Source organism: Enterococcus sp. DIV0802b (assembly GCF_050543535.1).
GTDB classification, from domain to species: domain Bacteria; phylum Bacillota; class Bacilli; order Lactobacillales; family Enterococcaceae; genus Enterococcus_D; species Enterococcus_D entomosocium.
In genome coordinates this window covers 690001-1090000 of record NZ_CP172941.1, presented here as the reverse complement: position 1 = coordinate 1090000, position 400000 = coordinate 690001, and the positions used below count along the sequence as shown (strand labels likewise).

Genomic DNA, 400000 nt, shown 5'->3' with positions numbered 1-400000 from the left:
TCATCGGCTCCTAGTGCCAAGGCATCCACCGTGCGCCCTTATTCACTTAACCTTTGACCTTACGGTCGGTTTTGAGTACTTCTTCTAGCGATAGAAGGTTGCTCAAGAAAATAAGCGTTGAACTTATTAAAAAACTCTTTTAACATTTCAACTCGGTGTGTGTTACTTGTTTTGATTTTTTCTTCGATATCCAGTTTTCAATGAACAAAGCATAACGACCATTGTCGTTAATGGAGCCTAGCGGGATCGAACCGCTGACCTCCTGCGTGCAAAGCAGGCGCTCTCCCAGCTGAGCTAAGGCCCCGGGTATTTACTTGAGAGTAGACCTCTCAAAACTGAACAAAGGCAAACGATGTGTAGTCTTCCGAAATATTCCTTAGAAAGGAGGTGATCCAGCCGCACCTTCCGATACGGCTACCTTGTTACGACTTCACCCCAATCATCTATCCCACCTTAGGCGGCTGGCTCCAAAAAGGTTACCTCACCGACTTCGGGTGTTACAAACTCTCGTGGTGTGACGGGCGGTGTGTACAAGGCCCGGGAACGTATTCACCGCGGCGTGCTGATCCGCGATTACTAGCGATTCCGGCTTCATGTAGGCGAGTTGCAGCCTACAATCCGAACTGAGAGAAGCTTTAAGAGATTAGCTTAGCCTCGCGACTTCGCAACTCGTTGTACTTCCCATTGTAGCACGTGTGTAGCCCAGGTCATAAGGGGCATGATGATTTGACGTCATCCCCACCTTCCTCCGGTTTGTCACCGGCAGTCTCGCTAGAGTGCCCAACTAAATGATGGCAACTAACAATAAGGGTTGCGCTCGTTGCGGGACTTAACCCAACATCTCACGACACGAGCTGACGACAACCATGCACCACCTGTCACTTTGCCCCCGAAGGGGAAGCTCTATCTCTAGAGTGGTCAAAGGATGTCAAGACCTGGTAAGGTTCTTCGCGTTGCTTCGAATTAAACCACATGCTCCACCGCTTGTGCGGGCCCCCGTCAATTCCTTTGAGTTTCAACCTTGCGGTCGTACTCCCCAGGCGGAGTGCTTAATGCGTTTGCTGCAGCACTGAAGGGCGGAAACCCTCCAACACTTAGCACTCATCGTTTACGGCGTGGACTACCAGGGTATCTAATCCTGTTCGCTCCCCACGCTTTCGAGCCTCAGCGTCAGTTACAGACCAGAGAGCCGCCTTCGCCACTGGTGTTCCTCCATATATCTACGCATTTCACCGCTACACATGGAATTCCACTCTCCTCTTCTGCACTCAAGTCTCCCAGTTTCCAATGACCCTCCCCGGTTGAGCCGGGGGCTTTCACATCAGACTTAAGAAACCGCCTGCGCTCGCTTTACGCCCAATAAATCCGGACAACGCTTGCCACCTACGTATTACCGCGGCTGCTGGCACGTAGTTAGCCGTGGCTTTCTGGTTAGATACCGTCAAGGGATGAACGTTTTACTCTCATCCTTGTTCTTCTCTAACAACAGAGTTTTACGATCCGAAAACCTTCTTCACTCACGCGGCGTTGCTCGGTCAGACTTTCGTCCATTGCCGAAGATTCCCTACTGCTGCCTCCCGTAGGAGTCTGGGCCGTGTCTCAGTCCCAGTGTGGCCGATCACCCTCTCAGGTCGGCTATGCATCGTTGCCTTGGTGAGCCGTTACCTCACCAACTAGCTAATGCACCGCGGGTCCATCCATCAGTGACGCAAAAGCGCCTTTCAACTTTCTTCCATGCGGAAAATAGTGTTATACGGTATTAGCACCTGTTTCCAAGTGTTATCCCCTTCTGATGGGCAGGTTACCCACGTGTTACTCACCCGTTCGCCACTCTTTTTCTTTCGGTGGAGCAAGCTCCGGTGAAAGAAAAAGCGTTCGACTTGCATGTATTAGGCACGCCGCCAGCGTTCGTCCTGAGCCAGGATCAAACTCTCATAATGATTTGTTTGAATGACCATACGGTCATTAAGCTCATAAAAATTAACTTTGCTAGCTATTGCTTGCATGTATTTGTTTCAATAAATTGAAACGTCCTACACATTGGTTCGTTTGCTTGCTTTGTTCAGTTTTCAAAGGTCTACAGTGCTGTGTTAGCAACTTTTATATCATATCAGAGCGGCAGTTGATTGTCAACTCTTTTTTAAAAGTTTTTTTCAAGAAGTTGTTATTTAACTTCTTTCTTAACCTCAGCGACTTTTTCATCTTACCATCTCAACCGTTATATGTCAAACACTTTTTTGAAAAGTTTTTTTGATTTATTAGGTTTTTCAGAGATGATATTTTTTCGACTTTGTTATAATAACACTTGTAAAATGTTTCGTCAACAACTAATTTCAAAAAAGTTCAATCAGTGTTTGTTACAAATGTCTTAACAAGGACAAGTAATAATATAGCAATTCTTAAAGGAAAAATCAACTAAAAAAATAGGCTTTTGGGCAACTATTTTTATAAGCGAATTATTCATTGTCAAACGATTCGAACGTTCGCTTATAAGAAGTATTTCACGGCTAAATCTATCATTAATGGATAAAAAAAGAGAACTTAAGCTTTTCGCCTAACGTTCTCTTTTCGTCCGATCTTCCGTTTGAAGAATCGGTATATAAATTCGAAAGATTGTTCCTTGGCCAATGACACTCTCCGCCGTGATTTTCCCTTTATAGCTTTCCAATAGTTGTTTTGCTATAGATAACCCCAAACCATTGCCACCTTTGGTTCTAGCACGAGCTTTATCTACCCGATAGAAACGATTGAAGATCTTATCGAGGTCTTCTTTGGAGATGCCTTCCCCAAAATCTTGGATGGCAATTTCAAAAGATTGACGATCCAATGAAATGGATAGATGAACTTCTTTTCGATCAGTGGAATACTTTACTGCGTTATCCAAGACAATAATAATGATCTGTTCAAAATGATTGCGATAGATTTTCAGCTTCAACTCATGATACAAATCATCATCCAATGTAAAGACAAAATCCGGATACAGTATTTTAAAGTTATTGAACACTTGATAGACAACTTCTTTTGCATTAGTTGTTTCATTTGCATAATGAACATCCACTTGTTCCGCTCTTGAGAGATCCAACATTTCCTGTACTAGCGTCTTCATTCGACTGATCTCTTGCATACTGGCTGCGAGGGACTCATCCAAGATCTCTGGATCATCTTTCCCCCAACGTTGCAAAAGATTCATGTGTCCTTCAATGATTGCTACGGGTGTCCGTAACTCATGAGAAACATCTTCAACGAATCGCTCTTGCTGCTCAATGTACAGGCGCATGCGATCCAACATCTCATTAAATATATCTGCTAAATCAGACAGTTCATCGTTCGTATTTAATTCTGGCATATGCACGGTTGACTGCGGGTTTTTCCGAACAGTTTCCATCGTATCCCGTAATACCTTTAATGGCTGAAGGAAATACGCTGATAAAAAGAACCCGAGTACACTGCTGAGAATCAGAGAGACGACTTCTAAGATAATCAAAGTCAGCAGCAGTTTGCTGCGTATTTCATAAAAAGAAGTCAACTCATAAAATGTTTGAGCATAGCCAATCCGCTCTCTGGTGCCTTTTGAATAAATGGGTTGGATAGAGAGAAAGCCTGTGATACCATCCAGCGTTACGATGGTTGGCGCTTTGCGCTGCGTGTCGATCAGTGCTAAATCATTTTCATGGGTTTTAAACACAAGGTCCTCATTCAAATTATAAACAAACAGGCTCAATGGTGCTTGGCCTAATTCCGAAATAAAGGAGTCGATTTTCATTAAGTTGCCATCGATCGTTGAAGTGCGATCATAAATGCTCGTCGTCCCCGCATCATTTTTGGTTAAATTACGATACGTTCGGACCAATGTTAGTTCTTGATCCGAATTGGCTAAACGAGAAGCAACCTCTGACATCGTCCGCTCCACATTGTTTTCTTCTTTAGCGACGATCAAATTCACCGATGTTTTATAGGTGATCACGGCAAAGATCGTAAATACGACGAATATAAAGAAAGAACTTGCGAAGGCCCACTTTACAGTTAAAGAAGGCCCCTTCAGTTCTTTTAATTTTTTCATTCTTTTTTTAAGGTTCACGACCGCATCACATAACCTGTACCACGAACGGTTTGGATATAGCTTTCCTCCCCTGGTACATCAATTTTATTCCGTAAGTAGCGGATGTAAACATCGACAACGTTGGTTTCAACTTCTGTCTCATAGCCCCAGACTTTGTTTAATAAAACATCTCTGGCCAAAACGACATTAACGTTTTCCATTAAAGTCAACAATAGCTCATATTCGCGTTTCGTTAGTTCAATGACATCTGTTCCGCGACGAACGACACGATTTTCTTTTTCAATCGTTAGGTCTCGGTATGTGATCGTGGTTTGTTTTGCAACGTTTTTGTCCCCTTCGATATCGATACGGCGAAGCAACGCACGTAAGCGTGCCAGCAATTCTTCAATTGCAAAAGGCTTCACAATATAATCATCAGCACCATGATCCAAACCTGATACTCGATCAATCACGGAATCTCGTGCGGTCATCATGATGATCGGGGTGTTCTTCGATTGACGCACGCGGCGGCAAACTTCTAACCCATTTAACTCAGGAAGCATCAGATCCAATAAGATCGCATCCCATTCATTATTCAGCGCCGCATCCAGTCCCGTCCGTCCGTTATAATGAACTTCAGTATTATACCCTTCATGCTTCAATTCTAATTCCACAAATCGAGCTAAGTTCTTTTCATCTTCAATGATTAGAATATTACTCATTATTGATAGCCCCTTTATTGATTATTCTGCCTTTAAATTAGACATTATCTGTCTTATTTTATCATGTATCTAAAAAATAAAAAAGAGATTGACCGAAAGTTCTCACTTTCGGCCTTTCTCTTTTGGATTCTCTTAAAGCTTACGCTTCATCATACCATGAATAATGGAAAATTCCCTCTTTATCTGTCCGTTCATACGTATGCGCTCCGAAGTAATCCCGTTGTGCTTGGATCAAGTTCGCTGGCAAACGATCAGAACGATAAGAATCGAAGTACGCGATCGCAGATGAGAACGTCGGCACAGGTACTCCTGCTTGGACAGCTAGTGCAACTACTTCACGTACAGAAGATTGATAACGTTTCGTAATATCTTTGAAGTAGTCATCTAATAGTAAGTTTTCAATGTCGGCATTCTTGTCATAAGCATCCGTGATTTTTTGTAAAAATTGAGCCCGGATGATACAGCCTGCACGCCAAATTTTGGCAATTTCACCAAAAGGAAGATCCCAATCATACTCTTTTGATGCTGTACGTAATTGCGCGAATCCTTGTGCATAGCTCATGATCTTACTGAAGTATAATGCTTCGCGGATCTTATTGATAAACTCTTCTTTGTTTCCTTCAAAAGCAACTGCTTCTGGTTTTGGTAAGACTTTGCTGGCATTGACCCGTTCTTCTTTGTAAGCCGAGATATAACGGGCAAAAACAGATTCAGTGATCAATGGTAGTGGTACGCCTAGGTCTAAGGCACTTTGGCTTGTCCATTTCCCAGTTCCTTTATTACCAGCAGCATCTAAAATCACATCAACGATTGGTTTGCCTGTACCTTGATCGTCTTTGCGAGTCAAAATATCCGCTGTGATCTCAATTAGATAGCTGTCTAATTCGCCTTTGTTCCATTCAGCAAAAATATCAGCCATTTCATCAACAGATAGACCTAATATGTTTTGCATCAAGTCATAAGACTCAGCAATCAGCTGCATGTCCCCATATTCGATCCCGTTATGAACCATTTTTACGTAATGGCCTGCACCGTTTGGTCCAATATAAGTCACACAAGGTGTTCCATCTTCGGCTTTTGCAGAAATTTGTTCCAAGATTGGCGCAACCAATTCATACGCTTCTTTTTGTCCTCCTGGCATGATCGAAGGACCTTTCAAGGCGCCCTCTTCCCCACCAGATACACCTGTACCGATAAAGTTGATTCCTGAGTTTGCCAACTCTTCGTTACGACGAACCGTATCTTTAAAGAAGGTATTTCCGCCATCGATCAAAATATCGCCTTTGTCTAGATGAGGCAATAATTCTTGGATCGTTGCATCTGTCGCAAATCCTGCTTTTACCATTAATAAAATACGACGTGGTTTTTCAATAGATTGAACAAATTCTTCTATCGTATAGGTTGCTTTAAAATTTTTATCTGGATGTTCTTTTACTACTTCTTCTGTCTTTGAACCAGTACGGTTAAATAAGGCAACTGAATAACCGCGGCTTTCGATGTTCAACGCTAAGTTTTTGCCCATAACAGCCATACCGACAACGCCGATTTGTTGTTTTGTCATCTTTCATCCTCCTAAGATTCAATTATCTTTTTCATTATAGCGCAAATGTACCTGCTTTTGAACTATTCTCTTTCGCTGGACAAAAAATATTTCTGAAAAGTTCCATATTCGTCAAAAAAACAAAAAAACCTCAGGCTCCATGGTTAGCCTAAGGTTTTAGAATCCTCTTTCTGAAAAAAAGGAATTATGCTTCTTTTGTTGCTACGTCTTTGCCATCGTAATGACCACAGTTTGAGCAGACATGGTGGCTTTTTTTCATTTCACCACAGTTTGCACATTCGTTCAAACCGTTGATTGTCAATTTGTAATGTGTACGACGTTTTGCTTTCTTCGCTTTCGAAGTTTTTCTAGCTGGTACTGCCATTTTGCTACACCTCCTTGTTAATGAACGCAACCTTGAGGCTGCAATTTATTCCAATCCTACGCGTTATCGTCATCTGATTCAGTGAATAATTCGGATAATTTTGCAAGACGAGGATCAACTTGTTGAGCTTGCGCTTCTTTTTGATTTGCAAAGTCTTCTTCTGACAAAACAGCCCAATCGTTGCCAGATGGCATTGCTGAACCTTGCTTTTCTTCTTCTGTCAGGACTTGCAAAGGAATCGCAAGTAATAGGTTATCAGCGACAGATTCATCTAAGCTGATGGTTTGACCTTCAACGATCAAAACTTCTTCTTCGACGATCATTTCATCGCGACGCTGAAATTGCTCTGGTGTCATGAAGTGTTCATCCACTGAAAAATCAAAAGGAATCGCTACAGGTGTCAAAGAACGAGTAGATGGCAATGTCATCGTCGTTTCTACTTGATAGTGCAGCAAGTATCCTTGCTTATCAACACTCATCAGCCCTTTTACTTTTACAGGAGACAAATCAATGATCTGTCCATCGCGTTTTATCAGTTGACTCTTTAAGTCAAGTGTTTCTTCAAACATCAGCGGTGTCTCTTGGTATTTTTTTAATTCCAATAAAGACCATTTCATTTTTATCACCCCTAAGCAACAAAAGCAATTATACAGGGCTTCTGAGGCTTTGTCAATGAAATTTTCTTGACACCTTTTTCATTTTTGATCGTGTCATTTTAATGCCCTTTCTCAAGGGATTTCGACCCTCTCAAAAAAACAACAGGAAGCGCACAACGTGCACTTGCCTGTTGCTTGATCAATCGTTAAAAATCATTAGATCGCTGTTGTTTCTCCACGATAAACGATACCGCGACGAGAATCAAGAGTAACCAATTCGCCATCTTTGATGGTTGTTGTTGCGTCTTTGGCACCAACGATGACTGGTAGATCTTTCGCGATTCCGACAACTGCTGCATGAGAAGTCAAGCCGCCATCTTCAACAACTAAAGCTGCTGCTTTTTCGATTGCTGGCATATATTCTTTATCTGTTGTTGGTACAACTAAAATCATGCCATCTTTTGCTTTCGCAATTGCTTCTTCGGCACTGTGAGCGATCACGGCATTGGCAACAACTGATTTTTCACCAATCCCTTGCGCTTCAAGCAATTTTGAACCGATCAATTGGATCTTCATGACGTTGGTTGTTCCGCGTTCACCAACAGGAACACCGGCTGTGATCAAGATTAGATCGCCTTCTTTAGCAAAACCTAAATCAACTGCTTGTTTTGCTGCTAATTCAAACATTTCATCAGTTGTTGATGGTTTTTCAGCAACGGTTGGGTAGACACCCCAGTTAAGCATCAAGCCACGTTTTGTACGTTCGTCAAATGTAACAGCTAAAATGTCAGCATCTGGACGATATTTAGAGATCATTTTTGCAGTGTAGCCAGATTCAGTCGCTGCAACGATTGTTTTTACCCCTAGGTTTTTCGCCGCACGAGCAACAGATAAACCGATTGTTTCTGTTACATCTGTTTTATCGAATTGGTTGATTTGGAATGTGCTGTTTTCTGATAAAGCTTTTTCAGCTTCAATGTCGATCCGTGCCATTGTTGCTACTGCCTCAACAGGGTAGTCACCGTTTGCTGATTCACCAGAAAGCATTGTTGCATCGGTACCATCAAAGACAGCATTGGCAACGTCAGAAGCTTCTGCACGGGTTGGACGTGGGTTTTGTTGCATTGACTCTAACATTTGTGTTGCTGTGATAACTGATTTACCAGCAGCGTTACATTTTTTAATGATGCTCTTTTGAACCATTGGTACTTCTTCAGCAGGGATCTCAACACCCATGTCACCACGGGCAACCATGATACCATCAGAAACTTTGATGATTTCATCGATATTATCGATACCTTCTTGTGATTCGATTTTAGAGAAGATTTGCACATGAGTCATGTCTTTTTCTTCTAAAATTTCACGAATCTCTAAAACGTCTTGCGCTTTACGTACAAATGAAGCGGCAATGAAGTCGATATCGTTATCAAGACCAAAACGGATATCTTCTGCATCTTTTTCAGTAATACCAGGTAAGCTGATTGATACACCAGGAGCGTTGACCCCTTTACGTGATCCTAACATTCCAGCATTTTTAACAACAACCACTAATTCGCGGGTTGCTTCGTCTTTTTCTTTGATTTCCATGTCGATCAAACCATCATCAAACAAGATGTGTCCGCCCACATGAACATCTTCAAATAAACCAGGATAAGTTACAGCAATTTTTTCTTTTGTTCCTTTGTGTTCTGGATCCATTGAAATGCGTGTTTCATCGCCAACGTTAAATTGGATGTATCCAGCACGACCAAAGTCAGCTTCTGTCGTATTTTGTACAGTTGTACGGATTTCAGCACCTTTTGTATCTAAAAGGATACCGACATCTTTACCAGTTTTCTTCACGGCTTCACGAACCATTGTCATACGCGCTAATTGTTCTTCATGATCTCCATGAGAGAAGTTAAAGCGGAAGACATTCGCACCGGCTTCAATCAGTTGAGAAATAATTTCCACACTGTTACTTGCTGGTCCTAATGTACTTACGATCTTTGTTTTTTTCATTACTAAACGCTCCTATTCATTTATTTAAAATAGCTAATAAGCTTTTTTTACAAAATTACTGTTGCGTTGCTCTAAAAAATCTCTTTAAAATGAGATTTCTTTGTTCAAGTTATACAAGCTAAGATCTGGCTTGTGACGATTGTTTTCAAGGGTTTCGATAATATCAGAAGCAATCATTTCATTGTTTTCGATACCGATACATAGACCGCCTTTGCCTTGTTGCAATAATTCAACGGCATATGAACCAAATTTACTTGCTAACACACGGTCACGAGCGCTTGGTGAACCACCACGGACAACGTGTCCTAGAATTGATACACGGGTATGGAAATCGCCGTATTCAGAAAGTTTGTCAGCAAAATCATTTCCGCCCATCACGCCTTCGGCTAAAACGATCAAGCAATGTTTTTTCCCGCGGTCGCGTCCTTCACGGATACGATCAGCAACAACTTGCATGTCAAAATCATGTTCTGGGATGATGATTTCATCCGCACCACCGGCCACACCTGACCATAAAGCGATATCGCCAGCACCACGTCCCATTACTTCGATCACAAATGTGCGGACATGTGATGTCGCTGTATCACGGATACGGTCAATCGATTCTAAGACAGTATTGATCGCTGTATCAAAACCAATCGTGAAATCTGTTCCTGGAATGTCGTTATCGATCGTTCCTGGAATCCCGATTGCTGGGAAACCGTGGCGAGTAAGTGCCATCGCACCATGGTAAGATCCATCTCCACCAATCACGACTAGCCCTTCGATGCCAAATTTCTTTAATTGCTCGATTCCTTTTAATTGCCCTTCTTGTGTCGCAAATTCTGGATAACGTGCTGAATATAAGAATGTTCCACCACGTTGAATTTTGTCACCAACATCAGCAACATCTAAGCGACGAATGTCGCCTGCGACTAGTCCGGCATAGCCATAGTTGATTCCATATACTTCAAGTCCGTCAAAAATACCCTTTCTGACAACTGCGCGAATCGCTGCGTTCATTCCTGGTGCATCGCCGCCACTGGTTAGAATTCCAATGCGTTTCATTATTCTTTCACCTCATCAAAAGATTTTGTTTAGGGAAGCCCCTGTTTGCTAGTTTTCAAGTAATAACCACGAGACATATTCTACCATTATTCCATGAAAATGTCTTGAAATAGTGGGAAAAAGTTGAAAAAAGTGTAAGTTGAATTATCGTTTTCGGAAAATTACTTGAAAATTACATTTCCATTTCCTAATAATGCCTTCAGTTGTGTGACAAAGTTCGGCTCATCCGTTACCCAGTTTTCTTCTGCTAATAACACTTTTTTGCCACTACTTTCATAAAACATCACCACTGGAATATTTCCTTGATGCTGCTTCATTTCCTTCGACAATGCTTGCAGGTGCGACGTTTCGGCTTCAGCAGAAATCTTTAAGTAGCAAGTTTGTGGCGCAATTTTATTTTGAACGTTTTCTGCTAAGTCTATTTTATCAGCAATGAGTTGGATTTCACCATTGTAACGACTTACCTCGACCTTTCCTTCAATATAGAGAACAGCATTTTCTTCGATCAAGGAACGCACTTGTCGATAAACGATGGGAAAAATCGTTACTGAAACTTCTTTGCTAGCATCCGTTCCTTCAACAAATGCCATCTGTTCGCCTTTTTTTGTACGTATCTCCCGAATCTTGCGGACATACAAAAGGATGCGGACCCGTTCATTCGGAACCAGATCGGCAATATCGGTGATTTGTTTTAATTGATGCAATTTTTGAAACTGTTCTACGGGATGGCCAGACAAATAAACACCTAAGTATTCTTCTTCCAAAGCCAGTTTCTCTTCCAGTTTGTAATCGGCAACGGCTTCTTCTTTTAAAGCCATGGTTTCTAAGAGATCCAAACTGCCGCCACTATAAGTAATATTTTGGATTTTCCCTTCTAGTTGGATCAATGCTTGTTTTCGATTAGGCGCAATCACATCGAATACACCGATGCTCAAAAGCGGCAATAAATAGTCCAACTTTAACCACTTGCTGTTACGCTGATTTAAGCGAAGCAAAAATTGATCCATAGACGTGAAATTACCATGCTCTTTTCTTTCTGCCAAAATGTCTTGGATCATGTCGCGTCGGATTCCTTTGATACTGCTGAAACCAAAACGAATTTGTTTTTCATTTTGCAGTTGAAAACTAAACCCACTGGCATTGATCGAAGGCGGCAGTACTTCTACGCCATAACGTGCGGCTTCATTTAAATATTCTTTCATTTTGCTGGCGGTGTTGCGTACCGAGTGTAGGATCGAAGCAAAAAAAGGTGCCGGATAGTGCACTTTCAAGTACGCCATTTGAAAGCCGATAAAGGAATAGGCAAACGCATGGGAACGGTTAAACCCATAGTTGGCGAAGCGCTCAATATAGTCATAGACCAAATTGGCGGTCTTCTCGTCATAATGATTGGCCAACGCACCTTGCACAAAATGGCGACGTTCTTCATCCAACACGTCTTTTTTCTTTTTACTGATTGCTCGCCGCAAAATATCTGCCTGTCCTAGGCTAAAACCAGCCATTTTGGAAGCTACTTGCATGATCTGTTCTTGATAAACAATGATTCCGTAAGTGTTTTGCAAGATTGGAATCAAGCTGTCATCCGGATAAGAGACCCGCTCTTGTCCTTTTTTCCGCTTGATAAAAGTATCAATATTTTGCATCGGTCCCGGGCGATACAAGGCATTGACTGCAGCAATGTCTTCGATACTTTCTGGCCCTAGCTTGCGCAAGACATTGCGTATTCCCGCTGATTCAAATTGGAAGATCCCTGCCGTCTCCCCTTTTTGAAACAAACGCAATGTTGCTGGATCATCAAGAGGAATCTCTTTTTGGGTTACGATTTGTTGGCTGATTCGTTTGATACCTTTCAAGGTATTATCAATGATCGACAAGTTTCTCAAACCTAAAAAATCCATCTTCAATAGGCCAATGGCTTCCACGTCATTCATGGTAAACTGGGTCAGCCAAATCCCATCGCTGCCTTCTTGCAAAGGCACCAAATCAAGCAGATTCTTGTCACTGATCACCACACCGGCGGCATGGGTCGATACGTGACGGGGCAGTCCTTCTAAGATTTTGGCGACTTGAAACATTACTTGATTCCGCTCATTGAACGAAACCAGCTCTCGCAGCTGATTGGATTGTTCATAAGCAAGATCTAAGGTCATTTTCAAGGCATTGGGGATGGCTTTTGACCAGCGATTAGCTTCACTTTGCGAGAGACCAAAGACCCGAGAAACATCTCGCAAAACCATTTTGGCCGCCATGGTACCAAACGTGGCAATCTGTGCCATATATTCTTGCCCATATTTTTGGCGCACATACTGTAAAATCTCGTCTCTGCGATTGTCAGGAATATCTAAATCAATATCAGGCATCGTGTAACGTTCTGGATTCAAGAATCGTTCAAACAAAAGATCGTATTTGATTGGATCCACGTCGGTGATAGATAAAACATACGCCACCAGTGCTCCGGCAGCGGATCCCCGTCCAGCTCCGGTAACGATTTCTTGTTGGTGGGCAAAGTCCATGACGTCCCAAATAATCAAGAAGTAATCATCAAAGCCCATCTTATGGATGACAGACAACTCATAATCCAAACGCTGTTCGTACGCCGATGTAACGTGAGCAACACGCTGAGGCAGACGTTCAAAACAAATTTTGCGCAAATAGTCCGCAGCATTTTCTTCTGCTGGTAACGGGTAATGAGGCAATAGCCGCTGATGCAGTGGCAGCTCGACGGCGCATTCAGCTGCAATCCGCTGATTATTCATCAATGCCTGCGACGCTTCGCCAAATGACGCAGTCAATTGGTCTGCCGATTGTAAAAAAAGCTGTGTAGTCGCTTGCTCTTTTGCCTGACGAAAGTCTTCAATTTGCGAACCATCTTTGATATGGGTCATCACTTTGACTGCAAAGGCTTCTTCTTGTGCTAAAGCCGCGATGGGTTGATACGCACATGGTGCAATGTTTTGCTCGTTAAACCAAGCGATCGTTTCTGGATCTAGCCCTTTGCTAGTAATCCCTAAAAACAAGCTCTCAGAATCAAATTTATGGCTGATTGCTCGCAGTGCTTCTTGATTGGCTTCTAGATCATCGTGCTGAGAAGGCAGAAACCCCTCGCCTTCAGGCAGCAAACCAAAGAGATCCTGCAAAGAATCACAAGCAGCTAAATTCAACTGCTCGGTGATCATTTTTTCACTTGATAAACGCATCAAGGTTTGATAGCCCTTGAGGTTTTTTGCAAATACGTACAATGGAAAGGACATTGATCCCTCTCCGAAGGTACAGTCGAACAAAGCGCCAAAAATCGGCTTGATGCCCTGTGCTAGGCATTGTTGATAAAACTCGACCGCGCCATAGAGAACATTATGATCGGTCAGCCCCAATGTCTGATAGCCCATCTTTTTGGCTTGCTCTATATAGTGAGGAATTTTGATCGTACTTTGCAGCAACGAATAGGCGCTTAAGGTGGTGAGCTGTGAATACATTGAAATCCCTCCAAAAATGAAAATTCTCTTTCTTTCTGCTAGTAAATAGATTTGAAAAACAAAATGAAAAAGTGAAAATCTTTACAATAAATATTTTTGTGATAAACTAAAGTCGAAATGGAAGATACGCAGAAAAGAGGTGTCGTCATGCGTTACCTAGTCACTTTATTTTGGACTTTTGTATTAGGTCAAGTCGTTGGCTATCTAGGCAGCTCACTTGCTGGAGCAACTTATGATTTTCAATTAACTTCAATCATCTCTTTGGTCACAGGTGTGGTGATCATTCTTGTTGGTATTATCGCACCAGCGCCTGAAAAGACAAGCCATTAAAAAAAAACCAGTTACCTTTATTGTAACTGGTTTTTTTTTCTTTTCAACTATTCACTGATGTCCGTTTTACGTAAGCTTTTACGGAAATTAAATCCTGAGATAAAAATATTGATCAGTACAAACCCGCTCGTCACCCAAAAGACGGCTGGATAGCCAAAACCGGCTGCCACCGTTGAGCCGACCATTGGACCTAACACTTGCCCAAAGTTGGAGAACATTTGGTTGTAGCTATAGATACGGCTGACCCCTTCCATTGGAGTGATCTTGCTGATCAGTGTATTGATGGACGGCATCAAGGCACCGGTAGAAAAACCAAGCAAGAAGCGCAACACGCCTAGTTGAAACGGAGTAGAGACAAAGCCCATCGGAATGAAACAGAAAAATGACAGTACTAAGCCCCCCAACAGCACTTTGTGATTGCCATAACGATCACCGATTTTGCCTAAAAACGGCGAGGAGATAATCGCTGAAACACCGGCAACAGAGACGATCAATCCGCTGACGAACAAAATATTGCCCGTATCCCCGCTTAAATCACGAATATACAATGTGAGGATCGGACTGATGCTCGTTACACCTAGCTGTAAAATCAGGGAAGTAATAAACAAGCCAACAAGCAACTGCATATTTTTGATTTGACCAAAAATTTCTTTAATGGAAAGCAGATCGCCCTTTTCAACTGGCTCAAAATCTTCTTGAACGAGAAAAATCGTAAGCAACAGCGTGATTAGTAGAACAACGCCTGTGATAATAAAGACATTTTTCATGCCAAACCATTGCGCCAACGCCCCACCCATCGAAGGACCAATCAAATTCCCTGCGATGGCTCCTGTAGCCAATGTCCCAAGCGCCCAACCGCTTTTTTCTCGAGGCGCCTGCGAAGCGATCAACGCAGTCGCATTTGGAATATACCCCGATAAAATTCCGGTAAAGAAACGCATGATCAATAACCAATAGACATTCGGTACAAAAGCCAAAGAACCCATCGTCACTGTCATCCCCGCAGCCGCGCGAATCATCATTAAACGACGACCTTTTTGGTCTGCTAGATTTCCCCAAACTGGAGCAATGATAGCCGCCGCAAACGCCGTTACTGAGATTGCTAATCCAGAAAACAACTCAATTTGACTCTCTGGAGCGCCTAACTCTTCTATATATAAGGGAATGAATGGCATGACAAGACTAAAACTGGCACCCGTAAAAAAACAACCTACCCATGAAATCAGTAGATTTCGTTTCCAATCAATCTTCATTTACAAACCTTCTTTCACAAATACTATACCGTATCGTGAGTAATAATCAAATAAAAAATCTTTCTGCATTTAAAATACAGAAAGATTTTCATCATTAAACTTAACTGATCAAAGCCAAAATGACAAAGTTCAGGATAAACAACGCATTGACGACCCAGATGATCGGAGACACTTCGTTGGCTTTTCCTTTCACTACTTTCACTAATGCATAGAAAATGAAACCAACAGCGATCCCATTTGAAATACTGTAAGACAAGCCCATAAAAATGGACGCGAAGAAGGCTGGAACTGCTTCTTCTAGATCAGTCCACTTGATGTCCGCAAAAGAAGCAATCATCATTACCCCAACCAAGATCAATGCCGGTGCTGTCGCTTGTGCGGGAACGATTGAGATCAGTGGAGAAAAGATACTGCTGATCGCAAAGAGTGCTGCCACCACAACGGAAGTCAAGCCCGTGCGTCCACCAGCACCGATGCCAGCTGCTGATTCCACATAAGTCGTTGTATTTGAGGTCCCTACGATGGCCCCTACAGAAGTGGCTACGGCATCTGCAAAAAGAGCCTTATCCATCTTCGTATTCAACCCATTACTGTTTTCAACCGCTTCTTCATCTTTTTTCGAAAAGATCCCTGTACGACGTCCGGTTCCGATAAATGTACCGATCGTATCGAAGACATCTGATAAACTAAACGCTAAAATCGTCATGATTACTTGAGGGATTTTGGCAGAATCACTGAATAGTGAGCCCATTCCTTCAGAGCCAAACGCAGCGCCAAATGTGATTCCTAGTTCGCTGATGGAACTTCCTAATGAATTCCCGTGCCAATCAATGGCACTTAAATCCACCACACCCATCAAAATACCAATGATCGTCGTTCCTAAAATACCAAAAATAATTGCCCCACGAACATTTTTCACCACTAATAAAGTAGTCACTACTAAACCAATCACTGCTAACAAAACAGGTGCATTATTGAAATTCGCCAAAGCTGGGACGATCCCCCCATTAAAATTGGCACTCACAATCGTCTCACCGTCGACAACTGAACCCGTCACTGCGGCAGTGTCTGCACTGAAGTTTAGCAAGTTGGCATTTTTGATCCCTACATAAGCCACAAAGATCCCGATGCCGCCGCCGATTGCATGCTGCATGCTTTCTGGAATCGCATGAATGATCATTTTTCTGATTCGAGTCACCGTGATAAAAATGTTGATCAGGCCGCAGATGAAAACCATCGCTAATGCTTGCTGCCACGTATACCCCAAACCAAAAACAACGGTAAAGGTGAAGAATGCATTAAGTCCCATTCCAGGTGCTTGCGCGTAAGGCACATTTGCAAATAAGCCCATGATCAGGGTACCAATCACTGAAGCGATGATCGTTGCTAGGAAAACAGCTTGAAACGGCATGCCTGCAGCAGATAAAATCGTCGGATTCACAAACAAAATATAACTCATCGCGAAGAAGGTGGTGACCCCAGCCATCACTTCTGTGGAAACCGTCGTTTTATTCTCCTTTAATTTGAAAAACTTTTCCATGTTATGTTTCACTCCTGAACTTTAATCGTTTCTATGAAAAGAAAAAATGAATAATTGCGCTTTTCATCGAACAATTACAAATTATAAGGGAATAATTTTCGCTTTTCAAACCTTTTTCCGAATAAAACGAACCAAAAACGTTTAATGTTCGTGTTTTACTTTGTAACTATTATGAAAACTTATCGAAAACTTACTTGTATTGTGAAATGACAGAAATATGTTACACTTAAGCCACTACCATAAGAGAATGGAGCGAGTCTTTTGAAACCAAAAATCATCGCCATTGATTTAGATGGCACAACCTTAAATACTGAATCCCAACTTTCCCCTCGCACACGTGAGGTACTGGTTCGCGCCACCAAAGCGGGACACTTTGTTACCATCGCTACAGGAAGACCTTTTCGTATGAGTGATCAATTCTATAAAGAATTGGCGCTCACAACACCAATGGTCAATTTTAACGGTGGGTTGGTCCATAAACCTCGACAAGTCTGGGCAAACGAAATGGAGCACTCGATCTCTCGAGAAATTGCGTTTGAGCTCATGGCACAAAAAGAGCAGCTGGGCCTGACGTTTGTTGCAGCAGAAAATCGTGAAACCTTTTTCATCGATGACCTAAGCGGATTTGATCAACACTTTTTCTTTTCGGGTAATGCTTCCGAAAAAAATCTATTAGCAAATTTAAAAACGGATCCCACTTCATTACTGGTGAAAACCGAAAATGAATTAGCAGAATCTGTTTCTTTACGTATCAAGGATCAATTTGACGATGCAGTCGATGTTCGCACGTGGGGCGGGCCTCAAGCCATCTTAGAGATCGTACCAAAAGGGGTCCATAAAGCACTTGGTCTTTCGGTGATCGCGGATTCTTTGTCTTTGGATCGGCAAGATATCATCGCTTTTGGTGATGAACACAATGATTTGGAGATGCTGGATTATGCGGGGTGGGGCGTTGCTATGGCAAATGGCACGCAACAATTAAAATCGATCGCCAATGATGTTACTGACAAAACCAATGCGGAAGATGGCATGGTCGATTACTTGGAAAAATATTTAGGTCTATAAAAAAAGCCGATGCGGGATTGTCCGCATCAGCTTTTTTTTGCTTCCATATTCAAATCAAAGTGTTTCATAAACGATTTCTTTGGCTTCGGGAATCGATTCATCAATAAAGAATACTTTGTACCAGGTCAAGAATGTAAAGATCGTCCAGATTTTTCGCTGAAGATTCGGTTTTCCTTGGCGATGGTCTTCTAGCATTTGCAAAATCGCTGTTTGATCAAAGAAGGTTGCTGCAAAGTCTGACTCAAAAAGGGCTTTAACTGCTTCATACCCTGTTCCTTCTTTCAGCCATGCCTTGATTGGTACAGGAAAGCCTAGCTTTTCACGGTTTGCCCATTCTTTTGGCAAATGACGGTTTGACGCTTGTCGAAACACATCTTTCGTATTGTTTTGATTGATCAAATATTTCGTCGGGATCGTTTGCGCCAGTTTTTGCATCTCGATATCCAGTAACGGAACCCGTAATTCTAAAGAACTCGCCATGGACATTTTGTCTGCTTTTAACAAAATATCCTTCGGCATCCATTGATGAAGATCCAAATATTGCATCTTGTTGACCTCGTCTTTGAGACCATTGACTTTCTCATAATGAGGCGCAACGATTTCAGCAACAGATGGTCCTTTTTGATACGTTGGTTTTAAAAGCTGTAGTGCTTCCTCTTCTTCAAAGACCAGGGCTTGCCCGATAAAGAAGTCTTGGGCAGGTGCCGTTGCTTCATAAAGATGAATTCGACCATGGAAGTTTTTCATTTTGCCGATTTGACGCCCTAAACGAAAGCGGATGTTTTGCGGCAGTTTTTTCAAGCCTTGGGCAAAAACGCGAACCGCTTTAGAGTTTGTGTGGAAGCCATAGGCAGCATAACCGGCAAATAATTCATCTGCCCCTTCCCCAGATTGAACGACCCGCACTTGCTGTGCTGCTAGGTTGGCTAAAAAGTACAAAGGGACACAGCTTGGGTTAGAATCCGGTTCGTCCAAGTGATACTGAATCAGCGGAAATGCCTCAAAGGACATTTCACCATCGATGACCGCTGCTGTGTTGTTCAAGCCGAGCTTTTCCGTCAATTTGCGGGCTTCGATCGCTTCGTTGTAGGTTTTGTCATCAAACCCAATTGAAAATGAGTGATCTGGGCGCAAGACCGAGGCCACGTAACTTGAATCGACACCACTGGATAAAAATGAGCCGACTTCAACATCACTGATTTGATGAGCGGCAATTGATTCTTGGACTGCTTGATCGATTTTATCGACCCATTCTTCTCTTGAATGATTTTCTTTCACTGAAAAATCTGCATCCCAGTACTGCTTGATCGTCAATCCCTGTTCATTAAACAGATAATAATGCCCTTCTTGCAAACGATGAACGCCTTTAAAGAAGGTTTCTCCGTTCAAAGGCGAGTATTGGAACGTCAAATAAGGTTTCAACGCCTCCTGGTTTAATTCTTTCTTGAAATCTGGATGAGGCAAAAAGCTTTTGATTTCAGAGCCAAACATGAAACTGCCGTTCATTTGTGCATAGTAATACGGTTTGATGCCAAAGTGATCCCGCGCGCCGAAAAGCTCTTGTTTTTGAGTATCCCAGATGGCAAAAGCAAACATTCCCCGCAGGCGCTGCAAAACATCAATCCCCCACTCTTCATAGCCATGTAAGACTACTTCGGTATCCGCATGGGTAGAAAAGACATGACCTGCTTGGATCAATTCCTCACGCAATACTTGAAAGTTGTAAATTTCACCATTAAAAATGATTACTTTTGTTCGATCCTCATTAAAAATTGGTTGTGAGCCACCTTCTAAGTCGATGATCGATAAACGACGAAACCCTAATGCCACTCGGTCGTCGGTAAATTTCCCTGAACTGTTTGGTCCGCGATGAACGATCCGGTCCATCATGCGTTCAATAATGATTTCTTTTTGGTCTTTTGAATTGACAAAGCCGACAATTCCGCACATATTTTCACATCCGTTTTCATAATCCATTTTCATTTTTCTAGAGTAAATCATACCATAGAATTCAAGAGATACGATCTCTTTTTCAAAAAAATACAATCAATATATTTTTGCACAAAACACAATTTGAAGATAAACCTTATGATATCAAGGTTTCCAATCATCTCATACTCTCAATCTTACAAATTTGTTATCTAAGAAAATAGCTATCCTCAAAATTCTTAAGAAATTTTTTATGAATTCTATTTTTCTGAAAATATACAAAGATACTTTTCCCGAATTTACTGACTCCAGCAAACTTCTTTTGCTTCCATTCTCAGCATTGATTTCCTGAAAATAATCAGTCAGATTTGTTCGTTTGATAGTTTTATTGGACTATTGTGAAAAAAAGTGTTATTCTAACTATGGAATTTCGTTATCAACTAACCGTTGCCTTTCAATGACAAGTTTTAAGAAAGGAGAATGACTATGACATTCTATAACACAGATCTACAATATCGTGTAACTCTGGATACCAAATTGAATTTATTTATCGTTTTCGATAAAAAAGATGCGAATCATTTTGCGACTGGAATTACGATCGAGCAAGCTGTACAAGAATTGAAAAAAACTGCATAAGGAGTTTATCCAAATGAAGGATACCGATTCGTACTGAAAGCACCTCGCTAAGGAAATAATTAGCTAGGTGCTTTCTTGTTTTTTGGCTCGCTTTTGTCTGTTGCAGCATCCACTTCTTGCTTCTGTCCACTTTGCTGTTCATCTAGCTGTAAGATTTCATCAACAGATCCTTGCGTAATAAACTTACTCAATCCCTGTGCCGCAACTTTTGTATAACGCATAAAATAATCTTTTTCTTCAAAATCCATCTTCTTGCCTCCTACTGATAAAACTGTGCTTTTATTAAGTTTACCATCTATTTCACTAGTCATTCTTGAGCGTCATTCCTTTAATACTTATGAATGATCCATTAATAGCATACACGTTACATTTGTCAAATCATCCTTTTCCTCTATTCATGAAAAGACAAATCTGTTTTCTGGTACAGAACATAGTACTATTGTCTTTTCAGGAGACTTTTATTTAGGAGGAATTTTTATGGCTACGTTTTTCGCCATTTTGTTTTTCATTGGATTGTTCTGTTTCGTTTTTGGCATTGTCTTATTTTATATTGGGCTAGTAAAACAAAATGCAAAACGAGATCGAAACGTTTTGATCATTGTCGCTTCCGCTTTTATTGCCTTGTTTTCTTATGGTGGCTTGTCCTTCTACCAAGATGTGACATCTTTCGATAGCATCACTGCGCAATTAATCCTTTCTTTACGTAACGAATCAAGGCAAAGCGAATCCTTTGGCGATGCCGCTGCTTCCATGGAACAACCACAAGGAGAACAAAAAGCTGGCAACAACGAAGCAAGTAGCGCACAACAAGAAGAACCCGCGAACAACGAGCAACATACACCTGAACTTTCTCGTGAAGAAAGAAATGCACTGAATCGTGCAGAAAGATACTTATCCAGCAATGCGTTTTCTCAGTCGAGCTTAAAACGCCAACTACTCTATGAAGATTTTTCTGAGAGCGCAGCAGACTTTGCCGTAGCCACCGTGGATGCCGATTGGAACGAGCAAGCATTGAAAAAAGCGATTCGCTACTCGCAAAATTTATCCTTATCGGATGAGCGTGTGGCGAGCCAACTTTCCTTTGAAGGCTTTACTTCTGAACAAATTGAATACGCCTTATCACGTTTGCCCGATTGATTCTTTTCGTTTGTTGCAGGACCACAAGCAAAAAAGATATCGGCAAGTTGACGGAACAATTATGCTGTTTTCTAGACCGAGTGTAAGTTAATCGCTTTTCAGATGGTTATCGATCAACCTCGGCAGTCATTTATATTCTTCTGCCCACAACAAACAAAAAAGCCTATCTCGAAAGATAGGCTAAACGCTCCAAAGCGTTGGTATAAGGAGAGTACAAGCCTAGAACCCCCTTTAATATCATTGATTTAGAAGCTCTTTTTCAAGGTTAATGCAAAATTGGTGCAAAATAATTTTTCCCATTTATTGTTTGTCACCCTTTACAAAAAGAACAAATGTTCGTATAATTCCTGTAAGGAGTGATTGATATGCAAATACCACTTGCGCACCAGCGGACATATGCTTTTGAACGCTACTATTATGAATTCATCGAACGAATGGGCCCAGCTCATCTATTATATGATCAATTTGTTATAACAATGGAGAATTTTGGTAAGCCCTATTTCACCGTACCATCAAGCTATAGTGGTTACCCAAAAGAATTAGCTTATGTATTTAGGAAAGACGGGGACAATTATCTATTCGATCACGTTAGAACGCAAGACGAGATTCTTCGAAAATATGATCCTAATACAAAGTATAAACCCGGCGGAAATTGATATGAATATCATCAGCCAATACGAGCAAGGCTACCTATCTCTCTCTGAGTTTATAAATGAATTTCCGAATTCGATTTCTGAATCTCAGGAAGCTTTATACGGCTCAAAATGTATCGAGTTTTATGTTGCTATCGCATTAGGTAAAACGGATTGTCGCTATTATGTACAAGCTTACGGAGGCGATTGTTATGAAAACGATGAAAGGCTATGTATCGAAGATACGTGTGTTGAAGATGAGCAAGACCCCTTTGGTGCGGTTCTCTTTGGATAATGAGAATTGCTTGATTGCAGCGCATAGTTTGAACTTCTTGGCAGATGTAGATGAAGGAATGCAAATTGTGGTTGCTGGTGAGTATAATAGTAGGAAACAATTTGTTGTGAAAAAGTATACGGTGATTGGCAAAACGAAGATTATGATTGAATTCGAAGCAATGAAAAAAGCCCCCTACTCTAATTGAGTAAGGAGTTTCTCTATTGTGTCATGAATTTACAATTACAATATGCTGAAAAACATAAAAGTATTTTAGACGATATTCTAAACAATAATATTTATTAAAATGAAATAATGATAAAATAAACATCGAAGAGTGTTAGGCGCACTTCCCCAAGTTTCCACCGCCTAACTACTCTTCATAAAGTATTGCACGCACCTACTAATCTATAGGATAAACCTGGTTACTGCAAGTAAAACGAATATCATCTATGTACAAGCCCGCAGAAGCGGGCTTATTTATTTACCATGGTTTTCCTTTTGACTTTAGATTTTGTTTGATTTTCTTAGCCAATGCAGACGGATTCGTGATTTCCTTATCTTTAGTAGTACCTGCCTTACTTTGCATACTTCCAATAGTTCCAGGACCCATGTTTCTATCAACTGTAATACCTAGATCTTTTTGAATAGCTGCCACTAGATCACTACCACCAGTACCAAAGGTGATACCGGTGATTCCTGCATTCCAAGTGCCTTTAATTTGACCAGAGATAATCCCATCTACTGTTTTCAGACCATAATATCTTTGCAAGTATTTGTTTAGATCAGTATCCCACTTATCATTTACAGTGATATTGGAAAATGGATTGGTTGATGCTTGATTGCTTGAAGATCCTTTTAATAACTCGGTAACTTTCTTTTGAACTGCATCATAAGAGTAACCTGCAGCTGCTAGTTTCTTCTTACGGTTGTCACCATTCCCCCAAGCACCATTGATCACTTCTTTTGCGATTGTTTCGATCGTTTTTTGTCCTGCTATGCCACCAGATGATGCGGAAGCGTCGTAAGATGGACGAGCATACCCTCGAATATATCCCCAACCTACTGGTATCACACGCCGTTTTACTTGACGACCGTAATTCCCTTCGATTGTAGTGATTACACCATTCGAAACAGATTCAACGAATCCAATATGGTCCGCCCATCCATCATTGGGTTGTGTGACATCATCCCAATTGAAAACAACAATATCCCCGGGTTTAGGAGTGGCCTTTCCGTCTTCGATCCAAATACCTTTTGATTTGAAAATATCAATATGACGCTGTACGCCACATTCACGCCCAATCAAATCAGTTGCGCCTGCTTTAATTCCAATCACTGATACAGTAATATCGCACCAATCATCTGTGTATTTTGCTTTGTACCCGACAGGCAGAGGTTTTGTTGCATTATAGAGATCTACAATATTATGATGTGCTGTTGTCCCCATTACTGTTCCGATTAGCTTTCTAGCCTCAGTTAAAACTGTATTTATTGATACACCCATGTTTATCTTCCTTTCTACGAAAGAAAAGAGCAGCCACTTTAGCTACTCCTTCTTTTCTGTGAACTCTTGACCATCGCCATAATCAATTTGTGGATTTTTACCGTTTAAATTTAATAGTTGTACAAATAATTGGTGCATTCCTGTTGAAGCGATCCCGCTTACCGCACCATAAACAATCGCCTCTACTGTCAACCCATTGATAATTGCTCCTAAGATTGCTCCCAAAACAATAACGATTAACGGAATGTAGTTATTGGCCACTGCTGCAAAAACTGGCGTTGATTTGATCAAATACCCCACTACCAAACACGCTACGACGATCACTGGGACTAGGTACTCCTGTAAAAAATTTAAATCCATTTTAATTTCCACCCTTCAAAATTTTGTTCTCGTTTTTTAATATTTCATTTTCGCCTTCCAAGACATCTATAACATCTTCCAATCGGTCAATTTCCTCTTTGTAAAAGGCAATTTCCTTCTCATATTTTTCTTGCAATTGCTCCACTTTCTTTTCCAATTTATCAACTTTGTCTTGCAGCTCTTTATTTATCGCTACATACTGATCATATAAAGCCTTTGCATTCTTGACATTCTCATTCTGCAAGCTGACTTTGTTCGTCGATTTAGTCGCAAGATAGGTGCCAGTTGAAGTGACCAACGCTACCAAAATCAACGTTATTTGCTGTGCATCCATGCTAGCCCTCCTTTAGGGCTATTCCAAAAGCAAGAGCAGCCATTCCAAGAGAAAAAGTCCACACAGTATTTGGTGGCGGTGTTAAAAGAAAAGAAACTGAGAAGACTGACCATACAGTCGCAAGTAAGATGAGCGATCCATACTTGACATTTTTGTTGTTTAACCAGATTCCAATAAGCTTCAGGCACCCTAAGATAATAAACACTGCACCAATGAATTGGTTGTCAAATAGCTCGTCAATTAAATCGTACACTTGGTATCCTTGTAAGATTTGTGGATAAAAAAGAAGCATCGTTTCGTATAAAATAGAAACAATACTTAACACTAGGCTATCCCATTTTAGGATAATTATATTTTTCATATGCCACCTACTTTCCTAAATTAAAAAAGCAACCGACTAACAAGCCGATTGCTCCAACTGCAGCATATATAATTAATTTGCTTCTTCTTGCTTTTTTGCGTTTGTAACAATTTCTGCAACATCTTCACGAATTGATGAAGGTACACTTTCAATTGTACGCTTGCCTTCAATGATATGAGTCGCATACAACATTTCTAATGCTGAATATTTCATTTTATCGCCTCCTTCTTAGTTTTGATTTGATATACACCAATACAGCTATTAGTGGAATCCAGATGTACCAGTAATCAAAAAACAAGCATAGATTAGGAAGAGCTAGGATTTTTTCTATAAAAATCTGCATGTTAACCACTCCTTATCTACTTAACAACATGTCTGACAAAGACAGTATCGCTTCTTCTGCCATTTCTTGTCGTTGTTTCAGCTCTTCATTTTCTTGCCGTAGTTTATCGATTTCTGTAGGTTCTTTTACAGTATTTTCATCAATGATAGATTCAATAAAAGCATCCATCTTTATTTCGCTATCGTTAAACTCCTCTAGAATTACATTGAATAGTTCACTCATTTCAGGAGTAGAAGGTCCTTTTTCTTTGATAACATGTTGAATGTAGAGTTCTTTATATCTTTCTTTAGCATCCATAAAATTACCCAAATAAATGCTTTTCAATATTTGCAACTTTTTCTTCTAAAGTAGCAACACGATCTTCTAAAGTTACTTCAGGACCATAATATTCATTTCGAATTTCTTCAATTAATGCATCCATCTTTGCAGGATTATCACCGAAAATACTTAGTACCTCATCGAATAATTGACTAAGTTCTGGACTCATTGATCCACCATTAACCAAAATTTCCTCCGTATAAAGTCTTTTAAATTCTTCAATTTTTTCTTGATCAGTCATATTTTTTTCCTCCTATTTTTATACGTCTGCTGCTGCAAAACAACATGCAATATTTAACCAGGAATTAACCCCAACAGCTTTATCTTTGAACTGGCCATCTTGCCATCCACGGTGACGTGCTAATAATAATTGTCCATTTGTCTGCACCGTTAATAGATAAATATTCGTTCCAGATGCCTGGACAATAAAGTTAACGGGTGTAGATGGTCTAAACCCCACAGGTAAAGTGCCCATGACAACATTTTCTACGCCTGCTGCTAATTGATTTAGATTCTTAAACGCTCCAGCTAATTGAACAACACGCCCCATACGCTCTGCTGATGGATAATTCGAAGCACCTGGGCTTGGATTATATTGTTCCCAACCGCTTGCTGCTGGAATTCCTGTCTTTCCTATACTATATAAATCTTGAAAAGTTAGATTCCCACCTAGACCACGGCTATCAGTCATAGTAAATGCATATGGGGTAATTGATAACGTTCTATCTGCATTCGTACTTTGAGATCCTTGAAAAACAACAAACTGAATGTCTTCATGACTAAATTGCGAGAAACCATTATTTTGAACAGATCCATTACTTTTCAGATATGTTTGAAAATCGTTTCTAAAATACCCACCTGCCATTGATAACTTACCTTTTCGCCAAGTCGTTCCACCAGATACAATTTGATAATCATATTCAGAATATAGACCGTCTCCCTGAATTTCTACTCCATTTATTATTCCGGCAGTGATTTCACCTAAGTTAGCGCTTAGTGCATCAAGAGATTCAACTGCTAAAGTTGCACTAGCATATTTCTTTTTTTGCCAACCACTCTTGTATGTGTATACCGCAATAATTTTATCACTCGTGGTTGATTCAGTTTGAAACCATGTTGCTCCTTCTGTGGTATCGGCTGGTTGAGTAGGTTGCATATAGGCAACCCCCATAATACCCCGATCACCTTTTGGTCCCGTTGGTCCTTGGGGTCCAGTTGCACCCGTTTCGCCTTTATCGCCCTTGATTAATGACCAAGAATAATCAGCTGGATTAGTACTTTCAGTTGCAGTTGTTTTATTGTACGCTAGACCTATATAAGTCTTTCCTGTTGGGCTATCCGACATTCCTGCGCCAGAAGAAGATGTAGCATATTTAATCCAAGTATAGAGCGTTTGACCATTATCTCCTTTCGGCCCTTGAGCACCATCTGATCCTTTGATCAATGACCAAGTGTAATCAGCATAGTTTGTTGATTCGGTAGCTGTCGTTTTGTTATAAGCCAATCCGATATAGGTCTTTCCTGTTGGACTATCCGACATTCCACTAGTAGGAGTGTCTGCATACTTTAACCAAGTATAATATGTTTGACCATCAGATCCTTTAGGTCCTTGGATACCTTGGTCCCCTTTTTCACCCATTTTTGCTGCAGAATAACCTGATTCATTTGTTCCATCTGTATATGTCCAAGTGGTTTTGGTCCATAAAAAAGATCCAGCTGGTACATTAGGTATTGATGTAGTCCATCCAGTAGTTGGTTTTACAGTCCCAGAAGTTGAAGATACATATTCAATTTTCGTGCTTGAAATTCCTACGCCATCTTTTCCCGCAATTCCGTCAGTTCCGTTGTTACCATCTTTTGCATTGTATGAAACAGTATAGCCAGTTTCTATTGAAGAATCTGTGTAAGTCCAAGTAGTTTTAGTCCACAAATACTGACCCTTAATTAATGTCGGAACTTGTATAGTCCATCCAGAAGTTGGGGCTGACGTGCCACTTGTCGATTGAGCATAAGTAATATTTGTATCAGAAACCCCAACACCATCTTTCCCTGCGATACCATCTTTTCCATTTTCTCCATTCATACCTAAAATTCTTTGCCAAATATAGTCGGATGGATTTGTTGATTGAACATCACCAAAGGTTGTGAGAGTGCCGACGTAAGATGGATAGGCATCAACAAAACTTTCAGATGGATTTGGTGTATCAATAGTAACTTTCTCACCTAATTCAATTTTTACATTTTTAACCGTAGGTATTCTTCCAGAATCATACGTGCCATAAAAAGCTAGTAACGCTTTGGTCTGGGTGCTGCCTGTTTGAATATCTGGCCATACAGTAATGCTATAACGTTTATATTCTTTCGTAGCTTGAACACTTTGTGAACCAATATTATATTTGGTTCCACTGCCATTTTGAGAATATATTTGAATCGGGCCAGCAACTACTGACTTTAGATCAAAAGAAATTGTATATTTCTTTTTTATTCCGAACTCTTCAAAAACCGGAGCCATATCCCATCGATCATCATTAACAAACTCACGTGCAGAAGTTTTTTCAAACCGGGTGATCGGAAATAGATTTTCGTTCGGATACGGAATGGTAAATCGATTGGTACCATCTGGACTCCATGAGTATGCTTGATAGATATGTGCATCTTGCCCATCTTCGCCTTTGACAAGCTGCCATTTGTAATCTGCCGGATCATTTGATTCGATTGAGGTCAATTTGTTGGTTGCCAGTCCAATATAATATTTTCCGGTTGGATCATCAGTCATATTGGTTCCTTGGTAATCATCCGCATATTTTAACCATGTGTAAGTCGGTTGACCATTTTCTCCGGGAGGACCAGGTACACCTTCCCCCACAAATTTTACCCAAAGTCCCCGATAATCTGAGGGATCATCACTTGCTGTTGGGACACCTAGCACTTGCTTAATCGCAATATAGGTTTTTCCGGCTGGCAAAGCACTGATTCCATTCCCTTCCTCATCATCGGCATAACGGATCCAAACATAGGCAGTTGCTTGCTTTAATTGATCAGCTAACTCTTTGAGCGATTGACTGATACCACCGTCTTGTATAAGATAGTCCCCTAAAGTAGCTTTATATTCCTTTGTTGAGTAGATACGTGTTAACTCTAATACTCTGGCACTCAACAAAAGTTCTTCTTCCTCATCAACTAAATAAATCGTATCGCCTATTTTTACGTTGTCAGGTAAATTTGCAATATCAGTTTCATAATTGATCGCTGGTTGACTCGCTTTTTCAAGCTCCCGGATAACATTGTCGCAAAGTGTTTTTTGATCAGTCGTTTCGTAGGTTTTCACACGTTGGATATGTCCGGCATTTGGATTTGGATTATTGTTTGATAGTAATCGACTCCAAATCTTCACTGACTCCATGTCCTGCATGACACCAGTTGTCTTGTTTAGAACAAAACGCCCATTTTGATCTTTGTAGTTATACCCTTTTAGATTAATTGGTTCATTCTTGCCATCTGGCGTACCACCAGTTGCCACGATAGCTGTACATAAATCATAGATATTGGCTTTAGTCACAATATTATTGATATCTTTATCCATATACAAGGTAACTCGATTATCCGCTCCACGCTTCTTTCGAACATCTACAAATCGTTTCACAACTTGTGTCCCAATGATTTCAAATGAAAAACTCAGTTCTGCATTATCAAATTGAGTGGCCAAAGAAAGCAAACGAGCTAGAATCGTCTGGCTTTCACTCTCCCATTTCAACGTGCGACTGAGATTACTGATTTCATTGATACCTATTTCAAAGCCAGTATCTCCGGCAAAAAGTTTGAAATACTCTGCAAATGTCATCGCTTTGGTTGCACTATATGCATCCACCAATCCATTGATCAGATCCATCCCTGCATCTTCGGCTCGAATGAAATGTTCGCCCTCTTTCGGATCGTGTTCAATTTCCATGATCGTCATAAAATTTGATTGGCCATTTTCATCTTTATACAAAATATAGTTTCCATAGTTCGCCATAGATTTGACTTGATCTCGTTCTTTAGCCGAAAAAATAAGCGTCCCTTCGAATGTTCGAGAGGCAGCGCTTATACTAAGAATATCTTGATCATTATAAATAGCTATTGGAGCTTCAGTACTTGTAGAAGCGATCCCTAGGAGATTGAATTTTCGATCAGTGAAGTAAAAATCCATTAGATATATGCCCCCCTTAGTTCTACTTCAAAATCACACATGTTTGCCCATGATGACACAGCTGGCATGACAGTTGTGGTTCCTGGTTCAATTGCGAACCGTTCCCAAGTGTTTCCTAATGCATGCAGCTTGCGGTTCTCAACACCATTAAGCATTATTTTACGTTCCTTCACATCAATTTCTAGCAAGTCCCCATCATCAAACAGATTCGGAATATTCGTGATTGTTGTTTCGTTGTTCCAGTAAAACTTGATATCCGTACATCCCATAAATGCTGGTTCTTGTCCGCCCCATGCTTGATACCACACATTCAACGCAGTTATATCAGTTGTGGCTAATTCCGGAATTGTAATTGGAAAAATATAGTCCTGTGAAGATATAATCCCTTCCCCACTAAACGATTTCCATTTAGAAAATTTAAATGTAATATCCGTACCATTAACCTTTTGAATGGACGCCTCCCAAAAGGACCACGTCCACACCTTTTTGTCCAATGTTTTCGAATGAATCATCGTTTGATTGTGCCAAAACTCAACTATCAGCTCTGACTTAACACCTGAGCTATCACGCACGACAATGCCTAGCTTTGCTTCATCTCCACTTTGCAAAGTTAGTGATATCCGTCCTCTTTGTTTAGCTGTTGCTTCAAAGTTTAAACGAGCACGTAGCAAGAAATCGCCATTTGCTTTGTTTGCACTGTTTTTAGCTAATGGTGTATATAACGTTGGTCCAGCCCAAACTTCTTTTTTGTTTGGTCCAAAAATTGGGCGGGCTCCGTTTGGATCAGTATCCCAATCGATATCACCCTCAATGATGTTCGGGGTTGCTGGATCATATAGAAAATACGGATAGATTGGTACGCCTTTGTTGACCTCAAATTTATCAGCGTTATGCTCCATATTGGCGCTCAAAACTTTATCAGTTCTAGTTCCTTTTACGATGTCAACATCCTCACTGGTCCCAAATTGCAATATTCCATCATTCTGATTGACAACACCGACAAGACCATTTTCACCGTTCATCGTTGCACGAATAATTGGCCAAGATTTATATGTTCCGTGATTCGTCACAGCAACATAATCTGCCAATTGAGCGGTTGGTTCGGCATAATCTGCGAGCTTTTCCCCTAAGTTATACTGCGGCTTTGAATAAGAAACTGCACTTCCTAATGCTAAACAGGTGATCAGATTTAGTGCCTTGGTATTTGGATTTGAAATAGTAAAATTAATATCTAGATTTTGGAAATTGCCCAAATTTAAAGCGGCAGGTTTCGCTTCATGAGAAGCAAGAACCTTACCGCCTGCATAATCTAATTCTTGAATCACCGCAACCGCACTTTTTGATCCGTTTGTATCTCCTTGCAATGCCTTATCTATTCTTAGTGCTACACGTCCCCAAACCTTATCTCCTTGTTTCAGCTCAGGTAAATTCCGTGCTGTACTGTTGCTATTTTGCATGATGTAAGAGCCGTTGTATTTTACTTCACCTTTATCAGCAATAGTGTTTGTATCACTTAGATCAGCACCCAAGATATTATGAGCACCGTTCGTTTCATTTAATCGAGCGGTCCATTGCTTGTAATACTTATCTTTCTTTCGAAATTCCGGATCTAATACTTGATTCTCTGCACTATCAATCGAGATATTAGAAAATATCCGAGGATTAACATCATAAGAAACACCATCTGGTACAATCCAATTAATCGTACCCTTACCTGCTCTAACGATATCATCAATTCCAACATCGCCAGTTGGGATTGCATACCATAGTTTATCCGGTTCGTCACTAAAAATTAATGGTTGAGGTTTTTTTTGAGCAATGATTTCTGCAAGTATATGTCTTTTTTTGTTTACATTACCTACCAATGCAAATCCCATTGGAATTGTTCGTCTTCCTATGGTTCTATCAACATACTTTTCACCATCAGATCGACCAACTTTTTTGGTATTATATTCTATCTCTGGTAACAAACCTCGATCAAGAGAAGTCACTATCAAATTTTCTGTAATATCATAGCCTGCATACATTACTTTGATCACACAATCCCCTCCTGATTTCTCTTTTGCCTACGTTGCATCTTCTGAATCTCTTCCCAAGTGAATTTAGCTGTAGCTTTCCCCATTTTTCTGCCTTCTATTTCAACTGTCACAGGTATTTCAAACACGCTTCCATCTGTAGAAGAACTTCCTGCTAATTCAGGTGTATATGCTGTACTGGCTAATTGACTTGCCGCTATTGAATTACTTATTCTGCTTGCTTCAAGAACCATCTGACCTGATGGACTAAACTCATTACTGATTTTTTCGGCCATACCTGAAACGTTTTTTTGCACGTTCTTAAAGTTTTCTTTTAAGCTATTATTAAAACCACTCATAATTGCTTTCCCAGCAGGTACCAATAATTTTTTATCGTAACTGATTGGACCTTTATTCTTTTTGATCCAATCCGCAATACCTCCTACAAAGTTTTTAACTGCTCCCCATGCTGACTGTAATCCCCCAAGGAACCCATTCATGATAGCCCTACCTGCTCCACTCAAACTGATATTTTTAAGGCTATTAAATATATTTTTTACATTATTTACTATCCCACTAATGCTTGAAGCTACACCAGATATGGCGCTCCTCACACCATTCCAAGCTCCTGATACTCCAGATTTCATCGCATTACCAGCACTACTCATCCCACTGAAAAATGAACGAATCCTGCTGACCACACTTCCAATGACATTTCCCACAGATGAAACTACTGCTTTAATCCCATTCCATGCAGCACTAAGCATACTTTTCAAAACATTCCCTGATGACCCTGCACTCGTGAAGAACGATCTTATTGAAGTAATTACAGAACCTATGCTTTTTCCAACAGTCGAGATTATCGCTTTTATATTATTCCAAGAACTAGTCAAGATTGACTTGAGAGAGGTTCCTGCACCCCCAAGATTTGCAAAGTAGCCAATAACTGTCCCAACCCATTCTGCAACTTGAGTCAACGCCGGCACACATGCCTTAAAAGCATCTACCAAAAACGAGATTACTGGTGTCAAAAATCCTATAGCAGTAGTTATAGTATCGAATGTGGCAGATACTCCAATCAGAATTCCTTTAAATACACCTCCGAGAAATGCTCCAACCACTTGTAAAACTGGCATTAGTGCATCCGCAAGAACTGCTATCAACGGTTGAGCTGCATTCCACATTTTCACAAAAGAATTTACTACCATATCGATTGCAGGACTGACAATGCTCATCATTGTACTGAAAGCATTTGTAATTGCTGGGATAATTGCAGAAATTAAAGCCTGTAATCCAGTAAAATCAAGTTTAGTAAATGCAGTAGCAATTGTACTGATAATCGGAGTTATTGCTGACACAACAGTTTGAAACAACTGGGGTAGCTGACCAAAAGCTGTTCTAAATGCTTGGATTATAGGGTCTATTGTTTTTTGGATGTTGGGCAATAAGGATGACATGCCGCTCCCGATTCCGATTCCTAATTGGCTCAACAATTCTTTACCACCTGCCAAGAATTTCGGACCTGCTTCTTGAAACAATGTAGAAAACACTACTGGCAATCCCTTTAGAATGTTTCCAACCATCGGAATAAAATTATCAAATAAAAATGTTGATGTAGTCTGTGCTAAAGCTTTCAGCGAGGGTTCAATATCTCTTCCTAGTGATAAATTACCAAGCACATTTGAAAAGGCGGATTTCATAGATGTGAACGATCCACTAAATGTTTCAGCAGCTTCTTTAGCTGTTGTTCCAGTAATACCTAGTTCTTCTTGAACTGCATGAATCGCACTATAGACATCACTCAAATTGTTGATGTCGTATTTAACACCTGTCAACTTAGTAGCATCGGCAAGAAGTCGTTCCATCTCCGTTTTTGTTCCGCCATATCCGAGTTTCAAGTTATCCAACATAGTATAGTTTTGTTTGGCAAAACCTTGGTAGGCGTTCTGAATATCGCCCATATTCGTCCCCATCTTATTGGCATTATCAGACATATCAACCATTGCCATATTTGCTTTGTCAGCTGCCTTTTCAGTATCACCACCCATGGATTGCAATAAACTCGCACTGAAACTTGTGACATTTTCCATATAATCATTTGCTGATAATCCAGCAGTTTTATATGCCTCATCAGCATACTTCTTAACTTTATCTGCACTACCTTTAAAAAGTGTTTCTATACCACCTAATGATTGTTGTAAATTTGCACCTTCTGAAAGTGAAGATGATATTATTTTTCCTAATGCCACACCAGCAGCAGCAACTGCCGCAGCTGCTGCTACTTTAATTCCTGTGCCAATCTTCAATCCAGCACTTTCTCCTGCAGCAGCTGCTTCTGGATCAAGTTGTTTTTGAATTGACCCACTAATCCCTTTGGCAGAAGGCATAATTTGCACGTACGCACTTCCCAACTCAATAGCCATTTATTCACCTCCATGGATCGTGTTTCCTAAAAGTTGCTGTCTCATTTTTTCAAAATCCTCACCAGAATCAAATATGATTTCTTCTTTCTCACGTGGATTATTTTCGGATAATTTATGCAGTATGGACTCAGGTCGATTTACATTTTTTTGTCCATCTTTAGTTTTCGTCCATAGCAAAAGTCTTAAATTATCACTAATCCCTGCCAAAAGGATGGTGTCTAGAGGGATTTTTTGTCCGCTTAGCTTCATTTTTATTCTGGACGTTTCTCTCAATCCGCAAGAAAAAACAGCCACCATAGAAGCTGGCAGCTGTTTATAATCATAAATTTGATAAGTTTCAGCCAAATCACAAACTAGTGCATCTTCATCTACACTAATCATTCCAGCGAGGACTAAGAGTTTTTTGTTTGTGCTTGGTTTTGAAAAATATTCCCCAATTCTTCTACCATCTTTTCAGCTGGAACAATACCATCTTCATCACGTACATGCTCTTTTAATGCACTAGCTTGCTCTTGTCCAAGCAAAAGCTTTAAGGCCTTGGGAATAAGTGTTGGATTTTCGTCAACTTCAGTAATTACTTCTAAAAGTTCGTAGTTATCCAATCGCTTTTTTTCAATGGAGTATACAAATCCAGAATCTGTTTTGCCTTTAATCATTCTGTTTCGCCTCCTGATGTAGTAGGACTTTGGATATACTCGAAGTGAGTATTACCTTCTTCATCTGACGGAACAGCCGTAATAGTCGTTTCATACCCTACTGCATCCGCATCTGTATAATTAATTTCTCCAATCTCAGATACTTTCGCATTAGGAATAACGATTCTTTTCAGGTTTCCGCCTTTTAGAATCATATCAACAACAATCGCATGTTCTTCTAGTTCTTTCGAATTAGCTTTGATCGTAATTCCAGTGACCAAAGTACCGGATACGTTTGTTGATCCATAGACTTCTTTAAGCACCTCAACGTTTGTTGCTTCAATCAACGTATACGTAAAAGTGTCTTCTTTTTCGGTTTGTACCGAAGCAACAGTATCCCCTCCCCAAGCTTTAATATTTTCATTTGATGGAGTATTTGAGTTAGTCATACCGTCTTCTGAAATGTAACCCAAAGGTTTGAAAGCAGCATTCAATTCTTCTTTGGCATTCTTGGGTACTGTTGTTCCCAATGGTGCCGAATAAATAGCTCCACCTACCTTGGGTTTAGCTGTTGATACATTTTTTGCATCTGACATTTTATTACCTCCTAATAATGAGTGATATCAAAAACAGCTTGATATCGGTATTCTTTCGTAGTTGTATCCGTATAGTTATAATCACTGTTCAACTTGATTCTGCTAATTTCATCAAGTGTAATCAATTCTTTTAAAACTGCCTTTAATTCAGCATTCAACACAGCTGCTTCATATAATGTTGGTGCATAACTTTGAAATGCATACGTTGAAGAAGAAATCTGATTATTTTCTCCACTACCAGTCTTTTCAAAAAGAACGTAGCTTTCTGGCATCTCTCCTTGCTTTTCTAAGAAAGACGTCACAGACAAATGACTATCTAGAAAATTCTTGATCACAATTTCGATCATTTATCTCACCGCCTTAAGCAACGTATTATTTTTCATGTTGTCCTTTTTCGCTTGATATGTATCAGCATAAACCATCGCATTCGCCCTGGTCTTTCCAACAAACGTATCTTGCTTATAGCCTTCTCCTGCACGATTACGCACAGAAGTTGCTTTTTCTTCAAGAACAGCTTGCATTGCAGCTGATTTCATCAAACTAGCAACACCACTACGATTTAATTTAAATTTCAAATTAGCCATAGCGCTCCACCATCACTTTCTTATTCCAATCAAGTGGGATTAAATCTTCGATACCCTCGATAGGGAAACCAAAGGTGCGCCAGCGTCTCCCAAAAAATTTTACTTCCTTGTCTTCCCAATCATTAGTATCTCCTTTAGGGATTGCCAACGTATATACAGCTTTTTTGCCCGTTAAAGTAAGTTGATTGACAATATCATCAGTGGACGTAGGGCTGACCAAGACATTTTCAACATCAATATCTGTTTCTTCGTAGATTGGATTCCCGAATGGATCAGTTCCCGTCTTGGTCAAACCCACCAATTGAATTGTTATGCCTTTCAAAAGTGCCATAAGGTTCGATCACTCCCATCCGCTGCCGTCTTAAGCCAAGGCGGCTTAATTCGCTGTTTTTAATAAATAATCCGCCACCTGGCACAAGGTACGATCCAGAAACGGAATAACCCAATGCTCCTTCTGCATACTGGGTCATTGGCTCCTGATCAGTTGATGTCATTAGTGTTCTAGCTACAACATCAACAGTTACCGATTTGACAACATTCAAAAAGTAATCAGGCTTCATGCTTATCATGTTATCTAAATCTTTTCCCACCTTATCGGCTTCCATTCGCAAAGAATCAGAAACAATATTGAGTAATTCAGTAGCTCGCGTGATTTCTTCTGGTTTTAGCGCACGCCAGAGGTTTGATAGATCTTCAATAGTAGCAAAGGCTGCCATGAAATCACTTCCCTTGCATCATCAAATCGTACAATTCTTGCTTTTTAGAGCTAGGGTTATACTTGATGCCAAATGCATCTAATTCCTGCATGATTTGCTTTTTAGTAATGCCTTCTAATCCAGCCACTTGTTCATCTTTTTCATCGGCTTGTTGTTCTGGAGTAGCAGCTGGTGTTTCAGATTCATCGTCAGTATTTTCAATTTCTACTTCATTCAGAGCTTTTGGTTCCTCATCAGTTTTTGGCTCATCTTTCAACAAGACCCAATCACCGCCAGAAACAACGCAAGGGCTACTAAAAGTAACCCCTGTTTTTGTGTTTTTATATTGCATTATTGTCCGCCTCCTGCTGCTGGTTTAATCACACGAGCAAAGCTATTGCCATCCATAATTCCCCAACCCAAATAAGTTTCAGAACGCAAGTACACTTGGTTGTAACCTTTCAAGTCTTGGCCACTGTTGTCTGGATCACCATATTTGATAACTTCCAATGGGATTTCTTTTGCGTATCCCCATTGGAACATAGAAGCGAAATCTCCAATCAAAACTAAGTCATCCCCGCCGTTAGAAACTGTACGGTTGATATCTGTTGGAATTCCGCGAACAGCTCCAGGATTCGCACCCCAAGCAAGTTCTGGAAACTGTTTAACTCCGTTAACTTTATATGCTGCTAAAGCAGATGAAAACTGCGGATCCATCGCCATACCCGAAATTACACCTTCCGAACCTTGTACCATCGAAGCAGCTGTTTCAATGTTTACATCTGGATCTGCTTCATTAAAGTCAACTGTCTGAGTTACTTTTCCATCAAAATGATTTGTACCGATAATCGCTGATGCTGAGCCAGTACGTGGGTTGATTCCGTGGAACGCCATCAAATCTAAACCGCGAGCAAGCTTGCGAGCATAACCATCATTGAACGCTTTTACAATATCAATTTGTTCTTCTTCTGAAGCATACAAGAATTCATCAGAAATACGTGCACCGTATTCGACTTTGATTGGTACGATAGTCAAAGGTGCAATAGAAATTCCACCGTGTGTTTTCTTGCCATTTTCAGCAACGATATCGATTTCAGAATCCATAGTGAAAGTGAATTCTTTTTGACCGTTAAACGGAATTGGTTTTTGTTGAGATAAAGTAACCAGTGAGCTTTTGCCTTTCACTTTGTTGATAAGGTCTGAAACTAATTCTGGATCAAATAAACTTCCTTTTGATAATGTTGGCATAATATTATTCTCCTTCTAAATTAAGATTTTCAATTAGATTTTTATATGCGCCATCTTTGCCTTCATCCAAATTCTTTTCAGTATTTTTCAAAGGTGGCGGCGTTTGTTTCTTGCTTACGAAACCTGCTAACCGTTCTGCATCTGCTTTGATACTTTCCTCATCAGAACCAATCAAACGATCCGCCAAATCAATAGGCAATCCGTTTTGTAATGCAATTCTAGTGCGCAAATTTACTGTTTCTTTCTCAGCAATTTGTTTATTTAGATCAGCTATTGTTTGCTCATGAGTCTTAGCGGCAGTGCTTGTTTCCTCGATAGTTGATTTCAATGCATCTACTTCTGTTTCTAATGCAGCATTACGTGTTTTGATTTCATCGTAATCAGCAAACTTTCCTTTTTCACGATTCAATCTCTCCTGGATAATACGGTCCAGTTCCTCTTGTGTTTCAATTGCTTTGAATGTCATAATTCAAACTTCCTTTCTCCTGCTTGCCCGGCAGTTCGGTAATTTTGCGTATTAAAAAACGACTACCGTTAAATAATCGTCTAATACCTTTTTTGTTGTTTTTTCTTGGGCTTCTTGATACTGCAAGCCCAATGCGCTAATAGCGCACTATCCATTAAACAGATATCTCTATCATCAAATTGCGATTTATAACCAAATCCACCATTGCTTCCGATATTACGCTTCTCACTGTTCGTAACTACCGAACTTAGTGACGGTTGATCTTTGTGGCAAATGGTTTGTTGGAATATTCCCTGTTCCCACAACGAATTGGCGGTAATGATCTCGGATACTTTAGGAAGCACTGGATCCTTGAGTTTAAAATCTGCCATTTCTTTGGTTAGGATATTTTGACCGCCGGCACCGTCAATAACCACTGCATTTACTTTAGCTTTTCTCAAGAAATTAATGATCCATTGATTGCCATTTCTTACAGACACACAATCAATTGTTTCAACGAATATTTTTCCGGATAAAGTTTTAACCGCAATACTCATTGCAACATTCTGACCATCATTCCCATACTTGATACCAACATACAGAGGTCCTTTCAATACAGGCAAAGCTACTACTTTCAATCTTGACCAATCACTAGCAGAAATAGCAGATTTTTGATTGTACTTCGGCCAGTACCCTAAACGCTGCACGTTGTGATCGAGTTTGTCATCACCAAGTTCCGCTTCAATCTTTCTTTCCGTCAAATGATAACCTAATGAAGGATTGGAATTGTACCAAGCCTCGACATCATGGATATCTTTCATATCCTCAACTGACCATTCGGACCAACCAGAATACTTCGATTTACCAAACAGCGTTTTGTCGCGATAACTTGTAAAAACAGTACCGCTAGATACCGGGGTAGGTGGTGTACCACACATGATCGTCATTGGGTTTTTGCTATCGGTTACGGTATACTTCAACGCTGATTCTTGTTCAGTGGTATATTCTTGGGCTTCATCAATTACAAGCAGATCAAATCCTTCACCAAGACCACCGCTAGATGTTCTTGTTCTAAACTGGATCACGCCGCCAGTCGCATACAACTCCAATCGTTCTTGGCCTTTGGCTTTGATTGAATTGAAGTCTTCGCCCTCAATATATCCCGAATCTTCAAGCAGTTTTTTCACCTGCTCATATGAAGCATGGGACGTACTGATCCTGTGAGCCGTATGCAATATACTTAACCCTTCTTCAAGCGCATCTAATTCAACGATGTAAATAACTTCGGTTTTACCATTTCGCCGTGGAATTGAGAAACCAAACTTTTGGTGAACCCACAAATCATCTTCATCGATGGCTAAAAGAGGCTCAAGCATATCAATTTGCCAATCGTAACAATTTCGTCCAGTTCTTTGGTATCTTTCAACCGCTCTTTGAGATACAGATCTATCATATGGAAGAATTACCGATTGAGTAGGATGTTGATTACCAAATTTTACTTTAGTAGCCATAAACTATCCCCTTTCAATCTCGATCATGCATGATAACCCTGTCGCTGGGAGATATTGGATCACACATCCTTTCTCAAATTAAGACTTTTCCTATTTTGAATTTTTTGTTCCCTTTGTGGATCAGACCATGTTTTTGACCAAACATTTTGTTTTCGCCCATCGCCTGGTTTGTATTCGACTATACATTTACACCTTTCGTGCCTTCTGTAAATATCATCTGGTAAATCGTAATAATCAAATGATCCCGCTAGTTTTCTACACCAGTCACACGCATGACCAACAAGGGTTCTGTTTATTCTTGGTCTAAGACCTGACTTTGCATGAAAATCAACATTTGCTTTAATGACATCGTCAACAACGCTTTGACTAAAATTTACGATTGGTTCTCCTAATAGCCACTTAACAGTATCGAAATCTTCTGCTGCTGATATCTTGTTTATAAGTCCATTCACCCTATCTTGGTTGAAATCAGGTTTCTGACCTTTAATTTTAATTGCAGCTTCTTTGTTTAACTGCTCTTGAACATCAATAGCAAAATTTGAAATCAAATCGTAATTATTTTTCAGTGTTTCATTAAGCACCCGATCGGCAATATTAAAATACATTTTCCCATCTGGAAGTATGTCAATGCTGATATTGCTGCCTAATACATTTGCTAATATTTCTCCAATTTCAATAGAAAACTCATTTACATTTTTGTATGTGGCCTTACGATTTTTTAGCAAAGAAAAAGCAGACTTCAACTTCTGACTGTTGATTGTCTGCTCACTAAAATCATTTTTGATTTTTTCTAATAATGCAGGAACAATATCATTATCCATCGATATCGCCACCTTTGATTCCGGTTAAATCCCTAATTGTTGCACCGTTGATATAACCAGGAACAGCTTGATTCACTTTGATTGCGCCATCGCCGATCAACGTGAGTGTATTGGCATCAGCTTCAAACAATGGTTCCCACTTGATAATTGTTTTAGCGAACTGATATCTAAAATAGGGGTATTCATCACGTAAACAAGCAGCAATAAATGCTACGTTCAATATTCCAGATCCTAACGATCGTTGTGCTTTACGTCCTGCCAGTCTTAAATTTTCATGACTAGCTCGAATCGCTTCAACCGATGACGGATTATCCGAAACAAATCCCAGATCATCCAAGGTCAGTCCAGTTTCACCAGCAAAACCAGCAGCCGCCGTTTTCAATTGCTCTGTGAAAGGTGTCATACTAGAAGTCGTGAATTGACCAACCGTAGGACTGCCACCGTCTTCACCTTTAGTAAATTCAAGCATCGCCGAAATTGTTGCTTTCCAAGTATCCAACGGTTCTGAATCTTGATCTGTCCCCAACACGTATTTTTGTGGAAAGGAATAAAATTCTGCTGTTATATCAGAACGTTCCAAAGTACGTTTGGCAAGCGATTGATAATACATACCTGATCGTGTGATTCGAGAACGACCGAACGGCCGTACTGCATCTGGACGGTGGATCACCGGCACTAACAATGGATAATCAAAACTATGTTCAATAGGTTCATCCGGTATATTTTTATCAGCGTAATAGTAATGCGTAATACCCGGAAGAAAATAAGCTTCAATTGCAGGATTTCCATCTTTATCTCTTTCAAGCACTGCGTAACCCTCGTTTAATAATCCAGTGATTGGATCAATAACCCCAGTTGCGTTGCTTGCTTCTATAATCTGCAGTCGCGGAATATCGCCCTCTCCTTTTGAAATATAAACGAATGAGCAAGAAGCGATTAACGAAGATAAAACCAAGCTATCAAAAAAGACATCTGGGTTATTTGCTTCAAAGATTTCATTCACTTCAAAATCATCATGGTCAAATTCACGAAATACTAAACGATCCGCAAGTGAATCAACACCTTTAGCACACCACCCTAAAACTGACCGATACTTTTTTCTTATTTCTGATGGAATGGTAATACCGAAACTCGATTCTTTCTTTTTCATATCGTATTGTTCATACCGCATATCAACACGAATTTTATGCGTGGACAGCTTGTTCCTTAAGTAATCAATGCCATAAAAATCCATTATTTTGCTCCTTTCAAAATATCGCGCGAGAAAATATGTACAGTGACGGCGTGAAGCTCAGCCACATGGCCGGAGGGGTACCCACCCCCCTCTCCTTTTGCGCGTATCAGGTTTTAAAAATATTTTCGTATGATTAATACAAATTATTTAACCGCCATAAGAAGCCCAATCAGCGCTTTGTGGAAGGTTTCTATTACCGATAACTTTCGGTGCTTCGTCCTTGGTTGTGTAAAGCTTGTCAGACTTCTGTCGGTTGCATGTCCAATGGGCCAGCTGCAGGTTGTCAATGCTTGATGGATGACCACCTTTATTGATTGGAACTATGTGATCAACTACTGGACTCAAAGGGTGCGGTGCCTTCATAGTTTTATCAATAGGCTTACCACAAATCCCACAAGTGTTCTGGGTCTTCATCAGTATCTTCTTGTTCTTCTCAAAGGCTACCCGGTGGGGTCCTTGTCTATCCGCTCTTAGTGCCATAATAGAGGGGGTCCTTTCTTAGGGGTGGGGGTACTAAAACGTTTCAATGTCTACGGATTTAAAGACATCTAATAACTTAGGGAACTGAATAGCAATCCAATCCACTATTTCTTCATCTCTTCCCCATTTACTATTGTGATCCAGTCCGGATTCAAATAAGGTTGCATGAATGATCTCATGTCTTATTGTTCTCTTCTCGTAATGTTCCATAGCCTGCATGTTATCTGGATTACCATCATCAAGTGTTGCAATGAATATTTCTTTGGTAGTGAAGTCCGTCAGTCCGTCAGCACCACTCATGAAAGGCTTATCAATTTCAGATGTATCTTTGTATATTGTGTACTCTGTTCCTAATACATTTACTTTGCTATATTCCTTCATGATTTTTCTTCCAATGCCCAACCCATAATCTTGGGATAAATGAAAACCGCATTACGTCTTACTCCGGTTGACACACCTAAATAGTTAAATTGCAGCGAATCAAGATCATCTGTTGAAACTTCTTTAAAATCTTTTACATCTTCGAACTTCATAGTTTGCCCATCTGGTAGCCAAATAATTAAACTTTTCATTTTCGGGTCCTCCTTAAAAATATGTATAAAAAAAGACACCCTTCTGGATGTCCTGATTATTATTTGTATAAGACTAGAGCAGAATGATTAATACACGAAATACCACTGCTTTCATCTAATAACGTCTGATACTTAATATCAACTATTTCTTTTTCTTCTTGTGCTAATTCAAATAGAAATTCGTTTAGATCGTCCTCAAAATTTTTTACGTTTGAGCTTATTATTACTTCAGCTTTCATAGTATCACCTCCATTCAAGATAAGCATACTCTATGATAGAGATGAAAACAATTACAAAAAGACAGCACTAGCAAATTTTGAAATGAGGAGTTTCACCTCGATTCAAAGTAATGTGCTGCTTTTTGTATTCGTCAAAGAAGTTTCGCGATAAGGAGATTGCCTCCTTTCGGTATTTGGAATGTTGTGAGTAGTCCAACAATGGGCTCTCCGTTTCTTCTACGCTATTACTATATCTTATAAAAATCAATATGTCGGCTTAAAATAGGTACAGTACTTTCATAGTACCTTTTATAAATCCACCATCACTGGATCTTGTATAGCGATCTTATATTTTAACCTTGTCTTGTTGATAATATATTCATCTACAAAAGTAAGAGACTTCCTTAACTGAGAATGACGACTTTTAATATAGGAATAACTGTAGGATAAATCTTCAGATATCTCTTCTAATGTTTTCCCCTCAATGTATTTTAGTCTAATTATATCGTTATCTAGACCTCCGAATGATTCAATCAAAGTTGTTGTTTCCTTCTTCTGCTCAATAAGGAAGTTAATTTCCTTTTCTAATAACATTATTTTTTCTTCTAACTGGGCTGATCTTGAATTCTTCTCAAGGCGGATATTTGAAAGGTCCCCACTGACCCAGCGTTCTAACTCTAGTTTACTTTTGTTAAGATTCCACTTGAGATAAAGTATTTGATTTTCTAACTCTTGATAATCTTTTAGCCATTGAAACCTCACAAACGCCACCCCTTTATGGTAAAATAGTCTTGTCACAGGTCACTTACTCAAAAGGTAGTGGCTTTTTTTATTTATCAAAATGTGAGCCATGTTGATGTTCTTCATCGATGATCAAACTCATCAAGGTCTTACCAAGGACCTTTTTATTTAATTTTCCATTTTCCTTGGCTTTTTCTAGCAACTTGCGCTTCTTCTTTTTTACTTTCGATTTTTTCTTTGGCAATGGCTTTCTTCTCCTTTTCATCTAATTCTTTACCAAAAATCACACTTGCGAATACTGTGGCAAAAAGTGCCACGGCTACTAACACTGCAAAATCCATCATTTATCCCCCTGCTTCCATCGCATCCCTAACCAACGGATCATTGATAATAATCTTGTACTTCATCTGCTCATGCTGCAGTTGCTGTTCTAGCTGCTCAATTTGTTTCTGCTGGTCAACTATTGTATAGGATAGCCAACTAAAAATAATCACACCTATAATAAGTAACGAGATTATCTTGATCAATTTCTTCAAATAAGAAAATTGACAGTTATAAAATTTTGAATTCATAGATTTTCACCTTCTTTGTTGATATAATTTTATAAAAAAGGAAGTGCTCAAATGTCAGAAGAAAAAAGCTCTCTAATTAATATTGAACTTATCCCAAAAGAGCTGATAACCAACGTCTTTGGTCCTGCTTCAAAATCTATAGGAGAAGGTTTAGGAGGCATTGCCAACTATGTGATGGGTCCTTTACGTAGACTCAATATCACAAGCGAAAAATCATATCAAGATTTTGTAAAAAAAATTAATACAAAAACCGATGAGATTCCACCAGAAAATCGAGATATATCGAAACTAGGACTATCCTTAAAAACTATGGAAGATTCTAGATATCAGCTTGAAGATGAAGAAATGCGTGAATATTTCGCAAATCTTTTAGCGGGATTAGTTGATAACAGGAAAAATCAAAAAGCATCTCCAAGATTCTCAACAATCCTATCTGAATTAACTACAAAAGACGCTAATCTATTATCCAAAATATACACATTAACGGCGGTACCTACAGCTAATATTAGAGTCCAACGACCTAATGGACAGGGGGTTGATACCATTAAAAACCTAATTTTATTGAGTGGATCGAAGTATATTAATTCTAATTCCTCCTTACAAACATTAGAATCATATGGATTAATTGAAGTAAGACCCCAACAAGCTTTAGCAGATAAAGCTGACCAAGCTTTGTACGATGCTTTTGAAAACTCCCATTTCTTAAAAAATAAGAAATTAGAGTGCATCAGTCGTTTCGAGAAAAATCCTTTTTTCATCGATAGAGAGTTAACAGTTGTTACTGTTCATGGATCATTGCGCATTTCAGATCTTGGCGAAGAATTTTGTTCAATGATTTTTCCTTCTCAACAAGAGTAGTTTTTTGTCTACTCTTGTTTCCATTTTCTCTAGTTCCTTCGCAATTTCACTGGTATACCAACGATAGAAAAAAATGTTGGTTAAACAAGTGATGATAAACGCCCCTATTAGATACATAAAGTTCCTCCATTCATTTATCGCTGACGATTGCGGAAATAATTGTGTTGCCACATCCTCTCTTTACCATAGTTAAATTTTTAATGGTCTACTTTTAACATTGAATGATATACTTAAAAAAAGGAGTGATTGAAATGTGGCTTTTCAGTTTAGTTTGGTACATTTTCATTGGTTTTTGTTTATATTGGGTCATTAGACTTGCTGTAAAACACGGTATTAATGATTCAAAAAATTAAATTCTAATTTTTTACTACTCTTCCCTTAGAGTAGTTTTTTTATTTCGTCGGATAGATGACTAATCTTCTAGCAATATCATGTATCACTGGCACAGTAACCGAGTTGCCTGCTTGCTTATATAGTTGGCTATCGGAGTTAACTTCTTTTGCACGATCGAATGCCCAATCTGGGAATCCTTGCAGCCGCCAACATTCTCTAGGTGTTAGTTTTCGAATCTGAAATTCTTCTGTAACTACAGCTTGCTCTTTTCCTGTTAGTAAAGTATTGGCAATCCCCTTACCAACTCGCCCCCGTCTTGTTTCAGAATTTGGATGGCTGATATTGATTGAATCTCCTGGCAGGGCTTGTGCGTAACCTTGTGCAGTTGCTTCTTTTATTAAAATTGCGGCATCATGGTTCTGCGACTTAAGTGTTCTGCTTAGTCCAGGCAGCACACCACGACTAAACTTTTCGGAATCATTCGTATAAAGACCTCCGACAATCATGACGCCATGACGATCCTGGGCAGTGAGAGTAAACATTTCTTCACCATCACTTTTGAAGCGTCTACCTTTTTGTCGTTTTTCCAATCTGTTTGGTGTCAAAACAGGTATGGCTATTTTTTCTTCATGCTGTTTACGTTCAGCAGCATACGTTCCTGTTCCTTGCGCTTCGATTCTCGTTGTGAGTGTATTGGCGTAAGCCTGTTGTCCTTGTAACTCAACAATCGTTCTGTCGATTCTTTCGAAAGGAAATACTTGCTCGGTACGTTCTCCTCTAAGATGTCCGATAATGAATACTCGCTCTCTGTTTTGTGGAACGTAGTCTTTAGAGTTATGCACTTCCCATTCCGCATCATACCCAAGTTCATCCAAGGCTCTGAGGATCGTCTCGAACGTAGCCCCTCCTTCGTGATTAAGCAGTCCTTTGACGTTCTCAAGGAATAAAAACCGTGGTCTGAGAATAGATGCGAACCTTGCAATCTCAAAGAAGAGAGTTCCTCTAGTATCCTCGAAACCTTGCCGCTTTCCAGCGATTGAGAAAGCCTGACACGGAAATCCTCCACAGATAATGTCGATATCTCCGATTCCTCGAATAAACTCATCTGAAATTGATGTGATGTCATGCATCTCCACCTCTCCTTCTGTATTATGAATAGCTTTATAACTTGCTCGAGCAAACTTATCTATTTCACAAAAGCCGACACATTCATGACCGGCTTGTTCCATTCCAAGACGGAAACCACCGATACCTGCGAACAGATCTAAAAATTTCATTTTCCGTCTCCTTTCTAGTTGGTTATTTTGGTGGATTGTGGAATCATTCTGTCTGATCTTTGACCCATGTTAAAAATTCAATGACAGCTGCAGCCCATTCTTTGTCAGACAGTGGAGCATCTATATAAAACATCATGTTACTAACAGCACTATAAACATCGCCTGTTTCCAAATAATCCTTTTTCCCTCTTTCTATTGCTATTTGTTGCTTCTGGTTCATATTCTTCCTCCAATCAATATTCGAAATCGCCTAAATCATAGCCTTGTAAAGCTTTGTATACTTGTTTTTGATGACCAGCTAATAAAAGCTCAACTGCTAGACTGCATCTTTCAATTTGAGTTTCCTGTTTCTCTACTAGCTTTTCCAGTTCTTCAATTCTTTTTTCTAGCTGGTTTTTCTCTTCAGTCATTTTAAGTCCTCCTAGTATGTTATTTCTTCCGATTCTGGAATTATTTCAGGTCACTGGATTTAACGAAAACACCATTGACCATCTTTCCAGTCCGTCCTTTGATTTCGTCATAAGCAAAATTCAGGCATTCGTACAAGTCCATATCATTTTGCATTGCCAAGATGATCAAGGTTACTACTACATCGCCAATACCATCTCTTAGTGCATCTTGATCGTTTCTTGCTAATGCAGCTGCAACTTCACCAGTTTCTTCGACAACTTTCAACATTTGTTTGCTAGAATCTGCTTTATCCAATCCTTTTTCTTTTGACCATTGTTCTACTAATTCAACTAACTCATTCATGAATTTCCCTCCAATTATTTTGATTAATCGTAATCAACCCCATCGTCAATGGTTCCACTCCAATCCTTATAGCGGTAAGTCCTTCCTTGTTTATCTTCATGACCATAACGTAATAAATCGCTCATCGTTCGATTTGCTTTTTTGCACTTCCGACATACGTCTTTCCGAGTACCTGTGAAAATCACTTCGCCTTTGTAAAGAACCTCTACAATTCGCAAATGGGATTGCTCCCCTCTCCAGAGTTCAACACGCAATGCTTCCAACTCTTCCTCGCTTATTGGATCAATCTCTCGATCATCAAGATTAGATAGATAAAGCAATCGTTGTAGTTTTAAAGCACGTTCTCTGTGACGCTTCTTTTTTTCATGTTCTTTCTGCTTCATCGCCTGTTGGTTCTGTTTCATGTTGATCACCTCCTGCATCTGCTGGCTTATACACATATTCATAAGGTTCCCACTGCTTATTTCCGAGAAGGCGATAGTACTTCCCTGCAAGTGTAATAATAAAATGATAGGTATCTGCCTTCTCCGGAACGTAACATCTTGCATAGTATTGACGGTAATTCTTGGGATTGTTAGAAAAATACTCAACCGTCCATCCTCGTACCTCGCAAAACATGGTGAATTCGACACGTGCTACTTTAAAACTGGTTATTCTTTCATCCATAGGATCACCAATTCGTTTTATTCAGAAAATCAATGTAGCCCGGCGTAGCAACCTGATAGTCTTCCAACTCTTCTTCAAGAATGTACTGACGGCCATATTTTGCTTTCATGTTCTGCCAATCACTCCATGGGATAAACCCGACGGTCTTTTTGATCATGCAACAAACACCTGCCATCGCTCCTAATTTTTGATGGAGATCCAACAAGGCCGCCTGATTTGGTGTGATCACTGATTTTTTTAATCGATCCGTTGTGGTCATCTTTGCTTCAAAAACAATGGCACGTCCATCCCAGAGAGTGCCTTTATAATCTGGTTGAGCTTTACCAATCGGATAAACGATCATGCTGCCATCGCCGATTATTTTCTTAACACGAAACGGTTCAGGCGTTTTTTCAATTAAAGCAATTTCTTTTGTTCTGTAGTACCAACAACCTTGATCAATCATTTTTTCAAAGATATCGCCCAAATCATTGTTTACTCTATTTTGGTAATTTCTTGAAGACATCGTTTCTACCTACTTTCTGCATTAGTTTAGTAATAAATCCTTCTTTGTCATTTTGACCAAATATATCTAGTGTTCTACGGTAAATGCGCTCATAGTGTGCTTTATCTTCAAAGCAAACGAATTGTGAATACCGATCACTCTTAACTATTCCTGTGTATACTGACTGATCATTTAACTTGTTTGATACAGCATCGCAAATTTGCTGATTTTGAAGAAATCGGATTTCCTTTACTTCTGATTTAATTTCCAATGTTTTAATACATGGAGAAAACTCCCCTTTGTTTTGATCATCAATGTTCAACATCAAAAAAACTTCCTGCATCGTGTCGATACAATCTGATTTATCAAAACAGGCGACCAGATACGTTTGTTTACTTTCCATTTCTACCTCTTTCTCTATCCATCATCATTTCTGAACAGTTCGATTTTGAAATACCATCCACGATCCTCATCGTAGATTTTCAATATATCTCCTAAAATCCGGTATTGAGGAAACCTCTTAAGAATTTCCTCTGCTCCATCATCGTTGGACATACCTAATTTATTTAGTTTTCTAAATGACCAATAATCATCATTGGTGGTTTCATGTGGTTCTTTCAGGTTTCGACTCTTGGACCATCGCTTTTGACCTTTCTTCCACTGGCGATTTTCCCATTTTTCTTGACCAGTTAAATAATTGACCAATCCTTGCATCCCATCTGAATCGTATTGAATGTTTTGCACTTGCCTTCTACCAAGAGTCTGCTTCTTCTTTCCTCGACCTTTAGACCAAACATTCTCAATTGCATCCCTTGATGGTCCATTGTTTAAAACGATATGGTGATGGATTCGAGTGATATAGCCTACTTCCTCATCGTATTGATAAGAGGTAAACCACATGTACTTGAGTTCGAATCCTTCTTTCTCATAGAGTCTTTTAAGTTTTTTCAAAGTGTTTTCTTGATCACGCTTGGCATCAGCAGGCTTTTCAGGGAGAAACAGATCGGAATAAGTGAACGTGGCATAGTAATCTTTCTCTCCAAAATTTGCATATAGAAACAATGCAGCCTTTCTTTTACTTTGGGCTTGATTCCATCTTGCTTGAGATAAGCCAGTTACTTTTTTCCTCCTACCTCTGGGTTCTCTGCATTTTCGTTCCTGCTCGATCGTCCTACTGTAAAGTCGAATTTCTTTATATGGTCCTGCTTCCACTCTGCGTTCTCTAACAAATGATTTCTTCATGACAAACACCCCAGAATTTTCTACGTCCGTTAAGTTAGTATCTAATACAAGGACGATAAAACGCCGAAATAGCAGCGTTTTTTGCAAAAATAGTCTGAGGATGGTATACTTATCTTGTCAGGGAATAAGTTATACCATTCTCAGAAGTCGCCAATTTTGGCGGCTTTTTTTATTGTTCTGAAAACTGGAAAAGAACCTTTTCTTCGGTTGGTTTTCCCAGATGAAAAATATGGTGATACAGAGTCCTTCCGCGCAACTGAAATGTTTCTACTCTACCTCGTTCAGTCTTCGCTTCAATACTGTATACATAATTCTCGCCACGTTTTCTCATACGAACCTGCATCACAATTGCAGGCATCTTTTCCAAATACTCGATCGCCTTCGATAACATCTACATCACCTACAGCTTTCACTCATCTTCGAACAAATTTATCTGTCCAGAATTATTGACATCAATTGGATAAACAACTGGTTCCAATTCTCGTTTCGGTAATCCATGATTTGATTCTGCATCGATGGTAATTCCTCGATGATCACTAGTGACTTTGATTCCAACCTTTATTGAGATCGTGCGTTTTGCTTCAATGTCCTTTTGAGTATCCTGTAAATCGGCAGTAATTGTTCGAACTTCTGCATCTAGCAAACTGTTGACTTTTGCCATCAACTTATCGGCTAACGTTAGGGCTAACTTGTCGTTATTCATATTGAATTCCTCCTTTACTTACTAAATCCGGTAGCAACTTAGGGATGGCAATTTGTAACTTTTGAAACTGATCATCTGAAACAATGAAATATAAAGCAATCGTTGGTGTCTCATCGCTATCAAATGAACGATCCTCTACTTCACATGTCGATTCAAACTTATTCCAGATAATCGACTTAATTTTTTGAGTGTATGGCTTAACATACATTCGATTAGTAGTGAAAATAATTTCTCTCTCTTTAAACATCTGGTTACCCTCCAATCATTAATAGGAAACAAATAGCTAACAAAATACCGTTTAACAATAAGCTGGCATAAGCAATCCCTTGTAATTGACGTGCTTTATACAATGGATTGTCATGGAGCGTAGCTAACCATTTCTTATTCACAAAATCCCTCCTTTCAATCTGACATGATATTTGCCCAGTTTTCTTGCAAATACTTCGCCATTTCTAAAGCATTGAATTTCCAAGGATTCCCTTTGCCTTTTGAGTAACGAACAAAACCACCGTTCCTGACATCTAGTATTTCTCTGTTTGGATAAAGGATTTTTTCCTTTATCCAATCTTCGTCAGTAGTTTGCAGTCGTTCCTTAAGATCATCCATTGTCCATGTTTGACCCATCAAATCTTTTTTCTTTAATGATTCATATTCTTCAATCTCCACAACTTTTAAATGTGAAGGTATTAAGATTTGAATCGGTGTATTGATTTCAATGGTTTGAGACATAGTGTTTCTCCCTCCCTAATTTCTTTGTTTGCTTTTGAAGGTCAAAATGATTGATTTCTTTTTATCTTGCTCATGTACGAAATTTTCGTATTCATTACCTAAAAAAATTTCATCATACTTGACACCGAAAGCATCAATATATTTCCTAAGCAAACTATCTTTTATTTTGGAAGAGTCTTTTTCCATATTTTGAATAGTTCTTGAAGTAACATCAAAAAGTTCTGCTAGCTCTTCCTGAGTCAAACTATGCATCACTCGCAACTCTTTTAGGGTCTTCATTCAACTTCCTCCTCATAGTTCTGTATTTGATGAGTCAAATATAATACGATTTTTTCGTATTGTCAACAAATAAATTCGTAATTTTCGTACTTATATATTTACTTTGATTCGATTTTTTCGTATAATATGAAATATAAAGAGGTGACAACATGGATGATAAACAAAGGAATATCATTATTGCAGCAAATATAAAAAGTTATATTAGAAAAAATAATATAACCCAAAAACAGTTAGCTAAAGAAATTGGGATTTCTCCATCAACTATGAGTGACTATATGAATTTGCGCTCTAATCCATCTCATGGAGTTATTCAAAAAATCGCTGATTATTTTGGGATTATGAAAAGTGATATTGACACTACTTACAAAGAAAGCAAGTCTTCAATAGATTCTATTTACAGCCAGTTGAATATGGATCGCCAAAAAAGAGTATATGATTTTGCTCAAAATGAACTCAAAGAACAGAAGAAAGAATTATTCACAATCGCAGCTCACTCTGACGATCCTAATAGGAAGTTATCTAAAAAAGAATTTGAAGATCTAAATCGATATTTAGATGAAGCAGATAAAAAATTTGATGATAAGTAGGGTTGCAGATGGATGATTTTGAAAATCTTTTAAACAAGGTTACGACTGAAATTCCAGTTATAGAATTACCTTTAGAACAGGACACTGGATATACAGGTCTTTATAGAAACAATCGGATTTACTTAGATAAAAATAAATCAAGTAGAAAAAAGAAGGTTGTTTTGGCTGAAGAATTTGGTCACCATAAAAGATCTATTGGAAATATTCTTAATTATAAAGATCCCGAGGCTTGGAAAGAAGAATGGAAAGCTAGAAGATATGGTATTGAAATTCTGATCACACTTGATGATCTCTTAGACTGTGCTTTGAATGGATGCAACAACATTTATGAATGCAGCGAACACCTGAACGTAACTCCCGAATTTTTTGAAGATACTCTCATTCACTATTTCAATAAATACGGTAAATATCATTATCATCGCAACTATAAATTTACATTCGACAATGAGTTTATATTCGTGGAACCTATTAAAATTTTTGGATAAACAAAAAATCTTTTGGAAGTTCCCGCTCCCAAAAGATCTACTCATTTCTGAGACTGTACAAATATATTATATCAAAGAAATGAGGAAAGAAAAATGGCAAAAAGAGTTAGAGGCGAAGATGGTAAAATGTACAAGGTTAAGAAACCATTTTACAAAAGGGTTTGGTTTTGGGTATTAGCTATTATCTTTATAGCAATAGTGGGTAACGGTTTATCTGGTGGTAATAATGATTCTGCTGCCGAAAAACCTTCAAACAGCTCTTCTGTCGCAGATAAGTCGACGGATTCATCAATTAAAGAAGAAAGTTCATCTACTGTTGTTGAAAAAGAGTCTAAGTCAGAAGATAATGTTTCTAGCGAATTTAAATCTGCACTGAATCAAGCGAAATCATATTCAGATACAATGCACATGTCCAAGCAAGGAATTTATGATCAGCTAGTGTCCGAGTATGGTGGTCAATTTCAACCTGATGCTGCCCAATATGCAATTGATAATATCCAAGCTGATTGGAATGCTAACGCATTGGAACAAGCTGAATCTTATTCTGATTCAATGCATATGTCTAAACAAGGAATTTATGATCAACTAATTTCTGAAAATGGCGGTCAGTTTACTGCTGAAGAGGCACAATACGCTATTGATAACATTAAAGCTGATTGGAATGCTAATGCATTGGAACAAGCGAAAAGTTATCAAGAAAGCATGTCAATGTCTCCTGAAGGTATTAGAGATCAATTAGTTTCTGAACACGGAGGTCAGTTTACACAAGAAGAAGCTGATTACGCTGTTAATAATTTAGATTAATAAGAAAAACACGTCCCTCTTCTTGGCGGTCGAGGACGTGCTGGACACAAATAAACGTAAGGCTTATTTAGTCATGCCTATTGTAGCAAAACTAAGGAGTTGAATCAATATGGCTAGTATTCAAAAGAAAGATAACGGATGGCAGTATCGTGTCTCTTATAAAGATACTGATGGTAAATATAAAACAAAAACAAAAGGAAAATTTGCAACAAAAAAAGAAGCGCATCTAGCTGCTGCTGCTATTGAAAAGAAACTAACTGAAGGATTTAGAATTTCTGATGCTGACCAGGAGTTTCCTGTTTATTTTCGAGAATGGTATGAAGTTTATAGAAAAGGAAAGTTTTCTAAAGCAAATGATGCCGATATAGAAAAGTCTATAAAATTTGCGGAAGCAAATTTCAAAGGAATAAAACTTAAAGATTTGAATAGGAAAATATACCAACAGAAGTTGAATGAATTCGCTAAAACGCGACGATCCTCCACTGTTTCAAAAATTCACATCTATATGAAAGCAGCGATCCAAGATGCACTGCAAGAAGGAATTATTTTCAAGGACCCTACTTATAAGGTTTCATCTCGTGGTGGTATTTCAGATAAATCAGATAGAGATAAATTCCTAAGCTACAATGAAACCAAAAAACTCACAAATTCTTTGATTGATGGTATCAAGCCAACCTACGTATCTAGATATATGATTCTTTTAGGTATTGCTACAGGAATGCGATATGCGGAGATTCTTGGATTGACTTGGAACTGTATAGATTTTGAAGATAAAACTGTTAGGGTTGAGAAGACATGGGACTATGTATACAAACAGGACTTTTCAAATACAAAAAATTACCAATCAATGCGCCTTATTACTATTGACGACTTCACGCTTGACCTTTTAAAACAATTAAAGAAACATCAACGTGAATATTATTTTGGTAGGATACTAAAGAATAAGAAAAACCTAGTTTTCCTAAATGACGATATGGAGTTGATATCAAACTCTGCAGTAAACAAAACGTTGAAGAAACATCAAAAGAAAATTGGAATAGATCAACCGATAAACTTTCATGGACTTCGACATACACATGCATCAATTCTTATCTATCAAGGTGTTAATCTAAAATACGTATCTAGACGTTTAGGACATAAAAAAATTGAAACGACGTTAGGTATTTATCAACATATTCTTGATGAGATGGAACAAAAAGAGTCTCAAATTGTTAGCACGACAATGGGTGAGCTATTTGCATGAATTCATAATCTCGTGCAAAATTGGTGCAAAATCATTCTATTTTCTCTAGTTTTCTTCCACTTTCTTATATTTAAAAAAACGCAAGAACCCTTGTTATATAAGCATTCCTTATATAGTCAAGGGTTCTTCTGGTTTCTTCATAAGGAGAGTACAGGATTTGAACCTGCGCGCCGGGATGAACCGGGTCGGCGGATTTCGAGTCCGCTGCATTACCACTCTGCCAACTCTCCATAACAGTTATTTTCGCTAGTTTTACAAAAAATGTCAAGAAAAATCTGCATCCAAAATGGAAATGGATACAGATTTTTTGTTCTTTAATCGAAAATATAGTTTTCTTTCTTTTCGATTACGCCTGCGATCGTCTCGTTGATGATTTTGATGATCTGATCATCGGTGGGTGTGATGATACCCGCCGACATTAAGGAAGCCAAACCAGTCACAACGATCCATGCGCCATTATGTAGTGCATTTATCGCATCTTCGGATAGATCTGCATATTTTTCTTCTGATTTGATCAAGGATTTGAAATAGGTGGATGAAAAATCATGCATCAATTTCCCACCGCCGTAGTCGTCGATAAAAAGGGCGATGTAGAGATTGTGCTGCTCTTGCGCGAAGCGTATATAATTCAGGCCTAAATCAACAAGTTTGTCTCCTGTTCGAACGACTGGAAAAACATTTTCCGATAAATCTTTGAAAACAGCCTCCACCAAGGTATTTTTTAAGTCCTGCATATTTTCGAACTCAAGATAAATTGGTTGAGTAGAAATTCCCATGTGCTTAGCGATATTCCGGGCCGTAAAGTTGCCAAAACCTTCTCTATTGATCAGTTCATAAGCGGCCTTCAAAATGTGTTCTCTTGTATAGACCTTCCTTCGCATCAATAAATCCCCCTTTTTATATTTATTTAATTGTAACCGAGATATTCATTTTTTAAAAATAAAACACTCCTTCCGTTATCTTATTTCTATTCACTTTGTTCACTAAAAACGAATGTTTAGTAATAGGAAATGTTCTGCTTTTTTCATTTATCACAAAAAATCCAACGGATGGCGTTCTAGTTATTTTTCAAATCTACTTTTCTTTCTTGTTGAAAACTCGCTGAAATTGTACACTAGGAGTGTAGCACGCAAATTCGATTGAAAAAGGGGTTTGGAAATGGCTGAATCAAAAGAGCTATTATTGGAGACCTGCTTATTAGCAGGGAAAATCATGATGGAAAACGGCTCGGAAGTGTATCGCGTGGAAGATACGATGAATCGAATTGCGGCAAACGCTGGAGAGCAAGGGAGTATTAGTTATGTAACAGCAACTGGACTTTTTATGGGCTTACGCAGTAGCCACTATGCACAAGTAGAAAATGTTCATGATCGAGTCATCAATCTCGAAAAAATTGTTGCCGTCAATGGGCTCTCTCGCGCCTATGCGGAAAAGAAACTTTCCTTAGCGGAACTGCATGAGGCATTAAAAAAGGTCAATCAGACAACACCAAGTTTTCCTTACTGGCTACAGGTTCTTAGTGCTGGCGTGGTCAGCAGTACCTTAATGATTATTTTTGGCGGTGCTTGGTTTGACTTTCTAGCGACCTTCGTCATTGGCTGCCTTGGCTTTTTGTGTGCGTATTGGGTCAAGAAACTGATCGACATTCGCTTTTTGGATATGTTTTGTGCCTCCTTACTGATCGGTACTTTGTCTGTCTTAGCGGTCTCTCTTCATATCGCACAAAACGTCGATAATTTGATTATCGGTGCCGTCATGCCCTTAGTCCCTGGTGTAGCAATCACCAATTCCTTTCGAGATATCTTGGCAGGCCATCTCATTAGTGGCACAGCTCGGGGAACAGAGGCCATCTTTACTGCTGCCGCGATCGGTGTCGGCATTGCCACGGTCTTCACCTTATTTGGAGGGATCTCATGACAATTTTTATTCACCTTTCCTTCAGCTTCTTAAGCACTGTAACCTTCGGCATCTTGACCAATATTCCTAAAAAAGCCTTAGTTGCCACAGGCATTGCTGGAACGGTTGGCTGGATGATCTATTGGTCATTGCAAACGATTGGCTACGGTCTAGGCAGTGCCAACTTCTTAGCCGCATTTGCCGTCGGTTGCGTCAGCATCTTTTTTTCCCGCAGAAAAAAAATGCCCATGATCATTTTTAACATTCCCAGCCTCGTTCCCCTCGTACCGGGTGGGCCTGCCTACAAAGCCGTTCGAGAATTCGCTTTGGGCGACAACTTTGTCGGTTTTGAAAATCTGATGATCGTTGTCATCACCGCTGGGGCGATTGCCGGCGGGTTCATGATGACGAGTGTGGTTGAAAAGATCGTCAATCGCTGGCAAGTGAAACGCACAAAAAAACGTCATCCAGATAAAAAAATCTCCTGAAACTATTGGCGCGCAGAAACTATAAATTTTTCTTATTTCAGACTTTAGTACAATGTTTTCTTTTCGGACTTCTTTTATAATAAGAGCATACCTTACAAAACTGTTTGACGTTTGTCATTTGTTTTACTGGATTTTTCTGGTCTCACCCCGTATAGTGAGATTATGAAACATAAAGGAGATGAAGTCCTGTGAGCATAGCAACTTCTCGTCGTATCATTAATACGATTTCTATTATTGGCTTAGGTTTATCGATCGCGTTAACCATCTATTTTATCAATCTAGGTGTTTTCAAAGACATTAATGCACTGCGAGGACTAGTTGGAAATTCCGTTATCTTAGGACCAATCGTCTTTATCCTATTGCAGATCTTGCAAGTAGTAATCCCGATTATTCCCGGTGGTGTCTCCAGCGCTGCAGGTGTCTTGATTTTCGGTCCTTATCTAGGATTCGTTTATAACTATGTAGGAATCAGTATTGGTTCTGTCATTATTTTCCTGCTTGGCCGACGATATGGTAAACCATTCATTTTAAGTATGATCAGTGACAAAACTTACGATAAATATATCGGCTGGTTAGACAACCAAAGCCGATTTGAAAAACTTTTCGCCCTTGCAATCTTTCTACCGGTTGCCCCAGATGATGCCCTTTGTCTAATGGCTGGCTTGACCAACATGACAGTGAAGAAATTTACGTTGATTATTTTGTTGGCAAAACCTGCTTCAATTTTCTTGTACAGTATGGCATTGATTTACGGTGGAACATTCTTAACTGGTTTGTTAGGCGGATAAGAATCATATGTAAGAAAAACGATCAATTCAGCGAGCCGAACGTAAAGAAGCTGCTTTTCAAACAGGGAACTATGCCTGTGGCAAATGTGCTTCTAAAACTGTTCGGCTCTTTTTTACCGCCTTTCTAGAATAAATTGAACCACAATACTTACTTTGTTAGGATGACGACCATGAATTATTTAAAAAACAGCTTAGTCAACACGTGGGATTTTTTGAAAGACAGCAATGCCTACTTCCGTGATGTTTTATTGATGCACGGTGCCTTGTTGTTCTTAGTGATCCCGATATTATCGGCTTCCACCAAGTTCGTCTTAAAGCGCGGCGGCTTGCCCTACCTTTCTTTCGATAATATCGGTAGTATCTTTACAGATCACCCTATTGTGTTGCTCTCATTAACCCTGATTTTGCTTTTGATCTTATTAGCCGTCTTTTTTGAATTTACTTTCTTGCTGCTGAGTGTCTATTTTATCAAAAAGAAGCAGCCCATCAGCTTGCGGCAATTGTTACGAATGACTATTTTGCAATTGCGCAAATTACGGCCGATGACCTTTTTATTTTTCCTTTTTTACTTCTTACTGATTTTACCCATCGGTGGATTGAGTTTTAATTCGGATTTACTCGCAAAAATCAAAATCCCTGCCTTTATCATGGACTTTATTTTTGCCAATCGTGTCTTGATCATTGGGGCAGTGCTTTTGGTTTATGTTTTGTTGATTTACTTGGGGATTCGCGTGATCTTTGCCTTACCGGAAATGATTTTACGTGATCTGCCCTTTCGAAAAGCGATCAAAGAAAGCCTCCAAGTAACAAAACGCCGTTTTTTTGCCATCGTTGGTCAATTTGTCTTTATCGGTGGTAGTATCTTATTGATCACGACTCTGGGCTTCACGCTGCTTATTACCCTTCAAGCAGTGATTGAAGTTGTTACACCGGACTATGCGTTGTATAGTGCTGTTTTTATTATGACTTTCTTGCAGTTTATTTTGTTACTGAATGTCATTTTATCGACCGTGGCTATTTTTTACATCATCGTTGATTTCATGGATGATGAAGGCTTTTTACCAGAGATCCCTTCGTGGTTCCACCAAGAACCATTGAACCAGCGACATTTTCTAGGACTGAAAAGTTCCTTGTTTACCTTGGTCACGGTACTTTTTGGTGTTGGGGTTAGTCTGTATAATATGAACTATCTGACCTCAGCTGCTTCGATCCATCCGGTAACGATCTCCCATCGAGGGGTAAGCGACGGACAAGGGGTCCAAAATTCCCTTGAAGCGTTACGTTTTACTAGTGAGAAATATCAGCCGGACTACGTGGAAATGGACGTCCAGCAAACAAGTGATGGTCATTTTATTGTCTACCATGATTTTTCTTACCGGCCTTTGACAGGCGGCAAAGGAAAACCCGAGCAATTGCCCTTGAGTTACGCCGAATCACTGACGGTTTCAGAAAACAACCAGACAGCCCGTATTCCCACTTTTGACGAGTACTTGGCACTTGCCAATCAGTTGGATCAAAAACTGCTGGTGGAGATCAAAACCCAACAAAAAGATACTGCGGCACTCGTAGATGCCTTCTTAGAACGATACCAAGAGGATTTAGTTGCAAATGGGCATATTATGCAAAGCCTCTCCTATACAGTTGTTGAAGAATTAAAAGAGAAGGCGCCTGAATTGACGTCGGGATACATCATGCCTTTCAATGTCGTAGGGCCGCCACTGACCAGTGCCGACTTTCTGACAATGGAATACAGTACGATCAACCGCAACTTCATCGCTTCTGCCCGGACCGATGGCAAGGAAGTGTTCGTTTGGACCCCCAATGATGCGGATACTATCAGCCGAATGCGTTTTTACGGTGTAGACGGGATTATTACTGACCAAATGGGGATTTTAAATGAAGAGTTGAGTTTGTCGGAAGAAGACATGACTTATTCAGACAAACTATTGAATTTCGTGATTGGCGTTGGCTGATTTCACACGAAAAAAAATGCTGCTCACGGTGATCCGTTGAGCAGCATTTTTTGCTAGTTGGTTAGGCAACGTTCGTTTGTGTACAAATTTTATTGAAACTGACGATCATCCGACGATTACAAGCTTCTACTTGTGCTTGATCTTCTTCTTCATAACTTGAAACGACGATCAACGCCGTATGTACGTATAGTTTTTCCACCACACCAATCACAGGCTTGCTCGCCCCGACAGGTCGGCAGACATATTTTTCACCGATCGTAATATTCTCCATATCCTCACCTCAACCGTTTTCTTTCATAAAGATATAATAACAAAAAAGCATCAAATTGAAAACGTTTTATTTCAATTTATCACGCATTTGTCACCAAGAAATGACAGTTTCGTTCGTTCAAACGCACTGGTTTGTTCGTGCCACTTCTTAAAAAGCATTTTATACTAAAGGAAATCAAAAGGAGATGAGTCAAATGCCAATTATTCAAACCTGTATCTTTGGACTATTGTCTGCTGCGTTGCTTTGGGGATTAAAAGAAGACCGCTGATTTTTTGGATCAACTATCGAGTAACACAACAAACGCGAAAATAAAACAACGCCTTGTGCCGATCAGAACTGGCACAAGGCGTTTCTTTGTCGAATTATAGACGTTCGTTTAATTCTTTTGCAAGATCTTCAAAACCTGGTTTGCCAAGTAAGGCGAACATGTTTTTCTTGTACGCTTCAACCCCTGGTTGGTCAAATGGGTTCACCCCGTTTAAGTAACCAGAGATACCTACAGCGATCTCAAAGAAGTACATCGTGTAACCTAACGTGTACGCATCCATTGTAGGAATTTTTACTAACAGATTAGGTACATCCCCATCTGTATGGGCAAGTAACGTTCCTTCAAAGGCTTTCGTATTAACAAAATCAACTTCTTTTCCTTCTAAGTAGCCAAGACCATCAAGATCTGCTTCTTGTGTAGGGATCGCAATTGATTTGCGTGGTTTTTCAACTTTTACGACAGTTTCAAAGATATTGCGACGGCCTTCTTGGATGTATTGACCAAGAGAATGCAAATCTGTTGAGAAGTTTGCGCTTGAAGGATAGATCCCTTTTTGGTCTTTTCCTTCTGACTCGCCGAATAATTGTTTCCACCATTCTGAAAAGTATTGCATGCCTGGTTCGTAGTTGATCAGCAATTCCGTTACTTTGCCTTTGCGATAAAGGATGTTACGCATTGCTGCATATTGATACGCTTCATTTTTTTCAAGGTCGTCACTTGCGTAAGCATCGCTAGCATCTGCTGCCCCTTGCATCAAGGCATCGATATCTGCTCCGCTGGCAGCGATTGGTAATAAACCAACAGCAGTCAATACAGAGAAACGGCCGCCGACGTCATCTGGAATCACAAAGGTTTCCCAGTTTTCAGCATCTGCTTCAACTTTTACTGCACCTTTCGCTTTATCCGTTGTTGCGTAGATCCGTTTGTTGGCTTCTTCTTTGCCGTATTTTTCAATCAAACGTTCTTTGAAAACACGGAAAGCGATCGCTGGCTCAGTAGTTGTTCCTGATTTTGAGATCACATTCACAGAGAAGTCACGGTCACCGATGATTTCGATCAAATCTGCTAAGTATGTTGAAGAAATCGAATTACCGGCAAAAAAGATTTGAGGTGCTTTGCGTTCTTCATTTGGTAGCAAGTTAAAGAAAGAATGATTTAAGAAATCAATCGCTGCTTTCGCTCCTAAATAAGATCCGCCGATCCCGATCACGACTAGTACTTCAGAATCAGATTGAATTTTTTCAGCCGCTTTTTTGATACGCGCAAATTCATCTTTGTCATAATTTTTAGGAAGGTCGATCCAACCTAAAAAGTCGCTACCAGCACCTGTTCCTTCGCGTAATTGTTTGTCTGCTGCTGTAACTTGACTTTGCATGTAGCTCAATTCGTATTCGTTTACGAATGGTGCTACTTTCGAATAGTCAAACTTGATGTGTGACATGATTTGTCCTCCTTGAAAAAATAGTTTTTCATACACTACCTACTTTACGTTTTTTTCCAACTTTTTTCAAGTAATTCCTGATAGGTAGCCTGTTGGGTGATTTTAGACAAGTCCTTGAGCAAACATTGCTTTAGCAACTTTTTCAAAGCCTGCGACGTTCGCACCTAACATAAAATTATTTTTTTGATCGAAGGTTTCAGCTGTATCACGGCATGCTTCATAGATCGACTTCATGATATCATCCAATTTGGCATCGACTTCGGCTTTTTCCCATTGCAATCGTTGGGAGTTTTGACTCATTTCTAAAGCAGAAACGGCTACGCCGCCGGCATTGGCTGCTTTTCCTGGGCAGTAGAAAATTCCTTCTTCAATAAAATATTCTGCTGCTTCTAATGAGCTAGGCATGTTCGCGCCTTCAGAAACGACCCGGACGCCATTGGCTTTTGCACGTTTGGCTTGCGAGAGATCAATCTCGTTTTGGGTCGCACAAGGAAAGGCTAATTCCGCTGGAGTATCAAAATCCCAGACAGTTGCCCCTTCATGATATTCCGCTGTTGGCCGTTCCTTGGCGTAAGCCGTCAAACGTTCGCGTTTCACTTCTTTGATCTCTTTTAATAAGGCCAGATCAATGCCGTCTTTGTCATAAATAAAACCAGAGGAATCAGAACATGTGACAGGGGTCGCACCTAATTCTTGCAATTTCTCAATTGCATAGATCGCAACATTGCCGCTTCCAGAAACGATCGCTTTTTTGCCTTCAAATGTTTCATCTAAGTCTGTCAATAAATGCTTAACGAAATAAACAGCGCCATAACCCGTTGCTTCTGTGCGGTTTTTACTGCCCCAGAAGTCTAGTGGCTTACCGGTTAAAATCCCGGCATCGTATTGTTTCAATCGTTTGTAGGCACCAAACAAATAGCCGATTTCCCGACCTCCGACACCAATGTCGCCAGCAGGAACATCTAGGTCAGGTCCGATATGTTTTGACAGCTCCGTCATAAAGCTTTGGCAAAAACGCATCACTTCGGCATCTGATTTGCCTTTTGGATCAAAGTCACTTCCGCCTTTGCCGCCGCCGATCGGCAGACCCGTCAAGCTGTTTTTGAAGATTTGCTCAAACGCCAAAAACTTCAAAATACTCAAGTTTACACTTGGGTGAAAACGCAAGCCGCCTTTGTAAGGCCCCATTGCCGAGTTGAATTGAATCCGATAGCCACGGTTTACTTGCCAGTTGCCTTGATCGTCTTGCCACGGGACTCTGAATTGGATAAAACGTTCTGGTTCAGTTAAGAGTGCAAGGATATTTGATTCAATATATTCTGGATGCTCCTCTAAAAAGGGAACGATCGTAGGTAAAAATTCGTCAATTGCTTGAAGAAATTCCGGTTGGTGTTGGTCTTTCTCGTGAATCTTCGCTTGAATTTCTTTCACGTAAGCTGAAGCTTTGGTCATAGTGCATTACCTCCTTTAAGATATTTTCTATTTTAAAGAAATTTTCTGAAATTGCACGCTTTTTTTTAGAATTGTCAGAATTTTTTATCATTCGAAAAAAATCGCCCTCTCCTTTCAGCAGTCATAGGCGATGTGTTACAATCCCAAAGAGGTGAGAAGAATGGAAAAAACCTATGATGTCATCGTTGTTGGTGCAGGTACGAGCGGTATGATGGCTGCGATCACCGCTGCCAAACAAGGTGCTAGGGTCTTATTAATCGAAAAAAACAAAAAAATCGGCAAGAAACTATTGATGACTGGCGGCGGACGCTGCAATGTAACCAATAATCGGCCGGTAGATGATTTAGTTGCTCATATTCCAGGAAACGGCAAGTTTTTGTATAGTACGTTTTCCCAATTCAATAACTATGATGTAATGGCGTTTTTCGCAGACTTAGGTGTCGTCTTAAAAGAAGAAGACCACGGACGGATGTTCCCTGTGACGAACAAATCAAAAACCATCGTCGAAGCGCTGCTTCAAGCAATCAACGATCATCACGTCACCCTGTTGACGAATACGGTCGTAACCAAGCTGATCCATGATGGCAGCCAAATACGCGGCGTACGAACCGAAACCGATGAGTTCTCTGCCCCAAGCGTGATTTTGACGACGGGTGGCCGCACCTATCCTTCCACGGGCGCAACGGGGGACGGCTATAAGATGGCGAAAAAAGTCGGGCATACCATTACGCCGCTTTATCCAACCGAATCGCCGCTTGTTTCAGAAGAATCTTTTATTCAAGAACGGACCTTGCAGGGCATTTCCTTACAAGACATCACCTTGAGCGTCTTGGATCAAAAAGGAAAGCCCATCGTCGCCCATACTATGGATCTTTTGTTTACTCACTTTGGGTTATCTGGTCCAGCTGCTTTGCGCTGTTCCTCTTTTGTGAACCAAGAATTGAAAAAGCAGCAACCAGTGACGGTTGTTCTGGATTGTCTGCCGACGAAAGCCCAGGAAGCCTTGACCCAAGAATTAATTCAGTCTGCGGCTTCGAAGAAACAATTGCCGAATGCTTTAGCTGGCTTTTTGCCTGAGCGCTTGATGACCTTCTTTTTGCAGCAGCTAGACTTGCATGAGCTGGTTGCTGAAAAAGCCTCACCGGAACAGTTGACGGCGCTCGCTTCCTTGATCAAAGGCTTTTCAATCACCATTGTCCGCACGTTCCCATTAGAAAAGTCCTTCGTGACGGGCGGCGGGGTCCATCTGAAAGAAATCAATCCTAAGACCATGGAAAGCAAGAAAATCAATGGCTTGTATTTTGCCGGTGAATTGCTGGATATCAATGGTTATACAGGTGGTTTCAACATCACCGCTGCGTTTTGCACGGGTCATGTTTCTGGAAAAAACGCAGCAGAAACAGCTAGTTATTTCAGTTATTGATCGACGACCCAGGTGTTGGCAGCAATATCCTTGCCGTTGCTGCCAACACCTGGGTCTCCTCTCTTTTTGCTTATTAGTTGGGTTTTTCTCAAAGTAGGCGTAGACTAAAGATAGCAAGATCGAGGGAGGTTTTTTTTATGAAACGAATTTCAAGAGGTAAATTTGAACGAATGCAAAAACTTTCAAATGAGGACGGTGTGATTGCCGCACTAGCGATCGACCAACGTGGTTCCATGAAAAAAATGATGAAGGCGGCAACTGGACCGGATGACTTTACGATGGAACACATTTATGAATTCAAACAGTTGGTTTCCCAAGAACTGACCAAATATGTCAGCAGTATTCTGTTAGATGAGGAATATGGCTTCTTAGGGATCGAAGCAAAGAATCCCAATGCTGGCTTGATCCTTTCCTATGAAAAAACAGGCTATGATGTCAACACGCCGGGTCGTTTGCCAGAGATTTTACCCAATGAATCGTTGCAGCGCTTGGTGAAAAAAGGTGCGGATGCTGCAAAAGTCTTGGTTTATTATAATCCAGATGAACCCCAAGAGATTTTAGATACCAAACATGCGTTTTTGGAGCGTTTAGGTACGGAGGCACAGGCGGCCGATATTCCCTTATTTGTGGAACCGATCGTCTATGATGATGAGATCACAGATGACAAATCACCTGCTTTTGCCAAGATCAAACCGAGCAAGGTCATCCGAACCATTCAGGAATTGACGAAAGATCACTACCATATCGATATTTTGAAAGTCGAAGTACCGGTTCAGTTCGACTTAGTGGAAGGCTTCCAAAAAGAAGGCTTAGAGGCCGTCTATACGCAAGAAGAAGCAGCCAATTACTTCAAAGAAGCCAGTGACGCCGCGACTCGGCCATTTATCTATTTGAGTGCGGGAGTTCCAGCGAATGTCTTTCGCGATGAATTGACCTTTGCTGGTCAACATGGTGCCAAATTCTCAGGAATCTTAGGAGGTCGAGCAACTTGGCGCGATAGTGTGGAAATTTATGGGAAACAAGGTGCCAAAGCGTTGTTGGAATGGCTGGACACCCAAGGGAAAGAAAATGTTGAAGAATTAAACGCCATTCTAAAACAATATGCCACTCCATGGTTTGACTTTTATGGTGGTTTAGAAAATATTGAGGTTTTCGATATTGAAGTAATGGAATAAAATAGTACAAAATAATCCCCGTGAACGGCATTTCAAGATGGTTCACGGGGATTTTTTATTCGTGTTCAGGTGCCAACAAATCGGCAAAGATCGCCCTAGTCAATTGTTGCAACGCTTGTGGAGCAAGCCCCATCTGCAACCCGCGCTTTCCTGCAGAAACCACGATTTCTTCCAGTGTCTGCGCCCCACGATCAATATAAGTAGGAAAGAGCTTTTTCATCCCGATCGGCGAACAGCCGCCGCGAATATAGCCAGTCGTTTCTTCTAAATCTCTCAGATGCAGCATCTCTACTTTTTTGTTTCCACTGACTTTGGCTAACTTTTTCAGATCCACTTCTCTGTTTCCAGGAATCACAGCCACTAGCGGACCTGTTTTGTTGCCCACTGCCACCAGCGTTTTGTAGATGGCTTGCGGGCGTGCTAGTTGCACAGCGACGGATTGCGCATCGAGATGGTCTTCCGACCACTCATAGGTGTATTCGTTATAAGCGATTTTCTGTTGTTCTACTTGACGGATCGCATTGGTTTTTTGTTTCTTCTTCGCCATTTTATCCCTCTTTTGTTTTGGTTTCTTTTAAGAGAAGGCCTTGGCTGGTCTTACTCATTGAGTGAAAATTCTTGTAAGTAGTTGGTCATTCGTTCGATCGGTATTTGTCCAGGTGCTGAAGCACCTTGCAACGAAGCAAAAGTAAAGACCGAACCAGTCAATGCCCCACTAACCCGGCTGATTTTCCCCAGCTCCCCCATCGACATGATCGCCAACGGCAGTTGGTTGAAGCCACGCGCTTTAGTAATGATCCCCATCAAACGTAAAACATCTTGGACTTGCTTGGGCATCATCGCTAACTTGCCAACATCGGCACCAAATTGATTCATTACGCCGATCTTTAAAATCAACACAGCATCTTCTGGCGTTTTCTCAAAATCATGATTGCTCAATATCAGCTTTACCTGTGCCTTTTTGATTTCTTGAATAAAGGCTCGACCTAAAAATTCAGCTTTCTCTAATTCGACATCGATCCAATCGATCAAGCCTGAATCAGCAGCAGCTAAACACAATTCTTTGTACTGGGTCAATGTGAACGCCCGCTCGCCCCCTTCTTCCAAGGTTCGAAAAGTGAAGAGCAGCTCTTTGTGCTTTAATGTCGTGCGAATATGTGATAACGCATCTAAGACCGCTTGCTGGTCTTCGACATGTTTGTAATGATCAACACGCCATTCGACGATCTGTGCCTCTGATTCCTCAGCAGCAATGGCTTGTTTCAAGATCTCTTCATTGGTTTTCCCAATCAATGGCACACAAATCAACGGTGTTTTCCCGTCTAACGTTACTGGTTTTGATCGGCTCATCTACTTCACTCCTTTTTCATTTGATAAAAGAATACTTTCAGATAGTTCCCTTCGGAAAAATGCTTGTCTACCGCAAAATCAGCTGGTAGACGATAACTTTGAATACATTCATAAGCAACGTGTGCTTTCTCTAAGGATGCTTCGATCATTTCTTGAAACTTCCTCGGTGAAAGATTGGCCGCATTCGTTGAGGCGATCAACAAGCCATCAGGCGCTAAAATCGCCAAACTATCAGTGACTAAGTCGCCATAATTTTTCGCAACCGAGAAGACCTTTTTCTTGTTGCGGGCAAAACTCGGCGGATCTAAAACGATCACATCAAAGCGCAAGTCTTTTTTGCTGGCATAATTGAAGTAATTGAAAACATCCATGACATGGATACGCTGGGTATCTGGATCAATGCCGTTGACTGCAAATTGTTCGCGGGTCTTTTCTAGACTGCGTTTTGCCAAATCGACGCTCGTTGTTTGAGCAGCGCCACCGACAGCAGCAGCGACAGAAAACGCCCCCGTATAACTGAACATATTTAAAACCGTCTTGCCAGCTGCCAAGCCATCAACAAGTTGCCCACGAACTTCTTTTTGATCCAAAAAGATGCCCGTCATTAGTCCTTCGTTCAAATACGTCGCATACGTGACGCCATTTTCCTTCACCAGTAAGGGTTCAGGTGCCGTTTTTCCATAGACCCATGCTGATTCAGGCAGCTCAGACGTAAAGCGGATTTTTTCATAAGCCCCTTTGATCTCGGGAAATATTTGACGAAAAGCCGCCACGATCGCTTTTTTATGTTGATAAAGGGTGGCATTGTACCAAGAAAAAACGACATACTCGCCATACAAATCTACGGTAAGTCCCCCCAATTGATCCCCCTCGCCATTAAACAGACGAAAGGCATCTGTCAGGTCATCTTGATAGTAAGCACTGCGTTTGCCTTTTGCTTTCGCAAAGCGTTGCGCAAAGAATGCTTGGTCGATCACTGTTTCTTCAAAGGATACGACCCATCCGATCCCTTTATTTTGTTCCCCAAGATAGCCGACACCTAAGAAATGGTTGGCCTGATCAATAAAGGTGACCCACTCCTTCGTCTCGATTGCTTGTTGAAGATCTTCTCGTTGGATCAACGGATTCTTTTTGCGAAGCTTCGCTGATCCTTGCTTCGTTAGTTTTATTTTCATGTTCATCTGCTCCATTCATTCTCCTTTTTAGTATAGCAAAAAGCGACAGTATTGTCTGTATCCTTGAAAGTAAAGAAATACTTAATTCCGCGTCATGACAAGGAATTCATTTGACACGTCTTTCACAGCCTAGTAAAATGTACTGTGATGTAAAATCGTAATTTACCGGTTATACTGGAAAAAGAGAGGACGATTCCTTTGAAAAAAAATAAAGTATCCACCTTTGTGAATACAAGAATGGGCTTTTTTTTCCTATTAGCCCTATTATTTTGGCTAAAAAATATCTTTGCCTATATGGTGGACTTCCACCTAGGTATTGAAAGCAGCATTCAGTACTTCATCTTATTCATCAATCCGATCGCAACGACTTTGTTGTTGCTGTCGATCGCATTGTACGTAAGAAGAACCAAAGCAGCTTATATCACGATGCTTGTGATCTATTTCTTGATGACTCTGCTGTTGTTCTCTAATGTTTCGTACTATCGAGAATTCACTGACTTTATCACCATCAACACGATGCTCGGTGTAGGAAAAGTGGCAAGTGGTCTAGGAGAAAGCGCAATTCGCTTGTTCCGTCCCTACGATGTGTTGTACTTCATTGACTTTATCGTGCTGATTGCAGCCTTTTCAATGAAAAAAATCAAAATGGACACTCGTCCTGTGCGGGCACGGATGGCTTTTGCGATCTCAACCTTAGCTGTCATGGTCTTTTCTGCCAATCTTTTCTTAGCAGAAGCGGATCGTCCTGAACTGCTTACTCGAACGTTTTCTCGTGACTATTTAGTGAAATACCTTGGGATCAACGCCTTTACGGTTTATGATGGGGTACAAACTTATCAAGCTTCGCAAGTACGTGCCGAAGCGAGTCCCAACGACATGAACGAAGTAGAGAGCTATGTTAAAGAACATTACGCAGAACCAAATGATGATCTGTTCGGTATCGCAAAAGGCAAGAATGTCATTTATATTCACTTAGAAAGTGTTCAGCAATTCTTGATCGATTATAAATTGAAAGATGAAGATGGCGTGGAACATGAAGTCATGCCGTTTATCAATAGTTTATACCATAGCGATAGTACCTTTAGTTTTGATAATTTCTTCCACCAAGTAAAAGCTGGGAAGACCAGTGATGCCGAAACATTATTCGAAAATTCCCTGTTTGGATTGAATCAAGGAGCGTTATTCACTCAACTGGGTGGGAAAAATACCTTTGAGGCAGCTCCAGATATTTTAGGTCAAACGCAAGGCTATACCAGTGCTGTTTTCCACGGAAATACCGGTACCTTCTGGAACCGAAATGAAACCTACAAACGGTTTGGCTATGATTATTTCTTCGACGCATCTTATTATGATGTCAATGATGAAAATTCATTCCAATACGGCCTACATGACAAACCATTCTTTGAACAATCCGTACAATACTTAGAACGTCTGCAACAACCGTTCTATTCAAAATTCATTGCGGTTTCTAACCACTACCCATATTCTGAATTTACCAATGAGGAAGGCGGCTTCCCGCTAGCGAACACTTCTGATCAAACGATCAATGGCTATTTCGCAACCGCGAATTATTTGGATAAAGCCGTGGAAGAGTTCTTCAATTACTTGAAAGAAAGTGGCTTATACGAAAACTCAGTCATCGTTTTATATGGTGACCATTACGGAATTTCCAATTCTCGTAACCGTAACTTAGCAGAATTGCTTGGAAAAACAAGTTCTACATGGACAAACTTTGACAATGCCTCGTTACAACGTGTGCCTTATATGATTCATATTCCAGGACAATCAAACGGCGGCATCAATCATACGTATGGTGGCCAAGTCGATGCCTTGCCAACCCTATTGCACTTACTGGGTGTGGATACATCAAACTATATCCAATTAGGACAAGATTTATTCTCTGATCAAAACGAACAACTGGTTGCTTTCCGCGATGGCGACTTTGTGACACCAGACTACACCTACTACAGCAGTACATTGTATGACAATCGTACCGGCATGCCGATCAACGATCCATCCGATGAGTTGCAAGCCAAAGTCGATGAATGGAAAGCCAAAGTCGACAAGCAGCTTTCGGTTTCTGATCAGATCAATAATGGTGACCTTTTACGATTCTACGCGAAAAGCGGTCTAGAAGAAGTTGATCCTTCGACCTATAACTACAAAGACGCCCTTCAGCAAATGATGGACATTGAAAAGAATCTAGGCAGTGATTCAACTAGTGCCTTTTCTCAAAATGGCAATCAATCGACCGTCGATCTGTATCAAACAAAAACCTTCCAAGAATACCAGCAGATGACGGAACAAGATAGCGGCGAGTAAAGTAAGAACAACCAATAATCAATCCAGTAAGGCACCTGCCTTGCTGGATTTTTTTGCACTATTTGATAGGAAAAAGTCGAACTTTCTTGCCACTTTTTTAGCTTCGATATTTTACTACAAGAACTTCATACTTTATTCAAACTCCCCTTTTATACTATGTACTAGGATGAGGTGACTTAGATGAAAACTATACATTTTGCGATTGCCAGCATTTTTTATCATAAAAAAGCCATGGTGCTTTATACGCTTGTATCCTTCTTTGCCGTGATTGGCTTGATCGTGACGTTTGCCTTGATCTATTCGATGGATCAAGTGATCGCTCAAACAAGAGATCTCTTGGCGACAGAAGATCTGCAAACGAAAGTAGCCGAAGAGATCCAACCAGTCACGACAATCTATCATCAACTGTTCTATTTGATTTTTAGTGCCTTTACACTGGTCTTTATTGGCTTTCAAGTTTACTATCAATTATATAAACGCTCGGAATACACAGCTTGGTTAGCAAGTGGCGCCACCACCAGACAATGGGTAGCGATGCAGATCATTGAAATGCTCTTGCCGCTCTTAGCAGCCGCTGTGATCGCCTTTGTCTTATTGCTACTCTTCCAGCCTTATTTCCAGCGGGAATTACTCAGTGGGCATATCATTGCCCTTGATCGAGAGCGTGCTTCTGATAACTTTTGGGAGGCTGTACAAAGTCTTCCTGGACAAGAATTCGCCATTACGATTCCGCAGAATAGTCAAATTCTGGTCCAAAATGTCGATTTGAACAGCACCACTTGGCTTGCTATTTTATTTGAAAGCACACGCCACACACTTGTCGTCTTACTTGCCGCTGTTACCAGTTTTACTGGTTTGATTGCCAGCGGACATAGTCTGTATTGGAGGAAAAAACAATGGAAAAACCAACTCAGCTAACGAAACCAATTGGTTTCTATTATGTTTCGAAAGACAATGAAACAAAAACTTCTGAATTAAGTTTGCTGCTTTCACAAAAAAAAGCCATCTTGATTCGTGCTCAATGGCCTTCCGTTCCCTTTTTATCCGTCATGGACAATGTATCTCTTGCAAATAAAAAAGGGGGCGATTTAGAGGATGTTCTGCCTTATGTTCAGCTTCCCTTATCGGCTTTGAAAAAAGAGCGGACAGAATTAGGCCCCTTTGAGGAGATCAAAATTCAGCTGCTCTTAGCGTTACTTTCAGAAAGAGAAACCCTTTTAATCGAAAATGTCTTGAGCACGTTAACAACAGAAGAGGTCCAAATCCTGCTACCTTTGTGCCAAGAAATCGCCGAACAATTTGCTGTTGCCATCTATTTGATCCATGAAGACGAATGCTTTGCCCATACGCCCTATACCACTTATCTATAGTTTACATAGCCCTCATACAAAAAGGCTTGCTTGCAAAAGCAAGTCTTTTTGTTTGGGCTGCTGCCAATGAACCGCAAAAAAATCGACCGGCTAAGCGAATTGCTGCCGGTCGATTCCTTATTCTTCATTTAAGTCGATATCTGGAAAAGAGATTTTAAAGGTCGTGCCTTTGCCAAGTTCACTTTCTACACTGATCTTTCCTTTGTGCAGGCGTACGAGCTGTTCAACGATTGATAAGCCTAGACCTGATTCGCCAAATTGACGGTTTTTACGGGACGGATCGACTTTGTAGTAACGATCCCAAATATTTTTGACTTGTTCTTCAGACATACCGATCCCCGTATCACTGATTTCGATAATCGTTTCTAAATAGCCTTTTTCTATTCGGACCCGAATTTCTCCATCTTCCGTAAACTGGATCGCATTTTGTAAAATATTGACCATGATCTGGACGAAACGATCATAATCCGCGTAGACATCGATTGGCTCGGTTGTTTCTAAAATCAGCACATCTTTGGCAATTTCTGCCTTGCTCTCCAGTTGCGTCAACAGATTTTTGATGGTTTGCGTCGCATCAAATTTTTTGATGACCATCGAGATTTGATTGGTCCTGATTTTTTCGTAGTCAAGGTTTTCGTTGACAAGACGAATCAAGCGATTGGTTTCATTTTTCATCAAGCGGATCGCATTGTCTTTTTGATTCTCAGGAATTGCGTTGTACTCTAAGCCCTCCAATAAGCCATTGATGGTCGTCAACGGGGTACGCATCTCATGAGAAGCATCCGCCATAAATTGCCGACGACGTTCTTCTTGCCGTTCAATTTCTTCTTGGGATTCTTTTAAGGATTTCGTCATTAAATTAAAATCTTCGGCTAATTCATCAAATTCATCCCGATTATGCACCGGCAAGAAAATATCAAAATTGCCATTAGTAATTTCTTTGGTTGCTCGTTTCATTCGATTGATCCGTCTTACTTGGAACGTAGCGAAAAGGTAACTGATCAATAATGAGACAACGATCGAGATCAAACAAACTTTAAACAAGTTTTGATTAAAAGCACTGACAAGATTCAAAATACTGCTTGCCGATTGCGAAACCACCATTACACCGTAAAAATCCGTGCGATTGACAGAAAAAGGTATCAACACATAGGAAGTCAGTTCTTTTTCCCCGTATAAATTTGTGGCGGAAGTCAGTTGTAGACGCGCCCCATTTTCTAAGGATTGCCAGTCTTTTTCAGAGATAGGAAAATCAACAGCATGAGCGGTATCTAGTGGATAAATAATGTCATCAGGACTTTTAAAGAAAGCAAAGGAGATATCTTGGTTGCTCAAAATATTCTCAGCCAAACGCAAGGAATACTGTAGATAGCCATCCCGGGTCATATTTTGCTGTAAATATTCTGAATCACTGATTTGCGAAATCGTCGCGACCGACGAAGCATACCCCATTAACTGCTCATAATTCCGTTCTTGTAACGTTTGGCGTGTCATTTGAGTAAACGCAATACCAATCGTCATCAAGATCACGAAGATCACCACGAAAAATGCAATCAGCTGTTGATACAGGTAGCGCATCAAGCAGCACCCGCATCATCAAATTTGTACCCAACGCCCCAGACGGTTTGAATGATCTGTGGCCCCACTTTTTCAATTTTTTGTCTTAGTTTTTTGATGTGTGCATCAACGGTCCGTTCATCGCCAAAGTATTGGTAATCCCAAACCAGTTCTAACAGCTGTTCTCTCGAAAACACTTGTCGCGGTTTTTTCGCTAACGTATAAAGCAAATCAAATTCTTTCGGCGTCAACCCATCGATGGGTTTGCCATTTAAATAGGCTTCCCTTGTTTTTGTGTTCATTTTGAAATGATCGGTGACGATATCAAAGGTAGCATCGGAAGCTTCAGGTGTTGTTTTTTCAACCAATTCACTGCGGCGGTGTAATGCCTTGATCCGTGCAATCAAGGTCAATGGACTAAAGGGTTTCGTCACATAGTCGTCCGCCCCCATCTCTAACCCGATGACTTGGTCGCTTTCTGAATCACGGGCCGTCAACATAATAATAGGAACTGTACTAGAGATTTTACGAATTTCGCGCGCCACCATCATGCCGTCCATGGAAGGAAGATTCAAGTCAAGGGTGATCATATCCCACTTGTCTGGTTCAGCAGCAAAGGCCTCTAGTCCTTCTTTGCCATCGTATTTAAATACTGCTTCCCATCCTTCATTCAAGAAAAACATTTGCATCATTTCAGAAACAGATTCATTGTCTTCAATCATTAATATATTCATTTTCTTCACCTCTATGTTCTTTATCAAATCGTTGCAGATTTTCTTCGATCAGGCCAAAGATCGGCACGATGAACCAAGGGATCACGATCATTTCAACTAGAAAAAAATTGGTCCATTCTTGCCATTTCAAGACAAACCCAATGAGCGCCATGATTCCGCCAAAAAGCAGAAAGAATCGGGCAGATAGTTTTTGGGCCTGTCGCCAATTGCGTTCATTTTGTTTTGCTAGATAGGAACGGTATCCATAAATAAGGTTCATTTTTTTTGATGGAAAAAGAAAAAAAGTGAGACCAATCAAGAAAAAAATGCTGCCAATTACTAAAAAAATCATCGTTTCACTCCATTCTTCCTATAGTATACTCGAATTTCTTTCTTCTACCAACAACTTCACCGATTATTCATAAAGGTTTGCCTTTTTTTCAATCTTTGATAAGATTGTGAGTGGACTATGACTATAAACCTTAGGAGTAAGATACATGACCTATAAAGCATTAACTTTTTTTGATCTTGACGGTACGCTTTTAGATGAGCACTCGCAAATCACTTCGGAAATTGCTGAGGCGATGGCGAGGTTGCGAAAAAACCAAGTACTGCCGATCATTGCAACAGGCAGAACCGAACCTGAAGTTACCGCTATTCGTGAAGCAGCTGGTATTACCTCGAACATCGTCATGAACGGTGCTTTTATCCGCATTGATGGCAAAGAAGTTTTTTCCGATACCCTTGAGCCTGAGCTTTGCGCAAGGATGTACCAAGCCGTCAAAGACAATGGCGATGAGCTGTGTTATTACAATGAGAAAGGCTATTGGGCGACTGGTCACACCGAGGAAATGGTTGGCGCATATAACTACGTCCGTAGCCCTCTACCAGAAATCGATCCTCTGCATTATGAAACTGATCGGACCAATATGTTATTGGTTTTAGGTGTCGGCAACGATGCTTATTATCATGAGCGTTTTCCCGAACTAACTTTTTATCGTAATACGCCCTTTTCAATCGACGTCGTAAAATCCGGGACTTCTAAAGGGACTGGCGTAAAAACCTTGGTAGAATTATTGGGTCTAGAAGATGTACCTACCTTTGGCTTTGGTGACGGCAGCAACGATTTCGCCCTTTTAGAAGCTTGTGACCACAAGATTGCAATGGGAAATGGGATTCAAGAGTTAAAAGAGCTGGCAGACTTCGTGACCTTGAAAAATACCGAAGGCGGGATCGTACACGCCCTGAAACATTTTGACTTAATCTGATTCTTTGCACACGCACGAAAATATGGTATACTAGTGAATGGTAGCGATACCCCTTTTATCAAGGGGATGTTACGGATTCGACAGGCATAGTTGAGCCTGAATTGCGCTTCGTAGGTTACGTCTACGTTAAAACGTTACAGTTAAATATAACTGCTAAAAACGAAAACTCTTACGCTTTAGCTGCCTAAAAACAGTTAGCGTAGATCCTCTCGGCATCGCCCATGTGCTCGAGTAAGGGTCCTATTCTAAGTGGGATACGTTTTATCTTTCCGTCTGTAAGATAAAAAAGAGATCATCAGACTAGCGATACAGACTGCCTGTCACTCGGCAAGCTGTAAAGCGAATCTACAAATGAGTTGACTATGAGCGTAGATTTTTAGGTAGCAATATGTTTGGACGCGGGTTCGACTCCCGCCATCTCCATTTTAAACTGTCAGTAAGTGACACTAAGAGCCAAAACCTTGATTTTACAGGGTTTTGGCTTTTTACTTGTGCCAGTATGTGACACTATTTGACTACCAACCTACATCAAAACCTACATCAAAAAAAGCCCACCACTCCGAAAAGTGATGGGCTTTGACTTTATAATTTGCCAGTGTTTCATTTTCGTTGTAATGCTTTCACCCAATTCGATGGACTTGAAGTGATGCCATCTGCCGGCGTGCTTTTGAAATACTTCTCCCCCTTGATCGTTAACGATCTTCTGTGCGGTCTTCTTCAATTTATACAAGACAATAAAAATAAAGAGAACCTTAGAATAGTCACGTTCTAATAGTATAATCACGATATTCTAAGTATTCGCTTTATGTCTTGTCCTACTTTTCCAAAAGTTATTCTTTCGTAAGTCTGATAATTTCTGAAATATCGTCAATTTCTAATGCATTAGCGATTCTTTCAATATGTGGAAGGTAAACTTTTTCTCGTTTGCCATTTGCCAGCTTATTAATAATCGAAGGTTCAATATCAGATAAGCGTGCTAACTCTCTTAGAGAAATTCCTCGGCTTTTTACAAGCTCTTTTAAGCCTATTTCTATTTTTCTGTTCATGTATTAGCCACCTTTTTCTGCAAGCAGATGTTGTTCATAAGGACATCATATAGTAAAACAGAACCGAAATTGGTGTCTATAAGAGCACCAAAAAAACAGAATGGAGGCGTTACTTTGAAAGAAATAGAAAAGATTGGCATTAAGACGAGTAATAAGCAGCCGGTAAAAGAAATTAGTTACTAGGACATATATGGTTTAGGAGATACTTTGGAGCAATTGAAATCTTGGCAAGAACCACTCGGTGTATTAGAAAAATTTTTCAGTGACAAAAAAAGACCCGTGAATAAGCAGAAAATCATCCGAGATTATCATGCCTGCTCCTTATTATTCCATGTTTTTCTCACAGACTTAGGTAGCTCCCTCGAAAAACTGGAACTCCAGATTGGTGATTTAAAGACTCGAAGAAAAGTTTAATAGCAAAACGATAGCTTGAGGTCATATCAAGCGATAAATGATCGCTTACTTTGCTTATTTATTCTAATAATAGAACATTTTTAACCGCTTATTTTCTTCTGTATAAAATCTCCCCGTCTGTTATGCCTCGCAGAAACGACACAACGCTTAGAATCGTACGTGATCAAATGATAATCGCCTTCCCTTCTTTCTTATCCTTTGATATGATGTTTGCATCAAACGAAGGACGTGATTAGATGAAACTAACCTTACTGGCTCCCTCTTTTTCTGTCATCCAAGTAAAGAGTATTGATCCTTCGATACTGAAGATTGTTCCTCTGTTTTTTGCCCATACGTCAGAAGAACTTTCTTTGGTGTTACCAACTGCAAACGTTCCAGCTGAAACGCTAAACAGAGAAGATGGATGGAAAGCGATGAAAATAATTGGTGTGCTGGATTTTAGCTTGATTGGCATTATTGCAAAAATCTCTTCCCTTCTAGCCGAGGAGTCAATCAGTATTTTTGCTGTTTCTACCTTCAATACTGATTATATTTTAATCAAGGAGCATCAGGTAGAACAAGCTCGTACTGTTTTAACCGCCAATGATTATTCTTTTGTCAATTGAGAAAAAACTTTTTCTTCCTTACTACAAGTTACTCTCGATCGCTTTATGAAATACAAAAGAACGACTGAACCAAAGAAGTTCAGTCGTTCTTTTGTATTTCACTTGTCGTTGAAGAAAGATAAGAGTACTAGGTATCCCAAATAAAAGACTTCCCCAAGCTTTCATCTGCCCCAGTACTCTTCATTGCTCGTTGTTAAGATAATCATAATACAAAAATGATTTTTATTCAATAAATATGTCTATAAATTACATTAAATACCTTTTTATGACAATTTATAAGGTTTTCAATTCATTTCTTATAACATCTCTCCAATTTCTATTTATATTCTGAAGAGGTCCTTTAGCTTCGCTCCTAAGTGAATGACCTCTTAAAAAGAGACATTCTTGTTTCCTAAGTATTGAATTTGAGCGATTTTTGTCTTGTCAATCTCGCGTTCCCATGCTAACATGATTATGCAAACGTTAACATTAAAATGCACACGTGAACATTAGTTTGAGGAGGATTTTTAATGGCAAAAATTACAGATGTACAAACAGCGTATTATCGGATACCTCTTCCGGAAATCATGGAAGATGCGAAGCACGGCTTACACACCCACTTTGAAGTGCCTATCGTCAAGATCGTTACTGATGAGGGACGTGAAGGTGTGGGCTATACGTATACTGGTGGCTTCGGTGGCGAATCGATTGCCAAACTGATCGACAAAGAACTAAAAGCAATCCTTTTAGGGAAAGATCCAGCATGTGTGGAGGCCTTGTGGGATCAGATGAACTGGGGCATTCACTATGTTGCCAGAGGCGGTTTAGCGAGTTTCGCCATTGCGGCTTGTGATATTGCCTTATGGGACTTACGCGCGAAAAAAGCACAAGAACCCCTCTACAAACTTTTAGGCGGCGCAAGTAACAAAGTCAAATGCTATGGTGGTGCGATCGATCTAAACTTTTCTCTTGAAAAACTCTTAGCCAATAATCAAAAATATTTAGACATGGGATTAAAAGCGGTCAAAATCAAATTGGGCCAAAAAACACTTGCCGAAGATATTGCTCGAATAAAAGCGGTCAGAGAATTGATTGGTCCCGATGTTGTCTTTATGGTGGATGCCAACATGAGCTGGTCTGTTGAAAAAGCGATCAAAGCCGCCAAACTGATGGCGCCTTATGACATTTTGTTCCTTGAAGAACCAACAATCCCCGAAGATTACGAAGGCTACGCTCGTATCGCTAAAGAAGGGCAAATTGCGGTCGCAGGCGGGGAAAACTTGCGCACCCCTATTGAGTTTGCTCATATGATCAAATATGGCAATGTCGATTTTCCACAACCCGACGCTTCCAATTGCGGTGGGATCACCGGATGGTTGAAAATTGCTGCCTTAACACAAACAAGTAACTTATCTGTTTCTACACATGGCATGCAGGAATTACACGTCAGTCTACTGGCGGCGATGCCTAATGCTGGGTATCTTGAAATGCACAGTTTTCCAATCGATCAATACACCACGAGACCATTAGTGATCGATCCATCCGATGGCCGTGCGATTGCACCAGAAGAACCAGGGATTGGTGTCATATTTGACTGGGAGAAACTTGCTCCTCATAAACAACCCTTTTAACTGAAAACCCACGATTATTTCCTTTAGGATTAGGAAATAATCGTGGGTTTTTATTACAGAATCAATGGCTTTTCTTCAAATGGAAGCCACCGTTCATCAATAAGGGAACGATACCAAGCGGCTGATTTTTTTAATGACCGGGTCCGTTCTTCATTTAACTCAATTCGGACGAGACCATAGCGGTTCTTAAATGCATTCATAGGTGAAACACAATCGGTAAATGCCCAAAGCATATAGCCTTCGCAGTTGGCGCCTTCCTCGACGGCTTTTAACAGCCAGTAAAGATGTTCGGTAATAAACTGAATCCGATAATCATCTTGGACTTGACCTGTGGCATCCATATACTGTTCTTCATTTTCCCGCCCCATACCATTTTCAGTGATCAGCCATGGAATATTGCCATAATTCTCTTTAAGATAATTAGCCATATCGTACATGACCTTCGGATAGATTTCCCAGCCACGAGAGTTATTCATTTGTTTTCCTGGCAAATCAAAGGTCTCATAAAACATTTCTGGATGAAATGGTGTATCCGAATGCCATTGATATCGTGGTGCCCGCACGCGTTTCGGGTAGTACTGATTGACACCTAAGAAATCCACCGTATGGGTGCGGATCGTTTCCAGATCTTCTTCTGTCGGATCAAAGTAGATGCCATAGGTTTGGCAAAGTGTGATAAGTTCCTCTGGATAATGACCTTTGACCATTGGATCAAAAAAGATCCGGTTGAAAAAGAGATCATACATTTTTTGCGCTTTTTGATCCTCCGGTGAGGAAGAGCGTGCGTAAACCATTTCTGGATTCAGCACACAACCGATGCGCCCCTCATAGCCTTTTTCATGATAGGCAGCCACTGCTTGGGCGGATGCCAATACTTTGTGATAGTTCCAAAGCATCCATTTTTTCGTATTTTGTTCATGGGGCCAGCGAATCGCGTCAAGATAACAACGGGTTTGAATAACGATCGGCTCATTGAAGGTGAACCACTGTTTGACTCGATCACCGTAACGTTCGAAGGCAATCTCGGCATAACGGGTATATAGATCGACCACTTTACGCGAGCTCCAGCCATCATAGGCATCCATCAAACTAGCTGGCAGTTCATAATGTTCCAAACAAAGCATCGGTTCGACACCAGCCGCAAGCAATTGGTCGATAAGCTGATCGATATGAGCAGCATAGTCTTCATCAACGATCAGCTGCTCATGATCGGTAAAGAAGCGCGCCCAGTTGATCGATGTTCGATAATGGGTCAAATGAACCTCCTGCATCAGTTGAACATCCTCTGAAAACTTTTCCATAAAATTCGTCGCAACAGCAGGCCCGTAGCCATTATGCCAGACAAAGCGTTCTTCTTTGTACCAGCGATCGAGATACGAGTCTTGCTCTTCTTTCTTTCCCTGCCAGCCTTCTGTCTGCCAAGCAGACGAAGCAGCCCCTAAAATAAATGTTTCAGGTATTTTTACCATTTTTTCAAAACTCCTTTATGCAACTTCATTGGTCATACGATTCATTACCAAAACAAAAGGTAGATAGATCAAAATCGCCACGACAATACAGATCACTTGTGTGATCACAGCCCCGAAATCTCCGGCAGTAGCTAGATAAGCATTGACGATCGGTGGCATCGGCCATGGGACCATTACCACTGCTTTAGCGGCAAAGCCTAGACTTGTCGCCACGTATCCAATCGTTCCTGTTACTAACGGTGTGAGGATAAAAGGAATCGCCAAAATGGGATTCAGCATGATCGGCATTCCGAAGATCACCGGCTCATTGATATTGAAAATTCCAGGTGCTAATGACAATTTAGTGATTTGACGCATGTCCTCCCGTTTACCGACGATCAAAATAGCAATCAGCAAACCAATCGTCACGCCAGAGCCGCCCATACTCATATACATATCCCAAAACGGCATCGTAATGATATTGGGTACTTCTTTTCCAGCTTCAAAAGCTTCCGTGTTGACGGCGATCGCTGCCAGCAACAATGGTTCTCGAATGGGTTTGACCATCTGGTTCCCATGAATCCCGATGACCCAAAAGACTTGTGCGATAAACATCAACAACAAGATGCCTGGTAAGCCTTGGACGATTCCTTCCAGTGGTCGTTGGACGACATTGTAGATGATATCGTAGGCATACATCCCTGTAAGTGCTTTGATAGCAAAACCAGCGGTGGCGATGATGGTCACGGTGAAAATCGTTGGAAACAATGCCGAAAAACTTGCCGAAACATTCCCTGGAACACTATCAGGCATCGTGATCTGCAGCCGTTTTTGTCTTCCTAGCCACGCATAAAGCTCGATGGAAACGATTGCAACGAACATGCCTAAAAATAGACCTTTCGTGTCCGTGTATTGCTTAGCCAGCACGTTTTCGGCAACCACCGTCGCATCTTCGTGCAAAAATTCAAAGATCATTGGATTAACAGAAAGATAAGACATCACGGCGATGATTCCTGGAAAGACCCCAGAAATCTTATTTAGTTTTGCTAGCTCAATCCCAATCAGAAACACTGCATAGATCGTTAAGAAACTCAATGTCACATAACTGACCGCAGATGAGATTGGTTTTAAACTTTCTAAAAAGCGCAGTACCTCGATTTGTGCCAATCCATTTTCAGCATCAAAAACCATTGCTGAAAACAATGTACCAAATGCCCCTGTAATGATTACTGGAATCAAAGCAGCAAAGGCATTTTTAATGACCATGATGTAGCGTAAATTGTTGATCCTGTTGGCAAATTTTCCCAAAACGTCAGCGAGTCGATCCATAAATCCTTGCATAAAACTCCCTCCTATACCCTATTCTTCAATTGATAGAAAACGATTACATTACAAATGTAATTCATTTCTTGAAGAATGTAAACGCAGGAAAAGCCTTTAAAACAGGGTATGTAAAGCTCCACGTTTACATACTTCGTTTTATCACTTATTATTATTTTGAGGTGAAGCAAATGGCGAACTACCATGACATCGCTGCCGATTTACGGAGCAAAATCAATCACGGGTTTTACGAAGAAGAGAAAAAATTGCCGAAGCAATCCGAACTGGCTGCGGATTATCAAACGAGCCGCGTGACGATTCAAAAAGCATTGAATATTTTACAAATGGAAGGCATTATTTACGGTAAAAAAGGCACGGGTACGTTTATCAGCGATTCCTATTCAACCTTCGATTACAACGCCAAGATCAATCGCGGGCTGACCAAGCGCCTTGGAGAAACAGGAAAGATCACCAGCAAGATCATTTCTTTTGCCATTCTTTTTCCCGATGAGAAAGAACAAGAAAAACTAAACATTCGCAGTGACCAGCAAATTTATGATATCGTTCGTTTGCGTCTATTTGACGATATACCCGTTGTTTTAGAATATACCATCATGCCGCTTCATGTCATTCCTGGCATTACCGAAGAAGTCTTAACCTCTTCCGTCTATAGCTACATCACGAACCAACTCCACTCCTCGATTGGAACATCTGTCCGTCGTATCAAAGCGGATCGTGCAGACACCTACGACCAGCAATACTTAGCTTGTGCTGCCACCGATCCCATTTTAGAAGTGGAACAAACGGTTTACCTCGGCGATGGGACGCCTTTTGAATTTTCCCAATCACGGCACCGCTATGATATGGGGGATTTTATTGTTGTAAATAATTAATACGCTGCGTATCGATCCTCACTCAGAGGCACTCGATACGCAGCGTATTTTACTTAAAATACTGCTGATAGACTGTTTGACCAATTTCTCTTAGCCAACTGATCCCTCGGCCACTACCGGCTTTATCATAGGAAAATGCCGCAATGATGATCGTCGTTTCATTGACTTGCAAATATGCTACATCGTGTTCGATGCGGTCAAGACGACCTGTCTTATTAAAAATGCGGCAAGAAGGCTGCGCAGTTTCAGCAAAATTCCCCGCTAATCCATCTTGAAATTGCTGCTGATTTAAAGGTGAAAATCCTAGTGCAGCTTCTTCTCGTTCCACACACCTTAGTAGCAGTTTGGCAGCCACCGAGGGTGTCAAGCGGTTCTCTTTGTCTTTGATCGGTCGCATCATATACCGTTCAAATTGGATCTCCGGCTCCTGAATCCATGCCTGAAGCGTGGGCAACCCTACTAAGTCCAATAGTACATTGGTCGCAGTATTATCAGATACGGCGATCATTGCCGTGAGAAGTTCACTGATGGTCCAACCTTTCTTCTGAGGAAAAAGACGGATCACCCCAGCACCCCCTGTCAGATCAACAGGGCTCACACAAATTACCTGTTGGGGATCGATCTTTTTTTCGATGATTTGTTCAAGATAATACGCGTACAAAACAAGCTTACTAATACTCGCTGCCGAAAACGACTTTTGACCCTGATAGTCAACAAGACATTCCGTTGGCGTACCGATCCATACCCCCATTTCCAACGTTGCCTGGTAGTTTTTTAGAATAGGATCAATTGCTACACGCAAGTCATCTTTTCCCATCAAATGCCCCTTTCCTTACGATCATGAAAAGAATGTTCATGAGTATTCCTGTGATTCATTCGGCTGGTTTTGCCAATAACGCGCCACAACTGCGAGTTCTGGTTCATAATTAGAGCCAGTGATTTTGGTTTTCATGACCCGTGACCCAGGTGTTCTTGAATGAATCATTTCGTCATCCCCCAAATATAGACCGACATGATGGACTTCGCCTTTTCCTTCTTCATAAGCAAACAACAGCAGATCCCCTGGTTGTGCCTGACTGTAAGGTACGATGTTTGCTTGTTGTGCTTGCTCGATCGTATCTCGGGGGATTAAAATACCATGAAGTCGATGCAGCGAATACATGAATCCAGAACAGTCAAAGCCACTGCCGCTAATGCCTGCCCAGACATAGGGCTGGTTTATAAATTGTTCTGCCAAGGCTATTATTTTTTCTGGGAGCTTTGCCCATGTGTCCGATAGGACGTGAGCAAAAGCTTTAGCGATCGTTGCTGGTCCATTAGGCGTAGCCACTTGATAGGAATCTGCGGTTTCCCCAACAAGTGGTAAAACTGTTCCAAAAGAAACAAGTCGTGTGGTCGAGTCAAAAACAAGCACGGCTTCTTTTGCAATCACACCAATCCTTCTTTTGGCTGTTGCATAGTCTGGTGACAATGGCTTCAATACCTCGTTCGGCAGATAACCCGGATACCCGAGTGGGTGTTTATTGCTTATTTGATCCAAGACGATCACATGGGACCAACCATCCGTTTGGGCGATGACTGCTACAATCGTCCCATATAATACTTCGGAGTCCACTAAGCTTTCCTGATAAAGCCGCATCGTATCTTCATCAGTCAAAAAAGTATGCAGTGCTTCTAAAGGAAATGCTTTGATTTTTGCTAGTACTTTGTTTTCTTTGGGTTCCTTCCATAAGAAGGAAGAGCCAGCCTGAACAATTTGTTTCATCTTTGCTCCTCTCATAACTGTTTATTCGTTGATTCCTAGTCCGATGCGTTCGGTGACGCTCAAGCTTCCTGGACGCTGAAGAATCCCTTGCATTTCAGGGGAAGTCGTTTGGGTCTCCCACATAAAAGGAACATCCAGATCATAAAATTGGACATCCGCCATCCCCAAGGCAAAATGGGCGGCTGCAGCCATTCCCCCATACCCTTCAATCATCGAACCGACCATCACCGGCATTTGATGCTCTTTTGCCAATTGATAAATTTTTTGTCCCTCTTTGATCCCGCCGCTTTTCATCAATTTAATGTTCATATAATCGCAGCAGTTTTCAGCAATCAAACGTTTGGCATCCTCATAGGAAAAAAGACTTTCGTCTGCCATGATCGGAATCGTCGTCCGAGCAGTCACATAGCTAAGTCCAGCAAAATCATTGGCTTTGACGGGTTGCTCAACAAACTCGATCGGAATGTCTTGCCATTGATCTAAAATCTGCACCGCTTCTTCTTTGGTCCAGCCTTGATTGGCATCAATTCGAAAGGGGATCTTTCCTGCCAAACGTTCATTGATGCGGCGAATTTTCGCAACCTCCTCTTCGATCGCGTCTACTCCCAGTTTGATTTTCAAGGAGCGAAATCCCGCCTGGATTTTCGCTTGGGCATCATGCAGCATCTGCTCCTGTGAACCAACACTGATCGTATAGTCGGTTGTCAGTGTATTGGCAGAACCACCTAAATAGCGGTAAAGAGGCAAGTTTGCCGCTTTTGCCAGTGCATCATGCAACGCGATATCAATCGCCGCTTTAGGGCTCGTATGATGCTGGATCAACGCATGAAGCTCATCCATTACCAGCAATTGGGCATCTACCTTTCTTCCTAACAGGAACGGGGCAAAGACAGTTTCGATATCTGTTAAAATACTTTCTTTTGTATCACCGGTGATCACTTCGGTAGGTGCTGCTTCTCCGATGCCAACGATCCCATTGTCAAAAGAAAGCAGCACTCGAATCACTTCGACGGCGTGCACTTCTCTGAGCGCCGTTTTAAACGGTGCATTCAGCTGGATCGGAATTAGCTTCGTTTCAACTGCTGTGATTTCCATTCGTGTTCCTCCCAAAAGGAAAAGCCGTTCTTATCTAGCTGGAATGAATGATTCCTCTTCACTGCTAGATAAAGAACGGCTTTATTCCTTGTTCTCAAGTTGCTGAACGCTCGAATCGCGTTCTTCTTTTCTGCAGTACTGTTTGACTACGTCAGTCGGTAGATGTATGAAAAAATTGTTTTTTTTACTTATTCTTCGACAAACACATTTTTATAATCATAGGCAGCACCGACACTATGAACGATGAGGCCTTTGATCTTAGGCGACCGCAGATGTGCTTCTGCACTTTGGAAAAGCGGTATAACACCCAAATCTTCATTTAAGATTTTTTCTGCTTCCACCATATTTTCCCAACGGACTTCTGGGTCGTTGGCATTTTCATTGGAGGCTTGTTCGATCAATTGGTCGTAGTCATCATTTAGCCATTTCCCACGATTGTAGGAACTGTCTTTTTTGAACAATTCCAAAAAGTTGATTGGATCTGCATAGTCTCCGATCCAGTTGTTCATGACCATCTCAAAATCGCCGCTATTGGAACGATCCAAACGAACAGAAAAAGGAACGTTTGTGACTTCGATAGTCAATCCATCCAGTGTTTGCTGCAAGGTTCCTTGAATGTATTCCGCCATTTTTTTCGATTGGTCGGTATCTGAGGTCAGCAGTTCAAAAGACAATGTATCGATACCCAGTTCTGCCTTGGCCTTTTCCCAATACTCTTGGGCTTTTTCTTCATCAAAGGCTAACGTGGTTGCCGCATCCTCAACAAAGTCAGCTTTTGTCTCTGGATTGAAAGCTAGGTCAGAAGGAACAAAACCGACAGCCGGTAATGAGCCGTTGCCTAAAATATTCTCAACGATTTGTTGCCGATTCATGCTATAAGAAATGGCTTGCCGCAAATTTGCATTTCGAAAAGGCGAATCTTCTGGTGCTTGATTCATTTCTAAATACTGAGTGGTTGCACTAGGCTGAACAATGTAATCAGGATGATTCACATTCTGCATCGCCAATTCACCGCTTAAAATAATGTCATCGGCTTGTCCGCTTTCGTACAAGTTATAAGCAGTCGATGAGTCTTTCACGACATCGAAATTAACTGTTTCAAGTTTGACTGAATCGGCATCCCAATAATCCGGATTTTTTTCCAATGACCACTGGATATCGGTGCCTGGGCCAGCATAATTGGTCAATAGGAATGGTCCATTGTACGCCGCGTTTTCACTTGTTAAGGCGTATTGATCACCAAATTCCTCCACGACACGTTCGTTTTGTGGGAAGAAGGTTGGAAAAGCCAGTAAAGATAAAAAGTAAGGTGTTGGTTTTTCTAACGTGATTTTCAACTCATGATCATTGACTGCTTCGATCCCTAACTCGCTTTTATCTAGCGTCCCATCTGAAATAGCGGCAGCGTTTTTAACGGGTGCCAGCATATAGGCATAATTGGAAGCAGTGGCTGGATCAACTGTTCGCTGCCAACTAAAAACATAATCAGCCGCAGTAACTGAATCGCCATTGGACCATTTTGCCTCTTCCCGCAGTGAAATGGTGTAGGTCAGCCCATCTTCACTGACTTCAGCTTCTTCACTTGCCCCGGCAATCACTGGAACATTGTTCTCATCCAAGCGATAAAGGCCTTCATAAGCATTGTTCAGAGTAATAAAGCTATAAGAGTCGGTTGCTAAAGAAATATCGGCACTGCCCATCTCCGCCGAAAATTGCACATTGATCACTTGCTCTACAGAAGAAGCTCCCGTTGAATCCGTCTCATTTTCTTGCGTGCCATTTTGACAAGCTGCCAAAAAGAAGCTGCTAAGTACTACAAGCATTAATGCATAGTTGGTACGTTTCCCCATTCTCACTCATCCCCTTCTAACATTCAGATAATTCAAAAAATTCTGTTTGTTGTACCGAGTTTACCGCAAGTTTATACAGCCTGTCAATTTAACGCGACGAAAAAATGTAAGAGGTTACACCGAGATGTCAGTTTTCCTTATTCTTTATTCCTTAATGAAACAAAGCCTATTGTCTAGCAACTATCTTTGAAAAATCTGCCGCTCTAAGAAAGCATACAAAAAAGTTCTGATCTCCTACTGATCAGAACTTCGAATGCAATCTTATACAGAATGAAGCATAAAAACGGATAAAAAAACTTCCACTATTTTCCTAACATTTCTTTCCTAACATTTCAAAAAAAGACGCAAATTTCGTCTTCATAGCGCTTTCTCAGAACCTTCCCACTTTTTTGCCTTTCAACTCAAGGAATAAAAGAAATCTCCTCAGAAAGCAAAAAAAACGTATCTATTTTAAAATGGGAGTGGTACACTAAACAAACGAAGAGTACTGCACGTGAGAAAAGAAAGACTTCCCCAAGTATCCATTTTCTCCAATACTCTTCGGACTCTTCAGTACGTATATTAATTATACGTACTTTTTTCATTTGTTCAAGGCTTTTGAGGGATTTAATCAAAAAATGACTATCGATAAAAAGCTTACAAGATCCCATAGCTAATTGACAATCATTCTCAATTAGCGCTATACTAAATGAAATCACTCACAGTCAAAGGAGGAATTTCATGTATATCCGTACCGTTGCGTTTGAAGTCATTCCAGAAGGTAAAGACATTTTTCTTGCTAAAATGAAAAAAGATTCCGCCTCAATGAAAACATTTGCTGGCTGTCACTCTGCTGAAGCATGGTTTTCAGAATCAAAAGACAGCCTCGTTTTCCAGTTGGTGTCAAAATGGACTGAGAAAAAAGCCTTTCAAGCTTGGTTAAAACGTCCCGAACATTTGCAAAAGCACAGAGAGGCGTATCGAGCAGAAAAAGAAGGAACTGCAAAACCGAAACTTGTTTTGTCCAAGACCGGTCAAGAATTTGTCTTGATCGATGAAGAGGCTACTCCTAGTTAAACTATAAGAGCGATCCACCAAAGCAGATTGATTTAGCTATGGTGGATCGCTTTCTTGTTCAGTGCCTCTCTTTTCTACTCCACCGTTCGTTCGTTCAAGGTTCTTCCTTGCTGATCTTTTAATTGTAGCCAACCATTGGTGCCCCCATAGTAAAGAAACATTCCTACCTCGTTGACACTTTTTAATACAACGTCTTCAATCGTGTGTCCCTCTTTGATCGCCGCTTGGTTTTCTTGCCGAATTTTTTCCGCTAAACGAGCAGAAAAACCAACCGATCCGTCTTTATTCAAGGGAATCTCTTGACTCAAAATTGCGCCTTTTTCAATTCGAACCTCGTTGCGTTTTTGCCAATAGACCCTTGCTTTACTTCCTTGATAGTCAACCATGAAGGGTTCATCTTGTAATTCTTTTGACCATTTGTGTCTTGGTTTGCCCCCTTTTTTTGCCTCTTTTGTCGTCTTTTTGCTCATAGATCCATAGCCAAGAAAATCGATAAATCGATCAAATGGTTTTGCGCTAGCAGCAATGGTTTGCTGCAACTCTTGTGGGATGCCGATGGATGCTTTGGACCCACTAGTTAACTGATATTGTTCTTGATAATAGGCTGCTAAATAAGGAGCCATGATCTCCCAAGATGGTGTGAGGATCATCAAGCGGTCGTATTCTAGCTTGTCGTCAAAGGCTTTATCGTCTGCTACTGAGAAAATTTGGCCGTCTTTGATAAAAAATAGCACAGTATTTTCTTTGACTTGTGCTAGACTTCCCTTAACAATTTGCAGTTGGCCTGCTTCATTCGGCCATTCAAAAAGCAACTGCTGCTCCTCAACGATCGTCTTTTTTAGTTCCATCCTAATCCCTGCTTTCTGTTGTTTTCTCGCCTATTATAGCACTTCTTTTGCTAGATACCTGAGTTTAAGAATCAAAAAAGAGACTGCTTCTGAGAAACAGTCTCTTTTTAAGGGAATTAGTTTACATGCATGGTTTCATTTTATTTTGATTGGGTGATTACCAATGGATCAGCTAAAAAAGCACTCAACTAGCGCTGGTTGATAGATCTCATTGTATTTTGCAACTACTCGTCCGCAACGTTCTTCGATGTCTTCATGATCGATCCCATCGTAGCGGATCACATTTAATACGACACATCGTTCCATTTTTCTGACCACTTCACCAATCACGCGGCTTTGTAAGCCGACTGGTTTACATTCATATGCTTTACCTAATACAATTGTTTCTGCTTCCATAATTCTCTCCTTAAAAACTCATTTTTCTAATTGTATTATCATATTATCATCTAATTTTAATTAAATAAAGTAATATGCCCGACATTTTTAAATAATAACTAAAAAAAGCGTTCATTATTCAATGAACGCCCCACTTAAAAACATTATGTTGTTTTATAGTTAAAATTAAAAAACAAGTACTTTATTGACGACTTGCTACCAATAAAGCAGCAAATTCTTCCAGATATTTCTGATCGATCGCATCATAGCTGTTCGTTTTTCCACTATCGATATCCAGCACTCCAAGCAACTGATCATCAACCACCATGGGAACTACGATTTCAGACATCGCTGCTGAGTCACAAGAAATATAATTTTCATGTTCTTTGACATTGGGTACGATCAATGTGGTTTTTTTCTCTGCTGATTCCCCACAAACCCCTTTGCCTAATGTGATTCTGGTGCAAGAGACTCTTCCTTGGAATGGACCTAAAATCAGTTCGCCTTCTTCAAACAAATAATAGCCGGCAAACACTGTATCTTCCAATGTTTCATTCAGTAAAGCAGAAGAGTTGGCCAGGTTGGCGATCCAATTACTCTCCGCTTCTAGCAACCCTTTTAATTGCAGAAGCATCAATTCATACGCTTCGATTTTTTTATTCATTTTATCACCTCTGTCCTTGATTATAAGCAAAGACAGAGGATTTGTCTTGTCTAAATTATTGGGTATTGGAAACAAAAAATTGTGAAAAAAGAAGTTGCCTGAAACAGTCTACTTGCCAACCTATGCAGCTATCGATTCTGATCGATTGGGTCAATCATTTGTTGAACCTACTCTGCATCAATCACAGTAAAACGAGTATTTTCATGTTGCACTGTTTCAATTTCATCAAGAATTGCTTTGGCTAACGTACCGCTGGAAGTTACTGATTTCTTTTGGTCGTTGAAAAGCAAGTGATCTTTGCCTAAAATCGCTGGTTTAGCTGGTCCCTCTTGAAATAGATTTCCTGGAGAAATCCCGACCCAATGAACATTTTTGACGGTTTCTAAAAAGAGATATTCATCTAACTGATTTTCTGGGATCGCGATCCAGCTTTCACTTCCTGGGGCTTTTTTCAATTCGGTAAGATTGCGTTCACCCGCTTCGTTGAACAGGCTGCCAGCTCCTAAAATGAAGAACAAGCGTGTGTTCTTTTCTCGAAACAGGTGCACTAATTTTGCTGCCAAATCCACATGCAAGTACGCTTGGTCAGGACTTGTCGCAAACGCATCGACCAATACGTCAAACCCGTCGAGGTCTCCTTCTGTTAACGAAAAAGCATCTTTTGTAAGTGTTTTGACTGTATCACCAAATTGTTCTTTGGCTTTAGCTTCATTTCTAACGATAGCAGTCACCTCATGTCCTCGCTGTACTGCTTCTTGATAAATAGCTGAACCTGCATTTCCCGTTGCGCCAATAACACCGATTTTCATGATAATCATCCTTCCTCATCTTTTGTTTGACTAAAACAGTTGTTACTAATCAAGTTACAACTAGAGTATAAAAGAAACTTTCTTTCCTGTCAAGAAATTGCTTAGCAGGTGAAAGTTCTTTTTACTGTGTTGTGTCCGTTCAATCTACTGTTTGGCTTCTCCTCGAATGCCTTCAATGATTGATTGCAACGAGATGGCACTCATCTCCTGCTCGATTTTCTTTTGCAGCACATCATAGGTTTCTTCTAATACCCCTTGAATATTCCCCCCAATTAAGCAGTTGGGGTTGGTTTTTTTGTCTGCATGTAAAAGATGGTGGTCTTTTTCAACACTCGCATAAATGTCCAACAAAGAAATCTCGTTTGGTTCCTTCGTTAGTTTAGGGTTTGGTTTTCCTCTTTGGCTTTCGATCAACCCAGCAACCCGTAGATCACTCATAATCCGACGAACATAAGCCGGATTCGTTTCAACACTCTGGGCGATCCGATCACTTGATAAATCAGTTCCTTTAAAGAGGTGGATATAAGCGAGGATGTGAATGGCGTCGCTGTATTTGGTTGAGTATTTCACTTCGTCTCCACTCCTTTTTCTTGTATCATACCTCTTTTTTAGCATTTAGACAAAGGGGACTGACCAATCTTACAAAACTCGAGGATCCCGTCAAGAAAAAGCAGCCCTCAAAAAGTTAGTACAAAAGCCTAACTTCTTGAGGGAACTGCATCCTGAACCACTTTTTCACTTTTTATTTAAACAATCACTTTGCTAATAGCCATTCATCCATGCTGATTCAAGCTGATTGCCGTCGGGATCAACGATTTCATAGCCGACCATCATATCCTCTGGAATCCCCATATCAACTTGGAACGATTGGCCACCATTTGCTTCTGCAATCTTTGCAAAATTCTTCGCTTCTTCTGGCGTATCAAAGCTAAACGCGATCAATGCACTACTCGTGTTCTTCGTATCCCCAATACGTCTGCCATTCAGAAACTGTTGATAAAACTCATGTTCTAACAACATTATCCAAATCGATTCACTCCAAACCATTCCGCTGCTAGTCTCGTTTGAGAACTCTTCATTTTTGACAAATCCCAACGCTTCATAAAAGGAGGTTGCACGTTTGATATCAGTGACAGGCAAATTTATAAACACCATTTTATTCGCCATTTTCTTGCCTCTTTTCTTTGATAAGTTGTATTGATGAATCCGCTCTCATTATAGCATCTATCGTTGGATTCACAAAAACATCAGACCTTATCCTACGCCGTTGGTTTCTATCAGCTCATTCAAAACTCGTTTTTCCAAGCAAAAAAAACCTTTGCATGAAAGGCCTTTTGCTTTTATCATCTATGGAAAAGTAACCAGATACGCATCGCATAGAAGCCATTTTTTCGCTAATCAATTCAACTGCAAGCTGATCTGTTTTTTTCAATACTTAAAGCTCAAGTCTTGAATCGATCACGGTAGCTTTCCCACGATAAATTTTTCGATACTCTTTTGGCGTATAAGTAGTTGCTTTTTTAAATTTCTTACTAAAATAATTTGGATCATTGAATCCTGCTCTGACAGAGATTTCACTGATTGATCGATCACTTGTTGATAGTTCTTTTTTGGCAACTTCAATACGATAAATCATCAAGTACAATGAAAAGGTCATTCCTAATGTATTCTTGATCAAACGACTGGTGTGATACCGGCTTAAATGCAGGTGATCTGCTAAAGTATCTAACGTAATATGTTCTCTATAATTTTCATGAATATAGCGCAATATCTTATGTCTTAAAGAAAGCGAAGGAGAAGCCTCATTATTTTTCTCGATGTGTAGCAAGGAAATCTGATTGATGGATTGAATTCCCCGATCCAATGCATAAACAAAATCATTTGTGATCGGTTCGACCAAGTAATCAATCAAGCCGTAACGCAACGCTTTTTGAGCGGTAGCAAAACTTTCTACAGCAGAATACAAAATTGCTTTTGCATTAGGGCAAAATGAAAGCAATACTTTATATAATTCAAAAGAGTCCTCTTCGCCATCCGCATTAATCACTGCAATTTCAACTGGCTGCTCAAGACAGGTACGCTGAAGCGCTTTTTTTGAACAAACCGTCGGAAGCAAGATGACATTCGGAAAATGACGATCGATCAAACGAATCATATCGTTAACTGCTCCATGCTCTTTGCTATCAATGATCAATAAGTTACACACGAAATCTTCTCCTTCGTTTAAAATTCACCCGTTGGTTTTTCTATTTCTATTTATTTCTCTTGAAAATCAATGACCATTCGCCCTTTGATTTTTCCTGAAAGCATTTCATCAAAAATATCATTGATCTCTTCTAACTGACGCATGACAACTTTAGGAACGACTTTTCCTTCAGCTGCGAATTGGAAAGCTTCTGCTAAATCAGTCCGTGTTCCAACAAGGGAACCGACGATTTTAATACCGTCCAATACAAGTCGAGGAATGTTCAAGTCCATGCTTTCTGGTGGAAGACCAACCGCTACAATCGTACCGCCCGCACGAACGGCATCGACAGCAGAATTGAAGGCTGCTTTTGAAACAGCTGTTACTACAGCTGCATGTGCGCCGCCGGTTGCTTCTTGAATGATTTTTGCCGCATCTTCTTTCGCAGGATTGATCACAAGGTCAGCGCCATGATCTTTTGCAAAGTCCAATTGTTTCTCGTTGATATCAATCCCAATCACTTTTGCATTAAAGACATTTTTTGCATATTGCAAGGCTAGGTTTCCTAATCCTCCTAAACCATAGATCGCGATCCATTGACCTGGTTTAATGTCAGAAACTTTTACCGCTTTATATGTGGTTACACCTGCACAAGTAATGCTGCTGGCTTCAGCAGAACCTAAGCCCTCTGGTACCTTCACTGCATAGTCAGCTACAACGATACACTCTTCAGCCATACCGCCATCTACAGAATATCCGGCGTTTCTAACGGAACGGCATAATGATTCATTCCCGTTCACACAGTATTCGCATGATCCACAGCTTTCATATAACCAAGCGACACTTGCACGGTCACCGATTGCTAGAGAAGTAACATCATCACCGATCGCGACCACTTTACCGATTCCCTCGTGACCGAGTACGATTCCAGATGCATCTCCGAAGTCACCATCTTTTACATGCAAGTCCGTATGGCAGACACCACAACACTCCATTTTCAATAATGCTTCATTCGGACGAAGCGCTCTCAATTCTTTTTCCTCAATTTTTACAACCTTATCGTTTGATACTACAGCTGCTTTCATAAAGACACCTCTTTCAATTCATTTAAATAAAGAACTTCCTTTTATTTGTGAAGTAATTAACTAACACGAAGAGGTCAGCAATAGCTAGATAAAAGAAAGTTCCCTATCGAGAAGGTTACCATAGAAACCATCAAAAAAAGGGGAATATATTGCTTTTTTTCTGTAATCATTTATGAGAAAAAAATAATGAAATAATTCAAGTTTTTTTCTTATATTTCAAATTCAATAAACTACAAGGACTAAAAAAGCGAAAAAAACCATCATATAAATAACAAAAATTTTAATAAAACCTATCAAGAGGAAATTACATAAACATGTAATCTTGGTCTTCCCAATTATTCTCTAATCCTTTTTTATCAATTCGGTGATTTACGATTTATTTTCTTTCAGCGCTGAATGTCATATTGGTATTTAACGTGATGTCCCTCATCAGTGTTTTTCTAACAATTTTCACTCCCTTTTTTCCTTCTCTACACATAAAAGCAAATAATGCTGAAAGGTGATCGATCAAACAATCGACAACCTGCAATCTGTCACTATCGGATAGCCGATAAATGTCCACAAAAAGTTTCAGTCGATGGCATTGTGTTTCACTCAGACGACTGTTCCCATCAAAATACAAGGGTACCCAGCGGTATGCAGCAATGATCCCCTCCTGTTCTTATAGTCGTTTCATGATTTTATCACAACGAATAGAAAGTTTTTTTCACCTCAGACAAAAGAAAAAAGCCCTTGAAATCAAGGGCTTTTGCTTCATCTGATAATAAATGATTAACGACGAATTTCTTTGATACGAGCTGCTTTTCCGTGTAATGCACGTAAGTAGTACAATTTTGCACGACGTACTTTACCGTAACGAACAACTTCGATTTGTGCAACACGTGGTGTGTGCAATGGGAAGGTACGTTCAACACCTACACCGTTTGATACTTTACGAACTGTATAAGTTTCGCTGATACCAGCACCGCGGCGTTTGATGACAACACCTTCAAATAACTGGATACGTTCGCGAGTTCCTTCGACAACTTTCGCGTGAACGCGAACAGTGTCCCCAGGACGGAAAGCTGGGATGTCAGTACGTAATTGTTCTTGAGTTAGTTCTTGAATCAATGGATTCATGTTTATCATTCTCCTTATTCCCAAACATTCTTAAAGCATGAAAGCTCCAGCGGAACATCGTAATAGTTGAGTTTACACTCACTGAAACATCTTACCACAGTCGACCACAGGCTGTAAAGAGAATTTTCTTGTCATCGCGCAGAATATCAAAAAAACTGGCACTATTTTAGTTGCCAGTTTTCGCTTCTTCTTCAATTTCTTTTAAAAGCTTCTGCATTTCTTCCGTCAACGGATAATTTTCTAGCATATCAGGTCGGCGCTGAAAGGTGCGTCGCAATGATTCTTTTAATTGCCACTGCTCGATCAATTTATGATTGCCATTCATCAAAACTTCTGGTACTTTCATGCCTTTAAACTCTGCTGGGCGTGTATATTGCGGATGTTCTAATAAACCAGTGGAATGAGAATCGGTTTGTGCGGAGGTTTGATTGCCTAAAACTTCTGGTAATAGTCTGACCGTCGCATCGATCATGACCATTGCACCCAATTCGCCGCCAGTCAAGACGTAATCTCCCAGTGACACTTCATCAGTGACCAATGAACGGATTCGTTCATCGTATCCTTCATAATGACCACAAATGAAGACGAGGTGCTCTTCGGTAGAAAATTCTTCTGCCATCTTTTGATCAAAAGGTTTCCCCGCTGGGTCTAAAAGGATCACGCGTTTCTTCGTTTCTGGTGCTGCTTCTTCGATCGCTTTGATATTGTCATAGACAGGTTGGACTTTTAATAACATTCCTGCTCCGCCACCATAAGGATAGTCATCCACTGTTTGATGTTTGTTGTCGGAATAGTCACGGAAATTTGAGACGTTGATTTCTAACAGTCCCTTTTCCCGTGCTTTGCCAATGATCGATTCTCCTAGAGGACCTTCGAACATTCGCGGAAATAGTGTCAATACATCAATTCTCATCGTCTAACAACCCCTCTGGGATTTCCACAGTGACCTGACCATTTTCAAGATCGATCGTGTGGACAACCGACTCGATATAAGGAATCAAGGCATCCTTCTTCCCTTTTCGTTGAACGACCCAAACGTCATTGGCACCTGGTGAAAGGATCTCTTTGACTTTACCAATGATTGTGCCATCTTCTTCGACGACTTCCAGACCAATAATTTCATGGTAGTAAAACTCATTTTCTGCTAAATTCACCAAATCATCCTTGGTAACTTTTAAAATGCCGTTACGAAACGGTTCAACATCGTTAATATTGGGATAACCCTCAAACGTCACTAAATCAAAGTTTTTGTGTTTGCGATGACCTGAAACAATCAATGTTATTGGCTCTTTATTTTCACGAAAAAGTGTCAATTCGGCCCCTTTACGGTAGCGTTCTTCTGGAAAATCCGTTTGTGATATCACACGTACTTCTCCACGGATTCCATGTGTATTGACGATTTTTCCTACGTTTAAATATTCTGTCACGTTCGTTCCCCATTTCTTCTAACTTCTGTTCTATTTTAGCATAGCAAAGTAGCGAATTCTAGCCGTTTCCTAGCGCCCCATGTTTTCCTCAAAATCATCGCGCGAAAAATGCCCCTTCGACGCTTGATCAAAGGGGCATTGTCCTAATATGAACCTTATTGATTCATAGAAACGGCCATTTTCAATGCTGAACGTGCATCTTGATGTTGCACCGTTCGAAGGGTCTTTTCTTGTTGCCAAACCACTGTAGTTGCTGTATGGTCATTTTTTCCCATATCGATAGTGATTTGACCGACCTCAGGCGCTGGGAGCATAGCTTCTTCCAGATACGCTACCACTTCTTTGGCAACCGGAACTGGATCTTGTTCCTCTTGATTGACTGCTCGAACAGTCAATGACCAATTTCCTTCTTGCCAGCTCAAATAACTGGAGCCAGCAGCTCCTTGCATATGCCCAGTAATGCCATATCCGAGATCAACGGCTTGTCCGCCATCATCAGCTGTTACATTGACCGCTGCAGCAGCTTCATCCGCTGATTGATAGTCTTTTGATTGAAAAGCAGCAATCGGTGTTTCCTCGTTCAAAGCCTTGTCATTGAGAGGCAGCTGCTTATCAAGTCCATAATAAAGAATCGAAGCATCGGACTGACTGCCAGCTGTGGCCGCATTCAACACTTTACCTGTAGCAAGTGGAATGTCCTTGGGCAAGACAAGATCAGGGAATGCCGCTTGTATTTGAGCGTAGATATCTGCAGTACTATTCGTGTTTGAAGAATCCCTAGAAGCCGCCTGACTAGAAGACGTACTTGATTGACTGGTTTCTGATTGACTACTTGCTTGCGTTTGGGTACTTTCCACCATACTCGTCGCTGTTGTTTCGGCACTACTGGCTTGACTGGTTTCTGGTTCCTGTTGATTATTGCAGCCAGCTAAGGCGCCCATCGTCAGCAGCGTAACGAATAATCCTAGTTCTTTTTTCATGATGTTCCCCTCCTTATACAAAGAATACCCCTCAATAAAAAAAATGACAAACAAGTCAGATTGTCTGTCATTTTTTTGTTGATTTTTTAAAGATTTGTCACCCAATTTTGCAGTGATTGAAAGCCATCCTTGATCCATTGCCAAACTTGATTGGCGATCGTCGATAGGTCGCCCCAACGAAAGTTTTGTGTCCATTGGTTCAATTGCGTCATGATCTCCTCACGATAGACCCAAATTAAAAAGAGCAACAACAAGATCCCTAGCGTTCGCCAAAGAAAAGAACCAATTTTATAAATAAAGACGAGGATCAAAAGAACGACGATCCATGCGATTAGTTGAGACATACAAGCACCTCCTCCTTTTGATTATCTCAAAACCACCTTTTTTTGTCCTCCATCTTAAGCATGAATTTTACAAAAAAAGCATTCCTCAAAGAGAAATGCTTTTCATTCTTGCTTATTTACCATCAATGATATTCAAACGAACTTTTTTTGGTCCATTTGTCCGTACACTGTAAACGATTGTTCGAATTGCTTTGGCAACCCGACCTTGTTTACCGATGATACGACCAATATCCTCTGGTGCCACAGTAAGATTATATTCCAAGAAATCATCTGACTCTACCAGCTCAAGCTTGATATCCTCAGGTTTGGTAACAAGTGGTGAAACGATCGTTAAGACTAATTCTTGCAAATCTTTCATCCAAAGTCACCTTATTTCTTAGTGAATTTTGCTTCGTGGTGTTTTTTCATAACGCCTTCTTTAGAAAGGATGTTACGAACTGTATCTGAAGGTTGCGCACCTTTAGATAACCAATCAAGAACTAAATCTTCTTTGATTGTCACTTCAGCTGGGTCTAGTAAAGGATTGTAAGTACCAACTGTTTCGATGAAACGTCCGTCACGAGGAGAACGTGAATCTGCTACGACGATACGGTAAAAAGGTTTCTTTTTAGAACCCATGCGTTTTAAACGAATTTTTACTGCCATTATTTACACCTCCATTGATTTAATCACAAGAGCTAGTTTAACAGGTTTTTTCGATGGTGTAAAGAGTTTTTTCTTTACAGCTAAAAAAAGTTTCTTCTTTCTTATTTTCTAAGCATGGTTATCTTTTGCCAGAATGAATCAGGACGCGTATCATTAGTAATAGAGAAACTTTTTAAAGTCAAATCGTTTTATTTGCACCATCCACTTACTTTTGGTAAGCTTAATGAGTAGAAAACAACAAGGAGGAAATTTACATGACAAAAAAAATTGGTTTTATCGTCGGCAGTTTACGGGAAGGATCATTTAATAAACTCGTAGCGAAAAAATTCGCATCATTATTACCAGAAGGTTTTGAAGCATCTTTCATCGAAATCGGCAACTTGCCTTTTTACAATGAAGATTTGGAAGTTGAAGGAAAAGTTCCTGCTGAATGGACAGCATTTCGGGAAGCATTAAGCGCCGTTGACGGGGTCTTCTTCTTTACACCAGAATACAATCGTTCTGTTCCTGCAGCATTGAAAAATGCATTAGATGTTGGTTCTCGTCCTTACGGTGCTAGCAGTTGGGGTGGCAAACCAGCTTTGGTTGTCAGCGTTTCTCCAGGAGCGATCGCTGGGTTTGGTGCAAACCATCACCTACGTCAATCATTAGTCTTTTTGGATATGCCTACTCTACAACAACCAGAAGCCTATATCGGTGGAATCACCAACTTGATTGATGAAAACAACGAAATCAACCCAGATACAGTAAGCTTCTTTGAAACGATCATTGCAAAATATATTGAACTCTTTCAACGATTCAACTAATTAAGAATCCAAACAAAAAGACCAAGAAACTCGGCACTGAGTTTCTTGGTCTTTTTACTGTGAAGAATAATCGTTTGCGCTTTTTACTCGCTGCCTGACACAGACTTTCGGACAAAATGAAGTTCTGTCAGTTCCCCCATCTGTTTTGTTTCAACAAACGTCAAGCGTCTCGCATAATCCCCCGGTTCAAACAGTCGCTTGCCCTCTCCTAAAAACACCGGCGCGATTTGAATAAACCATTCATCGATCAAATCAGCTTCCAGCAATGGTTTTAATAAGGAACCTCCACCTACTACCCATACGTTTTCCTCTTGTTTTAATGCTGAAACAAATGCAACTGGATCCGTTGACACTAGGGTTGCATCCGGCAGCGGCTCTTTTCGGGTACGAGAAAAAACATAGTTGGTCTTTTCAGGATATAGCAGTCCATCATCCATCAGTTTTTTTGCTTCTTGATAGGTCTTTCTTCCCATCACGGTCGCGTCGATGGTTGAAAAAAATGCTTCATAGGTCGTTGCAACACCGGTATCAGTTTGAAACAGCCAGTCCAGTTGATCCTCCATACCTGCTAAATAGCCATCGAGGCTGATTGCACCATAAAATACCACTTTTCCCAATTAGGCTCACTCCTTTATTTTTACGATTGCTTCTGACCTTCGACAAACACAAGTGACTAAGTGATCATTAACCATGCCGACCGCTTCCATAAACGCGTAAATAGTTGTCGTTCCGACAAATTTAAAGCCTCGCTTTTTCAAGTCTTTTGCTAGCTGATCGGAGATTTCCGAATGGGTCGGTACATCGGATTGCTGCTGAAATTCATTGATGACTGGCTCATGATTGACATATCGCCACAAGAATGCGGAGAAACTGCCGTATTCTTGCTGGATTTTTAAAACTTCTTGGGCATTGATGATCGCTGCTTCAATCTTTCGTCGATTGCGAATGATTCCTGGATTCATCATCAGTTCTTCCACTTTTTCTTCCGTATAGTTCGCTACTTTTATGATATTAAACTGATCGTATGCTGCATCGAAATTCGCCATCTTGTTTAAAATCGTTTGCCAGCTCAATCCTGCTTGATTCATATCTAACACCAGTTTTCGAAACAACTGCTGATCCTCATACTCAGGTTTTCCCCATACCGTATCATGATACTCCTGCATTGCTGGTGTACTGTTGGCCCATTCACATCGCTCCATTGTCCTCATCAGCTCCTTTTTGTTTATTTTATCATAAATGACTTTACTTCCACCAGTGTACTACGTATACTAGTACACATAAATGAAAGGAGCTGATTTTGTGGTTCGCATTAACAAAGCCAGCAGCAAACCTTACTATGAGCAATTGGTTTTAAGTATCAAAGAAGATATTCTGAACGGTGTTCTAATCGCCGGAGACCAAGTACCTTCGGTTCGTGAAATGGCCAAGCGCCTGTTGATGAATCCAAATACCGTCAGCAAAGCCTACAAAGTATTGGAAAATGAGCAAGTACTTGTCACCATCAAAGGAAAAGGCACCTTTGTGAAAGTTACTGAGGATCTGCCACGCGATGAGATTCGGATCTTACAAGTGAAAGAACGTTTGAAAGAATTGGTGATCGAAGCACGCCATTTACAGATCAGCATGCGTGAGCTGAGCGATTGGATGAATGGCTTTGAACAAGAGTTAGGAGGCGATCCACAGTGAAGATCGAGCATGTGACCAAGAAAATGGAACAAACAATTGTCTTAGAAAACGTGAACTTCTCTTTGGAAAAAGGAGAGCTCGTAGGATTAATCGGCCGCAATGGTTCTGGGAAAACCACGTTGTTTCGGACGATTGCTGGGCATTATTTACTAGATGATGGGGAGATTTCCATCGATAACCAACGCCTGGATCAGCATCCGCAATTAAAAGAACAACTTTTTTATATTGATGAAAAAGAAAACTTTCTTTCGGCCTACTCTTTGAAAAAGCTCAATCAATTTTATCGGCTTGCTTATCCAAATTTCGATCAGAATCTTTACTTAGAATTGATGCAAAGTCACGGTCTTCCTCTGACGCTTTCCTACCGACGGATGTCAAAAGGTATGCAAGGTCTTTATAAAATGATTCTTGCGATCGCCTCAAATGCGACGTTCTTACTGTTAGACGAACCTTTTGATGGGCTTGATGTGATCGTCCGTAAAAAAGTGATTGGATTATTGCTGGAAAGCCTCAGCGAGTCGAATCGTACCGCCTTAATCGCTTCTCATAATCTAAATGAATTAGAACATATTATTGATCGTGCCTTGTTGATCAAAGGGAAAACGATTGAAGGAGACTACCGTTTGGAAACGATTCGCGAACAATCTCGCAAACTCCAACTCGTCTTTCGCAGCAAACAGATTCCTCCCCTTATCAAGCAGCACTCCAAGCTGATTCAAAAACAAGGTCGAGTCTTGACTGCTTTGTTTGACAATTACACAGAGGAGCTGGCGGCTGAGATCCAGCAACTTGATCCTTTGGTTTTCGAAGAATTACCTTTGACTTTGGAAGATCTGTTTGAAGCAAATTTACGACAAGAAGCATTGGTGGAAGGATAGAGGTGGAAAACGATGTTAAGCAATATATTTAAAGAACGCTACGGTAAGCTGTTGATCGGTTTTTGTTTTGTCGTGCTCTTCATGTATCTTAGTGCTGGCTGGCAATCACAAAATTCTTGGCACCAGCAAGAACGTTATTTGGCATCTGAGGAATTTATCAAAGATTTTAACGAAAATCGAGAATACTATGTCAAAAGCTACAACGGTGAAACCCCGGTTTACTTTGATTCGGCAGCAGAGTACCGCGATGCGGTATTGACAATCAACAAAGAGTACTCAGATGATTTTTATTACAATCGCCCGTATATGACCACCATGAATCAATTTGTGATTGTCTTCCTGTTTATTTGGGGCTTTTTGTCCTTTTTTGTCGATGGCCGCACCAATTTCAATCGCTTTTTATTTGCTTTACCCTTTAGCAGAAAGCACGTCTTTCGAAAGAAACTGCTTTTTATCGGCTTACCCTTGACCGCTTGTTTAGTGTTGGGCCTGTTAGGTCATATCCTGATCGAATACACAATGATCCCGGCTCGCTATCTCGCTGTGCCGCTTCAAGACGTGCTGCTTTCCGCCCTTAGTACTTTGGCAACGAATCTACTCGTATTTGCTGTCGGCATCTTGTTGGGCGTTTTACTGGGGAATCTGTTTACTGGCGTGCTGTCGGTGTTCTTCACTCTTTCTCTAGGAACAATGGGGTATAGCTTTTTCCAATGTACCCGCGAGTTTTTTAGTTTTGTATTTCTTGGTCATGGGGATTTTCTGCTTCCTTTTCAAACGTGGATCGATTGGCCGCAAGGATATGTCTATCCTTGGTGGCTACTGCTCCTTTACCTCGGTTTGAGCGGCTTGCTAATTCTTGCTGCCGAAAAAGTGTTCTCGAAAATTTCTTTAGAAAATGACGGTGATTATTTAACGATCCCTAAATTGCGCGCCCCGGTTTATTGGCTGCTTTCTTTAGGAACCTGGTTCTATCTATCCATGATTTCTTATTACCCGCTAGAAATTTTTTACCGTGATCTCTATGAGGGGTATGATGTCAGTCTTTGGAACATCATCCTTCGGCTTGGCTTGTTGCTGGTTGCTTGCTTATTCATCAGTTTATTGCTTGTCTATCCTAAAGCACTGATGAATTGGTGGTACAAACGAAAAAACAAACAGGTCAGCAATATTTAAAAAAGCGTCCCTACAACAAGAAATTGTTGCTGGGACGCTTTTATGTTTAATGTTTAGGTTTGTCGTCGTCTTTTTTGTCAAAGAAGTCATTTACTTTGCGAGAAACATCATCCGCAAAATCTTCAACCTTATCTTTGGCTTTCCCATATTTATTTTGGGTTTTCCCTTTTAACTCCTCGGAGTCATCTCCTGTAAGTTTCCCTTTTGTTTCGGTTACTTTTCCTTCAATGCGATCCTTGTTTGTCATCGTAAAAACTCCTTTCATACTTGCTATAAATTAATAGTAGCATCATTTGCCAGAAAGCACGAATGTTCTGCTTCTATCTTATCCTTTGAGTTGTCCGCAACGATAGTTCTTCGCTATTTTTGACTCTTGGACGATTTAGGATATTCAGTAGAAAGCTGGCTTTCTCTATAAAAAGGGATGTTCTTTAGATGTTCTATTTGATGTACTTTGAAGGAGTTCATTTAAAGAGGACACTGTGAACATAAAAAAACCATGACCTGAAAGAAGGCAATCTGAGGAGCTGCAGCTGCTAGAATCAGGAGGTACAGCTTCTCGATTTGGTGTCTTTTCAGGTCATGTTTTTTTTAATTGTACCCTAAGAGAAGGTTCGGTTCTTAGTTCCTATCAGCGTTAAACGATTATTTGCGTTTTTTCTTTTTCTTCTTTTGTTTTTTGACCATACGATTCATGGCCATTTTTCCAAGTTTCCCTTTGACACCGCCGCCAAACATTTGATCCATGCCAGGAATGTTCATATTCCCTTTGCTCATTTGCTGCATCATTTTGCGGGATTCTTTAAATTGTTTGATCATGCGGTTGACTTCGACGACACTGTTGCCAGAACCGGCGGCAATCCGGCGACGACGGCTTGGATTTAACAAATCAGGATTTTCACGTTCTGCTGGTGTCATGGAATAAACCATGGCTTTTTGACGGGCAATTTGTTTTGGATCAACTTTGACGTTCTCGATGCCAGGCATTTGGCTCATTCCCGGAATCATTTTCAAAAGATCTTCAATTGGGCCCATGCCCATGACTTGATCGATCTGTTCAACAAAGTCATTGAAGTCGAAGGAGTTTTCCTTCATTTTTTGAGCAAGTTCTTCTGCTTTTTTCTCGTCGTAATCTTGCTGTGCTTTTTCGATCAAAGTCAGCATATCACCCATACCGAGAATCCGACTAGACATCCGATCTGGATGGAATACTTCAAGGTCGGTCAATTTTTCACCGGTACCAGTGAACTTGATTGGAGCGCCTGTAACTTGACGAATTGACAATGCCGCACCGCCACGTGTATCGCCATCTAGTTTGGTGATGACTACCCCTGTGATCCCCAATTGTTGATTGAAGCTTTCCGCCACGTTGACAGCATCTTGTCCTGTCATCGCATCCACTACCAGTAAAATTTCATTTGGCTGTGCCAAGTCCTTGATTTGTTTTAGCTCTTCCATCAAGTTTTCATCGATATGCAAACGACCTGCTGTATCGATCAAGACATAGTCATTTTTCTTTTCCCGAGCCAAAGCCAATCCTTGGCGTACGATTTCAACTGGACTGACATCAGTTCCCATATCGAAAACAGGTACATCCAATTGCTGACCTAATACTTTCAATTGGTCGATCGCGGCTGGACGGTACACGTCACCGGCAATCATTAATGGACGTGCGTTTTCGGTTTTGATCAAGTGATTGGCTAATTTCCCAGCAAAGGTGGTTTTCCCTGCCCCTTGCAGACCAGCCATCATGATAATCGTTGGGATCTTTGGTGATTTTTCAATCCCAACTGTTTCTGATCCTAACGTTTTGGTTAATTCTTCGTCAACGATTTTAACGATCTGTTGCGCTGGAGATAAGCTTTCTAATACTTCTACCCCAACTGCCCGTTCACGGACATTTTTGGTAAACTCTTTCACAACTTGCAGATTGACGTCGGCTTCTAATAAAGCTAGACGAATCTCACGCATCATTTCTTTTACATCTGCTTCAGATACTTTTCCTTTTCTGCGCAGTTTGCTCATTGCCTGCTGGAGGCGTTCAGTTAAACTTTCAAATGCCATTTTTTTTCATTCCTTTATTCTTCAATTTCTTGGAGCTGTTGAATAAACCCCTGTAAGGTTTCGTCTTTTGGATAGTGAGTTTTCGTATACTCGCTTAGCTGATCCAGCAAGTCTTCCCGCATGATATAGTCCGAAAACATATGTAGTTTTTTTTCATAGTCTTCTAAAATACGTTCGGTGCGTTTGATGTTGTCATAGACTGCTTGACGGCTTACTTGATACTCTTCAGCGATTTCTCCTAGAGAAAAATCATCTGCGTAATACAATTCCATGTAATTCATCTGTTTTTCTGTCAATAACGTGGAATAAAACTCAAACAACGCATTCATGCGATTGGTCTTTTCAATTTCCATTTGCTTCCTCCTGTTTTGCAAGCCATTCGACATCGGACAAAACAGTCATGCCTTGTTGCCGAAAATACGCACAAGCGACACCGATCCCTGTTCTTTTGATTCCAGTAAAATTGCCATCATAAATCATCTGACTGCCACAAGAGGGACTTTTCTCTTTTAGGATCAGTTGAGTGATGCCTTGCTCTTGTAATTTTTGATAAGCAATTTTCGCGCCGGTAGTAAACTGTTCGGTCACGTCTTCCCCTGAGATGGTGACGACCTTCGCTCGTTGCGCCCAAACGTCCACCCCATCGCCACCAACGATTTCGGCCGGTTCCCGTGGGATCGGCAAGCCGCCAAGAACTTCTGGACAAACCATCATTGCTTGACCTGCTCTTACCAGTTCGATCAATGGTGGCACTGCTTGGTGTTTTCCATCATAACGGCAAAGTACACCGCCTAGACACGCACTGATTCCGATCATATAGCACCCTCAGCTTTCCTATGAAATCGTCCTTTATTATAGCATTTATTTAGTGGTTGCAATAGTACCAATTGTCTATTCATGCTAAAATAGGACTTGTTCGTTGAAATTTAATCGTTTCTTGAAAAAAAGAAGCTAAAGGAGTTTGCCATGAAAAAAATACTCGTTGTCGATGATGAACCTTCCATCGTCACACTTTTAACCTTTAATCTAGAAAAAGAGGGCTATCAAGTCGTTTCCGCCTCAGATGGTCAAAAAGCCTACGAATTAGCCTTGTCTAAGCCTTTTGACTTTATCATCTTAGATGTCATGCTGCCGAATATGGACGGCATCGAGATCACGAAGAAATTGCGTCAAGAAAAAATCGAGACCCCGATCCTCGTCTTGACCGCAAAAGATGATCCAATCGATCGGATCTTAGGCTTAGAGATCGGCGCCGATGACTATTTGACGAAGCCTTTCAGTCCTAGAGAGGTATTAGCTAGAATGAAAGCCATCTTCCGTCGTTTAGAACCCCGTCAACAAACACGAGAAGAAGATCAACCTGCAGAGATTCTGCAAGTCGGTGGGATCCAAGCAGACCTGACGAATTTCCAAGTCAGTGTGGATGGTGAGAAAATCTTCCTAACGCCAAAAGAATTCGAGCTGCTAGTTTACTTTATGAAACGAAAAGGCCGCGTAATCGATCGCGATACCTTGCTCAATCGCATTTGGAACTTCGACTTTGATGGACAAAGTCGCATCGTGGATGTTCACATCAGTCATTTAAGAGAAAAATTGGAAGCTGATCCAAAACGGCCGGAATACTTAGTAACGGTTCGGGGATTCGGGTATAAATTTCAGGAGCCAGTCTAATGAAAAAACGCTATGGCTATGGTTTATGGTCGATCGGTCTATTGCTGATTTTTTTCCTGTGCTGGCAAGTTCTAAGCAGTTTTTACCGTCAGCAAGTCATTGCCCAGCAAGTGGCTTTTCTCCAAGAGAAAGCCACCGTATTTTTGAATCTATCAGATAATCAAACCGCGGCCTTAGAACAGTTTGCGGATACCTATGTTGAAGATAGCAATAGTCGCATCACTTTGTTAGATGACCAAGGTCAGATCATTTTCGATACCTATGATCATACACTGCATGAAAACCGCTCCAATCGTCCAGAAGTCCAAGCCGTTTTGCGCGGAAGCTCCGTCGGTCAATCGCTGCGGGAAAGCGACACCTTGCATGAAGAATTGCTTTACGTGGCGATTCCTGTCAAAGAGGATGGAAACTTGACTCAAATCTTGCGAATCGCCGAACCGACCGCGGCTTTTTTTGCAAAAAATGAAGGAATCAAGCAGTCGATATTGATTGTCTATCTTGTTTTTTGCTTTTTGATCAGCCTATTGATTTTCCATACCTTGCGCCAGCGAAATCGGCCGATCCAAACGATTCTGCCCGTCGTAAAAAAAATGATCACCTCGCCCGATCAACAAGCAATCATTATGCAAGAAACCCCTGAACATGATGAGTTGTATCAACTGATCAATCAGCTGAGCGAGCAAATGAGCCAGACCTATCGTGCCTATGCGGCTTCTGAACAGCAACTGTACGGCTTGCTCAGTGAACTGATGATCGGTGTCTTTATCATCAATGAAGAAAATCAACTGCTGCTGTTGAATCCGACGATGCAAGAACAGCTAGGGATGGAAACCGCACCGATCTTACCGCAACCTTTTACTGAAGTGATCCATGACACACAATTGATCCAGTTGATCTATCAATTTAATGACGAGACCCCTATTTTCCATGCGGAAACCACCCTTAGCGGGGAACGTTCAAAAGTCTTAGATGTTACCTTGCGAAGCTTCCAAGAAAACCAGTTGATTGGTATTTCTTATGACTTGACACGCATCCGACAATTAGAAAAGATGCAAAAAGATTTTGTCGGCAATGTTTCCCATGAATTAAAAACGCCGGTAACTTCCTTGATTGGGTTTACTGAAACACTGCTGGATGGCGCCAAAGAAGACCCTGAAACGTTGCAGACCTTCTTAGAGATCATTCAAAAAGATGCTTATCGCTTGAAAAATCTAATACAAGATATCATCCAATTGTCTCAAGACAGTGATTCTTTCCAGTATGTCGACCAACCGATCAACTTTTCTGAGCTGCTGCAACAAGTCGTTCAAACCTATGGTCCCGCAGCTGTTAAGAAGCAATTGACCTTTCAATTTGAAGGACCCGAACAATTCATTTTATCTACCAAAAAAGAGCTGCTGCAGCCCATCGTAAAAAATCTAGTTGAAAATGCGGTCACCTATTCAAAACCTGGTGGTGTCATCACATTATCCTATTCCGAGCAAGATGACCAGCTGCTTTTTCAAGTGCAGGATCAAGGCATCGGCATCGATGAAGAAGATCAAGAACGGATTTTTGAGCGGTTTTATCGGGTGGACAAAGCCCGCGCTCGCAATTCTGGCGGCACTGGACTTGGGCTGGCTATCGTCAAAGACTATACCAAATTATTAGGCGGCAGCATCAAGGTTGACAGTTTCCCTAAAATTGGTTCTACCTTTACGGTGACTTTGCCGCTTCATTGAGAACATTAGAAAGAAAACTAGCCGAGAAAACGTCTAATGGCATTTTCTCGGCTAGTTTTTTGGAACCATACTTACTTAACAACTTTTGTTGCTGATTCATTGACGTAACCTAGCCAAGTTCCTTTATTATCATAAATTGACAGGTAATTACTTCCATTAAAGTGGCGATACACGTAACGCGCTTCGAACGTCTGTCCTTTCATGGCGTTAGTCACAGTACTTTTTTGTTTCCAAGAGAAATTTTGCCATAGTGGGAAATTCTGAGTAAACGTTATTTTTTTATGGTAACTTTGGTTTATTCCGGCAGCATTACTTGCTTCCTTTGTTCCATTGGCATTGATATAGCCAAGCCAAGTTCCTTTATTATCATATAGTGACGAATAGGTGCTACCATTGAAATGGTTGTAGTAAACTTTTACTTGAAGTGTTTGACCATAAAAATTACTGCTTTTATTTTTTTCTTTCCAAGAAAAGTTTTGCCACATCGAATAATTTTTACTTGTAACAGTGACATATTTACCACTTGAAATAGCTGTTCCACCTGCATTATTCGCTGTTTTGGTACCATTAGCGTTCATATAGCCTAACCATGTACCAGATTGATCATATAGTGAATAATAAATACTGCCATTTAAGTGTTCATAGCGATATTTCGCTAAAACTGTTTTATTCAAGTAATCCTTGCTGGATGCCTTTACTTTCCATGAAAAATTTTGCCATATCGAGTAATTTCCACTGGTGATCGTTACATAGCGTCCATCGGCCAATGCGGGGCCTTGATTCGTTTGAACTGCTAATTTCGTTGAAGCGATGTACCCAATCCATTTTCCAGAAAAATCATAAACTGAATCATAATACGTGCCATCAAAGTGATGGTAAGTACCGGTTACTTTATAGGTATTTTTCACCATATCTGAAGTTACCGGTGCAGTCTTAGTAAATGTAAAATCTCGATATATCGTTCCTGGCTCTTTGAATTTGACATAGGTTTGCTTTGATTGCCAATTCCCTTGAGGACCATCAGCAACTTTGACGCCACCAGAGTTAATGTACCCAACCCAATTCCCTTGGTTGTCGTATAATGAATAATAGGTGCTACCGTTAATATGCTCATAACGCACTTTTATTTGCAGGGTCTGACCCAGATAAGCTTTAGAGTCTGCTTTTTTGGTCCAAGAGAAATTTTGCCAAATCGTATAATTGTCTTTTACAACGGTGGCATAACGGCCATCATTGATCGCACCGCCTTGTCCTTGACTGATAAAATACTTGTTATAATCTGAATTCATATCAAAGGTGCCATTGATCCCTGGGAATGTAACGTTATATGTCCACTGCCATGCACTATAATCCGTATACTTCTGATTTTGCGGTTCGTATGGATATTGTGCGATCCAAACTTTGTTTTTTCCTAAAGCAACAGGGTCGATCGCGTTATCCGTGACCCACGACACACCTATATAATGATGCGTATTCGTATACCCCAGTTCTTTTAATCTATTTTCAAAAACTTTTGACAATTGTGTATGATCTGCTTTTTTCTTAATATTTGGCTCTTCAATGTCATTGACCATTAGAGCAGAAGTCGGTAAATTTAATTGTCTCGCATAGCTTACAAAATAATCTGCTTCAGCTTTTGCCTGTGCCTCAGTGGTGAACCAACTGTAGTGATAAGCATGTACAATCAGCCCAGCGGCTTTAGCATTTGCAATTTGACTTGCAGCTAGTGGGTTTCGATAAGAAGTTGCCTCTGTCAATTTCACCACCACTGCAGAAACGCCATAACTTTTAATCAACTTGAACTGCTCCACAGTGATCTCTCCGTTGTGGGAGGAAATATCAATAAAGTCTTGCTTTGGGGTTGAGGGATCTCCTGCTGAAATATAAGGAACACTAGAAACAGACCGTGCCGAACGGCTTAAGCTGACTTTCAAATCTGAACGGCTTCGATACGTTGGGTCTAATCCTGAGCTGATATCATAGACAGAATCCGAAGCATTGTCTGGGCTTTTTTCTTCACTTTCGGCTGTACTGCTATCAACAGTCGTACTGCCCGTTTCACTGCGGTTACTTGATGATGTTGTCTCACTCGTTGAATCAATTGAGTCTTCGCTGGTTTCACCTGTATTCGAGCGAATTGTTTGGCTGTCACTGCTTGTCACATCATTCGTCTCAGAGTAAACAATAGCAGCCTCTTTTGACTCACTTGTTGATTCCGTGTCTGCAAAACCAACACGCATGCCAAAAATGACAAAGGCCGTTCCCGCATACAATGCTGCTATTAACATTTTTTTTGGAAATCTTTTCATTTTTTTCCCCTTTCACTGAATATTCATCTATATTCACTATCTATTTTACATAAAAAATAAAAAAAAGGTACAAAAAAAGAAGGAGTTCTTCCCTTCTTTTTTTGTACCTTATGAAAACTGTTTATTCAACATTCGTTACTTCGCCGTCTACACTGCGTTCTACTTTCATATCAGTGATTGGCAAGTATCCTAATTCGATAACGATTCCTTGTTGGACATCGTCTGTCATGATGTAATCAAGAAAGGCTTTGACGTTAGCATCTGGTTCACCATTCGTGTACATATGCTCATAAGACCAGATTGGCCATTTGTTATCTGCAATATTTTCAGGGGTCGCTTCTACCCCATCAAGAGATAGCGCTTGGATTGAATCATCTAAATAAGATAAAGCAAGGTAGCTGATTGCTCCTGGTGTTTCAGCAACGATTTTACGGACTGTTCCAGAAGAATCTTGTTCTTGTGTTTGGATCGTCTCTGCACCATCTAAGCCCCATTTTTCAAAGGTCGCTCTCGTACCGCTGCCTGATGCGCGGTTGATTACAGAGATTTCTTGATCTGCTCCACCTAGTTCAGACCAATTCTTCACTTTGCCTGTAAAGATATCGATTAAATCTTGTTGGCTAAGATCCGTAACGCCTGCGTCTTTATTCACTACTGGTGCCATACCAACTACAGCTACTTTATGGTCAACTAATTTGCTGGCATCCACACCATCTTTTTCATCCGCAAAAACATCGGAATTACCGATCGTCACAGCGCCTGCTTCTACTTGACTTAAGCCAGTTCCGCTACCGCCACCTTGAACAGTAATTGTATAATTGGGATTGTCTGCTGAGAAGCTTTCACCTGCTGCTTCAACCAAGGGTTGCAATGCAGTTGAGCCTACCGCTAAAATTTCTACATTTTCATTTGATGCGGCACCTGATGAAGATCCGCCTGATGCTTGACTGCTATCAGTGCTTGTACCACCGCTCCCACAGCCAGCTAATAATAATCCAGTTGCAAAAAATAAAAGTCCCAATTTTTTCATTTAGTAAATCTCCTTTCGTTATATGCTTAGTTTAGCAAGGCGGTGTAAACCCTTGATGGATTTCATGTAAAGAATCGATAAAGCGATGTAAATCTTTTGTAAAGTTCGTCGATTGCCTATAAAAGCCCCCACTGAATCCATCAGAGGGGGCTTACTTTATCTAAAAACGAAAGAAACGTTTGTAGAATCAATTGCTTTGCATATAGCGTGTCAAGCGATCCATCGCTTCCACCAAGTTTTCCATACTTGCCGCATAGCTTAAACGAACATAGCCTTCTGCTTCGGGACCAAAGGCGATACCCGGGATGATTGCTAATTGATTCTTTTCGGCTAAGTCGACACAAAAAGCCATGGAATCTTGGTTGAAACCAGCTGGTATTTTGGCAAAAATATAGAATGCACCTGATGGCTTCGCCATGTCAAAACCAAGGGCAGTCATCTTTTCAAACAAGTAATCTCGGCGTTCACGGTAATCGGCTTTCATGACTTCTGCATCATTGATGCCTTCGATCAATGCCCGCACTGCGGCTTTTTGAGAAATCGTTGATGCCGCAGTCACTAAGTATTGGTGGACCTTAATGATCTGAGCAGTCAACGCTTCTGGTGCAAAAATGAAGCCGACGCGCCACCCAGTCATCGCGTGAGATTTCGACAAGCCATTGATCACGATCGTTTGATCCCGCAAGTATTCAGCAATGGACACATGGGTTTCATCATAAGTCAACTCACTATAAATTTCATCGCTAATAACAAAAACGGGGTATTTTTCTAAAACCTCCGCCAATGCTTTGACTTGTTCTCGGGTATAAACGACCCCTGTTGGATTGCTAGGATAATTCAAAATGACTGCCTTGACTTGCTCCCCATGCTCTTTTAAGGCTGCTTCCAAAACTTCTGGCGCTAAAACAAAGGCATTGTCCGTCGTATCAAGATAGATCGGTTGGGCATGGGCTAAATGGATGACTGGTTCATAGCCTGGATAAATTGGTGCCGGTAGGAGAACTTTATCGCCAGGTTCCAACGTGGCTAATAAAGAAGCTGAGATTGCTTCCGTTGCACCGATCGTCACTAATACTTCTGATTGAAAGTCGTAATCAAGCTGATATTTATTTTTCAAAAAGAGGCTGGCTGCTTGCCGAACATCTGCTAAGCCGGCCATTCCAGAATAGTGGCTAAAATTTTGTTCGATTGCTTGGACACCCGATTTTTTCACGTGCTCTGGTGTGTTAAAATCCGGCTCGCCTAACGTTAACTTTAAAATATCAGGAATTGAAGAAACCCGTTCATCAAATTTACGAATCAATGAAACAGCTATATTGTACACTTCGTGATTGAAGCGTTGGCTTACGTCTGCCATAGTATCACTCCTTTGAATTAAGCAAATTCATTCGCTATTGTTGTTAATCCTAACACAAAAAGGCGACAATTTTAAGCAACGGATGAAATTAATCTAATAACCACAATTCCGTTTGCTTATTTACAAACAAAAACATTTTATGTTAGTATATAATCAAACAAAATAAGGAGAACCCAAAATGAAACCTTATCAAGAGTTTACCATTTCTGATTATCAGCAAGGATATGTCGAAACAACAACGGATTATTGTTGCGTATTTTGTCAGGAGACCTTCGACAAAGAAGAAATCTATCCCGTTGATGGCGCCTTTTTTACGGCAAAAAAACGAATGATACAACATATCCCTGAGCATCACGGAACCGTTTTATCCGCATTATTGGCTTTACCCAAAGAACAAACAGGCTTATCAGAAAGCCAGCAGGAGATTTTACAACTGTTTGCCCAAGATGTTAGCGATACTGTGATTGCCCAGCGCTTAGGTATCTCTTCTTCGACTGTCAGGAATCATCGCTTTAAGCTAAAAGAAAAGCAGCGACAAGCGACTGTTTTTCTAAGTATCATGTCCTTGTTGCAAGAAACCCCGTTGCTGCCGCCTCACAAAGGGGCGACGATGCTTGATGATCGCTATGCCATTACGGCTAGTGAAAGAGAAAAGATCATTGCTACTTATTTTGATGAAGCGGGGTTTATCAAACAGTTTCCGAGCAAAGAAAAGCGCAAGATCGTTGTCTTAAGTGTGCTGGCACAAAAATTTGATCCGAAGAAAAATTATTCAGAAGCTACCGTAAACGATGTATTAAAACAAGCGATCACCGATTATGTCACTGTCCGACGATATTTGATCGAGTATGGATTTATGCAACGGACGAAAGACGGAAAAACTTACTGGCTGACTTAAAACCCAGTCTGTAGTTGGATGGAATTTTTGTTGGTTGGATGGACAGTATCTTTCACAGTTTTGAAAAGTTAACAAGCTCCAGTTTTTTACAAAAAAAGACAAAGTACGAAAACACCCGTACTTTGTCTACTGTCTGAAACGCTGGGACAAGTTCCAGCGTTTATTTTTCTTTTAGAAAGATTTTTTTGATGATCAATTTATCAAATAATTGCGTTTGATTGTCTTGTTCCCCAATGACTTCAGCAGTCACTGATTTGCCGTCTTGTTTTTTGCGCAACTGATAAACAATCTTGCCTGTTTCTTTCAATTCGTTCACCATGTCGACGACACCGCCAAAACCTGTTTTACGAGTGATGAAGCCTAACGCCACCATCCGCTCATCTAAATTTTTTGCCGAGATGCTGGCACCGGTGATCAGTGCTTGCCGCATGATTTGTAAGAATTCTTCTAGCCCTGCCACTGGCGGCTGTTCAGGCTCTTCTTCCATCAGCGGTCGCTGACGCAAATAATCTAATTCCTGCAATAACGTTTCGTACTGCTCTTGTGTCAACATGACCCCCGCCACTTTTTCACGATTGAATACATATACTGCTGTTCCTGCTTCTCGCGCTTGATTAAATACATCCATCGGAGATTTTTTTACTTCAGTAATTGAAGTAGTGGGAACATCCAACTTCTTCAGTTCCATAATCAACGTCCTCCTTGTCTCAACGAACACATTATAGCATAAATCCAGAAGCAGATTATAGAGGTATTTCACTGCTCCTAGGAAAAGAAACAAAAAAGCGGCTAATCGCCGCTTTTTTCGATTGATAAGGTCATTGCATTGATGGCAACGATGATCGTACTCATAGACATCAAGACAGCTCCGACTGCTGGGTTCAAAATGATCCCGATTGGTGCGAGCACGCCAGCTGCCAAAGGAATAGCAAAAATATTGTATCCTGCGCCCCACCAGAGATTTTGAATCATCTTGCGCCTTGTTTTTTTCGCCAAAGTCAAGAAGTGCAAGATGTCTTGAGGTTCGCTATTCGTCAAAACGACATCGGCTGAATCGATCGCTACATCGGTTCCAGCTCCGATCGCAATCCCGATCGTCGCTCTTGCAAGACTTGGGGCGTCATTGATCCCATCGCCTACCATTACGACGCGCTTGCCCTCTTTGACATAGTCACTGACTAGACGTTCTTTATCGTCTGGTAACATTGCCGCATGGAAGGCTTCGATTCCTAGGTAATCGGCTACGGCTTGCGCCGCTTCTTGGTTGTCCCCAGTAGCCATAACTGGCGTGATGCCTAAGTCTTTCACTTTTTGAATAAATTGACTCGCTTCTGGTTTCACCTTATCCCCTAATGCGACGATTCCTTCCACTTTGCCGTCATGAACCAAATAGCTAATGGTATTGCCCTGCTCTTGATAATTTTTCAAGGATTTCCCTTGATACTGGATGGTTAATTGCTCCAATCCTTTTTGATTGACGATCAACCACTTTTGTCCATCGATTACGCCTTCCAGGCCAATACCCGTCCTTGTTTGAACATCAGTCGCCTTTTTGGCTGTGATGTTTTCCTTTTCTGCTTGGGCTAAAATGCCTTCTGCGATCGGATGATTGGCGGTTTTCTCAAGACCTGCTAGGTAAGCTAGTACTTCTGATGCAGAAAGGCTGCCTGTCGCCTCGATGCCAGTTACGGTAAACGTTCCTTCTGTTAACGTACCGGTCTTATCGAGGATCAGATAATCAACATGATGCGCATTCTCCAGTGCGTTGCGATTTTTTAAGAGCAAGCCGTTTTTGGCAGCGATCGATGTTGAACGAGCCACGACGAGGGGAATCGCTAGGCCTAACGCATGGGGACAGGCAATGACGAATACCGTGACCATTCGATCAAGAGCAGTCGGTAGGTCAGCAACAAACAGCCATACAGCAAAGGCCAAAACACCAGCAACTAAGGCGATATAGAACAACCATTTCGCCACTTTGTCCGAAAGTGCTTCTAAGCGGGATTTATCAGCTTGGGCTTTTCGTACCATTTCCATGACTTTTGCCAAATAGCTGTCTTCGCCAGTCCCTGTGACTTCCATCGTAATGGTACCATTGCCGTTGACAGATCCTCCAATGACAGTACTGTCGATGGTTTTAGGTACCCGTCTGGATTCACCGGTAACTGCCGACTCATCGATCGTTGTTTCCCCTTCAAGAATCGTTCCGTCTGTAGGAATCTTATCTCCTGAGCGAACGATCAGCTGTGTTTTGTTGGTCACTTCTTCTAATGGAATCTGTTCTTCTGATCCATCTGCATTTTTCCGAATCACTTCTTTTGGCAACAGTTCTGCTAATTTCTGTAATGCATTGCCGGCATTAGAAACGGCATTCATCTCGATCCAATGCCCCAACAACATGATCACGATCAGAGTCGCTAGTTCCCAGAAGAAATCCATTACATGAGGAACAGCAAGAAAATGATTAGCGATAAACGCGTAAAGACTATAAAAATAAGAAACCGTGATCCCCATAGCAATCAAAGTCATCATGGCTGGGCTTTTTTGTTTCAATTCCATTTTTGCACCACTTAAAAACGGCTGCCCCCCATAGAAAAACAGGATCGTTCCTAAAATCAATACAACCCAATCTGAGCCGGGAAACGTGAACTGAAAGGGCAATTCGATACCCATCATTGGTGATAAAATGACGATTGGAATCGCCAAAACCAAGGATAGCCAAAACTTTTGCTTAAAATTTCCCATATGCATACTATGATCCATATCAGACATCTCATGATCCATATGACTGTGATCCATGCCAGACATCTCATGATCCATGTGGCTATGATCCATGCCAGACATCTCATGATCCATGTGGCTATGGTCCATACTGGAAACCTCATGATCCATGTGAGCATGGTTACTATCGGCGCTTTCATGCTCCTGCAGTTTTGATGTCGCCCCTTGATGATCCACCCCATTCATCTCATGGCTTCGGGGCTCAGGGACTTCCTCCGCCTGTGGGTGTGTGAGTCCTTCTTGCCCTTTATTATCCTGCTCATTCCTAGGTTCATGCCTATGATGGCTTGACGTCTGACGATTGTCTGCAGGTGACGTTTTTTTCTGATTCATCCTAGTATTCCCCTTCCTATTTCACTGAATATCCGTACAGTCTTGCGCCTTCATACAAAAGCTTCAAGCGGCTGGACTTTCTAGATTTTTCTCCTTATCACTTTAGCGTTTGCATCGCTTATTCAAAAACACCTTGATAACCAGCTTCAGTTATTGCACTGATTAAGGCTGTTTCTGTCACTTGCGACTCGTCAAATTTGACCGTCCCACGAGCTTTTTTCAAGTCGACTTTAGCTTTTTTCACACCCGGTACTTCATTTAAGGCTTTTTCAACTTTTGCGGCACAATGGGCGCAATTCATTCCGCTGATTTGCATATTTTTTTTCATTACTATTCCTCATTTCTTTTAACAGTTTGTTGGCTACTTATTTTGTTGCATGGGTTTTGCATTGGCACTGACCAGGAATACAATTACACGAAATCGCTGCTACTGGCACTTTTTGGTCGACTGCTGCTTGGAGCATCGCCAAATCTTCTGCCGTCAATGCTGCTTCTTGGATCATTTCTGCTAATGTTTGTCCGACTTTTTTGGCACAAATATGAGAAAAAAGATTCTCAGCTGCACTGCGAACAGTGGCTTCTTCTGAAACAAGTGGCGAGTAAACAAACTTTTTCCCTTGGCTTTCTGTTTTCAATACGCCTTTTTTAACAAGTCGTCCTAAAAGCGTTTTGACTGTCGCTGCTTTCCAATTTTTATTTTCGCTTAACAAAGCGGTGATCTCTTTCGCATCGGATTGTCCCAATGTCCAAATCACACGCATGACTTCCCATTCAGAATCGCTGATTTTGATTGGTTCGACCACTGATTGCATTTGTCCACTTCCTTTCATAACTGATTCACATTTTTAAGTTTACATCTGTAATCGTATTTTGTCAAAAAAAAGCATCGCCAAACTTTCTGCATTTTGGCAATGCTTTTTTCTATTTCGTTAAAAATGGTTTGGTTCCAACGTTTAAAAGTGGACCTGATACGTCGTCACAGAGTGGAAGGGTTCTTCTGGGCGCAGCACGATCTCACCAAAGTGGGTGAATTTCTCAGAGCCAGGAACACCTTGTGTTTCGATCGCCATCCCGCCATGTTTGGCAAAAGGACCGGTCTTCATTGGGGCCCCAGCTTCTCCCTCACCTGTTGTGTAAATAACAACAGCAGGACGGTCAGTAGTTACAGTCAGCTGCACTTTTTGATCGGGACTGGTTACTTTCAGATCCCACTCTTGCTCATGATCCAATAAGAATGGATCATCCAACATGGTCGTTCCCATTGGGCGTTCTTGTCTAAAATCAAACTTTGTGCCTGCGACAGGCGTTTTTTCACCGGTGGTCGTCACGTCATCGTTCGTTTCAGCCACATGTTCGGCATTGATTTGAACCAAGTGGTCATCGATCGGCTGTTGGGTATCACCTGTCAAATTGAAATAACCGTGGTTCGTTGGGTTAAATAAAGTCGCTTTGTCTGTGTTAGCGTCATATGCAAGCAATAGTTCATTGTCATTAGTCAACGTATAGGTGACTTGATAACGAACATTTCCTGGAAAGCCGCCGTCGCCATCTTGTCGTGAGGTAGTAAAAATCACGCCGGCTCTGTCTGCTTCCTCAAAAGTTTCAGCGATCCAGATATCCGTGTCAAGCCCCTTTGAACCACCATGAAGCGTATTGCCGCCATCATTGTCCTCCGTTTGGTATTCTTGCCCCTCAACCTCAAAGCGGGTACCTGCGATCCTTCCCGCTACTGGACCGATCGTTGCACCATAATAGCGTGCTTGGCGATGTCCTTCGATCGTATCATAACCGACCACAATGTCGCGGCCTTCTTCTACTGGAACGACCCAATCCAATAAGCGTGCGCCTTCGGGACTCAGCCTTACGATGGTACCGCTATCATTGGAAAGCTCATAAATCGTTCCCATTTTTTCTGAGGTCGTTTGTTTCACATTTGGCATTCGTTCATATCCTTCTTTCTTTGTTTAGTCTGCTACTCTTTTTAAGTATAGCCGTTAAGGGCTAGATCCGTCAATTCAAGACGGACGGATTCAGTAGGCATTCATTTTATGCCGGGCCGTCTTCACACAAATAAAAAGCGGCAAGAATGCCCAACTGGTTGATTGAATCATGGTCAGCTGATCGTGAGAGAAAGTACTAGGAGAAGCGCTGGCTGCTCCTGTCTTTTCTTCAATAATCAATCACATTCGCTTCGCCTGTTGGGCTCCTATGCCGCAATTGTATCGTTTATTTTTTGTGTTTTGCTTGGTAATGTTTTCTCTTTCGTCGCTTTTCTTTGATTTGAGAAGCACTGGAAGCCAAATCCTCGCTTTCCTCTTCTTGCTTGTCTTGTCTTTTTTCCGCACGTGCCATGAGGACTTTTTGCCTGAATCGACGGTTTCCAAGGAATTTCAGTGCGCACATCAATGGTTGACGATTTTCTCCAACCAAACCAATCAATTCGATAAACAATTCAATGCCGAAGCCTGTACTGATGATCAGTAAAATGATTGCTGTGTTGCTGGCATAATTCATCAATAATGCAATAAATGAAAATACCATTGCCAAGGCATAGATCGTCAAAACTGTTCCTCGATGGGTAAACCCTAAGGAAAGTAAGCGGTGATGCAAGTGCATTTTATCCGCTGATGAGATCTTTTGCTTATTGAATTTTCTACGAATCATGGCATAGACGGTATCAGTGATCGGTACCCCTAAAATCAACATCGGGGTGATCACTGTAATGAAGGTCGCATTTTTTAACCCTTGCAACGATAAGACGGAGATCATAAAACCTAGAAAAAGTGCCCCAGTATCCCCTAAAAAAATCGTAGCTGGATAAAAATTGTAAGGAAAAAAACCAACGATTGCGGCAATTAATGTAAAGATCACCATTGGTACTTCAACTGAATTTGGTAAAAAGAAATAACTGATGATCCCAATGGTCGTCAGACTGATAATGGAGACCCCACTCGCTAGACCGTCCAAACCATCAATCAAGTTGACCGCATTTGTGATCGCCAAAATCCACAAGATCGTCATAGGCAATCCAAGCCAGCCCAAATCAAAAACCCCCAGATAAGGGATCGAAACCGTACTGATTTTGATGCCGGCAACAAAATAGATCTCCAAAGCCGCTAACGTCAAGCCTAGCGTTTTTTGCATAGGAGTCAACTCGAAGATATCATCCAATAATCCAGTAACTACGACGATAGCTGCCCCTAAAAGCATCGGCCAGACGTAGTCAAAGGGAATCATTGCGCGAAATTCCCAAAGCAATGCAAAAGAGAAGGAGAGGAAGATGCTTAATCCCCCTGCGGTCGGCATTGTTTTGGTATTGATTCGGCGATCTCCTGGTCGATCGACTGCGCCGATCTTAAAAGAGATCAATTTAATGATCGGTGTTAGGATTAAAGACACGATCATTGTTATAAATAAGCGCATTACAAATTTGAATGCAAAATCCATCGTTTATTCTCGCTTTCCGTTATTTCTCTTTATTGGTAAATGTATCTTCGATTTTCGAAGAAATCCGCTGAACAGGATCTGTTCGTTCTTTGATCTCTTGTCCTGATACATACTCTTCTACCACTGCGTTGATGATTCCACCCAAGATAATAATCGTCGCAGCAAGATTCAACCAGATCATTAAAACAATAAAACTTCCAATAATTTGATAGCCAATGATTTTAGCAGCAAAGTAACGGGCGTATAAGCCAAACACTTGTGACAGCAACATCCAGCCAATCGTTGCAAAGATCGCCCCCGGCAAAGTCGAACGCAACTTGACCTTTGCATTCGGCACTAACCAATAGATCAGCATCATGATGAACAGCAAAGCAACGATCGTGACTGGCCATTTGACTGTTTGGAACGTATCGATCAGATTGTCTTGAAACTTAAAAATCGGCTGCAAAAAATCAAGAATGATTTTTCCAAGCCCAAATACCATCGTAACACCAACGATCGCAATCATAAAGAGCAGGATGATCACAAATGATACTGCGCGCACCACGATAAAATTGGAACGCTGGTCCACACCGAAGGCTTTGTTCATCGCAATTTGCAAGGCATTGATACTTTGACTCGCAGACCACAACGCAGCCAAGGCGGAGATCGATAACAGTCCGCCAGAGCTTGTGGTGAGGAGGTTTTCGATCGCTGGTCCGATAAAATCATAGATTTGATTCGGGATCAATTCCTGTACATAAGATAAAACCGTGTTCGGATCAATTGATAAATAAGGCAAAAGATTCCCCAGCGCAATCATTAACGGGAAAAGTGAAAGCAATAAATAGTAGGCCACAACGACTGATGTAGTCCCCATTTCTGAATCGGTTATTCTATTTTGCGTTGTTTCAATGAAACGCATCAGCTTTTGATTGCTTTTTACTTTATCAACGATTTTCATGTTTCTTCCTCCGCCAGCGAATCATCTGCCTTTTTTTCTTTGTCATACGTAACAATCAGAAGTCTCCTACCACCAAAATTTAGTAGGTTCCTTCTTCTCCTTGAGAAGTTAAAATTCTCGGACCATCTTTGGTGATCGCCAAACTATGTTCATATTGGCAGCTTAAGCCGCCATCTAATGTATAGGCGGTCCAGCCATTAGGATCCATTTTCATTTTCCACGTCCCTGTATTGATCATAGGTTCGATGGTAATAACCATTCCTTCTTTTAAACGTAACCCTTTGCCGGCTTCTCCGTAGTGAGGGATCATCGGACTTTCATGGATCGTTGGGCCAATGCCGTGTCCTACGAAATCACGCACAACCCCATACCCTTCTTTTTCCGCATAGGTTTGAATGGCATGACCGATGTCACCGATTCGGTTGCCCACTTGGGCTTGTTCGATTCCTAGATACAACGCTTTTTTGGTTACTTCCATTAATCGATCAATCTCAGGCGTCGAGTTCCCTACGACATAACTCCAACAAGAATCAGAAATGGCGCCTTTTAAATCAATACACATGTCGACTTTGATCAGATCGCCGTCTTTCAATGGTTTTTTTCGAGGAAACCCGTGGCAAATCTCATCATTGATACTGCAGCAAGTGGCATATTTGTAATCTTCAAAACCAATTTGGGCAGCGATGCCGCCGTGGCTTTCAATATAATCTCTGACAAACACTTCGATATCCCAACTGGTGATACCTGGTTTGATGAAACTGCGTAATTGTTTGTGGACATCTGCTAACAGCGCGCCGGATTCGGCCATGCGGTCAATTTCTCTGGCAGATTTTAATGTAATCATGTTCTCGTCTCCCTTAATTAAATTCCTCTTATTTTACCATAGAAATCCCTTATTTTACAAAATTCACAGACATTGTAAAGAGTTTTTCAAGTTTTGTTTTCAAACTTTCGTGCATTTGCTATAATCTGTAAGAGAGTTTTCCTTGAGAATAGGAATGAGATTGGAGGAAAAAGCCCATGGCTTTAGCAAAAATCGTCTATGCAAGCATGACGGGGAATACGGAAGAAATTGCGGATATCGTTTCTGAAGCCCTTGAAAATCTTGACATGGAAGTAGAAATGAATGAGTGTACCCAAGTGGATGCAGATGACTTTGAAGATGCCGATATCTGTATCGTCGCAACGTATACATATGGAGACGGGGAGCTACCGGATGAGATCGTCGATTTTTATGAAGATTTGCAAGAACTTGATTTAAGCGGCAAAATCTTTGGAGTCTGCGGCTCCGGTGATACTTTTTATGATGACTTTTGTAAATCCGTTGACGACTTTGAAGCCGCCTTTAGCAAAACTGGTGCGACAAAAGGAGCTGACAGCGTCAAAGTTGACTTGGCTGCAGAAGAAGACGATATTCAAAACTTAGAAGCCTTTGCCAAAAAACTAGCAGAAGCATTCGCTGAATAAAACAAGAAAACCTCTGACAAAATCAATTGATTCTGTCAGAGGTTTATTGTTTGCTTAATGATAACTGATATCGATGGGTGTTTCTCTTGCTAAAATATTATCGGTGGTTTCCGTCATCAGCTTAGCAATCTGATCTTCTGTCGGATGAATGATTCCCGAAGACATCAATGCCGCTAAGCCGGTAGCGACGATCCAGACACCGGTGTGCAAAGATTGTAATTTTACATCAGATAGATCTTGATATTTTGGTTCTTTTTTCACTGATTTCACAAAAAGGTCAAATGAAAACTGTTGCATGGAATCCCCACCACCATGCTCTTCTAAGTATAGCGCTCGGTATAATCGTTTTTCTTTATTTGCAAAGCCAATATAATTTAGCGTTAAGTCAACGATGACATCTCCCCGTCTTTCAACTGGAAAAACTTCTGTCGCTAAGTAGTCGTAAATCTGATTGATCAATGCATTTTTTAAGTCATCCATATTTTTAAATTCTAAGTAGATCGGTTGCGTTGAACATTTCATCTTCGCTGCGATATTGCGTGCGGTAAAACGTGTAAATCCTTCGGTTGCGACAACTTCATAGGCAGCTTTTAAAATCTGGTCTCTAGTAATAGTTTTCTTTCTTGCCATAATTTTTTAATCTCCTTAATTCTGCTATACATCGCTTTCAGAAATACCTTTTACTTATTGTATCATGTTTTTTTAAGTTTGCAAAAAAACTTTTAAATTTATTGCCCTTAGTGTTTCCAGTTTTTCAATTTGAAGGCCACTGTTTTTTTGCTCACTTTTTCGTTTGTTTTCAAAAATACTTAGTGCTATCATGAAGACAGTTATAAATTTAGAATAAATGGAGGAATTTTAATGGTTTTACCAAACTTTAATCAGAACCTTGAAAAATATGCCCAACTGATCACTGAAGTTGGCGTAAATGTCCAAAAAGGGCACACGATCGTCATCCAAATCGCCGTGGACCAAGCACCTTTAGCTCGCCTATTAACGAAAAAAGCGTATGAATTAGGTGCAGACGAAGTAATCGTCCAATGGACCGACGATGAGATCCAAAAAGAATTTCTGACTCATGCGGCCGAAGATCGTTTGTCTACGATTCCTCAGCACAAAATTGATCAAACGGAAGACTGGGTTGAAAAAGGTGCCAGCCGTATCAGTGTCGTTTCTGCCAATCCAGATGCGTTAGCGGGCGTCGACTCAGACCGAGTGGCAACCTTCCAAGCAGCTTCTGGTAAAGCGATGATGAAATTGCGTCAAGCAACACAAGCCAACAAAGTCAGCTGGACTGTGGTTGCGGCGGCTGGTCAAGATTGGGCCCAAAAAGTATTCCCTGATGCTTCCCCTGAAGAAGCACAAGACAAGCTTTGGGATCAAATTTTCAAAACGACGCGTATCTATGAAGAAGATCCTGTCGCAGCTTGGAAAAAACACGATGAAACCTTGCAAGTTAAAGCCGAAGAATTAAACAAAGAACAATTCAGTGCTCTGCACTATACGGCACCTGGTACCGATTTGATCATCGGTTTGCCTAAAAACCACTTGTGGGAAGGTGCTGGCAGTTACAATACCCGCAATGAAAAATTCATGGCGAACATGCCAACAGAAGAAGTCTTTACTGCCCCAGATAATCGTCGCATCGATGGCTATATTTCAAGTACGAAACCATTGAGCTACGCAGGCAACATCATCTCTGGGATGAAGTTCACCTTCAAAGACGGCAAAGTCGTGGACTTTTCTGCGGAACAGGGCGAAGAAGTGTTAGGCAAACTGCTAGCAATCGATGAAGGAGCAAAATCTTTAGGTGAAGTCGCATTAGTTCCTGATCCTTCCCCTATCTCACAATCCGGCATCATCTTCTTCAATACGTTGTTCGATGAAAATGCCTCAAACCACTTGGCTTTAGGATCCGCTTATGCCTTCAGCTTGCAAGGCGGCACTGAGATGAGTGAAGAAGAACTGGCAGCTGCTGGTTTGAACCGCAGCCAAACCCACGTAGATTTCATGGTTGGCTCTGACCAAATGTCCATCGATGGCATCAGAGAAGATGGCACCACGATTCCTGTCTTTCGCAATGGTGACTGGGCTTAATAAAAAAAGGCTGAGGTGGAGTTGCTCCCCTCGGCCTTCTTTTACATAGAATATTGGAAACCGGCGGGTTTTTTCGTAGTAATCAGCCGGCTTTTTTGATAAAATCTACTTTGATAGTCTTTGATAAGAGAGGATGGATCCGATGACACCAAATCGTGAAGATTATTTAAAGCTCATCTTGGAGCTTGGTGGTGACCAAAAGAAAATCAATAACAAACAAATCGTGTCAGGTCTGGACGTCTCAGCAGCTTCAGTAAGTGAAATGATTTCAAAATTATTAAAAGAAGGCTTAGTGGAACATTCACCTTATCAAGGGGTACAGTTGACTGAAACTGGTTTAGCTTCTGCAAGTGCTCTGATCCGCAAGCATCGTTTATGGGAAGTCTTTCTTGTGGAGCACCTGCATTACTCATGGAATGAAGTTCATGATGACGCAGAAGTTTTAGAACACGTCACCTCGGAAACACTGGCGAGCCGCTTAGAAGCCTACCTTGATCATCCTCGGTATTGCCCACATGGCGGAATGATCCCCGAACAAGGAGAACTCATTCACGAAGGCGAAAAAAACACCATGAGTTCCTACCCGGTAGGAACCAAGATTCGTATCGCCCGTGTCCTTGATGAACGAGAACTGCTGGATTACCTTGTTTCAATCCAATTGAATATTCATGAAGAATACGAGATCATCGATGCGGCAGCATACGAGGGTCCGATTACGATCAAAAATGACACAAAGGAAATTGCTGTCAGCTACAAAGCCGCCAGCACGATTTTTGTTGATAAACTGTAAGGAGTGAAGATGATGGAAAAAAAGGTCCTTTTTACGATTTTTGGCGGTACGGGCGACCTTGCCCAACGCAAACTATACCCTTCTTTGTTTCGGTTGTACAAAAAAGGCGATTTGAAAGAAGATTTTGCAGTCATCGGTACTGCTCGCCGTCCTTGGTCGGATGAACACTATCGTGAAGTAGTAATAGGTACGATCAAAGAATTGAGCGACTCACAAGAGCAAGCAGAGACATTCGCTTCTCATTTCTACTACCAATCACATGATGTAACAGATACGAGTCATTATGATTCATTAAAGGATTTGGCGGAAACCTTAGATCAGAAATACCATTTAGAAGGCAATCAGATTTTTTACTTAGCAATGTCCCCTAATTTCTTTGGGACGATCGTTTCTCACTTGAAATCCCAAGGAATGCTGGATACTGACGGCTACCATCGGGTGATCATCGAAAAACCATTTGGAAGCGACTACGACTCAGCAAAAGAATTGAATGAAGAGATCAATCAAGTCTTTACAGAGCAAGAAATCTACCGAATCGATCATTATTTAGGAAAAGAAATGATCCAAAACATTTCTGCGATTCGTTTTGCCAATAACATTTTTGAGTCGATGTGGAACAATCGGTACATTGACAATGTTCAGATCAATATCGCAGAAAACTTAGGTGTTGAAGAACGCGGTGGGTATTATGATAAGAGCGGCGCCTTGAAAGATATGGTCCAAAACCATATTCTGCAGATCCTTTCCTTATTAGCCATGGAACCGCCAGTGGCTTTTTCTGAAAAAGAATTACGGACGGAAAAAATCAAAGCCTTAAATGCGATCCGTATTTACTCCGAAGAAGAAGTGAAACAACACTTCGTTCGTGGTCAATACGCCAAAGGGCAATTAGAAGATAAGGAATTTGCTGGCTACCGAGAAGAAGCCAATGTCGATGAAGAATCGGCAACTGAAACCTTCGTTGCTGGAAAATTCTTGATCGACAACTTCCGCTGGTCCGGCGTACCTTTCTATGTACGAACCGGGAAACGCTTGACGGAAAAAGGCACTCGAATCAACATTGTCTTTAAACAAGTCCCTGTCAATGTCTTTAAGCAAGACCTGAATGAACAAAAGCAAAACGAGAGTTTGGCACCGAATGTGCTGACAATCTACATTCAACCGACAGAAGGCTTCTCTCTTTCCTTGAATGGAAAAGAAATTGGCCAAGGGTTTGAGACATTGCCAGTGAAGCTAGATTATCGGAATAGTACTGAAATCGTCGAAAACACCCCTGAAGCCTACGAAAAATTGATTTTAGATGCTTTGAACGGGGATGGCACTAACTTTACCCATTGGGATGAAGTTGCCCAATCTTGGCGCATCGTTGATGTGATCCGTCACGCTTGGGACCAAGAAACACCTGATTTTCCAAACTATGCCGCAGGAACGATGGGACCCCAAGCTGCCTATGATCTCTTAGCTGCCGATGGTTTTGAATGGATCTGGCGCCCCGATGAATGGTATCGTGAGCGAGATTTACTAAATGAAAAATAAGCAAATGGTCAATTGGATGAGGAAAAAACATCCAATTGGCCGTTTTTCTTTTTTACCAACTGTTTATAATAGAAAGAAATGAGAAACGAAAGGAGCAGCAGACATGAAACAAGTCTTATCGATCGCCGGTCTCGACAGTTTGGCAGGTGGCGGCATGACGGCTGATTTGAAAACATTTGAGGAATTCGGGGTGTTTGGCCATGCCCTATTAACGTGTGTGGTCGCCATCAATGATGATCTTTTGTTCCATGACCTCCCGGAATTTGTGGTTCAAGCACAATTGGATTCCGTGCGCTCGGTCATTTCCTTGGATGCAATCAAAATCGGGCTGCTTCATCAAACGGCCATCATTGAATTGCTGCGGGATTTTTTACAAACATTTACCGGACCGATCGTGCTCGATCCAGTTCTTGCCTTTAAAGAAGGAGATACTGCCTTTAACCACTCCTATCAAGCAGGATTGATCTCATTGTTTCCTTACACAGCATTAGTAACACCTAATCTACTCGAAGCTCAGCACCTCTCTGGTCAAACCATTACGACGTTGGCGGAAATGAAAACCGCGGCGAAAAAAATCCATGCATTGGGTGCCCCAAATGTCCTGATCAAAGGTGGCAGTCGACTAACTGGAGAAAAAGCCTACGACCTTTTATACCACTCTGGGCAATATACTGTTTTCGAAGCAGAAAAAAGTACCCGAACGACTACCAACGGTGCTGGGTGTACCCTTTCATCGGCGATTGCCGCTTTACTTGCCAAAGGCACTTCATTGGAAACAGCTGTTCAAACTGCAAAAGCATTTGTTTGGGCAGGGATCGAAGACGGTCTGCCTTTAGGAACCTCTGGCAACGTCAATCAGCTCGCTTATTTTAAAAAGGAGGAACACCAATGAAAGTAAGAAACCTAACCATGATCGCTATGCTGACGGCACTTACCTGTGCACTTTCTTTGACCTTTATCATTCCTGTTCCACAAACGAAGGGCTTTGTGACCTTATGTGAAGCAGGGATCTATATCTCGGCCCTTTTGTTCGGACCTAGCGCCGGGGCCTTCGTAGGCGGAATGAGCGGTGGCATCATTGATTTTCTATCAGGCTATCCTGAATGGGCCTTCTTTTCCATTGTGATCCATGGTGTACAAGGCTGGATCGTGGGTAGAATGAACCATCGACCACTAGCAGCCGTTATTGTTGGCAGCTTGATCATGATTGCCGGCTATGCAGCAGCAACAGTTTTACTATTCGGGTTAGGCGCTGGGATCGCCTCGATTCCAAGTAATTTGATCCAAACGGTCTTTGGCAGCATCGTTGCTTTACCGCTGACGCATGCCTTGCGCCGCACGAAAAAGTTTTCTTTAAATGAAAGGTGATTCTTATGACAGATATCAATCAATTAAAAACGGATTTAACTACGATCGTTGAAGAAGTCATTACGACAGCGAACGTTGGTGAAAACGATCTTTTTGTCCTTGGCTGTTCAACAAGTGAAGTCGTGGGCGGCTTGATTGGCAAAAATTCCAGTCAAGAAGTAGGCATGATCATCGTCGAAACACTGCGAGCGATCTTGCGTCCTAAAAATATTCATTTAGCCGTTCAAGGCTGTGAACACCTCAATCGGGCTTTAGCCGTTGAGCGTGAAACGGCTCGACTATATCAATTAGAAGAAGTCGCAGTAGTGCCCCAGCTGCATGCAGGCGGTGCTTGCTCAGTTGCGGCTTTCCAGTTGTTCGATGAGCCTATCGAAGTGGAGCACATTGTGGCCAAAGCGGGTATCGATATCGGCGACACAGCGATCGGTATGCATGTCAAACATGTTCAAATCCCGATCCGTCCCTCTATCAAGACCCTTGGCGCTGCCCATGTCACAGCTCTGGGATCACGGCCCAAATATATCGGTGGTCCTCGTGCTCATTACGCATAATAAGCGAATCGTATAATGAGCGAAAAACCTTTTTCAAAAGGAAAAAGCATGCTTCGGCGTGCTTTTTTTGTGTCAACGTTCCTGCTATTGCCTCTCCTTTCCTTCCTTAAATGTGCTCTCCTTTCACTATTTTCTCCGCTCCATCTTATGGCAGCTTTTTCTACTTCAAATTCTGTTTCCTTTCTTGCGTAAAAAGAGCGGCAGCTGTCGCCTTCCTTTTGTCATAAATTCGTCACAATTTCATCACAAAAAGAAAAGAAAGATACCAGTAAGCCCGTAATTTTCTTTTTTCTTTCCTTGATAGACTGAATGTAGCAAGAATCGAAAAGTGGAAGGAAGAAAAATATGAAAAAAATCGCCATTATTTTTGGAGGCAATTCATCGGAATACACCGTTTCTTTAGCCTCAGCAACTAGCGCAATCGAAGCACTCCAATCATCTCCCTATGATTACGACCTCTCTTTGATCGGGATCGCCCCAGATGCTATGGATTGGTATTTGTACACAGGAGAACTGGAAAACATCCGACAAGACACATGGTTGTTGGATACGAAACATACACAGAAAATCCAGCCACTTTTTGAAGAAAACGGCTTTTGGCTAAGTGAAGCGCAGCAAACGTTGGTACCTGATGTTTTATTTCCCATTATGCATGGCAAATACGGGGAAGATGGCAGTATCCAAGGATTGTTTGAATTGATGAAGCTACCTTATGTAGGCTGCGGGGTGGCAGCCTCTGCCTTATGTATGAACAAATGGCTGCTGCATCAAGCTGCAGCAGCGATTGGCGTACAAAGCGCCCCTACGATTCTCTTGACAAATCAAGACAACCAACAGCAACAAATCGAAGCCTTCATCCAGACCCATGGCTTTCCAGTTTTCTTTAAGCCTAATGAAGCGGGCTCCTCAAAAGGGATCACAAAAGTGACTTGTGTCGAAGAAATTGCTCCTGCCTTGAAGGAAGCCTTCGCTTATTGTTCAGCAGTGCTCTTACAAAAAAATATCGCTGGCGTTGAGATTGGTTGCGGTATCTTAGGCAACGACTCTTTGACTGTCGGTGCTTGTGACGCTATTTCATTAGTAGACGGCTTTTTCGATTTTGAAGAAAAGTACCAGTTGATTAGCGCCAAGATCACCGTTCCTGCACCATTGCCTGAAACGATTGAAACCAAGGTCAAAGAACAAGCTCAGCTGCTCTATCACAGTCTTGGTCTTAAAGGACTTGCTCGCATCGACTGTTTTGTCACGGATCAAGGAGAACTATACTTGAATGAAATCAATACTATGCCGGGCTTTACGAGTCACTCCCGCTATCCTGCCATGATGGCAGCAATCGGCTTATCCTATCAAGAACTACTACAAAAACTGCTTGTCTTAGCAAAGGAGGAAGGCAAATGAATCCCTATCTACAGTTAGTTAGCAAAGAGTTTCCATTAGAAAAAAACCAAGAGCCGCCCCACCTCGTCCTTGCTGCTTTTAGTGAAGAAGAAGTTTACTTGCAGCCTGAAGCAGCCAAACAATGGGAACGCCTCGTCAAAGCCTTAAAACTTGAAAACGAGATCTGTTTATTAGATGGCTATCGAACCGAAAAGCAGCAACGGCATTTATGGGAATATTCCTTAAAAGAAAATGGATTAGCCTATACGAAACAATTTGTGGCGTTGCCCGGCTGCAGCGAGCATCAGTTAGGCTTAGCGATCGATGTTGGTTTAAAAGGCCAGCAAGGTGATTTGATCTGCCCACGGTTTCGTGACAGCGCAGCGGCGGATTTATTTACACAGGAAATGATGAACTACGGATTTATTTTACGCTATCCCGCAGACAAACAGGAGATTACAGGGATTGGCTATGAACCATGGCATTTTCGTTATGTCGGTCTGCCTCATAGTCAAATCATCGCCAGTCAACAGTGGACATTGGAAGAATACTATCAATATCTTGAACAAACCGCGAGGCAGTTCGCATGAAGAAGAATCAAGGAATTGAGCAGTTTCGGGTGATTTTAGCGATGATGGTGGTCGCGATCCACTGTCTGCCCCTTCATCGATTGTGGCCCGATGGTGATATCCTGATCACATTGACTCTTTTCAGAATCGCCGTCCCCTTCTTTTTTATGATCAGCGGGTATTATGTGTTCAGTGATTTAGCCACCCAAAACAGCTATCCTGCCAGACAACGTATCTGGTTATTTATCAAAAAACAGCTGCAAGTCTATCTCATTGCCACACTGCTCTTTTTGCCGCTTGCTTGGTACAGCGGCATACTAGGATTGAACATGCCACTAGGCACTTTTATTCAAACTTTGCTAGTCAACGGCATTCTTTACCATCTTTGGTATTTTCCTGCGATCATTACCGGCGGTCTACTAGTGATGGGCCTCTTGACACGTCTTTCTTTCAAGCAGGTGTTTTTCATTGCTGTCGGTTTGTATGTGGTTGGTTTAGGTGGGGACAGTTGGTCTGGCCTGGCTGCACAAACACCCATCACGCCACTCTATTCACTGATTTTCCAACTATTGGATGGAACTCGCAACGGCATTTTTTTTGCTCCCTTATTTTTGATCTTAGGGGTACTAGCCAGAAGATTTGCCATAAAACCTGCTTCTCCCCATCGCTATAGTTATCTGATGATTAGTCTTATTTGCTTGCTTTTGGAAAGTTATCTCTTGCATCACTTTACTACACCTAAACATGACAGCATGTATATCTTTTTGCCCTTCGTTCTCTTGTTTTTATTTCCGATCATTCAGCAATGGCAAGCACCCATGATCTGGAAACAAGCGGGTCGTCTGTCCCTTTGGCTCTATTTGCTCCATCCTTATACCATTGCAGTAACCCATTTTCTTAGTCAGAAGCTGCCCTTGCTGCAAAACAATCTGATCAATTTCTTCGTGGTCTTAGGGCTGACCATCGGGTTGATTTATGGTCTCTTTGCTTTGCAAAAGCTGTTCCCGTTTCCGAAAAAAACGCCGCTCCACTTGCAACGGGCAACCAAAGAATTTTCAGCCCCCGCCCTGTTGCACAACTTGCAGGAAATCAAGCGATTGATCCCCGCAAAAACAAAAGTGATGGCGGTGGTTAAAGCGGATGCTTATGGTTGTGATGCGAAGACGGTCGCCAGTACCCTAGAAAGAGCCGGCGTCGATTTTTTTGCTGTTGCCACCATAGAAGAAGCCATCGAATTAAGGCGAGCTGGCATTAAAAGTCGCTTACTGATTTTAGGGTACACTTCTGCCCAACGTGCCAAAGAGCTGAACCGATATTCCTTAATTCAAACTATCGTCAGTGAAGCGCATGGACAAGCGTTAGCCCGAACAGGCATTCCAATCGAATGCCATTTAGCGGTAGATACCGGCATGCATCGTCTAGGCGTTGCCCCTGACCTTGAAACAGTTAGAAGGCTTTATGCCTTGCCATCCCTCAAGATCACAGGCATTTTTTCCCACCTAGGCTCTTCAGATCAGCTAGATACGGCAAGTATCTTACGGACGCAAGCCCAAATCATTTGTTTTGATGATCTATTGGCTGGCTTATCCGCTAGAAATATCGCCTATGGTCTGACGCATCTGCAAAGCAGCTACGGCATTTTGAATTATCCAGAGAAACACTATGATTATGTGCGCCCGGGTATTCTTTTAACTGGTTCCCTGAGTGTCCCGAATGAACCAACAAAACAGAAGATAAACGTACAGCCGATTCTGACCCTAAAAGCCTTACTAGTGGACAAAAAAACAGTCGCCGCTGGTGAAGCGATCGGCTATGGACTAGCCACTGTTTTTGATCGACCTACCACGATTGGGATCGTTAGTATCGGCTACTGTGACGGAGTCCCCCGTGCCCTATCAAATCAAGGATTCCAATTGTCTTATCAAGGGGTTTTACTCCCGCAGGTTGGGTTGATTTGTATGGATATGCTCTTGATCGATTTAACGGACTATCCAGAACTGGCGGTCGAAAGTTGGTTAGAAGTAATCAGCGATTGGACGAATACAGCTGATCAAGCACAAACCATTCCCAATGAATTGATCAGTCGACTAGGTTCCCGCGTCCCTTCAATGTCAAAGTAGAAAACGAATGCATTCGCTTACCGATTACGGTATGATGTGGGTAGAGTAAATGGTAGTTTAAATGAAAAAAGATCGTAGATAGTTGGAGTGAATCAAGGATGGCAGAAAAAATAATTGTTGTTGATGATGAAAAAGAAATCGCCGAGTTAGTCACGACGTTTCTAAGGAATGAAGGCTTTCAAGTGGAACCTTTTTATGATGGAACGAGTGCTTTGGCTTATCTCGAAAAAGAAACAGTCGATGTGGCAGTTTTAGATGTGATGCTGCCGGATATCGACGGCTTTCAGCTGTTACAGACCATTCGCAAAACCCACTTTTTTCCAGTACTGATGCTCACTGCCAAAGGAGAAGATCTGGATAAAATTACCGGTCTAAGTCTAGGTGCAGATGATTATGTGACGAAACCCTTCAATCCATTAGAAGTTGTTGCTCGGGTCAAAACGCAACTACGGCGATACCAACGATACAATCAGTCAGCTGTTCCGCAGAAGATTGAAGAATACGAAAAGGAAGGCTTACTGTTGAAAATCAACAGTCACCAATGTTTTCTTTATGGCAAAGAGGTTTTCTTGACCCCCATCGAATTTAAAATCCTGCTTTACTTATTTGAACACCAAGGATCGGTCGTTGCCTCGGAAACTCTTTTTGAAGCAGTCTGGAAAGAAAAATATTTAGATAACAATAACACAGTGATGGCACATATTGCCCGTCTGCGGGAAAAGCTAAACGAACAACCCCGCAAACCGAAATTAATCAAAACTGTATGGGGGGTCGGCTATATCATTGAAAAATAGAAGTCCATTGATCCGGAAACTTTTGACTCAATACTTTATCACCACAGGTGTTTTAATGCTCCTTTTGATTCTGATCCCTTTAACTGTTCGCTTTGTAGCAGGATTGAGGGTTTGGTACGGCTATGAGCCCATTTATCAAATATTAAGGCTTTTTGCTGATTATTGGCTCGTCTGTCTAGCGATCGGTGCCTTGCTGATTTGGGTGAGCACAACGATTTATTATATGAGTAAAGCCATCAGCTATTTGAATGAAACGATTCAAGCCACGAATCAATTGATTGCTGAACCTACGAAGCGAATCGTTCTTTCCAGCAATCTGATCGACGTGCAAGAAGAAATGAACCAGTTGCGGGAAAAAAATCTACAGGATCAACGAGCTGCCAAAGAAGCAGAGCAGCGGAAAAATGATTTGATCGTCTATCTCGCACATGATTTACGCACACCTTTGACCAGTGTGATCGGCTATTTGACACTTCTAGAAGAAGAACCGCAGCTTTCTTCCGAACTACGCGCACGCTATACCAAGATCGCCTTGCAAAAAGCCCAGCGGCTAGAATTATTGATCAGCGAATTTTTCGAAATCACTCGTTTTAATCTTACAACGATCGCCTTACAGACCGAAACCACGGATCTTAGCTTGATGCTAGAACAGTTGACGTTCGAATTTTTACCGCTGCTAGAAGAAAAGAACCTTCATTGGCAACTGCAGCTACAGAAAAAAGTCTATGCGACTGTCGATACAGAGAAGATGGAACGCGTCTTTGATAACTTGATTCGCAATGCCATCAATTATAGTTATGCCGATTCCCCCTTGCATTTAGCCATCAGTGCCTCTGATGATATCCTGATTCGTTTGACCAATCATGGAAAAACGATCCCTGCTGAAAAGATTGGCTTGATTTTTGAGCCTTTTTACCGCATGGACGCTTCCCGAGCAACGGCGACGGGTGGGACCGGTCTGGGGCTGCCGATCGCCAAAGAAATCGTTGAGGCATTAGGTGGAAAAATCTGGGCGGAAAGCCGTGACGAAACCATCGTCTTTTCGATTCGTTTACCAAAGGCAGCAATGGAAAAAAATGAACAGCGATCAAAGCCCCATCCATCTGAACCAACTGCTTAACAGGCAAACAACCTGAGCATTTCGCTGTTCCCCTTCTAATTCAGAAGGAGGAAGAGCTGCTCAGGTTGTTTTTTATTGATTGCTTATTGATACACCAATGATCGTAACGCTTGATCGACTTTTTCTGCCGCTAAGCGTCCTTCACGAATCCCCCAGATGACTAAACTCGGTCCTCTTTTAGCATCTCCTGCGACTAACACTCGTTCATTGTTCGTCGTGTAATCATCGTACACTTCTCGCACACCAAAGGCATCGAAGAGTTGGGTCTCTGCACCAACAAAGCCCATTGCCAACAAAACCAAATCCGCCTTGATCACTTGCTCTGTGCCAGGGATCGGCTGAAACTGTTGATCTACTGAGACCGTTTCGATGGCGATCAACTGGCCGCGTTCGGCGCCGATAAAGGCTGTTGTGGACACCCCATGATACGTCACTTGTGTTTGCAGGACTTCAGCCGCTTCTTCTTGCCCATATCCTGTGCGGGCTGTCATTGGGTATTCAGGCCAAGGATTGCTGTCGGTACGTGTCAATGGCAGTTGGGGCGTGATCTCCAATTGACGCACAGAAGCGGCTCCTTGCCGAATCGCTGAACCAATACAGTCATTTCCAGTGTCGCCGCCGCCAATCACGACGACGTGCTTGCCAGCAAGTTTTTTACTTGTTGCCGCTTTGCCATGCTTTAAGACATCTTTGGTTGCTTCCGTCAGGTAATCGACTGCAAATTGCACCCCAGTCAATTCACGACCTGGAATCTTCAAGTCACGAGGAACACTAGCTCCTGTTGCCAAAATGACCCGATCATACTGAGCGGACAACTCTTCTGCTGACAAGTCACGACCGATCTCCGTATTAGCGACAAAGGTCACGCCTAGCTCTGCCATCAAGTCAATACGTCGCTGCACAACATCTTTATCTAATTTCATATTTGGAATACCATACATCAGTAAACCGCCAAAGCGATCACTGCGTTCATAGACCGTCACTTGATGTCCTAGTTGATTCAAGCGCCAAGCAGCAGATAAACCAGCCGGTCCGCTACCAACGATTGCCACCTTGAAACCAGTCGCTTCTTGAGGCAACCCGGAGGCTTTGACCCAATCGTTTTCAAAAGCAGTATCGATAATAAAGCGTTCATTGTCGTGGATCGTGACACCTGAGCCATTCAGTGCCTCGGTACAGCCTTTTTCACATGGAGCTGGACAAACACGTCCAGTCATTTCCGGTAATGGATTGGTTTTGGCAAGACGCTCAAAGGCGGCTTGGAAACGCCCTTGATAAACCAGATCATTCCATTCAGGAATCAGGTTGTCATTGGGACAACCTGAAACCGCCCGTTGACCGCCGTAAAAAGAACCCGTATGACAAAATGGGATCCCGCAATTCATACAGCGTGCCGCTTGCTCTTGACGCTCATTTTCAGGCAATGGCGTCTGTAATTCTTGCCAGTCTTCGATACGTTCTGAAACCGGTCGGGTAGGATTTTCTACTCTTGGGTACTTTAAAAAACCAAATGGATCTGCCATATTAGTCACGCTCCTTTCCTGGGATGGTCAATTGTGGACCGACGACAGCTTCGAAGGCTTTCGTCACAAGTTCCTCCCCGATAAATCCTTGCTCAGCCAAGGTCTCCGTCGCTTGGATCATCTGATGGTATTCTGTCGGATAGACTTTGATGAAATGTTGTTGCTGATTTTCCCAATCTTCTAAAATCTCAGCCGCCTTCAATGAATCCGTATAGGCAAAATGCTGCTGGATCATCTCCTTCAACTGGTGGTCATCACCGCTTTCACCAATCCGGTACAAATCAACCATTTCCCGATTGCATTTATCAGCAAAGGTTTGATCGGGATCGTAAACATACGCCACGCCACCGGACATTCCAGCACCGAAGTTGCGACCGGTTTTTCCTAAAATCACCACGACACCGCCAGTCATGTACTCACAGCCATGGTCACCAACGCCTTCGACAACGACTTTGGCTCCACTGTTACGGACACAAAAGCGTTCGCCAGCAATGCCGCGGAAATAGCCTTCACCACGATTCGCCCCGAAACAAGCAACATTACCGACAATCGGTGAATGCTCTGCATCGTAAGCAGCATCTTCAGGCGGCACAATGATCAAACGGGCACCACTCAATCCTTTGGCTACATAATCGTTGGCCTCGCCAATCAGTTTCAACTGGATGCCCTGGGTGGCAAACGCCCCAAAACTTTGACCAGCAATGCCGCGGTACGTAAACTGCAACAAGCCTGGTGTTACTTCGTAATTGCCAAAGCGTTCTGCGATCCAGCCCCCTAAACGAGCGCCGACTGAACGTTGAACATTATTGATCGTATGATTCATAACGATTTCTTGATTATTGTCGATGGCTGCTTGGGCAAAAGCGTCTAATTCTGGCCATTGTCGTTTCTCAAGGAATGGGTCCTTCACTTTGCGTTCGATCGGGATCGTCGTTCCAATCATTCTAGAAAAGTCTAATGATTTTGCTTTGCCTTTGGCAACGAAGCGTGGTGTCAACAATTCCGCGTGTCCTACCATCTCATCAATCGTGCGAAACCCTAGCTCGGCCATCGTTTCCCGTAAATCTTCTGCTAAAAAGTACATCGTATTGATGATGTGCTCAGGTTTCCCTGCGAAAAATTTGCGTAACGCTGGGTTCTGTGTAGCAATGCCGACAGGACATGTATTGATACTGCAAACTCGCATCATGACACAACCAATCGCAACTAGCGCTAAAGAGGCAAAGCTATATTCTTCTGCTCCTAAAAGAGCAGCAATGGCGATGTCACGCCCCGTCATCAATTTTCCATCGGTCTCTAAGGTCATTCGCTGCCGCAAATGATTCATAGCTAACGTTTGATGGGCTTCTGCAAGCCCCATCTCCCAAGGCAAGCCAGCATCCCGAATCGAATTTATCGGAGAAGCACCGGTCCCACCGTCATAGCCTGAGATCACGACTACGTCTGCGCCGGCTTTGACGACACCGGTAGCGATCGTACCCACGCCCGTACTAGAAACCAATTTGACATTGATCCGTGCATAGGGATTGATTGCCTTTAAGTCATAGATCAGCTGGGCTAAGTCTTCAATCGAATAAATGTCGTGATGTGGTGGCGGCGAAATCAATCGGACCCCAGGTGTTGAGCCACGAATCTCAGCGACCCACGGGAAGACTTTGTTGCCTGGCAATTGCCCCCCTTCACCAGGTTTCGCCCCTTGGGCCATTTTGATCTGGAGTTCGTCCGCACTCATTAAATATTCGGCGTTGACACCAAAACGGCCAGAAGCTACTTGTTTGATGCGACTATTATAATTAATGCCCTTCACTGGTTTGAAACGATTTCGGTTTTCTCCACCTTCTCCACTGTTGGATTTTGCCCCGATCGTATTCATTCCTTCAGCAATACAGCGATGTGCCTCTTCACTTAGAGAGCCGTAAGACATCGCACCGACTTTAAATCGTTTGACGATCGTTTCAACTGGCTCCACCTCAGCTAATGGAATACTGCGTCTTGTGTTCGCAAAAGTCCACATAGAACGGAGGGTCGTTGGATTCTCTAACGCGTCTTGGTTCATCTCCGCCGCATATTCTTTATAAAGCGCATAGCTGCCGGTACGAACAGCTTTTTGAAATCCATAGATTGTTTTTGGATTGAACAGATGATGTTCCCCGTCAGCTTTGTATTGGAAACTACCACCCGAATCAAGATAATCCACGCGTTTCTCGCCATACGCCGCTTCATAACGCGTTAAGTATTCTTGCTCGATTTGCGCTAATGAAAGTCCACCGATACGAGTAACCGTGCCGGTAAAGTATTCGGAGATAACTTTCTCAGAGATACCAACAGCTTCAAACAATTGCGCCCCATGGTAACCGGCAATCGTTGAAATCCCCATCCGTGACATAATTTTGACAATACCTTTCTCACAAGCTTTGCGGTAACTTTCAATCTTTTCTGAAAGCTCAAAATGCGCCAATGTCTGGTAAGCCCCATAAGGGTGGACCCCACTTGCTCCGTAGCCGACTAACATGGCATAATGATGGACCTCACAGACTTCCGCAGTATCCGCAACGATCGATGCCAAGGAACGTTTGCCTTTTCGCACCAAGTAATTGTGCAGGCCTGATACTGCCAAAAGGATCGGAATTGCTAATTTTCCTTCTTGCGGCTGAATGACTTCCCGATCAGTTAAAATAACGATCGTTGCCCCAGAATCAATTTTTTGTTCCGTTTCTTTAAAAAGCGCTTCTAACGCTTGCTGCAATGCTGCTCCATTTTCTGGTACATAATCATAGAGAATCGACTGTAAAGCCGCTTTTTGACCATTTTGATCTAACTGTTTGATTTTTTCATATTCACTCGTTTTTAACACCGGACTAGCAATCTTCAGCTTATTACAATTGATTCGAATATCCTTTGAAACATCCCCATCTCGACCTAAAAACAGCTCGGTACCGATCACCAATTTTTCGCGAATCGCATCGATTGGCGGATTGGTCACTTGGGCGAATTGTTGCTTGAAGTACGTAAACAAGGATTGGGGACGTTCGCTCAAAATAGCTAAGGGTGAATCAAACCCCATGGAGATCACTGGTTCTTCTCCCGTTTGAGCCATTGGTAAAATCAACGTGCGAATGATCTCATCCGTGTAACCATTTCGTTTCCAAAGGGTCTGGATCGCATCATCTGCTGTTTCCTCCTGCTTCTCAGTCTCAGGAAGCAGCTCTGGTGTCAATAAGTGATCCGCTAGCCACTCCTGGTAAGGATGGGCATTCGCATAATGCGCTTTGATTTCTTGATTGCGTAAGATCACCCCTTTTTTGGTATCCACCAAAAACATATTTGCTGGTCCAAGCACCCCTTTTTCAATCACTTCCGATGCTGGAAGATCCACAACGCCTGACTCAGATGCCACGACCACAAAACCAGTTTTCGTGATCGAGTAGCGAGATGGCCGTAACCCATTTCGATCGAGTGCAGCCCCTACCAAATCCCCATCTGTAAAACATAAAGCTGCCGGTCCATCCCAAGGAGCCATAAAGCTTGCGTTGTACTCATTAAAAGCCGTCAGCTCCGGTGACAATCCAGCTTCTTTGGACCACGCTTCTGGCACCATCATCAACAGTGCTTGAGGAATATCTCGCCCTTGACGGTACAAATATTCCATACAATTTTCTAGTTTCGCCGAATCAGAATTTTCATCATCATAGACTTCGATTTGATGTCCATGCATCCAATTTTCTGCCCCGCGTAACGTGTTGATTTCGCCATTATGGGCTAAGAAACGAAAAGGTTGCGCCCGACTCCAGCTTGGAAAGGTATTCGTTGAAAAGCGAGAATGGGTCAAAGCAATACTCGAAGTCATTTCTGCACTTTGAAGATCTTTGAAAAATAAGCCAACTTGATAGGCATGCAGCATTCCTTTATAAACAACTGTCTTACTGGACAAGCTGCAGATAGACAACTCATCGGTATGATACGTTTTTTCCAGTTTACGTCGTAGCCGGTAAAGCTGATCTTCAAAGAGACGGCCAGCAGCTACATCGACAGGTTTTTCAATAAAGATTTGCACAAATGAGGGCATGACTTTTTGCGCCCCCGGTCCACACTGATAATAATCATAAGGCACATCCCGTTGCCATAAAACGGTAAAACCCATTTGTTGAATATCTTTGACTACTTCTTCTTGGACCTGTGCTGCTCGGAGCTTTTCTTTCGGTAAAAAAAACATCCCAACAGCATAGGCGCCTTTTTCAGGCAATGAGATTTCGGCCTCTTTTGCTCGCTGTTGAAAAAATGGGTCAGGCATCGCCATCAAAATTCCAGCTCCGTCACCTGTGTCAGGTTCAGCGCCAGTTCCCCCTCGGTGGTTCATCCGTTCTAACATTGTTAAGGCATTTTGCACAAGTTCTCGGGAATAGCGACCATCTTTTTGTGCAATAAACCCCATCCCACAAGCATCTTTTTCAAAAGCGGCATCGTACATCGTTTGGTTCGTTTTCCTCATCATCTCTAAATCACTCATGGAATCACACTTTCTTTCAATATTCTGAATATTCCGATTTTTAACAGTTTACAACCTGTTTTTCTATCTGGCAAGTTTTTTTTACTTGATCCGAGCTCGTTGGTTTCTTCTGTTGACAGTGAAATACTCTATCTCGAACAAACAATTGCCTACAGACCTTAAGGAAGAAACTTCGTCTAGTAAGGTTTTTTTATTATACAATAAACTGTCGAAAAATTATTGCAAACAAATGAGAATCGTTATCAATTGCCACCTATTTTCTCATATTCATGTCAGAAACGTGCGTTTTTCTCCCATTCTCAAGGAATAAGAATGAGCAAGCGCAAAAAAGATGACCCGCAATGGGGTCATCTTTTTTCGTTCTTTTATTTTTCAAAGCCTTCTGCAACTGCTTCGGGATAGTTTTCTTTGACGATGGTTGCACAATGCCCACAAAGTGTTGGCAGTTGCTCTTCTACACCAACATCTACCCGGACTTGGCGACAACGTTCACATACTTCACCTTCGGCTTTTTCAACTAAGATCGCCACATCCTCAAATTGATATGCCATTTCAGGAGCTGCTTCACCGGCTTCTTTGATCGTTAAGAAATCTGGTGAAATGATCAGCAGTTGTGCAATATCTGAATCGATAGCTTTTAGCAATGCCGCAACTGGCTCAGTTGGATAAACAGTGACTTTCGCTTCAAAGGACTTTCCGATCAATTTTGCATTACGCGCTTCTTCTAATGCTTTTAAGACATTGTCACGGAAATCAAGGAAGGCCCGCCAAAGATCGAGCAGTTCTTCTTGGTTAGCAAATGTATCATAGCCAGGGAACTCCGCTAACTGTACGTATTCCTCTTCTTCTTTCAAGTGTGACCAGATTTCTTCTGCGGTATGCGGAATGATCGGTGTCAATAATTTCGTCAATGCAACCGCTGTTTGATAAAAGACAGTTTGCATAGCACGGCGTTGGAAATCATTTTCAGCTTCGATATAAACGACATCTTTTGCAAAATCCAAATAGAAGGAAGACATATCGACTGTCAAGAAGTTGATGACTGTCCGGTAAATATGCAAGAAGTTATATTTTTCATAGCCATCTTCCCGAATCGTTTTGATCGTTTGATTCAAACGAACCATCATGTATTTATCGACAGAACGCAAGTTTTCAAAAGGTACGCTGTCTTTTGCTGGATCAAAATCACTCGTGTTCGCTAATAAGAAACGCATGGTATTGCGAATCTTCCGATAGACTTCTGACACTTGATTCAAGATATCCATAGACACTCGGACATCCGCTTCGTAGTCAACACTGCTGACCCAAAGTCGCAAAATATCCGCACCCATTTGATTGATCACTTTTTCTGGTGCAATGGTATTACCAAGAGATTTACTCATCTTGCGACCTTCGCCATCTAAGGTGAAACCTTGAGACAAGACGGCTTTATATGGTGCGACTTCATTGATCGCAACACTAGTCGTGATACTTGAGTTGAACCACCCACGATATTGGTCAGAACCTTCCAAGTACATGTCAGCTGGGAACGTCAATTCTGGACGTTGACGTAACACGGCTTCGTGAGAAGAACCTGAATCAAACCAAACATCCATGATGTCAGTCTCTTTCGAGAATTTGCCATTTGGTGAGCCCGGATGCGTGAAGCCAGCTGGCAGTAATTCTTCTGCTTCTTTTTCAAACCAAATCGTTGAACCATGTTCAGCAAACAAGTTTGCCACATGCTCGATCGTTTCAGGCGTAATGATGGCTTCGCCGTTTTCTGCATAAAAGATTGGCAACGGAACGCCCCACGCACGTTGACGAGAGATCACCCAGTCGCCGCGGTCGCGAATCATATTGTATAAACGAGTTTTGCCCCATGGAATGATCCAATCTACTTTTTCGATTTCATCCAAAATATTTTGACGGAACTTATCAATAGACGCAAACCATTGTGGTGTTGCCCGATAGATGACTGGTTTTTTCGTCCGCCAATCATGTGGATAGCTGTGAGTAAAGAAGTTTAGTTTTAGTAGGGCTCCTTTTTCTTCTAAAAGCTCAGTGATCATTGGATTGGCTTTGTCATAAAAGACCCCTTCAAATCCTGGTGCTTCTTCTGTGAAGACCCCACGGCTATCGACTGGTGATAAGACATCTAGACCATATTTTTTGCTGACGATGTAGTCATCTTCCCCGTGTCCTGGTGCAGTGTGGACCAAACCAGTACCGGCATCCAATGTCACATGGTCCCCTAACATCAATAGAGACGTACGATCATAAAAAGGATGTTTTGCCGTCATTTTTTCCAATTGATCGCCAGCCAATTCTTGTAATACTTCGACAGATTCCCAACCGATCTCATTCGTCACGGTTTCTAATAAATCTTTTGCCACGACGAATTTGCGGCCATCGGCCAAGATTTGAACATAGGCAAAGGTTGGATTCACAGAGATTCCTAGATTCGCTGGTAAGGTCCATGGCGTCGTCGTCCAGATAACAAAAGATGTATCTGAATCAAGCAAATCTTTGCCATCTGCTACTGGGAAAGCCACATAGATCGATGGTGATTTCACATCTTTGTATTCGATCTCAGCTTCTGCTAATGATGATTCACTAGATGGTGACCAGTAAATTGGTTTCAATCCTTTATAGATGTAGCCTTTTTCTGCCATTTTTCCGAACACGCGGATTTCTGCTGCTTCATAGTCTGGTGTCAATGTGATATATGGATGATCCCAGTCACCAGAAACGCCTAAACGTTTGAAATCAGCTCTTTGTGTATCCACTTGTGTCAAAGCATATTCTTCACATTTTTTCCGATATTCTGCCAAGCTCATTTCTTTGCGCTTGATCCCTTTATTGGTCAGTACTTGTTCGATCGGCAAACCATGAGTATCCCAACCAGGTACATAAGGTGAACGGAAACCTGACATCGATTTGGAACGTACGATGATGTCTTTACTGATTTTGTTCAATGAGTGTCCAATATGGATGTTTCCATTCGCGTAGGGAGGGCCATCGTGTAAGACAAAGGTTGGCTTGCCTTCATTTAATTCTTGACGACGTTGATACAATTGATTTTCTTCCCATTCTTTTTGCCAATCCACTTCGCGGTTCGGCAAGTTGCCTCGCATTGGAAAAGCGGTTTTTCCAAGATGCAGTGTTTCTTTCATTTTCATTCTTGTTTCGCTCCTTTTCGTCTCTCAACGTTTTGGTATAGTTTCAAAATCCATCGACTCGATCAACCGATTGCTTCTATTGAACCTGTCAAATGGATTGGTTGCCATAAACTCAATGCATTTAGGATTCACTGATTGTTAACAGTTGATCAGCGTGATTCCTAATTTGGTTACTACGCTCCCTACGGTCGCCTAGTACTGTTCATCATCTATTCTGTCTTCCTTCGTAAGCCAATCATAGTGATTCTTAGTACGGTTACTACGCTCCCTATGGTCGCCTAGTACTGTTCATCATCTATTCTGTCTTGCTTCGCAAGCCAATCATAGTGATTCTTAGTACGGTTACTACGCTCCCTATGGTCGCCTAGTACTGTTCATCATCTATTCTGTCTTGCTTCGCAAGCCAATCATAGTGATTCCTAGTATGGTTACTACGCTCCCTATGGTCGCCTAGTACTGTTCATCATCTATTCTGTCTTGCTTCGCAAGCCAATCATAGTGATTCACAGCAAAAAACACGTCCGTCCCTGGTAAGGGACGAACGTGTTCGTGGTACCACCCAAATTTTATTGTCGGTTGACAATTCTTTGATGATCGGTAACGGGATCAGGCGTCGTTCTCTACTCGAGTCTTTGAAAAGTCAGCTCTTTCAAGAACGCAACTCACAGATGATCTGATTTCTTACAGGGTTTTATTTGGCTTCCACTCTCCCAAACTCGCTTGAAAAATATAAGAAATTTTTCTGTTCTGTGTCTTAGTTATTATCTGTCTTGTTCAATTCGTCTAATAAGTTTCTCGCATCATCTAATGTTTTCACTTCAGGGCTTTCACTTACATCAACGATTTTTTCATCTGATTCAACAATGTCCACATCAAATGTTTCCACTGCTTCTGAGTTTACTCCAGAACCATTTTCACTGTCAAGTTCTTTTGACAAAACTTCTCTGATCACTTGGTGGGAATCTTGTACATAGCTTGAAAATGGCGCCAAAATTTCTTCCCACTCAGGACTCTTCACTTGTTCTAATTGCGTTTGCAACATAACTAATAAGTTGTTATGGAAGACTCTGGTTTTCTTCTTCAAGTCATTTGTTTCTGTCGCCAATTGACGGGCATTGTCGGTTGCATCCGTCAAAATCTCTTTGGCTTTTTCTTCCGCTGAGGTCATCAAGGCATGCGCATGTTTTTCTGCAGTAGCAACCATTTCATCCGCACGGTTTTGAGCAGAAGTAACGATTACTTCTGATTCTTTGCTTGCGCTTGTTTTTACTTTATCCGCCGTATCTTGAGCCACGATGATGGATTGATTCAAGGCATCTTTCAATTCATTGAAATATTCAAGTTTTTCTTCGGCGTGTTTCAACGATTTTTCTAACTCACGATTGCGTTGAACGGCTTCTTCATAATCACGAACGATCATATCCAAGAAGTCATCGACTTCATCTTGGTTGTAGCCTCTCATTTTTACTGAAAAGTTTTTATTTTGAATGTCTAATGGAGTTAATGCCATATTCTATACACCTCTTTGATTTATTTACGTAATACACCTAATAACAATCTAACTTTTTCTTTTTTCGTGGTTCCTTCTAACCCCTGTATTTGAATCCGACCAAATCCTCTTACCGAAATGATATCCAGTAAATCCAGAACAAAATCTGGTCGTAATGCTTCTGTCCAGTTTACTTTTACTTTTCCTGATTCGATCAACTGTTTCGAACGCTGGCGTGAGATGTTGTATACGGCAGAGATCACTGTATCAAGACGCAATGAGCTAACCGTTTCTCTTTCCTCGGTCCAGCCATCTTTAGGCACGATCAAATCGGTATATTTTGTTTCTTCCAATCGAACGGATACGTTGCCGATTTTATCCACTTGGAGTTGAATAAAATGACTGACTTCAGTGGCAACGAATACTTGCCATATTTCACCATCGGAAAGAATGTCTCCAAAGTATTCCCTCTTGACTCCAGTCCCCATTAATGTGCCTAAAACTTTTCCATGACTCAACACCGTAAATTTTTTCGGGTATTGAATCGTAAATAAAGTCATGTCAAACTCATCGGTGGTGGGCTCATAGTAATCGGGATAAATCAAACAACGTCGTCTCTCAGCAGCTTCATATCCACCAAAAAAGCGGAAACTTAAATCCGTTGATTGACGAATCAAGCTTTCTAAGATATACGCTTGTCTCGGATCTAAAAAATCAGTCAAGTAAGGCGCATACTGCATTTGCACTTGTTCGATCCATCCTTGAGCGGAATCAATAAAAGGGCGTTCATCGTTTCGAAAATGTTGATAGACATTTGCGTTCACCGATAACCACCCCTTACGTTAAAATAAAATTGATTGTAGGATCAATATCAATGCTTGTGATGCTAGCTGTAAGACAATAATTGCAAATGCAATCGTAAAATCGATACCAGCAAAACTTAATTTCAATCGATCAAATAAACTCAAATACGGTTCACACACTTTTGCTAAGAAACGGCCAAAAGCGGACTGATACCCTCCTGGAAACCAAGACAAAAGTGCATAGATCACTAATAAAATGGTATACAGATAAACAGCATCACTCAGTAATTTAACGAATCTCAAGAATAAAATTGGCGTTCCTCCTCACTTTAGATATCAAAAAAATTGGTATCTGCTAATGTTTGGGCAGTGCCTTCAATTTCCATACCCTTAGGCGTGCAAAGAAAAATTTCATCGCCAACACGCTTGATATCACCATCTTCAGCGTACACTGTTCCTGTTAAAAAATCAACTATTCGACGAGCTTGGTACTCTTCAATTAAATGAAAATTAACAAGTACAGCATCTCCATTGATGACTTGCTTCGCAATCCCCATAGCTTCTGAATAAACGCGTGGTTCTACGATCGTTATTTTTCCAGCCATTTGTGGAGAAGTTTCTTTTGCTTTTGTGTCTTTGACTCTCGTATTAGTTCTTTGTTGCGCCATTGGAACGACTTTTTCTTCCGTCTTAGGCACCGATCTTACTCGTTCAGCCGCCGCTGAGGATTGTTGATAGGTAGCAGTTTGAGGCTGCTGTCTGTATTGATAGGCTTGATTTTGTGGTTGACTTGTTGTATAAGAAGCCGCTTGGCTAGAAGCACGCGTACTCGCTGTTGTTCTAGGGGCGGTAAAAGCTCCTCCTTGGTTCACAGCTGGTTTCGCTGCCGTGCGTGCAGGTTCTTCAGTGGCAAATGTTTCTTCATAATAATCTTCTTCGTCAGTCAATCCAAAAAAATTGGTCAGTTTCTCTTTGAGCGACATCGGTCAACCTCCTTTTTTATTGAAATAATGCTGTTCCTACACGAATAAATGTTGCGCCTTCTTGAATCGCAATGGGAAAGTCATTACTCATTCCCATACTCGTTTCTAAGCAAGGGGCATGTGTAAGATGCAGGTCAGCGATCTGTTGTTGAATCCTTTTTAATTCTTTGAAAATCTGATGCTGCTCGTCTTTGGAAGCAGTGAGCGGGGCCATCGTCATCAATCCAACAACACGAATTTTGTCGAACGAAGCGAGTGCTTCAATAAAAGCCACCACCTCTTCTACGAAAATCCCTTGTTTCGTTGCTTCCTGCGAAACATTCACTTCCACAAAGCAGTTGATCGGATGCTCTGCTCGTTTTTGAATTTCTTGTGCCAGTTTGATTGAATCCAACGCATGGAAAAAATCAATCTCATTTATAACTGATTTTACCTTTCTGCGCTGTAAATTACCAATAAAATGCCAACGGACATCTGGGTAATCAGTTAATGCTGCCTTTTTTTCAAGTAGCTTTTCTACTCGATTTTCTGCACAATCACGCACACCATTTTCTAGAAGTTCTCTTGTCGTTTCTGTATCGACGGATTTTGTCACAGCTGTCAAACAGACCTCACTGGCATTTCTAGAAACAAGAGCACAGGAGTCCTGTATCTCTTGCTGGATCTTGTGCAAGTTCTCAGAAATCATGTGCTCTGCCCCCTAGCGTTTACGACGGAAAAATGGTGGTGTGCTTAATTCGTCGTCATCATTCGAGCGTACTTCATCACGGCTGAAGGTGTCGAATTCTTTCTTTTCTACATTTTCAAATGTGTTTTCTTCTACTTTAGGTCGTACATTTTGTTCTTTACGGATATCCCAATCACCAAAACCATTGCTTTCTTCTGCTTGTGCAGGACGCGCTTGGTCCATATCTAAGGTTGGTTTTTGTGGGATAGAATGAATTTGGCTTTGACTTTGTCTGCTAGAGCGAGACCCACGTTCTTTTTTAGAAGGGTCAATGCCGGTTGCAATGACAGTCACACGGATTTCATCGCCTAAGTCTTCATTGATTGATGTACCTAAAATAATATTTACATCACCTGTTGCCGCATGAGCGACGATATCAGAAGCATCTTGTGCTTCAAATAAAGTCATGTCCAATCCGCCAGTGATGTTCAATAGCACTTGTTCAGCACCATCGATCGATGTTTCTAGCAATGGTGAAGAGATTGCTTTTTTCGTTGCTTCGATCACGCGTTCTTCGCCGCTAGCAACGCCGATTCCCATCAAAGCGGTGCCTTGATTTTCCATCACTGTTTTCACATCAGCGAAGTCTAAGTTGACATAGCCAGGTGCAGTGATCAAGTCTGAGATCCCTTGAACCCCTTGACGCAAGACATTGTCTGCTTCACGGAATGCTTCAAGCATTGGCGTTTTCTTGTCAACAACTTCTAACAAACGGTTGTTTGAGATGATCAATAAGGTATCGACATTCTCTTTTAATTTAGCGATTCCTTCAGCAGCAAAACGGCCGCGTTTTGGTCCTTCAAATGTAAACGGACGAGTAACGACGCCGACTGTCAATGCGCCGATTTCTTTGGCAATTTTAGCTACGATCGGTGCAGCACCGGTCCCGGTTCCGCCACCCATACCAGCGGTAATGAAAATCATATCCGCGCCTTCTAATGATTCACGAATAGAATCTTCACTTTCTTCTGCTGCTTTTTGACCAACTTCTGGTTGTGAACCAGCACCAAGACCACGGGTATATTTAGGGCCTAATTGAATGACTGTTTCTGCTTTTGAATTTTTTAATGCTTGAACGTCAGTGTTGGCTGCAATAAATTCTACGCCTTTGACATTTTCTTCGATCATACGATTTACTGCGTTGCCGCCACCACCGCCGACTCCGATGACTTTGATCACAGCGCCGTCATTGATGTTATTATCAATTGAAAATTCCATAGTTTATCTTCCTCCTGAGAATCGTTTTAGATTATTCAAAGATATTTGAGAAGAAATCTTTTACTCGGTTTGTGATCGACTCACCTTTTTTCTCTTCTTCTGTTTCTTCATAAGTTTCTTCTGGAGCTTCATATTGTTCGTAATGCACTTCTTGTTGTTGAATGGCAACGGGCTGTTGCGCGACTGTTTTTTCACCAGTGATCGCACTTTTGGCAAGCTGATAGACTTCGCTTAAGTTTGCTGAATAGTCAACGATACTGATTACATTGGTGAATACAGGATTTCTAAGTCCCATATGATTAGGAACGTAAAGCTTAACGTTTGTTTCGAATACTTCTTGAGCCAAATCTACGACACCCGGCAGGCTTGCAGCACCACCAGTCAAAATCACGCCACCTGGCAAATCAAGTCCATCAATTTCATCTAAGACTTCTTTTGATTTGGTAAAAATCTGTTCCATACGTGCTTCGATGATTTCTGACAAATAGCGTTCATCGATCTTCACAGGTTCTGATTTCCCAATCACATCCACTGGAAATTCTTCACTAGCGGACGTCCGTTCAGGATACGCATCCCCATAATTGATTTTTAACGCTTCTGCATTGTTGAAGGAGGTATTTAAAACTGTCGAAATGTCTTTTGTGACAAATTCGCCACCCTCTTGGTTCACATGGGTAAATTTCAATTGCTTGTCGTGCATCGCTGATGTCGTCGTTTGGCCACCGCCGATGTCGATAACGATCGTACCAAAATCTTTTTCACCATCAGATAAAATCGATTCTGTCAGTGCTAATGGCGTAATGACTACTTCATTAACGATCAGACCAGATTTTTCCACACATTTACGAATGTTGTGAATGATGGTTTTTGGTCCTGTATAAACCACACCAAACATCTCTAGGCGAACACCGATCATGCCACGAGGATCTTTGATCCCTTCAAAACCATCCACTGTAAATTCTTGCGGTAAGATAGCAATGATCTGTCTTTCAGGAGGGGTTGAACGTACAAGTGCTGCGGAAGCAACATTGCGGACGTCTTCGTCGGTGATCTCTTTTGATTCACTGTTGACAGCGATCATCCCTTGACAATTTTCCACTTCAAGAAGATTGGCTGGTACACCAACACTTACACTGCGAATTTGAATTCCTGCTTTTTCTTCTGCTTGTCTTACTGCTCTTTGAATGGCTTGTACCGTTTTATCGATATCTACAATGATGCCACGGTTGATTCCTTCTGATTTTGCATTTCCTACACCAATGATATTCATTTGGCTGTCAACGTATTCGGCTACTACAACTTTTACAGATGTCGTACCGATATCAAGGCCAACATACATTCCCGTTTTTGCCATGGATGGGGTTCCCTCCTACTTAAATTGGATATATAGCGAACCATCACAGTCCGTTTTTAGAGTTCATTCGAATAATTTGTTCACTGTTACCAATTCTACCATATAATGGCGCTTTTTAGAAACAAGTTAATGAAAAAAACTCTTGAATTTTTCCTAAGAATCACTATCAGCTGTTTGATTTTCGTCTGCATCGTCTTCTTGTGTATTTGAAATTGGGTAAGTAAAGATCCCAACTTCCATATCCACAATACTGTCCTCGGTCAAATCTTTGGCAATTTGCGGATAATACTGCATTTGACTCACCATATTTGAGATATTGACAATCACTTGATTGCCATCATTCATAAAGAGAGTTAACAGTTCATCATTGCTGTCACGGGGGGTGTATTTGATTTGAGAAATGCCATCTCGAATTTCTGAACTTAATTCTTGATAGGCACTGAGTGTCGCCTTGATTTTGTCTTCAGCCGAAAAATTTTCTAAAACCGGCAATCCTTCCTCTGGCTGCTCACTGATATCATCCAAAACAGCGCCATTTTCCAAAACTGGTGCATAGCCGCCATCTTTGGCTAATAAAGCCACTTCCTGGAATTCAGTGACAGTGATATCAAAACGATTAATACCAGATAAAGAAATAGAAGCATTTTTTATGCGCGGCAATTCTTTTTTGATTGCTGCTACACTCTGATTCCGTTCAAAAAATTGCGGCCACATCTCTTCATTGACGGCTAGGTCAGAATTTTCGAGAATCGCTTCTGCGGATACTTCTTGATTGCCTTTGACCACCACATTAGCCAAACGACTAAGCGGCGAAACAAAATACAAAACAATCAGCAAAGGAATCATCAGTAAACCGATAATCAGCGCTAAACGGCGAATCAATACTTGATTGCGGTACGCCTTTAGATTAGGTAGCCGGTCAGCAAAGGAGCGAGCCTTTTTTTCTGGCTCAGGCAGCTCTTCTTTCCCAGCGTTGGTTTCTTCTATCGCTTGTTCTGCTTCAAAAAGTGCTTCTTCTGCCAACTCCTCTTCATCTTCATGCGCTTCTTTCATGTCTTCTGTTTCTTCAGAAGCGGGTGAAGACCAAGCTGGCTGATTGCCTTTTTCTTGCAAATATTTTAGATTTTCTTTTTGCCAAGGGGTCAACTCTTCCGTTGACGAGGGGGTTTGATCATCATGAGGTGTTTTGTCTTTACTAATGATAATCGCTCCTTTCTATCCCACACATTGTACTATTTGATTACCTCTTGCACAAGTCGAAATAATCGTTCCGAGGCATCGCTGATCCCTTGTTCTTTTGAGGCTTTGGCCATCTTACTACGAAGGGCTTCATCTTGCATGATACTATCTACTGCTTCCACGAGGTTTTGGCTGTTTAGTTCATGATCGGCAATCATTTTGACTGCTCCTGCATTGGCTAAACTTTGGGCGTTCTTTGTTTGGTGGTCATTAGTCACATAAGGGCTAGGAATCAGAATTGCTGGAATCCCTAATGCCGTAAATTCGGCAATCGATGTGGCGCCTGCTCGTCCAATCAACAAATCACTATTTGCCATCACTTCTGCCATTTGATCGATATAGGGACGAATACTGATATTAGGGAAAGCATCTTTTGACATCCCGATTTTTTCTTCGATCTCTTTGTAATACCTTTCCCCAGATGCATAAAGTAACTGATACTCTTTTTGAGCAAAAAGCGGCAGCGCATCAATGATCGCTTGGTTGATTTTCAGAGCTCCTTGACTCCCACCAAAAACCAAAACCGTTTTTTTCGCCGGATTTAAATCGTAAGAAGACAAAATCGTCGACTTTTGACTATTCCGTACTTCTTGCCCCCTGGGATTGCCCACTAGCACCGTTTTCTTCGCTGGAAAGTATTGAGAAGCATCGTGAAAAGCAATGGCGATTTTATCCACATACTTGGTTAGAAACTTATTGGTGATTCCAGGAACACTATTTTGTTCATGAATAATGGTAGGTATTTTCAACTTCGCTGCAGCAAAGACCACGGCGCCAGAAACATAGCCGCCGGTGCCAATCACCACATCCGGTTGAAACTCCTTGATGATTTTCTTTGCTGCATAATAGCTTTTCATGAAAAGCTGGATCGTTTTTACGTTATCAAAAGACAGCTTACGCTTAAAGCCTTGGATCTCTAACGTTTTAAAAGGAATACCTGTTGGAGGGACGATTTTATTCTCTAAGCCCCTTGTTGCACCAATGTATAAAAATTCGGCTGTCGGGTCAATCTCTTTTACGTAATCGACAAAAGACAACGCTGGATAGATGTGGCCGCCAGTACCGCCGCCAGTCACAAGTATTTTCATGTCCTTCACTCATTTCTATTTAAGTTCTGCTACTGCCGCCATAAATTTGTCGCCGCGAACTTCAAAATTAGGGTATTGATCCCAACTTGCATTCGCCGGTGACAATAGAATCGTATCTCCAGCAGCACTTAAAGAAAAGGCAACTGGGACGGCTGTTTCAACATTGTCTGTCATTTCAATCGTTTTTACGCCAGCTGCTTGAGCGGCTGAGGCTAATTTTTCTTTTGTTTCTCCAAACACTACGATAGCTTTGAGTCCTTTTAGTGCTGGAACCAACTCATCAAAACTGTTGCCACGGTCCAAGCCGCCTGCCAATAAGACCAATTTCTCATTGTCAAAACCGCCTAAGGCCATTTCTGTTGCTAAGATGTTGGTTGCTTTGGAATCATTGAAAAATTTCACCTGATTGATGGTGGTGACATACTGGGTCCGATGAGGTACCCCAGTGAAGGTTTGCAACGCTTGTTTGATTGCTTCGTTTGGCATATTGCAAAGTTTTCCAACAGCGATCGCCGCTAAGGCATTTTCAATATTGTGTGCCCCTGGTACGCCAAGTTCCTCCGCTGCCATAATTGCTTCTTCTTTATAGTAGAGCATCCCATCAAGCATATATGCTCCTGCTACTTTTTCCTTGGTGGAAAAAGGAATGATTTTCGCCTTTGATTTGGCCGACAGTGCTTCTAGTTCCGGTTGGTTCCAGTTGATCACTAAATAATCGTCAGCGGTCATTCGTTGTTGCAAGCGCCATTTTGCTAAGACATATTCCGGGCGACTACCATGGTAATCGATATGGGCTTCATATATATTCGTGATGACAGCGATTTTCGGCCGTAAGGTATCGATTCCCATCAATTGGAAACTTGAAAGCTCCATCACCAAGCGATCTTCAGGCTTAGCTGTTTGAGCAACGGAACTTGCAGGAAACCCGATATTTCCAGAAAGCAATGCCTGTCCTTTTTCCATTCCAGCATTCAAGACATTGGCGATCATAGTCGTTGTGGTGGTTTTTCCATTCGTACCAGTAATACCGATAATCGGCGCTTCAGAGATTTGATACGCTAGTTCCACTTCCGTGATCACAGGAATTTTTTTCTCTAAAGCTTTTTGAACAAGAGGTTGTGAATAGGGGATCCCTGGATTTTTAACGACTAGCGAAAATCCTTCATCCAATAATTCAATCGGGTGGCTGCCAGTGATCACTTTGACCCCTAAAGCCAAAAGATCTTGTGCTTCTGGATTTTCAGCAAATGGCTTTCCGTCATTAACGGTCACAAGTGCGCCCAAATCATGTAACAATTTGGCCGCACTGAATCCACTACGCGCTAATCCTAGCACAAGAACTTTTTTATTTTGATATGTTGTAATTTTTTTCATTTTCTTCATCTCCTACCATACAAGGGCTATTGTGAGCAACGAGCAACCTAACGCGATACACCAAAACACAGTGTCGATCTTCCACTCAGACCATCCGCTCATTTCAAAATGATGATGGATGGGTGACATCTTGAAGATTCGTTTGCCTGTTAATTTGAATGAGGCAACTTGCAGCATCACGCTTGCTGTTTCACAAACATAGACCAGTCCGACAAGCAATAGGGTCCATTCTTGGTGTAAAAGAATCGAGATAGCTGCCAGCAGACCGCCTAAAGCCAGTGAGCCGACATCCCCCATAAAGATTTTTGCCGGTTTGCGATTGTAGGGAAAGAAGCCGATCAATCCGCCGATGATCGCAAGACAAACGATTAACACATCGATTTGATCTTGTCGCCAAGCAATCAGTGCGTAAGTTGAAAAAGAAATCGTGCCCAGTCCTGCGACTAGCCCATCGATACCGTCCGTCAAGTTGACTGCATTTGAAAAACCAACAAGCCAAAAAATGACGAACAAGCCATAAAAAATCGATAGCGACACGTCTATCCCAAAGAAATTCAGTACATCCGCATTGCCTTCGGATCGAAAAACAAAGTAAAAGACGAGTCCGCCTAAAATCTGTCCAATCAGCTTTTGCAACGAGTTCAGCCCCATATTTCGTTTGCGGAAAATCTTGATGAAGTCATCAAGAAATCCTAATGCACCATAAACCAAGGTAATGAACAAAAGAATGAACAATGAAGCAGTCAATTGATTTTGCCATGCTCCTACCCAGATGGCAGTGATCATTGCAGAAATCAAAAATACAAACCCACCCATCGTTGGTGTACCGGCCTTTACATTGTGCCATTTGGGGCCGTCACCACGTATTTCCTGTCCGTATTTCTTCATTTGAAAATAGCCGATAAACAAAGGCATTGTGGCTGTTACGATCGCAAAGCCACTTGCCAAAGGTAATATCATCTCTGTCCATTCCATATTGTTCTCTCCTATTTATTCGTTTTCACTTAGTGTAAACTTGATCGATTGTCCTGATAATTCGGTGTATGGTTCCACGCTTTGTTTGGTACAATAGCCGTTTCCTTCAAAACTGACGTCTACATTCAGCAGACTACCAAATTTGATTAAGTCTGCTTTTGACCAGGAAGTCGTATCCGGCATATAGTACTTATCGCTGTCGGTAACGAGCAGTACCCGTCCGCCAGGCATGATCGAAGTCCCACTGTCAACCGATTGGGCAATGACTTTTTCACCATCCCCGATGACTACCGGGATCAATCCAGCTTTTTGAACATCCGTTGCAGCCGATTCTGTATCGAGATTGCGATAATCCCCCACAGTTGTTTCGCTACCAGATGTTGTGCTTTCTTCTAATGCAGAGTTTTTCAGATCCATGACCCGTTTCATCAATGGATTGGCAATTTCACCCAACACGGTGCTTTCGTGCTTCTCTGGTAATTTAATCGTCAAATACAAAATGTATTCTGGTTCTTCTGAAGGAAACATCAAAACAACGGAATATAGATAATTGGTGCCACCAGACAAATACTTACCGGTTGTTGGATCGGCTACTTGGGCCGTCCCTGTTTTTGCAGAAATGTTGTAGCCAGGTAATTCATAAACGCCATAGGCACTTCCATAATTTTCACTCTCGACAACATCACGCATATATTCACGGACCTCTGTTGCAGCCTCTTTTGTGATCGGATGGCCGACCTCTTCTGGTTGCGTGACCGTTTCTTCTCCAGTATTGCCATCAACGATTTTACTAATAAATTGTGGTTTCAGCATCGTTCCATTATTTGCGACCGATGTGAAAGCCTGCATCATTTGGAAATTCGTCACACCAATCGCTTGACCAAAGGAAGTCATCGCTTGGCTGACAGGATTATCTTCTGGGGTGATTCCAGTATTTTCGTTAGGCAATCCTGAATAGGTGCTACGGCCAAAGCCAAATTCTTTTAAGTATTGTTGCCAACGATCAGCCATCCGCTGCTCCAAGGTCACCATTCCGATATTACTGGACCATGAAAGAGCTTGGCGCATCGTCAATGTTCCTTTTTGACCAAAGTCCCAGTCATTGATGGTTGCATCGTAAAGTTTTAATCCATCAGGACTTGGGGTAAAGGTTTCGTTCTCATTGAAGATGCCTTGATCGATGGCAGCTGCTGTCGTCAAAATCTTCATGGTTGATCCTGGCTCATAGTTGTCTTCAACTAACAGATTTTGCCAATCATTGATCGAATCCAAATTTTCTGGATTGTAGGTTGGTCGTTGCGCCATCGCTATGATTTCGCCGGTTTTGGCATCCATTAAGTTCGCTGTTAAGTTTTCTGGTTTGTTTTCTTTAAAGACGCTGTCCATCAGCGTTTCCAAATAGCTTTGGATTCGACTATCGATGGTGGTATAAACGTCTTTTCCGTCAACGGCTGCGACGGTCTCTGCTACTGTTCCGGGCAGCGGGTTTTGATTGTTATCTTTTTGATAAACGATCTCACCATCAGTTCCCGATAATACATCATTGTAAGCAGCTTCCAACCCAGTTTTGCCGACTAGACCAGTATCGTCATCATTGGCAACAGCATACCCGATAAAGTGAGAAGAAAAGACCCCATTCGGATAAAGGCGAGCTGGATGGCTATCAAAATGGAAGCCGGCAATATCTTCTTTTTCCATTGCATCTTCGATCGCATTTTTTTGTTCTAATGTAATATTATTTCCCTTGCTCCCAAAAGAGACCCGCCACAATTGTTGCTCAAGGCCATCCTCTAACGTATTGACTGCTGTTTCTTGATCAATGGACAATACATCTGACAAAATTTTGGCCAACTTATTGAAGTTTGCTTTTTCTGCAAAGAGATTTTTGTTGCCATCTTTGTAATTCTGATTCAAAACAGCATAAATGGAATACGAGGTCACATCTTCGGCGATCGGAATCCCATTACGGTCATAGATTGTTCCACGTTTCGCTTTGATCACTTCGCTGCCTTCATAAAGATTTTTGGTCTTTTCTGCTAATGAAGTTCCCGCGACATCCCCGACAATGACGATATAGCTCAAACGCGTGACAAACAAAAAGAACAATCCAATACTCGTAGCAAAGAGAATAATACCTACTTTTTTGCGATTGTTCGTTGTAGTTTGATTGTTCTTTTTTAAGTATTGCTTGAATTTATCTGTTAACTTCATTTAGTCCACTTTCCTTAAATTGCCATCATCGATCGACAATCCATTATCCTCAGCAATCTTTTGGATGCGCTCGGTTTTAGAAAGTTCATTTTTCTCTTGTTCCAACTGTTCTGCTTGTGTTGTTTTCTCAGTGATATCCGATTGGATCAAGGAAATATCATGCTCAACTTGGCTGATATTGGTCCGAATATTGATGGTCAAGATTGCCAACGTCAATACAGCGATAATCACAAAGGCAGCAATCAGTTTTTCTAGAGTAGAAATACTTTTTAACCGACGAGCCGGAGATGCTGGTACACGGATGACCTCAGGACGCTGGGGATCAGTAGGCAGTTTTTCAGTTGTCGGTTCAGAGTGATCCAAAGGTTGTGATTCAAGAGGTTCTCTGAATTCATAGTCATGAACTTTTAGTTCTGCCATAGTTGTTACCCTTCGCTTTCCTTGATTTTTTCCGCGATTCGTAGTTTCGCACTACGAGAACGATTATTTTCAGCTACTTCTTCCTCAGTAGGAAGAAGTGGTTTTCTTGTTATAAGTTTTAGTGTTGGTTGAAATTCTTCTGGTATCATCGGCAGACCTGGTGGCATATCCTTTGGTGTACTGTATTCCTTGAACATCGATTTCACAATGCGATCTTCTAATGAGTGGAACGTGATCACACTGACACGTCCGTTGACTGCTAAAAGATGAATGGCTTGTTCAAGTGATTCTTCAATTACACCTAGCTCATCATTGACTGCAATTCGAATGGCTTGGAAAACCCGTTTTGCTGGGTGACCGCCCTTTCTTCTTGCTGGAGCTGGAATGGCTGTTTTGATGATATCGACCAATTCCCCCGTTGTTTCGATGGGATGATCTTGTCTCACCCGCTCGATTTCACGAGCGATTTGTTTTGAGAATTTTTCTTCTCCATAACGGAAGAAGATTTTGACTAATTGATGGTAGTCGAATTGATTGACCACTTCATAGGCAGTCAATGCTGCAGTTTGATCCATCCGCATATCCAGCGGTGCATCTTGGTGGTAGCTAAAGCCACGTTCGGCTTCATCTAATTGGGGTGAGGAAACACCTAAATCATACAAAATACCATCGACTCGGCTTACGCCGTGTTGATTCAATGCTTCCTTTAAATAGCGGAAATTACTTTTAATAAACGTGACCATCCCTTTAGCAACATAAGGTGCTAAACGTTCTTTTGCATGGTCGATGGCGGTTTGGTCTTGATCAAAAGCAAAGAGATGTCCTTCTTCAGACAGTTGTGACAATAAATATTCACTATGACCAGCTCCACCTAATGTACAATCGACATAGACGCCTTCTGGACGAATTGATAATCCATCAACGGTCTCCTGTAGCATAACGGTGTAGTGTTGAAAATCTGCCATGTGTTTTTCCTCTTCCTATCAAGCCTATAAGCCAAAGTCGATCATTGTTTCAGCAATTTCATCAAAGTTTTCTTCTGCTTCTTCAGAGAATGCTTGCCAACGCGTTTCATCCCAAATCTCGATTCGATTTGAAACCCCGATGATCACGCAGCTTTTAGTAAGGTCTGCATGATTTCTCAATGTAACAGGGATATTGATTCGTCCTTGTTTATCGATCTCGCACTCTGTTGCAGCAGAATAAAAGAAGCGGACAAATGTCCGAGCATCCTTTTTCGCTAAAGGCATTTCGTTTAGTTTTTCTTCAAGTTTTTCCCATTCAGATAAGGGGTAGCCAAATAAACAGCCATCTAATCCACGTGTCACAACAAATTTTTCTCCGAGTTTTTCTCGTAGTTTTGAAGGGACGATTAGTCGGCCTTTTGCATCTATCGAATGTTGAAATTCACCCATAAACATCGATAAATAACCCCCGATCTCCACCTGATATTCACAGTCTACCACAATCCCCCACTTTCTACCACAAATTATATGAAATTTGAAAGGGAAGTTGTTTGACTTTTCTTTACCAAATGAACAAAAAGACGAAATCAGACTCCTTAAAGTCTTTAAAAAAACTTTAAGTAAAAAAATGGACGTTTATCAAGGGGCAAAACACTATAAGTAACTTACGATATTTAGAATGATCAAAACGACATGAAAAATGATCGTAAATAGAAAAATACTGCGCCAATACATCTTAAAATAGCGACCATATTGGATCTCTTCATAGTAGTACGCCTGAAAGACGGCCAGTAGAATGCCTAATAAAAAAATGGAGATCAAATAATACAATGTGATTGCTTGATCAAAAGTATATTTTGATAATTGATGAATCCCCACCATTAAAAATGGTACCGCTAAATCCGGTGCCTTCACATGGTAACGATCATTCAACGAAAGTGCAGAAACGATAAAACGACAAGCAAAATAAACGAGCACAGGAAAAATATACCAAAACAAAACGATTGGATTAAATCCAGACATACAGCAAAATCCTTTCTAACAACTAGTGTCACTATACTTTATTTTCTTTACATCCATGTTTCAGTTCTTTTAAAAATTTAAGCCGGAATAAGACAGCCATGAAATTTTTTAAGGAGGCTCTTATTTCAACAACTAACTTTTGAAAGTTTTAAAGAATGTATTTCTTTACCTATTAAAACAGAAGGGCGTAGCTTCAACAAGCCTATCTTGCCATTCTAACGAATTTTTTTATAGTGAAATTGAAATTTTCTTAATTTCTCCTTGGATCAACTTGAGTTCTTGAGAAATTGAGGGTAAACTGTCACTAGAATAACTCTAAAAGGTGGATTAGAATGAACGAGAAAAAACCAAAAAGTACCTTTGCAAAAATCACGCAAGTCGTGATCTGGACCATGCTTATTCTCACTGTCGGCTCGATTTTCTTAGCAGCGTACACAAGTATTATGGGTTAATCCTATTAAAAATGCCCTTTTCCAAAATGATGGCTTCCATCTTTTGGAAAAGGGCATTTTTTTACAGTAACGGTGACACAAGACGTGCCAGGCCTTCCTTGATCTTGATCGTCAATTTTCTTTGTTGATATGCTTCGATCGTTAATGGTTTGGAATCGATCGAATCCGCCAGAAACGCTTCTTTTGTTTGAGTCGCAAGTTGCGCATCATAGATAATCGTATTGACTTCAAAATCCAGACGAAAGGATCGAACATCGATATTTGCTGAGCCAATCGATACAAGTCCACTATCTATAATCATCGTTTTCGCATGCATAAACCCTTTCTCATAGGTTTCAATGATTGCGCCAAAATGAAGCAGCTCAGCCGCAAAGGAATAGGTCGCCCAGTAAACCAAGGGATGATCTGGTTTGTTCGGAATTTGTATATGAACTTTCACCCCAGAGAGCAGTGCTAACTTTAAGGCGTTATGAATGGCTTCATCCGGAATATAGTACGGCGTTTGAATTAGGATTTCTTTTTTGGCTAAATTGATCATTTTCAAATACGTCATTTTAATTTCTTCATGTTCCGTATCAGGACCACTAGTGATGACTTGGGCTGCGACTGTCCCCGCTTGTTTGATTTCAGGAAACAAAGAAGGATCATATTTGATCTCCAAGGCGTGTTGTGAATTCCAATCCATGAGAAACCGATTTTGCAGCGAATAGACTGCTGAGCCGGCAATTCGCAAGTGATTGTCTCGCCAATAGCCAAATTTTTCCACTTGACCTAGATACTCATCTCCCACATTAAAACCGCCTGTATAGCCAATCTCACCATCAATCACCACGATTTTGCGATGATTCCGATAATTGATTCGCGGATTGACATAAGGAACGAACAAAGGAAAGAAAAAAGCAATTTGCCCGCCATGCAGACGCAATTCATCAAAAAACTTCAATGATACTTGAGTACTGCCCCAAGCATCTAATAAGACTCTTACTTTTACGCCTCGCTTTGCGGCTCGTACTAATGCTTCTTTGACTTCATTTCCCAATGCATCACTGCGATAAATATAATATTCCATATGAATGTGATTTTTTGCCTGTTCGATATCCGCGATCAAGGCATCAAATTTCTGCCGCCCATCGGTATAAAGTGTCATGCTATTGGCTGTCGTATAGAGGGATTGACCAAAGACCGTCAATAGATAGACTAACTGCTGGACTTCTACTTGAGCAGTCGGCGGATGCGGAAACAAATGACGCGCGAGCGCTTGTTTTTGTTCTTCTAATTCAACGTTTAGACCAATCTTTGCTTGTGAGCGCATATCGAAAATCTTTTCCTTGGAAATTCCTCTACCAAAGAAAAAGTAAAGCACAAAACCAACGATTGGGATGAACATCAAGACCAAAAGCCAGGCCCATGTCTGAGCAGTCTGACGTCTCTCTCTGAAAATGATAATGATTGATAACAAAATATTAACTATAAATAAAATGGTTACCAAATTATCCATTACAACCATTTTTCCACCTCTTCCCCGATTTCCCGCTACTAAAGCATATCAAAAAATAGTACCTAAAGTAAAGAAACACTGTGATGAAACAAAAAAAGCCGATCTGACGATCGACTTTAATAAAACATACGTTTAGAATTTTAAAAATCGGCGCATTGATAAGACGGAACCAAGCGAACCAATCACGATACCAATCAGTGCCATCACACCGCACACTTGTATTAGAAACATATTTGGTGCAATTAAGCTGTAATTTGAACGTAGCAAGGATGGATTGACCATTGCATAAACTTGATGATACCCGAAGTACATCAACGCAATTGGGACAATTGATCCTAAGAGTCCGATCCAGCCTCCTTCAAGGAAGAATGGCCAACGAATGTAGCCGTTTTTCGCCCCAACCAGACGCATGATTTGAATTTCTCTTTGACGGGACAAAATCGTGATCCGAATCGTATTAGAGATTAGGAACATTGCCACAAAAATCAGTAAGACAGCAGCAGCTAAGCCCCAAGTCCGCACAGCCGCAGACAATTCAAAGATTCGGTCAGAAGAATCTCCACCGTAATCGGCTTTAAAGACATTCGGCAAATCCCCAGCTTGTTCTGCGATCTCTGTCGTATACTCTGGATCTGTTGCACTTACAACAAATACGTTATACAGTGGATTACTGTCGCCTTCGAACAAGTTCCATGAATCCCCCATGGCATCCTGGATCTTCTGCAATTCTTCGTCTCGACTAGAAAATGTCACTTCTGAAACGTTCGGCAGATCATTTAAGGCCTGTTCTAAAGCATCCATGTCTTCTTGTTCTGTACCAATATCAACGAAAACCGACACGTCCACATTCTCACGAATATCTTCGGCTAGTTTTGTTGCATTTAAGATTACACCTAGAAAAATACCGACTAATGTTAATGTGATCGTCACGGCACTCAATGACGCGATAGTCATCCAGCCGTTACGCTTTAAACTTTTAATACTCTCCAGGAGATGACGGAAAAATGTTCTAATCATCGTAACCATATTCTCCTTCCGCTTGGTCGCGAATAATGCGGCCATTCTCAATCGCGATCACGCGATGACGAATCGTATTTACGATCGTACTATTATGGGTCGCCATAACGACCGTTGTTCCTTGTGCATTGATTCGATCAAGCAATTTCATGATTTCCCATGAGTTTTCAGGATCTAGATTTCCGGTTGGTTCATCCGCAATCAATACCTTTGGTGTATTTACGATGGCACGAGCGATCGACACCCGTTGTTGTTCCCCACCGGAAAGCTCACTTGGAAAGACCCGAACTTTATGTTTCAGTCCGACCAAATCCAAAACTTCCATCACCCGTTTTTTGATATCACGGGGTTTGCGTCCGATAACTTGCATTGCATAAGCAACATTTTCAAAGACCGTTTTCCGCGGTAAAAGTTTGTAGTCTTGGAAGACCACGCCGATTTCCCGGCGCATCAAAGGGATCTCACGGTTTTTCATGCCGACCAAATCATATCCTGCGACATTCAAAACGCCTTTTGTTGCTCTTTCTTCTCGATACATCAATTTGATAAAGGTTGATTTTCCGGCGCCGGATGGTCCAACGACATAGACAAACTCCCCTTGATCAATTGAAATCGAAAGGTTACGGATAGCAGTCGTACCATTAGAGTACTTTTTCATTATATCTTTCATTTCTATCATACAGCTATCTCTCCATCTCAAATTTTCATTCTGGCTTATTATAGCATGAATATATTTCACCTTGCTTGCAACAGATTACAATTGTGTTTCAATCTGTTTAAGTCATACCAGGTTATTTTTGATTCAGTTTCAGCTTCAAATAGGCATCGATAAAGCCGTCCAAATCGCCATCCATGACTGCCTGTACATTCCCAGTTTCGAAATTCGTTCGGTGATCTTTGACCATTGAATAGGGATGGAAGACATAAGAACGAATTTGCGAGCCCCAGCCGATCTCTAATTGCTCGCCTCGCAAGGCTGCTGCTTCTTGTTCTTTCTTTTCGACTTCTAATTGATACAGCTTAGCTTTCAACATCCCCATCGCTTGCTCACGGTTTTTCAGCTGTGAACGCTGGGCTTGGCTAGCGACCACTGTACCTGTTGGAATGTGAGTGATCCGCACAGCAGATTCGGTTTTGTTGATGTGCTGTCCACCAGCGCCGCTTGCGCGGTACGTATCGATCTTCAAATCATCTGAGTTGATCTCCACATCGATCGCCCCATCTAATTCTGGCATCACATCCACCGAGCAAAATGACGTATGCCTTCTCTTAGCAGAATCAAAAGGTGAAATACGGACCAAGCGATGCACGCCTTTTTCCGACTTCAAATAGCCATAGGCGTTGTGGCCTTTCACAAGTAATGTGACACTTTTGATCCCCGCTTCATCACCGGCTTGATAGTCCAAAGTTTCCACCTGATACCCATGTTGTTCGCAAAAACGAGTATACATCCGTAACAGCATGCTGCCCCAGTCTTGCGACTCGGTACCGCCTGCTCCCGGGTGCAGCTCGATGATGGCATTGTTTCGATCATAGGGTTCATCTAACAACATCGACAATTCATAAGAAGCCATTTTCTCATTTAACTTACCGATTCGCGCATCAAGTTCTGCTTCCATTTCCGGATCGGCTTCTTCTTGAATCATTTCCAACATCACTTCGAGTTCTTCCAATTCTTCTGCTAGCTGATTGAATTGATCGTAAGTCTCTTTGTTGGCATTGTTGGCGTTAATGACTTGTTGAGCTTTTTCTGAATCATCCCAAAAGGTAGGATCTGCCATTTGGTGTTCCGCTTCCGCAATGTCCTCTTCTAACTGATCTAAGTCAAAGAGACCCCCTAAAACTGATTATTTTTTCATTCATCTGGGTCAATTGATTCCGAATATCTGCGATTTCCATTAAAATTCCTTCTTTCTTTTTTTCTTACAAACGAAAGTAGACTGGACAAAAACGTCTGCCAGCCTACTCTCACCTTTTTCAAAACGTGTTACATATTTTTCCCGTGGCAATTCTTGAATTTTTTCCCGCTTCCGCAAGGACAAGGATCATTGCGGCCCACGTTTTTGAAACTTGGCGCTTGGGCAGCCGGTGCTTCTTCTACCCCTTGTGCTTCTCCTTGGGCTACTTGTTCCCGTTGAACGTTTTGGCGGATTTCTGCCTTCATAAACAGACGAGTTACTTCATACTCGATGGCTCCAACCATGTTTTCAAACATATTGAATCCTTCTGTTTGGTATTCAACTAACGGATTGTTTTGTCCATAAGCCCGTAACCCAACCGATTGGCGCAATTGATCCATGGCATCGATGTGGTCGGTCCACTTCGTATCAACGACTCGTAAAATCACTACTTTTTCAAATTCCAGTAATTGTTCTGGACTATTAAGTTGTGTTTTCTTTTGTTCAAAGACTTCTTCTGCCCGTTGGTTTAGATAATCTTTAATCTCTTGAGCTGATTTGCCCTTGATGTCTTCAATACTGATGGTATCTTCATGAACAAGTGCATTGGCAGCAAAATCAACGATTCCTTCATAATTCCAATTGCTTTCTTCTAATTGCGTATGACTGTCAACGACACGGCTGATGGAACGTTTCACCATATTCATTAATTGTGGTGAAAGATCCGTTTCTTCCATGATTACTTCTTGACGTTGTCCGTAAATAACTTCCCGCTGTTCTCGCATTACGTCATCGTATTGCAAGACGTTTTTCCGGGTATCGTAGTTATTCCCTTCCACTCGTCTTTGGGCAGATTCTACTTGTTTTGAAAGCATCTTACTTTGGATCACGGCATCGCCTTCATCGATTTTCATCCGATCTAAGAACACTTTGATTCGTTCAGAACCAAAACGTTTCATTAAATCATCTTCTAGCGACAGGTAAAATTGCGACATCCCTGGATCTCCTTGACGTCCCGCACGTCCCCGCAACTGGTTGTCGATCCGTCGTGATTCGTGACGCTCGGTACCAATAACTGCCAATCCGCCTAGTTCTGCAACACCAAGACCCAACTTGATATCCGTTCCCCGACCAGCCATATTGGTCGCGATCGTTACAGCGCCTTTTTGCCCAGCATTCAAAATGATTTCCGCTTCTTTAAAGTGATTCTTGGCATTCAATACTTCATGAGGAACTTTCTCCCGATCAAGCATTGATGATAGTAATTCAGAAGTCTCAACAGCGACGGTCCCTACAAGGACTGGTTGCCCTTTGCGGTGACGTTCTTTGATGTCTTGAACGACTGCTTGGAATTTGCTGGTAAGTGTTGGATAAAGCAAGTCCGCACGATCATCCCGTAAGATCGGTTTATTCGTAGGAATCTGAATGACTTGCATGTTATAGATTTCTCTAAACTCTTCTTCTTCCGTTTTCGCAGTACCGGTCATCCCAGACAATTTTTTGTACATCCGGAAGTAGTTCTGGAATGTGATCGTCGCCATCGTTTTGGTTTCATCTTCGATCTCGACACTTTCTTTTGCTTCGATCGCTTGATGCAGCCCGTCAGAATAGCGGCGGCCATCCATGATCCGACCTGTAAATTGGTCAACGATCATTACTTTGCCATCTTGCACCACGTAATCAATGTCACGAATCATGATGTAATTCGCCCGCAACGCTTGGTCCAAGTGATGGGTCAATGCGGTGTTTTCGATATCATACAAGTTTTCTAAGCCGAAGGTCTCTTCCGCTTTTTCGATCCCGCGTTCTGTCAAGCCGATCGTTTTTGATTGAATATCGATTTTGTAGTCTTCTTCTTCCGTCAAGCGTTTGACGAAATTGTCGACCCGATTGTATAGCGCGGTCGATTTTTCTGCTTGTCCTGAAATGATCAATGGCGTTCTCGCTTCATCGATCAAGATCGAATCGACTTCATCGACAATGGCATAGTTTAATGGACGTTGTACCATTTGATGACGATAAACCACCATGTTGTCCCGCAAATAGTCAAACCCTAATTCATTGTTTGTACTATAAGTGATGTCACAAGCATACGCCGCACGTTTTTCTTCTGCTGATTTTGAGTTGATGTTCAAACCGACTGTCAATCCTAAAAAGTTGTACAGCTCTCCCATCTCAGTCGAGTCACGAGTTGCCAAGTATTCATTGACGGTTACGACATGGACGCCTTGACCACTCAAGGCATTCAAATAAACAGGTAATGTCGCCGTCAAGGTTTTCCCTTCACCGGTACGCATCTCTGGAATATTCCCATCATGCAAGACGATCCCACCCATTAATTGGACGTGGTAAGGATAAAGACCCAAAACGCGTTTTGCAGCTTCACGTACTACTGCAAAAGCTTCAGGTAATAATTTATCCAAAGTCTCTCCCTCTTGGAAACGACGACGAAATTCATCGGTTTTCCCGCGTAATTGTTCATCAGATAAAGCGGCCATTTCATCCGCATGTGATTCAACTTGATTCGCAATATGGTCAAGACGTTTTAATTCTTTTTTGTCGTTTTCGATTAATTTTCTAAAAAAATTGGCCATACCTTAATAATTCTCCTTTTACTTCTACATTATCCTAGCTGGAAACTCTCCTAACTATTTTAGCACTAGTTCACCATAAATGAAATATTTTTCGATAGAACTATCGCATCAATCTTGCGTGATAAACGGATTCTTAACCTTTTTTCACAGATTTTAAAGAAACGAAGGGAAAAAATACGCAACAAGCCATCGATCGGTGCCCAAAGTCCAGCGCACGTCCAAATGACTTGTTGCGAATATTTGCAAATTAGGCCGTTTTAAAACGGGTTTTTAAGAAAGCTAAGAAGAGCATCAGCAGCATGCCTAAAGATTGGATCCCAATCATCAAGATGATGTCCGCGCCAATAAATCCTGCCAACATCGCCACCAGAGAGCCTGCCCCCAGTGCATTCAAAATCACGTTGGTACTTTCTTTGAAACTGCTGATCGTCGACAGTCGCGACTTTTTCGTCAGCCAGAGGAAAAACGCTGCGCCCATGACGAGGATACTATTCATTGCCACCAATAAAAATGCCACCGTGATCGTCTGGCTGAAGAAAATCGCCGTCTCGTTGTTGCGATAAAAGCCGTCTTCGATCACTTTCTGAAACGAAGCCGCATCATGCACTTGATCAGGCATCATTTCCGCCGTGTAACGCATCTCATAATGATAGGTTTGTCCATCGATTTCCTCTTTGATGGTCCAGTCTGTTTCACGAAAATTGATGGCATATTTTGCTCTTGAAAGGTCCGCTTCTGAAAGCGCAACACCTATAATGCCCGCTTCTGTTTGCGAAAAGACTTGTGACTCATCCGTTAAAAGTTTGCCATCTTCCAGCTGCAGTTCACTGTATTCGGCTGCTGTTTCAGCAGTCATGAGTGTTTTTGCATGGGGGAAAAATGCTGCAAAGGCTTGATCCGTTTGCTTGCTGATCATCAAGGTCAGCGGGATCATCAGCAAGGACATCAAGAAAATATAGACAAACACTTGCTGCCAGCGATTTAATTTTTTACGCCATGCATAGACTTTTGTTGGAGAAAATATGGCCCCAAAGTATGTTAAGGGAAATCGTTGTTCAGACATCCTATCATTCCTATCCTTTTGTTCCGCCCGAGGTCAAACCTGAAACAAAGTATTTTTGTAAGAAGAAAAACAGTGCAGCAATCGGTACGGCGATCAAAATCGCCCCAGCCGCAAAAAGTGCTACCCGTTGGTTACGGGCATCGTTGATAAAAGTCTGCAGACCGACTGCGACGGTCAAACGCTCTTGTGAGCGAAGCAAGAACCGCGCCAGCAAGAATTCGCCGAATGGCCCCATAAAGGCCCACAATGCTTGCACGGCGACCATTGGTTTTACGAGGGGCAAAACGATTTGCCAAAAGATGCGGAAATGCCCTGCACCGTCAAGTTTTGCTGATTCATCCAAGTCGATCGGTACCGTATCAAAGTACCCTTTCATCAGCCAAGTATTCATGGGAATCCCACCACCGATATAGATCAGTGTCAAGAACCAGAAACTATCTAGGCCGTTTGCTAATAAGCCCATGACATAAAAAGCGGTCAACGCCGACATTGTTGGCACCATCTGAACGATCAAGAACACCATCAAACTGCTCTTACGACCGGCAAAGCGATAACGACTGTAAGTATACCCTGCCAGTGTTACGATCATTACTTGGATCACCATCGTGGAAACAGCCACGATCAAGGTGTTTTTATACCATGTCAAATAGGGGGTTTCATTGAACAATCGTCGAAAGTTGTTCAATGTCCAATCCGCATCAAAATCCAAGCGAAAGGCGATCATATTCCCTGCCTTGAAGGCTGAGGTGGCGGTAATCAACAAGGGATAGATGATAACGATCGATAAAGCGATCATAAACAAGTAGGTAAATAATTTGCTGAAAGAAAACTTTTTCTTTTTCATCCTCAATCCTCCATATTAAATGCATTCGTCTTTTTAAACACCAGTAATGAAATGGAAATCACCACAAAGGAAATGATCAAGGTCAATGCAGAAGCAATCGAGTATTGTGGCGAGCCGCCCGTCGTCAATTTGTAGATCCATGAAATCAAAATATCCGTCGAACCGGCATTTCCACCTAAACTTCCTGGACCACCTTCGTTAAAGAGATAGATCATGGAGAAGTTATTAAAGTTCCCTGTATATTGCGTAACGAAGGTTGGTGCTGCCACCAAAAAGATCGCCGGTAACGTAATATTGCGAAAACGCTGAATCGCATTTGCTCCATCCATTTTGGCTGCTTCATACAAATCTTCAGAAATGGATTGTAAAATCCCTGAGACCATAACATAAATATATGGAAACCCTAACCAACCCTGAATCAAAATAATCGCCGTTTTCGTCCAAAACGGATCGGTCTTCCAAGCAATGTTCCCAATATCCACAAAGGGCAGATTGTTCAATAGCGGGATCACCTGCGTATTGATCGCTCCTGCGGTATCATTAAACATATTTGAAAAACTCATGATTGTGATAAACGCTGGCACCGCCCAAGGAAGCAAGAAAATCACCCCGAAGACCCGACGGAACTTCACAAATTTTTGATTGGCAACAACAGCTGTCAGTATTCCTAAGGTAATTTGCAAAGTAGTTGCTAAAACGGTCCAAATCACCGTCCAACTAAACACTTTTACAAAGGTGTCGCGGTAAGAACTTAAGGTGAAGATATTCGTAAAATTCGAAAAACCGATCCAGTCGATTAAGTTTGCTGGCGGAATATGTCGAAAATCATAGTTGGTAAACGCCATGAAGAGTGTCACCATTACCGGAAAAATAATTGCTACGATCATCACCAGATAGGCTGGGATCGTCAATAGATAAGCGAAACCATCCTCATACAATTTATTGAAAAACTCTTTTCTCGTAACTGCCACCGGGAACCCTTTTTCAATACTTTGGCGAACTTGATAGGCATCTTTGATATTTAAAACCCAAAAGATAATGAAAATAACGGTAACGATGACCTGTAGCGTTCCTTCGATCAACAAGAACAAAGAATTGTGTTCCATCGGTACTGATCCCAGTGTGACAAAGTTATATAATGCTTGTCCACCGAACAAAAGCATTTCGCCTAGAAAAATTAGAAAGACCGCAAAAAAGAGTCCCGCTTTAAATTTCTGACCATTTTTGAATTGTCCCACCCCAGGGATGATTGAAAGAAGCGCTGTCTGCGTGGCTTTTGAATTCGTCCTCATATGTATCCTCCTTAAAATCGAAAGTCTGCCAAGCGGCCGACGATCCATAGAAATCAATCTCATCAAGCAATTTCTTGCGTGCTACGTTGCAAGGAATCCTTTTGACAAACATCCTCTATAGAATCGTCGACATGAATGACAGACCGTAATCGGCTATTTATTAATATTTCTGCTCAATCGCTTCTTCGATTGTTTTGGCAGCATTATCCGCTGCTTCTTGAGGAGTCATATTGCCTGAACCTGCATCAAACAGCATGTTTTCAGCCCCTACCCAAACCTCAGACATTTCAGGGATATTTGGCATTGGTTGTGAAACACTGTATTGCTCGATCACTGCTTTTGCTACTGGATCATCAGAAGCAGCAACTGTTTCTTGAGCCATAATGTTTGCTGGAATATCATGACGCATTTCATACAATTTCTCTTGATTAGCTTCGTTTGTTAAATATTCGACAAATTGTTGAGAAACGTCTTTGTTTTGTGAGTAGTTGGAAACAACCCATGCTTTTCCACCACCAAACGTTTCATAATCATTGCCATTGCTCAGCGTTGGGATTTTCGCTACGCCATAGTTAATCCCTGCTTCTTCAAAGCCGTTCACGCCCCATGGTCCGTAAATGATGGCTGCTGTTTTGCCTTGGTTAAAGTAATCTAACATCAAGTTTTCGTTGGCTGATACATCCAGCATTCCTTGCGGCCAGACATTTTGGAACCAATCAGTTGCGTACGTGATTGCTTCAACAGAACCTTCATTGTTAATCCCTAAATCAGATGGATCTGTCCCTTCATCCCCAAAGACATAACCACCATAACCAGCTAATAGACCATACGTATAATAAAAGTCTGTCCAACGAGCTAAGAAACCAACATTGTCATCGCCTTCTGCAAAACGATCATCTTTTGCTAGCTCTTCTAAATCAGAAAAAGTTGCTGGCGCTTCATCGATCAAATCTTTGTTATAGAACATGACAACTGCTTCAATCATTGCTGGTGCGCCATAGATTTTATCATCGATCGTTACCTGTTGCTTGTCTGTATCGCTGTACCGTCCATCATCTGGCAAAGTCATTTCTGCCAAATGCCCTTGCGAGCCTACTTGACCTACACGATCGTAAGGAGACATCGTAACATCTGGACCTTTCCCAGCGGGACCGTCTAGTTGAAGCGCATCCATTTGATCGAACATATCCATTTCTACAACGTTGATGGTCACATCATTTTCAGATTCAAAGTCAGATTTCACTTCATTGATATAATCAATATAGTCTGCGCCTACAGAGACCGTGAGCGTTTTTTCATCGCTACCTGAACCTGCATCTGCATTACTACCATCGGTACTACCACCGTTGCCTCCACACGCCGCAAGCGCTAACAACGCACTTCCTGAAACTAATCCTAGAGCTGCCTTTTTCCAATTCACTTTCATCCTGTTTACCTCCTGCAATTTGTAACTCCATTATGCAACCGGTTTCTTAAAATGGCAAACCTTTTCTAAATGTTAGCGATAACAAAAATAGAAAAAGCCTTTAAATTAAGATGTCGAGGAATCGAAAAGAAATTGCGCAACCATTTGCTTAATTTTTCATTTTGTGGATTCACGAACCACGAGTTGAGGTAAAAAGCGCTGTTGTCGCTGGCTCGTATCATTATGTTCGATTTTTTGGATCAATAATTCGCCGCAAACTTCCCCCATTTCCACAATGGCTTGCTTCATCGTTGTCAATTTTGGCGAACTTACCTGATCAAGGAATACGCCATCGTAGCCGATGATCCCAAAATCATCTGGCACCTCCACTCCGATCGACTGTAAGCCTTGATTGATGCCTAACGCTAAACGATCTGTGGCACAGATAAAACAAGTGTTTTTCATTAAATGCTCATTCTGCGATTGGATAAACTTGCGGGCGGCGGAAGATCGGTTGTCAAAACGATAGATTTTTGGTGATATTCCCGCTTTTGTGACTGTATCTATGTACCCTTTTTCTCGGCTTTTCGTAAACGCTTCTTCCAACTCTAAACCAATATAGACCAATTGTTGATAGCCGGTGTCGATAGCATGTTTGCATGCAGAAACGATTCCTTGATAGTTGTCACTGTCAACAAAACTGAACCCAGCTTCATTTTCGCCAAACAACACCACAGGCTTTCTTAAATTTCTTATCCAGTCCATGTCAGCCTGGCGAAAGCCCGTAATGATGCAGCCATCTGCTGGACCACGATCCACCCCGTCAGTCGTAACTAGCTGCAAAGAATAGTGTGCTTTACCAATAGAACGAGCGATCCCAACCAATAAGTTCATATAGTAAGGTTCCGTCGTATCCATCTCCTCTAAAATATACACTTTGATGATATGGGAACGCTTGGAAACTAATGATTTGGCAGCAATATTCGGCTGATAATCCAATTCAAGCATCGCTTGATGAACCAGCTGCTTTAACTCTTCAGTTACTTTGTCCGGATGATTGATCACTCGAGAAACGGTCATTGCGGAAACATTTGCTTTTTTAGCAACATCTGCTAGCGTAGTCATGATTCACTCTCCTTGTATTATTTCATCTATAGTATAACATAATAAACCAAAAGAAGAACCAAGGCACTCTCTATATAAAAAAGATTTCCAGCCAATTTAACGAGTATAAAAAAACAGAGTGGCTTCTCAGCTACTCTGTCAAAAAAGACTATTTTTTTGGGGTGTCGAGAAAAAGGTATCAACACTTGTTAATCGGTTTCGATCAACCCGTATTTGCCATCTTTTCGACGATACACAATGCTCGTTCCATTCGTTTCCGCATCTTCAAAGATAAAGAAGTTGTGTCCAAGCATGTTCATTTGTAAAACAGCTTCTTCACTGTCCATTGGTTTTAAAGACAAACGTTTTGTACGTACGATGTCTAATTCAGAACCATTGTTTTCTTCATCGTTTGCTTCAGTTGTGAACAAATCACCATCTGTTGGCGGAACCAATGCTGTCTCGCGAGATTTGCGGTTGATTTTTGTTTTAAATTTGCGGATTTGGCGTTCCAATTTGTCAACAACCAAATCGATACTAGCATATAAATCAGGTGAGGTTTCTTCCGCACGCAGAACTAAGAATGGTAAAGGAATCGTTACTTCTACTTTTGCTGTTTTTTCAGTATAAACTTTCAAATTAACATGTGCTGTTGCTTCCGGCACATCGTTAAAATAACGTTCTAATTTACCTACTTTTTTCTCGACGTAATCACGGATCGCTTCTGTTACCTCGATATTTTCGCCGCGCACATTATATCTAAACATAAAAATTACCCCTTTCGTCTACCAGTAAAGAAGGAAAAGGACCACTCTTTTCTTCTTCTTAACTCTATTATATCGAACTCTTGCTCATTTGCCTAGTAAATCGAACAAATTTCTTTAAGCGTTTTCAAAATAACGATTCAACGGGCAAAGGAAAAGGATCGAATCGACTGGGGGCCAAAGGTCTGCAATGCTTCAGCTGCGTGATATAACGTTCTACCGGTAGTGTAAACATCATCGATCAACAACAGTTTCTTGTTTTTTATTTCAACCGTTGCCTCTGGCTTCACCGCAAAAGGTTGCACCTCCTCTAATCGTTGCTTGCGAGAACGTTGAGCTTGTGGTGCGGTATCAACCACTTTATCCAGCCATTCTTTCGACTTAACTCCGCCTGCGTCTAGCACAGCGGTCACTTGATTAAACCCTCGCTCCTGGTAACGTTCTGCCGATAGCGGGATGGGTATCAAACAATCGTAATCAAAGTTGTTGATCTTTTGTCTGATGGCAGCAGCAAAGGTCTCTCGCAACTGATAGTTTCCCATTAATTTGTATTCGTGAATCCACTCCTTCATCCCTTGATCGTAAGCGAACAGTGCCCGATGCTGCAAATGGATCATGGGACAGGTTTTCGCCCAAAAGAGACAGTCACTGCAGGAAATGGTATCCTTTTTGCCACATGTTGGGCAGCAACTTTGCCAATCAATCACTGTAAATCGCTGAGCGCATTGTGGACATAATTCTTTTTCGGGGATGCGCCAAGGAGCCAACAGCTCAATGATCGTTACCTCTCTTGAAAAAAATATTTGGCACCAACTACACTCCATCGGTCAACCAGCTCCTTGCTAATTGGTTCATCTCATTGATTTCTTTGATTGCTTGACGGATTGCTTCCGTCATTTGGTCGTAGAAAAAAATGACCTCCCCTTCCGTATAGGCCCCTTTACGATCGACACGACCAGCAATTTGCACGAGCGCCGATTTTGTAAAGACTGGATGATTAGCACCCAATACGATGACTGAGACGTTTTCAAACGTCACCCCACGCTCTAAAATCATCGTTGTAAACAACACCTTGTAAATCTGTCGACGAGCAGACGCTACTTTTTCGCTCCGTTTTTGATCTTGCGACGAAACGCTAGTCAAAGACCATGACGTGCCTTGTCGGCGGACAGCCGCTTCTACTTCCTTCATCAGCGCAATGCTTGGACAAAACACCAAGACAAAGTTTTTTTGAAGCAGCCGCTGCAACTGCTGCAGCAATGGTCGCAGCCAACGTTTTCTGCGATAAGCCTGCGCCCAGTGACTATAATGAACAGGTTTTGGAACGATCAATGGACGCTGATGAAACCGCAGCGGCATTCTCAAGACAGCGAATTTTCCACGAATTTCTTGCAGCAGTCGTTCTGAAGGCGTCGCACTTAAATAGATCAGACACCCGTTTTCTGCCAAGGCATTGTATAATCCGTAACGCAGCTGCGCATCGCCCTCGTAGGGAAATGCATCTATCTCATCCACCACGATCAGTTGAAAGCTGCGATAAAAATGCAGTAGCTGATGAGTGGTGGCAATAAGGATCGTTGTATAACGATAAGGTTCTTCTGATTTCCCATAAAGGAGCAGGCTTTCCTCTTGTGGGAACGCTTGTTGAATCCGGGGGAACAGTTCACGGCAGACATCGATCCGTGGCGAGACGATCGCCACACGACCACCTTCTTGCCGTATGTGGCGGATCGTTTCAAAGATCATCTCGGTCTTCCCTGAACCCGTGACTGACCAAACAAGAGACGATTTCTTTTGTCGACAATTTGCCACTAGTTGCTGAGAAATTTTTTGCTGAAACGAAGTCAACACTCCTGGCCAAACGATCTTGTGATCAAAGGCTGGAAGATCCGTTTGTTGAATTACGAGTTGGCCATCTGATGTGATCCGACCATAGCGAATACAAGTTGGACAGTAATAGCAGCCTATCGGCAATAGAACCGACGGCTTGTGGTGGGAAGAACCGCAACGCTGACAAACGATTCTCTTCCCCTGCTCGAGCATTGCCGGTCGAGAATCAAAAGTTTTTCCTACACTCATTGTTTCATCTAAAACAAAAAATTGTCTTCCTTTTTGATTGGTCATAACATACACCTCAGTTTTAAGTACGCAAAAAAATCGGTTCAAGTACTTTTTGAAAAGTACTTGAACCGATTACAGGTTTCTTGTTTGCTTCAACAGCAGGTCTTGCTTATTCGCCGATCAATGTCAAAGCTTGATCTAAGACTTTTTCGCCGTTCATCATGCCGTAATCTGCCATGTTGATTACTTCTAATGGAATTCCTTTTGGCGCTAGACGTTTCTCGAAATCGCCTTTCATGAAACGAACTTGTGGTCCTAATAGTAAAACGTTTACGTCTTTGCTTTCTAAATGTTGATCTGCTTCTGATGCGGAAACTGCAAAAATATCTGCTTCTAATCCTTTTGCTTCAGCTGCTTTTTGCATTTTTGTTACTAATAAGCTTGTACTCATCCCTGCAGAACAAACTAACATAATTGTTTTTTTCGCCATATCGAACACTCCTTGAATTTTAAGAATAAGATAACATTTCCTATCTCTAGTATAGAACAAGTTTGAAATTTGTCAACGCTTTCTATCCAGCAACCAGTTTGATTTTACTAAACGATTAAAAACGACGTACTCTTTTTTTAAATTGACGAGGACTACCTCGTAGCCGGCATTCAGCCACGCATAAGCCCCATTTTCTGGATGTCGGTAATCATTCGCCCACCAATCGCTACTGGTGCGGGCACTTTTGGGCAAACCGGATGCGGGGAAAAGAAATTCATCAAACTGCGTAAACGTTAAGGTGATTTGCGAACCACCGTTGTTTTTTAAATAGTGAGTGATCGTATCGTACTTTTTGCGTCTACCCAAAGCAACTGCCTCCTCTTTTTAGAGTCTATGTTCGTACCTGTTTCTTTCTTCTATTTGTAACTTTCCTTCCGATTGCCTATACTAGAAATATAAAGGAGGCGATCGTGCGCGTGACTTATCGAACGATTCGACAAGACGGAGAAACAGAAATAGAAATCAAAAAATCGCGTTTCCTCTGTTCATTAAAACGAATTCAATCAGAAGACGAAGCCAAAGCGTTTATTCAAGCCCTCAAGAAAGAGCATTGGAAGGCAAATCATCATTGCAGCGCCTATGTATTAGGTGAAAATCATGAGATCCAGCGCAGCAGTGATGATGGTGAACCGAGCGGCACCGCTGGGGTACCGATTTTAGAAGTGTTAAAGAAAAACGAACTGATCAATGTGATCGCCGTTGTTACCCGCTACTTCGGTGGAACGAAACTGGGTGCTGGTGGATTGATTCGCGCTTATTCAAGTTCGGCCTCTGCTGGAATCAAAGAGGTAGGAATCGTCGAGGGTATTTTGCATCAAGAACTTGCCTTGACCATCGAGTATCCACTTTTAGGCAAGCTCCAAAACTACTTAGAACTGCAGAATATCTATATAAAAGATATTGCTTATACGGAGAAAATCGTTGTCACCTTAATGATTCCTGAAGCAGTACTTGCCGACCAAGAAGCCGCTCTGATCGATTTGCTACAAGGTCAAGTGCAATTGACCAGAGGGACTACCGAATATGTAGAACGCTTGATCGAGCAGTCAACAGAGTAAGCCAGCTTACTAAAGACCTTCCAGTGTGTGCTCTTTTCCTCAAGGAGGACGCTGCCAAGTTTGCTACAACCAATGCAGGAAGCCCAAATATTTGAAAAGCCGAAACGGTCATGCAACCAGCGACGCTAAGCAACAGCAAGTATGCTCGCAGTGTCCTTTCGGCTTTTCGCGTCTTTTTTGTTTCCAGCCGTCTCAAGACAGGTTATTTTTCCATATAAAATTCAAAACGATTACCAACATATTGGGTGCGCACGTATTCAAATGGTTGACCATCTTCAAATGAAGTGATTTGCCGCATACGTAAAATCGCATCGCCGCGTTTGATTTGTAAGTAATCAGCAATTTGCTCGGAAGCGACCATAGCTGAGATCGTTTGCGAAGCGCCGCCAATTTTCCGCTGTCCTTTTTCTTCCAACACTTTATAGAGGGAAGAGATGATCTCCTCCTTGCTAAAGTCATGAATAAACTTTTCAGGGATACTCGCTACTTCAAAACAGATCGGCACATCATCCGCATACCGAATCCGCTCCATCCGTAAAATCGTTTCGTGACCTTCTAATTGCAGCTTTTCCATCTCACTGGAGCTAGGTGCCGTCAAGAAATAAGCGACCGCTTTGCTGGAAGGCTTACGACCAAGAGAATTCATGATTTCGGTAAAACTCGTCGTGCCCGTCATTTTCTCTTGTACTTTTTGGCGAGCCACATAAGTGCCGGAACCGATTTTACGCTCAAGAATCCCCTCATCTGCTAAGGTTTGGATCGCTTGTCGCAACGTCATGCGACTCACGCCGAATTGTTTCGACAACTCGCGCTCTGAGGGCAGACGATCCCCGATTTTGTATGTATTGTTTTCAATATTGGCTTTAATTTGATCATGAATTTGGATATAAACAGGTAATTTTTCCACCACTACACATTCCTCCGTTCCCCTCCTATTATAACTGGTATATACCTAAATAGCTAATAAAAAAAGCAAAAACTGCTCTGTTTTTCTCAATTTGTGCGAATTCTTTCCCTATTTTATAGGCAGAAGAAAGAAGTTATCACAAAATGTCCAAACAAGAGCAGTCGCTTTTCTTTTAAATTGGTTCGGTCGCTGGCTTGAGAATTTATTCAGCCAACGCTTTATTGGCAGTGGCCATCAACAAGCGGATACGATTCAATTGATTGACGATTGAGACACCTGGATCATAATCAATGGCCGCAATGTTCGCCTGCGGGTATTGACGACGTAATTCTTTCATAACACCTTTTCCTACCACATGATTGGGCAGACAGCCAAATGGTTGCAGACAAATGATATTGTTGACATTATTTTCCAATAGATCAATCATCTCACCGGTCAAGAACCAGCCTTCTCCCGTATGATTACCAATGGAAACAATCTCGCTCGCTTGCTCCGCAAGCTGATGGATCGAATGGATACCATCAAAACGCGTTGACGCCCTCAGTGCTTTATCCATCGGTTTTTGGAGCCTTTCAATCGCCATGATCGCAAAATCAGCGATCATTTTACTTTTCTTCGCCATCCCCAAATGCTCGTAGCGCCAAATCTGATTGTAGAGGGAATAATTCATGAAGCCGACAATATCTGGTACGACCGCTTCCGCTCCTTCTGCTTCTAACAGGCGAACGACATCGTTATTAGCTGTCGGTGAATACTTCACTAAAATCTCTCCCACGACACCGACACGCGGCTTCTTGATATCTCTTATCGGCACTTGATCAAAGGCTTGAATGATTTTTTTCATATTTCGATTAAACAGACTGAAGGAGCCATTGCGGACATTTTTGGCAATTTTTTCCAGCCATTCTTGATGGAGCCGATCGACAGCCCCTGCTTCTTGCTCATACGGACGGGTGCGATAAACGACCCGTTCAAAGAGATCTCCGTATAAAAATGCCACCGCCAAACGCTTCATCATCCGTAAGGTAAAGCGAAAGCCCGGATTTGATTCAACCCCGGTGTTGCCCATCGAAATAGATACCACCGGCACTTGTGGAAATCCTGCATCGTTCAGTGCTTTACGTAACAAAGGAATATAGTTCGTTGCACGACATCCGCCGCCCGTCTGAGTCATCAAAACACTGGTATTTTCAACATCATATTTTCCGCTTTGCAATGCTTCTACTAGCTGTCCAATGGAAATGATCGCCGGATAGCACGCATCATTATTGACAAAGCGTAAACCGACATTAACCGCCTCACGATCTTCACTAGGTAGACAGACCACTTGATACCCAGAAGCTTGCAAAGCAACATCGACTAACCCGCTTTGATGGATGGGACTCAACATCGGCAATAAGAGCGTGTGCTGCTTGCGCATCTCTTTGGTAAAAATAATCTTTGCCGGTTCCTCGTATTGCTTTTTAGGAACAAAGTGCTGTTTGTCCCGTTCGCTGACTGCTGCTTTCAAGGAACGCAACCGAATTCGAATTGCCCCAAGGTTCGCTCCCTCATCGATTTTCAACACCGTATATAACTTCCCATACTGCGCCATAATCTCTTCGACTTGATCAGTAGTGACTGCGTCGATCCCGCAACCGAATGAGTTTAATTGAACCAGTTCTAATTGTTTGTTTTTCGCGACCACTCGAGCTGCCGCATACAATCGCGAATGATATACCCATTGATCCACAACCCTCAGATCGCCGACATTTGCTAAATGAGCAATACTGTCCTCAGTCAATACATGGAAGCCTTCTTGGGTAATGACTTCTGCAATCCCATGGTTGATTTCAGGATCCAAATGATATGGTCTTCCAGATAAAACGATCCCTTTTTGATTGGTCGTCATCAGCATACGTAGCGTTTCTTCTCCCCGTTGCGCAATATCTGTCTTGAACTGATCCAGCTCCTCGAAACCGCTGCGTAGGGCTTGGGCAATTTCTTCTTCTACAAAACCAAAATCTTGAAAAGTACTCGTTAAAGTTTTGACCATTGAGGCTTCATCCGCCAAATTCAAAAACGGACAGCGGTAGTCAACCGCCCCTTCACGAATCGCATCGACGTTATTACGAATCACTTCTGGATAGCTTTGCACAATTGGACAGTTAAAATGATTCTCAGCGGCAGTGTTCTCTAGTCGCTCAAAAATAACACCTGGATAAAAAATCAACGGTACGTTTTGATCAATCAGTGCTTGGATGTGTCCATGGGCTAGTTTGGCTGGGTAACAAACCGTATCACTAGGAATCGTTTCAATCCCTTGCTCATATAGTTTTTTGTTGGAACGTGGCGACAAGGTTACTCGAAACCCTAACTTGGTGAAAAAGGTATGCCAAAGCGGATAATTTTCATAAAGATTCAATACTCTTGGCAGGCCGATTTCGCCATGGACGGCCTCTTTTTTACGTAAGGAACGGTACTTAAACAAGCGGCGATATTTTTCATCCACAAGATTGATTTTGCGGTCTTCTTTCTTGATTTTGATTCGCGCACCACGTTCGCAGCGATTCCCGGTAATAAATTTTCGGCCGTCAGAAAAGAGGGTCACCGTCAACAAGCAATTGTTTTCGCATAGACCGCAATTCGTAAATTCTTTTTCTGCTTGGAAATCGGCCATTTCTGCTGGAGACAACAACGTACTAACATCGTCAAGGGCTGCTTCTTCTAAAGCGATCAAGGCGGCACCATATGCCCCCATCAAACCGGCGATCGATGGTCGAACGACTTCACGACCGCTGATCAATTCAAAAGCGCGCAGAACCGCTTCGTTATAGAAAGTCCCTCCTTGGCAGACGATTTTCTCGCCGAGGTCTTCAGGTCGCCGAACCTTGATAACTTTATAGATAGCATTTTTTATGACCGAGTAAGACAAGCCGGCTGAAATGTCGCCAACAGAAGCCCCTTCTTTTTGGACCTGTTTCACTTTTGAGTTCATAAAGACGGTACAACGCGAACCAAGGTCAACCGGTGCTTGGGCTTTTGTAGCTGCCAACGCAAATTCTTTGACATCCTGATTCATAGATTTGGCAAAAGTCTCAATGAAGGAGCCGCATCCTGAGGAACAGGCTTCATTCAATTGAATCGAAGATAACGCGCCATCTTTAACCGTCATCGCCTTCATGTCTTGTCCACCGATATCTAGGATAAAATCAACCCCCGGCTGGAAATGTTCGGCAGCTTTGTAATGGGCCATCGTTTCCACTTCACCGATATCGACTTTCAGTGCATGTTTGATCAAATGCTCGCCATAACCTGTGATCGTTGACTTTGCGATGTAAACGTCAGAAGGCATCTGACGATAAAGCTCTTGTAAAACCGCCATCGTTGTCGCTAACGGTTCACCTTCATTATTGCCATAGAAAGAAAACAATAATTCCCCTGCATCATTGATCAAAACCACTTTCGTTGTGGTTGATCCTGCATCGATGCCTAGATAAGCAGCGCCTGTATGCTCAGACAACGCTTTTTCTGCAGCAACCGCTTGAGCATGGCGAGCACGAAAAGCAGTCAATTCCACCTCGTCTTTAAACAATGGGGCTAATGTATCAGTTGGCGCGAGTTTGCCATCTTCTCCGTTGGCTAAGCGGGCTAATAGCACGGAAAGCTGTTGCTCTTCTTCTGCATACAGTGCGGCCCCCATCGCTACAAACAGTTCTGGGTTCTCGGGAAAAATGATGTCTGCTTCTTGCAGGCTCAACGTATCGATAAACCGTTGACGCAATTCCGACATAAACGTCAACGGTCCACCTAGAAAGGCTACCTTGCCTTTGATTTTACGACCAGCAGCCAAGCCAGCAATCGTTTGATTGACCACCGCTTGAAAAATACTCGCCGCAATGTCTGCTTTTGCTGCTCCTTCATTGATCAGCGGCTGCACATCGGTTTTGGCAAAGACGCCACAGCGCGATGCGATCGGATAAAGGGTTTGATAATCTTTGGCTAGTTCATTGACCCCATTGGCATCGGTTTTCAATAAAACTGCCATCTGATCAATAAACGCACCCGTTCCACCGGCACAACTGCCGTTCATTCGCTGCTCCAATGCCCCTTCAAAAAAGGTGATCTTCGCATCTTCGCCGCCTAACTCGATGGCCACATCGGTTTCGGGAATCACTGTCTCAACTGTTTTGGTACAAGCGATGACCTCTTGGACAAATGGGATCCGCAAAACTTCCGCCAGACCCATCCCACCTGATCCGGTAATCGCCAGCGCAAGCGGCTGATCTTCGATCACTTCTTGCGCTTCTCTAATGATTTTTTCCGCTGCTTTCTGGATATCTGCATAGTGCCGTTCATATCTTGAAAAACACGTTTGATTGCCTTCATCTAACAGAACCATCTTGACTGTTGTCGACCCGACATCGATGCCCGCTTTATATTTTTTCATTTGTTGCCTCCATCTAAACAACACTTTGTTGATTATCTAACAAGCCGTTTGTTATAATACTTATGTTCATTGTAATTCTTTTAATTGATAATTCAACAAACAATTCTAAGGAAGGTGTGGGATAAACAACAATTACCCGTTTTTTGTTGTTTATTTTGAAAGGAAATTCACAATATGAAAAAATTGGATTTACGTGTCAAACGAACCAATAAGTACATTATTGAAGCTTTTATCCGCTTAGTGGAAGAAAAAGGCTTCGAGCAAGTGACTGTCCAAAATATCGCCGATGAAGCCATGATCAACCGTGCAACCTTTTATGCCCATTACAAAGACAAACAAGACTTGTATGAAAAGATATTTGACTTGGCTGTCGAATCATTTACCGCGATTCTTGATTTTGAAGATTTTGTTCAAGGAAATCGCATCAAAATCCGCAAAATCGAAGCGGCCATGACCGAACTTTTTTTACACATTCAAAACAATCGTTCCTTTTATTTGACGATCATGGATGCCTCTGCCATTGAGATCATCCGTAAAAAGTTGGGCCTGATTTTGACTGAACGTTACCAAGAGATCTTTTCAACGTTAAGAATCACCGAAGGAGACATTGAAGTGCCCTTAGACTTCATCATTGACTATATGACCTCGATATTTGTTGGTACCTTGCATTGGTGGCTAACGGCAGAAACAACGATGACACCCGACCATCTAGCAAAACTTGTCATCAAACTGGTGGCAAACGGCCACCTGACTGTCTTGGGGATTGAGATTGAGGAATAAAAAAAAGAAGCTGCGAATGTGCAGTTTCTTTTTTATTCCTCAATTAGTGATTCTTTGAACGCCATTTGATCGTGTCTTTCGTCTTGCGCTGTTTCGTTACTTTGATTCCTTTTGGAGCCACACGAATCGCATAATCTTCCTTTTTCACCACATCATAGACATGCTCTGCAACTTCCGTTACTTTTTCTTTTAGATTCAATTTAAATTTCATGTGTTTTCATCTCCCGAATGCTTTACTAATAGCCTATCGCAAATAAAAAAAATCTTCAACTTATAGCCCTTCATAAAAAAGGATTTTTAGGGTTTTCGTTCCTCTTTATTGGACAAGCGATTTAGACGCAACCAATGCTTCGTAATGCTGAACTGTTTTTTTAGGTTTAGAAGAAAATTTGTTGAACAAACGGAACGATCCTTTCTTCTCCCCTTCACCGTTCCCCATTTCTGGCAATACAGCATTATTGACATAGCTTTGGTTTGAAGGATGTTTGCAGAAACTTATCTTTTTCATATGCTCCTCGTTTCTTATCAAATGAGACTGAGTTTGATCGACAGATTGTCTCCAGTTAGACGCACTTATTTTCTATTTTCAATAAAAAAGTGTCAGTAGAAAATCCAACGATTTCCCACCAACACAAAATAGTGTAGTTTCCAACTACCACGAAGTTCGATTAATAAATTAAATAGTCAGAAGCACCAGCTTGCTTGATCTCGATCACTAGCTTATGAGGCAGGCAAATGCTCGTCTGTCCATTGCGATAGATCCAGCTGGTTTTGACAGCAATCTGGTCGGGACTATTGTCTTCACGAACTCGGATCGCGCCATCTTTGATCTCGACGATATTGTACTGACCTTCTGCTGGATAGTAGGTTTTTTCCATCGCATCGATTTCTTCTAAGTTAAAACGGTCAACCTCTTCTCCATTTATTCGCACGATTGCATACCGATCGCCGGTATCACTTTGAGCTTGTGCTTCAAATAGAAAAAGCGGTAAAAAAGAGCCGACAACTAACAGAATAAACAGCAGATAATCATAGGGCTTTAGAAGTTTTAAAAATGGCTGGATCGTCTTTTTCATCACATGTACGCCTTTCACGGTTCATTTACTGTTCCTTTTTAGAAGGTAATCGCTCTTCAAAAAAAGCAGTTAGATCGATGATCTCTTCCTCTGTGAAGGTTTCTTGCTCCCATTGGGCAAGGATTTGTTCTTGCAAAGTCAAATCCATTTCCCAAAAATGCTCGATCTTCTTGAAATGCTTTGAGTCAAAGGAACGAAACACCGGGTAGATCATCAAAAATTCTTCAAAGGTAAGATCCCAGTCCTCAGTATAATCTTTAACGACCCCTTCTGACAAGGCTTTTTCCGTTGGATCGCCATTTTCTTTGATTAAACCAGCTTCGTAAAAATGGCGATAGATGGCCTCTTTGGTGATCTCTGGATGAAATTTTTTACTGTGACGATAGGCTTCTTCAATCAATGACGGATAGATGATCTCCATTTTCCCCCTGCTTTCTGGACGGCGTCATAAGACGGCGTTAATTCTTTTCGATTGGGTGCTGCGCTTTGTATTCTGCTAAAGATACATGGTGGCTGCGCTTGAAGGTTCCTGTTGTCCCATCAAACGAAATCGCTGGGGATTTGACGCCATGGTGGGTCCGACGCTTATTCTTTTTTGCTTTTGATGTTTTTCTTGCAGGTACTGCCATGTCATTTCCAACTTTCTTTCACTTTTTCATTATGCACGCAGCTGCAATGCATTTTTTCGTTTGTTTCGTTTAAATTCATGAATGATTTTTAATGCGCGTTTCCTTGTTTTGATGTTCGGGCTCTTTAAACGTCGATACGCACTAGACAAGTCCGTTTTTTCCATGTTGACTCCTTTCTGTTACCAGCTTGCTTTTGTAACGCCGGGAATTTCTCCGAGGTGTGCATGCTTACGGAAATTGATCCGTGACATGCCGAATTTATTCATGTAGCCCCGAGGACGACCATCGATCATATCCCGTTTCTTCAAACGAGTCGGATTCGAATCCTTCGGTAGTTTGGCCAATGCTTGGGTATCTCCTTGCGCTTTTAATTCTTGACGCACTGCTCGGTATTGTTCGATCAGTTGTACTTGCTTGTTGTATTTTGCCATTTTTGATTTTTTTGCCATTCAGTTATTGTCCTTCCTATTTCTTGATTTCACGAAAAATCGCTCTGCGCCGCAACTTTGGTGAATATTTTTTTAATTCTAAACGTTCCGGCGTATTGCGCTGGTTCTTATTGGTCAAATAAAGTCTTTCCCCTGTCTCCACACATGCCAAAATAATATTGTTTCTCATAATAACCAGCTCCTTCCTCTTGCGTCACACCAAAAAAGATTAAAGTGTAACGATTACGTTTTGTATCATATCACACTCAAACATAGGAAGCAAGCAAAACTATTTCTTCTTTTTGTTATTTAACACGTGAAGAAAACGTCATATGAATTTGTTTTCAATCGTTGCTGTCATTGGCGGCAAGGTAACAGGAACCTGTAGCTTTTGATCGCGCAAAAAAACCACCTGATCTTTAAGGAATCACTGGTCGGGCTTTTCAAGCAGCCCATGTCGTGATCCTTTATCAGGTGATTTCTTTCGGTTAATTTACTGATTTGTTCTCATGTGATGCAAGCCATTCACTGATCGCCTGCAAGCGTTCTATCCGCAAGTTCGGCAAGCCATTGCGTGATAAACCATGCGAGGATTGAGGAAACAGTATCAGCTTCGTATCGACGCCTTTACGCTGCAACGCCATGTAAAACTGCTGTCCTTGTTCTTGCGGACATCGCAAATCATTTTCCCCATGGAGGACTAGCGTAGGTGTCTTGACTTGGCTGGCATAGGCCAAAGGCGACATCTTCCAAAGTCCTTCGGTCTCATCAAGTTCCCGCAACAATTGGAATTTGACGAAGGCAGGTCCAATGTCGCTCGTCCCATAAAAGCTGATCCAATTTGAGATCGAGCGTTGCGTAACTGCCGCACAAAAACGATCCGTATGACCAACGATCCAGTTGGTCATAAAGCCACCATAGCTGCCACCAGCTACATGGATCGTGTTCGTATCGATTTCTGGATGGTTTGCCACCACGGCATCAACCCCCAACAGCAAGTCTTGATAATCTTTATTGCCATAATCACCTAAAATCGATTTGACAAACGCCTGACCGTACCCTTGCCCGCCACGAGGGTTCAACAAGATGACCCCATAGCCGTTAGCGGCATGGACTTGCATCTCGTGGAAAAATGTTTCGCCGTAGCAGACTTGCGGACCGCCATGGATGTACAAAATTGCTGGATGACTTTCTTGTGTTTCGGTCGGGGGCAAATACCAGCCTTGAATTTGCCAACCATCTGCTCCTTCGTACCAAAACGCTTCGGGTTTACTGATCGCTAACTGTGACATAATTGCTTGGTTGGGATCGTATAGATCAGTTACTTCGCCACTTGCTAAGTCAATCAAGCCTAAGCGACTAGGGATCGTTGTGGTCGCATAAGCAACAGCAAGTTTGGCTTCCGAATAGATCGCCGCATCAAGGATATCCATTTTTTCATCAAGCAGTTTGGTCCATTCTCCTTGGATCGAGGCGCGGTACAATTGTAGCTTGCCATGCTCCGTTACGGGTACAAGGAATGTGTCATCCGTCAACCAGGTGATCGCTACGCCGCGATTTTTTTGTTGAAAATCACTGATGATCGCATTGCCAAAAGCAACATCTAACTCCTTGGAAAGATTTTTGACTGCTTTCGTTTTTAAATCGATCAAAAATAAATCATCCAAGGTCACAAATCCGTAAGAGAGGTCATTGCCTAATAATAGCAGCTGATCATTGCGCGCTGCAGCAAAAGTATACGTTCCTTCTGGCAGAATGTTTTCTAAACTTTCTGTCTTTTTCGTCTGGCTATTTAGGAGACAAACCTTCGATCCATAGTCCCACTCGTCTTCTTCCTCTTTGTCAAAAGTGAGAAACAAAGTCTCTTGATCATCCGCTAAGCCAGAGAACACAAAGGGATACTTATGCTCAAAAATCAGTTCCGTTTCTTGTGTCGCGATCGTTTTTTTGATGATCGAATGTTTTTTTTCTTTTAAAAAGCCGACGCCATCCGCCAAATAATTGACTTTCGTAGTAGCTTTTACTTGTGGAAATTCCTTTTGCTTGTCCGTCTTTTCTTTGTCGTCTTGATTCTCTGAAACCGTCTCCTCTTGTGCCAGCTGGTAATAGATAGCTGTTGCGTCTTGCTTCCAAAAATAGTCGCCCAGACCTTTTTCAGTCACAAGTGCTTGGGGCTTGCCGCCGGACACCGACATCGTCCATAACGTACTTTCACCTTTCTTTGGATCGGTCGTCACAAAACTGAGCCATTGCTCATCTGGCGAGACCTTTAGGCTGTTGTGGGTCGTCGCTTCTGTTCCCCACTCACGCCTTTCGTTGGTCTTTGGGTCAATACTATAAATCGCTGAATCATACGTATTGGTCTCTTGGTTGACTGCCGTTTCCAAGTAAAAAACCTGATTTTGCCCCACGGCAGGTTGCGCAATCGTTTTCAGTTCAAACAGTGTCTCATTCGTTATTTTTTCCATCCATTTCCCTCCAAATATACGTATTTTCGCAGTAACTATCTACTAGTATATCAAAAGAAACGAATTTTTCTGCATTTTTTAATAGTGAAATCCTCGCAAATTCGCTACTTCTTCAAAACCAGCCGACATCCCTGTCTGCCTTAAGATCTCCTGCCCATTTTCTAAAAGGGTTAAGGTGATTTCCGTACTGGCGCTTTCGCGAATGATCCGATTCATTTGTCCAATAGAAGGTGCTAACAACGAATGGCCTTCTTTCGTCAAAACTTCGATCGTCAGCAGCCACTGTTTTTGTTTGAGATGGATCACTAAACGGTCTTCCGTGCGTTTGACATCATGAATCTTTGCGCCATGATAAGTAGCAAAACGATATTCTTGGCTGCCGACTTGCAGAACACAAATCGTTCCCAAAAAAGCAAAACCCGCAAAGGGAATGTCGGCTGCGGAGAAAAAGAACCGAACATCTGGCGCATCAAAGCTGTTGCACTGAACCCAAATATAAGCTGCTGGAAAGGAGGTTCCCCAATCTTTTTCCAAATAACCGATCCCGTTCGTAAAATCGATTGGTTCTTCGTTCCAGTACAGCGTACCTTCTAAGGTATGACTCATGCTCAAGACACCGTGGTAGCACTCCATAAATGACAGATACGAAAAAGGCCCCATGATACTCGGCGCATAACGTGTCCGCTGAATCGGTTTGTGGTCGTTGTATTTTAATGCTCCTTGTACTTGAAGATCGTTATTTTTTAAAGAGACTTGAATGCCTGCTTCACTAAAGATATTGTCACCAATCGTTACTTTACGCTCCTCTTCTGACACTTGAAAGTCAGTTTCCGGAAAGGAAAAGTAATGCGCGCCCTCATGATTGATCACTTGAATGAACACTTCTTTGGTCCCGTCTTTTTGAATCGAAAAACCAGGAATAAAAGCATAGACTTCTTCACCGATTTGGTGCTTATGGTACCAGCCTTCAAAAAAAGCGGTCTGCTTGTCGTGGCCGTGAAAGAACCGATCTGTTGTCAACATCTTGATTTCCCTCCGTTTCTTTTTTAAGTGTAGCATGAAGCAGAAAGATTCCTCAGGATAATGCTTTTTCTATGTAAAAAAAGCCAGAAACAAGTAAGACACTTGTTTCTGGTTTTGCTTATTGCTCTTTCATCACTCGACGGGTCCACCAGAGAAAAATAAGAAACCCTACAACTAACAGTGTCAAAAATCCGCCGGTCATCCACGATCGCTCACCAATGTGATAAAATACCAAAGCTTTTTGCAGGCAACCAAGCAACACAAATACCCCCAGTAGAAAAGCGATCGGATAAAAAGCTTTTTCTTTGCGAAATACAACAAAAACGATCGCCGCTACCAACAAACTGCCAACCAATACTACATCAAAAGGAAATGCGATCGTCAGGAGCCACCAGTTTGGAGTCAGCAGATTGATCAGAAGTGAAAGACCAATCCATCCACTCATAACGAGCCAAAGAGAGCCAAAACAAAACGCTTTCTTTGTGCCCTTCTTTTGATAAATGGTTTTGCTAATGACTGAAAAAATCCCAATGACCGCTAACACGGTTACCAGCCCTGTCAAAACATAGGCCAAAAGGTTAAGAACCAGTGGTCCTTGATTTGTAAAATCAGCTATAAACTTGATTCCCCAACTGATGCCAATCGCTAGATACGCCAATTTGAGACGCTCTTTAAGATTGCTCTTTGGCGTGTTTGCCAATAGTTCATCTGCCACCCCTTTCGGATCATTGCCAAAATAGTGTTGCGCCTCTTCTCCATGAGTTTGTGCTTCTAATAAATCCATTGCAATCGCGTATACCTGCTCTGTGACTTTATGCTCATCGTAAAAAAGGCTGGAAAGTAAGAGGTAGCTTCGAAAATCATCAAAAAATTGGCGATTTTTCTCATTGAATTGTTGCTCGATCAGATTGGTTTGCTCTCGCCAATAGGTCGTCTCTTGTTTATTTACCATGTTTCCTCACTCCTTAAATAATTCTTCGACTTTCTTCATTAGGTTCGTCCATTGTTCTCTAAATTGTGCTAAATAGTCTATGCCTTTCGGGGTGATCGAGAAATACTTACGATCAGGGCCTTCAGGTGATTTTTTCGTCTCAGAGGTAATAAGTTCTTGTTTTTCCAACTTCTGCAGCAAAGGATAGATTGTGCCGCCAACGATCGTTTCAAAGCCTCTTTGCTTCAGTTCCTGTACCAGTTCATAACCATAAATCTCTTTTTGAGCAATCACTTGCAAAACACACCCTTCCAAAACCCCTTTTAGTAATTGCGTCTCTTTCACGATTTCCCTCCTTTGGCTCCCTTTATCTAGTTTGTTATACAAACTAGTGTTATACCTAGTATACGTGTTTGTCACTAGTTTGTAAAGCACACTAGTGTTAAAAATAAAAACGGTCTTTTCAATAAGACCGTTTTTATCAAACTCGATGCTCTTTTTCTAAATGACAATATCGATATCCTCGGGTAAAAGGCTCTTGTAAAAATATACTTTATTCCGCTTTGATTCTAAAACCATTAGAATAATTTTTTCGGTGCAGTCTTTCAATACCTGTTTAAATACAGCTTCCCCTTCAGTATTCTCAGTGGCACCTTTTTCCTCATCGTATCCTCTACAAGAGAGAAGTGCAAGGTCAAAATGATAGGTCCTGAGCTGATTGACTGCTGTAACTGAATTAACGGTAAACTTTTTGTTCGTTACCGTCCCGCCAACGATGGTCACCTCAGCAGCAGTATGTTCCGATAGTAGTGCGGCAGTTAGCACACTATTGGTTACCACTCGTAACCCATGAATTTTTTTCAGGTAAGGGATCAGGTGCAAAGCTGTGCTCGAACTGTCCACGAAAATGGTCATATCGTCCTCAATATACGTCACTGCACGTTCTGCAATTCTGCGTTTTTCTTCATCATTGACATAATTCCCCACTTTTGTCAGATAAGCCGCATCGACCTTCTCTGAATCGATCAGCACAGCACCACCTCGGGTACGTCTGATTTGTTCTTCGTTTTCCAGTTCAATCAGATCGCGTTTGACCGTAGCATCACTATAATGTAAGAATTCAACTAATTCCCCCAGAGAAGCAAATTTCGTTTCATTTAAATACATCATGATTTTCTGCTTACGCTCATCTTTTGCTTTCCCCATACATTAAACTCCTTTAAAAAAGAGATTCCCACCAATTTAATCCTGTACCAATCAATCATTTCATTTATTATCTCTGATAAAAACGTGCTTTGTCAACCGTATTCAGCAGGGTCAACTTATGGCGTACAACAGCTTTCACATCTTTTATTGGTTGTATATATACTTGATTTGGTTCATACATAGCAGGGTTTTCCGTCAATACTTTTCTGACTGAATCAAAAAATACGGATTTCAAATCAGAACTAAGATTTACTTTACATACGCCATATTTTACAGACTCTCGCACTTCATGATCTGGGTTTCCTGACCCACCATGCAATACAAATGGTAAAGCAATACGATCGTTCAACTTTTTCAATAAATCGATGTTCAACTTAGGGGTGATATTTTTTGGATACAACCCATGAGCCGTTCCAATTGCAATGGCAAGGGTGTCAATGCCGGTAGCACGTACAAAGTCTTCGGCTTGGTCGACATCTGTGTAAATAATTTCTGCAGCTCCCCCTTCTGCGGAACCGTTGTTCCCAATCGTACCAATTTCTGCTTCAACGCTGACACCAACCATATGTGCCAGTTCAACAACTTCTTTCGTGATTTTTTTATTTTCTTCGTAATCGGCTAATGATGCATCGATCATCACCGAGGTATAGCCATTACGGATCGCCCGCATGACATCGTAGATTGATCCCCCGTGATCCAAATGAATAACGACTGGTACCTTACTTTTTAATGCGTACTCCCGCACTGTCGCTATGAAACAATCTCCTAAGTATTCGATCTCATCAGGATGAATTTCTAAAATGACTGGTGCATCCTGTGCCTCAACTTCTTCCATGATTGCTTTTAACATATCAAAACTGCAAATATTAAATGCTGGAACAGCAAATTTATGTTCTTTTGCTACAGCAAGTAATTCTTTCATTGTCATTAACATTGTGACATTCCTCTTTTCTTTTGATTCGTTTCGCTTCAACTTATAAATAGTTTCTAAATCAGTTTTCCTTCATCGGTTGGTTGGCGTTCCATTTCAGTTCTAGATTTTTTCAAAAACCCTAACATCAATGCTGTAACCACCGTTCCAGAAACGATTGCCACGACATACATCAACGGATTGTTCAATACATTGGGAATCGGTAAGATCCAGATACCACCATGTGGAGCTAATGAAGTTACGCCGACACCCATTGATATTGCAGCAGCGGTTGCTGAACCTGCCATCAAACTAGGTATTACTCGTAATGGGTCAGCGACAGCAAATGGAATCGCACCTTCAGTAATATAAGATAATCCCAAAACCCAGCAAGACTGAGCAGAAGTTCGTTCTTCTTGAGTAAATTTTTGCTTAAACAAGATAGAAGCCAAGGCAATGCCTAGAGGAGGTGTCATCCCGGCAGCCATACAAGCCGCAATTGGTGCATTAACTCCTGCCGACATCAAACCAATACTAAAGGTTGAAATCGATTTATTGATGGGACCGCCCATATCAGCTGCCATCATAATGCCTATCAGTAAGCCGAATACCACACCACTCGTAGAACCAAGTCCATTAAGCCAATTCGTCAAAGCATCCAATACATAAGAGATTGGTTTATCAATGAAATAAAACATGGCAAAGCCAGTCACAGCAACTGAGATCAAAGGAACAATAATCAACTGATAGAGTGCCGCAAATGATTTTGCTACTGTTACTTTATTCGCTAAATAATCCGTAGCATACCCAGCGAGTAAACCACCAACCATCCCACCTAAAAAACCAGATCCTCCACTTGCCGCCATCGTTCCCGCAACCAAACCAGCGGCAAAGCCCGGTCTACCGGCAACGGAAGTGGCAATTCCTGCTGCAAGTGCAGGAACCATCAATGCAAAAGCCGTATTCCCACCAATCGTGCTTAAAACTTCGGCAATTTGATTGTATGATGGATCGCTAGGATCAGCTGCATTGATCCCAAAAGCAAAACTAAACGCAATTAAAATTCCACCAGCAATAACCAAAGGCAACATGTAATTAACGCCATTCATGAAATGATTATAAATGCCAGCTTTCTTTCCGGATTCGTTTGAAACATGCTCGGCTTGGGCAACCGTGGTCACTTCTACCCCATCAATTGCCTCTTGAATTACTTTTTCTGGTTCTCTGATTGCTCTTGCGGTTGACACTCTTTTAACTTTTTTTCCAGCAAATCGGTCAGTCTGTACTTCTTTGTCAACCGCTAAAATGACAACCTCTGCCTGTTGAATTTCTTCTGTACTCAAAATGTTTTCGACTTTTACTCCTTGTGTCTCGATTTTGATTGTATATCCCAATGATTTTGCCGTTTTTTCCAGTTTTTCAGCAGCCATATACGTATGCGCAATTCCAGTCGGACAAGCAGAAATACCGACAATTTTCATACAGGTTCCCTCTTTTCTGATTGATTTGATTGAATATTATTAATAATATCTGAGGCGTCTTTTGCCTTCTTTACTGCATTTCGAAATCCTTCGTGCATCAACAATCGTGCGAGATTGCTTAAGATGATTAAATGATCGTCAGTACTCTTTTCAGGTACTGCGATGACAAAAGAATAGGTGACAGCCGTTCCGTCAATTGCTAGATAATCAGTAATTGGACTCGACTTTACGAAGGCGATTGCGGGCCTTAGTACTGCCTTACTTTTTGCATGAGGAATACCAAAATGATCTTCAATCCCAGTAGAGGTTTGTTTCTCGCGACGAAATAAATCTTTTTTGTACTTCTTTATATTACTGATAACTCCTGAGGACTCGAATAAAACAGATGCTTGAGTAAACAATTCTTCTTTTGTCCGAATTTGCTCATCAAATAAAATGAATCGTTCATCAATCAGTTGACCGATATCCAATTTCAACACCTCCATTTTTTGTAATCGTTTTCGAAAACTTGCCTAAACTATACCATCGTGAACTAAACAGTTCAACACTATGAGCTATTTAATGCAAAAGAACGAAAAAAAGTGGGGTACGTTCATAAAATTGATCTATAAAAGTCAAAAAAAGAACAAGGAACGACAAATCATCGTCCATTGTTCTCTTATTTCGATTAATACCTATACTAAAAATTTTCTTGAAAGAAAAACCGCAAGTAAATCTCTACTTTTCTTCCATTCCCGATCTCTACACTTACAAGACATTCTTTCGAATCAACTCTCATGTAATAAAACGTGATTCAACGTTTCACCCCACGTTGATAGGAATCATTGTACGCTTGAAAGGACTTATCGTGAAGTTTAGCCGCTGCATCTGCCAACCAGTTGACATTTCTGATCAACGCGCGGCCTTGTAAAACCAAATCCACTTGATTGGTTTGCAAAAGATATTCGCAAAGATCAGGATTATCCAATAAACCGACTGCTGCTACGGGAATATCGACCACTTGCTTGATGGCTGCAGCAAAGGGCACTTGGTAGCCATCATAGATCGGAATATTAGGCTTTTTATCCACCACACCACCGGTTGAGCAATCAAGACAATCAATGCCATCTGCTTGAAGCCATTGGGCTACTTGCTGCCAATCTTCCAACGAATTTTGGCGTCCTGGTTCTTCATAGTCTGTCAGTGACAAGCGCATCCACAATGCCCCAGAAAAGACCGCCCGAACTGCTTGTACCGTTTCTTTTACAAAGCGATACCGATTCTCTAAGGAACCACCATACTGGTCGGTGCGTTGATTGACGAATGGCGAAAGAAATTGGTCCATCAAGTAGCCATGAGCCCCATGAAGTTCGATCATCGCGACACCCGCATTAGCTGCTCGTTGGGCAGCCTGAACAAAACTGTCTTGCACCCGTTTGATCTCCGCCAGGGTCATTTCTGACGGTAACGGGTAGCGTTCGTTAAAGGCAACGGCACTTGGTGCCAAAGGATTGGTGGCATCAACTGCTTTTCGTCCTGCATGGCTTAGTTGGATGCCTACTTGCGCATTGAAACCATGCAGCAGTTCCACCAATTTCGTCAGTTCTGTTTGCTGTTCTTCATTCCATAACCCTAGATCATTGTTTGTGATTCGTCCGTCTGGTTCAACGGCAGTTGCTTCGATAATGATCAATCCGGCTTTGCTTAATGCTCGTGCCCCATAGTGAACAAAATGAAAGGGCTCCGCAACACCGTCTTCTTTTTTTACTTCATACATACACATCGGCGACATAACGACGCGGTTGGCCAATGTTAAATTCGCTAGCTTCACTGGTGACAATAGTTTGGACATGTTGACACTCCCTCAACGATTTTTCGCTTTGTATTTTTCTCTATATTCAGTATAAACAGCCCCTTCAAAAACACAAGCAATGACCCTTTTTCTCATTTTTAAAACAAAAAAATAGACGCATTCTGCTTGCTCCCATGACATTGGAACAATCAGCTGCCTCTTCCCACTATTATTATACCGCATCCAGAGTCAAAAAAATAGACTAGTATTTTTGGTGGATGCCCGTATAATTGAGTTACTTTGGAGAATGGATGTGAGTCTGAATGAACAACCTAAAGGCTGAAAAGAAGCATCTCGCAGACACGTACCAGCAATTGCTGACACGAAAGACAGTGCTGAACAGTTTCTTGACTGAAGGCAGAAAAAAAGATCGCCTTGCGATGCAAAGCATCGGCGAAGAGATTCGCTTAAACTTTGATAATTTTGCTGACCGTTTAGATACTTTTGCTGCCATCGAAAGTAAGAATCGTGAGATCGACCAAATGAACGCCGCTCTTCAATCTGCTGAACGTGAATTAGCTGCCATCGACCGTCTTCTGGATAGTCCCTACTTTGGTAAAATCTCCCTACAATTTGAAGATGAGGAAACGATAGAAGATTTTTACATTGGGATCAATGGTTTTGTTAATGAAAATAAGGAAGGGCTGATCTATGATTGGCGCTCCCCAATTGCCGAATTGTTCTATGCCAAACGCTTGGGTCCGGTCTCTTATCAAGTGAACAATCAGACGATTTCTGCCGTTCTTGAACAACGCCGTCAATTTATTATCGAAAAAGATCAATTGAAGCAAGCCTTTGATACCTCAGTGGCGATTCAAGATGACGTGTTACTGGCAGCCCTTGAAGCCAATAATAGCCAAAAAATGCAGGATATCACTGCTTCGATCCAACACGAACAAAACGTCATCATCCGTGACTTAGCGCATAAAAACCTACTGGTCAACGGTGTTGCTGGAAGCGGAAAAACTTCTGCTGTCATGCAGCGGATCGCCTTTTTGCTGTACCATTTTCGTGAAGAGATGACCGCAGAGAATGTCTTGATCCTCTCCCCGAATTCGCGGTTTATTGATTATATTTCGCAAGTGCTGCCTTCCCTCGGTGAAAAAAATCCATTGACGTTGACCATGCGGCAGTTTTGCCAAGCATTTCCTAGCGTTGACTTAGAATCGGAAGAGGCTTATTTTGACCGCATCCAGCAAGCACCCAGTGAAGCAATCGAACTTTTACGCAGTGCTGACTTCAGCCGCTTTCTTCAATCCTTGAGCAAACAGCTGCCAGAAGAACTTGTGCTTCAGTTTAAACCAATCAAAAGAAAAAACGTCGTCCTTTTTTCTGAAGAAACGATCGACACTTTCTTCCAAGAAACACCGAAACAGGCACCCTTGCGCGATCGCATCCAAGCTGTCAAAAAGAAATTGGCTTACGCTTGGGAGGAACGATTGCAAAAAAATGCCTTAGCAGCGAATGTTCACGACCAAGTTCGTTCTTTGACTGAAGATGAACAACGATCCCTTTTAGGGACAGTTTTAAAAGATGATTCAGAAAAAACGATTCAGAAAGCAGCCCTTCGCCTCCTAAAGAAAAAATATGCAAAAGTTACGAAACAAATCAACGACCTTACGTGGTTTGATACGAAACAATTGTTAGCAGACAGTGCCGACTATTTTACTCATGGACAGATCACTTTGACGCAAACAACAGATAGTTTGGATTATACTGTTTGTCTATTGCTGATACGTCATTTGGTGGCCGAAAAACAACCTGTCCCTGCTTTGCGCTATCTCTTTATCGACGAAGTCCAAGATTATACGCCAGCACAACTGCAGTTTCTATTATGTCTTTTTCCTATGACCGCTTTCACCCTCGTGGGGGATCAGCAACAGGCGATTTTTACAAGTGCCATCACCGTATCAGAAATCCAAACGATATTTCAACAACAGGCGAAATCCCTCGAAACGTATCAGCTGACTACGAGTTATCGGTCTAGCGGTGTAATCACACGGTTATTTGCTCAAATGCTACCAAAAGAAACCAATTTAAACATCTCTGCCGTTCGACCAGCAGGAAAGTTGCCACAGTTTTATGCCAATCTGACTGACGTTGCCTTGGTAGACATAGTAAAGGAACTTAAGCAGCCAGTAACGATCATCACAAAAGATAGTCGATCCAGTGAAGAGCTTAAACAATTCTTCGATAAACAGGCCGTGTCATTTCATGGAACGGTTTTACCGATTCATCTTGCCAAAGGATTGGAATTTAAGCAGGTTCTTTTATATGATGTTTCAGCAGAAAATTATCATACCGATCAAGATCAGCGGATTCTCTATACGGCGATTTCTCGTGCAATGGAAGAACTGATGGTAACTTCAAAAACGACCTTTTCACCGTTTCTCACTATTTGATAGTAGAACGAGAAACCTCCTATTTTCTATAGAATCTTGATAAGATTTGAGAGAACCCTGTCTTGTCTCTCTGGGTAATTCTCTTGTCTGACCGATTTAGAAAGCGATCGATCAAATAAAAAAGCATCAACGCGATTGCGTTGATGCTTTGCTTTTGATTTGATTAGCGATGGATGTAAGTATATCCAGATGCGCTCAATGTTGCAGTGTTTGGTCCACCAGGACTGTCAAAGCCCATTCCGCCTTGAGAGATCGTGATCGTATTGTTTGATGGGTTGTATGATTCAACATAGGCTACGTGACCATAAGTTGGATCAGCAGTCCAAACGCCACCAACTGATTGACCAGCGGCAAAGACTACAACAGCACCGGCTGCTGGTGTACCATTGACAGTGTACCCATCAGCTGCAGCTGACGCACCCCATTGGGCCCCGTTACCCCAGTAAGTACCTACCCAAGGAGCGCGGTTTTTCACGTACCAAGTACATTGACCCCAAGCATACATGTTCCCTGAGCTTGAATGATCTTTTCCGCCGCCTGTAGAAGTACTTCCGGTAGAATCATTGTTTGATGAAGAGTTTGAACCTGAGTTACTTGAACTTGAATTGCTTGAACCATTGTTCGAAGAGCTTGTGTTCGATGAACTTGAGCTGTTAGAACTGCTAGTATTGCTTGAACTTGAGCTTGTGTTGCTTGAAGAACTACTTGTTGCTGTTTCAGTAGAAGCAACTGTATTTTCTGTCGTGCTCTCTGTTGATTGGGCAGCAGCTTCTTCTTGTGCTTCTTTCAAAGCAGCAGCTTGTCTTTCTTCTTCTGCTTTTTGAGCAGCAGCAGCTTCTTGTTGTTCTTTCAAGATACGGGCTTTTTCAGCTTCCGCTTCTTGTTTTTTCTTGTTCAATGCATCTTTGTCTTTTTCAGCAGTTGCTTGTTCTGCTGCTAAGTTTGCTTTCAAGACATTTAAATCAGCTTGTTTTGCTGCAATGGCATCTTTTTGTTGGCTAAGTTCTGCTTGGTTTGCAGCAACTTCTTGGATCTTGCTTTCGTTTTCTTTGACTTTGTCTTCAACATCTTGTTTGTCTTGTTTTTGTTGTTCAACTAAATCATTGTTTGCATTGACGATCGTTGTCATCGCTTGTACGCGACCGATAACATCCGTTAAAGAATCTGCTTGTAAAACAGCATCAATGAAATTGGTGCTTTGACCGTTAACTTGTACATCACGGGCTTGCTTTTGAATTGCTTCTTCACGTTTGGCAATACGCAATTTCAATGTTGCGATTTTGTCTTGCAATTTCTCAGCTTCTTGACCTAACTCAACTTGTTTTGCTTCTAATGAAGCAACTTTTGCACTCACTGTTTCAATTTCTGCTTCTAGAGAATCGATCTGTGATTGGGCGTCAGCTTGCTGACCTTTAAGAGAATTGATTTTTTGGTCTTGCTGCTCGATTTGATCATCAATGGAATCTGCAAATGCTAATGCAGGTGCTGCAACTGCGGTTAATGTTAGTGAACACACCATTAATGCTGATAACAAACTATTCTTCACTCGTTTTTCCTCCGACTAGCTGGTTGATTTGACAGATGAACTGCCTTTATAAAAACTTAATTTTGTCTAAGAAAGTTTAATGTTCGATTTAACGACAAATGAATTCTACCATAATGATATGACACACAGATAAAGGAAATGTTACAAAAATGTTTCAATCTAACACTTCCTTTATCTCAGCGATAAATAACAGAACAATTAAAGACCGTTAAATCAATGTTTCTGAATGAAACACCGCGTTTTCTTTTCATTTTCAAAAAATGATGTTCTTTCTATTTTAGTTATTTTTATCACATAAAAGCACCTAAATAAGAGCACTTATAGTTTTTTCGGAATTATCTTAACAAGAAAAACTATGAAAACAAGAAATCTTTCAAAAAAAGACCCTTTATGTGACAAGATTCCTTTTCCTTCCTATAATAAATAAAACAAACGAGGAGGGAATCGCGATTCGTACACACAAAAAATGGTTTTGGCCATTGGCACTTCTTACACTTTTTGTCACCTGTTTCCTGTTATTCTTTCAATTTCGTAAGGTGCATGAAGCCGATACACCTTTGCAACAGGCAAGCAACAGTGAGTTTTGGCTCTTAAGTGATATTCATTTTCTTTCCTCCACGCTTCATGATAATGGCGAAGCCTTTCAGACCTTCACGCAAGGAGCTGCTGGCAAAGAGATGATGTATCAAGAACAATCAATCGAGGCCTTCACCGCTCAAGCCTTAAAGGAGAAACCAACGGGAATTATTTTGACCGGTGATATGACGCTCAATGGCGAGAAAGCAAGTGCTCAAGAGTTGGCAAGATTGCTTGAACCATTGCAAGAAGCTGGCATTATGGTTTTAGCATTACCTGGCAACCACGAGATTTACAATGGTTGGGCGCGAGCATTTCAAGGTGAAAAGGAATACTATGCCGATCAAATCAGTCCTGAGGATTTTCAAACGATTTTTGCTGAAGGTTACGAAAAAGCCAACAGTATCGACAAGTCTTCCCTTAGCTACAGCATTCAGTTAAATGACAAGTATCGCCTCTTTTTACTAGATTCATGTATCTACGATTCTGAGGTTAATTGGGATGAGCCTACAACGAATGGTGAGTTGAAACCAGCTACTCTAACCTGGTTGGAGGAGCAATTAACCCTGACAAAAGAAGCAGAGCAAGTACCACTGGTCTTTTTACACCATAACTTGTTCAGTCATAATAAATTGTTACAAGACGGTTATGTTCTCAACAACGCCTCTGAGACTGTCGCTTTGTTGGAACGCTTCAACGTGCCAGCCGTTTTCTCTGGTCATATCCACATTCAAGACATTAACGAAGGGAATGATTCGCTTTATGAAGCAGTCACTGGGTCTTATTCAACAGCAGAATTAGGCTACGGCGTCCTTTCTCTTTCTGACAAAGATATCGACTACGAAGCTCGGCAGATTGATCTCGATGCTTGGGCGGCTGAAACGAAGCAAACTGATGAACAGTTACTGGACTATCAAAACTACCAGAAAAGTATTTTTGAAAATGACACCGACCAACTGGTCCGCGACCAATTGTCCGCCGTGTCTGAACTGTCAGAAGCCCAGATCACACAACTTTGCACGTTTGTCACGAAGCTGAACACGGCCCTTTTTACTGGCAATGATACTTACTCAGTCGAGGAAATAGCTGCCATCAAAGACTCCGAGGAGTATCAGTGGTTAGCGACCTATTCTTACTTTTTGAAGCAATATGTCGATTCAATGCTCGACGATCAAACCGATGATCGCAAGCTGACGATCCCCCTCACAGCAGAATAAAGCCAAAAAGTGTCTTCTTCCTTTCTTTTAGGAAAAAGACACTTTTTCTTTTCTAATGAACGATAGCCCTCTCGTTTGGGTAAACGAGAAGGCTATCTGACGAGTCAATATTTATTCTTTGAAAGTGCAGCATACTATTACTACTATTATTTATTTCTCATTTAAACGATACAATCCCTAACCTCTATTGTATCCTTGTAACTCTGAAGTTACGCCAGGTTTGAATAAATTTCTTCAAAACAAGTAACGTGTGGTACAAAAATATTTGTCGCTTATCAATAACTATACCACGCAACTAGGCGCCGACGGAAGTAAACTAACTTATTCTTAATCATTACTTAAAACAAAAGGTATTGTTTTCAAACAGTGTTGCTCCTTTAAGAATTCTACGTGAAGCGATTAACCTTCCTGTCATGCATATCTGCTAACCATTCCTATAAGGGAATTCCTTTTATTCAATAGGCAAGTCGTGCTGTTTTAAGAAAGATAATTTATCCCAGTAGCCTCTTTGAAATAAAATTTTATCATTTACTATTTGAAAAAAACCGCAACCTCTCAAACCTAAGGGGTCACGCCACTCTAAAATTGCCCATTGTCCATCTTCGAAAATGTTCTCAACGATACAAACCATTTTTGCGTTAGAAAAATCTTGCTCAAACATCTGCTTGATCGCTTGTTTCCCAACAACTGGCTCATTAGCAACCTGGTGGTTTATTGCATTCTCATCATATAATTCTGAAATAATTTCTACATCTGCCTGATTAAACGCATCAACCCATTGGCAAAGTATTTCTTTTGGCTTCATATAAATCCCCCTCGAAATGTAATCATCTTTGTTCCCATCTCCAATAAAAAAAGCAGCTAATTTGTACCAATATATTCTACTTTTACAATTCATTCAAGACAATATCGATGAAACGAATAAGAAATATCGATCTTTCACATCGATTACTCTTGTATAAGTACGGGGTACCATATATTGAATCGTAGCATGTTTCGCTTTACCTGTTTCTTTATTCCATTCACATGAGTCATGCCATTTGAATCACTAGTAATCATTGCTTTTAATGGTAGCAACGCCACTAAACCTATTCAACCACTTTATTAATTTATTGAATACGGTATACAGCCCCTCTTTCTTTTTATACGCTTATCATCGAATGAGAAATCATAGGTAAGTAAACCGCGACGCTTAGGGCTAGTTGAATAGTGAAATCAAAGATGTACTATTTACCATGTCAGGTCCTCAAAACCTGCAACTATTCTCTTGTAGCAGATCATCAACACCCGATCCATTTCAATATTTATATAAAATAAAACAAAAAAAGCGAGAACCCAATGGATTCTCGCTTGTTAACGTCAATTAACCTTTAACGATGTTTGTTGCTTGTAAGCCACGTTGGCCTTCTTCAACGTCGAAAGTCACTGCTTGACCTTCTTCTAAAGTTTTGAAGCCGTCGCCTTGGATAGCTGAGAAGTGAGCAAATACATCATTGCCGTCTTCACCTGTAATAAATCCAAAACCTTTATCTGCATTAAACCATTTTACTGTACCGTTATTCATAAACGTATACCTCCATATTACACATCGACTGTGTTTATTTGTTTGTAATAGAAAATGATGTGTAATTGAAGTGTGTATCAATAGAAAAGATAAACAAGTATTAACATATCAGAACTTTACCTATTCATCATAGCATGGTTAAAATAAAATAGCAAATAAAGTTGGCTTTTTTTCTTGATAAAAAGCTAAATTGTTAAGAAACCTTATGATTAAGCCTAGCAATTGCTTTATCTGGAAGAATCAAAAATCAAAGAGTTGCGCCGTTTGAAGCAATTACTTTTTTGTACCAATCAAATGACGCTTTCTTGATGCGTTTCTTTGTGCCATTGCCTTCATCGTCTTGGTCAACATAGATAAAGCCATAACGTTTCGACATTTGTGAGGTTGAGGCACTAATGATATCGATACAGCCCCATGCCGTATAGCCAAAGACCTCGACGCCATCATGCAACGCTTCATTGATTTGTTCAATATGCTGACGCAGATAGTCGATTCGATAAAAATCATCGATGGTGCCATCTTCGTTTACGACATCTTCTGCTCCCAAACCGTTTTCGGCAATAAACAAAGGTTTTTGGTAGCGGTCATAGAGTTGATTCAATGCTGTTCGCAACCCTTTGGGATCGATCTGCCAGCCCCATTTACTGCTTGGCAAATAGGGATTTTTAATCCCACCAGTGATCAGATTCCCGACAGCACTTTCCAAGCGTTCTGGATGCGCGCTGACTGCGCTGGACATATAGTAACTAAAGGAAACAAAATCAACAGGGTTTTCTCGGATGATTTCTAAGTCTCCTGGTTCGATCACCAATTCCACTCCTTTTTCTTCAAACATGCGGTTGGCATATGCTGGATAATAGCCTCTTGCCTGCACATCACTGAAAAAGAGTGAGGTACGTTGACTTTCAACTGTTTTTTGGACATCGTCTGGATCACAGCTGTACGGCGTTAATAATTGATAGCTGATCATGCAGCCGACCTTGGCATCGGGAATCAATCGATGGCAATAGTCAGTCACGATTGCGCTGGCGACAAATTGATGGTGCGCCCCTTGGTACTTGTCTTGTTCAATATTAGGATGACCTTCTTCAATGATCCCGACACTAACATATGGATGGTGTTTAACACAGTTGATTTCATTAAAAGTCACCCAGTATTTGACTTTCTTTTGGTATCGCTCAATCACCGTCTTGGCAAAACGGACATAAAAGTCGATCACTTGCCGGTTTGGCCATCCTCCATACTCAGTCACTAAATACAAAGGCATCTCATAATGGGATAGTGATACCACTGGTTCGATCCCATACTTCAAACACTCATCAAAGACTGCGTCGTAAAATGCCAATCCAGCTTCGTTTGGCTCTACCTCATCCCCCTTTGGAAAGATCCGTGTCCAGGCAATTGACATCCGATAGGCTTTGAAGCCCATCTCAGCAAATAAACGAATATCTTCTTTAAAGTGATGATAAAAATCGATTCCCTGTCTTTTCGGATAGTATTTCGTGCTGTTTGGATCCTGTGCTTCTGCAACTTGCTGATGAGTCATCATATGCCATTGGTCCGTCCATCGTTCTTTCGGCATTGAGGAATCGAATAGATAGACATCAGAAACCGACAAGCCTTTTCCATCGATTCCAGAACCTCCTTCAACTTGGTTGGCAGCCGTTGCTCCTCCCCAGAGGAAATCTTTTGGAAAATAACTTTTCATTTTACTTGCCGCCTTTCAAAAATGATTCGTACGCCAACGCTTCCCCATTCGTGGCGATCACTTGCTGATAATACGCAAAACTAGCTTTTTTCTTGCGGGAAAGATCTCCGCTACCATCATTTTGCTTATCGACATAGATAAAGCCGTATCGTTTTTCCATCTCTCCTGTCCCCGCAGAAACGATATCGATCGGTCCCCACCATGTATAGCCTAGAATCGTTGCGCCATCTTTGATCGATTCCGCCATTGCTTCTACATGGTCTTTCAAATAGGCCATCCGTTCTTCATCGACGATCGATCCATCTTCATTGACAACATCCTTTAAACCAATTCCATTTTCAACGATAAATAATGGTTTTTGATAGCGATCAGTCAATTCGCTGCAAACATAGCGTAATGCCAGCGGATCGATCGGCCATCCCCAAGCAGTTTCTTTTAGGTAAGGATTCTTTTTCCCTAGTAATCCGCCAGTATTGCCTAAAATTTTCATGCCTGCTTCATGCAATGAGCTGCGGTAAAAACTAAAGCCTAAATAATCGCAGGTCCCCGCTTTAATGATCGCTAGATCTTCTTCTGTAATGTCCAGCAACAGATGATTATCCTTCACGATGCGGTCGAAGTATTCCGGATAGGCTCCTCGCAATTGCACATCACTATAGAACAAGGAACGACGGCGCAGTTGATACGATTCAAAAACATCTTGCGGGTTGCACGTCGCAGGGTAAATCGGGCTCAGTGACAGCATACAGCCAATCTGATTGTTTTCATCTACTGCCTTCCCATTCAGAACTGCTTTGGCACTTGCAACAAACATATTATGACTTGCTTGATAAAGTGCCTGTAATTTTTCTTCTTCAGTCTCGAAAGAAAACACATCGATACCTGCTGCGAGTAACGGGATCGTATGGGTATGGTTGATTTCATTGAAAGTCATCCAATATTTCACTTTCCCTTTGTAGCGTGCAAAAACCACTTTTGTATACCGATCAAAAAAATCGATCAGCGCACGATTTTGCCAACCACCATATTTCGTCACCAAATGCAGTGGCGTCTCAAAGTGGGCTAACGTAACAACTGGTTGGATCCCTTTTTCATTCAAGGCATCAAATAAATCATCATAAAATTGTAAACCTGCTTCATTGGGTTCCGTCTCATCCCCATTCGGAAAAATGCGACTCCAAGCAATTGAGGTACGCAAACACTTCAAGCCCATTTCCGCAAACAGTTCAATGTCTTCTGGGTACCGATGATAAAAGTCGATGGCTTCATGGCTCGGATAAAAGTTATCCTCTTCAAGCTGCAGTGAAACTTGCTCAATACGTTTTTCACCAACTGGTAAAATATCTGCTACACTTAATCCTTTTCCTCCTTCCAAATAAGCTCCTTCGGCTTGATTTGCGGCGATCGCGCCGCCCCATAGGAAATTTTTTGGAAATACACTCATGAAATCGCTCCTTTTAATAAATCATTTGCTACCAAAGCGGTAACGTCTTTTTTCGCTTGATCCACAACTGTCAATGCATCTTCTTTGATCACACTGGTAAAGACCAACATGGTTGTCGGATCATATCCTTTTTCAATAATTTTTGCTAAGTCAAAGGTGCCAATTTTTTGCCCCTTCACGACTTGATCCCCTTGTTTCACCGAAATCTCAAACACGCCTTTTGCTAAATCAACCGTGTCTAAGCCGATATGAACCAACACTTCCGTCCCAGCAGCTGATTGGATCCCAAAAGCATGTCCAGTTGGAAAAACTGTCACAACCGTACCAGTAAGTGGCGCATAAATATCGCCGGCTGATGGATAAACGGCTAATCCATCCCCCATTGCTCGAGAAGAAAATACTTCATCTTTGACATCATCAAGCGTGATCGCTTCACCAGCAACTGGTGTCATCACTTGCAGCCCTGCACCTTCTTCTAAAACAGGTTCTAGCGTTTCTTCAAATCCTAATACATAGGTCAAAATAGCAGTACCGAAGAACGCAAAGGCAATGCCGATCAAATAGTACACAAAGGTGTCCCCAAAGAAAGCTGGCAATGTCGTCAATGCTGGAAAAACATAGACGATGGCCTTGGTTTGCATCATGCCCATAAACGCACCAGCAATGGCACCAACGATGGTTTGAGCAATCAACGGCTTTTTAAATTTTACCGAAAGTCCATAGACGATGGGTTCTGTAATTCCTCCAAGCAATGCTGGAAGCAAGGAAGATAGCGCCAGACCTTTGGTTTCTTTTCTGCGAGAGCGTAAAAATACACCTAAAGCAACCCCAGCACTCGCAAATGTTGCTGCTGCGATCATCGGGCGCAGCGTATCATAGCCATATACCGCTAGGTTATTGACCATGATCGGTACAACTCCCCAATGGATCCCGATCATTACTAAGAATGTCCAACCGCCACCGATCAACAAGCCAGCCAACAGCCCACTCTTATCGCTGATAAAGTTCATGGCATTGCCTAAACCGTCCCCAAGCATTACACCTACCGGTCCAATGATCAAAACGGTCAGAGGCACCATGATCAAAAGAGCCACTAGCGATAGAGCAAAAATCTCGATACTCTTAGGAATGATCCGTTTGAGTAGGCGTTCCAAGTGCGAGTAGATATAGATCGAAACGATCGCTGGAATCACGGTACCCGAATACCCCATCAGCACAGCTGGGATGCCAAAGAAATCAACCGTCACACCGTTTTCCGTCACCATTGCTGTAAAATTCGGCTCCAGCAACGCCCCAACGATTGCTAAAGCAATAAACATATTGACTTTGAAAATCCGCGCTGCACTGATCGCTAAAAATAAAGGCAAGAAATAAAAGACACTATTGCCAGCAGCAGCTAATATTTTATAGGTGCTTCCTTCTGCGTCCATCAAATGATAGGTCGTAAAAACAACTAGTAAAGCTTTCAACATCCCTGCCCCTGCAAGCGCAACAATGATTGGATTAAAGATCGCAGACAATACATTGAAGAATCGGATAAATACATTGCCTTGTTTTTCTGTTGATTCTTCGGCATCTCCATCACTTTCCAAAGCGTTTTGGATCGAATACTTGCTCATGATCGTTTGAAAAACATCTGCCACATGATTCCCGATCACGACTTGAAACTGGCCATTTCCTTCAATGACTGACAATACCCCATCAAGCTGCTGAATTTTGTTCTTATTTTTTCGTGCCAACTCGACATCTTTCAACTTAAAACGCAATCTAGTGATGCAATGATACAGGCTAACGATATTTTGTTCCCCACCGACCTGTGCTATAATTTCACTAGCAAGTTTTGAATAATCTTTTGCCAAATGACTCACTCCCGTGTTTGATTTATAAAGCGCTTTATGGCGTTACTATAGCAGATTTTTTTCTCACACCTGCGAAAGTTCGCAATTTGGAAACTGCTTACAAGAAAGGAAAGAAAATGGGCCTCTTAATCATTCGTTTATTGAATCTTTTAAATAATGCACCCACTGATTCCACCAACTACTATATCGGTTTGACCATGATCAACTATTACGATCAGATCCAAACTCTAAGTATTGGTGAATTCGCCGCTCTTTGCCATGTGTCAAAGTCAACCGTTTCAAAATTCGCCCGTACCTTAGGCTTTGATGACTATGGTGATTTAAAAGACAACGCAGCTTTCATCGAGAACCGCTTCAACAATCCGCTAAATTATCGCTCGAATATTTTGTCTGCTTTGGAGCAAGAAGGCGTAGACTCCTATTTTGACGCAGTGATACAAGACATCGATTATCTGCGGCATCATCTTGATCTGCCAGCCATCGAACGGGTCGCACAAGCAATTGTTTCGCATAAAAATGTCTTTGCTTTTGGAATATTATTCTCAGAATCGGCTGCTATTGATTTCCAGATCAAACTAGCTTACAACGGCAAGTTCATTCGGACCTTCCAAGACGATCTCGTACAGGAAGAAATCATCAAATCTGCCGATGAAGAATCGCTTTTTATTATTTTTACCAATTCCGGTGACTACCTGACCAAGCAACAAATTCGAAATGGAACGCCTCGAAAAGATTTCTTTGATCGAACCAAAGCCAAAGTCATCGTGATCACCGCCAACCCACAGATCTCGGAACTTCCCTTTGTCCAAGAAGCAATCATCTTCCCTCATCAAACCCATTTCCAAACCCATGCCTTTATGTATCAGTTCATCATGGATTTGATCGTATCGAAGTTCAAGCAGTTGACTGATCGAAAGCGAATGTAGTAATGACCCTCCATTATAGAAGAAGTGCATTTCTTCCATAATGGAGGGTTCTTTGTGAATGAGATGTCTCATTCATTCGTAAGCGTCACGCATTTATTCCTAGTTTCTTTGAAATTTTTTTAATCCTAGGCTGATATTTATTAAATTTCTCCTCATTTATGTTTTTTGTTTCACAAACTTCACTTCGGTATGGTATAATCATTTTGTTTTTAAGAAAACTATGGGAATACAAAGGAGAAGGAAACATGAAAAAAACTAAAATCACTTTAATCGCTGCATCATTGCTTATGGGAGGCACTCTTTTAGCTGCATGTAGTTCAGATAACGACACAGCTGCAAGCTCATCATCAACAGCAGCTTCAACTGCTGCATCAACTGAATCATCAGATGATGTTGTTTCAACTGCTTCTATCAGTGACCAAACTTCAGTCATTGAAAAAGCATTGGGTGCAGATGGTAACTGGATCGTTGCTGTAACTGCTGACATGACATTTGATAACGATGTAACCGTTGATGGCGAATTCCATGATAAAGGCGATGACTCAGCTGATATCTACCGTAAATTTGCATTGTACTCACAAGATGAAGACCGCAACGTAACAGCTGAGTACACAGTAACTGTTCCTAAATTGATCGTTAACTCAGAAAACTTCAACATCGTTCACGGTGTAATCAAAGGTGACGTTGAAGTGAATGCAAACGGCTTTGTATTGAACGGTGCAAAAGTTGAAGGTAACGTAACATTCACTTCAAAAGAATTCCAAGATTCAGCAACACTTGACGAAGATGGCGCTTCTGTAACAGGCGACGTAACAGTTAGCGAATAATCTTTCACTGGATTTCTGTGAAATAGATGAAGAAAAAACGAGGTTGACAAGTTGATCATTGATCCTTGTCAACTTTTTTTTGTTTTTTTATAAACAATTGCATCCGCTCTCATTACTAACATTGTGTAAGTAAGAACAAAGCACAAGAAAAAAACTGGCTTGCTTACGCAAAACCAGCTTCTTCTTTAGGCGCTTATTCTTCAATAACTGCCCACTTGTAATCGTATTGCGCACCGGCACCGTGAGAAACGACCCCTTTTACTTTTGGTGCACGTAAATGAGCTTCAACGTTTTGGTACACAGGGATAACCCCTTGTTGATCCATAATGATTTTCTCTGCATCCAACAAATCTTGCCAGCGGGCATCTGGATTGCCAGCATTTGTCGTGGCAGATGATTTCACTGCTGCATCGTACTCATCGCTTGTCCAACGACCTCGGTTGTATGAATTATCGGTTACAAATAGATCTGTAAAACTGCTGGCATCCGCATAGTCAGCACCCCAGCCACCCATAACGACATCAAAATCACCTGAGTTTGAACGATCAAGGCGAACGGAGAAAGGTACTGGACTTAGGCTAACTTTCACCCCATCAAGCGTATCTTGAATCGCACTTTGAATATATTCAATGGCTTTTTTGGTTGAGTCTGTGTCAGAGGCCAAAATTTCAAAACTTAAAGAATCGATTCCCAAAGCCTCTTTGGCTTTTTCCCAATGTTCTTTGGCTTTTTCTTGATCGTATTCAATGACACTTTCCGCTTCATCGACAAAATCAGTATTATCAGTTGGGTTAAAGGTCATTCCTTTTGGTATCAATCCTGTGGAAGCCAATGAACCATCACCTAAAATCGATGTCACTAATGCATCACGATCGATGGCATAAGAGATTGCTTTACGCAGATCCTCATTGCGAAATGGCGAATCTTCTTCTCGCTGATTCAACTCGATATAGGAAGTACGGGCTAATGGTTCTGACACAAACGCTTCATCATTGGCCATTTGCTGCGCCAATTCTCCTGTTAAGATGACGTCGTCCGCTTGCCCATCCTGGAATAGATTCAAAGAGGTCGATGATTCTTTTACGACACTGACATTGATCGTATCAAGTTTCACCGTATCTTTATCCCAATATTGGTCGTTCTTTTCATATGACCATTCTGTATCGGTTCCTGGACCATCAAAGCCAGCTAACACAAACGGTCCATTGTAAACGGCATTGTCGCTTGTTGAAGCATATTGATCGCCGTTGTCTTCTACGACTGCTTGGCTTTGTGGGAAGAAGGATGGAAATGCCAATAAGTATTGGAAGTATGGCGTAGGTGTCGTCAGCGTGATTTCTAATTCATAGTCGCTGACTGCTTTGATCCCCAATTCTGAGGCATCTTTTTCACCTGCTGTTATCGCTTCGGCATTGGTTACGGGCGCAAATAAGTACGCATATTCAGAACCTGTTTCCGCACTTACGGTGCGTTGCCAGCCAAAGACATAATCCGCTGCTGTTACTGGTTCTCCATTTGACCATTTGGCATCTTCACGTAATTTCAATTTATAGGTCAGACCATCTTCACTGACTTCCGCTAATTCGGCGGCACCTGCTGGTTCGGGCTTACTATCAGCATCTAAGCGGTACAACCCTTCATACACATTATTTAAAGCACTGAAACTGATCGTATCGGTGGCTAAGGATAGATCGGCACTAGGCATTTCTTGTTGAACCACAACATTAAAAATTTGTTCGGCAGCTGCTGTCCCACTACCACTTGAACTTTCACCTGTACTTGATGTCCCTCCTGTTGAGCAACCTGCTAATACGATTCCACAAACAGCGATGACACCATATCCCCATTTTTTCTTCATCTTACCTACCCCTTATGAAAATCCAAAATTTTCAGAATTATTACAAAACTCTGAATGTAAATAAGATTTTAATAAATATTAATTATAAAAGCAAGCTATTTTTCTCATTTTATTATTATTTATTTTTTATGTTAACACTGCATGTTATTATTTATGACACAAAAACAAAAAACACAAAGCGAAAGAGATCGCGCTTTGCGTTTTTTTATCTTTGGATAGAAAAGTGGATTACTCCATTTTATAGCTTTGACGCGTCACTTTACCCTCTCGTACCGCAGCGATAATAGTTGGAATAGCCCCAATCGCCGTAAAGAGATAGACCAGACCTAAGTTCCCGTAATATTGACTCGCTTCCAAATACCCTTCACGAATCAAATCAGGTAAAATACGGAAAGCGTAGAAGACATCAACGTCCGTGTAATAATTCGCTACACTGATCGACCAGTCGATACGATTCCCGACATAGACCATAATGATCATGACGATGATACTACTAATAATACCTTTTGTACTGAGTTTTCCACCTAATAATTCATACCCTTTGATGGCACAGATCGCCATTGCGATTCCAGACAATGCAGCTACATATCCCAGTTGTCCCAATAAAATAATTGCGCCGGCACCAATCAGTGAACCAAGAAACGCGCCCACTGTTCCAGCTAGCCAATTTTCTTTTTTCTGCCCTTTTCCCCGTTCTTGTGCAAGGACCGCTTCTTGTTGTTTCTTAAAGCAAGCTTCACACGCAATGACGGGAGTGCCGCCAATAGCATACAGCGAAACCGGCTCAGTGATCGTTCCGCAGAAGGTACAAGCATTTTGGTAACCTTTCGTCTTCAAGAAATTCGTCAATTGGTCCAACGCAGTACGGATCTTGTCCACAGTTTTCCCTGCAGTCATCGCTCCGCGTAATGTATAGGCAACTTGATATCCTTGGATCACACAGTCGGTGATCTCTTTTGACTCACTTAAAACTTCTTTGACTTCTTCTTGGTTCGGAAGTTCCCCCTCTTTGCTAAGGGAAAAATGAGCCACAAGAGAATAACTATTGTTATTCTCTTGTACTAAAAAAAGTTTATAACTATGATACGTTCCATAAATCACCCCGGTGGAAGTATCAACTGAGAGCCCCAACGGCTCGGCAAATTTGGTCAATGTCTTCTCGATCTTCTTATTCATTTTTCTCCTTCTTTCCAACAAACACTTACCTTTTTAGGTATAGCTAAAAGTTTAAGGAGAGTAGAAATGAAAGTCAATCAATTTGTTCAAAAAACCTAGTTTTTTTATTTATTCTGTGACAAATCGCCGCAATGCATCAGCAACCCCATGGTCTGTATTGCTAGCCGTCACAAAATCAGCTTTTGCTTTGACCAAATCGGGCGCATTCTCCATCGCAACACCGATACCGGCTGAAGCAATCATTGGCAGGTCATTAAAATTATCGCCGATCGCTAAGGTTTGCGCCAGCGGCACTTGGAAATAGGCCGCTAATTCATTTAGCGCCTTATCTTTTCCCACAGCTTGATGAGTGACTTCCAAATAATTCTCTTTGGATAAATAAAAGGCGCTTTCTAAAAAGTCAGCGTTCTGGCAGGCAGCATGAAGCGCTTGGATTTCTGCCGTTGTGCCGATCAAAAGAAACTTATGTACCTCAAAAGCTTCTTGTGCCAACAGTTGTTCCAATGAAGTTTCCAAAGGGGTCTCTTTGGTGATCGCCGCTTCTGCCTGTGCCCACTGATCCACTCTTTCGCAATACCACTGATCACCAGAGTAGACATTGATCGAAACGGCAGGAAAATCAGCTTTGATGCGAGCAACCAAAGTCTTTGCTTCTGCTTTTTTGACCTCATGACTAAATATTGGTACAAGCGTACCCGTATGATCGTACCGTCCAATCAGGGCACCGTTGTAGCAAGCCAAGGGCCAGTCTTCTATCTCTAATTCTTCAGCTATCGGTAGCATTCCTTTCGGGGAGCGAGCGGAAGCCAAAACAAAAGGAATCGCTTGCTGCTTCAACCGTTTGATTTCTTCAATCAAAACCGGATCGATTTGATGTTTATGATCCAAGATCGTCCCATCGATATCACTTAAAATAAACCCAATCTGCTTTTTTTCCAAATAAACCATCCTTTCCCATTCCCATCCTTTTTACGAAAGCGAATTGATCCATCGCTTTCGACCAAAACAAGCGCCGTTTCCATAAAACGAAAACAGCTTTCTTGTCCTTCTTTGCTTCCAGTTTACCATACTAGCCAATGAAAAAAAGAGTGCATCGCTGCACTCTTAGGAAGTATAGATATAAAACTCGATTTCCTTCTTGATCGGCTTTTTGATCCGGCGTTTCACAGCAACTGCCCGCTTCAAGCCCATATGCTCATAAAAACCGTAATTACAAGTGGTATCGGTATAAAGGAAAAACGGAGCTGTTTTATCATGCTGGACCATCGCTAAGAAGGAAGTAAAGAGTTGCTTGCCTACACCCAATCCTTGTGTTTTGGGACTAACGGCAAACAAACCAACTTCGGTCTGAAAAGGAATTTGTAAGTCTTTCAACATCGCTTGATTTAACTCAGCCACCTCTTTGGCATAATGCAGCAGCGTGTTTCTCCCTTGATTAGAAAGCATTAAGCAGCCAGCATGCCACATCGTTTTCCCCCAATAGCGCATTGGATGAAGCTTCTTCCCTCTTTTACTGTCTGCTAATAAGATACCGACAGCTTCACCATTTAAAAGAGCCACACGTGAATAGGTAGCACGGGCAAGTTCATAACACAAAAAGACATGAGCAAAGTGTTTGGCGGTCTTCTGGTCAAATTGCTTGTCGTAGTTCCAGCTATCAATAATTACTTGCACAAGCGCAGGCAGATCTTCTCGTTTAAATGGTCGATATATTACTTGTTTATTCATTCTATCTTCCTCCCAGTAGTTGACTATCTTTAGTATAAAGTTTACAGTAACTGTAAAGTCAAGGAGGAGCGCCATGAAAACCAAATTAAAAGTATCGGAAATGGCACGCTTAGCGCGAATCAATCCTCGGACACTCCACTATTATGACGAGATTGGGCTATTTCAACCAAACAGCAAAGACGAGAACGGGTACCGGTATTATTCCCTTGATCAACTTTTGGATCTCGGATTGATCCTGTCATTGAAAGAATTATCGATGCCCTTAAAAGAGATTCAAACAGCGTTGCAGGGGGATGCCGAGACCATGAGAAACTTATTGGAAGCCAAGCGGCAAACCATCGATGAAAAAATTCAGCAGTTGTCCAACATCCAAAAAATCATCGAACGAAAAGCAGCGGACTTGCGTCTGGCTGCAGAAAAAACTTCCCCCTTCACCTTGAAGGAACAGCCAGAGGAGTATTTCTCCCTTAGTCCTAGATTAAACGGCAGCAGCATCCCAGAGATGATCACCCAAGCCTACGACCTTTTGATGGCACAGCCTTATCTTTTCTCGAATAACGAATACGGTTTTATGATTCGGACGAACAAAGACAATACGCAGGACATCGACTACGTTTATGTGCGGCAAGAAGAACCACAACGAGCTTCCGTCGTGAAACCAGCAGGTTGCTATTTAACCACCATTTATCAGGGGGATGACGAAGGATTGAAGCAGTTCTATCAAAAACTCAAGCAGCTGATTGCAGCGCACCAATGGCAAATCGATGACTACTTCTATGAACGATCGATCCATGAAACGACCCTTAGCAACGAGCAAGCTTATTTGACAGAGATCCAAGTACGGATTTTATCTGAGGAATAAGGATTCGTCTAAACAACACTAAAAAGTAAATGAAAAAACGCAACGACCACGAGCAGTTTCTTTCGCCTCGCCGTCGTTGTGTTTTAATTAAATCAAATGGTTTTCTTTCAACAGATCGCCAATGTAGGTATGTTCGGTTTTCTTAACGAATCCTTCCAATAGTTTCCGTTCGATAAATGGTAGCTCCATTTCCGTGATTTTTTTCTTATCGGTCAGATAATAGACAGCTTTGGCCAAGGTACGCAGATCATAAGCGGAAGCAAACACTTCTGGTACCCCGCGTTCCACATCTAATAGCTGATAAACAGCCTCCATTGCAGTCCGAACGGAATACTCTGTTGTAAAAACAGTGTCTCTTTCAGTCTCTGCGAAATTACCGATAAAAGCTAAGTTTTTGGAGCCATTTGGAATAACCAATGGCCGATCCCCTGGCTCACGCAGCATGAAGTAGGAAGTGATAAACGGCATGTAAACCGGAACTGCCACACTTGATTCTTTTGAAATGCGTTGGATTTCTGCTTCCGGCACGCCTAAATGGTAAAGCAGTTCTTGCACGATTTCTTGTCCCGAACATTGTTCAATTGGTTTTTTGATGTAGTTTCCTGGCGTATTTGACAACAATCCATACACCCATGTGATCGTTTGTTGGTCTTTTTGTTCTTTAAAGTGCGGTTGGCGATGGGTCGCAAAGCTCATCATCCAATTGGAATCTTTGATGGTGATGATCCCGCCAGTGACGATTCTGCCTGTTCGCAACTTGCGATGGGTCAATTTTTCTAAATAAGGTTCAACATCAAAATTTTGCCAAGTGACAGTTGCCGAAACAAACCAGCTTTCTTCAGGTAAGTTTTCATAAAAGACTTCTGGATGACCAAACTCAGGCGATTGCGCCGCCAAGTTTTTCCATAAACGCCAGCTACCACCAGGTGCTTTTGAGATAGGCGCTGGAGTATAATGGTCCCCTTGCGTGGAACTTTCAGTGATCGATCCGTTGGTAACAAAGACCAAGTCATCTTCTGACAAAGGAATTTCTTCGATTGCCCCCGCTTTTTCTAGCACAAGTTTTTGAGCAACTTTTTCCTCGCCCACGATCCGAACATCGATATTGCTGACTGTGCATTCATATTGGAAGTCGACTCCTTGTTCTTCCAAATAAGCAAGTAGTGGTTTGACCAATGACTCATATTGGTTGTAACGGGTAAATTTTAACGCGGTAAAATCAGGCAAGCCATCGATATGATGCACAAAACGCAACACATAGCGACGCATTTCAATCGCCGAATGCCATTTTTCAAAGGCGAACATCGTACACCAGTATAGCCAAAAATTGGATTCAAAGAATTCTTCGCCAAAAACATCTTCGATTTTTTTCCCGATCAATTGATCTTCTGAAGTCATAAATAATTGAGTCAATTCTTTTTGTGCTGTAGCAGACAAGGTAAATTCTCCATCATCTGCTGCTCGTTGGCCGCGATTGTGGATGATCCGACAGTTAGACGAATTTGGATCATCGTGATCCAACCAGTAAAACTCATCTAACACCGAAGCATCTTCCACCTCCAAAGACGGAATCGAGCGAAATAAATCCCACAGACACTCAAAATGATTTTCCATTTCTCGACCGCCGCGGGTCACAAATCCATCATGGGGAATGAATTTTCCGTCTAATGAACCGCCTGATAAAGAAAGTTCTTCAAGGACGTGGATTTTCTCACCCGCCATATGGCCGTCACGGATCAAGAAGACTGCCGCAGCAAGTCCTGCTAATCCACCACCAACAATATAGGCTTCTTTCTTTTCGACATCTTTCGGTTTTCTGCTTCTTGCAAAAGCTTCGTAATTTCCGTTCGTATATCTCATGTAGATCCCTCCTAATATTGGTACGTTTTTATGGTATCAGTAACTATTTTTTTTGACAAAAATTTGTACTAGTAAAATCAAGTGATTTTGACAAATCGGCCTTTTTGTCAAAAAAACAAGGGCAAAGTCCCACCTTTTAGAAGATCTGCGCCCAGCACAAAAAGCGCCCCTAAGAAAACTGATTGCAGCTTTCTTAGGAGCGTTTCTAACAAAGGACAAACCCTTTGCCTTTTCAATAAAATATTTATTTCACGCGTAGAGCGAAGCTAGCAGTCGAAAAGCCTGATTGTGCTTCGGTGACTGTATAACCCGTGCTTGGCGCATGGATATAGCTTGTATTACTTGTAGCGATCGCTACATGGTAGGTATTCCCTTTTTGACCCCAGAACAGCAAGTCGCCAGCTTGTGCTTGCGAGACAGGAATGATCGTCCCTGCGCTTTCTTGTGGGACTGTCCAATCACCGATGTTTTTGCCCGTCACTTTTAAGAAGACGTAGCGTGTAAACCCAGAACAGTCGAAGACATCTGGTCCTTTGCCTCCCCATTGATAAGGAGTGCCGATATGTTTTCTAGCTTCTGCAACGATCGCTGCTCCGTTCACGCTCATCGGAACATTAGTATTGCCTGCGTTGTTATTGTTGCCAGGAGTCGTCGCACTGACTTCTTTGACATATGCTGCAGATACCCAGCCACCAGTTGATAACTTATACCAAGTGGTATTGCCATTGACTGACGTGCCTTGTTTTTGAGCCACTGCTTTGAAGGTCGCATTACTGCCCAAACTGCTGACCACACTTGCAGAAGTCGATGCATTTGAGCGCACATTCATCCCAGTGGTTGTTTGGAACGTCTTATTGATGGCTTGCTCACTCGCATTGCTTGAGCCGTTTGATGAACCAGTATTGTTTGAACCTGTGTTTGAATTATTGTTATTACTTGTATTTCCAGAACTAGACGTGACGTCACGCACATATGCCGCTGTGATCCAGCCACCAGTCGATACTTTGTACCAAACATTGGTGCCGCCAACGGATGTGCCATTTTTCTGGGCAACGACCTTCACCGTCGTGCTGTTGCTTAGGCTGCCAACGACACTGCCGCTTGTTGACGCACTCGAACGAACATTTAATGCCGCTGTTGTTTTCACGTTCTTGCTGATAGCCGTTTCTGCAGAAACACTTGTATTGCCGCCAGAAGAACTATTGCCTGTGGAGCTACTGGAAACATCTTTGACATAGGCTGCCGTGATCCAACCGCCTGTGGACAATTTGTACCAAGTGGTCGTGCCATTCACCGATGTCCCACTCTTTTGTGCAACGACCTGTACTGTCGCATTACTGCTCAAACCGCGTACGACACTAGAACTTGTCGTTGCATTTGAACGGACGTTCAATGCAGTAGTCGTTTTCACTGATTTCGAAATTGCTTTTTCCGATGAAGAAGACGACGAATTGGACGAGCCTGTATTGGCAGAAGAAGAGCCTGAGGTGCTCTTCACATAAGCCCCTGAGATCCAGCCGCCTGTTGATAGCTTATACCATATTGTATTGCCATTCACTGAGGTACCGTTCTTTTGAGCCACCGCAGTGATTGTTGTATTTGCTCCTACACCACTTACGATAGAGGCACTTGTTGAAGCATTTGAACGAACATTCAGTGAAGCTGTTGTTTTAAATTGTCGATTGATCGCCGTTTCAGCTGACGATCTGGCAAGAGTAGCAGTTGTGTTGGTTGATGACGAAGCGTTCGTCGTTTCGGTCGCATGAGCAAGAGACGTAAAGACACCTGATGTTGATGCTAACGCTGCTGTGATACCCAATCCTTTTTGTACGAAAAGGGACCGTTTTTGTTTCACTAAACGCTTCCGTTTGATTTTCCGAGATTCCAATAAAACACCCCCTGTACCCCATTTTAACAAAAATTAATATTTTTTGATATTGTTTTCGTTTTGTATTTTTTTAATTTGCGTTTAATAAAACGTGTCATTTATTTTCCTGCGTTATTCTTTTTAATCACTTTCTCTTTGACGCTGACCGTTGGCACTATATTTACAAAGATTTCTATAAACAACAAAAAAATGCTATTTCATTCAACGTTATTTTAATTCGCGAATAAAAACAGGATTTTTTTTACAAACAAACCCACTTTTTGAAAATCAAGACTGTTATTTGAATAACATTTCTTTCCTGATCCCCTTTTTCAAAAATCGATACTAAAATCACCCATTTATCATTCCTTTTTTACACACGGGATTCTGTGAAAAAAGTTTTTTCAAAAAGAATGCTTCTTTTACCAGTGTGATCGACGCTATGATGAAATCCTGTTACATCGCTTCCAACTGGATACGAATTTTTTGATAGAGAAGTCCCTCACTTCTACCGAAAGAAATATTTTCACAATGTATTTCATACGAAAGTTTATAATACCAAGGAGAAAACCAAGAATTTGCATAAGTTTGTGAAATTATGCTATACTAAAAAAAAGGAAGAGGTGACCGAGTATGAAAACAAAGACGAAAGAAAAAGTTTATGCTGAACGACAACATAACTACAAAACGAAAAAAGAAGAGATTTTCAAAAAAGCCCTAGATTCCGTACCGACCACAGACAAGAAAAAAGAAGAACAGAAAAAGAAAGCGTAGAATCCTGCGTTTTCTTTTTTTGTTGATCTGTAAAAAGACGAGGCTTCGCCGAAGGGTGGCGAGTCTCGTCTTTATTGTAATCGAAAAAAAAGCAGGCTATGATACTTTCTATCTCAACCATTGTCAATTCACCTTGAAAATCACCGAATGACTACCATCAATGCAATAAAGGGAAACTCTTCCTCAAAAGAAGCGACAGTTTCTTATTCCAACGGGTCTTAAACACAATATTTAGTAGGCGAAAACACGTTCCTACAATATATTGTGGATAAACCTGTTGAAACTGTGCATAACTAAAAAGCCTGCGATTTTTTTGCAGACTTTTTAGTTATTGACATGCTTGAATTAATCTAGAGATAAATAATTGCTCACATTATCTGGTAACGGTTTAAAGCCATTCTTTTTGTAAAAATCCGCTGCGGGCATACTTTCTTCGGTATCTAACAGGATCGTTGGAATCTCTTTCTTGAGCAGATCCTCTTTGATCATTTCTAAGAAAGTGGAACCCAAGCCCTTTCCTTGGTGCGTGCCTGTAATTAAAAAGGTGTCGACCACATACTCTTTTCCTTGATACCAGGGCTTGATAAAGCCCAATGAAAGACCAATCAATTCATTCGATGCTCGGTTTGTTAGTCGATAACCAATAAAAGTATTCATTGCCATCATTGATGATACATAGTCGGTGATTTGCGGCACTGTCAATTGGTCATTCCATGGTTCTGCTGAAAATACAGCAATATAGTGGTCCACGACTTCTGCTAAATCTGCCGTTGTTAATTCACGCATGCTTACGTTCTTTTCCATCCTATCTCCTGCTTCCCTTTCTATTTCGGTCGAGCCTATACTCGAAGAATCCACTAATTTTTGTGCGTGTATCAATCATCGATTCGTTTTGCATAGCCATTGCCATAACTGATATAACGGCGCTTTTGGTTGACGGCCATTTTTTTATGAATCTCTGCTTCAAGATCAATGGAAAGGATTTCTGCTAACCCAAGAAGATAAATCGCCACATCCGCCAATTCTTCTCCTACCTCTTGTTGCTTCCGATAGGCATCAAAGGCCTCCCCTATTTCACCATATAAAGCCAAAAACTCTTTTTCAATATTGGTGACATTGAATTGGTGATCAATCTTGTTTTGATAAATCGCTTTTTGCATTTCTGATAGTTTCATAGTCGCTCCTTTTGGGATAGTATACCATTTAATTAAAATTCAAAATAGAAACTTAGTAAAAAAATCACCTCAAAAAATAGTGACCCCAAAACGTTAGAATTTTGATCTAACTTTTGTAGGTCACTATAATATAGGATTCCCTTTTTTTTATTCTGCCCGCTCCAATTCAGCAGATTTGATTGCAACCCGTTGAGCGATTTTTAGAAATGGAAAATAGATTGCTACACAGACGACGATGATGATCACCTGAACTAAGACAACTTTGAAATCCCCTTTTGATGCCAATAATGCACTAAGAATTGGCGGTGTCGTCCAAGGAACCATGACTGAAAGTGGCTCAATGAATCCTACTGCGGTCGCAAAGTAGCCAATCAACGTCGCAACAATTGGACTTGCAACGAAGGGAATGATCATTGGTAAATTGAAGACGATCGGTAAACCAAAGATGATTGGCTCGTTGATATTAAAAATACCCGGAGCTAAGGATAGATTGACGACATCCCGAAAAGGTTGGTAATTGCGGACGAATAAGAGCACTGCAATGATCAAACTGATCGTAAATCCAGTCCCGCCTAGTTGTGCGAAAACCGTCACGAATGCTGAATTTAAGATATTGGGCGGCGCAGCACCGTCCTGCACGGCTTGCATGTTTTCATTCATATTGACTAACAGCAATGGATCTAATAAGGTGCCATTGATGACGGTTTGGTGAATGCCTAAAGTAAACAGAAAGTTGCCCGTTGAATAGATGATCAAGAACCCAAAAATCGATGTGTTCAATAAACGCAGTGGTTCTTGGATCACTGTGGAAATGATTTGAATCAGATCGGTATCAAAGGCTGCTAGCACGGTCGCAACTAAGGCAAAGAAAGAAATCACTAAAATAGCAGGGATCAACGTGCTGAAGGATTTGCTGACGGCAGGAGGAACTTGATCCCCTAAATTGATTTTTAAGTGCTTGTTTTCTGACAGTCGAATAAATAATTCCGTGGCAACTAACCCACAAATGATTCCAGAAAACATCCCTTTGGTCCCGACATCATCAAACAGCATCACACCACTGATGGTCACTTCTGCTTGGGTGCCTTCTGGCATCACGGCATGAGCCATCGCCAACATGACCACTAAGCAAGTCGTTGCCACAAAAGTTGCATTGATAGCGCTTGGATTATTTTTGTTGCGACAAAGGAAGTAGGCGATCATCGGAGCAATCAGCAAACCGGCGATATTCAATGTTCCATTGGTGATGGAATTGCCAAACACTTGCATTCGCGCCAAGGCAGCCCCTTCTAAGAACCACGGAAAGAAGACATTATTAAACAACACAGCGATCCCTGCGATAATAAAGGCAGGCATTAAGGTCGCAAACGCATCACGAAGACTTTTAAGATGAACCTGATTGCCGAGACGGACCGAAAACTCTGTAAATTTATCTAAAAACGTGCGCTTTTCTGCTGCCATTTTCTGTTCCTCCTATTCTGCATATGGGTTTGTATAGATCGTACTACCATTCGTTTTGATCACTTCTTTGAACCATTCATACGATTTTTTCGGCACACGTTTCATATCTCGCAACTCATGATTGCCACGATTGACATACACAAGTCCGTATCGTTTCTCCATATCACCTTGAGAGCTCAAAATGTCGATCAGTCCCCAGCCAAGATAACCAAGACAGACCACTCCATCTTCCACCATCGCTGCAAACATCGCTCGAATATGCTCTTGATGGTAGGCAATCCGGTAATCATCTTGAATCGGTTCGTTGCCATTCCAATGCTCTCTGACACCAATTCCGTTTTCAATCGGAAACACTGGCAACCGGTACCGCTGATAGACTTTATTTAAGACATCACGGAAGCCGAGCGGATCAATTTGCCAATTCCATTCCGTCGTTTCAATATACGGATTGTCTTGTTTTCCAAAAGTCATGTACCGATTTGGCGGCGTTCCTTCAGGGATTTTTTCAGCGTTCAAGGTAGAAGAAGCATAATAGCTAAAGGCAATGTAATCATTTTTCTGCGCTGCGATCGCTTCTAATTCCCCAGGTAAAATATTCATATTGAGTTGATGATTTTTCACGTATCGGTCTTGTGCTGCCGAATACTTGCCGTGCGCATAGCAATCTAATAAAGTAAAATTCGCAAATTCATCAAACTCTCTTGCTGCTTTGATGTCTTGTGGACGACAAGTCGCTGGATACGCTTCAGAATACGCCAGCATGCCGCCAATCTTCGCATTTGTTGTTTCATGAAGATAGTTACAGATCTCTGCATGGCAAACCATGACATTGTGGAAAATTTGATACAATTCTTCTGTTGTTTCTTCCCCTTCTAAATAGCCGCTGATCTTAAAACCATGATCTTGGTGGAAAAGATTTTGTTCGTTGAAGGTTAACCAATAATGGACTTTATCCGCAAAACGATCCACCATTTCTTTTCCAAAGCGAATGAATGCGTCCTTCACTTCTTTGCTGATGAACCCGTTATAGGTTTTCGCCAGATGTAGGGGCATATCAAAATGGTACAAACAAATCATAGGCTCGATTCCTTTAGCTAACAGATCATCAATAAAACGATCGTAAAAGGCGATCCCTTCTTCATTAAAAGCACCATCTCCATCGTGAACGACCCTTGACCAAGAAATTTGAAAACGATACATGTTCATCCCCAAATCTTGCATATAATCAAAATCTTCTGTATACGCATGATAGTTATCATTTGCTACATGCCAATCGCTAGCCTGTTCCGAAGCTTCCCGTATATCATAAACGGATAAGCTTTTACCACCTTCATTCCAACCACCTTCTGTCTGCATACTGCTGACACTGTTCCCCCAATAAAATGTTGTCATAGTGATTCCTCCATCATTTGTATTCGCTTACAAAACCTATTATAATTAGGTGAAATCGGCATGTAAATTTTTCAAACACACATGTAAAGCTTTTTCTGTACATTTGAATTGCAGTTGATTCTTTAATGATATACCTTGTTTTTATCCCCTTCAAACAAAACTCAAGTCCATGAATTACTTTACATAAGGAGTGATGACTATGACAAAATACAAAGAGATTGTTGATCAGTTGCGGACGAATATTTATGAAGGTGTTTTTCCATCTTTATCAAAACTACCGGAACAAACGGCGTTAGCCAAACGATTTCAAACCTCGCGAATGACGATCCAAAAAGCGCTAAATCAACTGAAGCAAGAAGGCCTGATTTCCACCAAAAGAGGTCATGGCACCTATGTCAATTCAGCGAGCTACCAAGGACAGATCAATGAGTATATCGGTCTAGTCAACCGATATGGCGGGCGGCATAAAGTGCAAAGTAAAATCATTAGTTTCAATGTTCGTTTCCCAGAAGCCAACGAAATGGATTACTTGTCCTTGCGAGAAAACGAACCTGTTTATGATATCGTACGACTGCGCTATGTTGATAACGAACCCTTTGAATTGGAGTACACGATCATGCCCATCAAAACCATTCCCGATATTGATATGGCGATCCTTGAACACTCGATCTATCGATATATCACTGATTCCTTACACCTCAAAATAGGTCCCGCCATACGTAAAATCCGTGCCGACAAAGCAGATTCCTATGATATCAAATATTTAGAAGTCGATCCCAATGATCCGATCTTAGAATTAGAACAAGTTGCTCGTCTCTCCGACGGGCGGCCCTTCGAATTTTCGCAAACTCGTTATCCTTACCAAAATCGTGAGATTTACTATCTTTCTGAACCTTAATGGCAAAAAAACAAGCCTGAAGAAAACTCAGACTTGTTTTTATTGTCTAGGAAAGGTGAACTCGTTAAGATTCTTCGGTTTTTTTCGCCGTTCGCTCAGGACTGACCCAAACGCCGCTACCGTAGCCAAGGATGGTTTTGACGGCTGGAATAAAGGTAGTGACGATCGTTATGGCATTAATCATCCAGTAAAACAGCATGTAAAAAGGGGCAAAGCGGAAATACTTCAGCTTGCTGCGGTTATCATCCACTAAGAGACTGGTAAATAGCTGCATGACCCCTGCAATCATCTCAAAACACACGAAGAGAAAGGCCATCGTAAACATATGGTAGATCCGCTCGTAATTCCCAGTTGCCCCATAATAAATCAGATAAAAAACAAACAAAGCCGAAGACAACCAGAAAAAGAATGACCAGATAATACTTAAGGACTGATCCACAAACATGGCGGTTCGTCCGATATTTTCAAAAGGGTGTAAGAAAACTTTTTTAAAATTGGTCAACCACACTTCCGTCCCGCCTTTCGCCCAACGTTTCCGTTGCCGATAGAGCATCTTGAGGGTTTCTGGTACCTCCATGAAAAACATCACTCGTGACGCAAATAAGGACAACCAACCATGGAATTGATGATCCCAGGCAATACTGATATCTTCCGTGGCACGATTTTGTCGAAAAAGACCAACATCCATCAATGCAGCTCTACGATACATCGTGTTGGCACCGCTATAGGCATAGATGACGCCGAAAACAGCTTGCTGGGTCCGTTTAATAATTCCTACGATACTTGAAAACTCAACAGTTTGTGACTTTCCGACGATGGTTGTGCGATTTTGAACGTCCATATTCGCCGTAATAGCAGAGATATTGATGGAATCTTGACGAATGAAATAATTGACATATTTCCACAATGCATCAGGTTCAGGGACCGTATCTGCGTCGTTACTCAAGATCAATTCCCCTTTGGCAAACCCTACCCCAATATTAAAGGCATGGGCTTTCCCTTGGTTTTTTTCGATACGCAAAACCCTTAGATTCGGGTACTGTTCCATTAAGCGATCTAGTATCATAGGAGTTTGATCCGTTGAGCCGTCATCCGTCACCAACACTTCATAGTTGCTGTAGTTTATGTTATTCATTAAGTAATGAATCGTGTCTTCAATAACGATTTCTTCATTGTGAGCCGGTACCATAATGGTGATCATCGGTTCGATTTCTTCGGGAATCGGTATCCACTCCAACTGACGGTAGCGGAATAAAAACCGATTGCAGATCACCCCGATGAACCAAGCAAAACCTCCTAATATCGGATACGTGAACAGAATCATTAAAACAACCGTTAAAAATGTATCCAGCCACGGGAACCCAGTATCAAAATTGACAACCATCAGCCCACCCCATTTCTACGGTAAAGATCCTGGATCTCAGTTTCTCCGATGTTTTGTTCAGGAGCAACGGCATAGTATTTGGCAGCGTGACGCTCTTCTTTCGTTCCGAAGCGTTCTTCGTAAAATCCTTCTAATACTTCTTTGCGTTTTTCTAAGGCAACTTCGTCATGCATCGATTGCTTTTGTAGCAATCGTTTGAAACGGCGATTGTTCCTCAAGGTCAACAAAGTAAACGTCAGAACCAAGACCAAAAAAGAAATTCCTAAGAACAACGCCAAAAAATCAAAAGTCACTGCTTCTTCCAGATATGTCCGAAAGGCGATCCGATCCGCAAGATTCGGTAAAGTCAGCGGGATGGCCAGCCAGACAAACGGAACCAAGACCATCAGCCAAGTAAGAATCGTCAAAAACGTTTGGCGGGTTTTCAAAGCAGAACGACCTTTTTGAAAATATGCATCGGTGACCAACCGTTCTTTGACTTCTTCCCGTGTCACTCGTTGTTTCATTTTACTCACTCCTTAAAAAGTATTTATTTGCTGTTAAGAAAAAGAAGCAACAAAAGCACGTCGTCTTTTGATGGACCTCCTACGTCCTTCTATTTGACCTACTTGGACTTTTTGCCAACTTTCAACGCATTGAACAACGTGTGGAATTGGCCTTTAAAGGACATCACTTGCTCAAAAACATCTTCCCCATTGTTCAACATCTTGACGGTCACCCAGCCTAATGCTTCGGTAATACCGCTAGCCACACTGGCATTGATCGCAGCTCCGGCAACGGTACCAACTGCTGGGATAAATTTCAAGATATTACCAACGGCACTGCGACCGAAACTCACAACCACTAACTCTTTCGAGATACTCTTCGCTAGCCCTTCACGCCATGTCCGCCCAAAAATACGATACAAACGTGCCATCATCGTCATCTGAACCGGCACGAGTAACACTGCATCTGAAAAAGGAATCGGTGAACAGCCGATGATCGCCGCCGTCAAAGAAGCCGCATGGATCGTGCGGTGGGCTTTTTTCCGCGTTTCATCATCTACGCCAACCAAAAACTCCTCAAACACCTGATCAAATTGATCCTTGCTTTTCGCTAACACTTTTTCCGCCTGAGCTTTTGATCCGTCATAGCCTTTCATCACAAGGGCAGCCGATTTTTTCGGCATTCGCTTCATGACATCCGCAAAAAAAGAAGTAAATTCCGCTTCTTCTTGCAGCTCTTCTCTCGTTTGACTTTGCTCGACTTGAACGGACTGTTCCGTTAATAATTCATTTTCGTTTTGCTTCTTTTTGCGTTTTATCCATGGTTTTTTCAAAGAAATGTCTCCTTCTTTCGACTCATTGTTCATTTAAAAATCAAAGTGAGCCATGATTTTGTTCCTCTTTCTATTTTAGCTCAGGTTTTTCAAGATAGCGAAAATGTAGCTTGAGAGAGCTTACACTTACTGAAAAATGCAAATTTGCATCTTCAGATTATTTATTTATATTATCGTTTTTTTATGCTATGATACACAAAAGGAGTGGATCGAATGAAAAAGAAATTGAATTGGAAAGTCCTTTTTTATTTAGGCTTATTGACTTACTTTCTTTTAAGCGGTATCTTCGCATTCTTTGGGGTCGAAATACCGTTTCTTTATAAACGTTGATCTTCACGTTTTCTCAGAACAATATCATTCAACCCTTTGCTCTATGCTAAGACAATCCATCATTCTAACATCCATATAATCTAATTAGAAAAGGTGATTTTCTTGTCCATTTTATTTGATTTATTGCAGCTACTTGCCGTTATCTGTATCGCGTATTTATTGTTCACAAAAAACCATTTCCTCAAGCAATTAACCGCTGTTCAGAAAATGGTCTTTCTCGTCTTATGTGTTTCTGTGCTCCTACCGGCTCTTTATGAATTTATCACTGGGTTTGCGCAGGGATTTTGGGAACGGTTGTAATTGCCGTTCCTTAGAAAACACGCTGCCTTTACAAGACAAATAGATAGCTCATACTTACCAATCCTTTCTCCTTTGATTCAAGCAATGAACCAATTCTTTGGTGCTTAGAATACTAAGAAGAAAGTTTTTTTTCTTTTTCTGTGTTGAAGTATTTTTTGATCGCACAAAAAAAGAACCCCTCAAAAGAGGAGTTCTCAAGGCTTGCTTACATCATGCCGCCCATACCCATTGATGGGTCCATTGCAGGAGCTGCTGGCGCTGCTGGTTCTGGTTTGTCGGCAACGACTGCTTCAGTTGTTAACAATAATGCGGCAACAGAAGCTGCGTTTTGTAATGCAGAACGCGTTACTTTTGTTGGGTCAACGATCCCAGCTTCTAGCATGTTTACCCATTCGCCAGTTGCTGCATTGAAACCAACACCTAAGTCAGCGTTTTTCAATTTGTCGATGATGACTGAACCTTCGTAGCCTGCATTTTCAGCAATTTGACGAACGGGTTCTTCTAATGCACGTAAAACGATTTTGACACCTGTTGCTGCATCGCCATCTGTTTCGATTTCTGCAACTTTGTTGATGACATTGACTAAGGCAGTTCCACCACCAGAGACCATGCCTTCTTCAACAGCGGCACGTGTTGCGTTCAATGCATCTTCAATACGTAATTTCAACTCTTTCAATTCAGTTTCAGTTGGTGCCCCAACTTTGATCACTGCAACTCCACCAGCAAGTTTTGCTAAGCGTTCTTGTAGTTTTTCACGGTCAAAGTCAGAAGTTGTATCAGCGATTTGGTTTTTGATCAATTGAACGCGTGCGTCAATTGCTTCTTTTTCACCAGCACCTTCAACGATCGTTGTGTTGTCTTTATCCACAACCACTTTGCTTGCTTGACCTAAGTTATCGATGGTTGCATCTTTCAACTCAAGACCTAAGTCTTCAGTGATCACTGTACCACCAGTTAAGATCGCAATGTCTTCTAGCATTGCTTTACGACGGTCACCAAATCCTGGTGCTTTCACTGCGACAACGTTGAATGTTCCACGGATTTTGTTCAAGACAAGTGTTGGTAATGCTTCGCCATCAACGTCATCAGCGATGATCAATAATGGTTTTGATTGTTGTAAGATTTGTTCTAACAATGGCAAGATATCTTGGATGTTAGAGATTTTTTTGTCAGTGATCAAGATGTATGGATTTTCTAACGCTGCTTCCATTTTGTCGTTGTCAGTTACCATGTATTGTGATAAGTACCCACGATCAAATTGCATTCCTTCCACAACATCTAATTCTGTTTCGATCCCTTTTGATTCTTCAATAGTGATAACACCGTCATTGCCGACTTTTTCCATTGCATCAGCGATGTATTGACCAACTTTTTCACTACCAGAAGAAACAGCACCAACTTGTGCGATTGCTTCTTTTGAATCAACGATTGATGAAATGTTGTGTAGCTCTTCTACAGCCACTTTTGTTGCCATTTCGATCCCACGACGAATACCTAATGGGTTCGCACCAGCGGTGACATTTTTCAATCCTTCACGAACGATTGCTTGTGTCAATAACGTAGCAGTCGTTGTTCCGTCACCAGCGATATCGTTTGTTTTTGAAGCGACTTCAGAAACAAGTTTTGCGCCCATGTTTTCAAAATGATCTTCTAATTCGATTTCTTTAGCGATCGTTACACCGTCATTTGTAATCAATGGTGAACCGTAAGATTTTTCTAAAACCACGTTACGACCTTTAGGACCTAAGGTTACTTTTACTGTATCTGCTAATTTATCTACCCCACGAAGCATTGCTGCGCGTGCGTCTTCTGCAAATTTGATTTCTTTTGCCATGATTTCATCACCTCAAGTATTTTTTATTTTTCTTATTCTACTACTGCAATGATATCTTTTGCAGCAACGATCAAATATTCTGTTCCTTCATATTTCACTTCTGTGCCAGCGTATTTTTCAAACATTACTTGTTCGCCAACGTTGACAGCAACAGGAGCTTTTTCACCGTTTTCGAGCGTGCGTCCTTCGCCGACTGCAATAACGGTACCCGTTTGTGGTTTTTCTTTTGCTGCTGATGCAAGCACGATTCCGCCTACAGTTTTTTCTTCTTCTTTTGCGACTTCGATAATCACACGATCACCTAATGGTCTTAACACGATAAATCCCTCCAATGAATGTTATAGAATTTAGTATTAGCACTCTCTTGTATCGAGTGCTAACTTACATTTTCAATATTACTCATTTTCCCAAATTTTTGCAAGCCTTTTGCTAAATTTTTTTTGCATTTCTATTTGATTGATAAAAATAGTAGGATTTTTTGTTTCTAGAAGCAACCTAGTCTATAATGAAGCAAAGGAGTGTGAGGAAACAACTATGTCTTTATCAAAATATTCTTTGTCCACGATTCTTACTTACGGCATCGTCTTTTTTCTACCGATCGCCTTCATCCCTAGCGGACATCAAGTGGCCGCAACAACGATTGGTTATTTAGTTGGTGCTGCGATCATGTTTTTCTTGTATTTCAAACAAACGGAACCGTTATCGTTTGAACACAAAAGATCAAAAATTTCATCGATTCTTATTTATGGACTGACAGGTATTATTGCAGCGATCTTGTTGCAAAATCTAGCCATTTTTATCGAATCCTTTTTCGGTGAAGTCAGTGCTTCGCAAAATACCGAAAATATCATTGCTATTGTGCTACAAAACCCACTGTTCGTCCTCGCGGCAATGGTTGGTGGACCAATTATGGAAGAATTTGTCTTCCGCAGAGCCTTAGTTGGCATCATTGGGAAATACAGCAATGTTTGGGTCGGTGTAGTGGTCAGCGCTGTAGCCTTTGCCTTTGCCCATAATGACAATCATCTCTTAGTCTATATTTTCTTAGGACTGTTCTTTTCTGGGCTTTATGCCTTGACCGGCAGCATTTGGACTTCCATGATTACCCATGTGGGAATGAACACTTTAGTTATTATTATTCAGTTGTTGCTTCATTACGGCTATATCCAAATGCCCTAAAGAAAAAAACGCTACGCAGAAATTTTGCGTAACGTTTTTTTCTTTATACCTTCATGCCATTGGACGCAATCACTTGCTGATACCATGCAAATGAATCTTTCTTCCGACGATCAAGGGTCCCATTTCCTTCATTGTCTTTGTCCACATAGATCACACCATAGCGTTTCTTCATTTCCCCTGTACCAGCAGAAACTAAGTCAATGATGCCCCACGGTGTATAACCTAATAAGTCGACGCCATCATAAGCTACTGCTTCTTTCATCATTTCGATATGGGCTTTCAGGTAATCAATACGGTAGTCATCATGGATCTGTCCATCCTCTTCCACTGTATCTACGGCACCAAAGCCATTTTCTACAATGAAGAGCGGCAATTCGTAGCGTTCGTTGAACCAATTCATGGCGTAGCGTAAGCCCACGGGATCAATCTGCCAGCCCCATTCGGAAGCATCAACATAGGGATTATCCACCAGATCTTGGCTCTCATCATAGTCATAGGTTGGATCATTTTCCTTACCTTTGATCGCAAAAGACATATAGTAACTAAAGCCGATGTAGTCAACACAGCCGTTTGCCAAAATTGCTTCATCTTCAGGGGTGATATCTAAATCAAATTGTTTTCTCTCAAAATAGCTGCGCATATATCTCGGATAGTGTCCACGGGCATGCACATCTGAAAACCAATAGCGGCGCTGCATGGCCACCGTGGCTGCCATCATGTCTTTGGGATCGCAAGAATACGGATAGATTGGACACATCGCGATCATCGATCCGATTTGAAACGCAGGATTGATTGCATGCCCTAGCGCCACCGTTTTCGCACTGGCAACGAGTTCGTAATGGGCTGCTTGGTACATGATTTTTTCTCGGTCTTCTCCTTCGGTAAAGAACAGACCGGAATTGGTAAACGGCGCAAAATCTTCTTTGTAGTTTGCTTGATTGTTGATTTCATTGAAAGTCATCCAATACTTCACTTTCTTTTGATAGCGCGTAAAACAAACTTCTGCAAAGCGGACAAACAAATCGATCAACTTACGGTTACGCCAACCTCCGTATTCGGTAACTAAATGATAGGGCATTTCAAAGTGAGAAAGGGTAATAACCGGCTCAATGCCATAGCGTAAACACTCATCGAATAATTGATCATAAAAGGCCAAGCCTTCCTCATTTGGCTCGCGTTCATCACCTTCTGGAAAAATACGGGTCCAGGCAATCGATGTTCGGAAGCACTTCAACCCTAATTCGGCAAAAAGCTTGATGTCTTCAGGATACCGATGATAAAAATCGATCGCTTCATGATTGGGATAACTTTCGCCCGGTTGGATACCTTCCGTGATTCGGCGAGGAATTCCGTTGCCTCCGACTGTCATGACATCAGCGACACTCACGCCTTTTCCGCCCGAACGATAGCCGCCTTCCAATTGATGAGCAGCGACTGCGCCACCCCATAAAAAATCGTTTCTAAGTTTATTCATTTCTTTTCAACCTGCTTCCTTGGTATTAAACGATCTCTGTTTCTTGTTTATAGTTCAAACTATCGACCTTACGAATGAAAGGATAGTAAATAAAGAAGCCGATTGCTAAAACAACAAATTGTAAAATAGCGGTCCGGATGCCCCCTACTAGAAAACCTGAAATGATCGGTGGGGTCGTCCACGGAACTTGCACAGCAGTAAATAGCGGTACGATACCGGTATAAAGTGCAAAATACGTGATCACGCCTGAAACCATCGGTGTCAAAATAAATGGTAATACCATGATCGGATTCATGACGATCGGTGTCGCAAAAATAATTGGTTCATTGATATTAAAGAATGCTGGGATCAAGGAGAGACGTCCTAATTGTTTGAACTGCGCTGAACGAGCAAAAGCCACCATATATAGCACGATGCCAATCGTCATTCCTGCGCCAGTTACCGTCATAAATTGATCTAAAAACTGTTGGGTCACGATGTGTCCCCCATTTTCCAATGTCAATGCTTTACCAGATTCAAGAATAGCCGTATTTGCTAATGAATTGGCTTGTAAAATCGGCCCCATGATGCCGCCCACGATCGTCGAACCATGAACCCCGAAGAACCACAAGAATGGTACTAAGAAGCCTAGCATCATTGCACCGCCAAGAGAATCCGTCACACCTTGCATTGGACTTTGAATCACGGTGTAGATCCATTCGACCACGGTTGTCTGAAAGACTTTATCAAAGAAAACATAAATGCCTAATGCGATGGTCGTCAAAACAGCTGCCGGAATCAACGCTGTAAATGAGTTTGCAACATTGGTGGGTACTTGTTCTGGCAGTTTGATCCGGATGTCGCGTTTTAAGAACCAAGTATAGCCCCAACCCACAAAAAGCCCTACTAAGATGGCACTGATCATGCCTTGTCCACCAGTCCATGTTTTATCAATGACATTTGCGATGGTCACATTTGCTTCAGCATCCGTTACACTTGACTCCATAGTTAATAAGAAAATAACTAAACCAATCATTCCTGCAGGGAGTCCTTCGTAACCTTCTGCTTTTACATACGAATAGGCGATGCCCATTACGGCGAAAAAGGCCATAATTGCAAAAGAGGCGCCATAGGCTTGGTTGAAGTATTCACCTAAGCCGCTATTCGTTACCCAATCCGCAATCGACTGGACGGGAAAGTTTGCTAATAGCAGGAAAATCGATCCTACGATTGAAAAGGGCATCGTATAAAGCATACCGTTTCTTAATGCAGTGATTGCTTTCGTATTAACAAATTTTAATATTGGGGGTAATAATTTCTCATTGATCCATTCGTTCATCTCACATCACTCCTAAAATAAAATTCCATCCACCGGCCAGTGAATTCGCTTACAAATAAATCTTAATGGATAATATTCCCCTTGCCTATAGCTTTTCTAAGTTATGAAACATGTTCCAACAAAAAAAACAGCCGAAGCTGTTTTTTTACGATCGCTTAGATTTGCTTGTAGACTTGATGGGCTAAAAGTTCGATCAGTGTAATCACCGGGACTTGCGTTGTCAGGTTCAAATCGACTTCTTTTCCGCCACTTACGACGGGCATATAATACGATATATTGTAGTCCGCCATTTGGGCGATCGTCGATTTTTCATCATTGGTGATGCTGAGTACTTTTGCTCCATAGCGTTTGAAGTCTTCCGTTTGCTTGATCATTTGAATGGTTTCACCCGACACCGATAAAATGATCGCTAACGTATTTTCCATTCCACGAGACGGTACTGGCAAAAAGGGATCAACGATGCTATAAGCATTAATGCCTAAGTTGGCAAAATAGCGACTGCCATAGGTGCCCAGAATGCCGCTTGTGCCGATACCGGAAAACGCCACATGGCGTGCGGAAAGAATCAATTCTACTGCCGGTTGGATAAACTTACGGTAATCTTCATTATTGACTTTTTTTAAGAATGTATTGACTTGAATCGTTGCATCATAGAAAAGATCAAACGCTCGTGCGTCTTGTTCCTTTTTTTGACAGATTGCATACTTTAACTCTGAATATCCACGATAGCCCAATTTCGTGATACATCGTAAAATCGTCGACGTTGAGACGTGGCATGCAGCTGACAATTCGCGAATCGTCAGCTGATCGATCTCTTCAAAATGCTGGACAATGTATTTATAAACTGCCATTTCAAGCTCGTTCAAAGTCTTGATTTTTTCTTCATCAAACATCCCACTGCCTCCACCCAACAAATTCATCGCTCTGATGATCGATTAGATCGCAAATAATTCCGTCGCTTTGTCAGGATCGGTATCATAGACTTCAAACGTTTCTCCAACACCTAGATCATGTTCTTTCATGGTATTGACCATCGTTAAGTGCGCCAACTCTTTCAGGTTGTTTTCTTTACTTAAATGACCAAGATAGACCCGTTTGGTGTTGTCGGTCAAGATATCCGTCATGACAAGTGCGCCATCTTCATTCGATAAGTGACCGCGATCTCCAAGAATCCGCTGCTTGAGACTCCATGGATAAGGACCCATTCGCAACATTTCTAGGTCATGGTTGCTTTCTACAAGGTATGCATCGGCGCCTTTGATGATGCCTCGCACATGATCGCTGCAATAACCGGTATCCGTCAACATCACGAATGATTTGCCGTCTTTATGGAAACGATAAAATTGCGGCGCTGCAGCATCGTGAGAGACGCCAAAGCTTTCAATGTCCAAGTCACCCAAGGTCAGCACTTTTCCCATTTCAAAGATATGTTTTTGCTCGACAGCGACGTTACCGATCATTGGATCCATCGCTTGCCATGTTTTTGTATTCGCATAGACATCAAGTTTGTATTTTCGTGCCAGTACTCCAACACCGTGGATGTGGTCCCGATGTTCGTGGGTCACAAGAATGGCGTCCAAGTCTTCTGGTTTGCGCCCTACTTCATCCAATAATGAAGTGATCTTCTTGCCGCTCAAACCGGCATCCACTAAGATCCGCTTTTTATTGCTTTCGATATAGAGCGAATTCCCTGAGCTTCCGCTGGCTAGAATACTTACTTGAAAGGCATTTTCCTTCATCATGGTTTACGTGACTTCCTCTCTGGTTGTTTCAACGAGTTCCATTATACCCGCTTTTTTATGGATTTTCTACCTTTTGAACGGCATTATTCGTGATGATCCGATTGCTGAAGGCATTGACCGTTTCGATTTGGATGGTGTCATCGCCATCTAATTGGAAAGCAATAAACCATGCAGGAATATACACGTTTTTTTCCCTAACCTTCAAAATCATCGTATAGGCTAATTCCGTCCAGAGAATTTTCGAGTGACTTGGCAGCTTGTTGTTCAGATAAAGCGTATTTACTGCTTCTTTTTCTGAATAGACCGTCATCTTTTCCCTTAGAGGCGTAATATTGGAGATATGTGTTTGCGTATAACGGGCAATCTGCAGTAGATCATCCGTTTGTTCTAAGGTGATATCGATCCGACTTGAGCTGTCATTGAAAGGAATGCCTTCATACGACTGGACCGCCACCACCGTCGGATGATTGGCGTTCAAGACAGAGAGGTTTTCCAAATAGTCATATTCATCCCCAAACAGGACTTGGTCTTTACGTTGCAAGAAACCATTGACGGTTTCTTCCGTTTGAGAATCATCACTGATATAAAAACCATTGGTTGAGACATGAATCAACTGCTGCCCTTTGACCGTCGACCCTCTTTTGAACTGAGTATTGAGTTGCGGATTTCGTAGTTCTGCCTCAAAATCCGTCTGTTCACCGCTCAAATAATAGCCACTCAAGACCTCGTCTGATAATTCACCAGAATACCGAATGTCCTCAGAATCGAGTCGTTGTTCGATAGGAATCGTTTGGTTTGATTGTGAAACCATCTGATGCTCGCTGCGAGCCTCACTATAAACATTGAATAAAAAGACATTCAGACCAAGAAAAGCGAGGAAAAAAATCCATTCGATTCGTTTAAAATCCAATTAATTCTCCTCCGTTTCTGCTAATTTTGTCATTAATGCATCATAGCTAATCCAAGACGAGTCATAATTGACATACCAAGCAGGCGTCAAATCAACCAGTGGTGCATCTTTGATCTCCCCCCAGTGATAGCCGACGATGATCTGTTGCAACAACGCTGGGTCAGCCCCTGCCGCAATCAAATCATTTTTGACTGACAAACTAGAAGGCAATTCAATCTCCGTTTCAGAAGGAATCGGCACTTGAATTGCGTTCAAGCTGGCAGAAATCGTCATTTCACGACTGCCGGTCTGACCACTTTCTGAAAAAGCGACACTGATCACCCCTTGGCCGCCAGTACTAAAGACTGGATAGCCTTCGACGAAAACCCGATAATCCAAGTGTTTGTCTTGTTGATCAAAATAGCGGATCGTCCCAAAGTTATTGCCTAGACGAATAATGTAATCCGCACTCAACATTGCCAGATCCATTTCATCGGAACCGTCTGTGGTGGTTTCAAACTTGACTTGCTGCTGATCTTGCAAGACCGTCATGTTTTGCCCACCTTCATAATAGTAGGTATCGACACTTTCGTCGTTGATCTTGACATTTTTAGGATTGCTGAAAAAGGCTTCTCGGAACAAACTCTGAGACTGTGTCGAAGAATAGTAGCTGTATTTTTTTAGCTTGATCGAATCCTGCGTATAGTATTGATTGCTAGATCGTTCTTGATCAGTCCTCATTGCCGTCCATTCCCGAGGATTGTCTGCTAGCAAGTGTTTTACTTGGCTTTTATCCCAGTCGATCTTGCCTCGAACTACTCGTTGATGGGTAAAGTCAACAAATTGGATCGTATTTTCTTCGAGATCAAACTGGATGCGAGAAAACGGAAAATCCTCTGTTTCACTTTCGTCCTCTAAGGACAGTTCTTTATCAAAGGTTTTCTCGTAATCTTTCAAGTAAAATGTCGTATAGTAGTTTAAGGATATTCCTTGATCGACCTCTTGGGCTTTCGAAAAAGCCTGTTCTTCACCATAGGTTCGCAGGGTCAAATCACTGATCGTTGCCTCGTTGATCACCTCTTGGATCTCTCGAATCACCGCTTCAGAGTTGGTTTCTTTGATATCCTCTTCATCATTCCATGTTAGATATAGGGGCAAAAACAAATCGCTTTTTTGTTTGTACGTTTGAACCGAAGGATTGACGCCAGTATCTGTTTCGGTGCTGGCATTGTTGAACCCGGTCGGATTTAGCCAAATCATATAGGAGAAATAAAAACTCAAGGCGATCATCACGATCAAACCTGCTCGAATGATTTTTTCTGAGATTCTCATACCCACCAATCCTCCTCATACGGTTCATACGGCAACATAATGTAAAATGTTGACCCGCGATTTTCTCGACTTTCCGCCCAAATCGCACCGCCATGAGCTTTGATGACTTCACGTGAGATCGCCAACCCTAAGCCGGTACCTCCTTGTTGCCGGGCTCGAGCTTTATCGACTCGGTAAAAACGATCAAAGATCTTCGTGAGATCTTTTTTCGGAATTCCTAGTCCTTGGTCATTGATGCTAAGGACGATGTTGTTATGAGTCTCCATCAATTTCACCGTAATAATCCCACCATCTGGCGAATATTTGATGGCATTATTCATGATGTTGTCGATCACTTGGATCATTTTGTCCGTATCGACTTCCACCCACAATTCTCGTTTGGTGAACTCCCGACGAATCAGATATTTTTTGCTTTCATTCGTCACCATCATGTCAAAACGGTCCAACACGAAATTAACCATCTCATTGAAATTGATATATTCCAATTGCAGTTGCGAATTGCCGCTATCCATCCGCGACAAACTCAATAGGTCATTGATCATGCGAATCATCCGATCCGTTTCATCCAAGGTCACTTTTAGAAAGTTCGGTGCAATTTCTGGATCTTTCCAAGCACCCTCACTCAGCGCTTCGATGTAACTACGCATACTCGTTAGAGGTGTTCGCAACTCATGGGAAACGTTGGAGACAAATTCTCGCCGTTCCTGCTCATTTTTTTCTTGTTCCGTGACATCGTGCATTACCGCAACTAGACCGGAAATGAACCCGGACTCTCGACGGATCATGGAGAAATCGATGCGCAAGATCAGATTTGTTCCCGTCAAATCATTGCTAGGACGTTCCAAAAGCATGTCTTCAGGATTTTCCAAAAGTTTTCGCAACGTGTATTCTTCATCGATTTCCAATAACGTCAAAATCGACTGCCCGATCGCTTCTTCGTTAGTGACATTCAACAAGGACATCGCCATCTCATTGATGGTAATGACTTTGCCTCGTCGGTCGGTGGCAACAACGCCGTCTGTCATGTGGGATAAGACACTATCCAAGCGGTTTCGCTCGGACTCCATCGCCTCTTGAGTCTCTTCGATTCGTTCCCCTAGTTGATTGAAGGTTTCCGCCAATTGTCCCAATTCATCTTTCCCATGAATCGCGACCTTGCGGCTATAATCTCCTTTAGCGATGCGAATCGCTTGTTCCCGCATCTCTCCAATTGGTTGGGTAATCGAACGAGAGACCAATAGTGCCACAATGATCGAAATCACTGCCGCAATCAGCGAGGCGGTAACAAAAATGACCGCCGTCGTACTGACTTCATTGTACTTTGACTCTAGATTGCTCCGTAAATAAAGGGTTCCTAAAACGGTATCCCCTGTCGGTGATTGGATCGACTGGACGATATTGAACACCCGCTGACCGCTGGATTCATCATAAAGGACTTCACTGCGGTTCGTATCGTAATCACGGTAATCATTTTTTTCTCCCACCGAGCCACGATCATTGATATTGGTGGTTGCACGAATAATCCCTTGCTCATCCACCACCCGCATCTCCAAAATTTCTGAAGAGTTGGTACTCGTTAAGATTCGATTCAGGGAAGCATTCATGGAATCCCAATCCAACCCGTCATCATTATCCATGCGACTCAATTCAGAGCCTAATGTCACCACTAACGTGCTGGCCCGTGCCTCCATGTCGCGTTTGAAGGCATCGACCGTTGTTCTTTCCAATTCGCGAATAAAATACGCCCCGATAATCTGGATCGCAATCAATAAGATCAAGATAAAAGTCAGGGCGATTTTGAAGTTCACCGATTGAAAAAAGCGAACCTTATTTTTCATAGCTTATTCCTGTTCTGGGTTCCGCAAGTAATAGCCCACTCCGCGACGAGTAACCAAATAGTTTGGATGGCTCGGGCTGTCTTCGATTTTTTCACGCAAACGGCGCACCGTCACGTCAACGGTTCGGACATCACCAAAGTAGTCATAGCCCCAGACAGTTTGCAATAAATGTTCTCGGGTCATTACTTGACCAAGATGTTTTGCCAAGTAGTGCATCAATTCAAACTCCCGGTGCGTCAATTCGATGGCTGCCCCATTTTTAGTGACCATGTAGGCATCCGGATGAATTGTTAAATCACCAATCGTTAATTCACTGTTGGCATTGTCGTCTGCTTCCTTCGCAGCTGCCGAGCCGCGACGCAGATTGGCTTTGACGCGGGCCACCAATTCCCGGTTTGAAAATGGTTTGGTTACATAATCGTCCGCACCAAGCTCAAGGCCTAGTACTTTATCGATTTCAGAATCTTTGGCTGTGACCATGATGATCGGCATGTCATGGGTTTTGCGCACTTCCCGTGCAACTTCCAATCCATCCATTTTTGGTAGCATCAAATCAAGCAAAATCAGATCAGGATCGACCTCGGCTACTTTTTCTAATGCCTCTTCTCCATCATAGGCGGTATATACTTCATATCCTTCTTTGGTTAAATTAAATTTGACGATATCAGAAATTGGTTTCTCATCGTCCACGACTAGGATCTTTTTCAAAAATGTCACCTCAATTTTTTTTGGTTTCTTACTTATTATACATTATTTAAACAGGCTTTTCATCTTTCCCAAAAACCGCCGCCTCATTCTTAAGGAAAGCACAAAAAAAGAAAGGCACGGGGCCTTTCTTTTTTACTCTTCTAAGAGTTGAATACCGATCCCTAACAACCCAGGACCCGTATGGACAACTAACGCGGGAGAGATTTGCCCAAACAAGATTTCTTTGACCTTAGGAAATTCGGCTTCTAATCTTGCTTTCATCTCTTTGGCTTCTTGTAGTGCATCACCTTGGGCCACGGCTAAACGCACATGGCGATGATCACCGATGAATTGCTTGATCAAGTCAACGGTTTTGTCCAAGCTTTTCTTCCGTCCACGAGATTTTGCGACCGTATAGTAGATCCCTTCTTCATTACAAGAGATAATTGGATTCAATTTCAAAGCATTACCTAAGATGGATGCGACAAGACCGATCCGGCCGCCTTTTTGTAAATACTCTAAGGTAGCTACGTTGAAAAAGACTTTGTTTTTCGGTACTTCATTCGTTAATTGTGCCCGCAATTCTTCCCAAGTCACGCCTTTTTCTAACAGTTCTGCCGCACGAATCGCTTGCAGCCCTGCACCGATCCCAATATTTTTCGTATCAAGTACAAAAACCTCAAGATCCGTCCGTTGTTCACCTAACAGTCGAACGACATTAAACGTTCCACTCAATCCGCTGGAGATGGTTACGGCAAGGACTTTTTCATACCCATCGGCTTTGATCCGATCAAAGATTTCCCCGATCGCCGCGCCATCAGGTAACGAAGTACTAGGAATCTCTTGCGGCAAACGTTCGTAAATTTCTTCGGCAGTAATATCAACTTTATCGGTATAGGTCCGATCCTTGTAAATAATTTGCAATGGCAGCATATACATGCCGTATTGCTCCATGATCTGTGCGGGAACATCGGTACCTGAATCAACTAATAGGGCAATTTTCTCTTTATTCATGGGCTTCTCCTTTATGTGTTTCTAAATAAATGACTTCTAATTCGATTGTTTTTTCTGCCAATAGTTTGTTGGCAAAGGAACGCGTTGCACCTTTCATGGCCACTAATTCAATCGGGATTGGTTCCGATGCCATTTGCTCGGGCTCTCCCATTGCTTCTTTGCCAACAAGATGGATTGCTTTTTCTTGTTCTTCACAAAATACATTATAGGCATTTCTGATTCCGACAGCTTTCCCTTGAAAAAGGATGCCTGTCTTTATTTCTGGAATCGTCAACACTTGCTTCAGCATCGTGATCGCGATCAAAAATGCGAGATGCTTTTGGTTGTAGCGTTTTTTCTCTGGTGCGGGGATCATCCCTTTTTTGACATAATTATTGACCATAGAAGAGGTCAATAGCGGATGTTTTTCTGTTTGGATCACCGGTGATAAATATTGGTCAATCAAAGTGATTACCTGATCCATATACAGTTCCAGGGTTGGCAACTCTTCCCATCTCGGCAGATGGAATTTCAGCAATGAATTGCCCCAATTTTTCATGTCTGCTTGTAATTTTTTCATGTCATCCTCCATTTTGACGAACAGAAGGTTAGATTATCACAAACTAATCATCTAGTTTCGATAACTAGATACATTTTATCACGGTTTTCTGAGTTTTTAAAGCAATCTGATCAATCTTTTAAGAATTTCCTATCATTTGAAATTGGGGAACGAATGGTGTTTTTTTAAGATAACCCCTGTTTTCCAACTGAAAAAAGCGCACATTTTTTTCAAAAGAATGATTGATTTTTAAACACCGGAGTGCTAAGATAATGAAGTACTTTTGGTACGGGCCGTTAGCTCAGTTGGTAGAGCAGCTGACTCTTAATCAGCGGGTCGCGGGTTCGAGCCCCTCACGGCCCATTGGGTGCCAAACCCACGGAACAGGTAAATGTTGGTGCGAAAGCATTTCGAAAACATTTATGCTGTTCCATTTTTTTTGTTTATTATTATCACCTTGCGAATAAAGGGATTTTTTTTGATAAGAGGATTTCTTATTTGAAGAGGTCTGTGTAAAACTTCAAAAACTTTTGAGCGATGAAGAAGGCATCTCAATACGATTCTCTCCCTTACTCAAACGATGACTCATTTACCGATCACGAAACGAGTATTCTACAGATTTAAATCATTTGAGAACATGAGAATTAGAATCATTTTGATCAATCAACTAATCAAAGTAAGCTAACAAAAAATCTGAGCCAGAATGCTATTTATTCTGACCCAGATTTGATTTTGTACGACTCATCAGTCCTTATTGACAAAGAGTCGAAATAGTTTAGCATATTATATCCCACGTTCATAGTGTGACCAAACAGAGAGAATCGTGATCGTTTTACTCTCTTCTTCCACGCTGTATACCAACCTGTGTTTGATATTGAGACGTCTTGAACAGTAAGGTAATCCTGTTAATTTTTCGTAAGGCGGCGGTGTTTGAAAAGGATTTTCCTTAATGACTTTGATCAGTTCATCAAACTTACTAGTTAGATTGATACTCTTCAATTTAGACAAATCTTTGCGAGCATTCTTTTTGATCTTTACATTCTATCCCAATCAATTTCACCTAAGTCTTCACTTTCTTCATTCTCAAAGTGTTTGATCCGATCAAGTACACCCACATTTTGTAAGTTGAGCGTTTCTTGTAAGGAGTTCCAATCGCTCTTACTAATCATGATGACGCTTTCTTCCTCTTTTGTACTCGCAATTTCTACAGGTTGACTGTCAGCCACAACATGCTTAATGATTCCATAAAGGTTTTTTCTTGCATTCGTTGGTGTAATTACTTCCATGTTTTCTCCTCATTCTATTTAAAAATCTTAAGCATATTATAACGTACGTAAATAAAGAGGAAGAATATATTTAATTTTTCTTACAAGTCTTCAAGTCTTGTAGTAATCGTTTTTTGAGCCTTAACTTGTGGTTTCGATTGCTCAAAGTGCTTACTGTTTGCCGTCCTATTTACCAAATGGGCGGTTTCTTGTATTGATTCTTGGTCTTTAACAGCTGTCATAGTCATTTTGTCTTCAGCGGATTGCTTTTTGATCCGTTTATTAATCGAAGAATGCAACAAGAAAAGAAATTGCCAATCACTGTTTTGCTTCTAGTATGACTGTCCTTTGTGTCCTGCACAGTAATAAGACTAAATGTATTGAAAAGGAGTAAAAACATTTTGATGCTACTTCATTTATTCTTTTGCTCAATCACTACTTCATCTTCATTTATCGGTTCTTCGAATCCTGAAAAAAACCGTTGAAGGATTTCTTCTGTAATAGGAAAAGCGGAATTTGCAGTCTGGACTTTATTTCTGATCGCTAATCGTTTTCGTAAAGTATCATAATCAGCTTTTAGATAGATTACTTTAATCGTCACATCATATGCTGCCAGTAGTTCTCTATAAGCGTCTCGGTGACTTTTAGCCCAAAAACTAGAATCGACAACTACGTTTTTTCCTTCTTGAACAGCCCTTACTGTAAGCTCTTTCAATTTAACTGAAGATAATGACGAAACTTTTGCATATTTTTCCGAAGGGTAATCAACACCATAAACGCCATAGTCTTCCCAAATTAATTCATCTATTGCTAATCTTACATAACCTTCTTGCTCTTTTTGTTTTGAGTAAGTGGTTTTGCCTGCACCACTAACGCCACACATCAAAAGTACCTCAACCATTATTCTCCTCCTACCTTTTCTGATCAATAAACAAAGAGAACGAAAAAACCTTATTTGTAATCAACGCTCGTGTTTTAGACCACTGTTCGCCACCCACATCTGATGATACAATGATAACATTGTTTTTATGAACAACAAGCAGATTGGGAAACAATCGCAAGAAAAATAGTAAGTAAAACCATATATTAGAGAATAGAAGCGTTAGCCACTTAAGCTAACGGATAAATCAAATTTTTGTCCATTTCCACTCTACTATAAAAAAATTATTTTCTACAAAAAATAGGAACGCAAGCCAAAATACGAAAGAAACATCATGGCTAAAACTTATGTATGTAATGGTATCTTTATTCCTATTATTCCAATTTTAAAATAAAATAAGCCACCACTCCAAACTATGATAGAAAAACAAGAATAGACTCTTGAATAGAACTTGAATGCAAAACTACCTCCAAAATCAACGCAAGAGTCTATCTGTATAGATAAAGATCTTTATGTGCAAGTTCTTTTGCACCAATAAAGATCCTTAGAATCAAACAAATCAGAATGCTTTCAAATCAAATGTGATAGTGTCATTGTTCTTTAAAATCAACGCTTGTGCCCCTTTATCGGTCATTTCGTCATTGACGGTATAGACCCAAAATAGATTGGCTTTTTGATCTTGGCTGATGCCGTTGATCGAGGTGATAAAGCCATCTTTTTCTTTGATCGCAAAGTTTTCTTTCATTACTTCCATCAGCGACTCATTTTCTCGGAACGTTACTTCTTTTGAGGTCACATCTTCTTGATTTTGGATGACGATCGTAGCTGTTCCTTGTTCTTGCTTCAAGGAACTTTGCTGCGTGCTTTCTGACGTTACACTTGCCTGTTGGCATCCTGTAGCGACGAGTAATGTGCTCACTAGCATAAATACGACAAATACTTTTTTCATCTATTTCTTCCTCTCCAATAGTCAAAATACAAATCTTTTTTTATCCAATATGCGGATAAGACTTGCTCTATCAATCCTGTATCCTTTTAGAGCCCGCATTTTAATTGGATTTTACAGTTTGTGCAGGTACTACAGCCGCCGATTTCCTCAATGGTTCCTTCATGGCAGATGGGGCAGATTTCACCAGAGACGACGGGTTCATCTACTTGAACTACAGGCAGCGGTTCAACTTGTGCGGTCAGCTCATTTTCTACCGCTTCTAAGGTAAGTACTTGTGAATCTCGGCTGCCATCTACATAGACGGTTCCTCCTTTGGCTCCTCCTTCATAAAGATCTCTATAAACCTTGGCTACTTGGCTTACTGTATATCCTTTTGGTGCATTGACCGTTTTTGAAATGGAGCTATCCACCCAACGTTGAATGGTGCATTGCACACAGACATGTTCTTCGGGCGTCAACTCCATAGCGGAAATGAACCATGCCGGCAACTGCGCTTTGGTTCTTTCAGGATGATCCATCAGGTATTCGTCAACGATCTCCGCATTGATTTCAATAAACTTACCTAGTCGACCGCTTCTAAAATAAGAAAAGGAGTAGTAAGGTTCTAAACCGGTTGAAACTCCCGTCATCGTGCCTGTCGATCCTGTTGGTGCAACGGTCAAAAGATGAGAGTTACGAATGCCGAATCGCAGCACGCCTTCGCGGATGTGCGCTGGCATTTTTTTCATGTATCCTGTATCGATAAATTTCTTCCGCAACGCTTGCGTCTCTTGGTCATTTTTTCCAATCAGGAAGGGAAAGCTGCCTTTTTCTTTCGCCAATTCAATGGATGCCTCATAGGCCGTGACTGCCATTGCCCCGAAAATTTGATCAACGAATTGATTCCCTTCTGCCGATCCGTATTTTTTCCCACAGTAGATCAATAAATCTGCCAAGCCCATGATCCCTAATCCAACACGTCTTTCCCCTTTCGCCTGCTGCTCATTTTTGTCAAAAAAGTAAGGCGTTGCGTCAATAACATTGTCTTGGAAACGAACTGCTGTTTTCACGGTTTCTTTTAGTTTGGCAAAATCAACGGTGCCTTTCTGGCGATCCGCCATGTTTGCGAGATTGATAGCTGCCAAGTTACAGACGGCATAAGGGGTTAGGGGCTGTTCACCGCACGGATTGGTTGCCACGACTTTTTGTCCGTATGCTGTAGCATTCGTCATCTTGTTGGCATTATCGATAAAGAAAATACCAGGCTCAGCAGAATACGTTGCACAAAAAGTAATCAACTCCCATAACTCACGAGCTTTGATCCTTTGATAGGTTTTGACCTTATGACCAGCTGCTGCCCATTCTCGCACATCCCCGACTTCCGCCCATTTTGCATCATATTGCGCCATCTCTGCTTCTGAATAATTGTCAATATCTGGAAAGCGCAGCTCATACCACCCATCTGTCTTCACTGCTTCCATGAATTCTCCTGTCAAGCAGACTGAAATATTCGCACCAGTTAAGAAATCACTTTCTTTTACCGTATAGCTGCCACCTATTCGCAATTTTTCTTTTGCCTTTTGGATCATGTCATTATGTTCCTTATCTGACGATTCAGGCAGTTGCGCTAGATAAGTGAACATTCTTTCTTCCATTTTTGTCAAAGGATCAAATTGCAGTTTTTCATTGATCAGTTGTTTGATTGCTGCATTCGTGACTGTTTTTTTCAGGTGAAGCAATACAGCAGGATTTTGAACTTTAGAAAGAATAAACGTAAAAATATCTGGATGCCAATCTGCCATCATAATCATCTGCGCTCCGCGACGACTACCTCCTTGTTCGACAAGGTTCGTCAAGTTCGCCAAATCATTCAGCCAAGAAACTGCCCCAGAAGACCGACCGCTGACGCCGTGGACCACACTTGATTTTGGTCGCAAGGTCGACCCATTGGTTCCAACCCCGCCACCACGACTCATAATCTCCATGACTTCTTGTCGATGGACAGCAATCCCTTTTCGGGAATCATGGATGAAAGGCATCACAAAGCAATTGAAGTAGGTAACTTGAGAATTTGTTCCTGCTCCATAAAGTACTCTGCCTGCGGGAATTAGGTTTTGCGACACGATTTGTTGGTAAAACGTCTCAAGGAAGCGCTCCTGGTCATGGGACTCGTTGGCAGAAATCCCTTTGGCAACACGATGCGCCACTTGCTCAAAAAAGAGTTCTAACGGTTTTTCAATGTCACTTTTTCTTCTTTTCACAAGTCCACTGGCTTGTTCATCAGTATCTTCTAACGCTGAACGATAGGCCTCTTCCACTTCGATAGAGACTAGTTCCCCATCGATTGCTTTCACAATACCGATTCCTCGTGCAGGATATTTAGGATCAGCTTTCGTTGTCAAAATCACCAAATCATCCTTACCCAACGTTTGATGGGTTTGATCCTTGAATGAGTAACGATCCAACATAATCAAACGAGCGATTCCCTCAAATGTTTTGGTCATTTCCGGTGTGATCGCCGAAACTTCTTGGAACAACTTGATATCCTCGTTCAATTTCTCAATCGTTTGTTTTTTATAGTCCATTTCTTTCCCTCCTCTTCTAAAAACACAACATATTGTGCTCCGTTTTTATTATCGTACTATATGATGTGTATTTCAATCTTGAATTATATTATTTTCCATGTATAATGAGAATGATTATCAATTAGAAAGTCGGCGATTTTCATGCTTCCTCCCCAATCCAAGGTATTCTCCGTTCAAAGAATTTCTCATTTAGCACTGCTCACCGCAGCGTGTATCGTTGGACGGTTGGTTTTTGTCTTTATCCCTAACGTTCAGCCTATGAGTGCCCTTTTATTTTTAGTGGCTTTTTCTTACTGCTTAACCGATGCGTTGATGATTGCCTTGCTAAGTTTGCTCGGAACAAATATCTATTTAGGCATGGGTCCCTGGACGATCAGTCAATTGGCTGCACTTACCGGCACCATCGTTCTTTTTCAACAGCTTGGAAAAATCCCGATCGTCAAGAAAAATCGTATCCTGCAAGCTTTCTTTGCCTTTCTTTGCGGACTTCTTTATGGCTTGATCGTTTCGTTGATGGAGGTTTGGCTTTATCAGTTTCCTTCGTTTCTTGCCTATTACCTTCAAGGACTACTGTTCGATTTCTTCCATGCCAGTGGAAACTTCGTCTTTTATTTGCTTTTATGGCCAGTATTTGAGCGAATAACACCCAACTCCTATAAATTGAAGAAAAAAAACCAGTGATTTCGATGGAATGAAGAATCCGGCTAACTTTGTTTTCGTGTTTCTTTGAAAGAATGTTAGCGTAAAGTTATTGTTAGAAAAACAAAAAAACTATGGCTACTCTTCTGTTTCCTTTGCTTAAAAATCTATCCAAAAAGTACCAGCTAAAAGCCTTTCGAAAGGGTTTCTTTCATCTTTATGCGTCCATTCATTTAAATGAGACGTTCTCTATTTCATCCACGCCCTTGACCGAATGTAGTAGCATTTCTTTCAGATTATTAATGAATGATGATGTTTGCTTTTTCTATCATCAGAAATTTATTATTTTTTTTAAATAACAATTTAATTTTTCTTGACCAAAAGAATTCAGAGGTTTATCCTAACTATGGAAAATCAATGACTGGATAAAAAAGAGCAGCTGAAATTTTTTTATTCAATTTGACCTTTGACATTTGTGAAAAAGTGCATAAGAAACTTGATAGTGATCAAGCGCTTATGGAAAGAAATTTTTTTCTCACTAAATTTCAAAAAACGCTCTATTTTAACCAGTCAGAAAAATCATTTTAAGAAGGAGAAAGCGATGAATGAGAAACAATTACGCTGGTATAATATTGCGCTGATGGCGTTCGTCTCTGTTTGGGGACTGGGAAATGTTGTAAACAATTACGCTCAACAAGGATTGACTGTTGTTGTTTCGTGGCTATTAATTATGGCTCTTTATTTTGTACCATATGCATTAAGTGTTGGTCAGTTAGGATCGACCTTCAAAGAGTCAAGTGGTGGGGTCTCCTCATGGATCAAAGAAACCTCAACAAAGCGGTTGGCTTTTTTTGCTGCTTGGACTTATTGGGTCGTTCACGTGCCCTACTTGGCACAAAAACCCCAAGGAATCTTAGTATCCTTGAGTTGGTTATTTAAAGGAAATGGTACATTTGTATCGACGATGGGTTCCATGGAAGTCTCGTTGATTTGTTTAGCTATTTTTCTATTCTTTTTATGGATTGCCTCTAAAGGATTGACGACCTTAAAAATGATTGGGAACATCGCGGGAACAGCCATGTTCGTGATGTCGATTCTTTTTATTCTTTTAGCAGTCACCGCTCCAGCAATGACTGGTGCTGAAATTGCTACACCAAACATGTCATCTGTTTCAACCTATATCCCTAAATTTGACTTTACCTATTTAACCACGATCTCGATGCTGGTATTTGCGGTAGGCGGCTGTGAAAAAATCTCGCCTTACGTAAATAACACAAAAAATCCTGCAAAAGAATTTCCAAAAGGCATGATCTTTTTAGCCGGTATGGTGGCGTTATGTGCCTTGCTCGGCTCGATTGCTATGGGGATGCTTTTTGATGCCAACCATATTCCAGAAGATTTGATGGTTAACGGCGCTTATGAAGCCTTTCAACGACTTGGAAACTTCTACGGAATCGGCAACTTCTTTGTCATTCTTTATTCCATCGCCAATGCGTTGGCGCAAATCTCTGCTTTGGCCTTTTCAATTGATGCCCCATTGAAAATATTACTGTCTGATGCTGATTCAGAATTTGTACCAAATGGCTTAGCAAAACTAAACAAAAAAGGAACACCAGTAAATGGATATATTATGACTGGTATCCTGGTAAGCATTTTGATCATTATTCCAGCACTAGGAATCGGCAATATGACCGAACTGTACCGTTGGTTGCTGAACTTGAATTCAGTTGTCATGCCACTGCGTTACTTATGGGTCTTCTTAGCCTTTATGCTAGTCAACAAACACGCCAATCGCTTTACTTCCGATTATAAATTCGTGAAAAACACCAAAGTTGGCTTTGGGATTGGCTTATGGTGCTTCTTGTTCACGGCCTTTGCCTGCATTTTAGGGATGGTTCCTAAGCTTGATTATGCGGCAGATCCGCAAGCTTGGTTCTTCCAATTGGCCTTAAATATCATTACGCCGATCGCCTTTCTTTTGATTGGCTTGATCTTGCCAATCATTGCGAAACGTGTAAATAAAAAATAATCATTTGCTCAAAAAAGAGGTGTCCGACAACTATTTCGGTTGTCGGGCACCTCTTTCTTTGTAAATGAACTTCTCCGCCGCGTGCGGTATTTGGTCCATCCTCTTACCGAAGCGTTCATTCCTCTTTGTTGTACTCTTTGTTGTGCTCTTTGATTCCATACTTGATCCATTGCACCTTATAGCGAAAATCTTTGATCAGCTCTTTTGCGGTCCATTCATTCGAAATAAAATCTGTCAGACTATCCATCACGACCGCCATAATAAAGTAAAGGAAACTGACGGCTTCTTGCGTATCATGGATCGTGAAACGATTTTCTTCCAACAGCTCCAACCATTGGCGAATCATGGGCGAATCGTCAGGGATCGCATCGCGCTTCGTCCAGGCATTGCTTTGGGTACATAAGTGGATCATTTTCCAATGATCATCTTCAGGTGACCATTGACTGCACCAAGCCAAGTATTCTTCGATCCCTTTGAAAAAATCATTTTTGTTGCAATTGATAAACGTAAAAATCGCAGAATGGATTTGGTTGGAATAGTTGGTGATCGCATAGTCATAGGCATCTTCTAAGTTTTGAAAGTACTTGTAAAACGCCCCTCTAGAAATGTGCGATTTTTCGACGATGGCAGAGACCTTGACTTGACTGATATGCTTGCTAAAAAATTCTTCTAAAAGCACGGCATCGATTTTTTCTTTTTTCTCTTGTTTTAAATGAAAAAATGTTGTACTTGGCAAGGGATTCTCCTCCATCATTCGCAATCTACTCCCTCTATTATAAACAAATCCCTCTACTTTTCCACTCAGACTTGTGCAGTTTCTCTTGATGGGGCGTTTTGTTCGATCAGATTGCCATCTTCCATTCGGAAAATGCGATCACTCCATTGGATCATTCGCTCGTCGTGGGTGACCATGACTGTCGCTTTCTTTTTCTCATGCGCTTCTTTCACTAATAACTTCACGACTTCATACGCATGATCGGTGTCTAAGCTGGCAGTTGGTTCATCCGCTAAAATCAAGCTTGGGTCATTAAACAAGGCCCTGCCGATCGCTACTCGTTGACGTTCCCCACCAGATAAATCGCGGGGAAACTTGTCTTGAAGGTCGAGAATATCTAATGAAGCAAGCAATTCATCAATCCGTTCCTTTTCCTTGGCTTTCCCTGTAACTTTGTCGACCAAATAAAATTGTTCCTTTACCGTTAGAAAAGGGATCAAATTCGAGCTTTGCAAGATAAACCCAATCTCTTTAAAACGCAACTTCCCTCGTTGCTTTTCATTTAATTGGGAAAAGTTCACCTGGTTGATGATGATCTCTCCCGATGTTGGACTTTGTAAGCCGCCAGCGATAGTCAAAAAGGTACTTTTTCCTGAACCAGAAGGGCCGATGATACTGACAAACTCCCCTTCTTGAACGTGAAAATTCAGTCCTTTTAATGCCGTTACTTCCGTATGCTGCTTGCCAAATTTTTTTATAATATCCTTCATTACTAAAATGTCTTTCATCTTTGTTACCCTCCTATTGCCGTGATTGGATCGACTTTTGTGACCGTCCGAATGGAGAATAAGCCGCCTAGAACTGCCACGAGAATCAAGATGCCGCTATAAAGCAGCCATTGCTTTAATTCAAAGAAAAATGGCATGGCATCTGGTAAAAACAAGCTGGTGCCGTATGCCGCCGCAAAGGCTAGGGCTACCCCGATCACTCCTACCATAAATGCTTGCGCAATAATTGATTTGGCAATAAAGCTGGTCCGAATCCCTTGGGCTTTCATCACACCAAAAATCGCTGTTTTTTGTAGGGTGATCACATACATGAAAATCCCCACGATTGCCGTTGCAACAACAAATAAGAAGTAGATCATGGCATTTAAGGTCAAGTTTTGGGCAGAAAATCCAGGAAGCTTTTCAATAAAGTCTTCCGTTGCCAACACTTTAAGCTGGGTTCCTTCTTGGTTATCGACTTTAGGATCACTTGATTTGGTCACAATGATATTGATGGGCTGCTCCTTATCAGATGCGAATGGTTGATTAGCAAACTTCATTTTCGTCCAAGTATCGAGGGAAGTATAAATCACTGGTGACACCGTATAAGACGTTTCTGGGGTGATCCCAACGACTTTGAAGGTTTCATCTGAGCGTCCGATTTTCACTTGGTCTCCGACCTTGATACCTTCTTCTGCTAAGTTTTCTGAAATCGTGATCTCATTTTCTTTTGAAAACAGCTTGCCCTCTAAGACTTCTGGTAACAAGAACGCATCGTCTTGTGTACCAAAAACAGTCACATTGACTTGTTCATCGTTGACCGTAATGACACTGCTGTATAAACCAATTGGGGCTTTTTGTGTCCCTTCTACACGGTCTAAATCCCCTCTCGTCAATTGCGAAGCCGCAAATGTGTCATTCGCATCTTCTGATAAAACGATCGCGGATGAATCCCAGTCGACGATGGCCTTTTTAAAATCCCAGTTAAGTCCGGTAGCTAAGCCAGACAATATAAAAACAACATAGGCGATCAAAAACATGATTCCTACGATCAACCCATATCTTAATTTTGAATAACGCATTTCTTTTATAGCCAGAAACATTGTTCTTTCCTCCTACTTTCCAAATATTGACAAAGTGTCACTTTTTGAAGAATACCACACAAGGTGACACTTTGTCACTTTTTACAACTCGGAAAGTTTGTAAGGTTGATCGATCATTCTTTTTCTGTCATTCACTGAGGATGTTTTTTCCTAAAGGAGTGTGAATAAAGAGAGTTGAATACTGGGCGTTTCGCGTAAAATACGCCATTTCCTTTTAACATTCTTTGCTAGATGAAAAAAAGCATGGCAAACCGTAAATAGTCGAACCATGCTTTGGCAAAAACGAACACGAGGATTTCATTATTGGTGTTCTAGAGATCAGCTGACTTTGCTTTGTCCAATTGTGGAAATTACTGCTCGTAACTGATGACACGAAGTATCAAACTGCCGTTTTTCCTCAGGTGTAAGCGTCAATTCAATAATTTCGCGGACGCCGTTTTGGTCCACGACTGCAGGAACCCCTGTGAATAAATCGTTGATGCCATATTCCCCATTAAGGTAGGAAGATACCGGCAGAATCGCTTGCTCATCATTTAAGATCGCTCGAACGATTCTTGCGACACTCATCCCTATCCCGTAAAAAGTTGCTTGTTTTCGATCGATGATTTCATAGGCAGCATTTTTTACTCGTTCAGAAAGAACCGCTAGATCGGCAACGGTCAAACGATCCTTTTGCTTGATCAATTCTACGATCGGTTTCCCACCGATCGTTGTATGGGACCAGACAGCGACTTCCGAGTCACCGTGTTCCCCAATGATGTACCCATGAATATTCCGTGGATCGATGGCTAATTTTGCCGCCACTTCTTTTCGAAGTCTTGTGGTATCGAGGGTCGTTCCCGTACCAACGACCCGATTGGCTGGCAACCCGGACACACGCCATGCTTGATAAGTTAAGACATCGACTGGGTTTGAAGCGATAACAAGCACGCCATCAAAGCCTGAAGCCATCACTTGTTTTGTGACGCTTGCCATAATTTCGGCGTTCACATCAATCAATTCAAGCCGTGTTTGTCCTGGCTTTTGGTTGACCCCTGCGGTAATAACCACGATGTCAGCATCTTTACATTCCGAGTACTCTCCAGCCCAAACTTTGATGTTTTCTTGCCCCCATGACATACCGTCTAACAAATCGAGGGCTTCTCCTTCTGCTTTGTCCCGATTGACATCGATCAAGACTAACTCATTGATCAGTCCTTGATTGATCATGGAATACGCAATGCTCGTTCCAACGAAACCTGTTCCGACAACGACAACTTTTCTGCTTGTACTTTTCATGTGCGAACCCTTCCTTTTCTTTTCAAATACTTGTGCTATTGTTTTGCGTATATTACGTATTTTCTCAAAAAATGTATGTTCTCTTGTGTACTCTTGTGTTTCCTTAATAACTATGGCCGGCAATCAGCGCTTTGGTTTGTTGATACAAATGAATTGCATATTTTCCTACCACATAGCAGACGACAATCACGGCAAAGCTTGTTTCAATAATCGTTAAGGCTTGTAGAAACCCAAATATCAGTGGGTGATTCGCAAAAAACAGCCCTGATTTGAACATAGCAGTCGCTGAAATCACAAGAGGAAACGTAAATGCCGCATAGCTTGGGTAAAAGCCGACTGCCAGCATGTTTTTCATATAAGCGACGACACAAAAATAAATCGTTTGTGACAATAACAGCATAAAGGCGACAAACCAAGCAGAGCCTTGTTCAAATACGGAAAGGTAACCTGCTAAGCAAAGAGAACCTGGTGCTGTTAAAATCGTGATCAAAGGAACTGCCGCACGTTCCGTCAGCTTCTGATGGACGATTCGTTTTAAAATAATCGGCAAAAGCGCAAAATACAATACCAATGCGATCCAGACGATCACTTCCCCCAGCTCTTTAAAAAAGACAGCAGAAGTATTGGGAATGACGCCAATACCGACAAAGGTAATAAACCAGCTCGGATAAATGTATTCCAGCGAAAGGTCGACAGGCAAAATATGCACGACAACAAAATAGATCATTAAAGCAAAATGTAAGCCGATAGCCCCCCACCAGAGAAGATCATTCACCACTGCATCGGGAATGACCCGTTCAAAAACAGTGGAAATCACCATCAGCGCCATCGTAAAGGTCGGCGCCACAGAAGCAACGATTGGGTTTTGCAACTCTGACATCGTGTGCTTAAATGTAAAGCATACTTTCAGAAGGAAGAGCCCCATGATGAAAATACCAAGGGTGCAAAACGCATTTCCAACCGTCTCCATTCCTTCTGAATACAATAAATTCCCCAAAGACACAGTGCCTAAAATCAAGCCACAAATCGGGATTGGCAATGAATGTAAAAAATGCTGGATCGATGTTTTCATCAACTCATCCTTTCTAAACGTATGAAAATTTCAACTAAATTTGCTTTCTTTTTTCTCTACACTTATACTATAATCACCTGATAACTATTTGTAAAATTATACTTTTAAATACTAATTATAAATATTATTAATAATAAAGGAGTCCCCAAAATGATTGAATTGCTCAAAACCTTCATTGTTGTTTATGAAACGAGAAACTTTAGTCTTGCCGCCAAACAACTCTATAAAACTCAACCAACGATTTCCTTGCAAATCCAACGCTTAGAGGCCGAACTTGGCTTCAAACTTTTTGAACGTAAAGGAAAACAATTGATTTTACCTACCAGCCAAGCGGAGTTTTTGTATCCTCGTGTGGTCGAGTCTCTCCGCTCAATGTCCACTATTTTTTCGCAAGCCAAAGACACCAAAAATTTTAAAACAGAGTGTGTGCTCGCTTGTTCGAATACGACCGCCGTCTACTTACTGCCCAGCATCATGGCGCAGCTGATTGCAGAATTTCCAACGTTTGCTTTTGAAATCAAAATCATGAATTCTCAAGAAGTAATCGATGCCGTCGAATCAAACAAAGCCCATATTGGCCTGATTGAAAAATCAATCGTTTCGCCATTGATCCAAAAAGAATTCGTCTATCGCGATGAATTGGTGTTAGCAGGCAACCTCGCTTCTGATTTTTGGGTCTTGCGGGAAAACGACTCGGGGATGTACTACATTAACGAAACCTATCTGTACGCACAGCACTTGCATCCGCAAATCATCAAAGCCAATAACAGCGAAGTGATTTTGTCCCTACTAAAACAAAACATCGGCAAATCGATCATCTCGAAACTTTCATTACCAGAAGAGTTGCCTTGGCAGGAACTTGATCCAGAGTACCGCTATCGTGATCTTTTTATCATTCAGAATCGTCAGCGTGCGACGCCGGAGACCGGAGAGATTTATGAGGAGATTAAACGGCTGTTGTTGGAAAGGAATAGAGCTGCTGGTACTGGTGAATCGAGAAGATAACAAAATATCCTTTATACTGATTCTTAAGAAAATTTCTCAGAATCAGTATAAAGGATTTCCATCAGACAACTTCGATTTTTTGCAAAAAAACAAAATACATTTATGCGACGTTAAATACTAAAGAATATCTCGTTTCCATACTTAAATCATACCCACATAGTTCTTTAAAATAGCTTTGATAGTCATTTTCAATGATACGGATAATTTCTTCGCTTGGTAGTTCTTCAAATTTAATCAATTCAACTAATAGGTTTAATTTTGCATCAATTCCCAAAATTCTTGGCAGCACACTCCAAAAATTTTCTTTTGAGATTTCATCAGTTAGTTGGTTTAAACGCCGCAACAAATCAATTAAATAGTCTTTCAAATCTTTTTCTTTTCTTGATGCATTCCCAAATTCTTTTTGATAATAGCTGCTATATTCTTCTTTCATTGTGAATAGCATGATTCATAAGGTCCTCTCTATGTGATTATTTCTTTCTAATGCGTTCCAAAAAATAGTGAACATTTTTTGGAAGCTAATAAAATACATGCCTCTCGATAAAGTAGTTTAATAGGTGAGATAATGTATGAATGATACTCTTGAAACCTCTTCTTTAAAAAAATTTCCAGATGTAATTTATGAAGAAGCGACAATAGCCAATAAAAATCTCCTTCATTATGGGAGTCACTCTTGATCAACAAAAAACGATCAAGATGTAAAAGTGATTTTAAACATGCTATTAACGTCGGATTCATTGAATCCCCCTTGAATCCGAACGAGTTGGAAAGAGAAGATCCCCCAAAGAATACTGATAACCGCCAGTCTACTATTAAACATTTTACTTTTATTTTACATCACTGCCGATACCACTAATCATTCATTTTGAGCAACTGACGTTCTTCTTTTAATACTTGTAAGACTTTTGATGTTAAGGTTCTATCGAGCATTTTCTCTTCCTGCTTTACTACCTTCATTTCCTTATTGACTCTTTTAGTTACACCTTTCCATAATAAGATTCATTCATCTTTTACTTGCCTCTTTTATTATTACTTATTTCGGTGTGATATATTGAACCAACGAGGAACGAGCTAGATCATTGCCAATCACTCGGTAAGAAATCGTTGTACCACCATAAACGTTTGCTTCGGAAATTAAAATACCATTCGGTCCAACCGCTTCTACAAATGCGACATGACCATACCTGGGATCCGACCCCGCTGTCCCGTGGCTGAAAGAAATCAAGGTCCCGGCTTTTGGGGTTCGACTAACTTGATAACCTAATCTAAGACCAGTAGTTCCCCAATCTCCCCCATTTCCCATGTAATCATCTACACGACCACCTAATTGTGCGACTCGATTAAATGCATACCAAGTACACTGACCTACAGGATAAGAACCAGAAGTATTATAATCTTTCCCATTATAAGCTGGGAAAGTCATTAACTCCCGATATTCATTTGGAACTTCTTCCAATCCTTTAATGAAGACACCACTTTGTTGTGATTGATCCTCATCGTATTGGGTCAACTCGTAAACAGCAATCAAAGAATTCAATTTCTGATTATAGCTAGTGTCTGTTGCATAGGTTCCGGTTAAAGCATCAGTTGCACGCAAATAGTTTTTTGCTTCTGAGCGCCAGACTGATTTATAAAAAGATGAATCGTGGGAAACGCCTCCGCGGATCAATGCAATATAATCTGTTAACGATTCATCGTAACTTGGATAAACACGAAAAGCATCTTGAATTTCAATCATTTCGCCATTTCCTAAATCCTCTTTGGTAGTCATCACTACTGCACCTTCTCGATAACTTCCTTTAATACCGAAAAGGTTATAATAGGGTGCCTTTGATAAAAGACTACTACCGTTGCCACTTTCTAAAATAGCTTGCGCAATCAAGACTGAAGCAAAGACGTCATACTCTTGCCCTAGTTTCCGAGCTTTTTCACTAATTTGTTTGATAAATTCATGTGTAGCAGTATTAAATTGGAAATCAAGTTGTGCTGGATAATTTTTCACCAACTCTTTACCTACTTCAGTTAACTCTGGTGATTGCGCACGTTTAATCAATAATGAAATGTTTTCTTCATCCCATCCTTCTTGATCGACCTGTTGATAGGACAGCTTCTCAAGATAAACCACTGAAGTCGCTGATTGATTTAAATCAACGTCTTCATTCACTTCATCTTCTTGAGATTCTTGTTCCAATGTTTCTGACATTTCTTGTGTACCAATTGTCCCATAATAATCGTTTCCTAGCCAAATTCCCAATAATTGATTCCCTTCCGCAGTTTCCTTATAGAGAATATCACCAGGCTGTAATGAATTATAGGTTGATTCTTTCATATCAAGATTTTCTAGATTTGTCGCCAGTACTTCGTTATAAAGTTCTTTCAGCCAAGTATCGACTTCTTTACTCTCTATGTCATCTGCGCCAACCTGTCGAATTGTTTGATACACCAACGCAGCTTGCCAGGAGTGGTCAAAGCTAGCTAATAACGGTAATGTGAAACTCCCTAACGTTGATTCAGCCACTTCACTACTTCTAAATGCATCTGGAAGTTGATTCTCTGCACTATTGAGTAAACCTTCAAAAATTGTATCAATTTCTTGATCTGTAGCAGGTGGTCGAGTCACCGGAGCACTCGGTGGAAATGGATTAGCTCCTGAATCAGAACTTTGATCCTCTTGATTTGTTGAGGAAGTTGGTGGATCGGGCTGCACTGGTGCCTCAGAAGAAGGTGGTACTGTTTGTTCAGCTTCTGGTACTTCAGACGGAATCGTTTCTTCTATTGGGATATCTGGTTGCTGCGATTCTTCAGGTTTGTCTGACTCTTGTTCTTCAGTGTTTTCTTCCCCCAACTCTTCATCTTCCCAATGAGACTCTTCTGGAAAGTCGGTACTTTCATCGGAAGATTCACTTGACTCTTCTATTATTGGAACATAACCACTAGACAATTCGGTTTTGGAGCTGGTACTCATTGCTATATTCGATGTTACATTAGACGCTTGTCGCATACTCGAAACTAACTCTATGTTGGGTTCTTGCAAATCAACATTCGATTGCTTCCTTTCCTTTGAGAAGGTGGATTGGCTTGCGTCTTCTGATTTATCAGAAAGATGATCAGTTAAATTGCTTGCCAACAAAGTTGGTGTGGTAAAACTTTGTGCTGCTAATACACCTAGGCTGATTAGTGTGATACCTATCTTCTTATTTTTCATCTTAATACCTCCTCGCGCTTCATTCTCTCTTTCATTGTTTCTTGCTTTCCTATTTCTATTCAAATAAACGCTTTTTTTAAAAATGTTAGATTATTACACAAAAATTTATCTATATTAAATATTCTTTGTTCTTAGTATTTTGCAACAGTTGACCATACATGACCGATATCCGATAAAAATGGTATGATTATCTTGTTTCTGTTGACTGTTGCAAGAATGCTCTTTCACAAAAATTATTTGTATTCTTCAAAGTCATTAAATTGTAATTTATTATGTGCTAGCTGTTTTACTTTAAATTGCAAATCTTCAAAAAGATTTGTCACTTCGTCTTTTGTTTCATCTACGTCGAATAGAATCTCTTTTGCTCTCTCATGAATAGAACTAACACGTACTTCTGCTAATCGAATCATTTTATTGGCTTCTAACTGTGCTTCTTCGACAGTTCTTTTAGCTTTTCGTTTTGCGAATGCTAATACTTCACCAATTTCCTCTTCGAACTCTTCTTTCTCTTTTTGCAACTTCTCTTTTTCTTTTGTTAATTTACTCAACTCTTTTTTTAATTCTTGAACTTCTTGAATTTCTTCAAGTTCTGTCTCTAGTTCCTGAAGGTCCTGGATTGCTTTTGGAATATCTTTTTTTGTAATAACTAATTCTGCTATTTCTTTCTCAGAAAGCTTATCTTTCAAAGTATCAATCTCATGTTGTTTTTCTTCTAATTTTTCTTCATAGCTTTCTTCAACTTTGTTGATGGTTGCCTTTAACTGCTCTTTCTCGACCTGCCATTCATCATATCTTTTTTGTGTATCAGCAATAACATTGGTTAATTGGCTTTTTAGTTGTTCAATTCGATAATCTTCCGTATTTTCTTTTTCTAATTCTTCACTATTTAAATGATTAGGGCCGTATTGCTCTAATGATTGTGTTAATTCAATTACTTTTTGTGTTGCTTTATTTAGTTCGTGTGTAAGATATTGGTTATCCTTCTTACTAGTTTCGAATTTATTTTTTAACTCCTGATACGCTTCTTTTATTTCTGAATTTTTATTTTGATTTTCAATCTCTTCTAATTTTGTTCTTAACTCTAGGTTTTGTGTATTCAATTCACTTTCAACCATATTTTTTTGACTAACCATTTCTTCTAACTTAGTTGAAAGTTCATTTTTTTCATTTATTGCTTTTTGAAGTTCCTTTTCAGTCGTTTCCTTGACTTCAATAGCCAATCGTAATTGTTCCTTCAAATTACTTCCGTCTTTAGTCTCTTTGTTCTTTGATTCCAAGTCATTTTCAATTTTTTCTTTTTGGCTTGTAATCTCTTTTACTTTAGTTGAAAGTTCGTTTCTCTCTTTTAATGATTTTTGTAATTCCTTTTCAGTCGTTTCGTTTACTTCAAGAGCTAGTCGTAATTGTTCCTTTAAATTATTTCGATCTTCGGTAATCTTTTTTAAATTATTCTCCTGCTGCTTCTGGATTTCTTTTATTGCGCTAAGATCATTATTTATTCTTTGATGGTTTTTCTTACTCATCTCTAGTTCTTGAAGCAAATTGTTCTTCTCAGCTACTAATGTATTGACCTTTTTTTCAAGTTGTTCAGTTCGCTCTTGTTTCTTATTGTTATTCTCCTGAGAGTGCTCTTTGACTAATTTATCGCTTTCTAACTCAGACTCAGTGTCATATAGATCAATAGACTCAACATTTACTTCTTGAATTTCATCTAATAATTTTTTGTAAAAACTTTTTTCTTTCTTAGCCATTCGTTATTACTTCTCCTTTTTGCTCTACTTTTTCTTTGACTTCAGTCTTATTTTCATTTTCTTGCTCCACACTATCATCGCCCTTTTCAAGCAATTCTAGTTCACCAGAATTTGTCCTTAAAAATACTTCATCAGAAATCATAGTTTCTGTATCGCTATCAAAAATTTGAATGTTTGCCTGATTTAAAAAACTTATGTCTTGAACTTCGCTTAAATAAACTTCGATATTTTCCTGTATCTTTGGTAGATCTTGTTGATTATTTACTTCAATATAGATTGACAAAATTAAGTATTGTAAAGGTACATTATTAGTGATGATTGACACAGTACGACCAAAATAGGGCGTAAGATCCCTGCCTATTTTTTCTTCATAAACAAAACGCTCTTCTGGCGTTATCTGTGCAAGGAGATCTTTCCAATCAATCTCAGAAAGACCAATACCTTCTTCCGGATAGCTATAGATTGATAGTTCCAAAAATTTTTCTTGTGCTTTTGATAATTCATCTACTTGTTTTTCTAGTTTCGTTAATTCTCCCGAAACATTTTCTACATACTTCTTCTCTTTCATTTGTAATGTTCCTAATGTAATTAGGCTAAGGAGCATTGTGGCAGTCACACCTAAAATAATCCAGATATTTACACTTTGCTGTATTTGCTTAAAAACTATTAATTTTTTTTTTAGCAGCAAATCATTTCCAATTGCTAATTCTGTTTTCTTTAATTGTCGCTCTTTAAAAATCCTCCATGAGATGAGTATTAATAAGGCTATGCTCACGAGAAGCACAGATAAATAGATATACAATTTTTTCACCCTATCTTAATTGAGTTTTTTGGTACACCGTCTGTTCCATTGGAAAAGTAAGCATTAATTTAATTTTTAAGTAGATTCAAAAAAATCATTATGATATTCCACTGTCTCTATCAATTCTCCTTGAATTATTAGTCTTCTTGTTCCTCTGGCATCATCACATGTCACAAGAGTAATCATCTTCCGATTGGGGATATCTTCAATTAAATACGTACTTTCTGGGTTTACGATTTCTTTAAAAGAAACACTGTAGATATAGACTTTTTCCAAGTCTGTTATGTAAATCAAATCATTGATTTCCACATGCTCTAAAGGCCTAAATAATAAGCTTTTACTTTCACTTCTATGACTTGCAAGACTATAGTTTCCCTCTCCCATAACTTGGTCTTGTTTCATAGTTCCTGCTCCAAAACTTAATGTAAAATCTGTTACTCCAAAAAAAATAGGTAAATCAATACCTACACTTGGAATTAAAATTGCGCCCATCGTCCTATCCTTAGCTATTGTTTCGTTATTTTCATCTAGCTGTAATCTGACAATCGAAGACAAACTTGTTAATGAGATTGACTCAAAATCAAAACTGTTTTCTTCAATGGGATCATTTTCTAATTCTGTTAATTTTTCATGATTCTCCTTCACTTGTTCCTTTGTCATATTTTCGATGGAAAACTGTTTTACATTCATATTAATGATTTGATTTTTTAGAGGAACACTAAAAATAGCTATTGCCCCTAAAATTATTAAAAATACTATGAGTATATTGGATATATACTTCTTCAGCGTGTCTTTAGCCATATACATTGACCTCTAAACTATTAATCCTTAAAATTGTTGATAGAACACGAAGAGTGTGTTCTATCAACAATCCAATTTTTATTTCTTTCTATTTTTATTTCTTTTTCTTTTTCTTTCTATTCCACAATCCAAATCCAGCACCTACAGATGCTAAACCACCAACAACTGAGGCTGCAATCGAGGAAGAACCTGTTTGTGGTAATTTGCTACCCGGTTTCTTATTGCCAGAGCCTGAATCGGAATCAGCATCCGCATCTGAATCGGAATCCGCATCCGCATCTGAATCGGAATCTGAATCTGAATCGGAATCTGAGTCGGCATCCGCATCCGCATCGGCGTCTGCATCGGAATCGGAATCGGAATCGGAGTCGGCATCCGCATCCGCATCTGAATCGGCGTCCGCATCTGAATCGGAATCCGCATCCGCATCGGCATCGGCATCTGAATCGGAATCCGCATCCGCATCTGAATCGGAATCTGAATCTGAATCGGAATCTGAGTCGGCATCCGCATCCGCATCGGCGTCTGCATCGGAATCGGAATCGGAATCGGAGTCGGCATCCGCATCCGCATCTGAATCGGCGTCCGCATCTGAATCGGAATCGGCGTCGGCATCCGCATCTGAATCGGAATCTGAATCTGAATCGGAGTCGGCATCCGCATCTGAATCTGAATCGGAATCGGAGTCGGCATCCGCATCCGCATCGGCGTCTGAATCAGCATCAGCGTCTGAATCGGAATCTGAATCAGCATCAGCATCAGCATCAGCATCTGAATCGGAATCTGAGTCGGCGTCGGCATCGGCATCTGAATCTGAATCTGAATCCGCATCGGAATCCGCATCGGCGTCGGCATCGGCATCTGAATCGGAATCCGCATCCGCATCCGCATCTGAATCCGCATCAGCATCTGAATCGGCGTCCGCATCTGAATCGGAATCTGAATCTGAATCGGCGTCCGCATCCGCATCGGAATCTGAATCGGAATCTGAATCGGAATCTGAATCCGCGTCGGAATCTGAATCGGAATCTGAATCCGCATCGGCATCTGAATCCGCATCGGCATCCGCATCCGCATCCGCATCTGAATCTGAATCGGAATCCGCATCCGCATCCGCATCGGCATCTGAATCAGCATCCGCATCCGCATCTGAATCGGCGTCGGCATCTGAATCAGCATCGGCATCCGCATCTGAATCGGAATCCGCATCCGCATCTGCATCTGAATCCGCATCCGCATCGGCATCTGAATCGGAATCTGCATCCGCATCGGAATCGGAATCTGAGTCGGCATCCGCATCCGCATCCGCATCTGAATCGGAATCTGCATCCGCATCGGCATCGGAATCTGAATCGGCATCGGCATCCGCATCGGCGTCCGCATCGGAATCTGCATCCGCATCGGCATCTGAATCTGAATCTGAATCTGAGTCGGCATCGGCATCCGCATCGGCGTCCGCATCCGCATCTGAATCGGAATCCGCATCTGAATCAGCGTCGGCATCTGAATCGGAATCTGAATCGGAATCGGAATCCGCATCGGCATCGGCGTCCGCATCCGCATCTGAATCCGCATCTGAATCCGCATCTGAATCCGCATCAGCATCGGAATCTGAATCTGCGTCGGAATCGGAATCAGCATCGGCATCAGCATCCGCATCTGAATCAGCATCCGCATCTGAATCTGAATCCGCGTCTGAATCGGAATCGGAATCGGAATCCGCATCGGAATCAGCGTCGGCATCCGCATCAGCATCGGCGTCGGCATCGGCGTCGGCATCCGCATCCGCATCGGAATCGGAATCGGAATCTGCATCAGCATCTGCATCCGCATCTGCATCTGCATCTGAATCGGAATCGGAATCTGCGTCGGCATCCGCATCGGAATCGGAATCGGCATCCGCATCCGCATCTGAATCGGCGTCGGCATCGGAATCAGAATCCGCATCGGAATCGGAATCGGAATCCGCATCTGAATCGGCATCGGCGTCGGCATCCGCATCCGCATCGGCGTCGGCATCTGAATCTGCGTCCGCATCTGAATCGGAATCTGCATCAGCGTCAGCATCTGAATCAGCATCAGCGTCAGCATCTGAATCGGAATCGGCATCAGCATCTGAATCGGAATCTGCATCAGCGTCGGCATCCGCATCGGCATCCGCATCCGCATCGGAATCGGAATCTGAATCCGCGTCTGAATCGGAATCTGCATCCGCATCCGCATCGGAATCTGAATCGGCATCAGCATCCGCATCGGAATCGGAATCGGAATCCGCATCGGAATCGGAATCGGAATCTGAATCGGAATCCGCATCGGCATCGGCATCCGCATCGGCATCCGCATCAGCATCCGCATCCGCATCAGCATCGGAATCAGAATCAGCATCTGAATCGGAATCAGAATCAGAATCAGAATCCGCGTCGGCATCTGAATCAGAATCTGCATCTGCGTCAGCATCGGAATCGGAATCTGCATCCGCATCGGAATCTGAATCAGAATCCGCATCTGAATCGGAATCAGAATCAGCATCTGAATCGGAATCAGAATCAGCATCGGCATCAGCATCAGCATCTGCGTCGGCATCGGCATCCGCATCCGCATCCGCATCCGCATCCGCATCCGCATCTGAATCCGCATCAGCATCTGAATCGGAATCAGAATCAGCATCTGAATCGGAATCAGAATCTGCGTCCGCATCTGAATCGGAATCTGCATCCGCATCGGAATCGGAATCAGAATCCGCGTCAGCATCTGAATCGGAATCAGAATCCGCATCGGCATCTGCATCAGCATCTGAATCCGCATCAGCGTCGGCGTCTGAATCAGAATCTGCGTCCGCATCTGAATCGGAATCCGCATCTGAGTCAGTATCAATAGGTTCTTGTATAATTACAGCAACCATATCAGACTGTTTATCATCACGATTTTCCTGATGTCCGTTTACAACAATACTTACTTCATCACCAAGATTGAGCTCAGCATCTAGTGGAATTTCAAATTCACCGCTAGCATTGATTGGTACATTCTTCTCTACAAGTTCACCATTAATATAAACGTCAAGTGAATACGTTCTACCAAATGTATCATCTTGGTCATGACTTCCTGTTATTACATTGTCACCAACATAGATATCATTTAGTTTCGGCTGATTGACTACCCAGTTATTGTAGCCAGTCGTATCATCGACATTTACTGTTGTCTCAACTGACTTAGTTCTTATCTGACTCGGATTAGAAACATCCGGTTGTTGTCCGACAACTCTAACTGTTACTTCATCGCCATAAGAAAGATCTAGATTTAATTCATTTACATCATATGCGAATACATAACTTCTACTTGTTACTGGAATATCTTCTTCAGTATTAACGAGACGGCCATTCACCAGAAGCTCTAAGTTATAGCTTCTCTCGTACGCTCTACTCTGAAGTGGAACACTTCCACTAATCAATTGATCGTCTTCTTTTAATGGATCAATTCTTGCAGCTTGAACTTCCCATTGATCATAGTCATCGATATTTTCAACAATCATCGTAGTTGTTGAGCTTACTTTATCTTCATGCCCATCTTGTTTTCCAATGACATATGCTTCAACAACTGCACCTTCAGTCAACGGAACCGGTACCCCATCCACAATCCACATTGAAGAGAATTCGAAGTCATTCGAGATATTTTCTCTTCTTAGGACTTCCTGACCTTCAATAGTCAATACTAAATCATACGTTCTTCCTGCTTGACGATTTTGTGGTGAGTTTAACCCAGTAACTAAATACTCACCTGTGTACGCTTGATGAACAGTTGGATTACTTACTTCCCAATCTTCATATTCTACAATGTCTGTTCCTGTGCTGTGGTAAGTAATACCAGAATATTTTGTATGCCTTTTTCCATTACGCAATACGTATTGGTGAACTCCTTTTACTCTTGCAGTAACGACATCACCATCTCGTAGAAAACTACCGAAATCGTATTCCCAATTACCCTCTTCATCCATAAAGGCTGTATCTCTCGGTACACCATTGACTAATAATTCTACAGAATAATCGGTATCATGTTCATTAACGAGATCTTGCTTCCCATTTCCATAAAAGTTCTGATCGTCAGAAGTTAGTAATGTAGTCGTCTCTACTGGGTTCTCTATCCAAGTGTTATAAATTCCCTCAGAAGAAAGTTCCCCGGATATTGTTCCACTACCTCCAATAACAATCCAGTCTGCACTGCTGGTTACGCTCCGAACAGAGTAACTATCCTTCCTAATTATCATATTGTCTCTCGGATTATCTTCTCGCCATCTTGCCAGATCAATTTTTAAATCAATAGAGATATCAACACTGGATAGCTGTATAGTATAATTATTCGTATAATAGCGAATAGCATGCTCATCTGGATCGTAGTACATCGTCTCGCTTCTAAAGAAACTGTCTTGTTCCCAAATTTTTTTAATATCCTCAGTATTACTTCCCAGACCTACAAAGCCAGGACGTGTAACAGTGCCAGAAATGTAATCTTTATAATTTGGCGTTAAAAAAAACTGATCTGCCAAATCCGGATCTAAATAAATCGTTTGCTTAAATTGAGCAATAAAACCAATATTTAGCCATGAGTTTGACTCTCCAGATGTAGCTATGTGAATCCCTTCCTCATCCGCAGATAATTTATCAAACTTATCTGTGAAGCCAAAGTTAATCCCGATGTGAGGCGTAACCTCTTCATAGCCTCCTGTGCTATCTGTAACGTTTACAGACTCGGCATTTACTTTTGTTTCAGCTACAAACAAGCCGCTTGTAATTACACCAGCAATCATAGCATTGTAAATTAGCTTATTTTTAGCATTTTTTTTCTTAATATTTTTCCTATTCAAAGACTGAACGTGATCAAATTGATTTTTCATTTTTTCCTCCCTTTTAGTAATTAATAAGATTTCTATTAATTGCTAAGTTCACATTCAAAATAAATATAAACTTAGCAATTAAGTGAACCTCAATTGCTTTTGATATAATTCTTATAATTGATTAGTCCACTTAAAAAGTGCTCTGCATCATCTATTCTCATTCTAAAATTATCGTGTCTTGCAAAAAAACCACCAGCAATGATATTTGGCTTTGCCATATACATAGCAACCTCCGGATAAAATACCCCTACGTTCATTTCATGCAACGCTCGCTTATCCATAGTTGGTTTTATATCCTTCACTTTAGGAAACTTCTCTAACAAATGTGAATATTGTTCACTTGTATCTAAGTGATCAACAAATTTAGCAGCCGCAACTAAAAGTTCTAGCATGGTAGGATAAGCAGTGTCTCGTTTGTTGATAAAATTCAAATTTTCTGTAGCATTTCGAATACCAAACTCATAATATTCCTCTTTAGGTAATAAAGCTGATAGCTCATTAACGGCATAGCTTATCCAATGGTCATGGTATTTATAATATTTTTTTTCTACTAATTTTTTCAAAATTGATTCCGCTAATGTTAAAGTGGTATCATCTGGAATTTGCTTATACGCTCTAGCGAGACCGAATAGTACTTCGCCATCGTAATAAACTGTTCGGAAAGCCTCTTTTACTTCTAACTTTTCGTTTAGAACGTGAATTGTATCTCCATCTTGAATAAAATATTCTTTGATCATTTTCACCGTATTGATAAGAATTTCTTCATACTGTAAATCACCAGTTATTTCTTGATACTTTGAAAATGCTAACAGCACCATCGCATTGCTTCCAAGTTTGTATTCAAAGACGTCGATTCTTCGATCGATAATATCTTTGAAAAGCAGATGCCCTTCAATATTAGTCGTTAGGTTTTGGATCCCCCAGTCAAGCCCACTCTTAATTTTCGGAAGATCTTCTTCATAGGTTTCTAAGTCTTCGACTGCTTCTAACCACGCATACAAAGTGGAAAAATGTCTTACCGTATTGTAGTTGATAAGCGTTTTATTAAACTGAGGAAAATAGCCATATATGAATTTTCCTGAATCTAGTATTTGATCGCTTAAATATTTGCGTCCATCTTTAATCACTCTTTCTAAATCAGAAACAATATTTTTTTTCAAATGCTGTCTCACATTGATCCCTGGTCCACGATACTGAAGCTCATAGAGTTTCGAGCCTTCACTCACCATTATTCCTCTCGTTCTAAAAATGGTGATAGCCTTGAGGGGATCGGGTAAAATAAGAGGTTTCTTATATTTTCGAAAAAGATATTTGCTCAGATTTACATGGTTGAAAGATAAATTTGGTTTATTTTTCCCAATTTTATGCTCTCTATCCGGTTGGAAAATCATGTTCCCATTAATTTCTTCTTCCAGCAAAGAAATACGTAATTCCTCATCAAAAGCGATCCCATATCGAAAATAATTGTTTCTTGGTGTTTCTTTTAGCATTTCGTCAAATTTTTGATAAGCAATTTTCTTTGAGTAGATGACAACATCAAATTTGAGATACTTGACCATACTCAAATTATTTCTTTCAAAAAATCTTTGAACCTTAATCCATGTTCTATCAAAATCCTTCGAGCAGAAAGATTTTACTTCTGCCCTACTTTGACCAGTTGACCACGAAATGTAGATGACCGTTTGACCTTGCATATTGCTTTTTTCATAATAGCTACTAAGTTTTGCTTTAATTTGAACTAACTTTGAGTGCTTTAACATTGAACAACTCTCCAATTTAATCAGTTTGACCGGTTTTTGAGATAAATCTTTCATTCATTGCGTTGAACTCTTACCCATTGCTATGATTTCAATGAATGAACAGGACTGTTTATACATGTAGTGAGATAGCTAACTATTTGATGTACTCATCCCCCTTTCTCTTTTCCTTGAACCATTTTTCTTAAGAAGCATCATTGAAAATTAAGTAGTTCCTTCGAAAGCTAAGACGACATGCGACGTTCTTTTCTATAGATCCTAAAATTTTATTACTTACCTGCTTCGCTTTTATAAAATATAAAAGGATGTTTACCGCAAATAGTGAATATTTCCACGATCGAAAACAATGAATTTGATCGCTAATTAAAAGTATTGAAATTACGCATCCTCATTACACATATAAGGTTACACAGGGTAGTGAAGAAATTAAAATCTAAATTTTCATAGCATATTGCACTTTTCAGAAACGCAGATAAAAAGATAATTTTTTTAGCGTTAATATAACAAATAATAACCATTTGTCTTTTTTGAAAACTTCGCTAAAAATTGGAATAAGAAGAAAGCCCATTATGGTTCGATAACGTTTCCATCTATATAATTTTTTGTTAATTTTAATAAAAAGAAAGAATATTTCGCTTTGTATCGGTATATAAGCTTAATATAAATTAGCCATCTAAATATTCATTATGTAAACTTATTACTATATAATTTGCCTACTTTTATTTAAAACTTCCTAATACGATTCATGTAATAAGAGAAACATCCCTTCCATATATAACAAATGAACCCTCCAAATATTTCAACTCAATCAATGAGGCAAACCAAAAAAATACGTAGAAAAGAACTCACGTCCTTTTCTACGCAATCGTAACTGCTACTCGCTAGCTAATATTTTTTATGTTCTCACTTTATCAGTAACGAATTCCATTTTGACCATCTCATCGATTAATCGGTAATTATTATGAGATTTAATGAGCATGACTCATCATTAATTTCCCTCTTGAATCCCCATAGAAACATCACAATACCTTAATATGACGAGTTGTAAAATAATCATAGTGCACACAAAAAGTATGATGAATTCCAATCTTTCGATTTGTGTACAATTTTGCTTTTTGTACTTAATCTTTGAATAAGTAAAATCATCAACCCTAGTAAGTATTTTAATAAGATTATCTATCTTCATTTTCAAAACGTATTTTTTAATCAAGTTAACTTGTCACTAAAGTATTTAACCTCTGCATTAGTTGATCCCAATCTTTCTGATTTGGAATTGTATTGATAAGGAGATAATCTTTCTCCAATTCATAATCAAAAATATATGGTCGGTAATTCGTGACTATTAAATCTGTTTTATTAGATTTTAAGCGCTCCTCTGTTAACTCTGGTAAGGATAAAAAATTTAGCTGATAGCTTTCGCCTAACAAACGTTGTGCTTGAAGACGGATACTTTGAACCACCATTGAATCGCCCTCCAATAAAAATAAAATATTTTGACGAGGCTGATGAGAATGAATTAAAAGTTCACTAAATAAAGTAAATCCAACAGCTAATTCCTCAAGTGCTGTAGCAGATAATCTTAATTCCTCCTGATGTTTTTTCAGGAACGCTACATTTTTTTCATAGGATGATTGTTGCATGGCAATATGTCTCACTTCTATTTGCTGTTTATTCCATATTGGCCAAAGGGCGTTACTTAATTGCCATGCAATGAAATAAGACCTCGTAAAGGTTATTAACAAAGGACGATCCCATTGACTAAAGAGTTCATTTGAAAAGTAATCAGTGACTATTGCAGTAGTTTGAGGCCATTGATCAAATCGCAGCAAAAAACACTGCTCGTATTCCAAGCAACTTGTAGTACGTTTTGATACAATCATTAAATAGAGCCAGACTAACTCATCTTTCGGCAGGAGAATTCCGTATTCTCTATTAATGATTGGGATCAGTGACTCAAATAACTGGTAATCCTCATCCTGATAAACGAGTCTCTTAGCCCATTCGGGAACCTTAATCAACTGTTCTTGTTTTACTCTTACCATAGTCAAGTAAAGTAATGAATAGAAGGCAGCAATTGAAATTCCCGTTCCTATTTTATAAGTTTTCAACTCTGCTGAAAGTTCTTTTTGAATAATTGCATGCAGGTCATCTGGGGGGCGAACCGTTTGTGGAGTTTGTTCGCCTCCATAATAAAAATCAAAGAAAAATTTCCTTATGTTTGACTCCTCTCCAATAAATTTTACAGGTTTAAAGCTGAGGCTAAGATCGTATTCTTCCAATGTTGGTTGTGTCTTTTTTAAAAAACGTCTTAGGGTAGTTTCTGCATAATTGTACTGATGTGCGAGTTCATCGAGGTCAGCAAAATCACCATAAAAAATTCTTTCCAATATTTCATAAAGTGCATCTTGGTCTAAAAGTTCCTCTTTTTTCTCTTGGTACATTAGACGATCGATTTCAGCAAAACGAAAACCAGTATTATTTGAATAAATAGCAACACTATCACCGAAGTGTTCTTTTATTAAATGAATATCTTTGACTAGTGTACGTTGGGAGATTGCCAATCTATCAGCTAGCGTAATAGTTGTAAAAGTCTCTTCTTGTTCTATAATAGTTAAAATTCGCATCCATCTTCTGATCATAGGACTTGTAATAAAAGCAATTTGAAGTTCACGCATCATATTCCTCGCTTTATTTGTAATCATTTTCTATCTTTCCATCTACTAACTAGTACTTAAATAGATTGCTAATACTCGCTTTAGTATCGCTTTGTTCATAAGTATCATTCGCTCTATTAGCATTCATTTAGTTCTTTTAGAACCTAGGAACTCTGGTATGTTTTAAGAAATTTCTATCACTTGAACAATGGATCCCTATCCAACACTGATCATTTTAGAAACATACCTTGATTGTAGACTTCACCACAAAGAGACCTGTTAAGCGATCAGAAAAGTATCGTAAGCCTTCAACTAAACAAAGAAAGACACCTATATTAATATCTGTCAGAATAATTTATGTGCGCCCATAAAAAAGGGAGGAATCATTGATTTATCATTATTGAATGACGTGTAGATGATCTGTCAAAATGCACGTATAGGCTATTCTGATTCTCGATTTAATACTTGTCCAAACTTAAACGAACGGTAGCATGGATAGTAGCTATCAACTCCATCGCAGACCTTTTCACTTGATATTTTCCTATATAAGCCAAAGAAACAAACTTTTTCACGAGAGACATCAATTAGATGGTACCGAACTTAACTCCCAGGTTAATGTCGTTTTATAACTTGCAGCATCAGGATTGGCACCCTTAGGAACCTCTAAAATCACACTTCGACCAGCACTTTCAAAATCACCAAATCGATAAATCCATGTTCCCGTCCCTTCAGCTCCTTGAGCTTTTAAAACCGTGCGTTTAGCTCCACCAGGAATAAGTGTGATAGGTGTCGTCTGCTGCAAGCCAGGTTCGATGCCATCTTGTACTGAAACTAATTGTTGATTCTGGAATATAAAGCTTGCCCCTGTTAACTCCGATCCTGTTTCAGCGCTATAGAATTGCTCGTTTTGACTCACAGAGAGCTCCCATCCCCCACGAGTATTTGATGGACGGCGATCGCTGACTTGAACGTAATTTGGTCGAATCTCCTCTTCAATGAACATTCCATCAACTGATAATAATCTTTGTGGCTTAGCGTAATATCTTTTGTCTTGTGCGGAAATTGCAAAGGAGCCAAAATAAAAATTGGATGCAAAATCAATACTGAACAATCCCTGGTTTTCAGGCAGAGATGGGGGATTTTCAGGATTTACTTCTTTATCTGGAGCTAGTGGATCTAACGGAGAAACACGATCATTTTCTTTTATATAAACGAATCTGATCCATTTGGGAGAGTCTCTTTGAATTTTTAAAGTAAGAGATTGCACATCTTCTAAGATTTCCTCATCATTTTGAATATATAAGAGTTCATATCCTTCAAAATATTCTGCAGAAAATTCTTTGTGTTGATTCACGGGAATTTCAACGGTTTCTTCTTTAAAAACAATCGTTCCTGGCTCGGCGACGTGCATCACTTTGACTTCATTTTTTGCTCTAGTAAAGTAATAAACAATTGTCTTTTCTTCATCTGAAAATGTGTAATATCCTTTGTCGTCAATCAGCGAAGAGGAGTCTTCACTAATTCCTACAAAATCATAGCCATTAAGAAATGGTTCATCACTTTCTTTACTTTTAGGATCGATGAAAGTGGAGTCACCCAACTTGCCCGTAAAGGATTCCCCAGACAAAATATTCTCCTGTGTATCAATATCTTTGTATTCAACGTTGACCGATCCCTCTCCAACAATATATTTAAAGTAATCTACCTCTATCTGTTGTAGATTACTCTGAGCGCCTGTTGCTGCTGAAATAATAAAAGACAAAGCAGTAACATTTCCACTAGATAGCCATTCACTGACATCATGGTGCCAAACCTGACCATTATACTCAATTGACAAAATCGAATCATACTCTCCGGGATTATAGGTCATTTTAAACTCTCTAAATAAATTATTATTATTCCTTAAGATCGCCTTTGCTGCTGAACTATCGTTATTGTTACTTACATGGCTAGTCAACATTCCATCGTCTCTGGTATAGATGAATGACCCATGTGGATTGTGGGTAACCAAAGGCCAAACACCAGTGGATCGAAACTCGTCTAAATCTGCAGTGGCAGATCCCGAATCCACACGATTGTGATAAGTATCTAATTTAAATCCCCAAGCGTTTTGCAGTCCTGCTATGCCCATCCCTTGTCCAGACTGACCTAACGTATCAAGTTCAGATTGATGGAAGCCAAAACCTATTCCATCACCGCCATCACTTCCGCTCAAAGAACTACCCGATGCTCCTTGTCCTCCGTTTCCATTCCCAATATTGACACGGCCTTTAAACTCAAAGGGATGGATATTACTCAATTTTTCTTTAAGTAAAATACTACCGTTTTGATTGCTCCTATCCTCGGTTAGTGTGACGATTCCAGTCTGGTCATTATAAATTGCCGAACCGCTCAAATGAAAATGATCCAAAAAATTGGTCCGATCCCCTTCAATAAAATCATATTCCGTAGCTGCTGCCACATACTCAAAGCGATCAAGACGAATTTGATGGAGGTTGACTGACCCACCTGTCGCAGCAGAAATGATAAAAGATAAGTCTTCTGTGTCTATCCACTGAGAAACATCAACTCGCCATACTCTTCCTTCATAGCTAATACTGAGTATTTTGTTGTCGACACCGGGATTGTAAACTAACGAGAAATTTCGAAAAGAGTTATTACTGGGATTTGTTGTGACTCGAGGAGGCGCTTCATTCCCTTGATAGTTTCGCAGGATGCCTGAGTTTGAGTCTGTATAAACAAATGCACCAAATGCAGAGTTTGAAGTTCCATCTATTGACGAGGGGTCCGCTTCAGTTAGCGCTGTTGCGCTACTGTTTCTATACGTATCAATTTTAAAGCCAAAAGAAGAAGCCAATCCTGCAAGCCCCATCCCCTGACCTGTTTCACCTACAGCATCTAAGTCATCCGCATGAAAACCAAAGCCGACCCCATCGCCACCTCTACTCGAACCTAAACCCGTATTACTGAGACGTCCAGTATTAATCGAGCCAGTGACTCGCATAGGATAACCAGAGAGCATTTTTTCTTTTAGAGTTATGGCACCGGCTTGATTGGTTACTTCTTCCGTGAGTGTCACTTGACCAAAACCGTCATTCTTTGCGTTGCCAATAAAATGAAAATAGTCTTGCAGATTGTTCACATCTACGATAACTTTTCTGTTCTCGTTTAATGGTGTGCCTTCAAAAACTTCATTGAATAACTCAAGATGTTCACTGTATACTTCATAATCAATACCCGTTTCTACACTTTCTTGTCCAGCAATTCCATCTTCATCAGGAAAAATACCCTTGTTTTCCTCTGACTCTGTGTCCCTAGCCTCATTTGTAGGTTGCTCTTCTTCTATTTCAAGAACAAGTATTTTTTCTAATACAGATACTTGATATTTCCCTGGAACTTCGAAAAACAAAGGAATGTCAAATGTATCTTGAGGACGAACGGATTCAATTAGCCACCGACCTAATTGTGCTTCTTGTTTTATAGAAATACCCTCTGGTAATTTTTCTTCAACAATCTGTGCCTCTTCTGGCAAAGTAATAGGAACAGATAGATACTCACTGTTTGAAAAAATCTTTACGATTATCGGTTCTGATACTTTTCCTTTAAGATAAGTATCAGAAAAATGAAAGGTTTCATCCTTTAATTCGTCCGCTTCTGTTTGCTCCACGATAGAAGGAAATTCATTAGTTTCAGATACATCATCAAAATCAGTAAGCGTTTCTGCAAAAGCCATGTTCAATGGTACAGAGAATGATTGTGCAATCATTTTGAAAGCGATAATATAAATTACCGCTTTCCTAAATAATTTACTCATCCGATCTCACACCTCCTGACTTTCTTTTAAGCTTTTTCTTATAGAGTTCGTAAACGATCATCCCCAATAACGCAAAAAATAAAACAAGTGATCCTATCATCCACCAGTTTGTGCTTGCGTCAATCGTGACATCTGTACGGTTATAACTTCGCGCTTTTTCAGAATCAATCGTAAATTTTTGTTCCCAGGACCACGTCTCCCCTTTAGAAGTTGCTGTCAGTTTCAAAAGATAATTGCCAGCTTCAAAACGATCGCCTCCCAAAGGAATTGGAAAATGAAAGTGGGAATTAGGTGCCATCTGCATTTGCTCGTCACTTGCCTCATAAAGAATTTCTGTTTCACCTTCGCGCTGAACACTCGCTTTAATGGCTAGTCGATTCACAAAGGTTGGCGTCACATTTTGAATCGTCGCGCTAATTACATTGCGAAAGTTCAATTGATTTGGGAAAACATCTAAGAGTTCTAAATCTGGTTCTACAGAATCTCGAGTATTGCTGACCACAACTCCTATGACATAAGCAAATTCATTTTTTACTGCAACCCCCTCTTGCTCACTAACCGTTTCTTCTGTCTCTTCCTTCACTTCACTAATACGCAGCCCACCAGCTAGAAATCCATCAAAGGAAGCGTCTGGCATTTGAAGTGATAAGTTCACTGTTTTTGTTTCATTTCCACTGAGCTCGACCACATCTGGTGATTCAATCAATTCGTCAAGAGAATATAGTAATGTTGGGTCCGGTTCTTCTGCCTTTTTGCCATACTCCACGAAACCATGCACATTGGTATAAGCAGTATGAGGGGTGATTCGCACTCGAATGGTTTCTTCACTCCCGTTATGAAGCTTTAAGGACAATTTCTCTTTTGAACCTGGTGCTAGATTCAGATCAAAGTAACTATTTGTACTGTCTACTTGGCTAGCAGGTAATTCCGGTACAACATGAAAATTCAGGCTACTTTCTTCGGCTTGGACCAATGCTGGAAACAAGAAAATCGAAAGAAGAAAAAAAACCTTATATTTAAGGAACAAATGCTGTAAATAAGCAGATATATGAGTATGGTTCAAATGAATCATCCTTTCTAAAAAAAACAACGCTACACATTCATGCAACGCTGTAGAGAATTTTTCATAAAGTTTTCTGGTGCCTGCTCTTACTAAATATTATTTTCTTCATCACCAACATCGCCATTAGGAGTCGTTGTCAAATCCCATAACAGTGTTGCCTTATACGTGGTCGCATCTTTAGCAGTAGAACCCGGAACATGCAATTTGATGGCACCATTTTCTACAACATCATTTTTAGAATCAAAATCTTCTGAGGAAAATTGATTTGTCAGTTCTTCTTGATTTCCCCAGACAACTGAAGAAACCCCGGCGCCTTGACCTTTTATCGCTCTCATCACTGAACGAGCAGCCCCGTTTGTGAGTAGTTCTAAATTATCTTCATGAGCGCTAGGTGAATTTAAATTATTGCTTCCCTCGTACCTAATCTCAGAACCAACAAACTCTATCCAAGCACCCGTCAAAATATTGTTTTGTGTTTGTGACTCAAAATTACTTAAACTAACTTCTAGATCCCAACCGGCATTTGTTCCTCGTAGATCATGAACCTGAGCAAAACTGACATAAGGTACTTTATTATCGTCACCCGTTGTTCCAGATTTTTGCTGCATTTCTGCAACCATGTTATATTCTCTATCTTGATTAGATATTACTTGTGTACCGAAATTCATCGTTGCTACTTTCATGATGGATAATTCTCCAGTGGTCCCAGGAATTTCGGGTTCAATCTCCACATCTGGATTTGGTACTGGATTCACCACCTCTAGCTCTCCATCCTCTTCACCCGCCGGACGAAACTCAACTTGTCCATTCGAGGTTACATCTCGAACCTCTTGTGAATAAGCTTTGGTCGCACTTCCAGCTAAAATAGTGGTAGATAATACGGCAATTGACGCTAAACGAATAAATTTCATATTTCATTCCTACTTTCTTTTAATTCATATATGTTTTTCAATGCTTTCCCCCACCAACAAACGACAATGATAAGTAAACTTAATCCAATCGATTTCCACCAAGTGTTTGTGATCATATTTGTTTGTGGAAAAGTTTTTTCCAAACTTGAACTACCATCTGAAGGTGGCTTGACAACGTGAACTGGCGGCTTAGGTTCTGGCGCGCCAATGGGTTCGTATGTACCAGTGAAACTAATCATGCCTTCAGTCTTCACTTCTTGAGTTTGTGTACCATAAACAATAGTTGGAAAATGGATGAAAACTACTATGCAAAAGACCAACATTCCCTCACCTATTTTTGATTTCATTCACCACCCTCCTTTAGTGAAAATTAGCCATCAATTTAGATGACTCATTGTATTTTTCTTTTATAAAAGCTGAATCACTTCTAAAAGATATTTTTGAAAAATAAATCTTTTAGTCTACCTTTTAAAATTAGTGATTCAACTTTTCGAAAAAAAAAACGGTGCGTTCTGTTTGCTTCTTGCATCTAATAGATTACAAGTGGGTAAGAAAAAATCAAAATCGAAATTTTCATAGCGCCATGCATTTTTGAGAAAAATAACAATTATTTATAACCCGTATATTCATTTATTATTTCTTGCATACTAAGTCCCCCCCAGAGAAAACAATTGTTTTTTAATAAAAAAATAGTAAAAATCATTTTTAAAATGGCACCAAATTCGCAAAAATACCGTGCAAAAAAAAAACAAAAAAAGCAGCTTTTAAAAATTTTAGGTCTTGCTTTTTTTAAGTTGTTGCTTTCCTATGTCATTCCCTTGATATAGCTAGGCTATTCATATCAATATCGGGTATTTCTTCTAGTTATTAAAAATCAGTAGATAAGAAAAAAAATTTCTTGCTAAAATAACAGGCCATAAATAGAGGGAACTTCCATCATGAACTCATCTCTTTTTCAATATTTGCATAACACGAAGTAAATATCGAATGGCAATTTTGTATCTTCTTTACTACTATATTTTAAGAAGAAAGGGTGATTAAATGAGGGTCGAAAAAGTAAAATTGACTGCTTTTATTTATAAAATGAGCTGTCTGGAATATTCATATTCTTTGATTAAAAGCGGGTATTCCCCTATCAAATTAACCACAGAAGAAGAGAATGAAATTGAATCTATCATCAATACTCGATTACATCGATCCTTGCTATCAGCCAATCGAAGACGATTTAAATTCAGCAAAGTGAAACTTTCAAGAAAAGGAAAATCAGCTTATCAAAAACTAAAAAAGTTTGAGTATCTGATTGATCTTTAGCAAACATTAATACATTCCTATGATTAGACGGATAAAAATGTAGCAATTAAATGGGTTTATCTAGTGTACGTCCATTTTCCTCAACGATTGAGTGATTTTCTTACCACTATTCAAGTCATAGAAATAGAATGTTATCTATTTAATCGTGGACCAGTTAATAAAATTATCCTCTTCACTAAAAGATTAAAGAAATGTTCCTCCATGATCTATGCATTTGTATCTGAAGGCTACAGCTAGCATTGATCCCTTAGAACCTAGATTTTCTGTCTTAAATTGAACAAATAAAAACGTGGATACAAAAAAGACGCTGAAGAGTCGTTTGTCACTCCTCCAGCGTCTTTGCATTTTTATAATTCCTTGATAAACCGTTTCTGTTCATGACTGCTGTGGTAGCCATGGTTTTCATAAAACTTGTGGGCAGCATGGCGTTTGACATTCGAATTTAATCGAATGCCTTGCATTCCTCGCTGTCGGGCTTCTGCTTCAATTGTCGACAGTAGTTTCCCGCCAACGCCTTGCTTTTGCACTTGATCATCCACTACCAAACCTAGGACATTAAAAAATCGCCCGGCAGAATAAACTGTTGAATATGGCTGTGCTTCAATCATTCCAACTGCTTTTCCCTCTATTTCAGCGACCAGCAAGAGATGATCCTCCTCAGCTAAAATTCTCTTTAGGCCTTCGATCAATACTTCTTCTTCGATTGGATAGCCTAGTACTTTCGACAAATGAGCTAGTTCTTTATGATCAGACAATGCAGCAGCTCTAATTCTCATAGTATTCTCCCACCTTTTGGCTTTTTATTCGGTCTTGTTTTAGATAACTCACATTCATTTATCAACTTAGAAATAAATGACAGCTAGTTGATTTGTACAAGTGCAATAGAAAAAAAGTATACAGACAATGTACTAGAAATCCCTTTGCTATGATCTTTTATGTTATTTAGCTAAACCAGTTTTTAATTTTGATCAAATGAAATGAGTGCATATTCGTTAGGAATATACCTGATTGTCGTATATTCGAATAATTTTCCCATATCATTATAGACCGCATTTTCCAATATTCCCACACAATTATTTTTTCCTAAAGCTAATTCTTTAAAGTCAGAATCTTTTGCAGATTCAACTTTCATTATAGACTTTGATGCAGCGATTTTAAAATCTAAGTTTTGTTTGATATGGTCGTAGATTGATCCGGCTATGATTTTCTCATTAAGACCCTTAACGATACTTTTTTTGAAATAACTCGTATCTGACATCATCGCTTTCCCATCAATGAGGCGTAATCGTTTCACAAGGTATACTCTTTCACCAACCGGAAATGAAATTTTTTTTGCTAATGAATCATCAACAGTCAACTCGTGAAATTCTTGCACAATTGTTTTTTTTTCGACCTCAGTATCTGCGGATAGTGCCTTCAATCCTTGAAAATTTCCTACCTTGAAAGACTTCTTGTCAATCTCGATTCTTTCAAGAATAACTACCCCTCTTCCTTTCACACTATAAACCAATCCATCTTCATTAAGCAGTTGAATCGCTCTGCGAACTGTATTTCTACTAGTACCAAATCGCTCAATTAACGCCATTTCGGTCGGTAAAACCATTGTATCGTTATAGAGTCCCTCATTAATTTCATTTTTCAAAGTGTCATATATATCCCGAAACTTATTCACCATAGTTCCACCTCACTCTTTCAGTTAATTATAACATGATATCATTCTACCTATACAAAAAACTTAAATTTGTTTAAACAAATGCTTGATTATTTGTTTAAACAAATTTAAAATGAGCGTAACCGGTTAAAAGAAATGAGGAGGTTTTATTATGAGTGACAAACAGTTAGCGGAGTACATGATTGAGTACGTTGGTGGAAAAAATAATATCAAAAATGTGATCCACTGCATTACACGTGTTCGTTTCTATCTAGTGGACAAAGAGAAAGCCGATACAACTAAGATAAAAGAGTTGGATGATGTAATGGGCGTAGTAGAAGCTCAAGGACAATATCAGGTGGTTGTTGGAAACAAAGTAAATGCTATTTACGAGGAAGTAATGCGCCAGTTAAACAATGATCAAGTCTTTGATTCTACAGAGGGAGTGGTGGAAAATGATTCCAATAGTGATTTTCTTCAGCTATTTCGAAATGGCTTCAATCAGTTTATTGGCATAATTACAGGTTCAATGATGCCCGTCATCGGTCTTCTTGCAGGAGCTGGAATAATCAAAGGATTACAAGCTTCGTTGGTGACGTTTGGTTTATTACAAGATAGTTCGCAATCTTATCTATTGATTAGCACGATTGCAGATGGCATTTTTTATTTTTTACCTGTCATCTTAGGTTTTACTGCAGCTCAAAAATTAAAGGTGAATCCTATTGTTCTGGCAGTCGTGGGTGCGATACTCATTCATCCAAATATAGTCACTATTGCTTCAAGTACAGCTGCGAAGGTCGCTATTTTGGGCATAGAATTCCCCATTATGAATTATACAGCTTCGGTTTTCCCTATTCTGGTCGCTGCTTGGTTAGCAACGTATGTTGAAAAGTTTTTAAAGAAAATTGTTCCTCTCGTGATTTCTTCCATTGTGTCACCAATCGTTGAAGTTCTGGTACTAAGCTTAGCCGTTCTTCTTATCATCGGACCAATCATAACGATTATTAGTGATGGGCTAGCATTCGGAATTAGTACCATTTTTGACTTTAACACGATTATTGGCGGAGCAGTCTATTGCGCACTTTTTCCAGTCTTAGTGGTCTTCGGCATGCATTGGCCATTGATTCCGATCATCGTCAACGATTTAACTGTTAACGGATTTAGTATGATGAATGCCTTCTCGTCTGTATTGATGATGGGTATTGCGGGTGCAACATGCTCAATCGCATTGAAAACAAAAAAAGCTCAACTAAAACAAGTTGCCTTTGCTGCCACTCTTTCACAAATATGCGGTGTTGGCGAACCTGCAATCTATGGTATTCTACTAAAATACAAAAAAGTCTTCTATCTCGTGACCCTTTCAAATATTTTTGGTGGTGCTCTAGCAGGTTTCCTTCACTTGGTCAACTATGGATTCGCAGGTGGGGTTATAGGATTTGCCTCTTTTATCAACCCGGTTGCAGGGATCGATAAAAACTTCTATGCTTATCTACTCTCTCATATAGGAACATTTTTGCTATCCTTTCTTTTGACTTGGCTTTTTGGTTTCAATGATAAAATGAAAGCTGCAGATGAACTGTAAGGTGATATATGATGAAAAAAATAATTTGGCATCAAGTATTTTCTAATTACCAAGTACTAAACTTTTCTCCTAATGGACGTAAATTACGTTTAAGAATCAAGCAGCCGCTTTCTGGACAACGATTAGCACTCGAACTTTGTAACCGCTATGATTATTTTGATTTAAACGTAGAGTCGATAAAAATCAGTAGTAATCCGGGAAACCAACAATCCAATGTTATTACCTTAGATAATCGACCACAATTCATTGTCCCAGCTGGATCCACTTTATGGACAGATGACATTGATTTTTCAGTAACCAAAGGAGCCGATATTCTGATAGAGGCATTATTCTCCAACGAGATCAATCGAGTATCTTCCTCGGCAAACTTACTATCTGATCAAGTAGTCCATTCGAATATAAGAGAAACCAATAACTTTATTTTTGGGATTACTTCAGTTGCTCTAGAAACGAAAGTTGATGCAAAAGTCATTGCTTTTTTTGGCGACTCTTTGACGAATCAAGGATATTTTAGTGATAGTGTCATCGACAATCTAAACAAACGTGGTCTGATTGCAACAAGCTTTAATGCTGGCATATCAGGCAATCGTCTGACACATGCTGGTTCAGGGATTTCTCGTTGGAAAGACAGCTTTGGTGTTGCAGGAATCGACAGGTTCCAAGCAGATGTCGTGGATCAAAAGCCAGATTTGATCGTTTCATTGATTGGGTTAAATGACTTGTTTCATCCAGGAACGGGCTCTCCACTTTCAGAATTACCTACCAAAGAGGAGTTGATCAAACACTACAAAGTTCTAATAAATCTGGCAAAAAAAGCAGACATTCCGTTTGTTCCCCTCACGCTTCCCCCTTTTAACTATTCTTACAACCAAGGAAAGCCGAGTTGGACCGAGGAAAAAGAAGCTATCCGAACTGCGTTTAATCAATGGATAATGACGCAAGAAAATACGATCGATATCAATGATATGGTAAGAGATCCTTCTGATAAAACAAGATTAGCTTCTGCATTTGATTCGGGGGATCATCTGCATTTTTCTCAAACTGGAGGGGAAATTTTAGGAAAAGCTGTGGCTGAGAAAATTCTTTGCCTTTCATTGCTGTGAATTGATAGACTCTCAACAAAAACTGTTAAAAATAGTCGAAAATAAAACCTACCTCCCGTATACATCTGGTTAAAATGTATACGGGAGGTTGACCTTTTCACTATGAATTTTCTTCAACTCTGCGTTTGAATATCCTTACTCTCGATCACTAGCAATTACTCTACGTACAATGTCACAAATTTTGCATGGTCTATCTTTTCAAGAGTGACTACATTCTTTTCCACAACAAGTGCTTCTTTTGTATCTTCTTTTAAATCGACTGTTTCTACTACGTTCACTGGATGGTTGAATGTGATCGTCGCGTGTCCTCCTTCATCTAAAAGCCCATTGTATAGACGCAAAATATAACCTGGACGAGCTTCGGCTTTTTTCAATACACTTAGGGTCAAATTGCCATTGATCTCAAAAAGACTAAAGTTTGCCGGTAAGGTTGGGTCAACCGGTCCTAAAGTAAATATCAAGCGGGAATTCAGAAATTCTGCGGATTGATAAAGCGTGATCGGTGTTACTGCTTGTTTGGCACGCTGTGCAACATTTGCTTGATCAAATCCTTGCGCAAAGTAAGCAACAGAGAAATCAAAATGCATCGTTTTGTGGCACTGCGCAGCTGGTGTCGCAATCACTGATTCTCCTGAAGCACGCCCTGGACGATACAGTAGATTCTCTTTCCCCATGAAGCCATAGGTTCGTAAAATCGTTAAGCGAATCGTATCAAACGCTTCCCCCACGATCTCATATTCACGTACACCCTGAGGCATTACTGCTACGCCATGGGATGCATCGAATAAACTGACAAACGATTGACACGTTTCTATGGCGATCGGCTGCTCATTCCATTGCTCTTTATTGGCTTCCCAAAGGGCCATTTCTTTTTCAAACATAACCGGACGCTGCAATGTACCAAACTGTTGGTCAGCCAGCGAAAATTTCGAGGCAATTCCGGTATCAAATAGCACACATACCCGATGGCTATCCACTTGTTGATTTTCAACCGTTAATTTGAAATCAATTTGTTGCGATTGTTTTTTTAACACGATCGTCAATTGGATCGGCAGTGAAGCCGAGATCTTCTTTTCTGCACGTTCAGCTAAATCCTTCGGAACCCTCAGGGTGAATGCCACATCAATCTTTTGGTAGATCGCTGATTGCTGAATCGAGATCGTTGGTTGCGCATCAATTGATGAAATCACAAAATCTTTCACAGGTGGTGAATAATTGAATGAATCACCATCGTCGCCATTTTCTTCAATAATCCCTTGATTTTGATAAAGTACTTGATTGGTTTTATCTAGAATATCCAACGAACCATTGCTATTGACAGTGATCTGATAGTACTCATTTTCGATCGTATTGGTTGTAATCTCCTGCAATGGTGCGCTTGTATCACCTTTTAAATCAATCGTCAGCTGGGTATACCCCATACTCGGCACGTCAGTCGTTTCTATGGCAATTTTTGCTTTATAGACTTTCTCCGGCAAATAGATCTCCTTGACTGGATCTAATATGTTCCCCTGATTCAACACATACTCCGTTTGGTCGGTAAGCTCTGAAATCGTATAAGGTAACGCCTGACCTGACTGGTCAAGGATCGCAAACTCTTTTTGCGGCAAATAAACCTCTGCTTCGATCACCCCATTACGTTTTGTGTCATAGGTATTGAAAAGCGTAAAAGTAATTTCTTTTGCTTGTGGGTTGTTGATTGCAGTAGAAATCTGTCGTAACGTCAATTCGACAAGATTCATAGAAATATCTCGCGCTTGCTTATAGCGCATATAGATATCTTCGTTGGTCGTATCAGAAACACAAGAACCAATCGAATCATGCGCCGCATTTTCAAACATTAACTTCCAAATCTCTATGACTGTTTCTACGGGGTACTCAAATCCTAATTGCATAGCCATGGTTAAGATAGGCTCCATGACATTGACTAAGTAATGTTGGATCTGGGTGTTCATCGCCTTCAAATCAGGACGTGAAGAAAAAATCGTTTTGTGGATTCGCATCAATTTGCCGTTGATCAGTTCACCAGCGATTTCTTCCAACTCAGGATGGCGTGCTTTGACCGCAGCAATGTATTTTTCGATCGTTGAAAATTGTAACACATACTCATCCTGATACAGTTGATTCATTCGATCAACCAATTCTGGAAGATTTTCTCTAACTGGTGCTTGATCGAAACCATTTGGAAAATACACTTGATCCGTTGCACTGCGTCCCCAAGTCGTTTTAAACGGTTCTTGATGTAAGAACTTTGCTAATTCTACTTCTCGCTCAGGAATGGCACCGCCAATGTAGTACCCACTTGGGATCTGATAAACATTGACCACAGAACCATCTTCTCCACGCCATTTGTACTCTGTGCATTTAACATCGTCATCACTGACACCGCGCCAAAACATCGTGTCAGTGATACCAAACTCACGATAGATTTGCGGCATACTAGCTGCTTGTCCGAAAGAATCTGGCACATAGCCGACATTCATGTAGGTTCCGAATGCTTCACAAATTTTCATGCCATATAACATATTTCGAACAATGCTTTCTCCCGAAATCACCAATTGATCGGTTTGTGTGTACCATGGACCAATGATCAACTTCCCTTGTTGAACAAGTTGTTGAATCCTTTCTTTGTCCTGCGGACGCCATTTCAAGTAATCATCTAACAGAGAAGCCTGTCCATCTAAGATAAAACTTTCATAAGGATCATCCTTTTCTAGTTGTTCAATGACGTTTTTTAGATCGTGCATCAAATAGATTTTCGAGCGACTCGTCGTAAAATACCATTCGCGATCCCAATGACTGTGGGGTACGACATGTACTGTTTTTTTCATTCAATCATTCCTCTCCCGTGATTAGAAAAGGCACGTAACGATGGGTGTCGTTCGTGCCTATTAATTTTTCTCAATTTTTTTACCATCTGGTACAAATAATTTGATTCTTACACAAATACTTCGAATTTTGAAAATCGATTCTCTTCAAATACTCTCGTTTTCTTCCCCAAGTCTTGACATTGTCAGATGCCTTAAAGCGTTCTTGAAAAATCACCTGCTCGTGCCTTTTCTTTTGCTACTATTTAGCTAATCAGCCTTGTTGCTTAATTTTCAAAGCTCACTTCAATATCATCGAGGGCAATATCTTCTGTTTGTTCTTCTTGCTTATTGAAATTCACGAATAAAGGCGCGACAAAACCGATGAAGGCTGCTCCTGCAAATAGTCCAATCAAATACGCCCAACCGTTTCCAACAGTGAAGAAGCCGTATATTCCCCCAACTGGCGGCATTTTGTCATACATTCCTAATGCGATCCCCAAACCAGAAGCGATTGCTCCTCCCAACATGTTGATCGGCACAAGCCGTAATGGATTGACTAATGTAAAAGGAATTGCTCCTTCTGTGATTCCGATGAACCCCATAATAAAGTTATTACGCCCAGCATCCAGTAGCTCTTTGTTGAATCGATTTTTGTGGAACAAAGTTGCTAAGGCATATCCAAATGGTACCGCACAAATCGCAACATTCACGATGATAGCTGGCAAAAAGACCCCTTCCGCTAGTAACACATTTCCTGCCATCCAAGCAGCTTTGTTTACAGGTCCCCCTAAGTCAGAGCCAATCATTGCCCCCATGATGACTGCCAGTAAAATTTTGTTAACGTCATTTTCAATCATGGTTCGGATCCATTCAACCAAACTAGTATTGATCCACGCCAATGGCTCAGAGAGTAAGGCGCCCATGACGATTGCTACAGACAATGTAGCAATCAAGGGTAAAATTACCAGCGGCATCACCCCAGCAAACGACTCCGGTAATTTGATATGTTCTTTCGCCCACTTCACTAAGTATCCTGCTAAGAACCCAGCAATAACTGCCCCTAAAAACCCAGCATTGGTGCTAGAAGCGACTGCACCACCGATAAAGCCGGCACCTAGCGCAGCCTTATCTCCAACAGAATACGCGATAAAACCAGCCAAGACAGTATTGATCAAGCCGATTCCTGTCCACCCTACTTGTTCAATCAAATAAAGCGCATGTTTAAAGCCTTCCGTGTCAGCATAAGGATCTAAGCTTGTGATCCCCATACCAAGAGCAATCATTTTCGGAATGGCAACAACCAGTGAAGCACCAATAATCAATGGCAGTACAAAACTAATTCCACTCATCAAGTGGCCTTTTAAATCTGCTAGAACTCTTTTCATCATCCTTGCCTCTTTCCTTTAGTTTGCGTTTCTTTGTTCAACAGCAGCGACACATTTCTTCAGCACCGCTTCCGGTGCTTTGATACACGTATTGATATTTACTCGAATTTGCGGTTTTCCTTCAAACCGTTCCATCCCAACAACTTTTTGGTCAGTCGCTAAAAGCAAGAAATCTGCTTCTTTTGCTTCGGCTGCAGTGATCTCATTGACTTGCCCTAACGAGCCTTGCTGTTCGATCTTGACCTCATAGCCAAGTTTCGCACCAGCTTTTTCTAAAGCTTTTGCCGCCATCGGTGTATGTGCCAATCCTGCTGGACAGGCGGAAATCCCTACTATTTTCATATAATTTTCTCTCCCATCATTTCCTTTTTGATTAATTCTGCTAAATAAGCTTTGTCTTCTGATTGTTGAATCTGCTGGATGAATGTCTCTTCAAGCAATGCGGTTGCTAGACGACTCAGCATTTGCAGATGCACCGTTCCTTCATCTTTTTTAGGGACCATCAAAGCAAACACATTTTTGACTGCCGAATCATCGAAAGTTTCCCATTCGATGGCTTGCTCTAAACGAATAAACAAAACGGTCGGTTCCAAAACCGGTTCAGCTTTTGCATGTGGAATAGCAAAGCCTTCTTGTAAGCCGGTTGAATATTGAGCTTCCCGTTCAATGAATGCCGCACATGTATCTGCTGCATTGGTAACGATCCCTGATTCATAGGCATGATGTGCAATCACGTGAAACAGTTCTTCTTTTGATGTAACAGCCACATTCAAGAGAATATTTTTTTCCTGAAAATCCATCTCATCTGCTCCTTTCCTTTATTATGAAACCATTAGCGTAATTCGTGTGGTTTATTTTCTGTACACGTTTAATTTACGGTTTCTGATTCACGATGTAAACACAACAAATTTCCAATTCAAGTGGCAATCATTAGTAAAGCGTTTTCCAAAATGATTGCCAACTCTTCTGGAAATTTTCGGTACTGGTGAAGCATTTCCTTCTTATTCTTTCTATTGTATGATGAGAAAGAGCACGGAGGTGAAACAAGTGTCAAAACTTGCTTATCAACGATTAGATGATCTAATGGAAGTATTAACTAGACAAACGGCGCCGCTACCAATGAAGGAGTTAACGAAAAACTTCTCGATTTCTGAGCGAACGGTTCGGACCGACATTGCAAATTTGAATGATTTGTTAACAAATGTCGGTGCCTCCATCAAGTTGATTCGAGGGCAAGGCTATTTGTTGTCTATTGGTTCAAAAGAACAATTTCATGACTGGTGGACTGAAAGTATGTCAACTACCGAGTCCTTTCTGACTACGAGTGAAGAACGACAAGCCTATCTACTTTTCCTTTTATTTAAGAATGAAAACCCTTTATCCTTAGATGATTTTCTTGATCGATTATTTATTAGTAAAAACACCTTTTACTCATACTTAAAAACGGCTCGAGACAATTTAGCGACCTATCAATTAAAAATAGTAAATCGTCCAAATATTGGCTTTGAAGTCTTGGGTAACGAATTCGCCAAACGCCAAGCAATCAGTGATCTGTTGATTGAAAAAGATCTCCAAGAGTATTTGGTCGGCTTCACGGAAATGGAACTTGAGTTGTTTGATAAGATTGATCTGACCCGTTTGCAAGAATTGTCATTAAATCATCTGGCGTCCTTAGACTTGTTAGACTCTGACTACTATCATAAAAACATTCTTTCTCATTTTGCTTTAGCAATCAGTCGCTTTATAGCCGGTCATCAGATCAACGAATTTCCCTTGCATGTGCCCGCGCTCAAAAAAGATGCCCAGAAAGTTGTAGGTCACTTCTTAGAAGAAATCGATCATGCATTTGATATACAATTGACTGCTGGAGAAAAACAATACTTCATTTACTATCTCGCGATGAATGCACCACGTTTAGTTGAAACAGGTGATGCAAGCGATTCTTCCACGAAAACTGCAAAAGCCATTGTGGAAGAATTATTGACTGCGATCAAACAGACGTCAAACTATGCATTAGAGACAGACAAGATGCTAATAGAAGATCTGACATCTCATATTGAGGGCTTTATCAATATGAATCTAATGGATGCACGCCGTAGCAATCCATTGCTGGCAACGATCAGAAAATCTTTTCCACAGGCTTATGATTTATGTTTGACTCATTTAGAAACGGTAAGCCTGAAACACGGTTTTTATTTTTCTCCTGATGAGATCGGCTATATCGCTTTGCACATCGCAGGTGCTATGGAAAGGAGTTCCATCAGAAATCATCATAAACATCGCGTCATCCTTGTTTGCGGAACCGGTCGAGCCATGAGTCGTATTATTGAAGCGAAAATTATCAAGCACTATCAAGAAACGATCGAAGTCGTTGATCGCTTTTCTTACGTCGAGCTACAACAATGTGATCTTTCTGCGATTGATTTTGTGATCACAACCGTTCCATTAGAACAATTTTCGGTTCCCTCTATTTACATCAACATGGCCAAGCTAGATAAAGAAATTGGCAAAATCGAACCGTTCATTGAAACGCTCAGTGAAACAAAAGACGGCATCTATTCATTGTTTCAAAAAGCATTTTTTCTTCATGAAAATCATGCAGATAAAGAAACCTTACTAAAAAAAATGGCGCAGCAATTGTACCAAAAAGATTTTGTGCCCCAAGATTTTTATGACAGTGTGAAAAAACGAGAAGCAATCAATCAGACCAATATTAACGAGTGGCTTGCTATCCCCCACCCCATGACATTGATGGCAAAACGCTCAGCCGTTTCAGTGGCGATCATTCCTGATGGTGTTGATTGGGGAAATGGTGATTTGGTTAAATTTGTCTTTCTCTTTGCGATTCAAAAAGACGAATATGAAGATACCGAAGAAATCTATAGTCTTTTATTAGAATTGATGGATCGTGAAGATATTCAACAAGCAATTTTGCAAAAAAGTGACTATCACCACTTTTTGAACTGTATCAAGCAATTATAAAAGGAGCTGGGGAATCCAGCTCCTTTTGTTGATTCTAACTTTTGTGAAATGCATGCAAACTATGGTTAGTAAATGAAAAGATCCTGAATTCAGAGAGTTTGACAATCTCTCCCTTTTCAGCTAAGATTTTATTATTGTTACATTAATTGAATATCCAAAACACCACCGGGTGATAGAAGTGTTTGGTAAACTCATTAGGTCCTTGAAGAGTTTACTGAATGCTTATTTTTTTTTGAGGAGGAGAAAAAATTATGACATGGATTTATTTACTTTTAGGAGGATTTTTTGAGGTCGCATGGGCATCTACCATGAAACTGAGCAACGGGTTTAACCACTTTTGGTATAGTATTTTAACAGTCATCGGAATGCTTTTCAGTTTTGGCTTCTTGGCTTTAGCGGTCAAAAACCTACCATTAAGTATCGCTTATCCTGTTTGGACAGGGATAGGTGCGGTGGGATCGATTATTGTGGGGGTCGTGTTCTTTAAAGACCAGCTATCCCTTCTGACTTGGGTTTTCGTCGTCTTATTAATAGTTGGTATTTTGGGCATCAAGTTTACCAGCGGACATTGATTTAGCCATTTGATAATAGTTTTGCTAGCCTTTTTGTAGATACCTTCATCAATCAAGCGCCTTGACTCCTATAACGAAACACGGAGCCAAATCGCCATTTTCAGCCCATCTAAAGAATTTTTTTTGCAATTAGCCTATAGGTAAAAAATATTTTCAAAAAACGTTTGACCTTATAGTCACTCTAACCTTTATGCTATTCATGTAAAGAAAACGGAGGGAAAATAATGAAACAATGGCATAATTTGGATATTGAAAAGGTGCAGTCAGCGACAAGTAAGACGCTTATCACAAATGAGGTACGTAAAGCGTATCAAGAAAAACACGGGAAAAATAAATTACAAGCATCAGAAAAGACACCCGAATGGAAGAAGTTTTTATCTTACTTCCACGATGCGTTAATGTATGTCTTGATCGGTGCAGCTGTTTTAAAATTTATTACGGGAAGTTTAGTTGAAGGAGCGATCGTTTTACTCGTTGTCGTTTTAAACGCAATGATTGGTTACTACCAAGAGAGAAAAGCAGATGATTCACTATCTAGCATTTCAAAATTACTTAGTTCAAAGGCGACAGTCGAATCTGAAAACGGACGTCTTTCAATCGATGCAGAAGATTTGATTCCAGGGGACCGTGTTTATTTATCACCTGGTGATGTTATTCCTGCTGATTTGCGTATGGAAACTGTGAATCAACTAAAAATAGATGAATCGATTCTGACTGGAGAGCCTGATGCAGTCGTAAAAACAACTGCTCGTTTAGAGGGGCAAATAGCACTTGCTGAACGAACCAATATGGCGTATTCAGGTACGCAAGTACAGTCAGGAACTGGAAAAGGGCTCGTTGTTGAAATTGGCTCGGACACTGAGATTGGTAAAATCAATGCTTCTTTAGCAACCATTGAAGTGAAAGAAACCCCTTTATTGAAAAAAGTGAACGAAATGAATCATGCTATTTTTAAAGGGATCGGCGTCTTTATCTTCTTATTAGGATTGATCAGCTACTTCATTTATGGCATGAGTCCGATGTATATCGTGTCAGCAATCATTGCTTTGATCGTTTCTTCTATTCCTGAGGGATTGCCTTCTATCTTGACGATTATTCTGTCTTCCGGCGTGAAAAATATGTCGGAGCAAAATGCGATCGTAAAGGGATTGCCTACTGTCGAAACACTTGGCTCAATGACAGTCATCTGTTCTGATAAAACAGGTACTTTGACCAAAAACGATATGACCCTTACCAATGTGTTTTCTAATAATCAGGTAACAGTGATTGATCATGAAGGCCAAACAGATTCTTCGAACAACGAACTGCTAGCCAAAATCATGCAAAACTGTCAAGAAACACAGAGTTTCGATGATCGCCACTGTCCAGTGACCGGAAATGCAACAGAATTAGCTTTATTACGTTGGACCAATCGTATTGGCACACCGCGGATCAAGAGTCTAGAAACATTACCTTTTGACTCAAAATATAAGTATATGGCAGCAAGCCATTTGATCAATGGGAAAAAGCGGATTTTTGTAAAGGGTGCTCCAGATATCGTTTTAAATAAAGCGACTGCTGCACATATTGATGGGCAGATAGCGGAGTTTGATCATGCACAGTGGGAAAAGATCAATTTGGCTTTTGCTTCAGAGGGACAACGAGTGATCGCGTTTGCTTATAAAGATGTAGATACAACGACTGAATTGACTCATGAAGAGATGGACGAGCTCGTAATCATCGGATTAGCTGGCATTATCGATCCAGCAAAAGAATCAGCGATCGAAGCGGTAGCAGATTGTAAAAAAGCCGGGGTCAGAGTCGTAATGATCACCGGGGATCACCCAACGACCGCAAAAGCGATTGCCAAAAAATTAGGAATCGACCATTCTGAACGGGCAATCACTGGAACTGAATTGGATCGTTTATCCACAGATGAGTGGCAAAGAGTGGTAAAAAATACTAATATTTTTGCCCGAACGACACCTGAGCATAAACTGATGATTGTTACTTATTTACAAGAACAAGGCGAAATCGTTGGAATGACTGGTGATGGGGTCAATGACGCACCCGCACTTAGAAAAGCAGATGTAGGGATCGCCATGGGAATTAAAGGAAGCGATGTTAGTAAACAAGCTGCCGACATGATCCTCATTGACGATAATTTTGAAACGATTGCAAAAGCAATCAAAGAAGGCCGTCGAATTTTTGATAATTTAAAAAAGACGATCCTCTTCTACTTGCCAACCTGTCTGGCCCAGGGGCTTTTGCTGATCGTTTCTATGTTGGGAAATCTTCCTTTACCACTAAGCACAGTGCAGATTCTTTGGTTAAATCTAGTTGCGTCAATTACACTCTCCTATGCGTTAGGTTTTGAACCAGCTCACAAAATGATCATGAATCGAGCACCTCGTGATATGAAAGAAAAAATCATTTCCAAATATACACTCTTTCGAATCGTTTATGTCGGCCTACTCTTGACCTTCTTCGGCTTTCTAACGATGAATGCATTCGGCGACGAAGCTGTCAGACAAACCGTTTTGATCAATGCGATCGTTTTCGGTCAAGCTTTTTACATGATCAACTGTCGTGAGATCACGGATTCAGCCTTCAGTAACAAAATCAAGCAGAATAAAGCCTTGATTTACTCATTACTTGTTATGGCGATTCTCCAATTAGGAATGGTCTATTTTTCACCATTGCAAAGTATCTTACAGACCACCTCTTTAACTTTATCCGAACTGCTTATCAGTGTTATCCCAGCAACTCTACTTTTCTTATTAGTAGAATCTGAAAAGCACGTAACACGAGTCATTCTAAAGGAAACTACTCCCACCTACTCAATGGATACCAAAGTAGAGAAATAAGAACAGTTCTATTTCATAAGTCATCTTATCGATAAACTTGCTGAATCACTAAGTACCAATAGATACGTTTCTCCTTGATCGATTCCGTTTTAATCGGGTTGATCAAGGAGAATTTCTATTTTACTCACGTATTCTTCCGGTAAATTCGTCTCATGAAAATCAATCAAGTAGAACTCATAAAAATTTCCTTTCGCGACCAGTCTATTTTTCTTTAGGTAACTTTTTAGTTCTGCTAAAGCAGCTAAGCGCTGCTTATATGTGCCCGTATAATAAATAGCGAGATACTCTCCTGCAGGCATTGTAAATGCCTTCTCATCTGCCAAATCGTTTGTCAGACAATAGAAAACTTGATGCCTAAATGCGTCTTCGTGCGGCAGTAAAATCGTTCCGAAAACATTTTGATTATTGGCATGCAGTTCTTTTTCAAATTGTTTGTGCAGGCGTTTAAGTTCAAAGTACAAGTCTTTCCCCATTGTGTCTTTCTCTTGACTTAAAACAAGGTACCGTTCTTCATAAAATGTACGTTCAATTTCATGGTTTTGCTTTTTTTCAGCGTAGACAAGCAAGTCAATTCGCTCTTTTAACAAATCTTGTTTCTCTTTTAACGCATGGATTCTATCTTCTAATTGCTCCATCTCGAAATGAAGGATTTCTTTAGTCAGCGCTTTATTCTTTGTATCCAAGTAGTTCTTAATTTCCTCAAGTGACACATCAAAAAAACGCAGGTCTCTAATGGTATTTAATCGCTCAATATCCTCGTATGAGTAATCTCGATACCCATTCTCAGTATAGTTGGGTGATAGCAAACCAATTTGTTCATAGTACCTAAGAGTATGTGGTGTGATATCATAGTTTTCACTCACTTGTTTTATCTTCATAGTTCCATCCCTCCCTTTATCTTTCATAGCGTGTCTCTGTCACAAAATCATATCATAATTTTCTTCAGAAAACGAAGGAGTTTTTCTATTGAAGTGGTCAGAAGGTTTGGTGTGTGATAGTACTTGAACAAGCTTCAAATCATAATGAAAAGACTGCTGATAAATTTCCAAGATTAGTATGGGAAATTATCAGCAGTCTTCTACTTCGCCAGTATTCTATTCCATTTCATAAGAAAGCTTTTTCTGATTTCTTATTTTCGTTTCTGTCTTAAGCGTCTTAAGAAAAATGCTAGCAGGGATGATACCGCCATAGTCACTCCAGCGTATAATATGAAGGGTTCCTCTTTCTCTCCTGTTTTTGGAAGACTTTTTTCACTCGTGACTGTTCTTGTTGTTTCTGATACGTTAGTCGTTATTTTCATATCAGTAGACGGTGTGTTATCATCTGTTTTTGTCTGATCACTTGGCGTGTTGCTCGACTCTTTTGATGAGTCTGTTGGATTGGCTTCGTCTGTTGCATTTTTTATATACGTCACAGTCAGCTCCGTATCTTCATCTTCTGCAGTCATTCCTGTTTGTTCTTTGACTGTCGTCAGGTCTGCCGTGTAGCCCTCAATTTGCTTGCTTTTCACCTCATCAAATGTCGTGTCACCATTTGTGGCTGTCCAGTCAGTATATGCGACTTCACCAGTCAGCAGATTGGTTGTTTCCGTGCGTGTATAGGTTAAGGTTTCCGTATAACTTTCTGCCGCTTGGCTACCATCTTCATAAACATAATGTATCGTCCGCGAAACCTCTTTGCTTTCCTCTTTCGTTTCCGTATTTGCTTTGTAGATCACAGTCAACTCGGTATCTTTTGCATCGGGTTGAATATTCGTAATTGCTTCGATTAACTCATTATCTGGTGTGCAATATTCAATCATTGGGCTGGAAATTTCAGCAAAAGTCGTGTCGTTGTCTTTTGCCTTCCATTCGCCATAGGTCACTACACCAGTTGCCAAATTCTTTGCTATCACCCGGGTGAACGTGACTTTATCGGTATGATCGTCCGCCGCTTTGCTACCATCTTCATAGACGTAATGAATCGTTTGCTTGACTTCCTCAGTTTCTGTTGCGGTTTCCATTTTTGGCACATACGTAACGGTGACTTCGATGTCTTGATTATCAACCGCTACTCCTGTAACTGCTTCGATCGTTTCCTTATCGACGGTATAGTTCTTAATCTCAGGACTCTTCACTTCGTCAAATGTCGTATCGTTTTCTTTGGCTTGCCATTCTCCATAGATCTTGTCACCAGTTGCTTCATTCGTTGTCACTGTGCGTGTAAAGGTCACCGTGTCTACTTTGTCTGGGGCTGCTTCTTTGCCGTCTTCATACACATAATGAACCGTTTGTTTGACCTCTTTGGTTTCTGTTGACTCAGTCATATTTGGTGAGTAAGTAACAGTCACTTCACGATCTTTGTCCTTTGCTGTCAAACCTGTGACTTTCTCAATGCTTGTTTTGTCTGCATGATAGTTCTTGATCTCAGGACTCTTCACTTCATCAAATGTTGTATCATCACCTTTGGCTTGCCATTCTCCATAGGTCTTGTCACCAGTTGCTTCGTTGGCGGTGACCGTCCGCGTGAACGTGACCGTGTCTACTTTATCTGGCGCGGCTTCTTTGCCGTCTTCATACATATAATGGATCGTTTGTTTGACCTCTTTGGTCTCCGTAGATTCGATCATATTTGGCGAATAAGTGACAGTCACTTCGCGATCTTCTGATTCTGCAGTCAGACCTGTGACTTTATCAACCGTTTTTTGGTCCGCATTGTATTTGTCAATTTCTGGACTTAACACTTCATCAAACATCGTATCATCATCTTGGGCTTGCCATTCGCCATAGGTCTTGTTGCCAGTTGCTTCGTTCGTGGTGACCGTTCGAGTGAACGTAACCGTGTCTACTTTGTCTGGGGCGGCTTCTTTGCCGTCTTCATATACAAAATGGATCATTCGTTTGACTTCTTTGGTTTCTGTTGACTCGGTCATATTTGGTGAGTAAGTAACAGTCACTTCACGATCCTTGTCTTCTGCTGTCAAACCTGTGACTTCCTCGATGCTTGTTTTGTCTGCGTGATAGTTCTTGATCTCAGGACTCTTCACTTCGTCAAATTTCGTGTCATCATCTTTCGCTTGCCATTCGCCAAAAGTTTTGTCACCTGTTGCTTCATTTATTGTGACAGTTCGTGTAAAAGTAACAGTGTCCGTTTTGTCTGGCGCGGCTTCTTTGCCATCTCCATACACATAATGGATCGTTTGGTTGACTTCTTTGGTCTCCGTAGATTCGATCATGTTTGGCGAATAAGTGACAGTCACTTCGCGATCTTCTGATTCTGCAGTCAACTCAGTGACTTTCTCAACCATTTTTTGGTCTGCATTGTACTTGTCTATTTCTGGACTTAACACTTCATCAAACATCGTGTCATCATCTTGGGCTTGCCATTCGCCATAGGTATTTTTCCCTGTTGCTTCATTCGTTGTCACTGTGCGTGTAAAGGTGACCGTGTCGACACTGTCTGGCGCGGCTTCTTTACCATCTTCATACACATAATGGATCATTCGCTTGACTTCTTTGGTCTCCGTAGATTCGATCATATTTGGCGAATAAGTGACGGTTATTTCGAAATCTTCTGATTCTGCCGTCAAATCTGTGACTTTATCAACCGTTTTTTGGTCTGCATTGTACTTGTCTATTTCTGGACTTAACACTTCATCAAACATCGTGTCATCATCTTGGGCTTGCCATTCGCCATAGGTATTTTTCCCTGTTGCTTCATTCGTTGTCACTGTGCGTGTAAAGGTGACCGTATCGACATTGTCTGGCGCGGCTTCTTTACCATCTTCATACACATAATGGATCATTCGCTTGACTTCTTTGGTCTCCGTAGATTCGACTATCTTTGGCGAGTACATGACAAATTCTTCAATATCTTCTGAATCGGCCTTTACATCGATAACTTCATCGATAAACTCCCTGTCTGTATAGTAGTTGACTATCTCTGGACTTTTGACTAAATCAAATATCGTATCATCATCTCTTGCTTGCCATTCACCAAAGGTTTCTTCGCCAGTGGCTAGATTCGTCCTTACTTCTCGAGTAAATTCAACTGTGTCTACTTTATCTGGAGCAGCTTCTGTACCGTCTTCATGCAAATAGTGAATGACTCGTGCGACAATTTTTCTTTCCTCATTACTTTCTATTTTAGGACTATAGATATACGTGACCGTTTGCGGAACATTGCTAAAGACAATTTTTTCCTCTCCTTGAACTTCCTTCAATGTATAGTTAGGGATCTCCTCAGGAACAACTTCAATTAAATCGCCAATATTTCCGCCAGTCAATACATTAGGTGGCAATAATTCATTACCATCTTCATCTAGGTAATTGACTGTGACTGGTGCTCCTTCAATAAACCGAGGCTGCCATACATAGGTGTCAGCCATCGTCGCGCCATCATAGGTCAACACTAATTCCTCTGATTTTAATATATGTTCACCGTATGGCGCATCTATGGTACCTGTCCCTACATTTTGCCAGTAGCCGGTATAATAACTTGAATTCCATCCGTACATCCCACTGGGGTCAACCAAGTTCACCGGATAGGAATTGCCTGGCCAATTGTTCCACCCAACAAAACTGAATTTTGGTCCTAATGTTAATTCTCTTAGATAGCGTACATTTGCTAAAAACTGGTTCATCCCAGCACCCAAAGAATTTATGACACCGGTACTATCAACGTTCGATAAATCTAATGTAGATCCGCTATAGCCATAAAACATACTATTCATCGTGGTGGCTTGACTCGTATCAAGATAAGTCAGCCCAACAATCTCATTCAATTGAGAGGGTACAGTGCCATAGTGGGAGTAGCTCTCGAACAAACCTGCCACATCGGCTGGCAGAATGACGGGCGCAGTGAGAATAACTTTTTTTATGACCATATTTTTAAGTTCTTCCGTTAAAGGAATCACTTGGTCCACCGCCGTTGTCAATGTACCTGCTCCCACAGTCAAAACCCCTTCAATATCTAATGTGGCTGGAGCGGTTCCCCAGTTACCTGACCAAAGGATATTTTCTGCTTCCGCTACTTTTGTTTTCGACTCCTCATCAGATGTTGTACTGCTCTCAGTGGCTTCTGGCTCACTGGAGGATTCTGTCATTTGCTCTGTGGATGGTTCCACTTGATCTTCACTTGCTTGCGATGACTCTGTTGACTCTTGTTCCCCTGTACTTTCTACTACTTGGGTTTCTGAATCGACGTTTTCTTCACCTGTAGCTTGTTCGACTATTCCTCCTTGTTGTTCAGATATGAATTCATTTGTACTACGTGTTACTTCTTCTGTCGTTGAAGTGCTGATCGTTTCAGCTGCTGCCGGAACACTGATAATTGCTTGCGTGATCAATGGGCTGCCTAATATAAAAACAGAAGAACTAATCAGAATACGTGATAAAAGTTCTTTCTTCGCTGGTTTTTTCATTGCTTTTCCCTCTTTCAAATTAAGTAAATAAGATCAGCTACACTCTCTCCAATTAAAAAAAGCTGCCCATTGACAACTACTTCTTACATCTATGTAATACGTTCGCTGACTCATTCCTTATGACTGCATTATTGCATGGTTTTCAGGGACGAACACGACAATAATTGTCATGAAAATGACAAAATAAGTCCTATTTTATAAAACGAAAATAAAGAATATGAACAACTGTGTCTCTGAAAGTGTGCACAAAATAAAAGAAATATAGCTTAACTTGCTTCCTAGAACTGGTTCACACTATGTTTACAAAGCGTTCGGAGTCCTCGTAAAAAACTTTGGGTTTATCCGATCAATCCAATTATCTCGAAGGAAAAAATAGCTGTATAGAGATAAAAAAAAAGAGACTGGATATTCAGCCCCTTTTGTTTATCATTCTTATTCATAGAAACAGCCAAGACGCCCTTGATCTTCTCCCCTTATCCTACGGCTAACAAGCAAAAACATCGAAGCCCATTTTGATTTCTAGGTACTTACTTTCCCTGATCTTCCTTAAAGGCAATGGCATCGATTTGAAAAAGAATGCCTACCTCTCCAGAATGAGCGAAAGCTGTCTGAATTGATTTTCTAACCGGAAATTTCCCATGGAAGGTTTCTTTCAAGATCTTCTCCATCACTGGAATATCAAACACATCTTTAAAAAGTACATCCATTTGAACCACATTTGCAAATGTCAAATCGACTAATTTCAAACGTTCTTCTAAATGATTCAATGCCCCTACAATCTGTTGCTCTATTGGCTGCCCGATGTTCCCCACGCAATAGCCCACGAAAACAAAATTTCCCGCTTCAATCACACCTGAAAGTGCCCAGTCCTCATTGATATCGTATCGCTTCATTCGTTTTGTTTCCCCTTTCTATTTATTTTCATAATAAAAACCATGTCTGTTAATTGACTTGGTCATATTATTGCTTTTTTTGTCTTTGAGCGTCAATCCGTACATTCCAACTGATAAATTCCTACTCCACCGAAAAATGCAAGGAATGAGGGGTTGGGGCGATCAATGTCAGCCCGCACCTTTCTTTAAAGTAAGTCTTGCTGTCTTCTTTTGCCACTTGCAAGATTTCCGCTTCAGTAAAAGGCACAACACTGTCACTGCCTCGAAGCTCACTACACTCTAAAATAATCAAAATCTCTGCTTCAAGGGTATTGATTTTCGCAAGCTGTTCGAAAAAATTTTTTTGATTGATTTCTTGAATCGCCATGCGAATTTCTAAACAGTTTCTATGGATTTTTTCTTTGATTTTTCCATACTCATCTTTACTGAAAAGCCGTTCAGATTCCTCAATATAAAAGTTCAAATATTCTTGCAATGTGTGGATTTTAAATGGTTCCTCCATCTCCAGCACCTCCTGTATTTTAATGGTTGATTCTTATGTAAAATGATTTATTCCAGTCTTGTATGTCTGTATTATCACACGGTTTTTAGCTGGAAACGCGTCAATATGTGACTGATTAAATACAAAATACGTCCTGTTATATAAATACTGATTCTAGTTAGTACAGTTCATTTACATAATCACCTTTATCTCCGAACATACTTTGCAAGCTATAGAAGGTGTGACACTGTTGTTCAGCAAATTTCTATCCTCTGGCTATAAAGAAAAACAGGCAGTCCTCTCAGATTTGAGAATACTGCCTGTTTGCTGAATCTTGGGTAAATCAATCATTTTCATTGTATTTTTTATTGGAGGTATTCTGAAATGTTTCCACCGCTTCAATTAGTTCCAGCCACCGGTCACCGGTTGGAAAGCTATTCCACTTAAAAAATTGGACGTTTGGATTTTGGTCCAAAAAGGCTTGCCGATCAACTGGATAATCGGTCACCACAAAATCTGGTTTTTCTGAAACGAAAGCGAGGGTATAGCCAAACCAGCGTTTCAATCGTTCTTTTTGTCTGATTTCTTGAATTTTTCCAAATTTTGATTCATGAAAGATGCGGACTGTCGTTCGATCGATTTTTGCTACAATTGAAAGAAGCATGCTGTATTGAAAAAGCAGTCGATTATTGGAAGCATACATGGTAGTAAAAATTGGGGATTGTTGGGCTAACGATTGGTACATCTCCTGCACGAGTGGAAAAATTTTGGGAAAGACTCTGCGATAATCTTTATCCGTTGTCGTTTTTCCAAAAGCATCAATTTTATTTTTCGACGCAAAGAGGAGTGACACAGAATGAATGTTCAAGGCATTAACGAAAAGATACTCGATCTCCCCTTCAGGGACGAGAAAGATCTTCTGAGCAGTTTTTGCAAACAGTCTTGCTGTTGCAATTGATCCTTCCGAGAAGTGATCAACAACTCTTAGTTGGCTAGGAATCTCTTCAGGCAAATACGTCGTCATCACAGAAAACATATAATATAAGAAGAGAAACTCTGTTTCTGGAACGTCACTTAGAATCAAGTTAGCGTTTAGCAATGGTTTTATGAGCTCTTCTTTGAATTGCTCGTAGGAAATCGTGTGATGGACCATTTTCTTCATCTCTTGAGGAATCTCTTTTACCGGAAAACCTCTTTTAAAACGATAAAGACTTAGTGCAAGCAGTTGGATAAATTTTTCCTGATCGATACCGCGATAAAAACTAGGATAACTTGTCAACTTCTCCTTCAATGCACGAACACTTTGCTTCGACAATCCAATATAACGCACATTCGTCGCATCATAGATCTGCCAATACATGATATGGAAAAAATGACGAATTCGGTATTCTTCCGCTACAAATAACGGTTTCTTTTTTAAATTCAATTTGATTTGATAATTCTCAAGAATCGTTTCTACTTCCTTGAGCTTTCTTTGAACCGTGCGATTACTGACATAATGTTGTTGGGCGGTTTCTTCCAAAGACACGTATTTATCACTAAAGAGTCTGTCTAAAATTTGAAAGGGCATACTTTCTGCTAACATAACCGAATAGAATTTTGACAACAAAAAATTAGGCGCAAAATCAAGGGCTAGCTCCCTTCCTTCTCGCATGTCGATTTCAAAAAAAGGGTATGATTTTTGTAAGTCTCTTGCACGCTCAAAAACTAAAACGATTCTTCTTTTTGATAAATGCACATGATACGCAAGGTCACTCAATAGTTCACGATCAATGGCATGTTCAAAAAAATACGCAAATAGCTCATAGACATCTTGATCCAATTTAGTTAAAAGAAATTTATACATAGTAATACCTCTTAACTTTAGTTTTACAGTAATTATACTCTTTTAAACGTGCATTTTCATTTCCTAGGTGTTGATTCATTCGTTTCTCTCAATGAAACATTCTTGCTAAATAATTCTGTTATTCGAGATTGTCTTGGAACGTTAGTCTGATAAAGAATCAGAGTCTCAAATGATCAGAAATTCTTTGAGCTACTGGGAATAGTCAGATAAAATCCATTCAAAGATTAAGGAGACGAGGAAACCGTCCAATCCATCCTACAAAAAAGGAGTGGATCGCCCCACTCCATAAAAGGTTAACTTTTTAAACCAATCGTCCATTCTGGACATATTTTACTCTTTATAGAGAAGCTTTAATTCTCAGTTTTTCTTTTTCTTCGCCAAATTGCTAAGAAAGAAAATAGAACAATGATCGTTCCCAAAAAGCCCATGATTCGTTGACCTGTTAGTTGTTCTCCTGTGGCAGGTAATTTACTTTTCCCGTTGGTTTGTGTGTTGGTTTGTGTGTTCATTTGATTGTCTTTGTTTCCTGATTTATCCTCTTTTTCTGCTTCAGGGGTTTTGTTTTCTGATTCAGGCGTATCTGCTCCTGAATCATCCTCTGGTTTATTCTCTTTTTCAGCACCGTACACATAGATGACTTCTTGTGCGGTAGTACTGAACATCCCTTTGGCATTGCTTGGTATTTGAGAAACCGTCCAGCCTGAAAGTTCTTTGGCTTCACTCTCATACGGCAAACCTACTTTGCCGTTCAGAATCGTTGGTTCGGCTAACTGATTGCCTTCTGTATCTTCGTATTTTACCGTCACTGGTGCAGCATCACTACGTTCATACACATAGACCACTTCTTGCGCGGTGTCGCTGAAGATGCCTTTGGCATTCGCTGACGTTTGAGTCACCGTCCAGCCTGAAAGTTCTTTGGATTCACTCTCATACGGCAAACCTACTTTGCCGTTCAGAATCGTTGGTTCGGCTAACTGATTGCCTTCTGTATCTTCGTATCTTACCGTCACGGGTGCGGCATCACTACGTTCGTACACATAGACCACTTCTTGCGCGGTGTCACTGAAGATGCCTTTGGCATTGTCGGGTGTTTGGGCTACATACCAACCAGAAATAGATTCTGACTTGCTCTCATACGGCAAACCTACTTTGCCGTTCAGAATCGTTGGTTCGGCTAACTGATTACCTTCTGTATCTTCGTATTTTACCGTCACTGGTGCAGCATCACTGCGTTTGTATACATAAACGACTTCTTGCGAGGTATCACTGAAAGTACCTGTTTTATCCCCTTGGATTTCTTTCAATGTATAGCCAGCAATCGGCTCTTCTTGTGTCGTATACGGTTCACCAACAACCCCTGATAAAGTGACGTCTGGTAACAATGTCTTTTTATTTTCATCAACATACTTGACGGTCACATCTTCTGCAGTATTCACATACTTCACTGGTATTTGATAATTCACTAAATATTGAATGGTACCTGTACTAGCAGCTCTCTCGGTGGATAAACGATTAGGAACAAGAGAAGTGATTGATAAATAATCAACATTGGCGGGAATATTTTTAAATTGAATCCCTTCTTCAGTAAGTTCAAACCCATCATTTTCATATAAGGGAAAGATATAGCCATTTTTATCTATCCCCCGAATCGAATAAGAATACTTTTTGTTGGACAAAGAAGAGAGCAACGCATTTCCTTGGGTATCAACCATCATACGGTCTTTATAAAGAACATCAGATTGGCCGTCTTTTACTAACATTGGCTCTAATAGTATTTTCTCCTGAGTCATAATAGATAGTTGGGAATTTTGATGGTGTTCTGCAGATAGCTCTAACTTAGAAAAATCCGTCATGCTACTTGCATAGACCGTCAGATAATCTGTAACCCATCCACTAAGATATTGACCAACCCCAATTAATTCTTGGGCTGTCAAATAGGCATCATAATTTCCTATGTGGATATTTGAAAAAGATCCTTTTGGAAAAATTTGTGCTAGTACATTAGGACGGGTAAACAATGTTGCATTGTCCGCCATAGTGATTTTGGGAACATTCGCAGCAATAATAGACGTCGTATATAACGCTTGTAAGTTGCTAGCGTATTCTAAGCCAGTAAAATCGACTACTGTGTCTTTGACTAAAGAAGAAAAATCTAGCTGTTTTAGATTCGCCATATCTTCTTGAGTGATTGTATCAACTGTTTTGTTTAGCTCTTTCGCTACCTCATTTTGCAAATTCTTATCCGGCATCCAAGCGTCCAATGGAACGCTGCGATCAGAGAATGCCTCTTTCATTTTTGCTGACGATTCGGTTGCCAAGCTAGCTGTGTCTTCACTTGAATCAGGTAGTTTTTTTTCTGTCCTTTCCGTCGAGCCATTTTTCTCATCATCATTAAACACTTCTTGCGATTCTGAGTTACTTGTGGTGTCCCCGTTGAATTCTTCTATACGAGAAGAAGCGACTGTTTCAGTAGTCTCCTCCACTTTTTCTAATGTTCCTAGTGTCGTTATTTCCTTGTTTGATGGAATGGTTTCCTGTTCCTCAGCCATAACTTGTGCCAAAGGTGCCAACACAGGCTGACTTAACAAGATCGCCAATGACAAATAGCCCCAAAATTTCCTTTTCATAACATTCTCCTTTTATATTCGTTTAAATACGATACGCTTTCCTATCTTTCACCTATCTACAAACTTCGCCTTCTGATGATGGTGATGACTTGTTAATTACAACTTTTAGACACAGGATGCTCCTGTTCATTTTGATAGTATTGCATGGTTCATCATTCTGAACACGTCAACATTTGTATCAGAAATGACCAAACTTGTCAGGTTTCAACGAACAGGTTATTCAAACAAACAGATCGTTCACTTAACCTGCTTCTTCATGCTCCAAGCTTGGACTCGGTCAGTGTTCCAATCACTGATTTAAATTGTTATTTTTACACACATAAAAAGAGACACATAACATGCATCTCTTTAGGCGCCCCATTGTAAGTTCAGTCTATTATTGATTTTTTACTAGTTATCCCGATACTCGATCGTCAATCCTTTTAAAAAGTTGCGGGCATATTTGTCTAAGCATGGCTTGTAATTGCGATGGCCTTCTTTGCGTAAAATGGCGCCCAGTTCACCTTTTGAAACCGTAACTCCCGCTTGCTCGAAAATGTTCAGCATTTCATCCGTTGTTAGGGAAAGGGCGATTTTTATTTTCTTCAGCATCAAATTATTCACATTGCCATTGTTCAACTCTAAGACAGGTTCTGCAGCATCTGACTTTGTTCCTCGTTGCGAGCGAATCAAACCATTTAAGAAACGCTCAAAGGCTTCATTGGTACACTCAATCTCGTAGGTCTCAGGGTCTTTTTTCTTCAATAATTGTCTTACTTCTTCTTTCGTGAAAGAAGCGCCGCCAAGTTCAAAAATTTTCACCATGTCAGTATCTTTGATATCCAAAGCATAGCGTAAACGCGTCAAGCGATCATTGTGATTCATTCTATACACCATCCATTTCTTAGGTTGATTATAACAAATAAACCTAGACGAGTAATCCCGTTTTCGCTTTTTTACTCTAAGAACCCATTGTTTTCGTTCAAATGTATATCGCTTCTCTCATTCTACTTCCTCCGCTATACTTGATTTAGGGAGTAAATTTATTCTAACAAAACAATAAACAAAAAAAAGCATCTGGTACGATGATGTTTTGGATTGCTTTATTGTTTTTATTTTGTATACAAAAAGGAGAGGAAAGAAATGAAGAAGTATGGGAAATTTTTGGTAATGATTGGGGTATCGACGGTGATTATGTTTTGTATGATGTATTTCAATGTCTATGCCCTCGATCATATTTTTTTCAGCCAAACCCGCCTGTTTATGGCACTTATGATGGGCGCGATGATGGCGATCATCATGCTATTGTTTATGTGGAAGATGTATGACAACAAGAAAATGAATATCGGCATTCTAGTTGTCAGTGTTGCACTCTTTTTTAGTTCACTTTTTATGGTCAGAAGCCAAACTGCCGTGGGAGATACAGCCTGGATGAAAGCCATGATTCCCCATCATTCGATTGCGATTCTAACCAGTAAAAATGCCGATTTGTCTGATCCAAGAGTAAAAGAACTTGCAGAAAAAATCATCGACGCACAGGAAAAAGAAATCAAAGAAATGAAAGAATTGATCGAAGAGTTAGAAAACAAATAGCAATTTTATGTGCTCACTTAAAGAACCAGCAGATCAACTTTTTCCTCACGGATGAGAAGCCCTTCAAGCAATAGCTGAAGGGCTTCTTTTTTATCGTCAGCTACTTTCTTTCTACTGAAAAATCCTGACCGTTATTGCATCCGCTCTTGTTTGACTTTCTTATCCACAACATGACGCTTGGCAAGCTCTTGGCGAATAGCCGCTAAATCAATCCCCATTTCTGCCATTAAAACCAATGTATGATACGCCAAATCAGCAATCTCATAAACGGTTTCTTGACGGTCTTCCTTCATCGCCCCAATTACGACCTCGGTTGCTTCCTCGCCGATTTTTTTTAAGATTTTTTCACTGCCTTTTTCAAACAAGTAGCTGGTATAGCTGCCTTCTTGTGGCGTATCTTTACGACCTTTTATCAGCTCATACAACGCATCGATGGTTGGAGAGGATTTTGTACCATAAAGCACCTCTGTAAAGCAGCTTTCTGTGCCTGTATGGCAAGCAGGTCCGTCTTTTTTTACTTTGGCGACTAAGGCATCTTGATCGCAATCTGCGGTCAATGATACTAAATGCTGGTAATTGCCGCTAGTTTCTCCTTTGCGCCACAATTCTTGGCGACTGCGGGAATAAAAGGTCATCAATCGGTCCTTCAAGGTCAAGGTCAAACTTTCTTGGTTCATATAAGCCAAGGTCAAAACTTCATTCGTTTCCACATCTTGCACGATCACTGGAACCAATCCTTGTTTATCAAATCGTACTTGCACCATGTTATCCACTCCTTCTATTGCCTGTCAAAACGCCAACGCTATACGGTTCGTACGGGAATATCGACGGCCTGTAATTGTTTTTTTAGCTCTGGGATTTTTACCTCGCCATAGTGAAAAATCGAGGCTGCCAACCCTGCTTCAATATTTGGCAATTGAAACAGCTCGATAAAATCGGCACTTTTGCCAGCACCACCGGATGCGACGATCGGTAATTTGGTGATTTCGCTGACAGCTTTCAGCAAGTCGAGATCAAACCCCTGCTTCACGCCATCGGTATCCATGCTGTTGATGACTAGTTCACCAGCACCTAACTGCTCAGCTTGGTGAATCCACGCCAATGCTTCTAAGCCTGTATCTTCCCGTCCGCCTTTGGCAAACACATGCCAGTTCTCACCGACACGGCGAACATCAACGGATAAAACAACGCACTGGCTGCCATAGCGTTTCGCGCCTTCTGCTATCAGCTCAGGTCGGCGAAGCGCTCCCGAATTGACGCTGACTTTGTCGGCGCCACAGTTTAAGACTCGCTCAAAATCTGCTACTTGATTGATGCCACCGCCCACCGTCAAAGGAATAAACACTTCTGACGCCACGCGCTGCAAAATGTCCGTGAATAAGCCGCGTTCTTCTGCAGAAGCAGTAATGTCATAAAAAACCAGCTCATCGGCGCCTTGTTCATTGTAAAAGCGCGCCAAAATCACCGGATCATTGACATCTTTTAAGCCAGCAAAGTTGACCCCTTTCACGACTCGCCCATCTCGCACATCAAGGCAAGGAATGATTCGTTTGGCGATCATGACCTTTCCTCCCCTGCTGCTAAGACATCGGCCAATTGGAGACTGCCGTTATATAAGGATTTCCCGACGATCACGCCAGAGATCCCCAACTGTTTTAATCCTTTGATATCTGCCAATGAAGCCACGCCGCCAGAAGCCACGATGTCGCAATCCAATTGATTGAGTTTTTCGTATAAGGGCAGATTGATGCCTTCTCCTGTACCGTCACGGGAGATTTCGGTAAAGATGATCGTTTGCGCTCCCCATGCCACCAATTGTTGGCAAAAAGTAAACGCGTCTGTTGCCGTTTTCTCGAGCCAGCCTTCCACTGCCACTTTTTCTTCCTTGGCATCGACTCCAATGGCGATCTTATTGCCGTATTTCTTGAGCATCGCTTTTGTGAATACTGGGTCTTTCTGGGCAATCGTGCCGAGGATCACCCGATGAACGCCTGCTGCCAAACAATGTTGGATCGTTTCTTCCTCACGAATCCCGCCGCCAACTTCGACAAACAGATTGGTCTGCTGGACGATATTTTTTGCGACATCAAAGTAATGGAGTTTGCCGGCTTTGGCACCATCTAAGTCGACGAGGTGCAGATAGTTGGCACCTTCTTCTTCAAAGGAACGAGCAAATGCCACTGGATCGTCCCCAAACACTTCTTTTTGCTCATAGTCTCCTTGGTACAAACGGACCACTTTTTGATCTAACAGATCGATTGCTGGAAAAATTTTCATAGCGGCACCTCCGTAAATGCTTTTAAAATCTTCAACCCGACTGCCCCGCTTTTTTCTGGATGAAACTGAGTGCCGAAGACATTGTCTTTTTGCACGATACCGGGAATTGCTAGACCATAGTCACTGTCTGCCACGACATACTCTTGGCAATCAGCAGCAAAATAACTGTGGACATAGTAGACAAAGTCTTGTTCCCCTAACCCGCTGACGAGGGGGCTTTCTTTTCTGATAGTCAAACGATTCCAACCAATCTGTGGCACTTTCAGATTCAGTTTGGCTTCTTCAAAGGCGCTTTGCATGGAAACGATCCTTCCTGGAATCAAACCGAGCCCCGCATGTGTGCCAAACTCCTCACTACTATCAAACAACAGCTGCATCCCTAAACAAATGCCTAAAAAGGGTTTGCCAGCTGCTGCCAATTCTTGGATCGGTTCGATCAGCGACAACTCTGCTAACTTTTGGCGGGCATCGCCAAAAGCGCCTACGCCGGGTAAAAGAATGCGGTCGGCAGCTTTTAATTCTGCTAGTGAACGCGTGATTCGGCACTCAACACCCAAGAAGTCCAGCGAACGAGACAAGCTGAACAAATTGCCGACCCCATAGTCGATGATTGCTAACATAATACGCCCCTTTCCTTATCTCATCCCTCTGTGTGGAAGATACGTAATCATTTTCCCCCTCATGAATCACTGAATCGTCCCTTTGGTTGAAGGAATCTCATCTGGGGCTGCTTGATTGATCGCCACCGCTTCACCTAAAGCACGCCCAAACCCTTTAAAGCAAGCTTCCACAATGTGGTGGCTGTTTTTGCCAGCGATTTGATGGAGATGAATCGTAGCACCTAATTCACGGGCAAAAGCAATGAAGAATTCTTCAACCAACTCCGTATCAAACTGCTGCCCGATTTTTTCACTCGGTATCGCCAACTCTACGACTGCCATGCCGCGACCGCTAATATCGATCGCTGTCATAACTAAGGCTTCGTCCATCGGCAGCAGCATACTACCATAGCGTTTGATGCCTCGTCGCTCCCCAAGACTTTCTGAAAACGCTCGGCCAATGGCGATGGCAACGTCTTCTGTTGTGTGATGGGCATCCACTTCTGTATCGCCATCACAAACCAACGTCAAATCAAAGCGACCGTGGCGGACAAATAATTCCAGCATGTGGTCTAAAAAACCCACACCAGTCTTGATTGATTGCTGACCAGTACCATCGATCGTCAACTGCAGGTGGATCTTGGTTTCCGTCGTATTGCGGGTAACTTCTGCTTTTCTCATTCCTTCACCTCTTCTATGATCGTTGTTAGCACCGTCATCAGTCGTTCCATCTGGGCCTTCGTTCCTACCGTAATTCGTAAATACTCTTTGATGCGGGGCTGATTGAACCAGCGGACGAAGATTTTCTGCTCTTTCAGTGCCTGATACAACTCTTCACCGGCAATCGCAGGGTGCCTTGCAAACAAAAAATTCCCTTGGCTGTCGGTCTGCTCAAAGCCGAATTTCGCTAGGGCTTGCTTGCTCCACTCACGCACGTGGATCGTTGCTTGGATTTTCTCATCGACATACGCTTGTTCCTGCAAAACGGCTGCACCAGCGGCTTGGGTCAAACTATTGACATTGTACGGATTCAAGCTAAATTTCAACCGATTCAAGTCTTGGATCAGTCCTTCATTGGCAACCGCAAAGCCTAAGCGTGCTCCTGCCAGCTGCCGAGATTTCGAAAACGTCCCCACAACCAAGAGATTTGGGTATTGATCGATCAAAGAAACCATTGAAGAGCCGCCAAAATCGATATAGGCCTCATCGACTATCACTAAGCGATCGGGATGCCGTTTTAGAAAGGCACAGATTTCGCTTTGTTCTTGATAAACCCCAGTCGGGGCATTGGGATTGGCAAAAATGACGGTCCCTTTGAGTGAATCGTAGTCCGTTAACGCGATTGAGAAATCTTCTTGCAGCGGAACAACGGTGGCAGCGACTTGGTACAAGGCACTATATACTTGATAAAACCCGTAGGTCACATCGGGAAAGGCGATGCCGTTTTCCGTGAAGCCTTGAAAGAGGTAGGACAAGACTTCGTCACTGCCATTACCGAGAAACAGTTGGGCTGGCGTAACGCCAAGATAGGCAGCCAGAGGGTTTGTCACCACTTCAGCAGCAATATCCGAGTAACGATTCAGCTTTTGGGCGGCATCAGCAACCGCTGCTTGAACACTTGGCGCTGGCGGATAAGGACTTTCATTGGTGTTCAGTTTAATAACGACTTGCTCATCTACTTGTTCCCCCGGTGTATAAGGAGTCAGCTTGTGATACTTTTGATGTAAAAAGGTCATTTTTCTCCCTCTCTTCGTACATTGATCGAACGGGCATGGCCGATCAAGTCTTCGGTTTCCGCGAACAACGCTACAGCTGGACCAGCTGCTTTCATGGCTGCCTCTGGGTAATACAAATAACTGCTTTTCTTAATAAAATCGTCCACTGATAACGGCGAATAGAAACGAGCCGTCCCTTCTGTCGGTAGGGTATGGTTTGGTCCAGCAAAATAATCTCCCAGTACTTCCGGTGTATGGTGACCTAAAAAGACGCTACCCGCATTTTCTACTTGTCCCAATAATGCAAAAGGATCAGCCACCGCTAATTCAAGGTGTTCTGGAGCAATTTGATTGGCAATGGTAAGTGCTTCGGTCAAATCTTTGACCAGAATCAGCTTTCCGCTAGATTCAAGCGCCGCAGCAGCAATGTCTTTGCGGGGCAGTTGCTTCAGCTGCAACTCAAGCTCGGCTTGTACTTCTTCAATCAAAGCTGCTTCTGTTGTGACTAAGATAGCTTGCGCTAAGGGATCATGCTCGGCTTGTGCCAAAAGATCCGCCGACAGCCAGCGAGGATTTGCGCTGGCATCAGCGAGGATCAGCACATCGCTGGGCCCTGCGATCATATCGATATCAACTTCGCCGTACACCATTTTTTTCGCTGTGGCGACATAAATATTTCCCGGTCCGACGATTTTGTCGACTTTGGGAATTGTTTCTGTTCCATAAGCCAATGCCGCTACGCCATGGGCCCCACCGACTTTGTAGATTTCATCCACTCCGGCAACGGAAGCTGCCGCTAAAATAGCAGCCGGAACTTTTCCCTGACTGTCCGTCGGTGTGATCATAACGATTTTTTTGACCCCGGCGATTTTTGCCGGCAGGACATCCATCAAAACCGTACTTGGATAAGCTGCTGTGCCGCCAGGAACATAGACCCCGACTTTTGTTAATGGTAAGACCCGCTGTCCCATCACAACGCCATTTTCCTTCGTTAAGACAAAGCCTTGCTGGACTTGTTTTTGATGAAATGCCAAAATGTTTTCTTTCGCCTGTTCCATCACATTAAGCAGCTCGGGTGAGACGGCATGGACAGCCGCGTCTATCTCCCCTGGACTGACGGTTAAGGAAGACAAGGTCACTTGATCGATTTCCTCAATTAATTGAAACAACGCCTGATCTCCTTGCTGCTGAACACGGGCAATGATTTGGGCGACAATGGTTGAAACATCTTTCGTTTCCGACTGTTTCCTTGCCACAATCGTTTCGATCGTATCTTTTTGGGTCGAAAAAATTCTCATAATTGCTCCCTCACCTTCTCAATCACTGTTTGAATGCGTTCTTGCTTGAAACGCCACGTGGCGTGGTTGATCACTAAGCGCGCTGAAGACGGCGCGATGTCTTGGATCACTTCTAAATCATTTTCTTTTAGTGTCGTCCCCGTTTCGACGATGTCAACGATCACATCGGAGAGACCTAATAAAGGGGCCAATTCAATCGATCCATGCAGTTGGATCAATTCCACCGAGCGACCTAACCCTTGATAAAACTGGCGGGTGATCTGCGGATATTTTGTAGAGACCCGCAGCGGTCGGGAGAAATCTTCCTCGAATTCCTTACGCGCCGCTACGGCCAAACGGCAGACCCCCATATGCAAATCAAGAAATTCGATGACTTCCGCCTTGCTTTCCATTAAAATATCTTTGCCTACGACACCGATATCCGCCACTCCGTGCTCCACATAGATTGCTACATCGCTAGGCTTGACTAAGAAAAAGCGCAGCTTGTTTTCTTCATCACAAAAAATTAGTTGGCGATTGTCTTTAAAGACGCCTTGCGCAGCGACTCCGGCTTTCGTGAACAAATCGTATACGGCATCCCCCATACGGCCTTTTGGCAGCGCAATGTTCAAATAGCCTGAACTTTCGTTGTCAGTCGGCAACTTTTGCCCTACATGGTTGAGCTTCATACCAAACCCGATCGCCCCTTGCGCTTTGCCTTGCCGACTCATCAAGCGATCATAACGGCCGCCATATAAAATCGTCTCTCTTGCTTCTTCGATAAATCCTTGAAACAGCAAACCACTGTAATAATCGGCATCATTTAAAATCGAAAAATCCAACCTTATCCGAATGGAGGCTGACAGTTGTTCTTTTTGCAATGCTTGATACAGTTGGTTCAGTTCTGCTAAACCAGCTTGAGCTTGGGGATATTCTGCCAGCAGTTCTTTGGCTTTTTGATACTTGGTTTCAAAATCACCTGACAAACGTACCAGTTTCGCTAATTTTTCAGCTTCTGTTGCTGACAAGCCAGCCTTTTCAGTCAGTGCATCCATGCCATGAGAACTCTTGTCCCGTAGGCAGTGCAGTACCTTTTGTCGATCCGCTTCGGGGAAGCGTTGGCAGATACCGTCCAAAATCCCCATATGGGACAGATCTAAGGTTCCTTTTCCCACCTGAGCCAAACTTTCCCACGCCAGTTTTACAACCTCCAGTTGATCTTCCCACGTGATTTGGTCAATGAGCTCCAAACCGATTTGATCGATTTTTTGGTATTCCCCAGCTTGACGATCCTGTCGATAGACATCTTCCACGTAATACACTCTACGCGCCTCTCCAGACGGTGTATTTTTGGCAATAGACAAGGTAACATCGGGTTTTAGCGCCATCGTCCTGCCATCCGTGCCTGTAAACGTGATGATGGAAGAACCACGCAAAAACTGATCATTTTGCTGATAGTTGCGATACTCTTCAAAGTTGTTCGAGTGATAAGGTGAAAAATGATGCTGCGTATACAATTTTCTTAATTTCAGTTCGACTTGTTCGGCTGGTTTCAATACATTCCATAACTCTTCCACACTTATCACTCCTATTTCATGCCACTGATCCGGCTTTCTCACTGTTAAAGCCACGCTTTATCATCGATTCACCATCAGTTTTTCTAATAATACTAATGGTTTTGCCATAAATAAGCAATGGTATTTTTCGAAATATTCTGGATTTTTTCGATACAATTCATTGGTAGAGACAAAGAAAGGACATCAAATAAAAAAGCCCTGCCGAAAATTCAGGACAGGGCTTTCACTTGAAGGTATAGTTGATGTCTGCGTTAAGAAGCTTGAAAAAGAAATGATTGGGAACCCATTATTGAACTGAAAATAAATAATCGCTGCTATTTACTTTTTGCTGTATCGTCTGAGCAAATGGTTCATGATCAGCTGTGTTTGTGACAATGATGGGGATCGTTAGATCATAGCCTGCTGCACTGATTTCTTTTTCGTCAAAAGAAATCAGTTTTTCTCCAGCTTTAACGTATTGATTTTCAGCTACATAAAGAGTAAATCCTTTTCCATCTAAATGAACCGTGTCAATCCCGATGTGGATCAAAAGTTCGACCCCATTTTCACCTCTTAAGCCAATCGCATGCTTGGTGGGTGTAGTCATAATCACATAACTATCAAAAGGAGCGACTATGGTCTCATCAGAAGGAATGATCGCCACTCCGTCCCCCATCATTTTTTCCGAAAACATCGGGTCCTTGACTGTCTCAAGGGAAATAACGCTTCCCGATATTGGACTGTTGACTTTCAAAGCATCTTCGGCTTTACTCATTTGACTTGCTTGAACTCTTTTTCGTTCTAAGAGAATCGTTGTAGTAAAAGAAACGCATACAGCTAGAAGAATGACGACAATTGCAAACCAAAAATTGCTATTGAATCCAGAACCATCTGTCGGGATAAAAGTCGGGATCGCAACCAGACCTGGTGAAACAACTGCATATTGTTTTAGTTGAACAAACCCTGCCATGATCCCACCTACTGCACCACCTAGAATCGCTCCTATAAAAGCACTTCGATAGTTGATCAAGATGCCAAAAATAGCCGGCTCGGTGATCCCCATCACACCAGTCAGTCCTGAAGAAAGAGCCAATGCTCGTTTTTCAGTATTTTTTTCTGTATAAGAAATAGCTAAGGCTGATGCACCCACGGCAACGTTAGCTGCTAGCATAGCCGGCATAACAAATGAATCATAGCCGTAGTCCCCTAACATAGCAAAGACCAAGGGGAACAACGCTTGATTGGTGCCGGTCATGACCAATAGCGGAGTCATTGCTCCTAAGACACCAACTGAAAACCAACCGAGTTTGTCGTATAAAAAGCTCAACCCACTAGCAATGTATCCGCCCACTGCATTTCCAATTGGCCCTAATACAATTAATGTGACAGGCACTGTAATTAAAATAACTAATAATGGCTTGACGAAATACTTGATCGATTGCGGAATACACTTATCCCCGATTCGATCCATTACCGCCATAAACAAAACACCAAATATTACGGGAATAGTCGTTGTATTATAGCTCATCGTTGGGATAACGATTCCTAAGAAATTCAATCCTTCCACGCCATTGATCAATGAGTGGACGAGGATCGCACCTAGGAACATACCCATCAAACCATTGATACCAAGTTTTCTAGCAGCACTATACCCAATATAAATCGGCAGAAAATAAAAACCCGCATCGTTGATGGCATTTAAAATCGTGTAGGTCCCGCTGTCAGCTGCAAGTCCGAAAAAGGTCACACCAATATTCAATACCGCCGATACCAGCCCAGCAGCTACCAATACGGGCAGAACCGGAACGAAGGTTCCACTGATAAAATCGACAATCAGTAAGCCGTAGTCTTTGAGGGTGCGCTTCGTTTTTCGTTCCTCCTTCGCCTGACCATTCATTTGATTTCGCTCTTCTGTAAAAATTGCATACACTTTTGGCACATCCGGACCGATGATCAGTTGAACTTCATGTCCTCTTCTCACTGTGCCCAAAATGAGTTTGTTTTCTTTTAATTGTTTGTCATCAAAAGCGGTCGGATCACTTAGCTGTAGACGAAGCCTAGTAGCACAGTGATTGACTGTTTGAACATTTTCGATTCCTCCGATATTTTTTATAATATACGCAACCAGTTCATGATAGTTTGACATAGTGATTCATCCTCACTTTATTTTATAAACCGCTTTCATTAAAGTAGTTTTTGGAGCGATAGAAGCTCTTTCTTCTATCGCTCATTTCTCATCCTTTTGGACGTGCTAACGTTTGACCATTTGATTGGATCACTTCTTTATACCAATAGTAAGAATCTTTCGGGATTCTACGTAAATCCAGTAAGTCTTCATCAGTTGTATTGATATAGACAAGTCCATATCGCTTCGCCATCCCATTGCCTGTACTCAAAAGATCAGTAAAGGACCATGGATTATAACCAAAGACTTTTGCGCCATCTTCAATCGCCAATCCGACTTGATAAATCTGATCATTTAAAAAATCGATTCGTTCTTGATCATGTACTTGTCCATCCTCACCCAGCGTCTCATGCGCCCCGTAGCCATTCTCAGTAATCACCATTGGTAAATGATAGTGGTCTTCCATATAGCGTAACAAGTAACGCATAGCAACTGGATCGATCTCCCAATCCCAATCGGTTGTCTCGACAAAAGGATTGACCGTTTGCGCAAAAATCCCTGGATAATTTGGGTAAACAAATTCCCCTTTTTTCCCCGATTTGTTCAACCCAATTTCTTGATGATCGGATGCCACTGGTGACTCCTTCGCTACGTTGCTACGGTAACAGTTGATGCCGAAAAAGTCGATTTTTGCTTGTGCAACCAATTCCATATCCCCAGGGCGAATATCGGGATCAATATTATTTTCTTTCCAATAACGTTTAATAAAACCATTGTATTCACGATTTGCATTAAAATCATTCCAGATTTTTTCCGTCAGTTCTTCTGCATTCATCGCTGCAATCTGATCTGCTGGTTTTGCTGACTCAGGATAAAACGGAACCATCCCAGGAACCGGGCCGATCTTGCCGTCTTCAACCAATTCATGACACGCAATCACCGCTTTTGCATGACATAGGTTCATAATATGATTGACTTTCCACTTATCTTCAAACCAAGTCTCTGGGTATTTGCATACTCCTAACCAGTCTCCATAGACAATTTGCATGTTTTGCTCATTAATTGCCAGCCAGTATTTCACACGATCGCCGAATGACTCAAAACAGGTTCTAACATATTGGTCAAATGCATCAATGATGCCTCGGTCGTACCAACCATTAAATTCTTCGTCAACCCAGACTGGCATATCGTAGTGATACAAAGTGACGATTGGAGTAATGCCATGTTCAACTAATTCATCAATCAGCTGATTGTAAAAGTCAATGCCTAATTGATTGGGCACCCCTGAATTATCAGGATAGATCCTAGGCCAAGCAATCGAAAAGCGATATGAAGTAAAGCCCGCATCAGCCATTAATTGGACATCTTCTTTGTATTTATGGTAATGATCAGCGGCAATCGAATTATCTGTATAGGGCTTTTTCTTTTTGCTGTTTAAGTCGATGATCGCAGTTGAACGCCCATCTTCTGCTACAGCCCCTTCAACTTGCCACGCCGCACTTGAAGCGCCCCATAAAAAATCCTTTGGAAATAGTGGTTTATCTTTATAATGCATGCCCATTGCCTTCTCTCTTAAATTTAAGTAAATAACCATTGAATAGTAGATCAAGTACGAAATCAATGCCATACGTATAGTAAAGCAGCTCAGTGATTTCTTTCTCATGTGTTTGTGAACTTAAATGATACAATTTATCAAAATAGCGGTTATAGATCGGGTTTCTATTATTTGTAAACAAAATCGTTGGTGCCTTGACCTCTTTTAGTATTTCAAGCATAGAAGAGACGAAGAGACCCGATAGCGAAAAAACAATGATCAAGGGATCTTGGCAATGTTCCAAGGCTAATGTCAGATCGCTCTTTGATGTTAATAAAGTAATTCTTTTACCAAAGATAACCATTCGCTGCTGGAAAGTTTTTACACTACCAGTAATATTGCTTGAACACAAAATCATAACTTCCCGGCTATCATTGATTAATCGGACAAGACGATCGACTTCTTGTGTATTAAACCGCAGACTTAATTCTTCCATTAGCGAAGTAATATTGGCTTGAAGCTTAGGCAAAAAATCAGAGTAGCCGTAAAACTTTAGAAATTCATTGATTCCATCATCAAAAGTTTCCGCGTTTTTTTTCATATCTAAAAAGTTCTCGTAGCCCAATTGTTTCGCAAATCGTCGAATGGAGGCCCGTGATACATGCTGCTCTTCTGCAATCTGATAAATGTTCCAGCGAGTCACGCTTTTGAAGTTCTCTAAGAAAAATTTAGCAAGTTCAAATTCAACCGTCCCTACTTCATTTTCGTTCACAATATGATTTAACTTATAAATGAAATTCAATCGATTATTATCCATTTTTTTAATCTCCCTTGGCCAAGTTTGATTGTATCTAAATTATAACGTATCCGCTTCCAAAGTTGGGGTGCATGTCTTGTCCCCAGTTAAATCTTATCTAGAAATAAAAAAAGAGGCCCAGAATTCGGCTTCTGTCCCCTTTTACCTATTGTATGTTGTATAGTCACTGATAGTACTTCTTTCTAATCAGAGTCTTCTTCACAAGAATGAAGCAAAAAACTACTCTGTCGATCACTTTACAGGTCTTCTGAACTTTGTTGCTATGAAACCTGACTAGCATAAAAAAGCATGTGCTAATCATGTTTTTTAGTAGCTACACGAGGCCGTGCTTTTGGAGCGCTTGCGCAATCCCGCCGTCTTCTGGTCGAGCCGTCACCTCGTCAGCTACTGCCAATAGCTGTTCACAGGCATTGCCCATTGCAATTCCCGTCGCAACAGCTTCAAACATTTCGACATCATTATGGCCGTCACCAAACGCCAAGGTATCTTTGTTATCGATCCCTAGATGGTTCAAGAGAAAATCGATGGCTGTTTTCTTGTGGATATTCTTGATGCCGATCTCGCCGCTATCTTTGCCAAAAACAGGTACCGTACTTCGAATCATTTGGAATTGTTCGTGGTATTGGTCATGGACCTGTTCATAAGGAATGGAATGATTGATGAAGGAAACTTTGTTCACGTCATCGTAATCGATTTTCGCTTCGTCCTCAATCAGTAAATCAAGGAACCACTGAATAGTTTGAACGCGTTGTTTTCCTGCTTCACTTTCAACAGACTCACCTGCTAAGACGATCTCCAGCAAACGATTTCTTAGATTGGTACTTGCAAATAAACCTTGGTTCGATTCCAAGTAATACTCGATTTGGTTTTCTTTTAAGAAATCAATCAATCTTAATAAAGCTTCTTTTTCAAAAACTTTGTGCAAAATCACCTCATTATGCACCTCACAATAACCGCCGCCGGCACCAATCATCCCACTTAGGGGCAGTGCCAACACGTCTTCTGTAATTTCGGCCTTTGAACGACCGGTACATAAGAAAAATTCATGGCCTTTCTTATGTGCCGCTGTGATCGCTTGGCGTGCACTTTCTGGTACATTTCCAGCATCATCACATAATGTTCCATCTACATCTAAAAAGACAATTTTTTTCGTCAAATCATTCCCTCTTTTCTCACTCAATCAATAAAGCGCTCACATGAACGTACTTGCCGAACACAAGGTGTCAAGATCAGCTCCTTAGAATTAGTATAACAAATCACAAGGAAAGTGCGCTAGACTATTTTACTAGATCATAAGATGGGATTCTGTTATTGTGATCCCTCTTTCTATTCCTCTACTCCTGTGTTCATCGCGTTATTGCTCCATGTGTTCTTTCTTGAGATGGTTGAATTATCCTAAAATATGCTTACTCCTCACTTAAATAAATTAAACTCCATTTTGGTACTTGATTGTTTTTTTGACCTGTAAGCTCGCGATAATAAGATTTTTTATCATTTTTGATCATACAAATAATTTCATGCTCATCCATACAAAACTCTTTGCATAGGTTTGTTCTACTATTTTCAAAAAGTTCCAGTAAAATTTGAATCTGCGCATCTATTGCTAGAAGTGCTTTGAGTTGATCAAATAAATTTTTTGATCGATCATAATAAATGTACTCAAATTCATTGCAGAGTTCTTGATAAAAATGAAAAATTTTGGGGAAATCTGTCATTACCCCTAAACTTAGCAACACTTCTTTTGAATAACACAAATAGTCTTTCGGTTCCTTGATATTTTCTGATATCATATCCTTACTCCTTTACATCTATTTTTTTTTGGTGAAAGTAGCGCTATCCCTTCTGCTCGCTTTGATTTTCTTCCGATAGGTTTTTTAATTGAAGCTTAGCTGTCCAAAAACCACTAAAAATGATTGGGTCTTTAGCTCTTACCAATGCAGACACATTAAGAAAATCAGTTACGCCTATTATAGTTTCCCTTTCAGATTCTCTTATAATTACTTTTTATTAAATAAAAGAAATAAGAGTGAAAAAGAGGCGGCCCCGTTCCCTTCTGCTAAAAAGTAGTGCCCGAATGCAACTAGATCGTCTCTAATGACAAGAAAATGACTATAATATCCACAAAAATCAACAGATAGCTAAAATTGTTGCTTCATGTAAATAGACACCCCATATCCATACCAACAAAAAAAACCAATAATCGAATCTATCGATCATTGGTCGAAACCTCAAATATACTGCTGGAAGAAGACGTTCAGTCCATTCTATTTTTCACGCTACAGATCAAAAATAGAAATGATTTTTAAACTGTATCAGTAAAAATAGATCAAGCATAGATATAATCTAAAATATCCTGCGGCGCTTCTGCCAAAGCATCTGGTTTTTCAGCGGAAAGTTTTTTCGCATCGTGGCTGCCCCAGGTAACAGCGATGGTTTTGACACCGGCTGCTTTGCCCATCTGGATATCAAAAATAGCATCTCCTACCATGATCGTCCTTGACGGATCAAACTGATACTGAGTTACTACTTTATTGATTCCTTCTGGATGAGGCTTGTAGTGGGACACCGCATCTGAGCCGATGATTTCTTCAAAGAACGCCACCAGGTTCTGAGCAGCCAAATTTCGTTTGACGACCGCTGTCTTCTTACTTGAAACCACGAAACAAGGAACCTTTCGTTTCATTAAGATTTCTAGGACATGGGGAATTTCAGGAAATACGTTCAAGGTACTTTCCTCGTATGTTTGATAATAGGTACGAAAAACCCGAATCAGTTCCGTTGCTGTTTCTTGATCCAATGGCTGTTCTGACATTTTAAAAAACGATTCTTCGATCGGTATCCCCATGTAATGTTCAATGACTACCTCACTCGGTACTTTGAGTCCCATCTCTGTAAAAGCTGCTTTTGTCGCCTTGATGCTGCATTCTCTCGAATCTAATAGGGTTCCGTCTAAATCAAATATCACACACTCAATCTTCTTCACGACATTTCCTCCTCTGAAAGATACTGCAGCACGTTTCTCCAAAGTGCTTTTTAAATCCTGTAGTATTCCTTTTCATTACTGATTATCTCTATTTTAACACTAAAAAAAAGCATTATCATAATTTTCGATACCATCATTTATTTAATACTAATATTTTTATATAAAAAACGACTCAATTTGAAAACAGAGTCGTTTCTACCTGAAAAGCAGTCGAAGCTACAAAGAGGTCTATTCGTGAGAAATAAGGCTTCGATGCTCTTTTGATCACACAATTTTCTTTTTATTGTAAGATATAGCCTTTGCCCCAAGCGGTACGAACCCGTTTTTCAGTGTAGTCGTATTCATCTAATTTTTCATTGATTCGTTTCGCTAATATCGACAACTGAGATTTTCTTGAGTTTGTTCCACCATTTCCCCAAATTTTCCAACATAGGTCTTCTCGATTGATAAATTGCTCTTCTCCTAAATTGTTAAAAAAGATCTGTTCTTGCAGACTAAGAAATTTAGGAAAGGATTCTTTCGTGACGGATGCTTTTTCTAACTTACGACTAATTGGTGGTAGTGCAGCCAAAAATTCTCTCAGCTCGACAAAAGAGCGATTCAGGTACGTGGCATTCTCAGCTTTTTCCATCCTACCTTCTTGTTCAATATTCCCTGGCAAGATACGGACGATTCGTTTTTGATAATAAGGAGCCAACGCCTGATTGATCAATAAAAATTCTGGATCTGCAATCGTTTCACTGACAAATAAGCAGTCAAATAATTTGGCGCTTTCTATCAACCATTCCGCCTCTTCTGTATTTTTCCCTACGAACACTTCATGACTCAAAATCTGTAACTCCCGCTGCAAATCAATCTCATATGATATATTTTTCGTCAGTATAATAATTCTCATGACACATCCTGCTTTCTTTCCCTTTTATTCAGAAATCATCTACTGAATCCTTTCCGACTCATTTCTGAATGCTTTATGTTGACATTATTACTTATTTTTATCAGTTTGAGGTGTCATTTTTTGTTCATAAATGATAGTCTACTGTCATGTTTTGTTGGAAGGAGCACCATTCGTTTCATGATTCGTTTTCTCGAAAGCTAATAAAAAAGCAACCTGTTGGTCAGGTTGCCTTATTGGTCATTTTGATTTTCTTTTTGCTGCTCCCACTTCAAATCTAACAGCTCAAGCATTTCATGGTAGGCGGTTTCTATGCGCTGTCGTTTTTCTTCAGGAACACGTTTGGCGTATTGTCCATCCGGTAGATAATCTTCGGCCAAGTAAACTTGAAAATCAAAGGCCTGTAAGACGCCGTATTCTGGATCATAATAGGTACGATCAGGGATCGGCTCTTTGGAGACCCAAGTTGGATGTAAGGCAATCTTACTTAAATAGGTCCGAGCTCCCTGTTTGGTGATCTCAACTTCTGGAATGACGCCGCGTTCGGTCCAATAGTTGTTATTGACGGTTTCATAACGTTGATTCGACAATAAGTTCCCCATTGAATAAATGATAAATTTCTTTTCACCGTCCTTTTCGATGATTTCGGTTGGTTCTGCTACATGCGGATGGCCGCCGAAAATAATATCAGCACCAAAATCAATCATCTTCCGATAAACAGTTTGTTGTTCTTCCGTTGGTTCTAAAGAATACTCGACACCAGACTGAGGCATCACGATGGTGATATCCGCCAAGCTTTCCGCTTCTTTGATCTCTGCTTCCACTTTATCTAACGACAAGTCTTTCAAATAGGTGTCATACTCTGCTTGAGTTAAGCTTTCTTCAAGTCCATTGAAGCCATAGGCATAGGCCAAGAGAGCAACTTTGATCCCGTTGACTTCTTTGACCAAAATTCCACTATTGTCGACCGTGACACCAATCGTTGCCAACCCTTGATCGTGAAAAGCAGCCGCCGTTGTTTTGACTCCTTCGATTCCCGTATCTAAGATATGATTATGAGCAAGATCGATCACATCAAAGCCCGCATCTTTGATGCTGGCAACGGCATCGATAGGCGCGTTGAATAAGGGAAAACCGCCAAGCGGTTTATTAGGATTGATGGTTCCTTCAAAATCACCAAGAGCAAGATCCGCCGATGCAATTAACGGTTTGACTTGCTCAAAATCATTGTCAAAATCATAACGCTTTCCATCGTAAGCGCTTAAATAAACAGGTGTATGATAAAGCATATCGCCACTAGCTGTCACTGTGATGGTTTTTACTTCTGGCTTTGTTTCGGTAGAACTACTTGATTCTTGCATTGGCTTAGTCGGTTTTGTCGATTCTGCTGTAAGACGCTGTTCGGGGATGCTTGTCGCTTGAATCACTAGATAAATCACTCCGAATGTGATTGCCAATAATGCTACACTTAACCCAGCAATGATCCGCTGGCGTTTCTGATGTTCCTGTCTTCGTTGCTGTCTCATGAACCCACCCTTTCAATGTCCTTTTTCCCAAATTTTTATTCTATTACAATCGAAAGAGAGTGCTTCTATTCCCTTTCGCACAACATTCACTAAATAATATCTTTTTATTAAATAATTATACTATACTTTTTAGCCCCTTAACAGGTCATTTCATAAAGCATAAAAAACAGCCCGATCGTGATCGAACTGTTTCTCCACTTCTATGGTAGCTGATTTCCGAATGAATCTTTCTTGTAGAACTGGACTAACCTCAACCGGCATAAATTAGTATCATTAGATAATCCTTCGGCTGTTAACAGTTCTGGATGACATCCCTCGCTTTCGGATGAACAGCAGCAAACGATGAAGGCAAATTACTCCCCTTCGCACGCTTCTCTCAATAAAGACCAAAGAGTATATGCTTTATTCTATAATACTTACAGTTTTTTCGAAAAAATTTATACAACAGCAGTACGTAAAATCTCTGCAAACCAGTGATAAGCTGTTTCCGGACATTCATGTTTTTCTAATTCTCGAAAAAAGTCTTTGGATTCAATAAGGGTAATAAACTGAGTCATCGCATTTAGATGCTGCTTGCTGTCTAACGCAGAAAGAGTAAAGATGTACTTTACAGGAATCGTTCCTAAGACATATACTTCAGATTCTAACGTTGTCAATCCCATGCCAAGTTTTTTTGCACCTGCTTCAGGAACCGTATGCGGTAAGGCAACTTGATCGACTATCACCATATAAGCACCTTCTGATCTGGTTTGTTGAATGATCGAATCGATGTAATTTCTAGTGATGATCTTTCTTTCAATCAATGGATTGGCTGCGAGATAAAAGGCCTCTTCCCACGTTCTGGCTTTTTTGTTTAATTGTATCAATTCTGGACGCATCATATCCAACAGCATTGCAGGTTCTTTTGGCTTTTTCTCTTTTTGAGACATGATAGATGCCGTTGGCGAGCAGGACTCTTGTACAAATTTCTCTAGATGATGCCGCAGAGCTGACTCGCTGGTAACCGTTGAATATTGTTGAATAACCTGCATCAAGCCGTCGATCGTAACAGTATTGGGCTTTATACTTGTACTGGTTTCGAATTTGACATCTAAAAACAACTGGGTTCGTTCCTCGTAAGACATGATCGGGTTTACTACAAAAATCGGTTTTTTTAACGGATAAAGTTGAAAGTTGGGTTTTGTCGTAAAAATGATATCGTAAGACTGATCAAATGAATGCAGTTCGCTTGTTTCAATCGGTCCCAATAAGATAAAAGAGGGAAAGATTTCCTTTAATTCATTGTAAATGATTGCTGAGCTTCCAATACCATTTGGGCAAACAACGACCCCCACTTTTTGTTGCACCATATATTCTTCAGAATTCCTGATCAAAAGCGCAAAGTGCATTGTTAAAAAGGCTACTTCTTCATCTGGAAGCTTTGAATCAAAGCTATCACTGATTGGTCTCAAGGTTTCTTTTACGATCTGATAAAGGTCATTATATTTTTCAAAAATTTTCTCCTGCATAGGATTGATGATCGGTAATCGAAACAGCATTCGGAAATAGGTCGGTCGAAAATGACTATATAATTGCTTGATGACAGAGTGTTTATCCTTGAAACGAATACCTGAAAGCAATTCAAATCGCTCGACGATTCTTTCTACCAAGTCAATGATGACCAAATTTCCTTGAAGCCATTCCTTTTCATTCCCTAATGCCATTCCCAGGACCCACCCACAGAGATAGTTCTTTTCTATACTATTCATCACCCCTGCGTTTTCTAAAACTTCTTCAGCAAAGCGGTACTCCTTCATTTTTACTAACTCATGATCATTAGAAAAGGGCTTTAGATTAAATTCATTCAAGCCCATTCTTGGGTATAAAAAAATAAGGATATAGTTCAATTCAATCAATCTATTTTCAACTAACTCTATCGCATGTTTTTCTAAAAGAAGAGAAAGATAGGTGTCCTGCTCATCCGCCAATTGTATTCGTTCGTTATGAATAAAGTAACGGTAAATAAAATCATCGTCCTTGCTAGTCACATCTTCCAAAATCATTCGAAATAAAGCGTAACGAATCATCAGTTCATCACCTGCTAAGTGATACCCCTCTTTTCTCGAGTAACTGATTGAAATATCGTACCCATGTAATTCCGCTTGTAATTTGCGCAGATCACTCATAAAGGTTGTTTTGCCGATTTTTAACGCATCTAAAAAATGATTGACCGACAGATAGTCTTTCTCGTAGTAAAAGAGCGTCAAAAAGATATATTTTCCTCGTTCTTTTGAACTCATCTCATAATACTTAAACATACGCTCACGTAAAAATGACTCCAACAAATATTCCTTGCTTTTTTCAGGCAGTCGAATCACACTTTCCTTATTCACGCTAAGTGGTAGTTTTTGGGCAGATAGAAACTGGTTGATTTTATCAATGGTATACTCTATTTGAGTGCGGTTCATAGAATAATTCCGCTGAAGATAATCGTAACTGATGGTCGGTTTTTCAATCAGAGCCATCATCATCTTTCTCGTCCTATAGTCAATTTTTACCATCAATGTTCCCCCATTTCTGCAGCCTACTGTTCTACTTTCAATGTAAATCCTTCCGCTTGTACATATTTTTGAAGCACTTGATCTACCTGCTGCTTTTCTTCTTTCGTAAGATCTAGAACAGGCAGTTTCGGTAACCCAACATCCTGTCCGATTGCCCGCAAACAGTATTTCAGCCCAGACGGAATCGTTGAGCATTTGCAGGCTTCTCTAAAATCATCAATACTTACTTGTGCTTGCCGCGCTTGTTCTATGTTTCCAGCTACAAATTGTTCATAGATCGCCACATCTGTTTTCGTCACAACATTTGCGGTTGAAGCCACAGAGCCATCTGCTCCTAACTGTAATGCTTCTAAAATCTTAGAGTCGCTTCCCATCAGCAAAGAGAAATCCTCTCGATGATTTAATTCAAGATAGCCCTTGAAGTTTTCTAGATCACCGCTTGAATCTTTTATCCCAATGATCGAATCAATTTTGAGTAATTCCGAGAAAACATGACGATTGATGAAATTTCTAGTATTTGGCGGAATATTGTACAAAATGATTGGTAGTGTCGTTTGCTCAGCAATCATTCGGTAGTGATGGATCAACTCCTCATCGGTATACTTCAAAAGATACGGCGTAATGATGGAAGCAGCATCAACGCCGATTTTTGCAAACTCATTTACTAACTCAATCACTTTATTCGTTGCGATATCTCCGGCACCTGCAAATACTGGTACTCTGCCCGATACTTCATCGACAACGATTTTTGCAAACTGGATTTTCTCTTCTTTGCTTAAGGTATGAAATTCGCCATTGGTTCCTAAAATAAACAACCCGTGGACACCACCAGCAATCAAATGACTTACAAGCTTTCTGGTGCCCTCTTCATTGATGCCGTTCTCATTTAATGGTGTGACCGTTGCTGGTATAATTCCTCTGATTTTCATTGCGTAAGCTCCTTTTTTGTCGTTGCTCCTAAGCTTCCCCCTGGATGCCATTTAAGGTAATCTTCTAACTTGATTTCTTTTGCTTCTTGCAGCAACACCGACAGAATCTGCAGCTGGATCATTTGGGCAATCACAGAGGAACGTGGCGGTTTATTCAAAGAGTCCCCTTCTTGGGAAACATAAGAAGACAATGTGACTTCAGCACAGGAAGCTAGGGAAGAATCTTCATTTCCTGTTACCGCTAAAATTACAGCGCCATTTGCTTTTAAGGCAGCAAGTGCATATTCTAATTCTTTGGTGTTCCCACTATTACTTATCGCAATCACTACATCGCCAGCCACGACTTGTCCTGCCGATCCGTGCACAGTTTCGGTTGTGTCTAAAAAATAGGTTGGCGTGCCGACAGATGAGAAAAGTGAAGCTGCATAGCCTGCTACATAGGAACATTTTCCCACGCCTGTTACATGAACACGCTTATGATTTTTTTCTGCATGGAGAATAAGTTCTTTGGCCTTCACCATCTGTTGATAGACTTCTTCTTCTTCAAGCCGATAAAATTGAGCATCGCTTTGGGCTTTTAAATTCGTACTATATGCAAACAAAACGTTTTTTTCATTCAATACAGATTTTCCTTCCTTATAGCAAGGAGAAATGGTATCCACCTTTCTCCTTGCTAATCATACTGTTTAACTAAATAGTTTTAAGATTTTATCTAGTAAAATTCCGATAATATTGTAGTCGATTTGAGGAAATCCAGCGTCTGTGATGCCTAATTCAGAAAAAGCTGGGAAAAGCACCAAAGGCAATGCAGTCAGCAAAATACCGCCTAAGAAGGATGCGATGATCGCCCCTTTCAACCCGCCTCTTATTGAACCAAAGACACCCATTGTTCCACCCGAGAAAAAAGCAATCCCAGCTGCTGGCAAAAGTACAACGGGAGAACCCATAGCAGCCATGGCAAACGTCGCTGTTAAGCCACCTATAAACGAGGTAATAAAGCCGACAGGAACCATGGTTGGCGCATATTGGAAAAACACAGGAACATCTACTGCCGGCATTGATCCCGGGATATATTTTTCAGAGATCGCCACGAAGGCAGCCGTTAATTCAGCAATAAATTGACGCACACCATAAATCAGTACAGACATACCCGCCGCAAATTGCAACCCTTGAATCAACGGATACAAGAACCATAAGTCGTTGCCAGCCATTTCTTGAACGACATCCATATGACCACTTAAAACTGCTGCGATCGTTGCAATGTAGAAAAGAATAATCATGAAAAATGCAACAGAGAAGACAAAATCTCGGAATACGGAGAAGAAATCAGGAAGCTCGCGATTGGCTGCTTTCTCTTTCTTTGCTTGCCAATTTTTCCCGCCAATGACACTGCCGATGACACCTGAGAACCAGTAAAAAATTAAGTTAAAGTGACCTAGTGCAACCCCTGCATTACCTGTCAGCTCATCTGTATATTTCTGAGCCAATTTGGGCAACCCTGCTCCTGCAAAACCTAGTACCAAAGAACCAAAGATAACTGTTACCCAAGTGGGCATACCATTCGAAATAAAAATCAACCCAATGACAGCAGCAAAGAAAAGATAATGCTGACCGGTTAAAAAAATTGATTTTAAAGGCGTCAATTTCGCAATAACTAATCCGAATATGAACCCTAGCCCCATAATCATTGATATTTCAAAACCATATACATCCATAGCTAACGCTGTAGCAGGCTCTACTGCCAGAACCGTCCCTTGAACACCAAATGCGGTCTGAAACAACGTGGCGAAATTTGCAGCAATCGTTCCTACATGACCACCACCAATATTAAAAATCATAAACCCAATGCCCACTTTGAGGACACCGCTCAGGGTCTCCTTCGCAGGCTTTCTTTGTGCAAGTAACCCGATCAAAGCTAAAATCATTAGCAACACAGCAGTATTTCTGAATTGGTTCATTACTAAAATTGCCATTCAATTTATTCCTCGCTCCATCAATTTATTTTGTTTGCATCGTTTCAAGAAATGTTTCTAGTTTTCCTTGGATCTCTTCTTTACTCATAATATTTTGAATGCCTATGACTTCATAAGGTTTGTTTTGAAAATCAGGTTCCGCTGCGATATCTGCCATACTCATAAAGGCATCACCCGTAAAACCAATGAGAACGTCTAGATTTCCATGAATCGTTTCAATGGGATAGCCGTTTTCTTCAATCACTGATTTTACCTTTATGTGAAGCAGCGTTGAACTCCCCATCCCAGCACGGCATGCAACCGCTATCAAAAATTTCTTGCCATTACTCGCCTTAGGTTTTGCATCTGATTGGATCGATGCATCATTTTTCTTTTTTTGAAAGAATCCCATCTTAACTCCTCGTTTCTTCTAATAGTTGTATAAATGCTTCTGGTGTCTCCACATTTGCTAAACGATCAATGATATTGTCCCTTGCTAAAACCTCTGCTAACTCACTCATCAGTTCCAAATGACTGGTCGGGTCTATCGCTGCCAAACAGAAAATGACTTTCACTGGATCATTGGGCGAACCAAATGAGATGGGGGTATTTAAGGTCATCGCACTTAGTCCTAAACGACAAACCCCATCTTCTGATCGGGCATGGGCCAAAGCAAACCCAGGCATAAGCACGATATACGGCCCGGCATCTAAGACGGATTGAATCATCGCTTCGACATACTGTTTTGAAACGCTGCCATTCCTCAATAACGGCTGGGCAGCTTTTTTGATTGCTTCTTGCCAACTGGTACTGTCTTGCTGAAGTAAAATGTTTTCTTTTGTTAATAATGTAGTTTGCAAACGACGATTTCCTTTCTAAAAAAATTTCTTTAGGTTTTAGTAAAAGAATTTCTCGAGATAATTCCTATACACACACTATAAGTGAAAAGTTCTGACCTGAATAGACGATTTGCGACCACATATTTGTACACGCTTCCAGATTAAGTGAACTGCTCTTCTCAAAAAGACCAGGAATACTGCCTATTTTTTTTGCTAGCCTCCAGTTTTTCTCGATAACCTTCTTGAGCAGTTCACAAAACTTATTCTATCAAGGAAAAAATGAACCAAAAATGGACAGATCCTTTGCTTGCACCCACAATAAAAAAAAGAAGCTCTTAAATAAACTAAGAACTTCTTAAAGCAAACACTCTATTCATGGCTATAGATCTACCGTTTCAATTGTATTTCTACCCGTAGGTGTTTTCACACGAATTTTTACTTACAACCGCTATTTTCTACTTTGCTTCCTCATGCTTCACGGGACAACTGCTGTGGCAATCAGAACAATGATCCTTTTTCACCATGCGGTACACCACACGACCGCCATAGCCAAAAATCAGTCCGCTTAGAATTACTGTAGCAATCATTTTTCGCCTCCTACGACTTGGATCAAGGGCGCACTCCCTCGGAATGGTTTCTTCACCAGAGCAAATACTAATAGACCAGCAATGACTATTGCCGCAAAAACACCTAGCGTGAGGTGTCCGCCTTCAAAGATGACGTGTCCGAATTGGTAGACCAGAAAACTGGCGCAGTACGCCAAGCCGCATTGATAGCCAATGGCTAACCACGTCCACTTGCTGTCCCCCATTTCACGGTGGATCGCACCGATGGCAGCAAAACAGGGGGCACATAGTAAATTAAAGACGAGGAAAGAGTATGCCGCCACAGCAGTGTAATCGCCGCGCAACACTTGCCAAATCTCCGTCCCACTTTCTGACAACTCACCGGTTTGTCCGTAGAGAATCCCGAATGTGCCGATCACATTTTCTTTGGCCACCAAGCCAGTGATCGTCGCCACGGCGCCTCGCCAAGTTCCCCAGCCTAGGGGAGCGAAGAGGGGCGCCAAAAGTCGACCGAAAAAGGCCAAAATGCTTTGGTCTTCACTGACCCGCTGCAAGGTAAAGCTGTAGCTGGAGGTAAACCAGACAAAGATACAAGCTACAAAAATTATCGTACCGGCTTTTTTTACAAAAGCAACGGCTCGATCACAGGCACTTTTCAAAATCGTTGTGAGCTGCGGCAAGTGATACGCTGGCAGTTCCATAATGAATGGTGCCAGATCACCTGCAAAAAGCGGCGTTTTTTTCAAGACGATCCCTGAAAAAATCACAGCGCCCATGCCGACAAAATAGGCCGATGGTGCGACCCAACTATAATGAGGGAAAAAGGCACCCGAAATCAATGCAATGATCGGCAATTTGGCAGAACAAGGCATAAAGGTCGTGACCATCACCGTCAACCGACGATCCTTTTCGTTTTCAATCGTTCGGCTTGCCATCACCCCCGGCACGCCGCAACCTGTAGCAATCAACATGGGGATAAACGACTTGCCAGATAGACCAAACTTGCGAAACAGTCTGTCCATGACAAATGCCACCCGTGCCATGTATCCACAGTCCTCCAAGATAGCCAAGCAAAAAAACAACACGAAAATCTGCGGCAAAAAGCCTAAAACCGCACCGACCCCAGCCACAATGCCATCCAAAATCAGTTCTTGTAGCCACTGGGCGACCTGCAGCTGTTCTAGCCAATGCGCTGCTGTTTCGGGAATCCAGCTGCCAAATAATACATCATTGACCCAATCAGTGCCGATCGTGCCAATCGTCTGAATCGATAAATAGTAGATTCCCCACATAATGAAGGCAAAAATCGGTAGTGCCAATACGCGATGAGTCAACACGCGGTCGATTTTGTCGCTGAGGGCTAAGTGCTGATCTGTTTCCTTGATGACTGCCAGCGCCAACAATTCTTCAATGAAGCCATAGCGCTCATTAACGAGAATGGCGTCACTGCTGTCTTTAAAGATCATCTCTAAAATCGAAATCGTCTCCTGAAGGACTGCTTGCTGGGAATCAGTCAGTTTACACATTGCTTGAATCGCTTCATCTTTTTCAAAGAGTTTTATGGCAAACCAGCGTTTTTGCTGCTGAGGGATCGTCTCTGGCAAAATCGCCATGATCTCGGTCAAGCCAGCTTCTAAACGATCATCGTAGCGGGGAGGGAGCTGTTGTGTGTTGACTGCGTGCTTCGCTGCCTCGATCATTTTGGCTAAACCACGTTGTTTCAAAGCACTGATCCCCACTACAGGAATCCCTAATCCGTAAGCCAATTTTTCGAAGTTGATCTGCAAGCCTTTTTTCTTTAATAGATCGATCATGTTGATGGCTGCCACAGTCGGAACATTCATTTCTAATAATTGCAATGTTAAATACAGATTTCGCTCAAGATTAGTTCCGTCAATAATATTGATCACCGCATCCAGCGATGCTTCCATCAAATAATTGCGGGAAATCAGTTCTTCCGGCGTATAAGGCGACAAGGAATAGATCCCGGGCAGATCTTGGATCAGCACGTGCCGGTCTTTTCGCAGTCGCCCCGCTTTACGTTCTACGGTGACACCCGGCCAATTGCCCACTGTTTGTTTGGCACCAGTCAATTGATTGAAAGTACTTGTTTTCCCGCTATTGGGATTTCCTGCTAATGCAAATTGATAGGTCATCAAGCTTCGACTCCTTTTTCGATAAAAACCAACGCTGCTTCTTGCTTTCTCAAAGACAATTCATAGCCGCGGAGCCGAATCTCCATTGGATCACCCAATGGAGCCAGTTTCACTACTTCCAAATGAACGTTTTTCGTAAGCCCCATATCCATCAAACGACGGCGCAAAGCACCTTTTGCACCAATCTGATTGACCTTCCCGCTTTCACCAACTTGCAGCTGATCCAAAGAGGTAATGACCGTTTGCTGCTGGATTTCTGTGACATCGATTTGTTCCATGACCCGTGCATCTAAAGCAATCCGCGTCCCTTGGTGCAAAATGATGCCGCCTTTGCGATCTTTTTGCACCACAACGATTTCAACCCCCGTGCGAATGCCAAGATCGTTTAAATGAACCGTGATTTCTTTGGTTGTTGCCAACGAGTCGATTTTGTATGTCCCAGAAGCCCAAGTTTGCGCCATTTTCATTGGTTCTTACTCCTTTTGTGAAGTGTTTTTTAATTAACCTACTTTAATTGAGAATGATTATCATTATAATAGAGCCATTTTCATAGGAAGTCAATCTGTTTTCGACTTAACTTTGAATCTTCCTTCACAATGGAGATTTTTTTTACTCATTTTGATTGCATATCCCCTCTAATAATTACGCAAAAACCTTGTAATTCTAAGTATTTTCCGCTTTTTTCATTTGCATAAAAAACACAGAAACACTATAAATTGTGTATGCCGAATTCACAAGCACAAGATATAGTGTTTTTTCGTTGACTTTCTCCGTGACTTATTTATACTAGGTTTATAACTATTACAACTCGGAGGAAACAATTATGAATATCAAACTATTTTCTAAAAACAACTGCATGCAATGTAAAATGGCGAAACGCTTTTTAAGTGAAAATCAGATTGCCTTTGAAGAAATCAATATCGATAATGAGCCTGAAGCATTAGAATTTTTGAAAGAACAAGGATTTCAAAGTGTGCCAGTCATTACCTCTGATGCGCAAACGATCATCGGTTTCCGTCCAGATCAACTACGTCAATTAGCGAGCTAAGATTTTTCTCAATGTGATGCTTTTGAGGGATTTGTCAGTCGTCCAGACCGCAAGTCCTTTTTTATACGAACAAAACAAGAAAAGAGGTTAGCCATTTATGAGCTTGAAAGAAATCAAAGATGTCAGTTATTTCAAATTGAATAATGAGATCAACCGTCCAGTAGATGGTCAAATTCCATTAAATAAAGACAAAGAAGCCCTAGCGGCATTCTTTAAAGAAAACGTTGAACCAAATACCTTAACCTTTGCGACTGCAATGGACAAAATCAATTATTTGATTGAAAATGATTATTTAGAAGAAGAATTTATCAAAAAGTACCGTCCTGCTTTTATTGAGGACTTGTATCAATTCTTAGATGAGCAACACTTTACTTTCAAATCATTTATGGCTGCTTACAAGTTTTATTCACAATATGCATTAAAAACGAATGATGGTACCGCGTATCTTGAGCGTTACGAAGATCGGGTGGCGTTCAACGCCCTTTACTTTGCGGATGGGAATGAAGAGTTAGCCATGAGCTTGGCAGATGAAATGATCTACCAACGTTACCAACCAGCAACCCCTTCTTTCTTGAACGCAGGACGCAAACGTCGCGGTGAATTAGTTTCTTGTTTCTTGATCCAAATCACTGATGACATGAACGCGATCGGTCGTGGGATCAACTCCGCGCTGCAACTTTCACGGATCGGCGGCGGTGTCGGGATCACATTATCAAACTTGCGGGAAGCTGGCGCGCCTATCAAAGGCTACGAAGGTGCAGCAAGTGGTGTGATGCCTGTAATGAAATTGTTTGAAGATAGCTTCAGCTACTCAAACCAATTGGGTCAACGGCAAGGGGCTGGCGTGGTCTACTTGAACGTCTTCCACCCAGACATCATCAGCTTTTTATCAGCGAAAAAAGAAAATGCAGATGAAAAAATCCGTGTCAAAACCTTATCATTAGGTGTGATCGTACCTGACAAATTTTACGAATTGACGCGTAAAAATGAAGAGATGTATCTCTTTAGTCCCTACAGTGTCGAAAAAGAATATGGCGTACCCTTTTCTTATGTCGATATCACCAAGGAATACGACAACTTAGTCATGAATCCACGGATTCGCAAGACTAAAATCAGAGCTCGCGATTTAGAAAATGAAATTTCTAAATTGCAACAAGAATCTGGTTATCCTTATATCATTAATATCGATACAGCAAACCGCAGCAACCCAATCGATGGCAAGATCATCATGAGTAATCTTTGTTCCGAGATCCTTCAAGTTCAAGCACCATCTGAGATCAACGGCAAGCAAGAATACGAGGTTTTAGGAACAGATATCAGCTGTAACTTAGGTTCCACCAATATCGTGAACTTGATGGACAGCCCTGACTTTGGGAAATCTGTTCGAGCAATGACTCGTGCCTTGACCTTCGTTACTGATGCGTCTGACATTGACGTGGTACCATCGATCCAAAATGGGAATGCCTTGAACCACACGATCGGTTTAGGCGCAATGGGCTTGCATACCTATTTTGCAAAAAATCAAATGGAATACGGTTCACCAGAATCCCTTGAATTTACTGATCTTTATTTCATGTTGTTGAACTATTGGACATTGGTTGAAAGCAATGCCATCGCCAAAGAAAAAGGCGAAGTTTTCCATAACTTTGAAAAATCAGCTTATGCAGATGGCAGCTACTTCACTGATTATATCCAAGGTGACTACCAACCAAAATCGGAAAAAGTCAAAGCATTGTTTGAAGGCGTCTTTTTACCAACTGGTGAAGATTGGGCAGCCTTGGCACAAACCGTCAAAGAAACCGGCTTGTATCACCAAAACCGCTTAGCCGTTGCACCAAATGGTTCGATCTCTTATATCAATGATACGAGTGCCAGCATCCACCCGATCACTCGGATGATCGAAGAACGCCAAGAAAAGAAAATCGGCAAGATCTATTATCCAGCACCTTACTTGAGCAATGAGACGATCGGCTACTACAAATCAGCCTACGATATGGATATGCGCAAAGTGATCGATGTTTACGCAACTGCTCAAAAACACGTCGATCAAGGGATGAGTATGACCTTGTTTATGCGTTCAGATATTCCAGAAGGTCTTTACGAATGGAAAGAAACGACAAAACAAACCACCCGTGATTTGAACATCTTGCGTCACTATGCTTTCCACAAAGGGATCAAATCGATCTACTATGTACGGACCTTTACAGATGATGCAGAAGAGATCGGCAGCAACCAATGTGAAAGCTGTGTCATCTAATCCAACTTTTGCCTGAAAACGAACCAATAGCCTACCCCTGCTCTTTCTTGAGAGCGGGTCGGCTGTTGTCTTGATACGATTATTGGAGGAACCGACTATGGGTAAGACTTACTATGAAGCAATCAACTGGAATGAGATCGAAGATATCATCGATAAATCCACTTGGGAAAAATTAACAGAGCAATTCTGGTTAGATACGCGGATCCCTTTATCAAATGACCTTGATGATTGGCGGACGCTATCACCATTAGAAAAAACGACGGTGGGCTACGTCTTTGGCGGCTTGACCTTATTAGATACCGTTCAATCAGAAAGCGGTATGGATCAACTGCGTAAAGATGTCCGCACCCCACATGAAGAAGCGGTCTTGAACAACATCCAATTTATGGAATCTGTCCATGCAAAAAGCTATTCATCGATTTTCAGCACCTTGAATACAAAAGCGGAGATCGCCGATATTTTTGAATGGACCAATACCAATCCTTACTTACAAAAGAAAGCCGAACGAATCAATGAGATTTACAAAAATGGGACACCGCTAGAGAAAAAAATCGCCAGTGTGTTTCTAGAGACCTTCTTATTCTATTCAGGTTTCTATACACCCCTTTACTACTTAGGTAATAACAAACTAGCGAACGTAGCGGAGATCATCAAATTGATCATTCGTGACGAATCCGTTCATGGCACGTATATCGGCTACAAATTCCAATTAGGTTTCAACGAATTACCAGAAGACGAACAGCAAAAGCTGAAAGACTGGATGTACGACTTGTTGTATGAGTTGTATGAAAACGAAGAACGTTATACCGAAGAATTATACGATGAGATTGGCTGGACCGAGGAAGTCAAAACCTTCTTGCGTTACAATGCCAATAAGGCTTTGATGAATCTAGGACAAGACCCGCTTTTCCCAGACACCGCCAACGATGTCAATCCAATCGTCATGAACGGTATTTCAACTGGTACCAGCAATCACGACTTCTTCTCACAAGTTGGGAACGGGTATCTGCTTGGTTCCGTTGAAGCGATGAAAGACGATGACTACTTCATCGGACTTGATTGATTTGCTTACAAATAAACACCTTGTTTCTCGCCAATAGAGGGTGAGAAACAAGGTGTTTTTAGTTAGCCAGCTGGTCTTTGATAAAGGTCAACGTTTCTGTCAAACATTCCTGTGCTTGCGGCAAGCTATAATCAAATTGGTATTCGTGGGTCACTGTTTCCGAATCCCCTTTGTAAAAACGACTTGTCACGGGAATATCAAGAGCTTGCAGCTGGTTGGCAAAGGCAATGCCTTGGTCTTCAAAGGAATAGGCGTTGCCATCAGTGATATACGTTGGTGGAAAATCAGCCGTCAATTTATCCACCAGTGAGATCTCCTGCAGTTGGGGACTATCTTGCCATTCTTTTTTGCCTAATAACGACCAAGCCACCGTTTTAACAAAGAATTTCATAAAACGATCATCCGAAGAAGTTCCAACGATCTGCTTCAAATCAAGGGGGCCGCAATAGGAAATAAACCCTTTCAGGGCCGATGCAGGAATGTCTTGATCAAAGGACATTTCCTTCGCATACGCTGGATTGGTTTGCAGCGCCACATATTGCCCGGCAATTTGGGCACCTGCAGAATCTCCACCGAAGAAGAGTTGATCGAAATCAAGCATGGGGTATGCTTGGGCATCTGCTTTGATCGAGTCTACCGCTTGGGCTAATTGTTTGACCTGTCCCGGATAATGCAAACTTGGCGCCCATTCATAATTAATCGAAATCACAGCGGCTTTGGTTTCATCGACGACATAGGTCGCAAATTCTTTGACGCCTTCTTTGTCTCCCCCGACATATCCGCCCCCATGGACCCAAAAAATGACTGGAACAGGGCCTTGTGCATCTTTGGGATAATAAAGATCAAAGGTACTGCGTTGATAATCCGATTGATAAGCCAAGTCCTGTTTGACCGTCACATTCGGCAAACTTTTTTGATAAGCCGCCTCATCCTTGATGGTCACTTCTTGGTTAAACATATGACCGATCAAAAAAGCCCCCGGTCGTGGGGAGAGTTGAAAAGCCAGAAAAACGGCAGCTAAGAGTCCGATCAGGACAATCGCCACCCACATGAAAAAGCGCAGAATTTTTTTCACGCAAAAGCTCCTTCCTTCGTTCTGTTTCAGCTTTTTCATTTAACCATGTTTTTTTAGCAAATTCAATGACAATCGCTAAAGATTAAAAAAGGATGATACCAATAGGCACCATCCTTAAAATAACATCGTTTATAATGGCAACATCATAAACAAACCAGCTGCGATCGCTGCACCGATCATTGGACCGATGATTGGTACTAACGCATAGCCCCAATCGGAAGTCCCTTTGTTTTTGATTGGTAAGATTTGGTGAGCGATCCGTGGTCCTAAGTCCCGTGCCGGGTTGATGGCATAGCCTGTTGGTCCACCAAGAGACAGTCCGATCGCTAAGATCAAGATCCCAACAACGATGGGATTTAATCCATCCGTAAAGGTATTGGCACCAAAAGCCAATAAGCCAAAGACTAAGACAAAGGTACCAATCACTTCAGTGATCGTATTCGATACTAAATTACGAACTGCAGGCCCTGTTGCAAAGGTACCTAAAATCGCGCCTTGGTCTTTTGTTTCATCCCATAATGGCAAGTAGTTGAGCCAAACGAGGATTGCTCCTACGATCGCACCAGCAATCTGCGCCAGCATAAACGGTATAGCCAAACTCCAAGAAAAATTCCCTGTCATCGCCATGCCTAATGTAACGGCTGGATTCAAGTGAGCAGGTCCCATGTACCCTGAAACGTATACGGCGATGGTCACCGCCGTTGCCCAGCCCATCGCGATCACGATCCAGCCAGAGGCTTCTGCTTTACTCTTTTTCAGATTGACAGCCGCACACACGCCATCCCCTAACAAAACCAAAATAGCCGTTCCTAGAAATTCACTAAAGATCTGTGTTGCTTCATTCATCTTTTTTTCCTCCTTTTAAGGCTGTTAAATCTGATTCTGCGATCACTTGGTTCAATTCTAATACATGGGCTGCTTTTTCTTCTTCGCTCCAGCCAAAGAAGTCGGTCATAGCTGCAACGACACCGGCTTTGACATCATCTAAGGTGTCTCGCATAAATAGGATATGGTTGGTCCGACGCAATAGATAATCAACGGGCGTCAGAACCATTTCTTCATGCAAGGAATAGTTCAAGGCAGTGCTTTCTTTTTCATCTAAGCCTTCAAACTTCGTCTTGTAGTTCAACACTTGGGGAAGATTCGACCCATAAAGATGAGCCAAATACGTCGCAGCTGCTTCATTGAACCCAGCGGTTTGTGCTTGGTCAGCCAGCTTCGCTAATTCTTCCTCTACATTGGCTGCATCAAGCTCACCACCAGAAACTGGGTACGTGGTTGAATCCACCAACTCGAAGGAAGCACCGCTTTCTTGGAGCAATTCATTGATCCGTTTGACTGCTCCTTCCGCCATCAAACGATAGTCGGTGATTTTTCCGCCTGCCAACGTCAATAGTCCGTCTTTTGAGCGTTCCAAACTGCTGCCGCGAGAAACTTGCGATGGATCCACTTTGCTGGCTTCTACTCGTTCTTGCGCTTGTTTTACAGCTTTTTCTACAACTGGTCGCTGCCGCTCATCTGCAAGATATTCTTTGACGCTTTCAACGATCTGCTCAAAGCTTTCATCAGATAATTTGCCTTTACCACCACCATTGTAATCCGAACCACCATTATTCGTAATCAATGGACGTAGACCAGCCCAGCTCGCTTCGATATCATCAAGGGTGATCTGTGCATGTGGAAAGCGTTCATTCACGATGGTCAGTAGATAATCGACATCTTCTTGTGTGACCGTCGGATGGGCAAAATCGCCTGTATAGTCCGTATCGGTTGTGCCAAAATAGGTCTTGTTTTCTCTTGGTACCACGAAAACCATCCGACCATCATTTTTCCCAGTATCAAAATAGGTTGGTTGTGGCACTTTTAGTTTTTCCCGATCGACCACTAAATGGACACCTTTCGTCGGACGCATTTGTGGTGGCAGCTCATCATTCTTGTCTAATTGACGAACGATATCTGACCAAGGGCCGGTCGTGTTGATCACGACTTTGGCGTGAACCTCAAAGCGCTCGTTTGTCAGTTGATCCTCCACTTCTACCCCATTGATGATGCCTTGCTCATCATGTAAGATGCCGACGACTTTGGCTTTACTGATCATTGCTGCCCCATCGGCTTGTGCTCGTTTAATGTTTTCGATCACCAAGCGGGCATCGTTGTTGCGAAAATCAAGATAGACTCCGCCACCAACTAAGTTTTCCGCCTGCAGCTGTGGTTCGCGTGCTAAGACCTCTTCTTTCGTCAGCAGATAATTTTCGTATTTACTGCCTGTCACATTTGCTAAGCGATCATAAAGATCCATCGCCACTTTGACAGAAAACAAGGAGAAGGTTGCCCCCGGTTCATCGTAAATCGGTAAAAGCATCGGATCTGGTTTCGGGATATGCGGAGCAATTTGTTGGACGATCGCCCGTTCCCGCACGGTGTCAGCGACCACTTCCACGTCAAAGGTTTTCAAATAGCGAATACCGCCATGAACGAGTTTCGTGGACCGCGAAGACGTCCCTTCGGCAAAGTCTTGCATTTCCAAAAGAACCGTCTTCATCCCAGCCGCTGCTGTTTGAACGGCAACCCCTGCGCCGGTAATCCCACCACCAATGATCAACACATCATAGGTGGTCTTTGCCGTTTCTTGAATGGTTTCCTTCCGATCTTTCTGAGAAAAGGTCATGGCTTACTCGCCTTCTTTCTTCGCTTTGAATTTGAAGGTCTGAGTAGCCGCCACCGCTTGTTTCCAACCTTCGTACAAATTGTCTCTTTCTTCTGCTGGCATTTCTGGCGTAAACATTTGCCCTTCTTCTGCCATTGATTTCAATTCATCTAAGTCTTTCCAGAAGCCAACCGCTAGTCCTGCCAAATAGGCTGCACCTAATGCGGTTGTTTCCAGATTCGCTGCTCGTTGTACGTCAATGTCTAAAATGTCCGCTTGGAACTGCATCAATAAATCGTTTTTGGCTGCCCCTCCATCGACTTTCAGCAATGGGATATCGATACCGGAATCTTTTTTCATCGTATCGATGACGTCTTTTGATTGGTACGCAACAGCTTGCAGTGTTGCCCGAACAAAATCTTCCTTCGTCGTCCCACGAGTCAAGCCGAAGACTGCTCCTCTTGCATCTGAATCCCAGTAAGGCGCACCTAATCCAGTAAAGGCAGGCACCACATAGACTTCATTATCTCCTTTTGCTTTGGCAGCTAGTTCTTCTGATTGTGGCGAAGTCTCGATCATGCGTAGACCATCCCGCAGCCATTGGATCGCTGATCCAGCAACGAAGATACTTCCTTCTAAGGCATAATAGACTTTGCCGTTGATGCCATACCCGATAGTCGTCAGTAGGTCATTGTCAGACAATTGTGGTTCTTCACCCGTATTCATGACAATAAATGCCCCAGTGCCGTAAGTATTTTTGATCATACCTTTTTCAAAGGCCATTTGTCCAAAGAGGGCGGCTTGTTGGTCTCCAGCCATTCCAGCGATTGGTACTTCACTGCCGTAAAAATGGTAGCTGCGGGTGTGACCATAGACTTCTGAGTTGCTTTTGACTTCTGGTAGCATCGAGCTTGGAATGTTCAAAAGATCCAAAATTTCTTGATCCCACTCTAATTTATGAATGTTGTAAAGCATCGTCCGACTAGCATTGGAGTAGTCGGTGACATGGACTTGTCCATCTGTCAGTTTCCACACAAGCCATGAATCGATCGTTCCGAAGAGTAACTCACCATTATCCGCCTTTTCTTGTGCCCCTTCGATATTGTCTAAAAGCCAACGCACCTTGGTCGCTGAGAAATACGCATCAATGACTAAACCAGTTTTTTCATGGATCATCTCTGTATGGCCATCTGCTTTTAATTGGTCAGCGATCGGTGAAGATTGACGGGATTGCCAAACAATCGCATTCGCGATTGGCTGCCCTGTCGTTTTATCCCAAACCACTGTCGTTTCACGCTGGTTGGTGATCCCGATGCCGGCGATTGCTTCTGGTCGGATACCTGATTCAATAAATGCCCCTGCGATGACTGATTGGACAGAGTTCCAAATTTCGTTGGCGTTATGTTCTACCCAACCTGATTTTGGAAAGTATTGCGGAAACTCTTTTTGTGAACTGCCGATTTTTTTCCCGTTACGATCAAAAATAATTGCTCTTGAACTAGTGGTTCCTTGGTCGATCGCCATTACATAATTTTTTTCTGCCATTTGATTCGCTCCCTTTGGTTTTATACGCGCTTTTTTTGTTAGCGCTTTCTGACTTGCTTTTATTTTAGCTGAACTTTTGCTATATGGTTCGTCAATTTTTTTTCAAATCTCTAAGAAATTGACGAAATCCACTATTTAAAGCGTTCACGGATCATTTTTTTGATTGTCTCACGATCATAAGCAGTCCCTAATTCACTGATTCGATAAGTCGGTGTTTTGGTCTCGATGGCATAATTCGCCAAGATCAAATCATATTCTTGTTCTGGACGATAGCGTTCGACAACTACGCCATTCAAATTTTTGAGATACAGCAGCCACATATAATAGAGAGCTTCTTTAAATAGCTCATCCATTTTCAAGGCGATCCCAACACGAAATTCTCGATTGATTTGATAGTCGATGATCGTGATGACACTCAAGTATTTGACCATCGTCATCATCAGTAGACTATTTTTCTCGGACGGCTTGATATTTAACTCTGTTAAGGCCTTACCTAATAGTTCATGACTGATTTGCTGAATGTTGCGGCTGGATAACTGCGCTTCTAACTGCCAAATATTTTCTCGATCAAAAACCTCCACATCCCCTTTGAAAAAATAGACGCGGCTGTGGATCTGCAGCAGGTGACCATAGCAAGTGGCTTCCATTTCACGAGGAACAAACGATGGGCGGTAAAGATGCAAAATATGTTCCAAAATCAATGTATCCGTCAAGGCAGTTGGCGTAAACCGAGAACGCTGCAGCATATACACCTGCAGATCGTGTTCGGATAACACCGAGAACGACAACAAAAAGACAAAATGCAGCATCGCCTCCTCTTCTCTGACTTCTAATGCGTAATGGCCAAAGCCACGAAATACCAACTCACGTAATTGTTGAAACAAAGGGTCTTTCATGTAAGGTGCCATTTTCTCCCGTAAAACTTGAAAGGATTGAGTAGCAATTTTAAGTCGCGCCTTCATGATCCTCAGCCATAGGGACAAGCGCTGCTGGGCTTCTTTCGTAAAGCGCATGTTCAGGCCGCGAGTGATCAGACCGACATATTTCTCATCGATCGGCAATGGCTGACTGTCAAAAGAATGAACATACCAAAAGAGTTCAAAATAGAAATAACGAATTTGGGTTTCTTCTCCAATCAGCTTTCCTTGCCAGATCTCTAACTCAAATTCTGCTAGCAAACCATTTAGCTCTTTGATTTTGCGAAACAAGGATGACTCGCTGACTGTTAATTTTTGTGCCAGCTGGACAGTTGTCACTTCTTGATGTTGTAAAAGATGCTCGAGAATTTGAAATTTCAAGGCCGAACGATAAAATGCCCATTCAATTTGGTTAAGAGAAAAGGTGGGACTCATTTCAAAAACCAGTGAACCATTTCGGTAATACAATCGACACTGCTCATGATAGTGCGTCAACTCATCTTGCAGCTCATCCACATACTTTTCCAGAGAAGGCTTACTGATGCCAAGATAGAGCGCTAATTCATGTAGATCCATTTGACCGCCAACTAGTAAAAGTTTTTTGAGCAGCTGCAATTGTTTTGCTTCTTTTTTTTCTAATAACTGATCAAGTCTCATCGGCATCACTTCCCGACCATATGAAGGTTTGATCCAACACATTAGTGAATCGTGGATGGAAGAAAAAGTCTTTTTGGGTCAGCTCCTCCATCGTTGCCTGCTGCTCGATCGCAAACGCTAGTAAATTGATTTTTTCCAAAATATTGGCTTTTGATAAAAGCTGTGCACCAACGATTCGACCGCTGGCTTGTTCGATCATCACTTTTCCATGAACCTGCGTCGAATCAAAAAGGGAAACGGTAGCCGTAAAAGTGTGACAAACGATCGGTGATTCATAGAAAAACTGATCCGACTCGGTCAAGCCGGTACTGGCTAAATACCACTCAAACAATTGTGTACCGACTGTCCGCAATCCACCACGAAACGGGGTCGTTTTGTTTGCTAGATTGCGAGCTGCCGCAATCCCTGAGCGAACAGCATTATTGACTAAGGGCATGTAGACCGTGTCTTTCGTAATAGCATTTGGAATTTGGATCAAGTCGCCGACCGCAAAAATATCCGTGGCAGAAGTTTCCAAGTAGGCATCTGTCCAGATAGTTTGATCACTGTGTAATTCAAAGACCGTAAATGCCTCTGGCAAGCGAGGATGAACGTTAACTGTCGTCAATACCAGATCGCTTTCATAACCTTGATCGGCGGTTTCGATCCGAAAGCCTGTTTCCGTTTTAACGACTGCCAAAGTTGGCTCCGACCAATGCAGCTGCAAGTTGGGGATTTTTTCGATCTCCGTTAAAAAGGGCTGCAAAAAATCGCGATCAAAGTATTTGAATAAAGGATACGACATTGATTCGATCACACTGACTTTTTTGCCGATCATCGTTAAGGTATTCGCCGCTTCCATCCCGGCTTGACCAGCACCGACGATGGTAATCGACTCTGCTTGGGGCAATTGCTGTAAGAAATGCTTCGCTGCTTCATATTCTTTGTAGGTCAGCAGTGCTTCTTCTGGTTGCGGCAAAACAGTGGAATCTTGACTGGAACCTGCCGCCAAGACGAGTCGATCATAGCTTAGTTCCCGCTGATCCGTCCGAATCCGATGATCAGAAGGAAAGACTTCTAGAAAGGTTTCTTCTAAGGCTACGTCGATTGTTTCTGCCTCCAGCTGCTCCTTCGTACAAAAGAATGCTTCATCCAGTGAAGCGATCCTGCCTTCGATCAGCAATAACAAGCCGCTAGGAACAAACCCAAGATGGGCTTTTTTTTCTATCAATAAAATCTCTGCGTTAGGGTATAATCGACGTGCTTCACGGGCGCAGCTGACACCACCAAAAGACCCACCTATAATTATGATTTTCATTGGATCACCTCTCTCCTTTAGCTTAAATGAAACGCTCTCATTTGACGAGTAAAAAGCTATCTTCCTTACTATTATTTTGTTAACTGCGGTAAAATAAATGAGACCTATGCTACACTATACGCAAAGGAGTGTTCAAATGGTTTTCTTTTATCAATTCATGCTAGGATTGTTTGCCAGCATATTCGTTGCAGCGGCAGCATTCGTCTTTCAGTGGCTGACTATTTCTGGCGCACTGGCTGCGATTCTTTGCGGCACACTGGTCATTGGCTTTGGTCCGTGGTACAGCATCTTTTTGATTGGCTTTTTCTTTGCCAGCTCTGGCATCATTGGTCTTTTAAAGAAAATGCGCCGTCAGCCAGAGTTAGCTGTGCTTGCCAAAGGTGCTCGCCGTGATGCAAAACAAGTCTTTGCGAACATCGCACCAAGCATCTTTGCTCTACTGCTTGCCTTTTGGACGAAAGAACCGCTATTCCTTTGGGGATTTGTGGCGGGAATCGCTAGCTGTACGGCTGACACTTGGGGCTCAGAAATCGGCGTGCTGAGTCCAAGTCCACCGCGTCACTTACTAACGGGAAAAAAATTACCACCGGGACTTTCCGGCGGTGTCAGTTGGTTGGGAACTGCCGCTTCCCTAGCAGGGAGTCTCGCCATCACTGGTTTATTCGCAGCAGCCTTATGGTTGAACGGCAAGCCGTTCTCCCTTGATCTCTGGTTGACTTTGACTGCTTTAGGCTTTTGCGGTAGTCTTTTGGACAGCTTACTGGGCGCAGCGATTCAGGTGCGCTATCAATGCCCTGTCTGTCACCAATACACCGAAAAAAAAGTCCACCACGACGTTGCGACCAAGCAAGTCAGCGGTCTTTCCTTTGTAACGAATGAAGGGGTCAATTTGCTGACTTCAATAGTGATCGTTTTTGTATCAGTCTTGCTAACTGGCTCTTTTTTCAAGTAATCAGGCAATCCACTGCGATGACAATTCCTTCATACAAAAAACCTTCGAGAGCTACACGTTTGTGTTTCTCTTGAAGGTTTTTATTTGTTTAGTGAAAGTATGATACGGGTGCTCACTCCATAAGGAGCCTGATTAAGATGCAGACGAATGATTCGTCACTTTATAATAAGCAAAATCAGCATAGGATTGATGTTGGTGTGCATCCACGGCACCAATGAAATTAAATAATCCTGTGAAGCCGCCTATTTCTCCTGGCATTCCATTGACTCCTTCATCAGATAAGTACGCCACTGACAGATCTTGGAGCAAAACTTGCCAAGTCTCTTGTTCCTCTAATCGATAGTAGACGTTTGCGATCCCATGCTCGTATCTAATTTTCAGGTGAATATTTCCTTCGGGAACGACGACGCGAGTATTTACATATTCGATCCTTTGTCCTAATTTTGCCTGTAAGAGAGTCAAATAAGGACATCGCTTTTCTTCTGAATAGGTAACATGAGCATATAACCAATTGTTTGAATCATAATAAAGCCCAAGTCCTGCTGTTTGTGAATAATGGTTCGGTTGAAACTCCAACAAGGTCTCCACCTCATAGGTGAAAGAGGTTGCTCGTGTTGCCATGATGGCAGGATTCATCTGTGAAAACAAGGAATTGCCCCCATAGATCCGTAAGTACCCCTGCCGCTTTTGCGTACTGACCCATGACTGATGCTGTTGGCGATACGGTGTCATAAATTCTAACAGATACTGCGCCTCTTGAAATGAATCAAATAAATCAGTGTTTGGTTCATTGTCAATTGGAACACCAGCTAATCCTTTAAAAGTCATTTTTGCCAAATTGCTTCCATCTTCCATTTCCAACCAATTGTCTTCGGTCCAGTGCATCCTTTGAATAGAAGCTTCTCTTCCAAGAGGATTCAACAGCTCCCCCTCTAAGGGTCTTGCCATTAAATGAGCCATGAACCATTCATCAGTATGGGTATGGACGAGCGAACCATGTCCTGCTTTTTGCATCACTGAATGAGGATTGACCATTTCAAAATGCCCAGCATCAGGGTCGCCCAAAGAAAACAGATGCCTTGGAGAAGAAGTAAGGATTGGTTCGCCAGAAGGATGCGCTTCATAAGGACCAAAAATAGTCTCTGCGCGACCGACTTCCACACCATGAGCATAGCCCGTGCCTCCAGATGCCAGCAATAAAAAGTATGCCCCTTCATGCTTGTATATTTGGGGTGCTTCCGCACACCCTCTGGTGGTGAACCCTTGTGTTACGCGATGCCAAGGGGACAGTAATTTACCTGAAGGCAAGTCGATCTCCGCAAGAACAATATGTCCCGGCGCTTGATAGCCTTCTCTTGTTTCCCATTCCAAAATCGTTAAATAATGCCGCCCATCCTCGTCATGAAATAGCGCTGGATCAAAGCCAATTGAGGTAAAATAAATCGGTTCTGACCATGGTCCTCGGATATCAGTCGCCCAAATGGCATAGGAATCAGCATTAAATTCACGTCCTGCCATGTTGACCATATGTGAATACGCCAGCCAAAATCGTTTTGTTTGTGGATCATAAGATAAATGTGGTGCCCAGATACCAGCTGGTGTATTGGTTCCACGTAAATTCACTTCTTCATTGTTCAAGGCATAACCAACAAGTTGCCAATTCGCAAGATCCTTTGATTCGAAAAGTTGAATCGCAGGTGTCCAATGGAAGGTTGAAGTTGCGATATAATAACGCTCATCCACACAAATGATAGAGGGATCAGGCGCCATTCCAGGAATAACTGGATTTTTGATGATTGTCATAAGCTTCCTTCCTATTCTTAACTTTTTATTCGTTTTGCAACCAAACAACAGTTTTTTTATCATCGTTTGCAGGCGAATGCGATAAATTGAAACCGTTTTATTCGATTGCTACATTTATCTTACGAAACTTTTAGGGTAGAATGAATATCAAAAAAAAGCCAATACTTACCATTTTTCATTTTTAAGGAGGTCGTACCGAATGAACCCAACACCTAAATGGCTAGAACAGCTGGTCAAATTACCCGATATCGACATCAATTTAAAAACCTTTGGTGGACACAAGCAACGCGTTTCCGAAGGATGGTGTGCACCGCAAGAGACCCACTTTGCTTTTGAGATCATGATGATCATTGATGGAGAGCAGCGCACAATATTTGAAGGCAGGCAGTTTGATTTTGTGGCAAATGATGTGATCCTGATACCGCCTGGTACCGCTCATGAAAATACTTGTCTCGTAGCAGAAGGTTTAGAGTATTTTTGTATGCATTTCGATCTTGATGATCCTGAGATTCAGCAACAGTTGTTGATGTATTGTCCTTTACTACTAAAAAAGACAAATCCCGCTTACCAAGCGATCGTTGAGATCCTTCAGCAATACATTGCGTTTTTGGCAAGCGGATACTTTGGAATGAAAGAAAAAATCGCCATTGAGATCTTACTGTTAGAACTGATGCGTGCCTTACTAGACTATGTCGAAGATGAAAAAAATCAGTTAGCGCATACAGATAACACTTCCCTTGTTTTAGCAAAAGCGATCGCAGAATCGATCCAACAAAATTTTCGTACGTACACACAAAGCCCTACGGAAGAAAACAAAGCCTTGCTTTCCATGAGTTATACGGCCAATTCATTGAACATTAGTAATAGTACGATGCTGACGGTTTTCAAAAAAGTTTATGCTAGTAGTCCAAAACAGTACTTAGATCAATTACGCTTCAACCAAGCAAAATTCTATCTCCATCAACCCAAATTGGCCATCGCCGAAATCGCAGAGATCATTGGCTATCAAAATGCCGCCCACTTTACGAGACAATTCAAAAAATGGGCAAACATGTCGCCGAATAAATACCGTAAGCTCCAGTTAGAAGCAGCAAAATAAGTAATCGACAAATAATGATTCGAGAAAAGCGACTTCTACTTCTTCCTCTGAGGATTCGAAAAAAGCTTTTTTCACATAATAAATGAAAAATGGTAAATTTCCCCTTTTTTTTGATATTTCAAGTCCTGTCAGCATTCTTTATGATTAATACCAAGAAATCGTTTGCAGGAATAAAAATAGTTAGTTGCAAAATAGCAAGATGGGAGATATTCTCAGCACACTTGCTTTGCACTACATTAAGGGGAATATGTATGCTTTCAGAAAATTCAATGTCAATCAAAAGTCGGTTGCCGTTAAAAATCGGAATTTTGAGTCTTTCATTGGTCGTACAAGCTGCTGGTGCAGTAGCAGCAGCCGTACCTTTTATTATGAACGATTTTTCTGACCGAACCACCGCACAAGTCCAATCTATTTTGACACTGCCATCAATGGCAATCTTGATTTTCATTCTGCTAAGTTCATGGTTTATCAAAGCACTTGGCAAAAAGCGAACGGTCTGTTTAGGCTTGATGATCGCTTTAGTCGGTGGTATCTTACCGGCATTTACAATGAACTTTGGCTTGATTTTATTTGCCCGTATTTTGTTTGGCGCAGGTCTGGGGCTCTTTAACTCAATGACCGTCTCCTTGATCGGCGACAACTTTACAGGTGCCGAGCAAAAAAACTTATTAGGTATTCAATCAGCCGTGATGACTTTAGGAAATAGCCTAGCAACGTTTGCTGCGGGCTTACTGTTAACGATCTCGTGGCAAGCTTCATTCTTAGTGTACTTGGTCATCTTACCGATTCTGTTTCTTTTTCTTTTCGGTTATCGTAACGTCAATGAAAATCCAGTTGAAACAACGCAGTCATCAACCATCGATACAAAAAGAAGAAAGCTGCCATTAAGCGTAACTTTAGGTATTTTGACTCTCTTTTTATTCTTCATTAGTTTGATGGTCGTCATTACTTCTTCCGCACTACTGATTCAAGAATTGGCGCTGACGAATCAAGGATTTCTTTCCACCGCACTAGCGATCGCCGGTATTTTTAGCAGCTTGGTCGCATTAGCTTTTGGTCAAATCACCAAATTATTAAAGCGCTTTACACCAGTTGTCGTCATCAGTTTCGCAATGGTTGGTTTTTTCACGATAACTTTAGCACCTACGATGACCGTCTTTTTCATTGGTCTATTAGTGGTTTATCTTGCCAATCTTGTAGTTCCTTATGTATACAGTGTCATTCTTAGCGATGTAGATCCAGAAGCCAATAACTTAGTTGTTTCTTTGGCAATGGTCGCTTGTAATCTTGGTGCTTTTTCCTCCCCCTATGTCATAAACTTTATCAGTCAACTGTTTGGCATGACAACGGCGGTCATGCAAGTCAGAATCGCTGCCGGAATCATGGCAATCATTGCTCTGATTTTTCTATTTCTCGCTTTCAATAAAATAACCACACCTATTAGTAAGGAGGAACTATAAGATGGAACAAAAACTTAGAGGCGTCAACCTAGGCGGTTGGCTTGTATTAGAAAAATGGATGGCACCTAGTCTCTTTCAAGGAACACCTGCCGATGACGAGTATTATTTAGCCTATAATCTACCTGAAGCTGAATACCAAGCACGGCTGTTGATTCATCGTGAAACATTCATCACTGAAGCTGACTTCTTGCGCATTTCAGCAGCTGGCTTCAATACCGTTCGAATACCTGTCCCTTATTTTATTTTTGGTGATCGTGCCCCCTTTATTGGCTGTATCGACTATTTGGATAAAGCCTTCGCTTGGGCAAAGGCTTATGACCTAAAAATCTTGATTGATCTGCATACCGCACCCTTCAGCCAAAATGGTTTTGACAATGGTGGTCTCTCGGGTGTGGTCAGATGGGCACAAATGCCCGAAGAAGTGGCGTTCGAATTAACGGTCTTGGAACGTTTGGCGCAAAGATATGCGGATCACGAAGCATTGTGGGGCATTGAAGTATTAAACGAACCGATCACAGATGGTGAAGTGTGGCACAGCATGAATCCCATGGATCGTTTCCCACCTCGTGATCTTGCGTTAGCAAAAGGTAGTGCACCGATCTCTTTAGACTTTTTGAGAACTTTTTATCAAGATGCCTATCGAAGAATGCGTAACTATTTAAGCGATGACAAAGTGATCGTCTTTCATGATGGCTTCCAATTGCATGCTTGGAAAGAGTTTTTCACCCAAAACGATTTTCACAATGTCATGCTAGATACGCACCAATACGTTATGATGGCAGAAATGGCCGGCACAGAGCAATCCTTGGAAGCATACGTGTCTTTCATTGATGGCTTAGCCAAAGAGATCGCCACGGTTGCACAATATGTCGAGGTTTTTGTTGGAGAATGGTCCTTGTTCAACTCCTATGCTGTTGGTACAGATACCAAAGGCGGTATCAATCCCACACAAGAGGAATTCAGTAGCAACCGTAGTTTGACAAAAAGTGAATTAGAAGAAGTTTATCAAACTTTGTGGCGTGCTTCAATCACAGCTTGGAACCAAGGAGCCGGACACATGTACTGGACCTATAAGTTATCCATCGATACGATCAATGAGCCTGCTTGGTATGGCTGGGATTCCTGGGATGCTAGTCGAGCTATGGCAAAAAACTGGATCGATCCACGTTTCTAAAACACAACAAAAAACGAGATTGAAACGAAGCAAACGATACTGTTTGCGTTACGTTTCAATCTCGCTTTTTTGTTGCTTTTAAGCAATATCCACCAAGCGGATCTTCGTGACATTTTTGTAGACAGACAATTCTTCGATCACTTCAGAAAAGCCTAGTCCTCGCGGGAGATCAATCGTATAAATGTTGGTATAAATGCGATAGTCTTCCATGAATTTGACATCAAAATTGACATCTTCGATCACGATATTTTTCTCTTGGAAGTACTCCGTCAAAAACTCTTTGGTCTCGGTGCGGTGGATGTACTGGATTTCTAATTTCTTTGCTGTTGGTACGCGGACGATCCGCTTAACGATCGTCAATGCAAAGAAGATCCCGATAAAACTGCTTAATGCGATAGTGTAAAAGCCCATCCCGATGGCAATTCCTAAACCGGCGATCGCCCATAAGGAAGCAGCCGTCGTCAACCCCGTCACCGAGCGCTTCGTCACAATGATCGTTCCGGCGCCTAGAAAACCGACCCCGCTGACGACTTGTGCGATCAATCGTGCTTCGTCCGAACGAATCACCCCTGCTAAATCTGGATGATCCAGCGCATCTCTCATGGCACCTGTGGCGATCTCCACTTGGATCAAAGCAATGACACAAGCCCCCATGCAAACCAAAATATGGGTTCTAAGACCAGCAGGTCGGCTTTTGTACTGCCGCTCGTACCCAATCGCGCCACCCATGACCATCGCCAACAGCAACCTCAGTGCTACTTCAGGAATGGATAAATGCATATCAACCATTTGCATCCCTCTTTTCTTCGTATTCTCTCTTTTAACTATAGCATCTCTGATGGAAAAAAGGAAAAAACATCGCTAGAGCGGCCAAATAAAAAAAGCCTCCTCAGAAATAAGCAAGATAGATCCGAACCATCGCTCGCAGCTGCGCTGGCATTACTGCACAAGCGCAGGGGGAAGCTGAAAGGATGGCGCGTTTTCCTTCTGACTTATTTCTGAAAAGGGCTGATTTTGTTTTACAGGTTGCTGGCAGCAGCCTCATCGATGATCACGATCACGTCATCATGCTTTTGTAAAACAGAAGCTGGTAATTCGTTGGTTACGGGTCCTTCGATCATTTTTTGGATTGCATCCGCTTTGACTTCGCCAAATGCCATCAAAATGATTTTTTTGCTTTGCATAATTGAACCGATCCCCATGGAAATCGCCGTCGTTGGGACGTCTTCGACTTTATCAAAGTAGCGTTTGTTGGCATTGATGGTTGATTCAGTCAAGTCAACGACTGAGGTCGTTCCTTCAAAGGATGCACCAGGTTCGTTGAAGCCGATATGTCCGTTTTGACCGATACCCAAGATTTGGATATCAACTGGGTGATCTGCAATCACGCTATCGTAGCGTTGGCATTCTGCTTCTAAGTCTTCCGCTTTGCCGTTTGGTACGAAGGTTTCTTTGAATGGTTTTTTATTGAATAAATGAGCATTCATGAAGTAGCGATAGCTTTGTTCGTCTTCGCCGCCTAGTCCTACGTATTCATCTAAGTTGACTGAAGTCATTTCTGAAAAATCAACTTCACTGGCAGTCATTTCTGCATAAAGGGTCTCTGGCGTGCTTCCTGTTGCTAAACCTAGGACTTTGGCGCCATTTGCCATACCTTCTTGTATCAATTCAAAAGCTTTCTTTCCGCCTTGAGCAGCATCTTTAACGCGAATAATTTCCATGATCAGCGCTCCGTTTCTATTTGGTATAGTCCAATAATACCACAGGTTGTGTTGAATTACAATAATTAGTCTAGACCAGATGACGATTTTTTCTCGGCAATCAAAAAAAGACGAGCTCTAAAATGCGCTCGTCTCTACTCGTATTCTACTTGTTTACCAATTCGTATAAACATCAATACCGCTATGACCGACACCTGTGTCATAGACTTTGTAGGCACCTAAGGATGATTGACCGGTCGAACCTTTCGGTTGATTGTCACTGGCAACAACGATGTACCCATCGGCATCACGGATCGTTCCGTCAGAGGCTACATGGCGTCCAGGGATGTTCAATCCGCCTCCTGGCAAAACTTTTTGTGAGTAGTACGATTCTCTCACACCATTGAAGTAGTTGATCCCATCCACTGGATTCAGGACTCCAGAACCAGCACCAGGAATGCTTGAACGGGTTTGACTCACGTTAGCAGTCGCTGTAGATTCACTTTTTTCTGTGCTTTCTTTCGTACTTGTTTCTTTGTTTTCTACTGATTGGCCATCGTTAGAAACCAACAATGTTTCGCCATCAAAAATCATATTTGGATTTTCGATCGAATCATTCAAAGCTAAAAGGTCTTCGATCGTTGTTTGATAAGTAGCAGCGATCCCAGATAGGGTGTCTCCTGGTTCGACAACATGGGTTTGTTCTGCTGCTGAAACAACTGTTCCTCCAACGAATAAACCAAATCCTGCAACAACTGTAAATGCAAATTTTTTCAAATGAAAAAACCTCTCTTTTGATTATTTGTCCCGCTATCGGGCACAAGTAAGAGAATAACATTACAATGTTGCAGGAAGGTTTCAGAAATGTTTTTCATTATCACAATTGTTAAACAGAAAATTACAAGCTTTTTGATAATAAACAGTAAACTTACAATATTGTTATCCATTTCGATGAATGATTTCGGCTCCATCATGCTATAGTAAACCCAGTAATTGAAAGGATCGATGCACATGAAAAAACTACTTTTGACGCTTGGCGTTTTGATTTTAGCAGTAGGTGGCTATTTTGGCTACACTTACTATACAACAACTTATCAAGGGATAACGGCCTATGCCATCACGCCCAACAAAGTCCTAGAAAAGACCCAAACGTACAGCGATTCCGGTGAAAAAATCGATGGCTCCTTTACGTATAAGTACACGTTTGAGTTTGTTAAGAAAAACGGCGAGAAAGAACTCATGACCTATGATCTTTCTGGTGAAAATGTGAAGCCATTCGCGCCAAATACCTTAGTCAAAGCAGAGATCAGTAAAACCCGTGTCATCTCGGGTCCCAATGAAGTCCCTCAATCAGAAGTCCCAGCAAAAATACTGTCTGAGCTGGAAACCTTTGACGAATAAGGACTTCTTACAAGAAACTTTCTACTTTTTAAGGTTCATTTTACTTTGACCGGCTATGCTAGCTTTATACCAAAACTATTTTTCTTCCTCTTACCAGTCCTCGCCCGACTGGTATTTTTTATTTTTTCTCAATGATCAGGCAAAATTTACGCGCCTTATAGACAGAACCGCTCTAGCTTCGCAATGTTTTTCTGTTCAAATTTTGATCAACCAGTTATTGACTATCGGAAATAAATAAACCGAGAATTATTAGGATAAAAGCTGAGTTCATCATAAAAAAACCGCTAGATTGTTTATCTCTAGCGGTTTTCTTGCGATTTTAGTATAGCTCCAAGTATTGTTCTCTTTCCCACTCGGAGACTGTTTGGCGGAAGGCTGCCCATTCTAATCGTTTTGCTTCGACAAAGTTGGCATAGATGTGTTTGCCTAAAGCATCGATCATCACTTGATCTTTGCGCAATGCTTTGATGGCATTGTGGATCGTTGATGGCAGATCTTCGATTTGTGCTTCTGCACGTTCTGTTTCGTTCATGATGTAGATGTTGCGGTCGACTGCTGGTGGTGGTGTCAACTCACGTCTAACGCCATCAAGTCCTGCTTGCAGTAAAACAGCCATTGCTAAGTATGGGTTGGCTGATGGGTCAACCGAACGCAATTCCAAACGCGTTGACAAGCCTCTTGATTCTGGTACCCGAATCAATGGTGAACGGTTGCGTCCTGACCATGCCACGTATACAGGCGCTTCGTAACCTGGCACTAAGCGTTTGTAGGAGTTGACGGTTGGGTTGCAGACAGCTGTGTAAGCACGGGCGTGTTCGATCAAACCGCCTAAGAAGTGATACGCTGTTTGGCTTAATTGCATTGGCCCTTCTTCATCAAAGAAGACATTTTCATCGCCTTTGAACAAGGACATGTTGCAGTGCATGCCTGAACCGTTGATGCCGAATAATGGTTTTGGCATGAAGGTTGCATGCAAGCCGTGTTTACGAGCAATAGTTTTCACGACAAGTTTGAAGGTTTGGATGTTGTCACATGCTTCCACTGCATCCGCATATTTAAAATCGATCTCGTGTTGCCCTGGTGCTACCTCATGGTGAGACGCTTCAACTTCAAAGCCAAGGCTTTCTAATTCTAATACGATATCGCGACGGCAGTTTTCCCCTAGATCGGTTGGGGCAAAATCGAAGTAGCCGCCTTTGTCGTTTAATTCCGTTGTGATTTCGCCTGCTTCATCTAATTTGAATAGGAAAAATTCTGGTTCTGGTCCAAGATTGAAAGAAGTAAAGCCAAGGGATTGCATGTCCGCTAATGCCCGTTTTAAGTTGCCGCGAGGGTCGCCTGCAAATGGGGTGCCATCTGGATTGTAGATATCACAGATCAAACGAGCCACTTTGCCATGTTCACTTTCCCAAGGGAAGATCATCCATGTCGACAAATCAGGATACAGATACATGTCACTTTCTTCAATACGGACAAATCCTTCAATAGAAGAACCGTCAAACATCATTTTGTTTTCCAGTACTTTATCTAATTGACTTACAGGTACTTCAACGTTCTTGTTTGTTCCTAAAATATCAGTAAACATCAAGCGTAAAAAGCGCACGTTCTCATCCTTTACGATTTGTTTGATGTCTTCGGCAGTTCTTTCAAATTTTGGCATAGTATCCCTTCCTTTTTCCCAATTCTTTTTTTATATCACAGCAATGATCTACAAATGTTCTACATTCGTGGACCTTTTTGCTGGTATGGCTGTTGTTGATTCAATCCACCTTGAGCCAAGAGTTCATCATAAAAAATTCGACGAACATCTTCATCGGTCAGCGGCGGTTTGTTCTTCGCTTCTTTTTCTTTGGCAACTTTCATTTCATAAACTCGTTTGATCCCAGCCATGTTCAGTCCATCGGAAAGATAGTCTTTGATCTCTAGCAAGGTATCAATATCATTCAGCGAATACATGCGTCGATTGCCATCGCTGCGTTCCGGGTGGATCAATTCTTGTTCTTCGTAATAACGAATTTGACGGGCGGTGAGATCGGTCAATTTCATGACTGTTCCGATAGGAAAGACTGACATTGAGCGCCGCAATTCTTTTTCCCGCATAACTTGGCTCCCCTCCGTTTCAATGATGCTGCGTAACTTTATGGAAACTATACCAATTCTTTTTTTGCGTGTCAACCCCTCATGTTAGAAAAAGTGACATGAATGCAAATTTTTTTGATTTTTTCATTAGGTCCTTGATTTGATCGTATGTTCAAGCAGTTGTTTTTATGGAAGAAATGGTGCTTTAGCCAAAAATGTTCGGTTTTTGCGTTCAAAGCAAGCCAAACCACTTATACTTCATAATTTTGTCACGACAAAAAAACGGTGCATCGGTTGCACCGTTTCTGCTTATTCCTGTTCTTGCGCCATTCTGCGTAGTGGATAGGTATCCTCAAGCGCAAATCCTTTGATATGATAGGTCTGTGTTGCTTCATCGAAGGCATTGCTCAAAACTAGTGACTCCCGTTTTAAACGATTCAGCGCATTGCCTTCATCGGCTTGCAGAACCAGATGATAAGGCTGCATGATCTGCATCAACTCCATTTTGATCGCCTGAGTCAAGCGTTCTTTGCCTTTGGTACTCTTTGCCGAAATCAAGACGTTGGGAAAGAGCGTTGGGACAAACTGATCGGCGTCGATGCGATCCGCCTTATTATAGACCGTCAACATCGGTAATTGGGTCAAAGAAAGTTCTTCCATTAACTTCAAGACGGTCTCCTCTTGCTGAACCCGTTCTTCGGAACTGGCATCGACGACATGCAGCAAGAAGTCCATGTTTTGACTTTCTTCCAGTGTGGAATGAAACGCATCGATCAATTGGGTCGGCAATTCTTGGATAAAGCCAACCGTATCGGTAATGGTGACTTCAAATCCTTCCGGCATCCGCCAGCGTTTCGTCAACGGATCGAGTGTTGCGAACAGCTGGTCTTGTTCATACGTATCCGCACTGGTCAAAATATTTAAAATAGTTGATTTTCCGGCATTGGTATAACCAATCAAGCCCATTTGAAAGACTTGGCTGTCTTTGCGCTTTTGGCGTGTCCGGTCTCGATGGGCGGCCACTTCCTTCAATTCCCGTTTGATGATGGTGATGCGGTTGCGGATGTGTCGACGATCGGTCTCCAGCTTGGTTTCCCCTGGCCCTCTCGTTCCGATTCCGCCCCCCAGCCGAGACATGTTCTTTCCTTGCCCTATCAAACGTGGAAGCAAATAATCCAGCTGCGCCAATTCTACTTGCAGCTTTCCTTCTTTGGAACGGGCACGCATCGCAAAAATATCGAGGATCAGCTGGACGCGATCAATCACTGGCACTTCTAGCGCATCACCGATCAACTGGCTTTGCCTTGGTGTCAGTTCATGATTGAAGATCACTAGATCTGCTTCATGTGCTTCTGCCAACTGCTGCAATTCCGCAACTTTCCCCTTGCCAATCACGGTTTGTCGATCGACTTGCTGCCGTTTTTGCACCAGTGAAAAAACAACTTCACCATTGGCGGTTTTTGTTAAGCTTTTCAATTCTTTCATTGACGAATCAAAATGAAGATAGTTTTTCTCCGTTTCTACTCCGACAAGAATCACACGTTCTTGGCTCATCTTTTCTCCTCCAACCATTGGTTGATTTCTGTTTCAAGGGTACGTTGTTCTTCAGGTTGTCTCACTAAATCAATCCATCGGGGCTGTGCTCGGTTATTGAACCACGTCAGCTGCCGCTTGGCATAGCGGCGTGAGTTTTGCTTGATTTGCTCAATTGTTTCATCCAATGTGGCCTGCCCGTGAAAATAGGGCAAAAATTCCTTGTAGCCGATCCCTTTGGCGGCTTGCGTTTCTGGATACTGCAAAACAGCTTTTGCTTCTTCGATCAAACCTTGATCCATCATTAAGTCCACTCGCTGATTGATTCGCTGGTATAACAATTCTCGCTCAGTGGTTAAACCGATCATGAAGAAATCGTACAAAACTTGCGGTGTTTCTTTTGGTGCAGCAATACTTTCGCCAGTCATTTCAAAAACCTCCAACGCACGAATCACTTTCCGCTCATTGTTGTAGTGGATCTTCGCTGCTGCCAAGGGATCGACCGCCTGCAGCTTTTGCCATAGAGCTTCTTTGCCGATGGCTGCTGCTTCTTGTTCATAGCGCTGACGAATCGTTGGGTCGCCTTCTTCTGCCCCTAAACGAAAGTCATACAAAAGCGCTTGGATGTATAGCCCTGTCCCCCCCACAACGATCGGCAGCTTTCCTTGCTGCTGGATCGTCTCAATGGCCTCACGCCCCATTTGCTGGAAATCAGCCGCAGAATACGTTTCCGTCATTGCACGAATATCGATCAAATGATGAGGAATCCCTGCCATTTCTTCCTTCGTCACTTTGGCGGTACCGATATCTAATTGTCGATAAATTTGCATGGAATCCCCGCTGATGATCTCCCCATGGTATTTTTGAGCTAATTGGATACTCAAGGCGGTTTTACCGACTGCGGTCGGTCCCACGATCACTAAGACTTTTTTCATCCTTTTGTTTCCTCGCGGACCTGCTGCACAATTGCCCGAGCGTTTTCTGGAAAATCGGTGATGATCCCGGTCACCCCCAAAGCCAAGCAGGTGCGAATCGCCGCTTCTTCATTGACAGTCCACGGACGGATCGCAATCGGAAAATCAGTCAAGACCGTTGCTGTCTCTTGGACCCAGCGATAGGCCGGATGAATTCCTTCGATATACGGTCGGCTGAGCGCCAACGGTGGTTTGTCTTCCCCGCGTCCCATAATAAAATCAAGGATCGCATCCGGTTCGATCGCATGCATCCGATCCAAAGTCTCGATATTGAAGGAACAATACCAATGAGTAAAAGGCCATTCTTGGCTATTCAATAAGTCGGATACTTTGGCTTCGATTCCTTCATACTCATAATGATCGGTTTTTAATTCGATCGTCAAAATGCCACGATAATTCTTCGCTGCAAGTAAATCCAACACTTCTTTTAGCGTGGGGACTTTGGCGGCTTGGAATTCCTCAGAAAACCAGCTGCCGGCGTTGAGTTCTTTTAGTTCAGCAACCGTCAGGTCACAGATCCGACCTTTGCCGTTGGTCGTTCGATCAACCGTTTCATCATGCATGACGATCAAGCCGCCATCTTTTGATAGATGCACATCTAACTCAATGATATCAGCTTTGACCCGCACCGCTTCCGCAAAGGCCGGTAGCGTGTTTTCAGGTCGGTTGCCGCTACTCCCGCGGTGGGCAACGATTTGTACCATCATTCTTTCACTCCATTCTCACTCTTTATTTTACCATGGAATCTGCTAGAACCAAAAAGCCTCTGTTTGTTTTGATCCTTTTAAGGGGACAGCGCTTTGTTTCGGTCAAAGAAAAACACTCTTACTATGATCGCAGTAAGAGTGTGTGTGATCAGTTGAAAAAGTGCAATCGTCGATACTATGGTTTGGTTACCTTAACCAAGGCGACCGACTGACCAGAAGAATCAAATCGTTTTTGAAAAATAGGTCAACGGTTCGCTCGTCATGTTTTTCATTTGGTTTTTACGCTCATTGACCATTTCAACCAATTGATCAAGGAAATTTTCCATAATGATCCGACCGCCTTTATACGTATACCCACCGATCTTAACGGTTTCCTCTGGCGACAAAATCACCCGACGTGTCCCGATTTTTTTGAAAAATTCTTCCAAGAAAAAATTCGGTAGATAAAAACTATTTTGCGCCGCAAAAGATTGTAGATAGGCGAAATCATCGATGGTGATATAACAGTCATCAAAAGCATCAAAGCTGACATACTCATCCATCAGCATGACCCGTTTTTGTAGAATCTCACTGATTTTTTGATTCAATAAAACCAGCGTTTCGATTTCTTTGACTTTATGCTCCAACAAACGGCGTTGTTTTTCTTTTTGTTCCTCATACCGTATGCGTAAATTAAAAATGATGGTTACTAACAATGCGCCCACTAAGACGCCAATCAAACCTGCTATTGCTACTGCCATTCTTCGATCCTTCCTCATTCCTTTTTTAATATTGTATCATATTTGAAAGTTTCGCAAAAAAGATAACGAACTTTTTATTTGACCTTTCTTGACCTAATCGGTATACTATCTCTTAGATATTGCGAAAACTTTATGCTAAACTATATCTATAACGATTTTTAGGAGGACTATCACTATGAATTTAATTCCTACTGTCATTGAACAATCATCTCGCGGTGAAAGAGCGTATGACATCTATTCTCGTCTATTAAAAGACCGGATCATTATGTTGAGTGGTCAAGTAACCGATGACTTAGCAAACTCGATCATTGCTCAGCTTTTATTCTTAGACGCGCAAGATTCTGAAAAAGACATCTACTTGTACATCAACTCGCCTGGCGGAAGCGTTACTGCTGGTCTAGCGATCTTTGATACCATGAACTTTATCAAAGCCGATGTCCAAACCATCGTTATGGGGATGGCTGCTTCTATGGGTTCATTCTTATTGACCGCTGGTGAAAAAGGCAAACGCTTTGCGTTACCAAATGCCGAAATCATGATTCACCAACCATTAGGTGGCGCACAAGGTCAAGCAACTGAGATTGAAATTGCTGCCCGCCACATTTTGGCAACCCGCGAACGTCTGAACAAAATCTTGTCAGAACGTACTGGTCAACCAATCGAAGTGATTGAACGCGATACCGATCGCGACAACTTCATGACCGCACAAGAAGCCAAAGACTACGGCTTGATCGACGAGATCATGGAATCAAACAAATTGAAATAAGCTTGCATAAAAAGGTGTACGAAGCAATTCGTACACCTTTTTGCGTCTTTTGGTTCATCGTCAGACTTCGCCATATTGGCCTTGTTGGTAAGCATGCCCATTCTCCACGTAATGCGTGATGTTTGCCTGATTTTTGGCGATCTCTTCTTCTGTCAACGGGCGGATCACTCGTGCCGGACGACCAAACGCCAACACATTAGGAGGAATGACGGTTCCTTCCGTCACTAACGAACCGGCACCTAACAAACTATTTTCGCCGATCACGGCATGATTCAAAACGATCGAGCTCATGCCGACCAGCGCCCCTTTTTTGATGGTACAGCCATGGAGCATACACTGATGCCCAACAGTCACATCGTCTTCAACGATCGTCGGGGCATCGTGATCAACGTGGATGATCGTTCCATCTTGAATATTGGTACGCGCGCCGATTTCGATTCGATTGGCATCGCCTCGAATCACTGCTTGAAACCAGACCGTACTATCTTTTCCTAGAGTCACGTTTCCTACGATCGTCGCATTTTTTGCCACAAAACAAGGTGTCGCTTGCGGCGAGGCGGGCGAAACTGTTTTTGGGGTTTCATTCCCTGATTGTTCTTTGTCCATCAACTTCTCCTTCCAATCCATAAACGGATCTGCGCTTTCTTTTTTCACTATAGCACCACCCTTGCTACAATGCAAAAAGAGCGCCAGTCAGACTGGACGCTCTTTTCGGCTTACTCGGCTTCTTCTGAAAATTGACTTTGATACAGTTGGCTATAAAAGCCGCCAGCTGCCAACAAGGTCTCGTGATTGCCTTTTTCAATGATCGACCCTTGATCCATCACTAAGATCAGATCCGCTTCACGAATCGTTGACAAACGATGGGCGATCACAAAGCTGGTACGACCTTCCATCACTTTATCCATTGCTTTTTGAATCAGCGCTTCTAAGCGGGTATCTACCGAACTGGTGGCTTCATCGAGAATCAAAATCTTCGGATCAGAGATGACTGCCCGGGCGATGGTCAACAATTGTTTTTGTCCCAAAGAGACATTGTCGCCTTCAGAATTGATGATCATCTCGTAGCCATCTGGCATCGTACGAATGAAGTGATCCACATTGGCGGTTTTCGCTGCATCAACGACTTCATAATCGGTGGCATCTAATTTCCCAAAGCGAATGTTATCGCCGATCGTGCCTTCATACAACCACGCATCTTGTAAAACCATCCCAAACAGTGAGCGGACATCGTGACGTTCCATCTTCTTCGTGTCGATGCCGTCGATCTTGATGGCCCCTTCATTGACATCATAAAAACGCATCAACAAATTGATCAAGGTCGTTTTCCCAGCACCTGTTGGTCCAACGATCGCCACAGTTTGTCCAGCTTTGACTTCAAAGTTCAAGTCTTTGATCAATGGTTTTTTCGGATCATAAGCAAAGCCGACATGTTCAAAGGTCACGTCGCCTCTGATTTGTTCCGGTAATTGGATATCGGTTCGATTGACTGGCTCTTCTTCCTCATCTAAGATTTCAAAGACCCGTTTTGCTGCTGCTGAGGCACTTTGTAAGACGGAAGACAACTGGGTAATGTTCCCCATTGGCTGACTGACTTGCCAAATGTATTGAATGAACGCTTGCAGCTGACCAACAACGATCACGCCGCTGATCACGTAAAAACTACCCATGACTGCCATTGCGATATAGGTAAAGTAAGCGGTCATTTGCACCAGTGGCATCATCAATCCTGACACAAAGGCAGAACGAAAGCCGTAATAGCGCAACTGGTGGTTAACGTTTTTAAACCCTTCAAGTGTTTGCTTTTCCCGTCCATACACTTTCAACACACTGAATCCAGTCATGTTTTCTTGTACGTAGCCGTTCAGATCTCCTAACGCATTTTGCATGCCTTGGAAGTCCTTTTGCGACTTTTTGACGATTGTGCGAGAAATCAATAAGGAGGCTGGGATCATGATCAATGAAACCAATGCCATGTAAGTATTGATATAAAACATCATAGAAACCGCCATAATGATTCCTAAGAAGGCATTGACGATCCCGATCAAGGCTTGCTGCATCGCACCGCTGACGGCATCCACGTCATTGGTCACCCTTGACAGGATATTCCCTTGCTGGTTGCGGTCGAAGTAAGAAACGGGCAGACGATTGATTTTTTCTTCAATGTCTTGCCGCAAATCTCGCATCGCAGATTGGACAACGTTGGTGATCAGCAGCCCTGACATCAATTGTGAGAAACAGTAACCGACACCAACGACTGCGATCCAGATCAAGCAAAGGATCACGTAATCAAAATTAACGCCTTCGCCTGCAGCGATGTTGCGGCTGATCTCTGTCGTCGGTAATCCAGAAACATACGGCATTGCCGCATTGAAGCCGACGGTTGCAACTGTAAACAGCAAGACTAGGATAAATTGTACTTTGTACGGTTTGATGTAAGCACCTAACCGTTTTAAAGAAGAGATTGCTTTCATTGTGCCAACTCCTCCTCTGATAATTGTGACGCCGCAATGTCGTAGTATACTGGACAAGTTTGCAGCAGTTCTTTGTGGGTACCGATCCCAACCACATCGCCTTCATTCAAGACGACGATCTTATCGGCATTCATGATCGTTCCTACTCGTTGAGCAACGATCAAAACGGTCGATTCCGTGGTTTCTTTTTTCAAGCGTGCCCGCAATTTTGCATCCGTTTGGTAATCCAATGCAGAAAAACTATCATCAAAAATATAGATCTCTGGTTGGCGAATCACCGCACGGGCAATCGCTAGACGTTGTTTTTGTCCGCCAGAGAAGTTGCTTCCGCCTTCTGCCAAATGAGCATCAAAGCCATCTGGTGTGCGAGAAATGAAATCGGCCGCTTGCGCAATCTCGGCTGCTCGTTCCAGCTCTGCTTGCGTGGCATCTTCTTTCCCATAGCGCAGGTTTTCTGCGATCGTCCCTGTAAATAGCAACGCTTTTTGAGGGATAAACCCGATCTTGTTGCGCAAAGTCGTTAAACTGTAATCCCGAACGTCAACGCCATCCACCAAGACGTGGCCTTCACTGACGTCGTAAAAACGCGGAATCAATTGGATCAAGGTCGATTTCCCGCTCCCGGTACTACCGATAAACGCCACAGTTTCACCTGGTGAAGCGGTAAAGCTAACATTACGAATCACTGGACTTTGCGCATGTCCCGGATAAGCAAAGGTAACATTTTTAAATTCCAAGAAACCTTTTGTCTTAGTTTCTGTCACTGGCTGTTCTGGCTCTTTGATTTCAGAAGTCGCATCTAACGCTTCTTGGATTCGGCGAGCAGAAACGGCCGCTCGTGGATACATCGTAAAGACGGTCGCAAACAGCATGAAAGAAAACAGCGCATGGAAGATGTATTCGATAAACGCAATCAAGTCACCGACTTGCAGTTGCCCTTGATCGATTTGAATACTTCCCGTCCAAATAATCAAGATCATCACGATATTGAATAAGAAGAAAAAGCCCGGTTGTGCCGTTGCCATCAAGCGAAACAAGCTGCGAGAACTAGACGCATAGGCTTGGTTGACTTTGCCAAAGCGTTTTTCTTCAAATTTTTCATTGACGAAGGCACGGATCACTCGTAAACCAGAGAGATTTTCCCGCAAAATGCCATTGATTTTATCTAGATTGGCTTGTTGCTTGGTGGATAATGGTTCCGAGATTTTGGCAATGGCGATGACTGCCATTAGCAATATCGGCAATGCCCCCAAGACATATAATCCTAGTTGTGTACTTGTCCGCATGACCATGTACAAGCTGACCACAAACATCATGGGTGTCATCAAACCCGTCCGTAAGATGCTTTGCATAAACAGCATGATTTGATACGCATCATTGGTCACACGGGTGATCAATGATGAAACCCCGATTTTTTCATATTCAGTATGTGAATAGCCTTGGACTTTTTCAAAAAGATCGTCACGAATATCTGCCACAATGTTAGTGGTGATACGTGACGTGAAATAGCCTAACAAAATGTTCATCGTGATCCCCACAATGGTGATCGCGATCATCGCCGCACCCATTTTCCATATGTAGTCGCGATCACCAGCGGCGATCCCTTTGTCGATCATTCTTGCCAATAACGTCGGCAAACCTAATTCAATCAAAATAAAACCAAAAACACAGATGAAATTAAAAACCAGCAGTTTTTTGTTTCTCATCGTATAGTGCCACATTAATTTCAAAAAATCCCCTCCTTTTTTACTTCATTACTTCTACTATAGCATAGGAATATTCTTATTGTAATGCACTTTCAACGAAAAAAAGTAAACTTCGGAAATAGTCGTTTCATTTTCTTTCAGTAAGCCTTTTCAAAAATGACGTGTTTCTATACTTATTCGTTTTTCTGTGATAAACTAGGGATACTTGTAGTGGAACGACTTACAAACCCGGTGAATTTTTTATGACGACATTTGGAAAGCAAAGACGAGGCTTTCTCTTTTTTCTCACAACGATTGTCTGAAAAAAGCATGCAGCGGCTCTCGAAGCCTTCTTTTCAGGTCACTTTATTCGGACCTCGATTTTGTGATGCAGCGAATTCATCAACCAAATAGACTACTGCGAAAAGCAGATAAAGGAGAAAAGATATGATTTACAAAATTTATTACCAAGAAACAAAAGACCGCAACCCAAAGAGAGAACAAACCCACTCTTTGTACATTGAAGCAGACGATGCAGTGATTGCACGCCGTCTAGTGGAACAAAATACCCCATACAACATCGAGTTCGTTCAAGAACTAGATGAAAAACATTTAGCTTACGAAAAAGAAAACGCTGATTTCAAATTAGCGGAGTTTTAAGATGAAAGTTTCGCTGAAAAATAATGAGACCGGCGTATTCGGTGTCGGTGGACTTGGCGAAATCGGAAAAAACTGTTATGGGGTTCAATTCCAAGATGAGATCATCTTAATTGACGCGGGAATCAAATTCCCCGAAGATGAACTGCTTGGGATCGACTATGTCATTTCCGATTATAGCTACATCGTTCAAAATTTACCGAAAGTCAAAGGCTTGATCGTTACTCATGGTCACGAAGACCATATTGGCGGAATCCCTTACTTGTTGCGGGAAGCCAATATCCCGATCTATGCGGGACCATTGGCACTTGCTTTGATCACTAACAAATTAGATGAGCATGGCTTATTGCGGGACGCGGAATTACACGAAATCAATGAAGATACGGTGATTCGTTTCCGTAAAACGTCCATCAGCTTCTTCCGAACGACCCACAGTATCCCTGATGCTTTAGGTGTCGTTGTCAAAACGCCTTCTGGCAATATCGTCGCAACTGGCGATTTCAAGTTTGACTTTACGCCTGTGGGCGAACCAGCAAACTTGCACAAAATGGCAAAAATTGGTGAAGAAGGCGTCCTTTGCCTCCTTTCCGATAGTACCAATGCAGAAATTCCAACCTTTACCAAATCAGAAAAAACGATCGGCAGCTCGATCCAAAAGATTTTTGAAAAAATCGATGGTCGGATCATTTTTGCCAGCTTTGCCTCCAACATTTTCCGTCTCCAACAAGCTGCAGATGCGGCGGTTGCGACTGGACGTAAAATCGCCGTTTTTGGACGCAGTATGGAAAATGCAATCGTCAACGGACAGCGCCTTGGCTATATCAAGGTGCCAGATGGTACATTTGTGGAATCTCATGAGATCAATCGTTTGCCTGCAAATGAAACGATGATCCTTTGTACGGGTTCTCAAGGAGAGCCGATGGCTGCTTTGAGTCGGATTGCCAACGGGACTCACCGTCAAATCCAAATTCACCCAGATGATACCGTGATTTTCTCAAGCTCACCGATTCCAGGAAATACCACGAGTGTCAATCAGCTGATTAACTTGCTGTTGGAAGCTGGCGCAAACGTGATCCATGGCAAATTGAACAACATCCATACTTCTGGTCACGGTGGCCAAGAAGAACAAAAACTGATGTTGCGTCTAATGAAGCCAAAATTCTTCATGCCTGTCCACGGGGAATTTCGGATGCTGAACATCCACACCCAGTTGGCACAAGATGTCGGTGTACCAAAAGAAAATTGTTTCATTATGGAAAATGGTGACATGTTGGCCTTAACAGCGGATACCGCTCGCTTGGCTGGTCATTTCAATGCCAATGATGTTTATGTTGACGGCAGCGGTATCGGTGATATCGGAAATGTCGTCTTACGAGATCGTCGTATTCTTTCAGAAGAAGGCCTCGTCTTAGCGGTAGCGACAGTCGATGTGGCGAAGAAAGAAGTTCTTGCTGGACCAGATATTCTTTCTCGTGGGTTTGTTTACATGCGGGAATCCGGCGAGATGATCAACGAAGCCCAACAAATTCTCTTCCGTGCATTGCGGGAAGTCTTGAACCAACCAGACCCAACAGAACACAAATTAAGAGAAGCGATGTCATCGGCTTTACAGCCATTCCTATTTGAAAAAACCGAGCGTCATCCAATGATCCTTTCAATGATCATGACACCGGATAATTTATAGTTTCATATGCAAGGGGAGTTCTCAGTTTACTGGGAACTCCCCTTTTTCCTTTCCGTTGCAAAAAGCAAAAAAAAGACCATCGAATCGATGGTCTTTTGGGTTTTTGATTTCAAAGTGCTCTTACTGGCAGTTTGTTTGAAAGCTTACGCTTTGTTTACGTTAACTGCTTGAGGTCCACGATCAGAATCTTCCACGTCGAAAGTTACTGCTTGACCTTCTTCTAAAGTTTTGAATCCTTCACCTTGGATCGCTGAAAAGTGTACAAATACGTCTGTACCGTCTTCGCGAGAGATAAAACCAAACCCTTTTTCAGCATTGAACCATTTTACTGTACCTTGTTCCATTATAAAAAAACCTCCTCGTGCATAAGCACTTAATTATGTGTAACATTGCCTTTGTGCGATAGAGGCCTAACGTGCGTTTCAACATCTATTCAGCAAACAAAATTACAATAATATTTTACACTTGCCCGTATTTTTTTGCAAGACAGACGATTAGACAATTCACCTTTATTTTTAATAATGTTCGCAAATTAGCCGTTGTGTCAGCAAATTTCTTGATGCCAGAGGCCTTCTTCTCGCAAACTAACATAGGCATTGTCGCCAATAATTAAATGATCCAGTAGTTCGATCCCCATCAAGTCTCCGCACTTGATCAAGCGGCGTGTAAACAGCAGATCTGCCTCTGAGGCTTGGGGACTACCGCTGGGATGGTTGTGAACGACGATCACTCGTGCGGCACTGTAGCGTACCGCCCAATGAAAAATCTCCCGTGGGTGAGCGATCGACTGATTCAACGATCCGATGAAGATCGTCTTTTTTTGAATGATCTCATTTTTGGTATTCAAATAAATCCCGAGCAAGTGCTCCTGACGAAAGTCTTTTAATTCTTGGATCAGCTGATGAGCGATCGCCATACTGGAGTTGATCTTGCCGTACTTTGGTTGAACAGACCGCTGGATCCGCACACCTAATTCAATCATCGCTTTGATCTCGATGGCTTTGATTTGTCCGACGCCGCGAATTTCTTGTAATTCATCGATTGTCGCTTCTTTTAATTCATACAATTCTTCAAAACGATTCAAGACACTAGCCGCTAATTCCAAGACATTTAGGGGCCGTGAGCCAGTCCGCAACAAAATTGCCAACAGTTCTTGGTTCGAAAGGGCATCAACCCCATATTGCACTAAGCGCTCTCGTGGAAACGAGCTTTGGGGAATCTCTGTTTCATTGATCATAAAAAAACTCCTTTGCGTCGGTCTAATAAAAGATACGCAAAGGAGAGAGTATTTCATGAATAAGATGCGCAAAAAATCACAGTTAAATCGAAAAAGCCGTTTCTAGAAAATCTGGGACATCCTCTAGTGAAGGCAAGACTTTCAAGACTTTTTCTTCAATGATGGTCGTCGGCGCGATCAAATCGGGAATCATAATGACTGAGATCCCTGCCCCATGAGCAGCATGAATACCGTTAGCCGAATCCTCAAGGATCACCAATTCTTCTTTTGGTACCGCCAGTAATGCATGAGCTTTTTCAAAAATCTCAGGATCTGGTTTTGCCCGTGTGACATCATCAAAGCAGACAATCTTAGGAAATTCCGCCGTTAAGTCTGCTGCTTCCAGCAAGGTGTCGATCACTTTGCGCTGGTTACTAGACGCCAACACTCGGGGAATCTTTTTCTCATCAAGATAATGCAATAACTCGTGGATCCCCGGCTTCAATTCAGCCTCGCCCCGTTGGAACATTTCCAACGTTTGCTGAAAAGCCGCTTGAATAAATTCTTCAATCATCTGATGACCAAAGGCTTCATCGAATCTCTCATGATAAGCTGCCCAGACTTCTTCATCCGAAACACCTACATAGGCTAGGTATAACTCTTTTGTATAGGGAATACCCATTTGATCAGCCACGATTTGAGTCGCTTGGTAATAAAGCAGCTCCGTGTCAAAAATCAAGCCGTCCATATCGAAAATCACACCACGTAACTTAGCCATTTCTTCCTCCTATTGCCAATAACAATTCACGAACTTCTGAAACAAAATACAAGGATCCTGTCACCAGCAGCAAATCTTCATTGGTCATTTTTTCTAATAATTCTGCCAAGCCAAACTGCCATAAAGAAACGGTTGAGATTCGTTTTTCATCAAGTTCCTGATAGCCGTCTGCCAAATGCAGTGCTTTGGGAAAATCGAAGGTCGTTAAATAAATCTCGGCTTGGGGAATCGATAGCAATTGCTGAAGCATCTCATTGACGTTTTTGGTTTCAAGCGCTGAAAACAGTACATGGATGCGATATTCGCTGAACTCTTCTTTCATCGTATCTACTAAACGAGCCATGGCGTGTACGTTATGGGCACCATCGATAATCACTAGTGGCTCACTACTGATTCGTTCCATCCGGGCGGGCCAATAGGCTTTTCGCAAGCCATTGCGAATCTCTTTGGCTGAAAAGGGCAGTTGCCGCAGGTCGCAATACAGGCTGTATAATTGGATCGCAACACCGGCATTTTCTGGTTGATGGCGGCCTAACATCGGTGTTTTCAAGCCTTTGATTTTGCCATGCTCATTTTCAAAATCAAATAATTCGCCCCATTCTTCATCGGGACGACGATAGGTCACACGGTACTCTTGCCCTGCATGATAAGCGGGTGCCTGTGCTTCTGCAGCTTTCAAATCGATCACCGAAAGCGCACTTTCAACGATATTGCCAGTAACAAGGGGTGTTTGCGGCTTGATGATCCCTGCCTTATGGGCAGCGATCGCTTCAATGGTATCCCCTAAGACATCCATGTGATCCATGCCGATCGTCGTGATCGCGGTCAAAATAGGAGAAATAACGTTGGTACTATCTAAGAGTCCCCCTAAGCCAACTTCAATAATCGCAACATCGACCTTTTTTTCTTCAAAATAGCCTAATGCCATAGCGGTAATGATCTCGAACTGGGTAATGCCCGTCAACGTTTCATCGCGATCAATTTCAGCAACCAGCGGCTGGATTTTTTCCACCCAAGCGACCAAGTCCTCATCTGATATAAATTGTCCGTTGATTTCAATTCGTTCATTGAACGCTTCAATGTGTGGGGAAGTAAAGGTCCCCACTTGCTGCCCAGCTTCTTCTAAAAGACTACGCAAATAACTGACGGTCGATCCTTTGCCATTCGTACCGGCGATATGGATCATGGTCACCTTTTTTTCAGGATTACCCATCCGTTTTAATAATGCTTCGACACGCATCAATCCAGGTCTTTGCCCAAATGTCAAACGCGAATGGATCCACGCTGTTGCTTCTTCGCTTGTCATCTCGCTCACCTCGCTCCTATTTTAACAAAAAATGAACGGCTTTCCCAATTTCTTTCCTTTAAACGAGAAAATTGTTCGCCCTGTTTCTATTGAATAAGCAAAAACAAGCATCTCCGAAAGATGCTTGTTTGCGTATGATGTGCTCATCCTATTGGATTGTGCGTAATTGTTCGATCCGTTCTTGAACGGCTTTTTGTTTTTCAAGATAATCAGCTTCTTTGCTGCGTTCTTGTGCCACGACTTCCTCTGGTGCATTGGCAACGAAGCGTTCATTCGCCAGTTTGCCTTGTACCCGTTGAACTTCTTGGGTGAACTTCGCTAGTTCTTTCTCCAAACGCGCGATTTCTTCTTCAATGTTGATCAACCCAGCTAGTGGCAAGTAGATCGTCGCACCTGATAGGATGGCAGACATCGCCAATTCAGGGGCTTGCAAGCTGTTAGAGATTTCTAGTTCTTCTGGATTACAGAAGCGTTCGATATAGTTTTTGTTAGCAATCAAGAATTCTTCGATTTCAGGCTCATTTGCTTGGATCAGCAAAGTGATTGGTTTCGAAAGTGGTGTATTTACTTCTGCTCGGATGTTTCGAACCGAACGAATCAATTCTTTCAACACTTCCATCCCTTGCGCCGCTTTTTCATCCGTCCATTCTGGAGCCACTTGTGGATACTCAGCAACGACTAATGATTCCCCTGTATGCGGCAGCTTGCTCCAGATTTCTTCTGTAACAAATGGCATGATTGGGTGCAACAAGCGTAAAATTTGATCAAGAACATGGACTAAGATGCTCTTGTTAACTTGTTTCGCTGCTTCATTGTCACCGTATAACGTTTCTTTCGACATTTCAATGTACCAGTCACAGAAATCATCCCAGATAAAGTTGTATAATTGACGACCTGCTTCACCAAATTCGAAGCGTTCAAAAAGATCAGTGACTTTTTCAATCGTTTCATTCAAGCGCGTCAAGATCCAACGATCCGCCACTGATTTTTCACCAGAAAAATCAATGTCTTCTTCAGTCATTTCGCTGACATTCATCAAGACAAAACGGGAAGCATTCCAAATTTTATTGATGAAGTTCCAAGCAGCATCCATTTTCTCATAGCTGAAACGCACGTCTTGTCCCGGTGCAGAGCCATTTGATAAGAACCAACGCAATGCATCAGCACCGTATTGTTCAATGACTTCCATCGGATCGATCCCGTTTCCAAGAGACTTACTCATTTTGCGACCTTGTTCATCACGGATCAATCCGTGGATCAAGACATTTTCAAATGGTCGTTTGCCAGTAAATTCCAAGCTTTGGAAAATCATACGGCTTACCCAAAATGCGATAATGTCATAGCCAGTCACTAATGTATTCGTTGGGAAGTAGCGTTGGAAATCTTCATTGTTTTCATCTGGCCACCCCATCGTTGAAAACGGCCATAAAGCAGAACTAAACCATGTATCCAATACGTCTGGATCTTGCTGCCAATTTTCGGCATTTGCTGGCGCTTCAAGTCCTACATACATTTCCCCCGTTTCTTTGTGGTACCAAGCTGGGATTTGATGGCCCCACCACAACTGACGAGAGATAACCCAGTCATGGACATTTTCCATCCAACGTAAGAATGTTTGGTTGAAACGTGGCGGATAAAAGTCCACCGCATCGTCGTTTTCTTGGTTGTCGATGGCTTGTTTTGCTAATGGTTCCATTTTTACGAACCATTGTGTCGATAAACGAGGTTCGACTACTACGCCTGTCCGTTCTGAGTGACCTACGCTATGGACCATTTTTTCGATTTTGATTAGACGACCTAACGCCTCTAAATCTTTCACGATTTGCTTGCGAGCAGCAAATCGATCCATGCCTGCATAGGTACCTGCTAAGTCATTCATTGTTCCGTCATCATTCATGACATTGACCCGTGGTAGGTCATGGCGGTTACCGACCTCGAAGTCATTCGGGTCATGGGCAGGAGTGATTTTTACGACCCCTGTTCCAAATTCTTGGTCCACGTACTCATCAGCGATGATTGGGATCTCTTTATTGACCAAAGGCAAGATCACTTTCTTACCAATCAATGCTTGATAGCGTTCATCTTCTGGATGAACCGCGACTGCTGTATCCCCCAACATCGTTTCTGGGCGAGTCGTTGCGATATCCACCACACCGCTGCCATCTGCTAATTCGTAAGACATGTGGTAAAAAGCACCTTCGATGTCTTTGTGGATCACTTCAATATCAGATAATGCCGTGCGGGCTTGTGGATCCCAGTTGATGATGTACTCGCCACGATAGATCAAGCCTTTTTCATATAGCGTCACGAAAACTTTACGAACCGCTTCGGATAATCCATCATCTAATGTGAACCGTTCACGGCTATAGTCTAGGGATAACCCTAGTTTCGCCCATTGTTCCCGAATGTGACCGGCATATTCTTCTTTCCAATCCCATACTTGTTCAACAAATTTTTCCCGACCAAGGTCATAGCGAGAAATTCCTTGTTCCCGCAGCTTTTCTTCTACTTTGGCTTGGGTAGCGATCCCGGCATGGTCCATTCCTGGCAGCCATAAGGTGTCATACCCTTGCATCCGTTTTTGACGAATGATGATGTCTTGTAACGTGGTATCCCAGGCATGACCTAAGTGCAATTTTCCTGTTACGTTTGGTGGTGGAATCACGATAGAATAAGGTTTTGCTTCTTTGTTGCCGCTTGGTTTAAAACGGTCATGCTCTAACCAATCTTGGTAACGCCCGGCTTCTACTTCTTGGGGATTGTACTTGGTGGATAGATTCTCAGTTTCTGTCATAGTTGGTCCTCCTAAAGTTACGTTTTTTAAACGTAATGGTTGGTGTGGTTTTTTGGTGCCTGTTGCTGGGTAAAGCGCGAAAATGTTTGAATCGTTCAGGATGAGTGCAGTGGTAGAGATGATTATCCGTTGTTTGTTGACGCCTCGTTTGTTGTTCGTAAAAAGTACGTTTCTTACAGAGGTCATGGCTCACTTCCGTGATCCTCTATTGTGTCTTAGGGCCTTTGGCAACCGATCTAGCTCGCTTCGTGAACCAATTTTGGTGACTTCGCGTACTGTTCATCATCTGCTCTGTCCACTTTGTGGGCCAATCATAGTGATTCCTAGTATGGTTACTACGCTCCCTTTGGTCGCCTAGTACTGTTCATCATCTGCTCTGTCCCTCTTTGTGGGCCAATCATAGTGATTCCTAGTATAGTTACTACGCTCTCTTTGGTCGCCTAGTAATGTTCATCATCTGCTCTGTCCCTCTTTGTGGGCCAATCATAGTGATTCCTAGTATAGTTACTACGCTCCCTTTGGTCGCCTAGTACTGTTCATCATCTGCTCTGTCCCACTTTGTGCGCCAGTCATAGTGATTCCTAGTATGGTTGCTACGCTCCCTTTGGTCGCCTAGTACTGTTCATCATCTGCTCTGTCCCACTTTGTGGACCAGTCGCAGTGATTCCTAGTATGGTTACTACGCTCCCTTTGGTCGCCTAGTACTGTTCATCATCTGCTCTGTCCCACTTTGTGGGCCAGTCGCAGTGATTCACAGCAAAAAGCGCCCTAATGCCGAGGCATTAGGGCGCTGATACGCGGTACCACCTAAATTGCAGATTGCTCTGCCACTTTGACGTGAGGTAACGTTCACGACGCGCTTGATCTTACTGTGCGGCTTTATCTGCAAGAAACAAACCGTGGTTCGGATCAAAGACCTTCAAGCTACCTTTTCAGTGTCTGGGGAAGTCTTGCACCGACCGACTTCTCTCTGACCGCCAGGGTCACTGATACTCCTCTTGAACATTGTCTTGCTATCATAGATTCTTGTTTCATCTTGCTACATTCTACAATGAACTTTTTTGAAAGTCAATCAGAGGTTTGCTTTCGCCGCATCAATGGCTGCTTGATAATCCGGTTCGTGGGAGATCTCAGGCACGATCTCAACGTGTTGAATCACGCCTTCACGGTCTAAAACGAAAATTGCTCGGGCAAAATGACCGAAGTCTGGGATCATGATTTGATAGGCCTCACCGAAGGTATTCGCCGGATCATGAAGCATGATCATGTCGACGCCTTCTTGGCCGCACCATTGTGCTTGTTCTTCTTTTGTATTGTTAGAGATCGTTACAAAATTTATATCATCCAATTGACTTGCTTCTTGGTTGAAACGCTTGGTCTGCAACGCACAGACACGTGTCACGATATCGGGAACAACGCTGATGATCGTTGGTTTTCCTAAAAAATCAGTCAGTGTATATTCCTTGTCCTCTAAACTTTTCAAGCGAAAATCAGCTGCTTTATCCCCTACTTTTGGTTGGTTGCCGGGCATCTCATAAACCGTTTCTTTGCGTGTAACTTGCATAACATCTCTCCTATAGCATTTTCTCCCAGTATAAGAAAGATTGTCAAAAAACGAAAAGGATTTGCTCAGACTTTCGATTTTTGCGAGTAGGTCGTATCAAAAAAAATCAATGTTTGCAATTCTGTCGTCAAATCAATGTATTGGATATTGACGTCTTTTGGCACGATGACGGGATCAGGGGCAAAATTTAAAATTGCTGTGATCCCAGCATCTACGATCGCATCGATCGCCATTTGTGAATAACGGCTAGGAACGGTCGAAATCGCTACGGTGATTCCTTTTTCTGCTACGACTTCCGCCAATTGGTCCATTCCATAGACATAACGTCCACTAATGGTCTGGCCAATCATTTCTGGATCATTGTCAAAAACCGCGATTACGGAAAGATTTTCATTTCTGCGAAAATTGTTGTTAGCTAACGCTTTTCCTAAATTTCCATAACCAATCAAGGCAATTTTTTTCTCCTCATTGGTTTCTAAAATATAGCTCAAAACCTCAATCAAATAAGGAACATCATAGCCATAGCCACTTCTGCCTAATTCTCCTAAATGAGAAAAATCTCGGCGGATCGTGGCTGAAGGAACTTGCGTGATTTCTGCAAACTCTTTTGATTTGATTCGCTGAACACCAGAGGCATCCAGTAATTTTAAATGTCGTAAATAAGCTGGCAAACGTTTTGCCGTTGCTTTCGGAAGTTTTTTATCTCTTAGTGCTTCCATCCTGTCCACCCTCCTTGTTAAATGATTCACATATTGAGTGTAGCATGTTCCATTTTCAATAGCAAGAAAATATTCACAAACTCTCTCACTCGATGAAAAACGACCACAAATGTTCCCTAACAGTTGTGGTCGTAGTTTAAAAAAGAAACTTTATTATAAGAATTCAGCGAATTCGGCTGCTATTTTTTCTTGATTTGCCGTGATTACTTCTAGTTTCAACCCAGCCATCGCACGTTCCATCATCCCTTCGATATCGAGACGCTCTTCATATTGATGTACTTTATCCAGTCTTGGGCGTGTCTTTGGTTGAGGGGGGGCAAAGATTGTGCAGCAATCCTCAAATGGTTGAACCGACAATTCAAAAGTATCAATGGCTTCGGCAACTTCAATGATCTCCAATTTATCCATCGTTGCCACTGGGCGCACGATTGGCGTATTGGTTACTTCATTGATGGCGACCATGCTATGCAAAGTTTGTGAAGCGACTTGTCCTAATGATTCACCATTTAAGATGATCAAGCCATGACGAGCTTCCCGAATCGCATCTGTCAAACGCAGCATCATCCGACGGGTGATGGTCATCCAATAGCCTTGTGGCACACGGTTTTTGATTTCTTCTTGGATTTCCGTAAACGGAACTTCGATAAATTGGATGCTTCCCACATAAGGCGCAAGCTTCTTCGTTAAATCTTTGGCTTTTTGTAATGCTTGTTCACTCGTATAAGGAGGACTTGCAAAATGGACTGCTTCGATCTCAACACCGCGTTTCATGGCAAAGTAGCCTGCAACTGGCGAATCGATACCACCAGAAAGCATCAACATTCCCTTACCGCTGGTGCCAACGGGTAAGCCGGCTGCTCCTTGGATCGTTTCATAGGACAGATAGGCGCCATCGACCCGTATTTCCACCCGCAGATTGATGTCTGGTTTTTTCATTTGGACTTTGATATCAGGAAAACGGTCGATCACCGCATTACCTAAGGTCAAATTCAACTGGTTGCTATCTTGCACAAACGAGTGATCGCTGCGCTTAGCTGTGATTTTGAAGGTCTCAACACCGGTGTAGATCTCTGCCATAACGTCTTGAACGGCTTTCTTTAATACCTCAATGTCTTTTTCAACCCGAATACTAGGGGAAAAGTTTTGAATCCCAAAGACTTTTTGCAGCTTAGGAATGATCTCTTGGCTGTTTTCACCGTTCAATAGCAAGTGCATGCGATCTCGCTCGGCATGAACTTTGACATGGGGATAATCGGCTAAGGTACGTTTGACGTTTGAAGCTAATTGCATAATAAAACTACGACGATTTTTGCCCTTTGTTGACAGTTCGCCGTAACGAACCATGATTTCTGAATAATTCACGAGAAAACTCCTTTGATTTGGATTGATTTTATAGTGCTATGTCGTGCTTAATTAATTTTCGAAAATTTTTGGTACAACTGGTGGAAGACGATTAGAAACTGCTCGACTTCTGCCATCGTATTGCTCTCATCTAAACTGATACGAACAGCGGATGTCGCTAACTGTTCCGGAACGTGCATCGCATGAAGCGTACTGCTGGCCATCTTTTTACGGGAGGAACAAGCGCTCGTCGTCGAAAGATAGATCTGCTTTTCTTCAAAGGCATGGACTAAGACTTCTCCTCTGATCCCTTTTAATGAGAAACAAAGTATATGTGGCGCAAACCCTTCAGTGCCAGAAAAAAGCGTGACTTTCTCATAGCCAGCCAGTGCTTCTTGCAAATAGCCTTTTAATAATTGAACATGGTTCGGCTTTTCAGCCTTGTGTTCCGTCGCTAAACGCAGGGCTTTTGCCATGGCAACGATTGCTGGTACATTTTCGGTACCGCTGCGCTGGTTTTGCTCTTGCCCACCGCCAGTCATCAATGGCGCCAACTTACGGCCTTGTTTCCAATAGATAAATCCGGCGCCACGAGGTCCGTGAAATTTATGTGCAGAGAACACGGCAAAATCGACTCGCTCATTGAACCATTGCTCTTGCGGGACCTTTGTGATGGCTTGGACGGCATCTACATGGAAATGTATCGTTGGGTAGTCCGCCAACACGGTTGCGATCTCATGGATCGGTTGAATCGATCCTACCTCATTATTGACCGCCATCACCGAAACCAAAATCGTTTCTTTGCGAATCATGTTTGCTAATTCTGACACGTTGACAAAGCCTTGCGCATCAACAGGTACCACACTGACCTCAAATCCTAATTCGGCTAATTGAGCCGCTGTTTCACTGACGGCAGGGTGTTCAATACTGGAAATAATCAGGTGTTTCCCATAGGCTTTTTTCGCTAAAGCAGTCCCTTTGATGACCCAGTTGTCTCCTTCGGTCCCCCCACTGGTAAATGCGATCTCTTTGGAAGAAACGTTTAACAGATCGGCGATCTGCTGACGTGATTGCTGTAGCAGGCGATTGGCTTGATTTCCTAAATCATGCAGGCTTGAGGGATTGCCGATGATTCGCTGACTGACTTGGACATATGTATTTAAAGCTTGTGGATAAATAGCGGTTGTTGCACTGTTGTCAAAATAGATCAATGATAGGACCCTTTCTCTAAAAAAATTCTTTCCCATTATAACTGCTCTTGGGCTGAGTTTCAAGGTGACTCGCTGGCTTTGGCTTTATTTAAAGGAAACTTTCCCTTCCTTCGTAAGCGTTAATCATGCAGCGAGCCATTCTTTCCATGAAAAAAGCCAGTCAGTTTTTCACTGCTGGCTTTCGTATTATACTAAGTCGCGGTTATTGAAGTAGAAGTTTTCGATCCGTTTGAAGGCACCTGGTTCTACTCGTTCCAACGCTGTGCCGATTTCATCTAGCGCATCTTGATAGCGATATTCTTTACTGAACAAGTAAAGTGATTTGTCGATCGCTGCCTTGATATCTGGATGAGAATGACGATAGCGGTTGGCATATTGCATCATTTGCTCAGTCAATGCCGCAGCATCCACCAAGTCTTTCGTTTGTTCATCTAAAAGATCAAGATCTTCTTCACAGACAGAAACCAATTTATTGATTTCTTGCATGTTGATGCGAATCTTGTTCAATTCTTTGCCTAGTTCTTCCACCCGATCTGTTGCCACGAAGAAGAATTCTAAGTACTCACCTGGCAAACCAGGTAAGCGTTGCTTCTCAACAAACCGCTTCAAGTTGCGTAGACGGAATTCGAAGCTTTCCACTTTTTCTTGCGCAACTTTTTCGCCACGACGTAATTCCGCAAGGGAATCATCGATTTCGACTTGCTGGCTTTCCACATCATCCAAAATCTTGTAGGCATCTTTGTAGAAGCTTTGCACTTCTGAATAAGGAATTTCGTGCTTTTCTAATTGTGGTAGGTACTCGTTATTGCGACGAGCCAATTCGTCGACTTCCGTTTGGAAACCACGGACGCGACCTAATTCATTATGATTCAATGTATAGCTTTGTGCCGTATGATCCAACTCGATCAACAACTGACGGTTGTTCTTCGTTGCGTGGTCAATATAGTCTTCAATGATTTGGCGATTTTTCATGACATATTTCTTGGCATTGATCTCACGTTCCATCACCGTATACAAGGCATCGATATCACTTGCAGTATCACGACTTGCCACTTCAACGGAAGCGACTTCTGTTTTCGCTAGATCGTTCATGGAGTTTTCAACTCGTTTTTTCACACGGTTGATTTCTTCTTGGAAGTTTGCTTCTGGGAACACATATTTTTGTTCTAATAATTTTTTGTAGCCATCTTGGATTTCTTTCAACTGATCTGGGAAGGTACGGTTTAATTCTTCGTAGGCCGCTGGGATCCGTTTCATTAAGTCTTCTACTTCATAGGTGTGTTTTTCTGCTTGGTCTAACACTTCCCGTGCTTCCACAGGATCGCCTGAAGTATTTAAGGTAACAAATTGGGTGAACTCAATTTCAATGTTTTTGATTTGTTTTTGCAGCTCATTGTAAGCAGGACCGAATTCTTCGCCTTGATCCCGTAGCTTCTTCTTCAAGTCTTCGTAAACGTCCAACGCTTTTTGGACTTCCAGTGAATTTCGTTCTTCACTTTCTCGTAATTCTTTCAAGCCGGCGCGAATCTCTTCTACTTGGCGTTCCATCTCATCCATGGTCGCTTCCGCTTGAACAATCGCCCCTTTTGCTTTGAAAAAGCGGATGCGTTCGTTTAGTTCTTCCACTTCAAAGATTTGACTCTCAAGTTCAGCAAAAGATTTTGTGGAGATATCTGTCCATTGTTGGTTCCACTCACGGAAGGTGTTTTGACTTTGACCAACCAAGTGCATTCTTTTTACTTCATCGACTTCTTCGATCACCGGTAAGTCAAACAGATTTTCTTTGCGTTTTTCCAAGTCATTTAGCTTTTCTTGGTTTTTCTTCCGCATGAAAAAGCCAATTGCATACAAGACCGCTGCGATGATGATGATGGCAATGACAATTCCAAAGATGATATTAGTTCCCATTTTGTGGTTCCTCCAATTTTCAAATATACATGTTTCGTCTAAAATCTGCTGATCAGCAGATTGATTGATAAGTTCGTTGAGTATAAAAAGGACAGACAGTCCCTTTATAAAAAAGCATCTACGCTAGATTATAGCATAAAGAAAAAAATCAAGCATTAGATTGAGGCAAAAAAGATCGACTTTTTTCGCATCGAATAAAATCATTCACGGCTTTTCCATCGATAATGAAAACAAATCGTGAAATTTACATCAACAAGTGACTTTTTTTCTGATTTTTCCGATTTTTTTCAAGAAACCGCTTGATTTCTCCCTATTGAAACTGTACTCTAGTAAAAAGCTTGAACAGGAGTAATGTCAAATGAAAGTAGCGAAATTCGGAGGCAGTTCCCTTGCCTCAGCCGAACAAGTCGAAAAAGTTGTTGCGATAATTGAAAGTGATCCTAAAAGACGGTTTGTTGTTGTCTCAGCGCCTGGTAAGCGTTCCAGCGACGATCAGAAAGTCACCGATCTGTTACTAGCAGTCTGTACCCGTCTGTCTGCCCAAGAAGAAATTACTGATTTAATAGAAGAAATCTATGCGCGCTATACAGCGATCGCCGCCCCCTTTGGTATCGAACAAGTCCATTTAGACCGCATCTGGCAATCATTGGCGGCTTTTCAAACGTTGCCTACCCAAGACAATCCGCATCTTTATGACACGGTCTTGGCAAGCGGCGAAGACAACAATGCCAAATTGATCGCTGGGATTTTACAAAGCCGTGGATTAGCTGCTCGCTACATGAATCCGCAAGAACTTGGGTTGTTAGTGACGGATGAACCCCAAAACGCCCGTATCTTGAACAAATCGTACGCTAAGATCGCACAATGGCGTGATAGTCCTGAAATCTTAGTGATTCCTGGCTTCTTTGGTTACACAGAAGCCGGCGAAATCTGTACCTTCTCTCGAGGGGGATCTGATATTTCTGGTGCCATCGTGGCGGCTGGTCTGCAAGTAGAATTGTACGAAAACTTTACCGATGTCGATGGGATTTTTTCTGCTCATCCAGGCTACGTTCATCATCCAGAGTCCATCAAAGAAGTGACTTACCGAGAAATGCGGGAGCTGTCTTATGCCGGCTTTACTGTGTTGCACGATGAGGCGTTGATGCCTTCATACCATGCGAAAATTCCCGTGGTGATCAAAAACACCAATAACCCAAGTCATCCCGGCACCTTGATCACCAACCAAAGAGACAATTTGGATCAGCCGGTGATCGGCGTTGCCAGTGACGAAGGCTTTTGTATGATCTATATCCGCAAATACTTGATGAACCGCGAAGTTGGGTTCACGTTACGGGTCTTAGAGATTTTCCGGGAATTTGATTTAAATTATGAACACATGCCTTCAGGAATCGATGATATCTCGATCATTATGCGCTCCAACCAGTTGAATCCAGTATTGGAAGAAGAACTGCTGCGCAAGATCGCCTACGAGATCGATCCCGATGAACTGCGAATGACCCACGATCTATCCATGGTCGTCGTCGTTGGTGAAGGGATGCGTCAAAGAGTCGGGATCACTGCCGACAGTACCGCTGCCCTTGCGCGGAAAAATATCAACTTAGAGATGATCAACCAAGGGTCCTCTGAGGTCAGCATCATGTTCGGCATCCACAAAGAACAAGAAAAAGCCGCTGTCAGAACCCTTTACTACACTTTCTTTGATTAAACCAAACGTGCCAGTTGCACCACTCCTTTTGCTGATAAGCAATCGGAACGGGCAACTGGCACGTTTCTTTATTATTCTGACGATTCTTGGGCTTGCGCTTGTTTTTGTGCCAATTGGCGTTTGATTTCTGCCTTGATTCGCGGTTCAGGAGCAAACCGTTCTTCCCAATCGCTAGGCTTCATGACTTTGTGGGTCTCAGGATCATAATGGGGCTGCCCATCTGGAAAAAGTTTCCCCATGTTGGCGTCATGAACGATAGCCAGGATCGGCGCTGGATCGACCCCTACCAGTGAAAAAGAGCCATAGGTAAAATACAGCAGATCACAGAGCGCATCGACTTGTTCTACTAGGGAATCACTGACAGGCTGTTGTTTGGCAGCCAGCTTGGCTTGGGCTTGATCAATCGCTTGATGCAAATGGGTCAACCCTGCTTGAAAGGTCTCTTCGTCATTGTTGCTGGCAGCATAAAGGAACTCAACTAATTCTTCAATTTTAAAACCAGCACGAAACTGGGCTTTTTCCGCTGAAAAAGCTTGTGGATATGGCGGTCGTGTTGGATCAAAGGTTTTATGAAACTCTTCCGTCATTTCAAATGGACTCATTTCTCTCGCTTCTTTCTGCTTTTTCTAATGGTTCTGTTTCATGGTTCTGCGCTGTCTCCTACGTTGCTTCATGGATTGGCTACACCTTGTTTATTTTTTTTAATTCAATCCCTTGCTTGGGCATCCTCGGCAATGATCCCAAAATGGATCAAGGCTTTCTTGATGCCGTCATGATCGTTGGTGTCCGTCACAAAGTCAGCACTGGCTTTGGTGATGGGCTGGGCATTGCCCATCGCAACCCCGATCCCCACACCTTCTAACATTTCCACATCATTAAAATGATCCCCAAAGGCCATCGCTTCTTCCATCGCGATCCCTTCATAGGCCAAAAATTCTTTGATCCCTTTGATTTTCGAACCGTTTTTCGGCACGATATCAACAGAATAGGCATTGGATCGCTTAAAATCACATTGCGGCAGCTTGGAGCGTAATTTTTCGCGCTCTGATTCAGGGCTCAGCATAATGCACTGATAGATTGGCTCTCGTAAAATGTCCAATGATTCATAACGTTTGGCGTTGCGATTGGGACTGAAGCGCTGCAAGACTTTCTTTAAAAAACCGACGGGAAATTTTTTCGGTACATAGCGCAAATAGCGCTGCATGACGGGTGATTGGCTTAAACGGATCGTCAAGCTGCCAGCCACTTGCGTTTCTCCGCCAAACATGACTTGACGATAATTTTCATCGGCGTATTCTACGATCGCTTCCAGCGTTTGTTTTGGAAAAGGTTTGGCATAAATCAAGGTTTCCTTCGTGTAAACATATTGGCCGTTATAGGTGATAAACATGTCTAACGACAAGTAATCGATCACCTTCTCTAAATCAACCGGACCACGTCCGGTGGCAATGCCGCAGAGGACGCCATTGGCTTGGGCTTGTTTGATGGCTTCACGGGTACTGGCAAGCGCCTTGCCGTTACTGGCAATCAGTGTGCCATCAATATCAAAAAAGATTGCTTTTATCATATGACTCCTCAAAATAATTTCAACTGATTAGGATTTAATGCTTCGTAATCGATCTGCAGCGCATCGATCAATGCGCGAGCATTGTCAGCGGCGTCACGACCGGCATTATTATTAAAGACTACTGCGACTTCTTTGGCATTGGCTTCGATGGCTTGAATCGCTTGTTTTAACTCCGTTAGTTCGGCTTGGTCATAGCGATACAAGGTCCGCAGATTTTTGGCATCTGGCCCCGTCGCTGTCCAGCCGCTGTCGTTGCGTCCATGAAAACGGCACAGGACAAACGCAGGATTGGTCACGGTTGGATCAAGGGGAATCGTGGTCGATAGCTTTTTCGGCTGATCAACGACTACTAAGGAAAACTGTTTTCGCTTCATATAATCGATCATTCCCGGATACAGTTTCGGCTGATACCAGCTGCTGTCTCTCAGCTCAATCGCCACTGGGTAACCCGCAAACCATTCTCGCACTTGATCTAAATAGGCGACATTTTCTTTCGTACATTTAAAGCTGTTGGGAAATTGCGCCAATAGGCAAAACAGTTTGCCCGCTTCTACCATTGGCGCGATCGCTTCTTTATAAAGCTGCAGCGCTTCGGTCATGGTCAACTGATCTGGCAAATCCCCTTGGGTGGTCACACTTTGATGGACTTTCAACACAAAGCGGAAATTTTCGGGAATCTGGGTCAACCAATTGCGCACGTCTTTTTCTTTTGGCAAAAAATGATAGGTGGTATCCAGCTCAACTAACGGAAAATAACGGGCATACTCAAATAATTTCGAGTTTTTTCTTTGCACGAGACTGCCATGTTCACTAAATGTGGTACAACCAATTCGAATCATTTTTTCCCATCGCTCCTTGTTTTCTTATTTTAATAGTATACAATAGTTTTGAGTTAAGAGTAAATAAATCATTGCAGGTGATGAAAAAATGAAACGAATTCTCGTGTTGCACACTGGCGGCACCATCGCCATGAAAGAAGATACCCTGACAGGCGGCGTCAGCCCCGATGTCAGCAATCCGCTGATGGATGCACCGATCCACATTGATGACGATGTTGAATTGATCGTCGAAGACATTTTTAATATTCCCAGTCCTCATATGACGCCAAAAGAAATGCTGCAGCTGAAAGAACGTATCCAGCTGGCGCATTTAAGCGGTGTCGATGGGGTCGTGATCACTCACGGAACCGATACGCTGGAAGAAACGGCCTTCTTTTTAGATACCACGATCGGCGGTCAGTTACCGATCGTGGTGACTGGTGCCATGCGCTCAAGTAATGAAATCGGCAGTGACGGGCTTTATAACTTTGAAAGTGCGATTCGGGTCGCCAAGTCCCCCGATGCCATAGGAAAAGGTGTCTTAGTCGTCATGAACGATGAGATCCATTCCGCACGTTATGTTACGAAAACCCACACCACCAATATTGCGACGTTCCGCACCCCGACATTAGGTCCGATCGGCTTAGTCACAAAGCACCGAATCTTGTTTATGCAAGAGCTGTTAAATAACCGCCATTTGGATGTTGATCGTGTCGATGGTTTGTTTCCGATCGTCAAAGCCTATGCTGGGATGACCGGGGAATTGTTCGATGCTTTAGCCGACTCGCTGATCGATGGACTAGTGATCGAAGCTTTAGGCGCTGGCAATCTGCCGCCTCAAACCATTGAGCCTTTGAAAAAACTGATCGCTAGAAACATTCCGGTCGTCTTAGTTTCTCGCTGCTTCAACGGAGTTGCCGAGCCGGTCTATGACTACTTAGGCGGCGGGATCGAATTGCAAGCTCTTGGGGTGATTTTCTGCAATAGCATCAATAGCCAAAAAGCCCGCATCAAATTGTTGATAGCGAAAAACCGTGGGTTGACCATGGATGAGCTTCCTGATTTCATGGAGAATTGACCAAACAAAAACCCTTTTGCCATTCCGTTAACGGAGGCAAAAGGGTTGTTTTATTTTTCTCGCCAAGTAAAGATGGCTTCGCAGTAAGTATCCTCACCGATCTTGATCTCGTGGATCGTTTGCAGCGGCACAGCCTCGCCGGCTTCATCGACTGTCTTTTCATTGATTTGAAAATGGCTTTCGATCAAATGGCCGTAAGCAACTTCCCGATCAAAGCGGATCGTCACTTGTGTCACTTCATGTTTTGTTAAAAACTCATAGCCTAAGACGTCCATCAGCCAATTGAAATACATGGCGTTGTTGACATGCTGATTGCTATCGATATCGTAGAAACGCACCCGATACGGCAAAAATTGTCCTTGCGTGATAGGGGTGATCTTCGGATAGCGTTTGATTCGCTTAATTTTTTCACTGCCAAAAGGCACCACGATCTCATCCGGAACACTGCTGACTTTGCGCGTCTCCGGGTCCATCAACGCAAAAACCGCTTCGATTTTGACCAATTCCGTTCCGTCTTCTGCCAATAACCAAAAGTAACGGTAGCAGAAAAACTTATTGTATTCTCTCGCCTGGGTCGCCACTTGGATCTGCTCCCCTACGCGCGGCAAACGAGTTACCGTTATATGATAGCTGGTAATGATCCAGGTCAAGCCATAACTAGCGATGACTTCCGGTCCGCGGTTTAACGCCGCACTTTGTTCTTCTGATGTCTTGATGGCAATGCCTAGCATGGCTGGAAACGTCATCGTTTGGTTGACATCACATTCATAATACGCCACTTCATGCGTGGTTTGATACTTTGCTGCCATAGTTCTAATTGCCTCCTAAAAACGACTCAATATTTCATCGACAGTTGGTCCATAACTTTCGCCAAATTGATTCAAATGGACCAATAAATAATACAATTGATACACTGGCAGTCGCTCTTTCCAATTCTCATCTAATGGATAGACTTCTTGATAGCCTTCCAAAAATTCCTGACGAAAACCGCCGAAAAGCTGGGACATCGCAATATCCATCTCTCGATCCCCATAGGCGACTGCCGCATCAAGAAACACTGGTTCTCCTTGTTGATCGAACAGCACATTCCCCCGCCAAAAATCACCGTGTAATAAAGCAGGTGTGACGCTGCGATCACGCCAATTCTCATGCAAAAATTCTTTCAAACGCAGATAAGCGGCTTCCCGTTTGGCATGCCAGTGATTACCCAGCTTCGCTAATTCGACTTGCACATCCAAACGGCAGACTGTGAAAAAATCAAGCCAATCGGTGGTTTTCGGATTGACTTGCGGCAAAAAGCCGATGTAATTATCTTCGTAAAAACCAAAAGTCTCCTGCGTCTGCTGATGAAGCCGAGCCAAGCTTTGGCCTAAGCGCCGCTGCTGTCCTTCCCCACTATCGATCCATTCCATCAATAAAAACGCCCCCTCTTCGGTCTGACCGAGACGTTCGATTTTTGGCACCCGCACGAAAGGGGCTAATTCAGCTAAGCCGTTGATTTCTGCTTGAAAGAACATCGATGAAACATGAGGATGGGTCTTTAAAAAATAGCGATTTTCTGCTGTCGTGAAACGATACGTTTGATTGACATCCCCACCACTGATGGGCGTTAGCGAGCCGGTCATCCCGATTGCTGCGAACAATGCTTCCTCCATACGGATCTCCCTTTCTTTACTCAGTCAGTTGGGCAGTCAAGTACGCTTGTTCCTCTTTCGTCACCCCTAGTCCTTGCAGAAGATACTGATCGACCGAACCGAAATGCTGATCGATTGCAGCCAAACTTTCCTCAAGAAAACTCTCTTTGGCACTCATCAAAACCGTGATCGCCGTTAACAGCTCTTGCGGCAAATGCTGGGTCATTGGGGCAAATTTTTCTTTTAGCATTGGGGCTAGATAGCGATTGGTCGCTAAATAATCTTCTTTGATCGTCGCTGGTGCCACCGCCAACACATGCAGCAATAAAAAGGCGCCAAAGCCTGTGCGATCTTTGCCGGCGGTACAGTGGAACAAGGTTGCTCCTTCGCCTTCCGCATTGTCGATCACATGATCAAAGAACTGCCGATATTGTTGGCGGGCATAGTCGCTTTCAACAAAGTGACGGTAGACTTTTTTCATCTGCTCTTCGGCATCTTCCCCATCTTCCAAGCGCTGCTTCAAGCTTTCTGGCGACAAGGAAACCATCGTTTCGTCTTCTTTGAAAATAGGTAAAAAAAGCTGCTTTGCTGTGGCGATCGGTCGATCAGGCTGTGCATTGGCTTCAGCGATGGAGCGAAAATCAATGACCTGATTGACCCCATAGTTTGCCAGTACTGCTTGATCTGAAGCAGTCAATTCATTGATCGCCGCACTGCGGATCAATTTTTTTCGTTTGATCGTCGTGCCGTTTGTCGTTTGATAGCCGCCAAGTTCTCTGACGTTTGCTGCTCGTTCTAGTTGAATCAATTGTGTCATTGCTTATCCCTCCCGCGATGTTCTAGTTAAAAGTATAGCAGAAACTTCGCTATTAAGGGCACTGAAACCTAGATTTTTCTATGAGCTGAGCTTTAACGGACAAAAAAAAGAAAGACCACACGCAGTCTTTCTTTGCTTTCGCTTGTAAAAAAATGTTTCTATTCGGCTTCGATCACGGCGGCAGAATCATCTAAGATCGAACGATCCAGTTCGTTGATACGGCTGCTGGTCACCATTCCCGCAACCATACTGTCGCTGACATTAACGAGTGTCCGTGCCATATCGATCAATGGTTCAACAGAAATAACTAAGCCTACGATGGCGATCGGCAAGTTCATTGAGCCTAAGACGATCAATGAAGCAAAGGTTGCGCCACCGCCGACACCAGCAACGCCGAATGAGCTGATCGTAACTACTGCAACTAGCAGCAGGATAAACTGCCAATCAAAGACATTGATCCCAACCGTTGGTGCAACGATCGTTGCCAACATCGCTGGATAAACACCCGCACAGCCGTTTTGACCAATCGATAACCCAAAGCTGCCTGCAAAGTTAGCCGTGGCTTCATCAACACCTAACGCTTTGGTTTGGGTTTCGATGTTCAATGGCAAGGCACCGGCACTTGAACGAGAAGTAAAGGCGAAGCTCAAGACTGGAAAAGCCTTTTTGAAATACGTTACTGGATTGACCCGTACAGCGATCAGCAATAATGAATGAACGAGTAAGACCAAAATCAAAGCGGCATAAGAAGCGATGATAAATTTCCCTAAGTTCAAGATGGCTTCAAAATCACTTGAAGCTAATACGTTAGTCATCAATGCCAAAACCCCATAAGGTGTCAGGCGCAAAACTAACGTGACGATACGCATCACGATTTTATATAAGCTGTCCATCAAATTCGCAAAAGTTTCCGCTTCTTTCGGTGATTTGCGTTTGACACCAAGAAAGGCAATCCCAACAAAAGCTGAGAAAATCACGACCCCGATCGTACTTGTCGAACGAGTACCAGCAAAGTCGGCGAAGACATTACTTGGGATGAAAGAAACGATTTGTTGTGGGATCGATAGATCTTGGACTTGTGTCGAACGTTCCGCTAATTCTGCGATCCGCGCTGTTTCCGTTGCTCCTTCGGTAAAGCTGGCACCGTCAAGACCAAAGACCATGACCATCACGATCCCGATCAAGGCAGCGATCGCCGTTGTCCCTAGCAAAGTCGCAAGAACCGTAAAACTGATCTTCTTGATTTTTTCGCTTTCTTTCATCTTGGTGAAAGCACCAACGATCGAAACGAAGATCAAGGGCATGATCAGCATTTGCAAGAGGGCCACATAGCCGCTACCGACCATCGTGATCCAGTCAAGAGCTTGCGTGACAACATCAGAGCCTGTCCCAAAAATCAGCTGTAGCACACCACCAAAAACGATCCCGACGAACAACGCCGCAAAGACCCGCGTTGAAAACTTCACGTGACGCTTTTGCAATAAGTAGAACCCATAAATAAGGGCAGCAAAAAGTAGAACAACAATAATAGTTAACAGATTTGTCATTTGAATCCTCCTTTTGTTCAATAAACATGACAAAGTCTGTCAGAGGAAGTAAAGGTTCCCAGTGACCATTCTTCAACAGTTCACTCTAATGAGACGTGTGGCATCATTAGTGACTATTCCATTTTAAAGAAGTTTGCTTCATCTTACAATAAATAAGTTCCCACTTTTCTGGGATGGTACCGCTTTTTTGTCAGTAAATAAAAAAAAACCGTTGCCACACTCCCATGCTGCTAGGATTTCTGCTTTCCTAACGGTTGGATTGCGGCAACTGGTTCGTTATTTTTTCATTTCGTCTTTTTGAAAAATTTCAGAAAATATTCAGGCAATCATTAGAAATTGCTGACTTACGCCAAAGCGCCCATTGGATCCCAAGGTGCTAAGACCGTTGGTTCTGCTTCAAAGGCAGCCAATTGTTCTGCTGTCAGGAATTCTTTGCGAACCACGATTTGATAGGTGTATTCATCCATCCATGCATCGCTCATGACGAAGAAGCCATTCGTTCCGACTTTTTCACCCCAGCTGTTTTCGACTTTCCATTTGGTTGATTCGCCGTCGATCAAGTCAACGCCAGTCAAGACCATCGCATGGGTCATTAAGCTTTCGCCAAAATCTAAGCGTTCTGCTTTGGTCATCGTAAAGTCGATATCAAATAAGTCGTTGATATCATAGGCATCTAATGCCATGATCCCAGTATCTCTGGTAGAAGATTGACCGACATCACAACCGAACCACACGGACTCCCCTTGTTCCAATTGAGCGATCGCTAATTTTTTGAAGGTCGGCATATCGACGTTCAAGTATTTGACTTCTTTGCCGCCAACCACGTTGCCTAGCATTTCTACGGTATACGATTGATTGTAAGGTTTGTCGGCAGTTGGTGCGTTGATGATGCTGACATAATCGTCAAGGTCCACCCCGACATATTTTTCATAAAAGCTTTGTGGTGTTAAGTTGCGATCAATGTGATAGTTTTTGTCTTCATCACGGTATTCAAAATCAAAGGTTTCTGGCGGTGTGCCTAAAGAAGTCGCTAAGAAACGATAAATGTCTTCCAACATCGCTTCTTTGGCTGTTTGGATGTCTTCAGCTGTTTTGCCTTCAGCCACTAGCTGACGCAAAGCAACCGCATCTTTACGCAGTTTTTTGTTCAAGTAATTGTTTAGGTCACGAGAATTGGAAGAGTTGCTGCTTTCTGGCATGACCGTTTTTGGTACGACACCATATTTTTGGAAAATCGAAACGATCATGTCCCATTGCCCACCATCTTGTTGTGGTGTTTGCAATAAGAAAGCAACTTTGCGACTTGTTAAAGGTTCGTTAGCAGTTGCTAAAATATTTTCATAGAAATAGTTGGCTTTTTCGTATTTGTCCCAAAAGAAGGTATGGTTTTGCGACAATTCAAATTCTTTTAAATTGAAATCATTCAGCATCTTATGACGGAATGTATTCAATGCGGCAAACATCCAGCAGCGGCCTGATTGTTTTTGGTTTGAGACTTTCCCTGTTGTCACATCGACTGAGAAAACCGGCACATTGTTGACTTTTGCTGACACGTTTTCTGCAGAAGCGGTGATCCCATTTTTCACAACACTCCGTTGCAGTGCCGTTTGTTTATTATTTTCTTGATACGCTTGCGCAAAGGCAGCGGTGGTCTTTTTTGAAATTTCTGACATATTTCTTCATCCTTTCACTTTCCGTTCCTTCCATTTTACGCCTCTGCCTCTCAAATAACAACCGCTCCTAGAAAAATGAAAAAATCATCTTTCTAAGAGCGGTTGCTCGTATCAAGGATTTAAAGGGTGAGCATCAAAAGCAAAAAGCCAAGTAAAACAAAGGATAGTCCTCGTTCAAATCGTGCATACAGGAAGCGGATCGGGCGGCTAGCTAGCAAGATCGTCAGTAAAACACTGGCTAACACCAACGTCACAAAGCCTAATACCGACAGATTCAAGTCGGTGATGGCTAATGTCCGCAAGCCCTTGATGAAGATCCCCTGTAAAAGATAGACCAGCAGTGTGTTTTTGCCCCACTTCGTAAAAAATAGGTGCTCTCTGGGCACGAGGCTCAGAAAACCGATGATCCCCATCAGCCCGATCACGAAAAAGACCGCACGCAAGGGACCGCCGAACAACGGATAGCTCAAGTAATCGTCATAAGGCTTGGAACCAAAAACCATGTACTTGTTCATCCCATGAAAAAACGCGATAAAGGTGTAGATGATCGGTAGGAAAAGCAAACTGATGGTTCGAATCTTTGGTTTCAATAAAAAGCGCATCTCATTTTTGGGAAAATAAAACCCGATAATGAAAAACGGCAAAAAGACAAAGGTCCGCTGCAAGGTCAACACTTGATTTAAAAACGGCACGTAGCCAGCAAAGATGCTCAAGCCAACACTCAGCAGGATCGCCTGCTTTTTGGACATTTTTTGAAAGATCAACAGCGAGAGCTGCCAAAAGAACATGCTAAGCAAAAACCAAAGTGCCCATTGCGGATTCAACAGTTGGATTTTTAGCGACTCCCGTAGACCGATCAACCAGTAATAGACGGTGTAAAACACCTGAAAGAAGACATAAGGCAGCAAGAACTTTTTCATCAACTCACGAAGCTTGTGTCCCTTCGTCAACGGTTTGGCAAAGTACCCAGCCAGAAAAACAAAAGCTGGCATGTGGAAAGTGAAGATAAAATAATATAGGTCATGATAAAACTTCTGATCGCCGATAAAAGGCTGCAGCAAGTGACTGAAGACGACCAAGATCATCAGTAAAAATTTTGCATTATCAAAGTAAGCCGTTCTTTGCGATTGGCTCATAAAAAGTTCCTCCTCTAAGTTGTATCTGTCAAAGGATACCTGATCCATGAAACAGAACTGTAACAAGCTATTTACTTTTTTCTAACGATTCTTGTTCATTTGATTACTAGTTGCTATTTTGTATAGTTTGTATTAATATATATAATACAAAGGAGCTGTTTTCGATGATATTTGATATTCAAACCCAAAGCAACCAACCCATCTACCAGCAGTTGCGGGAACAGATCATTGTCGGTATCGCAAAAGGCGATTTGGCCGCTGGCGAATTGCTGCCATCCGTCCGTCAATTAGCCGAAGAGATCGGCATCAATACCATGACGATCTCAAAAGCCTACAATTCCCTCAAAGAAGAAGGCTTGTTAGTCACAGATCGCCGCAAAGGAACCGCCGTTGCCGCGCCACCACCGTTTACTTCCGGACAAGAAGCGGAGTATCGCCAAAACTTACAGCTACAGCTAGCAACCGCTCTCTTACACGGCAAAAGCAAGCAAGCGCTTTTAACGGATGTTCAACAACTTCTGGACCAATTTCCTGAAAGGAATGAATGCAAATGACTTATCTTTTTTTCATTATTGCCCTCGTCCTCTGTGGGACGACCGCATTTGGTTTACGCTTGATCAGTAAACCCCACAAAAATGTTTTACTCGAAAATACCCTTGCCCCTGAGCATCTGGATGATCCTAGCGTCCACAGCTTGATCACAGAATTTCGCAAGCGTATCTTACAAGTCGTTGGTACATTTAGTGTAGCAAGTCTCCTTTTTTTGTTCAATTTATCTGACTCCATCATCCTTACCCTGTTCTGGCTTTATATGGCCGCTTTGTTAGGGACAGCTTACTTGATGCAAGTACATTACATCGGGAAAATGCGGCAATTGATCCTTACCAATGGATGGGAACTACCCATCGATCCGATTCGGATCGATACGAAACTCGTTCAAAACAAAAATAAGCGGATGCTGCCTTGGTATAGCCTCGTTCCTGCGGGGATTTTGTTGATGATCAGTTTGTACCAAGCATGGCAGTTGCCTGATCTTTCTACAGGATACTTGATGGGCGGTGTCTCCTTAGCAATTTTTGCGCTGTTCCTCTATCTCTGGGTGATCATCAGTCGCTTACCCGTTCGCGGGATCAGCGGCAATTCAACTATCGATCAACACATCAATGATCTAACAAAGCGCTATTGGTCCTTAATGATCGCCGTGACTTGCACCATTACGCTGCTCTTGTTGACTGTCCCGCTGGCGTCCATGTCCGCTACCGGAGCATTCAGTACTATCCTCTTAGTGCTCTTTGTTGTTTTGGTGGTTTTCTTGATCGTCTTTACCTTCTTCTTATTGCTTGATCTGCGTAAAAAACAAGATCAGCTCTTAGAACCAGCAGCACAACCGCGCTATTATGGCGAAGATGCTTACTGGCGATATGGTTTTTACATCAATCCTAATGATGCGCGTCTGTTCGTTCCTGACCGTGTTGGGATGAATATCGGCATCAATTTAGGCAAACGCAGCGGACAAATCGTCGCAGGCATCACCGCTGTCTTCTTACTTGTGTTAATGATCGGGACCATCATTCCGATGTATCGCTTAGATTTTACTGCTGATGCGATCACTGGTGAAGTGCAAGGACAAGAAGTCACCTTCGATGCACCAATGACCGGGAAAACTACGGTCTCTTTGGCAGATATAGAGACAGTGGAATTGATCGAAACATTGCCGTCTCCTCGTGTTCGTACCATGGGTGTAGGAACCGCCAGTTACCAAATCGGTCAGTTTACCGTTGCCGGCGAACCTGCCAGAATGTTTGTCGACACGAAGGTGACGCCCATTTTAAAAGTCACTACTAACGATGGCCCAACTGTTTTTTACACAAATAAAAAAGCCGCCGAAACGACGGATTTATACGAGGAACTTTTACAGAAGATTTCCTCAGCGGAGTGAGTGTTCTGGAGAAAAAACTGGGGAACCCATTATCCCCAGGCTATCCACAACCAACAAAAGAACGGACTCTTTCCAACAAAAAAACGACCTTCCGAAACGAAGGTCGTTTTTGATACTCCGGCAGTAGGACTCGAACCTACGACATCATGATTAACAGTCATGCGCTACTACCAACTGAGCTATGCCGGAAGAATCTATCTGTACTATACCAAATAGTCAGATAATTTAGCAAGAGCAAAAATCAATTTTATGATCCTTTTTTTCAAGAAAATCCCCTTTTAGAAACTTCCCTTCCCGCAAAGCGTTTTTCTCAAGAAATATCCGAAAATCTCATTGACAAAGTAGCGCCTTTACGGTATTCTATATCTTGTGTTAAATAACACGCCGCTTTAGCTCAGTTGGTAGAGCGCATCCATGGTAAGGATGAGGTCGACGGTTCAAGCCCGTCAAGTGGCTTTGGTAGGACAACGTTTGTCGGACGTTGTCTTTTTTTGTACATCTCATTCCCAATATATAGCGATAATTTCTAAAGTTAACAATTCGTATTGCCTCTAATTACTTGCGATATACAAAAGAAATAAGATAGTAAAACCCAATAGTACGAAAGATACAACTGCTTTCACCATTCTCGCTGCATCTTTAAATTTGAACAAGAGCGTATAAAGATTAATAAAGTAAATGATCGACAGGACTGCTTCTTGCGAATATTCCTTCACTTGGATCAAGCCTAACCATATACTCAGCAAAGGAATAAAAAAAACAACCTAATAGTTTTCTGCAACACGCTTCATTTCATTCTCCTTTCCAATGATAGCCACTTGCAACCAGCTGAATCATGGAAACTCAGTAAATTATCAGCCCCTCTCTCCAATACTTTTCCTACATCCTTTGCTTATTAAAAGTGTAACAAACTATCTTTTCTAACGGTCAACCTAGTTCAATTTACATAAATATTTTTTTGATAAAACGACGAAAAGACGTTTTCAATCGTTACTCACAGCTCAATTTTAGGCACTTCTTTTTTACAACAAAAAACCTGCTCTCCTAAAGCCAAGAGAGCGGGTTTTTCAACTAAACTGAATTTTTTTGAAAGGAGATGCCTTATGCTGACTTAAAAAATAACATATTTTTTCCGTTTGATTCAACTTCTTACTTCACGACCAGCACCGTACATTTCGAATGATTAACGACATAATCGGTGGTTGAGCCCACGACAGCTCGAGTCAATGTACCTTTGCCAGTTGCACCGATAACGATCAAATCAATTGGATACAATTCAGTCGCTGCATGAATGATAAAACGTTTTGGATCACCGACTTCAACGATCACCTCAACATCTTCCACCCCATGTTGATTGGCATCATAGATTTTTTTCAACATATCCGTTTCCACACGTAATTTTTCTTGATCAAAAATTTTCGCAAAAGCATAGGCACTTGTGGATAACTCAGCATTGTTGATAACAGAGAGGACATACAATTTGGCTTTGTTCCTACGACAAATCGCGAGTGCTTCTTGGAACGCTTTTTCTGACTGATCCGACCCATCTAAGGCAACAAGTACATTTTGAGAATTACGTAGCATCCAAATCGCCTCCTTTTCTTTATTTTACCACAAAAAATGGAAGCGTTACAAAAAAGGACGAGGTCTACTCTTAAGAGACCTAAAACTTCCTTTAAGATTTGTGAAGGTCCTTACTTGATTCCGCAATTATGCAGTAAAATAAGGAGAACAATGATTCGAGGTGAAAGAAATGCGCTCTTTTTTCCATGCTGCAGTCACTGTGCTCTTGTACTTAGGGCTTTTCTTGCTGATAATCGGTATTATCGCCTTTTTCTTGCTAAAACTTTAAGCTTGGCTTGTGGAAAAGCAAGTTGCTGTCACATCCCTAAGAGGAGTGATACACTTGGTTTATCAACAATTATCGAAACGAAACAGCTTGTTGCTCATTCGTTTCAAAAAGGAGATCATGCATAATGGACTTACATATTACCCCTAGTGCCGTTGCTCGCTTTCCAGAAGGACACGACTTATATATTCTGACGAGTAATGACGGATCGAACCAATTTTCTTCAGCAGCTGGATGCTGTATGATCGGCGAACGTTTTTTGATCACACCGATCGACGAACCGTTAGACCCATACAATGAGTTAGTCTCAAGCAATCAGTTTACTTTTTTTACATCAACCTATGATCAAATGTTCTTGACTGGTCATCTAATTCTAGATGTTCACCCAACTTCAGGAACCTTGATTTTGAAAAACGAAAGCGGCTATTTGGATACCAATCTTTTATTGGAAGCCTCTCCGCAGTTGAAGCAAACGAATGTGTAACAAAAGAGCTGACAAACGCCTTGTAAGGTGCTTGTCAGCTCTTTTTCTCTATACGGAATGGGAAATCAACGAAAGAAGTTCCTGTGTCTCATCGGCTAAAGCGATTGCACCAGCATCAAGCAATTCTTCTCGTGACCCAAAACCATATAAAACACCGATTGCCGGTAACTGGTTTTCTTTTGCACCTAAAATATCATGCTCACGGTCGCCGATCATGATGGCTTCCTGCGCTTTTTGCTCCTTTTCGATCTCAGTAAGTGCGTAGCGGATAACCGCCGCTTTTTCCCCACGTTTATTCTCAAGATCCGCCCCATAGATTCCTTTGAAATAGCCATCATACTTGAGATGGGTCAGGATCTCTTTTGCAAAAACTTCTGGTTTCGACGTAGCGATATACAAATCGTGATCCTGCGCCAGCTCCTGCAATGTTTCTTCAATGAACGGATATGGTTGTACTTGAAACATCCCCGCTTGACGATAATTTTCCCGGTAGAAGGCAACGGCTTGCTGGGCAGCAGCTTCATCTAAGCCCAAGCCACGGAAGGATGCAATCAAAGGTG

General features: G+C 41.6%; 371 protein-coding genes, 5 tRNA genes, 2 rRNA genes, 1 other RNA gene, 3 pseudogenes and 1 other annotated feature (2 of these 383 running past the window's edge). Of the genes and pseudogenes, 86 read left to right on the top strand and 296 right to left on the bottom strand.

Annotated elements, in window-relative coordinates; genetic code table 11:
• The 11 genes from IGJ12_RS05075 to dnaE all read right to left on the bottom strand — a co-directional run.
• Positions 1-52 (bottom strand): 23S ribosomal RNA (locus IGJ12_RS05075); it reaches 2863 nt to the left of the window's first position.
• Positions 53-231: 179 nt separating this feature from the next.
• Positions 232-304, bottom strand: a tRNA-Ala gene (locus IGJ12_RS05070).
• 76 nt (positions 305-380) lie between these two features.
• Positions 381-1940, bottom strand: a 16S ribosomal RNA gene (locus tag IGJ12_RS05065).
• The 16S and 23S rRNA genes sit together here with 1 tRNA gene alongside, the layout of an rRNA operon.
• Positions 1941-2554: 614 nt before the next feature.
• Entirely contained in the window at positions 2555-4060 is a 1506-nt protein-coding gene (locus IGJ12_RS05060; protein ID WP_034872519.1) for a HAMP domain-containing sensor histidine kinase, read from the bottom strand.
• Between the two features lie 14 nt (positions 4061-4074).
• Complete coding sequence (locus tag IGJ12_RS05055; protein ID WP_005229193.1) at positions 4075-4761, bottom strand: response regulator transcription factor; 687 nt, start codon at positions 4759-4761, stop codon at positions 4075-4077.
• A 139-nt stretch (positions 4762-4900) separates the two neighbouring features.
• On the bottom strand, positions 4901-6322 hold the full coding sequence (gene gndA, locus IGJ12_RS05050; protein WP_005229192.1) for an NADP-dependent phosphogluconate dehydrogenase: 1422 nt from the start codon (positions 6320-6322) through the stop codon (positions 4901-4903).
• 184 nt (positions 6323-6506) lie between these two features.
• Complete coding sequence (rpmF, locus tag IGJ12_RS05045) at positions 6507-6686, bottom strand: 50S ribosomal protein L32 (RefSeq protein ID WP_005229191.1); 180 nt, start codon at positions 6684-6686, stop codon at positions 6507-6509.
• Positions 6687-6742: 56 nt separating this feature from the next.
• A complete protein-coding gene (locus IGJ12_RS05040; protein ID WP_016619881.1) occupies positions 6743-7303 on the bottom strand; it encodes a YceD family protein in 561 nt (186 codons plus the stop codon).
• Positions 7304-7498: 195 nt separating this feature from the next.
• Positions 7499-9283, bottom strand: coding sequence for a pyruvate kinase (gene pyk, locus IGJ12_RS05035; protein ID WP_008377816.1), 1785 nt, complete (start codon positions 9281-9283; stop codon positions 7499-7501).
• An 84-nt stretch (positions 9284-9367) separates the two neighbouring features.
• Entirely contained in the window at positions 9368-10330 is a 963-nt protein-coding gene (pfkA, locus tag IGJ12_RS05030) for a 6-phosphofructokinase (RefSeq protein ID WP_005237177.1), read from the bottom strand.
• A 161-nt stretch (positions 10331-10491) separates the two neighbouring features.
• On the bottom strand, positions 10492-13803 hold the full coding sequence (dnaE, locus tag IGJ12_RS05025) for a DNA polymerase III subunit alpha (protein WP_087664367.1): 3312 nt from the start codon (positions 13801-13803) through the stop codon (positions 10492-10494).
• A gap of 147 nt (positions 13804-13950) precedes the next feature.
• On the opposite strand from dnaE, the gene IGJ12_RS05020 reads away from it, so the two are divergent.
• Positions 13951-14133, top strand: a complete 183-nt coding sequence (locus IGJ12_RS05020; RefSeq protein ID WP_008377814.1) for a YjzD family protein — start codon at positions 13951-13953, stop codon at positions 14131-14133.
• 47 nt (positions 14134-14180) lie between these two features.
• Here the strand turns inward: IGJ12_RS05020 and IGJ12_RS05015 are convergent, their stop codons facing one another.
• Both IGJ12_RS05015 and IGJ12_RS05010 read right to left on the bottom strand, forming a co-directional pair.
• A complete protein-coding gene (locus tag IGJ12_RS05015; RefSeq protein WP_016619879.1) occupies positions 14181-15386 on the bottom strand; it encodes a multidrug efflux MFS transporter in 1206 nt (401 codons plus the stop codon).
• A 100-nt stretch (positions 15387-15486) separates the two neighbouring features.
• On the bottom strand, positions 15487-16926 hold the full coding sequence (locus IGJ12_RS05010; RefSeq protein WP_430619430.1) for an NCS2 family permease: 1440 nt from the start codon (positions 16924-16926) through the stop codon (positions 15487-15489).
• A gap of 261 nt (positions 16927-17187) precedes the next feature.
• Between IGJ12_RS05010 and IGJ12_RS05005 the strand changes: the two genes are divergently transcribed.
• Entirely contained in the window at positions 17188-17991 is an 804-nt protein-coding gene (locus IGJ12_RS05005; RefSeq protein ID WP_005229159.1) for a Cof-type HAD-IIB family hydrolase, read from the top strand.
• Between the two features lie 54 nt (positions 17992-18045).
• On the opposite strand, the gene asnB is transcribed toward IGJ12_RS05005, so the two are convergent.
• Positions 18046-19941, bottom strand: coding sequence for an asparagine synthase (glutamine-hydrolyzing) (asnB, locus tag IGJ12_RS05000; RefSeq protein ID WP_061054487.1), 1896 nt, complete (start codon positions 19939-19941; stop codon positions 18046-18048).
• A gap of 465 nt (positions 19942-20406) precedes the next feature.
• Here asnB and IGJ12_RS04995 point away from each other — a divergent pair, with 465 nt between their 5' ends.
• A complete protein-coding gene (locus IGJ12_RS04995) occupies positions 20407-20556 on the top strand; it encodes a hypothetical protein (RefSeq protein WP_005229155.1) in 150 nt (49 codons plus the stop codon).
• Between the two features lie 59 nt (positions 20557-20615).
• On the opposite strand, the gene IGJ12_RS04990 is transcribed toward IGJ12_RS04995, so the two are convergent.
• Positions 20616-20804: a hypothetical protein gene (locus tag IGJ12_RS04990; protein WP_034872503.1), complete on the bottom strand. Its 189-nt coding sequence runs from the start codon at positions 20802-20804 to the stop codon at positions 20616-20618.
• Between the two features lie 229 nt (positions 20805-21033).
• Between IGJ12_RS04990 and IGJ12_RS04985 the strand changes: the two genes are divergently transcribed.
• From IGJ12_RS04985 to IGJ12_RS04975, 3 genes are all read left to right on the top strand, one after another.
• The gene (locus IGJ12_RS04985) at positions 21034-21693 is read left to right on the top strand and encodes an Ltp family lipoprotein (protein WP_430619429.1); all 660 of its coding nucleotides are present in this window, start codon (positions 21034-21036) and stop codon (positions 21691-21693) included.
• Positions 21694-22058: 365 nt separating this feature from the next.
• On the top strand, positions 22059-22349 hold the full coding sequence (locus IGJ12_RS04980; protein WP_325843731.1) for a DUF5960 family protein: 291 nt from the start codon (positions 22059-22061) through the stop codon (positions 22347-22349).
• Positions 22350-22537: 188 nt separating this feature from the next.
• On the top strand, positions 22538-22807 hold the full coding sequence (locus tag IGJ12_RS04975; protein ID WP_325843732.1) for a hypothetical protein: 270 nt from the start codon (positions 22538-22540) through the stop codon (positions 22805-22807).
• Between the two features lie 276 nt (positions 22808-23083).
• Here IGJ12_RS04975 and IGJ12_RS04970 read toward each other — a convergent pair whose 3' ends face one another.
• The 30 genes from IGJ12_RS04970 to IGJ12_RS04825 form a co-directional block, all read right to left on the bottom strand.
• Positions 23084-24106: a CHAP domain-containing protein gene (locus tag IGJ12_RS04970; protein ID WP_430619428.1), complete on the bottom strand. Its 1023-nt coding sequence runs from the start codon at positions 24104-24106 to the stop codon at positions 23084-23086.
• 42 nt (positions 24107-24148) lie between these two features.
• Complete coding sequence (locus tag IGJ12_RS04965) at positions 24149-24466, bottom strand: phage holin family protein (protein WP_430619427.1); 318 nt, start codon at positions 24464-24466, stop codon at positions 24149-24151.
• A gap of 1 nt (position 24467) precedes the next feature.
• Positions 24468-24800 (bottom strand): hypothetical protein, encoded by a 333-nt coding sequence (locus tag IGJ12_RS04960; RefSeq protein ID WP_311824817.1) that lies wholly within the window; start codon positions 24798-24800, stop codon positions 24468-24470.
• 1 nt (position 24801) lies between these two features.
• The gene (locus IGJ12_RS04955; RefSeq protein WP_430619426.1) at positions 24802-25161 is read right to left on the bottom strand and encodes a hypothetical protein; all 360 of its coding nucleotides are present in this window, start codon (positions 25159-25161) and stop codon (positions 24802-24804) included.
• A gap of 72 nt (positions 25162-25233) precedes the next feature.
• Positions 25234-25374 carry a CD1375 family protein gene (locus IGJ12_RS04950; RefSeq protein WP_311824819.1) on the bottom strand — a complete coding sequence of 47 codons (141 nt, stop codon included), beginning with the start codon at positions 25372-25374 and terminating at the stop codon, positions 25234-25236.
• A gap of 142 nt (positions 25375-25516) precedes the next feature.
• Positions 25517-25801: a hypothetical protein gene (locus IGJ12_RS04945; protein WP_156237019.1), complete on the bottom strand. Its 285-nt coding sequence runs from the start codon at positions 25799-25801 to the stop codon at positions 25517-25519.
• A 4-nt stretch (positions 25802-25805) separates the two neighbouring features.
• Complete coding sequence (locus IGJ12_RS04940; protein WP_430619425.1) at positions 25806-26063, bottom strand: hypothetical protein; 258 nt, start codon at positions 26061-26063, stop codon at positions 25806-25808.
• Positions 26064-26081: 18 nt separating this feature from the next.
• Positions 26082-30011 carry a phage tail spike protein gene (locus IGJ12_RS04935; protein ID WP_430619424.1) on the bottom strand — a complete coding sequence of 1310 codons (3930 nt, stop codon included), beginning with the start codon at positions 30009-30011 and terminating at the stop codon, positions 26082-26084.
• On the bottom strand, positions 30011-32050 hold the full coding sequence (locus tag IGJ12_RS04930) for a distal tail protein Dit (RefSeq protein WP_430619423.1): 2040 nt from the start codon (positions 32048-32050) through the stop codon (positions 30011-30013). Before IGJ12_RS04930 ends, IGJ12_RS04935 begins: the two co-directional genes overlap by 1 nt.
• Complete coding sequence (locus IGJ12_RS04925; protein WP_430619422.1) at positions 32047-34449, bottom strand: phage tail protein; 2403 nt, start codon at positions 34447-34449, stop codon at positions 32047-32049. The genes IGJ12_RS04930 and IGJ12_RS04925 overlap by 4 nt, the downstream gene beginning before the upstream one ends.
• Entirely contained in the window at positions 34450-34830 is a 381-nt protein-coding gene (locus IGJ12_RS04920; protein ID WP_156237023.1) for a DUF5361 domain-containing protein, read from the bottom strand.
• Between the two features lie 11 nt (positions 34831-34841).
• Positions 34842-35105, bottom strand: a complete 264-nt coding sequence (locus IGJ12_RS04915) for a hypothetical protein (RefSeq protein ID WP_430619421.1) — start codon at positions 35103-35105, stop codon at positions 34842-34844.
• Complete coding sequence (locus tag IGJ12_RS04910) at positions 35102-35680, bottom strand: phage tail protein (protein ID WP_430619420.1); 579 nt, start codon at positions 35678-35680, stop codon at positions 35102-35104. Before IGJ12_RS04910 ends, IGJ12_RS04915 begins: the two co-directional genes overlap by 4 nt.
• Before the next feature lie 11 nt (positions 35681-35691).
• Positions 35692-36027, bottom strand: coding sequence for a hypothetical protein (locus IGJ12_RS04905; protein WP_430619419.1), 336 nt, complete (start codon positions 36025-36027; stop codon positions 35692-35694).
• Entirely contained in the window at positions 36028-36264 is a 237-nt protein-coding gene (locus IGJ12_RS04900; RefSeq protein WP_142972047.1) for a hypothetical protein, read from the bottom strand.
• Positions 36257-36595 carry a hypothetical protein gene (locus IGJ12_RS04895; protein WP_430619418.1) on the bottom strand — a complete coding sequence of 113 codons (339 nt, stop codon included), beginning with the start codon at positions 36593-36595 and terminating at the stop codon, positions 36257-36259. The genes IGJ12_RS04900 and IGJ12_RS04895 overlap by 8 nt, the downstream gene beginning before the upstream one ends.
• Positions 36537-36980, bottom strand: a complete 444-nt coding sequence (locus tag IGJ12_RS04890; protein WP_430619417.1) for a phage Gp19/Gp15/Gp42 family protein — start codon at positions 36978-36980, stop codon at positions 36537-36539. Before IGJ12_RS04890 ends, IGJ12_RS04895 begins: the two co-directional genes overlap by 59 nt.
• Positions 36981-36984: 4 nt before the next feature.
• The gene (locus IGJ12_RS04885; protein ID WP_430619416.1) at positions 36985-37311 is read right to left on the bottom strand and encodes a hypothetical protein; all 327 of its coding nucleotides are present in this window, start codon (positions 37309-37311) and stop codon (positions 36985-36987) included.
• Entirely contained in the window at positions 37311-38207 is an 897-nt protein-coding gene (locus IGJ12_RS04880) for a phage major capsid protein (protein ID WP_430619415.1), read from the bottom strand. The genes IGJ12_RS04885 and IGJ12_RS04880 overlap by 1 nt, the downstream gene beginning before the upstream one ends.
• Positions 38208-38211: 4 nt before the next feature.
• Positions 38212-38673: a capsid assembly scaffolding protein Gp46 family protein gene (locus tag IGJ12_RS04875; protein WP_430619414.1), complete on the bottom strand. Its 462-nt coding sequence runs from the start codon at positions 38671-38673 to the stop codon at positions 38212-38214.
• 80 nt (positions 38674-38753) lie between these two features.
• On the bottom strand, positions 38754-40163 hold the full coding sequence (locus IGJ12_RS04870) for a DEAD/DEAH box helicase family protein (RefSeq protein WP_430619413.1): 1410 nt from the start codon (positions 40161-40163) through the stop codon (positions 38754-38756).
• A 59-nt stretch (positions 40164-40222) separates the two neighbouring features.
• A complete protein-coding gene (locus IGJ12_RS04865) occupies positions 40223-40984 on the bottom strand; it encodes a hypothetical protein (RefSeq protein WP_430619412.1) in 762 nt (253 codons plus the stop codon).
• On the bottom strand, positions 40977-42218 hold the full coding sequence (locus IGJ12_RS04860) for a hypothetical protein (protein WP_428219171.1): 1242 nt from the start codon (positions 42216-42218) through the stop codon (positions 40977-40979). The genes IGJ12_RS04865 and IGJ12_RS04860 overlap by 8 nt, the downstream gene beginning before the upstream one ends.
• 147 nt (positions 42219-42365) lie before the next feature.
• On the bottom strand, positions 42366-42698 hold the full coding sequence (locus IGJ12_RS04855; RefSeq protein WP_154694554.1) for an HNH endonuclease: 333 nt from the start codon (positions 42696-42698) through the stop codon (positions 42366-42368).
• 33 nt (positions 42699-42731) lie between these two features.
• On the bottom strand, positions 42732-43079 hold the full coding sequence (locus IGJ12_RS04850; protein WP_375826527.1) for a hypothetical protein: 348 nt from the start codon (positions 43077-43079) through the stop codon (positions 42732-42734).
• On the bottom strand, positions 43076-43270 hold the full coding sequence (locus IGJ12_RS04845) for a hypothetical protein (protein WP_156237036.1): 195 nt from the start codon (positions 43268-43270) through the stop codon (positions 43076-43078). The genes IGJ12_RS04850 and IGJ12_RS04845 overlap by 4 nt, the downstream gene beginning before the upstream one ends.
• A gap of 59 nt (positions 43271-43329) precedes the next feature.
• Positions 43330-43509 carry a sporulation protein Cse60 gene (locus IGJ12_RS04840; RefSeq protein WP_375826526.1) on the bottom strand — a complete coding sequence of 60 codons (180 nt, stop codon included), beginning with the start codon at positions 43507-43509 and terminating at the stop codon, positions 43330-43332.
• Positions 43510-43797: 288 nt separating this feature from the next.
• On the bottom strand, positions 43798-44250 hold the full coding sequence (locus tag IGJ12_RS04835) for a hypothetical protein (RefSeq protein ID WP_375826525.1): 453 nt from the start codon (positions 44248-44250) through the stop codon (positions 43798-43800).
• A gap of 143 nt (positions 44251-44393) precedes the next feature.
• Positions 44394-44570, bottom strand: a complete 177-nt coding sequence (locus IGJ12_RS04830) for a hypothetical protein (RefSeq protein ID WP_430619411.1) — start codon at positions 44568-44570, stop codon at positions 44394-44396.
• Between the two features lie 3 nt (positions 44571-44573).
• The gene (locus tag IGJ12_RS04825) at positions 44574-44801 is read right to left on the bottom strand and encodes a hypothetical protein (protein WP_430619410.1); all 228 of its coding nucleotides are present in this window, start codon (positions 44799-44801) and stop codon (positions 44574-44576) included.
• 51 nt (positions 44802-44852) lie between these two features.
• Here IGJ12_RS04825 and IGJ12_RS04820 point away from each other — a divergent pair, with 51 nt between their 5' ends.
• Positions 44853-45659, top strand: a complete 807-nt coding sequence (locus IGJ12_RS04820) for a DUF4393 domain-containing protein (RefSeq protein WP_430619409.1) — start codon at positions 44853-44855, stop codon at positions 45657-45659.
• 392 nt (positions 45660-46051) lie between these two features.
• On the opposite strand, the gene dcm is transcribed toward IGJ12_RS04820, so the two are convergent.
• From dcm to IGJ12_RS04750, 14 genes are all read right to left on the bottom strand, one after another.
• The gene (gene dcm, locus IGJ12_RS04815) at positions 46052-47269 is read right to left on the bottom strand and encodes a DNA (cytosine-5-)-methyltransferase (RefSeq protein WP_430619408.1); all 1218 of its coding nucleotides are present in this window, start codon (positions 47267-47269) and stop codon (positions 46052-46054) included.
• Positions 47270-47312: 43 nt separating this feature from the next.
• Positions 47313-47489: a hypothetical protein gene (locus IGJ12_RS04810; RefSeq protein ID WP_430619407.1), complete on the bottom strand. Its 177-nt coding sequence runs from the start codon at positions 47487-47489 to the stop codon at positions 47313-47315.
• Between the two features lie 13 nt (positions 47490-47502).
• Positions 47503-47679, bottom strand: a complete 177-nt coding sequence (locus IGJ12_RS04805; RefSeq protein ID WP_430619406.1) for a hypothetical protein — start codon at positions 47677-47679, stop codon at positions 47503-47505.
• 40 nt (positions 47680-47719) lie between these two features.
• Positions 47720-48022 carry a MazG-like family protein gene (locus tag IGJ12_RS04800; RefSeq protein WP_269924012.1) on the bottom strand — a complete coding sequence of 101 codons (303 nt, stop codon included), beginning with the start codon at positions 48020-48022 and terminating at the stop codon, positions 47720-47722.
• Between the two features lie 23 nt (positions 48023-48045).
• Positions 48046-48426 (bottom strand): hypothetical protein, encoded by a 381-nt coding sequence (locus IGJ12_RS04795; RefSeq protein ID WP_249665599.1) that lies wholly within the window; start codon positions 48424-48426, stop codon positions 48046-48048.
• Positions 48386-48688, bottom strand: a complete 303-nt coding sequence (locus IGJ12_RS04790) for a hypothetical protein (RefSeq protein WP_196044482.1) — start codon at positions 48686-48688, stop codon at positions 48386-48388. The genes IGJ12_RS04795 and IGJ12_RS04790 overlap by 41 nt, the downstream gene beginning before the upstream one ends.
• A gap of 4 nt (positions 48689-48692) precedes the next feature.
• Positions 48693-49193: a Holliday junction resolvase RecU gene (locus IGJ12_RS04785; protein WP_430619405.1), complete on the bottom strand. Its 501-nt coding sequence runs from the start codon at positions 49191-49193 to the stop codon at positions 48693-48695.
• Positions 49168-49575 (bottom strand): hypothetical protein, encoded by a 408-nt coding sequence (locus tag IGJ12_RS04780; RefSeq protein ID WP_375826518.1) that lies wholly within the window; start codon positions 49573-49575, stop codon positions 49168-49170. Before IGJ12_RS04780 ends, IGJ12_RS04785 begins: the two co-directional genes overlap by 26 nt.
• Positions 49576-49589: 14 nt before the next feature.
• Positions 49590-50414, bottom strand: a complete 825-nt coding sequence (locus IGJ12_RS04775; protein ID WP_430619404.1) for a rolling circle replication-associated protein — start codon at positions 50412-50414, stop codon at positions 49590-49592.
• A 409-nt stretch (positions 50415-50823) separates the two neighbouring features.
• A complete protein-coding gene (locus IGJ12_RS04770; protein ID WP_041120554.1) occupies positions 50824-51117 on the bottom strand; it encodes a hypothetical protein in 294 nt (97 codons plus the stop codon).
• Positions 51110-51364: a hypothetical protein gene (locus IGJ12_RS04765; RefSeq protein WP_041120557.1), complete on the bottom strand. Its 255-nt coding sequence runs from the start codon at positions 51362-51364 to the stop codon at positions 51110-51112. The genes IGJ12_RS04770 and IGJ12_RS04765 overlap by 8 nt, the downstream gene beginning before the upstream one ends.
• 4 nt (positions 51365-51368) lie before the next feature.
• Positions 51369-51506 (bottom strand): hypothetical protein, encoded by a 138-nt coding sequence (locus tag IGJ12_RS04760; protein WP_179190645.1) that lies wholly within the window; start codon positions 51504-51506, stop codon positions 51369-51371.
• Positions 51507-51519: 13 nt separating this feature from the next.
• Positions 51520-51846 carry a DUF771 domain-containing protein gene (locus IGJ12_RS04755; RefSeq protein ID WP_041120560.1) on the bottom strand — a complete coding sequence of 109 codons (327 nt, stop codon included), beginning with the start codon at positions 51844-51846 and terminating at the stop codon, positions 51520-51522.
• A gap of 15 nt (positions 51847-51861) precedes the next feature.
• Positions 51862-52125: a helix-turn-helix transcriptional regulator gene (locus IGJ12_RS04750; RefSeq protein ID WP_142964690.1), complete on the bottom strand. Its 264-nt coding sequence runs from the start codon at positions 52123-52125 to the stop codon at positions 51862-51864.
• A 149-nt stretch (positions 52126-52274) separates the two neighbouring features.
• Between IGJ12_RS04750 and IGJ12_RS04745 the strand changes: the two genes are divergently transcribed.
• The 4 genes from IGJ12_RS04745 (at position 52275) to IGJ12_RS04730 (ending at position 55244) form a co-directional block, all read left to right on the top strand.
• Complete coding sequence (locus IGJ12_RS04745) at positions 52275-52712, top strand: helix-turn-helix domain-containing protein (protein ID WP_144316751.1); 438 nt, start codon at positions 52275-52277, stop codon at positions 52710-52712.
• A gap of 8 nt (positions 52713-52720) precedes the next feature.
• A complete protein-coding gene (locus tag IGJ12_RS04740; RefSeq protein ID WP_430619403.1) occupies positions 52721-53197 on the top strand; it encodes an ImmA/IrrE family metallo-endopeptidase in 477 nt (158 codons plus the stop codon).
• Between the two features lie 93 nt (positions 53198-53290).
• The gene (locus IGJ12_RS04735; RefSeq protein ID WP_430619402.1) at positions 53291-54001 is read left to right on the top strand and encodes an Ltp family lipoprotein; all 711 of its coding nucleotides are present in this window, start codon (positions 53291-53293) and stop codon (positions 53999-54001) included.
• Positions 54002-54110: 109 nt separating this feature from the next.
• Positions 54111-55244: a tyrosine-type recombinase/integrase gene (locus tag IGJ12_RS04730; protein ID WP_428219188.1), complete on the top strand. Its 1134-nt coding sequence runs from the start codon at positions 54111-54113 to the stop codon at positions 55242-55244.
• A gap of 142 nt (positions 55245-55386) precedes the next feature.
• On the opposite strand, the gene IGJ12_RS04725 is transcribed toward IGJ12_RS04730, so the two are convergent.
• Positions 55387-55474, bottom strand: a tRNA-Ser gene (locus IGJ12_RS04725).
• Between the two features lie 84 nt (positions 55475-55558).
• Positions 55559-56125, bottom strand: a complete 567-nt coding sequence (locus tag IGJ12_RS04720; protein WP_086299272.1) for a TetR/AcrR family transcriptional regulator — start codon at positions 56123-56125, stop codon at positions 55559-55561.
• A 277-nt stretch (positions 56126-56402) separates the two neighbouring features.
• On the opposite strand from IGJ12_RS04720, the gene IGJ12_RS04715 reads away from it, so the two are divergent.
• From IGJ12_RS04715 to IGJ12_RS04700, 4 genes are all read left to right on the top strand, one after another.
• Positions 56403-57161 carry a threonine/serine exporter family protein gene (locus tag IGJ12_RS04715; protein ID WP_016619873.1) on the top strand — a complete coding sequence of 253 codons (759 nt, stop codon included), beginning with the start codon at positions 56403-56405 and terminating at the stop codon, positions 57159-57161.
• Positions 57158-57628: a threonine/serine exporter family protein gene (locus IGJ12_RS04710; protein ID WP_194188553.1), complete on the top strand. Its 471-nt coding sequence runs from the start codon at positions 57158-57160 to the stop codon at positions 57626-57628. Before IGJ12_RS04715 ends, IGJ12_RS04710 begins: the two co-directional genes overlap by 4 nt.
• A 188-nt stretch (positions 57629-57816) precedes the next feature.
• Entirely contained in the window at positions 57817-58416 is a 600-nt protein-coding gene (locus IGJ12_RS04705; protein ID WP_005229140.1) for a TVP38/TMEM64 family protein, read from the top strand.
• Between the two features lie 170 nt (positions 58417-58586).
• The gene (locus IGJ12_RS04700) at positions 58587-60389 is read left to right on the top strand and encodes a glycerophosphoryl diester phosphodiesterase membrane domain-containing protein (protein WP_430619401.1); all 1803 of its coding nucleotides are present in this window, start codon (positions 58587-58589) and stop codon (positions 60387-60389) included.
• A 61-nt stretch (positions 60390-60450) separates the two neighbouring features.
• Here the strand turns inward: IGJ12_RS04700 and IGJ12_RS04695 are convergent, their stop codons facing one another.
• From IGJ12_RS04695 to gdhA, 3 genes are all read right to left on the bottom strand, one after another.
• Entirely contained in the window at positions 60451-60660 is a 210-nt protein-coding gene (locus tag IGJ12_RS04695) for a hypothetical protein (protein ID WP_016619871.1), read from the bottom strand.
• Between the two features lie 362 nt (positions 60661-61022).
• Positions 61023-62369, bottom strand: coding sequence for a glucose-6-phosphate isomerase (locus IGJ12_RS04690; RefSeq protein ID WP_005229134.1), 1347 nt, complete (start codon positions 62367-62369; stop codon positions 61023-61025).
• Positions 62370-62471: 102 nt separating this feature from the next.
• Positions 62472-63821, bottom strand: coding sequence for an NADP-specific glutamate dehydrogenase (gdhA, locus tag IGJ12_RS04685; protein WP_087664370.1), 1350 nt, complete (start codon positions 63819-63821; stop codon positions 62472-62474).
• 160 nt (positions 63822-63981) lie between these two features.
• On the opposite strand from gdhA, the gene IGJ12_RS04680 reads away from it, so the two are divergent.
• Both IGJ12_RS04680 and IGJ12_RS04675 read left to right on the top strand, forming a co-directional pair.
• Complete coding sequence (locus IGJ12_RS04680) at positions 63982-65244, top strand: NAD(P)/FAD-dependent oxidoreductase (RefSeq protein ID WP_086316975.1); 1263 nt, start codon at positions 63982-63984, stop codon at positions 65242-65244.
• Positions 65245-65381: 137 nt separating this feature from the next.
• A complete protein-coding gene (locus tag IGJ12_RS04675; protein ID WP_005237193.1) occupies positions 65382-66419 on the top strand; it encodes a tagatose 1,6-diphosphate aldolase in 1038 nt (345 codons plus the stop codon).
• A 55-nt stretch (positions 66420-66474) separates the two neighbouring features.
• Here the strand turns inward: IGJ12_RS04675 and ybaK are convergent, their stop codons facing one another.
• From ybaK to IGJ12_RS04660, 3 genes are read right to left on the bottom strand one after another with little or no spacing between them, the layout of a single operon-like run.
• A complete protein-coding gene (gene ybaK / locus IGJ12_RS04670; RefSeq protein ID WP_005237194.1) occupies positions 66475-66966 on the bottom strand; it encodes a Cys-tRNA(Pro) deacylase in 492 nt (163 codons plus the stop codon).
• Between the two features lie 50 nt (positions 66967-67016).
• Positions 67017-67769 (bottom strand): type I 3-dehydroquinate dehydratase, encoded by a 753-nt coding sequence (aroD, locus tag IGJ12_RS04665; RefSeq protein ID WP_005229128.1) that lies wholly within the window; start codon positions 67767-67769, stop codon positions 67017-67019.
• A 5-nt stretch (positions 67770-67774) separates the two neighbouring features.
• The gene (locus IGJ12_RS04660) at positions 67775-68944 is read right to left on the bottom strand and encodes a class I SAM-dependent rRNA methyltransferase (RefSeq protein ID WP_060792547.1); all 1170 of its coding nucleotides are present in this window, start codon (positions 68942-68944) and stop codon (positions 67775-67777) included.
• 237 nt (positions 68945-69181) lie between these two features.
• Between IGJ12_RS04660 and IGJ12_RS04655 the strand changes: the two genes are divergently transcribed.
• From IGJ12_RS04655 to IGJ12_RS04645, 3 genes are all read left to right on the top strand, one after another.
• Positions 69182-71266, top strand: coding sequence for an LTA synthase family protein (locus IGJ12_RS04655; protein WP_016613914.1), 2085 nt, complete (start codon positions 69182-69184; stop codon positions 71264-71266).
• A 180-nt stretch (positions 71267-71446) separates the two neighbouring features.
• The gene (locus tag IGJ12_RS04650) at positions 71447-72184 is read left to right on the top strand and encodes a hypothetical protein (protein WP_005237197.1); all 738 of its coding nucleotides are present in this window, start codon (positions 71447-71449) and stop codon (positions 72182-72184) included.
• The gene (locus tag IGJ12_RS04645) at positions 72163-72636 is read left to right on the top strand and encodes a hypothetical protein (RefSeq protein ID WP_430619400.1); all 474 of its coding nucleotides are present in this window, start codon (positions 72163-72165) and stop codon (positions 72634-72636) included. Before IGJ12_RS04650 ends, IGJ12_RS04645 begins: the two co-directional genes overlap by 22 nt.
• Before the next feature lie 117 nt (positions 72637-72753).
• On the opposite strand, the gene IGJ12_RS04640 is transcribed toward IGJ12_RS04645, so the two are convergent.
• The 3 genes from IGJ12_RS04640 to IGJ12_RS04630 are packed head-to-tail and all read right to left on the bottom strand — an operon-like array spanning position 72754 to position 75258.
• On the bottom strand, positions 72754-74214 hold the full coding sequence (locus IGJ12_RS04640; protein WP_005237199.1) for a sensor histidine kinase: 1461 nt from the start codon (positions 74212-74214) through the stop codon (positions 72754-72756).
• Positions 74214-74927, bottom strand: a complete 714-nt coding sequence (locus IGJ12_RS04635; protein WP_005237200.1) for a response regulator transcription factor — start codon at positions 74925-74927, stop codon at positions 74214-74216. Before IGJ12_RS04635 ends, IGJ12_RS04640 begins: the two co-directional genes overlap by 1 nt.
• Positions 74908-75258, bottom strand: coding sequence for an SdpI family protein (locus tag IGJ12_RS04630; RefSeq protein WP_005237201.1), 351 nt, complete (start codon positions 75256-75258; stop codon positions 74908-74910). Before IGJ12_RS04630 ends, IGJ12_RS04635 begins: the two co-directional genes overlap by 20 nt.
• 145 nt (positions 75259-75403) lie before the next feature.
• Here IGJ12_RS04630 and IGJ12_RS04625 point away from each other — a divergent pair, with 145 nt between their 5' ends.
• Positions 75404-76174 (top strand): Cof-type HAD-IIB family hydrolase, encoded by a 771-nt coding sequence (locus IGJ12_RS04625; protein WP_016619858.1) that lies wholly within the window; start codon positions 75404-75406, stop codon positions 76172-76174.
• Between the two features lie 62 nt (positions 76175-76236).
• Positions 76237-76600: a transfer-messenger RNA gene (gene ssrA, locus IGJ12_RS04620) on the top strand.
• 404 nt (positions 76601-77004) lie between these two features.
• Here the strand turns inward: ssrA and IGJ12_RS04615 are convergent.
• A complete protein-coding gene (locus IGJ12_RS04615; protein WP_087664377.1) occupies positions 77005-77220 on the bottom strand; it encodes a helix-turn-helix domain-containing protein in 216 nt (71 codons plus the stop codon).
• 207 nt (positions 77221-77427) lie between these two features.
• Here IGJ12_RS04615 and IGJ12_RS04610 point away from each other — a divergent pair, with 207 nt between their 5' ends.
• From IGJ12_RS04610 to IGJ12_RS04600, 3 genes are all read left to right on the top strand, one after another.
• Positions 77428-77634 carry a hypothetical protein gene (locus IGJ12_RS04610; RefSeq protein WP_430619399.1) on the top strand — a complete coding sequence of 69 codons (207 nt, stop codon included), beginning with the start codon at positions 77428-77430 and terminating at the stop codon, positions 77632-77634.
• Positions 77635-77870: 236 nt separating this feature from the next.
• Positions 77871-78239, top strand: a complete 369-nt coding sequence (locus IGJ12_RS04605; RefSeq protein WP_005237205.1) for an ACT domain-containing protein — start codon at positions 77871-77873, stop codon at positions 78237-78239.
• A 509-nt stretch (positions 78240-78748) separates the two neighbouring features.
• Positions 78749-79849, top strand: coding sequence for a mandelate racemase/muconate lactonizing enzyme family protein (locus IGJ12_RS04600; protein ID WP_005237206.1), 1101 nt, complete (start codon positions 78749-78751; stop codon positions 79847-79849).
• Positions 79850-79902: 53 nt separating this feature from the next.
• Here the strand turns inward: IGJ12_RS04600 and IGJ12_RS04595 are convergent, their stop codons facing one another.
• Together IGJ12_RS04595 and IGJ12_RS04590 are read right to left on the bottom strand one after the other, a co-directional pair.
• Positions 79903-81318, bottom strand: a complete 1416-nt coding sequence (locus tag IGJ12_RS04595) for a glycoside hydrolase family 1 protein (protein ID WP_005237207.1) — start codon at positions 81316-81318, stop codon at positions 79903-79905.
• 15 nt (positions 81319-81333) lie between these two features.
• The gene (locus tag IGJ12_RS04590; RefSeq protein WP_087664378.1) at positions 81334-82638 is read right to left on the bottom strand and encodes a PTS sugar transporter subunit IIC; all 1305 of its coding nucleotides are present in this window, start codon (positions 82636-82638) and stop codon (positions 81334-81336) included.
• Positions 82639-82808: 170 nt separating this feature from the next.
• Between IGJ12_RS04590 and IGJ12_RS04585 the strand changes: the two genes are divergently transcribed.
• A complete protein-coding gene (locus IGJ12_RS04585; protein ID WP_034872495.1) occupies positions 82809-83510 on the top strand; it encodes a GntR family transcriptional regulator in 702 nt (233 codons plus the stop codon).
• Between the two features lie 49 nt (positions 83511-83559).
• Here IGJ12_RS04585 and IGJ12_RS04580 read toward each other — a convergent pair whose 3' ends face one another.
• From IGJ12_RS04580 to IGJ12_RS04565, 4 genes are all read right to left on the bottom strand, one after another.
• Complete coding sequence (locus IGJ12_RS04580; protein WP_430619398.1) at positions 83560-84327, bottom strand: serine hydrolase; 768 nt, start codon at positions 84325-84327, stop codon at positions 83560-83562.
• Positions 84328-84363: 36 nt separating this feature from the next.
• Entirely contained in the window at positions 84364-85275 is a 912-nt protein-coding gene (locus tag IGJ12_RS04575; RefSeq protein ID WP_176374284.1) for a C40 family peptidase, read from the bottom strand.
• Positions 85276-85296: 21 nt separating this feature from the next.
• On the bottom strand, positions 85297-86370 hold the full coding sequence (locus tag IGJ12_RS04570; RefSeq protein WP_087664380.1) for a dipeptide epimerase: 1074 nt from the start codon (positions 86368-86370) through the stop codon (positions 85297-85299).
• 188 nt (positions 86371-86558) lie between these two features.
• Complete coding sequence (locus IGJ12_RS04565) at positions 86559-88220, bottom strand: peptide ABC transporter substrate-binding protein (protein WP_087664381.1); 1662 nt, start codon at positions 88218-88220, stop codon at positions 86559-86561.
• A gap of 720 nt (positions 88221-88940) precedes the next feature.
• Here IGJ12_RS04565 and IGJ12_RS04560 point away from each other — a divergent pair.
• Positions 88941-89276 carry an antibiotic biosynthesis monooxygenase family protein gene (locus IGJ12_RS04560; RefSeq protein WP_061053883.1) on the top strand — a complete coding sequence of 112 codons (336 nt, stop codon included), beginning with the start codon at positions 88941-88943 and terminating at the stop codon, positions 89274-89276.
• Positions 89277-89350: 74 nt separating this feature from the next.
• Here IGJ12_RS04560 and IGJ12_RS04555 read toward each other — a convergent pair whose 3' ends face one another.
• The 15 genes from IGJ12_RS04555 to rpsP all read right to left on the bottom strand — a co-directional run bounded on the left by IGJ12_RS04555 (position 89351) and on the right by rpsP (position 99757).
• Complete coding sequence (locus IGJ12_RS04555; RefSeq protein WP_061053882.1) at positions 89351-90124, bottom strand: hypothetical protein; 774 nt, start codon at positions 90122-90124, stop codon at positions 89351-89353.
• 168 nt (positions 90125-90292) lie between these two features.
• The gene (locus IGJ12_RS04550; RefSeq protein ID WP_005237217.1) at positions 90293-90520 is read right to left on the bottom strand and encodes a hypothetical protein; all 228 of its coding nucleotides are present in this window, start codon (positions 90518-90520) and stop codon (positions 90293-90295) included.
• A gap of 181 nt (positions 90521-90701) precedes the next feature.
• Positions 90702-91163: a GAF domain-containing protein gene (locus IGJ12_RS04545; protein ID WP_008377623.1), complete on the bottom strand. Its 462-nt coding sequence runs from the start codon at positions 91161-91163 to the stop codon at positions 90702-90704.
• Between the two features lie 167 nt (positions 91164-91330).
• Entirely contained in the window at positions 91331-91981 is a 651-nt protein-coding gene (locus tag IGJ12_RS04540; RefSeq protein ID WP_082741566.1) for an NAD(P)H-binding protein, read from the bottom strand.
• A 135-nt stretch (positions 91982-92116) separates the two neighbouring features.
• Entirely contained in the window at positions 92117-92542 is a 426-nt protein-coding gene (locus tag IGJ12_RS04535; RefSeq protein ID WP_034878711.1) for an Rrf2 family transcriptional regulator, read from the bottom strand.
• 192 nt (positions 92543-92734) lie between these two features.
• Positions 92735-93139: a VOC family protein gene (locus tag IGJ12_RS04530; RefSeq protein WP_005237221.1), complete on the bottom strand. Its 405-nt coding sequence runs from the start codon at positions 93137-93139 to the stop codon at positions 92735-92737.
• Between the two features lie 268 nt (positions 93140-93407).
• Positions 93408-94127 (bottom strand): AraC family transcriptional regulator, encoded by a 720-nt coding sequence (locus IGJ12_RS04525; RefSeq protein ID WP_176285408.1) that lies wholly within the window; start codon positions 94125-94127, stop codon positions 93408-93410.
• A 101-nt stretch (positions 94128-94228) separates the two neighbouring features.
• Entirely contained in the window at positions 94229-95242 is a 1014-nt protein-coding gene (adhP, locus tag IGJ12_RS04520; RefSeq protein WP_086299213.1) for an alcohol dehydrogenase AdhP, read from the bottom strand.
• Positions 95243-96013: 771 nt separating this feature from the next.
• Positions 96014-96361, bottom strand: coding sequence for a 50S ribosomal protein L19 (rplS, locus tag IGJ12_RS04515; RefSeq protein WP_002357176.1), 348 nt, complete (start codon positions 96359-96361; stop codon positions 96014-96016).
• Positions 96362-96527: 166 nt separating this feature from the next.
• Positions 96528-97274 (bottom strand): tRNA (guanosine(37)-N1)-methyltransferase TrmD, encoded by a 747-nt coding sequence (trmD, locus tag IGJ12_RS04510; RefSeq protein ID WP_087664383.1) that lies wholly within the window; start codon positions 97272-97274, stop codon positions 96528-96530.
• On the bottom strand, positions 97264-97788 hold the full coding sequence (gene rimM / locus IGJ12_RS04505) for a ribosome maturation factor RimM (RefSeq protein ID WP_087664384.1): 525 nt from the start codon (positions 97786-97788) through the stop codon (positions 97264-97266). The genes trmD and rimM overlap by 11 nt, the downstream gene beginning before the upstream one ends.
• A gap of 155 nt (positions 97789-97943) precedes the next feature.
• Positions 97944-98768: a hypothetical protein gene (locus IGJ12_RS04500; protein WP_430619396.1), complete on the bottom strand. Its 825-nt coding sequence runs from the start codon at positions 98766-98768 to the stop codon at positions 97944-97946.
• A gap of 86 nt (positions 98769-98854) precedes the next feature.
• Positions 98855-99112, bottom strand: coding sequence for a hypothetical protein (locus tag IGJ12_RS04495; RefSeq protein WP_005228919.1), 258 nt, complete (start codon positions 99110-99112; stop codon positions 98855-98857).
• Positions 99113-99224: 112 nt separating this feature from the next.
• Positions 99225-99470: a KH domain-containing protein gene (locus tag IGJ12_RS04490; protein WP_005228918.1), complete on the bottom strand. Its 246-nt coding sequence runs from the start codon at positions 99468-99470 to the stop codon at positions 99225-99227.
• 11 nt (positions 99471-99481) lie between these two features.
• Positions 99482-99757 carry a 30S ribosomal protein S16 gene (rpsP, locus tag IGJ12_RS04485; protein ID WP_005228917.1) on the bottom strand — a complete coding sequence of 92 codons (276 nt, stop codon included), beginning with the start codon at positions 99755-99757 and terminating at the stop codon, positions 99482-99484.
• A 254-nt stretch (positions 99758-100011) separates the two neighbouring features.
• Between rpsP and IGJ12_RS04480 the strand changes: the two genes are divergently transcribed.
• The gene (locus tag IGJ12_RS04480; RefSeq protein WP_016613846.1) at positions 100012-100563 is read left to right on the top strand and encodes an NADPH-dependent FMN reductase; all 552 of its coding nucleotides are present in this window, start codon (positions 100012-100014) and stop codon (positions 100561-100563) included.
• Between the two features lie 83 nt (positions 100564-100646).
• Here the strand turns inward: IGJ12_RS04480 and IGJ12_RS04475 are convergent, their stop codons facing one another.
• A complete protein-coding gene (locus tag IGJ12_RS04475; RefSeq protein ID WP_034872479.1) occupies positions 100647-101180 on the bottom strand; it encodes a dihydrofolate reductase family protein in 534 nt (177 codons plus the stop codon).
• A gap of 6 nt (positions 101181-101186) precedes the next feature.
• The gene (locus IGJ12_RS04470; RefSeq protein ID WP_016619836.1) at positions 101187-101765 is read right to left on the bottom strand and encodes a DNA-3-methyladenine glycosylase I; all 579 of its coding nucleotides are present in this window, start codon (positions 101763-101765) and stop codon (positions 101187-101189) included.
• A 100-nt stretch (positions 101766-101865) separates the two neighbouring features.
• Here IGJ12_RS04470 and IGJ12_RS04465 point away from each other — a divergent pair, with 100 nt between their 5' ends.
• Genes IGJ12_RS04465 through IGJ12_RS04455 form a run of 3 tightly spaced genes read left to right on the top strand, consistent with a single transcriptional unit; the run spans position 101866 to position 104303 of the window.
• On the top strand, positions 101866-102252 hold the full coding sequence (locus IGJ12_RS04465; RefSeq protein WP_034872477.1) for a GntR family transcriptional regulator: 387 nt from the start codon (positions 101866-101868) through the stop codon (positions 102250-102252).
• Entirely contained in the window at positions 102249-103130 is an 882-nt protein-coding gene (locus IGJ12_RS04460) for an ABC transporter ATP-binding protein (protein ID WP_005237238.1), read from the top strand. Before IGJ12_RS04465 ends, IGJ12_RS04460 begins: the two co-directional genes overlap by 4 nt.
• Positions 103131-103142: 12 nt before the next feature.
• Positions 103143-104303 (top strand): ABC transporter permease, encoded by a 1161-nt coding sequence (locus IGJ12_RS04455; protein WP_005237239.1) that lies wholly within the window; start codon positions 103143-103145, stop codon positions 104301-104303.
• A 46-nt stretch (positions 104304-104349) separates the two neighbouring features.
• On the opposite strand, the gene IGJ12_RS04450 is transcribed toward IGJ12_RS04455, so the two are convergent.
• The 4 genes from IGJ12_RS04450 to IGJ12_RS04435 form a co-directional block, all read right to left on the bottom strand.
• Positions 104350-104550 carry a CsbD family protein gene (locus tag IGJ12_RS04450; protein ID WP_008377398.1) on the bottom strand — a complete coding sequence of 67 codons (201 nt, stop codon included), beginning with the start codon at positions 104548-104550 and terminating at the stop codon, positions 104350-104352.
• A gap of 398 nt (positions 104551-104948) precedes the next feature.
• Positions 104949-106367: a signal recognition particle protein gene (gene ffh, locus IGJ12_RS04445; protein WP_005228902.1), complete on the bottom strand. Its 1419-nt coding sequence runs from the start codon at positions 106365-106367 to the stop codon at positions 104949-104951.
• A gap of 14 nt (positions 106368-106381) precedes the next feature.
• Positions 106382-106720, bottom strand: coding sequence for a putative DNA-binding protein (locus IGJ12_RS04440; RefSeq protein ID WP_005228897.1), 339 nt, complete (start codon positions 106718-106720; stop codon positions 106382-106384).
• The gene (locus tag IGJ12_RS04435) at positions 106710-107183 is read right to left on the bottom strand and encodes a DUF523 domain-containing protein (RefSeq protein ID WP_016613840.1); all 474 of its coding nucleotides are present in this window, start codon (positions 107181-107183) and stop codon (positions 106710-106712) included. The genes IGJ12_RS04440 and IGJ12_RS04435 overlap by 11 nt, the downstream gene beginning before the upstream one ends.
• Positions 107184-107333: 150 nt before the next feature.
• On the opposite strand from IGJ12_RS04435, the gene IGJ12_RS04430 reads away from it, so the two are divergent.
• Together IGJ12_RS04430 and pnpS are read left to right on the top strand one after the other, a co-directional pair.
• A complete protein-coding gene (locus tag IGJ12_RS04430; protein ID WP_005237242.1) occupies positions 107334-108038 on the top strand; it encodes a response regulator transcription factor in 705 nt (234 codons plus the stop codon).
• Positions 108038-109759: a two-component system histidine kinase PnpS gene (gene pnpS / locus IGJ12_RS04425; RefSeq protein WP_086299210.1), complete on the top strand. Its 1722-nt coding sequence runs from the start codon at positions 108038-108040 to the stop codon at positions 109757-109759. Before IGJ12_RS04430 ends, pnpS begins: the two co-directional genes overlap by 1 nt.
• A 71-nt stretch (positions 109760-109830) precedes the next feature.
• Here pnpS and IGJ12_RS04420 read toward each other — a convergent pair whose 3' ends face one another.
• From IGJ12_RS04420 to IGJ12_RS04410, 3 genes are all read right to left on the bottom strand, one after another.
• Positions 109831-112068 carry a GH25 family lysozyme gene (locus IGJ12_RS04420; protein ID WP_430619395.1) on the bottom strand — a complete coding sequence of 746 codons (2238 nt, stop codon included), beginning with the start codon at positions 112066-112068 and terminating at the stop codon, positions 109831-109833.
• Positions 112069-112189: 121 nt separating this feature from the next.
• Positions 112190-113098 carry a phosphate ABC transporter substrate-binding protein PstS family protein gene (locus IGJ12_RS04415; protein WP_194188541.1) on the bottom strand — a complete coding sequence of 303 codons (909 nt, stop codon included), beginning with the start codon at positions 113096-113098 and terminating at the stop codon, positions 112190-112192.
• Positions 113099-113285: 187 nt separating this feature from the next.
• Positions 113286-114455, bottom strand: coding sequence for a pyridoxal phosphate-dependent aminotransferase (locus IGJ12_RS04410; protein WP_430619394.1), 1170 nt, complete (start codon positions 114453-114455; stop codon positions 113286-113288).
• A gap of 178 nt (positions 114456-114633) precedes the next feature.
• Here IGJ12_RS04410 and IGJ12_RS04405 point away from each other — a divergent pair, with 178 nt between their 5' ends.
• The gene (locus tag IGJ12_RS04405; RefSeq protein ID WP_430619393.1) at positions 114634-115353 is read left to right on the top strand and encodes a DUF2087 domain-containing protein; all 720 of its coding nucleotides are present in this window, start codon (positions 114634-114636) and stop codon (positions 115351-115353) included.
• A gap of 160 nt (positions 115354-115513) precedes the next feature.
• Here IGJ12_RS04405 and IGJ12_RS04400 read toward each other — a convergent pair whose 3' ends face one another.
• From IGJ12_RS04400 to map, 8 genes are all read right to left on the bottom strand, one after another.
• Positions 115514-116041: a type II toxin-antitoxin system Phd/YefM family antitoxin gene (locus tag IGJ12_RS04400; protein ID WP_005237249.1), complete on the bottom strand. Its 528-nt coding sequence runs from the start codon at positions 116039-116041 to the stop codon at positions 115514-115516.
• 101 nt (positions 116042-116142) lie between these two features.
• The gene (locus IGJ12_RS04395; RefSeq protein ID WP_430619392.1) at positions 116143-118467 is read right to left on the bottom strand and encodes a heavy metal translocating P-type ATPase; all 2325 of its coding nucleotides are present in this window, start codon (positions 118465-118467) and stop codon (positions 116143-116145) included.
• 118 nt (positions 118468-118585) lie between these two features.
• Positions 118586-118795: a copper chaperone CopZ gene (copZ, locus tag IGJ12_RS04390; RefSeq protein ID WP_005237251.1), complete on the bottom strand. Its 210-nt coding sequence runs from the start codon at positions 118793-118795 to the stop codon at positions 118586-118588.
• Positions 118796-118832: 37 nt separating this feature from the next.
• Positions 118833-119279 carry a CopY/TcrY family copper transport repressor gene (locus IGJ12_RS04385; protein WP_008377382.1) on the bottom strand — a complete coding sequence of 149 codons (447 nt, stop codon included), beginning with the start codon at positions 119277-119279 and terminating at the stop codon, positions 118833-118835.
• 141 nt (positions 119280-119420) lie between these two features.
• Positions 119421-120407 (bottom strand): aldose epimerase family protein, encoded by a 987-nt coding sequence (locus IGJ12_RS04380; RefSeq protein ID WP_061053870.1) that lies wholly within the window; start codon positions 120405-120407, stop codon positions 119421-119423.
• 286 nt (positions 120408-120693) lie between these two features.
• Positions 120694-121914: a glycosyltransferase family 4 protein gene (locus tag IGJ12_RS04375; RefSeq protein ID WP_016613834.1), complete on the bottom strand. Its 1221-nt coding sequence runs from the start codon at positions 121912-121914 to the stop codon at positions 120694-120696.
• A 19-nt stretch (positions 121915-121933) separates the two neighbouring features.
• Positions 121934-122857: a YihY/virulence factor BrkB family protein gene (locus tag IGJ12_RS04370; protein WP_005237256.1), complete on the bottom strand. Its 924-nt coding sequence runs from the start codon at positions 122855-122857 to the stop codon at positions 121934-121936.
• Positions 122858-122936: 79 nt separating this feature from the next.
• The gene (gene map / locus IGJ12_RS04365; protein ID WP_008377375.1) at positions 122937-123701 is read right to left on the bottom strand and encodes a type I methionyl aminopeptidase; all 765 of its coding nucleotides are present in this window, start codon (positions 123699-123701) and stop codon (positions 122937-122939) included.
• A gap of 176 nt (positions 123702-123877) precedes the next feature.
• On the opposite strand from map, the gene IGJ12_RS04360 reads away from it, so the two are divergent.
• Positions 123878-124324 carry a flavodoxin gene (locus IGJ12_RS04360; RefSeq protein ID WP_005237258.1) on the top strand — a complete coding sequence of 149 codons (447 nt, stop codon included), beginning with the start codon at positions 123878-123880 and terminating at the stop codon, positions 124322-124324.
• Positions 124325-124378: 54 nt separating this feature from the next.
• Here the strand turns inward: IGJ12_RS04360 and IGJ12_RS04355 are convergent, their stop codons facing one another.
• Positions 124379-124954, bottom strand: a complete 576-nt coding sequence (locus IGJ12_RS04355) for a TetR/AcrR family transcriptional regulator (RefSeq protein ID WP_005228861.1) — start codon at positions 124952-124954, stop codon at positions 124379-124381.
• A gap of 231 nt (positions 124955-125185) precedes the next feature.
• Here IGJ12_RS04355 and IGJ12_RS04350 point away from each other — a divergent pair, with 231 nt between their 5' ends.
• From IGJ12_RS04350 to vanS, 11 genes are all read left to right on the top strand, one after another.
• Positions 125186-126421 (top strand): aminopeptidase, encoded by a 1236-nt coding sequence (locus IGJ12_RS04350; protein WP_430619391.1) that lies wholly within the window; start codon positions 125186-125188, stop codon positions 126419-126421.
• 142 nt (positions 126422-126563) lie between these two features.
• Positions 126564-127211, top strand: coding sequence for a metal-dependent transcriptional regulator (locus IGJ12_RS04345; protein WP_008377371.1), 648 nt, complete (start codon positions 126564-126566; stop codon positions 127209-127211).
• A 9-nt stretch (positions 127212-127220) separates the two neighbouring features.
• Positions 127221-128747 carry a glucose-6-phosphate dehydrogenase gene (gene zwf, locus IGJ12_RS04340; RefSeq protein WP_008377369.1) on the top strand — a complete coding sequence of 509 codons (1527 nt, stop codon included), beginning with the start codon at positions 127221-127223 and terminating at the stop codon, positions 128745-128747.
• Between the two features lie 103 nt (positions 128748-128850).
• Positions 128851-129639, top strand: coding sequence for a bifunctional hydroxymethylpyrimidine kinase/phosphomethylpyrimidine kinase (gene thiD, locus IGJ12_RS04335; RefSeq protein ID WP_430619390.1), 789 nt, complete (start codon positions 128851-128853; stop codon positions 129637-129639).
• The gene (locus IGJ12_RS04330; RefSeq protein ID WP_430619389.1) at positions 129636-130115 is read left to right on the top strand and encodes an ECF transporter S component; all 480 of its coding nucleotides are present in this window, start codon (positions 129636-129638) and stop codon (positions 130113-130115) included. The genes thiD and IGJ12_RS04330 overlap by 4 nt, the downstream gene beginning before the upstream one ends.
• A gap of 5 nt (positions 130116-130120) precedes the next feature.
• On the top strand, positions 130121-130666 hold the full coding sequence (locus tag IGJ12_RS04325) for a TIGR01440 family protein (RefSeq protein WP_176285398.1): 546 nt from the start codon (positions 130121-130123) through the stop codon (positions 130664-130666).
• Between the two features lie 345 nt (positions 130667-131011).
• The gene (gene vanC, locus IGJ12_RS04320) at positions 131012-132064 is read left to right on the top strand and encodes a D-alanine--D-serine ligase VanC (RefSeq protein WP_218193176.1); all 1053 of its coding nucleotides are present in this window, start codon (positions 131012-131014) and stop codon (positions 132062-132064) included.
• Positions 132061-132633, top strand: a complete 573-nt coding sequence (vanXY, locus tag IGJ12_RS04315) for a D,D-carboxypeptidase/D,D-dipeptidase VanXY (RefSeq protein ID WP_008377360.1) — start codon at positions 132061-132063, stop codon at positions 132631-132633. Before vanC ends, vanXY begins: the two co-directional genes overlap by 4 nt.
• A complete protein-coding gene (gene vanT, locus IGJ12_RS04310; RefSeq protein WP_087664392.1) occupies positions 132630-134732 on the top strand; it encodes a membrane-bound serine racemase VanT in 2103 nt (700 codons plus the stop codon). Before vanXY ends, vanT begins: the two co-directional genes overlap by 4 nt.
• 98 nt (positions 134733-134830) lie before the next feature.
• Entirely contained in the window at positions 134831-135526 is a 696-nt protein-coding gene (gene vanR-C, locus IGJ12_RS04305; RefSeq protein WP_034872470.1) for a vancomycin resistance response regulator transcription factor VanR-C, read from the top strand.
• The gene (gene vanS, locus IGJ12_RS04300; RefSeq protein WP_034872467.1) at positions 135516-136646 is read left to right on the top strand and encodes a vancomycin resistance histidine kinase VanS; all 1131 of its coding nucleotides are present in this window, start codon (positions 135516-135518) and stop codon (positions 136644-136646) included. Before vanR-C ends, vanS begins: the two co-directional genes overlap by 11 nt.
• 83 nt (positions 136647-136729) lie before the next feature.
• On the opposite strand, the gene IGJ12_RS04295 is transcribed toward vanS, so the two are convergent.
• From IGJ12_RS04295 to IGJ12_RS04205, 19 genes are all read right to left on the bottom strand, one after another.
• Positions 136730-138169 (bottom strand): glutamate synthase subunit beta, encoded by a 1440-nt coding sequence (locus tag IGJ12_RS04295; protein ID WP_430619388.1) that lies wholly within the window; start codon positions 138167-138169, stop codon positions 136730-136732.
• A gap of 1 nt (position 138170) precedes the next feature.
• Positions 138171-142676 (bottom strand): glutamate synthase large subunit, encoded by a 4506-nt coding sequence (gene gltB, locus IGJ12_RS04290; RefSeq protein WP_430619387.1) that lies wholly within the window; start codon positions 142674-142676, stop codon positions 138171-138173.
• Positions 142677-143041: 365 nt separating this feature from the next.
• On the bottom strand, positions 143042-145837 hold the full coding sequence (gene ileS, locus IGJ12_RS04285; RefSeq protein WP_008377345.1) for an isoleucine--tRNA ligase: 2796 nt from the start codon (positions 145835-145837) through the stop codon (positions 143042-143044).
• A 754-nt stretch (positions 145838-146591) separates the two neighbouring features.
• Positions 146592-147347, bottom strand: a complete 756-nt coding sequence (locus IGJ12_RS04280) for a DivIVA domain-containing protein (protein ID WP_005237274.1) — start codon at positions 147345-147347, stop codon at positions 146592-146594.
• 20 nt (positions 147348-147367) lie between these two features.
• The gene (locus IGJ12_RS04275) at positions 147368-148150 is read right to left on the bottom strand and encodes an RNA-binding protein (protein ID WP_005237275.1); all 783 of its coding nucleotides are present in this window, start codon (positions 148148-148150) and stop codon (positions 147368-147370) included.
• An 18-nt stretch (positions 148151-148168) separates the two neighbouring features.
• A complete protein-coding gene (locus tag IGJ12_RS04270; protein ID WP_005228822.1) occupies positions 148169-148432 on the bottom strand; it encodes a YggT family protein in 264 nt (87 codons plus the stop codon).
• Between the two features lie 26 nt (positions 148433-148458).
• Entirely contained in the window at positions 148459-149112 is a 654-nt protein-coding gene (locus tag IGJ12_RS04265) for a cell division protein SepF (RefSeq protein ID WP_008377341.1), read from the bottom strand.
• A gap of 16 nt (positions 149113-149128) precedes the next feature.
• On the bottom strand, positions 149129-149800 hold the full coding sequence (locus tag IGJ12_RS04260; protein WP_008377340.1) for a YggS family pyridoxal phosphate-dependent enzyme: 672 nt from the start codon (positions 149798-149800) through the stop codon (positions 149129-149131).
• A gap of 12 nt (positions 149801-149812) precedes the next feature.
• Positions 149813-151057, bottom strand: coding sequence for a cell division protein FtsZ (gene ftsZ, locus IGJ12_RS04255; protein WP_005237278.1), 1245 nt, complete (start codon positions 151055-151057; stop codon positions 149813-149815).
• A gap of 31 nt (positions 151058-151088) precedes the next feature.
• Positions 151089-152411: a cell division protein FtsA gene (gene ftsA / locus IGJ12_RS04250; RefSeq protein WP_005237279.1), complete on the bottom strand. Its 1323-nt coding sequence runs from the start codon at positions 152409-152411 to the stop codon at positions 151089-151091.
• Between the two features lie 153 nt (positions 152412-152564).
• Positions 152565-153557, bottom strand: a complete 993-nt coding sequence (locus IGJ12_RS04245; protein ID WP_429961761.1) for a cell division protein FtsQ/DivIB — start codon at positions 153555-153557, stop codon at positions 152565-152567.
• An 86-nt stretch (positions 153558-153643) separates the two neighbouring features.
• Positions 153644-154738: an undecaprenyldiphospho-muramoylpentapeptide beta-N-acetylglucosaminyltransferase gene (murG, locus tag IGJ12_RS04240; RefSeq protein WP_005237281.1), complete on the bottom strand. Its 1095-nt coding sequence runs from the start codon at positions 154736-154738 to the stop codon at positions 153644-153646.
• Positions 154739-154753: 15 nt separating this feature from the next.
• Positions 154754-156112: a UDP-N-acetylmuramoyl-L-alanine--D-glutamate ligase gene (murD, locus tag IGJ12_RS04235; protein WP_005237282.1), complete on the bottom strand. Its 1359-nt coding sequence runs from the start codon at positions 156110-156112 to the stop codon at positions 154754-154756.
• Between the two features lie 12 nt (positions 156113-156124).
• Entirely contained in the window at positions 156125-157087 is a 963-nt protein-coding gene (gene mraY / locus IGJ12_RS04230) for a phospho-N-acetylmuramoyl-pentapeptide-transferase (protein ID WP_005237283.1), read from the bottom strand.
• A gap of 15 nt (positions 157088-157102) precedes the next feature.
• Entirely contained in the window at positions 157103-159298 is a 2196-nt protein-coding gene (locus IGJ12_RS04225) for a penicillin-binding transpeptidase domain-containing protein (protein ID WP_008377336.1), read from the bottom strand.
• Positions 159299-159718, bottom strand: coding sequence for a cell division protein FtsL (gene ftsL / locus IGJ12_RS04220; RefSeq protein WP_008377334.1), 420 nt, complete (start codon positions 159716-159718; stop codon positions 159299-159301).
• A 5-nt stretch (positions 159719-159723) separates the two neighbouring features.
• On the bottom strand, positions 159724-160683 hold the full coding sequence (rsmH, locus tag IGJ12_RS04215) for a 16S rRNA (cytosine(1402)-N(4))-methyltransferase RsmH (protein ID WP_008377332.1): 960 nt from the start codon (positions 160681-160683) through the stop codon (positions 159724-159726).
• Positions 160684-160707: 24 nt separating this feature from the next.
• Positions 160708-161139: a division/cell wall cluster transcriptional repressor MraZ gene (mraZ, locus tag IGJ12_RS04210; protein ID WP_005228792.1), complete on the bottom strand. Its 432-nt coding sequence runs from the start codon at positions 161137-161139 to the stop codon at positions 160708-160710.
• A gap of 198 nt (positions 161140-161337) precedes the next feature.
• The gene (locus tag IGJ12_RS04205; RefSeq protein WP_218193171.1) at positions 161338-161706 is read right to left on the bottom strand and encodes a DUF3397 domain-containing protein; all 369 of its coding nucleotides are present in this window, start codon (positions 161704-161706) and stop codon (positions 161338-161340) included.
• Between the two features lie 332 nt (positions 161707-162038).
• Between IGJ12_RS04205 and IGJ12_RS04200 the strand changes: the two genes are divergently transcribed.
• Positions 162039-162158 carry a DUF4044 domain-containing protein gene (locus tag IGJ12_RS04200; protein ID WP_005237290.1) on the top strand — a complete coding sequence of 40 codons (120 nt, stop codon included), beginning with the start codon at positions 162039-162041 and terminating at the stop codon, positions 162156-162158.
• A gap of 61 nt (positions 162159-162219) precedes the next feature.
• Here IGJ12_RS04200 and cls read toward each other — a convergent pair whose 3' ends face one another.
• The 16 genes and pseudogenes from cls to IGJ12_RS04120 all read right to left on the bottom strand — a co-directional run bounded on the left by cls (position 162220) and on the right by IGJ12_RS04120 (position 178554).
• Complete coding sequence (cls, locus tag IGJ12_RS04195; RefSeq protein WP_005237291.1) at positions 162220-163665, bottom strand: cardiolipin synthase; 1446 nt, start codon at positions 163663-163665, stop codon at positions 162220-162222.
• A 123-nt stretch (positions 163666-163788) separates the two neighbouring features.
• Positions 163789-164673, bottom strand: a complete 885-nt coding sequence (ftsX, locus tag IGJ12_RS04190; RefSeq protein WP_005237292.1) for a permease-like cell division protein FtsX — start codon at positions 164671-164673, stop codon at positions 163789-163791.
• Positions 164666-165352 (bottom strand): cell division ATP-binding protein FtsE, encoded by a 687-nt coding sequence (ftsE, locus tag IGJ12_RS04185; RefSeq protein WP_005237293.1) that lies wholly within the window; start codon positions 165350-165352, stop codon positions 164666-164668. Before ftsE ends, ftsX begins: the two co-directional genes overlap by 8 nt.
• A gap of 112 nt (positions 165353-165464) precedes the next feature.
• Positions 165465-166572, bottom strand: a protein-coding gene (gene prfB, locus IGJ12_RS04180) for a peptide chain release factor 2 (protein WP_101495161.1) whose coding sequence is annotated in 2 segments (ribosomal slippage) — positions 165465-166499 and positions 166501-166572 — 1107 coding nt in all. Because the reading frame shifts where the segments join, the coding sequence is not laid out codon by codon here.
• A gap of 88 nt (positions 166573-166660) precedes the next feature.
• Positions 166661-166735: pseudogene (locus IGJ12_RS04175) on the bottom strand (SEC-C metal-binding domain-containing protein); the annotation flags it as partial.
• A 45-nt stretch (positions 166736-166780) separates the two neighbouring features.
• Positions 166781-169165, bottom strand: a pseudogene (secA, locus tag IGJ12_RS04170) (preprotein translocase subunit SecA); the annotation flags it as partial.
• Positions 169166-169412: 247 nt separating this feature from the next.
• Positions 169413-170228: a DUF1189 domain-containing protein gene (locus IGJ12_RS04165; RefSeq protein ID WP_086299192.1), complete on the bottom strand. Its 816-nt coding sequence runs from the start codon at positions 170226-170228 to the stop codon at positions 169413-169415.
• A 10-nt stretch (positions 170229-170238) separates the two neighbouring features.
• A complete protein-coding gene (locus tag IGJ12_RS04160; protein WP_005237297.1) occupies positions 170239-171072 on the bottom strand; it encodes a sugar ABC transporter permease in 834 nt (277 codons plus the stop codon).
• A gap of 2 nt (positions 171073-171074) precedes the next feature.
• Complete coding sequence (locus IGJ12_RS04155; RefSeq protein WP_005237298.1) at positions 171075-172364, bottom strand: carbohydrate ABC transporter permease; 1290 nt, start codon at positions 172362-172364, stop codon at positions 171075-171077.
• A 160-nt stretch (positions 172365-172524) separates the two neighbouring features.
• Positions 172525-173790 carry an extracellular solute-binding protein gene (locus IGJ12_RS04150; RefSeq protein WP_005237299.1) on the bottom strand — a complete coding sequence of 422 codons (1266 nt, stop codon included), beginning with the start codon at positions 173788-173790 and terminating at the stop codon, positions 172525-172527.
• Between the two features lie 156 nt (positions 173791-173946).
• On the bottom strand, positions 173947-174894 hold the full coding sequence (locus IGJ12_RS04145) for a LacI family DNA-binding transcriptional regulator (protein ID WP_005237300.1): 948 nt from the start codon (positions 174892-174894) through the stop codon (positions 173947-173949).
• Positions 174895-175082: 188 nt separating this feature from the next.
• Positions 175083-175640, bottom strand: coding sequence for a ribosome hibernation-promoting factor, HPF/YfiA family (hpf, locus tag IGJ12_RS04140; protein WP_005237301.1), 558 nt, complete (start codon positions 175638-175640; stop codon positions 175083-175085).
• Between the two features lie 137 nt (positions 175641-175777).
• The gene (locus IGJ12_RS04135; RefSeq protein WP_086299190.1) at positions 175778-176461 is read right to left on the bottom strand and encodes a ComF family protein; all 684 of its coding nucleotides are present in this window, start codon (positions 176459-176461) and stop codon (positions 175778-175780) included.
• Entirely contained in the window at positions 176451-177761 is a 1311-nt protein-coding gene (locus IGJ12_RS04130; protein ID WP_087664395.1) for a DEAD/DEAH box helicase, read from the bottom strand. Before IGJ12_RS04130 ends, IGJ12_RS04135 begins: the two co-directional genes overlap by 11 nt.
• A gap of 106 nt (positions 177762-177867) precedes the next feature.
• Positions 177868-178188: a PTS sugar transporter subunit IIB gene (locus tag IGJ12_RS04125; RefSeq protein WP_005228768.1), complete on the bottom strand. Its 321-nt coding sequence runs from the start codon at positions 178186-178188 to the stop codon at positions 177868-177870.
• Between the two features lie 72 nt (positions 178189-178260).
• Positions 178261-178554 (bottom strand): DUF7662 domain-containing protein, encoded by a 294-nt coding sequence (locus tag IGJ12_RS04120; RefSeq protein WP_005237305.1) that lies wholly within the window; start codon positions 178552-178554, stop codon positions 178261-178263.
• A gap of 110 nt (positions 178555-178664) precedes the next feature.
• Between IGJ12_RS04120 and IGJ12_RS04115 the strand changes: the two genes are divergently transcribed.
• Positions 178665-179306 (top strand): YigZ family protein, encoded by a 642-nt coding sequence (locus tag IGJ12_RS04115; RefSeq protein WP_016613813.1) that lies wholly within the window; start codon positions 178665-178667, stop codon positions 179304-179306.
• 202 nt (positions 179307-179508) lie between these two features.
• Here the strand turns inward: IGJ12_RS04115 and IGJ12_RS04110 are convergent, their stop codons facing one another.
• Both IGJ12_RS04110 and IGJ12_RS04105 read right to left on the bottom strand, forming a co-directional pair.
• Positions 179509-180216 carry a GntR family transcriptional regulator gene (locus IGJ12_RS04110; RefSeq protein WP_005228765.1) on the bottom strand — a complete coding sequence of 236 codons (708 nt, stop codon included), beginning with the start codon at positions 180214-180216 and terminating at the stop codon, positions 179509-179511.
• 199 nt (positions 180217-180415) lie between these two features.
• Positions 180416-184642: an acyl-CoA dehydratase activase-related protein gene (locus IGJ12_RS04105; RefSeq protein WP_430619386.1), complete on the bottom strand. Its 4227-nt coding sequence runs from the start codon at positions 184640-184642 to the stop codon at positions 180416-180418.
• A 174-nt stretch (positions 184643-184816) separates the two neighbouring features.
• On the opposite strand from IGJ12_RS04105, the gene IGJ12_RS04100 reads away from it, so the two are divergent.
• Entirely contained in the window at positions 184817-185422 is a 606-nt protein-coding gene (locus IGJ12_RS04100) for a TetR/AcrR family transcriptional regulator (protein ID WP_005237309.1), read from the top strand.
• A 43-nt stretch (positions 185423-185465) separates the two neighbouring features.
• On the opposite strand, the gene IGJ12_RS04095 is transcribed toward IGJ12_RS04100, so the two are convergent.
• The 17 genes from IGJ12_RS04095 to IGJ12_RS04015 form a co-directional block, all read right to left on the bottom strand.
• On the bottom strand, positions 185466-185633 hold the full coding sequence (locus IGJ12_RS04095) for a hypothetical protein (protein WP_005237320.1): 168 nt from the start codon (positions 185631-185633) through the stop codon (positions 185466-185468).
• Positions 185634-185738: 105 nt separating this feature from the next.
• Positions 185739-185930 carry a hypothetical protein gene (locus tag IGJ12_RS04090; protein WP_420657464.1) on the bottom strand — a complete coding sequence of 64 codons (192 nt, stop codon included), beginning with the start codon at positions 185928-185930 and terminating at the stop codon, positions 185739-185741.
• A gap of 160 nt (positions 185931-186090) precedes the next feature.
• Positions 186091-186498 (bottom strand): NusG domain II-containing protein, encoded by a 408-nt coding sequence (locus IGJ12_RS04085; protein ID WP_034868672.1) that lies wholly within the window; start codon positions 186496-186498, stop codon positions 186091-186093.
• Positions 186499-186523: 25 nt separating this feature from the next.
• Positions 186524-186919, bottom strand: coding sequence for a hypothetical protein (locus IGJ12_RS04080; protein WP_194199596.1), 396 nt, complete (start codon positions 186917-186919; stop codon positions 186524-186526).
• A gap of 37 nt (positions 186920-186956) precedes the next feature.
• Positions 186957-187127 carry a 50S ribosomal protein L32 gene (rpmF, locus tag IGJ12_RS04075; protein ID WP_005237324.1) on the bottom strand — a complete coding sequence of 57 codons (171 nt, stop codon included), beginning with the start codon at positions 187125-187127 and terminating at the stop codon, positions 186957-186959.
• A gap of 29 nt (positions 187128-187156) precedes the next feature.
• On the bottom strand, positions 187157-187291 hold the full coding sequence (locus IGJ12_RS04070) for a putative metal homeostasis protein (protein WP_005237325.1): 135 nt from the start codon (positions 187289-187291) through the stop codon (positions 187157-187159).
• Between the two features lie 15 nt (positions 187292-187306).
• Positions 187307-187576 carry a 30S ribosomal protein S14 gene (gene rpsN / locus IGJ12_RS04065; RefSeq protein WP_005237326.1) on the bottom strand — a complete coding sequence of 90 codons (270 nt, stop codon included), beginning with the start codon at positions 187574-187576 and terminating at the stop codon, positions 187307-187309.
• Between the two features lie 16 nt (positions 187577-187592).
• Positions 187593-187745, bottom strand: coding sequence for a 50S ribosomal protein L33 (rpmG, locus tag IGJ12_RS04060; RefSeq protein ID WP_005225339.1), 153 nt, complete (start codon positions 187743-187745; stop codon positions 187593-187595).
• Positions 187746-188043: 298 nt separating this feature from the next.
• Positions 188044-190023 (bottom strand): S9 family peptidase, encoded by a 1980-nt coding sequence (locus IGJ12_RS04055; RefSeq protein ID WP_420657463.1) that lies wholly within the window; start codon positions 190021-190023, stop codon positions 188044-188046.
• Positions 190024-190101: 78 nt separating this feature from the next.
• Positions 190102-191046 (bottom strand): tocopherol cyclase family protein, encoded by a 945-nt coding sequence (locus IGJ12_RS04050; protein ID WP_420657462.1) that lies wholly within the window; start codon positions 191044-191046, stop codon positions 190102-190104.
• 118 nt (positions 191047-191164) lie between these two features.
• Entirely contained in the window at positions 191165-191998 is an 834-nt protein-coding gene (locus IGJ12_RS04045) for a hypothetical protein (protein ID WP_196044300.1), read from the bottom strand.
• Between the two features lie 6 nt (positions 191999-192004).
• The gene (locus IGJ12_RS04040; protein ID WP_430619385.1) at positions 192005-192322 is read right to left on the bottom strand and encodes a PadR family transcriptional regulator; all 318 of its coding nucleotides are present in this window, start codon (positions 192320-192322) and stop codon (positions 192005-192007) included.
• A 156-nt stretch (positions 192323-192478) separates the two neighbouring features.
• Positions 192479-193183, bottom strand: a complete 705-nt coding sequence (locus tag IGJ12_RS04035; protein WP_008377293.1) for a DeoR/GlpR family DNA-binding transcription regulator — start codon at positions 193181-193183, stop codon at positions 192479-192481.
• Positions 193184-193250: 67 nt separating this feature from the next.
• Positions 193251-194117: a ketose-bisphosphate aldolase gene (locus IGJ12_RS04030; protein ID WP_196044298.1), complete on the bottom strand. Its 867-nt coding sequence runs from the start codon at positions 194115-194117 to the stop codon at positions 193251-193253.
• A gap of 53 nt (positions 194118-194170) precedes the next feature.
• Positions 194171-195574 carry a PTS fructose transporter subunit IIC gene (locus IGJ12_RS04025; RefSeq protein ID WP_016613797.1) on the bottom strand — a complete coding sequence of 468 codons (1404 nt, stop codon included), beginning with the start codon at positions 195572-195574 and terminating at the stop codon, positions 194171-194173.
• A complete protein-coding gene (locus IGJ12_RS04020) occupies positions 195571-196053 on the bottom strand; it encodes a PTS sugar transporter subunit IIA (protein WP_308169228.1) in 483 nt (160 codons plus the stop codon). Before IGJ12_RS04020 ends, IGJ12_RS04025 begins: the two co-directional genes overlap by 4 nt.
• Before the next feature lie 314 nt (positions 196054-196367).
• Positions 196368-197405, bottom strand: coding sequence for an NADH:flavin oxidoreductase/NADH oxidase (locus IGJ12_RS04015; protein WP_086332109.1), 1038 nt, complete (start codon positions 197403-197405; stop codon positions 196368-196370).
• A 263-nt stretch (positions 197406-197668) separates the two neighbouring features.
• Here IGJ12_RS04015 and IGJ12_RS04010 point away from each other — a divergent pair, with 263 nt between their 5' ends.
• Complete coding sequence (locus tag IGJ12_RS04010; protein WP_061053849.1) at positions 197669-199807, top strand: HelD family protein; 2139 nt, start codon at positions 197669-197671, stop codon at positions 199805-199807.
• Between the two features lie 163 nt (positions 199808-199970).
• Here IGJ12_RS04010 and IGJ12_RS04005 read toward each other — a convergent pair whose 3' ends face one another.
• The gene (locus IGJ12_RS04005) at positions 199971-201353 is read right to left on the bottom strand and encodes a CHAP domain-containing protein (RefSeq protein ID WP_430619384.1); all 1383 of its coding nucleotides are present in this window, start codon (positions 201351-201353) and stop codon (positions 199971-199973) included.
• Between the two features lie 392 nt (positions 201354-201745).
• On the opposite strand from IGJ12_RS04005, the gene IGJ12_RS04000 reads away from it, so the two are divergent.
• Positions 201746-203146: a metallophosphoesterase gene (locus IGJ12_RS04000; RefSeq protein ID WP_430619383.1), complete on the top strand. Its 1401-nt coding sequence runs from the start codon at positions 201746-201748 to the stop codon at positions 203144-203146.
• 451 nt (positions 203147-203597) lie between these two features.
• Here IGJ12_RS04000 and IGJ12_RS03995 read toward each other — a convergent pair whose 3' ends face one another.
• The 5 genes from IGJ12_RS03995 to IGJ12_RS03975 form a co-directional block, all read right to left on the bottom strand.
• A complete protein-coding gene (locus IGJ12_RS03995) occupies positions 203598-203951 on the bottom strand; it encodes a nuclear transport factor 2 family protein (protein WP_087664402.1) in 354 nt (117 codons plus the stop codon).
• 558 nt (positions 203952-204509) lie between these two features.
• Positions 204510-204710 carry a cold-shock protein gene (locus IGJ12_RS03990; RefSeq protein WP_005225331.1) on the bottom strand — a complete coding sequence of 67 codons (201 nt, stop codon included), beginning with the start codon at positions 204708-204710 and terminating at the stop codon, positions 204510-204512.
• Between the two features lie 247 nt (positions 204711-204957).
• The gene (locus IGJ12_RS03985; protein ID WP_016610580.1) at positions 204958-206418 is read right to left on the bottom strand and encodes a glycoside hydrolase family 1 protein; all 1461 of its coding nucleotides are present in this window, start codon (positions 206416-206418) and stop codon (positions 204958-204960) included.
• Between the two features lies 1 nt (position 206419).
• Positions 206420-207862, bottom strand: a complete 1443-nt coding sequence (locus IGJ12_RS03980) for a glycoside hydrolase family 1 protein (protein WP_016610579.1) — start codon at positions 207860-207862, stop codon at positions 206420-206422.
• A complete protein-coding gene (locus tag IGJ12_RS03975) occupies positions 207859-209730 on the bottom strand; it encodes a beta-glucoside-specific PTS transporter subunit IIABC (RefSeq protein ID WP_086299180.1) in 1872 nt (623 codons plus the stop codon). Before IGJ12_RS03975 ends, IGJ12_RS03980 begins: the two co-directional genes overlap by 4 nt.
• Before the next feature lie 107 nt (positions 209731-209837).
• Here IGJ12_RS03975 and IGJ12_RS03970 point away from each other — a divergent pair, with 107 nt between their 5' ends.
• Together IGJ12_RS03970 and IGJ12_RS03965 are read left to right on the top strand one after the other, a co-directional pair.
• Entirely contained in the window at positions 209838-210647 is an 810-nt protein-coding gene (locus IGJ12_RS03970) for a MurR/RpiR family transcriptional regulator (protein WP_008377267.1), read from the top strand.
• A gap of 245 nt (positions 210648-210892) precedes the next feature.
• Complete coding sequence (locus tag IGJ12_RS03965; protein WP_005237347.1) at positions 210893-211474, top strand: polymer-forming cytoskeletal protein; 582 nt, start codon at positions 210893-210895, stop codon at positions 211472-211474.
• A gap of 193 nt (positions 211475-211667) precedes the next feature.
• On the opposite strand, the gene IGJ12_RS03960 is transcribed toward IGJ12_RS03965, so the two are convergent.
• The 4 genes from IGJ12_RS03960 to IGJ12_RS03945 all read right to left on the bottom strand — a co-directional run bounded on the left by IGJ12_RS03960 (position 211668) and on the right by IGJ12_RS03945 (position 216236).
• On the bottom strand, positions 211668-213332 hold the full coding sequence (locus IGJ12_RS03960; RefSeq protein ID WP_005237349.1) for a peptide ABC transporter substrate-binding protein: 1665 nt from the start codon (positions 213330-213332) through the stop codon (positions 211668-211670).
• 228 nt (positions 213333-213560) lie between these two features.
• Positions 213561-214508 carry a hypothetical protein gene (locus IGJ12_RS03955; RefSeq protein ID WP_430619382.1) on the bottom strand — a complete coding sequence of 316 codons (948 nt, stop codon included), beginning with the start codon at positions 214506-214508 and terminating at the stop codon, positions 213561-213563.
• Between the two features lie 108 nt (positions 214509-214616).
• Positions 214617-215456 (bottom strand): Cof-type HAD-IIB family hydrolase, encoded by an 840-nt coding sequence (locus tag IGJ12_RS03950; protein WP_005237353.1) that lies wholly within the window; start codon positions 215454-215456, stop codon positions 214617-214619.
• 156 nt (positions 215457-215612) lie between these two features.
• Complete coding sequence (locus IGJ12_RS03945) at positions 215613-216236, bottom strand: GNAT family N-acetyltransferase (protein ID WP_430619381.1); 624 nt, start codon at positions 216234-216236, stop codon at positions 215613-215615.
• A gap of 73 nt (positions 216237-216309) precedes the next feature.
• On the opposite strand from IGJ12_RS03945, the gene IGJ12_RS03940 reads away from it, so the two are divergent.
• Positions 216310-217098, top strand: a complete 789-nt coding sequence (locus IGJ12_RS03940; RefSeq protein WP_430619380.1) for a MerR family transcriptional regulator — start codon at positions 216310-216312, stop codon at positions 217096-217098.
• 87 nt (positions 217099-217185) lie between these two features.
• Here the strand turns inward: IGJ12_RS03940 and IGJ12_RS03935 are convergent, their stop codons facing one another.
• Both IGJ12_RS03935 and IGJ12_RS03930 read right to left on the bottom strand, forming a co-directional pair.
• A complete protein-coding gene (locus IGJ12_RS03935) occupies positions 217186-218958 on the bottom strand; it encodes an oleate hydratase (RefSeq protein ID WP_008377255.1) in 1773 nt (590 codons plus the stop codon).
• A gap of 244 nt (positions 218959-219202) precedes the next feature.
• Positions 219203-220846: an SH3 domain-containing protein gene (locus IGJ12_RS03930; protein ID WP_008377254.1), complete on the bottom strand. Its 1644-nt coding sequence runs from the start codon at positions 220844-220846 to the stop codon at positions 219203-219205.
• Between the two features lie 612 nt (positions 220847-221458).
• On the opposite strand from IGJ12_RS03930, the gene IGJ12_RS03925 reads away from it, so the two are divergent.
• Positions 221459-221599: a hypothetical protein gene (locus tag IGJ12_RS03925; protein ID WP_005237363.1), complete on the top strand. Its 141-nt coding sequence runs from the start codon at positions 221459-221461 to the stop codon at positions 221597-221599.
• Positions 221600-221944: 345 nt separating this feature from the next.
• Here the strand turns inward: IGJ12_RS03925 and IGJ12_RS03920 are convergent, their stop codons facing one another.
• The 4 genes from IGJ12_RS03920 to IGJ12_RS03905 form a co-directional block, all read right to left on the bottom strand.
• The gene (locus IGJ12_RS03920) at positions 221945-222403 is read right to left on the bottom strand and encodes a GNAT family N-acetyltransferase (RefSeq protein ID WP_430619379.1); all 459 of its coding nucleotides are present in this window, start codon (positions 222401-222403) and stop codon (positions 221945-221947) included.
• 71 nt (positions 222404-222474) lie between these two features.
• The gene (locus tag IGJ12_RS03915; RefSeq protein WP_005237365.1) at positions 222475-222774 is read right to left on the bottom strand and encodes a MazG-like family protein; all 300 of its coding nucleotides are present in this window, start codon (positions 222772-222774) and stop codon (positions 222475-222477) included.
• Between the two features lie 147 nt (positions 222775-222921).
• The gene (locus tag IGJ12_RS03910; RefSeq protein ID WP_430619378.1) at positions 222922-224235 is read right to left on the bottom strand and encodes a PTS sugar transporter subunit IIC; all 1314 of its coding nucleotides are present in this window, start codon (positions 224233-224235) and stop codon (positions 222922-222924) included.
• Positions 224236-224247: 12 nt separating this feature from the next.
• Positions 224248-225627 (bottom strand): glycoside hydrolase family 1 protein, encoded by a 1380-nt coding sequence (locus IGJ12_RS03905; RefSeq protein WP_244733261.1) that lies wholly within the window; start codon positions 225625-225627, stop codon positions 224248-224250.
• A gap of 199 nt (positions 225628-225826) precedes the next feature.
• Here IGJ12_RS03905 and IGJ12_RS03900 point away from each other — a divergent pair, with 199 nt between their 5' ends.
• Positions 225827-226525 (top strand): GntR family transcriptional regulator, encoded by a 699-nt coding sequence (locus IGJ12_RS03900; protein WP_042890025.1) that lies wholly within the window; start codon positions 225827-225829, stop codon positions 226523-226525.
• A 64-nt stretch (positions 226526-226589) separates the two neighbouring features.
• Here IGJ12_RS03900 and IGJ12_RS03895 read toward each other — a convergent pair whose 3' ends face one another.
• From IGJ12_RS03895 to IGJ12_RS03885, 3 genes are all read right to left on the bottom strand, one after another.
• Positions 226590-227909 (bottom strand): glycosyltransferase family 2 protein, encoded by a 1320-nt coding sequence (locus IGJ12_RS03895; protein WP_430619377.1) that lies wholly within the window; start codon positions 227907-227909, stop codon positions 226590-226592.
• Positions 227909-228415: a hypothetical protein gene (locus IGJ12_RS03890; RefSeq protein ID WP_016620620.1), complete on the bottom strand. Its 507-nt coding sequence runs from the start codon at positions 228413-228415 to the stop codon at positions 227909-227911. The genes IGJ12_RS03895 and IGJ12_RS03890 overlap by 1 nt, the downstream gene beginning before the upstream one ends.
• Before the next feature lie 98 nt (positions 228416-228513).
• Entirely contained in the window at positions 228514-229260 is a 747-nt protein-coding gene (locus tag IGJ12_RS03885; protein ID WP_430619376.1) for a YcjF family protein, read from the bottom strand.
• Between the two features lie 399 nt (positions 229261-229659).
• Here IGJ12_RS03885 and IGJ12_RS03880 point away from each other — a divergent pair, with 399 nt between their 5' ends.
• Entirely contained in the window at positions 229660-229857 is a 198-nt protein-coding gene (locus tag IGJ12_RS03880; protein ID WP_005237371.1) for a hypothetical protein, read from the top strand.
• Positions 229858-230062: 205 nt separating this feature from the next.
• Here the strand turns inward: IGJ12_RS03880 and groL are convergent, their stop codons facing one another.
• Both groL and groES read right to left on the bottom strand, forming a co-directional pair.
• Positions 230063-231691 carry a chaperonin GroEL gene (groL, locus tag IGJ12_RS03875; RefSeq protein WP_005237384.1) on the bottom strand — a complete coding sequence of 543 codons (1629 nt, stop codon included), beginning with the start codon at positions 231689-231691 and terminating at the stop codon, positions 230063-230065.
• 32 nt (positions 231692-231723) lie between these two features.
• On the bottom strand, positions 231724-232008 hold the full coding sequence (gene groES / locus IGJ12_RS03870; protein WP_005225291.1) for a co-chaperone GroES: 285 nt from the start codon (positions 232006-232008) through the stop codon (positions 231724-231726).
• A gap of 217 nt (positions 232009-232225) precedes the next feature.
• On the opposite strand from groES, the gene IGJ12_RS03865 reads away from it, so the two are divergent.
• Positions 232226-232870 carry a CPBP family intramembrane glutamic endopeptidase gene (locus IGJ12_RS03865; RefSeq protein WP_430619375.1) on the top strand — a complete coding sequence of 215 codons (645 nt, stop codon included), beginning with the start codon at positions 232226-232228 and terminating at the stop codon, positions 232868-232870.
• A 43-nt stretch (positions 232871-232913) separates the two neighbouring features.
• Here the strand turns inward: IGJ12_RS03865 and IGJ12_RS03860 are convergent, their stop codons facing one another.
• From IGJ12_RS03860 to IGJ12_RS03815, 10 genes are all read right to left on the bottom strand, one after another.
• On the bottom strand, positions 232914-234344 hold the full coding sequence (locus tag IGJ12_RS03860) for a 6-phospho-beta-glucosidase (RefSeq protein ID WP_430601424.1): 1431 nt from the start codon (positions 234342-234344) through the stop codon (positions 232914-232916).
• A 25-nt stretch (positions 234345-234369) separates the two neighbouring features.
• A complete protein-coding gene (locus IGJ12_RS03855) occupies positions 234370-235662 on the bottom strand; it encodes a PTS sugar transporter subunit IIC (RefSeq protein ID WP_005237388.1) in 1293 nt (430 codons plus the stop codon).
• 155 nt (positions 235663-235817) lie between these two features.
• Positions 235818-236555: a MurR/RpiR family transcriptional regulator gene (locus tag IGJ12_RS03850; RefSeq protein WP_008377233.1), complete on the bottom strand. Its 738-nt coding sequence runs from the start codon at positions 236553-236555 to the stop codon at positions 235818-235820.
• Between the two features lie 42 nt (positions 236556-236597).
• Positions 236598-237404: an MBL fold metallo-hydrolase gene (locus IGJ12_RS03845; protein ID WP_005231151.1), complete on the bottom strand. Its 807-nt coding sequence runs from the start codon at positions 237402-237404 to the stop codon at positions 236598-236600.
• Between the two features lie 55 nt (positions 237405-237459).
• Positions 237460-238314, bottom strand: coding sequence for a two-component system regulatory protein YycI (locus tag IGJ12_RS03840; protein WP_005237391.1), 855 nt, complete (start codon positions 238312-238314; stop codon positions 237460-237462).
• Positions 238315-239625, bottom strand: a complete 1311-nt coding sequence (locus tag IGJ12_RS03835; RefSeq protein WP_430619374.1) for a YycH family regulatory protein — start codon at positions 239623-239625, stop codon at positions 238315-238317.
• Complete coding sequence (gene walK / locus IGJ12_RS03830) at positions 239622-241463, bottom strand: cell wall metabolism sensor histidine kinase WalK (RefSeq protein WP_008377228.1); 1842 nt, start codon at positions 241461-241463, stop codon at positions 239622-239624. The genes IGJ12_RS03835 and walK overlap by 4 nt, the downstream gene beginning before the upstream one ends.
• Before the next feature lie 3 nt (positions 241464-241466).
• Positions 241467-242171 (bottom strand): response regulator YycF, encoded by a 705-nt coding sequence (yycF, locus tag IGJ12_RS03825; protein WP_010747607.1) that lies wholly within the window; start codon positions 242169-242171, stop codon positions 241467-241469.
• Between the two features lie 132 nt (positions 242172-242303).
• Positions 242304-243164 carry a DegV family protein gene (locus IGJ12_RS03820; RefSeq protein ID WP_005237394.1) on the bottom strand — a complete coding sequence of 287 codons (861 nt, stop codon included), beginning with the start codon at positions 243162-243164 and terminating at the stop codon, positions 242304-242306.
• Entirely contained in the window at positions 243157-243723 is a 567-nt protein-coding gene (locus tag IGJ12_RS03815) for a DUF1836 domain-containing protein (protein ID WP_008377223.1), read from the bottom strand. The genes IGJ12_RS03820 and IGJ12_RS03815 overlap by 8 nt, the downstream gene beginning before the upstream one ends.
• A 269-nt stretch (positions 243724-243992) precedes the next feature.
• Between IGJ12_RS03815 and IGJ12_RS03810 the strand changes: the two genes are divergently transcribed.
• Both IGJ12_RS03810 and IGJ12_RS03805 read left to right on the top strand, forming a co-directional pair.
• A tRNA-Lys gene (locus tag IGJ12_RS03810) sits at positions 243993-244065 on the top strand.
• A 152-nt stretch (positions 244066-244217) separates the two neighbouring features.
• Positions 244218-244387 (top strand): annotated as a pseudogene (locus IGJ12_RS03805) (ISL3 family transposase); the annotation flags it as partial.
• Between the two features lie 98 nt (positions 244388-244485).
• On the opposite strand, the gene IGJ12_RS03800 reads toward IGJ12_RS03805, so the two are convergent.
• From IGJ12_RS03800 to IGJ12_RS03780, 5 genes are all read right to left on the bottom strand, one after another.
• Positions 244486-244710 (bottom strand): Txe/YoeB family addiction module toxin, encoded by a 225-nt coding sequence (locus IGJ12_RS03800; protein WP_016613766.1) that lies wholly within the window; start codon positions 244708-244710, stop codon positions 244486-244488.
• Between the two features lie 26 nt (positions 244711-244736).
• Positions 244737-244988 (bottom strand): type II toxin-antitoxin system Phd/YefM family antitoxin, encoded by a 252-nt coding sequence (locus IGJ12_RS03795; protein ID WP_005237397.1) that lies wholly within the window; start codon positions 244986-244988, stop codon positions 244737-244739.
• Positions 244989-245379: 391 nt separating this feature from the next.
• Positions 245380-245868 carry an AAA family ATPase gene (locus IGJ12_RS03790; RefSeq protein WP_005237399.1) on the bottom strand — a complete coding sequence of 163 codons (489 nt, stop codon included), beginning with the start codon at positions 245866-245868 and terminating at the stop codon, positions 245380-245382.
• Positions 245869-246406: 538 nt separating this feature from the next.
• On the bottom strand, positions 246407-246796 hold the full coding sequence (locus IGJ12_RS03785) for a DUF4430 domain-containing protein (protein WP_430619373.1): 390 nt from the start codon (positions 246794-246796) through the stop codon (positions 246407-246409).
• Positions 246797-246882: 86 nt separating this feature from the next.
• A complete protein-coding gene (locus IGJ12_RS03780) occupies positions 246883-249360 on the bottom strand; it encodes a vitamin B12-dependent ribonucleotide reductase (RefSeq protein ID WP_430619372.1) in 2478 nt (825 codons plus the stop codon).
• Positions 249361-249501: 141 nt separating this feature from the next.
• Here IGJ12_RS03780 and IGJ12_RS03775 point away from each other — a divergent pair, with 141 nt between their 5' ends.
• Together IGJ12_RS03775 and IGJ12_RS03770 are read left to right on the top strand one after the other, a co-directional pair.
• A complete protein-coding gene (locus IGJ12_RS03775) occupies positions 249502-250041 on the top strand; it encodes a hypothetical protein (protein ID WP_430619371.1) in 540 nt (179 codons plus the stop codon).
• A 559-nt stretch (positions 250042-250600) separates the two neighbouring features.
• The gene (locus IGJ12_RS03770; RefSeq protein ID WP_005225272.1) at positions 250601-252028 is read left to right on the top strand and encodes an APC family permease; all 1428 of its coding nucleotides are present in this window, start codon (positions 250601-250603) and stop codon (positions 252026-252028) included.
• A 115-nt stretch (positions 252029-252143) separates the two neighbouring features.
• On the opposite strand, the gene IGJ12_RS03765 is transcribed toward IGJ12_RS03770, so the two are convergent.
• From IGJ12_RS03765 to IGJ12_RS03745, 5 genes are all read right to left on the bottom strand, one after another.
• Positions 252144-252782, bottom strand: a complete 639-nt coding sequence (locus IGJ12_RS03765; RefSeq protein WP_194188913.1) for a TetR family transcriptional regulator — start codon at positions 252780-252782, stop codon at positions 252144-252146.
• Between the two features lie 47 nt (positions 252783-252829).
• Entirely contained in the window at positions 252830-253531 is a 702-nt protein-coding gene (locus IGJ12_RS03760; protein ID WP_016621799.1) for an ABC transporter ATP-binding protein, read from the bottom strand.
• A gap of 5 nt (positions 253532-253536) precedes the next feature.
• Complete coding sequence (locus IGJ12_RS03755; RefSeq protein ID WP_005237408.1) at positions 253537-254613, bottom strand: ABC transporter permease; 1077 nt, start codon at positions 254611-254613, stop codon at positions 253537-253539.
• 318 nt (positions 254614-254931) lie between these two features.
• Positions 254932-255891, bottom strand: coding sequence for an L-lactate dehydrogenase (locus IGJ12_RS03750; RefSeq protein ID WP_034878749.1), 960 nt, complete (start codon positions 255889-255891; stop codon positions 254932-254934).
• Positions 255892-255994: 103 nt separating this feature from the next.
• Positions 255995-256963 (bottom strand): TDT family transporter, encoded by a 969-nt coding sequence (locus IGJ12_RS03745; RefSeq protein ID WP_087665148.1) that lies wholly within the window; start codon positions 256961-256963, stop codon positions 255995-255997.
• 150 nt (positions 256964-257113) lie between these two features.
• On the opposite strand from IGJ12_RS03745, the gene IGJ12_RS03740 reads away from it, so the two are divergent.
• The gene (locus IGJ12_RS03740; protein ID WP_244733123.1) at positions 257114-257968 is read left to right on the top strand and encodes a LysR family transcriptional regulator; all 855 of its coding nucleotides are present in this window, start codon (positions 257114-257116) and stop codon (positions 257966-257968) included.
• Positions 257969-258068: 100 nt separating this feature from the next.
• Here IGJ12_RS03740 and IGJ12_RS03735 read toward each other — a convergent pair whose 3' ends face one another.
• The 14 genes from IGJ12_RS03735 to IGJ12_RS03670 all read right to left on the bottom strand — a co-directional run bounded on the left by IGJ12_RS03735 (position 258069) and on the right by IGJ12_RS03670 (position 282600).
• Positions 258069-258413: a DUF7006 family protein gene (locus tag IGJ12_RS03735; protein WP_008377205.1), complete on the bottom strand. Its 345-nt coding sequence runs from the start codon at positions 258411-258413 to the stop codon at positions 258069-258071.
• A 588-nt stretch (positions 258414-259001) separates the two neighbouring features.
• Positions 259002-261236 carry a glucosaminidase domain-containing protein gene (locus IGJ12_RS03730; protein WP_194188912.1) on the bottom strand — a complete coding sequence of 745 codons (2235 nt, stop codon included), beginning with the start codon at positions 261234-261236 and terminating at the stop codon, positions 259002-259004.
• Between the two features lie 170 nt (positions 261237-261406).
• Positions 261407-262924 (bottom strand): hypothetical protein, encoded by a 1518-nt coding sequence (locus IGJ12_RS03725; protein WP_008377200.1) that lies wholly within the window; start codon positions 262922-262924, stop codon positions 261407-261409.
• The gene (locus IGJ12_RS03720; RefSeq protein ID WP_144330691.1) at positions 262917-263735 is read right to left on the bottom strand and encodes a hypothetical protein; all 819 of its coding nucleotides are present in this window, start codon (positions 263733-263735) and stop codon (positions 262917-262919) included. The genes IGJ12_RS03725 and IGJ12_RS03720 overlap by 8 nt, the downstream gene beginning before the upstream one ends.
• Before the next feature lie 66 nt (positions 263736-263801).
• On the bottom strand, positions 263802-264527 hold the full coding sequence (locus IGJ12_RS03715; protein WP_430619370.1) for a class A sortase: 726 nt from the start codon (positions 264525-264527) through the stop codon (positions 263802-263804).
• A gap of 94 nt (positions 264528-264621) precedes the next feature.
• Complete coding sequence (locus IGJ12_RS03710; RefSeq protein WP_430619369.1) at positions 264622-269415, bottom strand: LPXTG cell wall anchor domain-containing protein; 4794 nt, start codon at positions 269413-269415, stop codon at positions 264622-264624.
• 89 nt (positions 269416-269504) lie between these two features.
• On the bottom strand, positions 269505-271229 hold the full coding sequence (locus IGJ12_RS03705) for a poly alpha-glucosyltransferase (protein WP_430619368.1): 1725 nt from the start codon (positions 271227-271229) through the stop codon (positions 269505-269507).
• Between the two features lie 1154 nt (positions 271230-272383).
• Entirely contained in the window at positions 272384-273874 is a 1491-nt protein-coding gene (locus IGJ12_RS03700) for a helix-turn-helix domain-containing protein (RefSeq protein WP_194188901.1), read from the bottom strand.
• Positions 273875-274406: 532 nt separating this feature from the next.
• Positions 274407-277640: a lectin-like domain-containing protein gene (locus tag IGJ12_RS03695; RefSeq protein ID WP_430619367.1), complete on the bottom strand. Its 3234-nt coding sequence runs from the start codon at positions 277638-277640 to the stop codon at positions 274407-274409.
• A complete protein-coding gene (locus tag IGJ12_RS03690; RefSeq protein ID WP_430619583.1) occupies positions 277633-278712 on the bottom strand; it encodes a DUF916 and DUF3324 domain-containing protein in 1080 nt (359 codons plus the stop codon). The genes IGJ12_RS03695 and IGJ12_RS03690 overlap by 8 nt, the downstream gene beginning before the upstream one ends.
• A gap of 80 nt (positions 278713-278792) precedes the next feature.
• Positions 278793-279614 carry a WxL domain-containing protein gene (locus IGJ12_RS03685; protein ID WP_005237417.1) on the bottom strand — a complete coding sequence of 274 codons (822 nt, stop codon included), beginning with the start codon at positions 279612-279614 and terminating at the stop codon, positions 278793-278795.
• Positions 279611-279961 (bottom strand): hypothetical protein, encoded by a 351-nt coding sequence (locus tag IGJ12_RS03680; protein WP_005237418.1) that lies wholly within the window; start codon positions 279959-279961, stop codon positions 279611-279613. Before IGJ12_RS03680 ends, IGJ12_RS03685 begins: the two co-directional genes overlap by 4 nt.
• 1311 nt (positions 279962-281272) lie before the next feature.
• On the bottom strand, positions 281273-281701 hold the full coding sequence (locus tag IGJ12_RS03675; protein ID WP_194188903.1) for a GNAT family N-acetyltransferase: 429 nt from the start codon (positions 281699-281701) through the stop codon (positions 281273-281275).
• A gap of 182 nt (positions 281702-281883) precedes the next feature.
• Positions 281884-282600, bottom strand: coding sequence for a GntR family transcriptional regulator (locus tag IGJ12_RS03670; RefSeq protein WP_005237422.1), 717 nt, complete (start codon positions 282598-282600; stop codon positions 281884-281886).
• Between the two features lie 148 nt (positions 282601-282748).
• On the opposite strand from IGJ12_RS03670, the gene IGJ12_RS03665 reads away from it, so the two are divergent.
• Together IGJ12_RS03665 and IGJ12_RS03660 are read left to right on the top strand one after the other, a co-directional pair.
• Entirely contained in the window at positions 282749-284158 is a 1410-nt protein-coding gene (locus IGJ12_RS03665; RefSeq protein ID WP_194188904.1) for a PTS transporter subunit EIIC, read from the top strand.
• A gap of 11 nt (positions 284159-284169) precedes the next feature.
• Positions 284170-285261 (top strand): SGNH/GDSL hydrolase family protein, encoded by a 1092-nt coding sequence (locus IGJ12_RS03660; protein ID WP_430619366.1) that lies wholly within the window; start codon positions 284170-284172, stop codon positions 285259-285261.
• A gap of 155 nt (positions 285262-285416) precedes the next feature.
• Here IGJ12_RS03660 and mngB read toward each other — a convergent pair whose 3' ends face one another.
• The 4 genes from mngB to IGJ12_RS03640 all read right to left on the bottom strand — a co-directional run bounded on the left by mngB (position 285417) and on the right by IGJ12_RS03640 (position 290256).
• Positions 285417-288092 carry a mannosylglycerate hydrolase gene (mngB, locus tag IGJ12_RS03655; RefSeq protein WP_430619365.1) on the bottom strand — a complete coding sequence of 892 codons (2676 nt, stop codon included), beginning with the start codon at positions 288090-288092 and terminating at the stop codon, positions 285417-285419.
• Between the two features lie 263 nt (positions 288093-288355).
• Positions 288356-289456, bottom strand: a complete 1101-nt coding sequence (locus tag IGJ12_RS03650; RefSeq protein WP_008377165.1) for a PTS fructose transporter subunit IIC — start codon at positions 289454-289456, stop codon at positions 288356-288358.
• Between the two features lie 18 nt (positions 289457-289474).
• Positions 289475-289798, bottom strand: a complete 324-nt coding sequence (locus IGJ12_RS03645) for a PTS fructose transporter subunit IIB (RefSeq protein ID WP_005237427.1) — start codon at positions 289796-289798, stop codon at positions 289475-289477.
• Positions 289795-290256 (bottom strand): PTS sugar transporter subunit IIA, encoded by a 462-nt coding sequence (locus IGJ12_RS03640; protein WP_016621827.1) that lies wholly within the window; start codon positions 290254-290256, stop codon positions 289795-289797. The genes IGJ12_RS03645 and IGJ12_RS03640 overlap by 4 nt, the downstream gene beginning before the upstream one ends.
• 247 nt (positions 290257-290503) lie before the next feature.
• On the opposite strand from IGJ12_RS03640, the gene IGJ12_RS03635 reads away from it, so the two are divergent.
• The 3 genes from IGJ12_RS03635 (at position 290504) to IGJ12_RS03625 (ending at position 295856) form a co-directional block, all read left to right on the top strand.
• A complete protein-coding gene (locus tag IGJ12_RS03635) occupies positions 290504-292438 on the top strand; it encodes a BglG family transcription antiterminator (protein WP_430619364.1) in 1935 nt (644 codons plus the stop codon).
• Positions 292439-292689: 251 nt separating this feature from the next.
• A complete protein-coding gene (locus tag IGJ12_RS03630; protein WP_430619363.1) occupies positions 292690-293010 on the top strand; it encodes a DMT family transporter in 321 nt (106 codons plus the stop codon).
• Positions 293011-293234: 224 nt separating this feature from the next.
• Positions 293235-295856, top strand: coding sequence for an HAD-IC family P-type ATPase (locus IGJ12_RS03625; protein WP_430619362.1), 2622 nt, complete (start codon positions 293235-293237; stop codon positions 295854-295856).
• Positions 295857-295945: 89 nt separating this feature from the next.
• Here the strand turns inward: IGJ12_RS03625 and IGJ12_RS03620 are convergent, their stop codons facing one another.
• The 7 genes from IGJ12_RS03620 to IGJ12_RS03590 form a co-directional block, all read right to left on the bottom strand.
• A complete protein-coding gene (locus IGJ12_RS03620; RefSeq protein WP_176374326.1) occupies positions 295946-296734 on the bottom strand; it encodes a MerR family transcriptional regulator in 789 nt (262 codons plus the stop codon).
• A 251-nt stretch (positions 296735-296985) separates the two neighbouring features.
• Positions 296986-301257: a mucin-binding protein gene (locus IGJ12_RS03615; protein WP_430619361.1), complete on the bottom strand. Its 4272-nt coding sequence runs from the start codon at positions 301255-301257 to the stop codon at positions 296986-296988.
• Positions 301258-301784: 527 nt separating this feature from the next.
• The gene (locus IGJ12_RS03610; RefSeq protein WP_016622027.1) at positions 301785-302150 is read right to left on the bottom strand and encodes a RidA family protein; all 366 of its coding nucleotides are present in this window, start codon (positions 302148-302150) and stop codon (positions 301785-301787) included.
• Positions 302151-302271: 121 nt separating this feature from the next.
• On the bottom strand, positions 302272-302652 hold the full coding sequence (locus tag IGJ12_RS03605; protein WP_008377151.1) for a DUF7006 family protein: 381 nt from the start codon (positions 302650-302652) through the stop codon (positions 302272-302274).
• Between the two features lie 322 nt (positions 302653-302974).
• Positions 302975-304477: a helix-turn-helix domain-containing protein gene (locus IGJ12_RS03600; protein ID WP_430619360.1), complete on the bottom strand. Its 1503-nt coding sequence runs from the start codon at positions 304475-304477 to the stop codon at positions 302975-302977.
• Positions 304478-304827: 350 nt separating this feature from the next.
• Complete coding sequence (locus tag IGJ12_RS03595; protein ID WP_430619359.1) at positions 304828-307104, bottom strand: MucBP domain-containing protein; 2277 nt, start codon at positions 307102-307104, stop codon at positions 304828-304830.
• 390 nt (positions 307105-307494) lie between these two features.
• A complete protein-coding gene (locus IGJ12_RS03590; protein ID WP_086299161.1) occupies positions 307495-307968 on the bottom strand; it encodes a DUF1456 family protein in 474 nt (157 codons plus the stop codon).
• Between the two features lie 258 nt (positions 307969-308226).
• Here IGJ12_RS03590 and IGJ12_RS03585 point away from each other — a divergent pair, with 258 nt between their 5' ends.
• Complete coding sequence (locus IGJ12_RS03585; protein ID WP_005237438.1) at positions 308227-308676, top strand: DUF305 domain-containing protein; 450 nt, start codon at positions 308227-308229, stop codon at positions 308674-308676.
• A 131-nt stretch (positions 308677-308807) separates the two neighbouring features.
• On the opposite strand, the gene hisIE is transcribed toward IGJ12_RS03585, so the two are convergent.
• The 25 genes from hisIE to IGJ12_RS03460 all read right to left on the bottom strand — a co-directional run bounded on the left by hisIE (position 308808) and on the right by IGJ12_RS03460 (position 335426).
• Positions 308808-309440 (bottom strand): bifunctional phosphoribosyl-AMP cyclohydrolase/phosphoribosyl-ATP diphosphatase HisIE, encoded by a 633-nt coding sequence (hisIE, locus tag IGJ12_RS03580; RefSeq protein ID WP_005237439.1) that lies wholly within the window; start codon positions 309438-309440, stop codon positions 308808-308810.
• Between the two features lie 38 nt (positions 309441-309478).
• Positions 309479-310237 carry an imidazole glycerol phosphate synthase subunit HisF gene (gene hisF, locus IGJ12_RS03575; RefSeq protein WP_005237440.1) on the bottom strand — a complete coding sequence of 253 codons (759 nt, stop codon included), beginning with the start codon at positions 310235-310237 and terminating at the stop codon, positions 309479-309481.
• A complete protein-coding gene (gene hisA, locus IGJ12_RS03570) occupies positions 310234-310953 on the bottom strand; it encodes a 1-(5-phosphoribosyl)-5-[(5-phosphoribosylamino)methylideneamino]imidazole-4-carboxamide isomerase (protein WP_430619358.1) in 720 nt (239 codons plus the stop codon). The genes hisF and hisA overlap by 4 nt, the downstream gene beginning before the upstream one ends.
• On the bottom strand, positions 310950-311573 hold the full coding sequence (hisH, locus tag IGJ12_RS03565; protein ID WP_430619357.1) for an imidazole glycerol phosphate synthase subunit HisH: 624 nt from the start codon (positions 311571-311573) through the stop codon (positions 310950-310952). The genes hisA and hisH overlap by 4 nt, the downstream gene beginning before the upstream one ends.
• 66 nt (positions 311574-311639) lie before the next feature.
• The gene (hisB, locus tag IGJ12_RS03560; RefSeq protein WP_005225202.1) at positions 311640-312233 is read right to left on the bottom strand and encodes an imidazoleglycerol-phosphate dehydratase HisB; all 594 of its coding nucleotides are present in this window, start codon (positions 312231-312233) and stop codon (positions 311640-311642) included.
• Positions 312230-313288: a histidinol-phosphate transaminase gene (gene hisC, locus IGJ12_RS03555; protein WP_005237444.1), complete on the bottom strand. Its 1059-nt coding sequence runs from the start codon at positions 313286-313288 to the stop codon at positions 312230-312232. Before hisC ends, hisB begins: the two co-directional genes overlap by 4 nt.
• Positions 313285-314565 (bottom strand): histidinol dehydrogenase, encoded by a 1281-nt coding sequence (gene hisD / locus IGJ12_RS03550; protein WP_430619356.1) that lies wholly within the window; start codon positions 314563-314565, stop codon positions 313285-313287. Before hisD ends, hisC begins: the two co-directional genes overlap by 4 nt.
• On the bottom strand, positions 314562-316121 hold the full coding sequence (hisG, locus tag IGJ12_RS03545; protein ID WP_034872864.1) for an ATP phosphoribosyltransferase: 1560 nt from the start codon (positions 316119-316121) through the stop codon (positions 314562-314564). Before hisG ends, hisD begins: the two co-directional genes overlap by 4 nt.
• Positions 316122-316407: 286 nt before the next feature.
• Entirely contained in the window at positions 316408-318246 is a 1839-nt protein-coding gene (locus tag IGJ12_RS03540) for a glucose PTS transporter subunit IIA (RefSeq protein WP_430619355.1), read from the bottom strand.
• Positions 318247-318334: 88 nt separating this feature from the next.
• Complete coding sequence (locus IGJ12_RS03535) at positions 318335-319780, bottom strand: glycoside hydrolase family 1 protein (RefSeq protein WP_005237448.1); 1446 nt, start codon at positions 319778-319780, stop codon at positions 318335-318337.
• The gene (locus IGJ12_RS03530; RefSeq protein ID WP_005237449.1) at positions 319770-320576 is read right to left on the bottom strand and encodes a MurR/RpiR family transcriptional regulator; all 807 of its coding nucleotides are present in this window, start codon (positions 320574-320576) and stop codon (positions 319770-319772) included. Before IGJ12_RS03530 ends, IGJ12_RS03535 begins: the two co-directional genes overlap by 11 nt.
• A gap of 313 nt (positions 320577-320889) precedes the next feature.
• Positions 320890-321732 carry a Cof-type HAD-IIB family hydrolase gene (locus tag IGJ12_RS03525; RefSeq protein ID WP_034878757.1) on the bottom strand — a complete coding sequence of 281 codons (843 nt, stop codon included), beginning with the start codon at positions 321730-321732 and terminating at the stop codon, positions 320890-320892.
• 250 nt (positions 321733-321982) lie between these two features.
• Positions 321983-322366: a DUF7006 family protein gene (locus IGJ12_RS03520; RefSeq protein WP_005237452.1), complete on the bottom strand. Its 384-nt coding sequence runs from the start codon at positions 322364-322366 to the stop codon at positions 321983-321985.
• 536 nt (positions 322367-322902) lie between these two features.
• A complete protein-coding gene (locus IGJ12_RS03515; RefSeq protein ID WP_034878760.1) occupies positions 322903-323559 on the bottom strand; it encodes an HAD family hydrolase in 657 nt (218 codons plus the stop codon).
• 280 nt (positions 323560-323839) lie between these two features.
• A complete protein-coding gene (locus IGJ12_RS03510) occupies positions 323840-324454 on the bottom strand; it encodes a hypothetical protein (protein ID WP_005237455.1) in 615 nt (204 codons plus the stop codon).
• Between the two features lie 230 nt (positions 324455-324684).
• Positions 324685-325977 carry a CapA family protein gene (locus IGJ12_RS03505; protein WP_430619354.1) on the bottom strand — a complete coding sequence of 431 codons (1293 nt, stop codon included), beginning with the start codon at positions 325975-325977 and terminating at the stop codon, positions 324685-324687.
• A gap of 437 nt (positions 325978-326414) precedes the next feature.
• The gene (locus IGJ12_RS03500; RefSeq protein WP_430619353.1) at positions 326415-328517 is read right to left on the bottom strand and encodes a BglG family transcription antiterminator; all 2103 of its coding nucleotides are present in this window, start codon (positions 328515-328517) and stop codon (positions 326415-326417) included.
• Between the two features lie 23 nt (positions 328518-328540).
• Positions 328541-329446 carry a 4-hydroxy-tetrahydrodipicolinate synthase gene (dapA, locus tag IGJ12_RS03495; RefSeq protein ID WP_061053821.1) on the bottom strand — a complete coding sequence of 302 codons (906 nt, stop codon included), beginning with the start codon at positions 329444-329446 and terminating at the stop codon, positions 328541-328543.
• Positions 329443-330108, bottom strand: a complete 666-nt coding sequence (locus IGJ12_RS03490) for an SIS domain-containing protein (RefSeq protein WP_061053820.1) — start codon at positions 330106-330108, stop codon at positions 329443-329445. The genes dapA and IGJ12_RS03490 overlap by 4 nt, the downstream gene beginning before the upstream one ends.
• A gap of 24 nt (positions 330109-330132) precedes the next feature.
• Positions 330133-331419 carry a PTS ascorbate transporter subunit IIC gene (locus IGJ12_RS03485; RefSeq protein ID WP_016610457.1) on the bottom strand — a complete coding sequence of 429 codons (1287 nt, stop codon included), beginning with the start codon at positions 331417-331419 and terminating at the stop codon, positions 330133-330135.
• Between the two features lie 25 nt (positions 331420-331444).
• On the bottom strand, positions 331445-331810 hold the full coding sequence (locus IGJ12_RS03480; protein ID WP_005237463.1) for a PTS sugar transporter subunit IIB: 366 nt from the start codon (positions 331808-331810) through the stop codon (positions 331445-331447).
• Position 331811: 1 nt separating this feature from the next.
• Positions 331812-332258: a PTS sugar transporter subunit IIA gene (locus IGJ12_RS03475; protein ID WP_016611962.1), complete on the bottom strand. Its 447-nt coding sequence runs from the start codon at positions 332256-332258 to the stop codon at positions 331812-331814.
• Positions 332259-332692: 434 nt separating this feature from the next.
• Positions 332693-332824: a hypothetical protein gene (locus IGJ12_RS03470; protein ID WP_005237465.1), complete on the bottom strand. Its 132-nt coding sequence runs from the start codon at positions 332822-332824 to the stop codon at positions 332693-332695.
• Positions 332821-334959 carry a ferrous iron transport protein B gene (gene feoB, locus IGJ12_RS03465; protein ID WP_429947436.1) on the bottom strand — a complete coding sequence of 713 codons (2139 nt, stop codon included), beginning with the start codon at positions 334957-334959 and terminating at the stop codon, positions 332821-332823. The genes IGJ12_RS03470 and feoB overlap by 4 nt, the downstream gene beginning before the upstream one ends.
• Positions 334959-335426 (bottom strand): FeoA family protein, encoded by a 468-nt coding sequence (locus IGJ12_RS03460; RefSeq protein WP_005237467.1) that lies wholly within the window; start codon positions 335424-335426, stop codon positions 334959-334961. Before IGJ12_RS03460 ends, feoB begins: the two co-directional genes overlap by 1 nt.
• Positions 335427-335782: 356 nt before the next feature.
• Between IGJ12_RS03460 and nrdH the strand changes: the two genes are divergently transcribed.
• The 3 genes from nrdH to nrdF all read left to right on the top strand — a co-directional run bounded on the left by nrdH (position 335783) and on the right by nrdF (position 339327).
• Positions 335783-336007 carry a glutaredoxin-like protein NrdH gene (gene nrdH / locus IGJ12_RS03455; protein ID WP_005225182.1) on the top strand — a complete coding sequence of 75 codons (225 nt, stop codon included), beginning with the start codon at positions 335783-335785 and terminating at the stop codon, positions 336005-336007.
• A gap of 97 nt (positions 336008-336104) precedes the next feature.
• Entirely contained in the window at positions 336105-338264 is a 2160-nt protein-coding gene (gene nrdE, locus IGJ12_RS03450; protein WP_008377092.1) for a class 1b ribonucleoside-diphosphate reductase subunit alpha, read from the top strand.
• Positions 338265-338361: 97 nt separating this feature from the next.
• Entirely contained in the window at positions 338362-339327 is a 966-nt protein-coding gene (nrdF, locus tag IGJ12_RS03445; protein WP_005225180.1) for a class 1b ribonucleoside-diphosphate reductase subunit beta, read from the top strand.
• 58 nt (positions 339328-339385) lie between these two features.
• Here the strand turns inward: nrdF and IGJ12_RS03440 are convergent, their stop codons facing one another.
• The 6 genes from IGJ12_RS03440 to IGJ12_RS03415 all read right to left on the bottom strand — a co-directional run bounded on the left by IGJ12_RS03440 (position 339386) and on the right by IGJ12_RS03415 (position 347465).
• A complete protein-coding gene (locus IGJ12_RS03440) occupies positions 339386-340441 on the bottom strand; it encodes an alpha/beta hydrolase fold domain-containing protein (protein WP_430619352.1) in 1056 nt (351 codons plus the stop codon).
• 90 nt (positions 340442-340531) lie between these two features.
• Positions 340532-341248 (bottom strand): MIP/aquaporin family protein, encoded by a 717-nt coding sequence (locus IGJ12_RS03435; protein WP_061053818.1) that lies wholly within the window; start codon positions 341246-341248, stop codon positions 340532-340534.
• The gene (gene glpO / locus IGJ12_RS03430) at positions 341241-343070 is read right to left on the bottom strand and encodes a type 1 glycerol-3-phosphate oxidase (RefSeq protein ID WP_005237472.1); all 1830 of its coding nucleotides are present in this window, start codon (positions 343068-343070) and stop codon (positions 341241-341243) included. Before glpO ends, IGJ12_RS03435 begins: the two co-directional genes overlap by 8 nt.
• 3 nt (positions 343071-343073) lie before the next feature.
• On the bottom strand, positions 343074-344594 hold the full coding sequence (gene glpK / locus IGJ12_RS03425) for a glycerol kinase GlpK (protein WP_008377082.1): 1521 nt from the start codon (positions 344592-344594) through the stop codon (positions 343074-343076).
• A gap of 131 nt (positions 344595-344725) precedes the next feature.
• On the bottom strand, positions 344726-346168 hold the full coding sequence (locus tag IGJ12_RS03420) for a helix-turn-helix domain-containing protein (RefSeq protein ID WP_087665121.1): 1443 nt from the start codon (positions 346166-346168) through the stop codon (positions 344726-344728).
• Positions 346158-347465: an NAD(P)/FAD-dependent oxidoreductase gene (locus IGJ12_RS03415; RefSeq protein ID WP_144330677.1), complete on the bottom strand. Its 1308-nt coding sequence runs from the start codon at positions 347463-347465 to the stop codon at positions 346158-346160. The genes IGJ12_RS03420 and IGJ12_RS03415 overlap by 11 nt, the downstream gene beginning before the upstream one ends.
• 136 nt (positions 347466-347601) lie before the next feature.
• Between IGJ12_RS03415 and IGJ12_RS03410 the strand changes: the two genes are divergently transcribed.
• Entirely contained in the window at positions 347602-348417 is an 816-nt protein-coding gene (locus IGJ12_RS03410) for a DUF92 domain-containing protein (protein ID WP_034872857.1), read from the top strand.
• A gap of 132 nt (positions 348418-348549) precedes the next feature.
• Here IGJ12_RS03410 and IGJ12_RS03405 read toward each other — a convergent pair whose 3' ends face one another.
• Complete coding sequence (locus tag IGJ12_RS03405) at positions 348550-350220, bottom strand: family 43 glycosylhydrolase (RefSeq protein WP_034872855.1); 1671 nt, start codon at positions 350218-350220, stop codon at positions 348550-348552.
• A gap of 199 nt (positions 350221-350419) precedes the next feature.
• Between IGJ12_RS03405 and IGJ12_RS03400 the strand changes: the two genes are divergently transcribed.
• The 3 genes from IGJ12_RS03400 (at position 350420) to IGJ12_RS03390 (ending at position 353953) form a co-directional block, all read left to right on the top strand.
• The gene (locus IGJ12_RS03400) at positions 350420-351319 is read left to right on the top strand and encodes a helix-turn-helix domain-containing protein (RefSeq protein WP_016611954.1); all 900 of its coding nucleotides are present in this window, start codon (positions 350420-350422) and stop codon (positions 351317-351319) included.
• Between the two features lie 251 nt (positions 351320-351570).
• Positions 351571-352779: an MFS transporter gene (locus IGJ12_RS03395; protein WP_142971835.1), complete on the top strand. Its 1209-nt coding sequence runs from the start codon at positions 351571-351573 to the stop codon at positions 352777-352779.
• A 1-nt stretch (position 352780) separates the two neighbouring features.
• Entirely contained in the window at positions 352781-353953 is a 1173-nt protein-coding gene (locus IGJ12_RS03390) for a glycoside hydrolase family 5 protein (RefSeq protein ID WP_144330675.1), read from the top strand.
• A gap of 78 nt (positions 353954-354031) precedes the next feature.
• Here the strand turns inward: IGJ12_RS03390 and IGJ12_RS03385 are convergent, their stop codons facing one another.
• The 3 genes from IGJ12_RS03385 to IGJ12_RS03375 form a co-directional block, all read right to left on the bottom strand.
• Positions 354032-354742 (bottom strand): MgtC/SapB family protein, encoded by a 711-nt coding sequence (locus tag IGJ12_RS03385; RefSeq protein WP_008377072.1) that lies wholly within the window; start codon positions 354740-354742, stop codon positions 354032-354034.
• 230 nt (positions 354743-354972) lie between these two features.
• Positions 354973-355674, bottom strand: a complete 702-nt coding sequence (gene nagB / locus IGJ12_RS03380; protein WP_005225171.1) for a glucosamine-6-phosphate deaminase — start codon at positions 355672-355674, stop codon at positions 354973-354975.
• 153 nt (positions 355675-355827) lie between these two features.
• On the bottom strand, positions 355828-356430 hold the full coding sequence (locus IGJ12_RS03375) for a LysM peptidoglycan-binding domain-containing protein (protein ID WP_016620555.1): 603 nt from the start codon (positions 356428-356430) through the stop codon (positions 355828-355830).
• Positions 356431-356664: 234 nt separating this feature from the next.
• On the opposite strand from IGJ12_RS03375, the gene IGJ12_RS03370 reads away from it, so the two are divergent.
• Entirely contained in the window at positions 356665-357054 is a 390-nt protein-coding gene (locus IGJ12_RS03370) for a DUF1093 domain-containing protein (protein ID WP_430619351.1), read from the top strand.
• A gap of 319 nt (positions 357055-357373) precedes the next feature.
• Here IGJ12_RS03370 and glnA read toward each other — a convergent pair whose 3' ends face one another.
• The 6 genes from glnA to IGJ12_RS03340 all read right to left on the bottom strand — a co-directional run bounded on the left by glnA (position 357374) and on the right by IGJ12_RS03340 (position 363087).
• Positions 357374-358714: a type I glutamate--ammonia ligase gene (gene glnA / locus IGJ12_RS03365; RefSeq protein WP_005225167.1), complete on the bottom strand. Its 1341-nt coding sequence runs from the start codon at positions 358712-358714 to the stop codon at positions 357374-357376.
• Between the two features lie 59 nt (positions 358715-358773).
• Positions 358774-359154, bottom strand: a complete 381-nt coding sequence (locus IGJ12_RS03360) for a MerR family transcriptional regulator (RefSeq protein WP_005225166.1) — start codon at positions 359152-359154, stop codon at positions 358774-358776.
• Positions 359155-359442: 288 nt separating this feature from the next.
• Positions 359443-360687 (bottom strand): GTPase HflX, encoded by a 1245-nt coding sequence (hflX, locus tag IGJ12_RS03355; RefSeq protein ID WP_005225165.1) that lies wholly within the window; start codon positions 360685-360687, stop codon positions 359443-359445.
• Positions 360684-361601, bottom strand: a complete 918-nt coding sequence (gene miaA / locus IGJ12_RS03350; protein WP_008377061.1) for a tRNA (adenosine(37)-N6)-dimethylallyltransferase MiaA — start codon at positions 361599-361601, stop codon at positions 360684-360686. The genes hflX and miaA overlap by 4 nt, the downstream gene beginning before the upstream one ends.
• Positions 361598-362347 (bottom strand): glycerophosphodiester phosphodiesterase, encoded by a 750-nt coding sequence (locus tag IGJ12_RS03345; RefSeq protein WP_087665118.1) that lies wholly within the window; start codon positions 362345-362347, stop codon positions 361598-361600. Before IGJ12_RS03345 ends, miaA begins: the two co-directional genes overlap by 4 nt.
• A gap of 221 nt (positions 362348-362568) precedes the next feature.
• Positions 362569-363087, bottom strand: a complete 519-nt coding sequence (locus IGJ12_RS03340; protein WP_008377057.1) for a hypothetical protein — start codon at positions 363085-363087, stop codon at positions 362569-362571.
• Between the two features lie 175 nt (positions 363088-363262).
• Between IGJ12_RS03340 and clpP the strand changes: the two genes are divergently transcribed.
• Entirely contained in the window at positions 363263-363853 is a 591-nt protein-coding gene (gene clpP, locus IGJ12_RS03335; RefSeq protein WP_005225161.1) for an ATP-dependent Clp endopeptidase proteolytic subunit ClpP, read from the top strand.
• A 60-nt stretch (positions 363854-363913) separates the two neighbouring features.
• Here the strand turns inward: clpP and IGJ12_RS03330 are convergent, their stop codons facing one another.
• The 3 genes from IGJ12_RS03330 to IGJ12_RS03320 form a co-directional block, all read right to left on the bottom strand.
• Positions 363914-364507: a gamma carbonic anhydrase family protein gene (locus IGJ12_RS03330; protein ID WP_260605111.1), complete on the bottom strand. Its 594-nt coding sequence runs from the start codon at positions 364505-364507 to the stop codon at positions 363914-363916.
• A gap of 62 nt (positions 364508-364569) precedes the next feature.
• Positions 364570-366327, bottom strand: coding sequence for an ABC transporter ATP-binding protein (locus IGJ12_RS03325; RefSeq protein WP_005237514.1), 1758 nt, complete (start codon positions 366325-366327; stop codon positions 364570-364572).
• Positions 366324-368057 carry an ABC transporter ATP-binding protein gene (locus tag IGJ12_RS03320; RefSeq protein WP_420694651.1) on the bottom strand — a complete coding sequence of 578 codons (1734 nt, stop codon included), beginning with the start codon at positions 368055-368057 and terminating at the stop codon, positions 366324-366326. The genes IGJ12_RS03325 and IGJ12_RS03320 overlap by 4 nt, the downstream gene beginning before the upstream one ends.
• A gap of 402 nt (positions 368058-368459) precedes the next feature.
• On the opposite strand from IGJ12_RS03320, the gene IGJ12_RS03315 reads away from it, so the two are divergent.
• Positions 368460-368672 carry a DNA-directed RNA polymerase subunit epsilon gene (locus tag IGJ12_RS03315; protein ID WP_005225157.1) on the top strand — a complete coding sequence of 71 codons (213 nt, stop codon included), beginning with the start codon at positions 368460-368462 and terminating at the stop codon, positions 368670-368672.
• A gap of 1 nt (position 368673) precedes the next feature.
• Positions 368674-370353: a ribonuclease J1 gene (gene rnjA / locus IGJ12_RS03310; RefSeq protein WP_005237517.1), complete on the top strand. Its 1680-nt coding sequence runs from the start codon at positions 368674-368676 to the stop codon at positions 370351-370353.
• 143 nt (positions 370354-370496) lie between these two features.
• Here rnjA and IGJ12_RS03305 read toward each other — a convergent pair whose 3' ends face one another.
• The 10 genes from IGJ12_RS03305 to ezrA form a co-directional block, all read right to left on the bottom strand.
• Complete coding sequence (locus tag IGJ12_RS03305) at positions 370497-370697, bottom strand: cold-shock protein (RefSeq protein WP_005225155.1); 201 nt, start codon at positions 370695-370697, stop codon at positions 370497-370499.
• 200 nt (positions 370698-370897) lie between these two features.
• Positions 370898-371590, bottom strand: a complete 693-nt coding sequence (gene radC, locus IGJ12_RS03300) for a RadC family protein (protein ID WP_008377042.1) — start codon at positions 371588-371590, stop codon at positions 370898-370900.
• A gap of 82 nt (positions 371591-371672) precedes the next feature.
• Positions 371673-372347, bottom strand: a complete 675-nt coding sequence (locus tag IGJ12_RS03295) for an HAD family hydrolase (protein ID WP_016611929.1) — start codon at positions 372345-372347, stop codon at positions 371673-371675.
• Entirely contained in the window at positions 372340-373653 is a 1314-nt protein-coding gene (locus tag IGJ12_RS03290; protein WP_301388048.1) for a bifunctional folylpolyglutamate synthase/dihydrofolate synthase, read from the bottom strand. Before IGJ12_RS03290 ends, IGJ12_RS03295 begins: the two co-directional genes overlap by 8 nt.
• Positions 373654-373801: 148 nt before the next feature.
• Complete coding sequence (locus tag IGJ12_RS03285) at positions 373802-376447, bottom strand: valine--tRNA ligase (protein ID WP_430619350.1); 2646 nt, start codon at positions 376445-376447, stop codon at positions 373802-373804.
• A 780-nt stretch (positions 376448-377227) separates the two neighbouring features.
• Positions 377228-377462 (bottom strand) — a binding site (T-box leader).
• 57 nt (positions 377463-377519) lie between these two features.
• Entirely contained in the window at positions 377520-378011 is a 492-nt protein-coding gene (gene tpx, locus IGJ12_RS03280) for a thiol peroxidase (protein ID WP_008377033.1), read from the bottom strand.
• A 65-nt stretch (positions 378012-378076) separates the two neighbouring features.
• The gene (locus IGJ12_RS03275) at positions 378077-378730 is read right to left on the bottom strand and encodes a redox-sensing transcriptional repressor Rex (RefSeq protein WP_430619349.1); all 654 of its coding nucleotides are present in this window, start codon (positions 378728-378730) and stop codon (positions 378077-378079) included.
• 153 nt (positions 378731-378883) lie between these two features.
• Positions 378884-380092, bottom strand: coding sequence for a tRNA uracil 4-sulfurtransferase ThiI (thiI, locus tag IGJ12_RS03270; RefSeq protein WP_430619348.1), 1209 nt, complete (start codon positions 380090-380092; stop codon positions 378884-378886).
• Positions 380093-380139: 47 nt separating this feature from the next.
• Positions 380140-381282: a cysteine desulfurase family protein gene (locus IGJ12_RS03265; RefSeq protein ID WP_430619582.1), complete on the bottom strand. Its 1143-nt coding sequence runs from the start codon at positions 381280-381282 to the stop codon at positions 380140-380142.
• A 186-nt stretch (positions 381283-381468) separates the two neighbouring features.
• A complete protein-coding gene (gene ezrA / locus IGJ12_RS03260) occupies positions 381469-383190 on the bottom strand; it encodes a septation ring formation regulator EzrA (protein ID WP_016611694.1) in 1722 nt (573 codons plus the stop codon).
• Positions 383191-383548: 358 nt separating this feature from the next.
• On the opposite strand from ezrA, the gene IGJ12_RS03255 reads away from it, so the two are divergent.
• A complete protein-coding gene (locus IGJ12_RS03255) occupies positions 383549-384898 on the top strand; it encodes an aspartate kinase (RefSeq protein ID WP_016611695.1) in 1350 nt (449 codons plus the stop codon).
• 71 nt (positions 384899-384969) lie between these two features.
• On the opposite strand, the gene IGJ12_RS03250 is transcribed toward IGJ12_RS03255, so the two are convergent.
• The 3 genes from IGJ12_RS03250 to IGJ12_RS03240 all read right to left on the bottom strand — a co-directional run bounded on the left by IGJ12_RS03250 (position 384970) and on the right by IGJ12_RS03240 (position 387304).
• Positions 384970-385500: a haloacid dehalogenase gene (locus tag IGJ12_RS03250; protein WP_005237530.1), complete on the bottom strand. Its 531-nt coding sequence runs from the start codon at positions 385498-385500 to the stop codon at positions 384970-384972.
• A gap of 104 nt (positions 385501-385604) precedes the next feature.
• Complete coding sequence (locus IGJ12_RS03245; RefSeq protein ID WP_016611697.1) at positions 385605-386465, bottom strand: Cof-type HAD-IIB family hydrolase; 861 nt, start codon at positions 386463-386465, stop codon at positions 385605-385607.
• Positions 386466-386473: 8 nt separating this feature from the next.
• A complete protein-coding gene (locus IGJ12_RS03240; protein WP_008377017.1) occupies positions 386474-387304 on the bottom strand; it encodes a DUF72 domain-containing protein in 831 nt (276 codons plus the stop codon).
• Between the two features lie 88 nt (positions 387305-387392).
• Here IGJ12_RS03240 and IGJ12_RS03235 point away from each other — a divergent pair, with 88 nt between their 5' ends.
• Entirely contained in the window at positions 387393-388361 is a 969-nt protein-coding gene (locus IGJ12_RS03235) for an asparaginase (protein WP_005237533.1), read from the top strand.
• Between the two features lie 50 nt (positions 388362-388411).
• Here IGJ12_RS03235 and IGJ12_RS03230 read toward each other — a convergent pair whose 3' ends face one another.
• From IGJ12_RS03230 to IGJ12_RS03205, 6 genes are all read right to left on the bottom strand, one after another.
• Positions 388412-389170 (bottom strand): acyl-ACP thioesterase domain-containing protein, encoded by a 759-nt coding sequence (locus IGJ12_RS03230; protein ID WP_005237534.1) that lies wholly within the window; start codon positions 389168-389170, stop codon positions 388412-388414.
• Positions 389171-389185: 15 nt separating this feature from the next.
• Positions 389186-390016 carry a fructosamine kinase family protein gene (locus IGJ12_RS03225; RefSeq protein WP_194188748.1) on the bottom strand — a complete coding sequence of 277 codons (831 nt, stop codon included), beginning with the start codon at positions 390014-390016 and terminating at the stop codon, positions 389186-389188.
• Positions 390017-390032: 16 nt separating this feature from the next.
• Positions 390033-390812 (bottom strand): tyrosine-protein phosphatase, encoded by a 780-nt coding sequence (locus tag IGJ12_RS03220; RefSeq protein ID WP_005237536.1) that lies wholly within the window; start codon positions 390810-390812, stop codon positions 390033-390035.
• A 158-nt stretch (positions 390813-390970) separates the two neighbouring features.
• Positions 390971-392359, bottom strand: a complete 1389-nt coding sequence (locus IGJ12_RS03215; protein ID WP_010747447.1) for an L-cystine transporter — start codon at positions 392357-392359, stop codon at positions 390971-390973.
• 344 nt (positions 392360-392703) lie between these two features.
• Positions 392704-394032 (bottom strand): aminopeptidase C, encoded by a 1329-nt coding sequence (locus IGJ12_RS03210; protein ID WP_008377008.1) that lies wholly within the window; start codon positions 394030-394032, stop codon positions 392704-392706.
• Positions 394033-394151: 119 nt separating this feature from the next.
• Positions 394152-395168 carry an acyltransferase family protein gene (locus tag IGJ12_RS03205; protein WP_430619347.1) on the bottom strand — a complete coding sequence of 339 codons (1017 nt, stop codon included), beginning with the start codon at positions 395166-395168 and terminating at the stop codon, positions 394152-394154.
• A 164-nt stretch (positions 395169-395332) separates the two neighbouring features.
• On the opposite strand from IGJ12_RS03205, the gene IGJ12_RS03200 reads away from it, so the two are divergent.
• Both IGJ12_RS03200 and IGJ12_RS03195 read left to right on the top strand, forming a co-directional pair.
• Positions 395333-395722, top strand: a complete 390-nt coding sequence (locus IGJ12_RS03200) for a GntR family transcriptional regulator (RefSeq protein WP_005237540.1) — start codon at positions 395333-395335, stop codon at positions 395720-395722.
• Positions 395719-397107 (top strand): hypothetical protein, encoded by a 1389-nt coding sequence (locus IGJ12_RS03195; RefSeq protein WP_430619346.1) that lies wholly within the window; start codon positions 395719-395721, stop codon positions 397105-397107. Before IGJ12_RS03200 ends, IGJ12_RS03195 begins: the two co-directional genes overlap by 4 nt.
• A 115-nt stretch (positions 397108-397222) precedes the next feature.
• Here IGJ12_RS03195 and IGJ12_RS03190 read toward each other — a convergent pair.
• Positions 397223-397296 (bottom strand) — tRNA-Asn (locus IGJ12_RS03190).
• Positions 397297-397490: 194 nt separating this feature from the next.
• Between IGJ12_RS03190 and IGJ12_RS03185 the strand changes: the two genes are divergently transcribed.
• Positions 397491-397563, top strand: a tRNA-Thr gene (locus IGJ12_RS03185).
• A gap of 693 nt (positions 397564-398256) precedes the next feature.
• On the opposite strand, the gene IGJ12_RS03180 is transcribed toward IGJ12_RS03185, so the two are convergent.
• Positions 398257-398691 (bottom strand): universal stress protein, encoded by a 435-nt coding sequence (locus IGJ12_RS03180; protein ID WP_005237544.1) that lies wholly within the window; start codon positions 398689-398691, stop codon positions 398257-398259.
• A 392-nt stretch (positions 398692-399083) separates the two neighbouring features.
• On the opposite strand from IGJ12_RS03180, the gene IGJ12_RS03175 reads away from it, so the two are divergent.
• On the top strand, positions 399084-399440 hold the full coding sequence (locus IGJ12_RS03175; RefSeq protein WP_005237545.1) for an iron-sulfur cluster biosynthesis family protein: 357 nt from the start codon (positions 399084-399086) through the stop codon (positions 399438-399440).
• A gap of 48 nt (positions 399441-399488) precedes the next feature.
• Here IGJ12_RS03175 and IGJ12_RS03170 read toward each other — a convergent pair whose 3' ends face one another.
• Positions 399489-400000, bottom strand: partial view of an HAD hydrolase-like protein gene (locus tag IGJ12_RS03170; RefSeq protein WP_244733079.1) — the 3' portion only. Its footprint extends 139 nt past the window's final position; only the last 512 of its 651 coding nucleotides appear in the window; its start codon lies off the right edge, out of view; the stop codon is at positions 399489-399491.

Excerpts from the sequence above, each read along its gene's own strand:
- IGJ12_RS05060 (WP_034872519.1), bottom strand. The coding sequence starts at position 4,060 with ATGAAAAAATTAAAAGAACTGAAGGGGCCTTCTTTAACTGTAAAGTGG.
- IGJ12_RS05055 (WP_005229193.1), bottom strand. The coding sequence starts at position 4,761 with ATGAGTAATATTCTAATCATTGAAGATGAAAAGAACTTAGCTCGATTT.
- gndA (WP_005229192.1), bottom strand. The coding sequence starts at position 6,322 with ATGACAAAACAACAAATCGGCGTTGTCGGTATGGCTGTTATGGGCAAA.
- rpmF (WP_005229191.1), bottom strand. The coding sequence starts at position 6,686 with ATGGCAGTACCAGCTAGAAAAACTTCGAAAGCGAAGAAAGCAAAACGT.
- IGJ12_RS05040 (WP_016619881.1), bottom strand. The coding sequence starts at position 7,303 with ATGAAATGGTCTTTATTGGAATTAAAAAAATACCAAGAGACACCGCTG.
- pyk (WP_008377816.1), bottom strand. The coding sequence starts at position 9,283 with ATGAAAAAAACAAAGATCGTAAGTACATTAGGACCAGCAAGTAACAGT.
- pfkA (WP_005237177.1), bottom strand. The coding sequence starts at position 10,330 with ATGAAACGCATTGGAATTCTAACCAGTGGCGGCGATGCACCAGGAATG.
- dnaE (WP_087664367.1), bottom strand. The coding sequence starts at position 13,803 with ATGTATTCACAGCTCACCACCTTAAGCGCCTATTCGTTGCTGCAAAGT.
- IGJ12_RS05020 (WP_008377814.1), top strand. The coding sequence starts at position 13,951 with ATGCGTTACCTAGTCACTTTATTTTGGACTTTTGTATTAGGTCAAGTC.
- IGJ12_RS05015 (WP_016619879.1), bottom strand. The coding sequence starts at position 15,386 with ATGAAGATTGATTGGAAACGAAATCTACTGATTTCATGGGTAGGTTGT.
- IGJ12_RS05010 (WP_430619430.1), bottom strand. The coding sequence starts at position 16,926 with ATGGAAAAGTTTTTCAAATTAAAGGAGAATAAAACGACGGTTTCCACA.
- asnB (WP_061054487.1), bottom strand. The coding sequence starts at position 19,941 with ATGTGCGGAATTGTCGGCTTTGTCAATTCAAAAGACCAAAAAGAAATC.
- IGJ12_RS04995 (WP_005229155.1), top strand. The coding sequence starts at position 20,407 with ATGACATTCTATAACACAGATCTACAATATCGTGTAACTCTGGATACC.
- IGJ12_RS04990 (WP_034872503.1), bottom strand. The coding sequence starts at position 20,804 with ATGGATTTTGAAGAAAAAGATTATTTTATGCGTTATACAAAAGTTGCG.
- IGJ12_RS04985 (WP_430619429.1), top strand. The coding sequence starts at position 21,034 with ATGGCTACGTTTTTCGCCATTTTGTTTTTCATTGGATTGTTCTGTTTC.
- IGJ12_RS04980 (WP_325843731.1), top strand. The coding sequence starts at position 22,059 with ATGCAAATACCACTTGCGCACCAGCGGACATATGCTTTTGAACGCTAC.
- IGJ12_RS04975 (WP_325843732.1), top strand. The coding sequence starts at position 22,538 with ATGAAAACGATGAAAGGCTATGTATCGAAGATACGTGTGTTGAAGATG.
- IGJ12_RS04970 (WP_430619428.1), bottom strand. The coding sequence starts at position 24,106 with ATGGGTGTATCAATAAATACAGTTTTAACTGAGGCTAGAAAGCTAATC.
- IGJ12_RS04965 (WP_430619427.1), bottom strand. The coding sequence starts at position 24,466 with ATGGATTTAAATTTTTTACAGGAGTACCTAGTCCCAGTGATCGTCGTA.
- IGJ12_RS04960 (WP_311824817.1), bottom strand. The coding sequence starts at position 24,800 with ATGGATGCACAGCAAATAACGTTGATTTTGGTAGCGTTGGTCACTTCA.
- IGJ12_RS04955 (WP_430619426.1), bottom strand. The coding sequence starts at position 25,161 with ATGAAAAATATAATTATCCTAAAATGGGATAGCCTAGTGTTAAGTATT.
- IGJ12_RS04950 (WP_311824819.1), bottom strand. The coding sequence starts at position 25,374 with ATGAAATATTCAGCATTAGAAATGTTGTATGCGACTCATATCATTGAA.
- IGJ12_RS04945 (WP_156237019.1), bottom strand. The coding sequence starts at position 25,801 with ATGGATGCTAAAGAAAGATATAAAGAACTCTACATTCAACATGTTATC.
- IGJ12_RS04940 (WP_430619425.1), bottom strand. The coding sequence starts at position 26,063 with ATGACTGATCAAGAAAAAATTGAAGAATTTAAAAGACTTTATACGGAG.
- IGJ12_RS04935 (WP_430619424.1), bottom strand. The coding sequence starts at position 30,011 with ATGGATTTTTACTTCACTGATCGAAAATTCAATCTCCTAGGGATCGCT.
- IGJ12_RS04925 (WP_430619422.1), bottom strand. The coding sequence starts at position 34,449 with ATGGCTATTGAGTTGGGAAGTGCGTACGTGCAAATTATGCCTTCTGCC.
- IGJ12_RS04920 (WP_156237023.1), bottom strand. The coding sequence starts at position 34,830 with ATGATTAGTGTAGATGAAGATGCACTAGTTTGTGATTTGGCTGAAACT.
- IGJ12_RS04915 (WP_430619421.1), bottom strand. The coding sequence starts at position 35,105 with ATGATTAAAGGCAAAACAGATTCTGGATTTGTATACTCCATTGAAAAA.
- IGJ12_RS04910 (WP_430619420.1), bottom strand. The coding sequence starts at position 35,680 with ATGTCAGATGCAAAAAATGTATCAACAGCTAAACCCAAGGTAGGTGGA.
- IGJ12_RS04905 (WP_430619419.1), bottom strand. The coding sequence starts at position 36,027 with ATGATCGAAATTGTGATCAAGAATTTTCTAGATAGTCATTTGTCTGTG.
- IGJ12_RS04900 (WP_142972047.1), bottom strand. The coding sequence starts at position 36,264 with ATGGCTAATTTGAAATTTAAATTAAATCGTAGTGGTGTTGCTAGTTTG.
- IGJ12_RS04895 (WP_430619418.1), bottom strand. The coding sequence starts at position 36,595 with ATGGCACTTTTGAAAGGCATAACAATTCAATTGGTGGGTTTGACCAAG.
- IGJ12_RS04890 (WP_430619417.1), bottom strand. The coding sequence starts at position 36,980 with ATGGCAGCCTTTGCTACTATTGAAGATCTATCAAACCTCTGGCGTGCG.
- IGJ12_RS04885 (WP_430619416.1), bottom strand. The coding sequence starts at position 37,311 with ATGCAATATAAAAACACAAAAACAGGGGTTACTTTTAGTAGCCCTTGC.
- IGJ12_RS04880 (WP_430619415.1), bottom strand. The coding sequence starts at position 38,207 with ATGCCAACATTATCAAAAGGAAGTTTATTTGATCCAGAATTAGTTTCA.
- IGJ12_RS04875 (WP_430619414.1), bottom strand. The coding sequence starts at position 38,673 with ATGACATTCAAAGCAATTGAAACACAAGAGGAACTGGACCGTATTATC.
- IGJ12_RS04870 (WP_430619413.1), bottom strand. The coding sequence starts at position 40,163 with ATGGCTACTAAAGTAAAATTTGGTAATCAACATCCTACTCAATCGGTA.
- IGJ12_RS04865 (WP_430619412.1), bottom strand. The coding sequence starts at position 40,984 with ATGGATAATGATATTGTTCCTGCATTATTAGAAAAAATCAAAAATGAT.
- IGJ12_RS04860 (WP_428219171.1), bottom strand. The coding sequence starts at position 42,218 with ATGGATTTTTATGGCATTGATTACTTAAGGAACAAGCTGTCCACGCAT.
- IGJ12_RS04855 (WP_154694554.1), bottom strand. The coding sequence starts at position 42,698 with ATGGCACTAAGAGCGGATAGACAAGGACCCCACCGGGTAGCCTTTGAG.
- IGJ12_RS04850 (WP_375826527.1), bottom strand. The coding sequence starts at position 43,079 with ATGAAGGAATATAGCAAAGTAAATGTATTAGGAACAGAGTACACAATA.
- IGJ12_RS04845 (WP_156237036.1), bottom strand. The coding sequence starts at position 43,270 with ATGAAAAGTTTAATTATTTGGCTACCAGATGGGCAAACTATGAAGTTC.
- IGJ12_RS04840 (WP_375826526.1), bottom strand. The coding sequence starts at position 43,509 with ATGAAAGCTGAAGTAATAATAAGCTCAAACGTAAAAAATTTTGAGGAC.
- IGJ12_RS04830 (WP_430619411.1), bottom strand. The coding sequence starts at position 44,570 with ATGGATTTTGCAGTGTTAGTAGCCGTGGCACTTTTTGCCACAGTATTC.
- IGJ12_RS04825 (WP_430619410.1), bottom strand. The coding sequence starts at position 44,801 with ATGAATTCAAAATTTTATAACTGTCAATTTTCTTATTTGAAGAAATTG.
- IGJ12_RS04820 (WP_430619409.1), top strand. The coding sequence starts at position 44,853 with ATGTCAGAAGAAAAAAGCTCTCTAATTAATATTGAACTTATCCCAAAA.
- dcm (WP_430619408.1), bottom strand. The coding sequence starts at position 47,269 with ATGAAATTTTTAGATCTGTTCGCAGGTATCGGTGGTTTCCGTCTTGGA.
- IGJ12_RS04810 (WP_430619407.1), bottom strand. The coding sequence starts at position 47,489 with ATGAACCAGAAGCAACAAATAGCAATAGAAAGAGGGAAAAAGGATTAT.
- IGJ12_RS04805 (WP_430619406.1), bottom strand. The coding sequence starts at position 47,679 with ATGACTGAAGAGAAAAACCAGCTAGAAAAAAGAATTGAAGAACTGGAA.
- IGJ12_RS04800 (WP_269924012.1), bottom strand. The coding sequence starts at position 48,022 with ATGAATGAGTTAGTTGAATTAGTAGAACAATGGTCAAAAGAAAAAGGA.
- IGJ12_RS04795 (WP_249665599.1), bottom strand. The coding sequence starts at position 48,426 with ATGAAACAGAACCAACAGGCGATGAAGCAGAAAGAACATGAAAAAAAG.
- IGJ12_RS04790 (WP_196044482.1), bottom strand. The coding sequence starts at position 48,688 with ATGGATGAAAGAATAACCAGTTTTAAAGTAGCACGTGTCGAATTCACC.
- IGJ12_RS04785 (WP_430619405.1), bottom strand. The coding sequence starts at position 49,193 with ATGTCTTCAAGAAATTACCAAAATAGAGTAAACAATGATTTGGGCGAT.
- IGJ12_RS04780 (WP_375826518.1), bottom strand. The coding sequence starts at position 49,575 with ATGGAAAGTAAACAAACGTATCTGGTCGCCTGTTTTGATAAATCAGAT.
- IGJ12_RS04775 (WP_430619404.1), bottom strand. The coding sequence starts at position 50,414 with ATGAAGAAATCATTTGTTAGAGAACGCAGAGTGGAAGCAGGACCATAT.
- IGJ12_RS04770 (WP_041120554.1), bottom strand. The coding sequence starts at position 51,117 with ATGAATAACGACAAGTTAGCCCTAACGTTAGCCGATAAGTTGATGGCA.
- IGJ12_RS04765 (WP_041120557.1), bottom strand. The coding sequence starts at position 51,364 with ATGTTTAAAGAGAGAGAAATTATTTTCACTACTAATCGAATGTATGTT.
- IGJ12_RS04755 (WP_041120560.1), bottom strand. The coding sequence starts at position 51,846 with ATGTCTCAAACCATTGAAATCAATACACCGATTCAAATCTTAATACCT.
- IGJ12_RS04750 (WP_142964690.1), bottom strand. The coding sequence starts at position 52,125 with ATGAAGACCCTAAAAGAGTTGCGAGTGATGCATAGTTTGACTCAGGAA.
- IGJ12_RS04745 (WP_144316751.1), top strand. The coding sequence starts at position 52,275 with ATGGATGATAAACAAAGGAATATCATTATTGCAGCAAATATAAAAAGT.
- IGJ12_RS04740 (WP_430619403.1), top strand. The coding sequence starts at position 52,721 with ATGGATGATTTTGAAAATCTTTTAAACAAGGTTACGACTGAAATTCCA.
- IGJ12_RS04735 (WP_430619402.1), top strand. The coding sequence starts at position 53,291 with ATGGCAAAAAGAGTTAGAGGCGAAGATGGTAAAATGTACAAGGTTAAG.
- IGJ12_RS04730 (WP_428219188.1), top strand. The coding sequence starts at position 54,111 with ATGGCTAGTATTCAAAAGAAAGATAACGGATGGCAGTATCGTGTCTCT.
- IGJ12_RS04720 (WP_086299272.1), bottom strand. The coding sequence starts at position 56,125 with ATGCGAAGGAAGGTCTATACAAGAGAACACATTTTGAAGGCCGCTTAT.
- IGJ12_RS04715 (WP_016619873.1), top strand. The coding sequence starts at position 56,403 with ATGGCTGAATCAAAAGAGCTATTATTGGAGACCTGCTTATTAGCAGGG.
- IGJ12_RS04710 (WP_194188553.1), top strand. The coding sequence starts at position 57,158 with ATGACAATTTTTATTCACCTTTCCTTCAGCTTCTTAAGCACTGTAACC.
- IGJ12_RS04700 (WP_430619401.1), top strand. The coding sequence starts at position 58,587 with ATGAATTATTTAAAAAACAGCTTAGTCAACACGTGGGATTTTTTGAAA.
- IGJ12_RS04695 (WP_016619871.1), bottom strand. The coding sequence starts at position 60,660 with ATGGAGAATATTACGATCGGTGAAAAATATGTCTGCCGACCTGTCGGG.
- IGJ12_RS04690 (WP_005229134.1), bottom strand. The coding sequence starts at position 62,369 with ATGTCACACATCAAGTTTGACTATTCGAAAGTAGCACCATTCGTAAAC.
- gdhA (WP_087664370.1), bottom strand. The coding sequence starts at position 63,821 with ATGACCAAAGCTTCAGCTTACGTGAAAGAAATTCAAGCGAAGATTCAC.
- IGJ12_RS04680 (WP_086316975.1), top strand. The coding sequence starts at position 63,982 with ATGGAAAAAACCTATGATGTCATCGTTGTTGGTGCAGGTACGAGCGGT.
- IGJ12_RS04675 (WP_005237193.1), top strand. The coding sequence starts at position 65,382 with ATGAAACGAATTTCAAGAGGTAAATTTGAACGAATGCAAAAACTTTCA.
- ybaK (WP_005237194.1), bottom strand. The coding sequence starts at position 66,966 with ATGGCGAAGAAGAAACAAAAAACCAATGCGATCCGTCAAGTAGAACAA.
- aroD (WP_005229128.1), bottom strand. The coding sequence starts at position 67,769 with ATGAGCCGATCAAAACCAGTAACGTTAGACGGGAAAACACCGTTGATT.
- IGJ12_RS04660 (WP_060792547.1), bottom strand. The coding sequence starts at position 68,944 with ATGAAAATAAAACTAACGAAGCAAGGATCAGCGAAGCTTCGCAAAAAG.
- IGJ12_RS04655 (WP_016613914.1), top strand. The coding sequence starts at position 69,182 with ATGGGCTTTTTTTTCCTATTAGCCCTATTATTTTGGCTAAAAAATATC.
- IGJ12_RS04650 (WP_005237197.1), top strand. The coding sequence starts at position 71,447 with ATGAAAACTATACATTTTGCGATTGCCAGCATTTTTTATCATAAAAAA.
- IGJ12_RS04645 (WP_430619400.1), top strand. The coding sequence starts at position 72,163 with ATGGAAAAACCAACTCAGCTAACGAAACCAATTGGTTTCTATTATGTT.
- IGJ12_RS04640 (WP_005237199.1), bottom strand. The coding sequence starts at position 74,214 with ATGCGCTACCTGTATCAACAGCTGATTGCATTTTTCGTGGTGATCTTC.
- IGJ12_RS04635 (WP_005237200.1), bottom strand. The coding sequence starts at position 74,927 with ATGAATATATTAATGATTGAAGACAATGAATCTGTTTCTGAAATGATG.
- IGJ12_RS04630 (WP_005237201.1), bottom strand. The coding sequence starts at position 75,258 with ATGATTTTTTTAGTAATTGGCAGCATTTTTTTCTTGATTGGTCTCACT.
- IGJ12_RS04625 (WP_016619858.1), top strand. The coding sequence starts at position 75,404 with ATGACCTATAAAGCATTAACTTTTTTTGATCTTGACGGTACGCTTTTA.
- IGJ12_RS04615 (WP_087664377.1), bottom strand. The coding sequence starts at position 77,220 with ATGAACAGAAAAATAGAAATAGGCTTAAAAGAGCTTGTAAAAAGCCGA.
- IGJ12_RS04605 (WP_005237205.1), top strand. The coding sequence starts at position 77,871 with ATGAAACTAACCTTACTGGCTCCCTCTTTTTCTGTCATCCAAGTAAAG.
- IGJ12_RS04600 (WP_005237206.1), top strand. The coding sequence starts at position 78,749 with ATGGCAAAAATTACAGATGTACAAACAGCGTATTATCGGATACCTCTT.
- IGJ12_RS04595 (WP_005237207.1), bottom strand. The coding sequence starts at position 81,318 with ATGGTAAAAATACCTGAAACATTTATTTTAGGGGCTGCTTCGTCTGCT.
- IGJ12_RS04590 (WP_087664378.1), bottom strand. The coding sequence starts at position 82,638 with ATGCAAGGATTTATGGATCGACTCGCTGACGTTTTGGGAAAATTTGCC.
- IGJ12_RS04585 (WP_034872495.1), top strand. The coding sequence starts at position 82,809 with ATGGCGAACTACCATGACATCGCTGCCGATTTACGGAGCAAAATCAAT.
- IGJ12_RS04580 (WP_430619398.1), bottom strand. The coding sequence starts at position 84,327 with ATGGGAAAAGATGACTTGCGTGTAGCAATTGATCCTATTCTAAAAAAC.
- IGJ12_RS04575 (WP_176374284.1), bottom strand. The coding sequence starts at position 85,275 with ATGAAACAAATTGTTCAGGCTGGCTCTTCCTTCTTATGGAAGGAACCC.
- IGJ12_RS04570 (WP_087664380.1), bottom strand. The coding sequence starts at position 86,370 with ATGGAAATCACAGCAGTTGAAACGAAGCTAATTCCGATCCAGCTGAAT.
- IGJ12_RS04565 (WP_087664381.1), bottom strand. The coding sequence starts at position 88,220 with ATGGGGAAACGTACCAACTATGCATTAATGCTTGTAGTACTTAGCAGC.
- IGJ12_RS04560 (WP_061053883.1), top strand. The coding sequence starts at position 88,941 with ATGTATATCCGTACCGTTGCGTTTGAAGTCATTCCAGAAGGTAAAGAC.
- IGJ12_RS04555 (WP_061053882.1), bottom strand. The coding sequence starts at position 90,124 with ATGGAACTAAAAAAGACGATCGTTGAGGAGCAGCAGTTGCTTTTTGAA.
- IGJ12_RS04550 (WP_005237217.1), bottom strand. The coding sequence starts at position 90,520 with ATGGAAGCAGAAACAATTGTATTAGGTAAAGCATATGAATGTAAACCA.
- IGJ12_RS04545 (WP_008377623.1), bottom strand. The coding sequence starts at position 91,163 with ATGAATAAAAAAATCGAAGCGTATGAATTGATGCTTCTGCAATTAAAA.
- IGJ12_RS04540 (WP_082741566.1), bottom strand. The coding sequence starts at position 91,981 with ATGATTATCATGAAAATCGGTGTTATTGGCGCAACGGGAAATGCAGGT.
- IGJ12_RS04530 (WP_005237221.1), bottom strand. The coding sequence starts at position 93,139 with ATGGCGAATAAAATGGTGTTTATAAATTTGCCTGTCACTGATATCAAA.
- IGJ12_RS04525 (WP_176285408.1), bottom strand. The coding sequence starts at position 94,127 with ATGATTCGTTTGATCGATCGTCATTTTCCGAATGTCATCTTGCTTCCG.
- adhP (WP_086299213.1), bottom strand. The coding sequence starts at position 95,242 with ATGAAAGCAGCTGTAGTATCAAACGATAAGGTTGTAAAAATTGAGGAA.
- rplS (WP_002357176.1), bottom strand. The coding sequence starts at position 96,361 with ATGAATCCATTGATTCAAGAACTAACTCAAGAACAATTACGTACTGAC.
- trmD (WP_087664383.1), bottom strand. The coding sequence starts at position 97,274 with ATGAGAATTGATGTATTGACACTATTTCCGCGAATGTTCGAAGGTCCT.
- IGJ12_RS04500 (WP_430619396.1), bottom strand. The coding sequence starts at position 98,768 with ATGAAAAAAGAACTAGGATTATTCGTTACGCTGCTGACGATGGGCGCC.
- IGJ12_RS04495 (WP_005228919.1), bottom strand. The coding sequence starts at position 99,112 with ATGTCTCAACTAATCGCATGGATCGTCGTTCTTTTGATCCTCGTCTTT.
- IGJ12_RS04490 (WP_005228918.1), bottom strand. The coding sequence starts at position 99,470 with ATGAAAGATTTGCAAGAATTAGTCTTAACGATCGTTTCACCACTTGTT.
- rpsP (WP_005228917.1), bottom strand. The coding sequence starts at position 99,757 with ATGGCAGTAAAAATTCGTTTAAAACGCATGGGTTCTAAAAAGAAACCT.
- IGJ12_RS04480 (WP_016613846.1), top strand. The coding sequence starts at position 100,012 with ATGACAAAAAAAATTGGTTTTATCGTCGGCAGTTTACGGGAAGGATCA.
- IGJ12_RS04470 (WP_016619836.1), bottom strand. The coding sequence starts at position 101,765 with ATGGAGCGATGTGAATGGGCCAACAGTACACCAGCAATGCAGGAGTAT.
- IGJ12_RS04455 (WP_005237239.1), top strand. The coding sequence starts at position 103,143 with ATGTTAAGCAATATATTTAAAGAACGCTACGGTAAGCTGTTGATCGGT.
- IGJ12_RS04450 (WP_008377398.1), bottom strand. The coding sequence starts at position 104,550 with ATGACAAACAAGGATCGCATTGAAGGAAAAGTAACCGAAACAAAAGGG.
- ffh (WP_005228902.1), bottom strand. The coding sequence starts at position 106,367 with ATGGCATTTGAAAGTTTAACTGAACGCCTCCAGCAGGCAATGAGCAAA.
- IGJ12_RS04440 (WP_005228897.1), bottom strand. The coding sequence starts at position 106,720 with ATGGAAATTGAAAAGACCAATCGCATGAATGCGTTGTTTGAGTTTTAT.
- IGJ12_RS04435 (WP_016613840.1), bottom strand. The coding sequence starts at position 107,183 with ATGATCGGAATCAGTGCGTGTCTAGGCGGTGTACTTTGCCGTTATGAT.
- IGJ12_RS04430 (WP_005237242.1), top strand. The coding sequence starts at position 107,334 with ATGAAAAAAATACTCGTTGTCGATGATGAACCTTCCATCGTCACACTT.
- pnpS (WP_086299210.1), top strand. The coding sequence starts at position 108,038 with ATGAAAAAACGCTATGGCTATGGTTTATGGTCGATCGGTCTATTGCTG.
- IGJ12_RS04420 (WP_430619395.1), bottom strand. The coding sequence starts at position 112,068 with ATGAAAAGATTTCCAAAAAAAATGTTAATAGCAGCATTGTATGCGGGA.
- IGJ12_RS04415 (WP_194188541.1), bottom strand. The coding sequence starts at position 113,098 with ATGAAAAAATTGGGACTTTTATTTTTTGCAACTGGATTATTATTAGCT.
- IGJ12_RS04410 (WP_430619394.1), bottom strand. The coding sequence starts at position 114,455 with ATGGCAGACGTAAGCCAACGCTTCAATCACGAAGTGTACAATATAGCT.
- IGJ12_RS04405 (WP_430619393.1), top strand. The coding sequence starts at position 114,634 with ATGAAACCTTATCAAGAGTTTACCATTTCTGATTATCAGCAAGGATAT.
- IGJ12_RS04400 (WP_005237249.1), bottom strand. The coding sequence starts at position 116,041 with ATGGAACTGAAGAAGTTGGATGTTCCCACTACTTCAATTACTGAAGTA.
- IGJ12_RS04395 (WP_430619392.1), bottom strand. The coding sequence starts at position 118,467 with ATGAATCAGAAAAAAACGTCACCTGCAGACAATCGTCAGACGTCAAGC.
- copZ (WP_005237251.1), bottom strand. The coding sequence starts at position 118,795 with ATGAAAAAAAATATGCAAATCAGCGGAATGAATTGCGCCCATTGTGCC.
- IGJ12_RS04385 (WP_008377382.1), bottom strand. The coding sequence starts at position 119,279 with ATGCAATCAGTGGTCGAACCAATCAAAATCAGCGATTCTGAATGGGAA.
- IGJ12_RS04380 (WP_061053870.1), bottom strand. The coding sequence starts at position 120,407 with ATGCCAAATGTGAAACAAACGACCTCAGAAAAAATGGGAACGATTTAT.
- IGJ12_RS04375 (WP_016613834.1), bottom strand. The coding sequence starts at position 121,914 with ATGGATTTTGCATTCAAATTTGTAATGCGCTTATTTATAACAATGATC.
- IGJ12_RS04370 (WP_005237256.1), bottom strand. The coding sequence starts at position 122,857 with ATGAAAATCGTTGATAAAGTAAAAAGCAATCAAAAGCTGATGCGTTTC.
- map (WP_008377375.1), bottom strand. The coding sequence starts at position 123,701 with ATGATTACATTAAAATCTGCCAGAGAAATTGACCGCATGGCCGAATCC.
- IGJ12_RS04360 (WP_005237258.1), top strand. The coding sequence starts at position 123,878 with ATGGCTTTAGCAAAAATCGTCTATGCAAGCATGACGGGGAATACGGAA.
- IGJ12_RS04355 (WP_005228861.1), bottom strand. The coding sequence starts at position 124,954 with ATGGCAAGAAAGAAAACTATTACTAGAGACCAGATTTTAAAAGCTGCC.
- IGJ12_RS04350 (WP_430619391.1), top strand. The coding sequence starts at position 125,186 with ATGGTTTTACCAAACTTTAATCAGAACCTTGAAAAATATGCCCAACTG.
- IGJ12_RS04345 (WP_008377371.1), top strand. The coding sequence starts at position 126,564 with ATGACACCAAATCGTGAAGATTATTTAAAGCTCATCTTGGAGCTTGGT.
- zwf (WP_008377369.1), top strand. The coding sequence starts at position 127,221 with ATGATGGAAAAAAAGGTCCTTTTTACGATTTTTGGCGGTACGGGCGAC.
- thiD (WP_430619390.1), top strand. The coding sequence starts at position 128,851 with ATGAAACAAGTCTTATCGATCGCCGGTCTCGACAGTTTGGCAGGTGGC.
- IGJ12_RS04330 (WP_430619389.1), top strand. The coding sequence starts at position 129,636 with ATGAAAGTAAGAAACCTAACCATGATCGCTATGCTGACGGCACTTACC.
- IGJ12_RS04325 (WP_176285398.1), top strand. The coding sequence starts at position 130,121 with ATGACAGATATCAATCAATTAAAAACGGATTTAACTACGATCGTTGAA.
- vanC (WP_218193176.1), top strand. The coding sequence starts at position 131,012 with ATGAAAAAAATCGCCATTATTTTTGGAGGCAATTCATCGGAATACACC.
- vanXY (WP_008377360.1), top strand. The coding sequence starts at position 132,061 with ATGAATCCCTATCTACAGTTAGTTAGCAAAGAGTTTCCATTAGAAAAA.
- vanT (WP_087664392.1), top strand. The coding sequence starts at position 132,630 with ATGAAGAAGAATCAAGGAATTGAGCAGTTTCGGGTGATTTTAGCGATG.
- vanR-C (WP_034872470.1), top strand. The coding sequence starts at position 134,831 with ATGGCAGAAAAAATAATTGTTGTTGATGATGAAAAAGAAATCGCCGAG.
- IGJ12_RS04295 (WP_430619388.1), bottom strand. The coding sequence starts at position 138,169 with ATGGCAGATCCATTTGGTTTTTTAAAGTACCCAAGAGTAGAAAATCCT.
- gltB (WP_430619387.1), bottom strand. The coding sequence starts at position 142,676 with ATGAGTGATTTAGAGATGATGAGGAAAACGAACCAAACGATGTACGAT.
- ileS (WP_008377345.1), bottom strand. The coding sequence starts at position 145,837 with ATGAAAATGAAAGAAACACTGCATCTTGGAAAAACCGCTTTTCCAATG.
- IGJ12_RS04280 (WP_005237274.1), bottom strand. The coding sequence starts at position 147,347 with ATGGCATTAACTCCATTAGACATTCAAAATAAAAACTTTTCAGTAAAA.
- IGJ12_RS04265 (WP_008377341.1), bottom strand. The coding sequence starts at position 149,112 with ATGTCGCTCAAAGAGAAACTGACCAATTTTTTTGGATTGACTGACGAA.
- IGJ12_RS04260 (WP_008377340.1), bottom strand. The coding sequence starts at position 149,800 with ATGATTTCTGAGAACTTGCACAAGATCCAGCAAGAGATACAGGACTCC.
- ftsZ (WP_005237278.1), bottom strand. The coding sequence starts at position 151,057 with ATGGAATTTTCAATTGATAATAACATCAATGACGGCGCTGTGATCAAA.
- ftsA (WP_005237279.1), bottom strand. The coding sequence starts at position 152,411 with ATGGCAAAAACGGGAATGTATGTTGGCCTTGATATCGGTACGACATCT.
- murG (WP_005237281.1), bottom strand. The coding sequence starts at position 154,738 with ATGAAAATACTTGTGACTGGCGGCGGTACTGGCGGCCACATCTATCCA.
- murD (WP_005237282.1), bottom strand. The coding sequence starts at position 156,112 with ATGAAAAAAATTACAACATATCAAAATAAAAAAGTTCTTGTGCTAGGA.
- mraY (WP_005237283.1), bottom strand. The coding sequence starts at position 157,087 with ATGGAATGGACAGAGATGATATTACCTTTGGCAAGTGGCTTTGCGATC.
- IGJ12_RS04225 (WP_008377336.1), bottom strand. The coding sequence starts at position 159,298 with ATGAAGTTAACAGATAAATTCAAGCAATACTTAAAAAAGAACAATCAA.
- ftsL (WP_008377334.1), bottom strand. The coding sequence starts at position 159,718 with ATGGCAGAACTAAAAGTTCATGACTATGAATTCAGAGAACCTCTTGAA.
- rsmH (WP_008377332.1), bottom strand. The coding sequence starts at position 160,683 with ATGGCAGATTTTCAACACTACACCGTTATGCTACAGGAGACCGTTGAT.
- mraZ (WP_005228792.1), bottom strand. The coding sequence starts at position 161,139 with ATGTTTATGGGTGAATTTCAACATTCGATAGATGCAAAAGGCCGACTA.
- IGJ12_RS04205 (WP_218193171.1), bottom strand. The coding sequence starts at position 161,706 with ATGTCTGGATTTAATCCAATCGTTTTGTTTTGGTATATTTTTCCTGTG.
- IGJ12_RS04200 (WP_005237290.1), top strand. The coding sequence starts at position 162,039 with ATGAACGAGAAAAAACCAAAAAGTACCTTTGCAAAAATCACGCAAGTC.
- cls (WP_005237291.1), bottom strand. The coding sequence starts at position 163,665 with ATGGTTGTAATGGATAATTTGGTAACCATTTTATTTATAGTTAATATT.
- ftsX (WP_005237292.1), bottom strand. The coding sequence starts at position 164,673 with ATGATTAGAACATTTTTCCGTCATCTCCTGGAGAGTATTAAAAGTTTA.
- ftsE (WP_005237293.1), bottom strand. The coding sequence starts at position 165,352 with ATGATAGAAATGAAAGATATAATGAAAAAGTACTCTAATGGTACGACT.
- IGJ12_RS04165 (WP_086299192.1), bottom strand. The coding sequence starts at position 170,228 with ATGTCTGAACAACGATTTCCCTTAACATACTTTGGGGCCATATTTTCT.
- IGJ12_RS04160 (WP_005237297.1), bottom strand. The coding sequence starts at position 171,072 with ATGAAAAAGAAAAAGTTTTCTTTCAGCAAATTATTTACCTACTTGTTT.
- IGJ12_RS04155 (WP_005237298.1), bottom strand. The coding sequence starts at position 172,364 with ATGAGGACGAATTCAAAAGCCACGCAGACAGCGCTTCTTTCAATCATC.
- IGJ12_RS04150 (WP_005237299.1), bottom strand. The coding sequence starts at position 173,790 with ATGAAAGTGAATTGGAAAAAGGCAGCTCTAGGATTAGTTTCAGGAAGT.
- IGJ12_RS04145 (WP_005237300.1), bottom strand. The coding sequence starts at position 174,894 with ATGACTACGCTAGCAGATGTTGCTAAAAAAGCAAATGTTTCCGCAATG.
- hpf (WP_005237301.1), bottom strand. The coding sequence starts at position 175,640 with ATGTTTAGATATAATGTGCGCGGCGAAAATATCGAGGTAACAGAAGCG.
- IGJ12_RS04135 (WP_086299190.1), bottom strand. The coding sequence starts at position 176,461 with ATGGAGTGTAGTTGGTGCCAAATATTTTTTTCAAGAGAGGTAACGATC.
- IGJ12_RS04130 (WP_087664395.1), bottom strand. The coding sequence starts at position 177,761 with ATGACCAATCAAAAAGGAAGACAATTTTTTGTTTTAGATGAAACAATG.
- IGJ12_RS04125 (WP_005228768.1), bottom strand. The coding sequence starts at position 178,188 with ATGGCGAAAAAAACAATTATGTTAGTTTGTTCTGCAGGGATGAGTACA.
- IGJ12_RS04105 (WP_430619386.1), bottom strand. The coding sequence starts at position 184,642 with ATGAAAAAATATAAAGCGGGCATCGATGTCGGGTCGACAACAGTCAAG.
- IGJ12_RS04100 (WP_005237309.1), top strand. The coding sequence starts at position 184,817 with ATGAAAAAATTGGATTTACGTGTCAAACGAACCAATAAGTACATTATT.
- IGJ12_RS04095 (WP_005237320.1), bottom strand. The coding sequence starts at position 185,633 with ATGAAATTTAAATTGAATCTAAAAGAAAAAGTAACGGAAGTTGCAGAG.
- IGJ12_RS04090 (WP_420657464.1), bottom strand. The coding sequence starts at position 185,930 with ATGAAAAAGATAAGTTTCTGCAAACATCCTTCAAACCAAAGCTATGTC.
- IGJ12_RS04085 (WP_034868672.1), bottom strand. The coding sequence starts at position 186,498 with ATGAAAAAGACGATCCAGCCATTTTTAAAACTTCTAAAGCCCTATGAT.
- IGJ12_RS04080 (WP_194199596.1), bottom strand. The coding sequence starts at position 186,919 with ATGGAGATCATCTATCCGTCATTGATTGAAGAAGCCTATCGTCACAGT.
- rpmF (WP_005237324.1), bottom strand. The coding sequence starts at position 187,127 with ATGGCAGTACCTGCAAGAAAAACATCAAAAGCAAAAAAGAATAAGCGT.
- IGJ12_RS04070 (WP_005237325.1), bottom strand. The coding sequence starts at position 187,291 with ATGGAAAAAACGGACTTGTCTAGTGCGTATCGACGTTTAAAGAGCCCG.
- rpsN (WP_005237326.1), bottom strand. The coding sequence starts at position 187,576 with ATGGCAAAAAAATCAAAAATGGCAAAATACAACAAGCAAGTACAACTG.
- rpmG (WP_005225339.1), bottom strand. The coding sequence starts at position 187,745 with ATGAGAAACAATATTATTTTGGCATGTGTGGAGACAGGGGAAAGACTT.
- IGJ12_RS04055 (WP_420657463.1), bottom strand. The coding sequence starts at position 190,023 with ATGGAAAAAATAACGAATGAGACACTGTTTGAACTGAAAACGATTGCG.
- IGJ12_RS04050 (WP_420657462.1), bottom strand. The coding sequence starts at position 191,046 with ATGTTGACAACAGATCGGTTCTTTCACGGCCACGACAAGCAGACCGCT.
- IGJ12_RS04045 (WP_196044300.1), bottom strand. The coding sequence starts at position 191,998 with ATGGTAAATAAACAAGAGACGACCTATTGGCGAGAGCAAACCAATCTG.
- IGJ12_RS04035 (WP_008377293.1), bottom strand. The coding sequence starts at position 193,183 with ATGGGGAAAGCAAAAGATGAGCGTAAGCAGAAAATCATGATGTATTTA.
- IGJ12_RS04030 (WP_196044298.1), bottom strand. The coding sequence starts at position 194,117 with ATGTTAATGACAATGAAAGAATTACTTGCTGTAGCAAAAGAACATAAA.
- IGJ12_RS04025 (WP_016613797.1), bottom strand. The coding sequence starts at position 195,574 with ATGAAAATTGTCGGTATTTCTGCTTGTCCGACTGGAATTGCGCATACG.
- IGJ12_RS04015 (WP_086332109.1), bottom strand. The coding sequence starts at position 197,405 with ATGTCCAAACTATTGTCACCAGTGAAGCTAGCGAATTTAACATTGGCC.
- IGJ12_RS04010 (WP_061053849.1), top strand. The coding sequence starts at position 197,669 with ATGAACAACCTAAAGGCTGAAAAGAAGCATCTCGCAGACACGTACCAG.
- IGJ12_RS03995 (WP_087664402.1), bottom strand. The coding sequence starts at position 203,951 with ATGAAGCCAAAAGAAATACTTTGCCAATGGGTTGATGCGTTTAATCAG.
- IGJ12_RS03990 (WP_005225331.1), bottom strand. The coding sequence starts at position 204,710 with ATGAATAACGGTACAGTAAAATGGTTTAATGCAGATAAAGGTTTTGGA.
- IGJ12_RS03985 (WP_016610580.1), bottom strand. The coding sequence starts at position 206,418 with ATGAAAAGTTATTTTCCAAAAGATTTCCTCTGGGGAGGAGCAACGGCT.
- IGJ12_RS03980 (WP_016610579.1), bottom strand. The coding sequence starts at position 207,862 with ATGAGTGTATTTCCAAAAAATTTCCTATGGGGCGGCGCGATCGCCGCA.
- IGJ12_RS03970 (WP_008377267.1), top strand. The coding sequence starts at position 209,838 with ATGGGCCTCTTAATCATTCGTTTATTGAATCTTTTAAATAATGCACCC.
- IGJ12_RS03965 (WP_005237347.1), top strand. The coding sequence starts at position 210,893 with ATGAAAAAAACTAAAATCACTTTAATCGCTGCATCATTGCTTATGGGA.
- IGJ12_RS03960 (WP_005237349.1), bottom strand. The coding sequence starts at position 213,332 with ATGAAGAAAAAATGGGGATATGGTGTCATCGCTGTTTGTGGAATCGTA.
- IGJ12_RS03955 (WP_430619382.1), bottom strand. The coding sequence starts at position 214,508 with ATGAATAAGAAGATCGAGAAGACATTGACCAAATTTGCCGAGCCGTTG.
- IGJ12_RS03950 (WP_005237353.1), bottom strand. The coding sequence starts at position 215,456 with ATGGTTTATTTGGAAAAAAAGCAGATTGGGTTTATTTTAAGTGATATC.
- IGJ12_RS03945 (WP_430619381.1), bottom strand. The coding sequence starts at position 216,236 with ATGAATAAACAAGTAATATATCGACCATTTAAACGAGAAGATCTGCCT.
- IGJ12_RS03940 (WP_430619380.1), top strand. The coding sequence starts at position 216,310 with ATGAAAACCAAATTAAAAGTATCGGAAATGGCACGCTTAGCGCGAATC.
- IGJ12_RS03935 (WP_008377255.1), bottom strand. The coding sequence starts at position 218,958 with ATGAGATATACGAACGGAAATTACGAAGCTTTTGCAAGAAGCAGAAAA.
- IGJ12_RS03925 (WP_005237363.1), top strand. The coding sequence starts at position 221,459 with ATGAAAACAAAGACGAAAGAAAAAGTTTATGCTGAACGACAACATAAC.
- IGJ12_RS03920 (WP_430619379.1), bottom strand. The coding sequence starts at position 222,403 with ATGGAAAAGAACGTAAGCATGCGTGAATTAACAACGGCAGATTTAGCA.
- IGJ12_RS03915 (WP_005237365.1), bottom strand. The coding sequence starts at position 222,774 with ATGAAACTATCAGAAATGCAAAAAGCGATTTATCAAAACAAGATTGAT.
- IGJ12_RS03910 (WP_430619378.1), bottom strand. The coding sequence starts at position 224,235 with ATGGCAGCAGAAAAGCGCACGTTTTTAGATAAATTTACAGAGTTTTCG.
- IGJ12_RS03905 (WP_244733261.1), bottom strand. The coding sequence starts at position 225,627 with ATGACAACATTTTATTGGGGGAACAGTGTCAGCAGTATGCAGACAGAA.
- IGJ12_RS03900 (WP_042890025.1), top strand. The coding sequence starts at position 225,827 with ATGACAAAATACAAAGAGATTGTTGATCAGTTGCGGACGAATATTTAT.
- IGJ12_RS03895 (WP_430619377.1), bottom strand. The coding sequence starts at position 227,909 with ATGGTTGTCAATTTTGATACTGGGTTCCCGTGGCTGGATACATTTTTA.
- IGJ12_RS03890 (WP_016620620.1), bottom strand. The coding sequence starts at position 228,415 with ATGAAACAACGAGTGACACGGGAAGAAGTCAAAGAACGGTTGGTCACC.
- IGJ12_RS03885 (WP_430619376.1), bottom strand. The coding sequence starts at position 229,260 with ATGAACAATGAGTCGAAAGAAGGAGACATTTCTTTGAAAAAACCATGG.
- groL (WP_005237384.1), bottom strand. The coding sequence starts at position 231,691 with ATGGCAAAAGAAATCAAATTTGCAGAAGACGCACGCGCAGCAATGCTT.
- IGJ12_RS03865 (WP_430619375.1), top strand. The coding sequence starts at position 232,226 with ATGTCTTTATCAAAATATTCTTTGTCCACGATTCTTACTTACGGCATC.
- IGJ12_RS03860 (WP_430601424.1), bottom strand. The coding sequence starts at position 234,344 with ATGAATAAACTTAGAAACGATTTTTTATGGGGTGGCGCAGTCGCTGCT.
- IGJ12_RS03855 (WP_005237388.1), bottom strand. The coding sequence starts at position 235,662 with ATGAACGAATGGATCAATGAGAAATTATTACCCCCAATATTAAAATTT.
- IGJ12_RS03850 (WP_008377233.1), bottom strand. The coding sequence starts at position 236,555 with ATGTTTGATGAAGAAAAAATCAAGACTTTGAACGAGCTTGAAATGGCA.
- IGJ12_RS03845 (WP_005231151.1), bottom strand. The coding sequence starts at position 237,404 with ATGATGAAGGAAAATGCCTTTCAAGTAAGTATTCTAGCCAGCGGAAGC.
- IGJ12_RS03835 (WP_430619374.1), bottom strand. The coding sequence starts at position 239,625 with ATGAGAATCTCAGAAAAAATCATTCGAGCAGGTTTGATCGTGATGATC.
- walK (WP_008377228.1), bottom strand. The coding sequence starts at position 241,463 with ATGAAAAATAAGGTTCGCTTTTTTCAATCGGTGAACTTCAAAATCGCC.
- IGJ12_RS03820 (WP_005237394.1), bottom strand. The coding sequence starts at position 243,164 with ATGAATAAAGAGAAAATTGCCCTATTAGTTGATTCAGGTACCGATGTT.
- IGJ12_RS03815 (WP_008377223.1), bottom strand. The coding sequence starts at position 243,723 with ATGAAAAAATTACAAGCAGACATGAAAAATTGGGGCAATTCATTGCTG.
- IGJ12_RS03795 (WP_005237397.1), bottom strand. The coding sequence starts at position 244,988 with ATGGAAGTAATTACACCAACGAATGCAAGAAAAAACCTTTATGGAATC.
- IGJ12_RS03790 (WP_005237399.1), bottom strand. The coding sequence starts at position 245,868 with ATGGTTGAGGTACTTTTGATGTGTGGCGTTAGTGGTGCAGGCAAAACC.
- IGJ12_RS03785 (WP_430619373.1), bottom strand. The coding sequence starts at position 246,796 with ATGAAAAAAGTATTTGTCGTATTTATGCTAGTGAGCACATTACTCGTC.
- IGJ12_RS03780 (WP_430619372.1), bottom strand. The coding sequence starts at position 249,360 with ATGGACTATAAAAAACAAACGATTGAGAAATTGAACGAGGATATCAAG.
- IGJ12_RS03775 (WP_430619371.1), top strand. The coding sequence starts at position 249,502 with ATGCTTCCTCCCCAATCCAAGGTATTCTCCGTTCAAAGAATTTCTCAT.
- IGJ12_RS03770 (WP_005225272.1), top strand. The coding sequence starts at position 250,601 with ATGAATGAGAAACAATTACGCTGGTATAATATTGCGCTGATGGCGTTC.
- IGJ12_RS03765 (WP_194188913.1), bottom strand. The coding sequence starts at position 252,782 with ATGATGGAGGAGAATCCCTTGCCAAGTACAACATTTTTTCATTTAAAA.
- IGJ12_RS03760 (WP_016621799.1), bottom strand. The coding sequence starts at position 253,531 with ATGAAAGACATTTTAGTAATGAAGGATATTATAAAAAAATTTGGCAAG.
- IGJ12_RS03755 (WP_005237408.1), bottom strand. The coding sequence starts at position 254,613 with ATGTTTCTGGCTATAAAAGAAATGCGTTATTCAAAATTAAGATATGGG.
- IGJ12_RS03750 (WP_034878749.1), bottom strand. The coding sequence starts at position 255,891 with ATGAAAAGTACAAGCAGAAAAGTTGTCGTTGTCGGAACAGGTTTCGTT.
- IGJ12_RS03745 (WP_087665148.1), bottom strand. The coding sequence starts at position 256,963 with ATGAAAACATCGATCCAGCATTTTTTACATTCATTGCCAATCCCGATT.
- IGJ12_RS03740 (WP_244733123.1), top strand. The coding sequence starts at position 257,114 with ATGATTGAATTGCTCAAAACCTTCATTGTTGTTTATGAAACGAGAAAC.
- IGJ12_RS03735 (WP_008377205.1), bottom strand. The coding sequence starts at position 258,413 with ATGCTATTCACAATGAAAGAAGAATATAGCAGCTATTATCAAAAAGAA.
- IGJ12_RS03725 (WP_008377200.1), bottom strand. The coding sequence starts at position 262,924 with ATGGCTAAGAAAGAAAAAAGTTTTTACAAAAAATTATTAGATGAAATT.
- IGJ12_RS03715 (WP_430619370.1), bottom strand. The coding sequence starts at position 264,527 with ATGGCTAAAGACACGCTGAAGAAGTATATATCCAATATACTCATAGTA.
- IGJ12_RS03710 (WP_430619369.1), bottom strand. The coding sequence starts at position 269,415 with ATGAAAAATCAATTTGATCACGTTCAGTCTTTGAATAGGAAAAATATT.
- IGJ12_RS03705 (WP_430619368.1), bottom strand. The coding sequence starts at position 271,229 with ATGAAAGATTTATCTCAAAAACCGGTCAAACTGATTAAATTGGAGAGT.
- IGJ12_RS03700 (WP_194188901.1), bottom strand. The coding sequence starts at position 273,874 with ATGATTACAAATAAAGCGAGGAATATGATGCGTGAACTTCAAATTGCT.
- IGJ12_RS03695 (WP_430619367.1), bottom strand. The coding sequence starts at position 277,640 with ATGAGTAAATTATTTAGGAAAGCGGTAATTTATATTATCGCTTTCAAA.
- IGJ12_RS03690 (WP_430619583.1), bottom strand. The coding sequence starts at position 278,712 with ATGATTCATTTGAACCATACTCATATATCTGCTTATTTACAGCATTTG.
- IGJ12_RS03685 (WP_005237417.1), bottom strand. The coding sequence starts at position 279,614 with ATGAAATTTATTCGTTTAGCGTCAATTGCCGTATTATCTACCACTATT.
- IGJ12_RS03680 (WP_005237418.1), bottom strand. The coding sequence starts at position 279,961 with ATGAAATCAAAAATAGGTGAGGGAATGTTGGTCTTTTGCATAGTAGTT.
- IGJ12_RS03675 (WP_194188903.1), bottom strand. The coding sequence starts at position 281,701 with ATGAGAATTAGAGCTGCTGCATTGTCTGATCATAAAGAACTAGCTCAT.
- IGJ12_RS03670 (WP_005237422.1), bottom strand. The coding sequence starts at position 282,600 with ATGGTGAATAAGTTTCGGGATATATATGACACTTTGAAAAATGAAATT.
- IGJ12_RS03665 (WP_194188904.1), top strand. The coding sequence starts at position 282,749 with ATGAGTGACAAACAGTTAGCGGAGTACATGATTGAGTACGTTGGTGGA.
- IGJ12_RS03660 (WP_430619366.1), top strand. The coding sequence starts at position 284,170 with ATGAAAAAAATAATTTGGCATCAAGTATTTTCTAATTACCAAGTACTA.
- mngB (WP_430619365.1), bottom strand. The coding sequence starts at position 288,092 with ATGAAAAAAACAGTACATGTCGTACCCCACAGTCATTGGGATCGCGAA.
- IGJ12_RS03650 (WP_008377165.1), bottom strand. The coding sequence starts at position 289,456 with ATGAAAAGAGTTCTAGCAGATTTAAAAGGCCACTTGATGAGTGGAATT.
- IGJ12_RS03645 (WP_005237427.1), bottom strand. The coding sequence starts at position 289,798 with ATGAAAATAGTAGGGATTTCCGCCTGTCCAGCAGGATTGGCACATACA.
- IGJ12_RS03640 (WP_016621827.1), bottom strand. The coding sequence starts at position 290,256 with ATGGATTTTCAGGAAAAAAATATTCTCTTGAATGTGGCTGTTACATCA.
- IGJ12_RS03630 (WP_430619363.1), top strand. The coding sequence starts at position 292,690 with ATGACATGGATTTATTTACTTTTAGGAGGATTTTTTGAGGTCGCATGG.
- IGJ12_RS03625 (WP_430619362.1), top strand. The coding sequence starts at position 293,235 with ATGAAACAATGGCATAATTTGGATATTGAAAAGGTGCAGTCAGCGACA.
- IGJ12_RS03620 (WP_176374326.1), bottom strand. The coding sequence starts at position 296,734 with ATGAAGATAAAACAAGTGAGTGAAAACTATGATATCACACCACATACT.
- IGJ12_RS03615 (WP_430619361.1), bottom strand. The coding sequence starts at position 301,257 with ATGAAAAAACCAGCGAAGAAAGAACTTTTATCACGTATTCTGATTAGT.
- IGJ12_RS03610 (WP_016622027.1), bottom strand. The coding sequence starts at position 302,150 with ATGAAGCGATACGATATCAATGAGGACTGGGCACTTTCAGGTGTGATT.
- IGJ12_RS03605 (WP_008377151.1), bottom strand. The coding sequence starts at position 302,652 with ATGGAGGAACCATTTAAAATCCACACATTGCAAGAATATTTGAACTTT.
- IGJ12_RS03600 (WP_430619360.1), bottom strand. The coding sequence starts at position 304,477 with ATGTATAAATTTCTTTTAACTAAATTGGATCAAGATGTCTATGAGCTA.
- IGJ12_RS03595 (WP_430619359.1), bottom strand. The coding sequence starts at position 307,104 with ATGAAAAGGAAATTTTGGGGCTATTTGTCATTGGCGATCTTGTTAAGT.
- IGJ12_RS03590 (WP_086299161.1), bottom strand. The coding sequence starts at position 307,968 with ATGAATCACAATGATCGCTTGACGCGTTTACGCTATGCTTTGGATATC.
- IGJ12_RS03585 (WP_005237438.1), top strand. The coding sequence starts at position 308,227 with ATGAAGAAGTATGGGAAATTTTTGGTAATGATTGGGGTATCGACGGTG.
- hisIE (WP_005237439.1), bottom strand. The coding sequence starts at position 309,440 with ATGGTGCAAGTACGATTTGATAAACAAGGATTGGTTCCAGTGATCGTG.
- hisF (WP_005237440.1), bottom strand. The coding sequence starts at position 310,237 with ATGATCGCCAAACGAATCATTCCTTGCCTTGATGTGCGAGATGGGCGA.
- hisA (WP_430619358.1), bottom strand. The coding sequence starts at position 310,953 with ATGAAAATTTTTCCAGCAATCGATCTGTTAGATCAAAAAGTGGTCCGT.
- hisH (WP_430619357.1), bottom strand. The coding sequence starts at position 311,573 with ATGTTAGCAATCATCGACTATGGGGTCGGCAATTTGTTCAGCTTGTCT.
- hisB (WP_005225202.1), bottom strand. The coding sequence starts at position 312,233 with ATGAGAAAAGCAGAAGTTACCCGCAATACGACGGAAACCAAGATCCAC.
- hisC (WP_005237444.1), bottom strand. The coding sequence starts at position 313,288 with ATGACCTTTTTACATCAAAAGTATCACAAGCTGACTCCTTATACACCG.
- hisD (WP_430619356.1), bottom strand. The coding sequence starts at position 314,565 with ATGAGAATTTTTTCGACCCAAAAAGATACGATCGAAACGATTGTGGCA.
- IGJ12_RS03540 (WP_430619355.1), bottom strand. The coding sequence starts at position 318,246 with ATGTCAAACTATCATGAACTGGTTGCGTATATTATAAAAAATATCGGA.
- IGJ12_RS03535 (WP_005237448.1), bottom strand. The coding sequence starts at position 319,780 with ATGCATTATAAAGATAAACCACTATTTCCAAAGGATTTTTTATGGGGC.
- IGJ12_RS03530 (WP_005237449.1), bottom strand. The coding sequence starts at position 320,576 with ATGGATAATAATCGATTGAATTTCATTTATAAGTTAAATCATATTGTG.
- IGJ12_RS03520 (WP_005237452.1), bottom strand. The coding sequence starts at position 322,366 with ATGATATCAGAAAATATCAAGGAACCGAAAGACTATTTGTGTTATTCA.
- IGJ12_RS03510 (WP_005237455.1), bottom strand. The coding sequence starts at position 324,454 with ATGAGAATTATTATACTGACGAAAAATATATCATATGAGATTGATTTG.
- IGJ12_RS03505 (WP_430619354.1), bottom strand. The coding sequence starts at position 325,977 with ATGAGACAGCAACGAAGACAGGAACATCAGAAACGCCAGCGGATCATT.
- IGJ12_RS03500 (WP_430619353.1), bottom strand. The coding sequence starts at position 328,517 with ATGGTAAAAATTGACTATAGGACGAGAAAGATGATGATGGCTCTGATT.
- dapA (WP_061053821.1), bottom strand. The coding sequence starts at position 329,446 with ATGAAAATCAGAGGAATTATACCAGCAACGGTCACACCATTAAATGAG.
- IGJ12_RS03485 (WP_016610457.1), bottom strand. The coding sequence starts at position 331,419 with ATGGCAATTTTAGTAATGAACCAATTCAGAAATACTGCTGTGTTGCTA.
- IGJ12_RS03480 (WP_005237463.1), bottom strand. The coding sequence starts at position 331,810 with ATGGGATTCTTTCAAAAAAAGAAAAATGATGCATCGATCCAATCAGAT.
- IGJ12_RS03470 (WP_005237465.1), bottom strand. The coding sequence starts at position 332,824 with ATGATTGCTACAGTAATTCTAAGCGGACTGATTTTTGGCTATGGCGGT.
- feoB (WP_429947436.1), bottom strand. The coding sequence starts at position 334,959 with ATGACCTATCAATTTGCATTAGCAGGAAATCCCAATAGCGGGAAAACA.
- IGJ12_RS03460 (WP_005237467.1), bottom strand. The coding sequence starts at position 335,426 with ATGAAAATGGCGCAAACTTGGGCTTCTGGGACATACAAAATCGACTCG.
- nrdH (WP_005225182.1), top strand. The coding sequence starts at position 335,783 with ATGAATATCAAACTATTTTCTAAAAACAACTGCATGCAATGTAAAATG.
- nrdE (WP_008377092.1), top strand. The coding sequence starts at position 336,105 with ATGAGCTTGAAAGAAATCAAAGATGTCAGTTATTTCAAATTGAATAAT.
- nrdF (WP_005225180.1), top strand. The coding sequence starts at position 338,362 with ATGGGTAAGACTTACTATGAAGCAATCAACTGGAATGAGATCGAAGAT.
- IGJ12_RS03440 (WP_430619352.1), bottom strand. The coding sequence starts at position 340,441 with ATGAAAAAGCTGAAACAGAACGAAGGAAGGAGCTTTTGCGTGAAAAAA.
- IGJ12_RS03435 (WP_061053818.1), bottom strand. The coding sequence starts at position 341,248 with ATGAATGAAGCAACACAGATCTTTAGTGAATTTCTAGGAACGGCTATT.
- glpO (WP_005237472.1), bottom strand. The coding sequence starts at position 343,070 with ATGACCTTTTCTCAGAAAGATCGGAAGGAAACCATTCAAGAAACGGCA.
- glpK (WP_008377082.1), bottom strand. The coding sequence starts at position 344,594 with ATGGCAGAAAAAAATTATGTAATGGCGATCGACCAAGGAACCACTAGT.
- IGJ12_RS03420 (WP_087665121.1), bottom strand. The coding sequence starts at position 346,168 with ATGAGACTTGATCAGTTATTAGAAAAAAAAGAAGCAAAACAATTGCAG.
- IGJ12_RS03415 (WP_144330677.1), bottom strand. The coding sequence starts at position 347,465 with ATGAAAATCATAATTATAGGTGGGTCTTTTGGTGGTGTCAGCTGCGCC.
- IGJ12_RS03410 (WP_034872857.1), top strand. The coding sequence starts at position 347,602 with ATGGTTTTCTTTTATCAATTCATGCTAGGATTGTTTGCCAGCATATTC.
- IGJ12_RS03405 (WP_034872855.1), bottom strand. The coding sequence starts at position 350,220 with ATGACAATCATCAAAAATCCAGTTATTCCTGGAATGGCGCCTGATCCC.
- IGJ12_RS03400 (WP_016611954.1), top strand. The coding sequence starts at position 350,420 with ATGAACCCAACACCTAAATGGCTAGAACAGCTGGTCAAATTACCCGAT.
- IGJ12_RS03395 (WP_142971835.1), top strand. The coding sequence starts at position 351,571 with ATGCTTTCAGAAAATTCAATGTCAATCAAAAGTCGGTTGCCGTTAAAA.
- IGJ12_RS03390 (WP_144330675.1), top strand. The coding sequence starts at position 352,781 with ATGGAACAAAAACTTAGAGGCGTCAACCTAGGCGGTTGGCTTGTATTA.
- IGJ12_RS03385 (WP_008377072.1), bottom strand. The coding sequence starts at position 354,742 with ATGGTTGATATGCATTTATCCATTCCTGAAGTAGCACTGAGGTTGCTG.
- nagB (WP_005225171.1), bottom strand. The coding sequence starts at position 355,674 with ATGGAAATTATTCGCGTTAAAGATGCTGCTCAAGGCGGAAAGAAAGCT.
- IGJ12_RS03370 (WP_430619351.1), top strand. The coding sequence starts at position 356,665 with ATGAAAAAACTACTTTTGACGCTTGGCGTTTTGATTTTAGCAGTAGGT.
- glnA (WP_005225167.1), bottom strand. The coding sequence starts at position 358,714 with ATGCCAAAATTTGAAAGAACTGCCGAAGACATCAAACAAATCGTAAAG.
- IGJ12_RS03360 (WP_005225166.1), bottom strand. The coding sequence starts at position 359,154 with ATGCGGGAAAAAGAATTGCGGCGCTCAATGTCAGTCTTTCCTATCGGA.
- hflX (WP_005225165.1), bottom strand. The coding sequence starts at position 360,687 with ATGAGCCAAGAACGTGTGATTCTTGTCGGAGTAGAAACGGAGAAAAAC.
- miaA (WP_008377061.1), bottom strand. The coding sequence starts at position 361,601 with ATGAAAAAAGTCTTAGTGATCGTGGGACCGACCGCAGTCGGTAAAACC.
- IGJ12_RS03345 (WP_087665118.1), bottom strand. The coding sequence starts at position 362,347 with ATGATGGTACAAATCGTTGCCCACCGCGGGAGTAGCGGCAACCGACCT.
- IGJ12_RS03340 (WP_008377057.1), bottom strand. The coding sequence starts at position 363,087 with ATGGCAGTAGCAATAGCAGGTTTGATTGGCGTCTTAGTGGGCGCATTG.
- clpP (WP_005225161.1), top strand. The coding sequence starts at position 363,263 with ATGAATTTAATTCCTACTGTCATTGAACAATCATCTCGCGGTGAAAGA.
- IGJ12_RS03325 (WP_005237514.1), bottom strand. The coding sequence starts at position 366,327 with ATGAAAGCAATCTCTTCTTTAAAACGGTTAGGTGCTTACATCAAACCG.
- IGJ12_RS03315 (WP_005225157.1), top strand. The coding sequence starts at position 368,460 with ATGATTTACAAAATTTATTACCAAGAAACAAAAGACCGCAACCCAAAG.
- rnjA (WP_005237517.1), top strand. The coding sequence starts at position 368,674 with ATGAAAGTTTCGCTGAAAAATAATGAGACCGGCGTATTCGGTGTCGGT.
- IGJ12_RS03305 (WP_005225155.1), bottom strand. The coding sequence starts at position 370,697 with ATGGAACAAGGTACAGTAAAATGGTTCAATGCTGAAAAAGGGTTTGGT.
- radC (WP_008377042.1), bottom strand. The coding sequence starts at position 371,590 with ATGATCAATGAAACAGAGATTCCCCAAAGCTCGTTTCCACGAGAGCGC.
- IGJ12_RS03295 (WP_016611929.1), bottom strand. The coding sequence starts at position 372,347 with ATGGCTAAGTTACGTGGTGTGATTTTCGATATGGACGGCTTGATTTTT.
- IGJ12_RS03290 (WP_301388048.1), bottom strand. The coding sequence starts at position 373,653 with ATGACAAGCGAAGAAGCAACAGCGTGGATCCATTCGCGTTTGACATTT.
- IGJ12_RS03285 (WP_430619350.1), bottom strand. The coding sequence starts at position 376,447 with ATGACAGAAACTGAGAATCTATCCACCAAGTACAATCCCCAAGAAGTA.
- tpx (WP_008377033.1), bottom strand. The coding sequence starts at position 378,011 with ATGCAAGTTACACGCAAAGAAACGGTTTATGAGATGCCCGGCAACCAA.
- IGJ12_RS03275 (WP_430619349.1), bottom strand. The coding sequence starts at position 378,730 with ATGGAAGCACTAAGAGATAAAAAACTTCCGAAAGCAACGGCAAAACGT.
- ezrA (WP_016611694.1), bottom strand. The coding sequence starts at position 383,190 with ATGGGAACTAATATCATCTTTGGAATTGTCATTGCCATCATCATCATC.
- IGJ12_RS03255 (WP_016611695.1), top strand. The coding sequence starts at position 383,549 with ATGAAAGTAGCGAAATTCGGAGGCAGTTCCCTTGCCTCAGCCGAACAA.
- IGJ12_RS03250 (WP_005237530.1), bottom strand. The coding sequence starts at position 385,500 with ATGAGTCCATTTGAAATGACGGAAGAGTTTCATAAAACCTTTGATCCA.
- IGJ12_RS03245 (WP_016611697.1), bottom strand. The coding sequence starts at position 386,465 with ATGATAAAAGCAATCTTTTTTGATATTGATGGCACACTGATTGCCAGT.
- IGJ12_RS03240 (WP_008377017.1), bottom strand. The coding sequence starts at position 387,304 with ATGATTCGAATTGGTTGTACCACATTTAGTGAACATGGCAGTCTCGTG.
- IGJ12_RS03235 (WP_005237533.1), top strand. The coding sequence starts at position 387,393 with ATGAAACGAATTCTCGTGTTGCACACTGGCGGCACCATCGCCATGAAA.
- IGJ12_RS03230 (WP_005237534.1), bottom strand. The coding sequence starts at position 389,170 with ATGGCAGCAAAGTATCAAACCACGCATGAAGTGGCGTATTATGAATGT.
- IGJ12_RS03225 (WP_194188748.1), bottom strand. The coding sequence starts at position 390,016 with ATGGAGGAAGCATTGTTCGCAGCAATCGGGATGACCGGCTCGCTAACG.
- IGJ12_RS03220 (WP_005237536.1), bottom strand. The coding sequence starts at position 390,812 with ATGACACAATTGATTCAACTAGAACGAGCAGCAAACGTCAGAGAACTT.
- IGJ12_RS03215 (WP_010747447.1), bottom strand. The coding sequence starts at position 392,359 with ATGACAAATCTGTTAACTATTATTGTTGTTCTACTTTTTGCTGCCCTT.
- IGJ12_RS03210 (WP_008377008.1), bottom strand. The coding sequence starts at position 394,032 with ATGTCAGAAATTTCAAAAAAGACCACCGCTGCCTTTGCGCAAGCGTAT.
- IGJ12_RS03205 (WP_430619347.1), bottom strand. The coding sequence starts at position 395,168 with ATGAGCCAATCGCAAAGAACGGCTTACTTTGATAATGCAAAATTTTTA.
- IGJ12_RS03200 (WP_005237540.1), top strand. The coding sequence starts at position 395,333 with ATGATATTTGATATTCAAACCCAAAGCAACCAACCCATCTACCAGCAG.
- IGJ12_RS03195 (WP_430619346.1), top strand. The coding sequence starts at position 395,719 with ATGACTTATCTTTTTTTCATTATTGCCCTCGTCCTCTGTGGGACGACC.
- IGJ12_RS03180 (WP_005237544.1), bottom strand. The coding sequence starts at position 398,691 with ATGCTACGTAATTCTCAAAATGTACTTGTTGCCTTAGATGGGTCGGAT.
- IGJ12_RS03175 (WP_005237545.1), top strand. The coding sequence starts at position 399,084 with ATGGACTTACATATTACCCCTAGTGCCGTTGCTCGCTTTCCAGAAGGA.